Source organism: Luteibacter sahnii, assembly GCF_034063545.1.
In the GTDB taxonomy this organism is placed as follows: Bacteria; Pseudomonadota; Gammaproteobacteria; order Xanthomonadales; family Rhodanobacteraceae; genus Luteibacter; species Luteibacter sahnii.
Genome location: NZ_JAQLOK010000001.1, coordinates 284245 through 742647, shown reverse-complemented (window position 1 = coordinate 742647; position 458403 = coordinate 284245). Strand labels below are relative to the sequence as shown.

Here is a 458403-nt window from a genome sequence, read left to right as displayed (position 1 = left end):
CGAGCACCACGCCATGCGGTTCGACGGGAACGACCCAGCGCGCTTCGATCAACAGGTCGACGGAAAGGAGACTCGGGCTCATGGACACCTCGTTGGTACGGCCGATAAGCAAAACGGCACGGCGCCAGGGGCGGCCGTGCCGTCGGATGCGTGGAACAGGCGCGCCTTACTTGACGCGGCTGTCGTACTCGCCCGTGCGGGTGTCGACCTTGATGATTTCATCCTGGTTGACGAACAGCGGCACGCGAACCACGGCGCCGGTTTCCAGCGTGGCCGGCTTGCCGCCGCCGCCCGAGGTGTCGCCGCGCACGCCCGGATCGGTCTCGGTGATCTTCAGTTCGACGAACTTCGGCGCCTGCACCGCGATGATCTGGGTTTCGTTGAAGAGGGTGATGACGCATTCCTCGTCGCCCTTGAGCCACTTCCAGGCGTCGCCCATGGCGGCCTTGTTCGCGCGGTACTGCTCGAAGGTCTCCGAGTGCATGAACACCCACTCGCGATCGTCGCCGGTACCGTCGACGAACGAGAAGGTGGCGTCGGTGTCGACGGCGTTGGCCTCCTCGTAGGAATCGCTCGACTTCAGCGTAAGCTCGGTCGTGCGGCCGTCCTTCAGGTTGCGCACGCGGATGCGCGTAAACGCCTGACCCTTGCCCGGCTTGATGAAGTCGGCTTCGGTGATGACCCAGGGATCGCCGTTGTGGAGGATCTTCTTGCCCGTTTTGACGTCATTGAGGCCAAGGGTCGCCATGCGTTTCGTGCTCCAGAGGTGAATCCGCCCGCCGGGCGGCTAAAATAGGGGGCTTACAGGGGCCTCGTGGCCCGCCCCAAGGCCCACCATGATAACCGCAAGCTCCCCGTCCCGCCTATCCGCGCCCGCCCCGGGCTGGCGCGAGCTGTGGCGCGATGCCATCACCGACGCCGGCGAACTGCTGTCGGCCGTCGGCCTGGCCCACCGGACCGACCTCCTCCCGCCCGACGACGCGGGGTTCCCGCTGCGCGTGCCCCGGGGCTTCGTGGCGCGCATGCGGGCGGGCGATCCCGACGACCCCCTGTTGCGCCAGGTGCTGCCCCGGCGCGAGGAGCACGAGGCGGCCGCGGGCTACGCGGTCGACGCGGTGGGCGACATGGCCGCGCGGGCCGGGCGCGGCCTTCTGCACAAGTACGACGGGCGCGCCCTGCTGATCGCCAGCGGCTCGTGCGCGGTGAACTGCCGCTACTGCTTCCGCCGCCACTTTCCCTACGGCGACGACATCGCGGCGGCGGCGCAATGGCGTGAGGCGCTCGCCCACGTGGCGGCCGACACCTCGATCCGTGAGCTGATCCTCTCCGGTGGCGATCCGCTGTCGCTGGCCACGCACAAGCTGGAGGAACTCACCCGCGGCCTGGCCGCCCTGCCCCACGTGATCCGCCTGCGCATCCATACCCGGCTGCCCGTGGTGCTGCCCGAGCGCGTCGACGACGCGTTCGTCCAGTGGCTGTCGGCCCTGCCCCTGCAAAAGGTGGTGGTGCTGCACGCGAACCATGCCAACGAGTTCGACGCGAATGTCGACGCGGCCTGCGCCCGGTTGCGCGGGGCCGGGGCCACCCTGCTCAACCAGTCGGTGCTGCTGGCGGGGGTCAACGACGACGCCGACGCCCTCACGGCGCTGTGCGAGCGCTCGTTCGCCGCGGGGGTGCTGCCCTATTACCTGCACCAGCTCGACAAGGTGACGGGCGCGGCGCACTTCGAGGTGCCCGACCGCCAGGCCCTCGACCTCGTCGACGCCCTGCGGGTCCGGCTGCCCGGGTACCTGGTGCCCAAGCTGGTTCGTGAATTGCCGGGCGACCCATCCAAGCGCCCCGTTGCCGATTCGGCGCGTTAGTATGTGAGCCATCCCGGTCGGCACGACCGACCGGGCCGCGTTGGGGGAACGCGGGCCGACACCCGGCCCGTCGGATGGGCAAAGCGGTGAACGGAACGGCATGAAACAAGACAACGTCATCAGGATCCTCTTCATCGAAGACTCGGTCGAAGACGCCGAACTCTTGATCAACGTCCTGCGCAACGGCGGCATCGCCGTGCGCCCCACGCGGGCGACCGACGCCGCGGCCATACGTGCCGCCCTGGACGACGCCCACCCCGACCTGGTGCTCATGAACCCCGCGGTGCCCGGCATCGATCCGGCGGCCGTGGCGCGCCAGATCGACGGCAGCGGGCGCGATATCGCCCTGCTCGCCGTCGTCGACCACCTCGACGACGCGGCCGTCGACCTGATCGCCGCCGGCGCCAGCGGCATCGCCCTGCGGCCACGGTCTGAGCAGGTGCTGGCCGTGGTCACGCGCGAGTTCGAGGCGCTGTCCACACGCCGCCAGGTGCGCCGCCTCGAAACCGCGCTGCGCGAGACGGAGCGGCGCTGCGACGCCCTGCTCGACTCCTCGCGCGACGCCATCGCCTACGTGCACGAAGGCATGCACGTGCGCGTGAACCAGGCCTACCTCGAGGCGTTCGGCTTCGCCGAGGTCGACGACATCATCGGCCTGCCCATCCTCGACCTGATCGCCGGCGCGCATGCGGACGCGTTCAAGACGATCCTGCGCAGCCTGTCACGCGGCGAGCGGCCGGAGCCGACAGAGTTGCTGGCCCGGCGCGACGACGGCGGCACCTTCAAGGCGACCGCCGAGTTCGCCCAGGCCAATTTCGAAGGGGAAGCCTGCACCCAGATCGTGTTCCGCCAGCAGACGGTCGACCCGGCTCTGGTGGCGCAATTGCAGCGTGACCCGGTCACCGGCCTCTACAACCGCGCCCGGCTGCTCGACCACATCGACGAGGCGGTGGCCGCCGCAGCGGCCGGCCGTGAAGGCCAGGCCGTGGTGTTGATCGAACCGGACAACTGGAAAGACATGGTCGCGAACGCCGGCCTGGGCAACACCGACCAACTGCTCGCCACCCTGGCGCAGAAAGTCACCGAATCGATCGACGACGACGACACGGCCGGCGTACTCGGCGACCACACGCTCGGCATCGTGCTGGGCACGCGCAACGACATCGAGCACGCCGCCCTGGCCGAGCGACTGCGCACCTCGGTGGCCGAGCAGATCTTCGACGTCGGCAACCGGTCGCTGTCGGTCAGCATCACGCTCGGAGGCACGCTGCTGGCCGAAAAGAACGCCAACACCGATACCGTGCTGGAGCAGGCGTACACCGCGCTGCGCAACGCCCAGAACCAGGGTGGCAACCGCGTGGAGCTGCACGATCCCAGCGCGCGCGAGAAGGCTGACGCGGAACGCGAACAGTACTGGCTCGACCTGGTGCGCGAGGCGCTCGCCGACGACGGCCTGCGCCTCTACCACCAGCAGATCATCAGCCTCCAGGACGCCGCCGGCGAGTTCTACGAGATCCTCGTTCGCATGCGGGGACCCAAGGGCGACGTGTTGCCGTCGTATTTCCTGCCTGTGGCCGAGCGCAACGGCCTGCTGCCCGCGATCGATCGCTGGGTGCTGGGCCACGCCATCGACGCCCTCGTCCATCGCGAGAACGACGGCCTCACCACCACCTATTTCGTGAAACTCACGACGCAGTCGGTGGAGGATCCCGATCTCCTCCCGTGGCTGAAGCGACGCCTGGGCGTCGCCAACCTGCGTCGCAGCACGCTGGTCATCGAAATGCCGGAATCGAAGGTACTCACCCGCCTGCGTCCGGTGCAGGAATTCGTGACGGGCTGGCGCCAGTCGGGGGGCAAGTTCGCCATCGAGCAGTTTGGCTCCGGGCTCAACTCCTTCCAGATGCTGACCCACATCGAGGCGGACTATCTCAAGATCGATCGCAGCTTCATGACCGACCTGCCCCAGCATCCCGAGCATCAGAAGAAAATCGCGGAAATATGCAAGGAAGGCCACGCGTCGGGCAAGCAGACCGTGGCCGAATGGGTCGAGGATGCCGTCAGCACCTCGCTACTCTTCGCCTGCGGCGTGGACTTCGTGCAGGGCAACTTCCTGCAGGAGCCGGCCAAGGTGCTGGCCGAGGAATACATGCCGATCTGACCCGCACGCGATCGACGCACGACGAGCCGACGCCGCTGTCGGACGCAAAAAAGCCCGCGATCGCTCGCGGGCTTTTTCGTTTCCCTCCACCGGCCGATTACTCGGCGGCAGCGGCGGCCTTCTTCGCGGCCTTGGCGGCAGCGGCGGCGGCGACGTCTTCCTTGATGCGGGCGGCCTTGCCTTCGAGGCCACGCAGGAAGTACAGCTTGGCGCCGCGGACCTTGCCCTTGCGCTTGACTTCGACCGAGTCGATCGTGCGGCTGTGGGTCTGGAACACGCGCTCAACGCCCGTGCCGTGCGAGATCTTGCGCACCGTGAAAGCGGAATGCAGACCGCGGCTACGCTTGGCGATGACGACACCCTCGAACGCCTGGACGCGCTCGCGGTTGCCTTCCTTGACCTTCACATTCACGACCACGGTGTCGCCAGGGCCGAAATCCGGCAGCTGGCGGGTGATCTGCTCGGCTTCGAACTGTTGGAGGAGTTTGTTCATGACGCACCTGTCAGTTTTCGTTACGGCGGTCGTTTCCGGCCGCACCGTTTGGCCGTGCATATTCACGGCGGAATTCATCCAGCAATGTTCTCGACTCGGCGTCGAGCGCACGCTGCGTTAGCAAGTCCGGCCGGCGCAGCCAGGTTCGACCCAGCGACTGCTTGCGACGCCAGCGGCGAATGGCCGCGTGATCGCCGGACAGCAGCACCTCCGGCACGCCGCCCCACGCATCGTGATGCACGGGACGGGTGTAATGCGGGCAATCCAGAAGGCCGTCCGAGAACGAATCCTGCTGGGCGGACTGCGCGTCGTTCAACGCGCCCTCCTGTAGACGACCCACCGCATCGATGACCACCGCTGCGCCGAGTTCTCCGCCAGACAGCACATAATCGCCGATTGAAAGCTCTTCGTCGACCTCGTGCTCGAGCAGGCGTTCATCCACACCCTCGTAACGTCCGCAGACCAGGGCGATTCGCGGCATGGCCGCCAGCGCCTCCACCCGTTTCTGCGTCAGCCGCGCACCTTGCGGGCTGAGGTAAATCACATGCACCGGCTCCGGTGCCGCCTCGCGAATCGCCGCGAGCGCCGCCCGCAACGGTTCGATCAGCATCACCATGCCAGGTCCGCCACCGAAGGGGCGCCCATCCACGGTGCGATAGTTGTCGGTGGCGAAGTCGCGAGGGTTCCAGGCTTCCACCTGAAGCAACTCGCGCTGCTGCGCCCGTCCGACCACCCCGATCGCGGCCGACTGGCGGACGAAATCGGGAAACAGCGAAACCACGTCGATGCGCATGATCTTCAGCAGTCGCTGTTCAGAATTCGGGATCCCAGTCCACCACGATGCGCCCGGTGTCCACATCGACCGAATGCACGTAAAGGCCCTGGACGAACGGAACCAGTCGCTCCCTGTCGCCGTCCTTGACCACCATGACGTCGTTGGCGCCCGTGGCGAACAGATGGCTCACCCGCCCCAGGCTGACGTCCTGCGTGGTGATGACCTCGAGGTTTTCGAGGTCGACCCAGTAGAACTCGCCCTGCGCGGGCGGCGGCAGCACGTCGCGCGAGACCGAGATCTCGCAACCGACCAGCGCGGCCGCCTGGTCACGATCCGCGATACCCGGCAGGGAGGCGACCACGCCCTTGCCCTGCGCGTTTCCGCGGATGCCGCTCATCTCCCGCTCGATACCCGGCGCGGTGAGCAGCCAGGGCTGGTAACGGAAGATCTGGAGGCGAGGCTCGGTCCAGCTTTCGAGCTTGACCTGACCCTGCACACCGTGGAGCCCGACAATGCGCCCGAGACGGACGCGCTTACCGGACCCCGTCGACATCAAGCCGCCAGCTTGCCGGCTTCCTTCACCAGGGCGCGGACCTTGTCGGTCATCTGCGCGCCCTTGGCGATCCACGCCTGGACCTTGGCCACGTCGAGTTCGAGACGCTTGTCGGCGCCCGAAGCGACCGGGTTGTAATAACCGACGCGCTCGATGTTACGACCGTCGCGCGGCGCGCGCTGGTCGGTCACGACGACGTGATAAAACGGACGGCCCTTGGCGCCACCGCGCGAAAGACGAATCTTGACCATAAGTTACGAGCTCCAGAATGCCGGATGTCGGCAAGGCGCGCGCGAGAAGCGGGCGCGGTAAAGCCGAACATTTTAGCGAAATTTTTGAAAAAGGGAAGAGTGTGCGGGGGTCAACGATAGCCCGTGCGCTGCCGGCGCCGACGTGACCGCGCCGGCCGTCTCACGGCGCATGGCTCGCACGTCAGGACTCAGCGCCCCGGCGGCATCATGCCGCCCATGCCGCCCATGCCCTTCATGGCACCGCGCATCTGGCGCAGGAGCCCCTTGCTGCCGCCCTTGGACAGCTTGGACATCATTTTTTCCATCTGCATGTATTGCTTGAGCAGGCGATTGACGTCGGCCGGCTGGGTGCCGGAACCGCGGGCGACGCGGGCCTTGCGCGAGCCGTTGAGGACATCCGGATGACGACGCTCCTTTTTGGTCATCGAGCCAATGATGGCGACCATCTTCTTGAGTTCGTTGTCGTTGACCTTGGATTTCACGCTATCGGGGATGCTGGACATGCCGGGCAGCTTGTCCATGAGTCCGGCGAGGCCGCCCATGTTGTTCATCTGTTCGAGCTGGTCGCGCATGTCGTTGAGATCGAAGCGCTTGCCCTTGATGACCTTCTCGGCGAGCTTCTGGGCTTTTTCCTGGTCGACCTTGCGCTCGACCTCTTCCACCAGCGAGAGCACATCGCCCATACCGAGGATGCGCTGGGCCACGCGGTCGGGATGGAACGGCTCAAGGGCGTCGGACTTCTCGCCGGCACCGAGAAACTTGATCGGACGGCCGGTGACATATCGCACCGACAGCGCGGCGCCGCCACGGGCGTCACCGTCGGTCTTGGTCAGCACCACGCCGGTCAGCGGCAGCGCGTCGGCGAACGCCTTGGCCACGTTCGCGGCGTCCTGGCCGGTCATCGAGTCGACGACGAACAGGGTTTCGATCGGGTTGAGGGCGGCGTGCAGGGACTGGATCTCCTGCATCATCGCCTCGTCGACGTGCAGTCGGCCGGCGGTGTCGACCAGCAGCACGTCGATCACCTCGCGGCGCGCCGCGGCCACCGCGGCCTTCGCGATGTCGACCGGATCCTGGCCCGCCTCGGAGGGGAAGAACGACACCTCCACCTGCGACGCCAGGGTGCGAAGCTGCTCGATGGCGGCCGGACGGTAAACGTCGCAGCTGACCACCATCACGCGTTTCTTCTTGCGCTCCTTGAGGAACCGGGCGAGCTTGCCCACGGTGGTGGTCTTGCCCGCGCCCTGCAGGCCGGCCATCAGCACCACGGCGGGCGGCTGGGCGGCGAGATTCAGCTCGCTGTTGGAAGCCCCCATGACCGCGGTGAGTTCGTCGCTGACGACCTTCACCAGCGCCTGGCCGGGCGAAAGGCTCTTGAGGACGTCCTGCCCCACGGCGCGGACCTTCACCCGCTCGACGAGGGCCTTGACCACCGGCAGGGCCACGTCGGCCTCCAGCAGGGCGATGCGCACTTCGCGCAGGGTCTCGCGGATGTTTTCTTCGGTCAGCCGGCCACGGCCGCGCAGGCGGTTGACGGTATCGGAAAGGCGCTGGCTGAGCGATTCAAACATGGGAAAGGGCAAGTTTGCGAAGGATGACAGGCGATTATAGCGCCATGCGGGCCCGCACTTCCCATCCCCTGCCCCAACGGATGCCAACGTGTCGCATTCCCGCTGCCGGGTCGCTATGCCACACTGCGCGCCCATGACCGTGATCGCCCTCTCGCTGGCTGCCGTCGTTCTTTACCTGTCCGCCGCGGGCGTACTGGCGCGCCCGCTGGTCAGCGGCGGGCAACCGCTCACCCGTTCGGGCGTAACGCTGGCGGGCCTGGCCGCCCTGGCCCACGCGGCGGTGCTGCTCAGCGCCCACCGCGGCACGCTCGACCTGCACTTCTTCGCCGCGCTCTCGCTGGTGGCGTGGATCGCCTCGGCGCTCACCCTGGTGGTCAACCTGTCCCGCCCGGTGGCGGGCCTGGGCATCCTGATCTTTCCCCTGTCGGCCCTGTTCGTGGCCGTGGACGCCTTTCTCGCCCCGCGCACCGCGCCGGAGGCGATGACCTGGCAGATCGAGCTGCACGTCACCATCGCCGTGTTCGCCTTCGGCATCCTCTCGATCGCCGCGGCGCTCGCCGTGTTGCTGGCGATCCAGGAGCGCGCGCTCCGGCGCAGCCGCTTCGGCCACTGGCTCCGCGCCCTGCCGCCGCTCACCCTCACCGAAGTGCTGTTGTTTCGCCTCATCGGCGCCGGATTCGTGCTGCTCACGCTCACCCTGGTCACCGGCGCCCTGTTCGTCGGCGACCTCTTCGGCCAGCACCTGGTGCACAAGACGGTGCTGTCGATCGTGGCCTGGCTGGTCTTCGGCGTGCTGCTTTGGGGCCGCTGGCGGCATGGCTGGCGCGGCATCCGCGCCGTGAACCTTACCCTGATCGGCATGGGCATCCTGCTGCTGGCGTTCTTCGGCACCAAAGCGGTGCTGGAGCTGATCCTGCACCGCACGCCCTGAGCCGACCGCGTCGTACGGCACTATTCGCGGCTCGCGTCGATCGCCTGGGACAACCGCTCTACCCCGATGACCTCCATGTCGCCCACCTTGCCGCGCCGCGGCGCGTTGGCGGCGGGCACCACGGCGCGCCGGAACCCGTGCGTGGCCGCTTCCTTCAGGCGCTCGTCGCCGTTGGGCACGGGCCGGATCTCACCGGACAGCCCCACCTCGCCGAACGCGATGGTCTTCTCCGGCAGCGGGCGATCGCGCAGGCTCGACAGCACCGCCATGAGCACCGGCACGTCGGAGGCCGTTTCCTGCACGCGGATGCCGCCGACCACGTTGACGAAGACGTCCTGGTCGTACGCCGCGACGCCGCCATGCCGATGCAGCACCGCCAGCAGCATGGCGAGGCGGTTCTGCTCCAGGCCCAGCACGACGCGCCGCGGGTTGCCCAGCGACGACTGGTCGACCAGCGCCTGCACCTCCACCAGTAACGGCCGGGTGCCCTCACGGGTCACCATGACGGCGCTGCCAGGGGTCGGGCCCGCGTGGGCCGACAAGAAGATCGCGGAGGGATTCGGCACTTCGCGCAGCCCCTTCTCCGACATCGCGAACACGCCCAGTTCGTTCACCGCGCCGAAGCGGTTCTTGAAGGCGCGCAGCACGCGGAAGCGGCTGCCCGACTCGCCTTCGAAATAGAGCACCGCATCGACCATGTGCTCTAGCACGCGTGGGCCAGCGATGCCGCCTTCCTTGGTGACGTGGCCGACGAGGAAAACGGAGGTGCCGGTTTCCTTGGCGAAACGGGTCAGCTTGGCCGCCGATTCGCGCACCTGGCTCACCGAGCCCGGTGCCGCGGTCAGCAGCTCGGTCCAGATGGTCTGGATGGAATCGATGACCAGCACCCGCGGACGGGCCGTCGCCGCCTGCTCGAGGATACGCTCAATGCAGGTTTCGGCGAGCGCATGCAGCGGCGCGAGCGGCAGGTCGAGGCGCTGGGCCCGGCCGGCCACCTGGGCGAGCGATTCTTCGCCGGTGACATACAGGCTGGGCAGCACCGCGCCCAGGGTGCCCAGCATCTGCAGCAGCAGCGTCGACTTGCCGATGCCCGGGTCGCCGCCGATCAGCACCACCGACCCATCGACGAGGCCACCGCCCAGCACGCGATCGAGCTCACCGATGCCGGTGTGCGTGCGCGCCTCGGCCGTCAGCAGCACCTCGGTGAGCGGCGTGATTTTCGCCGCCCCGGCTCCGTCGCCCGCGTAGCCGCGCCGGGCGCCGGCCGACACGGCGGCCGGCTTCGCCGGCTGCACCACGAACTCGGAGAGCACGTTCCATTCGCCGCATTCGGCGCACTGGCCCTGCCACTTGCTGTGCTCGGCACCGCACTGGGTGCAGACGTAGGCGGTCTTGGCCTTGGCCATGGCGAGGGATTTCCGTCGTTCCAAACCCCCTATTTAACGCGAGCCTGTCGCAGGAAGCGATACGCGCGGGTCAGGCGTCGTCCTCGACGAAGAGCACGCGCCGCGTCATGCCGCACGTCAGGTCGTAGGCGATGGTGCCGGCGGACGCGGCGACGACCTCCACCGGCAGGCCCTCGCCCCACAGCGTGACGCGGTCGCCGACACGCGCCGACGGCGCGTTGCGCAAGTCGATCGTGATGAGGTCCATCGACACCCGACCGACGATCGACACCGGCACCCCGCCGACGAGCACGGGCGTGCCGGTGGCCGCACTGCGCGGGTAACCGTCGCCGTAACCGATCGCGGCGACGCCGATGGGCATGTCTTCGGGACAAACGTAGGTACCGTTGTAACCGACCCGCTCACCGCGGGCGAGCCGATTGATCGCCACCAGTCGCGTGGTGAGCGTCATGGCCGGGCGAAACCCGAAATCCGCGCCGGACGCGCCCTCCACCACCGACAGGCCATAGAGCAGGCCGCCCGTCCGCACCCAGTCGGCGCGGGCCTCCGGCCAGCCGAGCACCGCGGCGGAATTGGACAGGGCCCGCGGCCCCGGGAGCCCGTCGGTCGCCTCGCGGAACCGGGCCATCTGCTGGACCGTCGCTTCGCCCTGGAACACTTCGGAGGACGCGAAATGCGTCATCAGACCGACCTCGTCGTCCACCGCGGGCATGGCACGCAACGTGGCGTGGACCTCGCGCGCGCGGGACGGCGCGAAACCGAGCCGGTGCATGCCGGTGTCGATCTTCAACCAGACGCGGAGCGGTCCGCGGGCCGGATCGGCGCCCGCCAGCCACGGGAGTTGCGCGTCGTGATGGACGAGCGCCTCAAGCCGGAGGCGCTGCATTTCGGCAATGTCCGAGGGTGTGTCGGGTCCGGACAGCACGACGATGCGCTGCCGGTGTCCTGCCGCGCGCAGGCGCAGGCCATCGGCAATGGCGGCAACGGCGAACGCGTCCGCCTCGTCGTCGAGCGCACGCGCCACGCGTTCGAGCCCATGGCCGTAAGCGTCCGCCTTCACCACGGCCATGACGCGGGCATCGCCAGCGAGTCCGCGTATGCGTGCGAGGTTGTGACGCAGGGCGCCCAGGTGGATGGTGGCGACGGTGGTGCGGCTCATGAAACACACGGCAGGACGGCAAGTGACCACGCAGTCTAGCGGCAAGCCCCGGCCCCCGGCATGGCATGAATGTGGCGGGCGGCGGCCAACCGCCCGCCCCCGAGGTCATTTGGCCAGATCGAACCTTTCCGACGAGACCCAGCCCTTGTTGCCGTGCTCGTCTTCGACCTCCCACATCAGGCCCGCCTTGTTGCCGGTGGGATACACCATCATGCCCGGCTCCAGCGAACGCACGGCGACCTTGCCATCGGACGCCTTTGCCAGGCGCGTTTTCACCCGCACCGTGCCCGTCTGTCGACGACTGGCAGCCGACGCATCCGATGGCAGGCCACCGAGCTCGGACACGAGCTTCGTGTAAGCATCGAGGTAGGCCATGGCGATCACCTGCCCCTGGGTGGTACTGGCGTAGCCGCCCACGCCCGCGCCCGCCAGGCCACCCGGGCCCCAGAGCCCGCCGCCACCGCCGAAGCCGAGGTCATGCTTTTCACCGTGGCCTTCGACCAGGGCGACCTGTTCGGACGAACGCACGTCGGTGACGGTCAACACGACGTCGGCCGTTTTGGAACTGAGGCTGATCGCGCCCAGCAAGGCGCCGGCGCCGCCGCCCACCATCGCGCCGAGAGCCAGGCCACCCGCGTCCTTGTTGCTCGCCGTGAGGTCGGGAACCATCACGTAGTCGGCGGCCTTGATCTGGCCCTTGCCGACGTTCGAACCGCCGCGCAACTGGCCACCGGACGCCAGCTCGCGTTCGCGCATGGCGGCATTCATGCCCGTGCCGCGATCGACGAGGGAAAAGCAGCCGGACTTGGCCACGAATACCTTGATCAGCTTGGTCGGCGACGGCAGCTGCTGCTGGGTCCACCAGTGCACGTCGCCCTCAGGCTCGATGACCGACAGGCTGCCGAGCTTCTTCGCGCAATGCGGAATGGCGGCCACCCGGGCCTCGTGTTCGCGCTGTGACTTGGTCACCAGCGGATTAGCGGCGTTGCATGCGGTGAGCATGAACGTGGTGCCGATGACGGCGAGGGCACGCGCGCCCGGCCTGAGGTACTGCTCCATGGATGAATCCCTGTCCTTGCGCCCGAAAATGGAACCTGCCCGGCATTCGGGCACGAGGGCGGACAGGCTGTCGCGAGACCGGACGATGCTAAAGACGCACCGACGGACGCCCTATCGGCGGACCGGGGTCGAGCACGTGGGAATGGGCCGGCCGTGACGTAGGCGATCGACGATGCGACCGCCTGCCGTCGGGCGACGCCATTCGCGTCAGTCGAAGCTTCCGACGTAGGAATCCGGCGCCCAGTTCTCGAACTTGGTGTAGTGGCCGAGGAAGGCCAGCTTCACCGTGTCGGTCGGGCCGTTACGCTGTTTGCCGATGATGATTTCGGCCAGGCCCTTATCCGGCGATTCCTTGTTGTAGTAGTCGTCGCGGTAGATGAACATGATGACGTCGGCATCCTGCTCGATGGCGCCCGATTCGCGCAGGTCGGACATCATGGGGCGCTTGTCCGCACGCTGCTCGAGCGAGCGGTTGAGCTGCGACAGCGCGATCACGGGCACGTTGAGCTCCTTGGCCAACGCCTTCAGGCCGCGGGAAATCTCCGAGATTTCCGTCGCGCGGTTTTCGCTGTGGCCCGGCACCTGCATGAGCTGCAGGTAGTCGATGACGATAAGTCCGAGGCCGTGCTCACGCTGCAGGCGGCGCGAGCGCGAACGCATTTCGACCGGCGACATCGCTGGTGTGTCGTCGATGAATATCTTCGCGTCGGAGAGCATGGTGATGGCCGAGGTGACGCGTGGCCAGTCTTCCTCGGCGAGATCGCCGTTACGCAGGTTCTGCGCGTGGATGCGGCCCAGCGACGAAATCAGGCGGAAGGCCAGCTGCGAGGCCGACATTTCCATGGAGAACACCGCCACGGCCTTCTTGCCGCGCAACGCGGCGGCTTCGGCCAGGTTGAGCGCGAATGCGGTCTTACCCATCGACGGACGCGCCGCGATGATGATGAGGTCGGAAGGCTGCAGGCCGGCGGTGAGTTCGTCCAGATCGGTGAACCCCGTCGACAGGCCCGTGAGCTGGCCGCGGTTCTCATAGCGCTCGGTGAGCATGCGGAACGCATCGCTCACCGCCTCGCGCATGGAGACGATGTCTTTTTTACCGCGCGCGCCGGATTCGGCGATGCGGAACACGCGCTGCTCGGCGAGTTCCATCACCTCCTGCACGCTCTTGCCCTCGGGACGGAAGCCATCTTCGGTGATCGAGGTGCCGGCGTCGATCAACTTGCGCAGGACCGACTTCTCGCGAACGATGTCGCCATACGCGGCGATGTTCGCCGCGCTCGGCGTGGTGCTCGCCAGTTCGAGAAGGTAGGCGGCGCCGCCCGCCATCTCTTCCATGCCGTTGGCCTGAAACCACTCGCCCAGGGTGATGGCATCGCACGGCAGCCCCTTGCCCGCCAATTCGTTGATGGCGCGCCAGATGAAGCGGTGGTCTTTGCGGTAGAAGTCTTCGTCCGTGAGCCGATCGGCCACCTTGTCCAGCGAATCCGGCGACAGCATGAGGCCGCCCAGGACCGCCTGCTCCGCCTCGATGGAATGCGGGGGAACGCGCAGGGTGTCGATGGAGGGCACGCTGGATTCGCGCCGGCGGCGCCGCTCTCCGCGCTCGCCCCGCTCGTCGCGGTCGGGATGGAAGGACATGGATTACCTCGTGATGCGTCGGACGCCGACCCGGGGACGGCACGGCCGTGTAGGCCATCATACGCGCGCGCGTCGCATGCCGTGAGAGGATAACTCTGTGGATAACTTGTGGGTGACGGCCGCTGCACCGTCAAAGCGGGCGCACGTGCCGACCCAAACGAAAACGGGCGCCCCAGGGGCGCCCGTTCCACGACCTGCGGTCGAACGGTGCTTACGCGCCGACGACCTTGACCTTGACCGTCTGCTGCACGTCGGCGTGCAGGTTGACGATGACGTCGTATTCGCCGACGTTGCGGAAGGGGCCTTCGCCCTGGATGACTTCGCTCTTGTCGACGTCATGACCCTGGGCGGTGAGCGCTTCGGCGATATCGCGGGGGCTGACCGAGCCGAACAGCTTGCCTTCCGGCGAGGCGTTCACTTCGATCGTCACTTCGACGCCGTCGAGCTTGGCGGCACGGCCTTCGGCACCGGAAAGCTGGTCCTTGGCCCTGGCTTCGTACTCGGCGCGACGGGCTTCGAACGCAGCGATGTTGTCGGCGGTCGCGCGAGCGGCCTTGCCGGTGGGAAGGAGGAAGTTACGGCCATAACCCGGCTTGACGCTGACCTTGTCGCCGAGGTTGCCGAGGTTCTTCACCTTCTCGAGGAGAATGAGATCCATGGGATGTTCCTTTTCGTTAGCACGGGTTGGGCCCCGTGCAGCCAGGACGGTTGTCCGAAATCACGCCTTGGGGCAGCGCCTTTCCCCTCGTGGGCGAAAGGCGCGACCGATCAGACGTCGTGGTTGTCGGTGTACGGCAGCAGCGAGAGGAAGCGCGCGCGCTTGATGGCGGTCGCGAGCTGACGCTGGTAACGGGCCTTGGTGCCGGTGATGCGGCTCGGCACGATCTTGCCGTTCTCGGTGATGTACTGGCGGAGGGTGTTGAGATCCTTGTAATCGATCTCCTTCACGCCTTCGGCGGTGAAGCGGCAGAATTTGCGGCGACGGAAGAACTTGGACATGGCTGGATCCCCTATCAGTCGTCGCTGTCGCGATCGCTGTCGTTGTCGTTGTCGGCGCGGTCGTCGTCACGGCGGCGCGAACCCTTCTGCTCGTCCTTTTCCTTGCTCTTGAGGATGAAGGACTGCTCGGTGTCGGCTTCGTCGCGGCGGACCACGAGATGGCGAAGCACCGCGTCGTTGAAGCGGAAGCCCGTCTCGAGCTCGTTCAGGACGTTCTGGGTGACCTCGATGTTCAGCATCACGTAGTGAGCCTTGGCGAGGTTCTCGATCGGGTAGGCCAGCTGGCGGCGGCCCCAGTCTTCGAGGCGGTGGATCTTGCCGTTGTCGCCTTCGATCAGCGCCTTGTAGCGCTCGATCATGGCGGGCACCTGTTCGCTCTGGTCCGGATGGACCAGGAACACGACTTCATAATGACGCATGGTGGCTCCTTGTGGATGCACCCCTGGCGGGGATGGCAGCCTCCCGGGCGGACCGGTGAGGCAAGAAACCCCTCCGGGCGGAGAGGTAGCCGCGCATTGTAAGGGGCACGCCGGGGCACTTTCAAGCGGCGGGGCGCATCCGCGGCCGGCTCGCGCCCTTACGCGGCGCCAGGCTATCGTCGGGCGACGTGGGGTGGGCGCCCGGCGAACCTCGCCTCAGGAGACCGTAAAGCTTTCGCCGCACCCGCATTCGCCCGTGGCGTTCGGGTTGTGGAACACGAACGAGGCGTTAAGGCCCTGGCGCTGGAAATCGATCAGGGTGCCATCGACCAGGGGCAGGCTTTTCGGGTCGATGACCACGCGGATGCCGTCGATATCGAGCACCGCGTCGTCGGCGGCCACCACGCCGGCCAGGTCGACCACGTAGCCGAAGCCCGAGCAGCCCATCCGCTTGACGGCAAAGCGCACGCCCGCGGCCTCGGGCGCCCGGTCGAGGAAGGCGCGCATGCGGTCGGACGCGGCGGGAGTGATCTGGATGCTCATCGATTCGTCTTTTTGATCGTGCTAAATAGCCTTGGGCGGTGCCGTGGGGCCAAGCGTTACATTATCATGCGGGGTCGCCTTTCATGCGCCTAGATGTGGCGCCTTTTGCGGAGTTTCAATCCATGACGGTGGTAAGCGTCAAGCAGGCCCTCGCCGGCGGTACGTTGGCGGAACACGAGGTGACGGTGCGCGGCTGGGTGCGCACCCTGCGCGAATCGAAGGGCGGACTCTCGTTCGTGAACGTGAGCGACGGCTCCTGCTTCGCCCCCATCCAGGTGGTGGCCACCGCCGACCTGGCCAATTACGAGAGCGAGGTGAAGCACCTCTCGGCCGGCGCCGGGGTGATCGCCACCGGCCGTCTCGTGCCCTCCCAGGGCAAGGGCCAGGCGTTCGAGATCCAGGCCAGCGCGGTCGAGGTCACGGGGTTCGTCGAAGATCCCCTCACCTACCCCATCCAGCCCAAGCAGCATTCGATGGAGTTCCTGCGCGAAGTGGCCCACCTGCGCCCGCGCACCAACCTGTTCGGCGCGGTCACCCGCGTGCGCCATACGATGATGACGGCGATCCATCGCCTCCTCACGGAGCAGGGCTTCTTCTGGATCAACACCCCGATCATCACCACATCCGACGCCGAGGGCGCCGGGGACATGTTCCGCCTGTCCACGCTCGACCTCGCCAACCTCCCCCGCGACGACAAGGGCGGCATCGACTGGCGCAAGGATTTCTTCGGCCGCGAAGCCTTCCTCACCGTGTCGGGCCAGCTCAACGTCGAGGCCTACGCCCTGGCCATGAGCAAGGTCTACACCTTCGGCCCCACCTTCCGTGCCGAAAACTCGAACACCACCCGCCACCTGGCGGAGTTCTGGATGGTCGAGCCGGAGGTGGCCTTCGCCGACCTCAACGCCAACGCCGATCTGGCCGAACTCTTCCTCAAGGGCATCTTCAAGGCCGTGCTCGACGAGCGCGCGGACGACATGGCGTTCTTCGACGAACGCGTGATGCCGGGCACGGTCAAGCGCCTGGAAGACTTCATCGCCAAACCGTTCGAACGCATCGACTACACCGACGCGGTCGAGATCCTCCAGCGCTCCGGCAAGACGTTCGAACACCCCGTGGCCTGGGGCATCGACCTGCAGACCGAGCACGAGCGCTACCTCGCCGAGGAACATATCGGCCGTCCGGTGGTCGTGATGAACTACCCCGAGGCGATCAAGGCGTTCTACATGCGCCTGAACGACGACGGGAAGACCGTGGCCGCCATGGACGTGCTCGCGCCGGGCATCGGCGAGATCATCGGCGGTGCCCAGCGCGAAGAGCGCCTCGACTACCTTGACCGCCGCATGGACCAGTTCCACCTCGACAAGCACACCTACAACTGGTATCGCGACCTGCGCCGCTATGGCACGGTGCCCCACGCCGGTTTCGGCCTGGGTTTCGAGCGCCTCCTGGTCTACGTCTGCGGCCTGGGCAATATCCGCGATGCCATCCCCTACCCCCGGGCCGCCGGGAGCGCCGAGTTCTGATCCCACCCGCCATGCCTTCCTACCTGCTACGCACCGTCGTCCTCGTCGCCGCCCTGGTCCTGCTCGGTGCCTGCCGCTCGATCGTGCCGCCGAACTTCCGCCCGCCGGAAAATCCATCCGGCGGCGTGATGGCGGCGCGCAAGGCGCTGGACGACGCCACCTCATGCTGCAACAGCTACGCCGACCTGTCCTACCAGGACATGCTTCCGTGGCAACCGCAGCGTTTCGAGCTGAACAAGGACAGCCCCGTCGCCATGCTCGACGGCGACCGCAGCTATTTCCTGGCTTTCCGGCTCCCGCAGGGTGCCCAGTTGCCTTACACCATCGCGATGAAGTCCGAACTCAGCGGCCGCTGGCTGAGTTCCAGCTACCTCTTCGCGCCGACGGTCGTGGTGCTCGACGACGCCTTCCAGCCGCTGGTGTCGGAGGACATCGGGATGTGCGAGTACATCGGCTGGACGAGCGAGACCACTGGGGCCTTCGGCAAGATGGAGGTGAAAGACCCGCGCGCACGCTACCTCGTGGTGTATTCCTCGGCCAAGCAGCAAAAAGGCCAGACCTACTGGGAGCAATCGCCGACCACCTTCTCGGCCGAGGCGCCGGTGAAGATGAACTCCGCCGGCTCGTTCAAGATCCAGCACGGCCCGGACGGCGTGCTCTACGTCGGTATGGAAAACAGCACGTACAAGCGCGCGATCCAGAATGCCGTGTGTTCCAAGGCACAGCAGGGCGACGGCGTGATCAACACCCTGCGCAACGTGGTCACCACCGATCTTCTGGGCGACGACCCGGCCAAGAAAAAGAAGGCGGACTGATCCATGCCGGCCATCACCCTGGTCTACCTGTTGTTGATATTGGCGGCGGTGGTGTTGTTCGCGCTGCATTACATCGCCCAATGGCGGTTCACGGTGCTGATGCGCCGTCGGTATCCCAACCATTGGAAGACCATCATCGAGGCCGATACCGGGCGCCTCCAGGGCCTGGCCAACTACGGGCGCGTGCGTCGCGTGCTGAAGTCGGACGCACCCGCCCTGCTCGACGACGCGGCCCTGCTCCGCTGGCAAGGCTGGTGGCGACGAACGCCCTGGCTGGCGTGGCCGTGCTGGTTCGCCGCGTTGGCGTTACAGTGGTGGGCATTGCGGCACGGGTAACCGCTCATCCACCACGAGGGCCAGCATGGATCTTCGCCTCACCGGTCGTCACGCCCTCGTTTGCGGCGCCTCCCAGGGCATCGGCCGCGCCACCGCTTTCGAACTGGCCCAACTCGGCGCGAGCGTCACCCTGCTGGCCCGCTCCGGCGACGCACTGAAAGCCCTGGCGGCAGAGCTTCCCGCGGCGCAGGCCGGGCAGACGCACCGTCACGTCGTCGCGGACATGCTCGACACCGAGGCACTCGTGGCCGCCGTCGGCGAGGTGGTGGGCGACCACGCGGTGCACATCGTGGTCAACAACAGCGGCGGACCGCCGGGCGGGCCGATCTCGGCCGCCACGCCCGATGCCCTGCTCACCACCTACCGGCAACACCTGGTCTCGGCCCAGGTCGTGGTGCAAGCCTGCCTGCCGGGCATGCGCCAAGCCCGATATGGGCGGGTGGTCAACGTCATCTCCACGTCGGTCAAGGAGCCCATCCCGAACCTGGGCGTCTCCAACACCGTGCGTGCGGCCGTGGCGGCGTGGGCGAAGACGATGTCGGTCGAAGTGGCCGCCGATGGCATCACGGTGAACAACGTGCTGCCCGGCTATACCCGCACGGCCCGACTGGCCTCGATCATCGATGCCGGCATGCAAGCCGGGCGTAGCCGCGAGGATGTCGAGCGCGGCATGCTGGCCGGCGTACCGGCGGCCCGCTTCGGCGATCCGGCGGAGGTGGCGGCCCTGATCGCCTTCCTCGCCAGCCCCGCCGCCGGTTACGTCAACGGCACCAGCATCGCGGTCGACGGCGGCCGCACCCGTAGCCTCAGCTGACCGGAGCGCGCCATGCTTGTGTTCGCGAACCTCATCGACGGCCGCGCGCGCGCGCCCCGCGAGGGGCGATACCTGGCGGTGGTGGATCCGGCCACCGGCCACGCCTTCGCGCGCTGCCCCGACTCCAGCGATGACGACGTGGCCGACGCCACCGCGGCGGCGACCCGCGCCGCGCCCGGCTGGGCCGCCACGCCGATCGAGGCCCGCGCACGCTGCCTGCGACGCCTCGCCGATCTCATCGAGGCGCGCCTGGACCCGTTCGCCGACGCCGAGTCGCTGGACAGCGGCAAGCCGCTGGCCCTCGCTCGCTCCCTCGACATCCCGCGCGCCGTCGCCAACCTGCGTTTTTTCGCCTCGGCGATCGAAGCGTGGCATGGCGAGTCGCATGCGATGGCGCAGGGTGCCATCAACTACACGCTGCACCTGCCGCTGGGCGTGGTCGGCTGCATCAGCCCGTGGAACCTGCCGCTCTACCTGTTCACCTGGAAGATCGCGCCGGCCCTCGCCGCGGGCAACGCCGTCGTCGCGAAACCGTCGGAAGTGACACCCTACACGGCCTGGTTGCTAGGCACGCTCGTGGACGAAGCCGGCTTTCCACCCGGCGTGCTCAACATCGTGCACGGCACCGGACCGGTCGTCGGAGAGGCCATCGTGCGGCACGCCCAGGTCAAGGCGGTCTCGTTCACCGGCAGCACGCGCACCGGTGTCGCCATCGCAACGGCAGCGGCCCCGTCATTGAAGAAAGTGTCCCTGGAACTGGGCGGGAAAAACCCGGCGATCGTGTTCGACGACGCCGACCTGTCCGACGCGACGATGGCGACGATCGTGCGCTCGGGTTTCGCCAACCAGGGCGAGATCTGCCTGTGCGGATCGCGCCTGCTCGTGCAACGAGGCATTTACGAGCGCTTTCGCGACGCCTACGTGGCACGCGTGCGCGCCCTCCGCGTGGGCGATCCCCGCGACCCGTCGAGCGACCTGGGCGCACTGGTGTCGGAGGCGCACTTCGACAAGGTAAGCGCGTGCATCCAGCGCGCGCGCGACGAGGGCGGCCGGGTGCTGGCCGGCGGCGACCGCATCGTCTCCGACGGACGCTGCGCGGACGGCTGGTTTATCCAGCCGACGGTGATCGACGGACTCTCCCCGGAAAGCGCCACGAACCAGGACGAAATCTTCGGCCCCGTCGTGACGCTGATCCCGTTCGACGACGAGGCCGAAGCGCTGGCGATCGCCAACGGCACACCCTATGGACTGGCCGCCTCGGTGTGGACGCGCGACCTGGGCCGGGCCCATCGCCTGGCGGCGGGGCTGGCATTCGGCATCGTGTGGGTCAACTGCTGGATGCTACGCGACCTGCGCACCCCGTTCGGCGGCAGCAAACAATCCGGTTTAGGCCGCGAAGGCGGCACGGATGCCCTTCGATTTTTTACCGAGGCACGCAATGTCTGCATCGACTACCGGTCGTGACGTCATCCGCGTCGACGGCGCGCCCGCGCCGGTCGGCGCCTATCCCCACGCGCGCCGCGTGGGCGAGTTGTTGTTCCTGTCGGGCATTGGCCCGCGCGTGCCGGGCAGCGACGCCATCGCGCCGGGCATCGAAGGCCAGTGCCGGCAGGTGTTCGCCAACGTGCGCGCGGTGCTCGAAGCCAGCGGTGCACGCTTCGAGGACCTCGTGGACGTCACCGTCTACCTCACCGACATGAAGAACGACTTCGCCACCTACAACCGCCTGTATGCCGAGGCCTTCGCGGGCGTGGACGCCTGCCGCACGACCGTCGAGGTCAACGCGCTGCCGACGCCGATCGCCATCGAGCTGAAATGCATCGCCGCGCTCACGATGTGAATCGAGGCGACCGGATCACGCCGCGAGGCAGGCCCTGAGCAGGGCGTCGAGCGTCACCTGCACGTTCGCGGCTTTCCGGGGCAGGTAGGCGAAGCTGTCTTCGTCCATGTAGGTGTCCTGCGACAGTTCGAGCTGCACCGCGTCGACGCCGTCGTCCGGCCGGCCGTAATGGCGGGTGATGTACCCGCCCTTGAAGCGCCCGTTCGCCACCCACGCATAGTCGTTCTGCGCTTCGAGCACCGCCGTGAGCCGCGCCTGCAAGGCAGGCGAACAACTCGCGCCGTCGGCCGTGCCGAGGTTGAGGTCGGGCAGGCGCCCGTCGAACAGCATGGGCACGTGGCTGCGGATGGAATGACCTTCCCACAGCACCACGCGACCGTGCTTCTTGCGCAGGCGCGAGAGCTCATCGGCAAGCGCGCGATGGTAGGGTTTCCACCATGTCTTGATGCGTTGGGCGATTTCCTCCGCCGCCGGCTCGGCGCCGGGGCGGTAGATGTCGTTGCCGTCGAACTGCACCGTCGGCACGAGCCCGGTTTCCTTGCGGCCCGGATACAGCGCGTGGCCGTCGGAGGGGCGGTTCAGATCGACCACGTAACGCGACGCGACCGGCACGAGGATGCTGGCACCGAGGCCCCGGGCGAAGGCGTAGAGCTCCTTCACGTGCCAGTCGGTGTCCGCCGAACGTCGCGCGGGCCGCTTCATGCGGGCTTCGATGTCCTTGGGAATAAAGCTGCCGTTGTGCGGCAGGCTGACCAGGAGCGGCGCGGTGCCGCGATGGAGGGTGTAAGAGTCCATCCCGTCAGTGTAACGCTCAACCGGGCACGCGATCGCCCATCGTGACCATTTCCTCCGAGGACGTGGGATGGATGGCCAGGGTGGCGTCGAAATCGCATTTGCGCGCGCCCATCTTGATCGCCACCGCGAAGCCCTGGAGCATCTCGTCCACACCGGGACCGAGCATCTGCATGCCGACGATGCGGGAGTCGTCGCCCACGCAGATGAGCTTGAAGCGAACGTACATCGGCCGGTCGGCCAGGGCGAGCTGCATCGGCACGAACGATTGCTTGTAGAGGTGCACGGCATCGCCGTAAGCCTCCCTCGCCTGCTGTTCCGACATGCCGACGGTACCCAGCGGCGGATGCGCGAACACCACGCTGGGTACATTGACGTCGTCCAGTTTGGCGTCCGGCTGGCCGCCGAACAGACGGTCGGCGAGCTTGCGTCCCGCCGAGACGGCAACCGGCGTAAGGGCGAGTCGCTGGGTGACGTCACCTACCGCGTAGATGCCCGGCACGTTGGTATGTTGCGCGTCGTCGACCACGATGTGGCCCGTCTCGTCGAGCGCGAGGCCGACGCGCTCCACATCGAGCGACGCCGTATAACCGTGCCGCCCGACGGCCCATATAAGCAGGTCGTAAGGGCCCGGGTGCGAACCCTTGTCGCAGTCGAGCAGCAACACACCGTCCTTTTCGTGCACCGCTTCCACCTGGCAGGTGTAATGGATGCCGATGCCGTGCTTTTTCATCTCGTCGCCGAGGTGATAGGCCATTTCCTCGTCGAAGCCGCTCATGAGGCGTCCCCGCACGTACATGTCCACCTCGCTGCCCAGCGCGCGCAGCACACCGGCCAGTTCCACCGCGATGTAGCCGCCGCCGACGATGGCCGTGCGGTGCGGCGACTGGCGCAGGTCGAAAAAGCCGTCGGACGTGACGCCCAGGTCGAAGCCCGGTTTATCGAGCCGGTTCGGTCGCGAACCGGTCGCCACCACGATGTGTGGTGCGGTCAGCACGCGATCGCCCGCCGCCACGTGGTCCGCCGAAAGAAACCGCGCGGTCGCCTGCACGAGCGTGACGTGGTTCTTGTCCAGTTGCTGGCGATAGCTGGCGTGGATGCGCTCGATGTAGGCATCGCGGCGCGCGATGAAGCCCGGCCAGTCGAGCCTGCCCGGACGGTCGGCAAAGCCGTAGTCGGCGGCGATGTATTGCGCGTGGGCCATCTGCGCGGCGTACCACATCGCTTTTTTCGGCACGCAGCCGCTGTTGACGCAGGTGCCGCCCAGATCCTTCGGCTCGACCAGCGCCACCCTCGCCCCGTGCTTCGAGGCGCGGATCGCCGCCGCGAGTCCGCCCGAGCCGCCGCCGATGACGATCAGATCGAAGGCTTCGGCGGTCATGCGCTACTCCTCACGGTACGAAAGGCCGCACCCTAGCAGGGCGTCGGCGCAACGCTGCGTCAACGGCCTTCACAGCCCGAAGCGCGAGGGCGAATACGGCGTGGGATCAAGCGTTGGCGCGGGCCCGGCCAGCAGGCTGGCGACCAATTCGCCGGTCGCCGCCGACATGCTGATGCCGAGCATGCCGTGCGCCGTGGCATACGTGAGGTTCGACCAGCGACCGCTGGGACCGATGATCGGCACCTCGTCCACGCTCATCGGCCGCCAGCCCCACCAGGGCACCGCCTCGCCCTGCCCTTCCGGCTCATGCAGGTAGGCGGCGGCACCCCGCCGCAGCGCCTCGATGCGCACGGGATTGAGGCTTTCGTCGAAGCCGGAGAACTCCATGGTGCTGCCCAGCCGATAGCCGGAGGCCCAGGGCGTCACGCACACGCTCGCTTCGCGCAGCACGAGCGAGTGATGCGGCGCGCGTACGGGGGGCGTGTCCCATGTCAGCGAGTAACCCTTGCCCGGCTGCATCGGCAGCCTGACGTCGAGCAGACGGCCGAGCAGCGGCGACCACGCCCCGAGCGCCATCACCACCCGGTCGCCACTGAAGACACCCCCGGCGGTCCGCACGTGCGACACGCGGCTGCCCTCGTTGACGAAGGCATCGATTCGCGCGCCGGTCTCGATGGCGCCGCCCAGTTCGCGCACGCGGCGCGCGAGTTCGGCGACGTAGCGATGCGGGCGCAGGCGCGCGTCGCCGGGGTGAAGGAGGCCGCCGACGACGCCCTCGCGCAGGCAAGGTTCCTGTGCCATCGCGTCGTCCCCATGCAGCGGGCGCACGTCCATGCCGAGGTCGCGCAGCAGGTCGACGTGGGCACGGTCGGCATCCAGGGTGCGGCGATCGCGATAGACGTAGAGCTCGCCCACCGTCTCGAATTCGCAGTCGAGGCCTTCGCTGGCGACGAGCTCGCCCAGCAAGGCCCGCGACCGCGCCAGGAGCACCCCTCGCGCCTCGCCGGCCCGGCGGTAGTCGGCCCAGGTGCAACGGCGAGCGAAACCGAGCAGCCAGCGCGCACGTTCGGGGTCGGGACGGGGGTTGACGTAGAGGGGCGCGTCGCGCCGCAGCAGCGAACGCAGCGCGGTGCCCACCATGCCGGGCATCGTCAACGGGCCGGCATGGCTCGGCGTGATCGTGCCGCAGTTGCCGTGCGAGCTGCCGCTGCCAGGCAGGCCCTGCTCCAGCACGCGCACCGATGCGCCGGACTTGAGGAGGTAGAGCGCGCACGCCAGGCCGATGACGCCGCCGCCCAGGATCACTACGTCGCTTCGGGAAGGGTCCATCCGGCGATTCTAGCGGCGCGGACGGCCCTTCCCGGGGCTGTCCGGGAACTGAATTAGCGCGTTTTCACAGGTATTCCTTGCAACTCATTGATTTGTTAACCTCCTGACGCCGATCCTGACAGGGGAAACGCCCGATGTTCCGCTCGACCTCGCTTCGCCGTCCCGTCCGATACCTTGGCGCCGTTGCCTTGGGGACCGGGCTCGCCTTGCTGGCGGCCTGCGGCAGCGCTCCCCAGCGACCGTCGTCGTCGCAACGGCACAATCCGGCCGCAAACGTTCCCCTCGCGAAGAACCTCACCTGGTCGACCCGGCCTGCCACGCAGATGCCTGCGGACGCGGCCAACGACGTGCTGTTCCGGGCGATCGGCCTGGTGGGCACGCCGTATCGGTGGGGCGGCAACACGCCTGCGGGCGGCTTCGATTGCAGCGGCCTCATCAACTACATCTATCTCACCTCCACGGGCCTGCGCCTTCCCCGCACCTCGGCGGAAATGGCCCAGCTGGACAAACCCAAGCTCAGCGAAGACGAACTGGCCAGCGGCGACCTCGTGTTCTTCGGACGCAGCCACATCACCCACGTGGGGGTGTACGTCGGCAAGGGGCGCTTCGTCCACGCGCCCAACTCCGGCGGCACCGTGCGCCTGGACGACCTCGACGGGTCGTACTGGAAGGCGAATTTCGCTTACGGACGGCGCGTCCTGAACTGAACGAAAAGTAAACCAGTTAACCACCTCAACGCGCATTTAAGTTGTGCGCTATTTAATTGCGTGCTTACATACGATCTATGGCGTGGCACCTCGCCGCGGCTTTCACCCGACCCGCATAAAGGAAACGACATGAGCAACCTTTCGAAAGTGCAGAAGATCGTCTACACCGCCCAGGCGAAGGTCCACGGTGGCCGCGAGGGTCACGTCGAGAGCAACGACGGCATGGTCAAGCTCGACCTGCGCCTGCCGAAGGAAATGGGCGGCAACGGCGGCGGCAGCAACCCCGAGCAGCTCTTCGCGGCCGGTTATGCCGCCTGTTTCGAAGGCGCCATCCGCTTCGTCGCGGGCCAGAAGAACGTCAAGCTCAACGACGTCTCCGTCGAAGGCCACGTCGGCATCGGCCCGCGCGAGGGTTCCGGCTTCGCGATCCAGGTCAAGCTCGACGCCCACCTCGCCGGTCTCGACGACGCCACCGCGCAGGACATCGTCAAGACCGCCCATGAAGACGTGTGCCCCTATTCGCACGCCACCCGCGGCAACGTCGACGTCGACGTCTCGGTGAACGGCAAGGCTCTGGCGTAACGCGCCCGCCCGACGTAACACCCTTAAACGGCGCCGCGGGGCGCCGTTTTTTGTTGCCCCCTCACTTCCGGCACGCTCCACGTGCCCCGGTATAAGCGCACAGTCGCCCTACCGTCGCGTGCAGGGACCCCAGATGCCGTCTTCTCGTCAGGCCAGGATAGCCGGGTGGCTATTTCTGCTGTTGATCGTGCTTGCGCCGATACGGCTGATCTACCTGCCATCGATCCTCTTCACCGGGGAACCCTCGACCACCGTCGCCAACCTGCGGCTGCACGAGCAGGCGGTCAGGGCAGGCGTCGTCGCCGATCTCGCGTGCGGCGCACTGATGGTCTTCATCGTGCTGTCCCTGCGCCGACTTTTCGCTGCGGATAACGATACGGGGCGCGGCTTGCTCATGCTCGGCGGCGCGCTGCCCGCCGCCGTGTACACGTTCAACGTCGGCAACGACATCGCCGCGCTGACCTTCGCCCAAGGGCCTGCGTTTCTGCAAGCCTTCGATGCCGCCCAGCGCGAGGCGCTCGCCTTGCTGTTCCTGCGCCTGCACGGACAGATGGTGATAGCGGCGGAAATCTGGTGGGGGCTGTGGCTTTTGCCCCTGGCGATGCTCGTCCGGCGATCGGGGCACGTGCCTGGCTGGATCGGCACGTGGCTCTTCGTCAACGGCCTCGCCTACGTGGCGCAGAGTGCCGTCGGCCTGCTATGGCCGGGTCACGCCGCCGATACGCTTTCCAGCGTCTGCACGCCCCTGCAGTTTGGCGAGGTTGTGTTCGCCCTGTGGCTGGTCATCGTCGGCGTACGCCGATCCCCACGATCCATGGAATCCATCGCATGAAACCGCTCGACGATGTCAGGGTACCGGTACGCCACCGTCTGGCCGCGCTATGGGCCGCGCTGATGTTCTGCTACGTGTATGGCGACTTTTTCGGTCTGTTCGTGCCGGGGCGTCTGAAGGACATGATGGCCGGCAACTTCGGACCGATGGGGCCGACCACCGATGGGCTGCTGGTGGGCTCCAGCCTGCTGCTCGCGGTACCCGCGCTGATGATCTACGCCACGCTGGTGGTCCCGGCACGCGCCTGCCAGTGGGCCAACCTGCTCCTGGGTGTGTTCTATGCGGTCGTGATGGCGCTGACGATGCCGGGCTCGCCCTTGTTTTACCAGGCGCTGGGCGTGGTCGAGATTGCCATCGGACTGGTCACGGTGGTCACCGCGTGGCGGTGGCCAAGGGCCGTGTCTACGAACCGTCATCCGATATGAAAACGGCCGGGGATACCCGGCCGTTGTTTCCTGTCGAACCGACGGCGATCAGTGTTCGCCGTCGCCCTTCGGGTGGGCGTGGCCATGGGAGAGCTCTTCTTCGGATGCGTCGCGCACGGTCTGCACGTCGATCGTGAAGTGGAGCGTCTTGCCGGCCATCGGGTGGTTGAGGTCGATGTCGACCACGCTTGAACCGACCTTCTGCACCACCACGACGCGCTGGCCGCCTTCCTTCAGCGACAGCACGGTGGTGTCGCCGGCCTTGAGGCCCTTGCCCTGCTGGGGGAAGTACTTCTTCGGCACGCGCTGGGTCATGCCGTCCTGGCGCGCGCCGTAGCCCTGCTCGGGGGTGATCTCCAGGTCGAACTTATCGCCGACCGACTTGCCCTCGAGGCCGGCTTCCATGCCCGGGATCAGCTGGCCGTGGCCGAGCAGGATCCACAGCGGCTCGCCGCCATCGAACGAGCTTTCGACCTGCTGCCCGTCGACCGTGAGGGTGTAGTGGAACGAGATGACCTTGTCCTTGCCAGCCTGCATGATGGTTTTCTACCGGAGGAAAAGCCCGGCATTTTAGCCGCCGTGCCGGCCGCCGTCACCCGAGCGGCCGAAACCCACCCCGCGGGCCTCCGGTCCGAGCCAGGTCAGCAAGGCCAGCAGCACCGCCACCGCGGCGATCCAGGTCGACATGGCGAAGGCGAAATCGCCGCCACGCCATGCCGCCAGCCAGGTCTGCGCCGTGGCCGTGATGGCCGCCAGCAGGTTACCCATCTGGTAGGCGAAGCCCGGCAGGGTGCCGCGCACGGCGTCCGGGGACAACTCGTTCAGATGGGTGGGTACGACGCCCCAGGCGCCCTGCACCATCACCTGAATCAGGAACGCCCCAAGGCCCAGCAGGAGCAGCGACCCGCCATAGGCCCACAGCGGGATCACCGGGATCGCCAGCAGCGCCGCGATGATGATGGCGCGGCGACGGCCGATCCGCTCCGACAGCGCACCGAACGTCAGGCCGCCGGCGAGCGCGCCCAGGTTAAGCAGCGCGGTGAGCATGAACGCGGTGGACGATCCCGCGGGGATGCGCAGGGTTTCCTGCACGAACGTCGGATACATGTCCTGCGAGCCGTGGCTGAACATGTTGAACGCCGCCATCAGCAGCATGAGATAGACGAAGAGCTTCCAGTGGCCGCGCATCGAGGCAACCACGCTTTCGCGCGCGGCGGAGCGACGCCCTTCCCACACCGGCGACTCGGGTACCTTGCGGCGGATGTACAGCACGAGCAAGGCAGGCAACGCACCTACCACGAACAGCCCGCGCCAGCCGATGTGATCGACCAGCAGCCAGTTCGCCAGCGCCGCGAGGAAAAATCCGCAGGGATATCCGCTCTGCAGCAGGCCGGAGACGAAACCGCGTGACCGGGCGGGAATCGATTCCATCGCCAGGGATGCCCCGATGCCCCACTCGCCACCCATGGCGATGCCGAAGGCGAAGCGCAGTGCCAGCAGGGCGCCGAGCGATGGCGCGAAGGCGCAGGCCACCTCCAGCACCGAGAACAGCACGATATCGAACATCAGCACCGGACGGCGCCCGTAACGGTCGGCGAGACGGCCGAAGATCAGCGCGCCGAGCGGACGCGCCGCGAGGGTGAGGAACAGCCCATAGGTGACCTCTTCCTTGGACACCTTGAATTCCTGCGCCACGGCGAGGATCACGAAGGTCAGGAGGAAGTAATCGAAGGCGTCCAGCGTCCAGCCGAGGAAACTCGCCAGGACGGTATGCCGTTGCGAAGCGTCGAGTTCGCGCAGTGCGGCGGGCAATGGCATGAGATTTTCCTCAGGTAACAGGCGGCGCCGAGGCTAGCACAGGCTTGCGGCCACCTAACGTTCGCTCCACGAGGCCACGACGGCCCGCCGATACACTCCGGTGACCATCCCATGCCGGAGGACACACCCATGCCGTATCGCCCACTCGCTTGTATCGCCCTGGCCACGCTGCTCGTCGCGGGCGCCGCGCAAGCGTCGCCCCAGGCATCTGCCGGACTGGACACCGGCGCGCCGTCATTCGCTGATCTGTCCAAGGATGGCAAGCCGCTGCGACGCAGCGACCTGCCTAAGGACAACGAGGCACTCAGGGAACTGCGCGCCCATTTCGGCGAAGCCGACAAGGATCACAACGGCAGTCTCGACAAGAGCGAATACGACGCGTACATCCACAAGGCCGACGCGCAGAAACAAAACTGATGAACGAGGCCGGGGAGCGACCGCCCGCCCCCCGCCAGCGATTTTGCTATCACCGCCCGGCGACAGATGCGCGCGCCTGGCCGCGAAGACGCCCCTGCGCCCGGCCCGCTGCTGCGCGCAGGGGAGTTCGCCGGGAGGGAACGGCTCCGTGCCGACCGATCATTCGCGGGCATCGTCCGGCCCCGCGCCGACTGCAAACCCGGGGCAGACGCCGAGCCCCCGTTGTGCGTCGCAATATGGTAGACTCGTCCGGTCGTGCCGCCGCTATCGACTCCCTTGCGGAGCATCAGGCGAGGATTCTCCTTTATCCCGCCGCGTTCCCCCACCCCCGAAAAGCGCACGCGACACCGGCCAGCCCATCGCCTCCTTGCGATGCGCAGCCGCCGAATTCATAACTCGTAGCGCGGTTCCAGGGAACGCTCGAGTCACGCAGGAGTTTTCCATGTCCTTCGAATCGCTGGGCCTCGCGCCCGCGTTGCTGCGCGCCCTTTCCGAGGCCGGCTACGAAACGCCCACCCCCATCCAGTCGGCCGCCATCCCCGAGGTGCTCGCCGGCCACGACCTCATGGCTGCCGCCCAGACCGGCACCGGCAAGACCGCGGCGTTCTCGCTGCCGCTGCTGCACCGACTGTCCTCGGCCGCCCCGCGCGGCGACGGCCGTCGTCCCATCCGGGCGCTGATCCTCACGCCGACGCGCGAACTCGCCGCCCAGGTGCAAGACAACCTGCGTGACTACGGCAAGCACCTGCGCCTGTCCAGCACCGTCATCTTCGGTGGCGTGGGCATGGGCAACCAGCTCCAGGCGCTGCGTCGCGGCGTGGACATCGTGGTGGCCACGCCCGGCCGCCTGATCGACCACATGCAGCAGCGCTCGGTCGACCTCTCCCACATCGACGTGCTCGTGCTCGACGAAGCCGACCGCATGCTCGACATGGGTTTCCTCCCGGCGCTCAAGCGGATCATCGCCGCGGTGCCGGCCAAGCGGCAGACCCTGCTCTTCTCGGCCACGTTCGCCCCGGAGATCAAGGCGCTTGCCCAGCAGTTCATGCGTGAGCCGCGCGAGGTGTCCACCACGCCCGCCAACACCGTGGCGAACACCATCACCCACCGCGTGCATCCGGTGGACACCGCGCGCAAGCGCGACCTGCTGCTGCACCTGCTCGCGCAGGACAGTCGCCGGCAGACCCTGGTGTTCAGCCGCACCAAGCACGGTGCCGACAAGCTCGTGCGCTTCCTCGAAGACGCCGGCATCCGCGCCGCCGCCATCCACGGCAACAAGAGCCAGAACGCCCGCACGCGCGCGCTCGGCGACTTCAAGAGCGGCAAGGTCACCGTACTGGTCGCCACCGACATCGCGGCGCGCGGCATCGACATCGACCAGCTGCCCGTGGTGATCAACTTCGACCTGCCGATGGTCGCCGAAGACTACGTGCACCGCATCGGCCGCACCGGCCGCGCGGGTTCGGAAGGCCAGGCGATCTCGCTGGTCAGCCACGACGAGTCGGGCCTGCTCCGCGACATCCGTCGCCTGCTGAAGACCGACCTCGAAATGGCCGACGTCGCCGGCTTCGAGCCGTCCACGCCGCTGCGCCTGGACGCCGGCGCGCCGCGTCCGAAGCAGCAGCAGCGCCAGCCGCGCGGCCCGCGCGACGGCGCCAGCCAGGGTCGCGGGGGCAGCAACACCCAGGCGCGTCCGTCGCACCGCCCGCACGGCCACGCGCCGGCGAGCACGGGCGAAGGCGGTCCGAAGCGCCGTCGCCGTCGTCCTGGCGGTGGTGGTTCGTCGGCCACCAGCGGCGGCGGCAAGGCCCGCGGCTGAGTCAGCCCTCGGCGCGGATACGCGCGGTGAGGACGTGGTCTTCCCACAGGCCGTCGATCTTCAGGTAACGCCGCGCGTAGCCCTCCTTTTCGAATCCCAGGCGCGTCAGCAGCGCCCCACTGCGGGCGTTGCGCGGCATGTAGTTCGCCATGACGCGGTGGAAATCCAGCGGACCGAACGCATAGCGGACGGCGCTGTCCAGGGCTTCGAACATCAAGCCCTTGCCCTGGTGCCGGAGGGCGATGCCGTAGCCGACGTGGCACGCCTGGAACACGCCGCGCACGACGTTCGCGAAGGTCAGGCTACCGACCATTTCGGTGCCGTCGGGCGTGAGCACCGCGAAGGGATAACCGCGATCGGCACGGGCCGCCTCCAGGCCCGCCTCGACCGTCTGGCGCGCCCCGTCGAGCGTGTAGTGCGCGCTCGTGCGCATGGGTTCCCACGGCGCAAGGTGCTCGCGGTTTTCCACGCGATAGCGCTGGAGCAACTCCGCCTCCTCCGTGTCGAGCAGGCGGACGATGGTCCGCGCGGTGCGGATGCGGACCGGTTCGTTCATGCCGTCAAGGCCGCCGCGTGATGGCGAAGGTGTTCTTCGATGAAGCTCTGGATGAAGTAATAGCTGTGGTCGTATCCCGGCCGCATGCGCAACTCGAGCTTCTGTCCCGCGTCTTCGCAGGCCGTCTCGAAGCGCTGCGGCTGGAGCTGGTTGACGAGGAAGGTGTCCGCCTCGCCCTGGTCGATGAGGATCGTCCCGCCGAAGCGCGCACCGCCTTTGACCAGCGCGGTGGCGTCGTAGGCGGCCCAGGCATCGCGGTCGTCGCCGAGGTAGCGCGAGAACGCCTTCTGGCCCCAAGGCACTTCGGACGGCGCCACGATGGGCGCGAAGGCCGATACCGAACGGAACCGGTGCGGGTTGCGCAGCGCGATGGTCAGCGCGCCGTGACCGCCCATCGAGTGACCGAACAGGCCCTGCCGGTTCATGTCGAGCGGAAACCGCTCGGCGACCAGGCGCGGCAGTTCGTCCACCACGTAGCTGTACATGCGGAACCGCGACGCCCAGGGCTCCTGGGTGGCGTCCAGATAGAACCCGGCGCCCTCGCCGAACTCCCAGTCGCCGGTGGCCCCGGCAAGCCCGGTGTCACGCGGGCTGGTGTCGGGCATGACCAGCGCCAGGCCCAGCTCGGCCGCCACCCGCTGCGCGCCGGCCTTGATCGTGAAGGTCTCGGCCGTGCAGGTCAGGCCCGCCAGGTACCAGAGCACCGGCACGGGACCCTGGGCGGCCTGGGGCGGCACGAAAACGGCATAGCGCATCGGGCCGCCACAGACCGCCGAGGCGTGAGTGTAGAAGCCCTGCATGCCCTCGAAACACCGCTGCTCGGACACCGTCTCGATCGTCGTCATACCCGCATCCCATGGAAAACTGACTGATAAGTCTAATGCCGATGGCGAACAGGGCCAGAATCACAGCGTAAGGCCCTGATCGCTGCTACAATCTCACTACTGCCCGGCGCCGACTCCGCCGCCGCGCCCCTCCCCTGAGGTCGCCATGTCATCCCCCGATACAGACAACGCTCCGGCCCTGCCCGGCTTCAGCGCGCTTGCCCTCGACGAAAACGTCGTGCGCGCGCTGACCGAGGTCGGCTATGAGACCCCCTCCCCCATCCAGGCCGCCACCATCCCGCCGCTGCTCGACGGCCGCGACGTCATCGGTCAGGCGCAGACCGGCACCGGCAAGACCGCCGCCTTCGCGCTGCCCGTGCTCTCGCGCATCGACCTGAAGCCCGGCAAGCCCCAGGCGCTGGTGCTTGCGCCCACGCGTGAACTGGCCATCCAGGTCGCCGAGGCGTTCCAGAAGTACGCCACCTACCTGCCTGGCTTCCAGGTGCTGCCGATCTACGGCGGCCAGAGCTACGGCCCGCAGCTACAAGGGCTCAAGCGCGGCGCGCAGATCGTGGTGGGCACGCCCGGCCGCGTCATCGACCATCTCGACAAGGGCACGCTCGACCTCTCGGCGCTGCGCTTCGTGGTGCTCGACGAGGCCGACGAGATGCTCCGCATGGGCTTCATCGACGACGTCGAGAAGTTGCTCCAGGCCACGCCCGAGGGCCGCCAGGTGGCATTGTTCTCCGCGACCATGCCGGCCCCGATTCGCCGCATCGCGCAGACCTACCTGAAAGACCCGGTCGAAATCACGATCAAGAACAAGACCACCACCGCGGCGAACATCCGCCAGCGTTACTGGTGGGTGAGCGGCGTGCACAAGCTCGACGCGCTCACGCGCATCCTCGAGGCCGAAAGCTTCGACGCGATGATCGTCTTCGCACGCACCAAGCAGGCCACCGAAGAACTCGCCAGCAAGCTGCAGGCGCGCGGTTTCGCCGCCGCCGCGATCAACGGCGACATCGCCCAGGCCCAGCGCGAGCGGGTGATCGACCAGCTCAAGACCGGCAAGCTCGACATCCTGATCGCCACCGACGTGGCCGCTCGCGGCCTCGACGTCGACCGCATCAGTCACGTGCTGAACTACGACATCCCGCACGACACCGAGTCGTACGTGCATCGCATCGGTCGTACCGGCCGCGCGGGACGGAACGGCGAGGCCATCCTGTTCGTCACCCCGCGCGAGCGCAACCTGCTGCGCCAGATCGAGCGGGCCACGCGCCAGCCGATCGAGCAGATGCAGTTGCCCACCGTCGAGGCGGTGAACGACACGCGCATGAACAAATTCAACCAGCGCATCACCGATACGCTGGCCACGGGCGACCTCGGCCTGTTCCAGCAGTTGGTGGAGAAATACGAGCAGGAGCACAACGTGCCGGCGATCGAGATCGCCGCCGCGCTCGCCCGCATCGCCCAGGGCGACCAGCCGCTGCTGCTCGAGCCGCCGGCCAAGCGCGAATACACCGAACGCCCGCCGCGCGAGTTCGATCGTGAGCGCGATCGCGATGTCAGCGATCGCCGCCCGGTGCGCGAAGGCATGCGCCAGCCCCGTCCGCACGTCACCGAAGCGGGCAAGAAGACCTACCGCATCGAAGTGGGCCACGAGCACGGCGTGAAGCCGGGCAACATCGTCGGTGCCATCGCGAACGAAGGCGGCGTGGAAGCGAAGTTCATCGGCCGCGTCAGCATTCGCGACGACTACAGCCTCATCGATCTTCCCGACGGCATGCCGGCCGATACGTTCAACCACCTCAAGAAGGTGTGGGTCGCGCAGCAGCAGCTGCAGATCAAGGCATGGGACGGCACCGAGCAGCCGCAAAGCGGCGGCGGCGGTGGCGCGCCCCGTCCCCGTGGCAACTTCCGGCCGAATGGCCCGCGTCCGGGCGGTGGTGGCGGCAAGCCGCCGCGCCGCAAGCGCGATTACTGATCCCCGAACAAGCCCGGCCATGCGCCGGGCTTCTTTTTGGTTCTCTGCGGACGTGCGGGGATCTCGCATGGATGCGGGCCTACGGCCGGCTCGGACGGTGAGGCCAGAGCCTTCGGTGTCCACCCTCGCGGCTCGGGCAGTCCTCCGGTCCCCGAACTTCCGTGAAGAACCTTCTTTTGGCCGGCCGTCGACGCGCCGCCACAGGTCCCGTCCAGGCCGTCACGCCTTCAGGCGAAATCCGCCGGCGTCAACGGCGCCATCCCGTGCCTTACCCTCGCTTTGTCGCACTGGGGGCTTGGCGTGCCATCTTCCCACGCGGGCTTGAGGTCGTGGCACGGCGACGGGCGCACGGCATACACGCCGCACTGCGCAGCCACGCCCACTTCGCCAACCAGCGACAGGCAACGCGGCTCCCGGCGATTCGTGCCGTGCATGTTTACCCGATGCGGATCCAGGTGCTCGGTAAGCGCCGCAGGCACGATGCCGCCGGCCACGTCGGTTTCCATCCAGTGAAAGGCGACCCGGTAGGTCGCGCAGCAAGCGCCGCAGCGCAAGCAAGGGTGCGTCATGAGTTCAGATCGAGCCTGAGAACGTGTTGCACTGCGCGGTATCGCCGCTGTCGAGGCCGGTCTTGAACCAGTGCACCCGTTGCGCCGACGTGCCGTGGGTGAACGAATCGGGCACCACGCGACCCTGGGCCTGTTCCTGCAGGGTGTCGTCCCCGATGGCCGTGGCGGCGTTCAACGCCGATTCGATGTCTCCCGGTTGAAGCCAGTGCTGGCGCTGCTGCGAGTGATGGGCCCAGACGCCGGCGAAACAGTCGGCCTGGAGCTCCTGGCGCACGGACAACCCCGCGGCACCCTCCATGGCCGCGCCACGGCGCCGTGCGTCCTCCACCTTGTCGAAGATGCCGACGAGGTTCTGCACGTGGTGGCCGACTTCGTGCGCGATGACGTAAGCCCGGGCGAAATCGCCAGATGCGTGGAAACGCCGCTGCATGTCCTGGAAGAAATCGAGGTCGAGGTAGACCTTGCGGTCGCCGGGGCAATAGAACGGGCCGACGGCGGACGATGCCGAGCCGCACGCGGTGCGCACGGCGCCGTGGAACAACACCAGCTTCGGCGCGTCGTAGCGCTGGTGGTTCGCGGCGAAAATCTCACCCCAGGTGTCTTCGGTCTCGCCCAGGATCGCGCGAACGAAATCGACCTGCGGATCGGCCGTGTCCAGCGGCTGGGTTGTCCGGGTCGGTGCGGCCGGCCCGGAGGGGGCCTGGCCCAGCAGCGCCGTGGGGTCCTTGTAGAACACGGCCCCGAGGATGGCGAGGATGATCACGCCACCGATGCCCAGGCCACGCCCGCCGAACGACGGACCGCCTCCACCGCCGTTGCCGGCGTCTTCCACGTTGTCGCTTCTGCGGCCTTTCTGCCAAAGCATGAGTGTCACCCTCCGTCCCGAGACGCGGTGCGCATGATCGCACGGCGCGTAGCCGTTACACTGCGCCGCTATCGTTGCCCACGGATCGCTCCATGACCAGCCAGTTACCCGCCGTCGTCACCCTGCTCACCCTGCTGCTGATGTTCTACACGGTGTTCATGGTAGGCCGGGCGCGTGAACGCTATGGCATCAAGGCACCGTCGATCTCCGGCGACCCGGCATTTGAACGGGCCTGGCGGGTGCAGATGAACACCCTGGAAAACGCCGTGATGTTCATTCCGGCCCTGTGGCTGGCGGCGCAGTACGTCGATCCGCTGTGGGCCGGCATCGCCGGCCTGGTCTGGCTGGCCGGGCGCATCTGGTACGCGGTGGCCTACCTGCGCGACGCCACGCGCCGCGGCCCCGGCTACCTCGTGTCGATGGTGGCCTGGGCTGCCCTCATGCTGATGGCGGCCGGCGGCATGGGCATGGCCATCATGGAGAACAACGCCGCGGCAGCCCCCGCCGAAGACACCGCCCCGTAACCGTCAGCGCCGCATCGCCGTGGGTCTCCCCGCCGGCGGGCGCCTGGCCTGGTCGGCGTCGCGATAGTCGAAGACCGTCGCCTCGTCTTCCGTGGCCGCAAACGTGATGGCGATCACCGGACGCCAGATATGGCCCCGATCGTTCATGGCGATCTGCAACCGCTGGGCCGTTTCCAGGCTGTAGGCGTTTCTCGTGTCGTAGTAGAACGATTCAACGGGCACCGAGCCCGGCGTGTCGCGCGGCCACGACTCGGCCACCAGCTCGTTGATCGAACCTTTGTAACCGGGTGCTCCGGAATCGTGCATCAGCTCGGGAAGGAGCGCGAAAATGCGGGCGGCATCCGACGTACCCACGTCGAAACCGCATTGCCATGAGGTGCCTATCGCGTCGGGACGTCGCGCGAAATGCGTCCGCCATTGCGCGGCGGTGAAGACGCCTTCCTGCTGGCACGGCCCGGAGATCGGGTACGTTGCCGTGTCCTCGTATCCCCCGCACCGGGTCGTGCGGAAGTCGGAATAGGCGTTGTAGACGTAGGCGCACAGGATATAGAGCGGGTGCTTATGAAGCGGCGGCGAATCGTCTGGCGCGTAGTAGGTGATGCCGCCACCGCCCCGATACGCTTGTTTGATCCACGCGTCTTTTCTGAACCAGGACATCGGCACGCCGTTGTCCGCATACGGTTGCCAGGGGTCCTTGTCGTCGACCGCGGCTTCGATGAGGACACCCGTGCAACGCACGGCTGGTTCGCCTGCGCAATCCGCGGCGAGGTCGCCATAGCGACGCCTCAGGCTGGACACGGTGGCAGGTCCGTCCGGCCCATCCAGCACCGCGTTCACGACAGGGGAAGGCGGCAGGCGCGGCTGTGCACACCCGCCCAACAGGCAGCCTATCCAGAGGGCGGCCATGCGGCAGACCCTACCCAGCGAGAAAGGACGCTCCATGTCCTTGGTTCCTGTTGGTCCGTGGTGTGTCTATTTACCCCCGCCATGGGAGGCCGCACCATCGGCCGTCGGTCGTAAGCGTGCTCGCCGTGCTTACGTGTCGTCGTCCACCGGCTGGGCCAGCACCCTGACCCGCTGGATGCGCGCCCCATCCATGGCCCGCACCTCGAAGGCGAGGCCATCCGCCTCGAAACCGTCGCCGACGCCCGGCAACCGGCCGAGTCGCTGGAGCACGAATCCGGCCAGGGTCGAGAAGCTGCCGTCGCCCGCGCCGGTCAGGCGGCGACCGAGCAGGTGTTCCACGCGGCGGGCGTCGAGGCTGGCGTCGAGCAGCCAGGCGCCATCCGGCTCGCTGACCGCCGAGGGATCGCCGTCGCGGTTTTCGTCGGGGAACTCGCCTGCGATGGTTTCCAGCACGTCGGCGGGGGTGACCAGCCCGAGAATGCTTCCGTATTCGTCGACCACCAGGGCCACCTGCAGCGATGCACGGCGGAACTCGTCGATCAGGCGCAGCACGCTGAGCGATTCCAGCACCGTGATCGGCTTGCGCACCACGCCCGGTTCGAGGCGCCCATGGTCGCCCAGGCTGGCCAGCAGGTCGCGCGAAGAGACCACACCCACCAGTTCGTCGAGATCGCCGTTGGCCACGAGCATCCAGTGGTGCGACGACTCACGGGCCTCTTCCAGCAGGTTGCCCAGTTCGTCCGACGGATCGACCCAGACGATCTCGGTACGCGGCGTCATGATCGACCGCACGGGCCGCTGGGAGAGGTCGAGCACGCCCTGGACCATTTCCAGTTCGTCCTTGCCGAAGACCGAGGGCTCGGTGGTCTCCGCCGGGGCGTTGCCCGCGTCGGCGTCGTCGTCCGCGCGACCGCCGAGCAGGCGCAGCACCGTCTTTGCCGTGCGATCGCGCATGGTGCGGCCGCCGACCAGCAAGGAGCGGCGCCGGTTGCGCCGCATGGTCTGGTTGAACACCTCGATCATGATCGAGAAACCGATCGCCGCGTAGAGGTAGCCCTTGGGAATGTGGAACCCGAAACCCTCGGCGATCAGGCTGAAGCCGATCATCAGCAGGAACGACAGGCACAGGATCACGACCGTGGGGCGCGCGTTGACGAAGGCGGTAAGCGGCTTGCTGGCCGTGATCATGAGCGCCATGGCGATCACCACGCCGATCATCATGATCGACAGGTGGTCGACCATGCCGACCGCGGTGATGACCGAATCAAGGGAGAACACCGCGTCGAGGATCACGATCTGCATCACGGTGAGCCAGAAGCTCGCGCGACGGGCGCCCTTGCCCTCGTGATCGTCGGACGCCTCCAGGCGCTCATGCAGTTCGAGCGTGGCCTTGAACAACAGGAACGCGCCACCGATCAACAGGATCAGGTCGCGCCAGGAAAGGCTGAAGCCGTTCCATTCGACCAGGGGCTTGGTGAGCGTGACCAGCCAGGACATGGCCGCCAGCAGGCAAAGGCGCATCACCAGGGCCAGGCCCAGGCCAAGCAGGCGGGCATGGTCGCGCTGGCGCGCGGGCAGCTTGTCGGCGAGGATCGCGACGAAGACGAGGTTGTCGATACCGAGCACGATCTCCAGCACGATCAACGTGAGGAGACCCGCCCAGGCGGAAGGGTCGGCTAACCAGTCGAATGCAAACATGGGCGGGCGCGTCGGGCGCCGGTTTTCCTCCAGTACGGACATATCACTATACAGGTCCACGGTGACGGCACGGCGCGCCGGCCTCTCCTCGCCGTTGCGCCGCGCGGCGCCCGTCGGCTAGGGTGCGGCATGCCTCACGACTCCGTTCCGCTTTCCGGCCCCGTCGATGCCGCCGTTCCCGCCGTGCCCGCCCGCGCGCCGGGACTGGTCGAGACCATCCTGTGCATCGCCGGCTATTTCGCCCTTCAGTTCGGTTTCGGCGGGCTCTTTGGCGGGCTGTCGCAATGGCTATCCCGGACGTTTCCGCAGCATGTTCCCGACCAACCGGACCGCCTGATCGTCGTGGTGATCCTGGCGCTGCTCAGCTCGGCCGCGGTCACCATCACCCTGATGGTGCGCCGCTGGGGTGCGCGAGCGACGGACGGGGGCGTCCTCGGACTCGGCTTTACGCCGCCCGACGGACGCTACGTGGCGATCGCCACGGGGTTGGGCTTCGCCGCGCCGATCGTGGGTGGCTTGCTCACCCAATGGCTGGCCCATGGTCACGACGTGAGCCAGGCCGTCGCCGACATCGCCGACAAGGCGCACGTGGGGATGCGCATCGCCCTGCTGCCGGCGGCCGTGCTCGTGGGGCCGCTGGTGGAGGAAGTATTGTTTCGCGGCGCCTTGCTCGCCACGCTTCGCGCGCGGCTGGGCGACAGCGGCGCCATCGCGATCTCGGCGGCGGTATTCGGCCTGGTGCACCTGCCCGATCTGGACTGGCTCTGGTACGCCGTGCCCGATCTCGCCTTGGTCGGCCTGTTCTGCGCCTGGCTGCGTGTGCGCAGCCGCTCGCTCTGGCCCGCCTTCGTGGCCCACGCGGTGAACAACGCGCTGGCCACCGTAGGCTGGTTCATCCGCTGACGCAGGTTTCCAGCATCGCCACGCGGCGGGCCAGGGTCGGCCCCACATAGCACTGCGAGCCCACCGGCATCAGTCCCACCTCGCCGAACGCCCCCCGATACCACCGGGCGGGCCGGGCCTGGAACCCGTCGCGATCGCCACCGGGGTCGTCCTCGCGGGTATACACCTCCAGGAAAGCCAGTCCTTCGAGCATGTCGGCGATACCGGTGAGACCGGCGCGGATCTCCGCCGGTTTGAGGTAATGCAGCACATCGGTGCACACGATGAGGTCGAACCGCTCGTCGAAGCGCAGGTGCTCCAACTGGCCAAAGCGGGCGTAACCAATGTTGCGGCTACGGCCGTAGCGGGCCACGGCATAGTCGCTGGCCTCGAGGCCGCGATAGGCGATCCCGGGCCGCAGGCGCCTCAGCACGGCCCGCCAGGGCGCCTCCCCGCAGCCGACGTCCAGCACGTTGCGCACGGGTCGGCCCAGGTAGAACTCGGCTTGCCCGAGCACCATGGCCACCTTGCGGCGCAGCTCGGCCGGCGAGCGCACGGCGTGGTCCGCACTGCGGTACCACTTGTCGAAATAGGCCTGGTCGTAGGTCTTGGGCATATCGGGCACCCCCCGGAAAAGCGCCATGTTAGCGGGGCCTCCACCTCGGGCATACACGTGCCGGGGCAGCATCGGCCCATCGTTTCAGAGGAGACAGCCATGCCCCGTATCCAGTTGCGCATCACCGGCGACCGTGACGTGTTCGACGATGTCATCAACGCCCTCCACGGTATCGACGGTATCGAGCGGGTGGAGGAAATCGACGACTTCATGAACGACTTCCGCGACGATTCCAGCTCGCAGAACCTGTCGGACGACATGAGCTCGAAGACCTACACCGTCGAGGTAGAGTCGCCCAGAGGCAAGCTGGAGCGCGTCCGCGAAGTGGCCGAAGAGACCGCCGGCAGCCGCGAGGCCGCCATCGAATTCGTGGATCCGGATGAAAACGAAATCTGACGGGCGCGTTTGCGGCAAATCCGTATCGTCGCTGAAGCAAGCTTTTACGAGCGTGCCGATGTCGTAAACGTTCGGGCAACCTGTCCGTTCACGGGGACGTCACCCCTCGAACGGAGGTTTCATGCGATCACTCGCCGCCTGTCTGCTGGCCCTGGCCGCCCTGCCGGTACTGGCGGACGACGCCGTGCTGCCGAAGGAAGACGCCTACTGGCTGAACCGGGTCACTTTCGGCACCGATTCAGCCAGCCTCGCCCGTTTTCGCGACCTCGGCAAGCGTCGTTTCCTCGAGGCCCAGCTTCACCCGTCCGGCGACGGCCTGCCGCCGGCCATTCGTGCCCAGATCGCCGGGTTCGACGCGGTGAAGACGCCCGTGACGGTGCTGATGGCCCAGGTGCGCGACCAGGGCAAACTCATCAACGCCATGCCCGATGGGGACGCGAAGCAGGACGCGAAAAAGGCCCAGCAAAAGCAGGGCAACGATTATGCCCAGCAGGCGCAATCGGCCGAGCTGCTCGAAGCCATCTACGACGAGAACCAGTTGCGCGAGCAACTGGTGTGGTTCTGGCTGAACCACTTCAGCGTCTTCCGCGACAAGGGCCGGGTGCGCTGGCTGGTCGCCGACTACGCGCAAAACACAATCCGACCCCATGCCTTGGGCAAGTTCCGCGATCTGGTGATGGCCACGCTCAAGAGCCCGGCCATGCTCGAATACCTCGACAACGCGCAGAACGCGCGCGACAAGATCAACGAAAACTATGCGCGTGAGCTGATGGAGCTGCACACGCTGGGCGTCGGCTCGGGCTACACGCAGGCCGACGTGCAGGCCATGGCGCACATCCTGACCGGCGTGGGCGTGAACTTCGACGGCCAGCCGCGCAAGTTCCGTCGCGACCTGCAGCCGTATTACCTGCAGGAAGGCGTGTTCGAGTTCAACCCCAACCGCCACGATTTCAGCGACCAGGTGCTACTGGGCCATACGATCAAGGGTGGCGGCTTCGATGAGGTGGAGAAGGCCGTCGACCTCATCGTGAGCCAGCCGGCATGCGCCACGTTCGTCTCCACGGGGCTGGCGAAGTATTTCGTGGCCGACGATCCGCCGCCCGCGCTGATCGACGCCATGGCGAAAACCTTCCGCCACACCGACGGCGACATCGCCCAGGTCATGAAGACCATGCTGACGTCGAAATATTTCACCGCGTCGCTCGGCAAACGCTACAAGGACCCCACCCAGTTCCTCGTCTCGGCCATGCGCCTGGCCTATGACGGCAAGCCGGTGGAAAACCCGCGTCCGCTGGTGAACTGGGTGCAACAGTTGGGGCAGGCGCCGTTCGGGCGCATCACGCCGGACGGCTGGCCGATGACCGACTCGGAATGGTCCAGTTCGGGCCAGGTGGCCAAGCGCTTCGAGATCGCCCGCTCCATCGGCAGCGGCGCCAATCATCTGTTCGACCTGAACGAGGACGGCTCGCAACGTCGCGGCGGCTTCCCGCAGCTGACCACGCCGACCTACTACGCGACCATCGATCCCTTCCTTGGCCCGAAGACGCGCGACGCGCTCTCCCAGGCCACGTCGCAGCAGGAGTGGAACACCTACCTGCTTTCGTCCCCCGAATTCAATTACCGCTGAGGTCCGCCATGGATCGTCGTCAGTTCCTTTTGACCCTCGCCGCCACCGTGCCCGCCCTGACCCTCGGCGGCAAGGTGTTCGCCGCACCGGCCACGTCGCCGCGCTTCCTGCTCGTCTTCCTGCGTGGCGGCTACGACGCCAACAATCTCCTCGTGCCCTACGCGAGCGACTTCTACTACGAATCGCGGCCAAGCATCGCCGTGGCCCGCCCCAATCCACAGGATGCCGGGTCCGCGCGCGCGCTCGACGCGAACTGGGCCATGGCGCCCGCCGTACTGAAGTCGATGGGGCCGTTGTGGGACCGCAAGCAGCTGGCTTTCATTCCCTTCGCCGGCACCGATGACCTCTCCCGCAGCCACTTCGAGACCCAGGACAACATCGAAGCCGGGGAGGCGGGCGACGCCCGCCGCTATGCCTCGGGCTTCATGGGACGGCTCAGCGGCGTGCTGCGCGGCGTACCGCCCATCGCGTTCACCGACGCGTTACCGCTGTCGTTCCGCGGGGCCGGCGACGTGCCCAACGTGTCGCTCAAGGGCAACGGCAATGCCGCGTTCGACGACCACCAGTCGAAGATCCTCGCCGGCATGTACCAGGGCACGCCGTTGCAGGCGCAGGCCGCCGATGGCCTGCAACTGCGCCAGGACGTCGCCAACGACCTCAAGACCGAGATGACCGCGGCCAGCCGCGGCGCGGTGAACGCCCGGGGCTTCGCCCAGCAGGGCGAGCGCATGGCGACGCTCATGCGCGATCGCTTCCGCCTCGGCTTCGTCGACGTGGGCGGCTGGGACACGCACGTGAACCAGGGGGGCGCGCAGGGCCAGCTTGCCGGCAACCTGGACAACCTTTCGCAGGGACTCGCGGCATTCGCCGACGCCCTGGGCGAAAAGGAATGGAACGACACCGTCGTGGTCGTGGTTTCCGAATTCGGCCGCACCTTCCGAGAGAACGGCAACAAGGGCACCGACCACGGCCACGGCACCACCTACTGGGTGCTTGGCGGCAAGGTCGCCGGGGGACGGATCGCGGGGCGGCAGGTCGCGATCAATGCGGGCAGCCTGCTGCAGAACCGCGACTACCCCGTATTGAACAACTACCGCGACGTACTGGGCGGTCTCATGCGCCGGATGTACGGGCTGTCCGAAACCGACCTCGGCACCGTCTTTCCCGGCGCGAAGGCCACCGACCTGCACCTGGTCTAGCGGCATCGCGTGGTCGTGCTCAGAACGCGAGTCGGTAGGCGATCTTCACCAGACCCTCGTTCACGTCTTTCAGGCTGAAACCGCGGCGGAACTGGTCGCCGATCACGTCGTCGGTATCTTCCTGGTAGCCGCCGCGGTTGTAGACGATGTAGAGGTTCGACAGGGGAGCGATTTCGTAGCGGTAGCGGATCTGGAACCCGAGGTTGGCCACGCCCAGCGCGTCGACCGGATCGTCGACCGGGAGGGCGCGTCCGGTGGGCCCCACCCGGTAGGCCTGGCGCATCCGGGCGCCCACCGCCAGTGTCTGCAACTTCACCCGCAGCTCCTGGCGGTTGCCGATGTTCCAGTTCACGCCGCTGTCGATGCCGAATGTACGGCCGTCGAAGCTGCCCACGAGATTGTCGTGCTGCCAGATCAACCAGTTTGGGTTCCATTCGTAGCTCGCGCCCGCGAACACGCTGAAACGATCGGTGACGAAGAACGTGGGCACGAACTTCAGGTCGTAACCGAGACGGTGGAAGCCCGTGAGTTCGTTGCCCATGACGTAGCCCTCGGCCTCCCAGGCCCAGCGACCGGCGCGGGGCTGTTCGCGGTTCCAGTACAGGCGTCCGGTGCGGGGATTGCGCAGCGCGTTGCCGCCGCGGGTCAACAGGTCGTCGTAGGCCGAGGTAAAGAGGTCCAGCCGCAGCTTCTCCGAGCCGCCGTCGCGACGCTGGCTGTCACGCTGGAAACGAAAACGGCGGGACACGCGCAGGCCTTCGGAATCGTTGGCCTGCGAGATGCGGTAATGCCACAGATGCGAGGCGTACGCCGAATCGGCGGGGAGATCGGTGAGGCGCTGGCGAACTTCCCAGTGCAGGTAGGTCATGTCGTTGCGCGGGAGATAGCCGAAGTCGTCGATGTCCAGGCGGCGACCGAAATACATCCCGAGCCACTGCTGGCTCCAGGTGTCGCTCATCTCCCAGTAGGCGATGCTCGTGGCGCCCAGCCCCTTGCTGTCGGCACCCGGCTGGTCGATCTGGCTGCCGACCACGTTGCTGGTGAGGGTAAACGCGGCGTTCGGCTGCCAGCGGTGATCGATACCGAGCACGTTGGCGTCGCGATCGAGATAGGGATGGTCGACCCGGGTGGCGAGCAGCCCGAGGGTCTGCGTGCCGAAGTCATGCAGCAGGCGTAGCGCCCCGAACGAGCGGCCCGCGTCGCCCTTCTCCTGGGCGGTGAGGATGCCGTAGCTGGTGCCGCCGACGCTACCGTTCAACTTGACGGCGGCGGAGATATCCGCCGCGCCGCGACCGTCGTCCGCGAGGCCACCCACGCGACGGGTGTAGACCAGCTGCGAGTCGTCATCGAGCAGGCTGAAGTCGAAGATACCCTGGTTCTCGGTGAAGAACGGGCGTTTATCGGTGAAGAAGGTCTCGGTCGGCGAGAAATTCACCACCAGGTCGTCGCTCTCGACCTGGCCGAAGTCGGGATTGATCGTGGCCGTGAGTTGGGTCTGCCCATTGGGCTTCCACAGGATGTCCGCCCCCTCCTGGAACGACGTGCCGCCGTGGGCGCGATCGGTCCGCGCCACCAGGTAAGGTGTCACGGCGAACAACGATTGCGCGTAGGCGGGCAGGTCCACGCGCTGGAAACTGGACAGGAACCGGCCGCGATCGAACCCGATGGCCGGCCAGGCCACGCGCTCGCCGGTGCCCGCGATCACGCGGTCGATGTAGAGCCCGATGCGGCGCGTATCGCCCTGCGGGCTGCGCATCGGCGCGATATACCAAGGGATGAGCACCTCCACCGAGTAGCCGTCGGCGTCCTGCGTCACGGCGTGGTCCCAGTTGCCGTCCCAGTCGTAGCTGAAGTCCGATTCGTTGGTGATCACCTCGTCGGCGATGCCGCCCTGCGACTTCACCTCGAAGTCGTAGCCCACCCGGCCGTCGCCGTTGAAATCGACCATCACGTTCACCCGGTCGACGCGAGCGTCTTCGTCGCGACGGGTCTGCTGGGTCGAACGGGGCACACCGGCCGGCTGGGTGACCCGCACCGCCACCGCGAGCCCCCGGGGCGTGGACAGCACCCAGGCCTCGGTCGGCTGGCTGCCGGGGTTGCCCGTCATCGGCTGGGTCTGCCGAAAGTCGGTAATATGCATCGCACCCGCCCATTCCGCCGGATCGATGCGCCCATCCACGGTGATCTCGCCCGCATGGGCGCAGGCGCAGGACAACGCGGCGATGAGAGCGAGGCGACGACGCATGGAATCCCCCAAGTCGTGAAAGCTTGCGACATGGGATGTGCCCCGGTCTACAAAGGTTGCGCATGACCCTTGGGCCATGCGCCCAGGCGCGTTCGCTGTCGGGGGTGGTATGCCCCAGCGGCCGGAGGCTCTGCTAAGGTCGGGCGACGCATCCACCCAGGGGTTTCCATGCTCGTCCGTACCTGCCTCGCGCTCGCCCTGCTGATCGCCCTGCCCGCCATCGCCGACGAGGCGAAGAAGACCCCCACCCCGAAAGAGCTGCTCGCGAAGGCGTCACCCGCGGAGTGGCGCACGCCCGATCCGAAAAACCTCGTCTACATGGACCTGCCGCAGGGCCGCGTCATCCTCGAACTGGCGCAAGACTGGTCGCCCGAACACGCCGCGAATATCCGCACGCTCATCCGGGAGCACTATTTCGACGGCACCCAGGTGATCCGCGTACAGGACAACTTCGTCACGCAGTGGGGCGATCCCGACGGCGACGATAAGAAGAAGGCCAAGAGCCTGGGCACGGCGAAGCAGACCCTGCCGCCGGAGTTCACGCGCAAGGGCGGCAGCTACACGTTCACCCCACTGCCGGACGGCGACGTTTACGCGCCGGAGGTAGGGTTTTCGGAGGGTTTTCCGGTGGCGCGCGACACGAAGGCGGGCGAAGCGTGGATCGCCCACTGCTACGGCACGGTGGGCGTGGCACGCGACACCGGCGCCGAAACGGGCAACGGCAGTTCGCTCTACGCGATCATCGGTCAGGCACCGCGTAACCTCGACCGCAATCTCGCCGTTGCCGGCAAGGTGCTCAAGGGGATGGATATCCTCTCGGCCTATCCCCGCGGCGGTGAACCGATGGGTTTCTACGATGCGCCGTCGCAGCGCGTGACGATCCGCAGCGTGCGCTTGGCGGCCGACCTGCCTGCCGCCGAACGTACGCCCATCCAGGTGCTCCGCACGGACAGCAAAACCTTCGCCGCGCTCGTCGAGGCCAAGCGCAATCGCCGCGACGATTTCTACACGCGCCCGGCCGGAAAGATCGACCTTTGCAACATCAACGTGCCCGTGAGGGATCCGACGAAAAAACCGTGAGGACGGCGACCCCGCGGCAGCCAGCGTGCGCCTGCGCGCGACGGACAACCGCAGGCGTGCGCGTGCGAGGCTACCGGACCGGGTGGGTCTCGACCGACGTCGCACCGCCGGCCACGGCCTCGCGCAGGGCGCGCAGCTTCTCTTTCAGCTTCGCTTCGTTCACCGGCCCCACGCGGACCATGAATTTCTGCCCTGCGGATAACTGCTCGTACGCCGGGTTGGCGTAGGTGTAACCGTCTTTCTCGGGCAGCAGCTGGAGCGCGCCCTTGAGTTCGGGCGCCTCCAGCAGATGGTCGATCACTTCGACCAGGCGGTCGTTGAAGTAGCCGCCGGTACCCAGGTCGCGATACGCCTGCTGGAAGAGCGGATAGTTGCGCTTGTACCAGGCCGCGGCGGCCTGCGGCGACACGCGGTCGGCCACGTACATATAGGTATCGTAGCGGGCGAAATTCCTGGACGACTCCACCAGCATGCCGTCGTCGGTCTGCACCTGGAACGTGCCCGTCGGGGTGCGCAGCGGCAGCACGTTCATGCCGATCGTATGTCGGGGCAACGCATCGATGGTCGCCACCATGCGCGACACGATCGCCTCCGGACGCAGCAGCGACTTCAGCGCCCCGTCGCCGGACAGCGCCAGCAGGGCCGCCAGCACCGCCTCGTCGCTCTGTCCGAGCGACGGCAGCGCCGCCGTCGATGCGCCCGCGGGGGTGTCGATGGGATGTCTGGGCACGTCTGCGACGGTGCTGGCCACGGCCGCTGTGGAAGAAGCCGCGGGTGGCATGGGGAGCGGCTGTGCGGCATCGCGCGCCTGCTTCTCCCGGTAGACGAACACGCCGACGACCGCGACGATGGCCACGACGAGCAACCCCGCCACCCATTTCGAACCTGACGACTGACGACTCAAGACACCGCACTCCGGCAACACCAGCCCCCATGGGACTACGAATGCGGCGGATGGTTCAAGGCGAGCCGGTCAGTTGGCCTTCATCGAAAACGAAATCGCGCAGCCGCATGCCGCTCGCGACACCGAGATCGAACCCGTAGGTCATGCGGACCGTGAGGCGGTGCTCGACGTGTCCACGCATCCTCCTCAACGGGCCGCAAGATGCCACCGCGGGGCGTTCTGACGAAAGCCCCGCGACGCTTTACCGGCTCTACATATTGCGGCGGTATTCGCCGCCCACGTCGTAGAGCGCGTGGCTGATCTGGCCCAGGCTGTTGTTCTTCACCGCATCCATCAGCTGCTCGAACACATTTCGGCGCTCGCGGGCGGTCTTCTGCAGGTTGCGCAGGCTATCGGGCGCGAGGCCATTGCGGGCCGCACCGTAACGCGTCACGTTGTCGATCTGCTGGCCCTTTTCCTCCGCCGTGGAGCGGATCAGCTCGATCTCGGTGGCGATCTCACCGCCATGATCCTTGGGCAGGAAGGTGTTGACGCCGATGAGGGGCAGCGAGCCGTCGTGTTTCTTCTGCTCGTAGTACATCGATTCTTCCTGGATTTTGCCGCGCTGGTACATCGTGTCCATCGCGCCGAGTACGCCGCCGCGCTCGCTGATCGCCTCGAACTCCTTGTAGACCGCCTCTTCGACCAGATCGGTCAACTCGTCCACGACGAAGCTGCCCTGCCACGGGTTCTCGTTGAAGTTGAGGCCCAGCTCGCGATTGATGATGAGCTGGATGGCGACCGCGCGACGCACGCTCTCCTCGGTCGGCGTGGTGATCGCCTCGTCGTAGGCGTTGGTATGCAGGCTGTTGCAGTTGTCGAAAAGGGCGTAGAGCGCCTGCAATGTCGTGCGGATATCGTTGAACTGGATTTCCTGCGCGTGCAGCGAACGACCGGACGTCTGGATGTGGTACTTCAGCATCTGGCTGCGCGGGCTCGCGCCGTAGCGCTCGCGCATCGCGCGAGCCCAGATGCGCCGGGCCACGCGGCCGATCACGGTGTACTCCGGATCCATGCCGTTGGAAAAGAAGAACGACAGGTTCGGCGCGAAATCGTCGATCGTCATCCCGCGCGCAAGGTAATACTCCACGATGGTGAAACCGTTGGACAGCGTGAAAGCCAGCTGGCTGATCGGATTCGCCCCCGCCTCGGCGATGTGGTAACCCGAGATCGACACCGAGTAGAAGTTACGCACCTTGTGGTCGACGAAATACTGCTGGATGTCGCCCATCATCCGCAGCGCGAACTCCGTGCTGAAGATGCACGTATTCTGCGCCTGGTCTTCTTTGAGGATGTCGGCCTGCACGGTGCCACGCACCGTGGCCAGGGTGTACGCCTTGATGCGGGCATAGGTCTGGGCGTCCACCACCTCTTCGCCGGAGATGCCCAGCAGCCCCAGGCCGAGACCGTCGTTGCCCTGCGGAAGATCACCGTGGTACCGGGGCCGGTTGCCGTCCGGATACAGCTCGGCGATGCGTGCGTTGGCCGCGTCCCAGCGCGACGGCTCTTCGTTGAGGTACTTCTCGATGTTCTGGTCGATCGCCGTGTTCATGAACATGGCGAGGATGATCGGCGCCGGGCCATTGATGGTCATCGACACCGACGTGGACGGCGCCGACAGATCGAAGCCCGAATACAGCTTCTTCATGTCGTCGAGCGTGGCGATGGAGACGCCCGAGTTGCCGATCTTGCCGTAGATATCCGGCCGGGGCGCGGGATCTTCCCCGTAGAGCGTCACCGAGTCGAACGCGGTCGAAAGGCGTGCGGCCGCCCCCCCCAGGGACAGGTAGTGGAACCGGCGATTGGTGCGTTCGGGGGTACCCTCGCCCGCGAACATGCGGGTCGGATCCTCGCCGGCGCGGCGGTACGGGAACACGCCACCCGTATACGGGTAGTGGCCGGGCAGGTTTTCGCGCATGAGGAACGACAGCAGCTCGCCCCAGTCCTTCGTTTTCGGCGGCGACACCTTGCGGATCTTCTGATGGCTCAGCGACTCGCGGTAGTTCTCCACGCGAAGGGTCTTGTCGCGCACGGTGTATTCGTTGAATTCAGCGGTGACCGACGCATAGCGCGAAGGCCACTCGCGCAGCAGGTTGATCGCCTCGCTGGACAGCTCGCGTACCGCTTCGTTGTAGCGCTGTCGAAGCGTCGCGAGGGAACGATCGCCATCGACCTGGAGCAACGCGTGGTCGTAGAGGTCGAAGGCGCGCGGCAGCGCCTCGTCCCCGATGTCCTTGAGCGATTCGTGGTAGTGCTGCGCCTTGCTCGCCGCCTCGGCCTGCTTCGCGATGCCGGCGTTGACCGCGCGCCCCTGCTCCGCGATCTCGGCGAGGTAACGTACGCGATGGCCGGGGATCAGCACCGTCGCGCGAGGCTCGCGCAGGGCGGTGTCCACCTCGGGTGTCCACGTCGCCGCCGGCAGCGCGAGCTTTTCGCGCAGCAGGCGGCACAGGTTCGCGAACATCCACGTCACGCCCGGGTCGTTGAACTGGCTGGCGATGGTGGGATACACCGGCACCTGCTCGTCGGCGAGCGAGAACGCGGTCCGGTTGCGCTTCCACTGCTTGCGCACGTCGCGCAAGGCATCTTCGGCGCCACGCTTGTCGTATTTGTTGAGCACCACCAGCTCGGCGAAATCGAGCATGTCGATCTTTTCGAGCTGGCTGGCGGCGCCGTATTCGCTGGTCATCACGTAGACCGGGAAATCGACGAGGTCGACGATCTCCGAGTCGCTCTGGCCGATGCCGGCGGTTTCGACGATCACCAGGTCGTAGGATTGCGCCTTGAGGAAATCGATGCAGTCGTGCAGCACCACCGAGGTCGCCGCGTGCTGCCGGCGCGTGGCCATCGAGCGCATGTACACACGCGGGCTGCGCAGCGAGTTCATGCGGATGCGGTCGCCCAGCAGGGCGCCGCCGCTGCGGCGACGGGTGGGGTCGACTGCGAGCACGGCGATGCGCATCTGCGGAAACGCATGAAGGAACCGCAGCAGCAGTTCGTCCACGACCGAGGATTTGCCCGCGCCGCCCGTGCCGGTCAGGCCGAGCACCGGCGTCTTGCCGCCGGCAAGCTTCCACGCCTTGCGCAGGTGCTCGAGCTCCGCGTCGGGGAGCTGGTCCTCCTCGATCGCCGAGAGCATCGCGCCGATGGAGATTTCGTCGTCGATGGACGGCTCGCCCGGCGCGCCGTGGACGCGAGCCTGCTGGGCTCGGCGCGTGCGCTGCATGACGTCGTCGATCATCTCGGCCAGGCCGAGCTTCATCCCGTCGTTGGGATGGTAGATGCGCTCCACCCCGTAGGCCTGGAGTTCGCGGATTTCTTCCGGCGTGATGGTGCCGCCGCCGCCACCGAATACCCGCACGTGGCCGGCGCCGCGCTCGCGCAGCATGTCCACCATGTACTTGAAGTATTCGACGTGGCCGCCCTGGTACGACGACAGCGCGATGGCATCGGCGTCTTCCTGCAGCGCCGCGCGCACCACGTCTTCCACCGAGCGGTTATGCCCCAGGTGGATCACCTCGGCACCCTGGCTCTGGATAATGCGCCGCATGATGTTGATGGCCGCATCGTGGCCGTCGAACAGGCTCGCCGCCGTGACGAAGCGCAACGGCGTGGCCTCCGCGTCGCTGTGGCTGGCGGGGATGGGCTTGGGCTGCGAGCTCATGGAGACTCCGGTAAGACGCGGGCGCGGGACGGGGGAATACGAAGTCTAGCGCCGCAGGCGCGTAGGCCTCTGACGCGGTGCAGCGAAGCCGCGCGCCCGACGGCACCCACCCCCCCGCTCACGCCGCGCGTGACGCACCCGCAGGCCCGCTCAGTGCGGCGACGCGTCGTCGTCGCGGATGAACGCCGTGCCGGCGAGGAAGGCCAACGCCGCCGTCATCACGGCATCGTCGTCGACGATGCGCCGATGGCCCAGTCGCCGTGTCTTGAGCAAGATCGACCGGGGCCAGAGACCCGCGTAAAGTTCGCCCTCGGCCACGGGGACATCCCGGTCGAAACAGTCGTGCACGATCAGCGCCGGCTGCCGCCGCCTCGGCGCGTGATGACGGATGTGAAGGGTATCGATGGCGACGCCCGTGCGCCGGGCCAGGGCGTCATGCAGGGAGGGTCGCAAACGCTCGCGCAGCCGCACGAAACGGGCGAATCGCCGCGTCGCCGCCTGAGGATCCGCCGCGGGAGCGATCAATACCACGCGCTCCGCGGTCCAGCCGTCGTCGAGCGCGAGCGTCGCGGCCGCGCCGCCGAGCGAATGGGCGACCACGCCCAGCGCGTCGCCGTAATGCCGCCCTACCGCCGCCAGCGTGCGCACGAAATCGGGCAACGTGCACAGGTCACCGCCGCTGTGGCCGTGTGCCGGCTGGTCGAACGCGACCGCCGCCCAGCCACGATCGCGCAACGACGGCACCCAGTTCTCCCAACGCAATCCCAGGCTCGACCAACCGTGCGCCAGCAACACGTAGGGCTGCGTGGCCGGATCGCCCCAGACATACGTGGCGATCGCCGCGTCGCCCACCGGCACGGTCTCGCGCCTGGCGGTGGTCGTGCCCGCCGCGTGAACCGCACGCTCGCGACTGCTCGGCAACGGGGTCTGGAAGACCCGCGCGGCATGGGCGACGGTGCGCGTCGGTGCCAGCACGCTGCCCCACCGATAGGCCAGGCGCAGACCGAGCAGGGTCGCGACGGTGCGGACACTGAAACGGCGTGGAGGTTTCATGGGCGTCGTGGCAGCGGCAGGCAGGAAAAGACGAACGCGCGGCAGGCTCAGACGCCGCGCCTTCGCTAGCTGAACATCCCCTCACGCGAATGGTCAACCCACGCGGATCGAACCGCGTTCTTGCGCCCGGGTCCGCCATCGCGGACACGTCGAGGAGACACCGATCATGACGCGCCTTACCCGCAGTTTCGCCATCCTGGCCGCGCTGGGCCTGGCCACCGGCGCCGTGAGCGTCGCCCCGCCGGCCGCCGCGCGCGAGTACGTCACGGTGACCGTGACCGACCGTCCGCCGCCGCCCCGCTTCGAGCGGCCGCCGCCGGCGCGCATCGGGTACGTGTGGGCGCCGGGCTACTGGAACTGGTACGGCGGCCGCTACGTGTGGGTCGGCGGCCACTGGAATCCGGTGCGTCCGGGATACGTCTACCGGCCGCCGGTGTGGCGTCCTTACGGCCACGGCTGGCGCATCGAGCGCGAGACGTGGGTGCGTGACGGTGGCTGGCATCGTTAAGAAACCATGAGGTTGCTGCGGCGCAACGACACGCCTCCTTTTTAGGGGTTAAACTAGGCAGCTGACAGGACACATCGCCCCCGCCGTTACCCGGCCGGGGCGATTTTTTTGGACGATCAACCACAGGCCCGCGGCGTTCCGCCATGGGTATCTACCTGAAAGGCGAGCTGCCGCCGCCTGCAACTGGAGTTCGAGTTCGATGATTTTCGAAACCATCGCCAACACGGGACACGAAGAAGTCGTCTTCTGCCATAACAAGGACGCCGGCCTGAAGGCCATCATCGCGATCCACAACACCGTGCTTGGCCCGTCCCTGGGTGGCCTGCGCATGTGGCCGTACAAGACCGAGCAGGACGCCGTGAACGACGTGCTGCGCCTGTCGCGCGGCATGACCTACAAGAACGCGGTGGCCGGCCTCAACCTTGGCGGCGGCAAGGCCGTGATCATCGGCGATCCCTCCAAGGACAAGTCCGAGGCGCTGTTCCGCGCGTTCGGCCGCTTCGTCAACTCGCTCAACGGTCGCTACATCACGGCCGAAGACGTCGGCATCGACGTCAACGACATGGAATACGTGTTCCGTGAGACCGAATACGTGACCGGCGTGCACCAGGTGCACGGCGGTTCGGGCGACCCCTCGCCGTTCACCGCGTTCGGCACGCTGCAGGGCCTGATGGCCGCGCTGCAGGCCAAGTACGGCAACGAAGACGTGGGCAAGTACAGCTATGCGGTACAGGGCTGTGGCCACGTCGGCAGCGAATTCATCAAGCTGCTTCGCGAGCAGGGCGCGAAGGTGTTCATCACCGACATCAACAAGGAGCTCGTGCAGCGCTACGTCGACGAACTCGGCTGCGAGGCGGTGGAGCTCGACGAGATCTACGACGTCGACGCCGACGTCTACAGCCCCTGCGCGCTGGGCGGCACGGTCAACGAACAGACCATCGACCGCATCAAGGCCAAGATCATCTGCGGCGCGGCCAACAACCAGCTCGCCACCGACGCCATCGGCGACGAACTGGCCCGTCGCGGCGTGCTCTACGCTCCGGACTACGCGGTCAACGCCGGCGGCGTGATGAACGTCTCGCTCGAGATCGACGGCTACAACCGCGAGCGCGCCATGCGCATGATGCGCACCATCTACTACAACGTTGGCCGCATCTTCGAGATCTCCAACCGCGACAACATCCCGACCTACAAGGCCGCCGATCGCGTCGCCGAAGAGCGCATCGCCGCCATCGGCAAGATCCGCCTGCCGCACATGGGCAACAACGCCCCGCGTTTCCAGGGTCGCATGCGCGGTCAGTAAGCGTTACGCCCTGGCGTGTCGAAAAAAGCCACCGGAGCGATCCGGTGGCTTTTTTCTTGGTTCATCGCGCAAGTGCGGGGATGCCGCAAGGATGCGGGCCTTGCCGTCGGCTCGGACGGTGAGGCCCGAGCCTTCGGTGTCCACCCTCGCGGCGAGTTCCACCCAAGGGAGCGGCCGCAGGCCAATCAAGCCCATGGGACGCGTCAGCGGCCTTCCCTACGGCACGCCGGGGAGGCTGTATGCATGCGGGCGTCGCCGCCGGCGTGGAGCGGTGGGGCCAGCGCTTTCGGTGTCCACCCTCGCGACACCGCCAAGTGCGACGCGCTCTGGCGCCACAAGGTCGCCACAGCACACCGACTCGCCGGACCCAACCATCACGCAGGTCCCGCCGCCTTGTCGTCCGACGTGGGCAAGAACATGCGCCGCCCAGTCCTTTCCCGCCTCGGGTTCTGCTACACTTCGGCCGCCCTGGCTTCGTGTAAGGCGTTGCTTACACGGTGTTTTAGGGAAAGGGGGGCGCCATCCGCCGCGGTGGCCACAACCGGAACTTTCGATCACGACCTTCGTCGCTCCGGCGACGGTGCCGTCGCCTGTCGCCCCGCGACGGGGGCGCCCGCCGCGGGGCTGAAATGGACTTACCGAGCTATGAGCGCGATCCCAGCAGAAACCTTCACCTTCGACGACGTCCTGGCGCGCCTGCGTTCGGTGCTGCACGAGACGTTCGAGATCGACCCCGCCCGGGTCACGCCCGACGCCAACCTGTTCACCGACCTGGAGCTGGACAGCATCGACGCCATCGACCTGGCCATCCAGGTGCAGGACATGACTGGCACGCGCATCAAGCCGGAAGATTTCAAGAGCGTGCGCACGGTCGGCGACGTGGTCGCCACGGTGCAGAACCTGATAGCGCGCTGAGCGCCGCATGACGGTCGCGGACACCGCCGGCGCGACCGGTGCCGGGGGGCGCTTCGCCCCCTGCGCCGTGGTGCCGATCTACAACCACGGACGCAGCATCGCGGCCACCGCGCATGCCCTGGCAGCCCACGGCCTGCCGGTGATCATCGTCGATGACGGCTCCGACGCCGAAACACGCGCGATCCTCGACGCGCTCGTGGCAGGTCGCGAAGCGTTCCGGCTGATCCGGCTGCCGGTCAACGGCGGCAAGGGCAAGGCGCTCACGGCGGGGTTTCTCGCCGCCCATGACGCCGGCTACAGCCACGTGCTGCAGATCGACGCCGACGGCCAGCACGACACCGCGGACGCGCCCCGCTTTCTCGCCGAGAGCCGCCGGGCACCGGATGCCATGATCTGCGGCCGCCCCATCTATGACGACTCGGTGCCGAAGGCACGTCTCTACGGTCGCTATCTCACCCACGTATGCGTGTGGGCGGAAACGCTGTCGCTCGATATCCAGGACTCCATGTGCGGATATCGTCTCTACCCGCTGCCGGCGACCATCGCCGAAATCGCGCGAAAGCCCTTGCCCGCGCGGATGGACTTCGACACCGAGGTGGCCGTGCGGCTCTACTGGCGAGGCGTGCCGGTACGCAACCTGCCCACGCGGGTGACCTACCCCGAGAACGGCCTCTCCCATTTCCGCATGTGGCGCGACAACGCGCGCATCACCGCGATGCACACCCGCCTGCTGCTGGGCATGCTGCCTCGCGCTCCCCGACTCCTCCTCCGTCGTTTCCGCCGCAAGGGTTCCGCATGCGCCGCCTGATCGCCCTGTTCGCCCTTTGCCTCGCCTTCGGCGCGAGCGCCGCCCCGGCTACCGTCGATGCGGTGCTGGCCCACCTGGCGACGCATCGCGCCGTGCGCGCGGACTTCACCCAGACACGGGAAAACCCGGCCCTGGCCGAGCCCCAGGTGAGCCGCGGCGACCTGCTCTTCGTGGTTGGCCACGGCATGCTCTGGCACACCCGCACGCCGTACGACGACACGCTGGTATTCACCGCCGGGGGCACCTCGCGCGCGGACGCCGAGGGACGCTTGCAGCGCGTGCGCGACGCGAACCGTGGGGTCAGCCAGGTCACGGCGATGCTCCAGGGCCTGCTCGCCGGGCGCAGCGACGAGGCCGCGCGCCAGTTCGATATCGCCGCCGAAGGCGATCCCGACCATTGGACACTGCGCTTCACGCCCCGGCAGTCACGCATGGCGAAGGTGCTGCAGGGCATCATGCTCACGGGAGGCGAGTTCCTCGAAGGTATCGACGTGAACATGGCCAACGGCGAACGCACGCGGATCGATTTCGCCCGGACGCGTGACGCGGGCACGCCCGGCCCGATCGAAGCGAAGCTGCTCGGCCTCCCATGAAGCCGCTGTCGACCGTGGCCCGGGCCCTGCTCTTCTCGGGTGCGTCGCTGCTGATGTGCCTGTGCTGCGCCTGGCTTTTGTTCGGCCGGAGCGTATCGCCGTTGCAGACCGACCTGCTCGCCATGCTGCCGCCCACCGAGCGCAATGCGGTGGCCGAGGAGGCCGTGGGTCGTCTCGCCCGGGCCAGCGGCGACCGCATGCTCCTGCTCGTCGCCAATGCCGACGACAATGCCGCCAAGGACGCCGCGCGCGAACTGGGCAAGGCCTTGGGCAGGGATCCCGTCTTCGCCTCGGTCATCGCCGAATTGCCGCCGTTCGACCTGAGCCAACTGGTGACGCCGTTCCTGCCGCACCGGTTCCACCTGCTCACGGCGTCGGACCGCGCGCTCCTTGCCACGCCGGGCTTCGACGCCACCGCCGTGCTGACGCGACGCCTGAACGAACCCTTCGGGGCCAACGCCGGACCGTCGCTGGGTGACGATCCGTTCGGCTGGCTGCAGCACTGGCTCGACCGCCAACCGTGGAACAGCGGCGCCCTCGTGCCCGAAGACGACCTGCTCACCGCACACCGCGACGACGGTAGCGATGTGCTCGTGATCGCCACGCTGGCCGGTTCGTCGTACGACGATGCCGTGCAGCGGCGCGCGTTGGGCGCCCTGGAGGCCGCCGAACGCGCGGCCGTCGCCGCGCATCCGGGCACGCGCGTACTGCGCACGGGTGCGGTGTTCTACGCCGCCGCGGCGCGGGCGGGCGCCGAACGCGATACCCACCTGGTGGGACTGGTGTCGACGCTGGGCATCGCGGCGCTGCTGCTGTTCGCGTTCCGCTCGATGCGACCGCTGCTCGTGGCATTCGTGTCCACGGCCCTGGGCGTCGTCGGCGCCATCACCACCACCATTGTCGTGTTCGGGCAACTGCACCTGCTGACCCTGGTGTTCGGCGCGGCGCTCCTGGGCGAGGCCGTCGACTACTCCATCCAGTACCTGTGCGCGAGGGCGCACGCGGGCACCGGTTGGCAACCCGAACGCGGCGTGCGCCAGGTCAGGCCGGCGCTCTTGCTCGCCCTGGCGACCTCGCTGCTCGGCTATGCGCTGCTGGCCCTCGTGCCGTTTCCCGCCCTGCGCCAGATGGCGGTATTCGCCATCGCCGGCATGGCCGTCGCGTGCGCCAGCGTGTTCTGGCTGTTGCCGGCGATGCTGCGCCGGCCCGCCCGGGCACCCCTGGCCGAATCGCTCGTTCGCCTCGCGCTGGGCTGGCAGCGGATCGCATCCGGGCGCCGCGCCGTGCTGGCGATCGCCGTGCTGGCGGTGGCCGCCCTGCCCGGCTGGTGGCGACTGGGCCATGACGACGACGTGCACCAACTGATCTCGCCGCCGCCGTCCCTGGATGCGCAGGCGGCCACGATCCGGGACGTCGCCGGCTTCGGCGGCGGCAGCCAGTTCTGGCTGGTGGAGGGCACCGACGCGGAAGAGGTGCTCCAGCGCGAGGAAGCCCTGACCGCCCGCCTGGACCGCGCGCATATCGCCTGGACCGGCATGACGGCGATGCTGCCGTCGCGGAAGCGGCAGGCCGAGAATGTCGCCCTGGTGTGCGGCCATGGGCCGGCTCATGCCGATGACGCGAATTGCCGGGACCGCTTGCGCTCGGCGCTCGGCGCGGCCGGACTGAAGCCGGCCATCGCACAGGCTTACGCCGACGCCTATCCCGGCACGCCCTTCACGCTCGACGACTGGCAGGCCACCCCGGCCTATACGCCGTTTCGCTACCTGTGGATGGACCATGCCAGCATCGTGCTACCCCAGGGCAACGACGACGTCGCCACGTTGCGCGATCTGGCGAACGGCCTGCCCGGCGTCTCGCTGATCGACAAGCCGGCCGGCATCTCCGCCCTGTTCGGCCACTACCGCGCTTACGCGAGCCTCTGGCTCGGCGGTGCGCTGCTGCTGGTGGGCCTCGCCTTCGCCTGGCGGTATGGCGCGCGCGCGGCGTGGCGCGTGCTACTTCCGCCGGCCGCGGGCATCGTCTTCAGCGTGGCCGCGCTCGGCTACCTCGGCGAACCGCTCACGCTGTTCCACGTGATGGCACTGATGCTCGTGCTCGGCGTGGGCGCCAACTACGCCGTCTTCCTGCGCGAAGGCGAACCGCATGCCGCCGACCGTCCCGGCGCGGCCTACGCGGGCGTACTGCTCTCCGCGGTCACCGCACTGCTTTCCTTCGGCCTGCTCGCGCTCAGCACGATGCCCGCCCTGCAACATTTCGGACTCACCCTGCTCCTCGGCATCGGCTTCACCGCGCTACTCGCGCCGGTCAGCGCCTCCGGGAGGACCACCGCATGATCGCCAACTCTCCTGCACGCTCCCCGCGCCGCGTCGTCGTCACCGGCATGGGCGGCGTCACGCCGCTGGGCCACGACTGGGCCACGATCGAGGCGCGCCTGCGTGCGTGCCGGAATGCCATCCGCCGCATGGGCGAATGGGATTACTTCGACGCCCTCAACGGTCGCCTCGGTTGCCCGGTCGACGACTTCACGCCGCCCGCGCACTGGTCGCGCAAGCACCTGCGGTCGATGGGCCGCGTGGCACAACTGGCCGTGGCGGCCAGCGAACGCGCGCTGGCCGACGCGGGGCTCCTCGACGATCCCGCGATCGCCGACGGACGCATGGGCGTGGCCTACGGCTCGTCCGGGGGCAGCATCGAACCGGCGCGCACCGTCGGCCGCATGCTGGACACCGGCTCGATGCAGGGCGTGACCGCCACCAGCTACATCCAGATGATGGCGCACACCACCGCGGTGAACGTCGGTGTGTTTTTCGGTCTCAAGGGTCGCGTCATCACCACCTCGAGCGCGTGCACCTCGGGCAGCCAGGCCATCGGCTACGGCTACGAAGCCATCCAGCAGGGCAAGCAGACCCTGATGCTCTGCGGTGGCGCCGAAGAACTTTCCGGACCCGGCGCGGCGGTCTTCGACACGCTGTTCGCCACCAGCACGCGCAATGACACGCCCGGGCTCACCCCGCGTCCGTTCGACGCCGCGCGCGACGGCCTCGTGGTCGGCGAAGGCGCCGTTACGCTGGTTCTCGAGGAACTCGAACACGCGCTCGCGCGTGGCGCGACGATCTACGCGGAGGTCGTCGGCTTCGGCACCAACGCCGACGGTGCGCACATCACCCAGCCCACCCGCGAGACGATGGCCGCGGCGATGCGCATGGCACTGGCGGACGCGGGTGTCGACGCGTTGGCCATCGGCTACGTGAGCGCCCACGGCACCGCGACCGATCGCGGCGACGTCGCCGAAAGCCACGCCACCGCCGACGTGCTCGGGCGCGGCGTGCCGATCAGCTCGATGAAGAGCTACGTGGGCCACACGCTGGGCGCGTGCGGCGCGCTGGAATCGTGGTGGATCATCGAAATGATGCGGCGCGGCTGGTTCGCGCCCACCATCAACCTCGATACGCCCGACCCCGAATGCGCGCCGCTCGACTACGTCATCGGCGAGGGCCGCCTGATCCGCACCGAGCACGTGATGAACAACAATTTCGCGTTCGGCGGCATCAACACGTCGCTCGTCTTCCGGGCCTACGGCTGATGCGGCGCGTCGTCGTGACCGGCATGGGCGCCGTGTCGTGCCTGGGACCGGATCGCCGCGCGCTGTTCGCGGGGCTGCGCGCGGGACGCACGGGCTTTCGCGACATGCCGGGCTTCGCCGCCCTCGGCATGCGTTGCCGCGTGGCCGCGCCGGCCGATCTCGATGGCCTGGAACCGCCACCGCGCAAGCTGCGTCGCTACCTGCCGCAGGCCGCCGAGTTCGCGTGGCACGCGACCCGCGAGGCCCTTGCCGAGGCGGGCCTGGACGACGCACGCGTCCGCGAGCGCGACGTGGGCGTGGTGATGGGCGGCGCCGCCGCGCTGTCCGAATACGAGGCCGGCCTGGACGTCTTTCACGCGAAAGGGTATGGACGGCTCTCGCCGTTCATCGTGCCGCGCAGCATGGGCAGCGCGGTGAGCGCGACGATGATCCAGGCGTTCGGCTTCGGTGGGCGGGGCTTCACCGTCGGCTCGGCCTGCACGAGTGCCACGCACGCGATCGGACAGGCCATGGAACTGATCCAGCTCGGCCGGCAGGACATCGTCGTCTGCGGGGGCGCCGAAGAGCTCCACGACAAGGCCGCGATGTGTTTCGACGTGATGCATGCGCTATCCGGCGCCAGCGTGGCGGGCGAAGGCGTATCCACGCCGTACGCCGCCGACCGCGACGGCATCGTGCTGGCCGGTGGCGCGGGCGTGCTCGTGCTGGAGTCGCTCGACCACGCCCTCGCGCGCGACGCGACCATTCTCGCCGAGATGGCCGGATACGGCGCGGCGTCGGATCCGGAAGGCATGATCAGCCCGAACGCCGACGGCATGGCCGAAGCCATGCACCAGGCGATCGACCTGGCCGGCGTGCTGCCCGATTACGTCAACACCCATGCCTGCGCGACCGTGCAGGGCGACCTGGCCGAATGGGAGGCCCTACGCCGGGTCTTCGGCGATCGCGGCCATCCGGTGCCGTGGCTGTCGTCGATCAAGGGCCTCGTCGGCCATGCCCCCGCGGCGGCCGGGGCGCTCGACGCCATCGCGTCCATCGCGATGATGGAGGCCGGCCTCCTGCTGGGACCGGCCTGCCCCGCCACGCCCGATGCGGCGTTCGCCGACGCGCCCCTGCTGGACGGCGAGCGGACGGCCCACGTCGATGCCGTGCTGTCCAACAGCTTCGGCTTCGGCGGCAGCTGCGCGGCGCTGGCGATCCGCCGTTACCACGAGGCCGAGGCATGATCGACCTGCGCGTCGAACGATGGCGGGCCTGGGCCCCCGGCCTCGATGACGCCCCCGCCTGGGCCGCCTGGGCGGCCGGTGGCGACGCGGCGGTGGAGGACGGTCAGCAACCGACCTGCGATGTCGTGCCGCCCATGCAGCGCCGACGACTCAGCCGCCTCGCGCGCATCGTGGTGCATGCGGCGTGGCCGCTGTGCGGCGACGACGAACAACTGCCCTTCGTGTTCGCGTCGCGTCATGGCGAAACCACCCGAACGTTCGCCATGCTCGCCGACGTCGGCCGCGACCAGCCGCTGTCGCCGACGCAGTTCGGGCTTTCCGTGCACAACGCGATCGCGGGCCAGTGGTCGATCCTTCGCGGACAGCGCGGCGAGTCGATCGCCATCGCCGGCGAAGGCGACACCTTCGAACACGCCATCGTCGAGGCCGCCGGCCTGCTCGCCGAGGGCGCGCCCGCGGCGCTCGTGGTGATGGCCGAAGAACGCCCCCCGGCGGCCTATGACGGCTGGATCGACGACGTTCCCTTCTCCCACGCCGTCGCCTTGCGCATCGCGCCTGCCGACCGGGGCGGCGAAGGCTCGCGTTGGCGCCTGTCGCTGCACGCGGACACCCACGACACCACGACGGCGCACGAACCCCACGCGCTGCGATTCGTCCGTGCGCTGCACGACGGCCGCGCCTTCGACCATCGCTGGATGACACGGCGATGGGCATGGCGGCCCCTCGCATGAACCGACGCGGCGACGCCTGGGCCTGGCGCTTTGTCTTCACCGGGCTCGCCTTCGCCTTCTTCGGCGTCGGCGGCCTGCTGCTGCGCGCCGTCATCCTGCCCGTGGTGATGCACTGGCCCGCCCCGCCGGACGTCCGCCGCAAGCGCGCGCGACGCACCGTCGGCCGTGCGTTCTGGCTGCATTCGCAGTTCATGTACCGCACCGGCCTGCTGACCTACCGCTTCGACGGGCTGGAGCGACTGGGCCGCCCGGGGCAGCTCATCGTCGCCAACCATCCCTCGCTGATCGACGTGGTGTTCCTGCTCGGGCACGTGCCTGACGCCAACTGCGTGGTCAAGCACAGCCTGTGGGAAAACCCCTACATGCGCGGGCCGGTGCGGGTGGCGCAGTACATCAGCAACGACGGCAGCGCCGAGATGCTCGACCGCGCGGCCGACGTGCTGCGTGAAGGCCAGACGCTGATCGTCTTTCCCGAAGGCACGCGCACCACACCGGGCCAGCCGCCGGTGTTCCACCGCGGCGCGGCGGCCATCGCCCTGCGTGGCGCGCAGGTGGTGACGCCGGTCTTCATCCGCGTCGAACCGACCACGCTGACCAAGGCCGAGCCGTGGTATCGCATCCCGGACCGCCGCGTGCACGTGCACCTGCGCGTCGGCGGCGACATCGACGTCGCCGCGTATCGCGACGCCGCGCCGGCGCCGATCGCCTCGCGCCGGCTCAACGAACACCTCCACCATCTCTACGCAGGGGACATGCAGGGATGAACGCCCTCGAACGCGATATCGCGCAGCTCATCATCGACACGCTCGCGCTGGACCACCTGCGCGCCGACGACATCGACCCCGACCAACCGCTGTTCGGACAGGGGCTGGGGCTCGATTCGGTGGACGCGCTCGAACTCGCCCTCGCGCTGCAGAACACCTACGGCCTGCGCATCGCCGACTCGCGCGAGGCGCGCCATCACTTCGAGACCGTGCGCAGCCTGGCACTCTACGTCGAGGACCAGCGCAGCCATGCGTAAGCTCAGCGACGTCGCGCTGGTGCTGGCCGGCGTGCTGTATCCCTTCATCGTCTACTTCGGCAGCGACCACGTGTCGCCGCCGATGTTCGGCCTGATCCTCGGCGGACTTTGGCTCATCCGGGCGCCGGCGCTGCTGCGTCGCCCGGGCGGCGGCTGGATGCTGGGCGTCACCCTCGCCTACTGCGCCGTGCTCGCGCTGGGTGGGGAGGAGCACCTGCTGCGCTGGTATCCGAGCCTTATCTGCGGCCTGCTGCTGGCCGTGTTCGGCTTGAGCCTGAAGTTCGGGCCGCCGGTGATCGAGCGCATCGCACGCGTCACCGAACCCGACCTGCCCCCGGTCGCCGTGGCATACACCCGCAAGGTGACCTGGGTCTGGGTCGCCTTCTTCGCCGCCAACGGCACCGCCTCCGGCGTGCTCGCCGCGTGGGGCAACCTTTCGTGGTGGACGTTCTACAACGGCGTGCTCGCCTACACGGTGATGGGCGCGCTCTTCGTCGGCGAATGGATCCTCCGCCAGCGCCTGCGCCGCCGGATCAACCAGGCACCGATGAACGCGGCGGCGCACCGCCTCGACTCGCATCCCTGGGTGGAGCGCGCGATGGGCGGCTACGCCGGCAAGCAGGGCCCGGGGATGGCCGTAGCGCTCTCGGCCGCGGGACGCCTCGCCCTCCTCCGGCACGGTCGCGCGGGCCTGGTGAGCGAACTGGGCCAGCAGGCGGCGGGCGACGATGCGCTCGCGACGCCAATGGTGTGGCGATTCGTCGAGACGCTGCCCGACGTGGCGACGGTGGATGCGCTGCTCCAGGCGCCCTTGCCCGCGATGGCGCGCATCACGGGCGAACGCAAGGACGGCGACACGCTCGTGCTCGAACTATCCCTGCCGCTCGACCTCGACTGCTTCAGCGACCATTTTCCCCAGGCACCCGTGCTACCTGGCGTAACGCAGGTCGACTGGGCGATCGACCTGGCGGCGTCACGGCTCGCCACGCCCCGTGCGTGCCGCGCCATCGATCAGCTGAAGTTCCAGCGGTTGCTGCGTCCGGGCGACATCGTCGAACTGGCCCTGCGCTACGACGCGGCGCGCGGCCGACTGCACTTTGTCTACCGGGACGCGCAGGCGCCGTACTCCTCGGCCCACCTGCAACTGGCGGGGGCGAACGGCGATGCGTGAGGGCACGCTCGACGGATCGCACTGGGCCCACCGCCGGGAACGCGGCAGCTTCCTCGGCCTGAAATTCACTGCCTGGCTGGTGCGCCTGCTCGGGCGCGGCCCGGTCACGCCGGTGATCTACCTCACCGTGCTGTACTTCTTCGCCACCGGGCGCCGCGTGCGCGCGCACGTGGCGGAGTACCAGCACCGGCTCACCGCCTGGAGCGGCCGTCGCGACCTCTTCCCGCGCCGCCCGGTATTCGCCCAGTACATGGCCTTCGGCGAATGCATGCTCGACCGTTTCGACGTCTGGCGCGGCTCGCTGCGCCTGGCGTCGGTCGCGATGGACGATCCGGACGGCGTGCGCGACGCGCTGCGGGGCAACGGACGGGGCGAGATCCTCGTCTGCACCCACCTGGGCAACCTCGACGTGTGCCGCGCCATGGCCGAACTCGGCGAGGGCGTCGCCCTGAACGTGCTGATGCACCTGCCGAACGCGGCGCATTTCAACCGCCTGCTCGGCGAATCGGGCGACGCCCGGCTGCGCCTTGTTCACGTGGGCGACCTCGACACCGCGACGATGCTCGACCTCGCCCAGCGACTGGATCGCGGCGAGTGGCTGGCGATCGCGGGCGACCGGGTGGCCACGCACGGCGAGCGCCACGCCATGGCCTCATTCCTCGGTGCCCAGGCGCCCTTTCCGCAGGGGCCGTGGCTGATGGCCGCCATGCTCCGGGCGCGGACCAACCTCGTGTGCTGCCTCAAGCAGCAGGGACGCTATCGCATCCACCTGCGCCGCTTCGACGACGCCTCCACGTGGACGCGCGCCGGACGCGAATATCACGTCACGGACGCCGTCGGACGCTATGCCGACTGGCTCGCGGCGCGTTGTCTCGACGCCCCGCTGCAATGGTTCAATTTCCATGCCTACTGGCCTGCCGGAGCCGCCGATGCGCGCTAAAGGTGTACTCGCCGCCGAGATCGATCTCGTCGTGCCGTTCTTCGACGTCGACTCGCTCGAAGTGGTCTGGCACGGCCATTACGTGAAGTACCTGGAGGTCGCCCGCTGCGCCCTCCTGGACGACATCGGCCATAACTACGTGCGCATGCGCGAGACCGGCTTCGCCTGGCCAGTGATCGACCTGCAACTGCGCTATGCGCGCGCCGCGCGCTTCGGCCAGTCGCTGCGCGTGAGCGCCGAGCTGGTCGAATGGGAAAACCGCCTGAAGATCCACTACACCGTCTCCGACGCCACGACCGGCGAGCGTCTCACCCGCGCCAGCACGATCCAGGTCGCGGTGCGTCTTGCCGACGGCGAGATGCAGCTGGTATCGCCGCAGGTATTCATCGACGACGTGACGCGTCGTCTCGCCACCGCCTTGGAAGACCGCCGATGACCTTCGCCAGCCCGACCTACGTCGAAGAAACCCGCCTGGGTTTTGCGTTCCTGCGTACCCACACGTGGCAGCACCACGTGTTGCGCGTGGCCATCGACGACCTCAAGCGGCTGGTCGGCCAACCGCTGCCGCCCGGGGGTACGTTGCTCGACGTCGGCTGCGGGCAGGGACGGTCGTTTCGACTGCTGCGCGACGCGTTCGCGCCGCAGCGTCTGATCGGGCTGGACGCCGACCCGCACAGCATCGCGCTCTCACGCGAGGAGGCGGCGCGCGAAGGGATCGAGGCCACCCTGATCCTCGGCGACTGCGCGCGCATCGACCTGCCCGACGCCTCGGTCGACGTGCTGTTCTGCCACCAGACCTTCCATCACCTGGTCGAGCAGGAGCGCGCGCTCGACGAGTTCTGGCGCGTGCTGCGCCCCGGCGGCGTGCTGTTGTTCGCCGAATCCACCAAGGCCTACATCGATACCTGGGTGATCCGTTGGTTCTTCCGCCATCCCATGCACGTGCAGAAAAGCGCCGACGGCTACCTGGCGATGTTGCGCGAGCGCGGGTTCCGTTTCGACCCGACGCAGGTGTCCCTGCCCTACCTGTGGTGGAGCCGGGCGAAGGACTTCGGCCTGGCCGAACGCTGGGGCATCAAGGCGCCGCCGCCCCCGGGCAAGCGCGACGAAACCCTGGTCAATGTCGCCGCCCGCAAGCCAGTCGACGCGTGAGCGCCTACCTCCACGCCCTGGGCGTTACCTGCTCGCTCGGCCACGGCAAGGCGGCCGTGGCGCGCGCCCTGTTCGAAGGATCGCCGCACGGCCTGTATGCACGCGACGGATGGGTGCCGCGACGCGCGCTGCCCGTGAGCGAGGTGAGCGCCCCCCTGCCCGGCGTGCCGGAGGGCCTCGAACACCGCGATACGCGCAACCACCGGCTGCTCACCGAAGCGGTCGGGGAAATCGGCGCCGAGGTGGCCGCGGCTATCGCGCGTTTCGGGGCGCATCGCATCGGCGTGGTGATCGGCACCAGCAATACCGGCATCGAGGAAGCGACGGACCACATCGCCGCCCATGGCCGCGACGGCGCCTGGCCGGGAGCCTACCGCTACAACGGGCAGGAACTCGGCGCGCCGGCGGCCTTTGTCGCCGAGTGGCTGGGCCTGGGCGGACCCTGCCATGGGCTGTCCACGGCCTGCACCTCCGGCGCCCGCGCGTTGATCACCGCCCGTCGCCTGCTACGGCTCGACCTCTGCGACGCGGTGATCTGCGGCGGCGCCGACACCTTGTGCCGCCTGGCGACGCATGGTTTCCACGCACTGGAGGCGATGGCTGGCGAACGCTGCCAGCCGTTCGCGGCAGCACGGAGCGGCATCCACATCGGCGAGGCGGCCGCCGTGTTCCTGATGACGCGCGAGCCCGGACCCGTGACGTTCAGCGGCAGCGGTGCCAGCTCGGACGCGTACCATATGTCGTCCCCCGAGCCCGACGGGCGGGGCGCCAGCGAGGCCATGCGGGCCGCGCTCGCCTGCGCCGGTCTCGACGCCACGAGCATCGATTACGTGAACCTGCACGGCACCGCCACCGAACACAACGACGCCATGGAGAGCCACGCGATGCAGGCCGTGTTCGGCAACGGCGTGCCGTGTTCCTCCACGAAGTGGCTCACCGGCCACACCCTGGGCGCGGCGGGCGCGCTGGAGGCGGCGTTCTGCTGGCTGTCGCTCACCGATCCCGAACGGCGCCTGCCGCCGCACCCACACGGGCACGCGATCGACCCCGCGCTCGCCCCGCTGGCGTTCGTCGCCGCGGGCGACCGCCTGCCGCCGGGCCGCCGCCACGTCATGAGCAATTCGTTCGCGTTCGGCGGCAATAACGCGAGCCTTGTCTTTTCCCATACCGCATGACGACCTGGACCATCGACCAACTCCTGCCCCACGCCGGCCGCATGATCTGGCTCGACCGGGTCGTCGCCTGGGACGCCGAATCCATCGTCTGCGAGCGCACCGTCCGGCCCGGCGCGCATTCGGTACAACCGGGCGGGCTGCCTGCCTGGGCGGGCATCGAGTTGATGGCCCAGGCCATCGCCGCGTGGAACGGCTGCCAGGTGTTGTCCGCCGGTGGCCACATACGGCCGGGTTTCCTGCTCGGCACGCGGGCCTACCGGTCGAACGTGGCGTACTTTCCGATCGGCGGCGTCCTGCGCGTGCATGCGGTACGCGTCTTCCACGACGACGACGGGATGGGCTCGTTCACCTGCCGCATCGATGCGGCCGGCGTGGCGGCGGACGCCCGCCTGACGGTCTTCAGCCCGCCCGACCCCGCGCCCTTCCTCGATCCCCACAACCCCATCGACCCCAAGGCCACCTCATGACCGACACCGTCCTCGTCACCGGTTCCAGCCGCGGCATCGGCCGCGCCATCGCCCTCGACCTCGCCCGCACCGGCTATGACGTGGCGGTGCATTGCCGGTCGCGGCGCGACGAAGCGGAGGCCGTACAGGCCGAGATCGTGGCCCTCGGGCGGCAGGCGCGCGTGCTGCAGTTCGACATCGCCGACCGCGCGGGCACCGCCGCGGCGCTCGACGCCGACATCGCGGCGCACGGCGCGTTCTACGGCGTGGTCTGCAACGCCGGGCTGACCCGCGACGGCGCGTTTCCCGCGCTGAGCGAGGACGACTGGGACAGCGTGCTGCGCACCAACCTCGACGGCTTCTACAACGTGCTACATCCGTTGGTGATGCCGATGATCCGTCGCCGCGCGCCGGGACGCATCGTCTGCATCACCTCGGTCTCGGGCCTGATCGGCAACCGTGGCCAGGTGAACTACAGCGCGTCGAAGGCCGGCGTGATCGGCGCGGCCAAGGCGCTGGCCGTGGAACTGGCGAAGCGGAAGATCACGGTGAACTGCGTCGCACCGGGCCTCATCGACACCGACATGCTCGAGCCGGAGGTGCCGGTGGAACACATCCTCAAGGCGATCCCGATGGAGCGTACGGGCACGCCCGAGGAAGTGGCCGCCGCCGTGCGCTTCCTCATGAGCCACGAAGCCGGTTACATCACCCGCCAGGTGCTGGCAGTGAACGGCGGCCTCTGCTGATTCGTCGCATCCGCTCGCCGGACCGATCGCGCGTCGTATCCTGACGCCATGCGTTCCTTTCGTCACCTCGCCCAGTCCGACCGTTTCGCCGACGTCGTCCGCGTGCTGCTCGCGCTGGGCGGCGTCACCGCCTGGTGCACGTTGCACGGGCCCGGGCAGGCCATCGTGCCCGCCCTGCTCGGCGCCATCGCCTGCGCGCTGGCCGAGACGGACGACGCGTGGCGCGGACGGCTGCGTGCGCTGGCGGTGACGTTGGCCTGCTTTGTCCTGGCCGCGGTCACCGTGCGGGCAACCATCGGCCACCCCGCGATGTTCGCGCTGGTGCTGCCCCTGGGCACGTTTGCCCTGGTGATGCTCGGCGCGGCGAGCGGGCGCTACGCCACCATCGCGGCCGCCACGCTGATCCTCGCGGTCTACACGATGATCGCCTCGGACGCGCCCGGCGGCGGCGACCTGGCCGCGATCCTCGCCGGCGCCGCGTGGTACGGCGTGCTATCGCTCACCTGGAGCGTTCTCGCCCCACAGCGGGCGGTACGCCACGCGCTGGCCCGTCTTTACGACTCGCTGGCCCATCTCATCGAAGCCAAGGCAGCGCTGTTCGAACCCGTGCGCGGGCTCGACCGCCATGCGCTGGAGGTGGCGTATTCGCAACGCAACCTGCATACCGTGCAGGCGCTGGCCACGGCACGCCAGGCGCTGATCGACCGGGCCGGTCGTCGCCAGCCGCGCGGCCGCGGCGCGGCCCGGCTGGCGATGTTTTTCGTGGCACAGGACATCCACGAGCGGATCGGCTCCTCCCACTATCCCTACGACGAACTCGCCGGCGCGCTCTACCACAGCGACATCATGTTCCGCGTGGGTCGTCTGCTCCGCCTGCAGGCGCTCGCCTGTCGCGAACGCGCACGCGCGGTGCGAACCCGCACGCAGGCCACGTCGATCGCCCTGCCCCACGGCGCGCTGGACGACCTGCGCGATGCGCTGGCCCATCGCCACGGTACCGCACCCGTCGAGCAGGCCGTGGACGACGCGCTCACCGCGCTCCTGCACAACATGGAGCGACTCCAGGCGGCGATCGAAGACGAGGGCTCGCTGCGCGACGACGGCGACGCGCTTCTCCAGGGCGACGAGCCGCGTTCGCTCCGCGAGGCGCTGGCCCGGGTACGCGTTCGGCTCAACCGCCGCTCCATGCATTTCCGCCATGCGGTGCGCCTTGCCACCGGCCTGTTCTGCGGCGACGTGCTGATGCTGGCCTTCCATCCCAGCCATGGCTACTGGATCCTCATGACGACCTTGTTCGTGTGCCAGCCCGGTTACGGCGCCACGCGCAAACGCCTGGTCCAGCGGGTGTCCGGTACCCTTGGCGGCCTGCTGGTCGGGTGGGCCTCGCTCCAGTTGCTGCCGGGCGGCGACTGGCGCCTGCCGGTGATGGTCGCCAGCGGCGCCGCGTTTTTCGCTTTTCGCCTGCGTCGCTACGCGCTGGCCACCGGGGCCATCACGCTGTTTGTGCTGTTGTGCTTCGACCGGGTCGGTGCCGGCTACGCGGCCATCGGCCCGCGCCTGTTCGACACCCTGCTCGGCGCGTGCGTGGCCGCCGCGGCGATCCGCTTCGTGCTGCCGGACTGGCGCGTGCGCCGCTTCGACGACCTCGTGGCCGACGCCCTCGCCGCCTACGCCCGCTACCTCGAACGCATCGCCGGCCAGTACCACACGGGGCGGCTTGACGACCTGCCCTACCGCATCGCCCGCCGTGACGCGCACGCAGCACAGGCCGCCGTCGCCGGCAACGTCGCGGAACTCCTCACCGAACCCGGGCATGCGCCCGGGCGCGGCGAACGTGCCCTGCGCCTGCTGACCGCGCTGCAGGCGGGTCTTTCCCACCTGTCCACGCTGGGCGTACACCGCCAGGCCCTGCCCGCGGCCGACGCCGTCAGGGTGGGCCAGCTCGCCCGGCACATCGCCCACGGCTTCGACACGCTCGCTGCGCACGTGCGCACCGGCACGCCGGCCCCCGCCCTCGCCCCGCAGGAGGTACCCGCCCACGCCCCGGAAACGCTACGGCTGGTCGCGCGACAGTGCCTGTTGCTGGTGCGCGTGCACGATCGCATCGCCCACCTTCCCGTCGCCTGATTGCTGCGTCGCGCCGTGGCTTGATACAGGCGTCACGCTAGGATGGGATGTTTTTCCCCATCCCCTCCGGAGCCTGCACCATGCGCCCGTTCTCCCTCGGCGACGACCTCGACCTCCTGCGCGAAAGCGTGCGTGCCTTCGCCGAGAAGGAAATCGCGCCACGTGCCGACCGCATCGACCGCGAGAATCATTTTCCGGACGATCTCTGGGTCAAGCTCGGCGAGATGGGCCTGCTCGGCATCACGATCCCAGGCGAATACGGCGGTTCGGAACTCGGCTTTCTCGCCCACATGGTGGCGATGGAGGAAATCTCCCGCGCATCGGCGTCGGTCGGCCTCTCCTACGGCGCGCATTCGAACCTGTGCGTGCAAAACATCTACCACAACGGCACCGACGAACAGCGCCGCACCTACCTGCCGAAACTGGCGAGCGGCGAATGGATCGGCGCGCTCGCGATGAGCGAGCCGGGTGCCGGCTCCGACGTGGTCGGCTCGATGAGCTGCAGGGCCGAGCTCGTCGGCGACACGTGGGTGGCGAACGGCTCGAAGATGTGGATCACCAACGGTCCCGACGCCGACGTGCTGCTGGTCTACATGCGCACCGCGCCGCGCGCGGCGGGCAGCCGCTGCATGACCGCCTTCATCGTCGAGAAAGGCATGAAGGGATTCTCCACGGCGCAAAAGCTCGACAAGCTCGGCATGCGCGGTTCGAACACCTGCGAACTCGTCTTCGACCAGTGCGAGATCCCGGCGAAAAACATCGTCGGTGAGGTCAACGAAGGTGTGCGCGTGCTGATGAGCGGCCTGGACACCGAACGCCTCGTGCTCTCGGGCGGTCCGATCGGCATCATGCAGGCCGCGATCGACCTGACCCTGCCCTACGTGCGCGAGCGCAAGCAGTTCAACGCGCCCATCGGCACCTTCGGCCTGATGCAGGGCAAGGTCGCCGACATGTACACGGCGCTGCAATCCTCGCGCGGCTTCGCCTACATGGTGGCGCAGCAGTTCGACAACGGCGTGAAGTCGCGCATCGATCCCGCCGCCTGCCTGCTCAACGCGTCGACGAACGCGGTCAAGGTGGCCCTCGAGGCGATCCAGGCGCTGGGCGGCAACGGCTACATCAACGAGTTTCCCGCCGGCCGCCTGCTGCGCGACGCCAAGCTCTACGAGATCGGCGCGGGTACCAACGAAATCCGCCGCATGCTGATCGGCCGGGAGCTGTTCCACGGCAAGTCCTGATACCGGTGGCGAGGCGTTCGCTCAGGCGCGCCTCGCATACATGGTATAGGCGATGGACCCGCCAGGTTGCAGCGCGGAACGCACTTCGTTGGCGGCGGAGTCGGCCGCGCTGAAACACCAACCGAGCAGGTTGACATCCGGGTCGTTCCTGATCGTCTTCTTGAACTGAAGGGCGGAATACGTTCGCGCGTCAAGCACCGTGATGCGCTCGCTTGCCCGATACCGGCCGTTCACGAGCGCGTGGGATTCCCCCGATGCGAAGTCGCTCTCCATCCAGCGCCCTTGCTTGCCGTTGGCCTTGGCCCAGTTGTTGCCGCTGGATGAACCGTGGGTTCCGACGAACACGTTGATCGCGCGATCCGGCTCGGCGTCGGCCAGCCGATCGACCGTGTTCGTGATCTCCTTCCAGTTGACCGTGGTGTCAAAGCCGACGACGCTTCCGCCTTTGGCGTTCTGCCATCGGACAGTGGCGGGTGAAACCCTGAAATCCTTGCCGTCCGGGAGAATCCGCCCCACCAGATCGGGGAGATCGCGCAATCCCGCGCCGTAGAGCACGTTCACGCTCCACAGGTCGGCGGCGCCGTAGGTGACGCGTTTCAGGCCACGCGAAAGCGAGACGGAGTCTTCCATCAACCGGACACGGGGAGGCGGCGCGCTTCGCCTCCCCGAGAGCATCGCATCGTCAAAAGCGCCTGGCGACGCGAAGCGGCCCGAGAACGTCGTCGCGGCCCCTTTCAATCCATCGATGACCGCGGCGCCCGTGGTCATGACAGCGGCGGCGGCAGGGAAGACGACATGCTCGACGATGCGGGCGCCCCACGCCGCGGCCGCCGAGGTGAAGACGTGCTTGAGCCATCCCACCCATGCACGGCCCGTGGGATCGACGCGGTTAACCGGATCGCCGGCGCAATACGCGTAGCGATTGCATCCCCCCGCGCCGAAAGGACTCGTCGGGTCGGGGCCGCCAAAACGGCGAAGTGCCGGGAAGTAAGGCCGGTCGCCGAGCAGGTACCCTGCGAGCGCGTCGTCGAAGCGCTCTGCCGCATACCCGGAAAGGCTGTGGCCGCTAGGCTGCGGCCACCCACGCCCAAAAGCGTCGTATACCCGCTTCGTGGTCGCGATCATGGCGTCCTCCGTGACGACTGTGCGAGCCCAGCCTAAACCAAACCGAGGCGCCGTAAGCGTGCGCAGGATACAAACCCATGAGCGCTTCCGGCGCCGTGGCCGCAGGCGCTTGAGGCGCCTGCGCTTCCGGGGCGACATCGAGGCAAGCGCCCCTGCGGAAGGGCACGCATCCCGCGGCGCCCTCCCGAACGGCGATTACCAGGCCAGACGCATGCTCGCCATCGCCGAGTGCGAGCGATCGCGATCGGCGAAGCGCTGGTCCATGCCGAAAGCCACCTGGGTACGCTCGTTGACGTCCCACGCCAGGTTCATGCCCAGCGTCGCCGCGCGGCGCGACAGCCCGATGCCGTCGACCGGTGCCCACTGCGAGAAGCCGGTGTAACGCGCGGCGAACACCTCGCCGCGCGTGGCGAAGGCATTCTGCCAGGCGACTTTCGCGTTGAGGTGGAACCGGCCGTACGAGGTCAGCCACGAACTCGTCGCACGCAGGCCGAACCCGGCCTGCCAACGGCTGGTGACGTGGTCGGGGGCGGCCAGGCCAAAACCGTCGCCGCCGTCCTCGGCGAAACCGTCGCGGCGAATGCTCGCGAACTGCACGTTGGCGAACGGCGACAGCGCGAAGGCGCCGGCCTGGGTGCGGTAGCCCACCTCGCCGTACGCGGCGCCGTAGCTGCCGTCCATGTCGCCACCGGCGAACGAGGCCTGGTCGCCGAACCGGAGCAGGCGGCGCGAATCGCCACGGAAGCTGCCGTAGGCGACACGGCCCACGCCATACCAGTTGGCACCGCGCAGGCCGCCGTAGAACATGCCTTCGGAGCCGCGGGTACGCTGGCGGTCGAAGTGACCGGACAATTGCCCGTTGCTGTTCATCTGAGCCACGGCCAGGCCCGCGAAACCGTTCGCGCCGACGGGGATGTCACGTCCGGCCACGCCGCCGGACAGGTTGAAGCCGACGTTGCCGAAGCCGGCGCGGCTGAGGCCACCCTGGCCGTCGAGCGACTGCGTCCAGGCGCCGGCCGGGGGATTGCCGTCGAGATGGGTCATCAGCGCGTCGTTGCCCGCCTCGATGCCCGCGAGCGTCACGGCCGTGCTTGCCGCGTACAGCTGGCCCGAGAGCGACGCCAGCGACGCCTGGGCGGTGGCCACGTCGCGCGACTGCTGCAGGCCGCCCGCCGCGGCCAGGGTGCCCGAGGCCACGCCCTGTGCCGTCGCGAGCGAACTGTCGATCTGCGCGAAAGCCGCGTCCACGCGCGGCGCGGCGGACTGCGCCGCGGCCGAGGTAGGCATCGACGCCTGCGACATCTGCGCCAGGCTGATATGCGAGGTGTCCAGCCAGACCTCGTTCGCGCCGTACTGCAGCGTGGTGGACAGCGTGATGCTGGCGTCCTTGGTAAAACTGCCGAAGGTGCCGCTCACCGACGATGCGGTCAGCACCTGCTGATGCGCCGCGGGGGTGTAGCCGCCGATGGCGCCGGCCGCGTGGAACTCGCCCGCCAGCGACGCCGAACCGCTCACGATCAGCGGCGCGCCGAGCAACTGCACGAGACGCCCGTTCGCGGTCTGGGTAAAGTCGCCGGCGATGTGCGTGGACGTGCCCGAGGTCTGCAACGTGCCGTTGTTGGTGACTGTGCCGCCCACGTCCGCGTGCGCGATCAGCTGGCTACCGCTTTCGATCGCGGCGGCGCCGGGCAGGTTGCCCATGCTTTCCAGGATGCTGCCGCCGGCCACGTCCGTTCCGCCGGCGAAGCTGTTGGAAAGGCTGCTCAGCGTCAGCCGGCCGGCACCGGTGGTCACCAGTCCGCCATTGCCCGTGATGTCGTTGGAAAAGGTCAGGTTGCCGCCCTGCACGTTCGCCGTGAACGTGCCGAAGTCGAGGCGGCCGGGACCGCGAATGGCCTTGCCCACGTTGAGCCGGCCGTTGCCGTACACGGCGTCGATGCCCGGGTCGCCGAGGTCATCGGCGGTGCCGAGGATGATCTGGCGCACCGCCGACATGTCCAGCGAGGGGAAAACGCCGGCCACGGCCGCGGCCGCGCCGGACACCTGGGGTGCCGCGAACGAGGTGCCCGACCAGATCTCGTACGTCGGCGACGCCGCCGTGGCGTTGGCGGCCAGGGCGATGACGGCGCCGGGGGCCGCGATGCAATAGTTCTTCGCGATGCCGCATTGGTCCGAGTACGACGCGAGGGTCGAGGTGTTGTTGCTGTCGAGGGCGACCGCGACGATCCAGCCTTTTTCCAACTGCGGCGCGCGCGACGGCAGGGCGGCGGTGTCCGACGGGTTGGCGCGGCCGTCGTTGCCCGCGGCGAAGACGAACAGCGTGCCGTTGGCGGCCGCGGCGTAGGCGTTGGCGAAGCTCGCCGTCACCGACGTGGCCGAGGCGTCCCAGTAGAGGCCCGCCCACGAATTGTTGACGACACGGGCGCCCCGGTTGATCACGTCGGCATTGACCGAACCCAATGGGTCGGCGGAGGTGACCTGATTGCCCTGCCCGCTACCGTCGTCGGTAGGCGTCTTGTCCTGGATGATTCGCGCGCTGACCAGCGATGCCCCCGGCGCGATGCCACCGGCGAAATAGCCCACCGGGGTGCCCGCCGCCATCTCGGACACGACGGTGCCGTGGCCGACCACGTCGCCCACCGAGGTGTTGTTGCTTGCCGGATCCACGTAGACGAGGCTCGCCTTCACCCGACCGGCGACCGCGGGATTGGCGGTGTTGATGCCGGTGTCGACGATGGCGATGGTGACGCCCGCGCCGAGCGCGCCGGCCGCGTGCGCGACGTTCGCGCCCGTGGCGGTCAGCTGCACGTCGATGGGGGGCTGCGGCGTGGTCGGCTGCGTGGGCGTCGTCGGCTGGGTCGGCTGCGTCGGCGTGGTGGGCTGCGTGGGGGTGGTCGGCGTCGTCGGCGGTGTGTCGATGCGCGTGGTGCGGCTGCCCCCGCCGCCGCCGCAGCCGGTGAGGCCCAGGCCTATGCAGACGGACAGCGCCAGCTGGCGCCGGATGGGCGTCGTTCGATTCATCGTTTTTTCCCCTGCCTTGAAGTCATGCACGCCGCGACCCATTCACGGACCGCGTGGCGTGGATGCTGCCACAAATCCCCGCGGACAAATGTCGATTTCCCTGCGTTTCTTTGCGGCACCGCAGATTGCCCCGCCGCGGGCCCCACTGCGATACTCGACGGGTTTTCCGCCTCGCGGGGCGGCCTTTGCGAGTCTTACGGAGTCCCCATGTCCGACATCGTCATCGCCGGTGCCAAGCGCACCGCCATCGGTTCTTTCCTCGGTCAGTTCACCGGCGTGCCCACCCCCGAACTGGGCTCGGTCGCCATCAAGGCCGCCCTGGAACAATCCGGCATCCCCGCCTCCGAGGTGAGCGAGGTCATCATGGGCTGCGTGCTGCCCGCCAACCTCGGCCAGGCTCCGGCGCGTCAGGCGTCGCTCAAGGCGGGCCTGCCTGTCTCCACCGGTTGCACCACCATCAACAAGGTCTGCGGCTCGGGCATGAAGGCCCTGATGCTCGGCCACGACCTGATCAAGGCGGGCTCGGCCGGCGTCGTCGTGGCAGGCGGCATGGAGTCGATGACCAACGCGCCGCACATGGTCAATGCGCGCACCGGCATCCGCTATGGCGATGGCCAGCTGGTCGACCACATGGCCTGGGACGGCCTCACCAATCCCTACGACGGCAAGGCGATGGGCGTTTTCGGCGAACAGTGCGCCGACAAGTATCACTTCACCCGCGAGGCGCAGGACGCCTTCGCCATCGCTTCCGTCGAGCGCGCCCAGGCCGCGCAGGCCGCCGGCGCGTTCGACGGTGAGATCGTCCCCGTCACCGTGCAGGGTCGCAAGGGACCTCAGTCGTTCGCCCAGGACGAGCAGCCGGGCCGTTCGGATACGGCGAAGATCCCCACCCTGCGCGCCGCCTTCCGCAAGGAAAACGGCACCATCACCGCCGCCAGCTCGTCGAGCATCTCCGACGGCGCGGCGGCCCTGGTGCTGCTCTCGGCCGACGACGCGAAGGCCCGCGGCGTGGCTCCGCTCGCCCGCATCGTGGCGCACGCCACCCATTCGCAGGAGCCTGAGTGGTTCACCACCGCGCCGGTGGGTGCCATCCAGAAGGTGCTCGACAAAGCCGGCTGGAAGGCCGGCGACGTCGACCTGTTCGAGATCAACGAGGCGTTCGCGGTGGTGCCCATGGCGGCCATGCACGAGCTCGGCTTGCCTCACGACAAGGTCAACGTGCACGGCGGCGCCACCGCGCTGGGTCACCCGATCGGGGCCAGCGGCGCGCGCATCGTGGTGACTCTTCTCAATGCGTTGACGGTCCGTGGGGCAAAACGTGGTGTCGCCGCGCTGTGCATCGGTGGCGGCGAGGCAACGGCGATCGCCATCGAACTGGTGTGACCCCGGGGTCTACAACGACGGCTGGCGCGATCGAAACCGTCACGCGGCGTGGATGGCCTTTAACAAGCCCTGAAGCCCGCACGACGGTTCGGTAGCTACTCAAAGACAAGTGAGCTATTAATACGCCGCCCTACGGCATTCCACGGTTAAGGAGAAACACCATGAATTTGACGCGTACCCTTCTCGCCTCTGCGCTCGTCGCGCTCCTGGCCGCTTGCAGCAACGGCGCGCAGGATTCCGCGCAGGACGCCCAGAAGTCGGCTGCCGATGCCCAGCAGCAGGCTGACAAGGCCCAGCAGGCCGCCGACCAGTCGCAGAACGCCGCGACCTCGCAGGCCGCCGACCAGGCTCAGCAGTCCGCCGACCAGGCCAAGGACGCCGCTGCCCAGGCCCAGGCCGCCGCCTCGGCGTCGACCGCCGGTGGTGCGTCGGAAGCCACTAAGGATGCTGCCGCCAACGCCGCGGACCAGGCCGAGAAGTCGGCTGACCAGGCCAAGGATGCCGCTTCCAACGCCGATAGCGCGAAGGACGACAGCAAGAAGTAAGCGCAACGTTGTTGCGATAAAAGCGGCCGCCTCCAGGGCGGCCGCTTTTTTTTGACGCGGCCGCCTATGGCGCTGTGAGCCGCCGGTCATCCGTCACGCGGTGCGCCGCGGCTGGCACGCGCGGCGATGCACGGACGATGCGCCCGCTCCGCCCTACCGCACCGCAGCGTTCGTGGTGCAATCCGCCCCGCTATGATGCCTGTTTGGTCCGAGCGCACCCGCAGCCCATGCCTATCCTCACCTCGCAGATCGATACCCGTTCGTCCGATTACCAGGCCGCGAGCCAGCGCCTGCGTGCGCTGACCGACGACTTGCGCGATACCTTGAGGCGCACCGCCGAGGGTGGCGGGGCCAAGGCACGTGAAAAGCACGTGGCGCGGGGCAAGCTGCTGCCGCGCGAGCGCATCCGCGCGCTGCTCGATCCAGGCTCGCCCTTTCTCGAAATCGCACCGCTCGCCGCGTATGGCATGTATGACGACGCGGCGCCCGCTGCCGGCGTCATCGCGGGTATCGGCCGGGTGATGGGTCAGGAGGTCGTGGTGCTCGCCAACGACGCCACGGTCAAGGGCGGCACGTATTTCCCGATGACGGTAAAAAAGCACCTCCGCGCGCAGGAGGTGGCGATGGAAAACCGCCTGCCCTGCCTTTACCTCGTCGATTCCGGCGGCGCGTTCCTGCCCCTGCAGGATGAGGTCTTCCCCGACCGCGAGCATTTCGGCCGCATCTTCTACAACCAGGCGCGCATGAGCGCCATGGGCATTGCGCAGATCGCGGTGGTGATGGGCTCGTGCACCGCCGGCGGCGCCTACGTGCCGGCCATGAGCGACGAGACCATCATCGTGCGCGAACAGGGCACGATCTTCCTTGGTGGCCCGCCACTGGTCAAAGCGGCGACGGGCGAGGTCGTGGACGCCGAAGCCCTCGGTGGGGCGGACGTCCATACGTCCGTCTCCGGCGTGGCCGATCACTTCGCCGAGAACGACGCGCACGCGCTGTCCATCGCCCGCGACATCGTCGGCTCGCTCAACCGGGTAAAAACCGTGCCGCTGGCGCTGCGCGCGCCGCGGGAACCGCGCTTCGCGGCGGACGAACTCTACGGGGTGATTCCCGAAGACACCCGCCGCCCGTTCGACATCCGCGAGGTGATCGCGCGCATCGTCGACGACTCCGACTTCCACGAGTTCAAGGCGCGCTACGGCAAGACCCTGGTCACCGGCTTCGCCCACATCCACGGCTATCCGGTCGGCATCGTCGCTAACAACGGCATCCTTTTCGGCGAGTCGGCGCAGAAGGGCGCGCATTTCATCGAGCTGTGCAACCAGCGCAACGTGCCGCTGGTGTTCCTGCAGAACATTACCGGCTTCATGGTGGGCCGCAAGTACGAAAACGCAGGGATCGCAAAAGACGGCGCCAAGATGGTGACCGCCGTGGCCTGCTCCCACGTGCCCAAGTTCACGGTGGTGATCGGCGGCAGCTTCGGGGCCGGCAATTACGCCATGTGCGGTCGCGCCTACGGCGCCCGCTTCCTGTGGATGTGGCCGAACGCGCGCATCAGCGTCATGGGCGGCGAGCAGGCGGCCTCCGTGCTCGCCACCGTGCGTCGTGACGGCATCGAAGCGAGCGGCGGCACGTGGAGCGCCGAGGACGAAGAGGCCTTCAAGGCCCCCGTGCGCGATCAGTACGAGCGTCAGGGCCACCCTTACTACGCCAGCGCGCGCCTGTGGGACGACGGCATCATCGATCCCGCGGACACCCGCCGCGTGCTCGGCCTGGCCATTTCGGCCTCGCTCAATGCCCCGATCGAGCAGGGCCGCTTCGGCGTCTTCCGGATGTAATCGATGTGCCCGGATCGCCGATGCGGTCGGCGCTCACGGGTGGGCCCCGGTCGTGTTGGCGAACGAGCTCGCGGCGGACTGAAGAGTTACGGCTAAGTCACTGACCATGTTACGCTCACCGGTCCATGCCTGACGTCACCGACAACACGCCTCACGTCTTCACGCCTTCCGCCCTGAACCGGCTGGTGCGCGACCTGCTGGACGACGCCTTGCCCATGGGCGTATGGATCGAGGGCGAATTGTCCAACGTGGCGCGCCCGGCCTCGGGGCATGTTTACTTCACCCTCAAGGACGCCAACGCCCAGGTGCGCTGCGCCATGTTCCGCATGAACGCGATGCGGCTGCGCTTCCGTCCCGCCGACGGCATGCACGTGCTCATGCGCGCCAAGGTGGGTCTCTATGAAGCGCGCGGCGAGTTCCAACTGGTGGCCGAACACATGGAGCCGGCGGGCGAAGGCGCGCTCCAGCGCGACTTCGAGCAGCTCAAGGCACGCCTCGGCGCCGAGGGCCTGTTCGACGCGGAGCGCAAACGCCCCCTCCCCGCCTTTCCGCGGCGCATCGGCGTCATCACCTCGCCGTCCGGCGCCGCCGTCCGCGACGTGCTGAGCGTTCTGGGCCGTCGCTGCGCGCTCGCCGAGGTAGAGGTGCTGCCGGTGCCGGTGCAGGGCCGCGAGGCACCGCCGGCGATCGCATCGATGCTGCGCAAGGCGTCCGCCAGCGGCCGTTATGACGCACTGCTGTTGACCCGGGGGGGTGGCTCGCTCGAAGACCTCTGGGCCTTCAACGATGAAGAGGTGGCTCGCGCTATCCATGCGAGCGCCGTGCCGGTCGTTTCGGCCGTCGGCCACGAGGTGGACTTCACCATCGCCGACTTCGTCGCCGACCTGCGTGCCGCCACGCCATCGGCGGCGGCTGAACTGCTGGTGCCCGACAGCACCGACCTCGAGCGACAGCTGCGACGCCTCAGGCATCGCATGGCCACGCTGATGGGACGCCGTCTGCAGGCCGCGGCGCAGCGCGCCGACCACTGGCAGGCACGACTCAGCGCCCAGCGGCCCCAGGCCCGTCTCGCGCGCGATACGCAGCGTCTGGAAACCCTTCGCCGTCGCCTGCTGACGGTCACCCGCCAGTCGGCCACGTTGCGCCAGGCGCGCCTGGCGCGCCTGGAAGCGCGCCTGGCTGCCTGCCACCCCCGACGGCGGCTCGAACCGGCGCGTCAGCGCGGCGACGAACTGCGGCAACGTCTCGTGCGCGCCATGGAGCGCGCGATTGAGCGTCAGCGGGCGGCTTTGTCCCAGCAAGGGCGCACGCTGCATGCGGTGAGCCCGCTGGCCACCCTGGAGCGCGGCTACGCCATCGTGTTCGACGAACGCGACGCTGTGGTGCGGCGGGCCGACGACGTCGCCATCGGCGAACGCGTGCGGGTGATGCTCGCCGAGGGCCAGATACACCTGCGACGCGACAGCTGAGCCGCCGCGACACGGCGCCTCACGATCGCTGAACGCCCCAGGGCCGATCATCGACGCATCTCCCGCCCCGAGGCCCTGTCCATGCTGCGGACGCATTATCCCTTTTACCTCGCCAATGCCCCGGTCACGTGCGAGGCCACGCTCGACGTCACCGACAAATACAACGGCCAGATCGCCACGCGCGTGTCGTTGCCGGATGCCGCCGCCCTGGAAAGCGCTATCGCCGCAGCGCACGCGGCCACCGGCGAGATGCGCCGGTTCAAACCCTACGCCCGGCAGGCCGTGCTCGAACACTGCGTGGCGCGCTTTCGTGAGCGCCGTGACGAACTGGCCTACGCCCTGTGCGTGGAAGCCGGCAAGCCGATCAAGGATGCCGCGGGCGAAGTCACCCGCCTGATCGACACGTTCAAGATCGCCGCGGAAGAGGCCGTGCGGATCAACGGTGAAACGATCAACCTCGAGATCTCCGAGCGCAGCGCGGGCTACCACGGGTATACGCGTCGCGTGCCGCTGGGCGCCGTGGCGTTCATCACGCCGTTCAACTTCCCGCTCAACCTGGTCGCGCACAAAGTCGCTCCCGCGATCGCGGCGGGTTGCCCTTTCGTGCTCAAGCCCGCGGAACGCACGCCGCTGGGCGCGCTGATCATCGGCGAGGTGCTCGCCGAAACCGATCTGCCCAAGGGCGCGTTCTCGATCCTGCCCATGCTTGGCCGCGATGCCGGGGCGTTGGTCACCGACCCGCGCCTGAAGATGCTGTCCTTCACCGGCGGCCTCATCGGCTGGGACCTCAAGGCAAAGGCGGGCCATAAGAGAGTCACGCTCGAACTCGGTGGCAACGCAGCCTGCATCGTCGACGGCGACCAGGGCGAACGGCTCGATGCCGTGGTGGATCGCCTGGTGTTCGGTGCGTTCTATCAGTCGGGGCAGAGCTGTATCAGCGTGCAGCGCATTCTCGCGCACGACGCCGTCTACGACGCCTTGCGCCAGCGTTTGGTAGCGAAGGTCGTGGCGCTGAAAGCGGGTGATCCGAAAGACAAGGACACGTTCCTTGGCCCCATGATCGACACGGCCGCCGCGGAACGTCTCCAGGCGTGGATTGGCGAAGCAACCGAAGGTGGCGCGACGCTGCTATGCGGCGGCCAGCGGCACGGCCCGATGCTCGAGGCGACGCTACTGGAAAACGTACCCCACGACGCGAAACTGCAGAGGATGGAGGCCTTCGGGCCCGTCGCGCTGTTACAACGGTTTGGCACCTTCGACGAGGCCCTGCGCATCGTCAACGACTCGGATTTCGGCTTGCAGGCTGGCGTGTTCACCGACAACCTGCGCCACGCCATGCGCGCCTGGGACGAACTGGAACAGGGTGGGGTCATCGTCAACGATGTGCCCAGCTTTCGCGTGGACAACATGCCGTATGGCGGCGTGAAGTCGTCAGGCCTGGGGCGGGAAGGCGTGCGCTATGCGATCGAGGATATGAGCGACGTGCGCCTGATGGTCGTTCGGGACGACGCCTGACGGACCCTCGTCAGACGCGTCGATCACCTGGGGCAGCCATGACGCCCCTACGACGCATGGCATATCGACGTGAGGCCCCGCGACTGGTGGGATAGACACCGGTAGTCGATCGCCACGGAGGGCGATGCCATGTCGGATTCATGCATGCGACGTATCCTTGGCACGTGGCTCCCCTTGGCAGCCATCGCCGCGTCGAGCGCCGCCCAGGCGGATCTCGCAGCGTCATCCTCACCGTCGCCCCATCCGCACGCCGGTGCATCGATCTATTTGTACGACTACACCGGAACCAACCACTGCACCATCGACATCACTCGCAGCGTGATCGGCGTGATGAGCCTATGGCGGGATAGCGAGCGATGCTCGAGCTACTGGGATAACGGCGCGCGCCAGATACGCATGGACAATCTTCCCGCCGGGAGTGTCATCACGCTTTACCGTCAGCGCACGTGCGGAGATACCCAGGATGTGATCCGTTTGACGATTACCGCGGATAACCACGGATCGTCTTATACGCTGGGACCTTACAAATTCGCGAACTTCACCCGGGATCAGGCGTCGCTACCGCTCGCCGGGGAGACGCAAAACGGCGACGCGAAGGGAACGATGAAGGTCATCTCGCGGCATCGCGCCACCTTCGATTATTTCTACTGCCTGACGTACCAGATTCCCTGAACGCCAACCACGGAGGGTACGCCATGTCCTGCTGGAAGATCGTTTTGGTGCTGGCCATCGTAGGGAACACGTCGGCAGGGCCCGCGATGGCGAAGGATGCGATGCCCGCCTCGTCGTCCGCGCACGCGCTGCTGAAGCAACCGGCCGGCCTGGACGCACTCAACGACACGCCCGCCCTGCGTTTCTACGACTATAACGACGGCAACCACTGCACCATTTTCATTCCGCCCGAAGCGACCTCCGGACGCATCCGGATCGAGGACCATCGCCTCTGCTACGAAAGCAAACGCAACCTGCGGGCATTGAAGATCGTCAATCTGCGACCCGGTACCGAGATCGTGCTTTACCGCGAGGGCAACTGCTCCGTCAGTAGCAACGAGGTCGTGCTCAAGGTACTGAAAGTGCCGGACGTGAATTACAAATGGGGAGCTTACGTCATCAAGCTGTTGAACCTCTCTTCCCGCCCGGTGGAATTGACGGATGGCGGCGCAACGGTCAGCGTGAGCGTGAAAACGAAAGAAAGCGAACTCAAGGCGTTCGGGTGCGTCAAATACGACGCAAAGTAGCCAGGCCATACCTCCCCCCTCACCCAAGGCACACCGATCGGCGCCGTCGCCGATGACGGCGGCTAGCCTGCATGCCACAGGCTATACGGCGCGCTGACCTTTCCGCGGGTTTCCCTGGTCCGACCGACACGGGTCATCCGCAGGGATGCCATGCGCCTATGCCGAGGCGTCGGGGATGACGTCGCGCCGCCAGACCGTCGCGGCTCGCCGGGGGCGAAGCCACGGCACCCTGTCGTACGGGAAAGACAAGGGTGGAAGACGGTCCAATCCCGCGATGCGCAGGCGTCTGATCATCGAACTGGCGCCACCGGCGGGATTCGAACCCACGACCTGTCGCTTAGGAGGCGACCGCTCTATCCAGCTGAGCTACGGCGGCTGACGGCGTAAGCATACCCAAACCCCGCGCACCGGTCATCCCGGACGCCGTATCGTGCGACGCGATTAAAACACATTTCGCTGTCGGCTCAGGCATCTCCATGGCGTGGCCACGAATACCGGCACTGATTTCCATCGCATTTTCCGGCGCGGCGAGTAGATTGGTTGCAGGGCGTGGCACGCCCACCCGCCGCGCGGATCAGCGGCTATTCCACCCAGGAAAGGATTCCCCCATGACCACGATCAACGACAGCGGCACCGCAGCCTCCTGGACACAGGTCACCTATTTCCAGATCTACAAGGTCTTCGCGTCGGCCAGCCCGGAAAGCGTCGGCCTGTTCGCCAACGGGCGACAGCAATGCCAGATCCAGGTCGAGTTTATCGCGCGCGACGACCGCGGCACGCCCGTCACGCTGACCGCATCCGACATCAGGACACATCTGCAACTGATCGACTACCGCAGCGGAGCGGTGATCGGCGAGGGCGCCACCGCCAACTGGTCGGTGTCGACCACGGGCAATGATTACGAATGGGACGAATCGGTCATCACCATGGTGCGCGATGCCCGCGGTGAAACGTTCGCGCAAAGCCAGGGCAACGCTAGCGCGACATCGCACCCACCCGCCCCGGCAAATCAGCAGAGGGTGACCTTGTACGTCTCCAGCGCGGTCGCCACCAGGCTGCAGGTCGGCGCCAAACTGAGCTACCCGACGGCCTCCAGGCCGGCCGCCATGACCAACGTAAGTTCGATCACGTTCAACGATCCACTGGGCAATGGCGAAGGACAGTTCAACTCGATGGTGATCATTGATGCGGTCGCTGGACCAGCGCTTTCGACGCAGGATTACGGTGACCGCAACCCGGATATGTCACTGGCGATGCAGCCGGTCGGCAACGAAAACCATTTCTTCCGGGCGTTTCAATGCCGGGTCAACGTCAACTTCGGCCGCCGCCGCTTCCCGTTGCGATCGGTCAGTGGGAGCAAAGGTGGCGCCAGTGGGTTTGCCGTCTACAAATATGGGTCGTTCGGCGCGAACTGGTTATGGGGCATGAGCTATTACGCTCAGCCGGGCGCCGCCAGCCCGGAACACTTTCCTTTGCCGCCACTGAGCTATGTCGACGTCGAAACACGTGGCCCGACGTCAGCCGATGGCGTCGACGACGCGTCGGCCAACGGCATCGCCAGGCTCGCCATCGAATGCATCACACGGATCGCCACGCGAGCCCAGGGAGATTCCACGGCGGCGCGACACACGCAGCGGCAGCCGGATGCCGGGCTGTACACGCGGTACGAGCCCATCAACATGCTGCGCCAGTGCGTCGGGGGCATCGATTCGCCCTCGGCGGACAGCGTGGTTGTCGGCGTGCTGGCCGGCAACCTGCGGGGGCGCTTCAAGACATCCACCGGCCTGGACACGCCGGAAGTGACCACCACGATGCTGTACCTGATGGACGTCTACGGCAACGAGCATGCGCTCAGGCTCGCGTTCAGCATGCAACTGCCGCAGCTGACGTTGACCAAGGCGTGATATCGGACATCGCCCGACGGGAGCTTGCCATGACACATCGATCCACCACGCCACCACACGCGGACCACATGAACGCCGAAAAAGTACAGGTGAGCTTCGACGTCCAGGTCGATCATCCCGTCGTGCTTGCCAACGGCCGACAGCAAAGCCGCGTCCGTTTCGGCGTCAGCATGACGGTAGGCGGTGCCGTCACGATGCCGACACCGGACGAGTGGGCCAGCATCCGGGTCATAGCGTATGACGGTGGCGATCCGCTGCCGCTGGACGATGACGACGTCAATGACGGGTGGTCGTCGCAACGGCGGCACCGAGGCTACCGTTTCGGCGAACCAGGTGCCCTCTCCGCCCCTGCGTCCCCAGGCGTGGACGCCATGCCCACGCCGTCCGCCTTTACGAACATCGACCTGTATGTATCGGCGGGTGAAGACCAGGCGAACATGCGCTTGACGATCGCCTTCTCTTTCGATAGCCGGGACGGTTGGCGCTACCGGACGAACGGTTATGCCACCTCACCGATGGGCGAAGACATTTACTACGCGCAGAACGACCTCGACCGTCACCAGGTTCAGGCGGCACCAGCGCCTCAGTACCAACCCGGCCAGATCACGTTGAACGGACAGCGCCAACCGCTACCGATCGACGATATGGTGGTAACGCTATCGCTTCCCGTACCGATCCGACGCATCGATTGCGATCCGCCGGGCATGATTCACTGGCGCAACCAGATGGGCGACGCCCCGTGTTTCACCGGGTTCGCGTCCGCCGGCGACACCGCCTACCAATGGATGACCCCGCTCCCCCCGAGCAGCACGCCATTACCACGCCCCAACGGAACGGTGCGATTGGCCACGATCGTGGTCTGCGCCCGAAACGATGTCCCGATCGCAGACAATCCGAACATGCCGCGTGGCCCCATCGCGCTGGCTGTACTCGACGACTATGGCACCACGAGCCGCTTCATGGTCCGCCTGGACGACACCGATCGCGGCAAGCTTGTCGTTTATTGATCCACCTCCCAAGGACGGGCAACACGATGACCATGCAACGGATGACCCTGGAAAACGGGGACATGTACTCCACCGCGTTCCAGTTCTACAGCCACATCCAGGCCAGCGTGGATCCCCGGACGGGGATGTACACCGCCTCGCTGGATCTGACCACCGGGGCGGGAAATCGCCTTCGCGGCCCGCATTTCCGCCTTCGCCTCGCCTATAGCCCATTGAGCAATATCGACGACGGCTTCGGCACCGGATGGCGGCTGAGCGTGACGGAGTTCGATGCGCAGGCGCTCATGCTCAGCCTGGCGACGGGCGATACGCACAAGATCGGCCCCTTCACGGACCTCGGACCTGTCAGCTTCCCCGACCGAAAGCTCGACAGCTGCTCATTGCGCATCACCCAGCTCTCGCCGGTACGCGCGGAGGTGGAACACATCACGGGGGAAATCGAAACGCTCGCTCCGCCACGAGGCATCGGCGAGGTCCTGCGCACCCACCGCATCATCCAATCCAACGGCGACGGCCTCACGCTGCACTGGGAGGTCACGGGTGCGGGCTATACCTGCCTGACCAAAGTAACCGACGACGACGGCGTCGAACTGCTGACCGTCGACTACACGGCCATCGCGTCACCGAAGATACTCATTCACAGTCACCAGGCCGATCCCCTCGTGATCGCATGCATCCTCGAGGGGCGCCAACTGGCCCGCATCGCCATTCCCACGCTCACCCAGATGAATCGGCAAAGCCGCGCGCACGACGGCGAGAACCCCGATGCCGACGAGGCCGATGAAGCGGTGTGGCAATTCACTTACGAGCGTCCGGACAACGGCCTCGTGCTGCTTTCTTCGGTGACCACGCCCGATGGCGTGCGGGAGAGCGTGTCCTACCAACGCACCGCGCTACGACTGCCCGCTGGCGCGCCCAGGCAATACATGCCCGCCGTCGCCGAGAGCATCCGTTCGGACGCGTCGTCCGGTGCGGTCAGGCAACGCAGCACCTTTCGTTACGACCTCTTCGGCCAGAACAATTTCTATGGCTATCCCGTCGTCGGGCGATGGGCGTCCAGCACCGACCAGTTGATTCATCTTCCCTTCGACCGGTCGTTCTTCTACGGATGCGTGGAAACCCGTACCACCGGCCAGGGCGAGGCAGCCGTCGTGCAGGTCGTGGAGCGTACGTATAACCCGTTCCACCTGATCACCCGGGAAGAAACCCGGCGTGGCACCGTCATCGAACGGATCGACACCCAGTACGGCATCGAGAGTGTCCCGTTCGAAGAGCAGCCGACGACCTTCCAGTTGCCGCGCGTGGTGACGACGACCCGGTACGAGCGCCGATCGGGGGAGCCGGACGGTCCCCGCCAGATCACGACAGTCGAGAACACCTACGACGACATGGGTAACCTGCTGTCGCGTTACGACACCGCGACCGGTATCACGGAGCGATCCACCTACTACCCCGCCGAGGGTGAAACCGTCGACGGCATCGCGGCGTGCCCGCCCGATCCGCAAGCGAAGGTGCGCAGGCTCAAGTCGCGGCAGATCGACCCCGGCCAGGGTCGCGGACCGATCCGGAGCACGCAGTATCGATATGGCGCGATCCGCAGCATCCATGCGTCGTCGGCCCACGACTATTACGTGCAGTCGTGCGAGGAAGCGATCGTCATGGACGGGGCACGTGTCCTGGAGCGCACCGTGCAGGCCTTCGTCGACGATCGTGGACCGCATCACGGCAGCCTTTTACGTGAGAGCCGGACGCAGGACGGCCTGACCGACACCCACGACTACCGCTACACGCTCGACGCCGACGCCGGCACGGTGACGACACTCACCACGCAGACCACGCACGACGGCATCCGGAACAGCTCCAGCGTGACCGTCCATCTCGTCAGCGGGCTGACCGAATCGAACCGCGATCTCGCGGGCAATCGCACGGCTTATCGCTACGACCTGCTCGGACGCATGGTCAGCGAAGTCGCCTCGCCCGACGATCCCGACTATCGGGTCGAAACGCGGTGGGACTACCTGCTGGAGGCGGGACGGCGCTGGGTGCAGCGCACCGGCGTCACGGGGCTTCGCCATCGCACGTGGCTCGACGAATACGGTCACCGGACACGGCAGGAAGAACCCATCTCCGCCGTCGCCTTGGCCCCCGTGGAAGACGCCGTCCACGATGCGATGGGACAGGTGCTCAGCGAGACGCGTCGCGATTACCTCCCCGACGGGCTCGAACGGGCATGGACCACCCGTTACACCTACGACGACTGGGGGCAAGCGTGCGTCGTCGAAGCGCCCGATGGCAGCCGGACGCTGACGGGTACCTCCCTGTTGTCGGACGCGTCGCTTTACGGCGACGAGGTGATCTCGCGCACCCTTCAGTGGCAGGAACATGGCGACGGCACGAGAACCGGCTGGACCGAAACCCACACGGATGCGGCCGGACGCAAGCGCCTTGCGCGGCGCGGCACATGGAACCCCGACGGCACACCCAACGCCATGCCCGCCACCCGCTGGGACTACGACGGGCTGGGGCGTTGCGTCGCGGTGACCGATCCGCTCGGCCGGGTCACGCGGCAGACCTGGGACGATTACGACCGGCTGGCCACGACCCAGCTCCCGGACGGCACGACGGTGGTACGCGAGTACGCCCCTGGGCAGGCAGACGAACTGATCGCGACATTGAACGTGCTTCCGCCCGATGGCGCTCCAGCGCTGGCGCTTGGCAAGCGCGCATGGGATGGCCTGGGTCGATTGCTGCGGGAGGACGCCGGCAGCCTGGTGACACGGCACGAATACCGGCCCGACCAGGCCAACGCATCGGCCAAGACCATGCCCGGTGGTGGGCGCATCGAGATGACCTACGACAACCGCCTGCAGGAAGTGCTGTTGTCGGCAACCCTCAGGGGTACCGGCGAACGGGCCGACGCCAACCTGAGGACGGCCCGCTACGACCGACGCCTGGGCCTGCCCTCGACCGTCGAGACGTCCGGCCACGTCATGGATATCCGCACCGACTATCTCGGCCGCATGACCGAGCAGGACGTCACGATCCAGGGCGATGTCCGGCGCACGAGCAAGGTCGAGGTCTCTCCCGCTGGCCGGGAGCTGACCAAGACCGGTGTCGACGGCGTGTCGCGGCAGATCGGTTACGACGCCCTTGGCAGGATGGACTACATCGACGACCGCGACGTGCGGATCACGCTGGGCTACGACGCATTCTCCCGGCTGGAACGACGCGATACCCTCGCGACCGACGGATCGGCCCGCAGGGTCATCGAACGACGCGACTACGATCCGCTGGGCCGGATCGCGGCGCACGCCTGGCAACACCTCGCGAGCGACGGCTCCGTCGACGGACGGCGGATGGCGATCGAATGGACCGACGACGACAAAGTGCGGAGCAAGACCTGGTACGACGCGAGCGAGGGGGGGCGGCAGGTTCGACACGAAACGATGGACTACGACGCACGCGGACGACTCGTCGATCACGCGATCGAGGCATCCGCGCAGGACGAACTGCCGCGGGACGAACGGGACGCACCCTACACCCGGCAGACGTTCGCGCATGACTGTATCGACAACCTCGTGGAGGTCACCACCGAACTCGCCGATGGCCGCGTCAACGTCACACGCTACACCTACGACGCGGTCGACCGCGACCGGCTCATCGGGGTGAGCAACAGCCTGACGGGATATCCCGGTTACGGCACCGCCCTGACATTGCGGTACGACGCCAACGGCAACCTCGTCGACGACGGCATGGGCCGGCTACTGTCCTGGGACGCCGCGGGACGCCTGGCGTCGGTCACGCTGGCCGACGGGTCCACGGTCGACTACGGTCACGGACCGGACGGGCTCGTCAGCCGTATCGTCCGCGACGGCATCACCACGTTCCGCTATCGCGAGGACGGCGCGGTGAGCTATGAAACGTCGTCGACCGACCAGCGACGCTACATCCGTACCCAGGGCGGCATCGTCGCCGAAACGCTGATCGCCGGCGCGATCCGCCGGAGCTGGCTGCTCGGCGTCGACCCGCAGGGGTCCGTCGTGATCGAAGCAGCCGGCAACGGCTGAGGAGAACGCATGGACGTGACGACGATACCTTACGGCGCCTACGGCGAGCGCACCCGCGCGACGGTGCGCGCGGCATACACCGGCGAAGTCATCGAGGCGGGCACGGGCTGGTATGTGCTTGGACAGCGCCTTTACCACCCCGTGTTGCGCCGCTTTATCGGCCCGGATACGCAAAGCCCGTTCGACGAGGGCGGGATCAACCGTTACGCCTACTGCGGCGGCGATCCGATCAACCACGTCGATCCCACCGGTACCCGCTTCTGGAAATGGTTCGGCGTCGCGCTGGGTGTTGTGGGCGCGGTGATCGCCACCGTCGCGACGGCCGGCATCGCGGCGGCGGGTATCGCGGCGGGTATCACGCCCATGCTCGTCGCCACCACCGTCGCCAACGTGATTTCCATCGCAGCCGACGTGGCATCGATCGCCGCCACCCTCGCGAACAAGCCCCAGTTGGCCAGCATCCTGGGTTACATCGGGCTGGGCTTCGGCGTCGCGGGCATGGCCGGCTCGATCGGCAGCGGCGTGAGCAAGGTGGCGCAGCTGGGACAACGTGCGACGGGAAAGATCCGACAGGGACTGGGCAGGCTAGCGTACCGGGCCGATGCGGTGTGGCAATCCGGCGTCTCATCCGCGATGTCGCGCACCGCGGGTGCCCGCGGGGTCGCATCGGGCATCGCCCGCGGCGGCGCCCCTCTGCGACAAGGCATGCGGACAGGCGTCGCAAGCGCGGCGCCACCATCCGCCCTGGTGCCGCGAGGCAGCGCATCCGCTTCGGGCGATGCGGTGCGTGCTGCCGCACCGATGGAAGGCCAGGGCCTGCTGGCGGGTGCACGCGACAAGGTCACGTCGTTCTACCGTCGCTTCGTCCGCGAAAGCGACATCGAAGACTACGGGCTGGGCAGGAGTCAGTTCGTCGGCGAACTCGCGCTCACGGGAGGCACGGTCGCCGTCGAGGCCGGCGTCCGCGGCTCACCCTCGTCCATGCTGCCTCCGCCGCCACCGTCGATCAGGCCGGAAAGCGCCAGCGCATGGCGCCCGGACGACATGCCCCCGTATTTCGGAAGGGAAGCCTGGCGGGACGACACCATGTACGTCTACATGGCAAACGTGCTGAACGTGCATGTTGGTGAGGCATACACGTTGCCATGAAGACCCTTCACGATCTTGCAATGGACGAGCGCGTCTACGGCGCATACGGACACCACGCGAACGACACAAGGGCGCAGGTCGCTTACGCCGGTGAACCCGTCGAGCGGGATACGGGGGACTACCTGCTGGGCAGTCGTCCGTACGTGCCACACCTGCGCCGATTTCTCGCGCCGGACCCGCAGAGTCCGTTCGACGACGGTGGCATGAATCGCTACGCGTATTGCGGCGGCGACCCCGTCAACCGTGTCGATCCGTCCGGGAACGCATGGTGGACCTGGATCGGCGAGGCCGCAGGTTACCTCGGCGCGGCACTGGGCGCGGTCGCCTGGCGCGCGCCGCCCTCGACCGCCACGGACGTGTCGAGGGGACTCGCCGCGGCCATGGACACCTCGGACACGCTGGCGCTGCGCCGGGCCGCGATGGCCGACGTCACGCCAGCGGCAAACCGGTCGGGCGCCCGGGTCCCGTCGACATCGCGCGGCGTCGGGTCATCGAGGCCGGAGGCATCCTCGCCGCGCGTGCTTCTCCACAAAGGGCGCGCCCAGATACCACCGTCACGCTTGCGCACGTTCCGAAACAGGCAAGCCGTCACTGTCGACTGGACGCCGCACACCCACCCGAAAAAGCCGAAGGCCACGCATTGGCTGAACGACACGGAGGTTTACAGCGAGGACATCGACGATGTCATGCCGCATATCGAACGCATGACGCGACAGGCGCCGCAGTCGACGGATGTCTATGTCTACTCAGGCGTCCACGGCGCGAGTTCGGGCCAGAACTGGCATCGCGGCACGCGCCAGCGGGTTGCCGCGTCGTTTCTTCGGGACGACCTGGGCAAGGTGCCCAGTTACGAGTTGTCGGCGAACAACCCGGTGACCGTGGAGGATATCGGCGTCATCCGCAAGCCGGAGTTGAAACGTCGGATGCGTCGTCCCGGGCACCACGTCCATGCCTATTGCTTCAGTCTCGCCGACCGCGTGGTGATGAAGGAACTCGCCATCGGCGTGGCGAGGGTCTACGAGCTGTAGGCGACCGCTGGGCAGCGGCTATCGAACGACCGACAACCGCGGGGCCGGCGGCGGCGTATCGAACGGCCGTTTGGCGTCGCTGCCGAAGGGCCGCCAGACGCCGTCCGCTCCTTCGACACGGATGCACGCCTCGTCGCCGTCGGATGCCGCACGGCTCACCGCGTCACGCAGCGCCTCGAAGCGCGAGGCGAAATACCCCACAGCCACGCCCTCCAGCCTGACCGGCCACCGCTTGCCATCCTCGGCGTGGTAGGGAATCTCGTATCTGCGGGTCATGACACTCTCCGGCCTGCACAACGTGAGGCAAAGCATGCGGTTACGTCCGTCATGACACGGTCGGCGTTCCTCGCCGCGGCGATGACGCCGCCACGACATCCGTCCCGCGGTGCACAACGGGTCGTGAAGGGGGCGTTTGCTAGAATCGGGGTTTTACCCTGGCGCGCGGTCATCCCGACGGCGTGCCGCCCAAGGAGCCCCCATGTCCGCCAAGATCCTCTCCGCGCTCGGCCTCAATGCCACCGAATCGGGTACCTACCTCGGTCGCGGTGAATGGGCCGCCACCACGTCCGCCGGTACGCTGTCGCCCGTCAACCCGGCCACCGGCGAGGTCATTGCCACGGTGCAGGCCTCCAGCGCGACCGATTACGAGACGATCGTGCAGCGGGCCCAGGACGCCTTCACGGTGTGGCGCACCACCCCCGCCCCGCGCCGCGGCGAAGCCGTGCGCCTGTGCGGCGAGGCGCTGCGTCGCCACAAGGACGCCCTCGGCTCCCTCGTGGCCCTGGAAATGGGCAAGATCAAGCCCGAGGGCGACGGCGAAGTACAGGAAATGATCGACATCGCCGAGTTCGCCGTGGGCCAGAGCCGCATGCTCTACGGCTACACCATGCACTCGGAGCGTCCGGGCCACCGCATGTACGAGCAGTGGCACCCGCTGGGCATCGTCGGCATCGTCAGCGCGTTCAACTTCCCCGTGGCCGTATGGGCGTGGAACGCTTTCCTCGCCGCCATCTGCGGCAACATCTGCCTGTGGAAGCCCTCGCCCAAGACGCCGCTCTCGGCCATCGCCACGATGAAGATCTGCAACGAGGCGCTCAAGGAGGCCGGCTTCCCGGACATTTTCTTCCTCTTCAACGACGCTGGCACCGAGCTGGCGCAGGCCTTCGTCGACGACAAGCGCATCCCACTGATCAGCTTCACCGGATCGACCAAGGTTGGCCGCATGGTCGGCGAGCGTGTCGCCCGCCGCATGGGCCGCAGCCTGCTCGAGCTGGGTGGCAACAATGCCATCATCCTCGACAAGAGCGCCGACCTGAAGCTCGCGGTGCCCGGCATCGTCTTCGGCGCGGTGGGCACGGCCGGCCAGCGCTGCACCACCACGCGCCGGCTGATCGTGCACTCGTCCATCCATGATTCGGTGGTCGACACCCTCGTGAAGGCCTACGGCCAGGTCGAGCAGAAGATCGGCGACCCCACGCTTGCCACCACCCTCATGGGCCCGCTGAACAGCCCTGAGGCCGTGACGGCCTATCTCGACGCCGTCGAGAAGGCCAAGGCCGCCGGCGGAACCGTGCGGACGGGCGGCAAGGCGCTCACCGACCGCAAGGGGCACTTCGTGCTGCCCACGATCATCACTGGCCTGACCAACGACGCCGAGGTGGTGCAGACAGAAACCTTCGCGCCGATCCTCTACGTGATGCCGTTCGAGACGCTCGATGACGCCATCGCCATGCAGAACGGCGTGCCGCAGGGCCTGTCCTCGGCGATCTTCACCCAGGACCTCAAGGCCGCCGAGCAGTTTCTCTCGGCCGCCGGCTCCGACTGCGGCATCGCCAACGTGAACATCGGCACCTCCGGCGCCGAAATCGGCGGAGCGTTCGGCGGCGAGAAAGAAACCGGCGGCGGTCGCGAGTCGGGGTCCGACGCGTGGAAGGCCTACATGCGCCGCCAGACCAACACCATCAACTACTCCGACGCGCTGCCGCTGGCCCAGGGCATCAAGTTCGAGTTCTGACCGGAATGACGCCATGAACGACTTGCGCCCGACGGAGCGTTTCTCCGACCGTGTCGCCGATTACGTCCGCTACCGGCCCGACTACCCGCGGGCGCTGGTCGACTGGCTGCATACGCTGGGCGTCAGGCCGCATTGGCGCGTCGCGGACGTGGGCGCCGGCACTGGCATCTCGTCGAAGCTATTCCTCGACGCGGGCCACCCGGTCACGGCGGTGGAGCCCAACGCGGCGATGCGCGAGGCGGCCATGCGCTGGCTGGGCGCGGAATCGCGTTTCACCGTCGTGGATGGCCGTGCCGAAGCCACCGGACTGGCCGACGGATCGGTCGACCTCGTGACGGTGGCCCAGGCGTTCCACTGGTTCGACCGCGAGGCGGTACGCGCCGAGTTCGCCCGGATGCTCTCATCGCACGGGCTCGTCGTGGTGTTCTGGAACACCCGCCGCCTGGTCGGTACGCCCTTCCTCGAAGGCTATGAACGCCTGCTGCGCGAATACGGCATCGACTATGCCGGCGTCGCCGAACGGTATGCCGACGACGACAGCATGGCGCGATGGTTCGGTGCGGGCTATCGCGGCAAGGCATCGTTCGCGCACGGGCAGAAGCTCGATCACGACGGCCTGCTCGGTCGCACCCAGTCGTCGTCCTACATGCCCCGCGTCGGCCACCCCAACCACGAGCCCATGCTCGCCGCCCTGCGTTCGCTGTTCGATGCCACGCAGGATGGCGGTTTCATCGATTTCGACTACGACACCCGCGTGTTCGCGGGTCGCCCGGACGCCTGATGTACGACCTGATCCGCCCCCTGCTCTTCGCCCTCGACGCCGAGACCGCCCACGGCCTCACGCTCTACGCGTCCGACGTGGCCTGGCGCAGCAACCTCTCGCGCTTTGTCCACACGCCGCCCGCCGACCTGCCGACGACCGTGTTCGGCATCCGTTTCCCGAATCCGGTGGGCCTGGCCGCGGGCCTGGACAAGAACGGCGATCATCTCGACGGCCTTGCCGCGATGGGTTTCGGTTTCGTTGAGATCGGCACCGTCACGCCACGACCGCAACCGGGCAACGACAAACCCCGGATGTTCCGCCTACCCGCGCACCAGGCCGTGATCAATCGCCTGGGCTTCAACAACGGCGGCATCGACGCCCTGGTCCGCAACGTGGAGAAATCCATCTTCAAGGGCGTGCTCGGCATCAACATCGGCAAGAACAAGGACACCCCCAACGAGCGGGCGATCGACGATTACCTGCACTGCCTGGAGCGCGCCTACCCGCTGGCCGGCTACGTCACGGTCAACATTTCCTCGCCCAACACCCAGGGGCTGCGCGACCTGCAGGAAGAAGACACCCTTCGTCGCTTCATCGGCACGCTGCGCGACGCGCAGGAGCGCCTCGCGGCGCGGCACGGATCACGCAAGCCCATGCTGCTGAAGATCGCGCCGGACCTTCGCGAGGCCGAGTTGGACGCCATCGCCGACGTGCTGCTCGCCTCGGGCATCGACGGCGTGATCTGCACCAATACCACCGTCGATCGCGACGGCGTGGCGGACGATCCCCTCGCCAACGAAACCGGCGGGCTCTCCGGCAAACCGCTGTTCGCGAAGTCCACCGCCGTGCTGCGCGGCATGAAAGCCCGCGTGGGCGACCGCCTGCCGATCGTGGGCGTGGGTGGCATCGTCGAAGGCGACGACGCCGCCGAAAAACTGCGGGCCGGCGCGTCGCTCGTGCAGCTGTATTCCGGGCTGGTCTATCGCGGCCCGAAGCTCATCAACGAGGCCGTCGCGGAGATCCGCCGCCAGGGGATCCTCGCATGAGCATGAACAACGCGCCCGTCGACATGGGCGGGTTTTCGCTCACGTCCGATGCACCGCTCGGCGCACGCAACACCTTGCGGGTCAACGCGAAGGCGGCGCTGCTTGCCGAGGTGCACGACGTCACGAAGCTCGCCGAACTGCTCGCCTACCCCGCCGTGAAGCGCGGTCCGGTATGGGTGCTCGGCGAAGGCAGCAACCTGCTCATCAAGGGCGACATCGACGGCACGGTGATCGCTATCGCCAATCGGGGCGTGGAGACGTTCCAACGTGACGACCGGGTGCTGATCCGCGTCGCCGCGGGCGAGCACTGGGACGACTTCGTGCGTTGGTCGCTCGGCCAGGGTTACGCGGGCCTGGAGAACCTCATCCTGATTCCCGGCACGGTGGGCGCTTCGCCCATCCAGAACATCGGTGCCTATGGCGTCGACGTGGCGGAGTTCATCGACACCGTCGAAGCGTGGGACACCCATGCGAATGCGTTCGTCGTGCTCGACAAGGCCGCGTGCGCCTTCTCGTATCGCGATTCGACGTTCAAGCAGCAGCCCGGTCGCTGGATCGTCGTGGCCGTGACCTTCGCGCTGCCGCGCGAACGGCCGCTGTCGCTCGACTACGCCGGCATCGGCGACGAACTGGCCCGCATGGGCGTCGTTCGCGCTACGCCCTACCACGTGGCCGAAGCCGTCGTGCGCCTGCGCTCGCGCAAGCTGCCCGATCCCGCCGTCATCGGCAACGCGGGAAGCTTCTTCAAGAATCCTATCGTGCCGGCGGCGCAGGCCGAGTCCCTCACCCTGGCCCATCCGGGTTTACCCGTGTGGCCGCATGATGGCGGCACCGCGAAGATTTCCGCGGCGTGGCTCATCGAGCAGGCCGGGTTCAAAGGCGAACGCGAGGGCGATGCCGGCATGTCTAACCGACACGCGCTGGTACTGGTCAACCATGGCAAGGCGACCGGGCCCGAATTGTGGGCGTTCGCGCAGAAGGTGATGGCCGGCGTGAAGGCGCGCTTCGGCGTGCCGCTGGAACCCGAGCCGCTCGTCATCTGAAGCCGCGCATCGGGTAAGCGATCAAGGAAAGCCCGCCATCGCGTGGACCGAAGCGTGAAGACGTGGTGCGCTTGCGACCTTGTAGCGGCAGAGCGCGTTGCACCTGGGCGATTGAGGTCGGCCCAAGGCTGTGGTCTCACCGTCCGGGCCGGCGGCAAGGCCTGCATCCATGCAACATCCCCTCACTTCCACCAGGAAACTTGCAAAAAAACCTGCCCTGGCATCAGGCATCACCGGCAGCGCTTCCGATTCCGCACCGCCTTGCCGCTGGCAGGAAGGCGGCGGTGCGCTTATCGTCGTCCAGGCAGGGCGGCGCACGGATCCCCCCGCGACACGCGACACGGAGGTTGCGACATGGAAGCGATGTATCCCACCGCACGGGTCTACGGGGCTTACGGCCAGCGGCGCGTGCCCCCAGGAGATGCGCAGGCGGCCTACACCGGCGCGATCGGCGAACGCGAGGCGGCAGGCTACCTGCTCGACGATCGGCTCTACGTGCCAACGTTGCGGCGCTTCGTCAATCCGGATTCCTTCAGCCCCTTCGAGGAGGGCGGCCTCAACCGCTATGCCTACTGCGGCGGCGACCCGATCGGCCGTATCGATCCAAACGGGCACAGCTGGCTTGATTGGCTGGGCACGATGATCGACAGCCTTGACCTTCGCCTGACACGCGTGTCGGCCGCCGACGGGGTGGAGCATGCGTTCGCCACGCCAGGCCTGGCCGCCGTCCGCACGACGCCCACGGCGGAAGCCCTGGCGCTACAGGGAGCGCTGGCCTCGCTGGATGACAACGCTGTCGCAGCGGCATTGGCGGCGTATGGAAGATCCAAGATAGCCTTACCCGGGGCGAGCGTCGCAACAGCCTTCGTCCCTTCGGCAGGGGCCTTGGCGTTCGTCTGGCCGTACAAGGGAAACACGCTGTCCGCGACGATTTTCACGACCGATCGACGCACCATCCATGTGCTGCAAGGCCCTCAGGCATTTCATGCCGATCCGCGGCGGTCCGCGCTGGCCGCCAAGGGCACGGGCAAGGTCTACCCGCATTGGGTGAAACACACCAACGCGAGCGGGGGCGTGCACGTCGCCACGACGACACCCGTAAACCTCGCCCATCTGGACAAGCTCAAGCGCTACATCGACACCACGGAGCCAGGCAGACCCGTCCGTATTCTGGCGGGCGCCCACGGTACGCCGCACGGACAGAACTGGACATCGACAGGACAGCGGGATTTCACCAGCGAGGCGTTTTTCACGTCAGCGCGTGACAAAGTCCGACAGATCGGTTGGGCGGCCGAGATGTGGCGGTACGCCGACGTCGACGCCAAAAGCATGGAAGCCCTGCTGAACCACGGCAGCGGCGTGTACGTTCATCTGACCTGTTTCGGCGCGGCGGATGCCGTCTACCTGCGCGCGTTGAACGTGCACGACGTCACGGTGAGAACTCCCGCGCCTTTCGATACGCCCGGGGTGCGGACCTGACGCGGAGCGGTGCCGGGCCGCCGCCGATGATGAACGAAACAGAACGCGCAGCATTCCCCGTGGATGTCACGGCGACGTCAAATCACGGTCATATGCTCCCCCGGCGGCGTACCATCGGAGCGTCGCGTGCCGCGACGAGGACGATAGCCCTGGATACGATGACGCCCCCCAACGACCCCGCCGTTCCCGCGAAGACGGCTGCCGCCTCCAGGGTTTCCCCGCCGGCCGAGGCCGCGGGACCGGATCTGGGTGATCCCGCCCTTTACATCCACCGGGAGCTGTCCCAGCTGCAGTTCAACATCCGCGTGCTCGACCAGGCGCTGGACGAGTCCAAGCCCCTGATCGAGCGGCTGAAGTTCCTGCTGATCTTTTCGTCGAACATGGACGAGTTCTTCGAGATCCGCGTGGCCGGCCTCAAGCAGCAGATCGCGTTCGATCACGAGGTGATCGGCGCCGACGGTATCCCCCCGCGACGGGTGCTGGCCGAGATCGCCGAGATCGCTCACCGGCAGATCGAGCGGCAATACCAGATCCTCAACGAGAAGATCCTGCCGGCGCTGGCCGCCGAGGGCATCCGCATCGTCCGCCGCAACCAGTGGACGCACAAGCAGAAGCTCTGGGTGCGCCGATACTTCCGCCACGAGGTGGCGCCGCTGATCACGCCCATCGGCCTGGACCCCACCCACCCGTTTCCGCGGCTGGTCAACAAGAGCCTCAACTTCATCGTGCAGCTCGAGGGCACCGATGCCTTCGGCCGCGATTCGGGCCTGGCCATCGTACCCGCGCCGCGCATCCTGCCGCGCATCATCCGCCTGCCGCCCGAAGTGTGCGAGGACGGCGACAACTACGTGCTGCTGTCGTCCATTCTCCACGCGCACGCGGACGATCTGTTTCCGGGCATGCGCGTGCTGGGTTCGTACCAGTTCCGCCTGACCCGCAACGCCGACCTGTCGATCGACCCCGAAGACGTCGAAGACCTGGCGCGCACGCTGCGCGGCGAGCTGTTCTCGCGTCGCTATGGCGACGCGGTGCGCCTGGAAGTGGCCGACAACTGCCCGAAGCCCCTGGTCGATTACCTGCTCAAGCAGTTCGCGCTCGACGCCGATTCGCTCTACGAAGTGAACGGCCCGGTGAACCTCGCCCGTCTGTTCGAGATGACGCTGCAGCCGACCTATTCCAAGCTGCAGTTTCCTGCCTTCGTGCCCGCGCTGCCCAAGGTGCTGGCCCAGGCGGAGGACATGTTCGCGGTCATCGGCAAGCAGGACGTGCTGCTCTATCACCCGTTCGAGTCGTTCTCGCCCGTGGTCGACTTCCTCCGCCAGGCGGCGAAAGACCCCCAGGTGCTGACGATCAAGCAGACGCTGTACCGAAGCGGCGCCAACTCGGAAATCGTCGACGCGCTGGTGGACGCCGCCCGTGCGGGCAAGGAAGTGACCGCGGTGATCGAGCTGCGTGCCCGCTTCGACGAAGAGTCCAACCTCGGCCTGGCTTCGCGCCTGCAACAGGCCGGGGCCGTGGTGACCTACGGGGTGGTCGGCGTGAAGACGCACGCCAAGCTCGCCTTCGTGCAACGCCGCGAGAACGGCAAGCTCGTCGCCTACGCGCACCTGGGCACGGGCAACTACCACTCGGGCAATGCCCGGCTCTACACCGATTACAGCCTGCTCACCTCCGACGAGGCGTTGTGCGACGACGTGCATCGCCTGTTCCGGCTGCTCACCGGCATGGGCAAGGCCCTGAAGATGAAGCGGCTGCTCTACGCGCCGTTTACGCTGAAAAAGACCCTGCTCGACCTGATCGCCCGAGAGGCGTCCAATGCGGCCGCGGGCAAGAAGGCGGAAATCATCTGCAAGCTCAACGCCGTGACCGACCCCAAGATGATCCGGGCGCTGTATCGCGCCAGCCAGGCGGGGGTGAAGATCGAGCTGATCGTGCGCGGCATGTGCTGCCTGCGTTCGGGCATCCCGGGGGTGTCGCAAAACATCCGGGTGCGCTCGGTGGTCGGACGGTTCCTCGAACACAGCCGCGTCTATTGGTTCCACAACGACGGCGAACCGGACCTCTACCTCGCCAGCGCCGACATGATGGAACGCAATCTGGATCGTCGCGTGGAGACGTGTTTCCCGGTCGAGGGCAAGAAAATGCAGCAGCGCGTGCGCCGCGAGCTCGACATCTATCTCAACGACAACCACTCCGCGTGGCTGCAACAGCCCGACGGCAGCTATGCCCTGCTCCAGCCTGCCGCGGGGCAGCCGGTACGGGATGCGCAGACGCAATTGCTGGAGCGGTTCGGGGGATTGGCGGCACCGGAAACCGCGTGAGACCCTGCGCGCGAAGGCGAAGCCATCGCGCGCAGGCCGCGATCCTACGGGTCAGGCCAGGCCGGCGGCAGCGGCCACGATGTCGTCGTCGCCGGGTAGCACCAGGAAGGCCGCGCCGGCCAACGGCGTAAACGTGTCGGCACCCACCACGCGGTGCATCGGCAGGCCGCCGAACCCCGCCTCGGCCAGCGCGGTGATGACGCCCTCGCCCACGCCCGCGCTCTTGCGGCCCTCGTCGACCACCAGCACGCGCTTCGCGCTACGCGCCTGCGCCGCGATGAAGGCGTCGTTGAGCGGCACCAGCCAGCGCAGGTCGACCACGCGCACCCTCCAGCCGTGGGCCTGCTCGATGCGCCGCGCAGCGCGCAGGCTCATCGGCACGCCGTTGCCGAAGGTGAAGATCACCAGGTCATCGGCGTCCTCGTGGTACACCCGCCCCTCGCCCAGCGGCATGGCCTGCCCCGGCTCGGGATAACCGAACTGCCACAGGCCATCGCCGGGTTCGTAGAGGTCTTTGGTCATGTACAGCGCGATCGGCTCCAGGAACGCCGTGACGCGTCCGTCCACCTTCGCCAGCGCGGCCATGGTGCGCAGCATCGTCGCGGCGTCGTCGCCGCGGCTGGGGCAACCGACCACCAGGCCGGGAATGTCGCGCAACGCCGTGATCGAGTTGTCGTTGTGGAAGTGCCCGCCAAAGCCCCTCTGATAGCCCAGCGACGCCACGCGCATGAGCATCGGGTTGCGATACTGGTCGTTGGAGAAGAACTGCAAGGAGGCGGCTTCACCGCGGATCTGGTCGCACGCGTTGTGGAAATACGCGAGGTACTGGATTTCCGGCAAGGGCAGCATGCCCATGTTGGCGTAGCCCTGGGCGAGGCCGAGGATCATCGTCTCGTCGAGCAGCGTGTTGAAGACGCGCGCGTTGCGAAAGGCCTTGTGCAGGCCCTTGGTCACGGTATAGACACCGCCCTTCTGCGCGACGTCTTCGCCGAAGAGCAGGCTTTCAGGATATTTCGCCATCAGGTCGTGCAGCGCCTGCCCGATCTGGATCGCCAGATGCCGCGGCGGCTGGGACTCGGGCAGTTTCGCGGCGCCGCCGAACACCCTTTCGCGTTCGGCCGCGTCGGCCGCCCGCTCCGCTTCGACCTTCACCGCCTCGGGCGAGTATGGCGCCAGCGGTGCCATCACCTCGGCGAGGTCGGTGAGCTTGGGTCGGCGGTCGGCTTCGTCGGCGGCGGCGAAGCAGCGCCGGCGGATGTCGTTATAGAGGTTGAGCAGGCTGTCGCGATCGTAGAGGCCCGATGACAACGCGATGGTCGCGCTGCGCAGCAAGGGATCGGTGGCTTCCAGCGCCACCAGTTCTTCCACCGAGCGCCATTCGATCTCGAAATCGGTGCCCGCGTGACCCATCACGCGCGTGGTGTTGAGGTGCAGGAAGGTCGGCCGGCGGGTGGAGCGGCAGTGCTCCACCGCACGCTGCACACCGGCATAGCCGCCGGACAGATCCAGGCCGTCGGCGTAGAAATAGTCGAGATTGGCACGGCGCTGGAAGTTGTTCGCCACCCAGCCCGTGGGCGTCTTCACCGAGATGCCGATGCCGTTGTCTTCGCACACGAAGAGCACCGGCGCGGGCAGCTTCTGGTAAGCCGTCCACGCGGCGGCGTTGAAGGCGGTCTGCGCGGTGGCGTGGTTGGACGAGGCGTCGCCGAACGAGCAGATCGCGATCGCGTCGTCGGGAATCGGCAGCGCATGGCCGATGCGCCGGCCCTGCTCGATGGCGATGGCCGTACCCAGCGCCTTGGGCAGGTGCGAGGCGATGGTGGACGTCTGCGGCAACACCCACAGCGGCTTGCTGCCCCACACCTTGTGGCGGCCACCGGAGGCGGGATCTTCGCGGCTGGCGGCGAACGAGAGCGCCGAATCCATCACCGGGTCCATGCCGGGCAACTTGCGGAAACGCTCGGCCATGAAGCCGCCGCTGCGGTAATGCAAAAACGCCGGATCCGTGTGGCGCGTGAGCCGGGCGACCATCGCGTTGCCTTCGTGACCCGACGAGCCGATGGTGTAGAACACCTTGTTCTGCACGCGCAGCACGCGGGCCATGAGATCGAGGTGGCGGCTGATCAACTGCGATTCCAGCAGCTCGCGAAACCCGCGCGCATCCAGCGCGCTACCCGGGAGAACCGGCTCGTCGTCGCGCGGCGCGGCGGCGACGTCGCCCTGCCAGAACTGCACGAACTCGACGAAATTCTGGTCGACGATCTCGGCGCGGTTGAAGCCCTTGTGGCGGGCGGCGATAGGATGCGGAACGGACATGGACGAACTTCCGAAGAAAAGGAATCAGGTAAGCATCGGTGTGAAGCCGGGCTGCGCGCGGACGCGCTCGAGCCAGGCGACGACGCGCGGCCAGCGGGACAGGTCGAAACCGCCGTCCGCGGCGCAGTGGGTATAGGCGTACAGCGCGATGTCGGCCACGCCGAAGTCGCCGCCGCTGAAGAAGGCGTCGCGCGCCAGCGCGTCCTCCATCACGTCGAACGCCTTGCCGCCCTTGTCGAGCAGCGTCGGCAGCTCGGCCTGGCGAGGATGGTCGGCCGGCAGCCACATGCGGATGAAACGGGCCACGGCGACCGCGGGCTCGTGCGTGTACTGCTCGAAGAACATCCACTGCAACGTGACGGCGCGCTTCCACGGATCGGCCGGCAGGTAAGGCGTGCCGTCGGCGAGAAAACACAGGATCGCGTTGGACTCGGCCAGCCGGCGGCCGTCGTCGAGTACAAGCAGCGGCACCTTGCCGTTGGGGTTGAGCGCCAGAAACGCCGGCGTGCGCGTGGCCCCGTGCGCGCTATCGACGTCGACCCAGCGATAGGGGGTGCCAAGCATATCGAGCAGGCATTGCAGCTTGTAGCAATTGCCGGACGCGCGCATGCCATGGATGGTGAACATCGGGGTCGTCCTCAAAAAGGAAGGGATCGGCGCGACCGCCACGTGCGCGCGTCCGTCCGCGTGGACCGACGCGATCGGCGGCGAAAGGCCCGGGCAAATCGCCCGGGCCGGTCCCGTGGCGCGGGCTCAGAACGCGTTGATGCCGGTCAGCTCACGGCCCACCACCAACTGGTGCACCGTCTCGGTGCCTTCGTAGGTAATGACCGACTCGAGGTTGAGCGCGTGGCGGATCGCCGAATGCTCGGTGGTGATGCCGGCGCCGCCGAGGATGTCACGGCACTCACGGGCGATGTCGAGCGCCATGCGCACGTTGTTCCACTTGGCCAGGGAGACCTGGGTGGGCTGGAAGCGCCCGGCGTCCTTCAGGCGACCCAGTTGCAGCGAGAGCAGCTGGGCCGAGGTGATGCGGCGGGCCATGTCCGCCAGCTTCAGCTGCACGGCCTGGTTGGCGGCCAGCGGACGGCCGAACAGGATGCGGCCGGCGGTGTAGTCGAGCACCTCCTTCAGGCACGCCTGGGCGGCGCCGATCGGGCCCCAGGTGATGCCGTAGCGGGCCTGGGTCAGGCAGCCGAGCGGGCCCTTCAGGCCCTTCACGTTGGGAAGGCGGGCGCTGTCGGGCACGCGCACGTCGTCGAAGAACAACCCGGAGGTGACCGAGGCGCGCAGGCTCATCTTCTTGTGAACTTCCTGGGCGGCGAAGCCCTTGGTGTCCGTCGGCACGATGAAGCCCTGGATGCCGTCGTCGGTCTGTGCCCAGACGATGGCGATGTGCGCCAGGTTGCCGTTGGTGATCCACATCTTGGCGCCGTTGATGACCCAGTCGCCACCGTCCTTGCGGGCGACGGTCTTCATGTTGGCCGGGTCGGAGCCACCGTGCGGCTCGGTGAGGCCGAAGCAGCCGATCACCTCACCGGCCGCCATGCGGGGCAGCCACTCGCGCTTCTGCTCCTCGGAGCCGTAGGCGTAGATCGGGTACATGCACAACGAGCTCTGCACCGAGGCGAAGCTGCGCAGGCCCGAATCGCCGCGCTCGAGCTCCTGGCAGATCAGGCCGTAGCTCACGCCGTTCATGCCGGCGCAGCCGTATTCCTCGGGGATGGTCGCGCCGAGCAGGCCCAGCGAGGCGATCTCGGGCACCAGCTCGGCCGGGAAGCGCCCCTGGTCGAAACAGTCGCCGATGATCGGGAGCACCTTTTCGTCGACGAAGCGGCCCACGGTGTCCTGCACCATGCGTTCTTCTTCGGTGAGCAGCGAACGGACGTCGTAGAGGTCGAGCGGATCGAGACGATGGGCCATGCGGGGACTCTTGGGCGGGCTACCGGAAAGCCTCCGATTGTAGCGGTCGTCCATGACGGGGGTCATGCCGGGGCGCAGCAAACCGGCCCATAATGGTGGCTCCCCCCGTCACAGCCGGACCCGACCATGTTCAGAGGCGTGATCCTCGGCTTCGCCTGCTACGCCGCCTACGCCTGGAGCGACGCCTTCGTGAAGTCGCTGGAGGGCTCGCTCCCGGCCTACGAGGCGGTGTTTTTCGGGGCGGTGCTGGCGCTGGCCGCCCTGCCCTTCCTGAAGAAGCCCGGCGACCGCTGGAGCGAGGTGGTGGTGTCGAAACTGCCGGCCCTGTGGCTCCTGCGCGCCACGGCCGGCGCCATCGGCAACGTCACGGCGGTGATGGCCTTCACCGCCCTGCCGATGGCCGAGGCGTTCTCGCTCATCTTCCTGTTGCCGATCTTCGTGACCATCCTGTCGGTGGTGTTCCTGCGCGAGCACGTGGGCTGGCGGCGCTGGTCCGCCGTGGTGGTGGGTTTCCTCGGGGTGCTCGTGGTGCTGCGGCCGGGCTTCCGCCACCTGGGCACGGGCCACGTGGCCGCCATTATCTGCGGCATCACCGGTGCGCTGTCGATCATCGCGCTGCGCATGGCCGGCGCCTCGGAGAAGCGCATAACGCTCTACGGCGCAGGCGTGATAGGACCGATGATCGCGGGCTTCGTGATGATGCTGCCGCATTTCGTCTGGCCCACCTGGCACCAGTGGTTCCTGGTGCTCGGCTACGGCCTGCTGGCAGCGGCGGGCGCGGTGCTGCTGATGCTCGCTACCCAGCATGCCCCGGCCAACCGCGTGGCGCCTACCCAGTACAGCCAGATGCTGTGGGCAATCCTGTTCGGCTACCTGTTGTTCCACGACCACCTGGACTGGCCGATGCTGGTGGGCATCGTGATGATCCTGGGCGCGGGCCTGTTTACCTTCGTGCGGGAGGAGAAAAAGACCCAGTGGTGGCGGTGGACGAACATCGTCTGAGCGTGGACGACGTGGACCCGGCGATCAGGCGTTGGACACGCCGTGCGGCACGTGGCCGGTCGCGACCACGCGGCGCGCCGACTCCACGTTGGCCGGGGAATCGTCGAAGAAGATGTCGGCGCCGAACGCATCCAGGAACGGCCCCTTGTCGCGCCCGCCGAGGAACAGCGCCTCGTCGATGCGCACCCCCCAGCGGCGCAGCGTGAGGATCACCCGCTTGTGCGCCGGCGCGGAGCGCGCCGTGACCAGCGCGGTGCGGATCGGCGCGGTCTCCGCGGGAAACGCGGCCTGCAGGCGATGCAGCGCCGAAAGGAACCCGCGGAAGGGGCCGCCCGACAGCGGTTCGGCCCACAGTTCGGATTCGTTGCGGTGGAAGGCGTCCAGCCCCTGCTCTTTCGACACCCGCTCGCCCTCGTCGCCGAAGATCACCGCGTCGCCGTCGAAGGCGATGCGCAGTTGCTCGGTGGAGCGCGGCGGTGCCGTCGAGGGCAGGATGGTGGCCGCCGCCACGCCCGCCCGTAGGGCGCGTCCCACGTCTTCGGCGTTGGCCGAGAGGAAGAGATCGGCCTTGAAGGGAGCGATGTAATCGGAGGTGGGGGCGCCGCTGGTGAAGGCGGCGCGCGAGATGCCCAGCTGGTAGTGCTGGATCGCGTTGAAGATGCGTAACCCGGTGTCGCCCGAATTGCGCGACAGCAGGATCACCTCCACTGCCGGCACGTCCGCCGACAACTTGTTCAGTCCCAGCAGTTTCTGCACCAGCGGAAACGCCACGCCCGGCTTGAGCAGTTCGTTCTCGTGTTCGATCTGGTAGGCGCGATAGGCGTCGAGCCCGTCGCGCTCGAACAACTCGTGGCTGTTTTCCATGTCGAACAGCGCCCGCGACGAGATGGCGACGACAAGGCGGTTGTCGCCAACGGAGGACGCGGCGTGGGCGTTGGACTCAGGCGTGGTCATGGGGCGGTCCGCGAAAGGCATGCGACGCCCATCGTACATCGTCGACGCGCCAGCGGCGCCCGCCCAGCGGTTACGGCGCGAACTGCTCGTCGAGGATCCGCTGTTGCAGGTTGTGCTCCGGGTCGAACAGCAGACGCACCGAATTGCGCCGCGACTGACGGATCTCCACCGTCTGCACGTCGCGCACCTCGTGGAAATCGGCCGTCGCGCTGATCGGTCGCTTGTTCGGATCGCGCGTTTCGAAGGCCACCCGGGTGGCGTGCGGCAGGATGGCGCCGCGCCAGCGGCGGGGACGGAACGGACTGATCGGCGTGAGCGCCAGCACGTTGGCCTCCAGCGGCAGGATCGGACCGTGGGCGGAGAGGTTGTAGGCGGTGGAGCCGGCCGGGGTGCTGAGCAGGATGCCGTCGCAGACGAGTTCGTCCAGCTTCACCTCGCCGTTGAGCCGCACCTGCAGGTGCGCCGCCTGGTTGCTCTGCCGGAGCATCGCCACTTCGTTGAACGCGATGGCGCGATGTTCCATGCCGTCGCGGCAGGTGCAGTGCATTTCCAGCGGATGCAACACGGCGGGATGGGCCCGGGAAACGCGCTCGTGGAGACCGTCGATCTCGTGGCGGTTCATCAGAAAGCCGATGTGACCCAGTTTCATGCCATAGAACGGCACGCCCAGCGTACGGTAGGCATGCAGCGTGCGCAGCATGAAGCCGTCGCCACCCAGCGAGACGATGATTTCGGCGTCGGCCGGCTCGACGCCGCCGTAGCGCCGGTCCAGCTCCTCTCGGGCGCGTTGGGCGACTTCGGTTTCACTGGCGACGAAGGCTAGGCGCATGGGCGATGGCGAGGTGGGTCGAGCACGGAGCTTAGCCCTAAACCGCGCCGGGAGAAAATCGCGGGAGCGCGCCGGGCGCGCTCCCGCGACACGCGTCAGACCGGAATCTGCGCCAGCTGGGCCAGGCGGCGGACGGCGACCGAGGCGATCGGGTAGTCCGCGTTCTGGGTGAGGATCTCGGCCAGCATCGCCCGGGTGTACTTGAGCGTGGCGTCGTCCCGCTCCAGCCACGCCTGCACGGGCGAGACGTCGGTACGGTCACCCGCCACGGTCAGCACCTGCAGGGCCAGGGCGCGATGCTGGGCGTTGAGCTCGTCCAGCAGCGAACCGCGGGCCTGCGCGTGCCACGCGCCTTCCACCGGCAGGGCCTCGATCTGGCCACGCAGCCACTCCAGGTCGAGCGCTTCGGCCAGTTCGTAGAACACCGGCGCGACCACGGCCATGGGCTTGCCGCTCTGCCGCGAGACCTCGACCATGTCCAGCGCGGCACGCAGCACCGGGATGCGGGCCAGGCGCACGGCCAGGGTCTCGGGCACGCCGAGGCCTTCCCATTTCTCCTGGCTGGCGGCGAAGTCGCCCCGGCCCGTGTCCGTAAGGGCCCCGGGCAACGCCTGGCGCAACACCGTCACCTCGGCCGCGTAACGGTCGACGTTGGCCGCGATGTCGAGCGTGCCGCCCGGACGGTTGAGCAGCCAGCGCGTGAGGTGACGCAGCAACGACCAGATCTGCAGGATCGCGTCGATCTGGGTGTCTTCGGCCACCGTGCCGTCGAGGGCCTCGATCGCCGCCCACAGCTCGCGCGCGTCGAGGATCTCACGGGCGGCGGTGTAGGCCTTGGCGATCGCCGCCGGGCCCTGCCCCGTGTCTTCCTGCATGCGCATCATGAAGGTGGCGCCCATGCGGTTGATCGTCGAGTTCGTCACCGCGGTGGCGATGATCTCGCGCTTGAGGCGGTGGCGCTGCATGTGCTCGGCGTACTTCTCGTGCAACGGCACGGGGAAATAACGCACCAGCTCGCGCGACAGGTAGGGGTCTTCCGGCACGTCCGACTCCAGCAACTGCTGGAACAGGCGGATCTTGTCGTACGACAACAGCACCGACAGTTCGGCGCGGGTCAGGCCCTGGCCCTTCTGCTTGCGCTCGGCCAGTTCGGCCGGCGTGGGCAGCGACTCGACCTGACGATCGAGCAGGCCTTCCGCCTCGAGGGTGCTGATGAAGTGGGCCATCGAACCCAGGCGGCGCACCGACTGGTGTTCCATCAGGGTGATCGCCTGGTTCTGGCGATAGTTGTCCCACAGCACGAGGCGGCCGACCTCGTCGGTCATCTCGGCCAGCTGGCGGTTGCGGCCCTCGAAGGTCAGCTCACCGCGCTGCACGGCGTCGTTGAGCAGGATCTTGATGTTCACCTCATGGTCGGAGGTGTCCACGCCGGCGGAGTTGTCGATGAAATCGGTGTTCATCAGCACGCCCGCCTGGCCCGCTTCGATGCGGCCCTTCTGGGTCATGCCGAGGTTGCCGCCTTCGCCGATCACCTTGCAGCGCAATTCGTTGCCGTTGACGCGCAGGCCATTGTTGGCGCGGTCGCCCACGTCGGCGTGGGTTTCGCTGGAGGCCTTCACGTAGGTGCCGATGCCGCCGTTCCAGAGCAGGTCGACCGGTGCCTTGAGGATGGCCGAAAGCAGGTCGTTCGGCGCCATGTGCGTGGCCTCGGAACGGATGCCCAGCGCGGCGCGTACCTGCGGCGACACGGGAATGGACTTGGCGCTGCGCGGATACACGCCGCCACCGGCGGAGATCAGCGACTTGTCGTAGTCGTCCCACGATGAACGCGGCAGCGCGAACATGCGCTGGCGCTCGGCGAAGCTCGTCGCCGCGTCGGGCGTCGGGTCGAGGAAGATGTGCCGATGGTCGAACGCGGCCAGCAGGAGGATGTGCTCGGAAAGCAGCATGCCGTTGCCGAACACGTCGCCGGACATGTCGCCGATGCCGACGGTGGTGAAGTCCTGGGTCTGGCAGTCGCGGCCCAGTGCGCGGAAGTGGCGCTTGACCGACTCCCAGGCGCCCTTCGCCGTAATACCCATGCCCTTGTGGTCGTAACCGTTGGAACCGCCCGAGGCGAAGGCGTCGTCGAGCCAGAAGCCGTGTTCGGTGGAGATCGCGTTGGCGATGTCCGAGAACGTGGCCGTGCCCTTGTCGGCCGCCACCACGAGGTAGGGATCGTCGTTATCGTGGCGCACCACGTCGTGCGGCGGCACCACCTTGCCCTCGACAAGGTTGTCGGTGATGTCGAGCAGGCCGTTGATGAACATGCGGTAGCAGGCGATACCCTCGGCCAGCTGCGCGTCACGGTCACCGCCCACCGGCGGGCGCTTGACGAAGAAGCCGCCCTTCGAGCCGACCGGCACGATGACCGTGTTCTTCACCATCTGCGCCTTGACCAGGCCTAGCACCTCGGTGCGGAAATCCTCGCGGCGGTCGGACCAGCGCAGGCCGCCGCGGGCGACGGGCCCGAAGCGCAGGTGGATGCCTTCCACGCGCGGCGCGTAGACGAAGATTTCGCGGAACGGCACCGGCTTGGCGAGGTCGGGCACCTTGTTCGAATCGAACTTGAAGCTCACGTACGAGCGGTAGGCGCCGTCCCACGCCTGGAAGAAGCTGGTACGCAGGGTCGCATGCACCAGCGCGATGAAGCTGCGCAGGATGCGGTCTTCGTCGAGGCTGGCGACGTTGTCGAGCAGCGTGTTGATCGCCTCTTCGACCACGGTGACCTGCTCGGCGCGCGGGCGCGACAGGGCGCCGAGCACGTTGTCGATCAGGCCCGGATGGGCGGCCAGCGTCTCGGCGTCGATGAGCGCATGCATCTCGTGCGCGAGCATGCCTTCGGCGTAGGCCTGCTGCTTCTCGTCGAGCGTTTCACGGCGTGGGTCGAAGCGCGCGTTGAACAGTTCGATGATGAGGCCGGCGATCGCCGGGTAACGGTTGAGCGCGTCTTCCATGTAGGCCTGGGAGAAGGCCACGCCCGTCTGCAGCAGGTATTTGCAATAGCCGCGGAGCACGGCGACCTGGCGCCAGTCGAGCTTCGCCCCGAGCACGAGGCGGTTGAAGCCGTCGTTTTCGGCGTTGCCACGCCAGATCTGTTCGAAGGCGTCTTCGAACAGCGTGCCCACCTGCTCCACCTCGAACGCGAGGCGGCCGACCGGCTGCACTTCGAAATCCTGGATGTAGAGCGAGCCGTCGGCCAGCTTCATCTCGTACATGTGCTCAGTGAGCACGCGCAGTCCGAGGTTCTCCAGCTGGGGCAGCACTTCGGACAACGCGATGTCCGCGCCCGAGCGGTAGATCTTGAAGCGCAGTTCTTCCGGACGGTGCGGCGGGTGGTAGAACGACATGCTGACGGCGTCCGGGCCGTCGAGGCCGGCCAGCGAGGCCACGTCGGCGGCGGCCACCTGGGGCGACACCTCGTCGACGTAGCCGGCGGGCAGCGCCTTGCCGTAGCGGTTGGCCAGGATGATGCCCTGCTGCTCGCCCATCGAGGCGATGAGCCGGTCACGCAGTTCGTCGTACCAGTTGCGCGCGATCGACGCGATCTGCGCCTCCATCGCCACGGCGTCGTACACCGGATGGTCGCCGATGCGCGGGCGAACCACCACGTGCAGGCGGACCAGCGCGGCCTCGCCCATCAGCACGGCGGAGTCCACGTGCTCGCCGTGGAAGGCCTCGCGCAGCACGCCCTCGACGCGCTCGCGTACCGAGGTGTTGAAGCGGTCGCGCGGGATGTACACCAGGCAGGAGAAGAACCGGCCGTAGCTGTCGCGGCGGATGAACAGGCGCGTGCGCGTGCGCTGGGCCAGTTCGAGCAGGCCGATCGACAGCGCGTAGAGTTCGTCGGTGCTGCACTGGAACAGCTCGTCGCGCGGCAGCGTGTCGAGGATGTGACGCAGCGACTTGCCCGAGTAGGAGTCGCGCTTGAGGCCCGAGCGGGCCATCACCGCCTCGCACTTGTCGCGCACCAGCGGCACCTGCTGCGGGTGGGCCATGTACGCGTTGGACGAGAACAGGCCGAGGAAACGCTGCTCGGCCACCGGGCGGCCGGCATCGTCGAAACGCAGCACGCCGATGTAGTCCATGTAGCCCGGCCGGTGGATCGGCGAGCGGGCATTGGTCTTGGTGAGGATGATCGCGTCGGTGGATCCCGAGCGCGGGAGTTCGGAGGCCACCAGCGTGCGCAGCGAACGCGGCGCCAGCGAGCGCTCGGCGGTGCGCAGGATGCCCAGGCCCGACCCGTCGACGGTCTTGAGGACGTCGTCGCCCTCGCCCGGCGCCACCTCGTATTCGCGGTAGCCCATGAACGTGAAGTGGTCGTCGGCCACCCAACGCAGGAACGCCGTGGCCTCGTGCACTTCGTCCGGGGTGTACGGCAGTTCGCGGTTGGCGAGGTCGCCGGCCACTTCGATCATCTTGCCGCGCATGGCCTGCCAGTCGGTCACCGCCTCGCGCACGTCGGCAAGCGCGGTGTCGATGCGGGCCTTGAGCGTGCCGAGGTCACCGTCGTCGAGGCGATCGATCTCGAAGCGCATCACCGACTCGGGCTGGCCTTCGCCGATGCCCTGCAGCACGCCCGACGCCGAACGCGTCACCGGCACCACCGGGTGGATGATCGCGTGGATGTCGGCCTGGGCGGCGGCCACCATCGACACGGTGTCCACGAGGAAAGGCATGTCGTCGGTGACCACCTCGATCACCGCGCGGGTGCCGGAGACGCCCGGGTTGTAGACGCGCAGCTTGGCCTGGCCGGGCGAGCGCTCACGGATGAAACCGAGCAGATCGGCGATCAGGGCCGCCCAGCGCTCCGGCGCATGCAGCGCATAGTCGGCGGGGGCGATCCGCTCGAAGAAGGCCTCGATAAAAAAGCGCGCCTCAGGGAGGCGCTCCGCGGGATAGTCGATCTTTTTCAGTTCATCGAAGACGACGGTGTGAAACTGGCCGTTTTCGGCGGCGCGAATCGCATTCATGGGCGGATGTCGGCTTGGGGAGAGAGGAAAACCGGCAAAGGATAGCTCCCACCGACATCAAGTAGCCACCGCCCGCGCGTTCGTGCGAACACGGATTTTTCACTGCATCGCGGCATAACTACGCGTCCCGGTCGATGACGGAGCCCGTGCGAGAGGCGTCGCGGGAGGCGGTGCGACGCACCAATCGCGACGGACAGGCCGTTAATGGGCCGTTGACGCTGGCGTGAGGGAGATTCTAAACTGGACGGTATAGTCCAGCAGGTCTCGCCCCGTGTCGCTCCTGGATACCCGCCATGCCTCGAACCATCAGCAACGGGTACTCCAGGCGGCCTGCGCGTTATTCCTGCGCGACGGGTACCGCGTCAGCATGGGCGCCGTGGCACGCGAGGCGGGCGTGTCGAAGCAGACCGTGTATGCACATTTCGCCAACAAGGACACGCTGTTCCACGCCGCCGTCGAACAACTCGTGCTGCCCCTGCATGCCAGCCTGGCTCCCGAGAGCCGCAGCCTGCCAGACACGCTGCACGCGTTGGCGCAGGCCCACCAGACCCATGTGATGGATCACGCCAACCTCGCGCTCGGCCGGATGCTGATCGCGGAGGCGCCCCGGTTTCCCGCCGCCGCGAAGACGTTCTTCCGGACCGCGATCGACACCGTCGCGCGCCGGCTCGCCAGGTTGATGGCCGAGGCGATGGACCAGCACCGCATGCGCCGGGAAGACCCCGACGTGGCGGCGGAGATCTTCCTCGCCATGCTGCACGGCATGGAGGGAGACCGGCGGCTCTTCGGCATGCAGGCCAGGGGGCAGGACGCGCAGGACCAGTGGGCGCGACACGCGGTAAACGTATTTATGCACGCGTACGACATCCTTCCGGATGCCCCGGCGCGAACGAACAAGAAACCTGGAAACGGAACGGAGTTCTCATGAAACCCCTGCCCCTGCGCACTTCCCTGCTGGTCGTCGGCCTCGCCGCGGCCCTCGCCGCCTGCCACAAGCAGGAAGCCCCCCAGCAGCCGCCCCCGCCGGAAGTCGGCGTCGTCACGGCCCAGCCGCAGGACGCCCCGCTGGTCCAGAACCAGGTGGGCCGCCTGTCTTCCTATCGCACGGCCGACGTGCGGGCCCGCGTGCCCGGCATCCTGCTGCGCCGCCTCTACGACGAAGGCACCGACGTCAAGGCCGGCCAACCGCTGTTCAAGATCGACCCGCAGCCGCTGAAGGCCGAACTCGACCAGCAGCTGGCGTCGCTGGCCTCCGCCCGCGCCTCGGCGGCGAACGCCAAGGCCCAGGCCGACCGCGCGCGCAGCCTGATCGGCAAGAACTACGTCTCTCGCCAGGACCTCGACACCGCCGAGGCCAGCGAGCGCACCACGGCGGCCGCCGTGAAGCAGAGCGAGGCCGCCGTGCAGGCCGCCCGGATCAACCTCGGCTTCACCGACGTGGTCTCGCCCATTGATGGCCGTGCCGGGCAGCAGCAGGTGACCGAAGGCGCCCTCGTGGGCCAGGGCGACACCACCCTGCTGACCCAGGTCGACCAGATCGACAAGCTCTACGTGAACTTCAGCATGTCCGTCGCCGACCTCGACACCATGCGCAAGGCCGCCGCGGCCGGCAACGCCACGCTGTCGGACAACGCGAAGTCCACGGTAACCATCGAGTTACCCGACGGCTCCGACTACACCGAAAAGGGCCAGCTCGACTTCTCCTCGGCCGTGGTGAACCCGCAGACCGGCACGGTCAACCTGCGCGCCCTGCTCGCCAACCCCGACCTGCGCCTGCTCCCCGGCCAGTTCGTCACGGTCAAGGCCGACCTGGGCAGCCTGCACAACGTGTTCCTGGTGCCGCAGTCGGCCGTGTTGCGCGACGCCAACTCGGCCTACGTCATGGTGGTGGGCGAGGGCCACGTGAAGGATCCCCAAAGCGGCGAGGACAAGACCATCCCCTCCGCGGCGGTGCGCCGTCCGATCCAGGCCGACCGCCTGGTCGGCGAGAACTGGGTGGTGACCGGCGGCCTCAAGCAGGGCGACCAGATCATCGTGCAGGGCCTGCCCAAGGCACGCGAAAACGCTCCGGTGAAGGCCTCGCCCGCCACGGCGGCCGCGCCCTCCGGCAATCCCGATGGCAAGGCGGCCCCGCAGGCCGCTGCCGGCGGCAAGCAGTAAGGGAGTCCCCTCATGCCGAGTTTCTTCATCGATCGCCCCATCTTCGCGTGGGTGGTGGCGATCCTCATCAGCCTCTGCGGCACGATCGCCCTGCTCAACATGGGCATCGAGTCGTATCCGAACATCGCGCCCCCGCAGGTGGTGGTCACCGCCACCTACCCGGGCGCGAGCGCGGACACGACCGAAAAGACCGTGACCCAGGTCATCGAACAGCAGCTGACCGGTATCGATCACCTGCTCTACTTCAGTTCGGCGTCGAGCTCCGCCGGCCAGGCCACGATCACCCTGACCTTCGAGTCGGGCACCGATCCGGACATCGCCCAGGTGCAGGTGCAGAACAAGGTGTCGCTCGCGACGCCGCGCCTGCCCTCGGAAGTGACCCAGCAGGGCGTCGTGGTGGCCAAGTCCAACCCTGACTTCCTGATGTTCGTGGCGCTCACCTCGAACAACCCGGCCATCGACGGCGATCGCCTGACCGACCTGGTGTCCTCGCAGGTGCTCGACCAGATCGCGCGCATCCCCGGCGTGGGCAACACCCGCCAGCTGGGCGCCGAGTACGGCATGCGCATCTGGCTCAACCCGGACAAGCTGCGCGGCTACGGTCTGTCGGCCTCCCAGGTACGCAGCGCGCTCACCGCCCAGAACGTGCAGTTCGCCGCGGGCTCGATCGGTACCGATCCGGCACTGAACGGCCAGGGCTTCAGCGCCACGGTGTCGGCCGAAGGCCGCTTCACCACGGCCGAGGAGTTCAAGGACATCATCCTGCGCGCCAACAACGACGGCACGGTCGTGCGGCTGAAGGACGTCGCGCGCATCGAGCTGGGCCCGCAGAACTACGGCTTCAACGCGCAGTACAACGGCACCGCCACCGGTTCGTTCGGCGTGCAGCTGCTGCCGGGCGCCAACGCGCTCAACGTGGCCGAAGCCGTGCGCGCGAAGATGGACGAGCTCTCCAAGAGCTTCCCGGACGGCGTCACCTGGTTCGCCCCGTACGACACCACCAAGTTCGTGGTCATCTCCATCGAAGAAGTGGTGCATACCCTGGTCGAGGCGATCATCCTCGTCTTCCTGGTGATGCTGCTGTTCCTGCAGAACTTCCGCGCCACGATCATCCCCACCCTGGTCATCCCGGTGGCCTTGCTCGGTACCTTCCTGGGCCTGTCGCCGCTGGGCTTCACGATCAACCAGCTGACCCTGTTCGGCATGGTGCTGGCGATCGGCATCGTGGTGGACGACGCGATCGTGGTGATCGAGAACGTCGAACGCATCATGAGCGAGGAACACATCTCGCCCAAAGAAGCCACGCGCAAGGCGATGGGCCAGATCACCGGCGCCGTGGTGGCGATTACCGTGGTGCTTGCGGCGGTGTTCGTGCCCTCGGCGCTCCAGCCGGGCGCGTCGGGCATCATCTACAAGCAGTTCGCGCTGACCATCGCGGTGTCGATGGGCTTCTCGGCCTTCCTCGCCCTGTCGTTCACCCCGGCCCTGTGCGCCACGATCCTCAAGAACGAGCACGGCAAGAAGAAGAACATCGTCTACCGCAAGTTCAACGACATCTTCGACCGCACCACGCACACCTACTCGGGCCACATCGGCTCGGCGGTGCGCCACGCGCCGCGCTGGATGATCGTGTTCGTGCTGATCGGCGTACTCTGCGGCTTCCTGTTCACGCGCCTGCCGACCAGCTTCGTGCCCGACGAGGACCAGGGCTTCGCGCTGGCCATCGTGCAGCTGCCGCCGGGCTCGAGCCTGGCCCGCACCGAAAAGGTGATGGGCGACATCCGCGGCATCATGCTGAAGGACCCCGCCGTCGAAGGCGTATTCCAGATCTCCGGCTTCAGCTTCGTCGGCCAGGGCGAAAACGTCGGCATGGTGTTCATCCGCCTGAAGGACTGGGACGTCCGCGACACCACCGCCACCGAGTTCATCCAGCAGGCCAACGGCAAGATGCAAGCCGTGCGCGACGCCACGATCTTCGTGGTCAACCTGCCGACGATCCGCGGCCTGTCGCAGTTCGGCGGTATCGACATGTACCTGCAGGCGCGTGGCGGCCAGTCGCGCGAAGAACTCACCCAGGCCCGTAACCAGCTGCTCGGCGCCGCCGCGCAGAACAAGGCCCTGGTGGGCGTGCGCCCGAACACCCTCGAGGACGCCCCGCTGCTCCAGCTCAACGTCGACCGCACCCAGGCGCAGACGATGGGCCTGTCGGTCAGCGACATCTACACCGCCATCCAGCTCACGCTGGCGCCGGTGTACGTCAACGACTTCCAGTACGGCGGCCGCGTGAAGCGCGTGATGCTGCAGGCCGACGCGCCCTTCCGCATGGGCACGGACGCGTTCCAGCACATCTTCACCCCGAGCGGCGCGACCAGCAGCACCGGCACCACCTCGTCCACGCAAAGCAGCAGCACGGGCAGCAGCGCCACGGGCACCGACAACGGCATGGTGCCGCTGTCGAGCGTGGTGCACACCAAGTGGGGCATGGCCGCACCCAGCCTCACCCGCTACAACGGCTACTCAGCCGTGGAAATCGTGGGCAACAACGCCCCCGGCTACTCCACCGGCCAGGCGATGGGCATCGTCGAGCAGATCGTCAACGACAAGCTGCCCAAGGGCTTCGGCTATGACTGGACCGGCCAGTCCTACCAGGAAATCCTGGCGGGCAACTCCGCCACCATGCTCATGGTGCTGTCGATCGTGATCGTGTTCCTCTGCCTCGCGGCGCTGTACGAAAGCTGGTCCATCCCGGTGGCCGTGCTCCTCGTGGTGCCCCTGGGCATGCTGGGCACGGTGGTGTTCTCGATGCTGCGCGGCCTGCCGAACGACATCTACTTCAAGATCGGCCTCATCACCGTCATCGGCCTGGCGGCGAAGAACGCGATCCTGATCGTGGAATTCGCGGTCGAGCAGCAGCAGGCGGGCAAGACCCTGCGCGACTCGGTGGTGGAGGCGGCCCGGTTGCGACTGCGCCCGATCCTGATGACGTCGATGGCGTTCATCCTCGGCGTGCTGCCGCTGGCGATCTCCACCGGCGCCGGCGCCAACTCCCGCCACGCCATCGGTACGGGCGTGATCGGCGGCATGCTGTTCGCGACCTTCCTGGGCCTGTTGCTGATCCCGGTGTTCTACGTGTCGGTGCGGCGCATGCTCGGCGACAAGCTCGACGAGGTATCGCACAAGCTGCCGCACCATGGCGGTGACGACGACCACGACCCGCACGGCGGTGGCGGTAACCACGGCCCGTCCGATACCGGTCCTCACGCACCGAACGTCGGTGACCTGAGCGCCTTCGACTCGGATCCCCGACGAGGCACCCAGCGACCCTAAGGTCAACGAAAAGGCCCGGCTGCAAAAAGCCGGGCCTTTTTTTTGTTTCATCGCGAATGACCGGGGCTATCCGGCTATCGACCTGACGGCCCGGTGGATGTTCGACCGGGCGCGGTGTTGCCATCTTGTAGCGCCAGAGCGCGTTGCACCTGGGCGTTTGGCGGGGAGACCTTGATGTCCACCCTCGCTGCTCGGGCAGTCCTCCGCGTTCGACAGGGCAAGGCCGCTGACGCGGCCCATGTGCTAATAGGCCTGCGGCCGCTTCCTTGTGCGGAACTCGCCTCGAGGGTGGACACCAAGATCTCTTCCAGACGGTGAGGTCGGATGCTGGGAAAGCGCGGGTCGTTTTTTGGCCGATCTGCGCAAGCGCTGCGTGATATGTGAAACGGCATCCCGACAACGGGTATCCCACGTCGCGACGAGTTGACCGGCGTTGTAGGGCGGAGCGAGGTGAAGCTCACTGGCTCGCCGCGGGGCGCCGTACGGACTCTCACAACACGCCGCCCCGGTCATGGGGAGAGTCTTCGGTGTCCACCCTCGAGGCGAGTTCCGCACAAGGGAGCGGCCGAAGGCCGTTTGGATACACGGGCCGCGTCAGCGGCCTTTCCCTGTCGAACGCGGAGGACTGTCCGAGCAGCGAGGGTGGACACCGAAGGCTCTTGCCTCACGGCCTCACGGCCTCACGCTTCGGGCCGGCGGCGAGGTGCGTAAGCGGCTCACCGCGCCGACGCGGCCCCGTGCCCTTGGCGAAGCGCCGACGTTCGTCAGGCGCCTCGCCCCACGGCGATCAGCGCAGCCCGGTCTCCGCGCGCGCGATCACCAGGCGCTGGATTTCGCTCGTGCCCTCGTAGATTTCGGTGATCTTCGCATCACGGAAGTAGCGTTCCAGCGGCATTTCCTTGGAGTAGCCCATGCCGCCATGGATCTGCACCGCCTGGTGCGCGATCCACATCGCCGCCTCTGAGGCGACCAGCTTGGCCATCGACGCCTCGGTGCCGAAGCGGCCGCCGGTCTTTTCCACCTGGGCCTTGGTCCAGGCCGCGCGCAGCGTGAGCAGCAGGGCCGCGTCGAGCTTGCACTTCATGTCGGCGATCTTCGACTGGGTCATCTGGAACGTACCGATCGGCGTGCCGAACGCCTTGCGATCACGCGACCACTGCAGCGTGGCCTCGTAAGCGGCGCGGGCGATGCCCACGGCCTGCGACGCGATGCCGATGCGGCCGGCGTCGAGCACGCCCATGGCGATCGCGAAGCCCTTGCCTTCCTCACCGAGCAGGTCGTCCTTCGGGCACACGTAATCGTGGAATTCGATCTCACAGGTGGCCGACGCGCGGATACCGAGCTTGGGTTCGGTCTTGCCGGCGAGGAAGCCCTGGCGCTGGGTGTCGATGATGAAGGCCGACACGCCGCGGGCACCGATGCCCGGCGTGGTCACGGCGAACAGCACGATGTAGCGTGCTACCGGACCCGAGGTGATCCAGCTCTTCTTGCCGTTGATGACCCAGTCGCCGTCGGCGTTCTTCACCGCGCGGGTGTGCATGTTGGACGCATCCGAGCCGGACTGCGGCTCGGTGAGCGCGTAGGCACCGATGGCCTCGCCGGAGGCGATGGCGCGCACATAGGCCTGCTTCTGCGCCTCGGTGCCGTTCTTCAGGATGCCGTTGCAGAACAGCGAGTTGTTCACCGACATGATGGTCGAGGTGGCGGCATCGGCCGCGGCGATCTCCACCATGGCCAGCACGTAGGCGATGGGATCCATGCCCGCGCCGCCGTATTCCTCGGGCACCTCGATGCCCATCAGGCCCAGTTGGCCCATCTCGCGGATGTTCTCCAACGGAAACTCGCCCTTGGCGTCGAGTTCGGCGGCGACCGGCGCGATGCGCTTCTGGGCAAAATCACGGGCGATGGACTGGATCGACAACTGGTCGTCGGTAAAACGGAAATCCATGGGGCATACCTCATGCCGACCCTGCGGCCGGCCAGTCTGGAGTGGGCAATCCAGCCATTCTAACGGCCGTTCGACCCTTTGCCGCCCTGCACCGCAACATGCGCCCTTGACGCTGGCCCGCGCCGGCCGCATCCTTAAAATCTCTGTATCGCGATAAAAGGATGTTGGATGGATCTCTCGACCGCCTCCACGGTGCTCCGGCTCCTGGCGGACCCGACCCGCGTCCGCCTCCTCGCCCTGCTCGACCGCGAGGAACTGACCGTGGCCGAACTGGCGGCGGTGCTTCACCTGGCCCAGCCGCGCGTGTCCACCCACCTGGCCAAGCTCAAGGAGGCCGACCTCGTGCGCGACCGCCGCGCCGGCGTTTCGGCCTACTACCGGGCCAACGCCGAAGCCGATCCCACGCTGGCCGCCCTGGTGGCCTCCCTGCGCGACACGCTCAGCGACGCCTTGCTGCGCGAAGACGCCGAGCGCCTGCCCACCGTGCTGGCCCAGCGCGCCCGCAGCGAAGGCTGGGCCGATACCGTCGCCGGCGATATGGAGCGGCACTATTCGCCCGGTCGCACCTGGGAGACCCTGGCCAGGTCGCTGCTTCAATTGCTGGAAACCGGCGACGTGCTCGACATCGCGTCGGGCGACGGCGTGACCGCCGAACTGCTGGCGCCGCACGCCCACGCCATTCTCTGCATCGACAGTTCAGAGCGCGTGGCGGATGCCGCCCGCCAACGCCTGGCGCATTTCCCCAACGTGGAGGTGCGCCAGGGCGACATGCATGCGCTCGACCTGGGCGAGCGCCGTTTCGACCTGGTGCTGCTGATGCACGCCCTCACCTACGCGGAGCACCCCGACGAGGTGTTCCGCCAGGTGGCGAAGGTGCTCAAGCCGGGCGGGCGCGTGCTGGCCGCCACCCTCGGCGAACATGACCACCGCGCCGTGGTCGAGCCGTTCGACCATCGCAATCTCGGCTTCGACTGCGACGGACTGGCCGCGCTGGCCCGCGACGCGGGCCTGGACGTGGTCAGTTGCGAGCGCCTCAGCCGCGAACGGCGCGCCCCGCATTTCGAAGTCATCAGCCTGCTCGCGCGCAAGCCCTGACCGGAGGTCGACATGAGCACCCTACCCTGGCTCCATCCCGACCGCGTCGCCCTCATCGAAAAGGGCCTCGCCGAGCGAATCATGATCCTCGACGGCGGCATGGGCACGATGCTCCAGGGGCACCGGCTCGACGAGTCCGGCTACCGCGGCGAGCGCTTCGCCGGCGGCCATGACAGCCTGCATGCGCACGACCACCCCGGCGAGTGCGACCTGAAGGGCAACAACGACCTGTTGCTGCTCACCCAGCCGGCGATCATTAAGGGCGTGCACCAGGCCTACCTGGACGCTGGCGCGGATTTCGTCGAAACCAACACCTTCAACGCCACCCGCGTGAGCCAGGCCGACTACCACCTCGAACACCTCGTGCCCGAACTCAACCGCGAAGGCGCCCGCCTGGCCCGTGAGGCGTGCGACGACATGACCCGGCGCACGCCGGATAAACCCCGTTTCGTCATCGGCGTGCTCGGGCCGACCAGCCGCACGGCGTCGATCTCGCCGGACGTCAACGATCCCGGCTACCGCAACATCGACTTCGAAGCGCTCAAGAGCAACTACATCGAATCGGCCCGCGCCCTGATCGAAGGCGGCGCCGACACGATCATGGTCGAAACCATCTTCGACACGCTCAACGCGAAGGCGGCGCTGTTCGCCCTGGCCGAGCTGTTTCACGAACTGGGCGGGCGCGTGCCGGTGATGATCTCCGGCACCATCACCGACCGCTCCGGCCGCACGCTCTCGGGGCAGACCGCCGAGGCGTTCTTCTACTCGGTGGAGCACATCCAGCCCTTGTCGGTGGGCCTCAATTGCGCGCTCGGCGCGGAAGACCTGCGACCGCACGTGCAGATGCTCGCGCGCATCGCCAACGCGGCCGTGAGTACGCACCCCAACGCGGGCCTGCCCAACGCGTTCGGCGAATACGACGAGACGCCCGAAAGCATGGCCGCCACCATCCGCGACTTCGCGGCCAACGGCCTCATCAACATCGTGGGTGGCTGCTGCGGCACCACGCCCGCGCACATCGCCGCCATCGCCGAGGCGGTCGCACCCTTCCCGCCCCGGCTCCGCCAGGCCACCGCGAACGCCGCATGAGCATCCGATATACCCGCCTTTCCGGCCTCGAGCCGCTGGTCCTCACCCCGGACCTCAACTTCATCAACGTCGGCGAGCGGACCAACGTCACGGGCTCGGCCCAGTTCCGCAAGCTGATCAAGGAAGGCCGCTACGAGGAAGCCGTGGACGTCGCCCGCCAACAGGTGGAGAACGGCGCCCAGATCATCGACATCAACATGGATGAGGGCCTGATCGACTCCGAAGCGGCGATGACGCGCTTCGTGAACCTGATCTCGTCCGAGCCGGACATCGCCCGCGTGCCGATCATGGTCGATTCGTCCAAGTGGAGCGTGATCGAAGCGGGCCTGCGCTGCATGCAGGGCAAGGGCATCGTCAACTCCATCTCGATGAAGGAAGGCGAGGCACTATTCCTCGAACACGCGCGCAAGGTGCGCCAGTATGGGGCCGCCGTGGTCGTGATGGCCTTCGACGAGGCCGGCCAGGCCGACACCAAGGAGCGCAAGGTCGAGATCTGTTCGCGCGCGTACGCGCTGCTCGTGGACACGCTCGATTTTCCGCCTGAAGACATCATCTTCGACCCGAACATCTTCGCCATCGCGACCGGCATCGAAGAGCACAACAACTACGCGGTCGATTTCATCGAGGCCACGCGCGAACTCAAGCGGCGTTTCCCCGCCTCGCACGTCTCCGGCGGCGTGTCCAACGTGTCGTTCTCGTTCCGCGGCAACAACCCCGTGCGCGAGGCGATCCACTCGGTGTTCCTTTACCACGCCATCGCGGCGGGCATGGATATGGGCATCGTCAACGCCGGCGCCCTGGCCATCTACGACGACCTGCCCGCCGACCTGCGCGAGCGCGTGGAAGACGTGGTGCTCAATCGTCGCCCCGACGCCACGGAGCGCCTGCTCGAGGTGGCCGACACCTACAAGGGCGGCAAGGGCGGCGCGGTGGTCGAGTCGGCCGCGTGGCGTGACAAGCCCGTGATCGACCGCCTGAGCCATGCGCTGGTCCACGGGATCGACCAGTACGTGGTCGAAGACACCGAGGAAGCGCGCCAGCTTTCCGCGCGCCCGCTCGACGTGATCGAAGGCCCCCTGATGTCCGGCATGAACGTCGTGGGCGACCTCTTCGGGGCCGGCAAGATGTTTCTTCCGCAGGTGGTCAAGTCGGCGCGGGTCATGAAGAAAGCGGTCGCCCATCTCATTCCGTACATCGAGGAAGAGAAGCGCGTCTCGGGCGAAGTCGGCCGGAGCAACGGCAAGATCGTGCTCGCCACCGTCAAGGGCGACGTGCACGACATCGGCAAGAACATCGTGGGCGTGGTGCTCCAGTGCAACAACTTCGAGGTGATCGATCTCGGCGTGATGGTACCCACGCAGAAGATCCTCGACACCGCGCGGGCCGAGAACGCCGACATCATCGGGTTGTCGGGCCTCATCACCCCGTCGCTGGAAGAAATGAGCCAGGTGGCGCGCGAGATGCAGCGCCAGGATTTCCAGGTGCCCCTGATGATTGGCGGCGCGACCACCTCACGCGCACATACGGCGCTGCGTATCGAGCCGCACTACCGTTCGCCCACGGTGTGGGTGAAGGATGCCTCGCGCGCCGTCGGCGTGGCGCAGTCGCTGGTCAGCAAAGAGCTCGTCGACGACTTCATCGCCAAGGTGCGCTCCGAATACGCCGAGGTGCGCGAGCGCCACCGCGGCCGCGGCACGGGCAAGCAACTGGTGCCGCTGGGCAAGGCCCGCGAGCAACGATTCCGCGGCGACTGGGCGCGTTACATGCCGCCCACGCCCCGAACGCCCGGTCTGACGATCTTCGACGATTACGACCTCGCCGAGTTGCGCGACTACATCGATTGGTCGCCGTTTTTCAACGCCTGGGAACTCGCCGGCCGCTTTCCGGACATCCTCACCGACGAGATCGTGGGCACCCAGGCGAGCGAGCTCTACCGCGATGCCCAGGCCATGCTCGACCGCATCATCGACGAGAAGTGGCTCACCGCCCGCGGCGTCATCGGCTTCTGGCCGGCCGCGCAGGTCGGCGACGACATCGAGGTCTACGCCGACGCGGCGCCGGGCAAGCGCAAGCCCCTGGCCACGCTGCACCATCTTCGCCAGCAGGCCGACAAGCCGGTCGAACGACCGGACTTCTGCCTGGCCGACTTCGTGGCCCCGCGCGACAGCGGCGTGGCCGACTGGATCGGAGGCTTCGCGGTCACCGCCGGCATCGGCATCGATGCCCACGTGGCGCGCTTCGAAGCCGCGCACGACGACTATTCGTCGATCCTGCTCAAGGCGCTCGCCGACCGCCTCGCCGAGGCGTTCGCCGAACGGATGCACGAGCGCGTGCGCAAGGAGTTCTGGGGCTACGAGCCCGACGAAGCGCTGGACAACGCCGCGCTCATCGCCGAGGCCTACCGCGGCATCCGCCCCGCCCCGGGCTATCCGGCGTGCCCCGAGCACACGGAAAAGCGCTCCCTGTTCGCCTTGCTCGACGCCGAGCGCCACACGGGCATCGAGCTGACCGACAACTTCGCCATGTACCCCACGGCGGCGGTCTCGGGATGGTATTTCTCGCACCCCGAGAGCCAGTATTTCGTGGTGGGCCGCCTCACCCGCGAGCAGGTCGACGACTACGCCCGGCGCAAGGGCTGGGACCGCACGGAAGCCGAGCGCTGGCTGGCCCCTTACCTCGACTACGACCCGGACTGACCCCGGCGGGGATCAGCGGTCCTCGGGACCGCCCGGGGTCACGGTCTCGTTCGCGTCGCGGTTTTTCAGGTGGGCGAAGACGTTGTAGATCGAGACCAGCATGGGGAACGCCGTCTGGATGATGCCCACCGAATCGTTCTTGCCCCAGATGAAGTAGGCGAGCGTGAGCACGCTGCCGCTCACCGAGAGGTACCAGAAAGACATCGGTACGGTGACCCGCTTGTTCTTCTTGGTGGCGTAGAACTGGACGAACCAGCGCGCCGTGAAGAGCAAGGTGCCCAGCAGGCCGATGATCTTCCAGGGGGTGAGGGTCAGCAGATGGAGGTTGGCGAGGGCTTCATGCATGGCGGTGTCCGCACGTCGTGACCGGGGCATGGTACGCATCCCGGCTTGCCATGGGCTTACCTGGGGCAGCCCACAAGAAAAAACCCGGCCGGAGCCGGGTTTTCGAAACGATGGTGGGCGGTACAAGGATCGAACTTGTGACACCTGCCGTGTGAAGGCAGTGCTCTACCGCTGAGCTAACCGCCCATCGAGCAGGCTATTTTAGGGTGTGCCCAGAGCGTCGTCAATGGCATCAGGACGACTTGCAGTACCCCTGGGCGGTACTGGCATTGGACGAGGTCGCCAACGCCGCGCTTGCGGCCCGGCCCCCGCTCTGCAGGATGACCGTGCGGCCTGCGAACCGCACCCCGCTCTGACCGACCGTATCGCTGCTGGATTTGGCGCACACCCAGAACTGCGCGCCGCCCAGCACGGAGCTGCCACGGGCGTCGAACGTGATCAGGCTCGCATTACCCTGGATGGACGCGTTGGACATGCCCTGGGTCACCTGCAGGACTTCATTACCCGCCGCATAGGCGGTCTTGGGCCCGCTGTTGACGTAAACCAGCCAGCCCGTGTCGTAGACGTTCCCTCCCGACGTACACGTGGGCGTCGCCGAGGCCACGTTCGAACTCGGGCAGACAGACACGTAGACACCCCGGGTGACCGCGGTGGACCGGGCCAGGCGCAAGGCGCCCAGCAGCTCGTTGGTCTGCGCCGCCACCGCGTTGCGCTTCATGAAATCGGAAAACGTCGGCACGGCGATGGCCAGCAGCACGGCGAACACCAGGAGCGTCACCACGAGTTCGATCAGCGAAAAGCCGTACCCGCTGGACCGTGGCTTCATGGCGACGCCCCGCAGTATTCGGCGATTTCGTCGTTGCTGCGTCGACGCATGCGTTCGAGGTCTTCCGGGGATAGCCGCCGGGCCTGCGTGGGATCGCCGCTATCGACCAGCATTGCCTTGCCGTCCAGCACCCGGAGGTTATCGCGCGCACGCGCGCAGTTCTGCGCGCGCGCACCGGCCTCGGCTTTTTGCAACGCCGTGTCCGAGGTGCCCGTCGTCGACGCGGACGCCGGGGCCGGCACGGTCTCGATCCCGCCGCCACGCACATCCACCGGCTGGGCCGCCACGCCGGGCGGTGCGGTGTCGCCGTAGTGGGTCACGCCTTGGGCGTCGGTCCATTTGTAATAGCGTTGGACCTGCTGCGCCTGTGCCGCGCAGACAACGAAAAAAGCCGCGAGTGCCCAGGCATGCCGGCTCACTTCGACAACCCCCAGCACGTCGGATCGTTGGCGGTCGTGCCCGTCGACGTACGCGCCCCGGTGTTCGTCAGCGACAGCGTCTGGCATTGCGTATCGGATTTCTGCTGCGTACCGGTGGCCGCGGCGGTGACCACGAAACCGGTCGACGAGGCCGACGCGATGCTGACGGTGTAATTGGCACCGGCGGCCGACGACGAGGACGCCAGCGTCGCGAGGCTCTTGGCGTACGTGTTGGTCGAATAGAACGCTCGCTCCTGCCGGGCGGCCAGGTCGACCAACGCGCGCTGCGCGTCGGTGCGATTCGCCCGGACCACGTACTTTCGGTACGACGGCACGGCGATCGCCGCGAGGATGGCGATGATGACGAGGGTCACGAGCAGTTCGATCAACGTAAAACCTTCGGAACGCCGGGGGCGGGTGGACATGCGTCAATTCCCCTGTGGTTCGCGCCAGGACGTCTCGCCACTGGTCACGGGTTGGAGTGTAGCCACATCCTTGCACACAATCGCGCCGGTCGAGGTCTGCGTGCAGGCCGTCACCGTCTTGGCACCCCGGGGTCCGTTCGAGGCGTCGCCGGCGTGCAGGCTGGGCGGCGCGGGCAAGCCGGCACCGATCGACGCCGACGTGAGTACCTTGTTGCTGCCCGCGGCGGTGCCGAAGAAGCCGTTGGGCGATCCCACGCCCGCGCGATAGTCCAGGCCATACAGCACGGAGCTGCCCAGGCCGGTGCAGATCGACGTACCCGGCGTATAGGCGGCCGTCAGGAGGAGCCCGCCAAGCAACGACTGGGCACTCACCACGCGCTCGGAGGGATTGGTACCGTTCGTCGAGAGATTGCGATACCACCCCGCGATTCCCGGGGTATCGAACGCACCCGCCAGGCCGGTGAAGTTCGTAACGCCGCTGAAGGCGGCATTGGTAGGCACGTTTTGCACGGTCTGGTCGGTAAAGACGTCGACGTTGGTCACGTTCACCAGGTTCGACTGGCTGATAGTGGCCAGGTACTGCGCATCGGTCGGATTCAAAAGCTGCGTATCGATCAGACCGTAGATGCGCTGCTGTCCCGTCGTCGCCTTGTCGGTGCTGGTGAAGAGCCGTCCCGTGCCGAAGAACACCATCGGCGCGCCGCGATCGTTACGACCCAGCGTCGGTCGCACGGTGACCGGCAGGCCGTTCGTGCCGCCGAGATCGAGGAACAGGTTGCCCTTCCAGTTGGACGGCGCGGGGTCGCTGTTCACGGCGATCTTCCAGAATTCGCCGCCGAACTCGCTGGACGAACCATCGCCGTACACGCTACCGAAGTAGATCGCCTCGGCCTTGCCGTTGAGATCGAAGTCCGAGGCGATGAGATCGCCTGCGAAGCTGTTCTTGCCCTTCGCGTTCGCACTGCCCAGATCGAACTGGGTCGGCTTGGCGGCCCCGTTCGTCGACGCATTGACGATGTCCGCCACGTTGTACACGTTGACGCGCAGGTTCTGGTTCGACGCCACCTTCTTCGCATCCGTCGGCCCGGAGCCGAACGCGAGGAAAAAGCTGCTGGGGCTTCCCGAGATCGCGTCACGCACCATCACCGCGGCCGGGGCGGACGTGGTCCACGTACCCGGCAGCGTGATTTCCGAGAGGACCTTGGGCGGGGACTCCGGATCGGTGATGTCCATGATCACGTAGGCCGAGTCCGAGGTGACGTTGTTCGCGGTACTGTTGGTCGAGACGTTCACCGTGATCGAGCCGCCACCCAGCCGGAACGGCACCACCAACAGGGTGCCCCAACCCTGGGGATGCGTGGTGTCGTTGGGGAACACCTTGGCGTCGAACGCGATCGGGCTGCCGTCCACGTAGTAGGTGTGCTGATAGGCCGGGTCGGTCAACCAGCGCAGGTGGGGCAGCAGGTTCTTCGGAATATACGCCCACAGTTCGCCGCCCAGCGGGTGCTGCGTCGCGGTGCCGATGGCGGTGCCCGGTGTCGCCGTTCCGTTCGCCGAGCACACGGTCGTCGTCGGACGAAGCTCGAAACTCTGGCAGCTCGCGTTGTAGAAGCCCGCGTTGAACGCATGCAGCATGCCGTCGTTCGCGCCGACGTAGATCACCTGCCGACGGTTGCGATACTGCGTCCGGAACGTCGCGTAGGTGCTGTCGTTATAAAGCAGGTCGTACGATTCCGCCGGTGCACTGACCGCCAGGGGTGTCGAATTGACGATGTCGCCCAGGCGGGTCACGCGATCCTGCAAGGAGGCGTCCGTGCCGTAATCGACGGTACGGCTCCTCAGCCCGGCGATTTCCGTGCCACGGATCCAGTTGACGATATTCGCGGCTTCGGTGGTGGAGTCCGTGTTGAGGTAACGGTAATTGGTGCTGTTGATGCCGTCGGTGCCGGTCGCGTTCCACGTGAACGGCCGCACTTCGCCCGCATCGACCACCCCGTTATTGTTCGCGTCCACCCAGGTGAAGATATAGCGTCCGCTGCTGTTACCGAACGCAGTGCCATACGGTCGCTGCGTGCCGGTGACCAACGAGGGATCCCACAGCATCGAACGCGCGTTCCAGATGGTTTTCAGGTCGGTCAGCTCGATCGTCTCGCTCGACGACGGCGTGAACGTCTTCGGGTCCGAACTGGTGTACCGCGTCACCATCGTTCGCTGCGTGCCGCTCTGGTAGCTGAAGGTCACGACCTTGTCGACGGTGTAATCGTCGAGCTTGTCGTTGCCGTTGCTGTCTTCGCGAAGCAAGCCGTACTGGTCGGTCCACAGGGCACCCAGCGAGCCGATCCACGTGGCACGCGCACCGCTCGTGTCGGTTCGCTCCGCCTCGTAGAGCGCCTGGTAGGTCACGCCAACGCCGTTGGCGCTGGTCGCGACCGTCGCGGCGGCCGTACCCGACGAGGTCTTGGCGAGGATCTTGCGGAAGAGCGTATCCAGCGCCGTTTCCAACTTGCCCGGATCGGTGACCAGGAAGTAGTTGTCGGGCACGCCATCCTTGTCGGCGTCCCACTTGGACGTGTCGTTGGGGTTGCTGTCGTTCGCCGGCGTATCGGTACCGTCCGGCTTGGTGGTGTCCACGCGGAAGCCGCCCCACTTCGCGGCATAGAGCAGCGGATCCTGCAGCGTGCCCGCACTGGTGCTGCCAATGGCGTACCGGGCCGTCGTGGCACCGTTGTTGACCTGGCAGCCGTTACAGCCGCCGGAGGCGCCGATCGCTCCCGTGCCGTTCAATCGATTGCCGGACGCGTCGTAGATATCCGGGTTGGTGGCGTCGGTGTACTTGAAGCCATAGATGCCGGAGTGGAAGTGCGCGCCGTCCTTGGTCGTGCCGTTGACGATGTAGCCGAACCCCTGGCCATTATTGGTCGAGGCGGAGACCGTCTTCGTCGTGATGTTGGCGGACGTGGACGTGATCTCGTAGCTGATGATGCCCCAGACATCCTGATCGTAGTCACCACCGCCGAAGCTGTCGTCCCAGTCGGCATAGAAGGAACCGCGCGCGGTGGTGCCGTCGTTGGTCTGCGACAAGATCTTGAAGTCCACGAGGCCACCGCCGCCGACGTTGCCATTGCCCAGATCAAGTCGGTAAGCCGGAATGATCGTCACGAACTGGCCCGGCACATTGGGCACCGGCACCCGGATCTGCGGGGTCGTGGTCGCCAGTTGTACGCCGAAGGTACTCACCTTCAGGGACGTGCGATCGTCCGACGTGACGATGGGATTGCCGGTGCTGTCGTTACCCAGGTCGCGAATACGCTTCACGTGGGCGCCATAGGCGGCTCCCGCCATGAGGTAGCCGCCCTTGAGTGCGGGAACTTCGGGGCAAATGCCCTGGACGGTGGAGAAGTTGGAAACCGTCTTACCCGAACAAAGGTTGGCATCGGCGCCCGCATAAGACGACGAGGGATTGCCGACGAACCAGGCCTTGCCGTTGATGCCTTCCCCCGTGCCGACCAGGTCGGTCCAGGCTGCCACGCTACGCCCGGAGTTCAGGTCATCGAAGCCGGCAACGGCGTCCGTATCGTAGCTGAGCGAGCTGGCGTTGAAGTTAATGACGTTCAGGGGCGCGCAGAAGTTGGCGGCACTGATCGGATCGTTCCAGGTGGCGACGACGGACATGCCCAGGGCTTTGTCCTCGGCTCCGGAGGCGAACGCCGCGTTAGGCGACTTGCCGGCAAGGTAACGCAGCGTCTCAATATAGCTCTCCGCCATAGGGTTGCCCCAAGACGAGCAATTGCCCTCGCCAACGAGCGAGCCCGATGAACCGCTGGTACTGATGCCGGTACGCTGATAGGTACACCCGTTGCCCGTACCGTAATTGTCGCCGGACAGGTAAGCGTAGCCATAGATGCGCAACGCATTGATGTTGCTGATGATGCCCGGATTCGACGTGAACGTGCCATCGGATGCGTTCACGTCGTTGGTGATGAAGTCACCGTCGTTCGTGCCCGGACCGGGAAGCGCGGCTCGCACCACGCCGCCCGACGCGTTGTGGTCGAACGTCGGCGTCACCAGCCCGAACTTGATATTGCCCGTTTCACCGTATTTCTGAAGCAACCCGATCGGTTTGTACGGGCTGGATGCCGACGTGCTGTCGGGATACTGCTTGCACTTCTCAGCGCCGATCAGGCCCGAGACGCAGACTTTCACGCGCGCGATCAGCTCAGCCCAGTCAGTGCCTTCGGTACCGGGCTGGTCGGGGTTTTCGGCGCCCGAACCCAAGCCGGAGAATGCCGCGCGGTTGCCGTTGCTGAGAAAGCCATCCTGGAACGAACCCTGCGAGTTGTTCTTTTCGTTGTACCACTGGCACTGCAGGCTTTCGTTCGAGCCCCACAGCGCGTAGTTGCCCGTACGCATGCGGACCAGGGGCGGTGCCGTATTGGATTGGGATCGGTTGGTGGAACCGCCCTGCACGGTCGTGTTGCAGAACGTGATCCCGGTGCGCGTCAGGTTGGTCACCGTCCAGTTGCTGTACTGGAGAAACTGATTGATGCAGGCGGAAACCGACCCGCATCCCATGTTGCTCGAGAACATGCCGTCCTGGAGACGCAGCTCGACGCGATTGTTCTGAGTCGCATTGCCGTAGCCACCCGTGTTCAGGTAGCGAACCGGTGCCGTGAGAACCGCTGTCACGTTGTTCGCCGTGGCGGTGATCCTCAGCTGGTCGCCGACACGGATCTTCAGCGAGTCGGGCACGTTCTTCAGGCGAAGCAGCGTGTAGTTCGTGCTGTTTTCGCTCAACGACTGGGTATCGAAATAGAGGTTGGCACTACGATCGCTGGCAGCGGGTGTCGTCGTCGACGGCGAATACGGCGTGAGCTTGTTGATGTCCGAGCCGTTGTAGTACTTCGCGAAAGAATGCGCATCCGTCGGCAGGTAAGCGCGTTCAAGGACGGTGGTGGTGGCCGTGTCCGTCGACCGCAGGCCGCCGTAGAGGATTTTCCGCACCTCGTCCATGCGCGTCATGGTCGCCCAGTTCAGGAAATTGCCCGACCACTGGCCTGAGCAGTATCCCGTCCCGTCCACGCTTTGGGCTGGCGAAAAGAAGCCATCCGACTTCGAATACGTGTAGCACTTGGTCGGGTCGAAATACCCGGCATACGTGAACGCGTTATTGAACGTCGTATCGACCTGGCCGTCGCCGTTGAGGTCGGTGAAGTCGTTATACGCCTTGTAGAAGAGCTGGTGATCGCGCGACAGGTTGAGCATGACCAGCGGCGCGGCGCCCGCGATGCCCAGCGGAGGCACGATAGCGTAGGCCGACGCCTGCTGCGAACTGTTGGAGATCGCGGCGGCCCGCGCCTGCGGCATGTCGACCAGAGCCCCACCGATGAGGGCGGCCACGAAGCCGACGACGACACCGACACGTCGAAAACGGAAAATGCTCATGCCTGTGCCCTGGTTCAGTTGCGGATCATCTGGTGATACTGCGTCTGCGTGATCGCGACGCCGTTACCCGGTGCCGTCGCAACGCTCCGTACCTCGAAGATCATGTCGGCGCCCCCGCCCGCGGCCCCGATGCCCAGCCCCCTGTAACCGGCCGCCTGTGCACCGCCCGCGCCTTCATTGAGCACGCTGCCATCGGGGACGATCGCCACGGTGGCCGATACGCTGGCCGCGCACGAAACGCTCGACGAATCGCAGATGGAAATCACCATGTCCGGGCGCCATGTGGACGGGTCGTAGAGCGTTTCCTTTGGCAGCGTGCCGCAGGTCTGCAACGGGCCATACAAGAGCGCGGGCCCACCCGAGCAATCGGTCTGCAGCCCGGTTTTCGCCTTGGCCAACAAGCCGGCCGACATGTCCGTCGAATACGTAAAGTTCGCGTCGGGCACGGTGCCGCTGAACGACACGGGCCAGCCCCGCTCGAAAACGTGCTGGTCGAACAACGTAATGGGCACGCTGCGAAGTGTCTCCGACGCCTCGAACGCCGCCTCGTGACGGGCCACGTTGGTCACCATCTTCATCTCCACCAGGGTGCCCCTCATCGCCGTGATCGCGATCACGGACAGGACGAGCAGGAAAATCAGGCCGACGAACAGTGCGATACCGCGCTGGGTACCCGCTCGGGCGATCGCTACGCGCTTCATCCTCTTACCCTGTTGCGAAGAACCACCACCTGCTGAACAAGCACGCGGGTGAACTGTTGGGGGTTGGTGCCAAAGGTGGACGCGTCGCTGTTGGCGCACGCGTTGGTGCTGGGCAGGCTGGTGCTGTAGGTCACCTTGCCCGTGGCGTCGATGGCGTACTGGCAGTGCCCCGACACCGTCAGGGCGATCGGATGGGGCACCCCGGTGTCACGCGACGCCGCGCGAGCCACCATAGAGACGCGGGCCTGGGTGACGGTCGTGAAATTGCTCGCGGCCGCCGTCTGGAACGGCGTCGCCGGTATCGCCGGCGCGGGCGATGGCTGGGCTATCGCCGGCGACGCGTACTCGAACTGCAGTTGTTCGATGCCTTCGGACACCACCTCGGAAATCAACGTACCCGTACCGTCCATCCGCATCCGCATCAGGGTGGGTATCGGCGCGCCGGCATCGCCGTCGTCGGCCGTGCCACATACGCCGTCCTTGCCCGGATCGGAGCAAGGCCGCAGGTAATACATCTCGAACTGGTAGGGGTAGACGTAGCGACCCGTGTTCGATGCCAACGGATTGGAGGGTACCGCGGTCTTGGTATAGAAGAGATTTCCCTGCTGGGCAACCGAAGCGACGAGGAAATACGACGTGCGGTTGGGCACGACGGTCGGATCGGTACTGTCGAAATCCGGCCCGGTCGTCTTGCTCGGATCGTAACCGCGCGTATCGGCGTAGCGCAGCACGACGACATCGGAGTACTTGACGTAATTGGCCGTGTTCACGCAGTTCTTGATCGGAAACGTCGCCGCACCGTCGTACCCGCGGATGCCGTTTTCCTTGCCGTCGCCGACGCTCAGCACCCAGGCGCCGGTGCAGTCGCCAGACGTGCCCCCGACACCGGAGGTACTGCTCATGCCGGTGATGTCCTTGGCCTTGACGCCCCCCCAGAAGTCGGCCATGCGCAGCGACCAGGCGACGCGCCCCATGCCGAAGCGAAGGTTTTCCTGGTTGAAGTTATTCCCCTGCTGGACGTTGAACGCCTGCCGGTTCGCCATCAGGACGCTGACGAGGCCCGCGATGACGATGAGGCCTATCAGCAATGAGACCATCAACTCGACCAGGGAGAAGCCCCGGGAGCGACGAACGATGCGGGATCGGTAGCGGATCGTCATTGCAGGAAGCTGAAACTGTAGGACTGCGCGGTGTTGGCCGACGCGCTATCAGCCACGCCCGCCCAGGACACGGTGATCACCAGCGTGCCGAGCGTCGGATCCTGGGTGACCGTGGCGGGCACGCCGCCGGGAACGGCCGGGAGCGAACGGGCTATGGCCAGCTGCCAGCACGCCAGGTCGCGCGTCGCGATGGCCGAGGGCGACGACAGGTTCGTGGCGTTGCAGTCCGCGTCGGTATAGGTAGTGGTCCCGTCGTACAGGTAGGCGCTGGGCGCCCCCTTTGGCAGGGCACCGTCGGGATTGGCGCGCATGGCGTCCGCGAGGCTGCGTGCGAGCGATACGGCGGCGCTTCGCGCGCCGGACTCACGGGTGAACTGCGCACCGCGCAACTGCATCAGCGCAAGCCCCACCATCCCCAGGCTGAAGACCAGGATCGCTACCATGACCTCGATGAGGGACACGCCGCGTTGCGCGCCTGGCGAAGACTGTCGATTCACCCCTACCCCCTGCTTATGACGCCGCAACCTGCAACATACCCCAGCCCACCGGGCGCCCCTCGCCAACCCCGACATGCGGTCAGATTATTCCGACAAGCGGTGCCCCGTAGGTGTTTGCGCGCCTTCCACAACGCTGAACGCCGACATGTTGGCGCAGTCGCGGGATAACACAGCGGTCACGGACGGGCGGCCAGAATGCCCGGGCTTTCAAGGAGAGTTCTACCGTGCTCGCGCAATACGTCTACACCGCCGCCGAAGTCCCCTTTCGTATCGTCCGCCACGGCCATCGCTGGCGAGCGCTGCAGGGTCCGCACGAGATCGGACGCTACGACACCCCCGAGGACGCCGTCCGCGGACTGCGCGATGTTTCCTTGCACTGGGTGCCCCGTCGCCTGAGCGACTGGCGCTTCATTCCGGATGCGGCGCTCGCTCATCTGGCTCCACCCACCCAGGCCGCCCTGGCCCGGCTGGCAGCGGCGGCCTGACCGGCGTCTCCATCAGTCCGTCGATGGCGCGCTTCGCGCGCTCGACGATCGCCTCCCGGGAGGCGCCGTCCACGGCCTCGGTCAGCACCTCCGCATTGTGACGAATAATCGTGTATCCCCTTGTACTGCAAAGGATATCGTAACCCTTGTAGTGCTCTGGACGGATCATGCCAGCCCCTGATGATCACCACGTCATCGACCTCCACTGCCCGAGGTCGTCCTCTAGCCTGAGGTCCACCGTCGCGCCCTGACCCCGCCGGACCTGCGCCTGCCTCACCGCGTAGGCCAGTGCGTGCGTCTCGGCATGAAAGCGGACCGGCTTTTCGGCATCCACCCGCACGGCCCATTCGGCCCCGGGCTCCGGCGGTCGCACCACATAGATGCGCAAGTGGCTCTGGGTCATGCGTCGGCATCGCCTGGCTTCCCTTTCCCCTATGTGACATCCGGGCCATGAAAATCATGTGGAAACGGTCGGCCTGCCAGGCTGCGCCGAGTCAGCGTGAACTGGACCGCCACTCGCGGGCCAGCATCGCATAGATGACGTCGTCCACCCATTCGCCGCGGAAGCGATAACTCTCCACGTGATGGGCCTCCTGGCGGTAACCAAGCGACCGCAGCAACGCGATGCTGGCCACGTTGCGAGGATCCACCGACGCCACCGAGCGACGGTAACCCCATTCACCAAACGCCAGGTCGAGCAGCGCAGCCATGGCTTCGCGGGCGTAGCCGTGGCCCTGCCGATCTGGCCGGAGCGACACGCCGAACTCGATCGGATCGTCGGCATTGGCCGGGAAGTGCGCGCCGAGGTCGCCCAACAGGTCGCCCGACGAGCGGTCCCTTATCGCGAGTTGGGCCCAACTGTCCGGGGTGCGGAAGCCGAGCCGCGACTGCTCATCGATGAAGCGGGCCGCCTCGGCCTCGTCGGCCGGTCGCCACCCCTGGTAGCGCGCCACGGCTTCATCGCCGCGATACGCAAACAAGGCCGCCGCATCTGTCGCCACGAGGGCATCCAGGCGTAGTCGCGCGGTGACAATCGGCGTGTGAGGAGCGTCCATAAGGCCTCGCGAGCAAAGAGCGCAAGGTAACACCCTGCGCTGGACCACGGGAGCCTACCGCTGAGGCTTTACGCAATGCTTACCCCGGACGGCCATCCGGCGGGCAGTCTTTTTACGGAAGCAGACCTGATACTGGCGGCATCTCCCCTCGAGGCTCTCCGATGTCGATCGTCGTGATCACCAGCCCCTGGCGCGACGCGCCACGATCCCCCGCCCCTCCCGCCCAGGATGCGATGTGGCGTCTGTGGGAGCGGGCCCAGGCCGTCGGCGTCGATCTGCTGTGGCATCCCTGCCGCGATGTCGCCGAACTGACGGCGCACCTCGCCCGGTCACCGGTCGAACATGCGGAACTCGTGCTACTCGACATCGACGCCGCCGCAGTGCCCGAAGAGGACAAGGAACCGCTGCGGCATGCACTGGCCTCGCTTGAGGCGCCTTACATCGAGGTTCACGAAGGCAGCGACGAAACCGACGCATCGGCCCTCGTACCGGGCCATCCGTCGCTCGTCAGCGTCGTGGTACCGGGCGACGCCTGCGCGAGCTACGACATGGCCCTGTCGATCGGGCTGCGCTACCTCGGTGCCGGCCGCCGCCTCGCGGCGTGAGACGAACATCTGCCGCTCTCCTATCATCCGACCTCACCGCCCGGAAGAGACCTTGGCCTCCCGGCCACACCGCCCAGGCGCACCGCGATCTGACGACACACGGTCGCCGAAGCGCAACGACCCGCCTGATCGAACTATTCACAGGATCGTCAGGTCGCCCACGGCTGTCCTAGATGAGCCCAACAAAAAAGCCAGCGTTTCCGCTGGCTTTTTTGTTGAACTGGTGCCGGAAATAGGAATCGAACCTACGACCTCATCATTACGAATGACGCGCTCTACCAACTGAGCTATTCCGGCGAGAAGCGGAATTGTAGGTAAGCCTGAGGCCCGGCGCAAGTCTTTAGCTGGCCAGGCGGAGTTCCTTCGGCAAGGCGAAGGTGATGTTTTCGGCCTCGCCGTCCAGTTCCCGCACGGCGCCGGCGCCCCACGACTGCAAGCGAGCGATGACTTCCTGCACGAGCTTCTCGGGGGCCGATGCGCCGGCTGTGACGCCGACACGCGACGCACCGTCGATCCACGCCTTCTCGATGTGCTCGGCACCGTCGACCAGGTGGGCCGGTACGCCCTGCTTTTCCGCCAGCTCGCGCAGGCGGTTGGAGTTGGAGCTGTTCACCGAACCGACCACCAGCACGATATCGACCGCCTCGGCCAGGCGGCGCACGGCGTCCTGGCGGTTTTGGGTGGCGTAGCAGATATCGTCCTTGCGCGGACCTTCGATCGCGTCGAACTTCTCGCGCAGGGCCTTGATGATGGCGATAGTGTCGTCGACCGAGAGCGTGGTCTGCGTGACGAACGCCAGCTTTTCGGGCTGCGAGGGCGCGAGGCCGGCGACGTCGTCGACGGATTCGACCAGGTAGATGTGCCCGGCGTTGGCCGGGTTCCACTGGCCCATCGTGCCTTCGACCTCCGGGTGGCCGTCGTGCCCGATGAGGATCACGTCGTAACCGGCACGGCCCAGGCGGGCGACCTCCATATGCACCTTGGTCACCAGGGGACAGGTGGCGTCGAAGACGTTGAGACGGCGGCGATCAGCCTCTTCGCGCACCGACTTGGGCACGCCGTGGGCGCTGAAGATCACCGTGGCGCCGTCCGGCACGTCGTCGAGCTCTTCGACGAACACGGCGCCGTCGGCGCGCAGCCGCTCGACCACGTAACGGTTATGCACGACTTCATGCCGGACGTAGATCGGCGCACCGTACGACTCGAGCGCGCGGTCGACAATGGCAATGGCACGGTCGACGCCAGCGCAGAAGCCGCGGGGATTGGCGAGGAGGATATCCAAAGGGGCCTCGTGGCGGCCTCGGGGCCGCAGGGTGGTTTGCCCGCCCATTATCGCACGTCAGGCCCCCGCTCGTAGGAGCGCGCCCGCGCGCGACCGCCCCCTGGATTACGCCGCGGACTTCGAGGGCGGGGCGAAGAGACTGAACACGATCAGGGCGACGGCCCCGACGCTGATCGCCGAATCGGCGACGTTGAACACCGGAAACGGGTAGCTGCCGATGAAAACCTGGATGAAATCGGTCACCTTGGCCGCGTGCAGCCGATCGATGAGGTTACCGAGCGCCCCGCCCACGATCAGGGCCAGCGGTAACGCCGTTCGCCAGTCGCGACGGGGCGTGCGGGCCAACCAGATGCTGAGCGCCACGCTGATGCCTACCGCGAGCAGCGCGAAAAACCAGCGCTGCCAACCGGCGCTGTCGGCGAGGAAGCTGAAGGCCGCGCCCGTGTTGAACGTGAGCGTCCAGTTGAGCAGGCCCGGAATCACCGGGTGCGGGGTCTCGGCCGGCTGCAAGGCCGTGAGGGCCCACCACTTGGTGAGTTGATCGAGCACGATCATGGCGGCGGCGAGCCACAGCCAGGAGAGCGCATTGGGGCGGGGACGTTCGGTCATTCGGTTCAGCCAGGAAGACGGATCGACCCGCGCCGCCGTGGCGGCGCGGGCTGCGGTTGGCGCAGGGGGATCAGAACCAGCGGCGGTGTTCGCCCTCTCCCGTCACGTTCTCCACGCAACGGCCGCAGATCTCCGGATGCGCCGGATCGACGCCGACGTCCGGCCGGTGATGCCAGCAGCGCACGCACTTCGCGTCGTCGTTGACGTGGGCCGACACGTAGACGTCCTCACCGTCCAGCTCGACCTTCTCCGCGCCCTCGGGGCGTCCATCGAGCGGCGCCAGCACCACGTCGGAAGTGATGAAGACGAAGCGCAGTTCCCCAGCCGCGTCCGCGAGGGCCCGGTGGGCCGACGGGCCGGCATAGAGCGTGAGCGTGGCATCGAGCGACGCGCCGATCTGCCCCGCCTTGCGCATGCCTTCGAGCACGCGCGACGCGGTATCGCGAACCGCGAGCAGGCGGCCCCACCATGCACGGGTGTCGCCGTCCTGGCGGACGTCCAGCCCTTCGTAGAAGGTCTCGAACAGCACCGACGCCTCGCGCGAGCCCGGCAGCTGCTGCCAGATCTCTTCGGCGGTGAAGGTCATGATCGGGGCGATCCAGCGGACCATGGCCTCGACGATGCGGTACATCGCGCTCTGCGCGCTGCGACGACCGCGGCTGTCGGTGGGCATCGTATAGAGGCGGTCTTTCGTGACGTCGAGGTACAGCGCGCCCAGTTCATTGGTGCAGAAGTTCTGCACGCGCTGGACGATTTCCGGGAAATCGTAGCGCTCGTACGCCGCCACGATCGCCGCCTGCGTATCGGCCGCCTGGCGCACCGCCCAGCGATCCAGCTCGATGCACGCGTCGGTGGCGAGCAGGTGCTTGTCGGGATCGAAGCCGTCGAGGTTGCCGAGCAGGAAGCGGGCGGTGTTGCGCACGCGCCGGTAGGTGTCGGTCACGCGCTTGAGGATCTCGTCCGACAGCGCCATTTCGTTGCGATAGTCGGTGGAGCAGATCCACAGGCGCAGGATGTCCGCGCCCAGGGTCTTCATGATTTCCTGGGGCTCGATGCCGTTACCCAGCGACTTGGACATCTTGCGACCCTGCGCGTCCACGGTGAAGCCGTGGGTGAGCACGTGGTCGTAAGGCGCCCGGCCATGGATGGCGGCCGAGGTAAGCAGGGACGACTGGAACCAGCCGCGATGCTGGTCGGAGCCTTCGAGGTACATCACCTTGTATTCGGAGGCATCGCCGGCCTGCAGCTCCGGGCGCGCACCGATCACGGCGAAGTGGCTCACGCCGGAATCGAACCAGACGTCGAGCACGTCGGTGACCTTCTCGTAGCGATCGGCGTCATCGCCGATCAGCTCACGCGGGTCGAGCGTGAACCACGCATCGATGCCCTCGTGCGCCACCTTGCCGGCCACCCGCTCCATCAGCGCGACCGAATCCGGGTGCGGCTCATGCGTCACCTTGTCCACGAACAGCGTGATCGGCACACCCCAGGTGCGCTGGCGCGAAATGCACCAGTCGGGGCGACCATCGACCATGCCCGCGATGCGCTCTTCGCCCCAGCCCGGCACCCAGCGCACGTTCTTGATCGCACCGAGCGCGGTGCGGCGCAGCCCGGCCTGCTCCATGCCGATGAACCACTGCGGCGTGGCACGGTAGATCACCGGCGTCTTGTGACGCCAGCAGTGCGGGTAGCTGTGGGTGAGCTTCGCCGACGCGAGCAGCACCCCGCGCGAGCGCAGCAGTTCGACGATGACTTCATTGGCCTTCCAGATGTGCTGGCCGGCAAACGCGGTATCGCCCGCGAAAGGCACCTCCGGGCGGTAAACGCCACGGCCGTCGACGTAGTTAAGCGTGCCAATGCCATAGTTCAGGCCCACGGCGAAGTCTTCCGCACCATGGTCGGGCGAGGTGTGCACGGCGCCGGTACCGTCGTCGGCCGACACGTGGTCGCCAAGGATGGCCGGTACCTGTTTGTCGTAGAACGGATGGCGCAACGGCTTGTTCTCGAGCACGGCGCCTTGCACGCGACCGAGCACGTTGACGGTGTCGATGCCGTAGCGCGCGAGCGCCTTCTCGGCAAGGGCCGAGGCGATGACGAGAAACACGCGGCGACCGTCGCGCGAGGGGCCTTCGACCAGGGCGTACTCGATCTCGCCGCCGAGCGACACCGCCTGGCTGGACGGCAGCGTCCACGGGGTGGTGGTCCAGATGGGCACGGCCACGATGGCGTCGCCCACGTCCACGCCGAAATCGGCGCCGATGTCCTTCGGGTAGACCGCGTCGTAGGCCACGTCGACGGCCGGCGAGGTGCGCTCGGCGTATTCGATTTCCGCTTCGGCCAAGGCCGAGCCGCAATCGAAACACCAGTAGACCGGCTTGGCGCCGCGCACCACGTGACCGTTGGCCACGATGCGCGCGAGCGCGCGGATCATGTCGGCTTCGTAGGTGAAGTCGAGGGTGCGATAGGGCTTTTCCCAGTCGCCCAGCACGCCCAGGCGCTTGAAGTCGACGCGCTGGAGGTCGATCTGGGCCATGGCGTATTCACGGCACTTCTGCCGGAACGCAGCGGCATCAAGCTTGTCGCCGGCCTTGCCGAACTTCTTCTCGATGGCGATCTCGATAGGCAGGCCGTGGCAGTCCCAGCCCGGCACGTAAGGCGCGCGGTAGCCGGCCATCAGCTTCGACTTGACCACGACATCCTTGAGCACCTTGTTCACCGCGTGACCGAGGTGAATGGGGCCGTTGGCGTACGGCGGGCCGTCATGCAGCACGAAGACCTTGTCGCGATCGGCCGCCTTGGCCTGGATCTGCGCGTAGCGACCCACGCGCTCCCAGTTGGCGAGCCACTCGGGCTCGCGCTTAGGAAGATCGCCCCGCATGGGGAAGGCGGTCTGCGGCAGGTTGATGGTGTTCTTGTAGTCCTGGGTCATCGCGGGCAACCGTGGGTTTCTCGGGTAGGCGCAAGGCGCCTCATGCATTGACAAGAATGGGGTTCATCCCAAGGGCCTGCCGGGCGTCGATCTCGTCCTGGCGCATCTGGGTGGTGAGCGCGTCGAGATCGGCGAATTTCTCTTCGTCCCTGAGTTTGCGCACGAACTCCACGCCGATGCGCTGGCCGTAAAGATCGCCGGAAAAATCGAACAGGTGGGCTTCGAGCAGCGGCTCGCTTACTTCGTTGACCGTCGGGCGCACCCCGAGGCTCGCCACGCCCGGCCAGCTGCAGGGGCCGTCGCCGATGCCGATGCGCACGGCGAAGATGCCGCGCACCGGGCTCACCCGTTCGCGCAGGTGCACGTTGGCGGTGGGATAACCCAGGGTGCGGCCGAGCTGCTGCCCGTGCTCGACGTGGCCGTCGATCACGAAGGGCCGGCCCAGCAAGGTGGTCGCGTCCGCGAAACGGCTTTCGGCCAGCAGCGTGCGAACGCGCGACGACGACACGCGCTCGCCGTCGACGATCACGGCGGGCACGGCATGGGCCGTAAAGCCGTATTCCGCCCCAATGCGCTGGAGCAAGGCGAAGTCGCCGGCACGGCGATGGCCGAAGCGGAAGTCTTCGCCCACCCAGACCTCGCGCGCGGCGAGACGGGCGACGATGACCTGGCGGACGAAATCCTCGGCCGACATCTGCGTCAGCGACGTGTCGAAGCGCAGGGAGAGCAATTCGCGAATGCCCGCCGCGCTCATGCCCTCGGCTTTCTCGCGCACGCCAGACAACCGCGGCACCGGCTCGGCGGAGAAGAACGCGCGGGGCAGCGGCTCGAACGTGATCACCGCCGGCGCGAGACCGCGCTCGGCGGCACGGCGGCGGACCTCGGCCAGGATCGCCTGATGCCCCAGGTGCAGGCCGTCGAACGCACCGATCGCGACGACGCTGCCTTCGGGCGCGAGCGATGGACCGTCGACGTCGCGATGGAGTCGAAGGGTCATGCCGGGGCGTCCTGGGAGCGAAGGGAAACGAAAGCCATCCGGGCAGTATAGCGGCGCGGTTGCGGTGCACAACGGCGGTGGGTATGGGAGGCGCAGGGGCGATGAGGTTGTGCGCCATGGGAGTGGAGCCGGGGGACGGGAAGCGGGGGCGCATCCCGCGTCGTTCGTCAGAGGGCGCCTGATGCGTTACGCGAACAGCGCGCCAACGTGAGGCTACCCGGCTCCTCGGTCGCCCGCCGGAAACACGCCCCCACTTCCCAACGCCCGTCCCCGCTCTTTGGAGCAGGAGCCAGGGGACGGGAAGCGGGGGCGCATCCCGCGTCGTTCGTCAGAGGGCGCCTGATGCGTTACGCGAGCACAGCGCCAACGTGAGGCTACCCGGCCCCTCGGGCGCCCGCCGGAAACACGCCCCCACTTCCCAACGCCCGTCCCCCGCCTCACCTCGCCCGCAAATCCCGCAGGCGGAACCCCAAGGCGAAGAGCGCCGCCACGTAGGCGCCACCGCCCGCGCCGACCAGCACCGCGAGGCGCCAGACGCGCTCCCACTTCGCCACATCGGTCCAGTCAGGCCACGCGTGCAGGCCGATCAGCAATACGACGATCATGGCCGCACAGGCCACGCCCAGCCGGAGCAGGTGGCGGCTCCACCCCGGTTGCCGGGTGTACACGCCGGCACGCCCCAGCCAGTGCCAGAGCAGGGCCAGGTTGATGTAGCTCGCTAACGCGCTGGCCATGCCCAGGGCCATGTGCAGGCCGGGAATGGCCGACAGCGCCTCGAACCAGGAGCCCGCCTTCTGCGTGGGCGTCGCCCAGAGGACGAACAGCAGGGCGAGAAAGGCCACGTTGAAAACCATGTTGGACACCAACGAGGCGACACCCGCACGCACCGGAGTGCGCGTGTCCTTGCGGGCGTAGAACGCCGGAAGCACCACCTTCACCAGCGCAAACGCGGGCAGTCCAAAGCTCAGGGCCGAAATCGACAGCGATGCCATCTTCGTGTCGAACGCGGAAAAGCGTCCGTGCTGGAAGATCGTGGCGACCAGCGGCACGGAGAGGATCATCAGCGCGAACATGGCCGGCACGGCGATGAGCAGCGTGGTCCGCAGGCCCCAGTCGAGCGCCCGCGAGAAACCGTCCTTGTCGGTAGCGACGTGGTGGCGCGAGAGCGACGGCAGGATCACCGTGCCGAGCGCGACACCGAATACGCCCAGGGGCAGTTCGAGAAAGCGGTCGGCCTGCGACAGCCAGCTCTGCGACCCGGCAATCAGCAGCGAGGCGATCACGGTGTCCAGCAACAGGTTGATCTGCGCCACCGAGGATCCGAACAGGGTCGGCACCATCAGGGTCATGATCCGGCGCACGTCCGGCGAACGCCATCCCCAACGCGGCAGCGCCAGCAGGTCGAGTTGGCGAAGCGCGGGCAACTGGAAGGCCAGCTGCAGGACGCCGGCGACCAGGATCGCCCAGCCCATCGCCATGATGGGCGTATGCAGCCTCGGCGCCAACCACAACGCGCCGGCGATCATGCACAGGTTGAGGATGACCGGCGTGAGGGCCGGCAGGCCAAACCGGTGGAAACTGTTCAACGCGCCACCGGAAAGGGCGGTGAGCGACACGAAGAGCAGGAAGGGAAAGGTCAGGCGCAGCAGGTTGACGGTGAGTTCGAATTTCTCCGGCGTCTCCACGGCACCCGGTGAAAAGAGTGCCGTCACCTGGGGGGCGAAGATCAGCCCCAGCGCCACCACCAGGAGCAACACCCCGCCAAGGGTGCCCGAGGTACGCGCCATCAGTTGCTTCAGGTCGTCGTGGGGCCGGGTTTCCTTGACCTCGGTAAAGACCGGTACGAAGGCGGTGGAGAACGATCCCTCGGCGAAGAGGCGGCGCATGAAGTTGGGTATGCGGAACGCGACCCAGAAGGCGTCGGTGGCCGCGTTGGCGCCGAACGACGCGTTGATCGCCATGTCGCGGACCAGGCCGAGGACGCGCGAGACCATGGTCATGCCGCTGAAGGACAGCACACCGCGAAGAAGACTGGGGGTTTTCATCCGTGCCGGGGGTCGGGTTAAACCGCTAGTTTGACAAAGCACGCCGGGCAGCGGACAGTCTCCGCTCTGGATTTTTCGGGACGCGATGCGTCCCCGCCCCGGGCATCGTTCGCGCGAGCCCTAACCTATTGACGCAGCCTCGTTTTGGCTCCACAATGGGTGTCTTTTTTAAAACCCACCGAACTCTGGAGCTTTACCTTGGCCAACATCAAGTCCGCGAAGAAGCGTGCGCGTCAGTCGGAGCAGCGCCGGCTGCGCAACGTCAGCGCGCGTTCCATGGTGCGTTCCGCACTGAAGAAGGTCGTCAAGGCGATCGACGCCAAGGACAAGGCCGCCGCCACCTCGGCTTACGCTGTCGCCGTGCCGGTCATGGACCGCTACGCTGCCCGCGGCCTGATCCACAAGAACAAGGCGGCGCGCCACAAGAGCCGCCTGAACGCGAAGATCCGCGACCTGGCGTAATCGCCTGCGCGACATCGCTGTTGACGAAAAAGCCGGCTTCCGCCGGCTTTTTCTTTAGGCGCGCCGAGGCTGCAGTCGCGCCCCTCAGCCTCATGCGGTGTGCGTGCGGGGTCGCGCGCAGGGCGCACTCCATCCGGTTTAGTCGCCGCGCATGCGCACGTCGTCGGCAGCCTCGGTGCGGTCGCGCATCGCGGCGCGCTCGGCGTCGAAGAACTGCTGCACCTTGAGACAGACGTCCCACGTGCCCAACTGACCGGCCGCCGACACCAGGAACCACGGCGCCTTCCAGTCGAGGCGGGTGACGATGTCCTGAGCGACCGCCTGAAGCTCGGCCTCGTCAGAGAAAACGTCGGACTTGTTGATCACCAGCCAGCGGGGGCGACCGACCAATTCACCGTCGAATCGCTCCAGCTCGCTCTCGATCGTGCGCACCTGCTCCACCGGATCGGAACCGTCGATAGGCTGGATGTCGACCACATGCAGCAGCAAGCTGGTGCGCGACACGTGGCGAAGAAACTGGATGCCCAGGCCCGCGCCCTCGGCGGCCCCCTCGATAATGCCGGGGATGTCGGCGATCACGAAGCTCTGATCGGTACCCACACGGACGACGCCAAGGTTGGGATGGAGCGTGGTGAACGGATAGTCGGCCACGCGCGGCGTAGCGGCCGAGACAGCGCGAATGAACGTGCTCTTGCCGGCATTCGGAAAACCGAGCAGGCCGACGTCGGCCAACAGACGCAATTCGAGCTTGAGGTCGCGAACCTCGCCCGGCGTGCCCGGCGTCGACTTGCGCGGCGCCCGGTTCACGGAACTCTTGAAGTGGATGTTGCCCAGGCCGCCACGACCACCCTGCGCCACCTTGAGGCGCTGGCCGTGCGAGGTCAGGTCGCCAATGACTTCGTCGGTGTCCACGTTGGTCACCACCGTACCAACCGGCACGCGGACCTCGGTGTCTTCGCCGCCCTTGCCGTACATCTGGCTGCCCATGCCACCCTGCCCACGCTGGGCCTTGAACGAACGCTGGTGACGGAAATCGACCAGGGTGTTCAGACCCTCGTCGGCCACGAGCCAGACCGAACCGCCATCGCCGCCATCGCCGCCGTCGGGACCGCCGAACGGGATGAACTTCTCGCGACGGAAACTCACGCAGCCGTTGCCGCCGTCACCGGCGAGGACTCGAATCTGGGCTTCATCGACGAATTTCATGGGTCAACCTGTGGCGTAAACGGTAAAGAGTGAACAGTGGGCCATATGCCGCGGGGCGAACCGTGAGCCGAGGCGCATCCCGAGGCCTGTCGACGACACGCGACGGGGACCACTTCGCATGCATGGCTGACGCGTCACCGTCGCTCAAAAACGAAAAGCCCCGCCATGGGCGGGGCCTTCGCTATCGCGTCGGAACGGGCTTACCCCTGGACGACGTCGACGAACTTGCGGCCCTTGTCGCCACGGGTCTTGAACGACACGGTGCCGTCGACCAGGGCGAACAGGGTGTGGTCGCGGCCGAGGCCAACGCCCACGCCGGCGTGGAACTTGGTACCACGCTGACGAACGATGATGTTACCGGCTTCGACGGCCTGGCCGCCGTAGATCTTCACACCGAGGTACTTCGGGTTCGAATCGCGACCGTTGCGGCTGGAACCTACGCCTTTTTTATGTGCCATGACTCATATCCTCCGGCGACTCAGGCGTTGATGCCCGTGATCTCGATTTCGGTGTAATGCTGACGGTGTCCCTGCGTGCGCTTGTAGTGCTTGCGACGACGGAACTTGACGATGCGGATCTTATCGGCGCGGCCGTGGGCGCGAACGGTCGCGCTGACGGTGGCGCCAGCGACCAGCGGGGCGCCGACGGTGATCGACTCGCCTTCGCCGACGAGGAGGACCTCATCGAACGTCACGGTGGAATCGACTTCGGCGGGGAGCAGCTCGACGCGCAGGACTTCGCCCTGCATGACGCGATACTGCTTGCCACCGGTCTTGATGACTGCGTAGCTCATGGTGGTTTCCTGATTATGTAGTTCTTCTTGGGGTGTTGCAGGTGTTACGAACCGCGAATTATAGCGGGAGGCAAAAGGCAAGGTCAATCAGTCGGTTAAGCGCGCAACGTCGAGCCAACAGCGGCAAGGCGGCCGATAAAACACGAGTTTTATCAGTCACCTACGAAAGACCTACTCACCGTCTCTTCCGCGGATGGCCAAGCAAGGACGCGGCGTCGCCAGCACGGTGGCCTGCCCCGCCCCTTTAAGATGGCGGTCGGCGGGGCGTGGCCGGGGGGGGCTTACTTACCGGGCGCCGGAGCGGGCTTGGCGGCGGTGCCGGTGGCCGGGCACTGACCCTGCGCATTGAGCGTGCCCTGGCCCTGCAGCTGCTTGATCATCTGCTGGCCGCGCTCCTGGCCCCACTGCTTGCCGATCTGCATGCCCTCGGCCATGGTCGCCGGCATCTCCTTGATGACCTTCTGGCCGGTCGGCGTGCTGTAGAACTTGAGCAGTTCGTCGATCTCCTTGTCGGTGAAGTGCTTCTGGTACACCGGCACCATGCGGCCGATCAGCTGGTTGGTGGCATTCTGGTCGACGAAGCCCTGCCAGTAGCTGGCAGGCACGCAGGGCAGCGCGGTCTGCATCACGCCGGCCATCTGGCTGTTCATCTGGCTGAGCATCCGGCCCATGCCGACCACCTCCATCAGCTTGCGCACCTGCTGCTCGCTCGGCTGCGCGGCCATGGTCTGTCCGGCACCCACCGCCAGCAAAAGACCCGCCACCATCGCTGTCCGCTTACGCATGATCTGTCCTCTAGGATGAGCCCCTCCCCGGGGCGGGGACATGGTAGCCGAGTTGGTCGGCCCCGGCGTCACCGGCACTGACTAACTCCCCACAAACCCCTTGGTATAGTCGGCGATCTCCCCCACTTACGTCGGCACATGGACAGCATTCGCATCCGCGGCGCCCGCACGCACAATCTCAAGAACATCGACCTCGACCTGCCCCGTGACAAGCTCATTGTCATCACGGGGCTGTCCGGTTCCGGCAAATCGTCGCTGGCCTTCGACACCATCTATGCCGAAGGCCAGCGCCGTTACGTCGAGTCGCTGTCGGCCTATGCCCGACAGTTTCTCTCGATGATGGAAAAGCCGGACGTGGACACCATTGAGGGCCTTTCCCCGGCTATCTCGATCGAGCAGAAGTCGACGTCGCACAACCCCCGCTCCACCGTCGGCACGATCACCGAGGTGTACGACTACCTGCGCCTGCTCTATGCGCGCGTGGGGACGCCCCGCTGTCCGAACCACGGCACGCCGCTGGAGGCGCAGACCGTCAGCCAGATGGTCGACACCGCGCTGGCACTCGACGCCGACAAGCGCTGGATGCTGCTGGCGCCGGTGATCCGCGAGCGCAAGGGCGAGCACGTGCAGGTCTTCGATCAACTCCGCGCCCAGGGTTTCGTGCGCGCCCGCGTCGATGGCGAGGTCTACGATCTCGACGCGGTACCGCCGCTGACGCTGCGCCAGAAACACACCATCGAAGCGGTGATCGACCGCTTCCGCCCGCGCGACGACATCAAGCAGCGCCTGGCCGAGTCGTTCGAGACCGCCCTGCGGCTCGGCGACGGCATCGTCGTGCTGGTGGACATGGACGACACGAAGGCGCCCGAGCAGCTCTTCTCGTCGCGATACTCCTGCCCGCTGTGCGATTACTCGCTGCCGGAACTGGAACCGCGCCTGTTCTCGTTCAATTCGCCCGTGGGCGCCTGCCCCACCTGCGACGGCCTGGGCGTCACCCAGGTGTTCGACCCGGCGCGCGTCGTGGGCCATCCGGAACTGAGCCTGGCCGGTGGCGCCATCCGCGGCTGGGACCGCCGTAACGCCTACTATTACCAGATGATCGTCTCGCTGGCGAAGCACTATGGCTTCGACCCCGAGACCCCCTGGCGCCAGCTCCCGAAGTCGGTGCAGAACGCAATCCTCAATGGTTCGGGCAAGGAGCTGATCCCGTTTCGCTACCTCACCGAGCGTGGCGGCAAGGTCACCCGCGAACACAAGTTCGAGGGCATCCTGCCCAACCTCGAGCGCCGTTACCGCGAGACCGAGTCCGCCGCGGTGCGAGAGGAGCTCGCCCGCTACATCGCCGACCATCCCTGCCCCGACTGCGGCGGCCAACGCCTGAACCCGTCGGCCCGCAACGTGTTCGTCGCCGACAAGGCGATCCCCGAGCTGACCTCGCTGGCCATCGACGTGGCGCTCGACTTCTTCGCCAAGCTCACCCTGCAGGGCTGGCGTGGCGAAATCGCGGTGAAGATCGTCAAGGAGATCCGTGAGCGGCTGACGTTCCTCAACGACGTGGGCCTCAATTACCTCACCCTCGACCGACAGGCGGATTCGCTTTCCGGCGGCGAGGCGCAGCGCATCCGTCTGGCCAGCCAGATCGGCGCGGGGCTGGTCGGCGTGATGTACGTGCTCGACGAACCCTCCATCGGCCTGCACCAGCGCGATAACGAGCGCCTGCTCGGCACCCTCACCCGCCTGCGCGACCTCGGCAACACGGTGATCGTGGTCGAACACGACGAAGACGCCATCCGCGCGGCCGATCACATCCTCGACATCGGCCCGGGCGCGGGCGTGCACGGGGGCGACATCGTGGGCGAAGGTACGCTCGAACAGGTGATGGCGTCGCCCCGATCGGTCACCGCCAAGTTCCTCAGTGGCGAACGCGGCATCGAGGTGCCGGCGAAGCGTCGCGACGCCCGCGACGGCCAATGGCTCGAACTCAAGGGCGCCACCGGCAACAACCTCAAGGGCGTGGACCTGCGTGTCCCCGTCGGCACCTTCACGTGCATCACGGGCGTGTCCGGTTCGGGCAAGTCCACGCTGATCAACGACACGTTCTATCGCATCGCTGCGATGGAACTGAATGGCGCGGGCGAGCAGCCGGCTCCCTACGAATCGATCGAGGGTCTGGACCTGTTCGACAAGGTCGTCGACATCGACCAGTCGCCGATCGGCCGCACGCCGCGCTCGAACCCCGCGACCTATACCGGCCTGTTCACGCCGCTGCGCGAGCTCTACGCCCAGGTGCCGGAAGCACGCTCGCGCGGCTACACCCCGGGCCGCTTCAGCTTCAACGTGCGCGGCGGTCGCTGCGAGGCGTGCGAAGGCGACGGCATGATCAAGGTGGAGATGCACTTCCTGCCCGACGTCTACGTGCCTTGCGACGTCTGCCACGGCAAGCGCTACAACCGCGAAACGCTCGAAGTGCTCTACAAGGGCCATACCATCGCCGACGTACTCGACATGACGGTGGAGGACGCCTTCAGGCTCTTCGAAAATGTGCCGGTGATCGCGCGCAAGCTCGAAACGCTGCGCGCGGTAGGCCTCGATTACATCAAGCTCGGGCAGAGCGCCACCACGCTGTCCGGTGGCGAAGCGCAGCGCGTGAAGCTATCGAAGGAGCTGTCCAAGCGCGACACGGGCAGCACGCTCTACATCCTGGACGAACCCACCACCGGCCTGCACTTCCATGACATCGAGCAGCTGCTCGACGTGCTGCACAAGCTGGTCGAGCATGGCAACACCGTGGTGGTGATCGAACACAACCTCGACGTCATCAAGACCGCCGACTGGCTGGTCGACCTCGGGCCCGAGGGCGGCGCCGGCGGCGGGCGCATCCTCGTCAGCGGCACGCCTGAGACGGTGGCCGCCACGAAAGCGTCGCACACGGGCCGTTTCCTGCTGCCGCACCTGAAACCCGCCCGCCCCGTCACGGCGAAGAAGGCGTCGCCGGTAAAGAAGGCGGCCGCCAAGACCGCTTCGGCGACCAAGACCACGAAGAAGAAAAAGACCGCATGAGCACCGACGCATCGACCACGACGACGCCGATCCCCCTTTTCATCACGCCGATGGACGTGCGCTGGCAGGACCTCGACGCCTTCAACCACGTCAACAACGCCAATTACCTCGTCTATCTCCAGGAAGCCCGCCTGAAGTGGATGATGCAGTTGCCGGATTCCTGGTACAGCCCGGACGCCGCGCCGGTGATGGCGCACAGCGAGATCAACTACCGGCTGCCGATCGAATGGCCGGCCGACGTGCAGGTCGAGCTCTACGTCAACCGCATGGGCACGAGCTCCATGACGGTCGGCCATCGCATCGTCGATTCGACGGACGCCACGCGCGTGCATGCCGACGGTAGCGTGACCATGGTCTGGATCGACACCCGCAGCGGCCGGCCGGTGGCCCTGCCCCAGGCCATCCGCGACGCCGTCGCCCGGGCCTGACCCGGCGGCAGGAGCGCGCCACGCGGCGCCGCCCGAGGCGCGCTCCTACACCTCGTTCATCTCTCCCCGGTATGATCCGGCAGGGCATTCAAGGAGAGAGATACATGCGTCGCACCCTCGCACTCGCGATCGCCTTCGGCATCGCCCTTCCCGCCTTCGCCGCCGACGAGCGCACCACGCTCACCCTCTATCGCGCCGACAACGACCAGCTGTTCGCCACCAATGGCGACGCCGTGTCGGGCGACGGCTACGCCGTGGTGCACGAACGCCGCGCGTTCGACCTCAAGGGCGGCACCCAGGATCTCTCCATCGACGGCCTGCCGTCCGCGCTCGACAGCGAAGCGCTCAGCCTGCGCTTTCCCGGCAAGGGTATGCGCGTGGTCTCGCAGCGCCTGCTGCTTGGCGAAGGCTTCGACGCCGCCATCGCCGGGCTCACCGGCAAGCAGGTGACCGTCATCGGCACGGCGGGCGAGACGATCGCCGCCGGTACCCTCGTCCGCGCGGGGGATCCCATGGTCATCCGTGACGGCAGCGGGCAGACCAGCGTGGTGAAATCGTTCGCCGCGCTGCGCGCGGCCGACGCGGGCGACATCGCCCGTGGCTCGACGCTCCAGGTCCGCGTGGCCGGCGGCGCGGCCGGGCGCACCACCGCACAGCTCGACTACCCCACCTCCGGTCTCGGCTGGCGTGGCGCCTACGTTGCCACGCTCGCGCCGGGCGCCACCTGCCGCATGGACGTGGACGCCTCGGCGAGCATCGCCAACCGCAGCGGCCGCGACTGGAAAGACGTGACGCTCAAGCTTATCGCGGGCGACGCGAACCGGGCCAAGGCGGCGCCGCAGCCACGCATGTTCAAGACGTTGGCCGCACCCGCGCCGATGGCTGCCGACATGGAAGCGATGCCAACGCAGGCGACGCTGGGCGACCTGCGCACCTACACGCTGCCCACCGCCGTCGACCTGCCGGATGGCAGCGTCACGCAGACGCCGCTCTACGATCGACACACCATCGATTGCGAGCGCGATGCCGTGTACGACACGCAGACGCGCTACTACGGTTCGCAGCCGCGCACCGAACGCGAGATCGGCATGGCGCCGAACACGCCCATCGTCTCCACCGTGCGCTTCAAGGCGTTCGACAGCCTGCCCGCCGGTTACGTGCGCGTCCTGACCACCGACCGTGACGGCAACGCCGAACTGCTCGGCGAGGGCCGCCTCGACGACACCCCGAAAAACAAGGACGCCACCGTCACCCTCGGCAACGCGTTCGACCTCACGGCGACACGGGAGCAGACCGCGTTCACCGCCGACGTGGCCGCGCACCGGATGGACGAGAGCATCCGCATCACCGTCACCAATGCCGGCGATGCGTCGCGCACGGTCACCGTGCGCGAACACCCCAGCCGCTGGCGCGCATGGACGCTAACGTCGTCGTCGGTGAAACCGACGAAGAGCTCGGCGGATGAACTCACGTTCAAGCTGGAGGTGCCTGCCAACGGCACCGCCACGCTGGACTACGCCGTGCGCTATACCTGGGCCGCCAGCGACGTCCGCCCCTAAGCCACCTCACCCTCCCGGAACACGCCCATGCTCGACATCCTTCCCCACGACGGCGACATCCACGAGATTCGCCTGGCCCGCGCGCCGGTCAACGCGATGGACACGGCGCTGGTCGACGCCCTGCGAGAAGCGGTGCGGAACGCGCCCGCCAACGGCGCTCGCGGCATCGTCCTTTCGGGAGCCCAGGGCATGTTTTCGGCGGGTGTGGACGTGCCCGCGTTGATCCAGCGCGATCGCGCGGGCGTGCGTGCATTCTGGGAAGCGTTTTTCGCCATGTGCGGCGCGGTGGCGGCCTCGCCCGTGCCGACGGTCGCCGCCATCACCGGGCACAGCCCGGCGGGCGGGGCCGTGCTTTCGCTGTTCTGCGACTACCGGGTGATGGCCCACGGCGTCTACAAGATCGGACTCAACGAAGTGCAGGTGGGGCTTTCGGTACCCGAACCCATCCAGTACGCCATGCGACGGATCGTCGGCCCCTATCGCGCGGAGCGGTTGCTCACGGCGGGCGCGCTGGTGGACGCCGAGCAGGCCCATGCGATCGGCTTGGTGGACGAACTCGCGACGGTGGAACAGGTGGTCACCCGCGCCGTGCTCTGGCTGGGCGACCTCCTGAAGCTGCCGTCCAAGGCGATGCTTCGCACCCGAGCGATCGCCCGCGCGGATCTGGTGGCCATGTGGGGCGACACCACGGGGTTGCTGGACCCCGGTTTCCTCGACGACTTCTTCGCCGAGGAAACGCAGGCCGTGTTGCATGCCCTCGTCGCGCGGCTAAAAGCCCCTAAGGCATAACGGCGCCGCGCGTCAGGCGCGCCAGAACGCCCGGATGCCCGCCGTGCCCTGCCCGGCATGCATCCGCGCCTCGGCGACCTCGTGAGGGCCCACGCCGCCCAACGCGAACACGGGCAGCGCCGCGGCCTCGGCAAGTTTCGCGAAGCGCGGCCACCCCAGCGGCTCGGCGCCCGGATGGCTCGCCGTCGGCATGACCGGCGACACGGTCGCGAAGTCGCATCCACATCGCACCGCCATCGCCAGCTCGTCGGCGTCATGGCATGAGGCCGCCACCCACTGCGACGGCGGCAACGGACGGGCATCGAGTTCGCGCAACTGGGCGGCGGACAGGTGAACCCCCAGCCCCAGTTCGCGCGCGCCCTCGATATCGCGATTGAGCAACAACGACGCACCGAACCGGCGCAGTTCGGGAAGCAGGCCGGCGGCGCCTTTCCTTGCCTCGGCCAACGACACCGACGGCAGGCGCCATTGCATCAGCCGCTCGCCGCGGGCCAACGCGGCCCGCACGAGCGTCGCCGCGCGCTCGACGGAGACGTCGGACGGCGTGACCGGATAGTGCTCAGGCAGGCGTAACGCGGCAAGAATGGCGCGATCGGCCGGTGCCAGGAGGGAGGGATCGACGTCGCGCGGATCGCGCCAGTCGATCGCGGCGGCATCGAGCGCGGCCGGCACGCCGCTCCAGGCCCGGACGATCACGGCATCCAGGCACAGGGCGCGCTCGCCGTACGACCACGGCACCCGGATCAGCGGCTCGAACGAGAGCGGATCGACGGCGATGCCCAACTCTTCGTCGAGTTCGCGCACCAGCGCCGCGGCGGTATCTTCGCCCGCTTCGAGCTTGCCACCGGGGAACTCCCACCGCCCCGCCAGGTGCTTGCCCGGCGGGCGCTGCGCGAGCAGGACGCGGCCGGCGCCATCCACAAGCACGCCGGCGGCGACATGCATCATGAATTGCGTACGTACTTGACCATGTCGAAGGCGTGGGCGTGGTCCTTATCCGCCTTGTGCGGAATGCGCGAGACCTCGGTCCACTGCTTGAAATCGATGCCGGGGAAGAAGACGTCGGCGCCGTCGAAGGTGTTGTAGACCCAGGTCAGGTAGAGCTCGCGGGCGTACGGCAGCGCCTCACGAAACACTTCACCGCCACCGATCACCATCAGGCCGGTGTGACCGCAGCTGGCCTGGGCCTCGGGAATGGAGCGCACGGTGATCTGGCCGGGGAACGGCGCCTCGCCCTTTCGCGACAGCACGTAGTTGACGCGGTCCGGCAAGGCCCGGCCGATGGATTCGGCCGTCTTTCGGCCCATCAGCACCGCACGCCCGACGGTCAGTTCCTTGAAGTATTTCAGGTCGTCCGGAAGATGCCAGGGCAACCCGCCCTGCTTGCCGATGGCAAGGTTTTCGTCGAGCGCGGCAACCAGGTGAACGGCCATGGAACTTCCTTTCGTGAAGACGGTGGTGGGAGGGCGTCACGGGGACAACCCGAGGCGGAATGGTAGTCCGCCCGACCCGGGAGCGGAACTAACGGGCGTTTGATCGGGGCATGGCGATGCCGCCTGCGTTCAGACGGCGACCGGTGCCTTGATGGCCGGATGCGGGTCGTAGTCGACGATGCGCACGTCGTCGAAGCGAAAATCGAACACCGAGCGAACGTCGGGATTGAGCTCCAGTTTCGGCAACGGGCGCGGCTCGCGGCCCAGTTGCAACCGCGCCTGCGCCTCGTGGTTCGAATACAGGTGCGCGTCGCCGAGGGTGTGCACGAAGTCGCCCGGCACCAGGCCGGTGACCTGGGCGATCATGTGCGTCAGCAAGGCATAGCTGGCGATGTTGAAGGGCACGCCGAGGAAAATGTCACCGGATCGCTGGTAGAGCTGGCAGGAGAGTTTTCCGTCCGCCACGTAGAACTGGAACATCGTGTGGCACGGCATGAGTGCCATCTTCGGCAGCTCGCCCACGTTCCACGCCGACACGATCAGCCGGCGCGAATCCGGGTTGCGGCGGATCTCGTCCACCACCCAGGCGATCTGGTCGACCGTGCCGCCGTCGGCCGTCGGCCAGGCGCGCCACTGGTGCCCGTAGACCGGCCCGAGGTCGCCGTTCGCATCGGCCCATTCGTCCCAGATGCTGACGCCGTTGTCCTTGAGGTAGGCGATGTTCGTGTCGCCCTGCAGAAACCAGATCAGCTCATGGACGATCGAGCGCAGGTGCAGTTTCTTCGTGGTGACCAGCGGAAACCCCTGCGAGAGGTCAAAACGCATCTGCCAGCCGAACACGCTGCGCGTGCCGGTGCCGGTGCGGTCGGCCTTCGGCGTGCCGTGATGCAGGACATGGTCCAGAAGCTGGAGATAAGGCTGCATGACGTCGACTCAGGCGGTGGGCGCGGGCGCCGTCGGCGCATACGGCGCGCGACGCGACATCGCCAACAGCAGGATACCGACCGCGATCAGCGGCAACGACAGGATCTGGCCCATCGTGACCCAGCCGAACGCGAGGTAGCCCAACTGCGCGTCGGGCACGCGCACGAACTCGATCGTGAAACGGAACACGCCGTAGAGCAGCGCGAACAGTCCGGAGACGGCATAACGGCGGCGCGGCTTCATGGAGAAGATCCACAGCACGGTGAACATCACCACGCCTTCCAGCGCGAACTCGTAGAGCGGGTTGGGATGGCGCGGAAGCCGGTCGGGCGCATTGGGGAAGATCATGCCGATGGGCAGGTCGGTCGGCTTGCCCCACAACTCGCCGTTGATGAAATTGCCCAGGCGACCCAGTCCGAGGCCGAGCGGCACGAGCGGCGCGACGAAGTCGACCGCGTCGAAAAACGTTACGCCGTTGCGCCGCGACCACCAAAGACCCGCGATCAACACGCCGAGCAGGCCGCCGTGGAACGACATGCCGCCGTCCCACACGCGGAAGATTGCGGCCGGATCGGTCCAGACCCATTGGATGGGCGTGTAGAACAGCATGTAGCCCACGCGCCCGCCCAGCACCACGCCCAGCATCGCGTAGAACATGAGGTCGCCGAACCGCTCGGCGTCGACCGGCAGCCGGCCCTGGCGCCGACGGTATTCGCCCAGGGCCCAACCGCCCAGGAAGCCGCCCAGGTACATCAGTCCATACCAGTGAACCTTGACGGGGCCGAGCGAAAAGGCGACGGGGTCGATAGCGACAACGAAGGGAGCGGACATGGACGGGCCTGGTCGGAGCAGGCGGATAGTGTAACGGCCTTGCCGGAGGCTGGGGATTGGGATATATCCCGCGCAGGCGCCACCGGGGAGGTGGCGCCATGGACGCTAAACCTCAGGGGACCTACACCGATGACGCCTCGCCTTGTGCGGCCGCTGCTGGCCGCGCTTTGTCTTGCCCTGCCCGCCACGGGCGTTTTCGCCGACACCCTTCCGGTGGCGGATTTCGCCCGCCACGCGCCGCTCACCTCGCCCGAGCTGTCGCCCGACGGCAAGCATCTCTCCGTGATCTACAACGACCCCGACGGCAAGACGCACGCCATCGCGGTCTACGCCGTCGGAGACATGAGCCACCCGACGGCCCTGCTCCGCCTGCCGCCCTACGACATCCCCGCGCAAATGATCTGGGTGAGCGCGACGAGGCTGGTGGTGGCGCGCGGCAAGCAGGACGGCTCGATCGGCAACACCAGCTACACCGGCGAATTGATGGCGGTGGACGTCGACGGCAAGAACCCCGACTACCTCTACGGGTACGAGAGTTTCGGCAAGCGCGCGGCGACCCGCTCCACCGACCGGGGCTGGGGCTTCATCGAAGGCACCCCCACCAAGACCAACGGGCACTTCTACATGCGGGCCACCTCCTGGACGCAGCAGGACCACAGCGTGCTCTACGACGTGGACGCGTCGACCGGGGTCCGCCACCAGATGGCGGACATCGCCATCGGCGGGCTGAGCTACATGGTCGGCGCGGACGGCACGCCCCGTTTCGCGTACGGCACCGATGATAATTTCAACTACGTCGTCTTCCGTCGCGACGGCGACGGTTGGACGCGCCTGGGCGACGACGTGACCCGGCAGACGTTCCGGCCGATCGCCCAGGTGGCCGATAGCCAGCGTATCTATGCGATGGACAGCCCCGACGGCCAGGGCGGCGAATTCGTCGAGCAGGACGAGAACGGCGCCAACCGAAAGCGCCTGGCCTACAACGATTTCAGTACCGTGAGCACCGGCGGCCTGTGGACGCCGGCCCCCTTGCGTCCCTTCGGCACGACGTCCACGACCGGCATCCCCAGCGTCACGTACTTCGACCCGAACGAATCGATATCGAAGCTTCACCGGGCCCTATCGGCGAAGTTCCCGGGTGAGTTCGTCCGGTTCGTCGACTTCAGCGAAGACGGCTCGCAATTGCTGTTCGCCACCGTGAGCGATCGCGATCCCGGCCGCTACATGCTGATCGACACCCATACCTATAAGGTGACCGGCCTGTTCGCGGTGGAGCCGTGGATCGATCCGGCGAAGATGAACGAGCGTCGCCCCCTGCGCTTCAAGGCCAGCGATGGCAGGGAGCTCGAAGCGATCCTGACGTTCCCCAAGGACAAGAGCCCGACCAACCTGCCGATGGTGCTGCTGCCGCATGGCGGCCCCCACGGGGTATCGGACGACTGGTATTTCGACCGGGATGCGCAGTTCCTCGCCAGCCGGGGCTACCTGGTGCTGCAGGTAAACTACCGCGGCTCCGGCGATCGCGGCACGGCGTTCGAACAGGCCGGCTGGCTCAAATGGGGCACGCGCATCCAGGACGACCTGCTGGACGGCGTGAAGTGGGCGGTGAGCGAGCATTACGCCGATCCGAACCGTGTCTGCGTGTATGGCGCGAGCTTCGGCGGCTATTCCGCCATGATGACCGCCGAGCGGGCGCCCGCGATGTTCAAGTGCGCCGTCGGCTACGCCGGCATCTACGATCTCGACATGATGTACAACAAGGGTGACATCAAGGATCGCAAGAGCGGCGTGAGCTACCTCACCCATGTCATCGGTCGCGATGCCGCCGACCTCGCGGCCAATTCGCCCGTGCACGGCGCCGATCGCATCACGGTTCCCGTGCTGCTGGTGCATGGTGAAGATGACGAACGCGCGCCTTTCGCCCAGTTCAAGGCGATGAAAGCCGCCCTGGACGCAGCCCACAAGCCCTACGAGACGCTGACCAAGGCGGGAGAGAAGCACGGTTTCGTCAAGCCCGAAAACGTCGAGGAGTTCTACACCCGGCTGCAGGCCTTCCTCGACCGCCACATCGGCGACGGCGCCCCTGCCACATCCACGGCCGCGCCGTAAGGCCCGACGGGGCAGTTGCCCGCCCCCCGCCGCACGCGTTATTTTGCGTGGATCGCAAGCCCGGATGCGGGCCGGCGGGGGATCGGGAGGTTTTCGGGGTCATGTACGTCCATTCCAGGCACGAGCGTCACCGTGGCGTGCGCCGACGGTCGGCGCGGGTGCTGGCGCTTGCGTCGTGCCTCGCCAGCGCCGTGGCCGGGGCGCAAGACGCCTCCCCCGCCCCCACGCTCGCGCCGGTCAACGTCACGGTCACGGGTTCGCGCATCCGCGGTATCGACGTAGAGACCGCGCAGCCGGTCTTCACCATGAATCGCCAGGCGATCCAGGCCACCGGGCTTACCGACCTGGGTGACGTCGTCATGCGGCTGCCCTCCGCCGCCACCCCCGAAGTCACACCGCAAGACACGCTGTCGTCGAGCAACGACGCGGGCGGCCGCTACGCCAACCTGCGCAACCTCGGCGCGGTACGCACGCTGGTGCTGGTCAACGGTCGCCGCTGGACGAGCAGCGTGGGCGGCCTGACCGACCTCTCCAGCATCCCCGTCTCCATTGTCGAGCGGATCGAGGTGCTGCGTGATGGCGCATCGTCGATCTACGGCTCCGACGCCATTGGCGGCGTGGTCAACATCATCACCACCGACCGCTTCGAAGGCGCGTCGGCCGACGTGCTCTACGGCGTGAACGGGCGTGGCGACGGCGCCCGGAAGAACGGCAACGTCACCTGGGGCAAGAGCACCGAGCGCAGCTCGGTCATTCTCGGCGCCACCTACGACGACGCCGACGAGATGCTCGATCGCGAACGGGCGCTCACCCGCTACGCCAACGGCCCGCGGCATCCCGACGACGGCTACGGCATGGGCGCTTACGGCGGCGTGGTCGATCCGCGCGCACCCGGCACGGCCGGTGCCGGACGCTACGCAAGCGACGGCGCCTGGGTGCCGAACCGATACGTCGTGGACCACCCCGGCGGTCGCGTCGGCGACACGTCCGACCTGGCCGACTACCACCTCTACGATCCGGCCAGCAACGCCGACAAGTACGACACCACGCACGACATGACCTTTCGCGCGGGCAGCAAGCTGCGCAACCTCTTCGGCACCGGGCGCTACAACCTCACCGATGACATCGCCCTGCGCGGCATGGCGACCTACGGCGTGCGCGACACGCGCTGGCGCGCGGCCGGCTATCCGTTGCAGAGCGGCTCGGGCCGCGCGGATGGGCTGGTCATCGACCCGGACAACGCCTACAACCCGTTTCCCGGCGAGGCGACGTCCTTCTTCCGCCGCCTCGCCGAATTGCCGCGCTTCAGCTGGGCACGGAGCAAGACGTTCCACGCCGATGTGGGTCTGGAGGGTACCTTCCCGTGGGGTGAACACACCTGGGCCTGGGACGTCACCTACGCCTACGCCGAAACCCGATCCGACCTCACCACGAGCGGCGACATCGATCTGGACCATGCGCGCAAGGCGCTCGGCCCCACCGCCACGGTGGACGGCCGCCTCGCCTGCGCCGACGCGGCCGACCGCGCCGCCGGCTGCGTGCCCTGGAACATTCTCGCCGGTCCCGGCGGCACCCCCGACGCAGTGTGGCGCTACGTCGCCACCACCGGTCAGTCGCGCCAGGTCAGCCGCAACAACGACGTAATCGCCAACCTCACCGGCGGCCTGGCCGACCTGCCCGCGGGCATGCTTCGCCTGGCCGGCGGCGTGGAGCATCGCCAGGAAAACGGCCGCTATCTCCCCGACGCCGCGGCGTCGCAGGGCCTGACCACGCAGCTGGCCAGCGCACCGACGCGCGGCGGCTACATCGTCAACGAGGCCTACCTCGAACTCGACATACCGCTGCTGGCCGACCTGCCGCTGGCCCACGAACTGGCGGTGAACGCATCGTCCCGCTATTCGCACTATTCCGCTTTCGGTGGCGGCACGCGCAGCAAGTACAGCATCCGCTGGAAGCCGTTCGATGACCTGCTGCTGCGCGGTACCTACGCGGAAGGATTTCGCGCCCCGACGGTGGCCGACCTCTACGGCGGCACCGCCGAGAGCTTTGAAAGCTTCATCGACCCGTGCGACAGCGCCTACGGCGCGGCCGCTGGCGACGCCGGCGTACGGGCCCGTTGCGCCGCGGCGGGCGTTCCCGCCGGTTACCGTCAGGTGGACCCCAGCGGCGCCCCGATCAACTCCTCGACCGGCGGACAGAATCCCGTCGCGTTCCGCACCGGCGGCAATCCGTCGCTTAAGCCGGAGTCGTCGATCACGCGCACGGCCGGCCTGGTCTACAGCCCGGGCTTCGCGGACGGGCTCGACGTGACGCTCGACTACTACAAGGTCGACATCCGCGACGTGATCACGCCGATCCTGGCGAGCGACATCCTCAACTTCTGCTACGTCCGAAACGACCCGACCTATTGCGGCCGCTTCACCCGCACGGCGGACGGACGCATCACGACGCTGGACGAAAGCCTCGCCAACCTGGGCTCGTTGCGCACCGAAGGCTACGACCTGGGCGTGCATTACCGCCTGCCCAGCACGCGTTACGGTGAGTTCGCCGTGCTCTCGGACAGCACCTACCTGAAGGATTTCTCCCAGGCACCCAGCGCTGGCGCCGCGCCCCGGCAGCTCGCCGGTTACATGGACAACCTGCAGGGCCTCTACCGCGTTCGCTCCAACCTGTCGCTCGACTGGAGCCACGAGCGGTTCGGTGCCACGTGGACCGTGCGTTATTTCTCAGGCTTGAAGGACGCGTGCTGGTCGGCCACCGAAGAATGCAACCGTCCGGAGACGATCAACGCCCTCACTGGCGCCAATGGCGTGAACCGCAAGGGATCGGTCGCCTTCCACGATCTCCAGCTACGCTGGCAGGCACCGTGGAATGGAAGCTTCCGCCTCGGCGTCAACAACGTCTTCGGCCGCAAGGGACCGATCTACTACGCCGCGTCGAGCGCGGGACAGGGCAGCGCGCCCTACAACCCCGCGTTCGATATCGACCGGTACATTTACATGGGTTATCAGCAAACGTTCTGAGCCCTGATCAGCGCAGTGCCGAGGCGTTTTTCGCCCCTCTCCGACGGCTGTCGCATCCATCGGCCGATTCCCTGAACCGCCGGATCGCATGATCGCAAAGTCTTGCGAACCCGTGACGCACCCGTTATGGTCGTGTGACGCCGCCATGCGCCCAGGGGTTTGGCGCGGCGTGGGTGTCCCCACACCCGAAACCCTGCGTGACCCCCAACGAGTGCCGCACGCGGCGCTACTACAAGCTGTTCAGCCTTGCCGAAAGCGCAGGGCCAGGGAGACTTTGACCATGACTAACCGTACCCTGCTCAAGCGCACCGCGCTGGTGTCGGCGCTTGGCGCCTGCCTGCTCGCCGGTTCCGCCTACGCGCAGAGCACCGTGGGCGACATCTACGGTACCGCCGCAGCCTCGCAGACCATCCAGGTGCAGAACCTCGGCTCCGGCGCGACCCGTGCCGTCCCCGTCGCCGAAGACGGCCGCTACCGCGTGTCGTCGCTGCCGGTGGGCAGCTACCGCATCAACGTGCAGCAGAACGGCCAGACCGTGTCGAGCCGCGACATCAACGTGGTGGCGGGCCAGTCGGCGCAGGTGAATTTCGCCGCCGCGGGCACCTCGGCCGCCCAGGCGCTCGACACCGTCACCGTGTCGGCCAGCGCGCTCGCCCAGATCGACGTCGCCACCGTCGAATCGCGCACCAGCTTCACCGCCGACCAGCTCGACAAGCTGCCGGTGCCGCGCAACGTGGTCGACGTGGCCGCGCTCACCCCCGGTACGACCAAGGGCGACTCCCGTTTCGGCAACCTGCCGTCGTTCGGCGGGGCGTCGGTGGCGGAAAACAGCTACTACGTCAACGGCTTCAACGTCACCAACCTCTACAACAACCTGTCGTTCTCCGAAGTGCCCTTCCAGGCCATCGAGCAGCTCGACGTGCAGACCGGCGGCTACGGCGCGCAGTACGGGTTCTCCACCGGCGGCGTCACCTCGGTGATCACCAAGCGCGGCACCAACCAGTGGAAGGGCGGTGCCAGCTGGGTCTACCAGCCGGCCTTCGCGCGCGAAAACGAAGACAAGACCTACCGCAAGAACGGCACGCTCTACCGCAACTACGATCGCAACTCCGACAACGACAACGTCTACTCGGCGTGGCTCGGTGGCGCGCTGGTGAAAGACAAGCTCTTCTTCTACGGCATCTTCCAGTCGCACAAGGCGAGCTCCACGCTCTACCCCGTCGCGCCGGGTACCGGCACGGGCAACGCCACCACGGCGGCCACCCGCACCAAGGACAGCGATCCGTTCTACCTGATCAAGCTCGACTGGAACATCAACGACAGCAACATCCTCGAATACACGGGGATGAACAACACCCAGCACCAGACGAGCAACTACTTCACCGCCAACTACGCGCAGGACGGCACACCGTCGACCACGGCCTTCCGTGGCCAGCGCCGGGTGAAGACCGGTGGCGACGTCAACGTGTTCAAGTACACCAGCTACATCACCGACGACTTCACTGCCAGCGCGCAGTGGGGCAAGATGAAAAGCAAGAACTCGTCCGACTACATCAGCCCGGACGGCACGCACACCCGCTACGACGGCAACATCAATGGCCCGCGCACCGGCTGCCCGTACGTCATTGACGCCCGCGACAGCACCACCAACGGCCTGACCTCGCCCTACGCCTCGTGCTACCTCGCCTCCACCACCGACATCTTCAACGGTGAAGACCAGCGCACCGCGTGGCGCGTCGACCTCGACTGGAAGCTCGGCGACCACGACATCGCCGGCGGCTTCAGCCGCGAGAAGTGGCGCTCGCAGAGCGGCCAGAGCTACGCCGGCGGCGTGCTCTACTACTACCAGACCGACACGGACGGTTCGCTGCACGGCACGCCGGGCCAGGATTTCGTGCAGGTGCAGAACTACCGCACGGGCGGTTCGGTTGCCGTCGACCAGAAGTCGTGGTTCCTGCAGGACAACTGGCAGGTCACCGACACGTTCCTGGCCTACGTCGGCGTGCGCAACGATTCGTTCACCAACAAGAACGGCGCCGGCCAGAACTTCGTCCGCCAGGGCAATATCTGGCAGCCACGCCTGGGCTTCTCGTGGGACCTCTTCGGCGATGCCACCACGAAGATCTACGGCACGGCCGGCCGCTACTCGCTGCCGATCGCCGCGAACGTCGCCCTGCGCGCCGCCACGGCGTCTTACTACACGATGCAGGATTACGCCTACGCTAACGTCGATGGCCGCGGCATCCCGCAGCTGGGCGGCGCCCTGGGTCCGGTGCAGATCGTCAACGGCGAGAACGGCACCACGCCCGACCCGCGTTCGGTGGCCAGCCGCGACCTGAAGCCTTACTCGCAGGATGAATACATCCTCGGCATCCAGCACCGCATCACCAGCGACAATGCGTTCTTCAACGACTGGGTGGTGGGCGCCAAGGCGATCTACCGCAAGCTCAACAACGCCATCGACGACACCTGCGACTGGCGTCCGTTCTACGCCTATGGCCAGTCGCTGGGCCTGAACGTCGGCAACGATCCGTTCACCCCGCCGGCGAACATGCCTGGCTGCTACATCTTCAATCCGGGCAGCAAGCTCACCCTGAACCTCGATCTCGACGGCAGCGGCCAGCTGCGCGAGGTGACGATCCCGGGCGACAAGCTGGGTCCGAAGGCCAAGCGCAGCTACCAGGCCGTCGTGCTCACCGCCGAAAAGGCCACGAACGACTGGTACGTCAATGCGTCGTACACCTGGTCGAAGAACTACGGCAACACCGAAGGCCTGGTGAAGTCGGACAACGCCCAGACCGATACCGGCACCACCAGCGCCTTCGACTACCCGGAGCTGATGAACGGTTCGAACGGATGGCTGCCGAACGACCGCCGCCATAGCTTCAAAGTGTACGGCGGCTACAAGTTCACGCCGGAGTGGTCGGTGGGCGTCAACGGCCTGCTTGAGTCGGGTCGTCCGACCAGCTGCTTCGGTGGCGGCTCGGGCGTGCCTTACGGCATCCCCGGTTACGCCTCGGCCTACTTCTACTGCGAAGGCCAGGTCGACTCGCGTGGACACGGCAAGCGCCTGCCGTGGAACTGGTCGCTCAGCCCGAACGTGGTCTACACGCCGGCGGCGGTGAAGGGCCTCACCGTCCAGCTCGACGCGATCAACGTGCTGAACAACAGCAAGCCGATCGCCGTGAGCGAAATCGGGGAGCGAGCCAACCAGACGCTGTACGCCACCACCTACCGCGTGCCCACCTACTACCAGACGCCGCGCTACTTCCGTCTGATGGTCCAGTACGACTTCAGCCTGTAACGAAAAAAAGAGCCGCCCCCCGGGCGGCTCTTTTTTGGTTCTTCGCGACAGTGCGGGGATGTCGCATGGATGCAGGCCTGCCGCCAGCTCGGACGGCGAGGCCCGAGCCTTCGGTGTCCACCCTCGCTGCTCGGGCAGTCCTCCGCGTTCGACAGGGACGGCCGCTGACGCGGCCCGAGTACCTAAGTGGCCTTCGGCCGCTTCCTTGTGCGGAATTCGCCTCGAGGGTGGACACCGAAGACTCTCCCCATGACTGAGGCGGCGTGTTGTGAGAACCGTTTCAGCCTAGCGGCCACCGCGGCGAGCCAGTGAGCTTCACGTCGCTCCGCCCAACAACGCCGGTCAACTCGTCGCGACGTCGGATACCCGTTGTCGGGCTGGCGTTTCACATATCACGCAGCGCTTGCGCAGATCAGTCATCGAGCGCCTGCCGCTCTCCTATCACCCGACCTCACCGCTCGGAAGAGACCTTGGTGTCCACCCTCGAGGCGAGTTCCGCACAAGAGGGCGGCCGCAGGCCGATTAGCACATGGGCCGCGTCAGCGGCCATCCCTGTCGAACGCGGAGGACTGCCCGAGCAGCGAGGGTGGACACCAAGGTCTCCCTGCGACACCGCCCAGGTGCAACGCGCTCTGGCGCTACAAGGTCACCACAGCGCCACGACCCGCGGGTGGGCCGCGTCAGCGGCCATCCCTGTCGAACGCGGAGGACTGCCCGAGCAGCGAGGGTGGACACGAAAGGCTCTGGCCTCACGGCCTCACCGTCCGGGCCGCCGACGACGCCTGTATTCACGCAGCGTCCCACGGACTTCCGTGCAGAACGCTTTTTGGAACCATGAAACCGACGTAGCGCATCCTGCGCGCGACCGCACCCTCCTCAGAGCACCAGGGGCCGATCCGGCAACTGGTTTTCCCGGGGCGTGCCGTCGCCAGGGAAATGCGTGGCCAACAGCTCCCCGGCCTCTTCCACGCCGGTCAACAGGCCGTCGCGGAAGCGCCCGGCGGCGAACGCCTCGCGCATGTGCGCGGCGATGGCGTCCCACTCGTCTTGCGCTACGCGGTTGACGATGCCACGGTCGGCGACGATCTCGATGCGATGCTCGGCGAGCAGCACGTAAAGCAGCACACCGCAGTTGTCGTCGGTGTCCCAGACACGGAGATGGGCGAACAGCATCGCGGCCCGATCGCGCGCGGTAAGACCCTGCGCCACCGCCATCGCGGGCAGACGCGATTCGATCGCCACGCGCAGTTCGCCACGATGCCGCCGCTCGCCATCCGCGACACCCTGCATGACGGCATCGAGCACGTCGGGCGGAAACACCCGGCCGAGGCGGAACCATTCACCAAAGAGGTTTTGACCGATCCGTCGTATGTCCATTACCAGTTCCCCGACGCGCCGCCGCCACCGAAGCTACCGCCGCCGCCACTGAAACCGCCTCCCCCGCCTCCGCCACCGAAACCGCCGCCCCCGCCGAAGCCGCCTCCGCCCCAGCCACCGAACCCGCCCCAGCCGCCGCCGCCGATCGAGCGGCCGGCACCGAGGGGAATGGCCATGAACAGCGCGCCGGCGATGAGGCCGATCACGCCGCCGACCAGGGAATGCATGAACAGCCAGCCGAGCCCACCCGTCACCGCGCCACCCAGCGGCATGCGCACGCCGAGGGGCGCGCGACCGAGCACGCCGCGCAGGAACAGCACGCCGAAGATCAGGGGCAACAGGAGGTGGCCGCCGCCGTTACGCCGCTCGTGGGCGTCGTCAGGATTCACCGGTGGGGGCAACGACTCGCCCTGCACGATCTGGGTGATGGCGTTGAGCGCTTCGTTGATGCCGCCGTAGTAGTCGTTGGCGCGCAGCTTCGGCGCCATGTATTCGCGGATGATGCGCGCCGCGATCGCGTCGGGCAGCGCACCCTCCAGGCCGTATCCCACTTCGATACGCACCCGGCGGTCGTTCTTCGCCAGCAGCAACAGCACGCCGTCGTCGGGCCCCTTGCGGCCGACCTTGTTGGTCTCGGCGACCTGGAGCGAATAGCTCTCCAGATCGTCGGGCTGCGTCGTGGGCACCATCAGCACCACGACCTGAGCCCCCTTGGCTTTCTCCAGCGCCACCAGTCGCGCGTCGAGCTGGTCGACCTGCGCGGCATCGAGCGTGCCGGTGAGGTCGGTGACATGCCGCGTCAGCCGCGGCACGGCGGGCTCGTCGGCCGCCGGCGCCGCCCGGGGCGACACCAGCAGCGCGAAAGCCAGCAGCAGCCCCGCGGCGGCGCGACGCATCAGCGCGCGGCCGAGGTGGCCGGGGCAGGCGCGCCGCCGAAGTCCACCGTCGGGGCCGTGGAAATGGCCTTTTCGTTCTCCACGCTGAAGTTCGGCTTCACGGCGTAACCCATCACCTTCGCGGTGAGGTTGGTCGGGAACGAGCGGATCAGGGTGTTATACGACTGCACGGCATCGACGTATCGCTTGCGCGCCACCGTGATGCGGTTCTCGGTGCCTTCGAGCTGCGCCTGGAGGTCGCGGAACGACCCGTCGGCCTTCAGCTGCGGGTAGTTCTCGCTGACCACGAGCAAGCGCGAAAGGGCGCCGGACAATTGCCCCTGCGCGGCCTGGAACTTCGCCAGGGCGGCGGGATCGTTCGCCTGGTCGGGACTGAGCTGAACCTGCCCGACCTTGGCGCGGGCGTTCGTCACCTCCGTGAGTACCCGCTCCTCGTGCTGAGCGTACCCTTTGACCGTGTTGACCAGGTTCGGCACGAGGTCGGCGCGGCGCTGGTACTGGTTGAGTACCTCGGACCAGGCCGCCTTCACGGCCTCGTCTTCGCGCTGGATCGCGTTGTAGCCGCAACCGGACAGAAAGCCGGCAAGCAGGACCAGGGCGACGGTGCGGATGAGTGTCTTCATGGCGACGATTCCTTGGATGTGCCGCACAAGGTATCGCAAAGCGCGTGATATCGGCGGCTAGCCAGGCGGTCTGGCCATCGGCAGGGCCTGTCCCGTGGTTTCCGCGGCCAAGGCATCCCGGGATCGCGGGCGTCGCCCGCCGGACCGGGCGACCAACCTCAGAAAAATCTTGGCCAGAGAATGAGCACCCAGCTCAGGACGACCATCACCAGGAGCAGGAACACCGCCGCCGAGCCCATATCCTTGGCCCGTCCGGCGAGTTCGTGGAACTCCGGACTGACCTTGTCCACCACAGCCTCGATGGCCGAGTTGAGCAGCTCCGCCGAGAGCACGAGCATGGGAAAGGTCACCAGCACGATCTTTTCGACAGCGCCGTTGCCGACCCACAAGCCGAGGGGCACGACCACGACGGCCAGGAACACCTCCAGCCGGAACGACGCCTCGTGACGGAAACACGCCTTCAACCCTTTCATCGACCACTGGAACGCCGCGAAAATCTGGCGCGGACCGCGCGGAACGTTGGACGCCATGGCGGTCAGACGCCCGTGGCGACCGCCGCGATGGCGATCCGGAGGGCGGACGGGTTGATGCGATGCGACATGGCGGACCGACGGCGGATAGCGGGAAAAGGCGCGCTACTATGCCACAACGCCCCCGTCGGGCGGTCCGGGCGCGCCGGAGCGCAGACGCACGTGGCGAATCGCCGCGCCCCTCTGGCAGCGCAGCACAACGCGTTGGACCATTTGGGTTACCCTTGACCAGTTATGGCCTCGTTCAGGGTCATGGCAACGGGAGCCGCGTTTTTTTGCGGCTCGCTGTGTCCAATGCGCACGGAATCTACATGGCAATCCAGAACCCGCCCGTTTCCCAGACCAAGTCGTTCAGCACGGTCTTCCTCATCGAAATGTGGGAGCGCTTCGGCTTCTACGGCATGCAGGTGCTGATGGTCACCTACATGGTCAAGAAGCTCGGCTTTGCCGAAGCCGACTCGAACCTCATCTGGGGCGCCGCGTCCGCCCTGATCTACGCCACCCCCGCCATCGGCGGCTGGATCGGCGACAAGTTCATCGGCACCCGCCGCACCATGCTGACCGGCGCGGTCGTCCTGATGTTCGGCTACGCGATGCTGTGGATTCCGACCAACAACGCGCTGTTCCTGTACGTGGCGTTGGGCGTCATCATCCTGGGCAACGGCCTGTTCAAGCCCAACGCGGGCAACCTCGTGCGCAAGATCTACGAAGGCGACGAGGTGAAGATCGACAGCGCCTTCACCATCTACTACATGGCGGTGAACATCGGCTCGACCATCTCGATGCTGCTCACGCCGTGGATCCGCGATTACGTCGGCCAGCACTACAACGACGCGCTGGGCTGGCACACGGCCTTCGGCGTCTGCTCGATCGGCCTCATCCTCGGCCTCATCAATTACTTCTTCATGCGCCACACGCTGGCCCACATCGGTTCGGCACCGGACGAGCGTCCGCTCGTGGCCCGCAACGTGCTGGGCGTGGCGCTCGGCGGCGTGGCGATCATCGCGGCGTCGGCGTACATCCTGCGCAACCAGGGCGTGGCCGAGGCCTGCGTGTACCTCGCGGGCGTGGTCATCCTCGGCATCTTCGTGCACCTGATCCGCTCGGTGGAAAAAAGCGAGCGCGCCGGCCTGATCGCCGCCCTGGTGCTGACGGTACAGACGATCTTCTTCTTCATTTTCTATCAGCAGATGTCGACGTCGCTGAATCTGTTCGCCCAGCGCAACGTCGACCTCGAGTTCAGCCTGTTCGGCATGCCGATCTTCCGCTGGATCCCGGAGCAGTTCCAGTCGCTCAACGCGATCTGGATCGTGATCCTGTCGCCGATCCTCGTCTGGATCTACAACACGCTCGGCCGGCACGGCAAGGATTTCTCCGTGGCCGCCAAGTTCGCGCTGGGCTTCGCCGCGGTCGCCGTCGGCTTCTTCATGTACGGCCTGGGCGCGCTCAGCGCCGTCGGTGGCCAGATCTCGTCGTGGTACATGGTCTGGGGCTACGGCTTCTACTCGCTCGGCGAGGTGCTGGTGAGTGGCCTGGGCCTGGCGATGATCGCTCGCTACGTGCCGGCGCGCATGGGCGGCTTCATGATGGGCGCCTATTACGTCGCCTCGGGCGTGTCGCAGTATATGGGCAGCGTGGTGGCCAACTTTGCCGCCATCCCCAAGGACATCACCGATCCGATGCAGTCGCTGCCGATCTACACCAGCCTGTTCAACAAGCTGGGGTTCGTCGGCATCGGGTGCACCGTGATCGCCATCGCCATGCTGCCGCTGATGCGCCGGCTGTCGCTGGATCACGCGCTGGCCGACGTGCCGCCCGTGCCCCCGGTGCACAACGAAGACCTGTAACACCCCGCGAAGGGCCGCCCCGGCGGCCCTTCGTCCATGAAGAGATCGACGTGAGCGACCACCTGCATTCCCCGACGTCCCGCTCCGGTCCTTTCGCGCTAGCGCGCACCCTCGCCTGGCTTCGCCTGTGCGCCATCGCCGGGCAGAGCGTCGCGATCCTTTCCTGCGTCACCCTGCTCAAGCTCGACGTCCCCCTGCTGCCCCTGATGCTTGGCGTATGCGTGCTGGCCGTGTTAGCGGCGGCCGCCTCCTTCCGCCTGGGCATGCCCTGGAAACTGACCGAAGGCGAGGCGATCGTGCACATCGCCGCGGACACGCTCGTCCTCGGCTACCTGCTCTACTTCACCGGCGGCGCCGCCAATCCGTTCGTGACGCTGCTCCTGGTGCCGATCGGCCTGTCGGCGGCGGCGCTTTCCATCGCCGGCGTGTCGCTGGTGGCGATCCTCACCGGCATGGCCTATGTGCTGCTGGTGCCCTATCACCTGCCCCTGCCGAGCCTGGGCAACAAGGGGCTGGATTTCGACCTCTACGTGGCCGGCCTCGGGGTGAACTTCGTCATCATGGCGATCCTGCTGGGCGTGTTCATCAGCAACCTCGCCAAGGCCATCCGCGTGCAGCAGGACGAAGTGCAGCGCGTGCGCGAGCGGGCCCTGCGCGACGAGGGCATCCTCGCCATCGCCACGCAGGCGGCCGGTGCCGCGCACGAACTCAACACCCCGCTCGCCACGATGCGCACGCTGCTGCCGGAGATCCGCCGCGATCACGCGGGCGACAATGCCCTGGGCGACGACCTCGACCTGCTCGAAAGCCAGGTCGAGCGCTGCCGCACCATCCTTCGCGAGATGGTGGCCTTCGGCAAGGCGCAGCTCTCCCAGGAGCCGGAGCGGATGACGCTCAACGAGTTCATCCACAGCTGCATGGAGCGTTTCCAGCTACTGCGGCCCGAAGCGGACGTCACCCTCGACGTTGAACCGAACGCCGGCCGCCTTCGCCTGCGCTCGCCGCCGGGCCTGCGCCACGCGCTGATCAACCTGCTCAACAACGCCGCCGACGCCTCCGCGCTCAACGACAGCGCGTCGGTATCGTTCGGCATCCGCATCGACGGACGCTGGCTCGAACTCGTCGTCACCGACGAAGGACCGGGATTCGACGAATTCGACGAACTCGGCACGCTCGGCCTGTCGCAGAAAGACACCGGCCTGGGCATCGGACTTGCCCTGGCCGAGGCCACGGCCGAACGCCTCGACGGCGAGCTCGCCGCCAGCAATACCGGCCACGGCGCCCAGATGCGCCTGCGCCTGCCCCTTTCGGTCATCGGAGACCTTGCATGAACGACCTGACGCCTCCCACCGGCCGCCCCCTGCTCATCGTCGACGACGACGCCACCTTCGCCCGGGTGCTCGGCCGCGCGCTCACCTCGCGCGGTTTCGAGGTCATGACGGCAGGCAACGTCGACGACGCGCGGGCGCTGACCCGTCGGCACCAGCCGCGCTACTGCGTGCTAGACCTCAAGCTCGGCGACGAGAACGGGCTGCGCCTGATCCCCGAACTCCAGTCGCTGGTGCCGGACATCCGCGTGCTGCTGCTCACCGGCTATGCCTCGATCGCCACGGCCGTGGAAGCCATCAAGCGCGGCGCGCACGATTACCTGGCCAAGCCGGTGGACGCCGACGCCGTGGTCCGCGCCCTGCTGGACGGCGACAACGGCCCCGCCGACGCCGACGACTTCGTCGATGCCCCGGACGCCCCGTTGCCGCTGCGACGGCTGGAGTGGGAACACATCCAGCGCGTGCTCACCGAATGCGAAGGCAATATCTCCGAGACCGCACGCCGGCTGGGCATGCACCGGCGCACCCTGCAACGCAAGCTCAGCAAGCATCCCGTGCGCGAACGTCCCGAGGACCTCTGACCATGCGTCGGCTCCTGCTGCTTGCCGCCCTGGCCGTCGCGCCCGCGATCCCGGCCCACGACATGCACGGCATGTCGATGGGCCACGAGGCGGCGTTCGGTTTCGATGCCGCCATTGACGCGAAGGGACGCCTGTGGGTGGTCGACACGATCGGCGAACACGTCCGCGTGCGGCGATCGGACGACATGGGCAAGGACTTCACCCTGACGACCATCGTCAATCCCACCGGTGAGCCGATCTACGCCGAGGGCGAAAACCGGCCGAAGGTCGCCCTCGGCCCCCACGGCGAGATCTACGTGACCTGGTCGCAGCCGCGCAAGGCGCCCTGGACCGGTTTCGTCCGGTTCTCGCGGTCGCTGGACGATGGTGCGCATTTCGACCTGCCCACGACGGTGCATGCCGACCGGGCCGAGATCACCCACCGCTTCGATGCCCTGGCCGTCGACGGCCAGGGCCGGGTCGTGGTGGCCTGGATCGACAAACGCGACCTCGAAGCCGCGACCCAAGCCGGCAAGCCTTACCTGGGCGCCGCCACCTACTACAGCTGGTCCACCGACCGGGGTGCGCATTTCGCGCCGGAGCGAAAGATCGTCGATCAGAGCTGCGAGTGCTGCCGCATCGCCCTCGCCCGCGCACCGGATGGATCGATCGACGCCTTCTTCCGGGCCATCTACGGCGACAACATCCGCGACCATGCCGTCGCGACCCTGCCGGTCGACGGCAAGGCACCCCAGGTGGCGCGCGCGACCTTCACCCAGTGGCACATCGAAGGATGCCCCCATCACGGCCCCTCGCTCGCGATCGACGCGGCGGGCGTAAAGCACGCCGTGTGGTTCAGCGCGGCGAACGACGCGCCCACCATCACCTACGGTCAGCTCGTGCCCGGCCAGCCCCCGCGCCATGCGGCCACCGTCGCGACCACCGGCGCATCGCACGCCGACCTTGCCGTGGATGGCCGGCGCGTGTGGATCGCGTGGAACCAGATGACGGCCGCGGGCCTCGATCTGATGCTGCGCGCATCGACCGACGGCGGAGCGCATTTCGGCGAGGCGAAGGCCATCGCGCATACCGATGGCGCGTCAGGCTGGCCGAAGCTGGTACTCGCCAATCACCAGGCGTTCGTGGCATGGAACCCCGGTGGAAGCTTCCGCCTGGTGCCTGCGGACGCGGCGCGATGAAGTACCTCGTCGCGATCGCCGCGCTGGCCTGCGCGTGCGCGGCCCAGGCCGCGCCGGTCACGCCTCTGGCGAAAGCGGACGTGACCGCCCTGCTGCTCCCCCCCGCGAAAGGCGCCAAGGTGATTGCGATCTGGGCGCTGGATTGCGCCTACTGCGAAGAAAACCTGTCCGCCTTGCTCGCCTGGCAACGGAGCCATGAGAACGTCGACCTCGTTTTCGTCGCCACCGACGCGATCGGCCAGGCAACTGCGCTGGAGGCCAGGCTCAAGGCCGCCAAGCTCGACGGCGTGCCGTCACGCGCCTACGCCGATCCAAGCCCGGAGCGGCTGAATTTTCTCATCGATCCAACGTGGGGCGGCGAGACGCCACGCACGCTGGTGATACGCGCGGACGGATCGAAGAACGCCTTGAGCGGCGCACTCACCGCGGAGCGTATCGCACGACTCATGCCCTAACGCGCCGGGCGATCGAGCCGCGCGGCGGCACTCAGGCTTCGATGGGATGGGGGTTCGGAAAGCGGATGCTCGCCACGCGGCTGGCGCCCGGCAGCGAGCGCAGTTCGAGCGGCCACTGGAAGCGGTCCGACAGGCGGCGTGCGATGGCCAGGTCGAAACCATGCCGATCCACCGACGCGTGCCGCCGGCTGCCCGGCTCGGGGGCATCCACGGCCGGATTGATGACGCTTACGCTGCCCGGCATGACGGTGACCACGATGGTGCCCTGGTCGGTCTGTTGCAGCGCGTGCCGGATGAGCTGACCGCAAAGCACGGCGAATACCCGCGGCGAGGCGTGCAGCGCGAACGAAGCCGGCTCGTCGAGGATCAACTCCACCGGGCGACCCGCGATCAGTTCGCGGGCGTAGTCCACTTCCTGGCGGAGCACCTTGTTGACCACGAAGTCCTCTTCGGCGAGGCCCTGGTCGGACTCGCGGGAGAGAATCAGGAAGGCCTCTACCAGCGATTCCAGCTCGCGGGTCGAACGACGGATGCGTTCGAGGGAGCGGTGACCGAACTCCGACAGCGACGTCTCCTCCGCCAGCATGTCGGACGACATCTTGATGACCGTGAGCGGGCTGCGCAGCTCGTGGCTGGCGTCGCGGGTGAAGTTGCGCTCCCGCTCGCCGTAGCCTTCGATGCGCGACGCCAGACCGTGGAGACCCTTCACCAACGAAGCCACGTCGTTATCCGAGCGCCGCTCGTCGCCGCTACGCAGGCCATCCATGTCGGGGCTTTCCGGGTCCCACGCTTCGAGCAGACGGGCCAGCGCCGCCACCGGCAGCCATTCGCGGGACACCGCCAGCCAGGCGAGGCCACCGGAGCAAAGCATGATCGCCACCGCGGCGCCGATCGGCGCCACGTTGTTGACGGCCATGATCGATGCGATCACGACCACCAGGGTCTGCAAGGTCATGACGACGGCGACGCGGGAGCGGAACGATCCGCGCCGGCGACGTCTATCCTGCGAACGGCCCTCTTCCATACGTCGCTACATCCAGCCCCGCGTCGTGATCAAGCGGTCTGGGACGCGGCGACTTCGGAATCGAGGTCGGCCAGGCGATATCCCGCGGAATGAATCGTGTGCAGCAACGGCCGGTCGAACGGCTTGTCGATCACGCGGCGCAGGTTGTAAAGGTGCGAGCGCAGCGTGTCCGAATCGGGAAGCGTGTCGCCCCAGATCTCGCGTTCGATGTCGCGACGGCTGACCACGCGCGGCGATTCGCGCATGAGGATGGCCAGCAGCTTCAGGCCGATCGGCGAGACGGTGAGCTCCTGGCCGCCACGGGTCAGGCGGAGCGTCGCCGTGTCGAGGGTCATGTCGCCCACCGTCAGCACCTCCGACGACACCTGGCGGCGATCGCGGCGGATCAGGGCACGCAGGCGGGCTTCCAGCTCGCGCACCTCGAACGGCTTGACGAGGTAATCGTCGGCGCCGGCCTCAAGGCCGACCAGCTTGTCTTCCAGCGTATCGCGCGCCGTCAGCATCAGCACCGGGGTGGATTTCTTACCGTCCTTGCGCAGCTTGCGGCACACGTCCAGGCCGTCCATGCCGGGCAGCATGAGGTCGAGCACGACCACGTCGTAGCTGTTGGACACCGCCAGGTGCAGGCCGCTCACGCCGTCGGCGGCGTAGTCGACCGAATAGCCACGGCGCTCGAGGAATTCGCCCACCATTTCGGCGATCTGGCGGTTGTCCTCTACGAGGAGTACCAGGCCAGCCTGTTCATCACGGTTGCTCATCGCTCGACTCCTCTTGGGCAGTTCACAAATGTGAAAAGTTAAAGGCCGGGCCAGTGAGTGCAACGTGAAGGCCAAAACCTGAGTTCATTCTGGGTAGTGCAACGTCGACGTGACGTCGTTTACATCAACAGCGGCGCAAGCGTTTTCCACACATTCTCCGCCACCTTCGGTTCGCCCCGCGCCGTGGGATGAAGGCCGTCATCCTGCATCAATGTGGGATCGAGCGCTACTCCCTCGAGCAAAAAAGGCACCAACGGCACGTCGTATTTTTTCGCGGCGTCGGCGTAGACCGCGCGCAGGCCGTCGCGGTACTGCGGGCCGTAATTGACAGGCAGTTCGATGCCGAGCAGCAACACCTTCGCCCCGGCGTCCTTCGACGCCTCGATCATGCTGTCGAGATTGTCCGCCAACGCCTTGAGCGGCAGCCCCTGAAGCCCATCGTTAGCACCCAGCTCGATCACCACCACGCCAGGTTTTTCTTTTTTCAAAAGCGCGGGCAGCCGATGGCGGCCGCTGAGCGAAGTCTCGCCGCTGATGCTGGCATTGACCATCGTCCACGGCGTCGCCATCTTCGTCGTGCGAACGTTCAACAGGCGCACCCATCCGGCATCCACCGGAATGTTATGCGCCGCCGACAGCGAATCCCCGAGCACCAGCACCTTGCGCGGCACATCGGCCGCGTGGGCCATGGCGCCCCAGACGAACAGCAACAGGACCATCAGGCAACGACGCATGAGCGATTCTTCCCGTGTTCTTCTCGAAGTGGCGGATGTTAGCAAGTCGGTTTTCGGTCCGGAGGGGCAGCTCGACATCCTTTCGGGCGTGAACCTGCGGGTCGACGCAGGCGAGAGCTTCGCCATCATCGGTGCGTCGGGCTCGGGCAAGACGACCCTTCTGGGACTGCTCGCCGGCCTGGACGTTCCCACCGCGGGCCGCATCCGGCTCGACGGCCAGCCACTGGAATCGATGGACGAGGAAGCCCGTGCCGCCATGCGGCGGCGCCTGGTCGGCTTCGTGTTCCAGTCGTTCCACCTGCTTCCTGCCCTGACGGCGGAAGAGAACGTCATGCTGCCGCTGGAGCTGGAGGGCGACGACCAAGCCAGGGAGCGCGCACGAGCGGCGCTGGAGACCGTGGGGCTGGGCGCGCGCCGACGCCACTATCCCGCGCAGCTTTCCGGCGGCGAACAGCAGCGGGTGGCGCTCGCCCGCGCTTTCGTGCACGGTCCTCGCATCCTGTTCGCCGACGAGCCCACCGGCAACCTCGATCAGCACACCGGCGACCATGTCGGCGACCTCCTGTTCGAGATGAACCGGCAACACGCGACCACGCTCATCCTCGTGACCCACGATCCGCGCCTGGCCGCGCGCTGCGCGCGATCGGCCGAATTGCGCGAAGGACGCCTCGGGGTGAACGCGTGAACGTCGCCCGCCTCGCCCTGCGCACGCTGCGCCGCGAGTGGCATCTCGTGGAGCTGCGCACCCTTGCCGCCTCGCTCGTGCTCGCCGTGATCGCCCTGGGCGTCGTCGCCACGATTTCCACGCGGCTGGAGCGCGGCATCCTCGCCAGCTCGGCCGAACTCATCGGCGGCGACGTCGGCATCTCGGCACCCGCCCCCCTGCCCGCCCCCCTCCTCCGCTCGGCACTCGACGATGGCCTGCGCGCCTCGCGCGGCGCCCAGTTCCGAAGCGTGGCCTTCGTCGGCGAACACAGCCAGTTGCTCGACGTGCTCGCCAGCGACGCCGCTTACCCCTTGCGCGGCACGCTCAGCGTGCGCGGCGTCGACGGGCGCGAGCGCGACGCCCATGGACCGGCGCGCGGCGAGGTGTTTCTCGACCATCGCGCGATGGTCGGCCTCGGTATCCGGCCGGGCCAGAGCGTGCAGATCGGCGGACGCGACCTGCGCGTGTCGGCCGAGCTGGTCCGGCAACCCGACGGCGGCGAGCTTTTCGCACTCGCGCCGCGCGCGCTGATGAACCTCGACGATGCCAGCGACGCCGGCCTGCTCTCGGTCGGAAGTCGCGCACGTCATCGCCTGCTGGTCGCGGGCGCCCCCTCGGCGGTGGCGGCGTGGCGCATGGCCGTCGAAAACGCACCCCTGCCCGCCGGTGCCGAACTGATCACGCCGGAGAAGATGCAGGAGCGCATGCGCAACGCGTTCGATCGCGCCGGCGCGTTCCTGCGCCTGACGGCGTTGTTGTCGGCGTTGCTCGCGGGCGTGGCCATTGCCCTGGCGTCGGCGCGGTACGCGCGGCGCAAGGCGCCCGAAGTGGCGCTGCTCCGCGCGCTTGGCACGCCACGCCGCCGCGTCGCCGCGTTGTTGGTCAGCACGCTCGCCGCGCTGGCGATTCCCGCCGCGGCGGTCGGCGTGGCGGTGGCGCTGGGCCTGGCCGAGGGCGCGTGGTATTTCGCCCGCCAGCTCTTCGACGACGTACCCACCACCCTGCCGATCGGTCCCGCGCTGGCGGCCGCGGCGATGGGCCTCGCCGTACTCGCGGGCTTTGCGCTACCGCCGCTGGTACGACTGGCGGAAGTACCGCCCGTGGCCGTCTTTCGGGAATCCATGCAACGCCGCGTGCGCCGCTTCGACGCCCTGTACCTCGTGCCGCTGGTGACCGCCGTCGCGTTGATCTGGATGCAGAGCGCGTCGCTGCGGCTGGCTGGCATCCTCGCCGTCAGCCTCGCCGGCGTCGCGGCGGTCGCCGCCGGGCTTGCGGCGATGCTGCTGGTGGTCGCGCGGCGCGTCGCCCCCGGGGCACATCCCGCCCTTCGGCTGGGCCTGGCCGCGCTGGCCCGGCGTCGGGGTCTGTCGCTGGTGCAGGCCACGGCGCTTTCGCTGGGGCTGTGCGCGCTCCTGCTGCTCGCCGTCATCGCACCGTCGCTGCTCGACGGCTGGCGACGCGAGCTGCCGGCGGATACCCCGAACTGGTTCGCTCTCAACCTACAGGACGAGCAGCGTGAGGGATTTTCGGCCGCGATCGCGGGCATGGGTGCCAGCCAGGTCAACATGATGCCGCTCGCGGTCGGCAAGCTCACGACCATCAACGGCCAGGCGGTCGACCGGCTGGCGTTCCTCAGCGACGACGAAAAAGACTCGGCCGACCGCCAGCTGCGGCTGTCGTGGAGCGACACTTTGCCCGCCTCCAATACCGTCGTCGAAGGCCGCTGGCCGGGCGCGTCGCCGGCGCAGGCCGAGGTGTCCGTCGATACCTCCTGGCGCGACCGCTTCCACCTGAAGCTGGGCGATACGCTGGGCTTCGAAGTGGGCGAAGGCACGATCCAGGCCCGGGTCACGAGCATTCGCCAGGTGGATTGGGCGTCGTTCCGGGTGAATTTTTTCCTCATGCTCGATCCGACCCACGCGCGCGAGTTGCCGCACACGTGGCTCACCAGCTTCTACCTTCCGCGTGGCCATGCCGACGCGCTGTCGAAGGTCTCTCGCGACTACGGCAATCTCAGCCTCATCGACGTGGACGCCCTGCTCGACCGCGTGCGCGACATCGTCGACCGGGTCGGAACGGCGGTGCGCTGGGTATTGGGTTTCAGCCTGATCGCGGGCGCGCTCGTACTGGCCGCCGCACTCGCGGCGAGCGCCCAGGAACGCCGCAAGGAGGCGGCCCTGTTGCGCACCCTCGGCGCGACGCGGGCGCAACTGCGCGCAGCCGCCGCGTGCGAGTTCGCGCTGCTGGGCGGCGTGGCCGGCCTCACCGCGGCCTTGGGGGCCCTCGGTGCGGGGATCTGGCTCGGGCAGGCCGTGTTCCGTATCGAGCGGTTCGTGCCGCCGGCCTGGCCCCTGCTGGGTTCGGCGGCGCTGGCGGCGTTCGTGGTGATGCTGATCGGCCTGCTCGGCACGCGGCGCGTGCTGCGTACCTCGCCGATGGCCTTGCTGCGCGAAGGTTAAGGGCCCTGGCGTCAGCCGGCCGGACCGGCACCGGGGACCGGCATGTCCAGGGCCATCACGATGGCCTCCTCACGCCCCGACCGTGCGGGGTAGTAGCCGGGGCGGCGGCCGATCTCGGCGAAGCCGAGCGAGGCATACAAGGCCTGCGCGGCGGGATTGGACGGTCGCACCTCGAGAAAGACGCGCTCGGCGCCATACCAGCGGGCGAGGTCGAGCAGGCGACGCATCATCCGGCGGCCGTAGCCCAGGCCGCGATGGGCGTCGTCGATGCATACGTTGAGCACGTGGGCTTCGCCCGCGGCGACCGACAGGATGCCGTAACCCGCGACCGCCCCCTCGTGCACGAGGACCCAGCAGTTGTGGCCGGCCTGGAGGCAATCGCGGAAAATACCGGCGCTCCAGGGAAACTCGTAGGAGGCGTGCTCGATCGCCACGACGGCGTCGAGGTCGTCGCGGCGCATGGCACGCACTTCGGTCGAGGGACGCGCGACGGCCACCATCGCCTTACGCCCTTGCCGATGCGCGACCCAACGCACGCAGGGCGTTCCAGAGACGGCGCTTGGCGGCCGCGGAGGTCAACACCTGCGAGGGCGCATCCACGAGCACGATCTGCGCCGCACTCTGGACGGCCGCCGGCAACTCATGGCCCAGGGCGCGTGCCTGCGCCTCGCCGAACGCGAGGTAGGCCGATGCGACCGGCACCTGGCCGAGACCGGCGTCGCCGACCTCCAGCCGCGCCGCGCGGCCCGTCGCCGGGCCGAACGCGCGCAATGCCCGGCCCACGAGGTCGAGTTCGCGCTCGCTGCATCCCGACGGGAGGATCACCACGCAGGGTACCCGTCCACCCGCCGCGTCGTTGGCCGGTGCGGACGGCGCGTCGATCGTCTGCGTGCCGGTGACGCGCAGGCGCCAAGGCGTGACGCCCATGGCGCGGAGCAGTCGTTCGCGGCGCGGCAGGACGAGACTCACCGGCTACTCCACCGGGCGCGCGGCCGAGCGGCGGGCGCGCCGCCGGTGGGTCGCCCGGCCCCAGACGGTCATCACCGGGCCGGAAATCGTGTAGATGACGGCCACGGCGAAAAGCACGCGGGCCGTGTCGATCACCAGCAACACCACGATGAGCACGGCGGCGATGAGCCAGATGAACGGCACGCGGTCGCCCTTGGGCCATGCCTTGAAGCTGAAGTAGCGCACGTTGCTGACCATCAGCAACCCGACGAGCACCGCGATCGGCATGGTGAAGAAGGCCACCGACGAACCCGGCACGTCGAACTTTTCCATCGTCCAGACGAATGACATGCACAGGCCCGCCGCCGCCGGGCTGGCGAGCCCCTGGAAATAGCGCTTGTCCGCGACGCCCACCTGGGTGTTGAAGCGGGCCAGGCGCAGGGCGGCGCACACGGCGTAGATGAAGGCGGCGGCCCAGCCGATCTTGCCCCAGACGCGGCCGTAGTCGGCCAGCGAGGAAAGCGACCAGGTGTACATCACCAGGGCCGGCGCGAGGCCGAAGCTGACCAGGTCGGAGAGCGAGTCGTACTGCACGCCGAACTCGCTCTGGGTGTTGGTCAGGCGCGCGACCCGCCCGTCCATGCCGTCGAGGATGCCGGCCACGAACACCGCAAGCGCCGCGGTGGCGAAGTGGCCGCCGATCGCCGAGACGATGGCATAGAAACCGGCGAACATCGCGCCGGTCGTGAACAGGTTCGGAAGCAGGTAGATGCCGCGATGCCGCGGGCGCCTGGCTGGAATGGGTTCGCTCATGCGGGGAGTGTAGCCCAGGCGTCGCCAAGCGTCAGGCAGGCCCGGCCGGGCCGTGCGGCGGCGCTTGCGCCTTTCGTGGGGGCGGTGCTACTTGTACGCGCCACGCCCGCCGGAATGCCGCCATGCGCCGCTGCCTCGCTTTCGCCCTGCTCGCGCTCGCCTGCCCCCTCGCACTCGCCCAGGCGTACAAGTGGAAAGACGCCCAGGGCGTCACCCACTATGCCGATGCGCCGCCCCCGGGCAACACGAAATTCGAGCAGGTGAAGATCGCCACGGGCGCCGCGTCCAACGCCACGCCCGCACCACCGCCGGCCGCCACCGTGGCCCGGCCGGCGGCAGCGGCCGGCACGGCCGATACGCCGGCCAACCGCAAGGCGCTCTGCGAGCAGCTGCGCAAGAACGCCGACCTGCTGAAGAACGAGAAGGTGCTCAACATGGACGACGGCAAGGGCGGCACCAAGGCGGTGGACGACGCTACCCGCCAGAACGAAATCAAGAAGAACCAGGCGCAGGTCACCCTCTACTGCGCCACCTGAGGGCCCAGCGGCGCCCTATAATCGGCGTTTTACCCGCGGACCATCGCCGATGCGCCTGAGCCAGTTCCACCTCGCCACCGTCAAGGAAGTACCCGCCGACGCGGAAGTCGCCAGCCATCGGCTGATGCTTCGCGCGGGCATGATCCGCAAGCTCGCCTCGGGCCTCTACACCTGGACGCCGCTCGGCCTGCGCGTGCTGCGCAAGGTCGAAGCCACCGTGCGCGAGGAAATGCTCCGCGCCGGGGCCATCGAGATGCTGATGCCGTCGGTGCAGCCGCGCGAGCTGTGGGAAGAAACCGGCCGATGGGAGAAGTTCGGCGGCCAGTTGCTGAAGATCAAGGACCGCAAGGAGCAGGAGTTCTGCTACGGCCCGACCCACGAGGAAGTGATCACCGACTTCGCGCGCAACGAGCTGAAGAGCTACAAGCAGCTTCCGCTCAACTTCTTCCAGATCCAGACCAAGTTCCGCGACGAGATCCGCCCGCGTTTCGGCGTCATGCGTGCGCGCGAGTTTTTGATGAAGGACGCCTACTCCTTCCATCTCACCCCTGAGTCGCTGGCCGATACCTACAAGGTGATGTACGACGCCTACTCGCGCATCTTCACGCGCCTGGGCCTCGCATTCCGCGCGGTCGACGCCGACACCGGCGCCATCGGCGGCAGCGCCAGCCACGAGTTCCAGGTCATCGCCGACTCGGGCGAGGACGCCATTGCCTACTCCGACGCCTCGGCCTACGCCGCCAACATCGAAAAGGCCGAGGCGCTTGCACCGACCGACGCGCGACCGGCACCGTCCGCCGCGCTGGCGAAGGTCGACACGCCCACGCAGCGCAGCATCGACGAGGTCACGGCGTTCCTCGGCGTGCCGGCGGCGCGCACGGTGAAAACCATCCTGGTGCGCGGTCGCGAAGGCTTGGTGGCGCTGTGCGTGCGCGGCGACCACGAGGTCAACGAGGTGAAGGCCTCGCACCTGCCCGAACTGCCGGACGAATCCGAGCTGGCGAGCGAGGCCGAGATCCTGGCCGCCACCGGCACCCAGCCGGGCTTCATCGGCCCGGTCGGCCTGCCCGAAAGCATTCCCGTCATCGTCGACCGCAGCGCGGCCGTGCTGGCCGACTTTGTCTGCGGCGGCAACCAGGACGGCACGCACTACACCGGTGCCAACTGGGAGCGCGACGCACGTGTCACCCGCGTGGCCGACATCCGCAAGGTGGTCGAGGGCGACCCGTCCCCCGACGGCCAGGGGCACCTGCGTTTCGCCCGGGGCATCGAGGTGGGCCATGTGTTCCAGCTCGGCCAGAAATACGCCGAGGCCATGGGCGCGGGCGTACTCGACGAACAGGGCAAGATGCGCACGATGTACATGGGCTGCTACGGCATCGGCGTCAGCCGCATCGTGGCGGCCGCCATCGAGCAGCGCCACGACGACGCGGGCATGATCTGGACCGACGCGATGGCCCCCTGGCGGGTGGCGGTGTGCGTCATCAACCCGAAGAACGACCCCGCCGTGACCGAGGCTGCCGAATCGCTCTACCAGGAACTCGGCGCACGGGGCATCGACAGCGTGCTCGATGACCGTGGGCTACGCCCCGGCCCGATGTTCGCCGACATGGAGCTGATCGGCATTCCGCACCGCGTGGTGGTGAGCGGACGGGGGCTCGACGCGGGGACGTTCGAATACCGCGCGCGTACCGACAGCGAGGCCCGCAACGTGACGCGGGACGAACTGCTCGCTCTTTTGGGATAAATCGCAGACATCCGCCTATGGCGATTATCTCCGTAGGTAATTCCTGATATTCAAGCCACGAATGCCCGGCCATCGCGCCGGGCATTTTGCTTTTTTTGTTTCGATTGGTTAAAAACTCCCGAGTGGTCCCTTTAATGCGCCTTCGCGGGAATACCGGGATCCATGCAGTTACGATTTACCCCATCGGAGCACGTGTTAATGGCAGTCGATATCAAGAACCTCAACCACAATCAACTGAACGACCTGATCGCCAAGGCGCAGGCCCGTCAGAGCGAGCTCTCCAAGGAGCGCCTGGGCAAGGTCCGCGAAAAGATCCAGGCGATTCTCAAGGCCGAAGGCGTCACGATCGACGAGGTCTTTCCGTCCCGTGGCGGCGCGAAGTCCAAGCGCGCCGGCACCACCGTTGCCGCGAAATACCGCGATCCGTCCAACCCCGAGAACACCTGGTCGGGCCGGGGCAAGCGTCCACGCTGGTTCAACGACGCGCTCAAGGCCGGCAAGAAAGAAAAAGACCTGCTTATCTGACGCCATTCGTCATCCGGCTCATCCCGAAGACCCCGGCTTTTCGCCGGGGTCTTTTTTTTTGGTTCGTCGCAGAAGTGCGGGATGTCGCATGGAGGCAGGCCTTGCGGCCGGCTCGGAGGCTGAAGCGGTGAGGCGGTGAGGCCAGAGTGTTCGGTGTCCACCCTCGCGGCTCGGGCAGTCCTCCGCGTTCGACAGGGGAAGGCCGCTGACGCGGCCCATGTACCTGGTTGGCCTACGGCCGCTTCCTTGTGCGGAACTCGCCACGAGGGTGGACACCGAACACTCTCCCCATGACTGAGGCGGCGTGTTGTGAGAGCACGCACGGCGCAGGGGTCACCGCGGTGAGCCAGTGAGCTTCACGTCGCTCCGCCCAACAACGCCGGTCAACTCGTCGCGACGTCGGATACCCGTTGTCGGGCTGCCGTTTCACAGCTCAAACATCGCTTGCGCAGATCGGCCAAAAAACGATCAGCGCTTTCCCAACACCCGACCTCACCGCTCGGAAGAGACCTTGGTGTCCACCCTCGAGGCGAGTTCCGCACAAGAGAGCGGCCGCAGGCCGATCAAGCCCATGGGCCGCGTTAGCGGCCTTCCCTGTCGAACGCGGAGGACTGCCCGAGCAGCGAGGGTGGACGCCAAGGTCTCCCTGCGACACCGCCCAGGTGCAACGCGAGCTCTGGCGCCACAAGGTCGCGACAGCCCCACGGCTCGCGGGATCGAACCGTCCGCGAAGAAACTTTTCATGGGTGGATGGGCCGCAGCCGGTGCGGCCCATCCACGGACACCGGTACGTGGGGATTATTCCGCGACCGAGACGTTGCGCGTCTTGCTTTGGGCGTGACCCTCCTCGTCGACCACCGTGAGCGTCACCGGGTAGGTACCCGCGCGCGCATACGTGTGCGACGCCGTGGCCCCGGCGCCCTGGCTGCCGTCGCCGAAGTTCCACCGCTGCGTCACGATACGCGCATCGCCCGGATTCACCTGTCCGGCAAAGGTGCTGGTGAGGCCCGTGCTGCTCGCGCCGAAATCGGCGCTCGCGGTGCGCGATGCCACCGCGCCGTTGATCGCGGCGGCGTAATCGGCGGTGTTGCGACCGGACGCCGAGCATTTCTGTATGTCGTCGTAGAGCCACATGAAGCCCCCCGGTATGCCGGTGCTCGCCTTCCATGCGGTCATTCGCGTCTTCACCGATGAGGGGCTATCGCCTGAGGCGCAGCCCGAACCATGCAACGACCACAGGCCGGGCCGAACCGTCATGCCCAAGGCGCTCGACCACTGCTTCGGATCGTTGCCTGCGCCGCCGTCGTACACCTGGAGGTAGATCCGGTCGACGCTCGCACCCAGGTTGCTCTTCAGCGACGACCAGAAGCCCTGGTTGGTGTACGGCACGAAGGTGATCTTGTAGCCCTGCCCCGCCAGCATCTTGCCGAACGCCGTGGCGGAGGCCAGGTCGTAGGCGCTCTCGTCGTCGAAGTCGGCGGCGTCGGCGCCGGTCACCTGCCGAAGTACCTGAAAATTGCGGTAGAGGATGCTGTTCGGCCCCGTGCCGCCGCCGGACGCCGTGCTGTTGACGAGGTCGCGGATATGCTCGAAGTCGGCCACGCCACCGGAGCCGATCGAGACCTCGATGCGGTTGACCGACGTGGGCGCCTGCTTGAGCGTCTGCAGTTGCGCCGACCAGCTGGTGTTCGTGCCCACGTAGGCACCCTTGGAAACCAGCTTCTGGTCGTTGAGGTTGAGGTCGCCGTTGGCGTCGACGTGGATGCTCCACAGCATCACGGTGGTGAAGCCGGAGGCCCGCAGGTCGTTCATCACCGGCGTGCCGCCGCTGTAGAACGGCCCGCCGCCGTAAATGGCCGAATCGGCGAAAGCGGGGCTCGCGACGGAGGCGGCCACGGCCGCGACGAGGATGAGCGAACGGGTTCCGTGCTGGGCGGTGTTCATGGGGCATCCTTCTGGCTGGGAGAACCAAGGCAGGCGGCGCTTGGATCGATCCAACATCGCACCATGCCTGGCCGCGCGCCAGTAGGCCGATGCGCGTTCTGTGACGACCTTGGCATGCGTGCAGCGCAGCATGGCCACATAGACCGGGTGGCGCCCGAAGGACATGCCGGATTCGCTCATAGCGAACGACGGGGCGCCACGAGCAGGTCGCCGAAGAGCAGGCCCGCTACCAGCGAAACCAGCAGCGTCACCACCAGCAGGCCGGTGTCCATGCCCAGCGACGTATCGCGGTCGAGCAGGTACGACACGCTGCGGAAACTCACCGATCCGGGCACGAGCAGGATAATGCCCGGCTCGCGCACCACGGCCCCGGGTTGCTTCGCGTAACGGGCGTAGATGTTGCTGAGCGCGCCCAGCAGCAGCCCACCCACGAACACGCCGAACGGGGCCCCGGGCAACGAGCCGGAGATGCGTCCGCCCCAGGTGGTGGCGACGTAGCCCACGATCACCGAGCCCATGACCACCAGCCAGTCGCGCCGGGCCGCGCGGAAAAGGATGGCGAACGAAAAGGCGCCGATCAGCAGCGAGGGGACGTCCGCCCATGACGGCAGGGGTGGCAGCACGTAGTTGCGCGGATAGATGCCAAACGCTTCGCACAACTGGTTGGCGGCCACCGTACCGAAGGCCAGCTTGAGCAAGGTGGCGATGGCACCGGCCATGCGCGCGACACCCGCCACGAGGTGCTGGCTGGAAATCTCGCGTACCGCGGTGGTGAGCGCCATGCCCGGCATCAGCACGATGAGACTGCCCAGGATCACCGACTTGACGGCCAGGGGCACCACGTAGGCGCTGACGACGATGGCGATGGTGGTTGCCACCATCGCGCTGATCGCCTCGCTCGCGGCAGCCAGGCGCGGACGGCTGCCCGAGGCGACCGTGATCAGTCCGATGACCGTGCCGATGAAGCCGGCCGTGATGAGGTCTGCCCAGGCGCTATGCAGCAACAGGGCCACCACCGCGGCAGCGCAGAGGCCATAACTGGCGACCAGGCCGACGGTGTCGCGCACGGTGTCGGGGGCACCGAGCTTGCGCAGCAGGTGAAAGCCCTCGCGAAGGCCCATGCGGCCGTCGATCACCTCGTCGGCGATGCGATCCGCCTCGCACAGCCGGGCGAGGTTGACGTCGCCCGGCGGCAGGCGCATCACCTGGGTGACCTGGGCTACGCCGTCTTCGCCCTGCCCCAGGTCGGCGAACGAGACAATGATCGCGGTGGGGCTCGACCAGACGTCGGCGTTCAGGCCCAGCCGCTGGGCGGACCGCGCGATCGCCGTCTCCAGGCGCGGGGCCGTGGTGCCGTACTGGTGCAGGCGCCGCGCGAGTTCGGTGAGGAAAGCGATGCGGGTATTGATCGCCGTGGTGGCGAAGCTCACCGGCACGCTGAGCGGCGCAGCCTCAGGCAACGTCCACCGCCTTCACGCGCAGGGTGGTGCCGTCGACGCCGACCACTTCCACCATCGTGCCCAGGGGCAGGTCCGGTCCGGTGACCAGCCACATGCCGTCGCCCACCTTCGCCTTGCCGCGCCCCTGCACGATCGGCTCGCACAACGTATAGCGGCCGCCGACCAGTTGCTCGCCGCGGCGATTGAGCCGGGCGTTGCCGGGTGGCGTACGGTCGATGCGCGGCCGCACGAATCGCCAGTAGGCGAAGCACGACGCGAAGGCGAGCACGGCAAAGAGGACCGCCTGCGCCAACTCGCCGAGGCCGGGTACCGCGAAGACCACCACGCCCATCGCCGCCGCCGCGAAGCCGATCCAGAGCATGAAATAGCCAGGCAGGATCACCTCCCCGCCGATCAGCAGCAGGGCGACGATCCACCACAGGTAATGCAGGGCCAGCGACTCCATGGCGTCAGCGCGGCATCGGCGGCGTGCGGACCGGCGTGGTCTGTGCCGTCTGCTGGGTGCGAATCGAGTCTTTCGCCAATTCGGCGATGCCGGCCAGCGAGCCGAGGATGCCGGTGGCTTCCATGGGCAGCAGCAAGGTCTTCTGGTTGGGCGACTTGGCCATTTCGACGAGGGCCTCGACGTATTTCGTGGCCACGAAGTAATTGAGCGCGTTGACGTCGCCACCGGCGATCGCGTGGGACACCATGGTGGTGGCCTTCGCTTCGGCCTCGGCGAGGCGCTCGCGAGCCTCCGCCTCGCGGAACGCGGCTTCCTTCTTGCCCTCGGCTTCGAGGATGGCCGATTGCTTCTCGCCGTCGGCCTTGAGGATCGCCGCCTGGCGGAAGCCCTCGGCGTCGAGGATGTTGGCGCGCTTCTCGCGCTCGGCCTTCATCTGCCGGGCCATGGCGTCGACGAGGTCGCGCGGCGGGGAGATGTCCTTGATCTCGATGCGGGTCACCTTGACGCCCCAGGGATGGGTGGCTTCATCGACCACGCCCAGCAGCTTCGCGTTGATGGCGTCGCGCTGGCTGAGGCTTTCGTCCAGGTCCATCGAGCCCAGCACGGTGCGGATGTTGGTCATGATCAGGGCAAGCGCGGCCGCCTCCAGATTGGCCACCTCGTAGGCGGCCTTGGCCGCGTCGAGCACCTGGTAGAACACCACGCCGTCGACCTTGACCACGGCGTTGTCCTTGGTGATGACGTCCTGCGAGGGGACATCGAGCACCTGCTCCATCATGTTCATCTTGCGGCCGATGGCGTAGACGAACGGGATCAGGAAATGCAGGCCCGGCGTGAGCGTGCCCGTGTACTTGCCGAACATCTCCACCGTCCACTCGTAGCCCTGCGGCACGATACGGATCAGCTTCGAAATGACGACGACCGCGACGAGCACGATCACCAGTGCGACGATGCCTCCCATAGCCCTTGCTCCCTCTCCCGTTGGACAGGCTGAGGAGTATAGGCGAAGCGTGTCAGGCCGGCCCGGCGGGCAGCACCAGGGTCACGCGCAGTCCGCCGCCGTCCCGATTGCCGAGCGCGACACGGCCGCCATGCGCTTCGGAAATTTCGCGGGCCAACGCCAGGCCCAGGCCGGTGCCCGAGCGCTTGGTCGAGTAAAACGGCAACAAGGCCTGGGCCAGCACCGTGTCGCTCATGCCCGGGCCACGGTCGTCCACCATCACCAGGGTGTCACGACCCGACACGCGCACGGCGACGGTGACCGCCGCCGGGTCGCCGCCAGCTTCGTGCGCGTTCTTGATGAGGTTGATCAGCACCTGCTCGATCTGGCTCGGGTCGAACCAGCCGGGCTGTTCGGGCAGGGCGCCGTCGAGGCGAAAGCGTGCGTGCAGGGCCAGCGCCTGGAGGAACGGCGCCCATGGCACCGCGCGCGACTGCGGCGCCGGCAGCTTCGCGAAGCTGGCATAGCCCGCGATGAAGCCGTGCAGGTGGCGCGCCCGGTCGCCGATGGACGCGAACACGCCGGGTAACCGTTCCAGATCGCCGCGACGCACCAGTTCGATGCCCGAATGCGACAGCGACGTGATCGGTGCCAGCGAGTTGTTCAATTCGTGGCTGATCACGCGGATCACGCGCTTCCACGTCTGCACTTCCTGCCGCGACAGCTCACGGGTCATCCGCCGGTAAAGCCGCAGCCGGTGCGGTCGGCCCTGCAGCCGGAATCCGCGCTGCGAGAGGTGGAAGGTTTCCTCGCTGCCCTCCAGTTCCACGGTGAACAGCGCATCCTCGTCGGTCGCGGCCGCGGCGCGCAGCGTGTCGGGCATGGTGGCCATGACCGCCTCGAAACCGAGGCCGACCAGCGTGCGCCCCTCGTTGAAAAGGTGCCGGGCGGCGATGTTCGCGTAGGTGACCTTGTTCGACGCGTCCGTGAGCACGAGCGCCACCGGCGTATTCTGCACCACGGTGTCCAGCAGCAGTTCGCGCTGCGCCAAGTGCTGGCGCTGCTCGCGCAGGATCGTGCCCAGCTGGTTGTGCATGCGGATCAGGTCACCGAGTTCGTCGTCGCGTTTCGTGCCGATCGACATGCTGTAGTCGCCGTCGCGGTAACTGGCGACCGCGCTCTCCAGCGCGCGCAGGATGCGCCGCATGGGTTCGACCAACACGTGCGCCATCCAGGCCGACAGCGGCAGCAACACGAGCAGGCAGATGACCAGCGCCGTGCCGGCGTCGAACGGCTCGAGCGCCATCGGCGCGCGCAGGTGCCCGCGTGCCGCGAGATCGGCGCGCATCCAGGCGAGGATCTGCGGAAACGGCCACGCCGTCACCCCGGCGAAGACCAGCGCGCCGGCGATCGCCGAGCCGGCCACCACCAGCATCATCCGGCCTTCGAGGGAGACGCGCTTCATCGTGTCACCGGTCAGACCGCCAGTCCGTAACGCTCCATCCGGCGATACAGCGCCTGCCGGGATAGCCCCAGGCTGGTGGCAGCCCGGCTCACCACGCCACCGGCGGACGCCAGGGCCGCTTCGACGCTTTCGCGGCTGGGTTCGTCCAGGTTGCGCGTGGCCGGCGCGGCGATGGCCGGCGGCAGGTTGAGATGCGCTACCTCGATCCGGCGCTCCCCGGCGAGCAGCGCGGCGCGCGCCATGGCGTTTTTCAGTTCGCGCACGTTGCCGGGCCAGGCGTGCGCCAACAACGCATCGCGCGCCTCTTCGCTGAGCTGCGCCTTGCCGTCGAGAAAGAACTCGGCCAGTGGAAGGATGTCGTCGACGCGCTCGGACAGCGGAGGCAGGTTTATCTCGATGACGTTGAGGCGGTAGTAGAGATCTTCGCGGAACGTGCCGGCGGCGATCATCGCCTTGAGGTCGGCGTTGGTCGCGCTGACCACCCGTACTTTCACGTGCCGCGTGCGACCCGAACCCAGGCGTTCGAACTGCCCGGTTTCCAGCACGCGCAGCAATTTCATCTGCCCGGGCAGCGGCAGGTTGCCGATCTCGTCGAGGAACAACGTGCCACCGTCGGCCAGTTCGAACCGGCCTTCACGGGCCCGGTGGGCGCCGGTATACGCACCGGCATCGGCGCCGAAAAGCTCGGCTTCGATGAGCTCACCCGGCAGCGCGCCGCAGTTGACCGCGATGAAGGGGCCTCGGCGCACGGCCGAGTTCGCGTGCACGATGGAGGCGATGCGCTCCTTGCCCGCGCCGTTCGGGCCGGTGATCAGCACGGGCACGTCGGCCCGGGCCACCTGCCCGGCCAGTTCGACCGTGCGGCTCATGGCCTCGGAGGCGAAGACCAGGCCGTCGAGGTCGTAGCGGGCTTCGAGCGCTTCGCGACGGCGGCGGCGCTCCTGGCGCGCGCGGGCGACTTCGCGGGTGGACACGGAAAGCTCGAGCAGGTTCTCGACCGTCGCCAGCAGCTTCGCGTCGTCCCAGGGTTTGCCCAGGTAATCGGCGGCACCCGCCTTGACCAGTTCGACGGCGGTTTCCAGGTGCGTCCATGCCGTGAGCAGCACCACGGGCAGGTCGGTGTGGCGCGCACGGATCGCCCGGAACAACGCCACGCCCTCTTCGCCCGAGGTGGTGTCGGCGGTGAAGTTCATGTCTTGGATCACCACGTCCACCCGCTCGCGCGACAGCGTCGCGAGGCCATCGTCCGGCGTCAGCGCCACCAGGGGGTGGATGTCCCGCAGACTCAGGGCCAGCGACAGGGCCTCCCCTACGGCGGGGTTGTCGTCGATGATCAGGACGGTTTGCATCTTTTCCCTTCGCATGGGGCCATGGATGCGTGCCACGGCGAAATGGTTGCATGGAGCGAGCGATGTTTTCCGCCGCAGTTTAGTCCCGCGTGGCTTCCACCGGGGACACCGCCGCGGCACGCAGGGCCGGCGCGAGCACGGTGGCCTGGCCGAGCAGCCACAGGCATCCCGCGCCCAACGGAAGGTAAGACGCCGGCAACCGAGGCAGCTCGTACTGGTACATCAGCAGAAGGTTGATCGCATAGGCCAGTACCATGCCCAGCGCGATGCCGATGCTCACCAGCACGAAGTTCTCGGTCTGGACATACCGCAGCACGTCGCCCCGGGTGGCGCCGAGGGCACGCCGCACGCCGATCTCGCCGCCGCGGCGCAGGCATTTCGCAAGCATGAGGCCCAGCGTGTTCACCAGGCACACCGTCAGGAAACCGAACGCGAGCCATACCTGGAGGCGAAGATCCCCCGGCACCACGTGCCGCTCGACGAGGTAGTCCATGAGGCCGGTGAGCCGTGCCGGCCGATCGGCCGGGTAGCGACCGGCGCGCACCTGCTCGGCCACGTAGCCGTCGAGGAAGCGCTGGTACGCCGCGACGTCGGCCGAGCCGTCCAGGCGCACCCAGAACTGCAACCAGGTGCAATCGGCCGTTTCCATCAGCGCCTCGCTGGTGCTGCCCTTGCTCCAGCACTCCATGCCACCGCTGCGAGGCAGGTTGAGGGCACGCGCCGTGGTCAACGGCAGGTAGACGTCTTCGCCGCTGGCGAAACTGCCGGTGTTGAGATCGTAGAAATGCGGCACCGGGTGCCAGGAACGCAGGACGCCGACCACCCGCATGTCGACGCCCCCCAGCCGGATCGTGCGCCCGACGCTGTCGGTGCCCTGGAACAACCGATCGTTGAGCACCTCGTCGATCACCACCACGCGGGCACGGGCGGTGTCCTCCGTCGCGCCCCATCCGCGGCCATAACGGAAGGGCACGCCGAACAGGTCGAAGAAACCCTGGCTGGTGTACCGCGCGCTGGCGATGAACGGGTCGCCACGGGATGCCGCCGGTTCGATCGGCACCTCGCCGCCCAGCATGAGCGCCTGTTGCCGGGCCCGCCCCGCGCGCAGGAGGTTCGTGCCGTCGACCCACGTCACCTGTGACGGCAGCCGGGCACGCGCCTCCATGCTGGAGCCTTCGCGCGGGTCGAGGCGCGGCAGGTAGATCGACCCGCTGCGGCCCGGCAGGGGGTTCTCGGACACGGCATGGAGCACGGTCAGCGTGGTCATGCACGTGCCGATGCCCAACCCTACCGCGACGATCATCAGCACCGTCAGCGCCCGGCTGCGTCTCAAGCCGTGCAGGGCCAGTTCCAGGTGATAGGCGACCATGCCGACGAGCTTCCTCGGTTCAGACGCTCCGCGTGGCTTCGACCGGCGACACCCGCGAGGCCTTCAACGCGGGTGCCAGCACGGCAAGCTGGCCCAGACCGATCAGGATCATCACGCCCACGATGACATAGGTAACCGACAGCCGCTCCATCTCGAACTGCACCAGCATCCACTGGTTCATGCCCATGGCCAGCCCCACGCCCAGCACCACGCCGGCCGCGGCGATCAGGAAGTTCTCGGTCAGAAAGTAGCTGAGGATGTCACCGCGTTTGGCGCCCAGCGCCCGGCGCACCCCGATCTGCTTGCGCCGCTGCCCCACCCAGAAACTCGACAGGCCGACGATGCCCGCGGCGGTCACCAGCAACAACACGCCGCTAACGATACCCATCATCGTCGCCATGCCCCGATCGCTTTCGTAGGCCCTGCGGCGCACCATGTCGAAGGTCTGCACACCGTATTTCTCCGGCAGCACGCGCATGCGGTTCACGCCGTAGAGGGTGTTGGCGATCGACCGGTAGACGTTGTCCTGCTGCCCGGGCTTCGTGCGGACAAGGAACGTCTGGTAGCTGTTGTTGAACGTCATCGGCATGAGTGTCACCTCGTCGAAGAAGCTGGAGTCCACCCAGGGCACGGTCAGCTTCTCGATGATGCCGATGATGGTCGACGGCTTGCCCTTGAGGAAATACACCGGCTTGCCCAGCGCGTTGCCATCGGGAAACAGCTTTTTCGCCAACGCCTGGCTGATGATGACCTGGGGCGGGGCGGGATCCTGGTTGCGCTCGAACGTACCGATCTCGCCCGGGGTGAAGTTGCGGCCGGCGACCAGCTTGACGCCGAGCGTCTTCAGCGCATGCTCGTCGCCGAAGTACAGGGCGGTCTGCACGCCGTTCTTCTGGCTGTCGCTCGTGCGCTGGACCATGGTCGACCACCCGCCCCGCCGCAGCGGATACGTGTTGGTGGCATAGGCGGACTCGACACCAGGCATGGCGCGGATCGCCTGCAGGTCGGTCCTGATCAACGGGATGAACTGTTCGATGTTGCCGACGTAGAGGTTCTGCACGGCGACCAGGTTGCGCTCGTCCAGGCCCGAGGCGCGGTTGGCGCGCTCGATGCGCGCATGCACGATGAACAGCGCGTTGCAGACGATGGCGAGCGTGAGCGCGATCTGCAGCGCGATGAGGATGGTGCCGGCCTTGTGCCGGCGAAGGGCGGCGAGGATGGGTCGGATCTGCATGACGGTGACCCTCAGTTCGACTTCAGCTGCCAGGCGGGCTGCACTTGCGCCGCCCGCCACGTGGGGTAGAACGCCGCGATCACCATGGCGAGGATGGACACCACCAGCGTCAGCAGCACCAGCGAGGGATCGATGGTCGCCAGGCGGGCGATGCGTTCGGGAAAGACCAGACCCACACCCAGGATGCCCAGGCCCGTGAGCAGCAGACCAAGGACGCCCCCTGCGATACCGATGGTGCCGGCCTCGATAAGGAACTGCGCGTAGATGTCCCGGCGCGCGGCGCCCAACGCGCGACGGACACCGATTTCGGGAGAACGCCGGAGGAACTTCGCCAGCAACAGGCCCACGGTGTTCACCAGACAGATCGCGAGGAAACCGAGCGACACGATCAGCGACACCTGCGACTCGGGCGGCACCACCTTCTGCGCGGCGAGCCAGTCCATCACGTTGCGAAGCCGTACGTTAGGCGCCCAGCTGAAGCGACCCGCCCGCTGCTGCTCCGCGGCGTAGCCGGTAAGGTATTCGCGAAACGCCGTGGCATCGCTCTTCGACGGCAATTCGACCCACAGCGAGAGCCAGACGCATTCGGACTGCAGGTACGCTTCCCAGCCCTGCTCAGGCGCCTTGGGGCAGTTGTTGTTGCCGTTGTTCGGCATCCTGAGGTCGACCGCGCGATTGAGCGGCACATAGAGCGACGCCCCGTCGTCGAACCCCCCGGTGTTGGGCACGTCGAAAAACAGCGGCTGGGGCGCCCAGTCCTGGATGACGCCGACCACGCGGAACAGGCGACCGTCGAGGTTCACCTGCTTGCCGACGCTCTGCCCGCCTTCGAACAACTTGTCGTTGAGCGACTTGGAAATCACCGCCACGCTCGCGTGCTTCTGGTCGTCGTCGGCCGTCCAGGGGCCGCCCTGGAGGAAGGGCACGTCGAACATGGTGAAGAAGTCCGCGCTGGTCGCGTAGCCACCCTCCTGCATCGGCAGGCGCGAGGGGTTGTCGGGAATGACCGAGGCCCCCACCCGATAGGTCACCGCCTGCCGGGTGGCCTTGTGCGCCCGGGACAGGGCCATCGCATCGATGTAGTTCAAGGCCTGCGGCGGCTCGCCTTGATCGTTACTGTTGTCCGGGCCGAAGTTATCCACCTGCACGTTGTAGAGCACGCCGGATTTCTGCGGAATAGGATCGCGCGACGTCGCGCGGAACACCGCGTAGGTGGTCATGGACGCGGCTACGCCGAACCCGATCGCGATCACCATCAGAAGCGTGAGCGCGGGATTTCGGCGCAGGCTGCGCGTGCCCAGCTGAAGGTAGTAACGAAACATGACGCCCCTCCCCCTTTTCGTCGCGTCAGCCGCCGTGGCCGGCGTGGGAGTGCGCGTGGAAGCGCGGCTCCTCGGAAAGATCGACGACCTGGCCGTCGATCACATGCACGTTACGCTGCGCGCGCGCGGCCAGCTCCGGGTCGTGGGTCACCATGACGATGGTGGCACCCTCGCGATGGATCTCCTCCAGCAATTCCATGACGCCACGCGCCATCTGGGTGTCGAGGTTGCCGGTGGGTTCGTCGGCCAGCAGCAGGCGCGGCGAGCCGGCCAGGGCGCGGGCGATGGCGACACGCTGCTGCTGGCCGCCGGACAGTTCGGCCGGATAGTGCTTGGCGCGCGAGGCCAGGCCCACGCGCTCCAGGGCATCCATGATGCGCTGCTTGCGTTCCGGGCCCTTCATGCCCCGGTAGCGCAGCGGCACCTCGACGTTGTCGAACACGTTGAGGTCGGGAATCAGGTTGAACGCCTGGAAGATGAAGCCGATCTTTTCGTTGCGGATCTTCGAGCGGGCGTTGTCGTTGAGCTGACTCACCTCGATGCCGTCAAGGTGGTATTGGCCGCCCGTGAAGGTCTCCAGCAGGCCGGCGATGGTGAGGAAGGTGGTCTTGCCCGAACCGGACGGCCCGGTGACGGCGACGAACTCGCCTTCCTTCACGTCGATGTTGAAGTCGCGCAGCGCGTAGGTCTCCACCACTTCGGTGCGGTAGACCTTGGCCAGGTGAGTCATCTTGAGCATGGCGTGTCCCTTTTGGAAATCGAACGGGTTCAGCGGCTGATGGCGATGTGCTTGGCATCGCCGAAGGCATCGGCACCGGAAATGACGACCTTGTCGCCCTCCTTCAGGCCGGCGAGGATTTCGACCTTGTCGATGCTGCTCGCACCGACCCGGATATCGCGACGATCGGCCATGCCGTCGTTGACGACGTAAGCGTAGCGACCGGCACTTTCGTCGACGAAGGAGCCACGCTGCACGGTGAGCACGTTGTCGCGGCGGTCGAGCAGCACGCGCACGGAAAGGCGCTGGCTCTGCCGCAGCTGCTGCGGCGTCGCCCCGTCGAAGCGCAGGCGCGCGGCCACTTCGCCGCTGACCACCTCGGGCGAAATCGCGCTGACCTTGCCGTTCCACTGCTTGCCGTTGCCGCTGATTTCGCCGGGCATGCCGATGGCCAGGTCGCGGGCGAAGCTTTCCGGCACCTTCATCTCTACCTCGAGGGCCGACAGGTCGATGACGCTGAGCAGTTGGGCGTCCTTCGCCACCGTGGCGCGTTCGGCGATGAACAGTTGGCCGACCTGGCCGTCGACGGGGGACTTCACGTTGAGGTCGTCCACCTGGCGCTCGAGGTCCTGCACCATCAGCACCTGGCGGTCATGGGCAAGCTTCTTCGACTCGACGTCGAAGGTCAGGCTGTCGTTGTCCATCGCCAGGTCGGACTGGGCATGCTTCTCGGTGATGGACGCCTTGTCGAGCACCGACTTGGCCTTGTCCACGTCGGCCACGGGCACCGCGCCCTTGTCGAAGGCGCTCTGGTAGCGTTTCAGGTCCCGCTCGGCGGCGGTCTGGTCGACCACGGCGTTGTCGTAGGTCTTTTGCAGTTCGTTGCGCTTCTTCTTCGCGTCGACCTGAGCGCGCAGGTATTCCACCTGCATCGCGTCGGCGTTGGATTTCTCCTGCGCGAGCTTGTTGGTCAGCTCGGGGCTGGACACCAGGGCGAGCACCTGCCCCTTCTTCACCACGTCGCCCGCGTGCACCTTGAGCACCACGGCGCCGCCGTAGGGTGCGTAGAGCGTCGGGCTAACCGCCGCCACCACCTTGCCCTCGGCGGCGATGTCGCGCACGAAGGTGCCGCGCGTCACGGTACCGAACGACAACCGCGACGCGCTGACCGACGAATCGGCCGAGAACATCGTGGCGATCTTCGGCGCGGCGAAGGCAAGGACGGCGACCGTCGCCGCCGCGCCGCCGATCAGCAGCAGCTTGCGATGACGGGCGGGCCTGACCTCGACGAGGCGGTCCTGTGCGGAGGTGTCGCGGATCATGGTGGAGGTTCCCTGTGGGCTCTGGCACAGGGATAGCAACAGCCATGCCAAGCCTCAAGCGCTTGGCGCGCAACGCATCGTGGATGCGGACGGGTGTCCGCGGACATTCGTCCGGACAGTGTCCGGGTGCCGCGTCAGCGCGCCATCGCGACTGCTTCGGACACCGCGATGTCCCTCGCGACGTCGCGGCCGAGCGCGGAGACGCTGACGTCGGTGGCGCCGAGCACGTCAAAGCCCGCGAGCCGGCGGCGCGAGAACGCCAGCACGCGGGCGCGACACTGGCGCAGCCACGACCGGCCGGGCGCCGTGCGCACCGGCGCGTCGACGGGCACGGCGTCGACGAAAAGCCCGTCCCAGGCCAGGTAATCCGTATCGGGCAGCAGGTAAATACGGGCGAGCGTTTCACCGTCGCCGGCGACGCAGTCGATCCATTCGCGCGGGCCCTCGCAGGTGACCGCGCAGGTCAGGGCCACGTGGCGCGTGGCGAGCAGCGGCGCGAGGTCCGCGGATTCGACCAGGCAATGCGATGGCACGGGCCATGATGCCGGGCACGATCTCGTCGCAGGCGCCAGATACAGCACCCCGCCCAGTTGCCCGAGCCCTTCGGCGAGCGTGCGCGGCGACACCGCGAGCCAGCGGACGGTGGGGAGGGATCGGCCGCGCGAATGCACGCCGAAGGATGCGAGCCAACCGAACATGGGCGTCTCTCGGAAGGGAGCCGAAGAGGGGCCTGGCTGGGCCGCGGGGAGAGGCGGCGTGGCTTGGCGTCGGGGAGAGCGGTTACTTGGTGAGGATCAGCTTGTCGTTGCGCGTAAGGCGCAGGTGGTACTCCGCACCCTGGTGCTCGATGACCAGTTCGCGCGAGCCATCGAGCAGGCGCTGGCTCTGGATACGGCGCGCGGCGACGGCGGCAGGGCGCAGCGGCACGACCTTGTCGCGGCCGTGGGCTTCGGAACGGGCGGGCGTGGTGACGAGCATGGCGTGACTCCGCGTTGGGGTGGCGGAGTTGATGATAATGATTCTCAATTACGAGTCAAGCGATCGGATGCGGCCACACCCCCACCGCTGGGTCAGAGCGCGAAAGCGGCCTGCAACGCGGCTTCGCGCATCGCTACCAGCGCCACCTCGATGCCCTCCAGGTCGGGAATCACCGCCATGTCGTCGCGGACGAGCACCCGCGCCTTCACGCCGAACGGCAGTTCGTTGCCGTCGTGGGTGGGCAGGAGCAGCTCCGCGTTGAGCGTGGTCAAGCGCGGAAAACCATGGGTCAGCACCGCGATGTAAGGCATGTCGGGACGACTGCCCAGCGCCTTGAGCACCGCCACGCGGGCGGCCTGCGCCGGCGCGTCGGGCGGCAATGGCGCAACGTGGTCGAAACCCATCAGGGGAATGTGCCAGCCACGCCACTCGATGTGGCCACGCAACCATTCGGGCGCATCGGTCATCGGCTCGACACCGGCCAGGGTGATCACTTCGGCCACGGCCGCGTTCGGCAGCAGCAGGCGGATACCCGCGCTGGGAATCAGCACGCAACGGATTTCGCGGGGCAGCGGTTCGGCGGAGCTCATGCGTGTTCCTCGATCAGTTTGCGCGCCAGGCCGTCCACGTCGCCCGCGTATCCGGCGACGCGCTCCTCGCGCACCCCGGCCACCATGTGGCCGGCGTCATCGGCCGCCGCCACGGTCTCGACCCAGACCCGTCCGCCGGCGTCATAGATAGCCTGCGCCCCGGCCACGGCGTCGTTGCCGCGGCCGGCGAAGACGATCGCCAACGCGTCGGCGCCGAAACCGCCAGCGAGCGTGCTGAGCACGCCATCGATGGAGGGACCACCGGCCATGTCGTCGCGCACGGTCAGGCTGCCGTCGCGGCGCACCTGCACATGGGTGCCGTGCGCCACCACGCGAACGTCGCCGGAGGCGGCGTGCTCGCCGGCGCGCGCCACCTGGGCGCGTGACGACAGGCGCGCGGCGAATGCGTCGCTGTCGCCGTCGTGGTGCGCCACGACCAGCAACAACGCCGGCAGCTCCGCCGGCAATGTCGCGAGGAAACGGGCGATCGCCGCTTCGCTGTCGTGCGTACCGGCCAGCGCCACCACGCGCCGGACGGCACGCGCGCTGCCCTCGAGGAACATCTCGTGGGCGGCACCCGTGTTCGCATGCATCGTGGGCGCCACGGCCTCTTCCAGCGATACCAGTTCAAGGCCCAGCCCGGGCTCGATGCCCGCGCTGCCGTCGTCGACGACGTCCTGGGCCAGGAATTCGGCGGCGCTCAACGTCTCGATGCCGAAGTCGGCCGGTGCCGCGCGCGCGTCCGCGGGCGCCGCGACGACGGCGTCGTGGTCGAGGAGATCCCACTCGGGTACCGGCGGCGGCACGTACTCGGTCGCGCGTGCTTCGATGTGCACGGACGAGGTCTCGCCCGACGATACCGCGGGCGCATCGTCGAACGAGGCCAGGCTGAGGCTGCTCAGGTCGAACGAGCGCGTTTGGGCCGGTACGATCTCCGTCGTGGCGGCGGTGGCGTGTTCGTCGTCATCGACCAGTTCGAACGACGAAAGACCCAGGGACGCGAGTTCGTTCAGTTCCACCGGGCTGGACGGTACGTCCTCCAGGGTGACGTCGCCCGTCGGCACGGTGTCGCTGTCGGCCAGCAGCGCTTCGAGTTCCGCGGCCAGTTCGACGGGATCGGCGCCCTCCCCGTCCTCGTCGGCCAACGGCTGCGGCGCGGAGAAAACGAACGCATCGTCGACGTCGTCGTCCATGGCGAGCGGCACCCCGCCGTCGTCGGCGACCGGCACGGGTTCGTCGGGATACCCGTGGCTACCGGTGATGGCCAGGTCGCCATCGAGCGGCACCACGAAGTGTTCCTCGGCCGGCGCGGCCACGCTGGCGATGGCCTCGATGCGCGGCTCGATGGCACGTGCGTGGTCGGGGCGTGGCGGGTCGATCACGTCGCCGCCGACCAGCTTCGCGGCAAGGTGGCGCGCCCAGCGGGCGCGGTCCCAACCCTGCAGCGAGCGGCTGGCATCCGCGTCGTTGAAGACCAGGCGGGGATGGCCGCCCTCCACGGTGTCGTAGAGTCGGTCCAGGTCGGTATCGCTGGGATCGTCCAGGTCGACCACGACCACGTCGGCCGAGGAACCGACCAGTTCGGCCGGCGCGAACGCCGCGAGATCGGATTCGTAGACGATGCGAGCGCCCTGGGCGACCAGCGCCTCGCGCAGGTGGGCCGACAGGCTCGCGTCGTCGAACAGCAAGGCGACCGAGGTGACGCCGTCAGTCATGGTGCCCTCCGAGCAGGTCGTTGATCTGCGCGATGAGGTCGTTTTCCTGGTAGGGCTTGCCGATGTAGCGCTTGACGCCAATATCGAACGCGCGCTGACGGTGTTTGTCGCCGGTGCGCGAGGTGATCATGATGACCGGCACGTGCGCGAGGCGATCTTCGGCCTTCATCGCGGTGGCGAGCTCGTAGCCGTCCATGCGCGGCATCTCGATGTCGAGCAGCATCAGGTCCGGGACGCGTTCGTTGAGCTTCTCCAGCGCGTCCAAGCCGTCCTTCGCCGTCATCACCTCGAAGCCGTGGCGTTCGAGCACGCGGCCGGTGACCTTGCGCATGGTGATGGAGTCGTCCACCACCATCACCAGCGGGCGCACGCGCACCTCGTCCTGCGCACGCGGTGCCTGCGGCCGTTCGGCCTCGGCCTCGAACGCGCTGCGGGCCACGCCGTGGCGCACCAGGGGGGCAAGGTCGAGAATGACCAGCACCGAGCCGTCGCCCATGATGGTCGCGCCGAGGATGCCCGGCACGGAGCTGACCTGCGGGCCGACCGGCTTGACCACGATTTCGCGCGAGCCGAGCACGGCGTCGACGCGGATCGCGGCGCGAAGGTCGCCCGCGCGCACGATCAGCAGCGGCACCTCGCCCTCGTCGGCCGAGACCGTGTGCACGCCCAGCAGTTGCGGCAGGTCGTGGATCGCGTAGTCCTCGCCGGCGTAATCGAACGACGGGCGCTCGTCGGCCATGCGATGGGCCAGTTCGTTGGGTTCGACGTGCGCCACGCCATGCACCGAGGTCATCGGGATGGCGAAGCTGGTTTCGCCGATGCGCACGATCAAAGCCTGGGTCACCGCGAGGGTGAACGGCAGGCGCATGACGAAGGTGGTGCCTTCACCGCGCACCGATTCGATGCCAAGCGTGCCGCCGAGCTGCTTGATCTCGTTGGCCACCACGTCCATGCCCACGCCGCGACCGGCGACCTGGGTGATCGTCTCGGCGGTGGAGAAGCCCGGCACCTGGGTCAGCTGGAAGATCTGCTCGTCCGACACGCGTGCATCGCTGCGTAACAGACCGCGCGCGATCGCCTTGGCCCGGATCGCCTCGCGATCCATGCCGGCACCGTCGTCGGACAGGCGCACCACGATTTCCGTCGCCTCTCGGGCCACGCGGATGCGCACCGTGCCTTCGGGGTTCTTGCCCGAGGATTCGCGCACGGCGGGGGGTTCGATGCCATGGGCCACGGCGTTGCGCAGCATGTGCTCGAACGGCGCCTTGATGCGCTCGAGCATGTTGCGGTCCATTTCGCCGTTGGCGCCCTCCACCACCAGTTGCGCGCGCTTGCCCACGTCGGACGCGGCCTGGCGCAACGTGCGGCGCAGGTTCGGCACCAGCGCGTCGAACGGCAGCATGCGGGTCTGCATCAGGCCTTCCTGCAGCTCGGCGTTCACCCGCTGCTGCTGGAGCAGCAGGGTTTCCGACTGGCGGGTCAGGTCGTCAAGGATGGTCTGCAGGGACACCAGGTCGGACACCGACTCGGCCAGTGCACGCGAATACTGCTGCAACTGCGAGAAGCGATCGAGTTCGAGCGGATCGAATGCCGAGGCCGCGTTGTCGCGATGCTCCTGGTGGTAACGCGCGATGATCTGCGTTTCGGTTTCGATCTCGAGCATGCGCAACTGGCTACGCAGGCGCTCGACCGTCTGCTCGTGTTCGGTGAGCGCGGCACGGAAGCTCGCTGTCTGCTGTTCGAGGCGCGACCGGTAGATGGACACCTCGCCTGCGTGGTTCACCAGCGTGTCGAGCATGTCCGCGCGCACGCGTATCTGCTCCTGAGTGGCCCGCTGGACGTCGTCTTCCTCGAATTCGGGAAGCAGTTCGGGCAGCTCGCGCATCGGTGCGGGCGTGGGCGCACGTTCTTCGCGATAGCTCTCGGCGGTGAGCGTGTCCGGTGCGATGGGCGCGCCGGCCAGGCGAGCGAACGGTTCGATGTCGGCGTCGCCCAGCGCGATCGGCTGGCCCTGGGCGATCGCCTGCACCATACCGTGCAGCCGGTCGAAGCCGGCCTCCATGGCTTCAATGTCGGCGCGATCGCCCCCGCGGCCACCCGCGACGGCGTCGAGCAGGGTTTCCATCGCATGGGCGAGGTCGCCTACCGGCGCCATCCCGGCCATGCGCGCGCTGCCCTTGAGGGTGTGCAGGTCGCGTTGCAGCGCGGCCACGTGCTCGGCCTGCTGCGGTTCGGCACGCCAAGCGGCGAGCGCGCCGTCGGCGTGGTCGAGGATCTCGCCCCCTTCTTCGACGAACACCTCGAGCAGGTCGGGGTCGATGTCGGCGTAGGGAGAGCGCTCGGGCACGGACGCAGCATCGTGGTCGATGCGCGACTCGACGGCCGGCTCATCGGCGATGACGTACTCCCCGGTCGCGATCGAGGCCGCGTCGGCATCGTCGATCGCTATCGTGGGTTCGGCGACGGTGCCGTCGTGCTCGTCGGTGGACGCGTCCTGCCCGGCGTCGCCGTGCGTGTCTACGACGGGAGCCGCGAGCGCGGCGTCGTCTCCGTCGCCGCGCTCCGCCTCCAAGGCCCCCGCATCGGGTGCGACCGACGGGGTCGGCCCGTCTTCCACCTCGTCGTCATGGGACACGGGCGGCGGCAGCGGCGCCGCATCGAGCGGCTCAGCGGCGGTCTCGTAGTCCTGCAGAATCGTGTCGCGTTCAACGGGCTCAGCCGATGCCTCGTCGGCCGGTTCGACGGCCCCGGTCGCGTCGCCGGGCGTCGTGTCGTCGTCGGACTCAGCCGCCTGCCACTCGGCGTCGAGCACGCGCCATTTCGCCTCTTCCTCGGCGTCGAAGGCCGCGATGGGACGCACCGTGCCCTCGGCTCGATCGGCGGGTTGGTCGTCGTAGGCGGCGAGGAATTCGGCCGTCAGGTCGCCCTCGGCAAGCAGGCTTTCCAGCGCTGGCAGATCGACCGGCGGCAATTCGTCGTGCCCGGAGGCGTTCGGCAGGGGCTCGACCGGCGCGGCGTCGTGGGCGGCGAGTTCCGCGTCCAGCGCGGCCTCCATATCAGCGTCGCCCGACGGCGCGGCGTGTCCGTCGTGGTCGTGCGCATGCGCGTGGACAGGCTCGGCGGCGAGTTCACTCAACGCATCGTCTGCCCATGGCTGCACGGGTTCGTCCGAGGGGGTCTCGGGATTCGCGTCGACGTGTTCTGCCGGTGGCTCGGCGAACGCATGGTCCGGCAAGGCCTCGGCATGCGCGTCGGCGGATGGCGTCGCGGGTTCGGCGAACGCATCCTCTACCGGTTCCCGCGCGGGCTCCTCGGGCAGCGTGCCGAGGACGTCGGATGCGTCGATATCGAGCATGTGCGACGCTTCGCTCGCGCCATCCGTGCCGACGTCGTCATGACCGATCGCGGCGGACGGGGCGGCGACCGCTTCGTCGCCGTCGGGCGAGACCGGGTCGGGCTCGTAAAGAATGTGCGCGACCGTCGCCTCGGGCTGCTCGTCGCGAAGCGCGGTGATCCGCGCCGCCAGCGCCGCGACGTCGGGCACCTGCGCCTCGGGTGTGTCGAAGAGCGCCATGACATGGTCGACCAGATCCGCGGCGTCGCGCAACACATGCACGCCATCGCCACGCAACGGTTCGCCCGACGCCCGCACGCGTTTGATCAGGCCTTCCAGCGGCGCCAGCACCTGGATCAGCACCGGGATGTCCACCATGCCGATGGCGCCGTGCAGGGTGTGCACCGCGCGCAGCAGGCCATCGTCCACCGGCAGCTCGCCGTGCTGCGCCTGGGCGAGATTGGCGCGGATCACCGTGAGGTACTGGGCGACCTCGGTGCGCAGGATATCGAGCAGCACCGCGTCCACCGGCGGCAACGCCGGCGGGGTATACGGCAGGTCGACGACGGGCTCCGGTTCCGGCGCGGGCGACGGCGATTGCCCGTAGGCAGCGAACGCGGCGGTGGGTACGTCGGCGAGGGTGTCGCGCGGCACGCGGCGTTTCACCTTCGTGCGCACGGTATGCACCGCGTTGCGCGCGACTTCTTCGACGAACGCGTTATCGCCCATCGCGAGGCGATCGGCGGTTTCCATGATGGCGGCGATCGGCGCCGACGGCGTGCCCGCCCCTTCCAGCGCGGCCTTCAGTTGCGGCAAGGCGTCGACGGCGTGACGGACCAGCGCCTGCACGCCCTCGTGCGGCGCGATGGTGCGGTCGAGCACGCGGTTGAGCATGTTCTCCACCTTCCAGGAGAACTCGCCCAGCAGACGCGCACCGACGAGGCGGCCGGAGCCCTTGAGCGTGTGGAACGACCGGCGGATCGGGGTCAGCGCTTCGGGCTTCTCCGGTTCGGCCATCCACGGGCCGAGCGCCGCCGTGAGATTGTCGATCTCTTCCTGGGTTTCTTCCAGGAAGATCTCGCGGATTTCATCGTCGATGCCGTCGACGGTGATCTGGAAACCGGCGAACTCGGCCATGCCGTGCCCGCCGACTTCCTGCTCGATGTCTTCCTCGATCTCGACCCAGTCGTCGACCGGCGGCTCAGGGGCCGGCGGGACGATGTCATGCACCGGCTCGACCGCGTCGGCCAGGCCAGCCGCCGCTTCGGCATCCACTTCGGCGTCGGTGGGTGGCTCGTCGAGCAGGTCGAAGCTGTCGGCGAAACTGGAAACCGTCTCGCCTGGGTCTTCGCTCGTCGCCGGCACCGCGATGTGTTCGATAGCGGCGCTTTCGATCGCCTCCAGCGTCTCGGCGCCCATCGGTTCGTGCGCCGTGTCGGCCTCGTCGACCGGCACCGGCCAGTAGCCGAGTTCGGCCAGGCTCTGCTGGGTCACGTCGAGGATGTGCTCCAGGCCGCCGCGGTGTTCGCGCGCGGCCTCGAGGTAATACTCCAGCGCGGCGAGCGCGTCCGCCAACCGGTCCATCTGCGTACCGTTGGGCACGCGGCGGTCGCCGAGCAATTCGCGATGGATGAACAACCCGATGCCGTCGGCCAGTTCCGCCGGCCGCGCCGCGCCGAGCATGCGCATCGCCCCGCCGATCTCGCCCATCATGCCGGGCGTGCCGTCGAGCTGCGCGTGGTCCCACGACGACTCGACGAAGGCGACGATGGCCTCCTTCACCCGTGACGTGTTGGCGGTGGCCTCGCGCATCAGCGAGGACAGGATGTGCCGCGCCTCGCTGCGAGGCAGCGGCGACGTGCCGGTGTCGCCACCGGGGATGTCGCTTTCCGCGCCCAGGCGATCGATGTGATCGTCGAGCGAGGCTTCGACATAAAGCAGCGCGCCGGCGACGTCCAGCAAGGCCTCTTCGTCCGGCGCGCGGGTGCCGGCGGCGATGTCGCCGAGGATGCGGCGCTGTTCGCCGACCACCCGCCGTGGCACGCCGAGCGCCAGCATGCCGAGCGTGTCGCCCACGCGGTCGAGCACGTCGGCCTGCGGGCCGAGCTGCGCAGGATCGCCGTCGGGGCGCCGCAGGAACAGGTCGAGCGACTCCTTCACCCGGAGCAGGTCTTCCTTGATGGCCGCCGACACGGTGTCGAGCAGCGCGCGGTTGTGCCCGGAGATCGAGCCGCGGGCGTGTTCCAGCTCGGCCTCGCGCGGCAGCAGGCCGTCGAGGCGATAGGTGTCGCGCAACTCGTCGATGCGCTCGCTGCCCGGGCGCGCCTGCGCGACGTAGTAGAGCAGCTTGCGGGCGAGGTCTTCGGCGTCGCCGCCGAGCAGCGCATCTTCGCCGTGCTCCATCATCTCGCGGATCGAGCGATCCACCCGTCCGATGAGCTGGCGGACATCTTTTTCATGGCCCGGCAGCACGCCGCGCTCGAGGCCTTCGATCACGCCCGCGGCGATCCACCACAGGCGACGGCCACCGATGGTGTAGCAACGCGCCGCGATGGCGTCGAGGGTCGCGCGCATGGCCAGGAGCTGGCGATCGCCGCCCTGGCCGCGAAACCATGCAAGCAACTGCTGCTGGAAGCGCAGGCGCAGCTCGCCGATGTCGGCGCGCGCGGCGTCCGCCGCGGCCGGATCGTCGGCACCCGGCGCACCCAGGGGCAGCGGCGCGTCGAGGTTGGGCGTGAACAGGGCCGACTCGTGCAACGACTGCTCGCCGCGGCTGGCGCGCAGGTCGTTGAGCAAGGGCAACAGCACGATCGGCACGTCGCGGTGCCCGCTCTGCAGGCGCTCGAGGTAGTCGGGCATCTGCATCATGCCGCGCATGAGCACGGCATAAGCCTCGTCGCGCTGAGCCACGCGGCCGTCGATGAGCGCGGCCACCAGGGCCTCCATCTCGCCGACGACCATGGCCGCGCCGTAGAGCTCGACCATGCGCAGCGTGCCGTGCACCTGGTGCAGGTCGGCGGCGCAGGTGTGCATCACGTAAGCGTCGCGTGGGTCGTCCACGTACGACTCGAGGGCCTGCCGCGCCTTGGCCAGGGCGTCGTCGAGCTCCGCCTTGACCCAGTGCAGCGTGGTGAAATCGGTATGTTCGTTCAGTCTCACTGCATTAGCCCGGCAGCTTGAAGTTCGCGACGGACAGGCGCAGGTCGTTCGCCAGCTGCGCCAGGTTGCCGATGGACTCGGCGGTCTGGCTCGCGCCCAGCGACGTCTGCGAGGTGATTTCCTGGATCACGTTCATCGTGGCCGACGTATCGGTCGCCGCCGCCGACTGCTGGCGTGCCGCGGCCGAGATGTTCTGAATCAGCGCGGAAAGGTCGTTCGACACGCGCTCGATGTCGCCCAGCGCCGTACCGGCGTCCTCGGCCAGGCGCGCACCGGCCACCACCTCGGCGGTGGTCTGCTCCATCGAGCTCACCGCTTCGTTGGTATCGGACTGAATCGTCTGCACCAGCGTCTCGATGCGCTTGGTGGCGCTCGCCGAGCGTTCGGCCAGGCGCTGCACTTCGTCGGCCACCACCGCGAAGCCGCGGCCCGCCTCACCCGCCGAGGCCGCCTGGATGGCCGCGTTGAGCGCGAGGATGTTGGTCTGCTCGGCGATGTCATTGATCAGTTCCACGATCGAACCGATTTCCTGGGACGACTCGCCCAGGCGCTTGATGCGCTTGGAGGTTTCCTGGATCTGGTCGCGAATGGAGTCCATGCCCTGGATGGTCTCACGCACCACTTCGGCGCCGCGTGACGCGATCTGCACCGAACGCTGCGCCACGTCGGCCGATTCGGCCGAGTCCTTCGACACGGTATCCATCGACGTGGCGATCTGGTTGATCGCCGAGGTAGCGGACGTGATCTGCTGGGCCTGCTGCTCGGCCGCATCCGCCAGGTGCATCGCGGTCGCCTGCGTTTCCTGGGCCGCCGCCGAGACGCGCACGGCCGTCTCGTTGATGGTGGTTACGAGGTTACGCATCTCGTCCACCGCGGAGTTCATGGCGTCCGCGATGGCGCCCGTGATGTCCTCGGTCACCGTCGCCTTGATGGTCAGGTCGCCTTCGGCGAGCGTATCCATCTCGTCCAGCAGGCGCATGATCGCGTCCTGGTTGCGCTGGTTGAGCTCGGAGGTGCTCTCGAAGCGGCGGCGCTGGTCGCGCACTAGGCTGTAGACCAGGAGCAGCGCGAACAGCACCGCGCCGATGGCGCCGAGCAGGCCCCACCACACGTTCGGGAACAGGCGGGTGAGCGGCAGCCTGGCGATCTGGTCGGCCGATTCGTTCGCGCGCAGCAGCACCGTCTGGGAATCGAGCGAGGCCTGGTTGCCGGCGCGCTTGACGTCCTGCAGGTTGGGCGAAGCCGTCACCAGCTGGTTCACCGGATCGACCAGTTCGGCCCATGACGACTGCATGCCTTCGAGGATCTTGCGTGCGTTGGCGTCGGTCATCGCGCGCACGCCGCTCTCGGCGTTGCCGTCGACGAGGCCCTTGAGCACCGAGCCGTACAGCTGGGCGTCGCGCGACAGGCCATCGGCCGCGGACTGGGCGGCATCGCCACCCTGCAGGATCTCCTGCACGCGGCGGATCATGCGGTCGGCCATGAGCATCCAGCGGGCGATGGTGAACGTCTGCTCCGAGGAGGCGTTCTTCTGCTGGATGATGTTCAGCACTTCGTCGGTGCGCGCGTTGAGCAGCGGCATCTGGCGGGCGAACAGGTCCGCGCGCTGCCCGGAGGAAAGCACGAGGTCCTGGTTGTCGAGGATCTTGCCGATGTCGGCGTCGAGCTGGTGCCAGGCGTTGGCGAGCGCACCGATGGAGCGCACGTCGGCATAGGCCGGCATGCCGGTCTTCTGGTCGCCCTTGACCAGGCGCTGCACCGCCGAATCGATGGTGTTGCGGGTGGCCGACAGCTCGCGGAAGGAGTCGCGATTGCCGTCGGAGGCTTCCAGGGCGTATTTCGCGGTCTGCTGCGAGAGCACCTGTACCTGCGTGGTGAGCGCGATGGCTTCGCGATCCTGGCCGTTCTTGATGTTGAGCCACCAGAAATCGACCGACGCCAGGCCGATCGACAGGATCAGGAACACGATGACGATCGTGTACCCGCGTTCCCGGCCCGCGCCGCTTGCTGTCGTACTCATATCTACCTCACCCAAACCTGGCCAGACGGCGTGGCCCCCATGGAGCCACCCCTCGCGTTCCCGACGCGGGTCGCCCCCGCGCATGTCCTGTGTCGGCGTCCCTGCGGGCCGCCGTCCCCCTTACCGAAACCCCTTACAGGGCCGCCTGCCGGAAATCCGGCGCACGAACCAGGCGGCTCATGCTGAACAGGCCGAACGACTGCTCGCCGAGCCGGATGTTTCCGGTGACGAAGCGCGCCAGCCGCGGATCGTTTTCCTCCTCGCCCTCGCCACGCCGGTCGTCGTCCATCGTGCGCTGGCCGAACACCTCGTCGACGAGCAGCCCCACGGTGCCGCCGTGCTGGCGCACCAGGAGCAGGCGCGTGCGCTCGGACGCCGGCGTGCGCTCGTCGAACAGGAAACGGCCCAGGTCGATCGCCGGCACGAGGTTGCCGCGCACGTTCGCCACGCCCATCAGCCACGGCTGCGTGCCCGGCACCTGGGTGAGCGCCGGCACCGCGAGCAGTTCGTTGATCTCGTCGATGCCGCTGACGAACGCACGCCGTCCGACGCGGAAGCCGATGCCTCGCCACAGGCCTTCGGTGGCCACCTGCTCGGTGGCACCGATCGAATGCGCGATGCACGCGCGTTCGTAGTGGGCGAGAAGCTCGAAAGGGGTCAGTGCCGCGTTCTCGCTCATGGCGACCTCAATGCGTCCGCTGCGCGAGCAATCCGTTGATGGTCGAGAGCAGCTCTTTCTCGTTCACCGGCTTGGTGATGAACGCCTTGGCGCCTTGGCGCAGGCCCCATACCCGGTCGGTTTCCATCGACTTGGTGGTGATCATGACCACCGGCACGTCGGCGGTGGCCGGGTCACGGCTGAGCGTGCGCGTGGCCTGGAAGCCGTTCATGCCGGGCATGATGACGTCCATGATGACCAGGTCGGGCTTGCGCTCGCGGATGCGCTCGATGCCGGCTTCCGCGTTATCCACGCTGGAAACGGAAAAACCCGCCTTCTCCAGCAGCGTGGTGAACACGCGAACGTCGGTGGGCGAGTCGTCGATGATGAGAATGTTTGCCACACGTCCCCCTGGACGTCTTTGTTCGGTTGCGTATGGATCAGTGGGCCCCAGCGAAACGCTGGATCGCGCCCAGGAGTTCGTCGCGGGTGAACGGTTTGGTGAGGTATTGCTCCGCGCCGACGATGCGGCCGCGGGCCTTGTCGAAGAGGCCGTCCTTGGACGAGAGCATGATCACCGGCGTGGCGCGGAACTGGGCGTTGTTCTTGATGAGCGCACAGGTCTGATAGCCGTCGAGCCGCGGCATCATGATGTCGACGAAGATGATGTCGGGCTTCTGGTCGGAAATCTTCGCCAGGGCCTCGAAGCCGTCCACGGCGGTGAGGACGTCGCAACCTTCCTTCTTCAGCAGGGTTTCCGCCGTGCGCCGGATGGTTTTCGAATCGTCGATGACCATGACCTTGAGTCCGGCCAGGTCGGTACCGCGTGCATTGTCGTTCACTACGCCCCCTGCCACGCAAAAAACCGCAAATCCGGCGCAGGATAACCGGAGAATGCCGGTCGTTCCGTGCGCCAGGTCGAAAGTCCGCCCCGCAAAGGGGCCGGCGGGCCGCTCGTGGGCAGCCCTTATGATTCGCTGTTTAAAGGTTGGTCGGGGTGGCGTCAAGGAGAATTCTTCGTAAGGCGGGGGCCGGGGGGCGAAATGGGGCCGCACGGCACCCGGCCGGGATCGCCGTCGACGCCACGGAGGCGCCGGCGTTCGCCGGGTGGGCGCCCGCGCCCTTGGGCTCACCTGCCCCTGCCCGCACTTCCCATCCCCCGCCCCCTTCTCCCGTAAACTCCCGATTCCCCACGACTCCGGCCACCCCATGTCCCTTTCCGTCGCCGTCCTCATGGATCCCATCCGATCGATCAAGATCGCCAAGGACTCCACCTTCGCCATGCTGCTGGAAGCGCAGCGCCGCGGCCACGCGTTGTTCTATATGGAGCAGGGCGACCTGGCACTGCGCGGGGGCGAGGCCTGGGCGCGGCTGCATCCGCTCTCGGTCAAGGACGACCCGGCCGGCTGGTTCACGCTGGGTGAGGGCCAGTGGCGACCGCTGCCGAGCGTGGACGTGGTGCTCCAGCGCAAGGACCCGCCGGTCGATGCCCAGTTCATCTACGACACCATGGTGCTGGAAGCCGCCCAGCGCGCCGGATGCAACGTGGTGAACGATCCGCGCAGCCTGCGCGACTGCAACGAGAAACTGTTCGCGCTCGAATTCCCGCAATGCATCCCGCCCACCCTGGTCTGCCGCGACCGGGACGAGCTCAAGGCTTTCGTGAACGAACACGGCGAGGCCGTGCTCAAGCCCCTGGACGGCATGGGCGGGCGCGGGATCTTCCGGGTGAAAGCCGGCGACAGCAACCTCAACTCCATGCTGGAAACCTTGCTTGACGGTGCCCGCCACTTCGCCATCGCGCAGAAATACATCCCCGAGATCGTCAAGGGCGACAAGCGCATCCTGCTGATCGACGGCGAACCGGTGCCCTACGCGCTGGCCCGCATCCCGCAGGGCGACGAATTCCGGGGCAATCTCGCGGCCGGCGGGCGTGGCGAAGGCATCGCCCTCTCCGAGCGCGACCGCTGGATCGCCGCCCAGGTGGCGCCGGAGCTGCGCCGGCGCGGGCTTCGCTTCGTCGGCCTGGACGTCATCGGCGACTACCTGACCGAGATCAACGTCACATCTCCCACGGGCATCCGTGAACTGGAGAAGCAGTTCGGCATTAACATCCCCGGGCTGCTGTTCGACGCCATCGAGGCCCGATGACCACCCGCACCACCGGGGCCGACCTGATCGGCGCCACATTGCTGTTCTCGCTGCTGCTGCACGGTATCGTCATCCTCGGCATCACCTTCGAGACGGAAAAGCCCAAACCCAGTGTTCCCACGCTGGACGTCACCCTCGTGGACGTCGCCAACGCCGAGCCGCCGGACAAAGCCGACTTCCTGGCCCAGGCCAGCAACAGCGGCGGCGGCGAGCACGACAAGGCTATGCGGCCGGCCGAAACGGTCTCCGGTCCGCTGCCCACGCCCAACGCGGGCGTCTCGCCCCAGCCGAAGGAGGCACAGGCCCCCGCGCCGCGCGAGGCCACGCCGACCCAGCTGGTCACCACCTCGGGGACATCGTCGTTCGCGGTCGACACCCAGAAGGAGCGCCGCGAGCAGCCGCCGCAGCCCCTGCCCGAGTCCGACGAGGACATTCGCCGCAAACGGGAGATGGCCAAGCTGGCCGCGGAAGTCCGCGATCAGTCCGAGGCCTACGCCAAGCGGCCCAAGAAGAAATTCATCTCGTCGAACACCCGCGAATACGCCTACGCCGCCTACATGAAGGGCTGGGTCGACCGGGTGCAGCGGGTGGGCAACCTCAATTACCCGGACGAGGCGCGCCGTCAGGGCGTCTACGGCGAGCTGGTACTCACCGTGGGACTGAACCGCGACGGCTCGATCCGCAGCATCGACGTCATCAAGAGTTCGGGCCACAAGCTGCTGGACGACGCGGCGCAGCGCATCGTCCGCCTGTCGGCGCCTTTCCCGGCCCTCCCCGCGGACAAAAACCGGGTGGACGAGCTCTACATCACCCGCACCTGGCAGTTCCTGCCCGGCAACGTCCTGCGGAACGACTGACCGCCGCCGGCCGGCATCATTTGGCCGGCAACAGCTGGTCCGCCTCGCTCACATAGGCCTTTTCCGCCTTGCGGTCCCACACGCACAGCTCGCGGCCCGGTGCGTTCTTCATGTGCTTCTGCGGATACCGCCCGGCCAGCACCAGGGCCGTTACCGGCACCCGGTCGTCATACGCGATCGTCCCGCCGACCGGTGTCGCGCCGGTGAGGCCGCTGGCGGCCACGCAGGCCTGCACCACCTTCTTCTCGTAGCCGCTCCACGCCGCCGGTGACGAGGCCACCGCGACCGTCGACAGACACAGTGCGGAAACGGCAGGAAAACCCTTTGCAAACCGTGCGATCTTCATAAACTTACTCCTTGCGACCGGCGCCTACCGTACGTTCCTGCGGCTGAACCCCGGCGCATCCGACCCGCGTCGGGCTACAATCGCGCCATGAGCACCGCCACCAGTTTTGCCGGCCAATTCCTCATCGCGATGCCGTCCCTGGCCGAACCGCCGTTCGCCCGGGGCGTGGCCTTTCTTTGCCAGCACGGCGAAGACGGCGCGGTGGGACTGCTCATCAACCAGATCTCCGAATACCGGCTGGGCGACGTGCTCAGCCAGATGAAACTGGAATGCCGCGATCCGGAGATCGCCGACCACCCCGTGCTGATCGGCGGCCCGGTGCAGCAGGAGCGCGGTTTCGTACTGCACCGCGAACCGGGGCACTGGGATTCAAGCTACCGCGTCAACGACGACTGGTCGGTGACCACCTCCCGAGACATCCTCGTCGCCATGGCCCGCGGCGAAGGTCCGAGCCGGGCGGTCATCACGCTCGGTTATTCGGGCTGGGAAGCCGGCCAGCTCGAGCAGGAGGTCATGGACAACGCCTGGCTCACCACCCGGGCCGACGAGCGCATCGTGTTCGATACGCCGCTCGACGAGCGTTGGTCGGCCGCCGCGCGCAAGATGGGCGTGCGCGATCCCTCGCAGCTCACCGGCTACGCCGGGCACGCCTGACGCGATGAGCTGCCTGTTCGGTTTCGACGTCGGCACGAAGATCGTCGGCGTGGCCGTCGGCAACCGCCTGACCGGTACGGCGCGCGCACTCGCGACCCTCGCCGTCCGCGATGGGGCGCCCGACTGGACCGCGCTCGACGCGCTCCGCCGCGAATGGCTACCGGAGACCCTCGTGGTCGGCCTGCCTCTCGATGACGATGGCAAGGAGCAGCCCATGTCGCGCAAGGCGCGCCGCTTCGCCGAGCAGTTGGGCGAGCGTTATGGGCTGCCCGTGGTGTTCTGCGACGAGCGCATGACCTCCCAGGAGGCCGCCCGGCGCTTCGCGGCCGGCCGGGCCGCGGGCACGCGCAAACGGTCCGACGTGCAGTCGATCGACGCGGAGGCCGCCGCCGTGATTCTCGAGTCCTACCTCGTTTCGTAACCTTCGGTTCTTCCCCATCGCCTTGAGGACGTCATGTCACAACGCCTGCGCCACCTGACCACCCTCGAGAACCTGTCGCGCGACGCCCTGGAGCGCCTTCTCGATCGCGCCGACAGCATGCGCGAAGCCACCGCCCACGGCACCCGCAAGCTCGACCTGCTCGCCGGCCGCACGGTGCTGAACCTGTTCTTCGAGCCGTCCACCCGCACGCGCACGTCGTTCGAACTGGCCGCGCGCCGGCTCGGCGCCGACGTGGTCAACTTCGATATCGGGTTTTCCTCCACGACCAAGGGCGAAGAGCTTTTCGACACACTGCACACGCTCGAAGCCATGCACCTGGACGCCATCGTGGTGCGGCACAAAGCGTCCGGCACGCCCGAAGAACTGGTCAGGCACGCGATGAGCGGCGTGGCGGTGGTGAACGCCGGCGACGGCAACCGTGCGCATCCCACCCAGGGCCTGCTCGACGCGCTGACCATCCGCCATCACCACCCGGATTTCCGCAAACTGAAGGTGGCGATCTGCGGCGACGTGCGTCATTCGCGCGTGGCCCGCTCCGACGTGCACGCCCTGACCACGCTCGGCGCGAAAGATGTGCGCATCGTCGGGCCCGCCTCGCTCCTGCCGCCCGAGGGTGAACTCAAAGGCGTGAGCTACCACGACAACTTCGACGAGGCCATCGAGGGCGTGGACGCGGTCATCATGCTGCGCTTGCAGAAGGAGCGCATGGCCGCCACCGACCTGCCCGACGAAGCGGCTTACTTCGAACGCTATGGCCTTGATGCCCGACGCCTCGCCCGCGCCGCGAAGGGCTGCCTGGTGATGCACCCCGGCCCGATCAACCGCGGCATCGAAATCGCCACCGAGGTGGCCGATGGGGCTCAGTCGCGCATTCTCGAACAGGTGGGCAACGGCGTGTTCGTGCGGATGGCCGTGCTGGCCGAGGTCATGGGACGTTGACGATACGGGCTCGCGCAGGCGCGTTTCGCTCCTGCGCGATCCGGACGACGGGCGACCCGGACGGCAACGGCCCCCGAATCGGGCGTCATCGCTTTCAGTCCCGCATTTCCAGCTCGGAAAGGTACAACGAGGCGTCGCGTTCGACATCGAAATGAATCAGGCGAATGCCCTTCTCGCCGGATAGCGTCTGGTCGATCGCCGCCTGCTTCGGCTCAAGCGGATGAGTCGCCGAGCGCACACGTATCGCCCGCGTTGTCGACGTTCGCCATGTTATCCGGCGTGGACCATCCGACGGGCGCCCTCGGCGAGCGACGCCCCTGCCAAGGGATCAGTCGCTCGCTCCTGGGTTGCCGGAAACACGCCACGAATGCCGGAGGCGGACGCCTGGGCAGGCATCCCGCACCGTCATGGTCCTCCTCGGCAAGAATTTGCGCGTGCGGCCTGACGGGACGGTTCCCTGCCGTGGCGTTCCGGCATAATGGGCGCTCCAAGGGATCAACCTGAATCACGGGATACACCATGCGACCGACGAAGCGACTTCTCGCGCTCGGCGTCGCCAGCGTGCTGCTGGCGGCCTGCGGCCACAAAGACAAGGATGCACCGCTGGCGTTCGTGCCGGCTGACACGCCCTACGTGCTGGCGAGCCTCGACAAGCTCGACGATGGGGTCTACGACGCCATGATGCTCCAGGCCGACGCCGAGCTTCCGGGCCAGGTGGCCCAGATGAAGTCGCTGGCCCAGGACATGGACGCCAAGGGCAACGCCGACGGCGCCCGCCTGCTCCGGGCCTTCGCCGCCGAGTTCGACGGCAAGAAGGCCGAGGCCGCGATGGACGGCATGGGCCTGGACATCCGCGCCGGCACGGCCCTCTACGGCGTCGGCCTGTCGCCGGTCGCGCGCGTGTCGCTGGCCGATCCGGCCAAGTGGGAGGCCTTCATGGGCCGCCTCGAAACCGCCTATGGCAAGAAGCTCGACACCGCCGACGCCGGCGGCCAGTCGTATCGCCACGTCACGCTGTCCGACTCGGGCGTGCAGCTGGTGATCGCGACCGAAGGCAAGCAGGCCGTGGCGGCCCTCCTGCCCGCCGATGCCGCCCAGCCCGCGGTCCGCCAGATCCTCGGCGTCGACCGTCCGGAGAAGAACCTCCAGGACGACGGCCGCCTCGAAGACCTCGCCAAGGACAAGGACTACAAGAAATACGCGGTGGGCCTGGTCGACTTCACCCGCCTGCTGCCGCTGGTCGCAACGGGCAAGGATCCCCTGTTCGCCACCTTCCTCAAGCACCAGTCACAGAAGACCGGCGAGCCAGTGCCGCAGCTGCCGCCGTCGTGCCAGGCCGAGGCCAGCCGCATCGCCGCCCGCGTGCCAGCGATCAGCTTCGGTTACACCCGCCTCGACCTGCACCACCAGGAGCAGCGCTTCGATGTGGCCCTCGCCGACGACATCACCAAGGCGTTCTCGGGTCTGAAGGTCGAACTGCCCGGCCTGGGTGCCGAGGCCAAGGAGCCTTTCGACCTCAGCCTCGCGCTGCCGGTCGAACAGTTGCGCACCTTCTTCACCGCGCAGTCCGAGGCGGTCGCCGCCAAGCCGTTCGAGTGCCCGGCCTTCACCGGCATGAACGACAGCTTCGCCAAGCTCGGCGCCACGATGCAGCAGGCCGCGATCCCGCCGTTCGGCGACATCCGCGGCATCCGCGTCATCCTCGACTCGTTCAAGCCCGCCGCCAGCGCGGCCCAGCTGCCCTCGATCACCGGTCGCGTCGTGATCGGCACGCGTAACCCGTCGGGCCTGCTGGCCATGGCCGGTGCGTTGACCGGCGGCGAGCTGAAGGTGCCGAGCGACGGCAAGCCGGTGGCCCTGCCGCCAAATCTCAGCGCCACCCTCGGCATGCCGGCCTTTGCCGCGATGAACGGCCAGGCCGTCGCCATCGGCGTGGGCGCGGGCGAGGACAACAAGCTCGACGACGCGCTCATGGGCGCATTGGGCGATGCCGGCCGCATGGTTCGCGTGCACCTGAGCGGCGACATGTACCGCTCCTGGATCGACGTGATGGCCGAGAAGGCGCAGACCTATGCCCAGGCCCAGGCGGAAGCCGCCGGTGCCGACGGCGCGCCCGACGACCAGGCGTCCATGGCGGCCACCGCGCAGCGCTCCAAGGCCCAGTTCGACGCCATGAAGCAGCAGGCGGCGCGCGTGGTGCAGGTCGGCGGCGAAGCCCACATGGACGAGAAGGGCCTCGTGTTCACCGGCGCGGTCGAATACAAGTAATCGATTCCACCCGATGGCTTTAAGACGGGGCGCCCCGGACGGGGCGCCCCTTTCTTTTGGCTCTTCACGGACGTCCGGGGGCCTATCCCAGCGATCGACCCCATGGCCCGGTGGATGGTTCGATCCCGCGAGCCGTGGGGCTGTCGCGACCTTGTGGCGCCAGAGCGCGTTGCACCTGGGCGTTTGGCGGGGAGACCTTGGTATCCACCCTCGCGGCTCGGGCAGTCCTCCGCGTTCGACGCGGAACTCGCCTCGAGGGTGGACACCAAGGTCTCTTCCGAGCGGTGAGGTCGGGTGTTGGGAAAGCGCGGGTCGTTCTACGGCCGATCTGCGCAAGCGATGTTTGAGCGGTGAAACGCCAGCCCGACACGGGCTATCCGACGTCGCGACGAGTTGGCCGGTACTGTTGGGCGGGGCGATGTGAAGCTCCCTAGCTCGCCACGGTGGCCGATGGGCCGTGCGTGCTCTCACAACACGCCGCCTCAGTCATGGGGAGCGTCTTCGGTGTCCACCCTCGCGGCGAGTTCCGCACAAGGAAGCGGCCGTAGGCCAAACAGGTACACGGGCCGCGTCAGCGGCCTTTCCCTGTCGAACGCGGAGGACTGTACGAGCAGCGAGGGTGGACACCGAAGGCTCTGGCCTCACTGTCTGAGCCGGCGACGAGGCCCGCATCCGTGCAGCATCCCGGCACTTCCTCGAAGAACCTCTTTTTTGGTTCTTTTTTATGCACCACGCATCTTCGGCACGGCAAACGCAAAAACCTGAACAACCAGGCATGTCACGCACAAACCGTTCACGGACGCATTGGTTCCATAGCTCCCGCGACGAGGCGGCCACGACTGACGTGGCGCCGTTCGCCCTACCCTTTTTCGTGAACCAAGGAGTTCTTCCATGAACCACGCCAACCTTCGCAAGGCCCTGTTCGCTGCCGCTCTCGTTGCCGGTCTCGGCACGGTCCCGTTCGCGCAGGCGTATGCCCAGGACTCCGCCGCCGCGATGTCGAAGGGCGACAACCAGACCGTCGCCGGCAAGGCCGACGATGCCTGGATCACCACCAAGGTGAAGTCCGAATTCGCCGCCAACAAGAGCGTGAAGGCCACCGACATCTCGGTCAGCACGACCGAAGGCGTCGTGACCCTGACCGGCACCGTCGCCACGGCCAAGGAAAAGAGCCACGCTGAAATGATCGCCAAGAAGATCAAAGGCGTGAAGAGCGTCGACGCGAGCGGCCTGACCGTCTCCGCCGCCGCGAAGTAATCCGTCCACGGCACGGATCTTGTGGGGCGCCTTCGGGCGCCCTTTTTTTGCGTCAGCGGCGCAACACGCCGCCATTGAAGCCGTTGCGGTCGTCGGTCTTCTCCACCTCGACGCCTTCCAGCCCCTGCGACAGCGTGTGCGCGTCGCCACCCTGGGCGAGCTTGATGCGCAGGCGCACTTCGTTCGTGCTGTCGGCATGGCGCAAGGCGTCTTCGTAGGAGATCTCGCCCGCGTGGAAGAGCTCGACCAGGCTCTGGTCGAACGTGCGCATGCCCAGCTGGTTCGAATCGCGCATCAATTCCTTGAGCTTGTGTACCTCGCCCTGGCGGATGTAATCCTGCGCCAGCGGCGTACCGAGCAGCACTTCCACGGCCACGCGGCGGGCCTTGCCGTCCGGCGTGGGGATGAGCTGCTGCGCGACGATGCCCTTGAGGTTCAGCGACAGGTCCATGAACAGCTGCTGGCGCCGGTCTTCCGGGAAGAAGTGCAGGATGCGGTCGAGTGCCTGGTTGGCGTTGTTCGCGTGCAGCGTGCACAGGCACAAATGGCCGGTCTCGGAAAAATTGATCGCGTGCTCCATCGTCTCGCGCGTACGCACTTCGCCGATCATGATCACGTCGGGCGCCTGGCGCAGCGTGTTCTTCAGGGCGTTTTCCCAGCTGTCCGTATCGATGCCCAACTCGCGCTGGGTGATGATGCAGCCTTCGTGGCGGTGCACGTATTCGATGGGGTCTTCGATGGTGATGATGTGGCCGGTGGAGTTCTGGTTGCGGTAACCGATCATCGCCGCCAGCGAGGTCGACTTACCGGTGCCGGTACCGCCCACGAAGATGATGATGCCGCGCTTGGTCATCGCCAGCTGCTTGACCACCGGCGGCAGGTTCAGCTCATCCACGGAGGGGATCTTCGACTCGATCCGGCGCAGCACCATGCCCACGCAGTTGCGCTGGTAGAAGCACGACACGCGGAACCGCCCGATGCCCGACGCGCTGATGGCGAACTGGCACTCGTGCGTCTTTTCGAACTCCTCGCGCTGCGAGGGCGTCATCACGTTGAGCACCATGTCTCGCGACTGTTGCGCCGACAGCGGGCTCTGGGTGATGGGCACGATGCGCCCCTGCACCTTCATCGAGGGCGCGACGCCGGCGGTGATGAACAGGTCGGAGGCCTGCTTGTGCACCATCAGCTTGAGGAAGGAGGAAAAGTCGAAGTCGCTCATAGGGAGTCCGTAAGCCGGTCCCGGCGGCGCCGGGAGGGGTGAAGCGTGAACGGTCAGGAAAAGCCGTTTGGCTTGCCGTTCGCGGCGACCATCGGCCGCGACGGGCAGGCCCCACGGACCGGCTTACCGGAACGACTCCTTGTTCTTCGCATACATCGCGCCCTCCTGGCGCGTGATCAGGCCACGCTTCACCAGGTCGAGCAGATTCTGGTCGAGCGTCTGCATGCCGTACTGCTGACCGGTCTGGATGGCCGAGTACATCTGGGCCACCTTGTCTTCGCGGATGAGGTTGCGGATGGCCGGGATGCCCACCATGATCTCGTGCGCGGCGATGCGGCCACCGCCCACCTTCTTCAGCAGCGACTGCGAGATGACCGCGCGCAGCGATTCGGACAGCATCGAACGCACCATCGGCTTTTCGCCCGCCGGAAACACGTCGATGATGCGGTCGATGGTCTTGGCGGCCGATGAGGTATGCAGAGTGCCGAACACCAGATGCCCGGTTTCCGCGGCGGTCAGCGCCAGGCGGATGGTTTCCAGGTCGCGCAACTCGCCCACGAGGATGTAATCGGGGTCTTCGCGCAGCGCCGAACGCAGCGCCTCGTTGAAGCCGTGGGTGTCGCGATGCACTTCGCGCTGGTTTACCAGGCACTTCTGCGAGGTATGCACGAATTCGATCGGGTCCTCGACCGTGAGCAGGTGGCCGTATTCGTTCTTGTTGATGTGGTCCACCATCGCGGCCAGCGTGGTCGACTTGCCCGAGCCGGTGGGACCGGTGACCAGGATCAGGCCCTGGGGCTGCTCGATCAGTTCGCGGAAGATGCGTGGGGCGCCCAGGTCTTCCAGGGTGAGGACCTCGGACGGAATGGTACGGAACACGCCGCCCGCGCCGCGATTATGGTTGAACGCGTTGACGCGGAAGCGCGCCAGGCCAGGAATCTCGAACGAGAAGTCGACCTCGAGAAACTCCTCGTAGTCGCGTCGCTGCTTGTCCGACATGATGTCGTAGATCAGCGCGTGCACCTGCTTGTGCTCCAGCGCCGGGATGTTGATGCGACGCACGTCGCCATCCACGCGGATCATCGGCGGCAGACCCGCGGAAAGGTGCAGGTCGGAGGCCTTGTTCTTCACGGAGAAGGCAAGGAGTTCGGCGATGTCCATGGGGGTCCCCTGTTCGTAAGGGCCATAGGTAAGCATGCCCGGGGGTCGGCGGCAAGGCGCAAGCCATATATGCTTCGGGGGTCTGTGAAACCCGTCGCCAACGGAGCGAAGACCCTTATGAACCGGATCGCCTTCATCGGCGGTGGCAACATGGCCACGGCGCTGATCGCCGGAATGATCCGCCACGGCGCCCAGCCGGGCGGCATCGCCGTGGCCGAGCCCCGAGCCGAAGCCCTGCAGGAACTCTCCCGGGAATACGGGGTAGCCACCTACACCGACAACCTGGATGCCGCGGAGGGCGCCGGCATCCTCGTGCTGGCGGTCAAGCCGCAGAAGCTGGCCGAGGTGTGCCTGCACCTGCGCCCGGCGGTACAGAAATACCGGCCGGTGGTGATCTCCATCGCCGCCGGCATCCGCATCGCGCAGATCGAGCGCTGGTTCGACGCCGCCCTGCCCGTCGTGCGCTGCATGCCGAACACCCCCGCCATGTTCGGCGCCGGGGCCACGGGTCTGTACGCCAACGCCCGGGTCAGCGCGCCGCAGCGGGCGCAGGCCCAGCACGTGCTCGACGCCGCCGGGCTGACCGTGTGGGTGCCCGACGAAGACCAGATCGACGTCGTCACCGCCGTCTCGGGCTCGGGACCGGCGTATTTCTTCCTGATGGTCGAAGCCCTGGAGAACGCCGCGTTCGCGCAAGGCATGTCGCGCGAGACGGCCCGCGCCCTCGCGGCGCAGACCGCCATGGGCGCCGGACGCATGCTGGTCGACAGCGGCGAGACCGCCGCGACCCTCCGCCAGCGGGTGACCTCACCCAACGGCACCACCCAGGCCGCCCTGGAGAGCTTGCAGGCCGACCACTTCCCCGCCATCGTGGCGCGCGCCGTCGACGCTGCGCGGCGCCGTGGCGTCGAACTTTCCGAACTGATGGAATCGCAATCGTGAATTACCTGACCAACGCCCTGGACCTGATCCTCGGAGTCGTCTTCAGCGCGCTCGTCACCCTGTTCGTGCTGCGCGTGCTGGCCGAGGCCTGCCGGGCGGATTTCCACAACCCGGTGTGCCAGTTCATCTATCGCTTCACCAACCCGGTGCTCAGGCCGCTGCGAAAGGTGCTGCCCACCGTTCGCCGTATCAACACCGCTGCCCTGCTCGTGGTGCTCGTGCTGGAATGCCTCAAATGGCTGATCCGCGCGGCGATGGCGGGGATGATGCCCTCGCCGCTCGGGCTGGTGGTCGTGGGCATCGCCGACGCCCTCGATTTCTTCCTGCTCACATGGATCGTACTGGTGTTCGCCTGGTCGCTGCTGAGCATGTTCGCGCCCGACCGTTATCACCCGATGGTGCGGCTGGTAAGCAGCCTGGCCGAACCGCTCGTGCGGCCCTTGCGCGGTCGCATGACCCTGGGCGGCCTCGATTTCTCGCCGACGGTGGTGCTGCTGGGGCTGGTGCTCGCGCGCATCCTGGTGGTCGGACCGATCCGTGATCTGGGGTTGCGCTGGTTTCTGGGCGGCTGAGGCCCGGCCCCGGTAAGAGGGGGCCAGGGACCCGCTCTCCCTGGCAGCTATCGCGAATGATGCCGCGGGCGTCGTCGGGCCATGCCGGCTGCCGCCGGATCGCCGCGATGCGATCGGCTTCCACCCCCTACGGCCAGAACGGCGGCAAGGACGCCTACCGGCCGCCCACGCGACGGGCGTCGGTGACGTTGGGTAGCGCCGCGAGGCGTCCCAGCAGGGTCGACAGCTGTTCGTAGTCGCGCACCCGCAGCGTGAACCGCATCTCGACCTCGCCGGTGCGCACATGCACCCGGCTGGACGACGCCACGATGTGCGGGCCCACGTTGCTGATCGTGGTGGCGACGTCTTTCTGCAGGCCCTTGCGGTCGTAGCCGCGCAGTTCGACATCCACTTCGTAGTTCTGCACCTCGACGCGGCCCCAACTCACCTCGATGACGCGATCCGGATCCTTGCGGGCCAGGCGGGCGAGCGAGGCGCAGTCGGCGCGGTGCACCGATACGCCGCGTCCGCGGGTGATGAAGCCGCGCACGGGGTCGCCGGGCAACGGCTGGCAGCAGCGTGCCAACGTGGTCAGCAGGTTGCCCACGCCCTCGATCGAGAGAGCGCCGCGATCGTGCTGTGCGCCGCGCGACGCCACCGGGGTGGCCGACTGCGTGATCTCCGGCGTGACCGGCTCCTGCAGCGCGCGGGCGACCTGGCCGAGCGTGACCTCGCCCAACGCCACCGTGGTGTATAGGTCGTCGACGGTTTTCAGGCGGAAGGCGGCGGCGAGCCTGGGCAGGTCGACGTCGTCGAGCGCCAGCCGGCGGAGTTCTTTTTCCAGGGCCAGCTTGCCCGCCGCGACGTTCGCGTCGTGCGCCTCGCGCCGGAACCACGCACGCACTTTTTCCTTGGCACGCGAGGTGTGCAGGTAACCATGGTGCGACGACAGCCAGTCGCGGCTCGGTTCGGACGCCTTGGCCGTGAGGATTTCCACCCGGTCGCCGCTACGCGGCGCGGTGGTGAGCGGCACGATGCGTCCGTTGAGCTTCGCGCCCCGGCAGCGATGCCCCACCTCGGTGTGGATGTGGTACGCGAAATCGAGCACCGTCGCCCCGCGTGGCATGTCGATGACCTCGCCCTTGGGTGAGAGCACATACACGCGGTCTTCCATCAGTTCGGTGGCGAACCCCGCGGCGAGATCGGCCTCGTCGTCGCCTTCGGCGCGCGGCTCGAGCAGCTTGCGCATCCAGGCGATCTTCGCCTCGAACTCGGCATCGGCGCCGCCGCCTTCCTTGTAGCGCCAGTGTGCCGCCACGCCCAGCTCGTTCGCGCGATGCATCTCGTGGGTGCGGATCTGCACTTCCAGCGTCTTGCCTTCGGGGCCCAGTACCGCCGTGTGCAGCGATCGGTAGCCGTTGCCCTTGGGCCGGGCGACGTAGTCGTCGAATTCGCCGGGCAGGTGCGGCCACAGGCTGTGCACCAACCCCAGCGCGGCGTAGCAATCGGCCACGGAGTCGACCAGGATGCGTACCGCGCGGATGTCGTAGAGGTCGGAGAACTCCAGCCCCTTTTTCTTCATCTTCTTCCAGATCGAGAAGATATGCTTCGGCCGCCCCGCAAGGTCGGCACGGATGCCGGCGTCGTCGAGCACGCGACGCAACTGGTCGAGGCTCGTGGCAATGAAGCGCTCGCGGTCGGCGCGACGTTCGTCGAGCAGGCGGGCGATGCGCCGGTAGGTGTCCGGCTCGAGGTAGCGGAACGCGAGGTCTTCCAGCTCCCACTTGAGTTGCCAGATACCCAGCCGGTTGGCGAGCGGCGCGTGGATGTCGGAGGTGAGCTGGGCCAGCTCCCGTCGCTCGTGGTCGGGCAGCGCCATGGCGGTGCGCATCGCGGCCAGCTGGCGGGCAAGCAGCACGAACACCACGCGCAGGTCGCGAATGATCGCGAGCAACAGGCGCCGCAGGCCTTCGTTGCCGCCGGCCTTGCCGCGCTGTGCGTGCAGGGCCCACACCTTCTCCGCCTCGCCCTGCCCTTCCACCAGCCGACGCAACGAGGCCGGCCAATGGGCGGCAACGGTGTCGACGGCACCAGGCAAGGCCCGCGACACGAGGAACCACAGCGCCGAGGCGCAGGTTTCGTCGTCGCAACCGAGCAGGCGCAACAGCTCGATGATCGTCTCGCCCTCCGCACGGGCCACCGCGGGCAAGGCGGCGCAGGCCTCGCGCGCCTGCGCGGTCAGCGGCATCGGCAGCGGACGCGGCTCCACGGAAGCGTCTTCCCGGCCGGTCTTCATCGTGAGGCCGCCTCGGCCGCGTCCAGCGCCCGGGCAAGGCGCTTGGCCGACACCGGCTCGGCGGTCTTCAGCTCCTGGGCAAACAACGACACGCGCCACTCCTCGAGCAACCAACGCAGTTCGCGCCAGGCGACGGCGTCCCACGCGGTGCCGCCGTGGTTGAGCAACGCGCGCCAGTAAGGCAACACCTGAAGCATACGCGACTGGTCGCGGGCGGGGTCCTGCCGCAGGCGCTCGCCGCGCAGGCGCATCGCCTTGAGGTACCGCGGAAAATGCGCCAGGCGATCGGTGGGCAGTTCGCGCAGGAAGCCCGGCTGCAACAGACCGGACCATTGTTCGCGCAGGTCGTCGTAGCTTGCCTTGGCCAATCCCATGAGCGGCGGCTCCATCCACGGCTTGAGATCGGCCTGGGCCTCGATGATGGGCTCAGCGAGCTTCTGCCGCGCCATCGCGGCACCGAACACGTCGCGGGCGAACGCCACGCGCAACGCCTCGAACTCGCCCTGGGTGCGCGCGTCGAGCCGGTGCCGGGCCAACAGGTCGTCGAAGCCGCCCTCGACCAGGTCGTCACGCAGGCCATCGATGCTGCCCAGCGGGGCGTACTTCAGCGAAAGGGCATTGTTGATCGGCAACTGGCGCCGGGCACGCTTGAAGTCCGGTGCCAGCGCCTGCCGCAGCAGCCGCTCGACGCCGCCCACGTGCGCCTCGGCGGCCTCGTCGGCGCGCTCGAACACGCGCAGGGCGACCGCCTCGCCCAGGTCGACCAGGGCGGGATACGCGGTGAGGCCGGCTTCGGAGCGCACCTCACGGGGAATGGCGTCGAAATCCCACGCCACGATGTCTTCGCGCGTGAGTTCGATGTCGGTCTTGCGCGAGAACGCCTCTCGGGCCTTGCCCTCCCACTGTGCGCGGATCGCGTCCAGATCGCGCCCTTCGGCCACGGTGCGACCGTTCTCGTCATGCACGCGCAAACGCATGAGCAGGTGCGCGGGCAACGCCGCGTCGGCGAACGCGCCCGCATCGACGTCGACGCCCGTGGTGCGCCGGAGGAACGACGCCAGCGCCTTCGCCAGCGGTTCATCGCGAGGCGTTTCGGCCTCGGCGAACGCCCGGGCGAAATCGGGCGCGGGCACGAAGTTGCGGCGCAGGGGCTTGGGCAGGGCCCGGATCAGTTCCGCCACTTTGTCCACCAGCAGGCCACCGACGAGCCATTCGCAGCGTGCCGCCGGCAGCGCGTTGAGGAACGCGAGCGGCACGTGGAGGGTGACGCCGTCGGCAGGGTCGCCCGGCACGAAACGGTATTCCAGGCGATAGCGGTGCTGGCCGATGTCCAGCGAGGCGGGGAAGGCCTTCGGATCGAGCCCCGCGCCGGTGTCCATCACGTCGGCCAGCGACCAGCGCAAGGCCGCCTGTTCGGCCGGGGCCGCCTTGCGATACCAGGCGTCCAGCGCGCGGGTGTCGGCCACCGATTCGGGCAGCTTTCCGTCGAAGAACGCCGCGAGCGCTTCATCGTCGCGGAGCAGGCCGGCGCGGCGCTGCTTGGCCTCGATGTCGTGCGCCTGTTCGAGCACGCGGGCGTTTGCCCGCACGAAATCGGCGCGGCTGTCGAGATCGGCACGCACGAGGGCCTCGCGCACGAAGATCTCGTGGGCGAGTGTCGGATCCTGTCGCTGGAACGTGACCGGACGGCGTTCGACGAGCACGAGGCCGAACAGGGTGACCTGTTCGTAGGCGACGACGGTGCCGCGCTTGCGCGACCAATGCGGATCGCGCGCGGTCGAGCGCACCAGGTGCGCGGCCTGCGATTCGACCCATGCCGGGTCGACGCGGGCGCACATCATCGCCCACACGCGGCCGCCGATGTCGAGAATCTGCGCGGCGAAGAGCCACGCCGGCGGCGATTTGGCCAGCGCGGAGCCGGGAAACACCTGGAAACGGCGCTCGCGGGTGCCCCGGTAGACGCCCTTGTCGTCCTTGTGGCCCACCTGGGTGGGCAGGCCGGCGAGCAGGCTGCGATGGATGGCCTCGAAGAGCGCCTCGCCGTCGACCGGCGCCGTCGTGGCGGGAGACGTCGAGGCCGGGGCCTGGGTGCCGCGGCCGCGTCCCCGCGACGGGCGCGCCGTCATGGCGGGCGCGGGTTCGGCGGCGGCTACGGCCCAACCCAGGTCGCGCGTGACCAGCACCAGTTGCCGGTGCAGCTCGCGCCATTCGCGCATGCGCATGAAACTCAGGAAGTGCCGCGCGCACCAGTCGCGCAACTTCGACGACGTCAGTTCCTCGGCGGCGGCGAGGTAGGCCTTCCACAGGTTGAGTACGCCGACAAAGTCCGACCTGGGGTCCGCGAACTGGGCGTGCGCCGCATCGGCCTGCCCCCGCGCGTCCGGCGGACGCTCGCGCGGATCCTGGATGCTCAGGAACGCCACGATAGTGACGAGGTCGACGAGACTGCCCAGCCGGCGCGCCTCCACCAGCATGCGCGCGAGCTGCACGTCGATCGGCAGGCGCGCCACGGTGCGGCCGATCTCGGTCAGGCGGTGACAGTCGTCGATGGCGCCGATTTCCGCGAGACGGCGGTAGCCGTCGGCGACCACCCGCGGGTCGGGCGCCTCCAGGAAGGGGAAGTCGTCCACGTCGCCCAGGTCGAGCGCAAGCATGCGCAGGATGACGTTGGCGAGCGACGAGCGAAGCAGTTCGGGATCGGTGTAGGCCGGGCGCAGCGCGAAGTCGGCCTCGTCGTAGAGGCGATAGCAGATGCCGGGCCCGACGCGGCCGCACCGGCCCTTGCGCTGGTTGGCCGCCGCCTGCGAGATCGGCTCGATGTGCAGGCGCTCCAACTGGCCGCGCTGGCTGTAGCGCTTCACCCGGGCCGTGCCGGGGTCGACCACGTAGCGGATGCGCGGCACCGTGAGCGATGTTTCGGCCACGTTGGTGGCGAGTACGATGCGTCGCTTCGGCCCGGGCCGGAACACGCGGTCCTGCTCGCTGGCCGACAGTCGCGCATAAAGCGCGAGTACCTCGGTCTCCCGGTATTGGCGGCGCGAAAGGAGCAGGTGGGCGTCGCGGATCTCGCGCTCGCCGGGAAGGAACACCAGCACGTCGCCGCGCGGATCCTCCCGGGTGATGTCGTCCAGGGTGTCGGCAATCTGCTGGGCCAGGTTGCCCTCGCCGCGCTCGCCCGGCGGCCGGTAGCGCACCTCCACGGGATAGGTGCGCCCCTCCACCGTCACCACGGGCGCGTCGCCGAAATGGGCGGCGAAGCGGTCGGTGTCGATGGTGGCCGAGGTGACGATGATCTTCAGCTCAGGCCGGCGCTGGGCCAGGCGCTTGAGGTAACCCAGCAGGAAGTCGATGTTGAGGCTGCGCTCGTGCGCCTCGTCGATGATGATCGTGTCGTAGGCCGACAGCCAGGGATCGGACTGGGTCTCGGCCAGCAGGATGCCGTCGGTCATGAACTTGACCAGGGCCTGGTCGGAGACCTTCTCGCTGAAGCGCACCTGGAAGCCGACCTTGTCGCCGACCGGGGTGCCGAGTTCCTCGGCGACGCGGGTGGCCACCGAGCGCGCCGCCAGGCGCCGGGGCTGGGTGCAGCCGATGAGGCCGGCCTCGCCGCGGCCGGCGGCCAGGCACAGCTTCGGCAACTGGGTGGTCTTGCCGGAGCCGGTTTCGCCTGCGATCACCACCACCGGGTGGTCGCGGATGAGCTTGACGATGTCGTCGGCTCGCGCGGCGATGGGCAGCGATTCATCGACCTGGATCGCCGGCATGGAGGCCGCCCGGGCCGCCCGGCGGGCCACGGAGGCGGCGATATCGGTACCGAGCGCCTCGACGCGGGCCGGGTCGGGCTGGCGCGACAGGGCGCGCCACCGCCCGAGCAGGCGGCCGAAATCGCGGCTGGTCACGCGCGACAGGGCGTCACGCAGCTCTTTCAGGCGCGGATCGGGGACGGGCTGGCGGGGAGAACGTGTCGGGGTACTCATGGAGGAGCAAATAATAGCGTGCGTCTATCGACAACATCAGAATCGTGCATTTCAAATGCAAAGATCCGCTCGTTATGATCGTTCCATAACGCAAACCGGAGAGTCGCAATGGCCAAAGACATCGATATCGGCATCGCCAGGAAAGATCGCGAAGCTGCCGCCAAGGAGCTGTCCCGGCTTCTGGCCGATACCTTCACGCTTTACCTGAAGACCCACAAGTTCCACTGGAACGTCACCGGGCCGCATTTCAACAGCCTGCACACGATGTTCGAGACGCAATACAACGAGTTGTGGATCGCTGTCGACGAAGTGGCCGAACGCATCCGCATCCTGGACGTACCCGCCGCCGGTTCGTACGCGGAGTTCAGCAAGCTCACCAAGATCAAGGAAGAAGCCGGCATTCCGGACTGGAAAGAGATGGTCTCGCAGCTGGTCGACGGCCACGACGTGGCCGCTGCCACCTCGCGCGAAGTCATCAAGGTGGCCGAGAAGGTGGGCGACGAAGGCACCGCCGACATGGTCACCGGCCGTCTGAAGGCCCACGAAAAGACGGCCTGGATGCTCCGCTCGCTGCTTAAGTAAGCCTGGGTTCCTCTCGGGCGGCATCGGCGCCCCCGCGCCGCTGCTGCCCCAGAGTTCGCGGACACGGCCCCCTCTCCCACCGGGCCGCGGCACGGCCCTCCATCCCCTCGTCGCAGGACCCCGCCATGAGGGCGACGCCGCGATGGCGCGTGCGCCGTCGTGCCAGACCCCAACTGAGGCCAGCCTGACCGGGCGGACCTGCTGCCGTTGAGCCATCCCTCACCGTTCGTTAAGCTCCCACGGTTACCTCATTGATGCCACTTGGGGGCCGACCGGTCCGGGGATTGTTTTGAGCGCTGTAACCACGACCGAAAAACGCCACCCGATTCTCGCCGCGTTGATCCTCGCGATCGTCGTCGCCGCGCTGAACGTCGGCCTGTGGTTCGTCGCCAACCTGCCCAACGGGCCGGACGACTGGACAGCGCCGATCCCGGGCTTCGCCTTCACGGACTACCAGCGCTACCAGAACCCGATGAAGGGTGACTTCTCCACCGACGCCGAGATCGACAGCGATCTGCGCCTGGTGAAGAAATATTCCCCCCGCATCCGCACCTACTCCGTCTTGCAGAACCCGCAGACCATCCGCCTGGCCGACAAGGAAGGCCTCGACGTGATGGCCGGCGCCAACATCGACACGCGCCTTGAGAACAACGAGCGCGAGATCGAGGGGCTCATCGCCCAGGCCCACCGCTACCCCAAGACGGTCAGCCGGGTCATCGTGGGCAACGAGGTGCTCTTCCGCAACGACCTCAAGCCCGAACAGATGATGGCCTACCTCGACCGCGTGCGCGCGGCGGTGCGCCAGCCGGTGTCCATCGCCGAGCCGTTCCACATCTGGCTGCAGAACCCCGAACTGGCCGACCACGTCGACTTCATCACCGTCCACCTGTTCCCCTACTGGAACGGCATCGAGGCCCGGGCGGGCGTCGACGATTCCATCGAAAGCTACAAGGCGCTGCGCGCCCGCTTCCCCGGCAAGCACATCGCCATCGGCGAAATCGGCTGGCCGTCGAACGGCGACCGCTTCAAATACGCCTATCCCAGCGTCTCGAACGAAGCGATCTTCCTGCGCACGTTCTTCAACAAGGCCAGGCTCAACCACATCGACGACTATTACGTCCTCGAGGCCATCGACCAGCCCTGGAAGGAAAACCTCGGCGAAGGCCGCACCGGCGCCTATTGGGGCATGTTCAATGCCGACCGGCAGCTGAAATTCCCCTTCACCGGCCCGGTCACGGAAGACGTGGGCTGGCCATGGAAGGCGCTGGCCGCCTCGCTGCTGGCCTTCGTGCCGATGGTCTGGTTCGGCAGTCGCTTCCGCCGCTTCAAGCTTACCGGCCGGCTGTTCTTCATGGGCCTGATCCAGCTCGCCTGCGGCCTGATCGTCTGGTCGGCTACGCTGCCCTTCAATTTCTACCTCGGTCCGTTCGACTGGGCGATGCTGATCCTGCTGTTCCCGGCGCAGGTGGCGATCCTGGGCATCCTGCTGATCAACGGCTTCGAGTTCACCGAGGTGCTCTGGCGGCGTAGCTGGGTGCGGCACGCAGGCATGCTGCCTCCCGATCCGGTCGAGCGGCAGCCGTTCGTTTCGATCCACCTCGCCTGCCACAATGAGCCGCCGGAAATGGTCCAGGTCACCCTGGATTCGCTGGCCCGCCTCGACTACGAAAACTTCGAAGTGCTGGTGTTGGACAACAACACCAAGGACCCGGCCGTCTGGAAGCCGGTCGAGGAGTACTGCGCCAAGCTGGGGCCCAGGTTCCGCTTCTTCCACCTCGAACCCTGGCCGGGCTACAAGGCCGGCGCGCTCAACTTCGGCCTCACCGCCACCGACGAGCGGGCCGAGGTGGTGGCCGTCATCGACGCCGACTACGAGGTGCGCGAAGACTGGCTCTCCACCCTCACCGGCTATTTCCACGATGCCAAGGTGGCCGTGGTGCAGTGCCCGCAGGCCCACCGCGACTTCGAGAAGAACCGCTTCCGCCGCATGACCGCGTGGGAATACGACGGCTTCTTCCGCATCGGCATGCACCATCGCAACGAGCGCAACGCCATCATCCAGCACGGCACCATGACCATGGTGCGCCGCTCGGCACTGGAAGGCACCGGCGGCTGGTCGGAGTGGACCATCTGCGAAGACGCCGAACTCGGCCTGCGCCTCATGCACGCCGGCTATGAGCTGGTCTACGTCGACGAACTGATGGGCAAGGGCCTGACCCCCGCCGACTTCAAGGCCTACAAGAGCCAGCGCTACCGCTGGGCCTTCGGTGCCATGCAGATCCTCAAGGGCCGCTGGCACTGGATGACGCGCAAGGGGCCGCTCTCGGCGGGTCAGCGCTTCCACTTCCTCACCGGCTGGTTCTCCTGGTTCGCCGACGCCCTGCACTACGTCTTTACCATGATGGGCCTGTTGTGGACGGCCGGCATGATTTACGCGCCCGACTACTTCAACCTGCCGATGCAGTTGTTCCTGATCCCGGTGATCGGCTTCTTCTTCGCCAAGGCGATCTTCGGCGTGGTGCTCTACCGCGCGAGAGTCCCGTGCAGCTGGTATGACACGATCATGGCCTCGGTGGCCAGCATGGGCCTGTCGCACGCGATCGCGCGGGGCATCCTGCATGGCCTCACCCGCGAAAAGACGGCGTTCGTCGTTACCGCCAAGAGCCGGCGCATGGGCGGCAGCAGCTTCGCCGCGTTCGCCCCGGTGCGCGAGGAAGTGCTGATGGCGGTGGCCTTGCTGCTGGCGATCATCGGCATGGGCATGCACTACGGCACGCAGTACGTCGAAAGCACGCTATGGATGTTCATCCTCGCGGCGCAGTCGATCCCTTACGTGTCGGCGATGGTCGGCGCGTGGATTGCGTTCCGCTCGGGCGACGAAGCGGGCTGATTCCCGCGGGGGGCACGCAAAGCGCGACGCCGACGGCAGACGCCCCCTGCCGTCCGGCGATGTCGTCGCCACGCGCCCCTTCCGGCCACCTCACCCGGACGGTGGGCGCCCCACGCCACGGGCCGTTCCCAACACACGTTCAGCTTGAGCGCCCCCATCGCTCGACACCCCGACTTGACACACGGTAACGTAACGTTCGACCCACACTTGGGGGAGCGTCCGGACACGATCCCCTTGAGCGGCCACGTCATACGCGGGGCCTTGGATCTTGAACGGAAGGACGCTCATGCGCCTCACCAGACGCCATGGACTGCTGCTTCCGTGGTTCATCCTCCCTGCCATGGCCCACGCCAGCATCGTGCTGACCGTGGACGGCGTCGACGACTCCCTCAAGGGCGCGGTCGTCTCGGGCGTGGAACTGAGCCAGTACGCCACGCGCAACGTCACCGCCGCGCAGATTCGCCGCCTCTACGAAAAAGCACCCGATGAGGTGCAGGCCGCATTGCGCCCCTATGGCTATTACGAGGCCACGGCCACCGGCGACCTGACCCAGGTGGGCAACGACTGGCATGTGGCCCTGCACGTCGTGCCCGGCGCGCCGGTGAAGGTCACAGCCGTGGACGTGCAGATCGACGATACCGCGGCAAAGGTGCCCGCCGTGCGCTATGCCTTGCGCGGGGTGAACGCGCTCAAGGACCAGACACTGAACGACGGCCAATACGACGGCGCCCGGGACGCCGTCGGCGGTGCGCTCACCGCCACCGGCTTCCTCGACGCGCGGCTGGTCACGCACCGCGTCGAGGTCAACCGCGCCGAGCACAGCGCCATCGTGCACCTGACGTGGGATGCCGGCGAGCGCTACCGTTTCGGCCGGATCGTGTTCAAGAACTCGCAGTTCCGCGAGGATTTCCTCGATCGCTACGTGCCATTCAAGAGCGGCGACTATTTCTCCCAGAGCAAGCTGCTCGAACTGCAGCAGGCGCTCAACGGCGCCGACTACTTCGCGGTGGTCAACGTCATGCCCGACACCGACCATGCGACCGCCGGCCACATCGACGTCGACGTGGAACTGGCCCCGGCCAAGCGCACGATCTACACCGGCGGCCCCTTCTTCGGCACCGACACCGGCCCGGGCCTGCGTGGCGGCATCGAAAAGCGCTGGGTGAACGACCGCGGGCACAAGTGGAAGAACGAACTGGTGGTCGCCCAGCGGCTGAAGACATTGTCCACGCTCTACCAGATCCCCATGCCGGGCCCGAACCAGCGCAGCTTCAACTTCGGCGCCAACTACCGCGACGCCAACACGGTGACGTCGAAGTCGCGCACGCTGCAACTGGTCGCCAACGAGACGCGGCTGTGGCATGGCTGGCAGCGCACGATCGGCATCAACGCGCTGTCGGGCACGTTCACGGTGGGCAAGCGCGGTGGCGAAGGCGACAACGCGGTCGGTCTCGAACGCGGCCGCAGCACCTTGCTCTATCCCGAAATCACGCTCAGCCGCAAACGCGGCGACAACCCGACCTTCGTCCGCGACGGCTGGTCGCTCACGTTCACCGGCCGCAGCACCGCGGGCACCCTGCTCTCCGACGCGCGATTCTCCCAGGTGATCGGCGATGCGAAGTGGATCCGCTCGTTCTGGGGCGACAACCGCCTGATCCTGCGCGGCAGCGCGGGCAAGATATGGACCGATGACTTCAGCGCCCTGCCCCCGCAGTTGCGGTTCTTCGCCGGTGGCGACCGCTCGGTGCGCGGCTACGATTTCGAGAGCATCGGACCGCGCAACAGCTTCAATCGCGTGATCGGCGGCGAAGGCCTGCTGGTGGGCAGCACCGAGGTGGAGCATTACTTCACCCGGCAATGGGGCATGGCCGCGTTCGTCGATGCGGGCAACGCGTTCACTGGCACCGATTACAGCCCGCGCGTGGGTGCCGGTCTCGGCGTTCGCTGGCTGTCGCCGGTGGGCATGATCCGCGCGGACGTGGCGGTGCCGATCGGCGACAAGAACGAACACGGCATCCACCTGCATGTCGTCATTGGACCCGACCTGTGAGGAGCGCCGGCATGACATGGTTCCTTCGCATCGGCGTGGCCCTGGGCGTGCTGCTGCTCGTGGTGGCGTTGGGCGTGTGGTGGCTCGTCGGCACCGCCTCCGGACTCCGTTTCGCCCTGGCGCGCGCCCAGGGCTTCACCGACAACGCGCTTGTCGTCGAGAAGGCCGACGGCCGGCTCGCCGGGCCACTCGACCTGACCGGGGTACGCTATCGCGACGGCAAGGGCATGGAGGTGCGCGTGGCCAGCGCCCATCTCGACCTGGCGTTCGGCGCCCTGCTGCGCAAGCGGGCCCACGTCTACGACCTTACCGTGGACGGCATCGACGTGGCGCTGCCGCCGGCCTCGTCCGAACCGGACGCGCCCTCCGAGCCGTTTTCCCTCAAGCCGCCGATCGACCTGGTGCTCGACAAGGTGCACGTCGGCCACGTAAAGATCACCCAAGGCGGCCAGCCGTTGTTCGAGTCCCATGCACTGGATCTTGCCGGCGCGTGGACCGGCAAGGGGCTCGATCTCAAAACGCTCGCCCTGCGCGCGCCCGATGGACGGGTCGATCTCGACGGGCGGCTGGCCGTGGGCAAGGGCTACAGCGGCGACGGCAAAGCCGCCTTCGCATGGAAAGCCGGCGGCGTCGACTACGCGGGCGATATCGAAGCGCACAGCGACGGAGCCAAGGCACACACGCTGATCCACCTGCGCCTGCCCTTCGTGGCCCAGGTCGATGCCAACCTCGCGCAGAGCGGCGACTTCGCCTGGACGGCGAAGATCAACGCGCCGCGGTTCGATCCCAAGCCGCTGATCGGCGACAGCTCGCTGCGATCGGTCGCGGTCGCCGTCCAGGGCAGCGGCGACCGCTACGGCGCCAACCTTACCGGCGACCTCGACCTCAACGACTATCGCGTGCGCCTTGCCCCCATGAAGGCATCGTTCGATCACGACTACCGTCGCCTCACGCTCGACGAACTCACCGTCGGCTCACCGCAGGTCAAGGGCGTGCTGACCGCGAAGGGCACGGTGGAGATCGCCGCCCAGCCCCTCACCGCCGACCTCGCGCTCACCTGGAACGACGTGCTCGTGCCGGCCAACGTCGCGGGCCAGGACCTCGCCAGCGCCGGTCGCCTGACCTTCAAGGGCGGCGCGCAGGCCTACCACGCCCAGGGCGACGTGGACATCGGTCCGCCCGGCAAGCTCGGCAAGTTCACGCTCGACGTCGACGGCAAGCCCGAAGCGGTGCAGGTGCGCACGCTGACCCTCCGGCAGCCCAAGGGCGACCTCGCCGCGACGGGTACGATCACCCTGCAGCCGGACGTCGCCTGGAAGCTCGACCTGAAGGGGCGCCGCTTCGATCCCGGCCAGTTGCTCGCCGACTGGAGCGGCGCGCTGGATCTCGATCTCGGCACCGAAGGGCACCTGGCGAAGGACGGCCCCCTCGGCAGCGTCCAGGTACGCACGCTCGACGGCACGCTGCGCCAGCGCCCGCTGCGCGGCAAGGGCACACTCACGCTCAAACCCGACGAGGTGGTCAACGGCACCCTCGACCTCGCCTCCGGTGGCAGCACGATCCGCCTCGATGCCAAGGGCGACACGAGCAACGACGCGACGCTGACGTTGGCCATCGCTTCGCTTGGCGACTGGTTGCCCGATGCCGGCGGCCGCCTGCAGGGCCAGATCGGCGCGAAGGGCCGGTGGCCGCACCTCGCCGTCACGGCCAACCTGCGCGGCAACACCCTGGTCTACGCCGGGCAGAAAATCGCCGCATTGACGCTCGACGCCGACGTGCCCGACATCGGCAAGCCCGGCGGCAAGCTCGACGTGAACGCCACCAACCTGGTCAGCGGCGGCCTGGTGTTCGACCGCGTCACGATCGATGCCGACGGCAATGCCGAGCGCCACCAGCTCAGCGTCAACGCCCACGGCAAGCCGTTGAGCGCCGTGCTGGCCCTGGGCGGATCGCTGAAGAACGATGCCTGGAACGGCACCCTTTCGCGCCTGGACCTCGACTTCCAGGGGCTGCCGCCGTGGCGCCTGCAGAACCCCACCGCGCTCGCGTGGAAGAACGGCGCCGCCAGCCTGGGCGATCTCTGCCTCACGGCGGGCGATCCCCTGCTGTGCGTCGCGGGCAAGCAGGACGCCGCAGGCAACCTCGACGCGTCTTACCGCCTGCGTCGCGTGCCGCTGTCGCTGCTGATGACACTGGCCGAAGCCTCGCAGTCGCCGATGCGCGCCGAAGGCATCATCGAGGGCGACGGCACCCTCCGCCGCACGGCGGCCGGGGCTCTGTCGGGCCAGGCGACGATCGGCAGCACGCATGGTTCCATCGCCTACGTCGACCGCGCCGACGAGCCCTTGCTCGTCTACGACAACCTCAGCGCGAACGCGCAGCTCTCGCCCGACAACCAGCGCATCACGCTGCGCGCCGCGCTGAACGACGGCGGCAGCGTCGACGGCAACGTGAGTATCAGCGGTGCGCAGCAGGCCTTGGGCGGCAGCGTGGCGCTGCATCTGAAGAGCCTGTCGTTTCTCGAACTGCTCACCACCGAGCTGGCGGACGTGAAGGGCGGCGTCAATGCCAACTTCAACCTCGGCGGCACCGTGGCGGCACCCGCGGTCACGGGTCACGCCCTGCTCGACGGCTTCGCCGCCGAAGTGCCCAGCGCGGGCCTGAAGCTCAAGGACGGCCGCTTCGACGTCACCACCGCCGACGCGAAAAACTACGCGCTCGACGGCACCGTGCGCTCCGGTGCGGGCACCCTGTCGGTCAAGGGCAACGCGGCGCTCGGCGAAGGCGCCCAGATGCACCTGGGTGTCGTCGGCTCGGCGTTCACGGCGGTGGATATCCCGGCGGCCAAGGCGGTCATCTCGCCCGACATCCAGATCGTGCAGGACGCCAAGGGCATGAACGTAACCGGCAAGCTCAACGTCGACATGGCCGACGTCAACGTGGAGAAGCTACCCGGCGCCGGCGCCACCAAGGCCTCGCCCGACGTGGTGGTGGTCGACGAAAAGCAACAGGAGGCGGCGGCGGAGTCCGCGCCGATCAGCGCCGACATCCGGGTGGACCTCGGCCAGAAAGTACACCTGGTGGGCTTCGGCATCGACGGCCGGATCACTGGGCAGCTCGACGTGCGCGAGCGGCCCGGCCGGGCCACCACGGGCCAGGGCCAGATCGGCGTCGACGGCACCTACAAGGCGTACGGCCAGGACCTCAGCATCGAGCAGGGCCAGCTGCTGTTCGCCTCCACCCCCATCGACAATCCCGCCCTGAACATCCGCGCGTCGCGCACGCTCAATCCCAACGCCACCATCGACGAGGGCCAGAAGGTGGGCCTCTACGTGTCGGGCACGGCGCGCCGCCCGATCCTCACCGTGTTCTCCAACCCGGTGATGGAGCAATCCGATGCGCTCTCGTACCTCGTCACGGGCAAGCCGCTGTCGCAGGTGAAGGGAGGCGAAGGCAACATGGTGGGCGCGGCGGCCCAGGCGCTGGGGTCGGCGGCGGGCGACCTGCTCGCCAAGAGCGTGGGCTCGAAACTCGGCATCGACGACATCGGCGTGAGCAACAACGATGCCCTCGGCGGCACGTCGGCGTTCACCGTGGGCAAATACCTCTCGCCGCGCCTTTACCTGAGTTATGGCGTCGGCCTGTTCGATCCGGGCCAGGTGATCACCCTGCGCTATATCTTCAGCCACCGGTGGAACTTCGAAGCGCAGAACGCCACGGACTTCTCGCGGGCGAGCCTCAACTATCGCCTGGAGCGCTAGCCGTGCGCGAGCGCCGCCGCAAGGCCGGCGCTCGCGACGGGGCACCGCGCCCCGAACCACAGCGGCCGATGGCGGCGATCAGCGAGCGGCGTGCAAACGGTGGAGCAGTTCCGCTTCGGTATACGAGATGCCACAGGTGTCGGCGATGTCCTGCACCGACGCGCCCTGGCGGGCAAGGCGCTGGGCGAGCGCCAACGTGCGATCCGAGGTGGCGCCGCTATCGGTGGCGACGTTGACGGTGGGCGTGCGCCGCACCTGGTCTTCGATGTCGCCCAGGCGGTTCTCGAGCCGGCGAAGCATGCCGGCGAGTTGGTCGGGCTGGATCGTCGGTTCCGGATCGGGCACCGGCACGGGCGGCGCGTTGGGTTCGCTCGCGGGCGCCGGACGCACCCGGCCCAACCGGTAAAACACCAGGAGAAGGCCGACCAGGTTGAGGACGGCCAGGGCGATCAGCACGTCACCGATGATGGGGTTCATGCGCGCAGGCTCCGGAATCAGCGTGGAGGATAACCCACCGACGGCAGGCCGCGCTCCTACGCGCGGCAGAGCCGCTGCACGTCGACCAGCGCGATGAAGCCCTCGTCGCGCGTGACCACGCCGCTCACCGGATCGTCGCGGCGTTCCGCGCGTCCCGGCGGCGGCGGTGCGATCTCGTCGGGTGCCAGGCGAAGCATCTCGCCGATGAGGTCGATGCGCATGCCCACCACGGTACCCGCGTCGTCGAAGACGATCACGCGCTGGGCGTCTTCCTTTTCCGCGTCCACGTGGGTATCCAGGCCGAAGCGGCGGCGGCCATCAAGCACCGGCACGATCTGGCCGCGCAGGTTGACGATGCCGAGCACGTCGTCCGGGGCGCCGGGCACCGGCGTGATGTCGCCGGGCCGGATCACTTCGCGCACGCTCGACAACGCCACGGCGTAGCGCTGTCCTTCCAGGGAAAAACCGAGCCAGGTGCTGCGGTCGTCGCGTAAGGCTTCGGTCATGGGCCCAGTTCCTGTTCCAGCCACGAGATGAGCGCCGCGGTATCGACCACGCCGCACTTGGGTTCTTTCGACATCCCCGCGAGCCAGGGGCGCGAGGTGGCACCCTGCCGCCATTGGATGGCGTCGGCGTGCAATTCCACCGGCTCGTCGTCGATCACGCAGGCGATGGCCCACGCGCGGTCGCGCAGGATCACCAACGTGGCCACCGAGATGCCTGCCATGTCCGGCGACAGCACGGCCCCCATATCGGCCACGCGGGCTTCGCCGCCGGGATGGCGCCAACGCCCCATGCAGATGGGATTGGGCACGTTCGGCGGGCTCAATGGCGGCATGGGCACCATATGCGTCACGTCGGCCATCGGCACGGCGAGCTTCACGCCCCCCGCCCGGCAAAGGAGGTAGCGGGGATCGGCCTGGCGCGAGGCCACCGTGGCGTCGCGCCAGCTCTGGATCGGCACCACCTTCAGCTCAGGCTTCGCGACGGGCGCCGGAGCCGGCGTCAGCAGTTCGGCGAGGTAATCGGCGACGATCTGTTCGACATCCTGCATGGCGTCGCTCACGCGGCCGCGTCCGTCACGGACGGCATCGGCAGGGCCAGCAGTTCGTCGAGCAACTGGCGGTAGGCGAGACCGCCGCGACGCGCGGCGGACCAATGCGCCAGCGGCACGCCGGCGGCGCTGGCCTCGCGGATCTGGGTATCGGTGGGGATCACCGCCTCGCTGACCACGCTGCCGTACTGCTCGCGAAGCTGCGCCAGGCTGGCACGCGAGGCGTGCGTGCGGGCGTCGTAGAGGGTCGGCACGATGGTGCGCGGCAACGGCTTGCCACGCGAGCGCTCGATCATCGACAGGCTGCGCACCATGCGCTCGAGTCCGGCCAGCGCGAGGGCTTCGGTCTGCGTCGGTATGAGCAGGCGGTCGCTCGCCGCCAGGGCGTTGACCATCAGCACGCCCAGCACCGGCGGGCAGTCGAGCAGCACGTGGTCGAAATCCGGCGCCAGCTCGGCCAGCGCCTGCGACAGCACCAGGCCCATGCCGGGACGCGTGCCCAGCTGGCGATCGAGCGTGATCATCGCCGCCGACGCCGGCAGCACGCTGAGCTGATTCCACCTGGTCGCGTGCACCAGGGTGCGCACGGGCGGCGGGTTGCCGCTCACGCCGAAGAGATCGTAGACGCTGCCGTGCGCCTCACCCTCCACGCCGATGTAGCCTGACAGCGATGCGTGCGGATCCATGTCGACCAGCAGCGTGCGCTTGCCTTCCTCGGCGAGCAGGCTGCCGAGCGCAACCGTCGTGGTGGTCTTGCCCACGCCGCCCTTCTGGTTGGATACGGCCCAGATGCGCATCAGCGTGTCTCCGTCGCGGGTGCGAAGCGGGCGGCACCGGCCGTCGGCGCTTGCACGGCGGCGCGCGGCGCGGACGACGGCTGCGCGGTCGTCGAGAGGTCCACGCGATCGGCGTCGCTGTAGAAGCGTGCCGGTGCGGCCTTGTCGCTCATCACCACGATCAGCACACGGCGGTTGCGATTGCGACCGTCGGGCGTGTCGTTGTCGGCGGAGGGGCGGTACTCGCCCCAGCCGATGATGCCCACCCGGTGCGGGTCGACCCCGGCCAGCGTGAGCAGCCGCGCCACCGTGGCGGCGCGGGCGGCCGACAGTTCCCAGTTGGAGGGAAACGTCGACGTGGCGATGGGCGTGTTGTCGGTGTAGCCCTCGATCCGCATCGCATTCGGGAAGGGGGCGAGGATACCGGCGAGCTTGCGCAGCACGTCTTCGGCCTGGGGTTGCAGCCTGGCGACGCCCACGGGGAAAAGGATGTCGGTGCGGACCTCGATCTCGAGCCAGTCCTGCGTCTGGCGCACGCTCACGAGGCTCTTGTCGATCAGCGGCTTCATCGCCCGCTGCACTTCGTCGGAAATCTGACTGAGGCTGTTCTGTTCGGTCTTGCCGGCCGCCGCATCGGCGTCGTTGGCGGTCGCGGTCTGCCGCTTGGTGCCGTCCTGGTGTTCGGTGGCGGCCCCCTCGTGACCCGGCAGCGGCAGATTGCGCGGCGGGATGGGCACGTCGATCTTCGCGATGGGCGACGCCGTGGGCGAGCGCGATTGATTCGGCAGCGGCACCTGGGTGGCGGGCGACGACTGACTGACCGGGTCGATCACCTTGCCCGTGCCGTTGAACGCCTCGTTGATGGACTGCGCCATCACCTTGAACTTGGTTTCGTTCACGGCCGACACCGCGTACATCACCACGAAAAGCGCCAGCAGCAACGTGATGAGGTCGCCGTAGGGGATCGCCCAGCGCTCGTGGTTGACGTGTTCTTCGTGGTGGCGTCGCTTCACGAGAGGAACCCCTGCAGCTTGCTCTCGATGTGGCGCGGGTTGTCGCCCTGGGCAATCGAGACCAGGCCTTCGACGAGCATCTCGCGCATCTGCGAGCGCTTGCGGGCCAGGCCCTTCAGGCGCGAGGACATCGGCAACGCCAGCAGGTTGGCCAGGCCGATGCCGTAGATGGTCGCGACGAAGGCGGCGGCGATGCCGTGGCCGAGCTTGCTGGGATCGGCGAGGTTCTGCATGACCGCCATCAGCCCCATCACGGCACCGATGATGCCCATGGTTGGCGAATAGGTGCCGGCATTCTCGAAGACCTTGGCCGCCTCAAGATCGGTGTGCTCGCGGGCGTAGACCTCCACCTCGAGCACCGAACGCATCGCGTCGGGCTCGGTGCCGTCGACCAGCAGTTGCAGCCCCTTGCGGATGAACGGGTCGGTCTCGCGCTCGATCGCGGGCTCCAGCCCGAGGAGCCCGGTGCGTCGGGAGATCTCGCTCCATCCCACGATGCGCGTGACGAGGTCTTCCGACTCGATGTCGGGCGGGTTGTACACCCACGGCAGCATGGACCACGCGCGCTTGAGCACGGGGCCGGGCGTCTGCACGAGCAGGGCGGCGAAGGTGCCGAGGAACACGATCACGAAGGCGGCGGGATTCCACAGGGCGTCGAGACTGGAGCCCTTGAGGATGGTTCCCACGATGATGACCACGAAGGCCAGGATCGTGCCGACGAGACTCACGACATCCATGTCAGACAGCCATCCTCAGCGTGGGCAGCACCTGCCCGGCATCGTCGGCCAATCCGGCCAGGTCGAGCACGAGCGAGATGCGCCCGTCGCCCGTGATGGTCGCGCCGGCCACGCCGGGCACGTCCTTGAGGAAGGGTCCGAGCGGCTTGGCCATGACGTCTTCGCGGCCGAGCACCTCGTCGACCAGGCAGCCCAGCGTCTGGTGACCGATCTGCACCACCACCACGTGACCGCCCTTCCCCGCCACGCCCGCCCAGCGGCCGAGATCGGCCAGCGGCAAGGCGCGGTTGCGGTGATTGGCGACGACGCGGCCGTCCAGGCGCTGCACCTGGCCGTCGGCCAGTTCGAACACTTCGGCCACGTTGGACATCGGCAGCGAGAGCAGGCGATGGCCGACGCGCACCATGAGCACGCGAAGGATCGCCAGCGTGAGCGGCACCGACAGGCGTACCGTGCTGCCGTGGCCGACGCGCGAGTCGATCGACAGCGTGCCGCCGAGTTCGACGATCTTGGTCTTGACCACGTCCATGCCGACGCCGCGACCGGAGATGTCGGACACCTGGCTGGCCGTGGAGAAGCCCGGGCGGAAGACGATCTCGTAGCACTCGCGCTCGTCCAGCCGCGCGGCCTGCTCGGCGTCCATCAGGCCCTTTTCGACGGCCTTGCGGCGGAGCACTTCCGGGTCCATGCCCTTGCCGTCGTCGGTGACCGTGATGACGATGCGGTCGCCATACTGGCCCGCGGCGAGGCGTACGGTGCCCTGACGGGGCTTGCCCTCGCCCTGGCGTGCCTCGGGCATCTCGATGCCATGGTCGACGGCGTTGCGCAGCAGATGCACCAGCGGGTCGGCCAGGGCCTCCACCACGGTGCGATCGATGTCGGTGTCTTCGCCCTCGGTGACCAGTTCGATCTCTTTGCCGAGCTGACGGGCCAGGTCGCGGACGATGCGCGGAAAACGGGAAAACAGCTTGCCGACCGGCTGCATGCGCATGCGCAGCACGGCGTTCTGGAGGTCTTCGGCCACGCGCTCCAGCTCGCCGATGGCACGTTCCATCGGATCGTTGGAGCCGCGCGGGGCGAGGTTGGTGAGGCGGTTGCGCACCAGCACCAGCTCGCCCGCCGCGTCGACGAGGTTGTCGAGGCGGTGAGTGTCGACGCGTACGGTGGTGTCGGTCCCCGACGCCTGGCGTTTTTCGCCGCCGCGGGCCGGCGTCTCCGCGACCGGACCCGGCGCGGGCGCGGCCACGACGGCAGGCGTCGGGACGGGGGCCGACGCCGGTGCGACGACGGGCGCGGGGGCTGGCGGCGGCGGGACGGCATGCGCGCCCGGTGCGGCGGTGCCGTGCAGGGAATCAAGCAACGCTTCGAATTCGTCGTCGCTGATGACGTTCGGATCGGCCGCCGCGACGACGGGGGCGGGTGCCGGTGCCGGTGTCGCCGTTGCCTCGGACTCCGCGCCGGGCGCACCGGTACCGTAGAGCGAATCGAGCAACGCTTCGAATTCGTCGTCACTGATGGTGCCCGACGGGGCCGCCGCCGGCGCCTGCTCGGCGCGCGCGGCATCGAGCATGGCTTCGAATTCGTCTTCGATGGGATCGTGCGGCCGCGACGCCGGCGCGGCCGCCACCGGCGCGGACACCGGCGTCGCCAGCGCCACCGGCGGGGCGGACGCGGCGCGGCCGGGGATCAGCAGGCGATCGAGCAGCGAACGCGAGGCCGGCTCGATCGGCACGCCGCCGTCGGCGGCGCGCATCATGTCGTTGAGCAGGTCGAGCGACTCCAGCAACGCGTCCATGAAGCCCGCGTTGAGCACGATCGCGCCGTTGCGGGCTTCGTTGAGCAGGTCTTCGGCGCGGTGGCACAGCTCCACCATCGGGTGCAGGCCGAGGAAGCCCGCACCGCCCTTGACGGTATGGAACGCACGGAACACCGCGTTCAGAAGGTCGACGTCGCCCGGCGAGGCCTCGAGGTCCACGAGCTGTTCGCCCAGGGTCTCGAGCAGTTCGCGCGCCTCGATCAGGAAGACGTTGAGCAGCTCGTTGTCCAGCTCCACGCTCATCGTGCCGCTCAGAAGCCGAATTCGCTGAGCAGGCGATCCACTTCGTCCTGGCTGACTTTTTCCGCGGCCGGCGCGGTGCCCCCGGCGAGCGAGCCGGTCAGGCGCACCAGTTCGACGAGCGAGGATTCGACCTTGGCCATGAAGGCTTCGACACGGGCCACGCGCTGGCCGGAGAGATCCTGCCAGGACTGCGCCTCGACCATCTCGCCCAGGCCGATGTCGCAGTTCTGCGCGAAGTCGCCCACGCGAACGGCGAGCGCACGGGCGCTGGAGGCGAACGACGCATCGGCCGGGTCGAGCACGAGCACCTCGTCGGCGTCGCGGGCGAGCGACTGTGCCTGCGGGCGGAGTCGCTCGCTGAAGTCGAGCGTGCGATGGGCCGCCTGCGAGCTCATCTCGAGCACGTCGCGCAGGTGCTTGCGCGCGTCGCCCATGTTGCCCGGGTTACCATCGTGCGAGATGTCGGCGGCGAGCCGGCGGGCGGACTCGTGCAGGTCGCGGGCGAGGTGGCCCAGGGCGAGGAAAATGTGCTGTTCACGGCTACGGATCAGGCGGTCCAGCGCCTGTTCGAAGGCGGTGGCGTCGTCGGCGTCGAGCAGCTCGCGCAGTTCGGGGGCCACGTCCTGGCCAGCGGAAATCGTCGTGTTCATGCCTGCTCCTCAGCCCGCCGCCGCGGCGAGACGTTCGAAAATCTTGTCGAGTTTTTCCTTGAGCGTGACCGCCGTGAACGGCTTGACCACGTAGCCGTTCACGCCGCTCTGCGCCGCGGCGATGATCTGGTCGCGGTTGTTTTCCGCCGTGACCATCAGCACCGGCATCGCCTTGAGATTGGCGTCGGCGCGGATGGCGCGGAGCAGGTCGATGCCCGTCATGTTGGGCATGTTCCAGTCGGTCACCACCAGGTCGAACGACTGCGAGCGCAGGAGCGCGAGCGCGGCATTGCCGTCTTCGGCCTCCTGGATCAGCGTGTTGGTGAAGCCCAGCTCCACCAGCAGGTTCCTGACGATGCGCCGCATGGTGGAAAAGTCGTCCACCACCAGGATTTTCATGTTCTTGTCCAAAACGTCTCTCCGCCTACTGCGCGTTTTTCTTTGACCGGCGACGGCACCGGAATGCCGTCAGGGTTTGTCTTTCCAGCCTGACATGCGAGCGCGGAGCCGAATGAGCGCCTGGCCATGGATCTGGCACACGCGCGATTCGCTCACTCCCAGCACCGCACCGATTTCCTTCAGGTTGAGCTCGTCATCGTAGTACAGCGACATCACCAGCTTCTCGCGCTCGGGCAGTCCGTCGATGGACTGGGCCAGCGCCTCGCGCATGCCGTCCTGCTCGAACAGTCCGTCGGGCCCGGTGGCGTCCGGATCGGCCACGTCGATCGCCGCGCCCTCGTCGCCCTCGGGCGCCGTCAGGCTCAGCAAACGCGCGCTCGCCGCGTCGGCCAGGATCTGGTTGTACTCCATGGCGTCGATGCCCAGGCGCTTCATCACTTCCGCGTCGTCGGCGTCGCCACCCGTCTCGTTTTCAATCTGCCTCGTCACCTCCGCCACCTCGCGCAACTTCCGGTGGACGGAGCGCGGGGTCCAGTCCGTCTTGCGCAGTTCGTCCAGCATCGCGCCCCGTATGCGGATGCCCGCATAGGTCTCGAAGCTGGCCGCGCGAGTCGGGGAATAATTCCTCGCGGCCTCGAGCAGCCCGATCATCCCGGCCTGCATGAGGTCGTTCGCATCCACGCTCGGCGGCAGCCGGCCCATCAGGTGATAGGCGATCCGGCGCACCAGCGGCGCATGGGTCTTGACCAGTTGATCCGCCGGAACCCGAGTGATTTCAAGGTATTCGCTCGCTACGCTCACAACGGCAACCCTCCTCCCAGATGGGCACGGTCGGCGAAGAAGCCGATCCGTCCCTGCACGCGGGGCTCGGGTTCACCCCATGTATCGACCGACCTGGCCAGATTCTTGAATCCGACCGCCGACCGGCTGCTCGGCCACGCGTCGACCACCGCCGCCTGCCGACGGATGGCCTGGCGCAGGTATTCGTCGTGCGGAACCATGCCCATGAAATCGAGGGACACCTCGAGAAAGCGACTGGTCACGCGGGAAAGCTTTTCGAAGAGGGCCCGGCCCTCCTGCGCATGGCGGACCATGTTGGCCACGATGCGGAAACGGTTCACGGCGAACTCGCGCGAGAGCACCTTGATCAGCGCGTAGGCGTCGGTGAGCGAGGCCGGCTCGTCGCACACCACGACCACCACCTCGTCCGAGGCCGCGGCGAACATCGACACGCTGTCCGAGATACCGGCGGCGGTGTCCACGATGAGGTATTCGGGGGCCAGCGGGTATTCGTCGAAGGCCCGGATGACCGCGGCATGTTCGATGTTCGGCAGTTGGGCCATGCGGCGGGTGCCCGACGTGGCCGGGATCACCTTCAGGCCGTGCGCGGCGTCGAGCACCAGGTCTTCGATGCGGCACGCACCCTCGAGCATGTGGCCCAGATGGCGCACCGGCTGCAGGCCGAGGAGCACGTCGATGTTGGCCATGCCCAGGTCGGCATCCAGCAGCAGCACGTCGCGCCCGCCCATGGCCAGGGCCATGCCGAGGTTGACCGCCACCGTCGTCTTGCCCACGCCACCCTTGCCGCCCGCGATCGCGATGCTGCGCGTGGGACGGCGGTCGGACAGCCACTCGAGTCCGGCGGCCTGGGTGTTTTCGACGTGTGTGTTCATGGAGGAAGTCACTGCCGGAGAAAAGGAGGTGTGGGCGGTAGCGATGTTCATGGAAGTGCCTCGCTCGGTCAGACCGGCACGGAAGCGGACAGGCCGAAACGCTCGGCAAGTATGGCGTGATCGGGCTCGTCGTTGCGCTGCTTGACCCGCTGGGCGGCCAGCAGCACCAGCTTGCGCGCATCGGCCGAGGCGATGTCCTCCGGCACGCGCTGGCCGTCGGTGGTGTAGTCCAGCGGCAGGCGGTGGCGGATCACGGCCGAGATGGCGCCGCCGATGAGCGGCGCCTCGTCGAGCTTGGTGAGGATCGCGCTCTGCGGCGCCAACGGCGCATAGGCACGGATGGCGCCATCGATCGCCTGCGACTGCATGTTGGCGGCCAGCACCAGGCAGACCCGCAGGTCGGCCATGGCACGGAGCGTGTCGAACTGCTCCTGCAGCTTCGGATCGTTACCGGCCAGGCCGGCGGTATCCACCAGCACCGTATGGCGGCCGCGCAGCTGCAACAGCACGTTGCGCAGGCTGGTGGCGTCGTGGGCATTGAACACGCGCACGCCGAGCAGGCGCCCGTAACGCTCCAGCTGGGCGCCGGCACCGACGCGATACTGGTCGGTGCTGATCAGCGCCACGTTCGCGGCGCCATGGCGAAGCACCGCGCGGGCGGCGAGCTTGGCGATAGTGGTGGTCTTGCCCACGCCGGTGGTGCCCACCAGCGCGGTGATGCCGCCGCCGACGGTGTCGAAATTGCGACCGGTGATGCGCACGTTGCGCGAAATGAGTCCCAACGGCAGGTAGCGCGCCTGGTCGGAGGTCATGGCCGACGGCAGTTCGGCGCACAGCGCGCGAGCCACGTCGGCGTCGATGCCCAGGCGGGTCAGTTCGCGCAGCACGCGGGCGCGCAGCGGCTGCTCGCGCTCCATGTGGTTCCACGAGAGCGCCGAGAGCTGCACCTGGAGCATTTCGCGCAGGTCGTTGATCTCCGCGCGCATGCCGTTCACCGCGGCGTCGTTGCCCGGGGAGGCGGTGGCGGCACGCACCACGTCGGCGACGCTCTCGGCCAGGGCGGCGCTGGCGTGACGCTGGGGGGCATTCGAATGCACGGCTGCGTCAGCCCGGGCCGCTCGCTCGACGGCGGCGGCCGTGGCGGCGCGGGCCTGGTCGATGCGCGCGGCGCGCTGCGCGGCACGGTCGTCCTGCACCGGCGCCACCGTGGCCTTGGCGGCCGGCGCGTCGTGTGCGAAGCCCGCTTCGCGCACGAGGGCCTCGTCGTAATCGAGCGCGGCGATGATCTCGATGCCGTCGTCGAGACGGCGCGTCGACAGGATCACGGCATCCGGACCCTGTTCGTCGCGCACCTGGCGCATGGCCTGGCGCATGTCGGGAGCAACGAATCGCTTGATTTTCATGCCTTCGATCCTGTCTCTGGCGATGCCCGGCCATGCCCGCATCGCTATGTTCGTTCCGTCCGTCCGCCGATTCGGCGAACGGTGTCTCATTGCCTGGCGCCCTTACCGTCCCAGTGCCGTCACCAGCTTGACGCGACGGTTGTCGGGAACCTCGTTGTAGGCAAGTACATGCAGGTTTTGGGCCACATGCCGGGTAAAGCGCGCAAGCCACGGACGAAGGGCCGGCGACACGAGCAACACGGCCGGTTCGCCGGTGGCTTCCTGGCGCCGCGCGGCATCGGCCACGCTCTGCTGGAGGCGGTCGGCGAGGCCGGGCTCCACCGCCGCGCCTGCCGGACCGCCGCCCTGCAGCGACTGCAGGAGGATCTGTTCCAGTTCCGGCGCCAAAGTAATGACGGGCACCTCGGTGCCCAGGCCGGCGATTTCCTGCACGATCTGACGGCCCAGCGTGACGCGCACCGCCGCGGCGAGTACGCCCGGGTCCTGGCTCTGCCCCGCGTGTTCGGCCAGCGACTCGACGATGCCGCGGAAGTTGCGGATCGGCACGCGCTCGGCGAGCAGGTTCTGCAGCACCTTGACGATGGCGCCGAGCGAAAGCCGCTTGGGCACGAGGTCTTCGACCAGTTTCGGGGTCTGCTGCGCGAGACGGTCGAGCAGCTGTTGCACGTCCTGGTGGCCGATGAGCTCGTGGGCGTGGTTCTGCAGGATGTGCGACAGGTGGGTGGCGATCACCGTGGCCGGGTCGACCACCGTGTAGCCGAGGGTCTGCGCGTGTTCGCGCAGGCCGGGCTCGATCCACACCGCGTCCAGCCCGAAGGCCGGATCGCGGGTGGCGATGCCGTTGATCGTGCCATGCACGCGGCCCGGGTCGATCGCGAGCATGCGCTCGGTGTGGATCTCAGCCTCGCCCATGGGCACGCCCATCAGCGAAATGCGGTAACCATGCGGGGCGAGGTCGAGGTTGTCGCGGATGTGCACCGACGGCACGAGGAAACCGAGTTCCTGCGAGAGCTTGCGGCGCACCGACTTGATCCGCGCCATCAGCTCGCCGCCCTGGGCCTTGTCCACCAGCGGGATGAGGCGATAGCCCACTTCCAGCCCAATGGTGTCGACCTGGGCGACGTCTTCCCAGGACAGTTCCAGACGCTCGGCCGGGGGGGCGGCCTCCAGCGCCAGTTCGGTGCCCGGGGCGGCGGCGCCGGCGACCACGCCGGAGGCGGCCTCCTGCTGGCGCAGGTGCAGCTTCCACGCGCCGAAACCGGCGACGGCGGCGAGGATCAGGAACGGCAGGTTCGGCATGCCCGGGATGAGGCCCATGGTGCCGAGCACGGCAGCCGCCACCGCCAACGCCTTGGGCTGGCCGAAGAGCTGGCCCATCACCTGCTTGCCCATCTCCTGCGACTTGGACACGCGGGTGACGATCACCGCGGTGGCGATGGAGAGCATCAGGCCAGGCACCTGCGCCACGAGACCGTCGCCGATGGTCAGCAGCGTGTAGGTGCGCGCCGCTTCGCCGGCCGACAGGCCGTGCTGGAGCATGCCGATGAAGAAGCCGCCGATGATGTTGATGGCGAGGATCAGGATGCCGGCCGTGGCGTCGCCGCGCACAAACTTGGAAGCACCGTCCATCGAGCCGTAGAAGTCCGCTTCCTCGCGCACTTCCTGGCGGCGCTCGCGGGCCTGTTCCTGTGTCAAAAGGCCGGCGTTGAGATCGGCGTCGATCGCCATCTGCTTGCCGGGCATGGCGTCGAGGGTGAACCGGGCGGTCACTTCGGACACGCGGGTGGCACCCTTGGTCACCACCACGAAGTTGATGATGGTAAGGATCGCGAACACCACGAAACCCACCGCGAAATTGCCGCCGATCACGAACTCGCCGAACGCCTCGATCACCTTGCCGGCCGCGCCCGGGCCATTGTGGCCATGCAGCAGCACCACGCGGGTGGAGGCGATGTTCAGGGCCAGGCGCAGCAAGGTGGCGAACAGCACCACCGTGGGGAACGACGCCAGCTCCAGCGGCCGCATCACGTACATCGTGGCCAGCAGGATCACCAGCGACAACGCGATGTTGAAGGTGAAGAGCAGGTCGAGCATGAACGGCGGCAGCGGCAGCATCATCATGCCGAGCATGATCAGCATCGCCAGCGGCGCGGCCACGCCGCGCCGGCCGATCTGGCGGAGCGTGCCGAGGAGGTTGGGATTGGTCGTCGCTGCCATCGTCAGTTATCCATGCGGTACGGCCCGAGCAGCTCAGGATCGATGTCCTGCCGGGGCAGATCGGGCGGGAGGTCGCCCATGGCGATCGCCTGCTTCAAACGGAACACGTAGGCCAGGATCTGGGCCACCGCGACATACAGCGCCGCGGGGATTTCGCGTCCGATGTCGGTCGTGTGATACAAGGCTCGTGCCAACGGCGGGGCTTCGACCACCGGAACCTTCGCACCGGCGCCCACATCGCGGATCTGGGCGGCGATCAGATCGACGCCCTTGGCCACCACGCGCGGCGCTCCCATGCGGTTTTCGTCGTATTTGAGGGCCACGGCGAAGTGGGTCGGATTGGCCACGATGACGTCCGCCGTGGGCACGTCTTCCATCATCCGGCGGCGCGCCATCTGCTGCTGCATCTGTCGGATCTTTGACTTCAGCTCCGGACTGCCCTCGTTTTCCTTGTGCTCGTCCTTCACCTCCTGCTTGGTCATCTTCATCTTCGAGGTGAAGCTGAACTTCTGCCATGGCGCGTCGATGAGACCGATGAGGCCCAGCGCGCAGCCGAAGATCAGCGAGGCATGGCCGAACAGGCCGAACGCATGGGCGATACCCTCGCCGACCGGGCCGCTCCCGGTGGCGAACATGTCCTGCACGCTCTTGCGCAGGAACCAGAGCAGCGCCCCACCGATGAAGACCAGCTTCAGGATCGACTTGCCCAGCTCGACCAGCCCGTTCATCGAGACGAGGCGGCCGAAGCCCTTGATCGGGTCGAGGCGATCGAACTTGGGCAGCAGCGCCTGGCCGGAGAAATGGAGTCCGCCCATCAGGGCCGGGGCCGCGATAGCGGCGACCATGGTGGCCGTGAACACCGGGCCGAGCATCTTCAGGGCTTCCAGGGCCGCCGCGCCCAAGGCATGGCGCAGGCCGTCTTCGGCGAACATGTCGTCGCGGCCGTAGCGCAGGCCCACGTGCATGATGTTGGCCGCGTGCTGGGCCATCTGGTCGCGGGTGGCGATCAGGGTCGCCACGCCGGACAACACCACCACGGCGGTGGACAGCTCGCGCGATCGCGGTATGTCGCCCTTCTCGCGCGCCTCGCGAAGGCGTTTTTCGCTGGGCGATTCGGTGCGGTCTTCCTTGTCGGCGGCCTCGCTCACGGGCGGCCTCCGACAAGCTGGCGCATGGCATCCCACGCGGCGGTCTGCAGGGTGTCGAACGCACCCGGCAGGCCGCGCAGGGCCAGCCACAGGGCGACCATGCCCAGGCAGATGGTGATGGGAAAGCCGACGGCGAAGAGGTTCATCGACGGCGCCGAGCGGCTGATCGCACCGAAGCCCAGGTTGACGATGAGCAGCGCGGTGAGCGCAGGCAAGGCCACGCGCACTGCGCCGGAAAACAGGTGGGTCGCGAAGCCCAGCACGCCCCATACGCCGTCGGCGCCGATGCCCTGGGTGCCCACGGGCAAGGTGCGGAAGCTGTCGGCGAGCAGGTCGATGAGCTGGAGGTGGCCGTTGAGCGCCAGGAACAGCAGCGTCACCAGCATGGTGTAGAACTGGCTCAGCACCGGCACGGTGCCGCCGACACCGGGGTTGACCACCTCGGCGAAGCCCAGGCTCATCGCCTGGGAAACGAACTGGCCGCCGAAGGCGACGGCCTCGAACACCAGCTTGAGCAAAAAGCCGAGCGCGGCACCGATCAGCACCTGCTGCGCCAGCACCTCGATGCCCTGCGCCGACAGCGGCTTGATGTCCAGCGGCGCCAGCGGCGCGAGCACCATCGTCAGCACCACGGTCAGGCCGAGGCGGATGCGCGCCGGGATCAGCGACGCGCCCAGCACGGGCGCCACCAGCATCAGGCCCGAGACCCGGGCCATGGCCCAGCAGGCGCCGCCTACCCAGCCGGAGAGCTGGCCGAGGTCCAGCGGCATCAACGCACCGCCTGCGGCAACGACTCGATGAGTCCGCGGGTGAAGGTGACCAGCGTGCGCAGCATCCACGGGCCGGTGATGATCATCACCAGGGCCATGGCGATCAGCTTCGGGATGAAGCTGAGCGTCTGCTCGTTGATCTGCGTCGCGGCCTGGATCATGCCGATCAGCAGGCCCACCGCCAGCGCGGTGAGCAACAGCGGCGCGCCGACCAGCATGGCGATGTGCAGGGCCTGCTGGCCGAAGCCGATGACCGATTCGGGCGTCATGTGAAGAAGCTTCCCGCCAAGGTGCCCAGCAGCAGGGTCCAGCCGTCGACCAGCACGAAGAGCATGATCTTGAACGGCAGCGAGATGATCATCGGGGAGACCATCATCATGCCCATCGACATGAGCACCGAGGCCACCACCATGTCGATGATGAGAAACGGGATGAACAGCAGGAAGCCCATCTGGAAGGCGGTCTTCAGCTCGCTCGTGACGAACGCCGGCAGGGCCACGCGGTAAGGCACGGCGTCGCGGTCGGCGTAGGGTTCGTCGCCGGCCAGGCGGGTGAAGAGCTGAAGGTCGGGCTCACGGGTCTGTTCGAGCATGAAGTGCTTGAACGGCGCGGCCGCCAGCGGCAGGGCCTCCTGCACGTTCATCGTGCCGTCCATGTACGGCTTCACGCCCGCGTCGTAGGCCTTGTTGAGCACCGGCGACATGACGAACAGCGTGAGAAACAGCGACAGGCCGAGGATCACCTGGTTCGGCGGCGTGCTGTTGGTGCCCAGCGCCTGGCGCAGGAAACCCAGCACGATGACGATACGGGTGAACGAGGTCATCATCAGCAGGATGGCCGGCAGCACGGTCAGCGCCGTCATCAGGGCCAGCATCTGGATCGACAGCGACCACTGCTGCCCACCGCCGGCACCCGGCTGCACGTTCACCAGGGGGATGCCCTGCGGATCGGCCGCGAAGGCCGCCACCGGGGCAAGCAACAGCAGCAGAAACACCAGCCCGCGCCTCATGGCCGCTTCCACTGCGAGAGCACGTCGCGGAAGCCGCGCGGCGCGGCGCCCTGCGAGGGCGTAGCGTCGTCGGGCAGCGGGGCGTCGAGCACGTGCAGGGTGCGTAGCCCGCCGGTGGGCGACGCGCCCACGAGCAGTTGCGTGCCACCCACGTCGATCAGCATCACCCGGTCCTTGATGCCCACCGGCATCGATTCGATCACGCGGATCCGGCGGCCGCCGGGACGGATACGCGCCTGCGCGCGCCGGCTCATCCAGCCCACGAAGAAGATCAGCGCGACCACGCCCAGCAGGCTGATCAACACGCGGACCAGCTCCGCCCCCGTGTCGACCGGCGCGGCCCCGGCGACCGGCGCGGCCAGCAGGGCACCAGGCAGCAGGCCGCCCACGGCGGCGACGATGTGGCGCATGCGGCTCACCGGAGCTTGCGGACGCGTTCGGCCGGACTGATCACGTCGGTGAGACGGATGCCGAATTTCTCGTTGATCACCACCACCTCGCCATGGGCGACGAGGGTGCCGTTGACGAACACGTCCAGCGGCTCGCCAGCGGCGCGGTCCAGTTCCACCACCGAGCCCTGGTTGAGCTGCAGCAGGTTGCGGATGCTGATCTTGGTGCGGCCGACTTCCATCGCCATGGTCACGGGCACGTCGAGGATGACGTCGAGGTTGACCTCGCCGAGGCCGGCCGCCTGGGCGAGCGCGCTGTCGCTCTGGCCGTCGAGCATGTCGGGGTTCATGGGATCGTTCATGGCGTTTCCGGGGGGTTGCCTAGGGTCGCCTGCTGGGAAGCAAACGCCATGCCATGGGCCAGTATTCGATATTTGCCAGTAATATCAGATCACTAGCCCCTGGAACCCGCGTTGCACGGACCGCCCTTGACGGAAAGCTGACGCTCGACGGCAGTTAGTCACGGTGTCGGTCAGTTGACGGCCCAGGCTGCGGCGACGCGCCTTTCGGGTGGACGCCCGACATGCGATCAGTATTTAAAAAGTTCACTGCGAATAACCGCGAGCCATCCCTGCCATCGCCATGGCGATCGGGTGGCTGATTCCATCAGGCGGGTCGTGGCGGTCTTGCAACCGCGTATCGCCAGAGCGCGTTACACCTGAGCATTTCGCGGGAAACCTTGCTACCCACCCTCGCTACCCGCAAATCCCCTCCGCGTTCGAAACGAAAGGCCGCCGACGCGGCCGGTGTGACCAATCGGACCTGCGGCCGCTAACGAGTGCGGAACTCGCCTTGAGGGTGCGCACTGAAGGCTCAGGTCTCACTGTCCGGGCCGGCAGCGGGACCTGTATTCAGGAGGCGCTCTTGAGGTTCTGTAAAGAACCATAACGAGAAGGGGCCTTCCAAAAGCGGAAGCTCAGCCGTTCGTATTGCTAAGACACCTCGATAGGCGCACGTACACAAAGCAAGAGCACGCATACACACACAAGCGTTTAATGAGGCTCGAATACGGCGGATAAGACGGGTGCGCGACGCGACAGGGATGACCTCAACTTTTCAGGTCCGGCGTCGAAACCGACACCGATGAGTATTCCTTGAATCCAATACAAGGCGCATCGCATCCACACATCGCTGCTTGCGGCCAAGGATCGGCAGAGCTGTCTCCGTCATCGAGTACGACGGTATGGCCTATGCCTTCTACCGTGGTGTTGGCCCGGCCCCTTTGCTCCGCGGACGACGCAGCAGCAAACTTACTTCGGTAAGTCGTTCACGAACTCATTGACACGACTCCGATCACGCCAGTTGCGGTTACGACGCATTTTTCCGCAATGTTCGCCGCATCTTTCAACGCCAACGTGGTGGCCCTCCCGGCAATTGAACCGCATAGGATCGCGTGCTAGGTTCGCGTCCGCAGGGAACAGGGACTCACTTGGAGGTATACATGAAAAGACCATTTCTCTTTTCTGTTTTTGCTTTGATACCCATCTTCATATCCTTTAGCTGCATTGCTTCTGACATCGACGTGCAGATCGCTCCGCATTCACTGGTTAATCAGACATCTTCCAGCGTTGTAACGGTTACGGTAACAAACACCGGCACTAACGCCGTGTACATTCCGAAGTCGCTCAGCCCATTCTACGCACCCAGCAATCACTTGATGACGAAAATATTCAAAGTGACTGATGCGAGCGGCAAGGAGGTGCCGTTCACCGGTCGAATGGTACGAGTCGCGCCACGAGACCCGGACACCTACTTCTTCAAGATCGATGCTGGAAAATCGATGTTGCAGGATGTTGATCTATCCACTGACTACGACCTCACGACAGCAGGAACGTTTCAAGTCAGCTATACGCAGGGATATACCTTGACTATCCATATGGACGCAGACGGCGAGATTGACAGCGATTACAACTACCAAGCCAGTCAATCAGTATCTATATGGATTGCCCCACCGAAAACAGGTGCATCTTCTCATAGCATGGCGCTGTCGCAGCCGACTCAAACTTCAGACGGCCAGCAATGCACCAGCGCACAGACGACAACGATCCGTGCAGCGGCTTTGGAGGCCTACAACGTTTCCCTCAATGCACTTCAAGGAATCGAGACTCTTTACACGGTGGTACAGAGCGAAGACTCGTCTGGCACCCCAATCTATCAAGGCCGAATCAAAGACGATGCCACTTACACTACTTGGTTCGGCCCCACGCAGAACACTGGCGGAGTGTATTACTCAAAGCCGTCTTACACCGACTATTGGCGGACGAACGTAGACTTTGAAATGATACATTTCATGAATTCAATTGCTCTTCGCATCGGCGCAGGGAATTATCTATGCGGCTGCCCCGGATACGACTCCCGGACCGCAGCCTGAACAATCCCCCAGACGCGGACAATTACATTTTGCGAGGGCTTTTTCAATCTAAAACAAAGCGACGGATTCTACGATAGCCAAGTTTTGACGCTCATCCACGAAGTCTCGCACTACGTAGATACGTGGGGCGAAGGAACTGGTGATTATGCCTACGGGCACCAGGGTGCCCGGTCTCTCGCGGCAAAGGACAAGTTCAACGCCGTCAAAAACGCTGACAACATCATGTACTACGAAGGCACTTACATCCACTAGTTAGCTTTATCAGAAACACCTAGCCCTAAATCGCAGCGCCTGCTGGTTTTTTAATGAGTGCATACCAGGCGCCATCATAGCGATGAACATTTTCGACCGATGGATGGGTCCGCTTGCACGCCGTCCAGCCCGAATCCGATCGCTACGTGTGACGTCCAGGAGCGTGCCTTGGCCTGCCCGTAACTCGCCAGCGCAATGGCGAGTGCGTCGCTAACTTGACGACGAAATCGAGATTTTATCGCAAATGTGATTACCCCTAAGACTCTCTACGCCTGGCGCAGCGCCGACGATCAGACGACGATGCCCGCCTTACCGGTCTGATCAAGCATCACTGGATTGCCAGCAGCGGGGTCCGCAGCCAGCGAAAGCTCGCCACGGATCTTCGTGAGATTGTCTACGCATGCAGTCGCCGCCGTGTGCTCCGCATATGCACACCGAAGGCCTGTGCACACATTGGCTACGGGTCAAAGCCTTGACATTACGGCGGGCCGATCAGCCACACAGACAACTTGATGTGATGACTCTCGCTCACGTAAAACAGCGTGTTGGTTAGCTAACTTGACCAAAAGACCGTCGGCAATCAAACGAGCCGTCACAGCTCGCCTGATCGTCGCATGGCATTTTTTCGTATGCAGGCAACCTTGAGGGATCGGATACGATCCGCTCCCACCCATGCCCTAGCCCGCCTTCGGGAGGCGTTTTCGTCAGGCCGGGTCGGCCAACGGCTCCACCGGCAAGGGGGCGGGGCGTGCGCCGTTGCGACGCATCAGCGTCTCGAAACGGATGGCCTTGTTGCCGTTGGAATTGGCCATGCGGCCACGGAAGATCGGCACGTCTTCGGCGAAGACGGTCGTCAGGTCGGGCATGTTGATGGGAATCACGTCGCCCTTGCGCAGGTGCAGGAAGTCGCCGATGGTCAGGCGCGCCTCGGCGAGCATGGACGTGACTTCCACTTCCGCGTCGAGGATTTCCTCGTGCAGGTTCTGGATCCAGCGTTCGTCCCGTTCGGCGCGGTCGCTCTGTACGCCGGCGTCGAGCAGCTCGCGGATCGGTTCCACCATCGAATACGGCAGGGTGAGATGCACTTCGCCGCCGCCACCGTCCAGTTCAATGTGGAAACGCGAAACCACCACGGTTTCCGTCGGGCTGACGATGTTGGCGAACTGCGGGTTGATCTCGGAATTGAGAAACTCGAACTGCATCTTCAGCACGGGTGCCCAGGCTTCGGCCATCGCGCCGAACGCTTCCTGGAGCACGATCTGGATGACGCGGTTTTCGGTGGGCGTGAAATCCCGGCCTTCGATGCGGGCGTGGTAGCGCCCGTCGCCGCCGAAGAAGTTGTCGATGACGGTGAACACCAGGCGCGGCTCGAACACCATCAACGCCGTGCCGCGCAGCGGCTTGATGCGGATGAGGTTGAGGTTGCTCGGCACGGCCAGCGAATGCACGTACTCGTTGAACTTGGTCATCTTCACGCCAAGCACCGAGACCTCGCACGACTTGCGCAGCACGTTGAACAGGTTGGCGCGGAAGTAGCGCGCGAAACGGTCGTTGACCATTTCCAGCGTCGGCAGGCGGCCGCGGACGATGCGGTCCTGCTGGGTGAAGTCGTAATCGAGGACCGAACCGGGCTCGACCGGTTCGTCGAGATCGGTCTCGACCGCACCGCCTTCCACGCCCGCCAGCAGGGCATCGATTTCTTCCTGGGTGAGGATGTCGCTCATCGACGGAGTTCCCGCGTCACTGCATGATGAAGCTGGTGAAATACAGGGCGTCGATGCCCGGCTTGCCGATCTTCTGCTTGAGGATGCGCTGCACCTCGGCGAGCGCCGCAGCCTGCAACTTCTGCTTGCCCTTCACGTCCGACAGCGACTTCACGTCCTGTGCGGAGAACAGCATGAGCAGCGCGTTACGGATTTCCGGATCCGCCTCTTTGACAGCGGCGATCGCCTCGGGATCGTGCGACATGACGTTGACACCCACCTGGAGGAAACGCAGGGCGGTGTCGTCCTGGAAATTGACGACGAAGGCCGGGTCCATCTGCAGGTAGATCGCCGGCTTGGCCTTTTCGGCTTCGGCCGCCGTGGGCGCGCCTTTGCCATGGCCGCCCTTGAGCAGCACGAACGCACCGCCACCGCCGGCGGCGAGTACCACGATGGCGCCGATGATCAGGAGCTTCGCCTTGCCCTTCTTCTTCGGTTCGGGGGCGGCGTCGGCGGTGTTGGGATCGGCGGCCATGCAGGTAAAACCTCTTCGATACGGATGACGGGGCGGGACTGTACCCTGTCTACGTTAAAGCAAGTGGCATGCCATGCATCGACGATGGTTTTTTGACGCGTGACGACGCCTCGTCACGCGAGGAGGCGTCAGGCCACCTCGTCGAGCAGCCCACGCGATACCGGCGACGTGGCCACCACGGATGCCGTCGGCGCCGCGTCGGCCGAACCAGCGGCCTCGCCGCGCGCCGACGACGCGCCTCCGTCGCCGCCCTGCCCCGCCTGGCGCTGGCCGACGTCGGCCTGGCCGAGTTCGAGGCCGTGATGGGCGAGCATGGCATCGAGCTGGGACAGCGTCTGCTGCACGGCATGCACCGCCGCCGGATGCTGCGCCATGATCGCGACGTTGACCTTGCCGCCATCGAGGTTGACGCGCACGTCCATGGAGCCGAGCTCTTCCGGATGCAGCTTGATCTGCGCTTCCTTGATCTGGCCCGCGCCCATCCAGGCGATCTGCTCGCCGAGTTCCTGGGCGAAGTGCGGCGAGGTTGCCGGCTGGGTAGCCTGCCACTGCGGCACCGCCGCCACGTTCGTGCTCGACAGGTGCAACGGCGGCATGGGCGAACCCTGCATCAGGTCGGTCGCGCTTCGGGTGTCCGCTTTGTCGCGTATCGCGTCGGTAGCCTGGGCGGCGAGCAACGACGTGAACACGTTCGGCGGCGCCACGGCCGTCGCGTCCGTCGTGGCATGGAGGCCCAGGGACGCCAGGAACCCGTCTTTCGCCCCGGTCGCCGCCGCGTCGGTGCCCAGCGGCGGCAGATCGCCCAGGCTAGTGGCAGTCGCGCCGACGGCCGCACCGGCGGCATGGCCGAGTGCATCGGCCGGCGTGGTCGATGGCGCGGTGGGGGTCTTGGGCGCCACGCCGATCAGGGCGAGCACCGCGCTGGCGAGCGTGGCATCGGTGGCGGAGGGATCATCCTTGCCGTCGTCGTCGTGCCGGGTGGCATCGTCGTCGGTCGTGGCCGGTGCTTTCGCCTGCGCCGGTGTCGTGGACGCCACACCGTTGGCGGACGTATCGTCGGGCGGCGTCGACGAGGCACCCGCCTTTGGCTTCGGCGGCGGAGGCGGCGAGGTGGACCTGCCGGCGTCGGCGCGCGCCGTGGCCATGGCCGCGTCGAACCCGTGAGCCGACGACGAAGTGTCGTTCGACGAAGCCGCTGGCGCGGTGCTGGCCGGGGCGGCGACGTTGAGGGCAAGCGTGGCGTTATTCATCGGGAAAGATCCTGGCAAGACGAGGCACCGGCGCGTCAGTCCGCGCTCCGGCCGTTGCGACGGTATTGGGAGCGTTCGTCCGCCTGTTCCTGCTCGCGGCGGTCCTGCGACTTGCGCTCCTGTTCACGGTATTTGCTTGTGACCGAATCGAGCGCCTTCGCGCGACCGCGCGCGTCGGTCCACGCGCCGCGCGCCGCGTCGAGGGCACGCTCGCGGCGCTGCACCTCGCCCAGCTGCTGCACGATGGCCATGTCGATCTTCTGCAGGAACTGCTGCCGGTTGAGCAGCGCGCTCACGCCGATGCCCGCGGGCATCTCGGCGTATTCGTTGCGGTAACGGCGCAGTTCCGAGAGCTGGTGCTCGGCGTCGGCCAGCGCGCGCTGGTGCGTGGCGAGCGCACGGGTGGCGTCCTCGGCCTTTTCGGCGGCAAGATCCACCACGGGTTGCAGGCGGTCGGCGCGTGATGGCATCAGTCGGCCCGGGTGGTGGCGGCGAGGCCGTTGACGGCCTCGTCGAGATCGACGGGTTCGTCGGTCTCTTGCTGGAGAAACGCGGACAGGCGCGGGTAGAGGGCGATGGCCTCGTCGGTACGCGGGTCGCTGCCCTTCTGGTAGGCGCCCACGGCGATGAGGTCGCGTTGCTGGCGATACGCCGAATACACCTGGCGGAAGCGTTGCGCCGAACGCATGTGCTCCTTGCTGACCACGGCGGGCATCACGCGGCTGATCGAGGCCTCGATGTCGATGGCGGGATAGTGGCCGGCTTCGGCCATGTCGCGCGACAGCACGATGTGACCATCGAGAATGGCGCGCGCCGAGTCGGCGATGGGATCGTGGCGGTAATCGTCGCCTTCGGTCAGCACGGTGTAGAACGCGGTGATCGAACCGCGACCCTCGGCATCGTTGCCGGCGCGCTCGACCAGGGCCGGCAGCATCGCGAACACCGACGGCGGGTAACCCTTCGTCGCCGGCGGCTCGCCGATCGCCAGGGCGATCTCGCGCTGCGCCTGCGCGTAGCGGGTCAACGAATCCATGAGCAGCAGCACGCGCTTGCCCTCGTCGCGGAAGTGCTCCGCGACGGCGGTCGCCACCTGGGCGCCGCGCAGGCGCGACAACGGTGGCGCGTCGGCCGGCGCGGCGATCACCACGGCGCGGCGGCGTCCCTCCTCGCCGAGGGTATGGTCGACGAATTCCTTGACTTCGCGGCCACGCTCGCCGATCAGGCCCACCACCACCACGTCGGCATTGGTGAACCGCGTCATCATGCCCATGAGCGTGGACTTACCCACGCCAGAGCCGGCGAACAGACCGATGCGCTGGCCGCGGCCAACGGTGAGCAACGCGTTGATCGCGCGCACGCCGGTGTCCAGCGGGGTGTCGATCGGCTGGCGCAGCATCGGGTTGATCGGATCGCGCCGCAGCGGCGCGCGATCGCGCGCCAGCAGCGGCCCCTGTCCGTCGAGCGGTGCACCGTCGGGGCCGATCACCCGGCCCAGCAGCGAATCGCCCACCGGGACACCGGTGACCGCCGCGACGGGCGTGACTCGCGCGTTGGGTAGCACGCCGTGCATTTCACCGGTGGGCATCAACAGCAGGCGGCCGTCGGCGAACCCGACCACCTCGGTTTCGAGCGACTTGCCGTCCGCCGCGGCGACCATGCACCGCGCGCCCACCGGGGCCTCGCAGCCGACCGCTTCGAGGGTAAGCCCGACCACGCGGCGCAGCTTGCCTTCGGCTTGCAGAGGCCGCACGCGCGCCGCGTTGGCCGCCTGTGCGGACAGCGCATCGCGCCAATGGGCGTTGCGCGCGGCCAGGTGCGACTCGGCGTTCACGGGGTATCGTCCTCGCCAGCCGGCGCGATCGGCGCCACGAGCACACTGTCGATCACGGCGGCCAGCCGCGTGCGCACGCGCGCATCCAGCCGCGAATGTTCACTTTCCAGGCGCACGTCGCCGCGCTCGAGCGAGGCGTCGTCCACCACGGTGCCGTCGGGATCGACCGCGCTGCGATGCTCGCGCACGATCGCCGCGTCGGCGGGATTGAGGTGGATCTTCAGATGACGCGTCGCCGCCGGCAGTGCGTCCACCGCCTGGCGCACGACGTCGAGAATGGTCTGGGGACGGGTGGCGATCTCGAAGCCGAGCACGCGCTCGGCGATTACGGTTGCCAACGCCGCCAGTTCGCCCGCCACCTCATGGTCGAGGTCGGCGAACGGGCGCTGCATGGCCGCGATGATCGCGTCGACGCGGGCGACCTGGGCCGCGAGTTCGCGCTTGGCCATGGCCCGGCCTTCGTTCAGGCCGGCATTGAAGCCCTCTTCGCGCGCCTGCCGTTCGATGGCCTCGATCTCGGCCACGGTCGGTCGTTGCGGACCGGCGTCTTCGGCGGCCTCGGCCGTCGGCTCGGGGTCGGGCGCGCCGACCACGGGAAGCTCCCAGCGTTCGAAGCGCTCGACCCGCTCGCGGGAGAGGATGGACGTAAGACTCATCAGACGAACTCGTCCCCGCCGCCGGCGAGATTGATCTGGCCCGCGTCAGCGAGGCGGCGCGCGGTGGCCAGCACTTCCTTCTGTGCCGCATCCACCTCGGAGAGGCGAACCGGACCCTTCACCTCGAGGTCGTCGCGCAGCATGTCCGCCGCGCGCTTGGACATGTTGGCGAAAATCTTCTCGCGGATCGCCGCGTCGGCGCCCTTGAGCGCGGTGATGAGGCGGGCCGACGGCACCTCGCGCAGCAGCGTCTGCATGCTGCGGTCGTCGAGTTCGGCCAGGTCGTCGAAGACGAACATGAGTTCTTCGATGCGCTCGCCCAGGCCCGCATCGATGCCACGGATGGCCGTCATCAACTCGGCCTCGCGCGCGGTCTCCATCGCGTTGAGGATGTCCGCGGCGGCCTTGAGGCCGCCGACGGTCGCCGACTTCAGCTTGGTGGAGTTGCCGGAGAACTGGCGCTCCATGATTTCGTCGAGTTCGTTCAGCGCATGCGGCTGCACGCCGTCGAGCGTGGCCACGCGCATGATGACGTCGCTGCGCGTGCGCGCCGGGAGATAGCTGATCACTTCGGCCGCCTGGTCGGGCTCGAGATGCGCCATCACCAGCGCGATGATCTGCGGGTGCTCCTGGCCGATCATCTCGGCGATCGCGCGGCTCTCCATCCACTTGAGCGACTCCAGGCCCTTGCTGCTGCGGCCCAGGAGGATGCGATCGATGAGGCCACCGGCCTTGTTCTCGCCCAGCGCATTGACCAGGATGCGGCGGATGTATTCCTCGGTACCGACGCCGATAGCGGTGTGCTGGCCGACGTCTTCCTGCAACTGGGTGAGCACGGTCTCCACCTGGTCGCGCGACACGTTCTTGAGCGCGGCCATCGCCGTGCCCACGGCCTGCACTTCGCGCGCGCCGAGGTGCTTGAGGATCGACGCGGCGTCCTCCTCACCGAGCGTCAGCAGCAGGACGGCCGCTTTCTGCGCACCCGTCAGCATCTCTTTCGTATCAGCCGCCATCGTCGCCCACCCAGCTCTTCACGACCTGTGCGATCTGCTTCGGATTCTCGGCGGCCATGCGCTTGGCGAGGCCGACCTTCTGTTCGTAGGCCAGCAGGTGCGGCGAGCCGAGCTGCGGCTGCGCACTGGTGCTGACGCGGTCCGGCGTCATGTCGTCGTCATCGACCATCACCGACACGGTCGGCATCGGGCCCGCGAGCGCCACGTTGTTCATCATCACCGGGGCCGGCTTCAGCAAGCCCTTGAGGATGGGGCGCAGCACGAAGAAGCCGACGATCAGGGCCACCATCACGCCCAGGCCCTGCTTGATCAGGTCGAGCATGCCCGGATGCTCCCAGAAGGGCGCGCTCTCGGGTTCGGCATCGGCCACTTCGCCGCGGAACGGCTCATTGATCACGCTGACACTGTCGCCGCGCGCGGCGCTGAAACCGACGGCGTTCTTGGTGAGTTCGGTGAGCCGGCCCAGTTCGTCGGCCGTGAACGGCACGCTCGTCGACTTGCCGTCCTTGCCCACCACCTGCTTGTTGTCGACGACCACGGCGACCGTGAGGCGGGCGACCTTGCCGGCCGGGTCGGTCACGTGACTGACCGTGCGATCGAGTTCGTAATTGCGCGTCGCGCTCTGCGAATTCTGCGTCGGCGTCTGCGCCGTCTGCGTCGTGGCACCCTGGGCGCCCGGCTTGGCGCCGCCGTTGGCCGGGTTGGCCGCCGTGGCGTTGGCGCCGGTGTTCGGCGGCTGGTTGCTCAGCGCGCCGGGCACGCCGCCCTGGCTGGCGCCGTCGCTGCGCGTCTCGCTGCTGGTCTGCTCGCTGCGCAGCGCCGGGTTGTCGTGATTGAAGGTTTCGCTGGCCTTTTCCGTCTGCGCGAAATCGAGGTCGGCGAACACCTGCGCGCGCACCTTGCCGGCACCCACCAGTGGGGTGAGCAGGTCTTCGACGCGCTGGGTATACGTGGCCTCGATGCGATTGGACAGGCGCATGCGCGTGTCGCCGATCGCCATCGCGCTATCGGGATCGCTGACGGTCAGCAGGTTGCCAGCCTGGTCGATGACCGAAACCTGGCGCGTATCCAGACCCGGCACGCTCGCGGCCACCAGGTGCACGATGGCGGCGACCTGGCCCTGGTCGAGCTGGCGTCCCGGGTACAGCGTGACCACCACCGACGCGCTGGCCGGTTTGTTGTCGCGGATGAACGCCGACGGCTTGGGCATGGCCAGGTGCACGCGCGCGGCGCGCACCGATTGCAACCCGGCGATGGTCGAGGAGAGGTCGCTTTCGAGCATCGACTGATAGCGCGCGCGCTCGGCCATGTCGCTCATGCCGAACGGCGAATCCGAACCCGGCACGGTGGCCGCCGCGGCGCCCTGCGGCAGGCCCTGGCCGGCGAGCTTCAGGCGCACGCCCGCCACGTCGGCGGCCGGCACGAAGATGGAGCTGCCGTCGGTGCTCAGCGTATAGGGCGTGTTGGCCGCCTGCAGGGCCTGGGTGACGGCTGCGGCGTCTTTCTGTTCGAGGCCGCCATAGAGCAGGCCGTAGTTCGGCGCGCGCGACCACAGCACCGCCGCGATACCGATCGCCACCGCGGCGGCGATACCGGCCAGCATGAAGAGTTGCCGCGCCGCAGGCGTCTGCGCGAGGGACTTCAGCGAGTCCATGCGCTTGCCGCCGCTTTCCGTGTTAGCTACGCCGTTATCGGCCATGGTTCGGGCTCAATCGGTTCGTGGGGTCGATCAGATCGACATGTTCATGATTTCTTTGTACGCATCGACGAACTTATTGCGTACTTCGGTCATCGCGCGAAAGCCGAGGTCGGCCCGTTGCCCCTGGATCATCACCTGCGCGAGATCCACGCTGGGATCGCCACGCTCGAACGCGTTGGAGAGCTTTTCGGCTTTGTCCTGCGCCTTGGCCACGCCGTCGATCGATTGACGCAGCACGTCGCCGAAGCTGCCTTTCGCGACCGGCGCCGTCTCGTTGCCCAGGCCGCCGACGCCGCGGATCGCGGGCATCTCGGTCTGCGCGCTGATGCGGCGCATCTGGGAGAGAAGGTTGTTGACGTCGATCGTGCTCATGACGGTTTTCCAGCGCGGTATCGGACTTATGACACGCGATGCACGAGGTGTGCCAATCGCGCCCGTCGCGCGAAGACGGCGCTCAACCGGCCTGCGCGGCCTCGGAAAGCCCGTACTTGCGGAGCTTTTCCACCAGCGTGGTGCGCTGCACGCGAAGCAGCTTCGCGGCGTGGGCCACCACGCCGTTAGCCGAGTTCAGCGCCTGGCGGATCAGGCCGATCTCGATGCCGGCGAGGTGATCCTTCAGGTCGAGGCCGCCCTGCGGCAGCACCGAGGGATCGCCCTCCCCGCCGAGCGCGGTGAAGCTTTCGGTGACTTCAGGCTCGGCTTCCATCATGGCGATCAGCGCGGCCCCGGAGACTTCTTCCAGCGGCGCGGCGCCACGGTATTTTTCCGGAAGGTCGGCCGCGCGCACCTCACCGTGCGGCATGAGGATCGCCATGCGCTCGACCAGGTTGGACAGCTCACGCACGTTGCCCGGCCAGCCGTGCCGGCACAGGGCGTTCATGGCGCCGGGCGAGAAACGCACCGACGACAAGCCACGCTGCACGAGGCGCTGGTTGAATTCGCCGATCAGGGCCGGCAGGTCTTCCAGGCGCTGGCGCAGCGGCGGCATCTCCAGCGGGAACACGGAAAGGCGGTAGTAGAGATCTTCACGGAAGCCGCCGCGCTCGATGGCCTCTTCGAGGTTGCGGTGCGTGGCCGCGATGATGCGCACGTCGCAGCGCTGCGGACGGTTGCCGCCCACGCGCTCGAACACGCGCTCCTGCAGCACGCGCAGCAGCTTCACCTGCATCGGCAGGCTCATGTCGCCGATCTCGTCGAGGAACAGCGTGCCGCCCTCGGCCAGTTCGAAACGGCCCTTGCGGGTGCTGATGGCACCGGTGAAGGCTCCCTTCTCGTGACCGAACAGCTCGCTCTCGAGCAGTTCGGCGGGGATCGCGCCGCAATTGATCGCGATGAACGGCTTGTCGCGACGTGGCGAGCACTCATGGATGGTGCGGGCGACCATTTCCTTGCCGCTGCCGGATTCGCCCAGCACCAACACGCTCGAATCGAACGGCGCCACCTGGCGGATCAGCCCGTTCACGCGCTGCATCGGCCCGGACTGGCCGACCATCCGCAGGCTGGCGGCCGGCGGCTGGATGCGTGACTGGAGCGCGCGCAGGGCTTCGGACAGGCGCTCGTAGCGCAGGGGCAGTTCGATCAGCTCGACGCTGTGGTTGCGCGAGTCGTCGGCGAGCAGGGTCGAGGCCAGCGGCGAGTCGGCGGCGACCAGCATCGGCAGGTCGCGACCGTTGCGGCCGAGCGCGCCGATGCAGGCGTCCAGTTCGGCTTCGCTCTGGACCGTGCCGACGAACACGCCGCGCCAGCTTTCCATCGCATCGGCCTCCTGCAGGCTCGTGGCCGGCACGGGACGGTATCCGAGGAAGGCCAGCACCGACATGATGCCGTCGGCGCGGGAACGGTCGGATTCGACGACGAGAAAGTTGGACGACTTCATTAGGAGTTCCTCACCAGGTCGGTTCGAAGTGCTGATCGACTTCACGGGAGGTATCAATCAAAGAGCGTGCCAACGACGGAATTCCGGCGCGCGACGACGTAAAAGCACGTCGCGCGGGGCTTCGCAAGGATGTGAGCGAAATCGCCAGATCGCGTCGCGAAAACGTGAAGACGTCACGTTTGACGACACACGTCACGAATGTGACGCAGGGGGCCACAAGACGTTTTTTCGTCGCGTGACGTAAAAGGTCACTTAGTGCCGAAACCGTTGGGGGACAACGCGCCGCCCCCTAGGCCACGACTAAGGTACGTCGCCGCGGCCGTCACCGCCGTCGCCCGGACGGGCCTGGGCGCGCGCCTCGGCCACCTGGCGCCGGTGCTGGCGGAACACCAGGCGCTCGATGCCATCGCGGGTCGCTTCGGTGAGCCCCTCGAAACCGATGAAGCCCCGGCCGTCGGACGGCCCCGGCAGTCGCACGCCCGGCAATTCGAGCGGCAGGGCTCGGCAGGCGTCGAAATGAAGCCGCAGCACCACGGCCTGCCCGACGGGCGGCAAGCCGTCCCAAGGCAGTACCGCGCCGTGGGCGTTGAAACGCACGGGGATGCGCGGCGGCAGGCCCGCCTGGGGCAACAGCAGCCGGTTGACGATTTCCATGAGGACATTGAGCTTGGCGTCGAGCCGGACGATCTCCTGGCTCAGGGCGCCGTCGTCTTCGCTGGTTTCGCTGCGCCGCTCCATCAGGGCCGAAACGGCCACCAGCACGGACGCGTTACGGTCGTTCACCAGGGCCAGTTCCGACGGATCGGGACGCTCGCGGGTTTCGCAGGTGGCGTGGAACCGGGCATCCCAGGCCACGCGCTCGGAAAAGGCCTTCCAGCCGTCGTCGCTCATCGCACCCCTCCCCGCCATGGCCTGCTCAGAACGAACTATACGCGGCCACGGCGCGGCGCACGCGGCGCGCCTCGTCCCACGCCTGGGCCGCCTCGTCGCGGGCGGCGGAGACGAGGTCGGTGATCAGGTTTTCCAAAAGCATGATGGACTTGAGCGTTTCCATGGTCTCCGGTGCCTGGCGCATCGTGCCGGCATGGAGGATGGGATCGCGCTCGGCCTGGAGATCGGCCATGTCGTCCCAGCGCGATTCGCTGGCGGCGGCGTGCATCGACTCGGTGAGCTCCAGCACCCGGGCCACGTCACACCAGAGCACGTCGTTCACGCGCCCGCTCCAGCCACCTGGCGGGCCTCGACGGGAATGGCGACCCAGCTGGCGCGAAGCTGGTTGAGCAGGCGGGAGACTTCGTCCAGCGCCTCGGTATCGTCATGCAGGTTGGCCTGGAGCAGGCGCCGGCTCATGTAGTCGTACAAGTCGGCCAACTGGCCCACCAGCGGCGTTTCGATCTCGGGATTCAGGCCGGACTGCAGCCCGCCCACGATCTCGATGACCTTGGAGATCGCCTCACCCTTGCCGGCGACGTTACCGGTCACCATGCAGCCGCGGGCGAAACGGATGCGCTCCAGCGCGCCGTCCATCAGCAGGGTCACGAGGCCATGCGGGTCCGCCGTTTCCACGCCGCCCTGGGCATGGACCTGCTGGTAGGCGCCTGCGCCGCGGGAATAGCCGTAAGACATGAAAGATATCCTCGAGAAATCGTCAGGACTTGCTGTTGGCCAGCATGTCGAACTGCTGCGACAGGAAGCTGGTGGTGCCGGCGAGCTTGGTCATCATCGCGTCGAGCGCGGTGTACTGCTTGGTCAGCCGGTCCGAGTAGGCGTTCATCTGATCGTTGAGCGCGTCCTGCTGGGCGTTCAGGTCCTTGGTGGCCTGATTGAGGTTGTTCTGGCGCTGGGTCAGGATGCCGGTGGACGACGTCCAGCCCGTGATCAGGGTGTTCAGCGCCGGCGCGATACCGTTGCTGCCGCTGAGCAGGTTCTGGGTTTCCAGCGGGTTGTTCGTCAACGCGTTGGTCAGCTTGGTGGTATCGAGCTTGAGCGTGCCGTCCGTCTGGAAAGCGACGCCCAGGTCGCTGAGCGACGACGGGCCGGTCGCATTGCCGGTGAACTGCTTGCCGAGCAGGGTCGAGATCTGGCTCTTGATCGACGACACGGTGGCGTCGCCGATCAGCGCGCCCACCTGCTGGTTGGTCGGGTCGTACTTGGTCAGCTGCTGGTACGTGCCGATGAAGCTGTTATAGGCATTGACCAGGCCCTGCACGCCGGATGTCACCGCGCTCATGTCGTTGGTGACGCTGAGGGTGGTCTCGCCGGTCTTGGCAAGGGTGATCGTCACGCCGTCGATCGCCGTGGTGGCGACGTTGGTCGAGCTGCTCGCGGCGAGGCCGTCGATCGTGAACTTGGCGTCCTGGGCCGCCACGGTCGGCGTGCCGCTGGCCGGGTCGAAGTTCAACGACGCCAGGTTGCCGTCGCCACCGCTGCTGGTCACCTTGAACGCGTTGGCCGCGCCGGCGCTGTTCGACGACAGCACCAGGTGCGCGCCATCGGTACCGGTGACGATGCTGGCGCTCACGCCCGGGTTGTCCGACGACTTGTTGATCATGTCGCGGATCGTCTGCAACGAATTGTTCGTGCTGTCGACATTCAGCGACATCGACTTGTCGCCGATGGCGATGGTCAGCGTGCCGGTACCGACCGCGGTGCTGCTGTTGGTGAAGGCCGGCGACGTGGTCTTCTGCGCGGCCGCCAGCTGGGTGACCTTGATGTCGTAGTTACCCGGCTGGGCGTTGGTGCCGGTGATGGCCGTAAAGACCGTGTTGTCGCCGATGGCGACCTTGCGGGTCTGGAAGGCGGTGCCGTCGCTAAGCGAGGCGATGGCCGTCTGCAGCGCGCTCACCGAGGAGGTGAAGTTGCCGAGCGACGAAATCTGGGTGCTGTTCTGGCTGAGCTTGTCCGCAATCGCCTGGTCGGGTGCCGCGCGCTTGTTGGCGACGAGGTTCTTGACGATGGTCGGCACATCGATCGAGCTGGAGCCGAGATTGACGGGACTGGTTGCCATGAGGTGCTCCGTGGAAGACGCCTCACTGCCCGGGCGCCAATTTGCCGACGGCGGCCCCCGTGTCGAAGGCCGCCGCGGACAACTAAGCAATTACCCTGCCAACCCCGGGGGCGGACCCCGGGGTGGTAGCGCTGCCGATTAACCCAGCAGCTTGGTGACGATCTGCTGCGACTGGTTGGCGGTGGCGAGCACCGACACACCGGCCTGCTGCAGGATCTGTGCCGAGGACATGTTCGCGGTTTCCTGGGCGAAGTCGGCGTCGGTGATGGCCGAGCGCGACGAGGTCAGGTTCTGCGAGATGTTCTGCAGGTTGGAGATGGTCGACTCGAAGCGGTTCTGCACCGCGCCGAGGTTGGAGCGCAGGCTCGACACCGACTGCAGGGCCGCGTCGACGCGGTTGATGGTGGCGTTGGCGCCGTCGACCGTGGCGATGCTGGAGTCGGCAAGCGTACCGGTGCCCACCGCGACGTTCTGCGAGGTGAAGCCCAGGGTGGCGGCCGGGCTGCCGGCGGTGGCCGTGATCGTCAGGGCCTGGGCCGAGGCGATGTTCAGCGAACCGTTCTGGCCGACGTAGGCCGAGATGCCCTGCGACGACTGGCTGTTGATAGCGTCGGCCAGGTCCTGCGTGGACTTGAACGTGCCGGAGATGTTGAACGCGGTGCCGCTGCCGACCTGGATCGAAAGCTGGCCGGCGGCGATGGTCACCGGCTGGGCCGGGGCCGTCACGGCGGCGTTGACGCCCGTGGAGGTCTGCGTACCGGTGTTGGCGGCGAGCGTGCCGTTCAGGCCCAGGCTGGTGGCCTTGTTACCGGCGACCGTGATCGCCGCGTTGGTGCCGTTGGTCAGCTTGATTTCGCCGTTGACCACCGAGGCCAGGCCGGCCGACACGCCGTTGATGGCGGTGGCGAGCGAGTTGGCGTCGGTGAAGTTGCCGGTGACGCTGGTGCCGCCGATGGTCAGGTCGCCGTTGGCCAGGCTCAGGCCCGCCGGGAACGTGGTGGCGACCGAGGCCTGGGCCAGCTGCCCGACCTGGTTGGCCTTCATGCCCTGGTTCAGGCCGACGGAGATCACTTCACCGACATTGGCGCCGACCTGGAAGCTCAGGTTCTTGGCCGAGCCGTCGAGCACTTTCATGCCGTTGAAGTTGGTCTGCGTGGCGATACGGGTCACTTCCGACAGACGCTGCTGCACTTCGGCGTCGAGGGCGGCGCGGTCGCTGGACGAGTTGGAGGCGTTGGTCGACTGCACGGCCAGCTCGCGGATGCGCTGCAGGTTGTTCGTGACTTCGTCCAGGGCCGATTCGGTGGTCTGCGACAGCGAGATACCGTCGTTGGCGTTGCGGACCGCCTGGTTCAGGCCGTTGATCTGGGTGGTGAAGCGGGTCGAGATGGCGAGGCCGGCGGCGTCGTCCTTCGCGCTGTTGATGCGGTTGCCCGACGACAGGCGCTCGATGGCCGAGGACAGCTTGTTCTGCGACGCGCTCAGGTTACGCTGGGCGGTCAGCGACATCATGTTGGTGTTGATGGTCAGAGACATGGGAATGATCCTGTGTAAGCGGAACCGAATGCCGGAATAAGTTGCGGCGTAGTCCGGCGGGGTTCCGTTAGGGAAGCCTTCCGCCTCAGAGAGGTTTACGGCACGCCGGGAAGAAACTTGAGTGGATTTTCTGACGCTGTAGCGACTTCATGTGACGCAGGCCCGGTAGGAGCACCCTGCCCAGCTGCCGTCACGAGGGGTATCGGCATGGATCGCACAGGGTTTAGGGCCTTTTTCGATGATTTGCCGGTGATGGGCAAATAACGCGAAAGCGGTAAAAGACGGCGGTCGGCCGCCCGTGATAATCAGAGCGAAAAGCGCATGGACCCCATCCGCGCGCCTTCGCCGGAATCGATTACTTGAGGTAATTGAAAAGCGACAGGTTCTGCATCTTCACGTACGCCTGCTGGGCCACGTCGAGGGCGGACTGCTCCTGCGCGAACTTGCTCGTGGCGCTGGCGTAGTCCAGTTCGGTGAGGTTGGACAGCGTGCTCTTGTATTGCAGGCTCGCGTCGGAGCCGATGTCGGTCTGCTGGTCGAGCACGTTCATCCGCGCGCCGATCTGCGTGCGCGTCTTGAGGAAATTGCCCTGCGCCTGGTCGAGGTTCATCAGCTGCGCGTTGACCTGGTTGTTCATCGCCGGACCGCCGCCGTTGCCGGCCTCGAAGGCGTTGATGATGCCGGCGACGCTGGAGAACACGTCCTGGTTCGACGACGGCGACACGCTGAAGGTGTCGCCGGTGGCGGGGGTGCCCGTGATGTTCAGCTGGGCGCCCTTGAACTGGATCGCGCCGGCACCGCCGGTGTACGTGCCGGTGGAGACCACCGGCGCAGTCGGGTCGGTCAGGTCGTGCACCTCGTAGGTGGTCGGCGAGGTGAAGGTGACGCCGTAATTGCGCCCGTCCCACTGGCTGGCGTCGGTCACCGAGGTGGTCTGCACCACCGCCGTGCCGGTGTTGGCGGCGCCCGCGCCGACGGTGAAGGTGCCGTTGCCGCCCTTGATCGCCATGAAGACCGAATCGCCGTCGTCGCCGGTCGCCACCTGCATACCCGGCGCCGCCGCGACCATGCGCTGGTTCTGATCGCCGCCGTAGGTCACCGACAGGTCGCTGAGGGTGAACGGTTGGGTCGAGGTGCGGCTGCCGGCGAAGATGTATTCGCCCTGCCCGTCGCGCGTGTTCGCCAGGCCCGCCAGGGCGCTGAGGTTCTGCCGCAGTTCGGCGGCGATCGACTTGCGCGACTCATCGGTCTGCGTGCCGTTGTTGCCCTGCAGGGTGAGGGTGCGGATGCGGTCGAGGATGTCGCCCGCGGACGAAAGCGCCTGTTCCTCGGTGGAAAGGCGGTTCGACGCCGACTGGATGTTGCGCGTGTACTGGTCGTTCTGGGCGCTGGCCGAGCTGACGTCGACCGCGCGCGCCGCCGCTGCGGGGTCGTCCGACGGCGTCTGGATCGCCTTGCCGTTGCCCAGCGCGAGCTGGGTCTGCGACAGGTCGTACTGGCGGTTGAGCATCGAATTGACCGCCTGCTGCTGACCCCATGTGGTGGAAATTCGCATGATCAGCCTCGTACCGCGCTCAGGAGGGAATCGAAAACCGTGTTGGCCGCGTTGATGACCTGCGCGGACGCCGCATAGGCCTGCTGGAAACGCAGCAGGTTGGAGGCCTCTTCGTCCATGTTCACGCCAGAGAGGCTCTGCTGCGCCGCCGTGGCCTGGTCGAGGATGCTCTGCTGCGCGGACATCGCCGTGTTCGCCTGCGCGCCCGCCGTGCCGACCTGCGCGATCAGCTGGCTGTAGGACTTGCCGATCGTGGTCACGCCTTTGTCGAGCACGCCGAGGTTGGCCACGTTCGCCAGCGCGAGCGCGTTGCCGTTGTCGCCGCTTGCCGAGCTCGCGGGGTTCACGTTGAACGTATCGTTAGCGGCAGGCGCACCGGAAAGCTTGAGCGTCCAGCCGTTGCCTGCGATCGTGCCGGGGTCGGTGTAGGTCTGTGCGGCGCCGCCGTTGACGGTGTAGGTCGTCGGGGAGGTGAACTGGATGACGACCGGCGTCTTCAGGTTCGGATCCGCGGCGTTGGTCACCGTGAGCGCGCCGAGCACGCCCTTGCCGGTGTTGGACGGCGAGCGGGTCGCCACGAGCGGGCCGGATGCCGCGATCTTGTTGGTGTCGGAGATCGCCACGCTGATCGTCGACGCGGCGTTGCGCGTGGGCTGGATCTGAAAACTGTCGCCCTTCTGGGGCGTCCCGCTGGGCACGGTGATCTGCAAGCCATCGACGGTCAGCGGGTTGGCGACCGAGCCGTTGCCCGTCGAGGGCACCGTGGTGCCATCGGCGGTGGTCACCGACCAGTTGGCGCCGTCGTAGCGCACGACGTAATCGGAGGCACTCAGCTTGCCTACGTCAGTGATCTTGGCCGCCATGGTGGCGTTGCCGGTGTTAGCCACGCTGTTGAACACCGCCGGGTCGGCGATCGAGAAGAAATTGCCGCCCTGGTCGCCATTGAGGTCGACGCCCTGGGCATGCTGGGCGTTGAATGCGCTCTGCATCGCGATGGCCGCGCGACCGAGCTGGTTGCGTGCCGGGTCGAGCACGGTGGTGCGGAAATCGAACGCCGCGCCCAGCGAGCCGGAGCCCAGCTGGTTGCTGATCACCGACCCGCCCGGGCCGACGACTTCCAGGCGCGAGGAGTCGTACTGGTTGGTCGCCGTGGTCAGCTTCACCGCGTTGGTGGCGCCCACCAGCGGCTGGCCGTTGCCGATCGACACCGTCACCATGTGGTCGCTGTTTTCGGTGACGCTCACGCCGACGATCGCCGACAGCTGGGTGATCGCCTGGTCGCGCGAATCGAGCAGGTCGTTCGGCGCCGCGCCGCCCGCGTAGGCTTTCTGGATCTGCCCGTTGAGGTCGGCGATGCTCTGGGCCAACGAATTGATGTCACCGACCGCGCTGGTGACCTGCTGGTTGGTCTGCTGGTCGATCTGCTGAAACTGCGAGGACAGCGAGCGGAATGTCGACACCAGCGTATTGGCCTTGCCCAGCAGCGCCTGCCGGCTGGCCGTATCGACCGGCGCGTTCGCCACGTCGTTGACCGCGCCGAAGAAGCCGTCCAGAGCCGTCTGCAGGTTGGCCGAGCCGCTCACCGCGTTGTTCGTCGCCGCGGTATAGGCGGCGTATTGGGTGGCGCGGCTCTGGCTGGAGGTAGCCGACCACATGGTCTGGGTGAGGAACTGGCTGTACGAGCGCTGCACGCTCACCGCATCGGCGCCCTGGCCGATGTACATGCCGCCGTAATACTGAGGCGCGCGTGCGTTGAACGACGTGGTCTGCCGCGTGTAGCCCGCGGTGTTCACGTTGCTGATGTTGTGACCGACGGTGGAGAGGCCCACTTGCGAGGCAAGCAGTCCGGATACCCCGGTGGAAAGCAGATCGGCCATCGTCGTGTCCTTGTGTCCTCGTGGCTTAGCGGGTCAGGGTCGCGGTGACGGTCACAGCGCGTCGGCGATGTGACTGAGCGCGGCGAGCGCCTGCTTCATCACTGGACCGTTGGCGATATCGACCAGCTTTTGCGCGTAGCTCGGATCGGTGGCATAGCCGCCGCGCGTGAGCGCGTGGGCGAAGCCGGCGATGTCGTCACCCCGCCCCACCGCCGCCGCGTAACGCGGGCTCGACGACACCATGTCGGCGTAGTCGCTGAACGACTGCGACGGCGAATCGTAGGCGCGGAAATTGTCGCGCTTGCGCACCGCCACGCCATTTTCGTATTCGAGGGTCGGCACGCTCACGCGCTTGCCGTCCCAGCTGCTGCCCGCCTTGATGCCGAACATGTTGTTGCTCGCGGTCGCGCCCTGCTGCGGCATGTGCTTGCCCCAGCCGGTTTCCAGCGCGGCCTGGGCGAGCAGCGCACGCACCGAGACGCCGAGCTTGCGCGCGGCCTCGATCGCGTGCGGCGCGAAGGTGCGCACGAAATCCTCCGGGCCGTCGATGTCCAGCTTGCCTACCGCGTTGGCGACGGCGTTGGCGCCGTCGCCCACCATGCGGCCGGCCTTGCCCACCATCGCCTCGAGCGAATCCATCAGGCCGCTGTTCTTGTCCGACGGCGACGAGATCGCCGACGCCGTGGTGGCGTCGCCGGTCACGCCAGCGAAAAGGCCGTCGTTGGCGCCCTTGGACGCCGACGATGCGCCACCGAGCTGGCGGATGAGCATGTCGGCGATGCCGATGCCGCGCCCCTGCGAAAGCGTCACCGACAGCTGCTGGTCGAACATCTGGCGGTAGGTATCGCCCGCCTGCGAGCCCATGATGTCGTCGCCCATGGACGCGCTGGCGTCGCGCATCGACTTGAGCATCATCTGGGTGAAGATCGACTCGAACTGCTTGGCGACGGCCGGCAACGCGGCGTTCGCGTTCTTCTGCGCGGCCGACTTCAGGCCACCCAACGCCGACAGGTCGGTGTAGGTGCCCAGGGCCTGCGTGTCGACGGCGGCGGCCATGTCAGATCACCACCAGTTCGGCGCGCAGGGCACCGGACTCCTTCAGGGCCTGAAGGATCGAGATGAGGTCGCTGGGCGAGGCGCCGACCTGGTTCACGGCACGCACGATGGCATCCAGGCTGGTGCCTGGCCCGAACTTGAACATGTGACCACCCTCCTCGCTGACCGCGACCTGGCTGCTCGGCACCACGGCCGTCTGGCCGCGGCTGAACGCATTGGGCTGGCTGACCTGGGGTTGCTCGCTGATCGTCACCTGGATCGCACCGTGCGCGACCGCGGCGGCGCCGACCTTCACGTCGGAGCCGATCACCACGGTACCGGTGCGCGAATTGACGATGACCCGCGCGGGTGCATCGCCCGGCGTCACGTCCAGGCCCTGGATCGTCGACAGCCACGCCACGCGCTGCGACGCGTCCATGGGAGCGCGCACGGCGATCGTGGCCGAGTCGATGGCGCGGGCCGTGCCGGCGCCGAAGTTGCGGTTGACCGCTTCGGCCACGCGCGCGGCGGTGGTGAAGTCGGCCGTATTGAGGTTGAGCATGATGTCGCCGCCCTTGTCGAAGGACGTGGCGACGCTGCGCTCGATGGAGGCGCCACCGGGTATGCGACCGCTGGCGGAGATGTTCACCTGCACGCTGGAACCGCTCTTGCCCTGGGCGCTCACGCCGCCGACCACGACGCTGCCCTGCGCGATGGCGTAGATCTGTCCGTCGGCGCCCTTGAGCGGCGACATCAGCAGTTCGCCGCCGCGGATGCTCTTGGCGTTGCCGATCGAGGCGACGGTGACGTCGATGCGCTGGCCGGGCTTGGCGAAGGGCGGCAACTCGGCGGTGATGGTCACCGCGGCGGCGTTTTTAAGCTGCGGCCGCACGTTCGCCGGCACGTTCACGCCGAACTGCTGGAGCATGTTTTCCAGGCTCTGCGTCGTGAACGGGGCCTGGCTGGTCTGGTCGCCGCTGCCATCCAGGCCCACGACCAGGCCGTAGCCGACGAGCTGGTTGCTGCGCACGCCACCGACCTGGGTGAGGTCGCGGATGCGGTCGGCGTGCGCGGGCGCCAGCACGCCGAGGGCAAGCGTGGCGACGGCGAAGAAACGGGCGACGGCGTTCATCAGTACGGCATCCACTTCGAATCGAAGAAGCGCGACAGCCAGCCGCGCGTATTGGAATCGGCCAGCGTGCCCTTGCCCACGTATTCGATGCGCGCATCGGCGACGCGACTGGAGGGCACGACGTTGTCCGAGCCGATGTCCTGCGGGCGGACGATGCCGGAGATGCGCACCAGCTCTTCGCCCTGGTTGATCGTGAGCCACTTCTCGCCCTGCACCATCAGTGCGCCGTTGGACAGGCGCCTGGACACCGTGACGGTAATCTCGCCCGAGAGCTGGTTGCTCTGGCTCGACGAGCCGTCGCCGGCAAAGGCGTTGTTGCTCGACAGCGCGCTATCGGCGGTCTTGCCGCCGATGCGCAGGCCCTGGCCCAGCAACGTGGGCGAGGCGATGTTGCTGCCGTTCTTCTTGTTCGTACTGGTCGCCGCCTTCTTGCTCGCCTGGGTGGATTCCACCAGCGTGATCGTCAGGATGTCGCCGGTGCGATGCGCGCGCGGATCGGCGAACAGTTCCATCGACTGCTGGTCGGCATAGATCGACCCGGTCGGCTGCGCGGGCGCGACGGGCTCGTCGGGCATGGTCGCGCTGTACATCGGGCGCGGGGTCGGCGGCACCATGGCGCAACCGGCCAGGAGCGCGAGCGGCAGCGCGGCGGCGGAAAGACGGGCAAGGAGACGGTTCATGGCGGTCATCAGGTCTGCTGGGTGATGAACTGGAGCATCTGGTCGGAGGCCGAGATCGCCTTCGAATTCATCTCGTAGGCGCGCTGGGTTTCGATCATGTTGACCATCTCCTCGACGACGTTGACGTTCGAGGTTTCCAGCGAGTTCTGTTCGAGCGTGCCCAGGCCGTTGAGGCCGGCGGTGCCGGTCTGCGGCGCGCCGCTGGACGCGGTTTCGACATAGAGGTTGTCGCCGCGCGGCTCCAGGCCGGCCGGATTGGTGAAATCGGCGAGCTGGATCTGGCCGATCTGCTGGGCGGCGGCGTTGCCCGGCGTGGTGACGCTCACGGTGCCGTCCTTGCCGATGGTCAGCGAGGTGGCGTTCGCCGGCACGGTGATGGCCGGCTCGATCGGGTAACCGTCGTTGGTCACCATCTGGCCGTCCGAATTGCGCTTGAGCGAGCCGTCGCGCGAGTAGCCCACGGTGCCGTCGGGCAGGGTCACCTGAAGGAAGCCGCGACCGTTGATGCGCACGTCGTAGGGGTTGTCGGTCTGCTGCGAACCGCCCTGCTCGAACATCTTCTGCGTGCCGACCACGCGTACGCCGGTGCCGATCATGAAACCGGTGGGCGACTGGGTCTGTTCGGTCGTCTGCGCGCCGGCCTGGCCACGGTTCTGGTAGGTCAGGTCCTCGAACTCCGCGCGGGCGCGCTTGAAGCCCGTGGTGTTCGTGTTGGCCAGGTTGTTCGACACGACGTCCATGCGCGTCTGCTGCGCATCGAGGCCGGTCTTGGCGATCCAGAGGGACGTGAACATCGTTGACTCCTGCGCCGTCGGGCGCGTTGCGTGCCGGCGACGGTTTTGCGTCGCGCGCCGGGGGTTACCCCACCTGTAGCAATTTCGATGCCGACTGGGCGTTTTCGTCGGCCGCCTTGATCGAACGGACCTGCATCTCGAACTCGCGCGAGAGCGAAATCATCTGCACAAGCACTTCGGACGGGTTGACGTTGCTCGATTCCACCGCGCCGGAGGTCACCCGGACGTTGGCGTCGGCCTCGGCCTGGCTGCCGTCCTTCATGTGCATCAGCCCGTCGCTGCCGTAGCTGAGCTGGTCGTTGCCGGGATTGACCAGCTTGATCCGGTCGGTCGTGGCGACGGTGGAAGGCGTTTCGCCCAGCGGTACGACCGAAATCGTGCCGTCGGCGCCGATCTTCAGGCTCGAGGCCTGCTGGATGGTGATCGGGCCACCGCCGCCCACGACGGGATTGCCGCGCGCGTCCGTCAACAATCCGTCGGCATCCACGCGCAGGTTGCCCGCGCGTGTGTAGCCTTCGCTGCCATCCGGCGCCTGCACGGCGATCCAGCCGTCGCCCTGCACGGCGATGTCCAGGTCGTTGCCCGTCTCCATCTGCTTGCCGCCAGCGCTGTCCCAGCCCTTGCCCTGGGCCACGCCATTGATGCGCGTGGCCAGGCCGTCGCCCTGCACGGGCATGGACTGGAAGGCCGACAGCTCGGCCTTGAAGCCGGTGGTGTTGGCGTTGGCGAGGTTGTGCGCGACCTCGGCCTGGGCCCGCATCACCTGAGTGGCCCCGGTCATCGCGATGTAGACGGAACGATCCATGGCTTATCCCCCGCCGTCAGCTGCGGATGTTGATGATCGTCTGGGTCAGCTGGTTATCGGTGGTGATCACCTGCGCGTTGGCCTGGTAGTTGCGCTGCGCCTTGATCATGTTCACCAGCTGCGCCGTGAGGTCGGCCGTGTTCGAGGATTCGAGCTGGCCCGACTGCACCACGCCGACGTCGCCGGAGTTGGCCACGCCGCGGATCGGCTGGCCCGATTCGGACGACGGCACCCAATTGGTGTCGTTGAGCTGGCGCAGGCCCTGGTTGTTCGCGAAGGTGGCGATGGCCAGCTGGCCCAGCGGGATCGTGGCGCCGTTGGAGTAGATGGCCGAGACGGTACCGTCCTTGGCCACGTCGATCTTGGAGAACTTGCCGGCCGAGTAGCCGTCGTTGGTGACCGCCGTGGTCGAAAACGTGTCGCCGAACTGGGTCACCTTGCTCACGTCGATCGCCAGGTCGATCGGCTGCGCGCCGGGGTTGGGCGACACGGGGCCGAAGTCGAGCTTGCCGTTGGCCGGGGTGGCGATGGCGCCGCCGGCGCTGAAGGTCAGCTGCTGGGTCAGCGGGTTGCCGTTGGCATCCTTCATCTGGGTGCCGTCCACGGTCATGTGCACGTCCCAGCCGTTGGACGTGGCGTTCTTCGCGTAATACACGTTGACCGTATGGGTGGCGCCGAGCGAATCGTAGGCCTGGAAGGTCGACAGGTTGGTGTAGGTCTGGGCGTTGGTCGGGTCGAACGGGGTCACGGCCGGCGCGGTGGCGGTCGAGGGCAGGTTGGCGGTCAGCCCGATGTTGGCGCTGGCCTTGGCCGGCGCCGAACCGGTGGTGATCTGCAGGTCGGACAGCGAGGAGATGTTGAAACCGCCCGTGGGCGTCGGCGGATACACCTGCACGCGCTGGCCCGTGGCGTTGACGATAAAGCCGTTGGCGTCGGGATGGAAGTTGCCCGCGCGCGAATACGAGTAGCCCGAGCCGTCGTGAAGGGTGAAGAAGCCTTCGCCGCTGAGTGCGAAATCGTACGAGTTGCCGGTCTGGGTGAGGTTGCCGTCGCCGAACTGCTGGGCGATGTTGGTCACACGCACGCCGCTGCCGGCGGCCGTGGCGGAGAGGTTTTCGCCGGCCACCGAATACACCTGGGAGAACTCGGCGCGCGAGCCCTTGTAGCCGACGGTGTTGACGTTGGCGATGTTGTTGGCGGTCACTTCCAGGTCGGTGGACGCCGCGTTGAGGCCGCTGAGGGCGATATCGAAAGGCATGGTGGAATTCCTCGCTGTGCGTTACAGGATTTGCGCGATCTGACTGAGCAGGGCGCCGCCGTAACCGGCCACCTGCACGTACGTGCCATCGGTGCCTGAGGCACCGACACCTTCCACCTTGCCGCGCACGAAGGTGCTCGCCGCGGTCCCGCCGGAAGTAGCGGAGATCTGATAGGCGCCGTCCGGCAGCTGCGTGCCGTCGTCGGACTTGCCGTCCCAGGTGAAGTCGACCAGGCCGGTATCGGGCTGGCCCAGCGGCAGGGTGCGCACGACGTTGCCGCCCGCGTCCTTGATCTGCACGTTGACGATGGTGCCGGAGCTGGGCACGTTCACCGCGCCGCTCATCGTGCCGCCCTGCAGCTTGGCCGCGGAGGACGGCACCAGCACGTCGTGGCCGACCATCGCCGATGCGCGCACGAACTGGTCGCCGGACAGGTTGGACGCCAGCGAGTCGAACGACTGCTGTAACTGCTGCGTGGCGGCCACCTGCGAGAACTGCGCCATCTGCGCCACCATCTGGGTGGAGTCCATGGGCTTGGTCGGGTCCTGGTTGGTCATCTGGGTGACCATGAGCTTCAGGAAATCCGACTGCGAAAGCGTCTGCTGCTGCAGCTGGTTCGAGGTGGAGGTACTGGAGCCGAACGTGTTGGTAGCGACGGAGTCGACAGCCATGGGGAATCCTTATTTGCCGAGGTCCAGCGTCTTCTGCATGAGCTGCTTGGCGCTGTTCATGACTTCGACGTTGTTCTGGTAGGAGCGCGACGCGGAGATCATGTTGACCAGCTCGTCGACCGGGTTGACGTTGCTCGAATACACGTAGCCGTTGGTGTCGGCCATCGGGTTACCGGGCTCGTAGCGGGACTGCACGGGCGCCTGGCTCTCGGTGACGCCGAGGGTGCGCACGCCTTCGTTTTCCATCTGGCCGTCGACCTGGCGCTGCACCGCCGCGAACATCGGTTGCCGCGCGCGATAGGCCGTGGCCTCGCTGCCGGACACGCTGTCGGCGTTGGCCATGTTGCTGGCGGTGGTGTTCAGGCGCGCGGACTGCGCGGCCATGCCGGAACCGGCGACGTCGAAGATCTTCAGGAGGCTCATGAGCTGCTACCCGTGATGGCCATACGCATGGCGTGGATCTGGGCCGTCATGAAGCTCAACGAGGCCTGGTAGTGGATGGCGTTGCTGGCGAACTGCGCCTGCTCCACCTGGGTGTCCACGGTGTTGCCATCCATCGACGGCTGGGTTTCCTGGCGATACGCCAGCTGGTTGGCCTCGGCCAGCGCCACGGCGGGGTTGCCACCGATGTGCCCTGCCTCGGTGGCGGTCATCGACAGGCGATCGCCGTCCATCGCACCGGTGGCGGCGGACATCGCCTTGCGGAAATCGAGGTCGCGGGCGAGGAAGCCCGGGGTGTCGGCATTGGCGAGGTTCGACGAAATGACCTCGGCACGGCGCTGCCACAGGCCGAGGGCCTGGGCATGCACGCCGAACAGCGGATCCTTGGAGTCGATCATGGGCACGGGCCCTCTCGTTGACTTGGCCCGAGGGGCTCAGCAAGAGGCGTGCCACGGTGGAAAGCGCAATGCGAAACGGCGCCGTGGCGCCGTTTTCAGAAGGAACATGGGCGATGGCGGCGGAATTCCGTCGCCCGCCGGAGACGATCCGGCGACGGTGGGCCGTCGCGCGTCAGGCGGGCAGCAGTTCCATGACGGCCGTGGCGAGCACGTCCGGCTGGAACTTGGCGATGAAGCGATCCGCTCCCACGCGGGCCACCATCGCCTCATTGAATACACCACTCAGGGAACTGTGCAGCAGCACCTTGAGGTGGCGCAGCTGGGGCTCGTCGCGAATGGCGCGGGTCATCGCGTAGCCGTCCATCGTCGGCATCTCGATATCGGACACCACCAGGGCCACGCGCTCGGCCGCCGGGCCGGCCACCAGCTGGCGCAGGCGCTCCAGGCCTTCGGAACCGTCCTTCGCCACCACGCATTCGAGTTCCAGCTTGCGGAACAGGTCGACGATCTGTTTGCGGGCAACCGCCGAGTCGTCGACGACCAGCACGCGCCGATTGGCGATCGACTGCCCATGGGCCGCCTTCTGCACGCGGTCGGATACCTCGACCGCCCGCGGGTCGACGCTGGACAGCACCTGCTCGACGTCGACGATGGCGACGAGGTCACCGTCCAGGCGCGTCACCGCGTTCACGCGGGGGCCGTAGCCCAGGGCGGCGGGCGGCGCCGCCATCTGGGCGCCGTCGACGTGCACGATGCGGTCCACGTCGGACACCAGGAATCCCTGCACCGACAGGTTGAACTCGGTGACGATCAGGTGCGCGCCATCCACGCCGGCCAGCGGCGGGTACCCCATCGCAGCGGCGAGGTCCACCACCGGAATGGTATGGCCGCGGTAGTCGAAACTGCCCGCCACCAGCTCGTGCATGCTCGGCATGCGCTCCAGGCGCGGCCGGCGAAGCACCTCGCGCACCTTGAACACGTTGATACCGAACGCCTGGCGCTCGCCCAGGCGGAACAGCAGCATCGCCACGCGGTTGTGGCCGGCGAGGCGGGTGAAGGTTTCCACGGTGTCGAGGAGGGGTCGGGCCATCGGGGCTGCGTCGTTCGAGGTGTATGGGGGTATCGGCCCGACGCGTGGATTCTTTACGACGCGACGCCCCTCGCGCGCAGGGCGCGCTCCTGGCGACTGGCACGGGTATTGCTTCGCTCAAGAACAGCGCCCCGCGACCGATGTAGTGGGCGACCCACCAAAAGCGAAGCACCCATGACTCTCCTCTGGAGCCAGCACGTCCGTCTTCTCGCCCAAGCCGCCGCCGCGGGTGACGCCGCCCGCGTGCGGGCGCTCGCCGCCCAGTATCCGGCGGCCGCCAGCGCCCTGGGCGCCCTGCTCAAGCCCGCCGAGCCGCGTACCGCGCCGGCCACCACCATCCAGGCCATCGAGCAGCAGGGCATGGTGCTCACCAATGCCCAGGCCCTCGGCCTGACGTTGCAGGAATTGGGCACCGCCGTCGAAGGGGCCCGGGATGCCGCCGGTCGTTTGACGGAGTCGGGCGCCAGGATTTCGACGGCCCTGGACCAGGCCCGCTCCGGCGTGAGCGGCATGGCCGACGCCGGCGGCGAAGGCATCGCCCAGGCCGGCGACCTCGACGGCCAGTTGCGCCTGCTGCGCAGCGCGCTGTCGGGCATGAGCCGCAACCACGCCCAGTTCGCCGATTACTTCACCGCCATCCGCAAGCTGACCGCAACAGTGCAGGACATCGCCCACCAGACCAACCTCGTGGCGCTCAACGCTGCGATCGAGGCTGCCCGTGCCGGTGAAGCCGGCCGCGGCTTCGCCGTGGTCGCCGACGAGGTCAAGCAGCTCGCCGAGAAGACCACCCAGGCCACCGCCGAGATCGACCAGGTGACGCAGGCCGTCGGCGAATTCTCCGGCCAGCTCGACGAGGCCGTGCAGAACAGCCTGCGCCGCCTCGACCAGACCCAGTCTGGCATCGCCGGCATGCAGGCGTCGCTGGGTCGCGTCGACGGCGTGGTGCGCGCCGCCCGCGAGGGCATCGACGCCGCGCGCGACGGCATGGGCACGCTGCAGGGCCGCATCGCCGGCGTGCAGGCCGCCCAAGCCAGCCTCGGCCGCACCGCCACGGAGACCCGCCGCCAGGCCGATGCCGCCGCCCGCGCCGCCGTGCTGGCCCACCGCCTGGGCCTGGCCCGCCTGGAGACCGAGGGTGAACTCGATGCCGCCACGCTGAGCCAGATGATCCGCGAAGCCTGCCAGGGCCTGCGTTACGCCCTGGAACTGTCCTCGCGCGATCCCGCCGGCCTGGATCGCCGCTGGCTCGATACGACGCCGCTCCTGCGCTGCATCGATCAGTTCCGCGTGCGCCGCTCGGATGCGGCCTCCGATGGCGTGCGGGCCGCCGCCGACCGTTTCTCGGCCCAGGCGTCGGTCTATGCGCTGGCCATCGGCGAAGGTCGCCAGGCCGAGGCCGCGCAGATGCTGCCGGGGTTGACGCGCGAACTCGACGCGATCACCCAGGGCCTGTCCACCGCCCTCGCGGAGCGCGCGGCGTGATCCGCCGCCTCGCCCTCGCGATCGCCGCCCTCGCCTCGCTGGCCTGCCCGTTCGTCGCGGCGGCCACGTCGGTCGATCAGGTGCGTGACATCGCGGTGGCGTGGCTGCGGCAGAACCGTACCCTGCCCGGCGCCCGCATGGAGGCCGACGCCGTCGCGCTCGACAGCCGGCTGCGCCTGGCCGATTGCCCGATGACACCGGACGCCTCGCTGCCCGGCAACCGTGCCCTCGGTGCACGGGTCAGCGTGACGGTGCACTGTCCCGTGCCCGGCGGATGGACCGTCCGCGTGCCGGTGCGGGTGAAGCTGTTCACCCCGGTGCTGGTGACCAGCCGCCCCCTGACCCGGGGCGACGGCATCGGTGCCGCCGACGTGCACAGCGAGGAGCGCGACGTCGCCTCGCTCGCTTACGGCTACATCGCCGCGCTCGACCAGGTCGAGGGCCGCGCCCTGGCGCGCCCGATCAACGCGGGCACCGTACTCACCCCGGGCATGCTCGCCGGCCGCCAGGCCGTGCGCGTGGGCGACGCGGTGAGCATGGAGGCCACGGTGGACGGGGTCACCATCCGCGCCGACGGCGTGGCGATGGGTGCCGGCGACGCCGGGGCCCGCGTGAAGGTGCGCAACGCGTCGTCCGGACGGATCGTCGACGCGGTGATCAGCGGGCCGGGGGTCGTCGCCGTCCTGCCATGAAACAAAGGGTCGATCCATCACACTTTCACCCCCGCGCCCGCTAAAGTTCGTCCCCGGCACGCCGATAAGCCTTCCGAAGGACATCGTTCCGAGGACCCCCTCATGACCAATACGATCAAACCCGGCCTTACCCCTGCGCAGCTCGCCGTCCCGGCGCGCACGCCCAACGCCGCCGCCGGTTCCGCCGGCCAGGCCCCGGCCGCCGCACCCGTGCGCGGCACCGCCGACAGCGTGCGCATCACCGACTCGGCCAAGGCGCTGGACGCCGCCAGCCGTGGCGAAGGCGTCGACACCGCCCGAGTGGAAGCCATCCGCGCCCGTCTCGCCGAGGGCACCTATAAACCGGACGCCCAGGCCATCGCCAGCAAGTTCCTCGCGATGGAAGGCCAGATCGGCGGCAAGGCATGACACCCACCCACGGTTCCGATTTCGATACGGCGCTGGCCGCCGTGATGGCCGACCTCGCCCGTGAGGTCGACCAGTTGCACGCGCACCTGATCGACGAGCGCATGGCGCTCGACCAGGCCGACGCCGCCACGATCGAAACCGTGGGACGCGCCAAGGGCGCCTCGGTGGACCGCATCGAGCGGCTCGACGTCGAGCGCCGCCAACTGAGCGACGCCGCCGGCATCGACTCGCTCAACGACCCGCGCTGGTCGCATACGGTGGATCGCCTGCTCGAGTGTCGCCGGATCAACGACACCAACGGCCGTATCGTCGGCCAGCGGATCGGTCAGGTCCGTCAGGCGCTCGCGGTGATCTCCGGCGACGGCCCGAACGGTTCCACCTACGGCCCGGACGGCGCCGCCCGGATCAAGCTCCGTTCTGCGACCCTCGCACAGGTCTGAGCCAACGCCCCGCAGTATCCTCCATCGCGAACTCACCCCACGGCGCACGACGATAGACATGGCAGCAACCCCCCAGCCGATAGCGGTGAACGACGATGGAATCCTCCCCATCGTTCGCGTGCCGGTCCTCGATCGCAAGCAGGCGCTGTTCGCCTACGAGCTGCTTTTTCCCCGACCCGCCGGGCTGGACATCGAAACCGCCTCGCTGGCGCACACCCAGGCCACGCTGAGCGCCATCGTCGATGGCAGCCTCAAGCGCCTCGTGCGCGATAACCGGGCGTTCCTGCACATGTCGCGCGAACTGCTCGTGCAGCATGCCGACATCCTGCGCCACAACGCGCGGCTGGGCGCCAGCATCAGCGCCGACGTGGGCGACGACGAGCAATTGCTGGTGCGCCTGCGCGAGCTGAAGGGCCATGGCTGCCTGTTCATGCTCGAAGACTTCACGCTGCCCGCCGATCCCGTGCATCGCGCCGGCGTCGACGCGCTGCTGCGGATCGTGCAGTTCGCGAAGGTGGCGGTGGACCATCGCCACCCCGTCGCCGCACGCGCACACATCGATTACGTTCACGCCTTCGGCGTCAAGGTGATCGTCACCGGCATCGACACGCACGAAACCTTTATCGATTACGCCGACCAGGACGTCGACGGTTTCCAGGGCCGCTACCTGCTGCGCCCGGAACGCGTGGACATGCCGCGGCTCACCCCGAACAAGCTCGGCGTGCTACGCCTCATGGGCGCGCTGCAGGATCCGGACAACGGCCCGGTCGAGTTGGGCAAGATCGTCCGCGACGACGCGATCCTCAGCTACAAGCTGCTGGGTTGCGTGAATTCCGCCTACTTCGCCCTGCCCCGCCAGTTGAAATCGGTGGAACAGGCGGCGGTGTTCTTCGGCGTCAACCGCATGCGCAACTGGATCTTCACCATGGCCGTGTCGGGCATGGACGAGCGTCCGCCCGAGCTGCTGCGCCTGGCGCTCATACGCGCGCACATGTGCGAGCAACTGGCTCGCAGCGTCAAGCCCGAGCTGCAGGAGATGGCCTTCACCGCCGGCCTGTTCTCGCTGCTCGACACGCTGATGAACGCGTCGATGGCCTACGTGCTCGAGCACCTGCCGCTGGCGCTGGAAATCCGCGAGGCACTCCTCGAGGGCACCGGCCCCTTCGCGACGATCCTCGACCAGATCCGCCATTGGGAACAGGGCGAACTGCAGACCGACTCCGAGCAGCACATGCTCAAGATGGCCACCATCTACCGCGACGCGGCCAGCTGGGCCGACCACGTCTACGCGTTCGCCGACGGTTCCGCCGCGGCGCAGGCCTGATCCACTGCCGCCCCACGCACCGGCATCGTGCCGGTGGCGGCAATCCCTCGCACCGTCGCCGCGCCGAGGGTTCGCGGACATGGTCCGCTCCTGTGCCCTCGTGATGGGGTCAGGTCAGGAGGTGGATGACGGCGTACTGCCAGATGAGAAGCAAAGCCATCGCGGCGATCACCACCAGGGTGAGTGCGGCGCCGGCTGCGCGCCCCGCCGAGTAGCCCGGCGACGACGACAGGCCCATGGCGTGCGCCAGGCGCGCGATCAGCAGTGTGATGCCGAACACATGCAGCAGCAGGGGCAGGGTCTGGTTGAGTTCCAGCACCAGGAGAAGGATCAACGCGATGGGCACGTATTCGACCGCGTTGCCGTGCGTGCGGATGGCGCACGCGGCATCGCGGTGGCCGCCGTCGCCCAAACCGATCTGGTGGCGCCGGCGAAGCAGGATCACGCGCACCGCGAGTCCAAGGATGAGCAGGGCCAGCAGTGCCGCATAGAGTCCGGTGATACGCATGCGAGAGGGTTTCCCGAAAAGTCAGACGTCACGCGCGTGCCGGTGTTGCGATCGCCAGATCGCCAGCCCCGCGCCCAATACAGCCACCAATAACCACACGCTGCTGACCATCGCGTCGGTGCCCAACCACAGGAGCCCTCCCGCGGCCGTCACCACGACGGTGCCCGCCCCGAGCGCGAACCATGGGTCGCCCTGGAAGCGCGTGCCGGCGGCCGCCAGCAACACGCCAAAGGATGCCACGAGCGCCGCCAGCACGCGCGCCGTCATTACCGCCTCGGGCGGCTCGGGCGTGGCCGGCATGACATCGCTCAGGCGGCGATCTCCCACCTGCACTTCGAAGCCGGGACGGTTGCCCGACGCCGCACCCGGCACCAGCGTGTCCCCATCGATCCGCGCCACCACCGTCATGGTCTGCACCGGCACGGCCTCCCAACTCACGCGGAGGTCGCCCAGCCGGGGCACGTCGGGTTTCGCGCTGGTGATGAGGTCATCGCCGGCACGCTGGAACGTCGCCGCCAGGTTGGCCGGCAGGGTCTTTTCGTTGGGCGACACCGCTACCCGTCCCGGAAACGCGCGCACGATGGCTTGCGACAGCCGGAAATGTCCCAGCCTCACCTCGCCCGCTTCGAACTGACGCCCCTGGATGGGGAACCCGCCGGGATTGGCGTGGCCGGCCGGCTTGGCGAAACGGGACGATTCGACAGGATGATCGACCCAGTCGAGTTCGTAATGGGTCTGCCCGCCTACGGTGACCTCGCGCCACTGGAACATTTCCACGTGCCGCACCAGCAACGGGGATTCGGCACGCACGCCGAACTCCCGGTCGTACGGTGCGTCGATGATCCGCGGCATGCCGTCGACGCGGGTCGTCGAACCGTGCAGGCCGGATCCCGGGCGCCCCTGGTCGCCCAGGTCCAGCACCGGAGCCCCCTGCCGGCTGACGGCGGCGAGGTAGGCCATCGGCCGCTGTTCATTCCACGCGATCAGCGCCAGCGCCGCCAGCAGAGCCATGACGCCCACCGCTCGCCACGCCCAGCGGACCTTGTCATGCGTTTTCGTGTACTTCATCCCGCCCCGTCCCGTTCACGCTGGCTCAGGCGTCCAGCCCGACCAGTGTCTCTCGTGGATCGACCGCCGAATAGCGGCCTTTGTCGTCGCGCGCCACCGATGCCATGGCGCAGCCGTGGTCGTGGGTGAAAAACAGCCGCACCCCGCGCGCCAGTTTGTCGTCGAGGAACGTCTTCTTTTCGTCGATGAGCCGCTCCGGCCACCGGTCATAGCCCATCGTCACCGGCAGGTGCACCCACGGGCGCCCCGGAATGAGGTCGGCGCAAAACACCACGCCCGCCACCTCGGCCAGCATCAGCCCGGGGGTATGGCCTTCGGAGAAGGTGAATCGCACCGCCTGGCCCAGCGAACTGGAGCGGTTCGGCTCGACGAGTTCGAGCCGCCCGCTGGCCTCGAGCAACGCCGCCAGTTCGGGAATGAACGATGCCCGGTCGCGCGGGTGCGGATGCCGGGCACGCGCCCAGTGCTCCGCCCCCACGAGGTAGCGCGCGTTGGGAAACAGCAGGCGCGGCGACCGGCCGTCTTCCCACGCGGCGAGCAGGCCGCCGGCGTGGTCGAAATGCAGATGCGAAAGCACCACCGCGTCGATGTCTTCGTGCGTCAGCCCGACCGAGGCCAGCGAATCGAGTAGCACATGCCGGTCTTCCACCACGCCGTAGCGTTCACGCAGGGCTGGCTCGAAAAACGCGCCGATGCCGGTTTCGAACAGCACGTTGCGTCCGTCCAGACCGGTGACCAGCAGGCAACGACACGCCAGCGGAATGCGATTCTGTTCGTCGGGCTCGATCCAGCGCGCCCACATCGCACGCGGTGCGTTGCCGAACATGGCTCCGCCGTCGAGCCGTTGCGAATTGCCGATGAGCGACCACAGTTTCATGGCATCGACCTCACTGCACCTTGCCCAGGCCCGACGGCCGGCGCGGATCGCTCGCGGCGTCGAGCTTGCCGGTGCGATGGTCCCAGGTGACCACGTTCATGAATCCCCAGGGCGAACGCTCTTTCAGCACATGCCCCATAGCCGTCAGCGCCTTGGCCGTGGCATCGTCGAACACGCCGGGTTCGACATCCACGCGATCGGGCAGGTATTGGTGATGGAAGCGCTTTTGCGCGGTGATGCCCGAGGCATCCTTCCCGTCGATGAAGGCAAGGATGCCTTCGAGCACCTGCGTGATGATGGTCGAACCGCCCGGCGAACCGATGACGGCCGTGCGATCGGCGCCGAACACGAAGCTCGGCGACATCGACGAGAGCATCCGCTTGCCCGGCTCCGGCGCGTTCGCGAGCGAACCGCGCAGGCCGAACGCGTTCGGCTGGCCGGGCACGAGGGCGAAGTCGTCCATCTCGTCGTTGAGGAACACACCCGTGCCTTCGGCGACGAAGGTGGAACCGAACTCAAGGTTGACCGTGAGCGTGGAGGCGACCATGTTGCCGTCGGCGTCGATCACCGAGAAATGCGTGGTGTGCATGCCCGGCTCCGATGCCATGGCCGTGGGCAGCAGATCGGACGGCGTGGCCTTGTCGGGCGAAATGGTGGCACGCAGGCCGTCGGCGTAGTACGTCGACAGAAGCATGTCGAGGGGCATTTTCACGAAGTCCGGATCGCCCAGGTATTCGTTGTGGTCGCGGAACGCCCGGCGCATCGCCTCGATGACGAGATGCGTGGCATGCGCCACGTCGAGGCGGGTGAGGTCGTAGCCGCCGAGGATGTTGAGGATCTCGGCGATCGCCACGCCACCGGACGACGGGGGCGGCACGGTGACGATGCGATAGCCCTTGTAGTCGACACGCAGCGGCTCGCGCTCTTTCACCGTGTAGCTTTCCAGGTCGGCCGCGGTCCAGTTGCCGCCCGCCTTGCGCGTGGACGACACAAGCAGCTTCGCCGTTTCGCCCTTGTAGAAGCCGTCGCGCCCCTGCGCGGCGAGGCGCTCGAGCGTCCGGGCGAGATCGGGCTGCTTCAATGTCCAGCCGGCGGTGGGCACATTGCCTCCCGGCAACAACACCGCCGCCGAGGCGGGGTAGCGCGCCAGGTCGTCCTTGTGGTCGGCGATGGCGCCGAGGAAACGGCTGTCGGGCTGGAAGCCCTCCTTCGCGACGCGGATGGCCGGCGCCAGCGACACCGACAACGGCAGCTTGCCGTAGTGCTGGGCCATCCAGGCCAGGCCGGCCGGCTCACCGGGGATGCCGGCCGACAGCGGGCCACGCGTGGACACCTCGCGATTGGGCTTGCCGTCCTTGCCGACGTAGACCTTCATGTCGACAGCCCTGGGCGCGGTCTCGCGGGCGTCGACGAACACATCGCGGTTATCCGACGCCCGGTGCAGCAAGGCCATGAAGCCACCGCCCAGGCCCGAGCTCTGCTGCTCCACCACGGCCAGTGTCGAGGACACGGCCACCGCCGCGTCGAACGCGTTGCCACCCTTGCCGAGCACTTCGAAACCGGCGTTGGTGGCAAGGAAGTTGGCGCTGGCGATGGCCGCGTGGCCCGGACCGCGCGACGGCGTGTCGGCGGCGGCATCCCTGGCGGACGCCACGCCTGTGCCGGCCACGAGAAAGGCACTCGCGGCGATCAGGCGCCACGACGAAAGACGGGTCATGGGGTGTCTCTCCGGACAGTCATTACTGCCGGCCAGATTAACCCAGAAGGCTCAGGAAGCCGACTTCGCCATGAGGTGTTCGTACTTGAGCATGAGCTGTTCGCGGCTCTCGACACGATCGGGATCGTGCGGAATGCATTCCACCGGACACACTTCGACGCACTGCGGGTTGTCGAAATGCCCCACGCACTCGGTGCACAGGTCGGGATCGATCACGTAATACAACTCACCCAGCGAGATGGCCTTGTTCGGGCACACGGGCTCGCAGACGTCGCAGTTGACGCAGGTGTCGAGAATCATGAGGGACATGCGCTCATTTTAGCGCAAGTCGCACCCCAACGAAGAAGGGCGCCCCAGGGCGCCCTTCTTCACGAGCCACGCGTGGTGCGTGACGCGTCGTCACATGGCGACGAAGCGGTAGGTGGCACCGGTCGGGGCCAGGGCGTCGGCGACGCGCTGCTGGTCGGCCTGATCGCCGATGAAGAGCACGATCACGTTCTTGAACGAGCCCGGCTGGGCGTTCTTGAAAGCGTCGACGATCAGGTCGGCGGTCTTGGCCGACGACGGGCCACCGAACACGAGCATGTTGCCCGGGGTGACGCCACGGGCCACGGTGCCCTGGACGTTGTCGAGCTGGCGCTGGCGACCGTCCTGGCCTTCCTGGTCGTCACCGGCCGGCACGAAGTACGGGAACGGGCGGTCGGCGGTCATGCCCTGCATGTTCTTGCGCACGATCTGGCCGAAGAACTGGCTCCACGCCTTGGTGTCCTTCGGATCGGACGGCTTGGCGACGGCTGCTTCCTGCTGGGTGGAGGCCTTGTCGGCGTCGTCGGACTTGTTGCAGGCCGACAGGGCCAGCGAGGCGGTCAGGGCCACGGACGCGGCGAGGAGGAACTTACGCATGATGATCACCTTTAGGTTCAAGAATGGCGCCAGCGCTGGCGCATGGCCTGTTGCACCGCCGGATGCACGAAGCCGGATATATCGCCACCCAGGCGACCGATTTCACGCACGAGCGAGGAGGAGATGAAGCTGTACTGCTCGGCCGGGGTCAGGAACAGCGTCTCGGCCTTGGGGATCAGGTGACGGTTCATGCTGGCGAGCTGGAATTCGTATTCGAAGTCGGACACCGCGCGCAGGCCGCGCAGGATCACCCCCGCGCCGATCTCCGTCACGAAGTCGGCCAGCAGGCAGTCGAAACCGCGCACGTCGACGTTGGGCAGGTCGGCCAGCGCCAGGCGGGCCAGCGCGATGCGCTCGCCGAGGCTGAAGCCCGGCCCCTTGCTGCGGCTTTCGGCCACCGCCACCACGATGCGGTCGAACAGCGGCGCGGCGCGCGACACGAGGTCGGCGTGGCCGTTCGTGATCGGATCGAACGTGCCGGGGTAGACGGCGAGACGCGGATTGACCGGCGGAGGAGTCATGGAGAACGCAGGCAAGGGAAAACGCGGATTAGCTTAACGGATCGGAAAGGGTGCGGCGATAGAGGGTGTAGGCAACCTCCCCGGCCTGCCCCTGGCGATGCGGCTGCCAACTGGCCGGCAGGCGCAGCACGGCGGCGCGGGGGGATTCGACGTAGATCCAGGCCGAGGCGGACAGCCAGCCGCCTTCTTCCAGCAGTGTCGCCGCGGTGTCCCAGGCGCCGTCGGCGAAAGGGGGGTCGATGAACACCACGTCGAACGGCTTGCCGCCCCCCTTGAGCCAGCGCGCGGCATCGTCGGCCACGACGCTGGCCTGCACCTTCAACCGGGTGAGGTTGGCCTTAAGCGCGGCAACCAGCGCCTGCTCACGCTCGACGAAGGTCAGCATCGCCGCGCCACGGGAAAGCGCCTCGATGCCCAGGGCGCCCGTGCCGGCGTAGAGATCGAGGCAGCGCGAGCCCTCGATCACCGGTTGCAACCAGTTGAACAGGGTCTCGCGCACCCGGTCGGTGGTCGGCCGCAGTCCCGGCCGGTCCGGGACATCCAGCCGCGAGTTGCGAAGGCTTCCGCCAATGACACGGATGCGGCCGGTCCCGTTCATCGATCAGCGGCCAGTGGGGGCGGGAGTGCTAGCATTCGCCTATTGTCTTTGAATCCGCCGCGCAATGCTCAAGTTCTGGAAAAAGAAGCCCGTCGACGCCGCCCCGGCCCCCGAGGCCACGCCCGTCGAGGATGACGTCCGGGCCAGCGCCGCCGACCCGGCGTCCACCGACGCCGCGACAGGCCTGACCGAAGCCCTGGCCGAAACCGCGCCGGCCGAACCGGAGGTGCCCGAGCTCTCGGGCGAGTTCGACGCGAGCGCCGCCGCCGAAGCCGCCGCGGAGGCCTCGCAGCCGGCACGCCGCAGCTGGCGCGAACGCCTTTCGGGCAGCGGTTTCGCCAAGAGCCTCAGCTCGCTCTTCGTGCGCCACCCCAAGCTCGATGACGACCTGCTCGACGAGCTGGAAACCGCCCTGATCACCGCCGATGTCGGCGTCGAGGCCAGCACCCGGCTGGTGGAAGCGCTGCGCAAGCGCATGCACAAGCGCGAGTTCGCCGACGCGCAGGCCCTGCTCACCGCTCTGCGTGCCGAACTGGTCGCCCTGCTCAAACCCGTCGAGCGCCCACTCGACGTGGGCACGCACACGCCGTTCGTGATCCTGACCGTCGGCATCAATGGCGTGGGCAAGACCACCACCATCGGCAAGCTTGCCCGCCGCTACGCTGACGAAGGCCGCAGCGTGATGCTCGCCGCGGGCGACACGTTCCGCGCTGCCGCCGTCGAGCAGTTGAAGACGTGGGGCGAGCGCAACAAGGTGCCGGTGGTGTCCCAGGGCCAGGATGCCGACTCGGCCAGCGTGATCTTCGACGCCCTCCAGGCCGCTCGCTCGCGCGGCACGCATGTGCTGATCGCCGACACCGCGGGACGCCTGCACACCCAGGGCGGCCTCATGGACGAGCTGGGCAAGATCGCCCGCGTCATGAAGAAGCTCGACACCGCCGCGCCGCACGAGGTGCTGATGGTCATCGACGGTACCACCGGCCAGAACGCCATCAGCCAGTTGCGCCAGTTCCGCGACACGGCGGGCGTCACCGGCCTGGTGGTGACCAAGCTCGACGGTACCGCCAAGGGTGGCGTCATGTTCGCGCTGGCGCGGGAGTTCGCCCTGCCCATCCGCTACGTGGGCCTGGGCGAAACCGCCACCGACCTGCGCGTATTCGACGCCGAAGCCTTCGTCGACGGCCTCCTGCCCGCACGACTGGGAGGTTGACGGTGGGCCGCCTGGCGACGTCATGCCGATGAACCGCCGGCTGCGCGCCGGCCTCTACGTGTTCGGCGGCGTGTGCGCGTTGCTGTTGGTCACGGCGGTCGTGGCGACCTATGTCGTGCTGCAACCCGAACGCTTCACCGCCCTGCTGCAATCGCGTGCCCGGGCGGCAGGTCTGGAGCTGACCCTGGCCAACCCCGCGAGCCCCACCCTGTGGCCCTCGCCCGCGCTCGATCTGGAAGGCGTCATGCTACGCGGCGAAGGGTCGAGCACACCGCTCATCGTCGCGTCGCGGGGGCGTGTGGTGTTGCCGTGGCATACCCTGCTCGGCGGCGAGGCCACCATCTCCCGGCTGGAAGTGGAAGGCGCACGCATCGACGTCGACGCGGTGTCGGCCTATCTCGACACGTTGCCGAGCCGCCCCTCCACGGCGGGCGCGACACTGCCGACGATCGATGCCGGCTTCCGCATTGCGCGCGGCACGCTCTTGCGCGGTACGAAACTGGTGCTGTCGGACATCGAAGCCGAGGCCGACCGCCTCGCCAGCGGACGTCGCTTCACCCTCACGCTGTCCGCCCACCTGGCCGACGGCACGCCTTACGCGCTCGATCTCGACACGGTGCCCACCCTGTCGCGCGGCGTACTCACGTTGGCCGACATGACCCTCGGCCTCGACAGCGATCCACGCTTCGAGTCCACGCTCAAGGGCACGGCCACGTGGCGCGGCGGCGCGGATGTCGGCGCGTCGCTCACCGGCCGCGTGACGCGCCACGATGCCACACCGTATGACGTGGCGCTGCGCGTCACGCCGGCCAACGAGAACGACCCGCTCTACGTCGCGCTCAAGCTCGATGGCGACACCGATCATGCCGACCTGCGCCTTCCGCCCCTGGCGCTTGCGCAGTGGTGGACCGGCATCCGCGGCACCGGGTCGCTGACGATGCCGCCGCTGGTCGGCACCGTGCAGGCGCAGAACGTCGACGCGGGCAGCCTGCACGTCAAGGGCCTGCGCATACGCGCCACGCCCGACGCACCCGCCGCCACCGCCACGGTAGGCGTCGCGCCTTGAACGCTTTCGCCCGCGAACTGCTCCGCTGGTACGACCACCACGGACGCAAGGAACTCCCCTGGCAACACCCGCGCAGCGCCTATCGGGTGTGGCTGTCGGAAATCATGCTGCAGCAGACCCAGGTGGTCACGGTGCTGGATTACTTCCAGCGGTTCGTCGAGCGCCTGCCCACCCTGCGCGACCTCGCGGATGCCGATGAGGACACCGTGCTCGCGCTGTGGTCGGGGCTGGGTTACTACCGTCGCGCCCGTTTCCTGCACCATGCCGCGCGGCTATGCGTGGAACGTCACGGCGGCGACCTGCCGCGCGACCTCGACGCCCTCATGGCCCTTCCCGGCATCGGTCGCTCCACGGCGGGCGCCATCCTCGCCCAAGCGCACGGGCTGCGTTTCCCCATCCTCGACGGCAACGTCAAACGCGTGCTCACGCGCTACCACGGCATCGAAGGGTTTCCCGGTGAGAGCGCCATCGAAAAACGCCTCTGGCGGCACGCCGACGAACACACGCCCGACGAACGCACCGCCGACTATACGCAGGCGATCATGGACCTCGGCGCCACCGTCTGCGTGCGGAGCAAGCCGGCCTGCCTGCTCTGCCCTCACGCGGCCACATGCGTCGCTCACCGTGACGGGCTCACGACCGTGCTGCCCACGGTAAAGCCTGGCAAGAAAATCCCAACGCGCGCCGTCGCGATGCTGCTCATGCGCGACGGACGCGGACGCGTGCTGCTCGAAAAACGCGGCACGCAAGGCGTGTGGTCGGGGCTATGGAGCCTGCCCGAGGCGGTCGACGCGGACGCCGCGCCGGCCGTGGCGACCACGTTCGCGCGCGTGCACGCGGCGGAGCCCCTGCCCGCGTTCACCCACGTCTTCAGCCATTACCGGCTGGACGTCAGCCCCCTTCTGTTCGACCATGCGGCCCCGCTCGCCGCCGTGGCCGACCGCGCCGACCGGCGCTGGTGCGACCGCGAGGACATCGCCTCGCTCGGCCTGCCCGCCCCGGTGCGCACCCTGCTCGACCATCTTCCGGAGATCGCCCCATGACGCACACGGTCCATTGCGTGAAACTCGGCCGCGACGCCGACGGCCTCGACTTCGCCCCCTGGCCCGGTGAACTGGGCAAGCGCATCTACGACAACGTGTCCAAGGAGGCCTGGGCCCAGTGGCTCGCCCACCAGACCATGCTCATCAACGAGATGCGCCTGTCGCCGCTCGACCCCAAGACGCGCGGCTTCCTCTCCGGCGAGATGGAAAAATATTTCTTCGGCGGCGGCGACGTCGCCCAGGCGGCCGGCTACGTGCCACCCGACGAAAACGCTTGACGCGCGTCCCGCTACCCGATTTAATACGCGGCTCCACACGCCGCAACACGCATTGCAGGCACTCGTGGCTCGGTAGCTCAGTTGGTAGAGCAGGGGATTGAAAATCCCCGTGTCGGCGGTTCGATTCCGTCCCGAGCCACCATTTATTCAAAGACTTGCGTTTACGCAGGTCTTTTTTCTTTTGGGCGACTGCAATTGGTTGCCCGCTCGGTGCCCGTTTTCGACTGTGTCATGTAGGACGGAAAACCTTCTCACGCGATTGCCACGTAACCGTGTCATTCATGCTGCCCCTATGCGGGCGACGCCCTGACAAGAATCGTGAACAACCCTCATCACGCACATATGCTTGATGCCATCAGTTGCGATGGTCGAGGGGGACATGGACGCAACCTTTGTGCACAACGTGATCTTTCGAAACAAGCTGCATGAAAGCGGCGGTCAGGCGTTTCAGGACGTCTTCAATCAACTAATGACGTTTGTATTTGAAAGTCACGTTGCCGTGCTGGCTGCAGCCGACTCTGGTGTCGATCGGAACGTTCCCACCATTATAGGAATGGCGTGGAGATGCGAGCAGACGGCCAGAAGATGTGCAAGGCGAGCGCCAACGTTGAGCAGATAGAACTCATCCTCGTCCGGCAGGCGATCACCGGATGGCTCGACGTGCGCAGGATTGTCGCCCAGCGCGAGGGACATCTTCACAGCTGCGTCTAAAGCCAGGCTCACCAGCGGAACGCTGTTTAAGGCGTCGAATGGGGATGGGATCGCTGCCTTTGGCATTGGGACGGCACCACGATAGGCGGATTTAGGACCAGTGAACTAGCGGCAGTGAAAAACTCATTCGCTTGACCGCACGGTGATTGCCAGGATGGCATGGCTCCGTCAAGACTCCCCTGCCCCGATCACGCTACGCCGATGACGATTCAACAAGGACGTCGAAGCATTCGTAGCGTCTTCAGGATTCCTGCTCACTTCGTCGTTCCGCAATCGACAAATATCTAAACACCTTGCGATTAGCTCTGTTTTTATTAGAAGTGGATGGATTTTCCGGTGTTTTCAGCTATCCACTCGTAACGAGAACAGAGCCTTGCGATTGATTTTGCTTCGGAGCTCGCGGACACACCCGGTTGCAAGCGCCACTACACGGCCTTGGCATCGACGGCCCACGCCGCCGGAAACATATTGGCACGCAGCGCAGGCGAAAACGGCTGCACGTGGAAGTCGGCCACGCCGTGCACATAAAACGGATCGGCCACCAGTGCCGCATCCAGTGTTGACCGATTTTCGGCGTGAGCCAGAATCAGCCCACCCAAGCCTGTATCGATCGGCCCGGCCGCCAGAACGCGGCCAGCGCGGACCTGCTCGACCAGCCAACTGCGATGCGCGTCCAGATGGCCGTCGACTTCGACCTTTGGCCGACTGTATGTCAAGGTAACGATATAGAGCATGGTGTTCTCCTTATGGGTCAGTGAGAGGCAAGAAAACAGTCCGCGTCGATGGCCGCATGGGCGTCACAGATCGATTGTGCGCGCAGTTCGTCGCCACGACTTAACTGCTCCGCCCGCACAAACGTCACATCAATGATGCCGAGAAAACCGAACATGGCTTTCAAGTACGCTTCCTGAAAGTCCATCGCAGCCGCCGGTCCCGCGGAATACATCCCGCCGCGCGTGGAAGCGACGATCACCCGTTTTCCTGCCGCCAGGCCGACGGGGCCTTGGGCGGTGTACTGAAACGTTTTTCCCGGCTGTGCGATGCGATCGATCCATGCCTTGAGTTGGGTGGACACAGAGAAGTTGTACATCGGCGCGCCAATCACGATCAGGTCGCTGGCGAGAAACTCGTCGACCAATGATCGGGAGCGTTCGTGCTCTGCGTGCGTCACGCTATCGGCATCGTTGCCGGCCACCGGACGAAACCCCGCAGCGATCGCGCCGTCCAGGTGTGGCACCGGATCAGCGACGAGATCGCGATAGACCACCACGATGCCTGGATGGCGAAGACGTGCCGTATCGACCACCGCCGCGCTAAGGGCGCGCGAGACCGATGCGTCCCTTAGGATGCTGGAATCCAGATGAAGCAGTTGCATGGTGAAGTCTCCGAGAATAATTGACAGGAGGGGATGCGTCGGCGCGACCGACGACGATTGGCAACCAAGGGGCGACAGAGGCTCCGTCAGCGCGATACCGCGTTCGCCGCCTTTTCGATGAGTTTCACCACGGCCATCGGATGAGATACGGGCGAAAGATGGCTCGACGCCACCGAGGATGTCTGCGCATGGATACGCTCTGCGATGGCCCGCTGCACGTTCGAGGGCAACGCCCCGTCGCCTACCGTGACGAGATACCAGGCCGGCTTGTCTCGCCACGCCGCATGAGACACCGAGTCATCGAATGCACTGGCTGCGATCGGGGGCGCCACGGAGGCCAAATGTTCGACTCGACCTTTCGGCAAGTCGCCCGCCATCGTCCGTCGATAGGCATCCGGGTCGGTGAGCCAGAGTAAGCCGTCGCTGTCCGGCGTCATGCCGGTCATCGGTGCATCCAGACGTTTGAGCAACGTCGCTACCGACTCGCCACTGTCAGGAACCAGGGCGGACAGGTAGACGATGGCTTTCACGTTGGCGGCGTTTCCTGCTTCGGTGACGACAGCGCCACCCCAAGAATGCCCGACCAGCACCACGTCGCCGCCCTGTCGGGCAAGTACCCGCTGCGTAGCCGCCACATCATCGGCCAACGAGGTCAGCGGATTTTGTACAGCGGTGACCCGATAGCCATCCCGCTGCAGTCCGGAGATCACTGTTGACCAACTCGATCCGTCGGTGAACGCACCATGGACCAGGACGACATCGCGGACCGGTGGGGTCGCATGGACCGCCCAGCTCAGGAACGACGCCCCGGCCGCAAGAACCCGCTTGAGCCAGGGATGTGCAGTACGAAGATGCATGGATGCTACTTCCAGGACGGCGTTGGCGCACATCGTAGGTGGCCCCTATTGACTTATAAATCACTCCGAAATACACAGACTGTCTATCATTGGCATACAGTGAGCATCCATGGCCGACTGGGGAAATCTCAAGCGTCTCGGGTATTTTGCCGCCGTCGTGGAATGTGGGTCGTTCACCGCTGCCGCGGAACGCCTGGGGATCACGAAGGCCGTGGTGAGCCAGCAGGTCGCCCGGCTGGAGGCGGAGTTCCGCACGGCCTTGTTGTTCCGGACGACACGGACCGTGCGCCCCACCGAAGCCGGGCTGGCGTTTTACCGGCGCTGCGCGGCGATCCTTCGTGATGCAGAAGACGCCTTCGGCGAACTCTCCGAAACAGCGAGCGAGCCTTCGGGTGAACTGCGGCTCACAGCTCCGTTGGACTACGGCATCGGCGTGGTCGTACCGGCCATCGCGACCTTCATGCAGAGATATCCTCAGTGCAAGGTCGACGCGGTACTCAGCGACCAGACACTGGACATGATGGCACGCAACATCGAGCTGGCCGTGCGCGTGGGCTGGATCACCGATACGCAATTACAAGCTCGTCGCATCGGTACGTTCCATCAGTGGCTGGTGGCGGCGCCACACTGGCAAGCGGACGTTGATCGTCTTGATGGCCCGGAAGACGTCGCGCGGCTTCCTTTCGTCGCCAATACCATCCTTCGTGAGCCCTTGCGCTGGCGGTTTTCGCGAAGCGACGGTGAGGCGCGGGAGGTTGACCTGCCGGCCTCACTATTGCTTGACGCGACACTACCGGTGCGTCAGGCGGTTCTGATGGGGGTGGGGCTCTCAGTGTTGCCCGATTACGCCATTGCGGACGACGTGGCGGCCGGGCGGCTGATTCGCGTTCTGCCGACATGGGGCCTGCCTTCGGGCGGCATCCACGTCGTTTTCCCCACGGCACGCTTTCGACCACCGAAGGTGCGTGCGTTCGTCGACCTGCTAGCCGAGCAAGCGACACGCCCGTTTGGGCACTTCGCCTTGCCGCCTTCTGAGCAGGCACGTTGAGCTTGCCCCGGTCCAATGGACACGCAAGTTACGGGATAGCAGCTTCGGTCGCCACAGGCGATCGATAGCCGTTGGCGGCTAGACACTCAGCGATGTATTCGCTTGTCCGAACACCCGGCCGGCGTCTGGCGTGTGCGTACCTCGGGAGGGCTGGACCTTTGGGCGACGGCGCGCTGCTGCCCTCGCCGCACACCTGTTGAGTACAGTCCATCACGGCGCGACCGCTACGGTATAGCTGCCGGTGGCGTAGCCGGTGCTGGGCGCCGGCACCGGCGTGATGTCCAAGGCCAGCGTCGCAGCAACCTGCTGCTGGACCACGCCGATCTACCTGACGTCGTCCGCGGAGCGGGCGTGTGGCATGTCACAACCACAACCTCCATCTACGTGGGCAATTCTTCGCCTAGTCTGACGAGCGAGGGGAACGCATGGACGCGGATGTGGTGTGGCGGTCCAAATCGATGGTGTCTCACGCGCACCCGCTTGGCTCAACGTTTGACCAACGCCGACCCAGCTTCTCAGTGAAGCGTCACGAGCCGGCCTTTTTGACTGCGAGCGTCAGAGGGCGTCAGGCACGAACTTCGCCAGACACTCGTGCTTGGCCCGCTTGGCCTTGGGAATCGGCGCCGCAGCGGTGATCCCGTACGGATCGTCCGTACGCTGGTCCAGCGGATCCAGGTAGGCGCCAGCGTGGTAGTCCACGTCGCAGTGCTCGTACTTGTCGCAAATCTTCAATTTTGTGCAGATGACTTTCCCATCCCGCTCGTAGACGTAATAGGTCGCTTCCGAATACGGCAGTCGAGGATATGATTGGGTACGAATGGTTACGGCCGATGGCTCGGCGGCACACGCCGAGCCGGATAGCGCAAGACCAGCCAGGAGAATCCAAGCGGTCCGGTGCGAACGTGGGGGCATGGCAGTGTCCTTGAATAGTAACGCCAAGGGCGGATAGTGCCCCATGCTCGTGATGACGACAAATGAACCGTCCCGGTTAAATCAGGAACAACGTATCTGATTCTACGGAGAGCCATGGCCATAACGCCCAGGCACCCCGCAGCGACCACGCCAACGAACGCCGCCAAACTCCGCGTGATCCGGTGCAACGCGACCTTGCCCATGGCCAGAAGACCTTGATTCGCGAGAGCAGCGTTCAACTCAAAATCATCCAGAAACGCACGGGCATAGCACTCGGGTGGGTCCAATGCCGTAAGCACGTGCTCCTCAATCATGCCTTGGGCGATTCGGTCGCTGATATGCGATTCGATCTCGCACGTGACGTCATCGCGATCCGCGCGAGGGAGCGCGCTGAGTGACCAACGAAGGCGACGTAGCCAAACGCGCGTGGTGACAGCGTTATTCGGATTCATGAGGAACCTTTCTGCGAAGGAATCCGGTGAGTGAATGGCTGATCCTGCTCCACTGCGCCGTGGCTGCCGCGAGTTCGGAATGCCCGTCCTCTGTCAGTTCGTAATATTTCCGCGGCCGGGCCCCCTCCTCCACGATCAGCCACTCCGAGCGCACGGAGCCTGCTTTCTCGAGCCGATGCAAGAGCGGGTAAATGCTGCCCTCGGCAACGTCGAGGCCCGCTTCGTCGTTGAGACGATCGACAATGCTCAATCCATACTGCGGCCCGTCTCGCATGGCACTGAGAACGGCCAGTTCAGCGAGGCCTTTAAGCAGTTGCGAGCGACGCGAGAGGTCCGTGGCTTTGTCGTCAGGGCTTTTCATCTTGCAATGCAAGATATGATCTTACGCATGGTCAGTCAACCGTGACGATGGGCAGGGTGCCGAACCTGTGGAAACGACGAAGACGTCGGCAACCGACCGAAGACACCTCATGCCGCCGTCACCCAAACACACCCATGGCTACCCCTTCGGCCAGGCAGATCGTCGTGATCCCGGGGCGGCCTCAGCACACTCTGCTACGGACGGACCAGGCTGCGCTGAGGCCAGTCCACCGCGTCCGCGCCTAGGTAACCATAGGGTGACGACCTTGCGGGTCTTCGTTGGCCCGTCTCGCATGTGTTCATTGTCGAGAACCTCCAAACCGGTCTGGCGATGCCCGATTTGCCAGGCATTGTCGTCTCCATGGGCCTCGGCTAAAACGTCGATGTGTTGGTCCAGCTACCTTGGCTTGTTCGTGCGAACTGCGTCTACCGGGGTGATTTGGAGACCCACGGATTCGCTATTCTGCATCGAGCTCGTTCATACACTCGCCCATTGCAATCCGTGCTCATGGGCGAAGAAACGCTGTCGCGGCACAAGGCCTTGTGGGTGTATGAGGCGATGCAGCATCGGCAGCTTAACTGACGTTTCTGACAGAGGGGGAGCAGCAATTTTTTATAGGGAACTCTAGCGCCAGCGCTGGGGACAAATATTCGCGTGGAGGAGGATGGGTCCGCCGCACGGACGGCGCTGGAGCAGCTTGGTGTCCGCACCTAGTGGACACATTTTTTTGGTGAGTCGGACAGATGCGAAAAACCCGATACGACCCGGCAAGCGACGACTGGTTAGTAATGACCGTGCTTGGCGCCCTGGTTGCCATTATTGGCTCAGTCGCTCACGAGATGATCGGCCACGGGCTGGGGTGTGCGCTGGATGGCGGAACCATAACCCTTCTGACCTTTCTCGTTTTCAGATGCGACGGGGCGACCTGGATTGCGGACGGTGGAGGCCCCATCGGCGCCTTGTTTGTCGGATGTCTAGCCGTGCTTTTCGTATTCCGGCGTCGGTCGCGAGATCCGCTCGTCAGGCTAGCCCTGTTTACGATCGCGAGCATGCTTCTATTCTGGTTCTTCGCCCAGATGGTTGCGGAGGCGGTTGACGGTAGCGATGACTGGGGCCACGTAGCCAGGGATTTAGACTGGCCAAAGGAATGGCACGTGATGGCGGCTAGCCTGGGTATCGTTGGTTACTGGCTGACATTTCAGGTCATGCGGCGGGCGGCCGCCTCATTGATTGAAGGCCGTCGTATGCGCCTGATCGTTCCCTACCTTGGCGCCGCGCTCTCTGCGCCGGCTCTTGCTGCGTTATGGCACGGCGGCGCTCTTGCTTCGGCCATGGATGGATTTATGACATTTGCCGTTGCACCCTTCGGGCACGTGATGCTTCTTTTCTCCGTGCAGAAAAATGACGTGACGAGCCGTCCCATTCGTCGAAGTTACGCATTCATCGGCGTCGCCCTGGTCATCGTCGCGCTTTTCGCCACCGTGGTGGCCCCTGGCCTTGGTCGCCTTTCATAGCCTCTGCGTAAGCTGTTGTCGGTAACCGTCACGGTGGCCCACGGTCCATCCGCGCCAGGCCATAGATCAACGCTACATCGCAGATCATGCGGTCTGTACAGGGACGTCTTGAGATAGGGGTCAACCACACCGGGGTCGTCGACACCGAGGATGGCTCGTCCAGCAACGCCGCCGCGGAAGCGGTTCGCCACATCACCAGACCCACGTCACCGGATCGCGTGCGGCCACCCAGGCCATGATGCTGCGCCTACCCGGCGTGGGTCGGGTCATGAACGTGTCCAGCTCGGCATGCTCGCGAGCGGTGAACGGGAATCCATCCCCTCCTTGACCCGAACATAGTAGTTATCGAACTCGCCGCTACCGACGTGGACAAAGCCATGGCGAACATAGAAGCGATTCGAATCGCTTTCCTTCAGCGCCCCCACTCGTATCGGCTTCCCCGCCTCGTCGGCTTCCTTGACGATGCGGGAGAGCACCTCTGAACCGATCCCTTTGCCCTGGACGCGCGGTGTTACGTAAAGGTGATCGAGCAACCACTCATCGCCAACGGTCTTGAGAACCACGAAACCCACCAGCATGCCCGACAACTCGATGCGTCGTGTCGCGCTGGCATCGAAGCCGTCCACAAACCGATGGCGAGCACGAACCGGATCGAATCGCCCCAGGCGCTCAAGGCTTTCACGCATGGCCTCGATCCGTATGGACACCAGGCGGTCCAGGTCGTCGGGGGACGCTTGCGTCAAAAGCACATCGGATTTCTTGCTCGCGGCAACAGACATGTCATTTAAGACGCGGGATGGGACATCCATCATAGAGAGCCGTCGAAAGCTAAACCAGCCGGGCTTGGCGACTCGCGACGCGTTGCGCCACCGCATCGTCGCGTGGGCATATCCAAGCAAAAAAACCTCACGGCGGTCGCCCCCATCGGTATGCGTCGATCGGCCACCTGGCGTCTGCACGATCGACGCCTACCCGGGTGCGACGTTTCGTTATCCGTCGATGTGCCGGGGGTTCCGCGCCGGCCCGGCCCGGCGCGGTTGACCCGGCTCATTCTTCACAATCGTGTTGGCGTCATTGACACAGGAAAACACCGGACTGGGCATAGTGAATCGCCCTCACCCCAGGTGCCCGGTTCGATGGTCGTCTTCGATATTCCTCTCCATCCGCCCGACAACCTTTGGCGTGTGGCGTGCCCCGAGGGCGAGAGCTGCACCTTCTCGTCCCGTCATCAGGCGGTCGCTTGCGCAGCAAAGCTTGCCGCGCGATTACGCAACGCCCACGGTGAGGCCTACCTGAGCCTTGAGGGCGAAGACGGCCGATGGAGGCTGTTTACCCCTGAGCTCAAGGCACCGATGACCCATTAGATCAGGGCCGGCGCGGCTCTTGCGCAAGGCGACGGATACCGACAGCCGCCTGCTGGGATGAAGCATGGATGTCGGGGTCGAATTCGCCGTCCTCAGCGGAAGCGTCCGATCCGGGCTTCCACGGCCGCCGGTGGCGCAACCCCATCATCCACCGCAGTGATGGGCAAACCGGTCAATGAGCGCCGAAAGTTCAACGGGCGATTCAAGGGGTGACAAATGTCCGGTGCGGGGCAAAACAGCCTGGTTGGCACCGGGGAGATGGGGAAGGACATGGGACGAAAGCAGCTCGACGGGGTCAACCTTGTCCCACTCACCTGCGACGACGAGCACGGGCACGCTGATGTGCGCGACGCTGCTGCGGATGTCTTCCATCATCGTGGCCATTGGCCAAGCGACCTTTGCTTCTGGCGCACCCCGCAGGCTGTCTTCGACGACCTGGGCGAGGTCAGCATCCGAAAGCGTCTTGCCCGCCAGGACCTGGGCGACCGTTGCGGTTATCGATTCGCGCGTGTCGTAAGCGTGGGCCATCATCTTTCGCTGCTCAAGTGGGAAGATCGACGGCCCCGGAGAACCGGGGGCGACCAGCACGACGCCGGCAAGGCCCACGGGACGACGCGAAGCAAGAAGCTGGGCGATCTTCCCTCCCATGGAGTGACCCACGATCAGGTAGCGCTTGAGCGCCAGCGTGTCGATGATGCCCTGGACATCGTCAGCCAGGGTCTCCACGCTGAAATCACCGCTTCCCGCAGCTGACTCTCCCCACCCGCGCTGGTCGACGGCGACCGTCTGGAAACGGCCGGCGAGGATGCCCGTGACGTGGTGCCAGGTCCGGGACGACCCGCCCCAGTAGTGGAGAAATACAAGGGTCAGCTCTCCATCGCCTTTCACCCGCACGTTCAGTGACACGCCATTGCTCTGGATCTTCATTTTCTGCTCCTTCGACCATGATCGGACGGTGCAGAAAGGATGACGTCGATCGTGGCCGTACGGAATGGACGAAACTGATTGATAATCGATACTCAAAGTACATAATCAGACCATGGATCAACTACTCGCCATCCGGGTGCTGGTGTGCGCCGTCGAAAGCGGCAGCCTCGCCGCAGCAGGGCGCCAGCTTGGCCTGTCGCCCGCCATGGCGGGCCGGCACCTGCGCGCACTGGAGGCGCAGTTGAACGTGCGGCTGCTTCAACGCAGCACCCGAACGCTGACCATGACGGAAGCCGGCCAGCGGTACGTCGAGCGCTGCAAACCCATCCTGGCTGAATTGGAGGACGCTGCCCGGGAGGTCACCGACCGCGACCATGCCCTCCGGGGCACGCTTCGCGTGTCAGCACCCATCACTTTCGGTGCCCGGCGCGTTGGCCCGACGGTCGCCCGCTATCTTGCCGCGCACCCCAGTATGCAAGTCCACCTCGATCTCACGGACCGGCACGTCGACCTGCTGGCTTCGGGCGTTGATTTGGCCATACGCATTGGCGAGTTGTCCGACAACGCGCTCACGGTGCGGCGCGTCGGCACATGCCATATGGTGGCATGTGCCGCCCCAGGCTACCTGCAGGCTCACGGTGTGCCAGCGCAGCCGGCAGATCTACATAGACACGCCTGCCTTGCCTTCAAGGGCGCCGTGTCGCGCGGAGACTGGACCTTCATCGGGCCCGACGGTCACCGACAAACAGGACTGCCGACGGTTCGCATGCAGGCCGACAACATGGACATCCTCCGTACCGCAGCCATCACGAACGGCGGCATTGTGTATGGTCCCGACTTTGCCCTGGCCGATGCCTTGGACGACGGCACACTCGTGAGGGTACTCACCACGTATCGGACGACCTCGCTGCCGATACACGCGATTTTCCCCACCGCGCGCTACATCCCGCGCATGGTGCGCGATTTTGTCGACCGCCTTTCGTCCGACCTGAACGGTGAGTCGAACGGCGCTCGTTGAGCGTAGAGTCCTCCACCCTTCGCACGACAGGCAGGTGCCGAACCCGTGACGGTGACGAAAACGACGGCATCCATCGCAAGCCATCGCAAGCCATCCCATGCCCCGTCATTGCACCAAGCTCAGCGAGGTGCACGGCTGAATCGTCAAGCGGGCGCCGTGATGCCCCGGGTGATACTGATGATTCAAGGGTGTGCGTTACCCATCCGTATCTTTGCGGGATGAAGCCGGGAACAACATCCCGCTCATCGTTTGGCGCCATGACCGCATGCCGCAGCGGTGTCGCGTCGTCGGCGGTCGATAGCACCGCTCCTGGCTTCGCCCCCCCCCCCCCCGCCACGACGGTTGGTGATGTTCAGCGCACGCTGATGCCATTGAGAAACAGGTCGACCAGGTGCGTGACGCGGGACGTCGTCGGGCCGCCCTGCTCCACGGCGAGGCAGATGGCCGTGATCACGCAAAGCAGATCGTCGAACGAAACAGTGCCTGAGACGACCTTTGCCTCCTGTGCGCGCTTCAACAGCCGCTCACCCTCGGCACGTCCCGCCTGGCATCCCGTCGTGTGGCTCTTGAGCACGGTCCCCAGCAGAACGGCGAGTCCTTGGTAATGGCTGGCGTGCATCGCGAGTTCGATCATAAACGTACGCAGGGATGCATCGGGGTCCATCGCGTCATCGCGTGACCGGCTGTTCGCCGCCAGCGCAAGCAACCGCTCGTCGCAAAGCGCTCCGAGCAATGCCTCGCGCGTGGGAAACCGGCGATAGAGCGTGCCGATACCGACCTTCGCGCGCTTGGCGATGTCGTCGAGCGAGGCATCGGCACCACGCTCCAGGAACACCTCGTCCGCCGCCGTGAGGATGCGCTCGCGGTTGCGCGCAGCGTCCGCACGCAGCGGCGTCTCGTCGAGGGTCGGGGAGGGATCGGTCATGGAAGGTCCTGGTTGCAAAGCGGATGATGCCTCCATATATTAAGTGGAGCAAACCTCCATTTAAGGAAAGATCAGTGCTGAACCAACGTTTCGACGGCAAAATCGTGGCCATCACCGGTGGCAGCGAAGGCATTGGCCTGGCGACGGCGAAGGCATTCGTCGCGGAAGGTGCTCGCGTGTACATCACCGGTCGGCGGCAGGACCGGTTGGACGCCGCGCTTGCCACGCTCGGCGAAAGGGCCGTAGGCGTCCAGGGCGACGTGGCCAACGCCGCCGATCTGGACCGCCTTTACGACCGCATCCGCGAGGATCACGGCAGGCTGGACGTGCTCTTCGCGAACGCAGGCACGGCGGACTCCGAGGCGCTTTCGCTGGACGACATCACGGCGCACGACTTCGAGCGCATCTTTGGTGTCAATGTCCGCGGCCTGCTCTTCACCGTCCAGAAGGCCCTGCCCTTGCTCGGTGCGGGCAGCGCGGTGGTGCTCAACGGGTCTGTCGCTGGCAGCAAAGGATTTCCAGGCCAGTCGCTTTACAACGCAACCAAGGCGGCCGTGCGCTCGTTTGCCCGCAGTTGGACAGCCGACCTCAAGGACCGCGGCATCCGCGTCAATGTCGTCGCGCCCGGTGGCACGGAGACGCAGCTGATGCGCGGCTACCTCGACACCCGACCGGGCGCTGAAGACATGTTTAACCAACTCGTGCCGATGGGGCGACTGGGGCGAACGGAAGAGGTCGCGGACGCGGTGCTATTCATCGCATCGAGCCAGGGCAGTTACATCGCCGGCGCCGAACTCGTCGTCGACGGCGGACTCAGCGCTATCTGACCCGAAGTGCTTTGCTGCGGATTGCTTCGCGAGCGACAGGTGATCTATCGCGCCTACCGCGCACGCCCCCGCGCGGAGAGGCGATCGGACGTACGTTCGAACATCACCTGTTCGAGCCTCCACTCGCCCAGCAGGAACACCTTCTGTCCGAACGACCAACGATGGGCAGCCCTGTCCCCGAGATGAGGTCTCATGGCGCCGATATCTATCACATGAGGTGCTTTCTTGCCGGCTGCGAAGTCGTGATCGCGACGCCGCTGATGACGGCTTTGGCCGAGCAAGCTCCTCTTCCACGTGGTGCAATGGATAAGTCATCGGCCGTCCAATGAAGCACACGGTACGTTGGCACGGAAAGTCAAAGGCGACTCAGCGCCAATCGACGAACAAAGCGCCAAGGAGCACAAAAGGCCAAAGCCATAACATCACTCGCGCCGTCCAGATACGCAGCTTAAGCGGCGCAGGGTAACTCGCCTTCGGGAGGTTCATATTAAAAATGATGTGCACAATAGCGAACGAGTTTGTCGGATTCGCGCCGAGGCCCGGCCGCGTCCAACGACCCTTATAAGCATCATCCACGTCCATGACGCGGCCGACCGCTCCGCGTGCAAGAACGTAGTAGATAGCGCCATAAATTACCGCGATAAGTAGGGACTGGGCCGGGGTCATGATGCTTCCTATTGATTTGTAGCCTTATGCTCCTGATCCTGCGGAGCCCGCCACTCCAGCAAATTGATCGAGGGGAAAACTGCTGAAACTCTCCGGCGCCAAATCCTGCTTTGGGTGTCAACTCGAACTTACCACCTGGATCGTATTTGACATCGAGCCCAAGCTTAGCCACTGCCGCGATGTCGGCACCCACACCCCAACTCATCGCCATCTTCCCCGTGATCGGCGTATCTACGATCGGCACTGCGATGGGCGTCTTGGGTTGTGCTTAAACGCTCAATTCCGCCCCCTGAGCGACCGGTAGAAAATTCAGTTCTACTCGCCCTTGCGACAAGTTGTAGTTCAACTCCAGCCCAGGTCCACCAGCCCCTTTAACCTCCGCGACAACATCGAAGTTTTCTCGAAAGTAAGCAATATCATTTGAAGCTTTGAGATAGCTATCAGCACCACAATTTCCTGGCGTACACCACGACTGCTTGCCATCCAGATCAACATATCGCACCGGGTTATTCCGTGCGTAAGCGTACCGATTGAAGTTTTCGAGTTTGCCCGGATCGGGAGCTTTGGGATCGACTCCGTAGAACCGGCCAATGGTCGGGTCGAAGTAACGGGCCTGCATATAGACCAAACCCGTATCGGGGTCGTTCACATGACCGGAATAACCAAATCCCGGGGAGGATAGCCCCAATGTCTGCTCGCCGTAAGGACGATAATCAAGATCCCCGATGGAGATGCCTTTTCGCTCGACCAGCTTCGGGTTTTCATCGCTGCCGCGGATCACGGAAGCTTCTCGGCAGCGGCCCGCGCCTTGGGTAAAACCCAGTCGTTGGTGAGCTATAGCGTCAAGCGCATGGAAGACCAGCTCGGCGTGACGCTTTTCGACAGGAGCGCCTATCGCCCGTCGATCACGGTCGCCGGCAGCACGCTCCTGGCGCGCGCACGTCGTATCTGCAACGAAGTGAATGTCTTTCAGGCGGTGTCCAGAGAGCTGGCAGCGGGAGCGGAAACGGAAGTGCGGTTAGCCGTCGACGCCATGTTTCCCATGTGCGATCTCTATCGGGCCCTGAAAGCGTTCAGGCTCGCCTGGCCCGATGTTTCGCCCCGCGTGATCATGCACAACGCGGGCGGGGCAGCGAGCGAGGTGATGGATCATGAGGCGACCCTGGGACTCCTGGACGGCACGTCGCAGATACATCCGGAACTGGATGTCGTCACCGTCGCGCCCGCGCCCGTCATCGCCGTGGTCTCGGCGCATCATCCGCTGGCGACGATCGCGAAAGAGGTCAGGTCGGAGGATCTGACCGATCACGTCCAGATCGCGCTGTTCGACCCGGACGCACGCGGGGGAGGGAGACGTCGTTGTGTTCGCCCAACATCTGGCACATCAACGATCTTGGCGCGGCCACGGCATGCTCCTCGCCGGGTTGGGATGGGGAGGGATGCCGCGACATTGGGTGATCGACGATCTTGCGTCCGGAAAGCTCGTCGAACTGGCGTCCACGTCGTGGAAATCCGATCGCATGCTGTCGATTTCCGTGGCTAAGCGAAAAGGTGCCGAGCTTCAACCTGCGTCCGACTGGCTGTGGCAACGACTTGCCGGCCTCGATGAGCCCAGTACGACGCCGTGACCGAATCGGTGCCGTCTGGGCGTGGGCCAGGAAGTTCATTCCGCTGAGCGGCCCGACGGGATGCGGTCCGCTGGAAGCGTGGATCAGGGCCATCCTCCTGGAACAGGTGCGACAAACTGCGGTTTTGCGCCGCCATCTCGCCGCAGCCGCGGCCGTTGACAACGGTAGAACGATCGTTCTACCTTAGAGCCATGAACACGGCGACGAACGACACCAAAGAAAAAATCCTGACGACCGCCGAAGATCTGATTTATCGGAACGGTATACACGCCGCCGGCATGGACCTTCTGGTGAAGACCTCCGGCGTCGCACGCAAAAGCATCTACCGCCATTTCACCAACAAGGACGAAGTGGCGGCCGCAGCCCTCAGCGCGCGAGACGTCCGCTGGATGCAATGGTTCCGAGCCGAATGTGACAAGGCTGACGACCCGAAGGACCGCATCCTCAACCTGTTTACCGTGCTCAAAGCCTGGTTCGAGTCGGCGGGATTCCGTGGTTGCGCGTTCATCAACACCGCCGGCGAAACGGGCGACCCCGACGATCCGGTTCGTCGGATTGCCAGGCTGCACAAGCAGAGGCTGCTGGAATACACGCTCGAACTCGCCGGACAACTAAAGATCGAGCAGCCGGACGTCGTAGCCCGGCAACTGCTCGTACTGATCGAAGGCGCCATTACCGTGGCCTATGTCACGGGCGATCATGCCGCCGCCGACCATGCAAGGAGCCTTGCGCAGTTGGTGCTGGAACGGCGCGCCAGCTAGCGCCCTTCCGATCCAGAACATCCCCAAGCCCAAGCCGCGTCCATTCTGATGGAGGATCTACCGTGTCCCCAGTTCAACATCGCCCGCCCCTTCCGCCCTTCACCCGTGAATCGGCGGTCGAAAAAGTACGACTCGCTGAAGACGGCTGGAACACGCGCGACGCCGACAAGGTATCGCTCGCCTACTCGCTCGATACGGTCTGGCGCAACCGCACCGAATTCACGAACGGCCGTGAAGAGGCTCGACAATTCCTGGCGCGCAAATGGAAGAAAGAGCTGGATTATCGACTGATCAAGGAACTCTGGGCGTTCACCGACCATCGCATCGCCGTGCGATACGCCTACGAATGGCATGACGACGCCGGCAACTGGTTCCGTTCGTATGGCAACGAAAACTGGGAATTCGAAGCCGACGGCCTGATGCGCCACCGCTTCTCCTGCATCAACGACATGCCGATCAAGGAAAGCGAGCGCAAGTTCCATTGGCCGCTCGGCCGCCGGCCAGACGACCACCCGGGTTTGTCCGACCTGGGACTGTAAGCGACGAGGGCGCTGGTTTCTTACCGAATTTGCCCGTACGGACCCGCGCTGTCCCGCGCTACGCTCGGGCCACCCGTACGACCATGGAGGTCCTATGCACGTCCGCCGTACCTTGCCGTCCCTCGCCCTGCTCGCCGGGCTCCTTGCCGGCCCGGCGCTCGCCGCCTCGCCTCCCTCCACCGGCCTGGGCCAGTCCTGGCCGAACGCCACCGACGTCAGCTCAAGCCCTAACTGGCACGTCTACGTGTTCGCGCGCGGCTCGACCCGCTACATCCAGATCAACGACGCCCAGGGCACGGTGCGTGGCGCGTTCGCTCGGACGCCCTACAGCCTTGTGGGGCTGCCCATCGGTAGCGACGCCGGCAATCTTTCCACGCCGGACGAGCCCCTGCCGCCGCCGGCCAGTCGGCAGTCCGTGCAGGTCTACCAGGACGACACCGTCCAGGCGTTCGTCGCACCCCAGGCGGATGGCACCGCCCGGCTGATGCTCGTACCGACCGACTGCAAGACCGATCCGATCGAGTGCAACAAGGGCGGTCCCTGAGGCTTAGCCGTTTCGCAGCAGCGGATGGGCGGCGGGCTGGCGCTTGCCGCCCATCAGAAGGCCCGCGGAGATCACCAGGGCCAGCGCGACCTGGCCATAGATCACCGCCGGGTCGCGCACGACGTGACTGGTCAGGGCCAGTGCCACACTGGCACCCGTGCCGGCAACCGCCATGCCCTGCCACCCGTGGCGCCATGCCATGGCCACCGCCGTCACCAGCATCGCGAGGCGCGCGGCCTGCTGCGCCGCCTGGCCGTCGGCGGTATTCGCCAGCCATGTCAGGAGGATGAGGGCAGGAACCACCCCGACGCACATGTCGCGCGTGAGGGCGCTGCGCCAGAACGTCGCCCAGGACGGCCCGGCGCGGAACCGATCCTCCAGCGCGAGCAACGTCGGCACGAGGGTGAGACCGCCGAGGTAGCCGCCGAGCAGGTAAGCACTGAAACCGACGTAAAGCGTATGCACGTCGACGCCCTCCCTGGAAAGCCCGGCCAGCGCGACGGCCAGCGAGACCGTGTCGCGCAGCGTGCTCATGAGCGCGCAGGCGAGCGTGGCCGCGATGACGTAGCCCATGTGGATGCCGCCGTCGGCGTCGCGCAGGGCGCCCCATCGGCGCAAGGGCTTCATCACCGCCATGCACAGCACGATCTGCGGCAGAGACGCCACCATCGCCCACGTCGAGCCGAAGTCGTCCTTGCAGGCCAGCGCATTTTCCAACACCGGCAAAAATTCACCGAAGGCAAGCGCCGGCCAGAAACGCGTGGGCACCAGCAACAGGCAGCACAGGCGAAAGCCCACCGTGAGCTCCCAATGGGCCATGCTCAACTGGTAGGCGATCCGGTAGAAAGCCGCGTACGCCGCCGCGACGGCGACATGCTGCCCCCAGGACCTCCAATGCTCCGCGCCAGCGCTCACGCCGTTCCCCTCCAGGAGTCTGTGCAACGAGCCCCGAGGGTGGCAGAAGCGCCGGACGAAATCTTGCGAGTTCCCGTGCGGTTTCCCACGGAACGTGACGCGGTGCCGAAAACGCGTCGCGGTCGAACGAAAGCGCTTAAGCTCAGCCGCAACGCCACATGATGCCGCCGCCCATGAAAACCTTCGCCTCGCTCATGTTCGCTCTCTGCGGCATGCTCGCCGCATCAGGGGCGCCCGCCGAGACGGGACCCCGCGGCGACACCGATGCGATCCAGACCCTTCGCTTCGCCGACGGCGACATGCAACGGATACTCGTGGCGAAAGCCACCCCGTCCAAAGGAACGATCGTCATGTTGCCCGGTGGCGAGGGTGACGTGGGCCTCCACGGCGACGGCGACATCCGCCATGGACACAACGTCGTCGTGCGCACGCGTGCCTTGTGGAACGCGCACGGCTACTCGGTGGTGATACCCGACACGATCGATCATGCCAACCTGCGCGGCCAGCGCAGCACCCCGGCCTACGGCCAGCGGGTGGAGGAGCTCATCGCGTATGCGCACGCGCACGTCGGCGGCCCGGTGTTTCTCCTGGGGACGAGCCAGGGATCCATCGCCGCGATGAACGGCGCGGCGCATGCACCTGAGGGACGTCTTGCCGGCCTCGTGCTTACCGAGTCGGTGTCGGTCAAGGGAGGCAGCGGCGAAACGGTGTTCGACGCGGACCCGGCGAACGTGCGCGTGCCGGCGCTGGTCGTGGCCAATCGTGACGACCGCTGCGATGTCGCGCCACCGGGGAACGCCTCCAGGATCGCCGCGTCGATGACGTCGAGTCCCGACGTCCACGTGCTCGAGGTGAGTGGCGGCGTGAAAAAATCCGACCGCGACTGCGGCTCGCTGACACCGCATGGCTACTTCGGCATCGAGTCGGAGGTGGTGTCGCGCATCGCGTCATGGCTGGATGCCCACCGCCAGGGCACCGCCCGTTGAGGAGCGTCCTGGGGTCCGCAGGCAGATAACTCACCAAGCCCTTCGCAACCGATGCGGGCGGCCACGACGGCCGTGCCCGCACCGGTCGCGTCACGGGATTAGCCGTGCCCCGTGTTCCCGTCGCCGTGGCTCGGAGCCGTCAGGAACGCGCCGATCGTGTCCTGGTACGGCGTGGTCGGGCGGCCGATCAGCCGCGATAGCGTGCCGCTGGTGTCGAACAGCGCCCCTTGGGCGACGCCCGCATCCGTGTCGGACAGGATCCGCGCGAACGGTTCCGGCACGCCCTGCTCCACCGACGCGTCGCGGAAAGCGGCCGGCGCCATGTCGTGATAGACGATGGGCTTGCCGGTCACCTTCCGGGCCAGGGCAGCCAACTCGCCAAGGGTAAAACCGGCATCGCCTGCCAGTTCGTAAACCTGCCCGGCGTGGCCTTCGGTGGCGAGCACGACCGCCGCGGCGCGGGCATAGTCGGCGCGGGCGGCCGACGAGGTGCGACCTTCGCCGGATGCGCCAGCCAGGACGCCGCTCGCGAGCGCCGCGGGCAGGCGCCACGTGAACACTTCGGTGTACCAGCCATTGCGCAGCAGCACGTGGGGCACGCCAGAAGCGATCAGCGCCTGTTCGGTGTCGCGGTGTTCCTCGGCGAGGAACAACGGCGAAGTGTCCGCATGCAGGATGCTGGTGTAGGCCAGCAGCGTCACGCCGGCCGCCTTGGCCGCGTCGATCACATGGCGGTGCTGGGGGACGCGGTGCCCGATATCGTTGCCCGAGATCAACAGCAACCGGTCGATGCCCTCGAAGGCATTCGCCAGGGTCGCCGGCTGGGTGTAATCGGCGACGCGCACCTCGATGCCCTGCTCGCGCAGGGCGGCGACCGCCGGCGTGTCCAGCGACGCTTCGCGGACACCGGCCACGATGGCGGCGGCGGGCACGTGCTCACGCAGCGCCCCGATCACGCCGCGGCCGAGTTGGCCCGTGGCGGCGGTAACGAACAGTTTCGGGATAGCGGACATGGTGACGGGCTCCTTGTGGCTCGTGAATAAGACAAGGATACTTTTGGAGACCACGGCCCGTAAGGAGGCAGGATTTTGGGACAGGGTAAGCAAAAGGTAACCACCACCGCCGCGCCCCCGTTGTCAGCACCCGGCGAACTGCCGTGGTCGCTCGACGCCGCCTGCCCCGTGCGCGACGTGCTCGATCGCATCGGCGACAAATGGTCCACGTTGATCCTCACCCTACTGTCCAGCGGACCGCACCGCTTCAGCGCCGCCCAGCGCGCGATTCCCGATATTTCCAAGCGGATGCTCACGCAGACCTTTCGCGACCTGGAGCGCGACGGCCTCATCGAACGCACGGTGTATCCCACCAAGCCGCCAAGCGTCGATTACCGGCTGACCGCCCTGGGCGAGACCATCCTCGAGCCGCTGGCGGGCCTGGTCCACTGGGCGGAGCGCCACCACGACGCGATCCGGCACGCCCGCCATACCTTCGACGACGTGACCGACACGGCGTGACGTGCCTGGCACCCTCAATGTGCCGAGGACGCCGCGCGCTGCCTGAAAACCAGCGCCGCCGCCACCATGGCCACCAGTAGCGCCGCCGAAGCCTCGTAACGATCGCGGCTGCTTAGCGGCCCGTGCGAGTGGGTTGGCGGCGCGGCCAAACGCCGCGTGGCGAACGCGTCCGCCAGGCGTAAAATCGCGCCATGACGCCCTTGCCGCACGATGACGCCGCGCTGGTCGCCGCCCAGGCGATCAGCCTGGCCGCGCTGGACGATCCGGCGCGACGCCCCGTGGTCACGTCGTTCTTCGACGAAGCCACCTATACGGTCAGCCACCTCGTGCGGGATCCCGGCAGCACGGCCTGCGCCATCATCGACAGCGTGCTCGATTTCGACGCGGCCAGCGGGCGCACCGCGACCCGCAGCGCGCAGGCCCTCGTCGATGTCGTGATCGGTCACGACCTGCACGTGGCATGGATTCTTGAAACCCACGTGCACGCGGATCACCTGACGGCCGCGCCATGGCTACGCGACACGCTCGGTGGCCGCATCGCCATCGGACGTGAGATCACGGCGGTGCAGCGCACCTTCGGCGAGATCTTCCACGAAGACGACCGCTTCGCTCGCGACGGGTCGCAATTCGACACGCTGTTCGACGATGGCGCGACGTTCGCCATCGGCGGATTGCAAGCGACCGCCCTGCACGTGCCAGGACACACCCCTGCCTGCATGGCCTACGTGATCGGCGACGCCGTGTTCGCGGGCGATACGCTGTTCATGCCGGACTACGGCACCGCACGCTGCGATTTCCCCGGCGGCAGCGCTCGCACGCTCTATCGCTCGATTCGCCGCCTCATGGCCTTGCCCGACGCCACGCGTGCGTTCATGTGCCACGACTACAAGGCCGCGGGGCGCGACCTTTATGCATGGGAAAGCACGATCGGTGCACAGCGGACCGGCAACGTGCATGTCCATGAAGGCGTCGGCGAAAACGACTTCGTCAGCGTCCGCGAACGGCGCGACGCGACCCTGCCGATGCCCCGCCTCATCCTGCCGTCCATCCAGATCAACATGCGCGCGGGTGACCGGCCGCCGCCGGAGGACAACGGCGTGAGTTACCTCAAGCTGCCGCTGGACCTTCTTTGATGGCAAGCGCACTCCTTCCGTTGGCGTGGTATTGGCCCGCACTCGGCGGCCTGGCGATCGGTACGGCCGCCGGCGTGCTGCTGCTCACCGCCGGACGCGTCATGGGCGTGTCGGGCATGCTCGGCATAGCCCTGGGCCTGTCGAAAGGGGGCGATCGCAAGGGCGCCCTGCTCTTCCTCATCGGCGCGATCGTGGCGGCCGGGGTTACGTATGCGCTCGTGCCGGGACATACCGTGTCGATGACGCCGCGAGGGCCCGCCCTCCTGCTGGGTGGCCTGCTGGTCGGTTACGGCACGCGGCTCGGCTCGGGTTGCACGAGCGGGCATGGCGTATGCGGCCTGGCCCGTCTTTCTCCCCGGTCCATTGCGGCCACCGCCGTCTTCATGACCGCCGCCGCGCTGACCGTCTTCGCGATGCGCCACCTGTGGGGCATGCCGTGATCAAGGGGCTCGCCAGTCTCGCCACGGGTTTGCTCTTCGGCGTCGGCCTCGTGCTGTCCGACATGATCAACCCGCTGCGCGTGCGCGCGTTCCTCGACGTGGCGGGGGCCTGGGACCCATCCCTTGCCATCGTTATGGCGTCGGCGCTGGTGCCGTCCGTGATCGCGTGGCAGATCCGTCGTCGGCGCCAGCGGCCCCTGCTCGACGACCGCTTCCATGTACCTACGTCGCGCCAGCTCGACCGGTCGCTACTCGCCGGCGCGGCCGTCTTCGGCATCGGCTGGGGCATTGTCGGCCTGTGCCCCGGGCCGGCCCTGGCCGACCTCGCCATCCAGCCGTGGCCGGTCGCCGGGTTCGTGCTCGCGATGATCGCAGGCATGATCTTGCATCGCCTGCTCCACGTGCGCCGCTCCTGATTTCCGATTCATTGGCGGCATGCCGCATACGTGAACAGGCCCTGGGCCAGTCCGACGCGAGGCGTGGCCCGGTACCAGAGCAGTTCTTCAAGCTCGGGAAGCAGCAGGAACCGTGGGGCGCGATCGCCCGGCAGGGGAATCGCCTGCCGTACCCGCCGATCCCCGTCCCACGACAGATAGCTGGTTTCACCAAGGGGGCGAACGCCGCCGTCCGGCGCCGGGGGACGCCACCCGGCCGCATGCACGTCGGTCGTCGAGATCAGCGCCGTGCGGCGGGCCGAGCCATGATCGAAGAGAAACCAGTAACTCGCCTTCGACGGTCCAAGATGGACCCCGAGTGCGAGCGGGGACATCCATCCTTTCACGACGCCGAGATCGGCGAACGTCGCGGTGACGTGTCGATCGGTGCTGTAGACGTAAGTCGCGCGCTCGATCGGGCATGCGGTAAGGCCGCCCGAGGCGGCAACAAATGCCAACGCGGTGAGCGCAAATGGAAGCCGGGAGCGCATCTGGTCCTTTTTCGGCAGGTGGTGCAAGAGATCGGCGAATGTCGTCCACCGGGCTGGTCAGCGAATCACCAGCACGACGCAACACCTTGTTATGACTCGGCAGATCGTCGTTATCCACACGGTTATGCAGGCGCTGTCCGCATCGGCTGTGGATAAACGCCGATGGCTGTGGGGGAGCATGGCCATGCTAGTCATCGGTCGTGGCGTTTTCGTGGCCTGACCTGGGCTGTTTTCCGGCACGAGACCGCGGGCGAGGCCGTGGTCATTGTCTGACCAGCGCAACGCAAGTGCTTGCGGGCGCGTGAGGAAACGGGGTTATCCACATGCTTATGCAGCACCTGTCCACACCGGCTGTGGATAGCTCAACTTTCCGGGAACGGCGCCGATGACCCTTCACACCTTATTCGAGGCACCGTGCCATGGACTTTGATCGGCAGTCGCTCGACACGTGGTTCCACGTCGCCCAGGCGTACCTTCGGCGCCCGCTGGGGCAGGAAGAACGGCAACAGCTGGAGTGCCTGCACGCGCAGGAAACCGTCACCGTCGACGCGTCGTGGGATGCGTCATCGGCGTTCGACGACCCGCCGCCCCGCCCAGTCGCCTACGACACCGCGGGGTCGATCCGGCACATCCTCGATGCGGTCAATGGGCTGAACCTGCCCAAGCGCTGATCCAAGCATTGGTCACCGCATGACCAACGCAAGGCAAGTCCCTGAGGCAAAAGACCGAATCGGATTTGTCCACACGGTTATGCAGACCCTGTCCACACGACCTGTGGATAGCCGCGACGCAAGAGTCGTCGGCTTGGTCAAACCATGACCAACACAAAGGAAGTGATTGACCCGGCGGGTCCTATCGGACTTGTCCACAGGGTTATGCAGGTCCTGTCCACACCGCCTGTGGATAGTGCGGCTGCACCGCACGCCCCTGCGTTGGTCGATCGATGACCAGCACAACGCAAGTTGCTGACCCGAAAGCCCGTAGCGGACTTCTCCACACGGTTATGCAGACACTGTCCACATGCGATGTGGATAACCGGCGCGCATTCGCCCGGCATTGACGGATACCGTGAGGACAATACCTATCCCGTCCTGGAAGTCCGCCATGCGCCATCTCGTCGTCGTCCTGGGCGATCAACTCGACCGCCAATCGCATGTCTTCGACGATTTCGATCCCGCCGTGGACGTCGTCTGGATGGCGGAGCGCCGCGGCGAAGGCGACCACGTGTGGTCGCACAAGGCTCGTATCGTCGTATTTCTCGCGGCGATGCGACACTTCGCACAGGCGCTTCGCGACGACGGCTTTCCGGTGGAGTACACCCACCTGCGCGACAGGGGACCCGCCGGGCTGCTCGCACGACTCGCGGCGGCCCTGCGCAGGCACCGGCCCGAGCGCGTGGTGGTGGTGCGCCCGGGGGAACACCGCCTCCGCGAGGGGCTGCGCGAGGTCGCGCAGGCCTGCGGCGTCGCGCTGGTAGAGCGTCCCGACCGCCACTTCATGGTCTCGGTCGACGACTTCGCCCAATGGGCGAAGGGCAAGACCCAACTGCGGATGGAACACTTCTACCGATGGATGCGCGTGCGCCACGACGTGCTCCTGGAAAACGGCAAGCCGGTCGGCGGCCAATGGAATTACGACGCGGAGAACCGCGGCCACTTTGGCCGCGAAGGGCCCGGTTGGGTGCCAGCGCCACGCCGCTTCCTGCCCGACGACGTCACCCAGGCGGTGATCGACGACGTGGAAGCCGTGTTCGCCGATCATCCCGGTCGCCTGGACGCATTCGACTGGCCGGTGTCGCGTGCGCAGGCGAAGCAGGCGCTGCGCGACTTCCTCGACCATCGCCTGCCCGTGTTCGGCCAGTGGCAGGACGCCATGTGGAGCGACCACCCGTGGCTGTATCACGCCCGCCTGTCGACCTCGATGAACCTCAAGTTGCTCGCGCCCGCGGAGGTGATCGCGGCCGTGATCGAGCGCTTCAACGACGGCAAGGTACCGCTCGCCTCGGCGGAGGGGTTCATACGCCAGGTGTTGGGCTGGCGCGAATTCGTGCGCGGCGTCTACTGGCTGAACCCCGAGCGCCTTCTCGACAGCAACGCGCTGCGTGCCGACGGCCATCTGCCCGATCTCTACTGGACCGGTGACACCGACATGAACTGCATGGCCCAGGTCGTCGGCCAGACCCTCGAACACGGTTATGCGCATCACATCCAGCGGCTCATGGTCACCGGCAATTTCGCCATGCTGCTCGGCGTGGAGCCCGCGCAGGTGCACGCGTGGTACCTGGCCATCTATGTGGACGCCATCGAATGGGTCGAAGCACCCAACACGCTGGGCATGAGCCAGTTCGCCGACGGCGGCCGCATGGTCTCCAAGCCGTACGCCGCCTCGGGACGTTACATCGACCGCATGAGCGACTACTGCAAGCGGTGCCGCTACCGCCCCGGCGACGCGGTGGGCGACGACGCCTGTCCGTTCACCACGCTTTACTGGGATTTTCTGGACCGGCACAAAGCGCGTTTTGCCCACCACCCGCGAGCCGCCCTGCAATGGCGTTCGCTCGAGCGGCTGTCCGGGGAGCAGCTGGCAGCGATTCGTTCGCAGGCCCAGGCACTGAGAGAGCGCCTCGGCGTGAAATAGACTCCCACATCTCTTTCACGCTGTTTAGACATCTATCTTTTCGTGCACTGAACCGTTTCGTCGTCTTTGACAAAGGTGAAGGCGACCGATGGATGCCAGTGCCTTTGCCGCATGCGAAAATCCGCAAATATCTCATGCGAAGGCGACACGATGGCCGAGGACAACCTCTCCTCCGAAGGTAACGGGATGCACGTGCTCTACGAGGGCATGGACCATCCCAGCGGCGACATTTTCTTCGCCGCCGTCGCCACCACGCGTATGCCGATGGTGGTGACCGATCCGCACCGGCCGGACAACCCGATCATCTTCGCCAACCCTGCCTTCCTGCGCATGACGGGCTACTCGCAAGAGGAGCTGATCGGCCACAACTGCCGCCTGCTGCAGGGCCCGGCGACCGATCGCGTGACCATCGCCGCCGTTCGCGAGGCCGTGGCAGCCAAGCGCGAGATCTCCACGGAGATCCTGAACTACAAGAAGGACGGCTCCACGTTCTGGAACGCGCTCTTCATCTCGCCGGTGTACGACAAGAGCGGCCAGGTGATCTATTTCTTCGCCTCCCAGCTCGACGTCAGCCGGCGGCGTGACGCCGAGGACGCCTTGCGCCAGGCGCAGAAGATGGAAGCACTCGGGCAGCTCACCGGCGGCATCGCGCACGACTTCAACAACCTGTTGCAGGTCATGGTGGGCTACGTCGAGGCGATCGAGGCGGGCCTGTCGCGCCCCGAGCCCGACGTACCGCGCCTGCTCAATTTCGTGGGCAGTGCGCGCGGTGCTATCCGCCGGGCCTCCACGCTCACCTCGCAACTGCTCGCCTTCGCCCGCAAGCAGACCCTTCAGGGTCGCGTGCTGAATCCGAATCACGTGGTGTCCAACCTCCAGGACATGCTCGCGCGGGCACTCGGCCCCGAGGTGTCGCTCGAACTGGAACTGTCGCCGGACGTGCGCAACGCGCGCCTGGATCCGACGCAGACCGAGGTCGCGCTGCTTAACGTTGCCATCAACGCGCGCGACGCCATGCAGGGGGCGGCGAAGAAGTCCCTGGTGGTGCGCACGCGTAACGCCACGCCGCTGGAAGTCGCCAACAACGGCGACCTCGCCACGCGCGGCGACGAGTTCATCGCCATCGACGTGATCGACAGCGGCATGGGCATGACGCCGGACGTGCTCGCCCATGTGATGGACCCCTTCTTCACCACCAAGGAAGAGGGCAAGGGCACGGGCCTGGGGCTTTCCATGGTCTACGGCTTCGCCCGCCAGTCGGGCGGCGCGGTGGCCATCGATTCCGTGGAGGGCGAAGGCACCACGCTGACGCTTTACTTCCCGGCCACCGGCGACGGCGTCGATCACCGCGAAGGCGGCCGCGTGCCGCGCATCGATCGCTCCACCGATCGGACGGGCCACGAGCGCATCCTCGTCGTCGACGACCGCGCCGATCTCGCCGAGCTGGCGCACGCGATCCTGGAGGGCCACGGCTACAGCGTGGTGTCGCTCACCGACGCCCAGGAAGCACTGCACCTTCTCGAGCGCGACAAGGAATTCGCCCTGCTGTTCACCGACGTGGTGATGCCGGGCAAGCTCAATGGCGTCGCCCTGGCGCGACGCGCCCGATCGATCCTGCCCAGCCTGAAGGTGCTGCTCACCACGGGCTATGCCTCCAGTTCGATCGAACGCACCGACGATGGCGGCGTCGCCTTCGACGTGATCAACAAGCCGTACGCCCGCATGGACCTGTTGCGCAAGGTGCGCAACGTACTCGACGGTCCCACGGGCATCAGCTGAGCGAACGCGTCGGCCTGGTCACTCTTTGACCAGGCTAAGGCAAGCCGTTGGCAGTGAACGCCGCGGGGATGTTATCCACAGGCTTATGCAGCGACTGTCCACATCGGGTGGGGATAGATCGGCGTCGCCTAGATGTTGACGTCGCGGCCTCGGTTGGCTTCGCAGGCTTTCAGCGAGGCATCCAGCATCGCGGAAGGGTCGTCGTGCGGTGCGTCGCCCCGCTGAAGGCGCACGTTATCGGCGCGCAGTGAAGCGACCAGCTGATCGCGCGCCTGAGCCCCGCACGGCGTGCGCGGCGCCCAGGTCGCAAGCGGGGCCGCGCGAGCGCCGAGCGCCTTCAGGGCCTCGTCGCGATCGGTCGCCGGCACCGCGATCACCGCGTCGCGCTGCGTCATCCACCGTGACACCAGACTGTGCAGCTCGGCCGAATCGGCGGCCATGCCGGCCGCATCGCGTTCGTTCGCACGACGGGACGCGCCCAGCGCGAGCAGCAGCGTCGTCAACGACGCGAGGAAGGCCACCGCCACGATCGCCAGGGCGACGCGGCGGCCGTTGGTGCGAGAGACGCCATCGGCGGGATCGCTCATGAACACTCCGCGGTCACGTGAAAACCCGCCTATTCTGTCACGCCGGGGCAGGCAGACGCCTTATAGTGGGGCAATTCGCCCTTGCCGGAAGCCAACGATGATCCGATTCCGAACCCTCGCGGTCGCCGCCTTCGCCGCCCTCGCCCTGCCCGCCGTGGGGGCCGATCTCAAGGTCATGTCGTTCAACGTACGCACGATGAAAGCCGACGACGGCGCCGACGGTTGGGCGAAGCGGCGCGATCTGTTCGCCGACACCATCCGCCAGGTCGATCCCGACGTCATCGGCACGCAGGAACTGAACAAGGCGCAGGGCGACGATACCGTGGCCCGCCTGCCCGCCTATACGTGGTTCGGCCGCGACCGCCACGGCGGCCACGACGACGAACACATGGGCATCTTCTACAAGAAAGACCGCCTCAAGATCATCGAACAGGGCGACTTCTGGCTATCAGACACGCCCGACAAGGTCGGCAGCATCACCTGGGGCAACGTCATGCCGCGCATGGTCAACTGGGCGCTGTTCGAGCGCATCGCCGACCACAAGCGGTTCTATCTGCTCGATACGCACTTTCCCTACCGCGACCAGGACGAAGACGCCCGCACGCGCAGCGCGCGCGAAATCGCCGGGTGGATCGCCAAGCTGCCGGCCGGCGTGCCGGTGATCCTCACCGGCGATTTCAACACCGGCCCGGACAGCCAGGCGCATGCCCTGCTCACCGAGGGCCTGAAAGACGCCCGCCTCACCGCACCGACGCACGACGGCCCGGACGGCACCTTCCACGCGTTCACGGGCCAACCCGTCAAGCGCATCGACTGGATCCTCTACCGCGGCGTGGCGCCGACGTGGCAGCGCACCATCACCACCTCGAAGAACGGCCACTACCCATCGGACCACTTCCCGATCGCGGCCGATTTCACGCTCTGAAGGCTCAGTGCGCCGGTGCCGGCCGAGGTGGCACCGGCGTGTACTGCGCCGAACGCAACTGCCAGCCGTCCGCGGCCCGCACGGCGGTCGCGCCGAGCGTCATGCGTCGTTCCTGTCCCGGCGCGAGCGTCAGCACCAGGGTCGCCGTCACCACGGCCGCGTCGCCCTGGGTACGCGCCTTGAGATCGATCACCGACAGGGGCGGGGCCGGCGTCTTCTTCTCCGGCGCATAGAACGACAACACCGCATCGTGTTCGTCGACCTCGCCCCGCGGCGATATCTCGACGAAACCCGGCGCCAGCACGGCCTTGAGCGCAGCCAGGTCGAAGGCGCCCTCGGCCTTCACGTAACGGGTGACGGCAGCCTCCGGCGAGGCCTCGCCGGCCATGGCACCGGTGGAGAGGGCAAGCAGCGCCAGGGACAAGGCGGTGGCACGACGACGCATGGCGAACTCCAGAGCGATAGGTGCCTCATCATCAGGGTGCGCCCTCCCAGGACGCATGGCCTTTTCGGCAGGGTGCCGACCGGCACGGTCCCGGGGCGCCCGCGGCGCACTGACGCGATTCGGTCTACACCCCTGAGACGCCTTTCTGGCACCATCGTCCGGTTAACGACGCGCCGCGGCGCGCCAGAAGGATAGCCAAGCCCATGAATCTGCAAGCCAATTACGAACAGATCCCGCTCAAGGAATACGCCGAGCGGGCTTATCTCGACTACTCGATGTATGTGGTGCTCGACCGCGCCCTGCCCTTCGTGGGCGACGGCCTCAAGCCGGTGCAGCGGCGCATCGTCTACGCCATGAGCGAGCTGAGCCTGGCCGCCACCGCCAAGCCGAAGAAATCCGCGCGCACCATCGGCGACGTCATCGGCAAGTTCCACCCGCACGGCGACTCGGCCTGCTATGAAGCCATGGTGCTCATGGCGCAGCCGTTCTCCTACCGCTACCCGTTGGTCGACGGCCACGGCAACTTCGGCTCGCCGGACGATCCGAAGAGCTTCGCGGCGATGCGATACACGGAGTCGCGCCTGACCCCCATCGCCGAGCTGCTCCTTTCCGAACTGGGCCACGGCACCACCGACTGGGCGCCCAACTTCGACGGCACCCTCGAAGAACCCTCCTGGCTGCCAGCCCGCGTGCCGCATGTGCTGCTCAACGGCTCGATGGGCATCGCCGTGGGCATGGCCACGGACATCCCGCCGCACAACCTGCGCGAGGTGGCCAGCGCCTGCATCCGCCTGCTCGACGATCCCGACGCCACGGTGGCCGACCTTTGCGAGCACGTGCAGGGCCCGGACTACCCCACCACGGCCGAAATCATCACACCGCGCCGCGAATTGCTGGCGATGTACCAGACCGGCACCGGCTCGGTGCGTGCCCGCGCGGTGTACGTGCGCGAAGACACCCACATCGTGATCACGGCGCTGCCCCACCAGGTGTCGCCGTCGAAGATCCTCGAGCAGATCGCGGCGCAGATGCGGCTGAAGAAGCTGCCGATGCTGGAGGATCTCCGCGACGAGTCCGATCACGAGAATCCCATCCGGCTGGTGCTGGTGCCGCGCTCGAACCGCGTCGACCTCGACGAAATGATGCAGCACCTGTTTGCCACGACCGACCTGGAAAAGAGCTTCCGCATCAACCTGAACATGATCGGCCTCGATGGCCGGCCCCAGGTGAAAGACCTCAAGATGGTGCTGGGCGAGTGGCTGCGTTTCCGCACCGACACGGTCACGCGCCGGCTCACCCACCGCCTGGGCCGGGTGGAGCGTCGCCTGCACCTGCTCGAGGCGTTGCGCATCGCCTACCTCAATCTCGACGAGGTGATCCGCATCGTCCGTACCGAAGACGAACCCAAGCCGGTGCTGATCGCCCGCTTCCGCCTCGACGAGGAGCAGGCCGACTACATCCTCGAGACCAAGCTGCGCCAGCTGGCCCGCCTTGAGGAAATGAAAATCAATGAAGAGCGCGACAAGCTCGAGGAAGAGCGTGCGCGGATCAACGTGCTGCTGAAGTCCCCGGCCAAGCTGAAGGGGCTGATCAAGGAAGAACTCCGCGCCGATGCCGAGAAATACGGTGACGAGCGCCGCTCGCCCCTGATCGAGCGCAGTGCGGCGCAGGCGCTCGACGAGAGCGCGCTGGTCGCCTCCGAGCCGGTTACCGTGGTGCTTTCGCAGAAGGGCTGGGTGCGCGCCGGCAAGGGCCACGAGATGGACGGTGAGGCGTTGTCGTACCGGGAGGGCGACAGCCTGCTGGCGATCGCGCGCGCCCGCACCACGCAGCAGGTCGCCTTCATCGATTCCACCGGCCGGGCTTACGCCACGCCCGCGCACACGCTGCCATCGGCGCGCGGCAACGGCGAGCCGCTCACCGGTCGTTTCAGTCCGCCGGCGGGCGCCGGTTTCGACGCCGTGGTCGCCGCGGACAACGACACCCGCGTCGTGCTCGCCACGAACTTCGGTTACGGCTTCGTCACCCGTTTCGAGGCGCTTACGGGTCGCCAGAAGGCCGGCAAGCAGATTATCTCCTTGAGTGAGGGGGCACGCGTACTGGCCCCGGTCATCTCCGCCGACCCGTCGCGCGATCGCATCGTGGTGGTGACAGGCGAAGGCCACCTGCTGATGTTCTCGGTAGCCGAACTGCCCGAACTCGACAAGGGCAAGGGCAACAAGCTCATCGAGATCCCGAAGGCGAAGCTGGCCTCGGGCGAGGAGCGCGTGGTGGGCGTGGCGGTGGTCGCCGAGGGCAAGGGCGAGGTCACGCTCTATGCCGGTCAGCGCAAGCTCACCCTGAAATGGGCCGACCTGGTCGAGTACGGCGGCAGCCGCGCCACCCGCGGCGGCGTGCTGCCGCGCGGCCTGCGGCGCGTCGAACGGATCGAGACGACAGGCTGACCGGGCAGGGGTGGGCCCTGCCCGCCAACGATAAAGGCGCATGGAGCCCATGAGGCCATGCGCCGCATCGTGAACGGGCCGGCTGCGTCGGATCGCCCGTGGGGCCGGCTTCTACAGGCGGGTGACGTGCCAGGAGACCATATGGCCGCCCTTGTATGGCATCACGCCGTGGAACGGCCTGGGATCGGCGTCGAACACCAGCGGCAGGAAATGCCGGTCGCCCTCCCACATCGGCAATCGGTCCAGCGCATCCACGGCGACCCATTCCAGGGTGCCTTCCGGATTCGACGATAGCGGCGTGCCCTCGTAGCGCGTGATCACGAAGACAAAGCCGAGCCAGTCTTCGCCCTGCTTACCGAAACCCGGCCAGTTGACCGTGCCGCGCAGTCGCATGTCGAGACACTCGATGCCGGCTTCCTCGCGGATCTCGCGCCGCATGCACGCGGCGATGTCCTCGTTGGGTTCCATCTTGCCGCCCAGGCCGTTGTACTTGCCCAGGTGCTGATCGTCCGGACGCGCGTTGCGATGGATCATGAGCACGCGCTGGCCATCCGGGGAAAGCACGTAGCCGAGCGTGGCGACGATGGGCGTATAGGGCATGGCGATGACGAAAGCGGGGAAAACCACGGAGTTTACGCGCTCCCGGCTGCGCGGTGGCGCCCTGCCCCTTGCGCGCGCGGTGGCGCCCGGCGAACATCGGGGGCATGCCCCACCCGCTCGTTCCCCGCATGATCCGCATCGCGTCACGCCTGTTCATCGTCCCGGCCCTCGTCGGGCTCGCCGTCGGTTGCTCACCGGCCGCCGACGCGGTGGACGGGCACGATGTCGTATTCGACAGCCAGTCGTATTTCACCGTGACCGTCGACACCACGCGCGACGATATCGAGTTCTACTGGCGCAACCCCGACACCGGCCAACCCTTCGGCGGTATCGAGGCACTGAAGACCTGGGCGGACGGCAAGGGGCGGCCCTTGCTCTTCGCCACCAATGCAGGCATTTACGATCGTGATTTCAAGCCGCTCGGACTGTACGTCGAGAACGGCAAGACGATCGTTCCGCTCAACCTCGCCCATGGCAATCCCCGCTCGGGCAATTTCTCGCTGCTGCCCAACGGCGTCTTCGCCGTTTACGACGATGGCAGCGCCGAAGTTCGCACCAGCGAAGCCTTTCGCGCCGAGGGCCGCAAGCCGCGGTGGGCGACGCAATCCGGCCCCATGCTGGTGATCGACGGCGACATCAACACCCAGTTCGACGATGGCTCCGACAGCATGAAATGGCGTAGTGGGGTCTGCGCGACATCGCCCCACGAGGTGGTGTTCGCGGTGAGCCGTGCACCGGTGAACTTCCACACGTTCGCCCGCTTGTTCCGTGACCGTCTTGGTTGCCGCGATGCGTTGTTCCTCGACGGTACCATCTCGCAGACGTTCACCCCGACGGCGGGCTATGCTGGCGCCCCCGCGTTCATGACCAAACCGTACGCCGGGATGGTCGCGGTGTTTCCGAAGAAGCGCTGAGCGATACGCTCAATCCGCCGGGATGTGCACCAGCACATGGTCGACCCACCCCACGCGCGGCTTTCCGGCGAGCCGGCACACGCAGCCTTGCGTGCACGCGTTGACGCCCAACTCGTAAAAGACGTGGTAAGGCAGCGTACGCCCCCCGTTGCCGCTGGCGGGAAGTTCCCAGAGTATTTCGTAACGTGGATTTACCGTGCCGGCCAGCGGCGATGCCTTGGCAAGGCTGCCCTCGTGCCGGCGTGCCCGAATCCACTCGACCATCGCCAGCACATCCGGCCGCCACCAGGTGCTGCGGGAGAAGATGCGGTCCGCGTTGCTGCGGATGCTCGTCATGGTCATGTCCGAATGCGACACGGTGGATGTGCCCAGGATCGTCGCCAGGCCGAAGTTCACCGATACGCCGAGGCCGTCCTTCACCGCGGAACCCACCACCGCGGCCTCGCCGCCGAATGCGAAAGATTCGCCAGAGGCCCGGTTTACCGAACCGTCGACCGAATCGGTGGGATAGAGCTTTCTCACCATCGGTGCGACCGGACAATCCGACGGTCGGCTGTCGTCCGGTCCGTCACAGCGAAACAGGCGAACGTTTCCGACCAACGGAAACGTCGAGGCGGTCGGCCAGGCGAACGTGTCGTCACCCGGATAGACGTCGCCCCAGCCCGAGTGGATGGCCACGTCGATCACATCCTCGAAACCGCCTTCGCCGTCCGTCCGTCCCTCATGGTCGCGGCCGAGGGTAAACCCGTTGCCGGCACCGTCACCCAGCGTCTTGTTCCAGAAAAAATACCTCGTGCCGGTGGCGACATCGTCGGAACGGATCAACGCCCATTCGGAGGCTAGCGTGAGCCGTGCCTGATCCGACGTGGCAAACGTGTCGATCTGCAGTGGGGCCGGTTCCGCCAGGTGGACAGAAAGATGACCGTGCTGGCACCAGCGACGCAGTTCCTTACGAAACGCCGCCCGCTGGTCGGACGTCGGCGTGACGTCCTTGAACATGGCCGTGGTCATCTCCCGGCCGAAGCTCTGGCAGACCGCTGCGGGGGAAGTGGCCAGCACGTCGAACTTGACGTGCCTCGACACCGAATCCGACGCGGCCCGTGGCACGCGCGAGAATGCGGCCGCCAAGGGATCGTCTTCCCACGGCCACAGCGACAGCACGCGATCGCGCGACGCGTCATCCGCGGCGTCGAAGCCGAAGATGCCCAGCCCTGCGGCCGGGTCGAGCACCACCGTGTTGGTGGACGGCCACACGTAAGCGAACGACGGTCGCAGGCGCTTGAGCGATGCCAGCGTGCCGCTCAGCGCCACGCGCCGTCCTTCGGCGAGCAAGCCATCGATGAGACGCGAAAAGCCGGCCGGTTCGTCCGTGTCGTCGACGCTGATGACGACGACCGAAGGGATGCGGGTGTCGTCGAGGGAGGCGGCGTGCGCGACGCCTAGCGACACGCTACCGAGCGCGATGAGGGCGAGAAGGGGCTTTCGCATGAGGAGTCCGGCGGGTAAGGGCCGGAAAGGTTCCCATCGATGGCGCCAGCGATCATGCGGGCGCGGCCGCATGTTGCCGTGGGCGTCTGAAGCGACGTCAGGTCAGGATACGCTGGCAGATCGCTTCATAAAGCGCAGGCAAGGCCTCCAGATCCGCCAGGGATACGCACTCGTCCACCTTGTGGATGGTGGCGTTGACCGGCCCCAGTTCGATCACCTCGGCACCCATCGGGGCGATGAACCGGCCGTCACTGGTGCCGCCGCCCGTGCTCTGCTCCGGATCGATGCCACACAGGTCGCGGCAGACGCCGGACACCACCTCGCGCAGGCGGCCGCCCGGCGGGGCGAGGAAGGGATGCCCCGACAGATGCCAGTCGATGGCGAAGTCCACGCCATGGGCGCGCAGTATCGTTTCGGTACGCGCCTGCAAGTCCTCGGCCGTACTCGCGGTGGAGAAGCGAAAATTGATCAGCGCCACCAGTTCGCCCGGGATGACGTTGTTCGCACCGGTGCCCGCGTTGAGGTTGGACACCTGGAACGACGTGGGCGGAAAATCCGCGCTGCCCGCGTCCCAGGGCTCCGCCGCCAGCGCGGCAAGCGCGGGCGCGAACACGTGGATGGGATTGGTGGCTTTTTCAGGATAGGCGACATGGCCCTGCACGCCCCGAACGGTCAGCGTGCCGGACAACGACCCACGCCGCCCCACCCGGATGAGATCACCCAGGCGGGCCTTGGCGGAGGGCTCACCCACCACGCAGTAATCGATGCGCTGACCGCGCCGGGTGAAGTGCTCCACCACCTCGCGCACGCCATGCAGCGCCACGCCTTCTTCGTCGCTGGTCAACAGCAGACCGACGGTGCCCGGATGCGAGGGATGCGCACCGACGAACCGCTCCAGCGCCACCACCATCGCCGCGACCGAGCCCTTCATGTCGGCGGCGCCGCGGCCGTAGAGCAGGCCCTCGCGCTGCGTCGGCTCGAAGGGCGGCGACGTCCAGCGGTCTTCCGGCCCGCTCGGCACCACGTCGGTATGACCGAGGAACGCCAGTACCGGGCCCCGGTCTCCGTGCGTGGCCCAGAGATTGTCGACATCGCCGAAGCGCAGGTGCTCGATACGGAAACCGAGGCGGGCCAGGCGATCGGCGATCAGCGGCAGGCAACCGGCGTCCTCCGGCGTGACGGAACGGCGGCGGATGAGGTCGTGGGTGAGTGCGATCACGGGGGACATGGGCTGGGCCGCTTCGAGAGGGGCGATTTACGTGCCGAATCGTTTCTTGAACGCATTGTCGGAGAACCCGACGGACACCTCGTCACCCTGCACGACCACCGGGCGCTTGATCAGCGCGGGGTATTCCTTGAGCAGGAGCGTCCATTCCGGCTCGGTGCGGGGGTCCTTGCGCTGCGGCAACAGCGTGCGCCAGGTGGTGGACGCCTTGTTGATGAGTTTTTCCCAGCCACCCAGCGACTGCGCCCACGCCTTCAGCGTGGTGGGGGGCACGGGATCGGCACGGTAGTCGACAAAGGTGTGGGCGACGCCGAAGCGGTCGAGCCAGTTGCGGGCCTTCTTGCAGGTGTCGCAGTTGGGCAGGCCGTATACGGTCAGGGTCATGGTCATTCGCCGCTGCGCAGGAGTTCGTTGATGCCGGTCTTGGAGCGGGTCTTTTCGTCGACCTGCTTGACGATGACCGCGGCATAGAGGCTGTGCGTACCGTCCTTCGCCGGCAGGCTGCCGGCCACCACGACGCTGCCCGCCGGCACGCGACCGTAGCTGACCTCGCCGGTGGCGCGGTTATAGATGCGGGTGGACTGGCCCAGGAACACACCCATACCGATCACCGAGCCCTTCTCGACCACCACGCCCTCGACCACTTCGGAGCGCGCGCCGATGAAACAGTTGTCTTCGATGATGGTCGGGTTCGCCTGGAGCGGTTCCAGCACGCCGCCGATGCCCACGCCACCGGAGAGATGCACATTGGCCCCGATCTGCGCGCACGAACCCACGGTGGCCCACGTATCGACCATGGTGCCCGGGCCGACATAAGCGCCGATGTTCGTATAGCTCGGCATCAGCACGGCGTCTTTCGCGATGTGCGCCCCTCGGCGCACCAGGGCGCCCGGCACCACGCGCGCGCCGAGGGTGGCGTATTCGATCTCGTCGCCGCCGGTGAAGCGCAACGGCACTTTGTCGAAGGCGCTGGACGGACCGCCATCCATTACGCGGTTGCCGTTCATGCGGAAGTAGAGCAGCACCGCCTTCTTCAGCCACGCGTGCACGATCCAGCCACCCTTGCCGTCCGGCTCGGCCACGCGGCGCTCGCCGGATTCGAGGAGGTTAAGCACCTGGTCGACCGCTTCGCGCAGGCCGCCTTCGATGTCGTTCTGGGTGAGGTCGGCGCGGCGTTCGAAGGCGGCGTCGATGACCGACTCAAGCGTTTGCATCTGCATGGGAGGTAGTCCTGGCGGGTTCGGGGCCGATCTGCCGCAGCAGGCACGCGCGCAGGATCTCCCGGCGTTCGGGCGATAGCGGAGCATTGCTGCGATCGGTGAGTTGGAAGAAATCTTCGACGCGTTCGCCAAACGTGGCGATACGCGCATCATGCACGCGCACCTGCGCTTCGGCCAGCGCCTGCGCCACCGCGGCGAGCAGGCCGGGCCGGTCGGTGCAGACCAGGGCAAGCTGCGTGCGCTCGCCGGCGTCGGCGAATTCGATGCGCGGCGTCATCTGAAAGTGGCGCAGGTGGCGCGACATGCTGCGCTTGACCAGGCCCTGTCCCGCCGACTGTTCCAGCGCGCGATGCATGCGCACGCGCAGTTCGTCGGCGCGTTGCAGCGTCGCCGGCGCCTGGGTGTCGGATTCGAGCAAGAGAAACGTATCCAGCGCCATGCCACTGGTGGAGACCAGCACGCGCGCTTCCACGACGGAAAACCGCAGCCGGTCGAGCATCGCCGTGACCGTGGCGAAGAGGCCGTCGCGGTCGGGGGCGTAGACGAACAACTCGGTGCTGCCGCGCACCGAGAAGGGATGCACTTCCACCAGCGGCGTCACGCCGCCGGCGCGCAGGATCGCCGCGGTCTGCCACGCGATCTGTTCGGGCCGATGGCGCAGGAAACTCGTGTCCGGAAACTCCGCCCAGACGCGCGCGATGTCGTCGGTGCCGATGCGCTCGCCCAGCAGCATCGACAAGGCCCGCTCCCGGCATTCGCGCACCCGCGCCCCCGCGTGTGCGGGCGGTGCCAGGTCGCTGCGCAGGGCGAATCGGGTGGCGGTGTAGAGATCGGCCAGGAGGCGATCCTTCCATGCGTTCCACAGCTTGGGGCTGGTGCCGATGATGTCGGCGATGGTCAGCAGGTAGAGGTGGTCCAGGTGCTCCCAGTCGCCGACGATGCCGGCGAAGCGATGCACCACCGCGGGATCGGTGATGTCCTGGCGCTGCGCCGTCGTGCTCATCAGCAGGTGCTGGCGAACCAGCCAGGCGACCAGGTCGACGTCGTCATCGGGCAGGCCCACGCGCGTGCAGAAATCGCGCGCGTCGCCTTCGCCGAGCACGGAGTGATCCCCGCCACGGCCCTTGGCGATGTCGTGGAACAGGGCCGCCAGCAGCATGAGTTCGGGCTTCTCGACGTGCGGCCAGATCTCGCACGCAATGGGAAACTCCCGCCGCGCGTCGGGATCGGCGAAGCGGGCGACGTTACGCAGCACGCGCAGCGTGTGCTCGTCGACGGTATACACGTGGAACAGGTCGTACTGCATGCGCCCCACCACCGTGCCGAAGGCCGGCAGGATCGCGGCCAGCAGGCCGTGACGGTTCATCCGCCACAGCGCGTCCACGGCGAGCGCACCTCGACGCAGCAGCGTGAGGAAGGCGCCCAGCACCTGCGGATCGCCGGCGAGCGACTCGCCATGCAACGACACGGCGTGCTGGATGCGCCGCATCGTCTCGGCGGTGAAACCGGTGATGCCCGGCTCGTCGAGGCGGGCGATGAAGATCTCCACCAGCGCCGCCGGACGATGCGCGAAGAGCTTCGGGTTGCGCGGGGCGATGCGCGTACCGTAACGCACGTAGTCGGTGCCGACCGGCTGCGGGTCGGTGTCCGGCGCGAGCATCTCCTCGAAGCGCTCCACCAGTTGCGTGCCCGAGCGCTCGATCTGCGTCGCCGCGCGGTAATAGCCCTGCATGAACTGTTCGACGCCGAGGTTCTTGGCGTGTTCGTCCTCGAAACCCAGTCGCGACGCGAGCGCCCGCTGGTAATCGAACAGCAGGCGTTCTTCCGCGCGCCCCGCCTCCAGGTGCAACGCGAAGCGGTAGCGGCGCAAGGTATTTTCCGCCCGCTCCAGCCGCGTCGCTTCGCCCGGTTCGAGCAGACCTTCGGCGACCATGTCGTCCAGATCGGGGGCGTTCGCCAGCCGGCGGCCCAGCCAGCGTATCGCGTCGAGCGTGCGCAGGCCGCCGGGACCGTCCTTGAGATTGGGTTCGAGGTTCTGCGCGGTGTCGTCGTAGCGCGCATGCCGCGCGTCCCGTTCGGCCACGCGGGCGCGCAGGTAGTCGCGCGCCGGCCACAGCGAGGGATCGTCGAGGATGCCGCGCAGGCCCGTCGCCAGCCCGGCGTGCCCGACCAGGCAGCGTGCGTCGAGCAGGCTGGTGAAGACGCTGGGGTCGCGCGCGGCCAGGTCGCGGCACTGCGCCACGGTGCGCACGGCATGGCCTGGCTTCAGGCCGATGTCCCACAGGCAGGCGAAAAAGTGTTCAAGGGCGCGGGAAAGCGCCGTGGCGTCGTCGTCGATCAGGGCGAGCAGGTCGACGTCGGAACACGGAAACAGCAGGCCCCGCCCGAAGCCGCCGACGGCGAACAGCGCCGCGGACGGCGTGTCGCCCAGGCACGCGCTCCAGACGTGCACCACCACGCGTCCCACGACATCAGCGCGGCGAGCGGCGAGCGCGGTGGCGTCCGATCCGTCGCGGAAGCTGGTGGCGAGCGCTCGGTCCGCGTCACCCAGCAACTGGCGCAACGAGCGCCTCGCCTCGGGCGAGACGCCCGAGCGGGGCACCACGGCGGGCAAGCGCGGAAGCGGTGGAAGCGGCACGTCAGGCCTCGGCGTGGGCGAAGGAATCGGCAAGGCCGTCGGGCCCGCCAGGATCAGGCAGCGTCGGGCCAGGGCGTGAGGATCTCGAAGCCGTGCTCGGTGACCGCGACCGTGTGCTCCCACTGGGCCGACAGCGAGTGGTCCTTGGTGACCACCGTCCAGCCATCGGGCAGCGATTTCGTCTGCGGCTTGCCGGCGTTGATCATCGGCTCGACCGTGAAGGTCATGCCCGGCTTCAGCTCGAGGCCGGTGCCGGGGCGGCCGTAATGCAGCACCTGCGGCTCGTCGTGGTAGACCTTGCCGATGCCGTGGCCGCAATACTCGCGCACCACCGAGAACCCCGCCGCCTCGGCGTGCTTCTGGATGGCCGCACCCACGTCGCCAAGGGTGGCACCCGGCTTCACCGCCTCGATGCCCTTCATCATCGCCTCGAAGGTGGTCTCGACCAGGCGCCTGGCCAGCACGCTCGGGGTGCCTACGAAATACATGCGGCTGGTGTCGCCGTGCCAGCCATCCTTGATGACGGTGACGTCGATGTTGACGATGTCGCCGTCCTTGAGCACCTTGGCGGGGCTGGGGATGCCGTGGCAGATCACGTGGTTGACCGAGGTGCAAACCGTCTTGGGGAAGCCCCGGTAGCCGACGTTGGCCGGAACGGCCTTCTGCACGTTGACAATGTGGTCGTGGGCAAGCCGGTCGAGTTCCTCGGTGGTGACGCCCGGCTTGACGTGCGGCACCAGCATGGCCAGCACCTCGGCGGCCAGGCGGCCGGCCTCGCGCATGGCCTGGATCTCTTCGGGGGTCTTCGGTACGACTGCCATGATGGTCTCTCTTTTTTTCCTTTGCCCTCAGGGGATTGGGCCCATCGTCGAGATGGCGGCTCCCGGACGCGAAATCCAGTGCGGCTTGCGGCGGGAACACCCGGAAGGCTACAATTAGCGAGTTTTGCCGTCCGGCGAAGCCACGAATCCGTGGCCACGGCGGCGATACGAAGCGCGATTGTAACCGCATGGCGCCATCATGGGCCCTGCGTCGGGCGATCGCTTTTAACGCCACACACGCATCGGCACCGCCTTCGGGGTGCCCGTTCCGCCGTCCGAGAGCGAAAGGCTCCGCGGCCGGACCGGGTCGAAGCCGGGGATGCGTGGAGGTCCCAACCCCCATAGAACCGCCCGGTGCGGTTCGCCCAGGAGTATTTCCATGGCACAAGTCACCATGCGCGAGATGCTGGAAGCCGGCGTCCATTTCGGCCACCAGACCCGTTACTGGAACCCCAAGATGGCGCCGTACATCTTCGGCGCCCGCGGCAAGATCCACATCATCAACCTCGAGAAGACGCTCCCGCTCTTCACCGACGCGATGAACTTCCTCTCGGGCCTGGCCCAGAAGGGCGGCACCATCCTGTTCGTCGGCACCAAGCGCTCCGCCCGTGAAGCGCTGGCCGAGGAAGCCGGCCGCGCCGGCCAGCCGTTCGTGACCGCCCGCTGGCTCGGCGGCATGCTGACCAACTTCCGCACGGTCAAGCAGTCGGTCGCCCGCCTGAAGGAACTCGAGGCCGCCGAAACCGACGGCTCGTTCGACCGCCTGGTCAAGCACGAGGTGCTGGCCCGTCGCCGCGAGCGCGAGAAGCTGCAGAACTCCCTCGGTGGCATCAAGGACATGAACCGCCTGCCGGACGCCCTCTTCATCGTCGACATCGGCCACGAAGACATCGCCGTGCAGGAAGCCCGCAAGCTCGGCATCCCGGTCGTCGCCGTGGTTGACACCAACTACGACCCGGCCCTGGTCGACTACGCCATCCCGGGTAACGACGACGCCATCCGCGCGATCCAGCTCTACGCCCGCGCCGCCGCCGACTCCATCCTGGAGGGCAAGGCCGCCGCTCCGCAGCACGCCGCCCGCGGCGACGCCAACGAGTTCGTCGAGCTCGACGACGAAGGCAACCCGGTCGCCAAGGACGACGCCGCCCCGCGTGGCGACCGTCGTCCGCCCGCCAAGAAGGGCGCCCCGCGCCGTGATGGCGGTCGCGACGGTGGCCGTGGTCGCGCGTAAGCGCCCCACCCCCTTCGCACGCAAGGCATTACCCGGCGCCGCGGCAACCCCGCCGCGGCGCCCAACGAAACCATTGAGGAATCACCATGGCTGAGATCACCGCTAGCCTCGTCAAGGATCTGCGCGAGCGTTCCGGCGTCGGCATGATGGAGTGCAAAAAGGCGCTCGTCGAAAACAATGGCGACATCGAAGCGGCGATGGAATGGCTGCGCAAGAACGGCCTCGCCAAGGCCGACAAGAAGGCCGATCGCGTGGCCGCTGAAGGCCTGGTCGCCATCGCCGTCGACGGCGGCAAGGGCGCCATGGTCGAAGTCAACAGCGAAACCGACTTCGCCGCCAAGAACGAACAGTTCGTGAAGTTCACCCAGGACGTCGCCAAGGTCGCCCTCGAGTCCGGCGCCAAGGACATCGAAGCGCTCAAGGCCGCCAAGCTGGGCAACGCCACGGTGGAAGAAGGCGCGAAGGAACTCACCCTCACCATCGGCGAGAAGTTCGATGTACGTCGCATCGCCACCGTCGAGACCGACGGCGTGCTGGGTGCCTATTCGCACGGCGGCCGAATCGGCGTGCTGGTGGCGCTCAAGGGCGGCTCCGAAGAGCTGGCCAAGGGCATCGCCATGCATGTCGCCGCGATGAATCCGAAGTTCATCAAGGTCGAAGACGTCCCGGCCGACTTCCTCGAGAAGGAAAAGGAAATCGAGCTTTCGAAGATGTCCGACAAGGAGAAGGCCAAGCCGGCCGACATCCTCGACAAGATCGTCTCGGGCAAGGTCAACAAGATCCTCGCCGAGAATACCCTCGTCGGCCAGCCGTACGTGATCGACACCGAGACGACCGTCGCCGAGGCCCTCAAGAAGGGTGGTGCCGAGATCGTCAGCGTGCAGCGTCTGGCGGTGGGCGAAGGCATCGAGAAGGTGGTCGACAACTTCGCCGAAGAAGTGATGAAGCAGGCGGGTCTGGCGTAAGCCGGGCACACCGTTTCAGGAAGCAAGGGGCCGCGAGCGATCGCGGCCCCTTTTTTTGGCGCGGGGCGTGGAGGCGCACTTCGTCAGCGCAACGCCATGTGGCGCGCCCACCCCTGCCGTCGCCAACCGCGACATTCCTTCACCTGACTGTCACAAACGCCGCGCGCTACACTACGCCCGTTTTGCCCCACACAAACTGGAGATCCCCCATGAGCACCCCGCTGAACCACCGCCGTATCCTGCTCAAGCTCTCCGGTGAAGCCTTGATGGGCAGCGAAGACTACGGCATCGATCCGAAGGTGATCGGCCGCCTTGCGAAAGAAATCCTCGAAGTGCGCGACGCTGGCGTGCAGGTCGGCGTCGTCATCGGCGGCGGCAACATCTTCCGTGGCGCCGGCCTGGCCGCCGCGGGCATGGACCGCGTGACCGGCGACCACATGGGCATGCTGGCGACGGTCATGAATGCCCTGGCGATGCAGGACGCGATCGAGAAGCTCGGGGGTGAAGCCCGCACGATGAGCGCGATCAAGATCAACGAGGTCTGTGAGGACTTCATCCGCCGCCGCGCCATCCGCCACCTCGAAAAAGGCCGCGTCGCGCTGTTCGCCGCCGGCATCGGCAACCCCTTCTTTACCACCGATTCGGCCGCCGCGCTGCGCGCCGTGGAGGTAGGCGCCGACCTGCTGCTGAAGGCCACCAAGGTCGACGGCGTCTACAGCGCCGATCCGAAGCGCCACCCCGATGCCACCCGCTACGAGCACCTCACCTACAACCAGGTGATCGAGCGCCGGCTCGAGGTCATGGACACCGCCGCCATCGCCCTGTGCCGGGAAAACAAGCTGCCCCTGCGCATCTACGACATGACCGCGCCGGGCAACCTCATGAAGATCATGAAGGGCGAATCCGTGGGCACCCTGGTCAACGCGGGCTGACCCCGGCCCGGCAGCCTTCGCCCTCCCTGCTATACTCGCCTGCTGACCGTTCCACGGAAACAAGCCCATGATCAACGACATCAAGAAAGATGCTGAGACCCGCATGGGCAAGAGCATCGATTCGCTCAAGCACGACCTCAAGTCGATCCGCACCGGTCGCGCCAACCCGCAGATCCTCGAGAACATCAAGGTGCCCTACTACGGCACCGACACCCCGCTTGCCCAGGTCGCCAACGTCACCACGCCGGACGCTCGCTCCCTGTCGGTCAAGCCGTTCGACAAGGCCATGGTCGGTCCGATCGAGAAGGCCATCATGGCGTCCGATCTCGGCATCACGCCGACCACCATGGGCATGGACATCCGCCTCAACTTCCCGCCGCCGACGGAGGAGCGCCGCAAGGAGCTCGCCAAGGGCGTGTCCAAGGAGGGCGAGCAGGCCAAGATCGCCATCCGCAATGTCCGCCGTGACGCCATCCAGCACGTCGACAAGCTGCTGAAAGACAAGGCCATCACCGAAGACGACAAGAAGCGCGCCGACGACGATATCCAGAAGCTCACGGACAAGTACGTCAAGCTGGTCGACGACGTGGTGTCCGAGAAGGAAAAGGAGCTGATGGCGCTCTGACGCGCCATCGGTCCGCCGGCATGGCCGTCAAGCCCGACGCGCGGGTGCCCCGCCACCTCGCCATCGTGATGGACGGCAACGGCCGCTGGGCGAAACAGCGTCTGCGCCCACGCACGTTCGGGCACCACGCCGGGCAGAAAGCCGTGCGCGAGGCCGTGGAGTTCTGCCTGCGCCAGGGTATCGAATCGCTCACCCTGTTCGCGTTTTCCAGCGAAAACTGGAGCCGCCCTCCCACCGAGGTGTCGGCCCTGATGGAGCTCTTCCTCAAGGCCATCGACCGCGAGGTCGACGAACTCAACGGCAACGGCGTGCGTATCCGTTTCGTCGGCGACCTGGCGCCCTTCGCCCCCGAGTTGCGCCAGCGCATGGAGGGCGCCATGGCCCGTACCGCGGGCAACACGTCGCTCAACATGAACGTCGCGGTCAACTACGGTGGGCGATGGGATATCGCCCACGCGGCGCGGCAGGCGGCCGAGGCCGTGACGCGCGGGGAGATGACCGTCGCGGACATCGACGAGTCGCGCCTGCATGGCTACACCTGCCTTGCCGACCAGCCCCCGCTCGACCTCTTCATCCGCACCGGCGGCGAACGTCGCGTCAGCAATTTTCTTCTCTGGCAGCTCGCCTACGCGGAGCTGTATTTCACCGATACCCTGTGGCCCGACGTCGACCAGGCCTGCCTCGCCGAGGCCCTCGACGACTACGCCCGCCGCGAGCGCCGTTTCGGCCGCACCGGCGAACAGGTGGCCACCACGGGCTGAATCCGCACCCATGCTGAAACAACGCATCCTTACCGCCGCCATCCTGTTGCCCCTGGTCCTGGCGATGATCCTGCTGCCGCCCACTGGCCTGTTCGCCGCGGTGGTGGCAATGGTCTTCGTGGTGGCCGCCTGGGAATGGAGCCTGCTGGCCGGCTGCCGCACCCCCGTGGGCCGCGGCATCGTGACGGCCGTGGGCGCGGCGTTGCTGGCCGCGCTGGTCGTGGTGCGTACGCCGGGCGTCCTCACCGTGCTGGTGTTCGTCGGCGTAGCGTGGTGGATCGGCTGCTGCTTCTGGCTGCGCCGCTTCACGTTCGCCGCGGCCCCCAACAGCGAAAACCGCCTGCTCAAGCTTGGGGCGGGCGTGCTCGTGGTCGTGCCCGCGCTGGCTTCGGCGATTTCGCTGCACGGCGGCGACCGCGGCCCCGGCTGGACCCTGCTCGCGCTCGTGATCGTCTGGGCCGCCGATACGGGGGCATATTTCAGCGGTCGCCAGTTCGGCCGGCGCAAGCTCGCCCCGCGCATCAGTCCGGGCAAGACCTGGGCCGGCGTCTATGGCGCGTTGGTGGCCGGCGGCGCGGTCGCCGTGCTCGGTGGCTACCTGCTGGGCGTGCGCGGCGGGGTGCCGTTGACCGGCATGCTCGTGCTCGGCGTGGCGACCGTCGCCATCGCCGTGGTCGGCGATCTGTTCGAAAGCCTGCTCAAGCGGCACGCCGACGTGAAAGACTCCGGCGCGTTGTTCCCGGGCCACGGCGGCCTGCTCGACCGCCTCGACAGCGTGTTCGCCGCCCTGCCGATCTTCGCGGCGGGCAAGATCCTGCTCGGGCTCTGACCATGGCCGTTCGACAGGTGGCCGTGCTAGGTGCCACGGGCTCCATCGGCACCAGCACGCTCGACGTCATCGCCCGTCACCCTGAGCGGTTCCGCGCCAGCGTCCTGGTGGCGAACCAGTCCACCGAAGCGCTGGCGACGCTCTGCGAGCGCTTCCGTCCCGACCTGGCCATCGTCGCCGACGCGTCCATGGAGGGCGACCTGGTACGGCGCCTGGCGGCGGCGGGCGTGCGCTGCGAGGTGGCGTCGGGTGCCGATGCGGTCACTGCGGCCGCCGCCGGACCGCTCTGCGACACCGTGGTCGCCGCCATCGTCGGCGCGGCGGGCCTGGACTCCACCCTGGCCGCCGCACGCACGGGCAAGCGACTGCTGCTGGCCAACAAGGAATCCATCGTCATGGCTGGCGAGCTCCTGCTCGCCGCACTGCGCGAGGGCGGCGGTGACCTGATCCCGGTCGACTCCGAACACAACGCCATTTTCCAGTGCCTGCCGCCGGGCCGTCCCGTCGCCGGGCGCGGCGGCGTGCGCCGGCTGGTGCTGACGGCATCGGGCGGCCCCTTCCGCGGACGCGGGCGCGCCGACCTTGGCACCGTGACGCCCGCACAGGCATGCGCCCACCCCAAATGGTCCATGGGTCGCAAGATCTCGGTCGACTCGGCCACCCTGATGAACAAGGGGCTGGAGGTCATCGAGGCCCACCACCTGTTCCAGGCGCCGCCGGAGACCATCGACGTGGTGGTGCATCCCCAGAGCCTGGTCCATTCGCTGGTCGACTACGTGGACGGCTCCATGCTCGCCCAGTTGGGCCACCCCGACATGCGCACGGCCATCGCCTGCGCGCTGGCCTGGCCGGAGCGGATCGAGGCCGGGGTCCCCCCGCTCGACCTGGCCGCCCACGGCCGCCTCGACTTCGAAGCGCCGGATACCGACACCTTCCGCTGCTTGGCCCTGGCCTTCGACGCGCTGCGGGCGGGCGGCGATGCCACCGCCATCCTCAACGCCGCCAACGAAGTCGCCGTGGAAGCGTTCCTCGCCGGTACCCTGCCCTTCCTGGGTATCGCCGAGCTGGTCGAGCGTGTCCTGGAGGAACTGCCGGCCAAACCCGTGGTCGATGTCCAGACCCTCGCGGCGCGTGACGCGGAGGCGCGTCGCGCCGCCCGCGACGTGCTCCGCCGCGCTTACTGCTAAACTCCTTCCACCCAAACGTTTTTTCGAGACCCGCCTCCCCGATGAGCCCCTTCCTTGGTTCCGTGTTCTGGTTGCTGGTGACGCTGGGCGTCCTGGTGACCTTTCACGAATTCGGTCACTACTGGGTCGCCCGTCGCTGCGGCGTCCGCGTGTTGCGCTTCTCGGTGGGCTTCGGCCGTCCGCTGTGGCGGCGCGTGGCGAAAGACGGCACCGAATACCAGATCGCCGCGATTCCGCTCGGCGGCTACGTGAAGATGCTCGACGCCCGCGAGTCCGACGTCGATCCCTCGCAGATGAGCGAGGAGTTCACCGCCAAGCCCGTCTGGAAGCGCATCGCCATCGTGGCCGCCGGTCCGGCGTTCAACCTCATTTTCACCGTGGCCGCGTTCTGGGCGATGTACGTGGTCGGCAAGCCCGACGTGGCGCCCCTGGTGACCGCGGCACCCGGCAGCATCGCCGCCCAGGCCGGCATCCGGCCCGGCGACCGCATCGTCGCGATGGACGGCCAGCCGGTGGACACCTGGAGCGATGCGATGGACGTCCTCGCCAACGCGCTGCTCGGCACTTCGCCGTTGCCGGTCCGCGTGGCGGATCCCGACGGTGCGCGTCGCGACGTAGTGCTGCCCCTGCAGACGATCGACAACACCGGCGACATCGGCCAGCGCTTCAACGCACTTGGGCTGGCCATGGCGCCCCTGCCCGCCGTGGTCGGCACGGTATTGCCCGGCGACCCCGCCGCACTGGCAGGCCTGCGCCCGGGCGACCGCATCGTCGGCGTCAACGGCCATCCGGTGGACAACTTCGAGGCGTTCACCAAACAGGTGCCTGAGGAAGCCGCCAAATCGCCCACGCTGTCGGTGGCTATCGTGCGCGACGGCCAGCCGAAGACGGTCTCGCTCACGGCCCGCATGAAATCCGAGGCGGGCCAGCCGGCCCGGTGGATGATCGGGGTCTCGGCCGTTCCTCCAGAAACCGCCATTCTCCGTTACGGCCCCGTGCGCGCGTTTACCGAGTCGCTGTCGGCCACCTGGACGGGCACCCGCAACACCCTGGGGCTCATCGGCAAGATGCTCTCGGGCGAGGCCTCCACGAAGAACCTCTCCGGCGTCATCGGCATCGCGCAGGTCGCCAACGACTCGGCCAACCGAGGGCTGGGCTGGTTCCTGAACTTCCTCGCCCTGGTGTCGCTCAGCCTGGCCATCCTGAACCTGCTTCCGATTCCCGTCTTGGACGGCGGACACCTGCTGTATTACCTTATCGAGTTGGTCAAGGGCAGTCCGGTAAGCGAACGCACCATGATCGCAGGCCAGTATGTGGGGCTCGCCTTGCTGTTTACCCTGATGGGGTTGGCGTTCTTCAACGACATCCAACGAATGCTCGTATCGTGACGAAGGCCCTCGCGTTGCGCGGACCCGAACCACACACGAATCACCCCGGCCATGGACGCACCCGCGCCCACGGTCGAACGACGCCAGGCATGAGCCCGGCGCGTGCTCCTCTTCGGTTGCCGGCCTCGTCCGCCAGCGACTGGACTTAACCCAACGGAATCGACGATGAAGCGTATCGCCGCCCTGATCCTGCTTGCCTCCCTGTCCGCCAATGCGCTTGCCTTCGAGCCGTTCGTCGTTTCCGACATCCGTATCGACGGCCTGACCCGCATCGCGCAGGGCACGGTGCTGAGCTACCTGCCCGTCGAAAAGGGTGACACGCTCAGTGAAGACAAGGCCCAGGCCGCCATTCGCGCCCTGTACCAGACCAAATTCTTCAGCGACGTCGAACTCGACCGCCAGGGCGACATCCTGGTGATCAAGGTCATCGAGCGTCCGGCGATCGCCAAGCTCACGCTTCGTGGCAATAAGGACATCAAGGAAGACGACCTGCGCAAGGGCCTGAAGGAAATCGGCCTGGCCGAAGGCGAGACCTTCGACCGCCTGTCGCTCGATCGCGTGCAGCAGGAGCTGATCCGTCAGTATTACAACCGCGGCAAGTACAACGTGTCGGTCGAACCGCACGTCACCCGCCTGGACCGCAACCGCGTCGCGATCGACATCGAGATCCGCGAAGGCAAGGCGGCCAAGATCAAAGAAATCAACATCATCGGCAACAAGGCCTTCCCCGATAAGGACATCCGCAAGGGCTTCGAGTCGAACACGACCAACTGGCTGTCCTGGTATTCCAAGGACGACCAGTACTCGCGCGAAAAGCTCTCGGGCGACCTCGAGAAGCTCAACAACTATTACCTCAACCGCGGCTACGCCGACTTCGGCATCGATTCCACCCAGGTGGCGATCAGCCCGGACAAGCGTGCGATGTACGTCGACGCCAGCGTGAAAGAGGGCGAGGTTTACACCGTCTCCGACGTGAAGCTCCTCGGTGACCTGATCCTGCCGGAAGATACCCTGCGCAAGCTGGTCTACGTGCACAAGGGCGACACGTTCAACCACGCCGCCATCGAAGCCAGCACCGACGCCATCAAGGGCATCCTCGCGAACATCGGTTATGCCTTCGCGAAGGTCACCCCAGTGCCCAAGCTCGACAAGGACAAGCGCACCGCCGACCTCACCCTGTTCATCGAGCCGGGTAAGCGCGTCTACGTGCGTCGCGTGGTCTTCCAGGGCAACACCCGCACCGAAGACGAGGTGCTGCGCCGCGAAATGCGCCAGCTCGAGGGCGCGTGGTACGCGCAGGGCGCCATCGACCGTTCCAAGACCCGCCTGCAGCGTCTGGGTTACTTCAAGACGGTCGACATCGACAAACAGCTCGTCCCGGGCACCGTCGACCAGGTCGACCTCACGGTGAAGGTGGAAGAACAGTCCGCCGGCTCGCTGATGTTCGGCGTGGGCTACTCGCAGTATTCCGGCATCATCCTGTCGGCCTCGGTGTCGCAGAACAACTTCCTGGGTACGGGCGACCGCTTCTCGGTCGGCGCGGAAACCAGCACGTACTACAAGCGCGTCAACGCCAGCTACGTGAACCCCTACCTCACCGACTCGGGCGTGCAGCTGGGCTATAACATCGGCTACAGCAAGCTCGATTACGGCGACACCGATCTGGCGAACTATACCTACAGCACCAAGTCGTTCCAGACGACGCTGTCGTTCCCGATCACCGACTACGACTCGCTGTCGACCAGCCTTGGCGTCAGCTCGAACCTGATCAACACCTCGGCGCTCACGCCCGAACAGCTGTCGGCGTACCAGCGGGCGATCGGCAACAAGACCGTCCACTCGTGGACGTCGAGCCTGGGCTACACCCACGACACCCGCAACAGCTACTGGGCCCCGACCCGCGGCGGCCAGTTGTCGGCGTCCATCGAGGGCGCGCTGCCGGGTTCCACGGTGCAGTTCTACAAGCTGTTCGGCGAAGCCAACCACTACTGGCCGATCGGCAAGGGCTTCGTGCTCTACCTCGACGGCCAGGTCGGCTACGGCAAGACCTACGGCCAGACGTATTCCAACGACGGCTACGCCATCAATCCCGACGGCAGCATCGGCGCCAAGATCTACAGCAAGGGCGACAAGGTGCAGTTCCCCTTCTGGGAGAACTACTACGCCGGCGGCGTGCGAGACGTGCGCGGCTTCCAGGACAACACCCTGGGTCCCCGCCTCTGCGACGGCGGCAGCGCCAACCCCACCCCGGACAGCCATGGCCGTTGCTCGGGCGGCTACTACACCTACGGCCAGCCGATCGGTGGCGCGTTCAAGGTGCTGGGCACCGCGCAGGTCTTCCTGCCCCTGCCCTTCCTCAAGGACGTCAACACGGCCCGCGTGTCGTGGTTCGTGGACGTCGGCAACGTCTACAAGGATTACCAGTCCTTCAACGCCAGCGACCTGCGCGCCTCCACGGGTCTGTCGCTGCAGTGGCAGGCGCCGATCGGTCCGCTGATCATCAACTTCGCCGTGCCGTTCCGTAAGAAGGATGCCGACAACCGCTTCGTCGAGCGCATCCAGTTCACCTTCGGCAACACGTTCTAAGGCGTGAACCGCAAGGCGTGAACAGTAAGTAGAATCGTGGGGTGGCAGGGAGCGATCCTTGCCACCCCTTTCTTTTGGGAGCACTTCCGTGAGCGGGAATCCGCAATTCACCCTAGGCGAGCTGGCCGAACGGTTCGGGCTCGAAGCGCATGGCGATCCGGCCACCGCGGTCGACGGCATCGGTACGCTGGCCGCGGCCACGCCGACGCAGTTCACCTTTCTTTCGAATCCGAAATACACCTCGCAGCTGACCGACACCCAGGCCGGCATCGTGGTGCTCAACGCCGATGCCCTGCCGCTACGCAAGGGTGCGGCCCTCGTGGCGAACGACCCCTACGTCGCCTACGCGAAAATCGCGGCGCTGTTCGAGAAGCACCCGTCCGCCCCCCGCGGCATCCATCCCAGCGCCGTGGTATCGGCCTCCGCGCGCGTCCATCCCACCGCGAGCGTCGGCCCCTGCTGCGTGGTCGAGGACGGCGCGGTGATTGAGGAAGGCGCCATCCTGGGGCCTGGATGCACCATCGGCCCGGGCTGCGTCGTGGGTGCCGATTCACGCCTGGTGGCCCGGGTGACCCTCGTGATCCGGGTCACGCTCGGCAAGCGCGTGCTGGTCCATCCGGGCGCGGTCATCGGCTCGGACGGCTTCGGCCTCGCTTTCGACCGCGACCACTGGGTGAAGCTGCCCCAACTGGGCGGCGTCCGTATCGGCGACGACTGCGAAATCGGCGCCAACACCACGATCGACCGTGGCGCGCTCGACGATACGGTGCTGGAGGACGATGTCCGCCTCGACAACCAGATCCAGATCGCCCACAACGTGCACATCGGCGCGCACACCGCGATGGCCGGCTGCTCGGCCGTGGCGGGCAGCGCGAAGATCGGCCGCTACTGCCTCATCGGCGGCAACGCGGGCATCCTCGGCCACCTCGAACTTACCGACCGGGTTACCATCACGGCCAAGAGCCTGGTGACGGCCTCGATCCGCGAACCGGGCGAGTACTCCTCCGGCTCGCCGCTGCAGGAAAACCGCCAGTGGCGCCGTAACGCGGCACGCATGAAACACCTCGACGAGTACGCGCGCCGCCTGGCGGCGCTGGAAAAGGACAAAGGGCAATGAGCGATTCGAAACCCGCCGTGAAGCTCCCGGTGGACGTGGAACAGATCCAGCAGTTGCTGCCGCACCGCTACCCGTTCCTGCTGGTCGACCGGGTCATCGAGATCGAGCCGGGCAAGTGCATCACGGCCATCAAGAACGTCACGATCAACGAGCCGTTCTTCCAGGGTCATTTCCCTGGCCACCCGGTGATGCCGGGCGTGCTCATCGTCGAGGCCATGGCACAGACCGCCGGCCTGCTCACCCAGATCACCAGCCAGCTCGACGGCCAGGGCGGCAGCCCGCTGTTCTACCTCGTGAAGGTCGACAACGCCCGCTTCTCCGCGGTCGTCGCCCCGGGCGACCAGCTGCGCATGGAGGTCTCGCTCAAGCGCCTGATCCGCGGCATGGGGCTGTTCGAGGCCCGCTCGCTCGTCGACGGCAAGGTCGTGGCGTGCTGCGAGCTGATGTGCGCCGCCAGGAGCGACAAATGATTCATCCGACCGCGCAGATCGATCCCTCCGCGCGTATCGCGGACAACGTCAGCGTCGGTGCGTACACGATCATCGGCTCGGACGTCACGATCGGCGAGGGCACCGTCATAGGTCCCCACGTGGTGATCGACGGGCCCACTACCATCGGCCGCGACAATCGCATCCTCCAGTTCGCCTCCATCGGCGGTCCGCCGCAGGACAAGAAATGGCAGGGCGAGCGCACCGAAGTGATCATCGGCGACCGCAACCTCATCCGCGAATTCGTCACGATCAACCGCGGCACGGGCGACGGCGGCGGCGCGACCCGCGTGGGCAACGACAACTGGCTGCTGGCCTACGTGCACATCGCCCACGACTGCCAGGTCGGCAACAACATCGTGTTTTCCAACTACTCGGCCCTGGCCGGTCACGCCGAGATCGGCGACTGGACGATCCTGTCGGGTTATTCCGGCGTGCACCAGTTCTGCAAGGTCGGCGCCCATGCCTTCCTCGGCATGGGCTGCCTGGTCGGTTCCGACGTGCCGCCGTTCGTGATGATGGCGAACGAGACCCGCGGCCGTCCGCGCGGCATCAACAGCGAAGGCCTGAAACGTCGCGGTTTCGACACCACGCGCATCGCCGCCATCAAGCGCGCCTACCGCACGCTCTACATGGCCGGCCTCCCGCTGGCCGAAGCCCGCGAGCAGTTGCAGGCGCAGGCGGAAGGCAGCGAAGACGTGCGCCAGATGCTCGACTTCCTCGATCGCAGCGAGCGCTCGCTCGCCCGCTGACCCGGGTACGGCATGGCACAGCCCCGTTCCGCTCCCTTCATCGCGCTGGTCGCCGGCGAAGACTCCGGTGACCAGCTCGGCGCCGACCTCATCGACGCGCTGCGACGGCGCTATCCCGGCGCCCGCTTCGCGGGCATCGGCGGTGCGCGCATGCTCACCCGCGGCTTCGAGTCGTGGCACGACATCCGCGAGCTTTCGGTCATGGGCTTCGCCGAAGTCGTGCGGCACCTCCCCCGCCTGCTGCGCCTGCGCAAGACGCTCGTCGGACGCCTGCTGGCCGAACGACCGGACGTGGTCGTGGGCATCGACGCGCCCGACTTCAACCTCGGCGTCGAGCGTCGGCTCAAGCAGGCGGGCCTCGCCACCGTGCACTACGTCAGCCCCTCCGTGTGGGCCTGGCGCGAGAAGCGCGCGGAGAAGATCGGTCATTCGGCGGACCGCGTGCTCTGCCTGTTTCCGATGGAACCGCCCATCTACGCCCGGCACGGGGTCGACGCGCGGTTCGTCGGCCACCCACTGGCGGATCGCTTTCCCATGGTGTCGGACCGCGCGGCGGCACGCGATGCCCTCGGCCTGCCCCACGCCACCCCGGTGCTCGCCGTCCTGCCCGGCAGCCGGCCCAGCGAGATCGAACGCGTGGGAGCCATCTTCATCGACGCCGCGCGGCGCATCGCTACCGAGCGACCCGATGTACGCATCGTGGTGCCTTCGGCCAACGAACGCGTGCACGCCCGGCTGAACGAGCTGCTCGCCGGCTTCCCGGGCACGCCGCCCCAACTCGTCGACGGACGGGCCCACGAGGCCATGCTCGCCGCGGATGCCGTACTCCTGGCCTCCGGCACCGCCACGCTGGAGGCCATGCTCGCCAAGCGCCCGATGGTCGTCGGTTACCGCGTGTCGCCCACGAGCTATCGCATCGCCAAGGCGTTACGCATGCTGAAGACCGACGTCTACAGCCTGCCCAACATCCTCGCCCGCGCCTGCGGGTTGGGCCAGCAACGCCTGGTGCCCGAATTCATGCAGGACGACTGCACGGCCGAACGCCTCGCCGGCGCCACGCTCGACCTGCTGGCCGACAGCGAGCGGCGGGGTGCGATGGTGGCCGCTTTCGAATACCTGCACCAGCAACTGCGTGGAGGGCTCGACGGCCGGGCCGCGGACCATGCCGCGGACGCGATCGCCGGGATGCTGGCCGATCGCGGGTTGCCTGCGGCCACCGACGCGCACTAGCCTCACGCCATGCCTCGCAAGTCCAACGTTACCCGCCAGCTCGCCCGCGACCTTATCGTCGCCGGCGTGGACGAAGCCGGTCGCGGACCGCTCGCCGGTCCGGTGGTCGTCGCCGCCGTCATCCTCGATCCGGCGCGCCCGATCCGTGGGCTCAACGATTCCAAGCAACTGGACGAAACCACCCGCGAGAAGCTCTACGGCCGCATCGTCGAGCGCGCGCTGGCCTGGTCGGTGATCTTCGTCGAGCGCGAGGAAATCGACCGCATCAATATCTTCCAGGCCACCATGGTGGGCATGACGCGCTCGCTCATGGGCCTCGCGCTCGCGCCCCAGATGGCCCTGATCGACGGCAACCGGTTGCCGCGCACCCTGCCCTGCGAGGCACGTGCGGTCATCGGCGGCGACGCCAGTGAACCCGCGATCAGCGCCGCGTCGATCCTGGCCAAGGTCAGCCGCGATCGGCATATGCATGCCCTCGACGCGGTGCACCCGGGCTATGGCTTCGCCCGGCACAAGGGCTACGGCGTGCCCGAGCACCTCGACGCCCTGGCGCGGCTGGGGCCGTGCGACGTGCACCGCCGCAGCTTCGCCCCGGTCAAGCGCTGGTTCGAACCGGCCGTCACGCCGGTGGCCGACCTTTTCGACGCGGTCGTCGCTTAAGCCCTAAAGCTCCGGAAGTTCCCGCCGATAAGACCGGCAACGCCTTCATCCGGCGCCGGTTTATTCATCACTACAGGGACTTCCCCATGAACAAGATCGCCATCGTCGCCGCGCTGCTGATCGCAGCCCCGATCTCGGCCCACGCCGCCTGCTCGGCCAAGGACTTCTCCATCGACGGCTTCGCCGTGAAGCTCCAGCAGGGTGCCGGCCAGCCGCGCTTCAGCATGAAGGGCAATCTGGTCAACAAGTGCACCGAAGCCGCCGCCGCGCAGATCCGCATCGATGCGAAGGACGCCTCGGGCAAGGTCATCGCCAGCAAGCAGGGCTGGCCCGCCGGCACGTCGAACATCGAGCCGGGCAAGAGCGTTGATTTCGACCTCGGTCGTCTGTTCCGCTACTCGCCCGACATGCAGGACTACACCGTGGTCGTGTCGGACGTGAAAGCCTGGTAACACGCCGCCTTCGGCGAGGGCCAGCGCACGGCCGGCCCTCGCTTGCGAACGCGTTTAGAGGGGTATCCAGGCGATGCGCTCGCCCTCGGCGAACACGGTCGTCCGCGACGGCAACCACGCCAGCACGTGCGCCGCCGCGAGATTGCTCAACATGTGCGACTCCTGCCGGGGCAGGGCCCACAGACGCGCGATGCCATCGCTCAGATCCAGCCGCATCCGCACCAACCGATCGCGTTCGGCGTCGGCATCAATGCTCGCTTGCAGTGTTCCCTGGCGCCACGCCGGCTGGGGCGCCGTTTCGCCGCCCAGATGGCCGAGTATGGCCCGCGCATGGATCGCCAGGCACACCAGCACCGCACCGGGATTGCCCGGCATGCCCAGCAGCGCCTTGCCGTCGTGGCGCAGGCCATACCAGAGGGGCTTGCCTGGCTTCTGGGCCACCTTCCAGAACACCCGGCGCACGCCGAGACGATCCGCCACGAGCGGCACGTAGTCGCGATCGCCCACCGACACGCCACCGCTGGTGATGACCAGGTCGGCGCTGTCCAGCGCGGCGCTCAGGGCTTCTTCCAGCGCGCTTTCGTCGTCGTGGACATAGGCGACGACCGGCTCACCGTAGCCGTGCTCCACCATCCACGCGCGCACGAGGGGACCGTTGGCGTCATAGACCTGGCCCGGACCGAGCGGCTGGCCCGCACGCAGCACCTCATCGCCGGTGATCAGCACGGCGACGCGAGGCCGCCGGTGAACATCCACCTCATGCACGCCCGCCATGGCGAACAAGGCGACCAGGCCCGACGTCACGCGTTGGCCCGCCTCGGCGAGCACGGCGCCCTCGGCCAGTTCTTCGCCTTCGTGGCGAATCGCCGCGCCCACGCGCACCGACTCGCGCAACACGAGCGTGTCGCCGTCCCGGTCGACGATCTCCTGGCGGGCCACGGCGTCCGCGCCGTCGGGCAGTACGGCGCCGGTGAGAATCCGTATCGCCTGCCCCGGGCCGACCACGACATCGGTGGGCGATCCGGCCGCCGATGTGCCGACCAGGTGCCGCGCCTGCGTGCCATCCGCGGCGCGCAAGGCATAGCCGTCCATCGCGCTCTGGGTGAACCGCGGCAACGAGACGCGCGCGACGGGCGCCGACGCCAACACGGCACCCAACGCCATCTCCACGGGCACGCGCTGCGTCGGCAGCGGCCGCAGCGACGCCGCATACCGCGCCAGCGCCTCCTCGAGCGCGAGCAAGGCCATCGTCAGGCGTCTCCGCCGTAGCCGCCGGCGTGGCGTCCGCCCCGCCTCGCGGTTTCGAGCAGGTGGACGATGCCGGGCAACGTGGCCGCGAGTGATTCGGACGCCCCGCCGCGGCTGCCGGGGAAGGTCGCCAGCAACGCATCGCCCACGTAACCGGCGACGCCCCGCGATAACATCGCGAACGGCATGCGCCGCTGTCCGAACGCGCGCGCGGCTTCCATGATCCCGGGAATCTCAACATCGAGCAGGGGCGATACGGTATCGACGGTGATGTCGCGCGGGCCCAGGCCCGTGCCCCCTACCGTGACGATCAGGGCGACGCCAGACGCCGACAGCTGACCGATCGCGTCACGCAGCGCGTCCGCATCGTCCGCCAGTACCCGGTAGTCGACCGGATCGAAACCGGCCTCGACGAGGGCGTCGCGAACGAAAGCCCCGGCCGTATCCTGTGCCGCGCCGGACGCGACCGTATCGGAGAGCACCACGACGGCCGCCGCGCGCGGCTGCGACAGGTGGCGCCGATAGTGCGACTTTCCGCCCGTCTTGCGTTCGAGCCGGCAGTCGCCGATGTGCATGTCATCGGGCTCGCAATAAGGCTTGAGCATGTCATATAGGGTAAGCGCCGCGAGGCTGGCCGCGGTGAGCGCTTCCATCTCCACGCCGGTGGGACCGATGGTCTGCACCTCGGCCGTCACGCGCACGGAGGTCTGGGCGAGGTCATACGAAACCTCCGCACGATGGATCGGTAGCGGATGGCACAGCGGAATCAGCTCGTCGGTGCGCTTGGCGGCGAGGATGCCGGCGACGCGCGCGGTCTTCAGCGCGTCGCCCTTCTCCGTTTCGCCGCTGCGCAGCAACTCGATGCAATGGGCCGGTGCGTGCAGCGTCGCGCTGGCCCGGGCCACGCGCAGGGAATCCGGTTTAAGGCCGACGTCTTTCATCCGTGACTCGTGTGCGCGTGAGAGTGAGAGTGCGGCACCGACGGCGCGTCGGTGTCGAAGTCGTCGCGGATGCAGCAACCTTCGACGAAGGCGCTGCTGCCGTCGGCGTAGAATTCTTCTTTCCAGATCGGGGCGCCATGCTTGACCGCGTCCACTGCGTAACGGCAGGCGTCGAACGCCTCGGCGCGATGCGGTGCGCGCACCACGCAGGCGATCGCCACGTCGCCGATCACCAGGTCGCCCAGGCGATGCACGATGCGCACGTAGGGCACGCCGAACCGCCGACGGGTGGCGTCTTCCACGTCGCGGATGGTTTTCGCGGCAAGCGCTTCGTGCGCGGTGTAGCGAAGGCGAATCACGCTCCGACCCTCGTGGTGATCGCGCACGGTGCCGACGAAAAGCGCCAGCCCCCCGCACTCGGGATGGGCATCCAGTTCAAGCAGCGGATCGATGGCGACGGGATGATGGGACAGCACGGCACGCTCCATGGTCAGCCTCCCGCCACTGGCGGCAGCAGGGCGATGCGGCCATCCGCCGGCAACGGATCGTGCCGACGCACGATGGCGTCGCCCGCGGCACAGGCGCAACGGGCGAGCCGTTCGGCCAGGTCGGGCCGGGCGGCGTCAAGCGCAAGCAACGCATCGCCCACGGTGTGCGCGTCGCCGACGTCGAGTGGGAATTCGCGGGTGCCGGCCAGCCGTTCGAGGCTGGCATAGAATTCGAAAACGATCGTGGTCATGGTCGGGCTCATCCCCCCATCGAGTGCATCGTGGTGGCGCGTTCGACGGGGCCGGGGCGCACGGCATAGCCGGCGTCTTTCAGCCACACGGCGCGCCGCACGATCGCGGCCAGCGCCTCGTCGTCGTCGCCGCTTCGCATGCGCGCGCCCAACGGCGTACCCACGGGGGAAAACAGACAGGTAAAAAGTTCGCCCGTGGCGGTGAGCCGCAGGCGATCGCAGGTGCTGCAGAACGGTTGGGATACCGTGGAAATGATGCCCAGGTCGTAGTCGTCGTCGACACGCCAGGGCGTGGCCGGATCGTTGCCCCGGGCCTGGCGCTCGACAGTGTGCCCACGTTGCCGGATCGCCTGGATCATGTCCGCTTCGGACACCACCGCATCCCGGCGCCACTGGCCCGGGGCGTCCAGCGGCATGTACTCGATAAAGCGCAACGGCAGGCCCCGTCGCATCGCCCATTCAAGCAATGCCACGACGTCGCCGTCGTTGTCGCCGCGCAGCACCACGGCGTTGAGCTTGACCTTCGCGCCAGCGGCGACGAGCGCGTCGATGCCGTCGAGCACGGGTGCGATCTCGCGGCCGGTCATCCGCCGGAATAGCGCCGGTTCGACGGCATCCAGGCTCACGTTGAAGTCATCGATGCCCGCGGCGACCAGGTCGCCCGCTCGCGGCGCGATGCGTGACGCGTTGGTAGTCATCGACAGACGGCGCAGGCCCTGCGCACGCAGCCCATCCAGGGCGAGGACGCACTCGCGCAGATCGCGGCGCAGCAGGGGCTCGCCGCCGGTGAGCCGGATCTGCTCAATGCCGTGGGCCACGAACAGACCGGCCAGGCGCACGACCTCATCGCGCGAGAGCAGGCTGGCCCGCGGCAGCCAGTCCGGCTGTTCGGGCATGCAGTACGTGCAGCGGAAATTGCAGCGATCGGTAAGCGATATCCGCAGCTTGCGCTTGGTACGGCCGTGACTGTCGGTGAGTGGGAGCATCGTGGCCTTGGGGGCGAGCCGCGGAACAGTACACATCGTGCCAGAGTTCGCGTCGAGGGATCATCATACGCCCGCGACGGACGCGCGAGGCTGACTTTTTCCGCAACGCGTCAGACAAACCCCGAAAAAAAAGGGCCCAAAACGGAAAAAATCTTCGCGGACCCTATTTTCAGCGGACCAAAGCAACGCTAGAGTGAGTCGCCCGCTGGGCACCGGCCGCCAATGGCCGCACCATTCGAATCACGTGACAAGGATAACCATGGCCAAGACCACCAAAACGGCGGCGAAGAAAGCTGCCAAGGCGCCCGCCAAGGCTGCAAAGACCGCCAAGGCCCCGGCCGCCCTCAAGCCGATCAAGGATCCGCTGTCGAAGTCGTCGCTGGTTGCGCACATCGTCGAGCAGAGCGGCGTCGACAGCAAGAGCGTCAAGGCCGTGATGGCCTCGCTCGAAGGCGCGATCTCCGCGTCGGTTCACAAGAAGGGCGCCGGCACGTTCACGCTGCCCGGCCTGCTGAAGATCACCTCCGTCGCCGTGGCCGCCAAGCCGAAGCGCAAGGGCAAGGATCCGTTCACCGGTGAAGAGCGCTGGTTCGCCGCCAAGCCCGCCTCGGTGAAGGTCAAGGTCCGTCCGCTCAAGAAGCTCAAGGACGCCGCCGCCTGATCGACCGATCCGCGCAGTGCACGTGAAAGGCCCCCACCGCGAGGTGGGGGCTTTTTTTTGGTTCATCGCGGAAGTGGGGGCGGAGGCTGAGCGGATACAGGCCCTGCTAGGTGCAACGCGCTCTGGCGCTACCAGGCCCCCAAGAGCACCACGACTCGCGGGATCGACCCATCCACCCGGCCAGGAGGTTGATCGCCGGGATGGCCCCCAGACTTCCGTGAAAAACGTCTTCTGGAGCGGGAAGCGGGAGGTGGCGCGGCGATGCGGGAGATCGCCGCGCCACGTGCCCCCTCCCTCGCGAGCGTGCGCCCCCACTTCCCCACCCCCATCCCACTCCCACCCCTTGACTACACCTGTAGCCAAGCGCATCCTGCCTACAAATGTAGTCAGGAGCATCGCATGAGCGGCAAGACCATCGGCGACCAGGAACTCGCCTTGTTGCAGTACATCCAGGCCACGCCGAAACGTTCGGTGGGCGACGTTTTCACCGGTTACGGCGAGCCGCGCGGGCTGGCCCGCTCCACCGTGCTGACGATGATGGAACGGCTGCGCGCGAAGGGGTATCTCTCCCGGCGCAAGGCGGAGGGCGCCTATCGCTACAGCGCCACTAACGGCAGCGAGCAGGTGATGACGGGCGCCATCGGGCGTTTCGTCGAGAAGACCCTGCAGGGCTCGGTCTCGCCCTTCGTCGCATGGATGGCCGAACGCGGCCAGGTGAGCGACGCGGAGCTGGCCGAACTCGAAGCCCTGGTCGACACGCTGCAATCGCGGCGCAAGGGGCGCTGACATGCCAACCTTCGCCGATCTGGTGCTTTCGCGGCTGGCCCACGCATCCGCCCAGGCCGTGGTGCTCGGTGGCCTGGCGCTGCTGATCTGTCGCATGCTGCCGTCGTTGTCCGCCGGGATGCGCGCCACGCTGTGGTGGTTGCTGAGCGCACAGATGGTGGTCGGCATCGCCTGCCCCTCGCTGCTCGAACTGCCCCTGCTTCCCGCACCACGTGCCCACGCGTCGACCACGATCGTCATCGACGCCCGGCACATCGACCTGCCTTCGGCGGCCGCGACGATGCCGCCGTCCGACGGGCTCCCGTGGACCACGCTGGTGCTGGTGCTGTGGGCCGCCGCGGTGCTCGTGCAGCTCGTCGTCGCGGCGTGGCGCGCCCGCCACCTGCCCGGCATGCTGCGACGTGCGATGCCGCACGACGACGCGCGTGTCGAAGCCCTGTGCGCGCGACGTGCCCGTGAGCTGGGCCTGCGCCGCTCACCGAGGCTCGCGGTGTCCGCCGACGTCACGTCGCCGCAAGTCGTCGGCGCGTGGCACCCGACCATCCTGTTGCCGCTGGACGATGGACTCGACGAGCGCGAACGGGACATGGCCCTCATGCACGAACTGGCCCACGTGCGCCGCGGCGACCTGTGGCTCGGCTGGCTGCCGGCGATCGCCCGCAGCCTGTTCTTCTTCCACCCGCTCGCCCACCTGGCCGCGCGCGAATACGCCCTGTGCCGCGAAGCCGCCTGCGACGCACTCGTCGTCTCGCATGGCGGACAAGCGGCGCAGACCTACGGCCGCCTGCTGCTCCGGCTCGGCGTGTCACCGCAGCCCCATCACGCGCTGCCCGGCGCGTCCCCCACGTTCCTTACCCTGAAGAGGAGACTCACCATGCTCGGTCGCATGCACGAGACGCCCCCGCGCGCCTTCACCCTCGCCCTCATCGCCGTGGTCGTGGTGGCCGCGGCACTTCCCTGGCGCGTCGTCACCGCGCGGGACGCGGCGCCGGCCTCGGCGCCGGTCGTCATCGCGCCGCGTCCGCCGGCCGCTCCCGCGCCGCCTGCGCCGCCCGCCGATGGCGTGCTGCCGTCCGCACCGCCAGCACCGCCCGCACCGCCTGCACCGCCGGTCGGCCCAGCCAGGGGCATGCAGGTGGTACGCGTGACGAGCGACACGCGACCGCCGAAGGCCTTCATCTACTACGGCGGCGACGTCACGGTGATGAGCGGCGATAAGGACGACTTCCGGCGCGCCGACGCCGCACGGCACGGGAACACACCCGTCGCGTGGTACCGCGATGGCGAGAAGGCCTGGGTGGTCGACGATCCCGCCTACCTCAAGCGCATCGATGCGATCTACGCCAAGGCATCGCAGCCGGCGGAAGCGGCCCGCGAACGTGCCGAACGCGGCGCCAGGGTGGCCGCCGAGCAGGCCGCGCTCAACGAACGGATGGCGAAGCTATCGCAGCGCCAGGCCGACCTCGTGGCGCACGAAGTCCGGCCGGGCCCGGACCCGCGCACGCGCGCCGAATACGCCGAAGGCCATGCCGCGATCGGACGCGAACAGGCCATGCTCGCCGACCAGATCGCCACGCTCGGCCGCGCCCAGGCCGAACAGGGACGACTCGACGTCGACATGGCGCGTCGCCAGAAAGACGCCAACGACCAGGCCAACCAGGCACTCGACTCGCTGATCGCCGAAGCGGTGCGCAACGGTGTCGCGAAAGCGGATCGCTGACGGGTCGCGCCCGCTCGGGTAAGGTGGGCGTTTTCGCGATACGCGCGAACGTCCCCCTTCCCCTGGAGGCAACATGCGACTTGAACCGGGCACGCTGATCGAAGCGGCCGCGCTGCTGTTCGACATGGACGGCACCCTCATCGACTCCCGCGTGGTGGTCGAGAAGATCTGGAAACGCTGGTGCGACGCGCACGGTCTGGACTGGCACGCCGTGCTACCCCGCCTGCACGGCGTGCGCATGTACGACTCGGTGAAGGAATTCACGCCCGCCGGGCTCGACGTGCAGGCCGAGTACGAGGCGCTGTACGCCGAAGAAGTGAACGACGTGGACGGCATCGTGCCGATTCCCGGGGCGCACGAACTCCTCGCGGCGCTGCCACCGTCGGCGTGGACCATCGTGACGTCCGCCGACACCGTGCTGGCGACGGCGCGATTGGGCGCGGCGGGCATCGCCCTGCCGCCGCGGATGGTCACCGGCGAGATCGTGACCCTCGGCAAACCCGACCCGGAAGGCTACCTGTTGGGCGCGTCGCGCCTGCAGGCCGATCCCGCCGACTGCGTCGTCTTCGAAGACGCCCGCGCGGGCATCGAGGCCGGCCAGGCCGCCGGGGCCTGGGTGATCGCCATCGCGGGCGACCATCCTGAAGAGATTCCCCAGGGCGTCGCATGGATTCCCGACCTGACCGTGCTGCGTTTCGACGGCATCCACGAGGGCAAGGTTCGCCTGCGTGTGGTCTGACCCGGTGGCAGGCCTTTACGCATCGCCGTTCAACGGTGCGTGAAGGCCACCGAAAAAGCCTTACACGACAGCATGCGCGGCACGGTCCGCTCGGCGTATGCTTCGCCCATGCGCATTCTCCTCGCCGAAGACGACGCCTCCATCGCCGCCGCCGTGCGGGCCTCCCTCGAGCAGGGCGGTCACGCCGTCGATCACGTCAATGACGGCCTCAACGCCGACGCCGCCCTGCGCGGCCACGACTACGACCTGCTCGTGCTCGACCTGGGCCTGCCCTCGCTCGACGGCAGCGACGTGCTGGCCCGGGCGCGAAAGCGCGGCTCCAGCCTGCCCGTGCTGGTGATCACCGCGCGCGAAGGTCTGAAGGAACGCGTACGCGTGCTCGACCTCGGTGCCGACGACTACCTGGTGAAGCCCTTCGCCCTGGCCGAGTTCGAGGCCCGCGTGCGCGCCCTCGCCCGTCGCCGCACCACCCACGGCACGCCGGAATTCCGCATCGCCCGGCTCCGTCTCGACATTCCCGGCCATCGCGCATGGATCGGCGACACGCCGCTGGACCTCACCGCGCGCGAATTCGGCCTGATCGAAGCCCTCGCCACCCGCGCGGACAAGGTCACCAGCCGCGCGCAGCTCGTCGAGGCGCTATGCAACTGGGACGAAGACCTCACCGACAACGGCCTGGACATCGCCCTGCACCGCCTGCGCAAGAAGCTCCAGGGCTCGGGCACCAGCGTGCGTACCATCCGTGGCCTGGGCTATCTCCTCGAAGAAACACCGGATGCATGATCGGCGCATCGCGGCGAAGCGGCCGCCGCGCCCAAGCCTCCGCCGCCGCCTGCTCACGTTTCTGCTCGTCCCCGTGCTGGGCGTGCTGCTGCTCGATGCGGTGATCGGCTATTTCGTCGCGCTGGCGTATTCCAACCGCGTCCACGACACCGATCTCTCCGACCAGGCGCTCACGCTCTCCGAGCTGATCAGCAACGACGCGATGAGTGGCGAACTGACCGAACAGGCGCGGTTCCTGCTCGAATACGATCCCGACGGGCGCGACTATTACGCCGTGGTCAGCGAGCATCACGGCCGCATGATCGGCAACGCGAAACTGGAAGGGCCCGGGTTTCCCGTTCCGCTGGAAGTCACACCGCGCTTCTACGACACCATGCTCGGGCATCGCGCGCTGCGCGCTGCGGTGATGCGCATCCCCAACCGCAACGAAGCGGGCGACACCCTGACCATCACGGTGGCCGAAAACCTCCGCGACCGGCACCTGCGCGCGCGTGAGATCCTCTTCCTCACCCTGCCCATGCAGGCGCTGCTGATCGGTGCCGTGCTGCTGCTGACGTGGTTCGGCGTGAGTCATGGCCTGCGCGTGCTCGAGCCGCTCACCGCCCGCCTGGGCCGCCGCGAGCACGACCTCGGCCCGATCGGCGAGGAAGACGTGCCGGTGGAGATTCTGCCGCTCACCCGCACCATCGACGACCTCTTCGCGCGCATGCGCAACATGCTCGGCTTGCAGGAGCGCTTCATCGCCGACGCCGCGCACCAGCTGCGCACGCCGCTGGCCGGCATCCAACTGCACGTCGAGCGCTACGCCGCAACCACCGACGAAGCCCAACGGGCGCAAGCCCTCGACCACGTGCATCGCCTCGCCGCCCGCGCGGCGCGCACCTCGGCGCAGTTGCTCGCGCTCACCCGCACCCAGTCGCCCGACCTGCCCGACCACGACGGCATGGCGGTGATCGACCTGAGCCAGATCGTGCCCGAAGCCGTGAGCATGCGCGTGCACCAGGCGCTCGCGCTCAACGTCGATCTCGGCTACGAAGGCCTGGATCGCCCCGTGTTCGTGCGCGGCGACGCCCTGCAGGTGCAGGAGGTCATCGACAACCTCGTCGACAACGCTTTCCATTACGCCGGCCGCGGGCACAGCGTGACGGTGTCGGTGGAAGACGCGGTGGCCGACATTGTGCTCGCCGTGGAGGACGACGGCCCCGGCGTGCCCGATGCCTTCCTCGCCCAACTCGGCGAGCGCTTCTTTCGGGTGCCCGGCGGCGACGAGGACGGCACCGGCCTGGGGCTGGCCATCGTCGAGAGCATCGCCGAGCGGCACGCCGCCCGGGTGGAATTCACCCGGGGCGAGGCCGGCGGCCTGCGCGTGGAGATCCGCTTCCCCGCCCTGCTGTCGCTCCCGGCCGCCTGAGGCGCCGGAAAGCCAGGTGAAACCGCTCCGTGGCAGCATAGGTATCATCTGGATACCTGAGCAGAGACCGACCACGTGAGCGATACGGCGGAATTCCACTTCGAAGGCGGACGCGATGGCGTCCTGCTCATCCATGGGCTGACCGGCACCCCGACCGAGATGCGCCTTGTCGGCAAGGGCCTCAACCGGGCAGGCTTCACCGTGGTCGGCGTGCAGTTGGCCGGCCATTGCGGTACCGAGGAAGACCTGGTCGCCACCTCCTGGCAAGACTGGTACGACAGCGTCGAGCGCGCCGCCGAGCAGCTGCGCGGGCGCGTCGACCGGCTATTCGTGGCCGGGCTGTCGATGGGTGCGGTGCTCGCCTTGCGCCTGGCGGCCGTCCGCCCGGAATGGGTCGACGGTGTCGGCGTATTCGGTGCCACGTTCCGCTACGACGGCTGGTCGATGCCTTGGATCGAGCGCCGATTCAACTTCCTGCTGCCGATCCTCAAGCGCCTGGGCATCGGTCGCAAGCGCAGCTTCATCGAGCAGCCGCCGTACGGTATCCGTGACGAGCGCCTGCGCGCGCAGGTGAGCTCGGCGATGCATTCGGGCGACGCGAAGAGCGCCGGCCTGCCGGGCAACCCCTGGTTCGCCGTGGCCGAAATGATGTGGCTGGCCCGCGACGTGCGCCGCCGCCTGGCCAACGTCGTGGCGCCCTGCTTCGTGGCCCACGCCGTCGAGGACGACATCGCCAGCGTCGCCAACGCCGACCTGGTCGCGCGCAACGTGAGCGGCCCGATCGAGATGCTGCTGCTCGGCGACAGCTACCACATGATCACCATCGATCGCGAACGGCGCATGCTGATCGAACGCACGGCGGACTTCTTCGGCCGTATCGCCCGCGACGCGCGCCCCACCCGCATGGCTGCCTGAGTGGCATGAACGGCCTCACGGTAGCGTTGTGGATCGCCAACATCGTGCTCGACACCGGCGGCCAGCTCGCCTTCAAGGCGGCCGCCGGCGACGAGCGGGCGGGCGATGGGCTGGCGCGCTGGAAATACATGCTTGCCCGCCCCTGGATCTGGGTCGGCATCGGTTGCTACGTGGCCGAGTTTCTTGTGTGGATCGCGTTCCTGTCGCTGGTGCCGCTGTCCGAGGGCGTGCTGCTGGGCTCGATCAACATCATCGCGATCATGATCGCGGGGCGGTTCCTCTTCCGTGAGCGACTGAGCCCGCTGCGTGTCACCGGCATCCTGCTGGTTGCCGTCGGCGTGGCGGTGGTTGGGATCGGCGCATGAAGCGGTTTTACCTGGTGGGCTTCGCGCTGCTGCTGGCCTTCGACACGCTGAACCTGGTCTGCTTCAAGATGGCCGGCAACCATGCGCTGCCGGTGGAAATGAGCACCGCCTGGATCGCCCGCGTGTTTTCCCACCCCTGGATCTACGGTGCGGTGGTCGGCTACATCGGCGCCTTCGTCACCTGGATGAGCCTGCTCAAGCACGCGCCGATCGGCCCGGCCTTCGCCGCCTCGCACCTGGAGGTGGTGAGCGTGATGCTGCTGTCCTGGTGGGTGTTCGCCGAGCCGGTAACGCCCACGCAGATCCTCGGCGCGGCGGCGATCGTCGCCGGCATCGTCTGCCTGGCGTTCGCCGAAAGCGGCGAAGAGGCGACCTCCGATGCGGTTACGACCTGAGCGCGAAGCACCGCCCACCGCAGGCCTGCCGCTGCATGCACGGGATCTGGCCGGGGATGTCCGCGCGCCGCTGACGGCCCAGGTCGCGCATTTTCTCGGCGTGGACGAGGTGCAACTGGCGTGTTCCGGCACCGCGGCGCTCACCGTGGCACTGACCGCCCTGGCGGAACAGGCACCCTCGCGCCGCGAGGTGGCCATTCCCGCCTTCACCTGTCCCCTGGTGCCGCTCGCCGTGCGCCGCGCGGGCCTGGTGCCTCGCCTGGTCGACCTGCGTCCGGGCCACTTCGACATGGACCCCGCGCGCCTGGCCGAGGCCTGCGGCGAGCGCACGCTGGCCGTGGTGCCCACCCACCTGGGCGGACGCGTGGCCGACGTGGCCTGTGCCAACGCCATCGCCCACGCGGTGGGCGCTCTCACCATCGAAGACGCAGCCCAGGCGCTTGGTGCCCGACTCGACGGTCGGCCCGCCGGCACCCACGGCGATATCGGCTTCTTCAGCCTCGCGGCCGGCAAGGGCCTGTCGATCTTCGAAGGCGGGCTGCTGGTGGCGCAGGACGAGGCCTGGCGGGCACGTTTCCGGCGGACGGCGAAACGCATCGCACGCTGGCACCCGGGATGGGAACTGCGCCGCTCGCTGGAACTGGCCGGCTACATGGCGCTTTACCGGCCGGCGGGCATGGCGCTCGCCTATGGCAACGGCGTACGCAAGGCGCTGAACGAGGGCGACCTGCTCGGTGCGGCGGGCGAACACTTCGACGTGGATTTCCCCCTGCATCGCGTGGGCCGCTGGCGCCGCGCGGTAGGCGCGAGGGCGTTTCCCCGGCTCGGCCCGTTCATCGCCACCACCACGGCCCAGGCCCGGGCACGCCTGCCCCGCCTGCGGGGGATACCGGGCGTGCACGTGTTCGACGACGCGGGCGGCACCTGGCCGTACCTGATGCTGCGCGTGCCCGACGAGGCGTCGCGCGACGCGATGCTCGACCGCCTCTGGACGTCGCGTCACGGCGTCGCGCGCATGTTCATCCACGCGCTGCCGGGCTACGACTACCTCGGGCCGCTCGAAGGTGCGGACGACGTGCCCCACGCCCACGATTTCGCCGCGCGCACGCTCACCATCAGCAACAGCCCGTGGCTCGACGACGAGGCATTCGAACACGTCTGCGCCGTGATCGAAGCGGTGATCGTCTCCCGTTAGCCGCGCCCGCCAGCGACGGCTCAGGCCTTGCCCTGCTCCACGAGGGTGAGCGCGACCTTGTCGCGCAGGTAGACCGGCAGCGCGAGCTCCGGCGCCACCGCCGCGCCCTCGCGGAATCCCTTCGCGGCGATCTCGGCCACATGCCGTGCCTGCGGATAGCGCAGGCCGTCGGCGGAGCGGATCGCACCCGGCAGGCGCTCGCGAAGCACGGCCTCGTACGTGGCCCAACCGCTGCCCACCACGTGCCATGCCGCGGCATCGGGCACGCGAAGGGCCGCCGCCGTGTCCACGCGCTCGCGGTCGATGAGCGACACGCTGCCGTCGGTCTCGCGCTTCCACGCGGCGACGTAGATCTCGCCCATGCGCGCGTCGGTCACCGACAGGATCGCGGCATCGTCCTCCGGCGCCTCCAGCGCGAGCGCCTGGAGCGAGGACACCGTCACGACCGGCACGTCGAGCGCCATGGCCATGCCCTGGGCCAGCGAGATGCCCAGGCGCACGCCGGTGAAGGCACCCGGCCCCCGGCCCACCGCGATGCCTTGCAGCGCGGCGCGACCGAGACCGGCCTCGGCAAGCAACGCATCGGCCATCGGCAGCACCAGTTCGGCGTGGCGGCGCGGCGCGATCTCGCTGCGCTCGATCACCTGGTCGCCGTGGACGAGCGCGACCGAGCAGGCTTCCGTGGAGGTTTCGATGGCGAGGAAGTTCATGGCGTATCCGGCGTCGTGAGGGGAGGCACGCCATAGGCGTACCAGTCGATGCGGCGGGTGAGGTACATGAGCAGCGCGACGAGCGCGACCAGCACCACCGAACCGATGAGCAGCGCGTACTGTTCCGCGCCGATCAGGCCGTAGAGTATCGCGTAAACCAGGCCCAGGACGCCGCCCAGCACCGCACCCGCGCGCCGTGCGCGGAGCACGGCCATGGCGTAGCCGGCCACGATCAGCACCACGGTCGACGCGGCGATCGCGTAAGCCGGACCGAAACCGATCTGCTCGGACAGCGCCAGCAGCAGCACGTAGAAGCTGGCCATCGCCGCTCCCACGAGCAGGTATTGCACCGGGTGCAGGCGCAACCCCTTGAGCACCTCGAACAGGAAGAACGCCACGAACGTCAAGGCGATGAACAGCAGGCCGTACTTACCGGCGCGGTCGTTTTTCTGGTACACGCTGCCGGGCTGGTAGAGCTTCACGCCAAACGCCGACGCGTCCAGCCGCTGCGCCACGTCGTCGTCCGCCGCGTCCCATTGCTGTCCATACGCCCGATTGAGATCGAACACCTGCCAGGAGGCATCGAAACCCTGTGCGCTGACATGCCGCGTGCCCGGCAGCAGCGCGCCGACGAAGCTGGGGGCCGGCCAGGGCGAGCGGATGCGCACGCTGGTCGACCGCGCCAGTGGCAGGACCGAAAACGCCTCGGTGCCGGCGATGCGCAGCGTGAGCGCCACGTCCACCGGCGTGTCGCGCGCGGGGTCGATCGGCAACGGCGCCGCGAGCACCGTGTACGGCCCCATCCGTGCGGTCGACGAGGCAAGCGTGGCCGTGCGGCCGTCCACCGTGAACGAGGTGACGCCCTGCAATCCCCGCGTGTCGGCGAGCAACACGCGCACTTCGGCCCGCGACGGATCCCAGCGCGTGGTCGACGCCGCCGCGAAGCGTCGCACGTCGGACGGAAGGAGGCGGCCACGGATCGTCACGTCCCCGGTATAGACCGGCACCGCATACATCCCGAAGCGGCGCTGGTCCACCGCCAGGTCGGCCACCGTGACCTGCTCGTCGGCCAGTACGATGGCCGTGCCCTCGCGGGTGGCGACGAGTCGGCCGTCGTGGTCACGCTCTTCGCCACGGGTGGGAACGGCCAGGGCAAAGCCACCGATCGTCTGCGGGCCGCCCCAGCCGTCGGCCACGCGCTCGGCGGCCGCGGCCCGCATGAGCTCGCGCTCGCGCACCAGGCCGTTCGATTGGGCGAGCGGAATCATCATGATCAGGGCGAGCAGGCCGACGCCAAGCACCTTGGCGGTCATGGATTGCATCCAGCGTGTCATCGGGCGGGTCCTTCGTAAGGGGATCACCGCGGAGCATGTGAGCCTCGCCGGACGCCCCCGGGCCACGGGTGTGGCAAATCCGGGGCGTCATCGGCCGATCGAAAGGCTTCAGGCGGCGTCGTTGTCCGCCAGGAACGCGACGGCGTCGGTGAGCTCGCGCGTGCGCGGCATCGGCGGCAGGCTCGCCAGGAACAGCCGGCCGTAGCCCTTCGTGGACAGGCGCGGATCGCACAGCACGAGCACGCCGCGATCGTGCACGTCGCGAATCAACCGGCCGGCACCTTGCTTGAGCGCGATGACGGCCGTGGGCACCTGCCAGCCCATGAAGGGATTGATGCCGGCCTCTTCGAGGGCTTCCAGGCGCGCCTGCAATACCGGATCGTCGGGCATGGCGAAGGGCAGTTTGTCGATCACCACCACGCTGAGCGCGTCGCCGGCCACGTCGACGCCTTCCCAGAAACTCGCCGCACCCAGCAGCACGCCGTTGCCGCTGGCGCGAAAGTCTTCCAGCAGGCGATGACGCGGCGCGGTGCCCTGCACGAACAGCGGCCACGGCGAGCGACCTTCCAGCAGCTCGGCGGCGCGGCGCAAGGCGCGATGCGAGGTGAACAGCAGGAAGGCGCGCCCGCCCGACGCCTCCAGCACCGGACGCACGGCGGCGATCACCTTGTCGGTGTAATCGCGGGCCGAGGGTTCGGGGAGATCCTTGGGCAGGTAGGCCAGCGCCTGTCTGCGGTAATCGAAGGGGCTTTCGACGTGCAGCGTTCGTGGATCGTCGATGCCCAGTTGACGGGCGAAATGGGAGAAATCGCCGGCGATGGACAACGTGGCCGAGGTGTGGATCCACGCCGCATTGGTGGACAACCGCATCGCCCGCAACGGCGAGGCGAGGTCGAGCGGCGTGGCGTGGAGTGAGAATCCTCGCGGCGAGACCTCGTACCAGCGAACGTCGGCGGCCGAATGCTCTTCAGCGATGCGATCCAGCCGAAGGCTCAGCATCTGCGCGCGCTCATGCACGTTGGCCAGGCCGCGCGATCGCTCGCCCAGGCCGCAGAGCAGGTCGGCCAGCGCGGCCATCACCTCGCGCAGTTCGGTCAGGCCCTCGTGGGCGGCGGCGGCGCGATCGAACGCCCCGAACGGCCCACGCTCGGGCAAGGTCGCCATCGCGAGGCGCAGCCGCTTGACGGTATCACCCAGCGCCTCCACCGGCTCCAGCAACTGGCTCATCGCACCGGTGACACCCTGCGCCTCGGCCAGGGCGTCGTGACCCAGGTCGGTCAGCTGGCGAGCGCTCACGCTCTGCGAGAAGAACTGGCCGGCCAGTTCGGGAATCTGGTGCGCCTCGTCGAGGATGAAGGCATCGGCACCCGGCAGGATCTCGCCGAAACCTTCCTGCTTGAGGGCCAGGTCGGCCATGAGGAGGTGGTGGTTGACCACCACCAGGTCGGCCTCCATCGCGTCGCGGCGGGCCTTCACCACATGACAGTCGTCGAAGAACGCGCATTCCACGCCCAGGCAGTTCTCCGGCGTGGAGGTGACGCGCGGCCATAGCGGGGAATCCTCGGGAATCTCGGCCATCTCGGACCGGTCGCCGCGCCGCGTGCGCGTGGCCCAGAGCCGGATCGCGGACAGCTGGCCCGCCACGCGGCGATCGGGCGTACCCTCGCGCACGGCCTGGTCCAGGCGGTGCAGGCACAGGTAGTTCGACCGCCCCTTGAGCAGGCTCAGCTTCGCCCGACTGCCGAGCACCGAGCGCACCCGCGGCAGGTCGCGGAAGAAGAGCTGGTCCTGCAGGGCCTTGGTGCCGGTGGAAACGATCACCTTGCGCCCCGACACCAGGGCAGGCACGAGGTAGGCGAAGGTCTTGCCGGTTCCGGTGCCCGCCTCGGCGATAAGCAGGTCGCGCTCGTCGATGGCCCCGGCCACCGCCGACGCCATGCGCTGCTGGGCCTCGCGCGGCGCGAAACCCGGGACGTCGCTGGCGAACGGGCCCTCCGCGCCGAGGATCGCGGCCACTTCGTGTTCAGTCATCCGGCCAGTATCGCCTACAATGATCCTCTTTTCGCCTGCCAATCCGCGCCCACCCAGGGCCGCGCGCCGAGAGCCCACCGCATGGACAAGAGTTTCGAGCCCAGCCAGATCGAGTCGAAGTGGTACGCCCACTGGGAAGCCAACGGTTACTTCAAGCCATCCGGCAAGGGCACGCCCTACACGATCATGCTGCCGCCGCCCAACGTCACGGGCACCCTGCACATGGGCCACGCGTTCCAGCACACCATCATGGATACGCTGGTGCGCTACCACCGCATGCGCGGCTTCGACACGCTGTGGCAGCTGGGCACCGATCACGCGGGTATCGCCACCGAGATGGTCGTCACCCGCCAGCTCAACGCCGAGGGCACGCAGCGCGCCGATGTCAGCCGCGATGCGTTCATCGAGCGCGTATGGGCGTGGAAGAAGGAATCCGGTGGCACCATCGGCCGGCAGATGCGTCGCATGGGTGTCTCGGGCGACTGGAGCCGCGAGGTGTTCACGATGGACGACGGCCCGTCCCGGGCGGTCGTCGAAACCTTCGTGCGCCTGCACGACGAGGGCCTCATCTACCGCGGCCAGAAGCTGGTCAACTGGGATCCGGTGCTGAAGACCGCGATCTCCGACCTGGAAGTGGTCAGCGACGAAGAGGACGGCTCGCTCTGGTCGATCCGCTACCCGCTGGCCGACGGGTCGGGCGAACTCGTCGTCGCCACGACGCGTCCGGAAACCATGCTCGGCGACGTCGCCGTCGCCGTGCACCCCGAGGACGAGCGCTACGCGCACCTGGTGGGCCGCATGCTCAGGCTGCCGCTCTCCGACCGCGAGATTCCGATCATCGCCGACGACTACGTCGAGAAGGATTTCGGCACGGGCTGCGTGAAGATAACCCCCGCGCACGATTTCAACGACTACGCGATCGGCCTGCGCCACCAGCTGCCGCTGATCAACATCCTGACCGACGACGCCGCCATCAACGACGCCGCGCCCGCGAAGTATCGGGGCATGGATCGCTACGTGGCGCGCAAGGCGGTGCTCGCCGACCTGGAGGCCGAAGGCCTGCTCGTCGAAACCAAAAAGCACAAGCTGCAGGTGCCGCGCGGCGACCGCACCGGCCAGGTCATCGAGCCCTACCTCACCTGGCAGTGGTTCGTGAAGATGGACACGCTGGCCGCGCGCGGCATGGAACTCGTCGAACAGGGCAAGGTGAAGTTCGTCCCCGAGAACTGGATCAACACCTACCGCCACTGGCTGGGCAACATCCAGGACTGGTGCATCAGCCGGCAGCTCACCTGGGGCCATCGCATCCCCGCGTGGTATGCCGACGACGGCGGCATCGTGGTGGCCCACGACGAGGCCGAGGCGCAGTCGATCGCCGCCTCGCGCGGCTACACCGGTGCGCTGCGCCGCGACGACGACGTGCTCGAAACCTGGTTCTCCTCGGCGCTGTGGAGCCACTCCACCCTCGGCTGGCCCGATCCGCAGGCGCAGGCCGAGCGCGGCTTCGACCGCTACCTGCCCACCAACGTGCTGGTCACCGGGTTCGACATCATCTTCTTCTGGGTCGCCCGGATGATCATGATGACCGATCACTTCACCGGCGAGGTGCCGTTCAAGGACGTCTACGTCACGGGGCTGATCCGCGACAAGGACGGCCAGAAGATGTCCAAATCCAAGGGCAACGTGCTCGACCCGCTCGACCTTATCGACGGCATCACGCTCGACGACCTGCTGGCCAAGCGCACCCGCGGCCTGATGCAGCCGAAAATGGCCGAAAAGATCGACAAGGCCACCCGCAAGGAATTCGCCGAGGGCATTCCCGCCTTCGGTGCCGACGCGCTGCGCTTCACCTTCGCCTCGCTCGCCACCCACGGCCGCGACATCAAGTTCGACCTGGAGCGTTGCGGCGGCTACAAGGCCTTCGTCAACAAGCTGTGGAACGCCTCGCGGTTCGTCCTGATGAACCTCGGCGAAGGCCCCGTCGCGCCCGTGGCGCCGTCGACGGAAGCCGAGCGCTGGATCCTCACCCGACTGCGCGACACGCTGGCGACCGTAAAGGAGCAACTCGCGGCCTACCGTTTCGACCTCGTCGCCCAGGCGCTCTACGAGTTCACCTGGAACGAATTCTGCGACTGGTTCCTGGAGCTCTCCAAGCCTGCGCTCAACGGCGGCGACGCCGGGGCCATCGCCTCGACGCGCTACACGCTCGTCCACGTGCTCGAAACCCTGCTGCGCGCGCTGCATCCGCTGATCCCGTTCGTCACCGAAGAGATCTGGCAGAACGTGCGCCCGGTGCTGGGCATCGAGGGCGACACGCTGATGCTGCGGCCTTATCCCGACGCCGAGGACATCACGGCCGATGCCGCCGCCACCGCCGAGATCGAGTGGGTGAAGGACGTTCTGACCGGCGTCCGCCGCATCCGTTCGGAAATGAACATCGCGCCGGGCAAGGTCATCCCGCTGTTCTTCGCCGACGGCGACGCCTCCGATCGCGCCCGCGCGACCAAGTTCGCTGCGCAGGTGGCGTTCCTCGGCCGTGTCGACACGCCGACGTGGATCGACGGCGATGAGCCGGCCGCCGCCGTCGCGGTGGTCGGCGGCATGCGTGTACTGATTCCCCTGGAGGGTCTGATCGACCTCGACGCGGAGAAGGCCCGCCTCGCGAAGGAGATCACCCGCGTCGAGACGGAAATACGCAAGTGCGAAGCGAAGCTCGGCAATGCCAACTTCGTCGCCAACGCGCCGGCCGAGGTCGTGGAGCAGGAGCGCCAGCGCATCGCCGACTGGACCCGCCAGGCGGATGCGATGCGGGAGCAGGCGCGCAAGCTGGGCGGTTGATGTCGCGACGCCGCGTTGGCGCAAGGGGCGTAAAGCGTGCCGACCGGTGCGGGTTCCCCGGTGGCACGCCCCGTCGCCGGGACGCTTTTCGCCACCGAGGAGCCTGGCATCAACCGGATGACGGTGGAGGCACGGCGCCTCGACCGGCCATCCTTTGCCATCGCACGCAAGGCGCGCACACAAACACGCCGATACCCAGCAACATCACGAGCACCCCAAGCCAGACGCCTGCCGAAAAACGCTCATCGAACGCCAGGTAAGACGTAGCCATCCCGGATATCGGAACGATCAGCGACAACGGTGCCACCATGGCCGCCGGATAGGTCTTCATCAGGTTGTTCCACACCATGTAGCCAAACACGGTGGTCACGTAGGCCTGAAACAGCACCGAACCCACGGCAGTCCAGCTCACGTCACGCACCAGGTGCACGAACGGTGCCGAACCCCTGTCGACAAACGCCAGGCCAAGCAGGACGGGCGCCGAAAACAGGCTCGACCATACGACGAACGCCATCATGTCGGCGGGCCGATAGCGCTTGACGATGAGGTTGCAAACCGTCCACGCACACGCGGCGAGCAGCACGAGCGCGACGCCTGTCGTCGTCGCCGTACCCGGTGTGTTCGTGATAACGACGCACAGTCCCGACCCGGCAAGCAGCATGCCGACGACTTGCGCTACCTTCATGCGTTCACGCAGGAATATCGCGCTGGCCAGCACGGTGAAGAACGCGCTGAATTGCAACACCAACGAGGACATGCCCGGTGACATGCCCTTGGCCATCGCCAGATTGACGACCCACCAGAGCCCCGCGCCAAAGACCACGCCGTAACCGGCCAAGGCCATGAGCGGCACGTCGCGCGGCCGGCGCAGGACGAACACAAGGGGAAACGCCGTGAGGGTGAAGCGCAAACCTGTGAGAAGAAACGGGTCCAGGTCGCGCAAGCCCACTTCGATGACCGAAAAGTTGCTTCCCCAGATGACGGTGACGAGCACGCCCAGAAAAAGATGAGGCCATCTCATGCGCTCTGTTCCGCCGGGGGCGCGACGCCGTCGTAAACGAAGTCGTCGAACGCGGCGTGCCGCCATGTATCGCCGCGAACGTAATAATTGAGCACGACGGATATCTTCCTTTCCCGAATCGTCGGCTCGCAGTCGTGCAACACCTCGCGCCCCTTCATGACCAGGAGCGAACCCTCCGTCGCGTGGATGTCCCGCCGCTCGGTCCATCGTCCCCGGGAGGGATGGGAACGGGGCACCTGCATGCGCAACGGCGCCTCGCGGTTGGTCGTCAGGAATAAGAGCACGGTGATGCCGTTCGTATCGTAGTGCTCTCCCAAGGTACCGCCACCCGGGGGATAGACCTTGATGTTCACGTCAGACCGAGGATACGGCGATACGACGACATCCTGGGAGGTCACGGCCGAAACGAGCGGGAGCGCGGCGTGATAGACCGCCGTCAGTTCCGGAAGAAAGCGTCGGACGTCTTCGCCTTCGAACATATGGTGCAGGTAACGCCCCCCTTCATCGGACACGGCCGTGTTGCCGAGCCCCACGTGATCGACCAACTTGACGTGCCCCTCCGCAATGAGCCTTTCGATGCGCGATCGCAATACACCGCACTGCTGCGGACTCATCACCTCGTCGATGACGGTGACGAAATCGTAATGGTATTCGCGGACATGACGCGAAAGATCGAACCCTTGCTTCACGTATTTCTCCCCAGCCATTGGATGACAACGGGGGCCATCTTTCCCACCGACCGCGTTCGGCACAAATCCGCCTGCGTGAATTCGGCAGAGTCCACGCGCCGACGCGGCTCTCAGGGGATGGGGCCTCCGAAGACAATCACGAGTTGCCATGAGAAACAACTCATCATTGCCATTCCAATGAGGGGCGCCCAGGGTAAAGGGGGCCTCTATCGCCTCGACCATCCGGCGGCGGCGCACGCTTTCGTTTCGCGTCAACGGAGGCAGCCCGGGCGCGCGTCACGCACGGACGGAAGCGAGGCTACATGTCGTGCTTGTTCACTTCGAAACCACCGCGCTTGTATTCCGTCCAACGCGTGCGCGAACCCTCGCGCTCGGCCGGATCGGCGGCCACCACTTCAAGCACGCGGTCGTAGCGGCCCGGCGCGCAGACGTCGCGCAGGTTGATCACCATCGGGCGGTCGGCGGTGTCCACGCCGGGCGGGACGATGAGGACGGCGACGTTGCCGTCGTCGTCATCGCCCGCCAGCTGGTGCGGGATGTAGGCGTCTTCGTCGAAATCCCACAGGCGCTCGTCGATGGCCTCGGCCTGCTCGAAGTCGCGGGTGAGGATCAGCGTAGGCTGCTGGGCCGCGAACGCGCGTTTGGCGAGTTCGCAGACCAGGAGCAGCGGATCGTCACGGAACCGCGGCTTGTCGATCAGGTAGAAGTCGGCGCGCGGCATGGGCGGACGATCAACCGGCGGCCACGCGATCGAGCAGCCACTGCGTCAACAGCGGCACCGGGCGGCCGGTGGCGAGGCCCTTGCGGCCTTCGTCCCAAGCCGTGCCGGCGATGTCGAGGTGGGCCCAGCGGCGGCCTTCGGTGAAGCGGGCGAGGAAGCAGCCCGCGGTGATGGCGCCGGCGTACTTGCCGCCGATGTTCGCGACGTCGGCGAACACCGAGTCGAGCTGGCCCTGGTAGTCGTCCCACAGAGGCAGGCGCCATGCGCGGTCGAGCGTGCTGTCGCCGGCTGCGAGCAGCTCGGCGGAGAGGGTGTCGTCCTTGGTCATCAGGCCACTGGCGTGCTTGCCCAGGGCGACCACGCAGGCACCGGTGAGGGTGGCGGCGTCGATGATCGTGTGCGGGTCGAAGCGCTTGCCGGTGTAGGTGAGCGCATCGCAGAGGATCAGGCGCCCCTCCGCGTCGGTGTTGAGCACTTCGATGGTGATGCCGGCGAGGCTGGTGAGCACGTCGCCCGGGCGGTAGGCATCGCCGTCGGGCATGTTTTCCACGGCCGGCACGACGCAGACCAGGTTGACCGGCAGCTTCAGGCGCACGGCGGCAACGAAGGAACCGAGTACACCCGCGGCGCCGCCCATGTCGAACTTCATTTCTTCCATGCCCGGGCCCGGCTTCAGGCTGATGCCGCCGGTGTCGAAGGTGATGCCCTTGCCGACGAAGGCGTAGGGGCGCTCGCCCTCCTTGCCACCGTTCCACTGCAGCACGACGAGGCGCGGCGGGTTCGCCGAACCGCGGGCCACGGCGAGCAGCGAACCGAAGCCCTCGCGTTCCATGTCGGTGCGCTCGAGCACCTCGCAGGTCACGCCCTCGTTGGCGTCGGCGAAGGCGCGGGCCTGGTCGGCGATGTAGCCGGGGTTGCAGATGTTTGGCGGCAGGTTGGCCAGCTCGCGGGCGAAGCGCACGCCTTCGGCGATGGCACGGGCCTGGACGAGGCCCGGCTCCGCGTCGGCGGGGGCGACGAGGGTGACCGAGGCGAGTTCGGGCGGGGCCTTGTCGCGCGGCTTGACCGTGGCGGTGTAGCGGTAGGCGGCGTGGTCGATCGCCAGGGCGCCGACACGGACGCGCCAGGCCGCGTCGCGGCCGGGGACGTCGATCTCGGTCAGCCAGCTGGTGGCCTCGGTGACCGGGAGTCGACCGATGGCGCGCGCCGCCTCGAGGGTGACCCGCTGGTAACGGCCGGCATCGAAGCCCTTCTGCGCGCCCAGGCCCACGATGAGCACGCGGGCCGCGGCCACGCCGGACGGCTGCAGGAGGGTCACCACGTTGCCCGGTTTGCCGGTGACGTCGCCGGCTTCGACCAGTCGCTTGATCGCCCCGCCGGCGGCGGTGTCGATGCGCGCGGCGGCGCTGGTCAGGATACCGTTCTCGTAGACGCCGACCACGGCCACCGGGGTGGCGGTCGATTCGGGAGCGTTGGAACCGAGGCTGAACTGAACCGTCATAGCTAACTGCCCTGCGAAAGCCCGCCGGGGCCCGGACAGGCTAGACTTAAGGATTGCCGGCCAGGACTGACGCGGCACGAACCGCCAATTCTACCAAATGCTCAGCATCCTAGACCGCTATTTCCTGCGTGAACTTGCCTATGGCGTCATCGCGACGGCCGTGGTGCTGCTGGTCATCTTCGCCGGCGGCGCCTTCGCCACCGTGCTGCAGAAGGTCGCCAACGGTAGCATCCAGCCCAGCGTGATGTTCGAGGTGCTCGGCCTGCAGATGGTCGACCTCCTCTCTACCCTGCTGCCCATGTCGGCGTTCCTGGGCACGCTCATCGCCCTGGGCCGCATGTACCGCGAGAGCGAGATGCACGTACTCGCCTCCTCGGGCATGGGGCCGCGGGGCATGCTGCGGCCGGTGGCCATCCTCACCGTGATCGCCACCCTCGTGGTGGGCACGGTGGCCCTGTGGCTGGGCCCGCTCTCGGCGCGTACCGCCGACCAGGTCATCGCCGCCGCCAACAAATCGGTGATCGCCGCCGGTCTCGACGCGGGCCGATTCACCGAACTCCCCGGCAAGGGCGGCATCATCTTCGTTGACAGCCTGAGCCGCGACGGCACGGTCCTGGGCAAGACCTTCCTGGCCTCCGACCACACCGATTCCGCCGGCAACGTGCAGGTGCGCGTGGTCAACGCCAAGAGCGGCCGCATGTACCAGGAGAGCGACGGCCAGAACCGCTTCCTGGCCCTCTACGACGGCTGGCAGTTCGAGATTCCGCTGGGCTCGGACAACTGGCGCCGCATGAAGTACGAACGCAACGACGCCTCGCTGTCGAGCATCACCGACGACGACAGCGACACCGATCCGGCGCACGAGTCCACCACGCTCGACCTGTTCAAGGCCCGCGACGCCGATTCGCTCGGCGAACTCGTGTCGCGCTTCGCCGCCCCGGTGAGCACGGTGGTGCTGATGATGATGGTGCTGCCGATGTCCCGGCAGGCGCCTCGCGACGCGCGTTACGGCCGCCTGCTCATCGCGGTGCTGGCCTACTTCATCTACGTGATCTGGCAGCTGATCGCCCGTGCCCAGATCATCAAGGAGCACCTTCACACCTCGATCCCGATCTGGATCCTCCACGCGATCGTCTTCGCCGTGGCGGTCTGGTTCTTCTGGCGGCAGAACACCGCGCGTCGGGTCAAGGGAGCCGCCGCGTGAGCGCCCTGACGATCAAGCGCGCCGACCGGCTGATCGGCATGAGCGTGCTGGGCACGCTGCTGCTCGTATGGCTGGTGCTGACCGGCTTCGACGCCCTCACCCAGTTCGTGCGCCAGCTCGGCAACATCGGCAAGAACGGCTTCACGCTCTACGACGCCATCGCCTACATCATGCTGACGGTGCCGCGCCGGCTCTACCAGATGTTCAGCAACGCCGCCCTGATCGGCGGCCTGCTCGGCCTGGGCGGCCTGGCCGCCACCGGCGAGCTCACCGCGCTGCGCGCCGCGGGCATGTCCAAGCTGCGCATCGCCGCGTCGGCCGCCGGCGTCATCGCCGTGTTGACCCTCGGCGTGGTGGTGATGGGCGAAACCGCGGCGCCCTATGGCGACCAGCACGCCCAGGCCATCCAGGTGCGCATGCGTTCGAGCAACCTCGGCGCCACCAGCAGCGGGCTGTGGGCGCGCGACGCGGGCAAGATCATCAACGCCAAGTCGGCCATCGCCGTGCAGGATGGCGACCACACCACGGTGAAGCTGGTCGATGTGCGTGTCTTCACCTTCACGCCCGACGGCCAGGTGCAGGAGTTCTCCCACGGCGACAGCGCCATCCACGACGGCAACAAGTGGGTGATGTCCAACGTGCGCACCACCACGCTCGACGACAAGGGCACGCATTCGTCGCAGCAGCCCACGCAGACCTGGGCATCGCGGCTGAATCCCCACGTGCTCGAGCAGTCGGTGATCCACCCCGAATACCTCTCGATGGCCGACCTGCGCCGCAACATGCGCTACCTCGAAGCCAACGGACAAAACCCGGGGGCCTACGCGGTCGCTTTCTGGGGGCGCGCCCTGTTCGCCATCAACACCCTGGTTCTGGTGCTGTGCGCCATGCCGTTCGCGTTCGGTTCGCTGCGCTCGGGCGGCTTCGGCAAGCGCCTCTTCATCGGCGTGATCCTGGCGATCGGCTGGTATTTCCTCCAGGGTGCGATGGTCAACTTCGGCACCGTCTACGGGTTGTCGCCCCTGCTGGCGAACCTGCTACCCACGACGTTGCTGGTCGTCGGCGCCCTCGCCTATTTCAGGCGCTTCGGCTAGCGCGGCCGACCGCGAAACCGTGTCCAGCACGGCGTCGAGGTCGGCGCCGGTCATGGGCTTGCGAACCAGGCCGTCCATGCCCGCCTCGCGCACCGCGGCATTCTCGTCGCCGGCCGAGCGCGCCGTCACGGCCACGATCGGCATGGCGTCAAGGTGGGCGATGCGCCGCACCATGCGGGCGACCTGAAAGCCGCTCACCATCGGAAGGTCGAGGTCGAGCAGCAACACATCGAACGACGCCTGCGATAACGCCGACATGGCGCTCAGTCCATCGCCGACCATCGTCACCTCATGTCCCCGCTGGCGGAGCAGGCCGAGCATGACCTCGGCGATCATGGGATCGTCCTCGACCACGAGAAGCCGCCGGCACCTGACACCCCCGACCGGTGCCGGTGTCGGTACACCGCGTTCCGCGACGCTCGGCGCCAAGGGAAGTCGCACGACGAACACGCTGCCGTGACCCGGCCGGCTGTCCACCGTCACACTGCCTCCCATGAGCGCACATAGCTCATGGCAGATGGCGAGACCCAAGCCCGAGCCCTCGGCGCGCTGGGGAGAGCCGCCCTGGGAAAAGCGAGAAAACAGCCGACCCAGCAATTCACCGGACATGCCGGGGCCGGTGTCCCTCACGGTGGCCACCAGGTGGTCGTCAATCCATCCCACGTGCAGCGAGACGGCCCCTCGCTCGGTGAATTTCACTGCGTTGTTCACCAGATTCTGCAGGATCTGGCGCAACCGCACGGTGTCGCCAACCACGGCCTCGGGCACGTCGGCATCGACGGCCGCGGTCAACGCGAGTTGCTTGGCTCGCGCGGTGCCGCCAGCCAGCGCCACCACCTCGTCGGCGAGCGTCCTGACCGGCACCACCTCGTTTTCCAGCACCAGTTGACGCGACTCGATGCGACTGATGTCCAGCGCGTCGTTGATCAGCCGCAACAGCGTCGCGCCCGAACGCCGGACCGCTTCCACATAGGTGCGTTGCGTCGGGTCGAGCGGCGTCTGGGCGATCAGTTCGGCCATGCCGAGCACGCCGGTCATCGGCGTACGTATCTCGTGACCGAGTGTCGCCATGAACTCCGTCTTCGCCGCATTGGCCTGCTCGGCCAGCTGCCGCTCCTGCTCGGCCAGCCGCAACCGCATCGCCTGCCGGACCCGCCGACGTGTGCGGCGCACGCCCGCACCGGCCGCCACCGCGACAGCACCGGCGTATGCCATCCACGCCCACCAGCGCATCCACGGCGGGGCGTCGACGCGGATGTCCAGCGGCACCGAGGACACGGCGGCGGGTTCGCGCGGCATGCCCACGAACACCAGCCGATAGCGACCGGGAGCGAGTGGGCCCGGCCGATAGTCGCCGGCGCGCCCGGTCACGGCCTGGATCGCGTCGCCGTCTCGTTCCAGGGTCACCCGAAGGCGGTGATCGTCGGGGTCGACGAACGACAGCGCCCGCGCGCGGATTTCCAGGTCGCGGTCGTTCCAGCCGATGCGCAGCAGGCCGTCCTCGATCGGCAAGGCCTCACGGCGCCCCTCCCGCGAGACGGTGGCCCCAAGCACGGCGGGCGAGGGGCGATGGGTGTGATCGCGCTGGTGATCCGGCCGAAAGCCGACCAGCCCGCCCAAGGTGGCGCCGTACATGCTGCCGTCGGCCAATTGCACCGTGACGGGGTGGGTAAACTCGCCGTTGGATAGGCCGTCGGCCAATCCGAAGCGGCGGAACGATGCGTGCGCCGGGTCGAAGCGCCAGACGCCGGTCTGCCCGTAGAGCCAGAGGCGCCCGGCGAGATCGCGCCGGATATTGAGGATGTCGTTGGTGGGAAAGCCGTCGCCACCGCCGAAGCTGCGGTCGAGCGAGGCGGCGCGTCCGTCCCATGCGTAATGCTCCAGGACATCCGGACGGACCACCCAGAAACCTTCGTCATCGGGTTCGAAGGCGTTGATCCTGCCGGCCGCCACGCCCTCCACGCGGCGCATCGTACGGCGGGACGCGTCGAGTCGGGCCAGGCCCGCCACGCTGGCCTGCCAGAGCTCGCCATGCACGAGATCCATCTGGCGGGTATCGGTCATGCCGCGGCAGGGCGACTCGAACGGGATCTCGGCGATCGCGTGGCTGCGGGCGTCGAGCCGGAAGAGGCCCTGGCCATGCGCCGCGACGTAGAGCCCCGTCGCACCGTCCCGTACCATCATGGTGACCGGACGCCGCAGGCGTTCGCGGGCAACGGCGTGCGTCCGGCCGCGCGAGCGCACCGACAGCCCGTCGACCGTGCCGATGAACAGCTGGCCGGCGACCTCAAGCAGGGACTGGATGCGCGCCGGCCCGACGTCGAACCCTGCGGACGCCTTGCCCGTCGCGGGGTCGAAGGCACGGATCCAGCCACGGTATCCCCCCACCCACAACGCCGCGTCGCCTTTCGCCGCCACGGCGGTCACGGCGCGCGCGGGCAGGCTGTCGGCGTCCGTGGCGACGTGGGTGAAGCGGCTGAAGTCATCCCATCCGGGACCCAGGTAGGCCAGGCCGCCATCGGCAAGACCGAACCAGACGCCGTGTTCGGCGTCCTCGACCAGGCTTCGCACATTGCGCCCCGGCATGCCCCTGGACGCCACCCACGCGCCCCGTACGTCGTGCAATCGCCCGTACCGGTCGAGCAGCGAGAGACCGTCCAGATGGGCCACCCACAGGTTGCCGTGGCTGTCGTTCAAGGTGGCGTAGGTCAGTACCGCCGGCAGGCGCGTATCGCGATGCAGCCGTCCGTCGCCGCCGAGCCGGTAGACGCCGCGGTCGGTGGAGAACAGCAGGTCGTCGGACCGGCCACCGACGTGGCGTACGCGCGGCGTCGCATCGACGAACGGGATGCGTTCGAATCGCCGCCGCGCGTCGATGACCATCACGCCGCGGTCGTCGCCGATCCATAACTGGCCGTCATCCGTCGCGTGCAGTGCATGCACCGCCACCCCTGGCGCGTCCGCTCCGGTCGCCATCCGCTCGACGCTGCCGTCGGGAAGGATGCGATCGAGCCCGGATGCGGTGCCGACCCACACACTGCCGTCGCGGGACTGCGCGATGGCGCGGACGTCGTCGTCGGACAGCCCATCGCGCCATTGCACGAAGTGCCCGCTATCGACATCGAAACGCGCCACGCCGATGTCACTGCCGCCGATCCATATCCGGTCGTCGTGGTCGACGGCCATCGCGGTGATGCCGTTCAGGAGCAACGGGTGGCGCCCATCGGTGCCGACGCCCGGCAAGGTGAACTCCGCGCCATCGAAACGGGCAAGGCCGGCGGGCGTGGCGACCCAGAGAAATCCCCGGGAATCCTGTGCCACCGCCTGCACGTTGCTGCTGGGCAGGCCGTCGAGCTGGCTGTAACTGCGGAACTGGGGGGTGGGCACGGGCGGCTGCGGTGCCCCGGCCCTGACGGACGCCGCGAGAAGGGCGGCGACCAGCGCGAGCATCCATCTCGCCGTGTGCGTGAATTGCATGACGCCTGCTTCCAATCGATCCCTGTCATCTTGCCATGCCACCCGGCGGAAAGAGCCCGGTAAATAACTGATATATATGTAAGCCATCGCCGACACGCTTCCGCGTAAGATCAGCGGCATGTCCCGTCGATTCCGTCTCTTGACCGCCGCCATCGGCATCGCCGCCTTCGCCTGGCTGCTGTTCGCGACCCTTGAACAGGCACTGTCGACGGCCCAGCGTTTCATGACGCTGCCCCTCGGCATCCGCTGGCTGATCGGGGCGGTGCTGGCCGTGATGCTCGTTGCCGGCGTCGCCTTCGGCGCGTACTGGCTGCGCCCCCGGAAAAAGCGTGCGATCGTCGCGGCGCCGGACCGCGAGACGATCGCCGCGCGCATCGACGCGTTGCGCGACCAGCACGCCGGCACCGAATCGCTTCGCGCCGAACTCGACGAACTGGACCGCCGCCGGGCAAGCCGGCGCATCCACCTCGCGCTCTTCGGCGAGATTTCGGTGGGCAAATCCGCGCTGATCGCCGCGCTGCTTCCCGGGGCGCAGGCCGCCAGCGACGCCCGCGGCGGCACCACCCGTGAGGTCACGCTCTACGACGGCCTCGCCCCCGACGGCGATACCTGGACGATCGCCGACGTGCCCGGCTCGGCCGAAGCCGACGGCGAGGCGCACGAGCGGCTGGCCCGCGACGAGGTGCTGCGCGCCCACGCGGTGATCTACGTGTGCGCCGGTGACCTCACGCGCACGCAGGCGAGCGAGGTGCGCTGGCTGGGTTACTTCGGCAAGCCGATGGTGCTGGCGGTGAACAAAGCCGACCAATGGACCGACGCGGAGCGCGAGGCGATCCTGACCCGCGTGACGGCCCACGCCGAGGGCATGCCCGATGCCATCGTGACCACGTCTGCCGGCGGCGAGGAACGCTTCACCCGCCGGCTTACCGACGGCCGGGTGGAAGACGTGCGCCGGGCACGCCGCCCCGACGTCGACGCGTTGCGCGACGCGCTGGCCCGGCTCACCGCCCCGGGCGTCGATGCGCTCGAATCGCAGCGGGAAAACGCCGTGCTGGCCCGCCTGCACGAACGCACCAGCGAGAGCGAAGCCGCGTTCCGCGCCGGGGAGGCCGAGCGCATCGTCACCCGGCACGCGCGCCGCGCCATCGTGGGCGCCATGGCCGCGGTCGCGCCGGGCACCGATCTGATCGTGCAGGGCGCCCTTGCCGCCAGCCTCGCCCGGGACCTGGCCCGGTTGTATGGCGTCGGGGTGAGCGACATCGAGGTCGAGTCGCTGTTGCGCGAGGCGCGCCTGACACTCCGGACCGGCACCTCCGTGGTGCTGGCGATCGCGGGCAACGCGTTCAAGGCGTTTCCGGGCCTGGGCACCCTGGGCGGCGGCGTGCTCCACGCGTTCGCCTACGCCCTGATCTTTGACAGCCTCGGCCGCGCGCTCGCCGCCACGCTCGCCGAAAGCCACCGACTGGACGGCGCCGAGGCGGCGCGACGGATGCGCGAGCTGCTGGAGGATGGCACGGCCTCGCGCCTGGCCCGGCTCACCGAACTGACCCGCGACGCGTGGCGCGGTTCGCGGGGTGAACGATGAGTTCGCGGTCCGGCAGGCTGACAAGCACGGGCCGCTCGGCGACACTCCCTCCCGTCGACCGCGTCGCGGCCCTACCCCGGAACAGGACACCCCGCATGCCCTCCGCGCGTTTGCTGTTGCCAGCCTGCCTGGCGCTCGTCCCCCTGGCTGTCGCCGCGACCCCGGTCGACTACCAATTCGACCCGGTGCACACGCAGGTCGTCTTCAATGTCGACCATAACGGCTTCTCCCGGGCGTTCGGGCGGCTGAAGGTACGCGAAGGCACGTTGCGTTTCGATCCGGACGATTGGTCGAAGTCCTCCGTGCAGGCCACGATCGACCTGACCTCCCTCGACATGGGCGACGCGGCCTGGAACAAGGCCGTGAGCGCCAGTGCGTTTCTTGATACGGCGCACGGCGATACCGCCCGTTACGTCAGCGATGCCGTGGAAAAGCGTGGCGCCGACGAGGGCGTGGTCCACGGCCATTTCACCCTGCGCGGCGTCACCGTACCGCTGGACATCCCATTCCGGGTCAACCGGATCGGTCGCACCATCTACGGACTGCACACGGTGGCCGGCTTCTCGTCGAGCCTCACCTTGGATCGCACCGCGTTCGGCATGACATCCAACCGCAACTCCGTCGGCACCACCGTCACCGTCTGGCTCGAAGTCGAAGCCATCCGAGGCGGCGAGGCCCCCTCTTCTTCCAAGGACACCCACGATGCCCCTGCGCAGTGAACCCGGCCGCTGGAGCACGATCGCCAAGACCCTCCACTGGGTCATGGCGCTGCTCATTATCGGCAATGGCGTTTTCGCCTTGTGGATGGACGACCTCAAGCCGTCCATGCAAAAGATCAACCTGTTCGCGCTGCACAAGTCGATCGGCCTGACCGTGCTCGCGCTGTTCCTGCTGCGCCTGGCCTGGCGGCTGTTCGATCGGCGCCCTGCCGAAGACCCCGCGCCGCGCTGGCAGCACGTGGCCGCGACCATCGTGCACGGACTGCTTTACGTGCTCATCGTGGCGATCCCGCTGTCGGGTTGGCTCTTCAACTCCGCGCGAGGCTTTCCGCTGCAGTTTTTCAAGCTCTTCAACCTTCCCGCGCTGACCGCGAAGGACCCCGACGTCGCCGCGGTGCTGGTCGAGGTGCACGAATACCTGTTCTGGTTCCTCGTGGCCGTGCTCGTCGCGCACGCCGGCGGGGCGCTCAAGCATCATTTCATCGATCGCGACGACACCCTCCGGCGCATGCTTCCCTTCGGCCGCGCCCGCCGCCACCTCACCCCCTCCCCCGGAGACAAACCATGATCCCGTCGATTCGCCGTTTCTCCCTGCTCGCCCTCGCCCTGGCGATGCCTCTCGCCGCGTCGGCCGCCGACTACAAAGTGGGCCCGGGCAGCACGCTCGGCTTCAGCGGCAAGTTCCAGGGGCAGCAGTTCGATGGTACGTTCGGCAAGTTCGACGCCACCATCAGCTACGACCCGGCGAACCTGGCCACGGCGAAATTCGACGTGACGGTCGACGTGGCCAGCGCGAAGACCGGCGACAACGACCGCGACACCGCCCTGCCCGGCGCCGACTTCTTCGACGCGTCCCGGTTTCCGAAGGCGCACTACGTCACCACGGGATTCACCAAGGACGCCAAGGGCAACGTCATGGCCAACGGCAACCTCACCCTTCACGGCATCACCAAGCCGGTGGCGCTGAAGGTGGTGTTCTCGCCGGCCGCCGGGGGCGCGCGGCTGATGGTCACCGGCTCGCTCAAGCGCCTGGACTTCGGCGTGGGCGGCGGCGAATACAAAGACACCTCGACGATCGCCGACGACGTGCTGGTCAACGGCACGCTCAACCTGCAGCCGAAGTAAGCCGCGCGTGGCCGGCTGGCGCGAACGCCTGCGCGGCCTCACCGGCCGCCTGACCCACGCGTCGTCGGCGTCGCCGGCTGACGACGCCCGTGGCGGCGCGGTGGCCGCCAGCCTCCGTGGCCTGCTCGACGATCCGTCCATCCCCGCCGACGTACGCGCGGCGATGGCCGAGGATTTCCGTCGCGTCGAACACATGCTCGACCGGCTGGAAAACGAAGAACTCCATGTCGCCGTCTTCGGCCGCGTTTCGGCCGGCAAGTCCGCCCTGGGCAACGCGCTCCTGGGCCGCGACGCGTTCGAGGTGGGCGTGCTCCACGGCACCACCACGCGGGCCGACGTGGCCCGGCTCGACGAAGCCGCCCACGCCGGCCTCGTGCTGATCGATACGCCGGGCATCAACGAACTGGGGGGCGAGGACCGCGAGCGGCTCGCGTTCGAGGTCGCGGAAGTCAGCGACCTCATCGTCTTCGTCGCCGACGGCGATCTCACCCGGGAAGAACGCGATGCCTTGCGCACGCTGTCCGCGACACGGCGGCCGTTGCTGCTCGTGCTGAACAAGGCCGACCGATACGCCGACGACGAACGCGACGGACTGCTCGATCGCCTGCGCGACCATGCCGAGGGCCTCATCCGGCGCGAGGACGTGATCGCGGTGGCCGCGCGGCCGACGGGACGCGAGGTCATCGAGGTCGACGCGCACGGCAACGAGCGGCGGCATCGCGAGCTGCCCGCCGCCGACGTGGCGGCGCTGAAGACACGCCTCGTCGCCATCGCCGAGCGGGAAGGCAAGACGTTGTCGGCGATTAACGCCGGCCTCTTCGCGGGCCGGCTCACCGATCAGCTAAGCGCGCGCATTGCCGCCACGCGCCGCGACGTGGCGTCGCGCACTATCCGCCAGTATTGCGTGGCGAAAGCCGTGGCGGTGGCGCTCAATCCGGTGCCCGTCGCCGATCTCCTGCTCGCCGGCGGCCTGGATGCGGCCATGGTCGTGCAATTGAGCCGGGTGTACGGCCTGCCGCTCACCCGGAGCGAATCCGGGCGATTGGTGGCGGTGATCAGCACCCAGCTGGCCGCGCTGATGGGCGCGGTGTGGGGCATGCAACTGGTGTCTTCCGCGCTCAAGGGGCTCAGCGGCGGCCTGTCGGTGGTCGTGACCGCCGCCGCGCAAGGCGCCCTGGGCTGGTATGCCACGGTGCTCATCGGCCGTGCCGCCGAGCACTACCTGGTGGCCGGCAAATCGTGGGGCGAACAGGGGGCCAAGCGCGCCGTGGCCGATATCGTCGCCAGCCTCGACCGGGATTCCATCCTGCGAGAGGCGCGGGAAGAAATCCTCAAGCGGCTGAAGACCTAGCGCCCGACGCACGGTGTCCCGACGATCGCATCGGCGATCCGGCGGCAGCCGGCATGGTCCGAGCGACGGTAATGACCACGCACAAGCAGCATCACCGCCTCACTCGCACGAGCGGCGTCGAGAGGTCGCGGCGACGATCCGCTCCCACCGGCACTTGGCGCCTTTCGCCCTGGCTCACCTGAGTTCGCGCGCAGGTGCGTTCCGACCACGCTGTCATGAACCGGCGAACGCGGCGGCGGTGGCCGCGTCGAACGGCCAGTCCAGTTCCCCGCCGTCGCTGTCGCGCCGCAGTACCGGCACACGGGCGCCGTAACGCATCTCCAGCCCGTCGTCGTCATCGATGAACACCGACGAAAAATCGGGAAACCGGGCCTGCGCCAGCACCGCGAGGGCCTGGTCGCAGAGGTGGCAGTCGTCGCGCTGGAACAGCGTGAAGAGGGACATCCAGGGGCCTATGGGGTCGGTCGGCGGCAGGGCGTAGAATAGCGGGCTGTCCCCTTTTTCGTAGCCTTCCCATGGCAGTCAGCGTCTTCGACCTCTTCAAGATCGGCATCGGCCCCTCCTCGTCGCACACGGTGGGCCCCATGCGCGCCGGCGCGCGCTTCGCCGAACATTGGCTTGAAGAAAAAGGCGTGCTCGAGCGCGTGGCCCGGGTGCGCTGCGAACTGTTCGGCTCGCTGGCCATGACCGGCCGCGGCCACGGCACCGACAAGGCCGTCCTCCTCGGTTTCGAGGGCGAATGGCCCGACCGCGTCGATCCGGATGCCATCCCCGCGACGCTCGAGCGTATTCGCGGCAGCAAACGCATCCGCATCCTGGGCCGGCACGAAATCGCCTTCGACGAAAAATCCGACCTGGTCTTCAACAAGCGCCAGAAGCTTCCGTTCCACACCAACGGTATGCGCTTCTCGGCGTACGACGCCGACGGCAACGAACTGGCCACACGCGACTACTACTCGGTGGGCGGCGGTTTCGTGGTCAACCCTGACGAAGCGGCGGAAGACCGCATCGTCGCCGACACCAGCGAACAGCCTTATCCGTTCTCCACGGGCGACGAACTGCTGTCGCTTTGCCACGAACACCGTCTCAGCATCGCCCAGTTGATGATGCGCAACGAGAGCATCTGGCGGTCGGAGGACGAGACGCGCGCCGGCCTGCTCACCATCTGGAAAGCGATGCAGGATTGCGTCAGCCGCGGCCTGCGGTCGCCGGGCACGCTCCCGGGCGGCCTGAAGGTCAACCGCCGCGCGCCCGCGATGGCGGCCGAACTGCGCGCGCAGCCGGAGGCCTCGCTGCGCGATCCGCTGACCATCCTGGACTGGGTCAACCTCTACGCCCTGGCCGTGAACGAAGAAAATGCCGCGGGTGGCCGAGTGGTCACCGCACCGACCAATGGCGCCGCCGGCATCGTGCCCGCCGTGCTGCACTATTACCGGCACTTCTGCCCCAGCGCGTCCGAGAACGGCGTTGTCGAGTTTCTGCTCACCGCGGCCGCGATCGGTATCCTCTACAAGGAAAATGCCTCCATTTCGGGCGCGGAAGTCGGCTGCCAGGGCGAAGTGGGCGTGGCCTGCTCGATGGCCGCGGGCGGGCTCGCCGCCGCGCTCGGCGGCAGCGTCACCCAGGTGGAAAACGCCGCGGAAATCGGCATGGAACACAACCTGGGTCTCACGTGCGATCCGATCGGCGGTCTCGTGCAGATCCCCTGCATCGAGCGCAACGCCATGGGGGCGGTCAAGGCGATCAACGCCAGCCGCATGGCGCTCAAGAGCGACGGCAAGCACCATGTGTCGCTCGACAAGGTCATCGCCACCATGCGCGACACCGGCCGCGACATGAAGGACAAATACAAGGAAACCTCGCGGGGTGGCTTGGCGGTGAACGTGATCGAGTGTTGAGGCCGGGGCGAGCGGGGGTTTCCGCTTATCGCCGGGTGGGCTTGTCGCGCGCGGGGCGCGCTCCTGCCCGGAGGGTGTCTTAGCGTCCGGGGCAGATCCGGGGTAGCCGGTCGACCGTCTCGACCCGCACCGGTTCGTCCTGCCCCCACCAGTTGGCGACGGCCGAATAGCAGATCCGCAGTTTTCCCTGGCGGGTGTCGAACCGCTGCCGGCTCGTGTACGCGAAGCACGATACCGACGCCAGGTGGCCCAGTTCGCGCATGGTCATGGCGCAGCGCCGCACGGAGTCCACGGGGTCTTCGCCGGGGTGCAGGGTGAAGTAAAAACCCTTGGCGGTACGGTCGTAGGACTCCGAATCGATCGCACGGCCCTTGTCGTTCCATGCCTCGTCGGCTGCGGCGGTGCCGCATGCCCAGAGCGCCATGAACAACATGCCGACGACGACCCGCCTCGAACGCATCCGAACCCCTTGATCCCTACCGCGCCGGTCAGTGTATATCGACCGGCGGCCGGTTTGCGCGGCGGACCGCGGGCTGACAGGCGGGCCATGGGCTGTCATCATCCGGCCCTTGTGTTGCCCAGGGCCAGGTTACCCCGGCCCGTCCGACCGGAGTCACCATGTCCCACAAGCACATCCGCCGCGACGTCGGCGCCTTCGCCCTCATGCTGACCGGCCTGGGTTCGATCATCGGCTCAGGCTGGCTGTTCGGCGCCTGGCACGCGGCCCAACTGGCCGGCCCGGGGGCGATCTACGCCTGGATCATCGGCGCGGTCATCATCCTGTTCATCGCCCTAACCTATGCGGAACTGGGTGCGATGTTCCCCGAGTCCGGCGGCATGGTCCGTTACGGCCATTACTCGCACGGCTCGCTGGTCGGCTTCATCGCGGGCTGGGCCAACTGGATCGCCATCGTCTCGGTCATCCCGGTCGAGGCCGAGGCCTCGGTGCAATACATGGCGTCGTGGCCATGGGAATGGGCCACGTGGACCAAAGACCTCTACGTCGTCACTAACGGCCATGGCGAGCTCACGCCGCCGGGCCTGGCGATCGCCGTGGTGTTGGTGTTCGTCTATTTCTTCCTCAATTTCTGGAGCGTGAAGCTCTTCGCCAAGAGCAACACGGCCATCACCGTGTTCAAGCTCGTGGTGCCCGCGGCCACCGGCATCGCACTGATCGCGACGAGCTACAACCCGGGCAATTTCCATATCGGTGCGCACGGCGGCTCCCACGCCATCGACATCTCGTCGATCCTGACGGCGGTGGCGATCTCGGGCATCGTATTCAGCTTCAACGGCTTCCAGAGCCCGGTGAACCTCGCCGGCGAAGCGCGTAACCCGGGCCGCAACGTGCCGCTGGCCGTGATCGGTTCGATTCTGCTCGCCACGGTGGTCTACGTGCTGCTGCAGGTGGCCTTCATCGGCGCCGTGCCGCCCGACCAGCTCGGCCATGGCTGGGCCGGCCTCGAATACGCCTCGCCCTTCGCCCAACTCGCCACCGCGCTGATGATCAACTGGATGGCGATCCTGCTCTATGCCGACGCCTTCATCAGCCCCAGCGGCACCGGCGCCACCTACACCGCCACCACGGCGCGCATGATCTACGCGATGGAGCGCAACGGCCAGTTGCCGAAGATCTTCGGCCATATCCATCCGCGTTTCGGCATCCCGCGGCCGGCGATGTGGCTCAACCTCGTGGTGAGCTTCATCTTCCTGTTCTTCTTCCGCGGCTGGGGCACGCTGGCGGCGGTGATTTCGGTGTCGACGATCATCTCCTACCTCACCGGGCCGGTCAGCGTCATGACCCTGCGCCGCACGGCGCCGGAGCTCAAGCGTCCGCTGCGCATTCCCGGGCTGCCGGTGCTCGCCGCCCTCGCGTTCATCTTCGCCACCGAGCTGCTGTACTGGGCCAAGTGGCCGCTCACCGGTGAGATCATCCTGTTGATGGTCGTCGCCCTGCCGATCTATTTCTACTACACCGCCAAGAGCGGCTGGGACGACTTCGGCCGCCACCTGCGCGGCGCGTGGTGGCTGATCGTCTACCTGCCGGTCATTGCCGCCGTATCGTGGGCCGGCAGCAAGACGTTCGGCGGTCACGACTACATCCCGTATGGCTACGACCTCGCGCTCGTCGCTGTGATCGGCGCCGTGTTCTACGTGTGGGGCATCCGCACGGGCTGGCGCACGCCCATGGTCGAAGCCGCGCGCTTCCACCACGACGACGAGATGGACCTGCCGCCCAGCGCGGACGAAGCCGAACGGGCTACCGGCCATCGCTAAGCGGAAAAGGCACCTTGAAGATGCCTTTTTCTTATCTGGCTTCTTGATGTCGCGAGAGTGCTACATCGAAAGGGTGCTGGCGCCCCCCCCCGCCGGTCCCGTCAAAGCGACAACACGTCGCCCAGTAGCGCCTGCGCCGTGATCTCGGGACCGGCGCCCGGTCCCTGGATGACCAGCGGCGTCGCGTGATAACGCGTGGTGGTGAGGGCGAACTGGTTGTCGGTGCCCGACAGCCGGGATGCCGGATGCGAGGCATCCACCTCGACGAGACCGACACGGGCTCGCCCTCGCTGGTTGAGTCGCGCCAGGTAGCGCAACACCTTGCCCTTCGCCCGCGCCGCCTCGTGGCGGGCATGCAACGGCGCGTCCAGCGCTTTCACCCGGTCAAGGAACGTCGCCGTATCCACGTCGCGGAGCGCTTCCGGCACGAGGCTCTCGATTTCCACCTCGTCGCTCCCGAGGGCGAAGCCTGCGTTGCGCGCGATGATGAGCAGCTTGCGTGCCACATCCTCGCCGGACAGGTCGGAGCGGGGGTCCGGCTCGGTGAAACCCAGCCGCCGCGCGTCGAGCAACAGTTCCGAAAAGGGCCGCGAGCCGTCGTATTGGTTGAAGAGCCACGAGAGCGATCCGGAAAACACCCCTTCGAGCGTCAGCAGGCTGTCGCCGCAACGCCGCAGGCGTCGCAAGGTGGACAGCACCGGCAGACCGGCGCCAACCGTGGCGGCATCGCCGTAGACCGCACCCCGCGCCGACGCCGCCTGCAACGCGCGCCAGCCGGACAGCTGGCCGCCCGCCAACGCCTTGTTCGCGGTCACCACGTGGTACCCCGCGGCCAACCATTCGGCGTGCCGGCCCGCTTCCTTCGCGCACGCCGTCGCGTCGACGACCACCTTGCACGACGCGCCGCTGTCGTCGAGCGCGGCCAACAGCGCGGCGTTGTCGCGGCCGTCGCGATGCGCCGCCAACCGCTGCACCACGTCCACCGGCGTCAAGCCATCGGGCTGGGCATGCTGCCGCTTCGAGTTGGCGGCGCCGACCAGCCGGATATCCCGCGCGGCCCCGGTGGACAGAAGGGCCAACAGCGCCCGCCCCACCACGCCCGTGCCCAACAACACGGCGGCCGTGCGCGGCGGCGAGACGGCATCGGTGGCCAGCGCGTTCATGCGCCGACCTTGCGTTTGGACGCGGGCGACACCGCCGCTGCGCGGGCAAGCGCGGCATCGAGGTCGTCGATCAGGTCGTCACCGTCTTCGATGCCCACCGACAGACGCAGCAGGTTATCGGCGATGCCGGCCACGCGGCGCGCTTCCGGCGCCATCGCCGCGTGGGTCATGGTGGCCGGGTGGGCGATAAGGCTTTCGACGCCGCCCAGGGATTCGGCCAGGGAGAAGTAACGCAGGCCGTCGACGAAGGCTTCGATGGCCGGCTCTCCCCCAGCAACCTCGAAGCTCAGCATCGCGCCAAAGCCCTTCTGCTGGCGCCGCGCGAGCGCGTGTCCGGGATGCGACGCGAGGCCCGGGTAGTAGATGCGTTCGACCGCTTCATGGCTCGCGAGACGATCCGCGATCCGCCGTGCATTCTCCTCATGGGCACGCAGACGCACGGCCAGCGTGCGCACGCCGCGCAGGGTGAGAAACGCGTCGAACGGCGAGCCGGTCTGTCCGTTGCAGTTTCCCCACCACTTCAGCTGCTCGGCGACGGCGGCGTCGGCCGCGATCACGGCACCGCCCACCACGTCGCTGTGGCCGTTGATGTATTTGGTGGTGGAGTGCACGACGACGTCGGCACCGAGCGTCAGGGGCTGTTGCAACGCGGGCGAGAGGAACGTGTTATCGACCACCGCCAGCGCACCCACCGCATGCGCGGCCTGCGCGACATGACGCACGTCGGTGATGCGCAGAAGCGGATTGGACGGGGTCTCGATCCACACCAACGCCGGCTTCGCGGCGAGGCCATCGGCGAGCGCGGCGGGATCGGTGAAGTCGACGAAGCGCACCTGGAAGCGCCCCTTGCGCGCCCAGGCGTCGAGCAGGCGCCAGGTGCCGCCGTAGCAATCGTGCGCGGCCAGCACGAGGCCGCCGGATGGCACGAGTTCGAGCGCCAGCGCCACCGCCGACATGCCCGTGTTGGTGACGACCGCCCCGGCGCCCTCTTCCAGCTCCGTGAGCGCGTCGGCAAGGAGGTCGCGCGTGGGATTGCCGCTTCGCGAATAATCGTAGGCGCGCTTGCGGCCAAAGCCTTCGAACGCGTAGTTGGTCGACAGGTGCAGCGGCGGCACGACGGCCCCGTGCTGGGTGTCGGATTCGATGCCGGCGCGGACGGCGCGGGTGCAGAGGCGGGAGTCGGTCATGGCGGTTCTTATCGACAGTCGTTGAGGGCGCGGCGCAGCACGGGGGCCAGTTGCGCGGTTTCTTTCAGGAACGCGTCGTGTCCATACGGCGATTCGACGACGTCGAGCGTGGCCGTGCCAGCGAGGCGTCGCTGCAACTCGCACAGGTCGGCCAACGGCACGAGGCGGTCGGAGGGAAAGCCCACCAGCGTCGCCGGCGCGGCGATGGCTTCGGGCGTGACGTCGTGCAGGTCGATCGACTCGGACAACGCAAGGAACCGCTGTGCATCGAAGCGCTCGACGAAACGACGGCCGGCATGCTCGAGGTAGTCTTCGACGGGAAAGTGGAAGCGGCCATCGCGCCACGCCGGCCCCGCCGCGAAGCGACGGGAAAATTCCTCGCTGCCGCGGTAGGTGGTCATCGCCAGCTGGCGTGCCAGGGCCAGCGCCTCGTCGGTGCGGCCGGTGTCGAGGCCGAGGCGGACGATGCCGCGCTGGATCGACCGCTGTGCCGTCGCCAGCGGATGCGGCCGATGCGCACCGGCCAGCAGCACGAGCGACTTGAGCGCGTCGGGGTAACGCGCCGCGAAGGCCAGCCCCACCATGGCCCCGTAGGAGGAGCCGACGAAGGCATGCACGCGACCGATGCCGAGTTCGTCCACCAGGGCGGCCAGCGCGGCGGCCTGGTCGCCACTGGACACCGAAGGCACGTGGCCGAGTTCGGATGGGACCACCCAGTCGATGCACAGCACCCGGTAGCTCGACAGGTCGACGGCGGCGCCTTCGCCGACCAGGGGGCCCCACCAACCCGCCCCGCGATCGCGGCCCGCGCACACGTCGCGATCGGCGGAAATGCCGCCCTGCACGATCACGGTCGGACCGTCCGGGGCGCCGCACCAGAGGTAGCGCACGTCGAGGTCGACGGCGCCGTTGCCGTAGGCCGGCACGATACGGACGCGGCGCGTGCCGCGCTGTTCGGTGAGGTCGGCCGCGCAACGCGGCGCCGCGACGGTCGTCGCTTGGAGGAGAGAGGTCACGGTGAGGGGCTCGGCTGACATGTCGGACGATTCCTGCGATGAAGGGTCGAGCCCTGCGGAACCGTCATACGGACTGTCGGCGCGGCGGGTGCGCGGCAGCGCGCCCGAAACGGACATCCCATCTATCGGCTGGCGTGCATGCACGCCCCGCAGGAGTTGGCACCGTCGCGGAAATCCGCAGGTTGCCCCGGCTTCAAAGGGCCTGTCCCTCAGCCGGTCTCGATGAGTGGAACCGAAGATACGCCCGGACCCCATCCCTGTCAACAGACGTTTAGACGTCCAGACGCCTATCCATCCATGATCCCAACGCATTCGTTCATGAAGCCGAAATAGGCGCTTTTCGCCCGGAAAAGCCTTCGAGCGCCATCTCGGCATCGCCGGCGCGCCGACCGAGGGCGGATTACCATCGCACCATGACCACCCACGCCAGCGCCTGGCGCCGGCCGTGCCGTAAAAAGATCCCGGCCACTATGCCCACGTCGCCCGTGCGCTGGCGGCGACGATCGGCGGGGCATGGTTCGCCGACCAGTTCGACAACACGGCCGACCGCGACTGGCACGAAGCCCACACGGGGCCGGACATCTGGGTGCAGACCGGTGGCCGGATCGACGGCTTCGACTGTGCGGCGGGCACCGGCGGTACTCTCGCGGGCGTGGGGCGGGCACTCAAGGCGCGACATCCGGCGGTTCGGATCGCCCTCGCCGACCCGGCGGGCTCGGCGCTGGCGCGCTACGTCGAGACGGGTGAACGGGTTGCCGAGGGCAGCTCGATCAGCGAGGGCATCGGCAGCAGCCGGATCACGGCCCATTTCGACGGGGCACCGGTGGACCGGGCCTGGTCGATCCCGGACGAGGAGTCCCTCCCCCTCGTGCACGACCTGCTCCATCGCGAGGGCTACTGCGTGGGCGGCTCCAGCGGCGTCAACCTCGCCGGGGCGCTGCGGCTGGCCCGCGAGCTGGGGCCGGGGCACACGATCGTCAACGTGCTGTGCGACGGCGGCATGCGTTATCGAGCCAAGCTGTTCAACCCGGGCTTCTTGCGCGGCAAGGGGCTTCCCGTGCCGGCCTGGCTGGACCAGGCGTTTCCGGGCGACGATGCCGGGTAGCCCGGCTGGCGAGGATCGCGGCGCCGGAACGCCCGATCCTCGCCCGGCACCGGGGCGAACGACTCAACGGCAGGCAGGCACCTGGCCCGCGGCCACCGACCTCACCGCCCCGGCGATGCCATCCGCCAGATCGCCGATGGCACGCTGGTGGGCGCTCACGAGGCTGTCGTAATCGCTGCCCGCCGGCTGGCTGAAGCGCGAGGCGCAATCCGCGGCGGCCCGGGTGCCACGCACCGACCACGCCGCCTCCAGCGTGGCGTTACCGCCCAGTTCCGAATCGAAACGGCGCACGTCCACCTGCACGCGGACCACGGCGGTGTCCTTGCCCACGGCCAGCCCGTGCACGTCATGCGTACCGAGCCGCTGGGACAGGTCGGCGGCAAGCGCGGTGCGGATCTCGTCGCCAAGCGGCGACGCCCAGCGCTCGCCGTCCATCACTGAGACGCCGTTCGCGCCGTGGCGCAGCACCAGGGCGGGCTGATCGACCTGCGGCGGCACGTTGACCGCCTGCACGTCGATGACGAAGGGCGCCGACGTGGTGGCCGGCGCGGCGGCCGGGGGCACCAGGGTGTGGAAGCGCGTGGGCGCCGAGGAGCATGCCGCCACGGCCAGCAGCGCGAACGGGGCGACGAAACGGAGGGTCTTGGTCATGGCTGTACGTCCTTGCCCTTCGGGGTGGTCGACGGCGCCGGGGCGGGCGCATCGGCGCTACGGCCGCGCAGCAGCGCCTCGGGGTGGCGGCCGAGGTAGTCGGTGAAGGCCCGCACCGAACGCACCGTGCGCTGGAGTTCCTCGAGCGTGAGGGTGATGTTCTGGCGCAGCGGCGAGTTCTCGGACAACGCGTCGTTGGCCGTGCCCACGGTCGCGTTGACACCCTGCAGGGTCTTCTTCGCTTCCGGCAGCAAGTCGGTGTTGACCTGCTGGAGCGTGCCGTGGAGTTCCTTCAGGCTGCCGTCGAGGTTGCGGCCGATCGAATCGAACGGAATCTTTTCGACCTTGTCGACGATGTTCGAGATCTGCTCCTGGAGGTGATCGAAGTCACCCGCCACGGTCGGCATCTCCAGCGGCTTAGCGTTCGGGTCGAAGGCGACCTTGGGCGCCTTCGGATCGAAGTCGAGCGCGATGTAGAGCTGGCCCGTGAGCAGGTTGCCGCTGCGCGCCTGGGCACGCAGGCCATGCGCGACCAGCGCCGCGGCGATCTTCGGGAACGCGGCTTCGTCGTCGCCGCCGCCGGCCGACTGCACGAGCTTGTCGTGCGCCTTGCCCAGTCGCTGCGGATAGACCACGGCACCGACGATGACCGGGAAGGTCTTCGTCTTCGGGTCGTAGTCGAGCGTCACCGACACGACGTGACCGACCTTCATGCCGATCATTTCCACCGGGGCGTCGACGTTGAGGCCGCGCAGCGAGTGTTCGAACCGCATGCGGAAGTAGTAAGGCTTGCCGTCCGGCGGGGCCAGCGCGGTGGTCTGGTCGTTGAACAGGGTGAAGGCGTTCATTTCCGGCGCGGGCGTGTCGTCGTGGGGACCGCGCGGGTCTTCGAAGGCCACGCCGCCGGCGATTACGGTGGCGAGCGACTGGGTGTTCATCTTCAGACCGTCGGCACCCAGCGACACGTCCACCCCGCTGGCGTTCCAGAAGCGGGTGTCCTTGGACACGAAGCGATCGTTCGGGCCATCGATGAAGAGCTCCAGCGTCACGCCGTTGCCGTCCGGGTCGAGGTGATAGGACACGATGCGACCTACCTGGATGCGCCGGTAGTAGACCGGCGAGCCGATGTCGAGCGACCCCAGGTCGTCGGCGTGCAGCACGAAACGCCGCCCGGGCGAGCCATGGGTGACCGCCGGGGGAATCTCCAGGCCCTTGAACGCGTTCTGCTCTTCATCGGAATCGCCCGCATCCGCGCCGATGAAGGCACCGGAAAGCAGGGTATCGATGCCCGAGACGCCACTGGCGCCGACGCGCGGACGAACCACCCAGTAGCGGGTGCCCTTGGTGGCGAACGCGCTGGCGTCCTTGTCGAGGTCGATCTCCACGGAGATGTGGGTGCGGTCCTTCGACAGGCGCATGTTGGTGACCTTGCCGATCACCACGTTCTTGTACTTCACCTGCGTCTTGCCGACCTCGATGCCTTCGGCGGTCAGGAAGGTGACCGTGATGTGCGGGCCGGCCGAACGGATGTAGTGGACCAGCAGCGACACGCCCACGAGGGCGGCCACGATCGGCACCAGCCAGATCAGCGAGAAGCCTAGCCGCGACCGGCGGACCTGCGGCTGGGGCAGGGAATCGCCACCGGCGGGAGTGCCCTGGGGGGTGTCGCTCATTGCGCTTTCCTTTTGTCCCAGATGAGCCTGGGATCGAAACTCATGGCCGCCAGCATCGTCAGCACGACGACCACCCCGAAATACACCACGCCAGGCAACGGCTCGACGCGGGACAACACCTTGAAATGCACGAGCGCGGAAAGAATGGCCACCACGAACACGTCGAGCATCGACCAGTAACCGACCAGTTCCACGAACCGGTAAAGCTTCGCCCGCCGACGGGCGCTCCAGTCGCTCGATCGCTGCACCGACACGAGCAGGTAGCCGAGGATGGCGAATTTCAGCACGGGCACCACGATACTCGCCGTGAAGACGATGATGGCCAGGTCGGGCGAACCGGCCCGCCAGAGTTCGACGATGCCGCTGAGGATCGTGTTGTCGTCCTTGTCGAACAGGCTCTGCGTACGCATGATCGGGAACGCGTTGGCCGGGATGTAGAAGATGGCCGCCGCGATCAGCAGCGCCCACGACCGGGCCAGGCTGCCGTGCTTTCGCGGGTGCAGCCGGTTGTGGCATCGCGGGCAGCAGGCGTCGGGATCGTCGCTGTAGGTAGTGACGAGCCGGCACACGTGGCAACTCATCATGCCCAGATCCTGCGCCCTCGGCAGTTCGCTCATGTCGCTCGCGTCGCTCACGGTCGCGCCTCCGTCGTGGCATCCCAGAGGTTACGCGGGTCGTGGCTGGCGAACACCGTGACCAGCACGGTGAGCACGCCGAAAGCCCAGATGCCGGCGCCGGGCGCCACGTCGAAATAGGCGTGGGCTTTCACCACGGCGACCAGCACGCCCAGCATGAACACCTCGATCATGCTCCACGGCTTGACCCGGACCAGGGCCGACATCGCGGCGCGGAAACCGGGGGCGCGTCGGCCGTTCCGGGCGAACCAGAGCACCCACCCGTGCATGAGAATCTGCGCAAGCGGGAAGAAGAACAGGGTCAACGCGGTCAACACGGATACCACCTGGGCGTCGTCGTTCCACATGGCGATGACGGCACCCCACAGCGTGGTGTCAGCCTGCATCCCCGACAGGCTCAGGGTGACGATCGGCGAGACGTTGGCGATCACGAAGACAATCAGGCCCGTCAGGGCCAGGGCGAACTGGCCATCCACGCTCAACCACTGGTGGCGTTCGAGCACGGCGTCGCAGACGGTGCAGCGGGCGACCTGGCCACGGGCAAGGGGCTGCCGCCGGTAAACGGTGTCGCAGTGTTCGCAGACGATCAGGGAGGGCGCCTTGTCCATGCGGTCCAGAAAGCGGGGCCGCGTCGGCCCGGTGCCACATGATCGCAAATCGGCGTAAACGCCGCATGACGGGCTTGATATGCTCGGGGGCTCCCCCGATCTTTCGGCGGGTCGGTTCATCATCCAGGAGCATCCCCGTGAGCAGCGCCCAGAGCACCAGCCCGCACATCTTCGACGCGACCACGGCCGGCTTCCAGAAGGACGTGGTCGAAGCGTCGACGGATACCCCCATCCTGGTCGACCTGTGGGCCGAGTGGTGCGGCCCGTGCAAGTCGCTCGGCCCGATACTCGAGAAGCTCGCCGTGGAATATGCCGGCGCGTTCCGCCTGGCCAAGGTTGATGTCGACGCGGAACAGCAGATCGCCGCGGCGTTCCAGGTGCGCAGCATTCCCACGGTGATGCTGGTCAGCGGCGGTGGCATCGTCGACGGGTTTACCGGCGCCCTGCCCGAGGGCCAGATTCGCGAGTTCCTCCAGAGCCACGGGATCGTGCCGTCCGAAGGCGGCGATGAGGTGGCGGAGGTATTCGCGCCGGTCGAGTCGGCCGAGGACGCCATCAACCGGCTCCAGCAGGCGATCGCGGCCGAGCCGGACCGTTCGGAGCTGAAGCTCGACCTGGCCCTGGCCCTGATGCGCGCGGGGCAGGTGGACCCGGCCCAGGCCGAACTGGACGCCCTCCCCGCCAACCTCGCCACCGACGCGCGCGCCGTCCGCCTGCGTAGCCAGCTGGAGCTGGCCCGCGCCCTGGCCGGCGCCCCGGACATCGAAGCGTTGCGCCAGCGCCTGCAATCCAACGACAGCGACTGGGAAGCCCGCGACCTGCTGGGTGTACGCCTGCTCATCGAAGGCGACGCGGCGGCGGGGCTGGATCAATTCCTCGACGTACTCAAGCGGCAGCGCGACTGGAACGACGGCCAGGCGAAGAAGCGTCTCCTGGCGGCCTTCGCCACCCTCGACGATGCCGAGCTCGTGGGCACGTATCGCCGCAAGATGGCATCGCTGCTGTTCTGACGGCGCGGCGACCACCGGTCTGCGACGGGCCGAAGGTCCGTCGTCCTTGCGCAGGACGGGATCTACGGCAATGCGGTCGGTGGTCGCAAGAACGCTACATCGGCGGGCTCGGCAAAGGTCAGGCAACGGGGGTACATCGCCAGAACGACCGTCAGCGTCGCTTGCGCCTGACGTACACCTGCTTTCGCACCACGGCGACCACCTCGCCCGAGGCCGTGCGCACGTCGGTCTCGAACCAGCGCAGGCACTTCTCGCCACCCGCCGTCGCCGCACGGATCTCATCGAGTACCGACTCGTCGATCTGGAAATCCGCGAACACGTCGGCCCGTCCCGGCGCGACAAAGCGAATCTCGCCCGCCTGGTCCCATACGACATAGTCGTCGCCCAGGCACTTGAGCACCATGATCATCCAGAACGGGTCGGTCATCGAAAACAGATTGCCGCCAAAGTGCACCCGTACGTAATTGCGGTTGTACCAGGCCAGCTTCAGCTTCACGCGGGCATACCGGTAATCGTCGTCGAGCCGCTGCACGCGGATGCCGGCGAAGAGAAAGGGTGGCCACAGGTTGAAGATGCGACGGAGGGTGCGGGCTTTCATGCGGCCATGCTAGCCAGCCCCCGCGGTCCGGCGTAGTCCCCCGTTTCAAACGGCCGTGACCTCTGGCACAGGTCCGCCCTGCGCAGGCTCCTACCATCGGTGGCTTACTCCACCCGCGAGAACCGAGCCATGCGCCGTTCGCTCCGCCGCGCCACCCTTGCCGCGGCCGTCGCCGCCGTTACCACCACCGGCGCCTGGGCGCAGGACCTTCCCGCCCCGGTCGACCAGCCCTACCCCGGCCAGCTCGCGTTGCAGGTCGATCTCTCCGACCAGCAGCGGCACATCTTCCACGTGCACGAGAGCATCCCGGTCAGCCCCGGCCATGCGGTGCTCTACTACCCCAAGTGGATCCCCGGCGAACACGGCCCCACCGGACCGCTTCCCAACGTCGTGGGCTTCACCGTCACCGGCAACGGCAAGCGCATCCCGTGGCGGCGTGACCTGAAGGAAATGTACGCCTTCCACGTCGACGTGCCCGAAGGCGTGAAAACGCTCGAACTGTCCTTCGAATACCTCGCCCCCGCCACGCCGAACTACATCCCGCTGTCGTTCAACGAGGTGTCGTTCTACCCGGCCGGCTATTACACGAGCCGGATCACCATCGCTCCCAGCGTGACGCTGCCTGCCGGCTGGAAGTTCGCCAGCGCCCTGGAGAACGACGGCCAGGAGGGCGATACCGTGCGCTTCAAGCCGGTGAGCTACGAAAACCTCGTCGACTCGCCCGTGCTGACCGGCAAGTACTTCAATCGCGTCGATCTCGCGCCGGGCCAGGCAGTGCCCGTGCACCTGGACATCACCGGCGATACCGCCGAGGGCGTGAAAGCCTCCGACGCGCAGATCGCGAAGCAGCGTTCGCTCGTGGTGCAGGCCAACAAGCTGTTCGGCGCGCACCACTACGGTCACTACGACTTCCTGTTGGTCACCTCCGACCACACCGGCCATTTCGGCCTGGAACACCACCAGTCGAGCGATGACCGCCTCTTCGCCAACTTCCTCACCGACGCGGACGTCAACGTCGCCGCGGGCAGCCTGCTGCCGCACGAATACGTGCACTCGTGGAACGGCAAGTTCCGCCGCCCCGCCGACCTGTGGACGCCGACGTTCACCGATCCGATGCAGGACGACCTGCTCTGGGTCTACGAAGGCCTCACCGACTACTGGTCCGGCGTGCTCACGGCGCGTTCGGGGATCTGGACTACGGACCAGTGGCGCGACTCCCTCGCGGGCATCGCCGCCGACATGACCGCACGGACCGGCCGTTCGTGGCGTTCGCTCCAGGACACCGCCGACGCCATCCCGCTCACCGCCAACGGCACCCGCGGCTGGGGCAACTACCGCCGCGGCGCGGACTACTACCCCGAAGGCCAGTTGCTCTGGCTCGACGTCGACACGAAGATCCGCCAGCTCTCCGGCGGCAAGCACACGCTGGATGAATTCGCCCGCGCTTTCTACGGCATGGACAACGGCAGCTACGTGCCGAAGACCTACACCTTCGACGACGTGATCGCCGCGCTCAACAGCGTCCAGCCGTACGACTGGAAAACCTTCCTGCGCGATCGCCTCGATGCCACGGGCGACACGCTTCCCGAACACGGCATCGAAGGCGGCGGCTGGAAGCTCGTCTACGATGACAAGCCCACGCCCTTCATGAAAACGGGCGAAACGCTGCGCAAGGCGGTGAACCTGGCGTATTCGCTCGGCGTGGTGGTGAGCGACAAGGGCGAGATCCGCGACGCCCAGTGGGATGGCGTGGCGGCGCGCGCCGGCCTCGTGCCGGGCGTGACCGTGGTCGCGGTCAACGGCAAGGATTTCAGCTTCCAGACGCTCAAGGGCGCTATCACCGCAGCCAAGGGCGGCAACGCCCCGATCGATTTCCTGGTGAAGGACGTCGACGATTACCGCCACGTCGCGGTCGACTACCACGGGGGCCTGAAGTATCCGCACCTCGTGCGCGGCGACGGCAAGGACCTCATCGGCGCCATCGCCAGGCCGCTCTGACCCTCAGCGGGCGAGGGGGATACGGATCACGGCGCGCAGCCCCGTCCCCCCCTCGCGATCAAGCAGCTCGACCCGCGCGTCGTGCAGTTCCGCCGCGCGCTGGACGATCGACAGGCCCAACCCGTAGCCGTGCTGCGTATCCACGCCGCGCTCGAAACGGGTGAACATCGACGCGCGACGATCCGCCGGGATGCCCGGACCATCATCCACGACCTCGACGACCACGCTGTCGTCGCCACGGGCGATGGACAGTTCCACGTGTCCACCCGGGGGCGCATGACGAAACGCGTTTTCCAGGAGGTTGCGCAACATCGCGCCCAGCGCGACGGGGTAGCCTTCGACGACGAGCCCTTCCGGTAACGCACGGATGCCCAGTTCCACGCCACCGCGTTCGAGGATCGGCGACAACTCGTCGAGGGTTTCCTGGGCGAGTTCGGCGATGTCCACCGGCGTACGCGGCCCCGAGGCCGCACCGGCCTCCAGGCGCGCGAGCGCCAGCAACTGCTCGGTGCGGCGGGCCAGCGATACCAGGCAGGCCCTCGCGGCCTCCAGCGCCGTCTGCGTGTCGTCGGGGCCGGCCGAGGCCATGGCGTCTTCGAGGTTGATCATGGTGGAGGCCAGCGGCGTGCGCAGTTCATGCGCCACGTCGGCGCTGAAACGACGCTCCCGGGCGAGAGCATGCTCGATGCGGGCGATCTGCTCGTTGAGCGCCGACAGCAGCGGTTCGAGTTCGGCCGGTGCCTCGGGGAGGTGGATCGGTTCGTGGCTGCCGGGCTCGCGCGCGGACAGCGCCCGCTCCAGTTCCTCCAGCGGCGCCAATCCGCGACGGATCGCCCAGCCGACCAGCAACGCGAGCAGCGGCAGGCCGACCAGCATGGGCAGGCCGTGTTCGATCCACAGCGCCCGCGTGATCTCGTGACGGCTGTCGTATCGCTCGCCCGCGCGGATCGTGATGCCCTGCTCTTCCATGATCAGCGTGAACACGCGCCACGTGTAGTGTTCGCTGGTGAGGTCTTCGAAGGAGCCGTCCGGCGCCGGCACCCGCGGCACGCCGGCCAGGTTTTCCGTGGCGAGTAGCAGCGTGCCGTCGCGGTCGAATACCTGGAAGCCCACTTCGGATTCGAACGTGCGCCCCTGCACGGTCACTTCCTGCGGATGGTTGGAAAAACTCGGCACCGTCAGGCGGGCATGGCGCTGGGTGCGCAGTTGTTCGACACCGATGCGGCCCACGAGCACCTCCAGCGTACGCGCGGCCTGGGCGAGGCGTCCATCAGAGAGTTCGTCCACTTCTTCGAGCGTACGCTGCGCGCTGAGCACGCCCAGCGGCAGCAGCACCGCGAGCAACACCAGCACGATCAGCCATTGCAGCCGCTTGCGCAGGCTCGCGGGCTTCACTTGGGCTCCCGCGGCACCATGTAGCCGAAGCCGCGCACGGTCTGGATCGCACCGGCGCCGAGCTTGCGGCGCAGGGCATGCACGAGCACTTCGAGCGCACTGGTGCTGACAACGGTATCCGGCCCGTAGAGGGAGGTTTCCAGCGCCTCGCGGCGGACGATCCGGCCCGCTCGTTCCATCAGCGCCTGCAACAGGGCGAATTCGCGGCGGGTCAGGTCCACCCGTTCGCCGTGCCAGGTGACCTCGAACGTGCCCAGGTCGAGCGACAGGGCCCCCGCCTCGATACGGTTGACCGCCGCGCCGCGCACACGCCGCGCGAGCGAACGGATCCGCGCCGCGAGTTCGTCCAGGTGAAACGGCTTTACGAGGTAATCGTCCGCGCCGGCGTCGAGCGCCCGGATGCGCGCATCGAGCCGGTCACGGGCGGACATCACGATGAGCGGCGTGTTCACGCGGAGACGACGCGCCTCGGTAAGCACGTCCAGGCCGTCCTTGCCCGGCAGGCCGAGGTCGAGCAGCACCAGGTCGGCGTCGTGCTCGCGCAGGGCGATCAGGGCCTGGTTGCCGTCGCGAAACCAACTGACCGTATAGGCCAGGCGTTCGAGGGCGCGGCGGATCGCATCGCCCAACTGGGCATCGTCTTCGACAAGGATGATGTGCAAGGGAAGCGCGACCTGTCCGGCAAGAAAAGAGGGATTATCCTGACGGCCAGCTTAGCGCGGGCTTAGGCGATACGGCGGGTCCAGGCCGGAAAGGCCCGTCGGTCGTCCGCCCTGGATCGCCGCAGGTCGGCCGGGGCGATCACGCCTTCTTCTTTTTATCCATGAGTCGCCGGGGCCGGAAAAACATCCCACAATGCCGGATTGCCCTGCCGGACCACGCCATGACCGCGACGCTTTCCGCCCGCCTGCTGCTTGCCCTCGCCTGCGTCTGGCCACTCGCGGCGCGTTGCACCGAGGCCTGGATCACGCCCGCCGAAGCGTCGGGGTTCCGCACCACGCCGTCCTACGGCGACACCGTTGACTGGCTGCGTCGCCTCGCGGCGGCGGCGCCGGACCGGCTTCGCGTGGAAACCTTCGGAACCTCGCCGGAAGGCCGCCCCATGATCGTGGTGATCGCGGCGCGCGACGGCGACCTGACCCCGGCGCGGGCACGCGCCGCGGCCAAGCCGATCGTGCTGCTGCAGGCAGGCATCCATCCCGGCGAGATCGAGGGCAAGGACGCCGGCCTCATGCTGCTGCGCGATTTCGCGGTCACGGGACGCCTGCCACACCTGCTCGATCACGCGGTCCTTGTGTTCATCCCGGTCTACAGCGTCGACGGGCACGAGAACACGGGCCCGTATTTCCGCATCAACCAGAACGGCCCGCAGACCATGGGCTTTCGTGGCCAGTCGCAGTACCTCAACCTCAACCGCGACTACGTCAAGGCCGATGCGCCCGAAACCCGCGCATGGCTTGGCCTGTGGAACACCTGGCGACCCGACCTGCTGGTGGACATCCACACCACCGACGGTGCCGACTATCCCTACGACCTCACCTGGTACGCGGAGGACCCGCACAAGCTACCGCCCTCGATCGCGGCCTGGCAGAAAGCCGCCTACGCGGGCGACGTGATGCCGCGATACGAGCGGATGGGCCATCTCGCCTCGCCCTACCTCGAGTTTCGCGACGGTCGCGACATCACCAAAGGCATCGAAAACTTCGGCTCGGGGCCGCGCTTCTCCACCGGTTACGCGGCGATCCGCAACCGCGCCGGGCTGCTGATCGAAACGCACATGCTCAAGCCCTACGCCGTGCGCGTGCACGGCACCTACGACGTGGTGCGCAGCGTGATGGCACACGTCAACGCCGATCCTGCCGCGCTGTTGCGGGCATCCCGCGAGGCCGACGCGTGGGCCGCATCGCGGGTGGGAAACGACGTGCCCGTGACGTTCCGACAAGACCCCACCCCGGTGACGGTCACCCTCAAGGGCTACGCGTTCACGCAGACGCCCAGCGAGATCTCGGGTGACCTTTGGGTGCGTTATGACCCGACGGTGACGAAGGACTACCGCATCCCGAGTTGGGCGAACCTGCTGCCCGACGCCTCGGCCCCGGTACCGGCCGCCTGGGCGATCCCGCCGCAGTGGACGGTGGTGATCGACCGCCTGGATGCGCATGGCATCCGTTATACGCGCACCGCGGCGGCGGCGCGGGTGACGGTCGCACGCGACGTGCTCACGCATCCGCAATGGGCGGAGAAGCCGTTCGAGGGTCATCACATGCTCAAGGACGTGGACATCGCCACGGCGCGCGAGGAGGTCACCCTGCCCGCGGGCACGGTGATCGTGCGCGGGGATACCGCCGAGGCCATCCTCGCGCTCAACCTGCTCGACGCACACGCGCCGGATTCGCTGCTGCGCTGGGGCTATCTCGACGCGATCTTCGAGCCGAAAGAATACGGCGAGCCGCGTGTCGTCGAAGCCCTCGCACGCAAGATGCTCGCCGCCGATCCGTCGCTCAAGGCGGCGTTCGAGGCGAAGCTGAAGAGCGACGCGACGTTCGCCGCCAGTCCCCGCGCGCGGCTGGCGTTCTTCTTCGAACGCAGCCCGTGGTACACGGCGCAGAAGGTCGGCGACGATCCGGTGCTGAGGCTGGATGCCCGGGCGTTGGATTCGCTCCCGTTGCACTGAGGGCCGAGGGCACCGGCCTGCGCCGGTGCGACGGTCACGCCACGACTTCGAACGGCCGCATCATCTCGTTCGCCTCGTGCTCGGCGAGATGGCAATGCCACGCGTAACGGCCTGGGTATCCGTCGAACGTCGCCACGATGCGCGTCACCATGCCCGGGTACGCCTGCACCACGTCTTTCCATCCACGTTCATGCGGCGGCGGCACCTGCGCCGGACCGACGTAACGAAGCGTCTTCTTCTCCATGTATTCGTCCACGGCGTAGGGCCGGCGGTCGAGCACCTGGAAACGCACCAGGTGCAAGTGGATGGGATGGGTGTCCTCGGTGAGGTTCACGAGGTTCCACATCTCGGTGCTGCCAAGCTTCACCGTCTCCGTGACCGGATCGTGCCAGCGCTTGCCGTTGAGCAACATGAGCATCGGCGTCGCGATGCAATCGCTGTATTCGTCTAGCGTCAACTCGCGCGTCTTCGACGCGCTGGCTTCCGTCAAACGCGGCACCTCCCGCAGCGTCGCCGGCACACGGCTGTCGTCCCGCACCTGACCGGCTCCCACCGCGAAGCGCATCAGCGGCAACGCGTCGTTCATCAGTTCGACCGCCATACCGCGCGCCGCGGCGAAATCCACCACGAGGTCCACGCGCTCGCCGGGCGCGACGAACACCGAACGCACCGTCGCCGGTGCCGCGAGCAGCCCCTGGTCGGAGCCGATCACCTGGAAGGGACGACCGTCACGGAACCGCAGGTGATAGAACCGCCCGTTGGCGGCGTTGAGCACGCGCAGGCGATAGCGCCGCGCCTGGACGTCGGCCCGCGGCAGGATCGCGCCGTTGACGAGGGTGAGGTTGCCGAACACCTCCGGCACCCAGGGCGCTTTCGCGTCGCCCGAATCGGGGTAGTAGAGCCGACCGTCGGCGTGCAGCAGCCGATCGGCCAGCACCAACGGCAGCTCGAAGTCGCCCGACGGAAGGCCGAGCGACAGCTCGTGCGCGTCGCGCAGGAGATAGAGCCCCATCAACCCGGCATACATGTTCAGCCGATTGATGCCCATCGCATGGTCGTGATACCAGAGCGTCGCCGCATCCTGCGCGTTCGGGTAGTGGTGCCGGCGCGCCTTGCCCGGCACGTACCAATCTTCCGGGTAACCATCGTCCGTATGCGGCACCTTCGCGCCGTGCAGGTGCACGATCGCCCGTACCTGCGGCTTGTCCTTTTCCGCGCCGCAGATCGCGTGATCCACTGGCAGGAAATGCGTCGTCGGCAGCGCGTTTTCCCAGACCACGTCGAACGGCACGCCTGTGTGCGCCTCGATGGTAGGGCCGGGGTAGTGGCCGTCGTAAGTCCACAACTCGGTGGGCGGGAGGTCGCGATGCAGCGTGTGCGTGCTGCGGGCCATGCGGATGCGCAGCGTATCGCCGGCGGCGGGGCGATGCACCGGCGGCCGTGGCAGGGCATCGACGAAGGGCGCGAGCGTGGCGGGATCCACCAGGCCAGGCATGCGCGTGGCGTCACCCATGGCGTGCATGCACAGCGCGTTGCCCACCTGGCCATCGGCGGCGTGCTTCATCGCGTGCATGTCGTGCGCGAGCAGCCGCGACGGGAGCCATCCCGCCGCGGCCCACAGCCCCGCCCCCTTGAGGAAGCGGCGACGATCAACCATGCGTGGGGGTGAACGGCCACGGCCACGCCGGGCGCCGGGTCGGCTGGCCGGTCGATTCGTCGAGGATCAACTGGCGATCGAACAGGCGCGGGAGGACGAAATCGAACATGCGGTCGAGGCTGCCCGCCTGGGCGTCCGACGAGCCGCCACCGATGCGTTTGCCGTCGAGCCAGTTGTCTTCGATGAAGCGGGTGATCGAGCTCTGGTCGGTGACGCCATGGTCGACGAAGTTCTCGCGGGCCCATGGCGAAATGACCAGCAGCGGCAGGCGCGGGCCGAAGCCGCAGCGACCCTGGGCCGGCGTCTTGCCATCCAGGCCCGGCAGCGTCGCCCGGCCCTTGCACGCGCCGTCGCCGTCGAGCGCGTCGGCGCTGCCGGCCGAGGCGTTCACGTGCGGCGGTTCCTGGTGGTCGTACCAGCCGTCGGAATCGTCGTAGGCGATCACCACGGCGGTGTCCCGCCACTGCCCGCTCTGCTGCAGCGCATTCATCACGTGCACCACGAAAGCCTGCTCGTCGACCGGATCGGAATAGCCGGCGTGGCCGTCCTGGTAAGCCGGGGCCTTGAGGAAACTGACCGACGGCAGGTGGCCGGCGTCGAGCGCGTCGTAGAAATCGGTAAGGTCGTATTGATGGTTGGCCGCGTCGGTCTTGCCGATCATCGCCACCGAGGTCGGCCGCGCGTGGGTCGGGTTGGCGGTCGACGGGTAGTACTGGAACGGCGCGTGATGCGGGCTGTAGTCGTTCTTCGACGCATGCGTCACCGCCGACAACGTCCGGCGCGCGCAGCCGGTGCTGCCGTCGGCGTTGACGCGTGACAGGTCGAAGCCGCCCTGGAACCAGCCCCAGGTGACACCGCGGTCGTTCAGCAGGTCGCCGATGTTGCGCCCGCCCAGGGTCACCTGGTTGGCGGTCGGCGAGGAGCAGACGTCGCCCAGCGGATCGGCGTCGCCGATCAGCGTGAGCCCGCCATGGCCGTCGTCGGTCTCGTCGCCCGTACCGTTGAGGGTGTCGACCACGCCCGCCGTCTGCCCGGCGATGAGGTTGATCGCGCCTGGCGTCGACGGGCCGAAGGTCGTGCCGTAGCTGTTGTCGCTCATCGCGAAGTACTGGGCGTAGTTCCACATCGCGGTGACGGTGTTGCCGTCGAAGTAGCCCATGACCTGGCCCTGGCCTTCCTGCGACGCATCCGCGCCCGGCAGGGTCTCGCCGCGACCGGTGTACTTGGGAAACAGGTCCATGCGACCGCCGTCGAAGGCGCGCTGTTCCGCGGTGTAATCGTGGTCCTGATCGGCGGTGGCGGCCTGGGCGCGGGACAGGCGGAACGGGTTGATCGCGCCGTCGCCGTTGGCGGCGTTCTTCGCCGTGGGGTTGTTCGTGAGCAGGCGATGGTCGAGACCGTTCACCCGCGGCGTGAACGGGCGGGCGTAGAACGACGGCTCGCCGCTGCCGTTCTGGGCGAACGGATAGGTGCCGAAGTAATGATCGAAGGAGACGTTCTCCTGGAAAATCACCACCAGGTGCTTGATCGGGGTGGCGGTGCGGTGGCCGCCGTGGTCCGGGAACAGGCCCAGGGCGGACGGCTGATCGGCCGGAGCGAGCTGCTGCGCGGCGATCGACGCGGCGGACAGGGTGAGCACGCAGGCGATGCCTACGGCCAGTAACTTGCGCATGACGTGGCTCCTCGAACGTTGGGACAGTGCCGGTGGCTTCGCCCGCATCCCCTGTCATGCGGTCTGGCGCGAGGGTATCGCCCGTGCATGACAAAGACGGGACAAGCGCCCCGTCAGGTGCCGTCCCATGCGCCCGGTCACGGAATGGGACGGACCGCCGGGCATCCATGACTTCCGTCACATGCCCGCCCATACCCTTTTCCGGGCGGGTATCCTCGGGGTCCGCCGGTGCCCGCGCGCCGGGAACCACCCAAACCCTGAGGGACATCCATGACCAAGCCGTACCTGAAGCCGCTCGCGCTGGCCCTGAGCATCGCGCTCGCGGGCACCGCGTGCAGCAAGCACGACGATACCGCCGCGCCCGCCCAGCCCGCCGCCCCCGCCTCGGCGCCGGCCCCGGCCAGCACCGCCGCCGCGGCCGCCAAGCCGGCCGGTCCGACCTTCAACGTGGCCGACCTGGACACCGGCATCAACGCGTGCGACGACTTCAACGGCTTCGTCAATGCCAAGTGGGTGGCCGCCAATCCGATTCCCGACGACCGCACCCGGTGGGGCGCGTTCGACCAGCTGGCTGAAAACAGCCTCAACACGCAGCACGAGATCGTGGACGCCGCCGACAAGGGCGCCGACTCGGCCAAGGCCGGTTCGATCGAGCAGAAGATCGGTCTCCTCTACCGCTCGGGCATGAACGACGCCGCCATCGAAAAAGCCGGCATCGATCCGCTGAAGCCTGAGTTGGCCAAGATCGACGCGCTCAAGACCCCGAGCGACATCGTCGGCTTCCTCGACACCAGCTTCAACGACGGCAACGGCTACGTGTTCTCGTTCAGTGCGGGCGCCGATTTCCAGAACGCGAAGATGCAGATCGGCTACGCGAACCAGGACGGCCTGGGCCTGCCCACCAAGGATTACTACACCGATCCGAAGCAGGCCGACAACCGCAAGGCCTACGTCGCCTACATCACCAAGACGCTCGAACTGGCCGGCGTACCGGACGCCGACGCGGCCAAGCAGGCCGACCTCGTGATGAAGTTCGAAACCCAGCTCGCCGCCGCCTCGCTGGCGCCGGTCGAACTGCGCGCGCCGGAGAACCAGTATCACTTCGTCACGGTCGCCGAGGCCGACAAGATTACCCCGCACTTCGACTGGGCAAAGTTCTTCTCCACCCAGGGCGTGACGATCGACAAGGGCTTCTCGCTGTCGCAGCCGAAGTTCTTCAAGGAGTTCGACAAGATGCTGGCATCCACGCCGGTATCCACGTGGCAGGCCTACCTGCGCTTCCACGCCATCGACAGCGCCTCGCCTTACCTGTCGAAGAATTTCCAGGACAACAAGTTCGACTTCTACGGCAAGACCCTCGCCGGCCAGCCGCAGCAGAAGCCGCGCTGGAAGCGCGTGCTGGGCACGGTCAACGGATCGATGGGCGAAGCCCTCGGCCAGCTCTACGTCGCCAAGGTGTTCAAGCCGGAGGCCAAGGAGCGCGCCAACGAACTGGTCACCAACGTGCGCAACGCCCTGAAGGCGCGCATCGAGAAGCTCGACTGGATGAGCGACGAGACCAAGCAGAAAGCCATCGCCAAGTGGAACACGTTCCTGCCGAAGATCGGCTACCCGGACAAGTGGCGTGACTGGTCGGGCCTGGACGTCAACGGCGACAACTACTTCGGCAACGTCGAGGCCGCCTCGAAGTTCAACTATCACTACGACATCGCGAAGATCGGCAAGCCGACCGACCGCCTCGAGTGGGGCATGACGCCGCAGACGGTCAACGCTTACTACAACCCGACCGACAACACGATCAACTTCCCGGCCGCGATCCTGCAGCCGCCGTTCTTCGACGCCAACGGCGACGACGGCATCAACTACGGCGGCATCGGCGCCGTGATCGGCCACGAGGCCAGCCATGGCTTCGACGACGAGGGAAGCCAGTTCGACGGCGAGGGCAACAACAAGAAATGGTGGACGAAGGAAGATCGCAAGAAGTTCGACGAGCGCACCGATAAGCTCGTGCAGCAGTTCAACGACTACACCCCGCTCAAGGACCACCCGGACCTGCACGTCAACGGCAAGCTGACCCTGGGTGAGAACATCGCCGACCTGGGCGGCATCAACGTGGCCTACGACGCGCTGCAGGAAGCCCTGAAGAAGAACCCGCAGGAAGCCCAGAGCAAGATCGACGGCTACACGCAGGACCAGCGCTTCTTCCTCAACTGGGCGCGCGTGTGGCGCGGCAGCGTGCGCGACAAGCAGGCTATGCTCTACCTCAACGTCGACCCGCACGCCCCGGCCTCGCTTCGCGCGATCGGCGCCCCGTCGAACATGGAAGCCTTCGCCACGGCGTTCCAGTGCAAGCCAGACTCGAAGATGGTGCGTTCGGGCGACAAGCAGGTAAAGATCTGGTAATCGCCGGTCGTTAGCTGGACGAAAAACGCCGCGGTTTCCGCGGCGTTTTTTTTGCGCGATTGCGGGCACCGTTGCGCTGGGGCGCTCTCGCGATGGCTCGGGGTATCGGCGAACGGGCCTTACCTCGACGCCACGGTCGCCAGAAATGCCTCAAGCACCGCGCCTCGATAACGCTGCCGATGCACCAGCAACGACAACGTGCGGCGCAAATCGAGGAACGGCGTCGGTAGCACCGCGAGGCGACCTGTTTGCACCGCGTCGGTCACGGCGACCTCAGGAAGGCAGGCGATGCCCAGCCCGGCGATCACGGCCTGCTTGATCGCCTCGGATTGGTCGAGTTCCAGCACCGTGCGTCCTTCGGGGAGTTCGGCCAATGCCCGCTCGCTGAGCGACCGCGTCGCCGAACCGCGCTCGCGCAACACCCAGCGCTCGTCCGCGAAATCCTCTCGACGCAGCCGCTTGCGCGCCGCCAGGGGATGCCCCAGCCGGGCGCAGACGACGAGGCGATCGTCGCGCCACGGTCGCACCTCCAGTGCCGGATGCGTCACGGGGCCTTCGACGCAGCCGACGTCGAAATCGTGATCGAGCACGCCCTGGGCGATGCGTGAGGTATTCGCCACGCCCAGGCGCAACGACACGCCCGGCCACGCCGTCGCGAACGGGCCGAGCAGGTCGCCCACCAGGTAGTTGCCGATCGTGTTGCTCGCGCCGACCCCGATCTCGCCGGTCAGGCCGGCGGTGCCGCCCCGGGCACGCCGCCCGAACTCCGCGTGGCGCTCGATCAGTTCACGCGCGAGCGGCAGCAGATCGCGTCCGCGATCGTTCAGGCGCAGGCGACCGCGCTCACGATCGAAAAGCGGTGCCCCGATCTGGCGCTCCAGTTCGCCCAGGGCCATCGATGCCGCCGGCTGGCTGAGGAAAAGCCGCTCCGCCGCGCTGCGCACGCTGCCCATCGTGGCGACGGCGACGAACACGTCGAGCTGGCGAGGACTGACCGATTGCATAAGTATTATTTATACATTGAATAAGTCATTTTCAATATGCTTATTGAATCCACGTCGCGACAATGAACGGGTTCCCGCTACGGATGCCTGCCATGTCCACCCCCGCTTCGCCTGCCCGCCTGCCCGGCCTCGCCCTCGCCTTCGGCCTCGCCGCCGTGGCTTTCGCGCTCGGCCGCCGGCTACCGCTGGTCGGCGGCGCCGTCTTCGGCATCGTGCTGGGCATCCTCGTGCGCCAGTTTTTTTCGCCGTCGGCTCGCTTCACCCCTGGCATCCGCTTCGCCTCGAAGCAGGTGTTGCAGTGGTCGATCATCGCGCTCGGCTTCGGGTTGAGCATCACCCAGGTCGCCCGGACCGGCGCCGAATCGCTCTCGGTCACGCTCGCGACCGTGACGGCCGCCGGCCTCGTCGCCCTCGCGCTCGGTCGCCTGCTGCGCGTGCACGACATGCTGAAGCTGCTGGTCGGCGTGGGCACCGCGATCTGCGGCGGCTCGGCCATCGCGGCCGTGGTACCCATCGTCAAGGCGGACGAACACGACACGGCCTTCGCCATCTCCACCATTTTCCTGTTCAACCTGGTGGCCGTACTGACCTTTCCTGCGCTCGGCCACTGGATGGGCCTGTCGGATCTCGGCTTCGGCCTGTGGGCCGGCACGGCGATCAACGACACCTCGTCGGTCGTGGCCGCCGGTTATACCTACAGCCATGCCGCCGGCGACTACGCCACCATCGTGAAACTCACCCGGGCGACCCTGATCATTCCGATCTGCCTGGCGATCGCGTTCGTGGTGGCGCTGCGTGAGAAACGCGGCGGCTCGGCGGATTTCAGCCTCGCCCGGATCTTCCCCTGGTTCATCCTGTGGTTTCTCGTCGCGTCGGCCATCCGCACCTTGGGCTGGGTGCCCGAGCCGGCGCTGCCGGTGATCCACCTGATCGCGGAAGGCCTGATCGTGGTGGCGCTGACGGCCATCGGGCTGTCGGCGGACCTGCGCAAGATGGCGTCGACCGGTCCGCGGCCGATCCTGCTCGGCCTGGGCGTGTGGGCGGCGGTGGCGTTGACCAGCCTCGCCGTACAGCACCTCATTGGCCGCTGGTGAGCCGTTCGCTCAGCGGTGGATGAGCGATAGCAGGCGCACGTTCAAGGCATGCTGCTGCGCCTGCCATTCGCACAGCCGCACGGGGTCGATCGTCTCCTGCCCGTCCATCGCGCTGAGCCGTCGCTTCCACCAGGTTTTGTAGCGGTAGCGCGAGATCTCGCCGGTGACGTCGCTGGCCAGCACGCGACCCGCGACGGAGCCGACGATCGCGGCGCCGCCCTCTTCGCTCAGCGTGCCCTGGTCCCAGTTGGTCATCGCCACGTCGGGTGCGTAGGCGTCCTTGTCGATCGAGAGGTAGACCGGCTCGGTCGACGCGGCCTGCATGTCGACGAAGGCGTCGACCATCGCGCCCGACGAAGCGAACGTACGGAACGCTTTGCCGATGCCCAGGCGCCGCGCCCAGCCCACGTCGACGCCGCTGGACCAGTACGTCAGCTTGCCAGCGCGCAGCGGCCCGAGGTAATTCTCCCAGGCGTGGCCGCGGCCGATGTCGGACGAGGTGATACCGATGACGTGCACGTGCGAGACGCGCGGCATCATCGCCACGCGACGCACCCACGAACCGCAGTGCACGCCGAACGGAAAGCGCATGTTGTCCGGATGGTTGTCGAGCACCACCACCTGGAAGCCTTCCGTGCCCGGCACCCGCTCGACGAGCGGCCAGGTGAGATGATGGAAGTCGCCGCTGCCGAGGAAAACCGTGCCATGGTCGCGCGGCAACGCGTCGCCGATCGCGACGGCGAAACGGCGCAGCTGCGTGACGGAGCAGCCGAAGCGGACACCCTCTTCCCACTCGCGCAACGGCAGCACGATGCGGCGCGCGATAGCGCCCACCGACCCGTCGACGTCAAGAACAACCGGCTGCCGCATCGTGCGCCTCCCAGCGACCATCGGATTCGAAATGATGTGCGAAACGGCGAAGCACCGCGCGCAGCAGGCGGTTGCGCACGAACACCGCATGCCGCGTTACGTGGAAACGCGCGCCGAGCTGGGCCTTCACCTCGGGATCGGTCCAGCCGGCCACGTAGAAGGCGAGCCCGCGCTCCAGCGCGTATTCAAGGTTGACGAACCAGCTGACGAAATAAAGGTTGAGATCGCGGGCGGCCGGGTAGGCGAAGCCCACGTACTTGTCGAGCAGCTTCCCCTCGTGCTCGTAGCAGAGGTTCCAGCCCACCAGCGCGTCGCCGTCGTAATAGGCGAACACGATGCCGCCGGGCCCGCGCAACGCCGCGGCGAAGAAGTCGCGACCGAGCCGGTCGAAATGCACCTCGCTCTGCGCGTAGACGTTGTCGAACAGAGCGTAGTACGCATCGACGCGGTCGTCGGATGCGAACGGCTCGCCCGTGCGTACGCGCTCGACGCGCAGGCGTTCGCGCGAACGCAGCTTGCGACGAAGGTCTTTGCGTCGCGACGACGACAAGCGACCGAGGTAGTCGTCGATCGACGCGAATTCGATCGGCACGTAGGCCAGCGCCTGCCCCTCGACCACGAAGTAACCCTCGTCTCGGGCAGCGTCGACGAAACGTGCCGTCCACGCGCGATCGGCGAGGCTGGTCAACGGGGAATCGAGCGCGAGGTCCTTGACGATCAGCAACGGGTTTTCACGGCCGAACCGCGCCGCCCAGTCGCGCGCCACCGTTGCCGGATCGCTCGACGCGGCGAACAGGGAATATTCCGAGACGGTGGTGCCGGCGAAACAGGTGCGCGGGGTCAGCAAACGCTTGAGCGCCCCCTGTAACGGCAACGACGACACCCGCTTGCGCAGGTCGTCGTCGGCCGTGGTCAGCAGGTCGAACGGCGTCACGAACAGCGGCGCACCATCCGCCGCGACGCGGGGAACGAATCCCGGTGGCGGATGGCGGGCGAAGTGCTCGAGCAGGGTATCCGGCTCGAGCTGGTTCACGAAGCCCATCGGACCTGGGGTTCCGGGGGATCAGCCGCCGCGCTTGGCCAGCGTGAGCAACTGGTCGAGCAGCGAGATGGCGAGGTCGATCTCGTCGTGGCTGATGTCGAGCGACGGGGCGAACGTGATCACGTTCTTGTACCAGCCGCCCACGTCGAGCACGAGGCCGATCTTCTTGCCGTTGTGGGTCAGCCCACCGGCCAGGCCGATGTCGACCATGCGATCGAGCAGCGCCTTGTTCGGCGTGAAGCCGTCGTCGGTGCAGATCTCGGCGCGCAGCGCGAGGCCGAGGCCGTCGACGTCGCCGATTTCCTTGTGGCGCTTCTGGAGGTCGCGCAGACCCTCGAGGAAGTGCTTGCCCTTGGCCGCCACCATGGTCTCGTAGTCGAGCTCGTGGCCCATCTGGATCACTTCCAGGCCCAAGGCCGTGCCCAGCGGGTTGGAGTTGAACGTGGAGTGGGTGGAGCCAGGCGGGAAGATGGTCGGGTTGATCAGCTCTTCGCGCGCCCAGATGCCGGACAGCGGGTTGAGACCGTTAGTGAGCGCCTTGCCGAAGACGATGACGTCCGGCTGCACGCCGAAGTGCTCGATCGACCACAGCTTGCCGGTGCGCCAGAAACCCATCTGGATTTCGTCGACGACCATGAGGATGCCGTACTTGTCGAGCACCTTCTTCAGGTCGATGAAGAAGTTCTTCGGCGGGATGACGTAGCCGCCGGTACCCTGGATGGGTTCCACGTAGAACGCGGCGTATTCGGCCTCGTTCACCTTCGGATCCCACACGCCGTTGTATTCGGTTTCGAACAGGCGCTCGAACTGGCGCACGCAGGCGTCGGAGTATTCCTCCGGCGTCATGCCCTTCGGGCGGCGGAACGGGTACGGGAACGGAATGAACTGCGCGCGCTCGCCGAAGTGGCCGAAGCGGCGGCGATAGCGGTAGCTGGAGGTGATGGACGACGCGCCCAGGGTACGGCCATGGTAGCCGCCCTCGAAGGCGAACATCAGGCTCTTGCCGCCGCGGGCGTTACGCACGAGCTTGAGCGAATCTTCCACCGCCTGCGCGCCACCCACGTTGAAGTGGCAGCGACCGTCGAGGCCGAACTTTTTCTTCGCGTCGACGGCGATGGTCTTCGCCAGCTCGATCTTGCCCTGGTGCAGGTACTGGCTGGCCACCTGCGGCAGCAGGTCGATCTGCGCCTTGAGGCGGTCGTTGAGGCGCTTGTTGCCGTAACCGAAATTCACGGCCGAATACCACATCTGCAGGTCGAGGAACGGGATGTTCTCGCTGTCGTAGATGTAGCTGCCTTCGGCGTGACGGAAGATCTTCGGCGGATCGACGTAATGCACGGTGTCGCCGAACGAGCAGTACTTCGCCTCGTCCGCGAGCAGGGTCGCGTCGTCGATGACCAGATCGGGGTTGCGGGAAAGAACGTTCATGCGGGGATTTCCTGGGAGTTCGGCGCAAGCGTGGGAAGGACGGTCTGCGGGGGCAGGCGGCCGTCGAGCAGGGCGGGAAGCAATTCGCGCGCCTCGTCGAAGCTGGCGATGGGCGCATACGGGATGCCGGCGGCGCGGCAGTGCTCGATCAGACGGTTCTTGGCGAACACGAAGTCGACGCGGTCGGCCGCGCAGAAGTCGGAGGCGCCATCGCCGATCAGCAGCGTCTTGCCGCCGCGCGCCTTCGCGTTGGATACGCGGGCGCACTTGCAGGTGCCGCTGCGGCAACCGTCGACGCTGTAGGGCGAGGTCAGGCTCCACTGGCGCGGACCGGCCTGGAGCAGGTGGTTGGCGACGGTGGGCAGGCCGCCGATGCCGTGGTTGGCGAGGATCGCGTGGATCGCGTGGTCCAGGCCGTCGCTGACGATTTCCAGCGGCATGCCGAGGTCGTCGGCGGCCTTCACGAAGGCGGCGAAGCCATGGTCGATGTGCAGGCCCGCCAGGTGGCGGCGCAGTTCGTCCTGGCTCATGTCCAGCAGGGCCACCTGGCCCGCCATGCAGGCCGCGGAGCCGATGACGCCGGCGCGCCAGTCGCGCTCGAGGACTTCCCACCCCGGGCGGCCGTAACGGTCCAGGAGGGAGTCGATGACGTCTTCCACGGCGATGGTGCCGTCGAAGTCGCAGAGGATGTTCCAGGAAAGATGACTAGACACGTCCGGATACGTCTTGGCGAGGATTGATCGTGAGGTTACGGAACCATTCTTTCCGATCCCTTTCCCCATGATAACGGCGTGATCACGGGGTTTTATGGCATCCTCGGCATCTTCACGTCCCCTCCCCCGGTTTTTTCGCATGCGCGGTCTGCTCCTGGCGTTTCTCGTCCCGTTCCTGGCTTGTGCCGCCGCTCACGCGGAGGACGCCACCCCGACCTATGCCTTCGGCGCGGGCGTGCAGCGGATGCCGTCCTGGCCCGGCGCCAGCGACCACCGCAACCAGGCCATTCCCTACGTGGACATCGAATTGCCGGGCGTGGGCGAACTGTCGACCGCCGACGGCCTCACCATCGATCTGATCCACGGCGACAGATGGCACGGCGGCATCTACGGCAACTGGCTGTGGGGCCGCACCCACGACGACCTGGGCTCGCTCGGCGGCAAGGTCGCCTCGCTGTCGCCCCGTTTCGTGGGCGGCGGCTACCTCGAATACGCCTTCACCAAGCGCTTCAGCGTGGGCGGGCACGTCGCCCACGACACGGACGGCGCCGGCGCCTATGTCGCCCTCTACGCCGACTACCAGCTACCCGATGTGTGGTACATCCAGCACTCGCTGGAAATCCAGGTCGAAGGCATGAACGGCCCCGCGATGCGGCGCTTTTTCGGCCTCAACGCGACCGAAGCCGCCACGCTCGGCACCCGGGCATGGCAGCCCGGCGCCGGCCGGCAGATGGTCGACCTCGAGTACGACGCGTTCATCCCGACCTCCCAGCACACCGGTTTCGCGCTGGCCGTGTCTTACGGCAAGCTGATCGGCAACGCGGGCGACAGCCCCCTGGTGCGCGGGTTCGGTTCGACGCGCCAGGTGACTGAAACCCTCGCGTTCGTCTACCACTTCTAGACGGGGAGCCCTCGGGCTCCCGGGCGGATCACCGATCGTCGCGCGTCCAGATCGCCCCGTCGGCCTCGCGCACGGGAAACGTCGTCACTGGCTCGTAGGCCGGGGGGCAGGTGACCCCGCCGCTGCGCACATCGAAACGGGCGCCGTGGCGCACGCACTCCACCTCGAAGCCGATGACGGGGCCGCCCGCCAACTCGCCGCCGTCATGCGTGCAGACGTCTTCGATGGCATAGAGGTCGCCATCGATGTTGTAGACCGCGATCGCGGTGTCGCCATCCCACACCACCCGATATTCTCCCGGCAGCAGGTCGCTGCGGGTGCCGACGCGAATCCAGCCGTTCATGCGTGGAGGTCCTTCACCATGTATTCGAAGCGCAGGTCGTCGCGCTGGGGGAGACCGAAGTGCTCGTCGCCATACGGAAACGGCGCATGCCGGCCGGTGCGCCGGTATCCGCGCCGTTCGTACCACGCGATGAGCTCGGCACGGATGTCGATCACCGTCATTTCCACTTGTCGGCATGCCCATTCGTCGCGGGCGATGCGCTCGACTTCCCCGATGACGAGGCGCCCGATACCGGCGCCCTGCGCCGGCGGATGCACGGAAAACATGCCGAAGTAGCAGGTGCCCTCGCGCCGTTCGATGTAGCACGACGCCAGCAGCTCACCGTCGCGCTCGAACAGCACGAAGCGGCCGTTCTCCCCGGTGAGCAGCGTTCGGATTTCGTCGACGTCGGTGCGCCGGCCGTGGAGAAAATCGGCTTCGGTCGTCCAGCCCACGCGGCTGGCGTCGCCGCGGTAGGCCGACTCCACGAGGGCGGCGATGAGCGGAACGTCGGCGGCGGTGGCCGTGCGGAAGGTGTGCGGGATGTCCATCGGCCGATTGTAGCCAATCGTCGGGACGATCCCATCAGAGCAGCAGCGTGCGCACCTTCGCGATGGCCTCGATGAAGCCATCCACTTCGGCCTTCGTGTTGTAGAACGCCAGCGACGCACGCAGGGTCGCGGGCACGCCGAAGAACTGCATCAGCGGGTGCGCGCAGTGGTGCCCCGAACGCACGGCCACGCCCTGCAGGTCGAGCAGGGTCGCCATGTCGTTCGCGTGGGCCCCCTCGATAAGGAACGAAATGACCGGCTCCTTCTCCTTCGCCCGGCCGAAGATACGCACGCCGGGCACGCGTTCGAGGGCGTCCGTCGCGTAGGCGAGCAGGTCTTGCTCATACGCTTTCAGGCGGTCGAACCCGATGCCCTGCAGGTAATCGATCGCGGCCGACACGCCCGCGAAACCCGCGATGTTGGGGGTGCCCGCTTCGAAACGGTGCGGGGGATCGGCGAACACCGTGCCGTCAAAGCGTACCTCGCGGATCATCTCGCCGCCGCCGAAAAACGGCGGCATGGCCATCAGGTGTTCGCGCCGGGCCCACAGCGCGCCCGTGCCCGTCGGCGCCAGCATCTTGTGCCCGGTGATGGCGTAGAAGTCGCAACCCAGCGCCTGCACGTCGATGGGACGGTGCGGTGCGGCCTGCGAGCCGTCGACGAGCAGGGGGATGCCACGCCTGCGGCACTCGCGCGCGATTTCGCGCACCGGATTGACCGTGCCCAGCACGTTGGACACGTGGGCGACGCAGGCCAGCTTCACCTCGGGCGTGAGCAGGCGCAGGTAGGCCTCGAGGATCAGCTCGCCGTCGGCGTCGATCGGTGCCGCCTTCACCGTGGCGCCGGTGCGCTCGGCCACGAGCTGCCACGGCACGATGTTGGCGTGGTGCTCCATCACCGTGGTGACGATCGCATCGCCGGGCTTGAGGCGTGGCAACGCGTAGCTGTAGGCCACCAGATTGATCGACTGCGTGGTGCCCGAGGTGAGGATCACCTCGTCGCGGGACGGCGCGTTGATGAACCGCGCGATCGCGTCGCGCGCGCCCTCGTAGGCGCCCGTGGCCTCCTCGCCCAGCAGATGCACGGCACGCGCCACGTTGGCATTGTGCTCGCGGTAATGGCGATCCACCGCCTCGATGACCGACGCCGGTTTCTGACCGGTATTGGCGTTGTCGAAATAGATCAGCGGCTTGCCGTGCACCGTGCGCGACAGCAAGGGAAAGTCACGGCGGATGCGCTCGACATCGAGCGCAGGCGCGGCCGCTTCGGGTCGGGCGTTCATGGCGGACTCCAGGGTCATTCGGTCACGGCGGCCGGCAAGTGGGACGCCAGCCGTTCGCCCAGGTGCTCGCGCAACGACTCACCGGGCAGCGACGCAAGCGCCGCGCGGCAGAAGGCCAGCGTGAGCAGGCTGCGCGCCTGGGCGTGCGGGATGCCGCGCGAACGCAGGTAGAACAGCGAACGCTCGTCGAGCTGGCCGATGGTGGCGCCGTGCGCTGCCTTTACTTCGTCGGCATAGATCTCCAGTTCAGGCTTGGTGTCGATCTCGGCCTGGGCCGACAGCAGCAGGTTCTTGTTGCTGAGCGACGCGTCGGTGCCGTCGGCCCCCTCGGCCACCACGATGGCCCCGCGGAACACACCCCGCGAACGGCCGTCGGCGATGCCGCGCCACAGCGCGTCCGACGCCGTGTCGCGTGCGGCGTGCCGGACGTCAAGCTGGGTGTCGACGTGCTGGCGCCCGGCGAGGGCAAAGACGCCGCGCGATGCGAAGCGTGCCCGGTCGCCGATCAGCTCCGCGATGAATTCGTGGCGCACCAGCGCACCGCCCAGTTCCAGCGCGTGCAGGGTGGCTACCGCATCGGCCTCCAGGCGCACGTGCCCGCGGCGGTAGAGGGTGGTCGCGGCGGACGCCGCCTGCATCGTCACGAGGTCGAGCGAGGCGTGTTCATGGACGACGTAATCGTTCACCACCGTGCCCAGCTGCGCCCCCTCGTCGAGCGACGCATAGTGTTCGACAACCGTCGCCCGGGCACCCCGGCCGAGTTCGACGATCACGCGCGTGTGCCAGGCGCTGTCGGGCTGCCGGCCGCTGGAGACGTGCACCACGTGCAGCGGCTCCGCCAGCGTCGCGCCGTCGACCACGCGCAGCACAAGGCCGTCGGTGGCGAGCGCGGCGTTGAGGTGAGCGAAAGCGTCGGCGGCCCCGCGCGCAACGCGCGGGGCCAGGGCGAAACGCAGGGGCTCGGGCTGCGCGCGAAGCGCGTCGTCCAGCGAGCGCAGGTCGACGCCCTGCCCCACCGCCAGCGTCGACAGATCGGCGCGGAACACGCCATCGACGAAGACCGCGCGCGGACCGTCCACCCCAGGCAGCGCGAAGGCGGTGGCCTCGACGACGCTATCGCGAGCGACCGCCGGCTCCGCTCGCGCGAAGGCGCGCTGCGACAGCGCGCGCAGCGGGGTGTATTTCCAGGCCTCGTTACGCACCTCCGGCAGGCCGGTGGCGGCAAAGGCCTCCAGGTGTTCGCGGCGGGCGGCGTCGAGCCACGCGATGCCACTGGGCGGTAGCGTGGCGGCAGCGTCCAGCACCGCCCGCACGAACGGGGACGGCGCGAGGGTCATGCCGGCACTCCGGCCAGGTCGGCCTTGCGCAAGGCCGGGTGCTTTTCGGCGAGCCACGCGTAGCCTTCGGCCTCGAGCTTGAGGGCAAGGGTCTTGTCGCCGGTTTCCACGATGCGCCCACCGGCCAGCACGTGCACCACGTCGGGCTCGATGTAGTCGAGCAGGCGCTGGTAATGGGTCACCACGATGAACGAGCGCTCGGGCGATCGCAGCGCGTTGACGCCTTCGGCCACCTGCTTGAGCGCGTCGATGTCCAGGCCGGAGTCGGTCTCGTCGAGGATCGCGAGCTTCGGCTCGAGCACGGCCATCTGGAAGATCTCGTTGCGCTTCTTCTCCCCACCGGAGAAGCCCTCGTTCACCGCACGATGCAGCAGTTCGTCGGAAATCTGCATCACCTTGAGCTTCTCGCGCACGAGCTTGAGGAAGCGCATGGAATCGAGTTCGTCCTCGCCCCGGAACCGCCGCTGCGCGTTGAGCGCGGCACGCAGGAAATAGGTGTTGTTCACGCCCGGGATTTCCACCGGATACTGGAACGCGAGAAACACCCCGACGGCGGCGCGTTCTTCCGGTTCGAGCGCGAGCAGGTCGCGGCCGTCGAAGGTGACCGACCCGTCGGTCACTTCATAGCCGTCGCGGCCGGACAGCACGTTGCCCAGCGTGGACTTGCCCGCGCCGTTCGGCCCCATGATGGCGTGCACTTCACCCGGCTTCACGGCGAGCGAAAGGCCTTTGAGGATCTCCTTGCCTTCGACGCGGGCATGGAGGTTGTCGATCTTGAGCATGTGCATGGCGGTGCTGTCCGTCAGGGCGTGAGGTGCGAGAGCGCATCGAGCGCGTCGTCGCGGCGATCCCACGGCACGAAGATGTGATCGTGGAGGAACGCCGAAACCGGGTTGCAGGGAATGCCACGCTTCGCGAGCGCGGCGGAAACGGCGGCCATCATGCCGACCGCGGTGAGGCTCGACTGCACACGCAGCGTGATGCATGCCCAGAGCATGCGGTCGGCCTCGTCGTCGGATGCGTCGACGATCAGCGTGGTGCCTTCGGCTTCGCGGAACATCATCAGGGCGTCGGCCGCGCGCTCGCGCGCCTTGTCGTGCGAGGCGTGCAGAAAGCGCTTGGGCACCGGGTCGACCACCGGATCGATGGCCGCCAGCAGCGCGCGCAGGTCGGTGATGCCGGGTGCGGAGCCGATGATGCCCATCAACCCACCGCGCCTTCGAGCGAAACCTCGAGCAGTTTCTTCGCCTCCACGGCGAACTCCATCGGCAGCTCGCGAAACACCTGCTTGCAGAAGCCGTCGACGATCATCGACACGGCGTCCTCTTCGCCGATGCCGCGCGAGAGGCAGTAAAACAACTGGTCGTCGGAGATCTTCGAGGTGGTGGCCTCGTGCTCGACGATGGCGCCGGGGTTCTTCACTTCCATGTAGGGGAAGGTGTGCGCGCCGCACTGTTTGCCGATGAGCAGCGAATCGCACTGGGTGTAGTTGCGCGCGCCGTCGGCGCCCTTCTCGATTTTCACCAGGCCCCGGTAGCTGTTGGAGCTGCGCCCCGCGCTGATGCCCTTGGCGACGATCTTCGACTTGGTGCCCTTGCCGACGTGGATCATCTTCGTGCCGGTGTCGGCCTGCTGCCGGTGATGGGTGAGCGCCACCGAGTAGAACTCGCCTACCGAGCGATCGCCGCGCAGCACGCAGCTGGGGTATTTCCAGGTGATGGCCGAACCGGTCTCCACCTGCGTCCAGCTGATCTTGGAGTCGGCGCCACGGCAGTCGCCGCGCTTGGTCACGAAGTTGTAGATACCGCCCACGCCGTTCTCGTCGCCCGGATACCAGTTCTGCACCGTGGAGTATTTGATCTGCGCGCGCTCGAGGGCCACCAGTTCGACCACGGCGGCATGCAGCTGGTTTTCGTCGCGCATCGGCGCCGTGCAGCCTTCGAGGTAGGACACGTACGCATCGTCTTCGGCCACCAGCAGCGTGCGCTCGAACTGCCCGGTGTTGACCGCGTTGATGCGGAAGTAGGTCGACAGCTCCATCGGGCAACGCACGCCCTTGGGGATGAACACGAAACTGCCATCGGAGAACACGGCCGAGTTCAGCGCGGCGAAGTAGTTGTCCGCCGGCGGCACCACGCTCCCCAGATACTGGCGTACCAGGTCGGGGTATTCGCGGATGGCTTCGGACATCGAGCAGAAGATCACGCCTGCTTCGGCCAGTTCCTTGCGGAACGTGGTGCCGACCGACACCGAGTCGAACACGGCGTCCACCGCCACACCGGCCAGCTTCGCGCGCTCATGCAGCGGGACGCCGAGCTTTTCGTAGGTTTCCAGCAGCTTCGGGTCGACGTCGTCGAGCGACTTCGGGCCGGCCTTGGGCGCGGAGTAGTAGCTCACCGCCTGGTAGTCGATCGGCGCGATCTCCAGCTTGGCCCAGTCGGGCTCGGGCAGGGTCAGCCAGTGCCGGTAGGCGGCCAGGCGCCACTCGGTCATCCACGCCGGCTCGCCCTTGATGGCCGACAACTGGCGGACGATGTCCTCGTTGAGGCCCGGCGGAAGGCTGGTGGATTCGATGTCGGTGACGAAACCGGCCTCGTAGCGGCGGTTGAGGGCCGCCTCGACTTCGGCGTTGTCGCGCACCGGCGCTGCCACTTCGCGTGTCATGTGTTCGCTCTCGTTCATGCGTTTGCCTGCGCGGTGTCGCTCGCGCTCCGGGCCGGCGCCATGGGGCGGTCGGCCAGCATCCGGGCCAGGGTGAGGCCGCGCAGCACGCCGTCGATCGCGCCGGAGACGCTTCGCCAGCTGCCGCTCACGCCACAGGTGGCGAGCCGCTCGCACTGGCCCTGGGCCGTGCTGCACTCGGTCATCCCGATGGGCCCCTCCACCGCCTCGACGATGTCGGCCAGGCTGATCGCTTCCGGCGCCCGGGCCAGGCGATAGCCGCCGTTGACCCCGCGAAAGGAGTCGACCAGGCCCGCGTGGCCGAGCAGTTTCAGCAACTTCGACACCGTGGGGAGCTCCAGCCGTGCCTCGTCCGCGATCTGGGCGGTGCTCAGCACGTCGGCCGGATGCGCGGCGATGCAGGTCATCACCACGGTCGCGTAGTCGGTCAGTCGGCTGACACGGAGCATCGTCGATACAGGGATAGGGGATACAGGACCAAAATGGTACTAATTAACGACCCTTCACGCAACGTCACCGACGCCGTAGCCGCCCGGTCGCTCGGCAATGCGTGTGCATTGCACCACCAACGGGACGTCTTGCACCAACATGATGCATGACGACGGTCGCCACGTCCTGGGAGTCCGCGCGGACCGCATGTCACGCCTGGCACGGTTCATGCTGCTCCGCATCAAATCCAGCCAACCGGGGAGCACGCCGCATGAAGTGGATCCACGCGATCATCAAGCCGTTCACGCTGGACGACGTGCGCGAGGCGCTCGCCGAGGTGGGGGTCCAGGGGATGACGGTGACCGAGGTCAAGGGCTTCGGACGGCAGCACGGACACACCGAACTCTACCGGGGCGCGGAATACGTGGTGGACTTCCTGCCCAAGCTCAAGATCGAGATCGCGGTGACCGACGATCGCGCCGAGGCGGCGATCGAAGCGATCGTCGGGGCCGCGCGCACCGGCAAGATCGGCGACGGCAAGGTCTTCGTGATGGATCTCGAACAGGCGATCCGTATCCGCACCCAGGAGGTCGACGCCGATGCGCTCTGAACCGATCCTCGCCCTCGCCCAGACGATGAAGCTCGACTCGGGCGATACCGCCTGGATGCTCACCGCGAGCATGCTGGTGCTGTTGATGACCATCCCCGGGCTAGCGTTGTTCTACGGCGGCATGGTGCGCGCCAAGAACCTCCTTTCCGTGTTGATGCAATGCTTCGCGATCACGGCCCTGGTGACCGTGCTGTGGGTGGCGTACGGCTATTCCATCGCCTTCGACACCGCCGGCATGGCGGCGGGCACGACCAACGTGCACTCTTTCGTGGGCGGCTTCGGCCGCGCGATGCTGGCGGGCCTGGCGCCCGGCAGCCTCTACAACACGGTGCCCGAAGCCGTGTTCGTGATGTTCCAGATGACCTTCGCGATCATCACGCCGGCACTCATCGTCGGGGCCATCGCCGAACGCATGAAGTTCTCAGCCCTGCTGTGGTTCACCGCGTTGTGGTTCACCCTGGCCTACCTGCCCGTGGCGCACATGGTGTGGAGCGGTCCGGGCTCGCTGCTGGGCGACCTGGGCGTGCTGGATTTCGCCGGCGGCACGGTCGTGCATATCAACGCGGGCATCGCCGGCCTGGTCGCCTGCCTCGTGATCGGCAAGCGCCGCGGCTACCCCAACGTGCCGATGCCGCCGCACAACCTGGGCTACACCCTGGTCGGCGCCAGCATGCTGTGGCTGGGCTGGTTCGGTTTCAACGCCGGGTCGGCCGTGGCCGCGAACGGCAGTGCCGCCATGGCGATGCTGGTGACGCAGGTCGCCACGGCCGCCGCCGCAATCGGATGGACGGCCGTCGAGTGGATCACCCATCGCCGGGCAAGCGTGCTTGGCATCGCGTCCGGTGCCGTCGCCGGGCTCGTTGCCGTCACCCCGGCCGCAGGCACGTGCGGCCCCGGTGGCGCGCTGGTCATCGGCGTGGTCGCCGGCGTGGTGTGTTTCTTCTGCGCGACGCGGCTCAAGCGACGTTTCGGCTACGACGACTCACTGGATGTCTTCGGCGTGCATGCGGTCGCGGGCATCGTCGGTGCCCTACTCACCGGCCCGTTCGCCGCCGCGGCGCTCGGTGGCTTCGGCACGGTCGACAGCGCGTGGGTCCAGTTGTGGATCCAGTGCAAGGGCGTCGCCTTCACCGTCGTCTACAGCGCCGTCGTGACATGGATCGTGCTCAAGGCGGTAGCGCTCACGGTGGGACTGCGCGTCGACGAAGAGCAGGAAATGATCGGCCTGGACATCGCGTTGCACGAAGAGAAGGGCTACAACCTGTCCTGAGCACGACGCCCGCCGGGACGTTGACCTGCATCAAGCGCCGGGACGCCGTCGCAGCCATAGACTCCTCTTCGCCGGAGCCGAAAGGAGAGGTCGCATGGACATCCTGGTCGACGTTCGGTCATCCGAACGGGACACCCCGCACATCCGCGTGGCATTCGAGTTGGCGAAGCGTTTCGACGCGCACCTGACCGGACTGCAGATCGTCGATCTCGACGCCACGCTCATTGCCCTGCCCGAACCGCTGCTGTTGCTTGAAGACGAGGAAAACGTCGCCGAGCGCAAGCGGCAGTGGTGGATGGACACCTGCCGGCTGCGGCAGGTGCGCGGTGATTGGGAAGTCCGCCGCGGACTGCATCGCACGACCCTGGCACGCCGGGCCAGCCTGGCCGACCTGGTGATCGGTCGGCTGGACACCCGCGGTGGCGGCATGTCGCGGGGCACCGCGATGCTGGCGCGCACCGTCATGACGCGTGTCGCGCCGGTCATGCTGGTGCCCGATGGCGCGTCCGTGGGCTTCATGGAGCGGTTTCTCGTCGCGTGGAATGGTTCATCCGTGTCGCTGCGCGCGATCCGGCACGCGTTACCGTTCCTGCGTTCGGCACGGCACGTCACGATCCTCGCGGGCGAACGCGAAAGTCGCGGTCGCAAGGACGCCGATCCCTGGCTGCGCGACTGGCTACGTCGGCACGAGGTGCCCTACGGGTGGGCGGATATGGCCGACGACGAACCTCCCGCGACGGCCATCCGCCGCATGGCGAAACACCTGCGCGCCGATGCGGTGGTGATGGGGGCATGGGGGCGTTCGCGGCTGCGCGAACTCGCCCTGGGTGGCACCACGCGCGACATGTTCGCCCACGACGACCTCACGCTGATCGTGGCGGCATGAACGGCCTCGCCATGCCCGGGGGGGTTCCGGCCCATCCGTCGACGATCGCTGTCGCGCGCCTTGCCCCTGGCGGCGTCCTCGTCGCCACCGACGGCTGGCCGGCATCGTCGCCTATCGTGATCGCCGGCGTGGCGCTCGCGCGCGCGCTCGGACTGCCACTGGTCATCGTGCACTCCATGCTCGCGTGGCGGCACTGCGGGCTCGTGCGCTCCACCCTCGCCGCCGCGGAAATTCCCGCCGATCCGCAACTGCTCGCACGTGCCGAAGATTGCCTGGACAGGGCGCGCATTCTCGCCGTGCAGTCTGGCGTGCGTTTCGAAACCCGGCTGGCGTTCGACCCGGACCCCGCGCGTGCCGTCCTCGACGCCGCCCGCGACACGGGATGCGCCGTCATCGTGCTGGGGGCGGATACGCAAGGCCCGTGGCGACGGCGACGGCATATCGCCCGGCGGATCCTGGCCGACGCGCAGGCACCGGTGCTCGTCGTGCCCCTGCCACCCCCGTGCGACGACATTCGCGAAACCCCGCCGCCTCGCCGATGGCGGCTGCCGGCGCGACGTTGACCTCCGCTCGCCCGACGCCGATGGAGACATTCGCCGATGAGGCTCGCCGACGTCATGGGATTGGGGGTGGCCCTGGCCGTCGGCCTGCTGATCGGGCTCGAACGCGAACGCGCCAAACCCTCCCGCACGCCTCGGACGGCCGGCGTACGCACCTTTTCGCTCGTCGGCCTGGCCGGTGCCGTCGCGGCGCTCGTCGGCCCCGAAGGGACCTACGTCGCCGGGTTCTTCCTCTCGCTCGTCGCCGTCGCGCGCCGACTGCGTGCGGCGCGGAGCGATGGCGGGCTGACCACCGAGGTCGCCATGCTCGGCACGCTGCTGCTCGGTGCCCTGGCGATGCGATCGCCGGCGCTCGCCGGTGGCACGGGCGTGATCGTCGCGACCCTGCTCGCCAACCGGCGGCGCCTGCATCGCCTGTCGAGGCAATGGCTCTCGGGACGGGAACTGCACGACCTGCTCACGCTCGCCGCGGCCGCCTTCGTGATCATGCCGCTGCTGCCCGACCGAGCCGTGGATCCGTGGGGTGCGCTCAACCCGCACCGTCTGTGGACCCTCGTCGTGGCCGTCATGGCGATCGGCTCGCTCGGCTACCTCTCGCTGCGGACGTTCGGCCTGCGCTTTGGCCTTTCCCTCGCCGGCCTCGCCGGCGGCTTCGCGTCGAGTATCGCCACGGTCGCCCTCATGGGCCAGCGCGCCCGCGATACGCCGCGACTGGCGCCCGCGGCCGCGAGCGCCGCGCTCATGTCCAACGTGGCCACGGTGGTCCAACTGGCCGTGGTGATCGGCACGCCGTCGCCGAACCTGCTCGCACGGCTCGCCCTGCCGATGCTCGCGGCGGCCGCCCTCGTCGTGATGGCGGCCGCCGCGGTGGGCTGGCGTGCGCTGCATGACGCACCACCTCAGGCGACGCCGTTGGGCGACCGCCCCTTCGAGCTGGGGACGGCGTTGCGCTTCGGCGCGCTGCTGGGAACGGTGCTGCTGGCGACATCGATCGCGCGGGACGTATGGGGCGCGGCAAGCGTTCCGTGGACGATGGCGCTGTCGGGCCTGATCGACGTGCACGCCGCGGCCGCGTCGATGGCGCAGGCGTTCGCCACGGACGCCACGCCCCTGCGCGTGGCACGCACGGGCGTGTTCATCGCGCTGGCGAGCAACGCGCTGCTCAAGTGCGCCTTCGCGTGCTGGCGTGGCGGGCGTGCGTATGCGCTGCGCGTGGTGCCCGGCATCGCCGCCATGGTGGCGGCGTTCGCGCTGGTTTCGTGGGTGACGGCGTAGCGTTCCGTGTGGTTCCATCGACGCCGTCCGACACCACGGAGTTGACCGATGTCCGATGCCAGCGAATCCACGCCGCCCACCGCCTCGCCGTCGCGGCACGGATGGCGCCGACGCCTCGGCGCGGGGCTGGTGACCGGCGCGGCCGACGACGACCCCAGCGGCATCGCCACCTATTCACAGGTGGGCGCGCAGTTCGGCTACGGCATGCTATGGACCACGGTCGTCACCACGCCCCTGATGATCGGCGTGCAGACCGTCAGCGCACGCGTGGGACGGGTGACCGGCCGTGGCCTCGCCGACAACATGTGCAGGGTGTTTCCCCGGCCGTGGGTGGCCGCGCTCGTCGCACTGCTGGTGCTCAACAACATCGTGAACCTTGCCGCGGACATCGGCGCGATGGGACAGGTGCTGGCGCTATTGACCGGTGGGCACGCGGCCGCGCTCGCCCTGCTGTGCGCACTGGTTTCGCTGGCGCTGGAAACCCTGATCCCCTTTCCGCGCTACGCGCCATTGCTCAAGGCGATGACCATGAGCCTGTTCGCCTACGTGGCGACCGCCTGCATCATCGAGGTGCCCTGGCGCGAGGTAAGTCGGCAGGCCTGGCCGACCCACCTGGGACACGACACGCTCGTCGCCGTGACGGCGGTCTTCGGAACCACCATCAGCCCTTACCTGTTCTTCTGGCAGGCCGCCCAGGAAGTCGAGGAAGAACAGGGCGACGCCAGCCAGCGCCCGCTTACCGAGGCACCCGAGCAGGCCGGCGACGCGCTGCGGCGGATCGGCTTCGATACCGGCGTGGGCATGACCTATTCCAACGTGGTGGCGTTTTTCATCATGCTCACCTCCGCGGTGGTGCTGCGTGGGGCGGGCATCACCCAGGTACGCAGCGCCGCCGATGCCGCCGCCGCGCTGTCGCCGCTCGCCGGTCCGTTCGCGTCGGGGCTGTTCGCGATCGGCATCGTGGGCACCGGGCTGCTCGCCGTGCCGGTGCTCGCCGCTTCGGCGGCCTACGCGGTCGCCGAAGTGGCGGGCAGGCCCGCGAGCCTTGCCCGAACCGCGCGCCAGGACATGATCTTCTACGGCGTGCTGGCCCTGGCCACCCTCGCCGGCTGCGCGGTCGCGCTTCTTCCGATCGATCCCTTTCGCCTGCTGTTCTGGTCGGCCGTCGTCAATGGGGTCACCGCGGTACCGCTGATGGCGGGGGTGATGGCGGTGGCGATGCATCGCTCGTTGATGGGACGCTTCGCCGTGCGCGGCCCCCTGCTGTGGCTGGGCTGGACGACCACGGCGGTGATGGCGCTGGTGGCGCTGGGCGCGATCGGCGTGTTCTGAGCGGTTACGGCACGAGTACCGCCGCGCCCTCGAAACGACCGTGGCGCAGGTCGTCGAGCGCCTGGTTGGCCTGCTCGAGCCGGTATGCCGTGGTCGTGCAGGCCACGTCGGCGCACTCGGGCGCGGTGAAGAACGTCCGCGCGTCATCGCGCGTCAGGTTCGCCACGGAGACGATTTCGCGCTCGTGCCACAACGGCCGGTACGCAAACGAGGGGATGTCCGACATGTGGATCCCCGCGCACACCAGGCGCCCACCCTTGCGCAGATGGCCCAGCGCGCGCGGTACGAGCGCGCCGTCGGGCGCGAAGATGATCGCCGCGTCCAGCGGCGTCGGCGGGGCATCCAGCGACGATCCCGCCCAGCACGCGCCGAGCGATCGCGCGAACCGCTGCGTGTCGACATCGCCGGGACGGGTGAACGCGAAGATGTCCCGGCCCTGGGCGCGTGCGATCTGCAGCACGATGTGCGCCGATGCGCCGAAGCCATACAGACCCAGGCGCAGGCCGTACCCTGCCCGTCGCAACGAACGCCAGCCGATCAACCCCGCACAGAGCAGCGGTGCCATCGCGACGGGCGGCCTGCCGGGCGGCAGGGCGACGACGTAGTCCGCCCGCGCGGTCACGTGCGTCGCGTATCCGCCATGGCGGGTGTAGCCGGTAAGCTCGGGCGCATCGCAGAGATTTTCGCGGCCTTCCAGGCAGTAGTCGCAGACATGGCAGGTGCCGCCGAGCCAAGGCACGCCGACACGCTCGCCCGCGCCCGGCCAGGTAACGCCTTCCCCCACCGCATCGACGCGACCGACGATTTCGTGGCCCGGTACGGCGGGCGAGCGCATCGGCGGCAACTCGCCGTCGACGACGTGCAGGTCGGTGCGGCAGACGCCACACGCTTCCACGCGCAGGCGCACCTCGCCCGGCAAGGGATTGCCCACGTGAAACGGTTCGCGAGACAGCGCCTGGCCCGGACGACGCAGCACCATCGCCCAAGGGGCATCGGGCGGAACGATAAGACCTTTCTGCGGATCGACAGGCATCGTGACGGCCCGGCAGGAACGTGGCTCGATGCTTGCGCGCGTCGCCCGCGAGTGCCTTGACCTGGATCAACCCGCGTCGCGTCGGCAGCGCGACGCTACGTCGTTGGTCGGGTAGGACGGACGACGACGCTCTGCTAACGTGTGCCGTGCCCAGGACTCGCCGTGAGGTGAGACACGATGGCCCGGGCGAAGGGCATCACCGCGACTCCACGAGGCGTTGGCATGGTACCGAACGAGCTGCCGGGGGACCGTCTGCTGATCGTCGACGACGACGCCGACGTGACGGCGCTCCTCTCGCGCTATTTCTCGGCGAACGGTTTCAGCACCGTCACCGCGGCCGATGGCGACGACATGCGCCGGCGTTTGCGCGAATCGCCGGTCGACCTGGTGCTACTCGACGTGGGGCTGCCCGGCGAGGATGGCCTTTCGATCACCCGACGCCTGGGCGACATCTGGCGCGGGCCCGTGATCATCGTGTCCGGGCGCGGCGACGCCGTGGACCGCGTGGTGGGGCTCGAACTGGGGGCGGACGATTACGTGACCAAACCGTTCGACCTGCGCGAACTGCTCGCTCGCGTCCGTACCGTACTGCGGCGCTGGCGGCAGACCACAGTGTCGGCGACCGACGGGCCGTCGGCCTATCGCTTCGACGGCTACGTGCTCGACCCGCGCTCGCGCACGCTGCGTGCCGCCGATGGCGGCATCGTCGAACTGACCACGGGGGAATACGCGCTGCTGAGGGTGCTGGTCGACCACCCGCATCGCGTGCTGTCTCGCGACCACTTGATGTCGCATCTCTACGGGCGCGCCGCGGGCCCGTTCGACCGGGCGATCGACGTGCAGGTGGCTCGCCTTCGCCGGAAGATCGAGCCCGATGCCGGACGGCCTCGCCTCATCAAGTCGGTGCGCGGCGCGGGCTACGTCTTCACTCCCACGGTGACCTCGCCATGACCGTCGACGCGGACGATGCCGATACCGAACTGTTTCGTGCGCTGTTCCGCACCGCGCCCGACGCGATGATCGTCGTCGACCGGCAAGGCACGATCGTGCTCGCGAACCCGCAGGCGGACCGCCTCTTCGGCTACGCGCCCGGTACGCTCCGCGGCCGCCCCGTCGAGCAGCTGATGCCGGCCACGCTCGCCCGCGTGCATGTCGGCCATCGCGCCGGCTACATGGCGAACCCGCGCGTGCGTCACATGGGCCGCGGCGAAGAATTGACCGGGGTGCGCGCCGACGGCACGCCGTTCCCCGTCGAGATCGGGCTGAGCCCCGTGTCCGGCGACGGCACGCTGTTCGCCGCGTCGATCCGCGACATCGCCGACACACGGCGTGCCCGCCAGGCGCTGGCGCGCGCGCACCTGGACGCAAGCCTCGCGGACATCAGCCGACGCATCCTCGTCGCCGCGCATCACGACGATGCGATGGCCGAGGTGCCGGCGATCATGCTCGCCATGCTGGCCGTGCCGGCCGTCGCCCTCGTGTTACGGGAAGCCAGCGGACCGACCTACCGCGTGGTGGCGTGCGAAGGCCGGCTCGACGCGCTGCGCGGATTCCTGGGCGAGGGCACGTGGCTGAACGGCCTGCTTCCCCTGGGCGGAGCATCCCTCGACGAAGGCGCGTGCCTGCGCATCCCCTTGCCGCTGGACAACGGGCCAGGTGACGTCGACGCGATCGTCGCCCCCCTTCCCGACCGTGAGGTGCCGGGCGGCTACCTGGTGGTCGTCGTGCCACGTGAGGTTCCGCCCGACCGGGATCGCCAGCACTACGTCAGTTCGGTGGCGAACATGCTTGCGGCGGCGATGCAGCGTCGTCGCAGCGAAGAGCAACTCGCGCATGCCCAGCGCCTGGACGCGCTGGGCCAGCTGACCGGCGGCATCGCCCACGACTTCAACAACCTGCTGACCATCGTCTCGGGCAACCTGCAACTGATCGAAGCGCAGGGGCTGGAGGACCCGGCGATGCGCGAATCGGTCGCCAGCGCCGCCCGCGCGGTCGAGCGCGGGACGGCGCTCACGCGAAAGCTGCTGGCGTTCTCGCGGCGCCAGCGCCTCCATCCGCAGCACGTGCGCAGCGAGCTGCTGCTCGCCGATCTCAACGACATGCTGGGACGCACGCTGGGCGAGCACGTCCGCCTGGTGGCCGAATGCCCCGACGACCTGCCCCCGGTCTTCGCCGACCCGGGGGAGCTCGAGGCGGCACTGCTGAACCTCGCCCTGAACGCGCGCGACGCGATGCCGGAAGGCGGCAGGCTGTCGATCACCGCGCACCTGCACGAGCAGGAGGGCGATGGCGCCGGACCGGCGCCCGGCCGCTACGTGGCCTTCGCCATCGCCGACACCGGGCACGGGATGTCCGCCGAGGTGGCGTCGCGTGCCCTGGAACCTTTCTTCACCACCAAGGCGGCCGGCAAGGGCAGCGGCCTGGGCTTGAGCATGGTGTACGGCTTCGTGGCGCAATCCCGGGGTCACCTGGCGATCGAGAGCCGTCCCGGCCACGGCACGCGCGTGGTGGTGTTCCTGCCGGTCGCCGAAGGTGACGAGGCCCATCCCGCGCCGCTGGGGCCGCTACGGGGCAATGAGACGGTGCTCGTCGTCGAGGACGAAGCCGAGGTGCGCCGTGTGGCGGTCGCCTTCCTGCGCGGCTTCGGTTACCGGGTTCTGGAAGCGGACACCGTCGCCGACGCCCTGGCCACGTTCGATCGGCACGCCCGGATCGACGCATTGTTCACCGACGTGGTGCTCGGCAACGGCGAATCCGGTCTTGACCTCGCCGATACCCTCGACGCCAGGCACCCCGGACTGAACGTGTTGATGGCCTCCGGCTACGAATACGGCGCCGGGGTCGACGACCTGCGGCGCCTGGAGGGTCGCCGGCTCCTGCGCAAACCCTACCGTCGCGACCAGCTCGCCGCCGCGTTGCGCTCGCTGTTCGACGGCGACCCCTGATCAGGCCGCCTGAGCGCACGCCATGGCGCGAAGCGCGTCCACGTCGAGCAACCGCACCTCGCGGCGGCGGACGTCGATGTAACGCAGGTCGGTGAGGTGGCCCAGCACACGGCTGACCGTTTCGTGCTTCAGCGCGAGAAAGCTCGCCATGTCCAGGCGGGTCATGCGCAGGATGAAATGCCGCGCGCTGTAGCCAAGCCCCGCGTAACGCGCCGCGATGTCCATAAGGAAGGCCGCGACGCGAGGCTCCGCGGGCAAGGTGCCCAGGCGCAGCATCCACGATCGGTCGCGGCGGATCTCCGCGGCAAGCGCCCCGGCGATCTGCTCCTGCAGGCCCGGGATATCGTGCGCGGCCTGGAGCACCGCCGGACAGGGCAGCTCCCAGGTTTCGCTGTCTTCCAGCGCCACGGCGTCGCAGGCGTAGCCCGGCAGGCCGATCGACTCCACGCCGAGCAGTTCGCCGCGCATCTTGAAGCCGGCGACCTTTTCGCGTCCGTCCGCCGCGAGGTCGCACACCTTATACGAGCCCACGTGCACCAGGTGGAGTGCGCGAAAGGGCTGGCCGGCGCGATAAAGCGGGTGCCCTGCGCGGTGCTTTCGGCGTACCACCGCCAGGGCAACGCGCAAGGCATCGATATCGACCGTCGACGGGGCCCATGACGCGCGAGGCGTCGAAGCGACAGGACCGTTCATGCTGCCACCCTCCTCTTCGTGATCTGCCGCGCTCAGCATAGCCACGACGCGCCCGGCGACATCGACGCCCGCGTGACGGCGCGTAACGAAATGTAACGACACGGCGATGCGGAGCGGGCGCCACGCATTGATGCGCGTCAATGTGCCGCGTCGGCCGACGGCGCTCATATACGCCATGCTTGCGCAGGACCCCTTGCCTTGTTCCAGCACCTTCTCACCGTTCTCGATCATCGCCCCAACGCCTTCCGCACCACGGTCATGTCGATGCGACTGGGCCAGCGCTTCGGCGCGCGCGTGACGTTGGTTTACGTGGTGCATCGCGGCGAGCGCGACGACGCGGGCGCGTCGCGCGATGCAGTAGGACGGGGCGATGCGCTGTTCGCCCGCGCGCGGCGCGTGGCGCGTCGCCTTGGCGTGGCATGCGCCTGCCGCTTCGCGTTCGGCGACGGCACCGACGGCATGGTGGCGGAGATGGTGACGCGCCTGGCCTGCGACCTGGTGATCGTGCCGCGGGCGGACGATGCCGGCCCGCTCGCCGACGTGAGGCGGAGGCGTTCGCCGGCGGATGTGCTGGTCTGCCCCTGAAGCGGCTCAATGGGCAAACAGCACAGGCACCGTCGCGTCGAGGAACAGTTCCCGCGTGACACCCCCGAGTGCCCATTCCCGGAAGCGCCCGTGCCCGTAGCCTCCGGCGACGATGAGGCCGGCGCCATGACGTCGGGCATGGTCGATGATCGCCTCGGACACCGTGCCCTCGCCGGAAGCGACGCGAATGTGACGCGCCGTAACGGCATGCCGGGTAAGGTGGCGCAACAGGCGATCGGCCGCGCCATCGTCGTCGGGCGGGCCGTCGATCCGGAGCACGTCGACGCTTTCGGCATCGCGCAAGAGGGGCAGCGCGGCGTGGAGGGCCCGCGCGGCTTCAGGGGTATCCGACCACGCCACGACGGCACGATGCGGCGGCAAGGTAACGGGCAGCGCCGGGGGCACCGCGAGAACCGGCGCGGCCGTGCCGAACAGCAGTCCGGAAAAGTGTGCGTGCACGACCGCGGTGTCCATCGGCGAACGGTAAGGCATCGCCATCAGCACGAGGTCGGCGCAACGCGCGGCCGCCGCCATCCGCTGGGCTGGCTCGGCGAGGCTCTCCAGCAACACGACCTCACCTGCCACGTTGGCCGCCACCAATCGCTTGCGCCATGACGCCGCGTCGATACGGGCGGCCTCGCGCAGGTCGTCGTACACGTCGCAAAAGCCGGGATCCGGCACCAGCGCCCAGGGATTGGCCAGGGGCGCCGGCATCAGCACCGCCGACAGCAGGTGCAGGTGGGCGCCGTACCATCGCGCCAGCTGGATCGCGGCATCGACGGCGGCCGAATCGGCCGCCGTCCCGGAAAGCGCGACGCCGATGTCACGAAGGGCGGGGCGCTGCCCATGGGCGGATGCACCGCTGCTCGTCGCGCTCATGGTTGGCTCCGTGGTCGGTCGGTGTCCGTTGTAGGTCGCACGTGGCGACGCGTCCTTGATCCACGTCAAGCCAGGCATCCCGCGACGCGCCAGCATGCGTGGCGACGCCGCGGCGATGCCGGACACCGGGAGGATGCGCGATGAAGATCCTGATACCCGTCGACGGGGGCGACCCAAGTCAACGCGCACTACGTTTCGTGCTGCGGCAGTGGCCGTCGGCGGCGGACGGCCCGTCGTTGCACCTCATCCACGTAGACGTGCCGCTCAGCGTCCACGTCAGCGGCTACCTCGACCCGGTCGCGATGGCGCAGTTCCATGCCCATAACGGCACGGCGGCGATGCGCGCCGCCCGCCGGCTGCTCGCCCGGCAAGGAAGATTGCACGAAGAGACCCTTCGCGTGGGCGATCCCGCGGAGGAAATCGTGCAGATGGCCCGCCGGGGACGCTTCGATCTCATTGCGATGGGATCGCACGGTCGCGGCGCAATCGGCAGCCTGTTCCTCGGTTCGGTGGCGCTGAAAGTGCTGGCGCATGCGCGCGTGCCCCTCGTCGTGGTCCGTTGAGCCGCGATTGACCCACATCAAGGGCGACGGCGGCCACGCTGCCATCATCGATCCGTAGCGGAGGACGACCCATGTTCAAACACATTCTCCTGGCGACGGACGGATCGTCCGTCGCGACCGTCGCCACGCGCACCGCGGCCGAGCTGGCCAGGCTATGCGGCGCGACGTTGACCGGCCTCCACGTGATCGAGCCGTTCCGCGCGACGACCTACGGCGAGATGATGCTGCCGGCCAGCGAGACGATCTATCTCGACAACGCGCGCGAGCAGGCGGCGCGCTACCTGCGTGACGTAGAACAGATCGCCGCCACGGTCGGGGTCACCTGCCACACGCTCTACGAGATCGGAACGCCAATCCACGTCACGATCGAAGACGCCGCCAAAGCCCGGCATTGCGACCTGATCGTGGTCGGATCGCATGGCAGGCGGGGCCTGCAACGCCTGCTGCTGGGAAGCGAAACGCAGAAAATCCTCCTGACCACGTCGTTGCCCGTGCTGGTCTGTCGCACGCCTTATCCCCACTGAATCCTGCTGCCTGGAGTCCGCAATGTCGACCTCCGTCCGTTCCGGCAAGCCTACCGCGACCGCGCTGCAATCGTGCCTTCCCGCGGTCGGTGACGTTCTGGTGATCGTGGGATCGCCGCGCGATGCGGCCTCTTACGTTGGTCAGCGTCTCGCCGCGCGCGCCCAGGGCAGCGTCACCGGCTGCACGCTGCCGCCCGGTTTTTTCGGTGGCGTGCACATCGCCCACGAGCCGACCGTGATGGCGTTGCTCAGCGCCCCGGCGACGGATGTCGATCACCGGCATGATATGGCGCCGGGTGGCGACGGCGATGCCTTCGTACGGATGGCGCGCACGACCGGCGCACGCGACGCCCGGTGGACGGCGATCCAGGCCGACGTGACGAACGGACTGCGCCAACTCGCGACATGGCATGACCTGATCGTGGTGCAGAAGCGCACCGTCGACGCCCCGGACGCCCTGGACGGCTTCGATGACCTCCTGCTCGGGACCGGCATTCCGACGCTGGTGCTGCCCCCCGTTTGCGCGCCCAGCGGCACCTTCGACCGCGTGACGATCGGCTGGGACGGCAGCGGCGCGGCGACGCGCGCCATCCGCTGCGCCCTGCCCCTGCTTGCCGCCGCCCACGACGTGCTGCTCCTGGACGGTGCCCCCCACCGGCCGCAAGGGACGCTCCCCGCCTTCGAACCGCTGCCGTTCCTCCTGCGCCACGGTATCGAGGTGACGCGACGTCGCATCGATGCCACGCCCTCGGGTGCCGGCGCGGCACTGTTGGAGAAGAGCCGCCGCTTCAAGGCCGACCTGGTCGTGATGGGTGCGTATGGCCACTCGCGGCTGCGCGAGCGCGTGCTCGGCGGCGCGACGCGGCACGTGCTCGAACACGCGCCGGTCGCCCTGTTCCTGCATCACTAGCCGTCAGGCGAGGCGGCACGGCGCGCCAGGCGAAGGACACACGGCATTCGTCCCACGGCGAAGCAGGGTCTGTCGCATCGCGGCCATGCCGCGCGCGGGCTCGCCATGGACGAGCAACACGCGCGGGCGCGGTTCGTCACCGAGCCAGGCCAGCAGTTCGGGCGCATCGGCGTGCGCGGAAAAGCCGTTGATCGTCCATATCCGTGCCCGCACCGGCACGTCGCGCCGACCGATGCGAAGGCTTCGGCAACCGTCCACGAGTTGGCGCGCGGGTGTGCCTTCGGCCGCGTAACCGACGAAGACCACGGACGATCGGTCACGGGGCAGGTTGTGCCGCAGGTGGTGGCGCACGCGGCCACCCGTGCACATGCCCGAGCCGGCGAGGATCACGGCACCGCCCTGGATCGCGTTGACCGCCATCGACTCCTCCACCCCTCGGGTAAAGTGCAGGTGAGGCATGGCGAAGGGATCACCCTGCCGCAACGCGCCGCGAAACGCATCGCTGAACCCGTCGGCGTGGCGACGGAAGATCTCGGTGGCGGAAATCGCCATGGGCGAGTCGAGGACGACGGTGACGCCAGCCGGTATCCTGCCGCCGCGGATGCCCTCATGGAGACAGTGCAGGATGTCCTGGGCCCGTTCGAGGGCGAATGTGGGGATGACGACGTTGCCGTGCGCACGCAACGTCTGGTTCACCGCCCCGAGAAACTCGTCGCGCGTGGCCTCGAACGATCGGTGCGGACGATCCCCGTAGGTGGTTTCCATGACCACGACATCCGCTGGCGGCGCGGGACGCGGCGCGCGGAGCATGCCCGATCCGCGATGACCCAGATCCCCCGAGAACACCATGCGCCGCTGTGAGGCGCCGTCGTGTAGTTCCAGGAGAATCGACGACGAACCGAGGATGTGCCCCGCGTCCAGAAACGTGGCGGTCACGCCGGGCACGATCGCCAGCGGCGTGTCGTAGGCGGCCGGCCGGTCGAGCGCCTCGATCGCGCGGAAGGCATCGTCGACGGTGAATGCCGGCGCGGCATCGTTCATGCCGTGCCGGCGTGCCCTGCGGGCTTCTTCTTCCTGCAACTGGGCCGCGTCCAGCAGGACGATGCGCGCCAGGTCGCGGGTCGCCGGCGTGGCGACGATCGACCCGGCGAATCCGTCGCGCACCAGTTGCGGCAGGCGCCCGCAGTGGTCGAGGTGGGCGTGGGTGAGCAGCACCGCGTCGATCGATCGCGCATCGAAGGCGAATCCTCGGCGGTTGGCCCCGGCGGCGTCGCGGGTACCCTGGAACAGCCCGCAGTCGACGAGGATGCGGCTTGGGCCGCATTCCACCTCGTGGCACGACCCGGTGACGCCGAGGGCGGCGCCATGGCAGGTGTAGATGATCACGGGCGAGACGCCGGCCGGTCGACGATCACAACGTGAGCGTATGCACGGCGAGCGTGGGATCGGCGGGGTCGTGCGACCGCGTAAAGCCGAGATAGCGGGCGAGTTCCTCCATGTCGTGGTTTTCCGCGAAGTCGACGGAAAACATGCGGTGGAAGCCGTGCCGTCGCGCGGTATCGATCAGGTGGCGCATCAGGGCGACGGCCAGACCGCGATGGCGCCAGTCGTCCGCGACGGTGACCGCGCATTCGCAGCACGCGGGATCGTCCGTCGCGCAGTAGCGGGCGATGCCGATCTCGCGCAGTTCGCCGTTATCGTGGACCAGCGCGATAAAGGCGGCCGAACGGATGCCGTCCACGTCCATGAGCGAGTCCATCAGCGCGGGGGATGCCTCGCGCATGTCGCCCAGGAAGCGGCACCGTCGCGACTCGGACGAGAGCCGCCTTATGAAGGCCTGCTCCCGCTCGCGATCGTCCGGACGCAGCGGCCGTATCAGCACATGGCTGCCGTCCGCCAGCACCTGGATCCCGTGATCTTCCGACGCGGGCGGCGTCCCCGCGTGGCAGCCCGGCATGGGCGCGGAGCGAATGAGGGTCATGACGGGCTCCGGCGGTCAGTGCGAGAAGAGGATGGGAACGGGTGTGTCGAAGAACAGGTTTCGCGTGGTGCCGCCGATCACCCATTCGCGCAACCGGCTGTGCCCATAACCGCCGGCGACGATCAACTGGGCCTTCGCGCGACTGGCGCGATCCAGGATCACGCCGGCGACGAGGCGTCCCCGCGACGTCTCGGTGACGATGCGGGCGGTCACGCCGTGTCGCTCCAGGTGGGCCGCGAGCACCGAGCCGAAGGAGGCCGTGTCTTCGAGAAACGACGCCACCGGATCGACCATGAGGATGTCCACCGTTTCGGCCGACGCGAGCAAGGGCAGCGCGTCGTGGACCGCACGTGCTGCCTCGCGCGTGTCCGACCAGGCGATCACCGCGTGCCGCGGTGGCAGCGATGGTGACGCGTGACCGGCCGGTACCAGCAGGACGGGCCGGCCGGATTCCAGCAACAGCGCGGCGAAGACATCGTGCACGCGCGAGGCGTCCGACGGGGGACCGTCGGGCCTCGCGATGACGCTAAGGTCGGCGCGGCGGGCGGCGGTCGCCGCGATGCCGGCCGGCGATTCGCCATACGCCTCGAAGGTCAGCACGCGGCCCTCCACGCCAAGGGGCGGCAACCCGCGCTGGAACGCCAGGGCGCGCTTCGCCGCCGCTTCGCGGATCTGCGCATAGCGTTCCACGCAGGCCGGATCGGGCACGAGCGACCAGGCGTCGACGGCCGACAGCGGCATGGCGAGCACCTGCACCACGTCCAGTTCCGCACCGTGGTGGCGTGCCAGGGCGGCGGCCGTCGCGAGGGCCGCGCTGTCGCAAGGCAAATCGTTGGCGATGACCGCGATGTCCCTGAAGGCGGCGGGCTGGCGCGACGGACCCGCCGACGGTTGGGTGAAAGGCATGGGCGACATGGGCGACCCCTTGGACGAGGAGAAAAGACGGCGATCCGGCGCGACCGGGATCAGCCGATGCGCATGTGATCGTGCACCGCGTGCACGCCAGGCACCGACCAGGCGGCGCGGGCGACGGCAAGGCGTTCGTCGTAATCGTCGACGTCTCCCTCCAGCGTGACGTCGCCTTCGGGCGCGATGCGGATACGGATGCGATCGGCTTCCACGTCGGCATGCCGGCGAAGCGCGTCGGCGATGTGGCGGCGCACGTCGGCCGACGACACGGTCGGCGCGACCGTGACCGCGTTGATCACGCCCTTGACGCCACCCAGCCGCTTCACCGAGGCCTCGGCGGACTGCCGCTGGTAATGCCAGGGCACTTCGCCCGACAGGGTCACCCAGCCGTTGGCGACCTTCACGTGGATCTGCCCACGCGGAATCGAGGCGTGCCACGCGATGGTATGCACCGCGCGCGACGCAATCTCGTCGTCGTTAACCCTGGCCTCCGCCGGAAGGCGTACCTGGATCTCCTGGGCGATCGCCTTGACGCCCTTGACCCGCCACGTCGCCCGTTCGGCGTCGACTTTCTGGACATAGGCCGGCACGTGGCCAGTGAGCGTCACGACACCGTCCGCGACGGCGACACCGATACCGGACGCATCGATACTCGGGTCGAAGTCCAGTTCGTCGATGACATCCTGTCGAAGCTGGCTGTCGTTCATGGCGATGGCTCCGCTCGAAGAGGGGAGTCCATCATCGGCGCGCGGCAACCGGGGCGTATTGATCCAGGTCAAGCGCCGCGCGGCGGCATCAGAGGCGGCCGTCCACCTCGTGCTGCGGAAGCACCGACTTGACGTCGTACACCACCGCACCGGGCTTGCCGAAGGCGCGGATCGTCGCCGCCCCGAAGGCGCGGAACTGATCATGGGCCACGGCGACGATCACCGCGTCGTAGGCGCCTTCGTCGATCGCATCCACCGGCCGTACGCCGTATTCCCGGTCGCATTCGTCGGCATCCACCCACGGATCGTAGACCTCGACGTCGGCCATCGACTGGCGCAGTTCGCGCACGATGTCGATCACCCGCGTGTTGCGCAGGTCGGGGCAGTTTTCCTTGAAGGCGAAGCCCAGCACCAGCACCCTCGCATCGACGATGTGCAGCCGGCGCTCGCTCATCAGGCGGATGACGCGGTCGGCCACGTAGGTGCCCATGCGGCTGTTGATGCGTCGCGCGGCAAGGATCAGCTCGGGGTGGTAACCGGTAACCTCGGCCTTGTGCGTAAGGTAATACGGGTCGACGCCGATGCAGTGGCCGCCGACGAGGCCAGGGCGGAAGGGAAGGAAGTTCCACTTCGTGCCCGCGGCCTCAAGCACCTCGCCGGTGTCGATGCCCAGGCGGTTGAAGATCAGGGCCAACTCGTTGACCAGCGCGATGTTCACGTCGCGCTGCACGTTCTCGATGACCTTGGCCGCTTCGGCGATGCGGATCGACGAGGTCTTGTGCGTGCCCGCGCGAATGATGGTGCGATACAGCGCGTCGACGCGTTCGGCCGCGTCGGGCGTGGAACCGGAGGTGAGCTTGCGGATGTCCACCACGCGCCGCGCATGGTCGCCCGGGTTGATCCGCTCCGGGCTGTAGCCGCAGTGGAAATCGCGGTTGAACACCAGGCCCGAGCCCTGCTCAAGGATCGGCACACACACTTCTTCGGTGGTGCCGGGATACACCGTGGATTCGAAAATCACCAGATCGCCGCGGGCGAGCAGCCCGCCGAGCATGCGGCAGGCGCGCTCCAGCGGCTCCAGGTCGGGGCGCTGCGCTTCGTCGATAGGCGTGGGCACCGTCACGACGTAGACGTTGCAGCCGGCCAGTTCGGCCAGGTCGTCGCTGTAGCGCAGGCGGCCGGCTGCCGTGAGCGCAGCGGGATCCACTTCCAGCGTATGGTCGCGCCCGGCGCGCAGTTCGACGATGCGGACCGGGTCGATGTCGAATCCGAGGGTGTCGAAATGCTTGCCGAACTCGACCGCGAGCGGCAGCCCGACGTAACCCAGACCGATGATGCCGATCCGCGGATCAGGAGTGAGAACCATGGGGGCCCAGGCTTCCAAAAGAAACGAAGCGTACACGCCACGGCGCGCCGGGAGTACCACCCGGCCCGGCAGCGATGTGCCACACCGGCCGGCGGCTTGCTAAGCTCCCGGCCCATGACCGCCTCCGACGACCGCGCGACCGCGCGCCTGGCCTGGGCCCGCCAGGTCACCGCCCTGCCCTCCCTCACCCTCGAACCGGCCTCGGCCGATGCCAGCTTCCGGAGTTACTGGCGGGGCTACGTCGAGGGCCAGCCGGTGATCGTGATGGATTCGCCGCCCGACAAGGACGACCCCGCGCCCTGGATCGCCATCGGCCGGCGACTCGCCGAGGCAGGCCTGCACGTGCCCAAGGTGATGGCGGCCGACCTCGTGCAGGGGCTCCTGCTGATCGAAGACCTCGGCACGCGCACCTACCTGCCCGAACTCGACGAACGCACCGTCGACGCGCTGTACGGCGACGCGCTGGACGCCCTGCTGCGCATGCAGAAGCAGGTCGATACCGCCGGGCTGCCTGCCTTCGATCCGGCCTGGCAGACGATGGAAATGGAGATCATGCCGACCTGGTTCCTCCAGCGGCACCTGGGCGCCGACCTTGCCTGCGGCGACTGGGACGTGGTCGAACTGGCCTTTACCCGCATCCTGCAGGCCATCGCCGAACAACCGCGTGCCTTCATGCATCGCGACTACCACAGCCGCAACCTGCTGGTCACCGCGGACCGCTCGCCAGGCATCATCGATTTTCAGGGGGCGATGTCCGGACCGATCACCTACGATCTCGCCTCGCTGCTGCGCGACGCGTACATCGTGTGGGACAACGAGCGCGTGGAAGGCTGGGTCGAGGCCTACCGCCTGCGCCTGCTCGATGCCCGCCTGCTCGACGACACGGTGGACACCGATCGGTTCCGTCGATGGTTCGACCTGACGGGCCTGCAGCGGCACATCAAGATCCTCGGCCTGTTCTGCCGGCTGTGTTACCGCGACGGCAAGCCGGGTTACCTCGCCGACCTGCCGCGCGTGCTGCGTTACGTGCTCGACACCGCGCGCCGCCACGTCGACCTCGCACCCCTGGCCGATGACATCCAAGCGCGCATCGGCGACCGCGACATCACCGTGGCGCGGCCGGTATGAGGCATGCGCTGATTCTCGCAGCCGGCCGTGGCGAGCGCATGCGTCCGCTGACCGACGCCACGCCCAAGCCGCTCCTGGAGGTGAACGGCACGCCGCTCATCGTGCATCACATCGAAAAGCTTGCCGCCGCGGACGTGCGCTACATCGTGATCAACACGTCGTACATGGCCGACCGGTTTCCCGACGCGTTGGGCGACGGCTCGCGATGGGGCGTGCGACTGCGCTATTCGTACGAAGGCCCGCAGCCGCTGGAAACCGGTGGCGGCATGCGCAACGCGCTGCCCCTGCTCGGGCCGGAACCGTTCATCGCGGTGAGCGCGGACATCGTCAGCGACATCGACTACAACGCGCTTCCCCGCGAGCCGCAGGGCCTCGCGCACCTGGTGATGGTGCCCAACCCGGCGTTTCATCCCGAGGGCGATTTCGCGCTGCGCGACGGCATGCTTTTCGAAGACGGCGACCGATTGACCTTCGGCAACGTGGGCGTGTATCGGCGCGAGCTCGTCGCGAGCGAGCCGCCCGGCGCATTCAAGCTGCTGCCGTCCTACCGGCGTGCGATCGCCGAAGGCCGTCTGACCGGCGAGCGCTTCGACGGCTATTGGCGCAACGTGGGCACACCCGCCCAACTCGACGCGGTGCGGCTCGACGCGTCGCATCCAGCGTAGGGTTTCGACGCGGCGTTACTGGATCGCCGACGTCAACTCACGCAAACGCTCCCGCCCCATCGCGAATGCCTCGTTGTAGGCACTGGTGACGTCGCCGAAATCGATGGCGCCCTCGCCTGCGTCGATCTCCTCGCCGATGTGGTCGAGGATGCGATACGTCGGACGGTAAACCTGCTGCCCGGCATCGCCGAAATGTTTGACCGCGCGAGCGACCACCCTGAACTTGCCGTAATTTTCCACTCGGTTTCCTCCCCCCATGCCCTTCCGATACTGACCGGCCCGGATGACCGTTTCAAGTGACGCGGATGGCATCCCCGCTCAGCGGGGTGCCTGGGCCGGCGTCATGGCGGTCATCGCCGGCGATGACGGGGCCGGCGCGGCGGGCGGATTCATGCTTCGCACGTGAGTCATGTCCGCGGTGGACGACGGCGCCTGCGGCGACGCGTCCGTGTCGTTTCCCGCCACTTCGGGCGACATCGCCGCCTTTGCCGCCTCGTGGGTCATCACCACGATGCTGATACGACGGTTGATCGGCGCCGACGGGTTGGTCTTGTCGAAAGGCACCGACGCGGCGAGGCCGACCACGCGCGCGACCTTTTCCGGGCTCATGCCGCCGTCGACCAGCGTGCGGCGCGCGGCGTTCGCGCGATCGGCGGAGAGCTCCCAGTTGCCGTAGGCACTGTCGGCGCGGATATACGGCGCGTTGTCGGTATGGCCGGAGATGCTGATCTGGTTCGGCACCTGATTGATGAAACCGGCCAGCTCATGAAGGATCTGCACCGTGTACGACTTGAGCGCGCCGCTGCCCGTATCGAACATGGGGCGGTTCTGCTTGTCGACGATCTGGATGCGCAGGCCTTCGGAGGTGATGTCCAGCAGCAGCTGATCCTTGTAGGGCGCCATCGCCTGGCTCTTGGCGATGGCTTCGCTGAGGTCTTTCATCAGCTGTTCGAGCCGGCGGTGTTCTTTTTCCTTGGCCAGCTTGTCGACGTCGGCCGCGGTCGCCGGCTTGGCGAACGCCTGCTGGTCGCCCGGCCCTTTGGGAAGGTCCATGGCGCCACCGAGCTTGATCATGCTCGTGCTCGCGCCGCCGGGCCCCATCTTGCCGGACGGTGCCATCGTGGACTGCCCCTGGGTCAGGCTCGGGTTCTTGAAATACTCCGAGATGGCCGCGCGTTGCTGCTTGGTGCCGGCACCGACGAGCCACATCACGAGGAAGAACGCCATCATCGCCGTCACGAAGTCGGCGTAGGCGACTTTCCAGGCGCCGCCGTGGTGGCCGTGGCCGCCCTTCTTCTTTCGACGGACGATGATGACCTGACGCAACTCGCTCATGTCAGCGCGCCGTTTTCAGATGCGCTTCGAGATCCTGGAAGGTCGGACGCGCGCTGGACTGCAGGCTCTTGCGGGCGAATTCCACCGAGACCATCGGGTTGTAGCCGCGCAGGTTGGCCATCAGGGCCACCTTCACGCACTCGAACGCCTTGCCGTCGGTGTTGACCCGGGCTTCCATGGCGGCCGAGAGCGGCCCGATGAAGCCGTACGACAAAAGGATGCCCAGGAACGTACCGACCAGCGCACCGGCGATGTGCTCACCGATGACGGCCGCGTCACCGTCGATGGATTTCATCGTGATGACGATGCCAAGCACCGCCGCCACGATGCCGAAACCCGGCAGGGCATCGGCCATCTTCTGCACGGCGAGCGCCGGCGCCGCCGCCTCGTGATGGTGTGTTTCCAGTTCGACCTCGAGCAACTGCTCCAGTTCGTGCGGATCCATGCTGCCGCCGACGATCAGGCGCAGGCAATCGGTAATGAAGTCGATCAGGTGATGCTCGGCGACCAGGCGCGGGTAGGCGGAGAACAGCGTGCTATTCGCTGGATCCTCGATGTGCGCCTCCATGCCGAGCTGGCCCTCCTTGCGCATCTTCGTGAAGATGTCGTACAGCAGGGAAAGCAGGTCGACGTAATCCTGCTTGCGATATTTCGGGCCCTTCAGCAGGGCCAGCGCGTCCGTCGCGGAACGCTTAACGATCTCCATCGAATTGGCGCTGATGAACGCGCCCACCGCCGCCCCGAAAATGATGAGCAGCTCGTAGGGTTGCCAAAGCGCGCCGATGGAACCGTGCGAGAGGACATAACCCCCTAGCACCGAGACCAGGACGACGATCGAACCGATAATGACCAACATGACGTTCACTTCCTCCCAGTCGTTTTCCTTATCGGCCGGTCGCGCCGTAGATTGAGGACATTCGTCACGTTTTCCGGCACGTCACTCCAGCGGTCCGGCATACCGGGGAAACACGAGCCGGACCCGCGTGCCGACGCCCGCCTCGCTCTCGATCTCCACGCCGCCGCCCGCCTGGGCCACCATGCCGTAGACCTGTGCCAGGCCGAGGCCTGACCCGCCTTCCTTGGTCGTGAAGTACGGTTCGAACAGGCGGTGTCGTACCTCCTCGGACATGCCGCCCCCTTCGTCACTCACGCTGACGAACACGTGTTGGGGCGCCCGCGGCTCCCGGGCGTCGTCATCGTGCGGCGGTAACGGGCGCTCCCCCACGTCGACGACGATGTCACCGACGCCCTGCATGGCGTCGCGGGCATTGAGGCAGACGTTCATCAGCGCCTGCTCGAGGTGGTGACGGTCGACCCACACGGGCAACGGCACGACCGGCCGGCGCACCTGCATACCCACCCGTCCGCCCATCACATGCCGGGCGAAATCGGCGAAACCGGTCACCACCTCGCCGAGGTCCATCGCCTCGGCACGCTCCGGCTGGTTACGGGCGAAAGCCAGGAGACGACGGGTGAGCGCGGTGGCGTGGCGCGTGCCTTCCATCGCGTAGGTCAGCATGCGCCGCTGGTGCGGGGTCAACGCGTCCGCCTCCTCCTGGAGCCCGGACAGGCTCACGATCACGGTCTGCAGCATGTTGTTGAAGTCGTGGGCGATGCCGCTGACCAGTTGGCCGATCGCCTGTTGTTTCTGCACCTGCCGGGCCCCGGCCTCCGCCAGCGCGAGGGCGCGGTGGGCCATCTCCAGCTGGCCGGCCAGTCCGTCGATCTGGTCTTCGGCGTCGCGACGGGCGCCGTGCTCGGATTCGAGCCGCTCCAAGAGCGTGCCGTAGCGGTTCGAGGCAACCGCGGACCGCGCCACCGTCTCGTTCAGGCGCTCCTGCAGCACCGCGTTGATCGACTCCAGGGCCGACTGCAACTCGACCCGTTCGGTGATGTCACGACTGATGACGATGAAGTGGTCCAGGGCATCACCGGCGATCACCGGCGCCACCATCACCTCCCACCAGCGCCGGGTACCACGGGGCGCCTGTCGCCAGCTCACGAAGTCGACGCGCTCGCCGCCCGAGGCCCTGTCCAGGACACGCCGCACCATGGCCCTGACCTCCTCCGGCCAGACCTCGATCCATGGCGTGCCGACTAGCTGGCCGCCCCGATCCTGCGCCAGCGCCAGGCACCCCGCGCCACCGATGAAGCGGATCACGCCGTCGCGATCGAGTTCTTTCATGCAATCAGCCGAGGCTTCAACGAATTGCCGGTATCGCCCTTCTCCTTCGCTCATCGCACGCCCGCTTCGTTGCCAGCTCCCCCGGATCCTATGACGCGCCGCGCCATAGCCGCCTGTCAAGCGGCGTTTTCACGGGACGCCGACATTGGCCGTTTTGGCTTAGACCGAGGCACCGGGGTCATCGTCGAAGCCGGTCTCACCCTCCGCAAACGTCGGCGCACCGTCTTCCTCGACGCCCAGCACGAGCGCGAGGGCCTTGTCGGCACCGGCCAGCGCGTCGTCTTCCGACCGGAAGCTACGGTTTTCGTAAACCGCGAAATAGGTCGGATGGCCACCGCCGTCGGGCCACGACGACAGCAGGGCGGTAAAACGGGAGCCTTCACGCGCCGCCGACGTGCGCAGCGTGAAGCCGGGAAAAACTCGCTCAGCCATGAAACAGTCCCTTCGAAAGAAAAAATGGAGCAGGATCGGGTATTTGCACGAAAGTGCTTACGGAATCAAGGAACGTGTTCAGCATTTGGGCACTTGCCGTACCGGTTCGTGTGGGGTATTTCGTGTCTCAAGCGACATCACGCGTCTTTCACGGTGTCGTGACACGCAACAGGAACAGGGGTTGGAACACTTATGAACGTCATCACCACCGCGTCGCCGTCCAGGCGCCTCGCGTGGGCCGTCGCCACCGTGCTCGCCATCGTGGGCATCGCCGGCCTCGCCCTTGCGCCGCGCGTGGCGGCTGCCATCCCGCGCACCGCCATCCAGATAGCTTACGCCTGGTTGTGCGCCTCGTTCGTGGGCTCCGCCTACGTCGTGGTCACGCTGGCCAATGACGCGGAAGGCGCCACCGAGGACGGCGACGACTATTACTGATCCTCAGGGACGGGGTGTGACAAAAAAGAAAGCCGCCCGGGGGGGGCGGCTTTCTTTTTGGGGAGGGAGATGGGAAGGCGGGGTCCGCCGCGGCGGTGCGTAGTGCACCTCGGCGAAGAGACACCCCGCGCCCCCTCTCCCGCCCTCAAGGCCTCCGGGCGAGTTCCGGGTCTTCCTTCGTCCGCGGCATGAGGTCCTGCTTGGACACGCCCAGCCAAAGGAGGATCGGGCTGGCGACGAAGATCGACGACAGCGTACCCACGACGATACCGATCAGCATCGTGATCGCGAAACCGTGCACCACCGGACCGCCGATGAAGAACAGCGCGGCCATGGTGATGCCGGTGAACAACGAGGTGATGATGGTTCGCGACAGCGTGCTGTTGATCGACCGGTTGAGTACCTCTTCAGGGGACGCGTTGCGGCTCGAACGGAACAGTTCGCGCACGCGGTCGAACACCACCACCTTGTCGTTGATGGAGTAGCCGACCACGGCCAGCACCGACGCAAGCACCGTCAGATCGAACTCGCGCTGGGTCAGGGCGAAGATGCCCAGGGTGACCAGCACGTCGTGGATCTCCGTGAGCAGGGCCGCGATCGCGAAGCGCTTCTCGAAGCGGATCCACAGGTAGCCCATGATGCCGACGATGACGAAGATCACCGCGACGATGCCGTCGCTGCGCAACTCCGCACCCACCTGCGGGCCGACGAAGGAGTAGCTCTTCATCGATGCGTCGGGACGGGCCACCTGGATCGCCTTCACGACGTCCTTGGCGACTCGCGAGGCGACGTCATCGCTCATGGAGGCTTCGCCGTTCTTGGCGTCGTCCTTGGGCAGGAGTCGCACGGCCACCTCGCGGGTGCCGCCGACCGCCTGCACCAGCGGATTGTCCACGCCGCTCTTCTCGAGCGCGGCGCGCACGTCATTGGTGTCGACCGGGTTCTGGAAGGCGACCGAGACGGACACGCCGCCGAGGAAGTCCTGCCCGTAGTTGAAGCCCCGCACGCCGATCAGCGCCGCCGAGGCGACGATCAGCAACACGGCCAGCCCGATGCTGAAGCGGCGCAGGCCGAGGAAGTTGAAGTTCGCGTTGTGATTGAAGATTTCCATGGCGTCCCTCCCGTCAGACCGACAGGGTCTTGAGCTTGCGGCCGCCGTGGATCAGCGCCGTGATGGCATGGGTCACCGTCACCGACGTGAACATCGACGTGAGGATACCGATGAACAGCGTGACGCCGAAGCCTTTGATCGGGCCCGAGCCCATGGTCATCAGGCCCAGCGCCGCGAGGAGGTGGGTCACGTTCGCGTCGAGAATCGTCGCCCATGCCTTGTCGTAGCCCGTGCGGATCGACGCGAGCGGCGACGAACCGTTGCGCAGTTCTTCACGGATACGTTCGCAGATGAGCACGTTGGCATCGATCGCCATACCCAGTGTCAGCACGATACCGGCAATGCCGGGCATGGTGAGGGTCACGTGGATCAGCGACATCACCGCCACGAGGAGCACCAGGTTGAAGAACAGCGCGATGTCGGCCACCAGGCCGAAAAGCTTGTAGTAGATGGCCGCGGCCACCAGCACCAGCCCGAGGCCGAGCATCACCGCCTTGAAGCCCTTGTCGATGTTGTCGGCACCCAGGCTGGGACCGATGACGCTTTCGCCGACGATGTCCACGGGCACCGCGAACGAACCGCCGCGCAACAGCAACGCCAGTTCGGACGCTTCCGCGTCGGACGGCAGGCCGTTGGTCTGGAACTTCTTGCCGAACGGGCTACTGATGTTGGCGTAGTTGATCACCTCGTCGACGATCTTGGGCGTTTTGACTTCCTTGCCGTCGACCATCTTCGTTTCGGTGGTGCGCGTGGTGTAGAGCACCGCCATCGGCTTGCCGACGTTGTTGTTGGTGAACTCCTGCATCTTGCGCGCGCCGGAGCTGTTGAGCGTGACGCTCACCATGGGCGTGCCGTTCTGCGGGTCGCGGCCCGACTGGGCGTCGACGAGTTCGTCGCCGCTGGCGATCACCGACTTGCTGAGCAGGTAGGGTCGACGGTCGCGACCGAAGTAAAGCTTGGCATCCGGCGGCACGTTGCCCGTGCGCGCGGCCTCCATGGCTTCCTGCGAGGTGTAGAGGCCGGCGCGATACTGCAGCGAGGCCACGGCACCGATGATCTTCTTCGCCTCGGCGGTGTCCTGCACGCCCGCGAGTTCCACCACGATCTGGTTGGTGCCCTGCTGCTGGATGAGCGGCTCGGACACACCCAGCGCGTTGACGCGCTGGCGCAGGGTGGTGAGGTTCTGGGTGATCATGCCCTGGGAGATCTCGCGCAGCTTCGCCGGCTTGATCGTCGCGTTGAGCGCAAAACGGTTACCCGTCGACGGGCCGTCGGCCACCTGCAGCTCCGGGTAATCGGAGCCGATCAGCGACGCTGCCTGCTGGCGATCGGCCTCGGTACGCAACACCACGTTGACGCCCTGGCCGCGTGCGTTGCGGCTGACCGAGTCGTAGTTGACCTTCTTGTCGCGCAGCATCGAGCGGATGTCGTCGGTGTAGCGCGTTTCCTGGGTGTCGATGACGGCGTTCTTGTCGACTTCCATGAGGAAGTGGACGCCACCCTGGAGATCGAGGCCCAGCGGCATCGAGTTGGCGTTGATCGCCTGCAGCCAGGCCGGCACGGTGCTGGCCTGGTTCAGCGCCACCGTGTAGTTGTCGCCGAGGCCCGTGCGAAGCGCTTCGGACGCCTTCGACTGTGCATCCGCGCCGCCGAAGCGCGCGAGCAGGCGGCCGGCCTTGTCGTCGATCTGGATCGATGTGGCGGGCACCTTCGCGGCGGCGAGGAGACCTTCCACCTTGCCCTTGAGGCTGGCATCGATCGTGGTGCCGCGGTTGCCGGAGATCTGCACGGCTGGCTGCGGCGGGAAAGCGTTCGGCAGGGCGTAGACGATGCCGAACAGCAGCACGATCACGACAAGCGCGTATTTCCAGCGTGGAAAATCACTCATGTGTATGGCATTCCATGGGAGCGGCCGTACGCCGGCCGCGACAGACGCGTTTGGAAGAAAAAGCTCAGGACTTCTTCAGGCTGCCCTTCGGCAACACCTGGGTGATCGCGCCTTTCTGCACCTGGACGACGGTGCCCGGCGCGATCTCGACGCGCACGAACGACTCGCCGACGTCGTCGATGCGACCGGCCAGGCCACCGCTCATCACCACCTCGTCGCCCTTGGCGAGCGCGGCCAGCAGCGCGCGGTGCTCCTTCTGGCGCTTCATCTGCGGGCGGATCATCATGAAATAGAAGATGCCGAAAAGCACCGCCATCATGATCAGCGGCGACAGGCCGAGGGCGCCGCCCTGGGCACCGCCGGCGGTGGGAGCGGCTTGCAGCGCAAGCGTGGCAATCGTCGTGAGGCTCATCAGATTTCTCGCAAGTCATGGAACGGCCAAGGAAAACCGGCCATTCACGTAAAAAGATCGTGGATTATGCCACGCACCCCGGCGGTTATGAACCGCGTCCCGCTCTGGCTTTGGGGACGGCAAGGCCCCCGCGCAAGGGCGCTCAGCCGTCGACGATGGCCTTTCGGCGGGCTTCGTAAAAATCCGCGACGAAGTCGTCGAGGGTGCCCGCCTCGATCGCACCGCGCAGTCCGGCCATCAACCGCTGGTAGTGACGCAGGTTGTGCATCGTGGCGAGCTGACTGCCAAGGATCTCGTTGCAGCGGTCGAGGTGGCGCAGATAGGCCCGGGAAAACCCGCCCGCACAGGCGTAACAATCGCAACCCTCTTCGATCACGCGCGTATCGGTGGCGAACTTCGCGTTACGGATACGTAACGTACCCTCACGGGTAAACAGGAACCCGTTGCGGGCGTTCCGCGTCGGCATGACGCAGTCGAACATGTCGATACCGCGCCGCACGGCTTCCACGATGTCTTCGGGACGGCCCACGCCCATGAGATAGCGCGGCCGGTCGGCCGGCAGCACCGGCAGGGTGACGTCGAGGGTATGGTTGCGTTCGGCTTCCGGTTCGCCAACGGCCAGGCCGCCCACGGCATAGCCGTCGAAGCCAATCGCCATCAGCTGCTCGGCTGAGCGGTGGCGGAGCGATTCGAA

422 protein-coding genes, 4 tRNA genes, 3 pseudogenes and 1 riboswitch (2 of these 430 cut by a window edge) are annotated in these 458403 nt (G+C 67.4%); of the genes and pseudogenes, 190 read left to right on the top strand and 239 right to left on the bottom strand.

The window, feature by feature from the left end:
- Together PI246_RS03425 and efp are read right to left on the bottom strand one after the other, a co-directional pair.
- Positions 1-82: the 5' portion of a TRZ/ATZ family hydrolase gene (locus PI246_RS03425; RefSeq protein ID WP_320549881.1), read on the bottom strand. Its footprint begins 1256 nt before the window's first position; the window shows 82 of its 1338 coding nt (coding positions 1-82); it begins with the start codon at positions 80-82; the stop codon falls past the left edge of the window.
- An 84-nt stretch (positions 83-166) separates the two neighbouring features.
- Positions 167-748: an elongation factor P gene (efp, locus tag PI246_RS03420; RefSeq protein WP_320549880.1), complete on the bottom strand. Its 582-nt coding sequence runs from the start codon at positions 746-748 to the stop codon at positions 167-169.
- 88 nt (positions 749-836) lie between these two features.
- On the opposite strand from efp, the gene epmB reads away from it, so the two are divergent.
- Both epmB and PI246_RS03410 read left to right on the top strand, forming a co-directional pair.
- A complete protein-coding gene (gene epmB, locus PI246_RS03415; RefSeq protein WP_320549879.1) occupies positions 837-1862 on the top strand; it encodes an EF-P beta-lysylation protein EpmB in 1026 nt (341 codons plus the stop codon).
- A 100-nt stretch (positions 1863-1962) separates the two neighbouring features.
- Positions 1963-4020, top strand: a complete 2058-nt coding sequence (locus tag PI246_RS03410; RefSeq protein WP_320549878.1) for an EAL domain-containing response regulator — start codon at positions 1963-1965, stop codon at positions 4018-4020.
- A 97-nt stretch (positions 4021-4117) separates the two neighbouring features.
- On the opposite strand, the gene rplS is transcribed toward PI246_RS03410, so the two are convergent.
- The 5 genes from rplS to ffh all read right to left on the bottom strand — a co-directional run bounded on the left by rplS (position 4118) and on the right by ffh (position 7663).
- Entirely contained in the window at positions 4118-4513 is a 396-nt protein-coding gene (rplS, locus tag PI246_RS03405; RefSeq protein WP_320549877.1) for a 50S ribosomal protein L19, read from the bottom strand.
- 10 nt (positions 4514-4523) lie between these two features.
- Entirely contained in the window at positions 4524-5306 is a 783-nt protein-coding gene (gene trmD, locus PI246_RS03400) for a tRNA (guanosine(37)-N1)-methyltransferase TrmD (protein WP_320549876.1), read from the bottom strand.
- 19 nt (positions 5307-5325) lie between these two features.
- Positions 5326-5841 carry a ribosome maturation factor RimM gene (rimM, locus tag PI246_RS03395; protein ID WP_320549875.1) on the bottom strand — a complete coding sequence of 172 codons (516 nt, stop codon included), beginning with the start codon at positions 5839-5841 and terminating at the stop codon, positions 5326-5328.
- Entirely contained in the window at positions 5841-6092 is a 252-nt protein-coding gene (gene rpsP / locus PI246_RS03390) for a 30S ribosomal protein S16 (protein WP_320549874.1), read from the bottom strand. Before rpsP ends, rimM begins: the two co-directional genes overlap by 1 nt.
- Before the next feature lie 188 nt (positions 6093-6280).
- On the bottom strand, positions 6281-7663 hold the full coding sequence (ffh, locus tag PI246_RS03385; protein ID WP_320549873.1) for a signal recognition particle protein: 1383 nt from the start codon (positions 7661-7663) through the stop codon (positions 6281-6283).
- 133 nt (positions 7664-7796) lie between these two features.
- Between ffh and PI246_RS03380 the strand changes: the two genes are divergently transcribed.
- The gene (locus tag PI246_RS03380; RefSeq protein WP_320549872.1) at positions 7797-8594 is read left to right on the top strand and encodes a cytochrome C assembly family protein; all 798 of its coding nucleotides are present in this window, start codon (positions 7797-7799) and stop codon (positions 8592-8594) included.
- Between the two features lie 20 nt (positions 8595-8614).
- Here PI246_RS03380 and radA read toward each other — a convergent pair whose 3' ends face one another.
- From radA to PI246_RS03340, 8 genes are all read right to left on the bottom strand, one after another.
- Positions 8615-10000: a DNA repair protein RadA gene (gene radA / locus PI246_RS03375; RefSeq protein WP_320549871.1), complete on the bottom strand. Its 1386-nt coding sequence runs from the start codon at positions 9998-10000 to the stop codon at positions 8615-8617.
- A gap of 70 nt (positions 10001-10070) precedes the next feature.
- Positions 10071-11159 carry an alanine racemase gene (gene alr, locus PI246_RS03370; RefSeq protein WP_320549870.1) on the bottom strand — a complete coding sequence of 363 codons (1089 nt, stop codon included), beginning with the start codon at positions 11157-11159 and terminating at the stop codon, positions 10071-10073.
- Between the two features lie 105 nt (positions 11160-11264).
- Positions 11265-12218: a CsgG/HfaB family protein gene (locus PI246_RS03365; RefSeq protein ID WP_320549869.1), complete on the bottom strand. Its 954-nt coding sequence runs from the start codon at positions 12216-12218 to the stop codon at positions 11265-11267.
- A 207-nt stretch (positions 12219-12425) separates the two neighbouring features.
- On the bottom strand, positions 12426-13856 hold the full coding sequence (locus tag PI246_RS03360; RefSeq protein ID WP_320549868.1) for a replicative DNA helicase: 1431 nt from the start codon (positions 13854-13856) through the stop codon (positions 12426-12428).
- Positions 13857-14067: 211 nt separating this feature from the next.
- Complete coding sequence (rplI, locus tag PI246_RS03355; protein WP_320549867.1) at positions 14068-14514, bottom strand: 50S ribosomal protein L9; 447 nt, start codon at positions 14512-14514, stop codon at positions 14068-14070.
- 110 nt (positions 14515-14624) lie between these two features.
- Positions 14625-14855: a 30S ribosomal protein S18 gene (gene rpsR, locus PI246_RS03350; protein WP_045830959.1), complete on the bottom strand. Its 231-nt coding sequence runs from the start codon at positions 14853-14855 to the stop codon at positions 14625-14627.
- A 14-nt stretch (positions 14856-14869) separates the two neighbouring features.
- Complete coding sequence (gene rpsF / locus PI246_RS03345) at positions 14870-15274, bottom strand: 30S ribosomal protein S6 (RefSeq protein ID WP_320549866.1); 405 nt, start codon at positions 15272-15274, stop codon at positions 14870-14872.
- A 216-nt stretch (positions 15275-15490) separates the two neighbouring features.
- Positions 15491-15817 (bottom strand): HesB/IscA family protein, encoded by a 327-nt coding sequence (locus tag PI246_RS03340; protein WP_320549865.1) that lies wholly within the window; start codon positions 15815-15817, stop codon positions 15491-15493.
- Positions 15818-15939: 122 nt separating this feature from the next.
- Here PI246_RS03340 and asnS point away from each other — a divergent pair, with 122 nt between their 5' ends.
- From asnS to PI246_RS03310, 6 genes are read left to right on the top strand one after another with little or no spacing between them, the layout of a single operon-like run.
- A complete protein-coding gene (asnS, locus tag PI246_RS03335; RefSeq protein WP_320549864.1) occupies positions 15940-17340 on the top strand; it encodes an asparagine--tRNA ligase in 1401 nt (466 codons plus the stop codon).
- Positions 17341-17351: 11 nt separating this feature from the next.
- A complete protein-coding gene (locus PI246_RS03330) occupies positions 17352-18155 on the top strand; it encodes a MalM family protein (RefSeq protein ID WP_320549863.1) in 804 nt (267 codons plus the stop codon).
- A 3-nt stretch (positions 18156-18158) separates the two neighbouring features.
- On the top strand, positions 18159-18491 hold the full coding sequence (locus tag PI246_RS03325; protein ID WP_320549862.1) for a hypothetical protein: 333 nt from the start codon (positions 18159-18161) through the stop codon (positions 18489-18491).
- A gap of 25 nt (positions 18492-18516) precedes the next feature.
- Positions 18517-19305, top strand: coding sequence for an SDR family oxidoreductase (locus PI246_RS03320; protein ID WP_320549861.1), 789 nt, complete (start codon positions 18517-18519; stop codon positions 19303-19305).
- 12 nt (positions 19306-19317) lie between these two features.
- Complete coding sequence (locus tag PI246_RS03315; RefSeq protein WP_320549860.1) at positions 19318-20769, top strand: aldehyde dehydrogenase; 1452 nt, start codon at positions 19318-19320, stop codon at positions 20767-20769.
- The gene (locus PI246_RS03310) at positions 20744-21145 is read left to right on the top strand and encodes a RidA family protein (RefSeq protein WP_320549859.1); all 402 of its coding nucleotides are present in this window, start codon (positions 20744-20746) and stop codon (positions 21143-21145) included. Before PI246_RS03315 ends, PI246_RS03310 begins: the two co-directional genes overlap by 26 nt.
- Before the next feature lie 15 nt (positions 21146-21160).
- On the opposite strand, the gene hutG is transcribed toward PI246_RS03310, so the two are convergent.
- The 3 genes from hutG to PI246_RS03295 all read right to left on the bottom strand — a co-directional run bounded on the left by hutG (position 21161) and on the right by PI246_RS03295 (position 24647).
- Positions 21161-21940: an N-formylglutamate deformylase gene (gene hutG, locus PI246_RS03305; protein WP_320549858.1), complete on the bottom strand. Its 780-nt coding sequence runs from the start codon at positions 21938-21940 to the stop codon at positions 21161-21163.
- 16 nt (positions 21941-21956) lie between these two features.
- On the bottom strand, positions 21957-23318 hold the full coding sequence (gene gorA / locus PI246_RS03300) for a glutathione-disulfide reductase (protein ID WP_320549857.1): 1362 nt from the start codon (positions 23316-23318) through the stop codon (positions 21957-21959).
- A 69-nt stretch (positions 23319-23387) separates the two neighbouring features.
- Positions 23388-24647, bottom strand: coding sequence for an NAD(P)/FAD-dependent oxidoreductase (locus PI246_RS03295; RefSeq protein ID WP_320549856.1), 1260 nt, complete (start codon positions 24645-24647; stop codon positions 23388-23390).
- A 134-nt stretch (positions 24648-24781) separates the two neighbouring features.
- On the opposite strand from PI246_RS03295, the gene PI246_RS03290 reads away from it, so the two are divergent.
- The 4 genes from PI246_RS03290 to PI246_RS03275 all read left to right on the top strand — a co-directional run bounded on the left by PI246_RS03290 (position 24782) and on the right by PI246_RS03275 (position 27193).
- Entirely contained in the window at positions 24782-25354 is a 573-nt protein-coding gene (locus tag PI246_RS03290) for a C40 family peptidase (RefSeq protein WP_320549855.1), read from the top strand.
- 129 nt (positions 25355-25483) lie between these two features.
- Entirely contained in the window at positions 25484-25936 is a 453-nt protein-coding gene (locus tag PI246_RS03285; protein WP_320549854.1) for an organic hydroperoxide resistance protein, read from the top strand.
- 133 nt (positions 25937-26069) lie between these two features.
- Entirely contained in the window at positions 26070-26768 is a 699-nt protein-coding gene (locus tag PI246_RS03280; protein WP_320549853.1) for a DUF4386 domain-containing protein, read from the top strand.
- Positions 26765-27193: a DUF6326 family protein gene (locus tag PI246_RS03275; protein ID WP_320549852.1), complete on the top strand. Its 429-nt coding sequence runs from the start codon at positions 26765-26767 to the stop codon at positions 27191-27193. The genes PI246_RS03280 and PI246_RS03275 overlap by 4 nt, the downstream gene beginning before the upstream one ends.
- A 48-nt stretch (positions 27194-27241) precedes the next feature.
- Here the strand turns inward: PI246_RS03275 and PI246_RS03270 are convergent, their stop codons facing one another.
- Together PI246_RS03270 and PI246_RS03265 are read right to left on the bottom strand one after the other, a co-directional pair.
- On the bottom strand, positions 27242-27730 hold the full coding sequence (locus tag PI246_RS03270) for an FKBP-type peptidyl-prolyl cis-trans isomerase (protein WP_320549851.1): 489 nt from the start codon (positions 27728-27730) through the stop codon (positions 27242-27244).
- 33 nt (positions 27731-27763) lie between these two features.
- The gene (locus PI246_RS03265; RefSeq protein ID WP_320549850.1) at positions 27764-29011 is read right to left on the bottom strand and encodes an MFS transporter; all 1248 of its coding nucleotides are present in this window, start codon (positions 29009-29011) and stop codon (positions 27764-27766) included.
- A gap of 129 nt (positions 29012-29140) precedes the next feature.
- Between PI246_RS03265 and PI246_RS03260 the strand changes: the two genes are divergently transcribed.
- A complete protein-coding gene (locus PI246_RS03260; protein WP_320549849.1) occupies positions 29141-29428 on the top strand; it encodes a hypothetical protein in 288 nt (95 codons plus the stop codon).
- A gap of 442 nt (positions 29429-29870) precedes the next feature.
- A complete protein-coding gene (locus PI246_RS03255) occupies positions 29871-31247 on the top strand; it encodes a DEAD/DEAH box helicase (RefSeq protein ID WP_320549848.1) in 1377 nt (458 codons plus the stop codon).
- 1 nt (position 31248) lies between these two features.
- Here the strand turns inward: PI246_RS03255 and rimJ are convergent, their stop codons facing one another.
- Positions 31249-31803: a ribosomal protein S5-alanine N-acetyltransferase gene (rimJ, locus tag PI246_RS03250; protein ID WP_320549847.1), complete on the bottom strand. Its 555-nt coding sequence runs from the start codon at positions 31801-31803 to the stop codon at positions 31249-31251.
- Positions 31800-32648, bottom strand: coding sequence for an S-formylglutathione hydrolase (gene fghA, locus PI246_RS03245; RefSeq protein ID WP_320549846.1), 849 nt, complete (start codon positions 32646-32648; stop codon positions 31800-31802). The genes rimJ and fghA overlap by 4 nt, the downstream gene beginning before the upstream one ends.
- A 145-nt stretch (positions 32649-32793) precedes the next feature.
- On the opposite strand from fghA, the gene PI246_RS03240 reads away from it, so the two are divergent.
- Positions 32794-34614, top strand: coding sequence for a DEAD/DEAH box helicase (locus PI246_RS03240; RefSeq protein WP_320549845.1), 1821 nt, complete (start codon positions 32794-32796; stop codon positions 34612-34614).
- A 227-nt stretch (positions 34615-34841) separates the two neighbouring features.
- Here PI246_RS03240 and PI246_RS03235 read toward each other — a convergent pair whose 3' ends face one another.
- Together PI246_RS03235 and ypfJ are read right to left on the bottom strand one after the other, a co-directional pair.
- Positions 34842-35183 (bottom strand): YkgJ family cysteine cluster protein, encoded by a 342-nt coding sequence (locus PI246_RS03235; protein WP_320549844.1) that lies wholly within the window; start codon positions 35181-35183, stop codon positions 34842-34844.
- Positions 35184-35187: 4 nt separating this feature from the next.
- Positions 35188-36048: a KPN_02809 family neutral zinc metallopeptidase gene (gene ypfJ / locus PI246_RS03230; RefSeq protein ID WP_320549843.1), complete on the bottom strand. Its 861-nt coding sequence runs from the start codon at positions 36046-36048 to the stop codon at positions 35188-35190.
- 92 nt (positions 36049-36140) lie between these two features.
- Here ypfJ and PI246_RS03225 point away from each other — a divergent pair, with 92 nt between their 5' ends.
- Complete coding sequence (locus PI246_RS03225; RefSeq protein WP_320549842.1) at positions 36141-36572, top strand: MAPEG family protein; 432 nt, start codon at positions 36141-36143, stop codon at positions 36570-36572.
- 3 nt (positions 36573-36575) lie between these two features.
- Here PI246_RS03225 and PI246_RS03220 read toward each other — a convergent pair whose 3' ends face one another.
- The gene (locus tag PI246_RS03220) at positions 36576-37478 is read right to left on the bottom strand and encodes a hypothetical protein (RefSeq protein WP_320549841.1); all 903 of its coding nucleotides are present in this window, start codon (positions 37476-37478) and stop codon (positions 36576-36578) included.
- Between the two features lie 129 nt (positions 37479-37607).
- Complete coding sequence (locus PI246_RS03215) at positions 37608-39176, bottom strand: TerC family protein (protein WP_320549840.1); 1569 nt, start codon at positions 39174-39176, stop codon at positions 37608-37610.
- Positions 39177-39305: 129 nt separating this feature from the next.
- Between PI246_RS03215 and PI246_RS03210 the strand changes: the two genes are divergently transcribed.
- Positions 39306-40079 (top strand): CPBP family intramembrane glutamic endopeptidase, encoded by a 774-nt coding sequence (locus tag PI246_RS03210; RefSeq protein WP_320549839.1) that lies wholly within the window; start codon positions 39306-39308, stop codon positions 40077-40079.
- On the opposite strand, the gene PI246_RS03205 is transcribed toward PI246_RS03210, so the two are convergent.
- Positions 40069-40674: a class I SAM-dependent DNA methyltransferase gene (locus tag PI246_RS03205; RefSeq protein WP_320549838.1), complete on the bottom strand. Its 606-nt coding sequence runs from the start codon at positions 40672-40674 to the stop codon at positions 40069-40071. The genes PI246_RS03210 and PI246_RS03205 overlap by 11 nt on opposite strands.
- Positions 40675-40773: 99 nt before the next feature.
- Between PI246_RS03205 and PI246_RS03200 the strand changes: the two genes are divergently transcribed.
- From PI246_RS03200 to PI246_RS03190, 3 genes are all read left to right on the top strand, one after another.
- Complete coding sequence (locus tag PI246_RS03200) at positions 40774-41070, top strand: hypothetical protein (protein WP_320549837.1); 297 nt, start codon at positions 40774-40776, stop codon at positions 41068-41070.
- Between the two features lie 121 nt (positions 41071-41191).
- On the top strand, positions 41192-42697 hold the full coding sequence (locus PI246_RS03195) for a DUF1800 domain-containing protein (protein WP_320549836.1): 1506 nt from the start codon (positions 41192-41194) through the stop codon (positions 42695-42697).
- An 8-nt stretch (positions 42698-42705) separates the two neighbouring features.
- Entirely contained in the window at positions 42706-43896 is a 1191-nt protein-coding gene (locus tag PI246_RS03190) for a DUF1501 domain-containing protein (RefSeq protein ID WP_320549835.1), read from the top strand.
- Between the two features lie 19 nt (positions 43897-43915).
- Here PI246_RS03190 and PI246_RS03185 read toward each other — a convergent pair whose 3' ends face one another.
- Entirely contained in the window at positions 43916-46141 is a 2226-nt protein-coding gene (locus tag PI246_RS03185; RefSeq protein WP_320549834.1) for a DUF5916 domain-containing protein, read from the bottom strand.
- A gap of 168 nt (positions 46142-46309) precedes the next feature.
- Between PI246_RS03185 and PI246_RS03180 the strand changes: the two genes are divergently transcribed.
- Positions 46310-47221, top strand: a complete 912-nt coding sequence (locus PI246_RS03180; protein WP_320549833.1) for a peptidylprolyl isomerase — start codon at positions 46310-46312, stop codon at positions 47219-47221.
- A gap of 70 nt (positions 47222-47291) precedes the next feature.
- On the opposite strand, the gene PI246_RS03175 is transcribed toward PI246_RS03180, so the two are convergent.
- The 4 genes from PI246_RS03175 to PI246_RS03160 all read right to left on the bottom strand — a co-directional run bounded on the left by PI246_RS03175 (position 47292) and on the right by PI246_RS03160 (position 52881).
- Positions 47292-48125: a DUF3014 domain-containing protein gene (locus PI246_RS03175; protein ID WP_320549832.1), complete on the bottom strand. Its 834-nt coding sequence runs from the start codon at positions 48123-48125 to the stop codon at positions 47292-47294.
- 55 nt (positions 48126-48180) lie between these two features.
- A complete protein-coding gene (locus PI246_RS03170) occupies positions 48181-48306 on the bottom strand; it encodes a hypothetical protein (RefSeq protein ID WP_320549831.1) in 126 nt (41 codons plus the stop codon).
- A gap of 69 nt (positions 48307-48375) precedes the next feature.
- Positions 48376-51828 (bottom strand): methylmalonyl-CoA mutase family protein, encoded by a 3453-nt coding sequence (locus tag PI246_RS03165; RefSeq protein WP_320549830.1) that lies wholly within the window; start codon positions 51826-51828, stop codon positions 48376-48378.
- Between the two features lie 150 nt (positions 51829-51978).
- Complete coding sequence (locus PI246_RS03160; protein ID WP_320549829.1) at positions 51979-52881, bottom strand: alpha/beta hydrolase; 903 nt, start codon at positions 52879-52881, stop codon at positions 51979-51981.
- A gap of 166 nt (positions 52882-53047) precedes the next feature.
- Between PI246_RS03160 and PI246_RS03155 the strand changes: the two genes are divergently transcribed.
- The 20 genes from PI246_RS03155 (at position 53048) to PI246_RS03060 (ending at position 72567) form a co-directional block, all read left to right on the top strand.
- Positions 53048-53389, top strand: a complete 342-nt coding sequence (locus PI246_RS03155; protein ID WP_320549828.1) for a hypothetical protein — start codon at positions 53048-53050, stop codon at positions 53387-53389.
- A gap of 199 nt (positions 53390-53588) precedes the next feature.
- Positions 53589-54692: a Glu/Leu/Phe/Val dehydrogenase dimerization domain-containing protein gene (locus PI246_RS03150; protein WP_320549827.1), complete on the top strand. Its 1104-nt coding sequence runs from the start codon at positions 53589-53591 to the stop codon at positions 54690-54692.
- A 645-nt stretch (positions 54693-55337) separates the two neighbouring features.
- The gene (locus PI246_RS03145; protein WP_320549826.1) at positions 55338-55607 is read left to right on the top strand and encodes an acyl carrier protein; all 270 of its coding nucleotides are present in this window, start codon (positions 55338-55340) and stop codon (positions 55605-55607) included.
- A gap of 7 nt (positions 55608-55614) precedes the next feature.
- On the top strand, positions 55615-56415 hold the full coding sequence (locus PI246_RS03140) for a glycosyltransferase family 2 protein (RefSeq protein ID WP_320549825.1): 801 nt from the start codon (positions 55615-55617) through the stop codon (positions 56413-56415).
- A complete protein-coding gene (locus PI246_RS03135; protein ID WP_320549824.1) occupies positions 56403-57008 on the top strand; it encodes a LolA family protein in 606 nt (201 codons plus the stop codon). The genes PI246_RS03140 and PI246_RS03135 overlap by 13 nt, the downstream gene beginning before the upstream one ends.
- Entirely contained in the window at positions 57005-59344 is a 2340-nt protein-coding gene (locus PI246_RS03130; protein WP_320549823.1) for an MMPL family transporter, read from the top strand. The genes PI246_RS03135 and PI246_RS03130 overlap by 4 nt, the downstream gene beginning before the upstream one ends.
- Positions 59341-60594, top strand: a complete 1254-nt coding sequence (locus PI246_RS03125; protein ID WP_320549822.1) for a beta-ketoacyl-ACP synthase — start codon at positions 59341-59343, stop codon at positions 60592-60594. Before PI246_RS03130 ends, PI246_RS03125 begins: the two co-directional genes overlap by 4 nt.
- Entirely contained in the window at positions 60594-61820 is a 1227-nt protein-coding gene (locus PI246_RS03120; protein ID WP_320549821.1) for a beta-ketoacyl-[acyl-carrier-protein] synthase family protein, read from the top strand. Before PI246_RS03125 ends, PI246_RS03120 begins: the two co-directional genes overlap by 1 nt.
- Entirely contained in the window at positions 61817-62551 is a 735-nt protein-coding gene (locus PI246_RS03115) for a beta-ketoacyl synthase chain length factor (RefSeq protein WP_320549820.1), read from the top strand. The genes PI246_RS03120 and PI246_RS03115 overlap by 4 nt, the downstream gene beginning before the upstream one ends.
- Complete coding sequence (locus tag PI246_RS03110) at positions 62548-63315, top strand: lysophospholipid acyltransferase family protein (RefSeq protein ID WP_320549819.1); 768 nt, start codon at positions 62548-62550, stop codon at positions 63313-63315. The genes PI246_RS03115 and PI246_RS03110 overlap by 4 nt, the downstream gene beginning before the upstream one ends.
- Positions 63312-63572 carry a phosphopantetheine-binding protein gene (locus PI246_RS03105; protein WP_320549818.1) on the top strand — a complete coding sequence of 87 codons (261 nt, stop codon included), beginning with the start codon at positions 63312-63314 and terminating at the stop codon, positions 63570-63572. Before PI246_RS03110 ends, PI246_RS03105 begins: the two co-directional genes overlap by 4 nt.
- On the top strand, positions 63565-64743 hold the full coding sequence (locus PI246_RS03100; protein WP_320549817.1) for an ApeI family dehydratase: 1179 nt from the start codon (positions 63565-63567) through the stop codon (positions 64741-64743). Before PI246_RS03105 ends, PI246_RS03100 begins: the two co-directional genes overlap by 8 nt.
- Entirely contained in the window at positions 64736-65683 is a 948-nt protein-coding gene (locus tag PI246_RS03095) for a glycosyl transferase (protein WP_320549816.1), read from the top strand. The genes PI246_RS03100 and PI246_RS03095 overlap by 8 nt, the downstream gene beginning before the upstream one ends.
- On the top strand, positions 65673-66119 hold the full coding sequence (locus PI246_RS03090) for an acyl-CoA thioesterase (protein ID WP_320549815.1): 447 nt from the start codon (positions 65673-65675) through the stop codon (positions 66117-66119). Before PI246_RS03095 ends, PI246_RS03090 begins: the two co-directional genes overlap by 11 nt.
- Positions 66116-66835 (top strand): class I SAM-dependent methyltransferase, encoded by a 720-nt coding sequence (locus PI246_RS03085; protein WP_320549814.1) that lies wholly within the window; start codon positions 66116-66118, stop codon positions 66833-66835. Before PI246_RS03090 ends, PI246_RS03085 begins: the two co-directional genes overlap by 4 nt.
- The gene (locus PI246_RS03080) at positions 66832-68010 is read left to right on the top strand and encodes a beta-ketoacyl-ACP synthase (RefSeq protein ID WP_320549813.1); all 1179 of its coding nucleotides are present in this window, start codon (positions 66832-66834) and stop codon (positions 68008-68010) included. The genes PI246_RS03085 and PI246_RS03080 overlap by 4 nt, the downstream gene beginning before the upstream one ends.
- Positions 68007-68477: a hotdog family protein gene (locus tag PI246_RS03075; protein ID WP_320549812.1), complete on the top strand. Its 471-nt coding sequence runs from the start codon at positions 68007-68009 to the stop codon at positions 68475-68477. Before PI246_RS03080 ends, PI246_RS03075 begins: the two co-directional genes overlap by 4 nt.
- Positions 68474-69202 (top strand): 3-oxoacyl-ACP reductase FabG, encoded by a 729-nt coding sequence (fabG, locus tag PI246_RS03070; RefSeq protein ID WP_320549811.1) that lies wholly within the window; start codon positions 68474-68476, stop codon positions 69200-69202. The genes PI246_RS03075 and fabG overlap by 4 nt, the downstream gene beginning before the upstream one ends.
- Positions 69203-69250: 48 nt before the next feature.
- Positions 69251-71329 (top strand): YccS family putative transporter, encoded by a 2079-nt coding sequence (gene yccS / locus PI246_RS03065; protein WP_320549810.1) that lies wholly within the window; start codon positions 69251-69253, stop codon positions 71327-71329.
- 80 nt (positions 71330-71409) lie between these two features.
- Positions 71410-72567, top strand: a complete 1158-nt coding sequence (locus PI246_RS03060) for an isovaleryl-CoA dehydrogenase (protein WP_320549809.1) — start codon at positions 71410-71412, stop codon at positions 72565-72567.
- A 21-nt stretch (positions 72568-72588) separates the two neighbouring features.
- On the opposite strand, the gene PI246_RS03055 is transcribed toward PI246_RS03060, so the two are convergent.
- Both PI246_RS03055 and PI246_RS03050 read right to left on the bottom strand, forming a co-directional pair.
- The gene (locus tag PI246_RS03055) at positions 72589-73830 is read right to left on the bottom strand and encodes an RHS repeat-associated core domain-containing protein (protein WP_320549808.1); all 1242 of its coding nucleotides are present in this window, start codon (positions 73828-73830) and stop codon (positions 72589-72591) included.
- A gap of 57 nt (positions 73831-73887) precedes the next feature.
- Positions 73888-76713: a S8 family serine peptidase gene (locus PI246_RS03050; protein ID WP_320549807.1), complete on the bottom strand. Its 2826-nt coding sequence runs from the start codon at positions 76711-76713 to the stop codon at positions 73888-73890.
- Positions 76714-76920: 207 nt separating this feature from the next.
- On the opposite strand from PI246_RS03050, the gene PI246_RS03045 reads away from it, so the two are divergent.
- The 7 genes from PI246_RS03045 (at position 76921) to PI246_RS03015 (ending at position 84698) form a co-directional block, all read left to right on the top strand.
- Positions 76921-78096 (top strand): acetyl-CoA C-acyltransferase, encoded by a 1176-nt coding sequence (locus tag PI246_RS03045; RefSeq protein ID WP_320549806.1) that lies wholly within the window; start codon positions 76921-76923, stop codon positions 78094-78096.
- 161 nt (positions 78097-78257) lie between these two features.
- Positions 78258-78641, top strand: a complete 384-nt coding sequence (locus PI246_RS03040; protein ID WP_320549805.1) for a hypothetical protein — start codon at positions 78258-78260, stop codon at positions 78639-78641.
- A gap of 227 nt (positions 78642-78868) precedes the next feature.
- Positions 78869-80476 carry a carboxyl transferase domain-containing protein gene (locus tag PI246_RS03035; RefSeq protein ID WP_320549804.1) on the top strand — a complete coding sequence of 536 codons (1608 nt, stop codon included), beginning with the start codon at positions 78869-78871 and terminating at the stop codon, positions 80474-80476.
- A gap of 125 nt (positions 80477-80601) precedes the next feature.
- A complete protein-coding gene (xseA, locus tag PI246_RS03030; RefSeq protein ID WP_320549803.1) occupies positions 80602-81945 on the top strand; it encodes an exodeoxyribonuclease VII large subunit in 1344 nt (447 codons plus the stop codon).
- Positions 81946-82026: 81 nt separating this feature from the next.
- A complete protein-coding gene (locus tag PI246_RS03025) occupies positions 82027-83460 on the top strand; it encodes an aldehyde dehydrogenase family protein (protein ID WP_320549802.1) in 1434 nt (477 codons plus the stop codon).
- A 144-nt stretch (positions 83461-83604) separates the two neighbouring features.
- Complete coding sequence (locus PI246_RS03020; RefSeq protein WP_320549801.1) at positions 83605-84132, top strand: hypothetical protein; 528 nt, start codon at positions 83605-83607, stop codon at positions 84130-84132.
- Between the two features lie 47 nt (positions 84133-84179).
- Positions 84180-84698 (top strand): hypothetical protein, encoded by a 519-nt coding sequence (locus PI246_RS03015; protein ID WP_320549800.1) that lies wholly within the window; start codon positions 84180-84182, stop codon positions 84696-84698.
- Positions 84699-84997: 299 nt separating this feature from the next.
- Here the strand turns inward: PI246_RS03015 and PI246_RS03010 are convergent.
- Positions 84998-85074: transfer RNA gene (locus PI246_RS03010), tRNA-Arg, on the bottom strand.
- A gap of 232 nt (positions 85075-85306) precedes the next feature.
- Between PI246_RS03010 and PI246_RS03005 the strand changes: the two genes are divergently transcribed.
- The 5 genes from PI246_RS03005 to PI246_RS02985 all read left to right on the top strand — a co-directional run bounded on the left by PI246_RS03005 (position 85307) and on the right by PI246_RS02985 (position 93853).
- Positions 85307-86602 (top strand): hypothetical protein, encoded by a 1296-nt coding sequence (locus PI246_RS03005; protein ID WP_320549799.1) that lies wholly within the window; start codon positions 85307-85309, stop codon positions 86600-86602.
- A gap of 122 nt (positions 86603-86724) precedes the next feature.
- Complete coding sequence (locus PI246_RS03000; RefSeq protein ID WP_320549798.1) at positions 86725-87609, top strand: hypothetical protein; 885 nt, start codon at positions 86725-86727, stop codon at positions 87607-87609.
- A gap of 26 nt (positions 87610-87635) precedes the next feature.
- The gene (locus PI246_RS02995) at positions 87636-91676 is read left to right on the top strand and encodes an RHS repeat domain-containing protein (protein ID WP_320549797.1); all 4041 of its coding nucleotides are present in this window, start codon (positions 87636-87638) and stop codon (positions 91674-91676) included.
- Between the two features lie 9 nt (positions 91677-91685).
- Positions 91686-92825, top strand: coding sequence for an RHS repeat-associated core domain-containing protein (locus PI246_RS02990; RefSeq protein ID WP_320549796.1), 1140 nt, complete (start codon positions 91686-91688; stop codon positions 92823-92825).
- Positions 92822-93853 carry an RHS repeat-associated core domain-containing protein gene (locus PI246_RS02985; protein ID WP_320549795.1) on the top strand — a complete coding sequence of 344 codons (1032 nt, stop codon included), beginning with the start codon at positions 92822-92824 and terminating at the stop codon, positions 93851-93853. Before PI246_RS02990 ends, PI246_RS02985 begins: the two co-directional genes overlap by 4 nt.
- An 18-nt stretch (positions 93854-93871) precedes the next feature.
- Here the strand turns inward: PI246_RS02985 and PI246_RS02980 are convergent, their stop codons facing one another.
- Positions 93872-94129: a hypothetical protein gene (locus PI246_RS02980; RefSeq protein ID WP_320549794.1), complete on the bottom strand. Its 258-nt coding sequence runs from the start codon at positions 94127-94129 to the stop codon at positions 93872-93874.
- A 202-nt stretch (positions 94130-94331) separates the two neighbouring features.
- On the opposite strand from PI246_RS02980, the gene amaB reads away from it, so the two are divergent.
- The 6 genes from amaB to ppk1 all read left to right on the top strand — a co-directional run bounded on the left by amaB (position 94332) and on the right by ppk1 (position 102519).
- Positions 94332-95867 carry an L-piperidine-6-carboxylate dehydrogenase gene (gene amaB, locus PI246_RS02975; protein WP_320549793.1) on the top strand — a complete coding sequence of 512 codons (1536 nt, stop codon included), beginning with the start codon at positions 94332-94334 and terminating at the stop codon, positions 95865-95867.
- A gap of 13 nt (positions 95868-95880) precedes the next feature.
- The gene (locus PI246_RS02970; RefSeq protein WP_320549792.1) at positions 95881-96648 is read left to right on the top strand and encodes a class I SAM-dependent methyltransferase; all 768 of its coding nucleotides are present in this window, start codon (positions 95881-95883) and stop codon (positions 96646-96648) included.
- Entirely contained in the window at positions 96648-97676 is a 1029-nt protein-coding gene (locus tag PI246_RS02965) for a quinone-dependent dihydroorotate dehydrogenase (RefSeq protein ID WP_320549791.1), read from the top strand. The genes PI246_RS02970 and PI246_RS02965 overlap by 1 nt, the downstream gene beginning before the upstream one ends.
- A 23-nt stretch (positions 97677-97699) precedes the next feature.
- Entirely contained in the window at positions 97700-98719 is a 1020-nt protein-coding gene (murB, locus tag PI246_RS02960; protein ID WP_320550242.1) for a UDP-N-acetylmuramate dehydrogenase, read from the top strand.
- Between the two features lie 261 nt (positions 98720-98980).
- A complete protein-coding gene (locus tag PI246_RS02955; protein ID WP_320549790.1) occupies positions 98981-100198 on the top strand; it encodes an RHS repeat-associated core domain-containing protein in 1218 nt (405 codons plus the stop codon).
- 158 nt (positions 100199-100356) lie between these two features.
- Positions 100357-102519 (top strand): polyphosphate kinase 1, encoded by a 2163-nt coding sequence (gene ppk1 / locus PI246_RS02950; RefSeq protein WP_320549789.1) that lies wholly within the window; start codon positions 100357-100359, stop codon positions 102517-102519.
- Positions 102520-102570: 51 nt separating this feature from the next.
- On the opposite strand, the gene PI246_RS02945 is transcribed toward ppk1, so the two are convergent.
- The 3 genes from PI246_RS02945 to PI246_RS02935 all read right to left on the bottom strand — a co-directional run bounded on the left by PI246_RS02945 (position 102571) and on the right by PI246_RS02935 (position 106758).
- The gene (locus PI246_RS02945) at positions 102571-104835 is read right to left on the bottom strand and encodes a thiamine pyrophosphate-dependent enzyme (RefSeq protein WP_320549788.1); all 2265 of its coding nucleotides are present in this window, start codon (positions 104833-104835) and stop codon (positions 102571-102573) included.
- Between the two features lie 24 nt (positions 104836-104859).
- Positions 104860-105462 carry a glutathione S-transferase family protein gene (locus tag PI246_RS02940; protein WP_320549787.1) on the bottom strand — a complete coding sequence of 201 codons (603 nt, stop codon included), beginning with the start codon at positions 105460-105462 and terminating at the stop codon, positions 104860-104862.
- Between the two features lie 126 nt (positions 105463-105588).
- A complete protein-coding gene (locus PI246_RS02935; RefSeq protein WP_320549786.1) occupies positions 105589-106758 on the bottom strand; it encodes an acyl-CoA dehydrogenase family protein in 1170 nt (389 codons plus the stop codon).
- A 126-nt stretch (positions 106759-106884) separates the two neighbouring features.
- On the opposite strand from PI246_RS02935, the gene PI246_RS02930 reads away from it, so the two are divergent.
- The gene (locus PI246_RS02930) at positions 106885-107760 is read left to right on the top strand and encodes a DMT family transporter (RefSeq protein ID WP_320549785.1); all 876 of its coding nucleotides are present in this window, start codon (positions 106885-106887) and stop codon (positions 107758-107760) included.
- A gap of 24 nt (positions 107761-107784) precedes the next feature.
- On the opposite strand, the gene PI246_RS02925 is transcribed toward PI246_RS02930, so the two are convergent.
- The 3 genes from PI246_RS02925 to PI246_RS02915 form a co-directional block, all read right to left on the bottom strand.
- On the bottom strand, positions 107785-108714 hold the full coding sequence (locus PI246_RS02925) for a 5'-nucleotidase (protein WP_320549784.1): 930 nt from the start codon (positions 108712-108714) through the stop codon (positions 107785-107787).
- A gap of 70 nt (positions 108715-108784) precedes the next feature.
- Positions 108785-109543, bottom strand: a complete 759-nt coding sequence (locus PI246_RS02920) for an NAD kinase (protein WP_320549783.1) — start codon at positions 109541-109543, stop codon at positions 108785-108787.
- Between the two features lie 95 nt (positions 109544-109638).
- Positions 109639-114555: an NAD-glutamate dehydrogenase gene (locus PI246_RS02915; protein WP_320549782.1), complete on the bottom strand. Its 4917-nt coding sequence runs from the start codon at positions 114553-114555 to the stop codon at positions 109639-109641.
- Between the two features lie 271 nt (positions 114556-114826).
- Between PI246_RS02915 and PI246_RS02910 the strand changes: the two genes are divergently transcribed.
- From PI246_RS02910 to PI246_RS02900, 3 genes are read left to right on the top strand one after another with little or no spacing between them, the layout of a single operon-like run.
- On the top strand, positions 114827-115483 hold the full coding sequence (locus tag PI246_RS02910) for a TetR/AcrR family transcriptional regulator (protein WP_320549781.1): 657 nt from the start codon (positions 114827-114829) through the stop codon (positions 115481-115483).
- The gene (locus tag PI246_RS02905; RefSeq protein ID WP_320549780.1) at positions 115480-116715 is read left to right on the top strand and encodes an efflux RND transporter periplasmic adaptor subunit; all 1236 of its coding nucleotides are present in this window, start codon (positions 115480-115482) and stop codon (positions 116713-116715) included. Before PI246_RS02910 ends, PI246_RS02905 begins: the two co-directional genes overlap by 4 nt.
- A 12-nt stretch (positions 116716-116727) precedes the next feature.
- Positions 116728-120042 carry an efflux RND transporter permease subunit gene (locus PI246_RS02900; RefSeq protein ID WP_320549779.1) on the top strand — a complete coding sequence of 1105 codons (3315 nt, stop codon included), beginning with the start codon at positions 116728-116730 and terminating at the stop codon, positions 120040-120042.
- 787 nt (positions 120043-120829) lie between these two features.
- Here PI246_RS02900 and PI246_RS02895 read toward each other — a convergent pair.
- The gene (locus PI246_RS02895; RefSeq protein WP_320549778.1) at positions 120830-121990 is read right to left on the bottom strand and encodes an acyl-CoA dehydrogenase family protein; all 1161 of its coding nucleotides are present in this window, start codon (positions 121988-121990) and stop codon (positions 120830-120832) included.
- Between the two features lie 168 nt (positions 121991-122158).
- Here PI246_RS02895 and PI246_RS02890 point away from each other — a divergent pair, with 168 nt between their 5' ends.
- The 3 genes from PI246_RS02890 to metH are packed head-to-tail and all read left to right on the top strand — an operon-like array spanning position 122159 to position 126870.
- Positions 122159-123085 carry a metalloregulator ArsR/SmtB family transcription factor gene (locus tag PI246_RS02890; protein ID WP_320549777.1) on the top strand — a complete coding sequence of 309 codons (927 nt, stop codon included), beginning with the start codon at positions 122159-122161 and terminating at the stop codon, positions 123083-123085.
- Between the two features lie 12 nt (positions 123086-123097).
- Positions 123098-124174 (top strand): homocysteine S-methyltransferase family protein, encoded by a 1077-nt coding sequence (locus tag PI246_RS02885; protein WP_320549776.1) that lies wholly within the window; start codon positions 123098-123100, stop codon positions 124172-124174.
- Positions 124171-126870, top strand: coding sequence for a methionine synthase (metH, locus tag PI246_RS02880; RefSeq protein ID WP_320549775.1), 2700 nt, complete (start codon positions 124171-124173; stop codon positions 126868-126870). Before PI246_RS02885 ends, metH begins: the two co-directional genes overlap by 4 nt.
- Before the next feature lie 12 nt (positions 126871-126882).
- Here the strand turns inward: metH and PI246_RS02875 are convergent, their stop codons facing one another.
- From PI246_RS02875 to pilV, 9 genes are all read right to left on the bottom strand, one after another.
- Positions 126883-127215: a lipid-A-disaccharide synthase N-terminal domain-containing protein gene (locus PI246_RS02875; protein ID WP_320549774.1), complete on the bottom strand. Its 333-nt coding sequence runs from the start codon at positions 127213-127215 to the stop codon at positions 126883-126885.
- 111 nt (positions 127216-127326) lie between these two features.
- Positions 127327-127401, bottom strand: a tRNA-Val gene (locus PI246_RS02870).
- Between the two features lie 46 nt (positions 127402-127447).
- Complete coding sequence (locus tag PI246_RS02865) at positions 127448-128041, bottom strand: GspH/FimT family pseudopilin (RefSeq protein WP_320549773.1); 594 nt, start codon at positions 128039-128041, stop codon at positions 127448-127450.
- Entirely contained in the window at positions 128038-128478 is a 441-nt protein-coding gene (locus tag PI246_RS02860) for a DUF4124 domain-containing protein (protein ID WP_320549772.1), read from the bottom strand. The genes PI246_RS02865 and PI246_RS02860 overlap by 4 nt, the downstream gene beginning before the upstream one ends.
- Complete coding sequence (locus PI246_RS02855; RefSeq protein ID WP_320549771.1) at positions 128457-128885, bottom strand: type IV pilin protein; 429 nt, start codon at positions 128883-128885, stop codon at positions 128457-128459. The genes PI246_RS02860 and PI246_RS02855 overlap by 22 nt, the downstream gene beginning before the upstream one ends.
- Before the next feature lie 3 nt (positions 128886-128888).
- A complete protein-coding gene (locus PI246_RS02850) occupies positions 128889-134327 on the bottom strand; it encodes a pilus assembly protein (protein ID WP_320549770.1) in 5439 nt (1812 codons plus the stop codon).
- Between the two features lie 14 nt (positions 134328-134341).
- Positions 134342-135028, bottom strand: coding sequence for a pilus assembly PilX family protein (locus tag PI246_RS02845; protein ID WP_320549769.1), 687 nt, complete (start codon positions 135026-135028; stop codon positions 134342-134344).
- Positions 135025-136188, bottom strand: coding sequence for a PilW family protein (locus PI246_RS02840; protein ID WP_320549768.1), 1164 nt, complete (start codon positions 136186-136188; stop codon positions 135025-135027). The genes PI246_RS02845 and PI246_RS02840 overlap by 4 nt, the downstream gene beginning before the upstream one ends.
- Positions 136185-136760, bottom strand: a complete 576-nt coding sequence (pilV, locus tag PI246_RS02835) for a type IV pilus modification protein PilV (RefSeq protein WP_320549767.1) — start codon at positions 136758-136760, stop codon at positions 136185-136187. The genes PI246_RS02840 and pilV overlap by 4 nt, the downstream gene beginning before the upstream one ends.
- A 149-nt stretch (positions 136761-136909) precedes the next feature.
- On the opposite strand from pilV, the gene PI246_RS02830 reads away from it, so the two are divergent.
- The gene (locus PI246_RS02830; protein ID WP_320549766.1) at positions 136910-137170 is read left to right on the top strand and encodes a hypothetical protein; all 261 of its coding nucleotides are present in this window, start codon (positions 136910-136912) and stop codon (positions 137168-137170) included.
- 184 nt (positions 137171-137354) lie between these two features.
- On the opposite strand, the gene PI246_RS02825 is transcribed toward PI246_RS02830, so the two are convergent.
- Both PI246_RS02825 and PI246_RS02820 read right to left on the bottom strand, forming a co-directional pair.
- Entirely contained in the window at positions 137355-137573 is a 219-nt protein-coding gene (locus tag PI246_RS02825; protein ID WP_320549765.1) for a hypothetical protein, read from the bottom strand.
- Between the two features lie 91 nt (positions 137574-137664).
- A complete protein-coding gene (locus tag PI246_RS02820) occupies positions 137665-138225 on the bottom strand; it encodes a GNAT family N-acetyltransferase (RefSeq protein WP_320549764.1) in 561 nt (186 codons plus the stop codon).
- Between the two features lie 161 nt (positions 138226-138386).
- On the opposite strand from PI246_RS02820, the gene PI246_RS02815 reads away from it, so the two are divergent.
- Positions 138387-138830, top strand: coding sequence for a hypothetical protein (locus PI246_RS02815; RefSeq protein ID WP_320549763.1), 444 nt, complete (start codon positions 138387-138389; stop codon positions 138828-138830).
- 221 nt (positions 138831-139051) lie between these two features.
- Here PI246_RS02815 and PI246_RS02810 read toward each other — a convergent pair.
- From PI246_RS02810 to murJ, 6 genes are all read right to left on the bottom strand, one after another.
- Positions 139052-139127, bottom strand: a tRNA-Thr gene (locus tag PI246_RS02810).
- A gap of 43 nt (positions 139128-139170) precedes the next feature.
- Positions 139171-140112, bottom strand: a complete 942-nt coding sequence (ispH, locus tag PI246_RS02805; protein ID WP_320549762.1) for a 4-hydroxy-3-methylbut-2-enyl diphosphate reductase — start codon at positions 140110-140112, stop codon at positions 139171-139173.
- Between the two features lie 105 nt (positions 140113-140217).
- On the bottom strand, positions 140218-140721 hold the full coding sequence (gene lspA, locus PI246_RS02800) for a signal peptidase II (RefSeq protein ID WP_320549761.1): 504 nt from the start codon (positions 140719-140721) through the stop codon (positions 140218-140220).
- A 70-nt stretch (positions 140722-140791) separates the two neighbouring features.
- Positions 140792-143650: an isoleucine--tRNA ligase gene (gene ileS / locus PI246_RS02795; protein ID WP_320549760.1), complete on the bottom strand. Its 2859-nt coding sequence runs from the start codon at positions 143648-143650 to the stop codon at positions 140792-140794.
- A gap of 40 nt (positions 143651-143690) precedes the next feature.
- Positions 143691-144647 (bottom strand): bifunctional riboflavin kinase/FAD synthetase, encoded by a 957-nt coding sequence (locus PI246_RS02790; RefSeq protein ID WP_320549759.1) that lies wholly within the window; start codon positions 144645-144647, stop codon positions 143691-143693.
- Positions 144648-145084: 437 nt separating this feature from the next.
- Entirely contained in the window at positions 145085-146692 is a 1608-nt protein-coding gene (gene murJ, locus PI246_RS02785; protein WP_320549758.1) for a murein biosynthesis integral membrane protein MurJ, read from the bottom strand.
- A 198-nt stretch (positions 146693-146890) separates the two neighbouring features.
- Here murJ and rpsT point away from each other — a divergent pair, with 198 nt between their 5' ends.
- Positions 146891-147154: a 30S ribosomal protein S20 gene (rpsT, locus tag PI246_RS02780; RefSeq protein WP_045831394.1), complete on the top strand. Its 264-nt coding sequence runs from the start codon at positions 146891-146893 to the stop codon at positions 147152-147154.
- Positions 147155-147292: 138 nt separating this feature from the next.
- Here the strand turns inward: rpsT and cgtA are convergent, their stop codons facing one another.
- The 4 genes from cgtA to PI246_RS02760 all read right to left on the bottom strand — a co-directional run bounded on the left by cgtA (position 147293) and on the right by PI246_RS02760 (position 149938).
- A complete protein-coding gene (gene cgtA / locus PI246_RS02775; protein WP_320549757.1) occupies positions 147293-148360 on the bottom strand; it encodes an Obg family GTPase CgtA in 1068 nt (355 codons plus the stop codon).
- A gap of 200 nt (positions 148361-148560) precedes the next feature.
- Complete coding sequence (gene rpmA, locus PI246_RS02770) at positions 148561-148818, bottom strand: 50S ribosomal protein L27 (protein WP_320549756.1); 258 nt, start codon at positions 148816-148818, stop codon at positions 148561-148563.
- Between the two features lie 20 nt (positions 148819-148838).
- Entirely contained in the window at positions 148839-149153 is a 315-nt protein-coding gene (gene rplU / locus PI246_RS02765) for a 50S ribosomal protein L21 (RefSeq protein WP_320549755.1), read from the bottom strand.
- Positions 149154-149434: 281 nt separating this feature from the next.
- The gene (locus PI246_RS02760; protein WP_320549754.1) at positions 149435-149938 is read right to left on the bottom strand and encodes a DUF2059 domain-containing protein; all 504 of its coding nucleotides are present in this window, start codon (positions 149936-149938) and stop codon (positions 149435-149437) included.
- A gap of 138 nt (positions 149939-150076) precedes the next feature.
- Between PI246_RS02760 and uvrA the strand changes: the two genes are divergently transcribed.
- The 4 genes from uvrA (at position 150077) to PI246_RS02740 (ending at position 155774) form a co-directional block, all read left to right on the top strand.
- Positions 150077-152998 (top strand): excinuclease ABC subunit UvrA, encoded by a 2922-nt coding sequence (uvrA, locus tag PI246_RS02755; RefSeq protein ID WP_320549753.1) that lies wholly within the window; start codon positions 150077-150079, stop codon positions 152996-152998.
- Entirely contained in the window at positions 152995-153426 is a 432-nt protein-coding gene (locus PI246_RS02750) for an acyl-CoA thioesterase (protein ID WP_320549752.1), read from the top strand. Before uvrA ends, PI246_RS02750 begins: the two co-directional genes overlap by 4 nt.
- Positions 153427-153530: 104 nt before the next feature.
- Positions 153531-154985, top strand: a complete 1455-nt coding sequence (locus PI246_RS02745; protein ID WP_320549751.1) for a DUF4139 domain-containing protein — start codon at positions 153531-153533, stop codon at positions 154983-154985.
- Between the two features lie 27 nt (positions 154986-155012).
- Positions 155013-155774, top strand: coding sequence for an enoyl-CoA hydratase/isomerase family protein (locus tag PI246_RS02740; RefSeq protein WP_320549750.1), 762 nt, complete (start codon positions 155013-155015; stop codon positions 155772-155774).
- A 12-nt stretch (positions 155775-155786) separates the two neighbouring features.
- Here PI246_RS02740 and PI246_RS02735 read toward each other — a convergent pair whose 3' ends face one another.
- The 4 genes from PI246_RS02735 to lgt form a co-directional block, all read right to left on the bottom strand.
- Complete coding sequence (locus PI246_RS02735; protein ID WP_320549749.1) at positions 155787-156719, bottom strand: Nudix family hydrolase; 933 nt, start codon at positions 156717-156719, stop codon at positions 155787-155789.
- Positions 156719-157207, bottom strand: coding sequence for a dihydrofolate reductase (locus PI246_RS02730; protein ID WP_320549748.1), 489 nt, complete (start codon positions 157205-157207; stop codon positions 156719-156721). The genes PI246_RS02735 and PI246_RS02730 overlap by 1 nt, the downstream gene beginning before the upstream one ends.
- A 129-nt stretch (positions 157208-157336) precedes the next feature.
- A complete protein-coding gene (locus PI246_RS02725) occupies positions 157337-158131 on the bottom strand; it encodes a thymidylate synthase (protein WP_320549747.1) in 795 nt (264 codons plus the stop codon).
- 9 nt (positions 158132-158140) lie between these two features.
- The gene (gene lgt / locus PI246_RS02720; RefSeq protein WP_320549746.1) at positions 158141-158962 is read right to left on the bottom strand and encodes a prolipoprotein diacylglyceryl transferase; all 822 of its coding nucleotides are present in this window, start codon (positions 158960-158962) and stop codon (positions 158141-158143) included.
- A 129-nt stretch (positions 158963-159091) separates the two neighbouring features.
- On the opposite strand from lgt, the gene PI246_RS02715 reads away from it, so the two are divergent.
- The 3 genes from PI246_RS02715 to PI246_RS02705 all read left to right on the top strand — a co-directional run bounded on the left by PI246_RS02715 (position 159092) and on the right by PI246_RS02705 (position 167398).
- Entirely contained in the window at positions 159092-161071 is a 1980-nt protein-coding gene (locus PI246_RS02715) for an alpha/beta hydrolase family protein (RefSeq protein ID WP_320549745.1), read from the top strand.
- 101 nt (positions 161072-161172) lie between these two features.
- The gene (locus tag PI246_RS02710) at positions 161173-164094 is read left to right on the top strand and encodes a TonB-dependent receptor domain-containing protein (RefSeq protein ID WP_320549744.1); all 2922 of its coding nucleotides are present in this window, start codon (positions 161173-161175) and stop codon (positions 164092-164094) included.
- A 280-nt stretch (positions 164095-164374) separates the two neighbouring features.
- Positions 164375-167398: a TonB-dependent receptor gene (locus tag PI246_RS02705; RefSeq protein WP_320549743.1), complete on the top strand. Its 3024-nt coding sequence runs from the start codon at positions 164375-164377 to the stop codon at positions 167396-167398.
- 876 nt (positions 167399-168274) lie between these two features.
- Here PI246_RS02705 and PI246_RS02700 read toward each other — a convergent pair.
- The 4 genes from PI246_RS02700 to PI246_RS02685 form a co-directional block, all read right to left on the bottom strand.
- Complete coding sequence (locus PI246_RS02700) at positions 168275-168775, bottom strand: TPM domain-containing protein (protein ID WP_320549742.1); 501 nt, start codon at positions 168773-168775, stop codon at positions 168275-168277.
- Positions 168775-169671, bottom strand: a complete 897-nt coding sequence (locus PI246_RS02695; protein WP_320549741.1) for a TPM domain-containing protein — start codon at positions 169669-169671, stop codon at positions 168775-168777. The genes PI246_RS02700 and PI246_RS02695 overlap by 1 nt, the downstream gene beginning before the upstream one ends.
- A complete protein-coding gene (locus tag PI246_RS02690; RefSeq protein ID WP_320549740.1) occupies positions 169671-170294 on the bottom strand; it encodes a LemA family protein in 624 nt (207 codons plus the stop codon). The genes PI246_RS02695 and PI246_RS02690 overlap by 1 nt, the downstream gene beginning before the upstream one ends.
- 158 nt (positions 170295-170452) lie before the next feature.
- Positions 170453-170824, bottom strand: coding sequence for a diacylglycerol kinase (locus PI246_RS02685; RefSeq protein WP_320549739.1), 372 nt, complete (start codon positions 170822-170824; stop codon positions 170453-170455).
- Between the two features lie 311 nt (positions 170825-171135).
- On the opposite strand from PI246_RS02685, the gene PI246_RS02680 reads away from it, so the two are divergent.
- The 5 genes from PI246_RS02680 to PI246_RS02660 are packed head-to-tail and all read left to right on the top strand — an operon-like array spanning position 171136 to position 176213.
- Entirely contained in the window at positions 171136-172671 is a 1536-nt protein-coding gene (locus PI246_RS02680; RefSeq protein WP_320549738.1) for a peptide MFS transporter, read from the top strand.
- 50 nt (positions 172672-172721) lie between these two features.
- Complete coding sequence (locus PI246_RS02675) at positions 172722-174002, top strand: ATP-binding protein (protein WP_320549737.1); 1281 nt, start codon at positions 172722-172724, stop codon at positions 174000-174002.
- A complete protein-coding gene (locus tag PI246_RS02670) occupies positions 173999-174580 on the top strand; it encodes a response regulator transcription factor (RefSeq protein WP_320549736.1) in 582 nt (193 codons plus the stop codon). Before PI246_RS02675 ends, PI246_RS02670 begins: the two co-directional genes overlap by 4 nt.
- Positions 174581-174582: 2 nt before the next feature.
- Positions 174583-175758 (top strand): sialidase family protein, encoded by a 1176-nt coding sequence (locus PI246_RS02665; RefSeq protein ID WP_320549735.1) that lies wholly within the window; start codon positions 174583-174585, stop codon positions 175756-175758.
- Entirely contained in the window at positions 175755-176213 is a 459-nt protein-coding gene (locus PI246_RS02660) for a thioredoxin domain-containing protein (RefSeq protein WP_320549734.1), read from the top strand. The genes PI246_RS02665 and PI246_RS02660 overlap by 4 nt, the downstream gene beginning before the upstream one ends.
- Before the next feature lie 31 nt (positions 176214-176244).
- Here the strand turns inward: PI246_RS02660 and PI246_RS02655 are convergent, their stop codons facing one another.
- The 3 genes from PI246_RS02655 to PI246_RS02645 form a co-directional block, all read right to left on the bottom strand.
- On the bottom strand, positions 176245-177168 hold the full coding sequence (locus PI246_RS02655) for a sensor histidine kinase (protein WP_320549733.1): 924 nt from the start codon (positions 177166-177168) through the stop codon (positions 176245-176247).
- Positions 177169-177266: 98 nt separating this feature from the next.
- Positions 177267-177995: a response regulator transcription factor gene (locus PI246_RS02650; RefSeq protein ID WP_320549732.1), complete on the bottom strand. Its 729-nt coding sequence runs from the start codon at positions 177993-177995 to the stop codon at positions 177267-177269.
- A gap of 119 nt (positions 177996-178114) precedes the next feature.
- Positions 178115-178729: an arylesterase gene (locus PI246_RS02645; RefSeq protein WP_407069767.1), complete on the bottom strand. Its 615-nt coding sequence runs from the start codon at positions 178727-178729 to the stop codon at positions 178115-178117.
- On the opposite strand from PI246_RS02645, the gene PI246_RS02640 reads away from it, so the two are divergent.
- Positions 178728-179414 carry an ABC transporter ATP-binding protein gene (locus PI246_RS02640; protein ID WP_320549731.1) on the top strand — a complete coding sequence of 229 codons (687 nt, stop codon included), beginning with the start codon at positions 178728-178730 and terminating at the stop codon, positions 179412-179414. The genes PI246_RS02645 and PI246_RS02640 overlap by 2 nt on opposite strands.
- Positions 179411-181894, top strand: coding sequence for an ABC transporter permease (locus PI246_RS02635; RefSeq protein ID WP_320549730.1), 2484 nt, complete (start codon positions 179411-179413; stop codon positions 181892-181894). Before PI246_RS02640 ends, PI246_RS02635 begins: the two co-directional genes overlap by 4 nt.
- An 11-nt stretch (positions 181895-181905) precedes the next feature.
- Here the strand turns inward: PI246_RS02635 and rimI are convergent, their stop codons facing one another.
- The 3 genes from rimI to pssA are packed head-to-tail and all read right to left on the bottom strand — an operon-like array spanning position 181906 to position 183655.
- Positions 181906-182394, bottom strand: coding sequence for a ribosomal protein S18-alanine N-acetyltransferase (gene rimI, locus PI246_RS02630; RefSeq protein ID WP_320550240.1), 489 nt, complete (start codon positions 182392-182394; stop codon positions 181906-181908).
- A gap of 4 nt (positions 182395-182398) precedes the next feature.
- Positions 182399-182863: a hypothetical protein gene (locus PI246_RS02625; protein ID WP_320549729.1), complete on the bottom strand. Its 465-nt coding sequence runs from the start codon at positions 182861-182863 to the stop codon at positions 182399-182401.
- Positions 182864-182866: 3 nt separating this feature from the next.
- A complete protein-coding gene (gene pssA / locus PI246_RS02620) occupies positions 182867-183655 on the bottom strand; it encodes a CDP-diacylglycerol--serine O-phosphatidyltransferase (RefSeq protein ID WP_320549728.1) in 789 nt (262 codons plus the stop codon).
- 122 nt (positions 183656-183777) lie between these two features.
- On the opposite strand from pssA, the gene PI246_RS02615 reads away from it, so the two are divergent.
- The 3 genes from PI246_RS02615 (at position 183778) to PI246_RS02605 (ending at position 186463) form a co-directional block, all read left to right on the top strand.
- Positions 183778-184191, top strand: coding sequence for a DUF4124 domain-containing protein (locus PI246_RS02615; RefSeq protein WP_320549727.1), 414 nt, complete (start codon positions 183778-183780; stop codon positions 184189-184191).
- 49 nt (positions 184192-184240) lie between these two features.
- The gene (locus PI246_RS02610; protein ID WP_320549726.1) at positions 184241-185938 is read left to right on the top strand and encodes a proline--tRNA ligase; all 1698 of its coding nucleotides are present in this window, start codon (positions 184241-184243) and stop codon (positions 185936-185938) included.
- 198 nt (positions 185939-186136) lie between these two features.
- On the top strand, positions 186137-186463 hold the full coding sequence (locus tag PI246_RS02605; RefSeq protein WP_320549725.1) for an H-NS histone family protein: 327 nt from the start codon (positions 186137-186139) through the stop codon (positions 186461-186463).
- Between the two features lie 798 nt (positions 186464-187261).
- Here PI246_RS02605 and PI246_RS02600 read toward each other — a convergent pair.
- From PI246_RS02600 to pilG, 20 genes are all read right to left on the bottom strand, one after another.
- Positions 187262-188407: a PKD domain-containing protein gene (locus PI246_RS02600; RefSeq protein ID WP_320549724.1), complete on the bottom strand. Its 1146-nt coding sequence runs from the start codon at positions 188405-188407 to the stop codon at positions 187262-187264.
- Positions 188408-188583: 176 nt separating this feature from the next.
- Positions 188584-189867: a threonine/serine exporter family protein gene (locus PI246_RS02595; protein WP_320549723.1), complete on the bottom strand. Its 1284-nt coding sequence runs from the start codon at positions 189865-189867 to the stop codon at positions 188584-188586.
- Positions 189860-190312 (bottom strand): NfeD family protein, encoded by a 453-nt coding sequence (locus PI246_RS02590; RefSeq protein ID WP_320549722.1) that lies wholly within the window; start codon positions 190310-190312, stop codon positions 189860-189862. Before PI246_RS02590 ends, PI246_RS02595 begins: the two co-directional genes overlap by 8 nt.
- Before the next feature lie 4 nt (positions 190313-190316).
- On the bottom strand, positions 190317-191273 hold the full coding sequence (locus PI246_RS02585; protein WP_320549721.1) for an SPFH domain-containing protein: 957 nt from the start codon (positions 191271-191273) through the stop codon (positions 190317-190319).
- Between the two features lie 52 nt (positions 191274-191325).
- Positions 191326-192717, bottom strand: a complete 1392-nt coding sequence (locus tag PI246_RS02580) for a sensor histidine kinase (protein WP_320549720.1) — start codon at positions 192715-192717, stop codon at positions 191326-191328.
- Positions 192718-192728: 11 nt separating this feature from the next.
- Positions 192729-194066, bottom strand: coding sequence for a sigma-54-dependent transcriptional regulator (locus PI246_RS02575; protein WP_320549719.1), 1338 nt, complete (start codon positions 194064-194066; stop codon positions 192729-192731).
- A 79-nt stretch (positions 194067-194145) separates the two neighbouring features.
- Entirely contained in the window at positions 194146-195435 is a 1290-nt protein-coding gene (locus PI246_RS02570; protein ID WP_320549718.1) for an ABC transporter permease, read from the bottom strand.
- 19 nt (positions 195436-195454) lie between these two features.
- Positions 195455-196669 carry an ABC transporter permease gene (locus PI246_RS02565; RefSeq protein WP_320549717.1) on the bottom strand — a complete coding sequence of 405 codons (1215 nt, stop codon included), beginning with the start codon at positions 196667-196669 and terminating at the stop codon, positions 195455-195457.
- A gap of 11 nt (positions 196670-196680) precedes the next feature.
- Positions 196681-197991, bottom strand: a complete 1311-nt coding sequence (locus PI246_RS02560) for an ABC transporter permease (protein WP_320549716.1) — start codon at positions 197989-197991, stop codon at positions 196681-196683.
- A gap of 25 nt (positions 197992-198016) precedes the next feature.
- Positions 198017-198730, bottom strand: coding sequence for an ABC transporter ATP-binding protein (locus tag PI246_RS02555; RefSeq protein WP_320549715.1), 714 nt, complete (start codon positions 198728-198730; stop codon positions 198017-198019).
- Between the two features lie 29 nt (positions 198731-198759).
- On the bottom strand, positions 198760-200031 hold the full coding sequence (locus PI246_RS02550; RefSeq protein WP_320549714.1) for an efflux RND transporter periplasmic adaptor subunit: 1272 nt from the start codon (positions 200029-200031) through the stop codon (positions 198760-198762).
- Positions 200032-200165: 134 nt separating this feature from the next.
- Positions 200166-200729 (bottom strand): hypothetical protein, encoded by a 564-nt coding sequence (locus tag PI246_RS02545; protein ID WP_320549713.1) that lies wholly within the window; start codon positions 200727-200729, stop codon positions 200166-200168.
- Between the two features lie 82 nt (positions 200730-200811).
- On the bottom strand, positions 200812-201009 hold the full coding sequence (hemP, locus tag PI246_RS02540; RefSeq protein WP_320549712.1) for a hemin uptake protein HemP: 198 nt from the start codon (positions 201007-201009) through the stop codon (positions 200812-200814).
- Positions 201010-201101: 92 nt separating this feature from the next.
- Positions 201102-201599 carry a chemotaxis protein CheW gene (locus PI246_RS02535; RefSeq protein WP_320549711.1) on the bottom strand — a complete coding sequence of 166 codons (498 nt, stop codon included), beginning with the start codon at positions 201597-201599 and terminating at the stop codon, positions 201102-201104.
- Positions 201596-203314: a chemotaxis protein CheB gene (locus PI246_RS02530; protein WP_320549710.1), complete on the bottom strand. Its 1719-nt coding sequence runs from the start codon at positions 203312-203314 to the stop codon at positions 201596-201598. Before PI246_RS02530 ends, PI246_RS02535 begins: the two co-directional genes overlap by 4 nt.
- Positions 203307-209807, bottom strand: coding sequence for an Hpt domain-containing protein (locus tag PI246_RS02525; protein ID WP_320549709.1), 6501 nt, complete (start codon positions 209805-209807; stop codon positions 203307-203309). The genes PI246_RS02530 and PI246_RS02525 overlap by 8 nt, the downstream gene beginning before the upstream one ends.
- Before the next feature lie 4 nt (positions 209808-209811).
- Entirely contained in the window at positions 209812-211827 is a 2016-nt protein-coding gene (locus PI246_RS02520; RefSeq protein WP_320549708.1) for a methyl-accepting chemotaxis protein, read from the bottom strand.
- 133 nt (positions 211828-211960) lie between these two features.
- Entirely contained in the window at positions 211961-212506 is a 546-nt protein-coding gene (locus PI246_RS02515; RefSeq protein WP_320549707.1) for a chemotaxis protein CheW, read from the bottom strand.
- Positions 212507-212513: 7 nt separating this feature from the next.
- Complete coding sequence (locus PI246_RS02510) at positions 212514-212888, bottom strand: response regulator (protein ID WP_320549706.1); 375 nt, start codon at positions 212886-212888, stop codon at positions 212514-212516.
- A 37-nt stretch (positions 212889-212925) separates the two neighbouring features.
- On the bottom strand, positions 212926-213282 hold the full coding sequence (gene pilG, locus PI246_RS02505) for a twitching motility response regulator PilG (RefSeq protein ID WP_407069776.1): 357 nt from the start codon (positions 213280-213282) through the stop codon (positions 212926-212928).
- A 412-nt stretch (positions 213283-213694) separates the two neighbouring features.
- On the opposite strand from pilG, the gene gshB reads away from it, so the two are divergent.
- Positions 213695-214636, top strand: a complete 942-nt coding sequence (gene gshB / locus PI246_RS02500; RefSeq protein ID WP_320549704.1) for a glutathione synthase — start codon at positions 213695-213697, stop codon at positions 214634-214636.
- Entirely contained in the window at positions 214633-215493 is an 861-nt protein-coding gene (locus PI246_RS02495) for an energy transducer TonB (RefSeq protein ID WP_320549703.1), read from the top strand. The genes gshB and PI246_RS02495 overlap by 4 nt, the downstream gene beginning before the upstream one ends.
- A gap of 16 nt (positions 215494-215509) precedes the next feature.
- On the opposite strand, the gene PI246_RS02490 is transcribed toward PI246_RS02495, so the two are convergent.
- A complete protein-coding gene (locus PI246_RS02490) occupies positions 215510-215839 on the bottom strand; it encodes a hypothetical protein (protein ID WP_320549702.1) in 330 nt (109 codons plus the stop codon).
- Between the two features lie 87 nt (positions 215840-215926).
- Here PI246_RS02490 and PI246_RS02485 point away from each other — a divergent pair, with 87 nt between their 5' ends.
- Genes PI246_RS02485 through PI246_RS02475 form a run of 3 tightly spaced genes read left to right on the top strand, consistent with a single transcriptional unit; the run spans position 215927 to position 217874 of the window.
- Positions 215927-216493, top strand: coding sequence for a YqgE/AlgH family protein (locus tag PI246_RS02485; protein ID WP_320549701.1), 567 nt, complete (start codon positions 215927-215929; stop codon positions 216491-216493).
- Between the two features lie 4 nt (positions 216494-216497).
- A complete protein-coding gene (gene ruvX / locus PI246_RS02480) occupies positions 216498-216914 on the top strand; it encodes a Holliday junction resolvase RuvX (RefSeq protein ID WP_320549700.1) in 417 nt (138 codons plus the stop codon).
- Positions 216915-216947: 33 nt separating this feature from the next.
- Complete coding sequence (locus PI246_RS02475) at positions 216948-217874, top strand: aspartate carbamoyltransferase catalytic subunit (protein WP_320549699.1); 927 nt, start codon at positions 216948-216950, stop codon at positions 217872-217874.
- A gap of 94 nt (positions 217875-217968) precedes the next feature.
- Here the strand turns inward: PI246_RS02475 and PI246_RS02470 are convergent, their stop codons facing one another.
- Positions 217969-218112 carry a hypothetical protein gene (locus tag PI246_RS02470; protein ID WP_320549698.1) on the bottom strand — a complete coding sequence of 48 codons (144 nt, stop codon included), beginning with the start codon at positions 218110-218112 and terminating at the stop codon, positions 217969-217971.
- A 281-nt stretch (positions 218113-218393) separates the two neighbouring features.
- Between PI246_RS02470 and PI246_RS02465 the strand changes: the two genes are divergently transcribed.
- Complete coding sequence (locus PI246_RS02465; protein WP_320549697.1) at positions 218394-220142, top strand: hypothetical protein; 1749 nt, start codon at positions 218394-218396, stop codon at positions 220140-220142.
- A gap of 891 nt (positions 220143-221033) precedes the next feature.
- Complete coding sequence (locus PI246_RS02460; protein ID WP_320549696.1) at positions 221034-221399, top strand: BON domain-containing protein; 366 nt, start codon at positions 221034-221036, stop codon at positions 221397-221399.
- A 52-nt stretch (positions 221400-221451) separates the two neighbouring features.
- Here PI246_RS02460 and PI246_RS02455 read toward each other — a convergent pair whose 3' ends face one another.
- Positions 221452-222618, bottom strand: a complete 1167-nt coding sequence (locus PI246_RS02455; RefSeq protein ID WP_320549695.1) for a PilT/PilU family type 4a pilus ATPase — start codon at positions 222616-222618, stop codon at positions 221452-221454.
- 123 nt (positions 222619-222741) lie between these two features.
- Positions 222742-223779 carry a type IV pilus twitching motility protein PilT gene (locus PI246_RS02450; protein WP_320549694.1) on the bottom strand — a complete coding sequence of 346 codons (1038 nt, stop codon included), beginning with the start codon at positions 223777-223779 and terminating at the stop codon, positions 222742-222744.
- 117 nt (positions 223780-223896) lie between these two features.
- Between PI246_RS02450 and proC the strand changes: the two genes are divergently transcribed.
- Both proC and PI246_RS02440 read left to right on the top strand, forming a co-directional pair.
- Positions 223897-224721 carry a pyrroline-5-carboxylate reductase gene (gene proC, locus PI246_RS02445; RefSeq protein WP_320549693.1) on the top strand — a complete coding sequence of 275 codons (825 nt, stop codon included), beginning with the start codon at positions 223897-223899 and terminating at the stop codon, positions 224719-224721.
- Positions 224718-225293 carry a YggT family protein gene (locus PI246_RS02440; protein ID WP_320549692.1) on the top strand — a complete coding sequence of 192 codons (576 nt, stop codon included), beginning with the start codon at positions 224718-224720 and terminating at the stop codon, positions 225291-225293. The genes proC and PI246_RS02440 overlap by 4 nt, the downstream gene beginning before the upstream one ends.
- Positions 225294-225447: 154 nt before the next feature.
- Here the strand turns inward: PI246_RS02440 and PI246_RS02435 are convergent, their stop codons facing one another.
- Together PI246_RS02435 and hrpA are read right to left on the bottom strand one after the other, a co-directional pair.
- Positions 225448-227568, bottom strand: coding sequence for a bifunctional (p)ppGpp synthetase/guanosine-3',5'-bis(diphosphate) 3'-pyrophosphohydrolase (locus PI246_RS02435; RefSeq protein WP_320549691.1), 2121 nt, complete (start codon positions 227566-227568; stop codon positions 225448-225450).
- Positions 227565-231545 (bottom strand): ATP-dependent RNA helicase HrpA, encoded by a 3981-nt coding sequence (gene hrpA / locus PI246_RS02430; protein ID WP_320549690.1) that lies wholly within the window; start codon positions 231543-231545, stop codon positions 227565-227567. The genes PI246_RS02435 and hrpA overlap by 4 nt, the downstream gene beginning before the upstream one ends.
- A 108-nt stretch (positions 231546-231653) precedes the next feature.
- Between hrpA and PI246_RS02425 the strand changes: the two genes are divergently transcribed.
- From PI246_RS02425 to PI246_RS02410, 4 genes are all read left to right on the top strand, one after another.
- Positions 231654-232127 carry a Dps family protein gene (locus PI246_RS02425; protein ID WP_320549689.1) on the top strand — a complete coding sequence of 158 codons (474 nt, stop codon included), beginning with the start codon at positions 231654-231656 and terminating at the stop codon, positions 232125-232127.
- Positions 232128-232416: 289 nt separating this feature from the next.
- Positions 232417-235017, top strand: a complete 2601-nt coding sequence (locus PI246_RS02420) for a glycosyltransferase (RefSeq protein WP_320549688.1) — start codon at positions 232417-232419, stop codon at positions 235015-235017.
- Between the two features lie 286 nt (positions 235018-235303).
- Complete coding sequence (locus PI246_RS02415) at positions 235304-237067, top strand: autotransporter assembly complex protein TamA (RefSeq protein ID WP_320549687.1); 1764 nt, start codon at positions 235304-235306, stop codon at positions 237065-237067.
- An 11-nt stretch (positions 237068-237078) separates the two neighbouring features.
- Positions 237079-240828, top strand: a complete 3750-nt coding sequence (locus tag PI246_RS02410; RefSeq protein ID WP_320549686.1) for a translocation/assembly module TamB domain-containing protein — start codon at positions 237079-237081, stop codon at positions 240826-240828.
- A 78-nt stretch (positions 240829-240906) separates the two neighbouring features.
- Here PI246_RS02410 and PI246_RS02405 read toward each other — a convergent pair whose 3' ends face one another.
- From PI246_RS02405 to fliN, 19 genes are all read right to left on the bottom strand, one after another.
- On the bottom strand, positions 240907-241305 hold the full coding sequence (locus tag PI246_RS02405) for a DUF2802 domain-containing protein (RefSeq protein ID WP_320549685.1): 399 nt from the start codon (positions 241303-241305) through the stop codon (positions 240907-240909).
- Between the two features lie 56 nt (positions 241306-241361).
- Positions 241362-241811 carry a chemotaxis protein CheW gene (locus PI246_RS02400; RefSeq protein ID WP_320549684.1) on the bottom strand — a complete coding sequence of 150 codons (450 nt, stop codon included), beginning with the start codon at positions 241809-241811 and terminating at the stop codon, positions 241362-241364.
- Positions 241808-242371 (bottom strand): chemotaxis protein CheW, encoded by a 564-nt coding sequence (locus PI246_RS02395; protein ID WP_320549683.1) that lies wholly within the window; start codon positions 242369-242371, stop codon positions 241808-241810. The genes PI246_RS02400 and PI246_RS02395 overlap by 4 nt, the downstream gene beginning before the upstream one ends.
- A complete protein-coding gene (locus PI246_RS02390) occupies positions 242368-243156 on the bottom strand; it encodes a ParA family protein (RefSeq protein WP_320549682.1) in 789 nt (262 codons plus the stop codon). The genes PI246_RS02395 and PI246_RS02390 overlap by 4 nt, the downstream gene beginning before the upstream one ends.
- On the bottom strand, positions 243156-244148 hold the full coding sequence (gene motD, locus PI246_RS02385) for a flagellar motor protein MotD (protein ID WP_320549681.1): 993 nt from the start codon (positions 244146-244148) through the stop codon (positions 243156-243158). The genes PI246_RS02390 and motD overlap by 1 nt, the downstream gene beginning before the upstream one ends.
- Positions 244145-244885, bottom strand: coding sequence for a flagellar motor protein (locus PI246_RS02380; RefSeq protein ID WP_320549680.1), 741 nt, complete (start codon positions 244883-244885; stop codon positions 244145-244147). The genes motD and PI246_RS02380 overlap by 4 nt, the downstream gene beginning before the upstream one ends.
- Position 244886: 1 nt before the next feature.
- The gene (locus PI246_RS02375; protein ID WP_320549679.1) at positions 244887-246944 is read right to left on the bottom strand and encodes a chemotaxis protein CheA; all 2058 of its coding nucleotides are present in this window, start codon (positions 246942-246944) and stop codon (positions 244887-244889) included.
- An 8-nt stretch (positions 246945-246952) separates the two neighbouring features.
- Entirely contained in the window at positions 246953-247594 is a 642-nt protein-coding gene (locus tag PI246_RS02370; protein WP_320549678.1) for a protein phosphatase CheZ, read from the bottom strand.
- A gap of 9 nt (positions 247595-247603) precedes the next feature.
- The gene (gene cheY / locus PI246_RS02365) at positions 247604-248005 is read right to left on the bottom strand and encodes a chemotaxis response regulator CheY (RefSeq protein WP_320549677.1); all 402 of its coding nucleotides are present in this window, start codon (positions 248003-248005) and stop codon (positions 247604-247606) included.
- Between the two features lie 57 nt (positions 248006-248062).
- Complete coding sequence (locus tag PI246_RS02360) at positions 248063-248794, bottom strand: RNA polymerase sigma factor FliA (RefSeq protein ID WP_320549676.1); 732 nt, start codon at positions 248792-248794, stop codon at positions 248063-248065.
- Positions 248791-249666 carry a nucleotide-binding protein gene (locus PI246_RS02355; RefSeq protein ID WP_320549675.1) on the bottom strand — a complete coding sequence of 292 codons (876 nt, stop codon included), beginning with the start codon at positions 249664-249666 and terminating at the stop codon, positions 248791-248793. Before PI246_RS02355 ends, PI246_RS02360 begins: the two co-directional genes overlap by 4 nt.
- A gap of 68 nt (positions 249667-249734) precedes the next feature.
- Entirely contained in the window at positions 249735-251069 is a 1335-nt protein-coding gene (gene flhF, locus PI246_RS02350; protein WP_320549674.1) for a flagellar biosynthesis protein FlhF, read from the bottom strand.
- A gap of 102 nt (positions 251070-251171) precedes the next feature.
- On the bottom strand, positions 251172-253286 hold the full coding sequence (gene flhA, locus PI246_RS02345) for a flagellar biosynthesis protein FlhA (RefSeq protein ID WP_320549673.1): 2115 nt from the start codon (positions 253284-253286) through the stop codon (positions 251172-251174).
- Between the two features lie 2 nt (positions 253287-253288).
- On the bottom strand, positions 253289-254434 hold the full coding sequence (flhB, locus tag PI246_RS02340) for a flagellar biosynthesis protein FlhB (protein ID WP_320549672.1): 1146 nt from the start codon (positions 254432-254434) through the stop codon (positions 253289-253291).
- The gene (gene fliR, locus PI246_RS02335; protein WP_320549671.1) at positions 254431-255204 is read right to left on the bottom strand and encodes a flagellar biosynthetic protein FliR; all 774 of its coding nucleotides are present in this window, start codon (positions 255202-255204) and stop codon (positions 254431-254433) included. The genes flhB and fliR overlap by 4 nt, the downstream gene beginning before the upstream one ends.
- Positions 255204-255473: a flagellar biosynthesis protein FliQ gene (gene fliQ, locus PI246_RS02330; RefSeq protein ID WP_320549670.1), complete on the bottom strand. Its 270-nt coding sequence runs from the start codon at positions 255471-255473 to the stop codon at positions 255204-255206. The genes fliR and fliQ overlap by 1 nt, the downstream gene beginning before the upstream one ends.
- The gene (gene fliP, locus PI246_RS02325; RefSeq protein WP_320549669.1) at positions 255470-256213 is read right to left on the bottom strand and encodes a flagellar type III secretion system pore protein FliP; all 744 of its coding nucleotides are present in this window, start codon (positions 256211-256213) and stop codon (positions 255470-255472) included. Before fliP ends, fliQ begins: the two co-directional genes overlap by 4 nt.
- Complete coding sequence (fliO, locus tag PI246_RS02320) at positions 256210-256623, bottom strand: flagellar biosynthetic protein FliO (RefSeq protein ID WP_320549668.1); 414 nt, start codon at positions 256621-256623, stop codon at positions 256210-256212. Before fliO ends, fliP begins: the two co-directional genes overlap by 4 nt.
- 5 nt (positions 256624-256628) lie before the next feature.
- Entirely contained in the window at positions 256629-256940 is a 312-nt protein-coding gene (fliN, locus tag PI246_RS02315; RefSeq protein ID WP_320550239.1) for a flagellar motor switch protein FliN, read from the bottom strand.
- A gap of 1163 nt (positions 256941-258103) precedes the next feature.
- Between fliN and PI246_RS02310 the strand changes: the two genes are divergently transcribed.
- Positions 258104-259033 (top strand): hypothetical protein, encoded by a 930-nt coding sequence (locus PI246_RS02310; protein WP_320549667.1) that lies wholly within the window; start codon positions 258104-258106, stop codon positions 259031-259033.
- A 3-nt stretch (positions 259034-259036) separates the two neighbouring features.
- Entirely contained in the window at positions 259037-259285 is a 249-nt protein-coding gene (locus PI246_RS18455; RefSeq protein ID WP_369335405.1) for a M35 family metallo-endopeptidase, read from the top strand.
- Positions 259286-259989: 704 nt separating this feature from the next.
- Here the strand turns inward: PI246_RS18455 and fliM are convergent.
- From fliM to PI246_RS02175, 27 genes are all read right to left on the bottom strand, one after another.
- Positions 259990-261009 (bottom strand): flagellar motor switch protein FliM, encoded by a 1020-nt coding sequence (fliM, locus tag PI246_RS02305; RefSeq protein WP_320549666.1) that lies wholly within the window; start codon positions 261007-261009, stop codon positions 259990-259992.
- 16 nt (positions 261010-261025) lie between these two features.
- Positions 261026-261523, bottom strand: a complete 498-nt coding sequence (locus tag PI246_RS02300; protein WP_320549665.1) for a flagellar basal body-associated FliL family protein — start codon at positions 261521-261523, stop codon at positions 261026-261028.
- 128 nt (positions 261524-261651) lie between these two features.
- Positions 261652-262773, bottom strand: coding sequence for a flagellar hook-length control protein FliK (locus tag PI246_RS02295; protein WP_320549664.1), 1122 nt, complete (start codon positions 262771-262773; stop codon positions 261652-261654).
- A 35-nt stretch (positions 262774-262808) separates the two neighbouring features.
- The gene (gene fliJ, locus PI246_RS02290; protein ID WP_320549663.1) at positions 262809-263243 is read right to left on the bottom strand and encodes a flagellar export protein FliJ; all 435 of its coding nucleotides are present in this window, start codon (positions 263241-263243) and stop codon (positions 262809-262811) included.
- Complete coding sequence (gene fliI / locus PI246_RS02285) at positions 263243-264604, bottom strand: flagellar protein export ATPase FliI (RefSeq protein ID WP_407069766.1); 1362 nt, start codon at positions 264602-264604, stop codon at positions 263243-263245. The genes fliJ and fliI overlap by 1 nt, the downstream gene beginning before the upstream one ends.
- Complete coding sequence (locus tag PI246_RS02280; RefSeq protein ID WP_320549662.1) at positions 264601-265260, bottom strand: flagellar assembly protein FliH; 660 nt, start codon at positions 265258-265260, stop codon at positions 264601-264603. The genes fliI and PI246_RS02280 overlap by 4 nt, the downstream gene beginning before the upstream one ends.
- A complete protein-coding gene (gene fliG / locus PI246_RS02275; protein ID WP_320550237.1) occupies positions 265260-266249 on the bottom strand; it encodes a flagellar motor switch protein FliG in 990 nt (329 codons plus the stop codon). Before fliG ends, PI246_RS02280 begins: the two co-directional genes overlap by 1 nt.
- A gap of 13 nt (positions 266250-266262) precedes the next feature.
- Complete coding sequence (gene fliF / locus PI246_RS02270) at positions 266263-267972, bottom strand: flagellar basal-body MS-ring/collar protein FliF (protein ID WP_320549661.1); 1710 nt, start codon at positions 267970-267972, stop codon at positions 266263-266265.
- Between the two features lie 30 nt (positions 267973-268002).
- On the bottom strand, positions 268003-268344 hold the full coding sequence (gene fliE, locus PI246_RS02265) for a flagellar hook-basal body complex protein FliE (protein WP_320549660.1): 342 nt from the start codon (positions 268342-268344) through the stop codon (positions 268003-268005).
- 82 nt (positions 268345-268426) lie between these two features.
- On the bottom strand, positions 268427-269848 hold the full coding sequence (locus PI246_RS02260; RefSeq protein WP_320549659.1) for a sigma-54 dependent transcriptional regulator: 1422 nt from the start codon (positions 269846-269848) through the stop codon (positions 268427-268429).
- 300 nt (positions 269849-270148) lie between these two features.
- Entirely contained in the window at positions 270149-270739 is a 591-nt protein-coding gene (locus PI246_RS02255) for a PilZ domain-containing protein (RefSeq protein WP_320549658.1), read from the bottom strand.
- 25 nt (positions 270740-270764) lie between these two features.
- Entirely contained in the window at positions 270765-271061 is a 297-nt protein-coding gene (gene fliT / locus PI246_RS02250; RefSeq protein ID WP_320549657.1) for a flagellar protein FliT, read from the bottom strand.
- Positions 271058-271474 (bottom strand): flagellar export chaperone FliS, encoded by a 417-nt coding sequence (fliS, locus tag PI246_RS02245; protein WP_320549656.1) that lies wholly within the window; start codon positions 271472-271474, stop codon positions 271058-271060. Before fliS ends, fliT begins: the two co-directional genes overlap by 4 nt.
- Before the next feature lie 22 nt (positions 271475-271496).
- The gene (gene fliD / locus PI246_RS02240) at positions 271497-272855 is read right to left on the bottom strand and encodes a flagellar filament capping protein FliD (protein WP_320549655.1); all 1359 of its coding nucleotides are present in this window, start codon (positions 272853-272855) and stop codon (positions 271497-271499) included.
- Positions 272856-272993: 138 nt separating this feature from the next.
- On the bottom strand, positions 272994-274391 hold the full coding sequence (locus PI246_RS02235) for a flagellin N-terminal helical domain-containing protein (RefSeq protein ID WP_320549654.1): 1398 nt from the start codon (positions 274389-274391) through the stop codon (positions 272994-272996).
- Positions 274392-274746: 355 nt separating this feature from the next.
- Entirely contained in the window at positions 274747-275946 is a 1200-nt protein-coding gene (gene flgL, locus PI246_RS02230; protein WP_320549653.1) for a flagellar hook-associated protein FlgL, read from the bottom strand.
- Between the two features lie 2 nt (positions 275947-275948).
- A complete protein-coding gene (flgK, locus tag PI246_RS02225) occupies positions 275949-277823 on the bottom strand; it encodes a flagellar hook-associated protein FlgK (RefSeq protein WP_320549652.1) in 1875 nt (624 codons plus the stop codon).
- Positions 277824-277874: 51 nt separating this feature from the next.
- A complete protein-coding gene (flgJ, locus tag PI246_RS02220) occupies positions 277875-278879 on the bottom strand; it encodes a flagellar assembly peptidoglycan hydrolase FlgJ (protein ID WP_320549651.1) in 1005 nt (334 codons plus the stop codon).
- A gap of 1 nt (position 278880) precedes the next feature.
- Positions 278881-279990: a flagellar basal body P-ring protein FlgI gene (locus PI246_RS02215; RefSeq protein ID WP_320549650.1), complete on the bottom strand. Its 1110-nt coding sequence runs from the start codon at positions 279988-279990 to the stop codon at positions 278881-278883.
- The gene (gene flgH / locus PI246_RS02210; protein ID WP_407069765.1) at positions 279990-280670 is read right to left on the bottom strand and encodes a flagellar basal body L-ring protein FlgH; all 681 of its coding nucleotides are present in this window, start codon (positions 280668-280670) and stop codon (positions 279990-279992) included. The genes PI246_RS02215 and flgH overlap by 1 nt, the downstream gene beginning before the upstream one ends.
- A gap of 8 nt (positions 280671-280678) precedes the next feature.
- Positions 280679-281464: a flagellar basal-body rod protein FlgG gene (gene flgG, locus PI246_RS02205; RefSeq protein WP_320549648.1), complete on the bottom strand. Its 786-nt coding sequence runs from the start codon at positions 281462-281464 to the stop codon at positions 280679-280681.
- A 64-nt stretch (positions 281465-281528) separates the two neighbouring features.
- On the bottom strand, positions 281529-282269 hold the full coding sequence (flgF, locus tag PI246_RS02200; protein ID WP_320549647.1) for a flagellar basal-body rod protein FlgF: 741 nt from the start codon (positions 282267-282269) through the stop codon (positions 281529-281531).
- A 16-nt stretch (positions 282270-282285) separates the two neighbouring features.
- Positions 282286-283527, bottom strand: a complete 1242-nt coding sequence (gene flgE / locus PI246_RS02195; RefSeq protein ID WP_320549646.1) for a flagellar hook protein FlgE — start codon at positions 283525-283527, stop codon at positions 282286-282288.
- A 21-nt stretch (positions 283528-283548) separates the two neighbouring features.
- The gene (locus PI246_RS02190; protein WP_320549645.1) at positions 283549-284199 is read right to left on the bottom strand and encodes a flagellar hook assembly protein FlgD; all 651 of its coding nucleotides are present in this window, start codon (positions 284197-284199) and stop codon (positions 283549-283551) included.
- Between the two features lie 9 nt (positions 284200-284208).
- On the bottom strand, positions 284209-284622 hold the full coding sequence (flgC, locus tag PI246_RS02185) for a flagellar basal body rod protein FlgC (RefSeq protein WP_320549644.1): 414 nt from the start codon (positions 284620-284622) through the stop codon (positions 284209-284211).
- Positions 284619-285038: a flagellar basal body rod protein FlgB gene (gene flgB / locus PI246_RS02180; protein WP_320549643.1), complete on the bottom strand. Its 420-nt coding sequence runs from the start codon at positions 285036-285038 to the stop codon at positions 284619-284621. The genes flgC and flgB overlap by 4 nt, the downstream gene beginning before the upstream one ends.
- 172 nt (positions 285039-285210) lie before the next feature.
- Positions 285211-286128, bottom strand: a complete 918-nt coding sequence (locus PI246_RS02175; RefSeq protein ID WP_320549642.1) for a chemotaxis protein — start codon at positions 286126-286128, stop codon at positions 285211-285213.
- A gap of 174 nt (positions 286129-286302) precedes the next feature.
- Between PI246_RS02175 and PI246_RS02170 the strand changes: the two genes are divergently transcribed.
- The 5 genes from PI246_RS02170 to PI246_RS02150 all read left to right on the top strand — a co-directional run bounded on the left by PI246_RS02170 (position 286303) and on the right by PI246_RS02150 (position 290474).
- Complete coding sequence (locus PI246_RS02170) at positions 286303-287610, top strand: methyl-accepting chemotaxis protein (RefSeq protein ID WP_320549641.1); 1308 nt, start codon at positions 286303-286305, stop codon at positions 287608-287610.
- Entirely contained in the window at positions 287607-288302 is a 696-nt protein-coding gene (gene flgA, locus PI246_RS02165) for a flagellar basal body P-ring formation chaperone FlgA (protein ID WP_320549640.1), read from the top strand. Before PI246_RS02170 ends, flgA begins: the two co-directional genes overlap by 4 nt.
- 102 nt (positions 288303-288404) lie before the next feature.
- Positions 288405-288710: a flagellar biosynthesis anti-sigma factor FlgM gene (gene flgM / locus PI246_RS02160; RefSeq protein WP_320549639.1), complete on the top strand. Its 306-nt coding sequence runs from the start codon at positions 288405-288407 to the stop codon at positions 288708-288710.
- A complete protein-coding gene (locus tag PI246_RS02155; protein ID WP_320549638.1) occupies positions 288707-289150 on the top strand; it encodes a flagella synthesis protein FlgN in 444 nt (147 codons plus the stop codon). Before flgM ends, PI246_RS02155 begins: the two co-directional genes overlap by 4 nt.
- Before the next feature lie 58 nt (positions 289151-289208).
- Positions 289209-290474, top strand: a complete 1266-nt coding sequence (locus PI246_RS02150) for an EAL and HDOD domain-containing protein (RefSeq protein WP_320549637.1) — start codon at positions 289209-289211, stop codon at positions 290472-290474.
- Between the two features lie 109 nt (positions 290475-290583).
- Here the strand turns inward: PI246_RS02150 and PI246_RS02145 are convergent, their stop codons facing one another.
- The 8 genes from PI246_RS02145 to rsmD all read right to left on the bottom strand — a co-directional run bounded on the left by PI246_RS02145 (position 290584) and on the right by rsmD (position 296666).
- On the bottom strand, positions 290584-290982 hold the full coding sequence (locus PI246_RS02145; RefSeq protein WP_320549636.1) for an MAPEG family protein: 399 nt from the start codon (positions 290980-290982) through the stop codon (positions 290584-290586).
- Positions 290983-291003: 21 nt separating this feature from the next.
- A complete protein-coding gene (locus PI246_RS02140; RefSeq protein ID WP_320549635.1) occupies positions 291004-292050 on the bottom strand; it encodes a TMEM43 family protein in 1047 nt (348 codons plus the stop codon).
- 25 nt (positions 292051-292075) lie between these two features.
- A complete protein-coding gene (locus PI246_RS02135; protein WP_320549634.1) occupies positions 292076-292927 on the bottom strand; it encodes an MBL fold metallo-hydrolase in 852 nt (283 codons plus the stop codon).
- Positions 292928-292937: 10 nt separating this feature from the next.
- Positions 292938-294644 carry a gamma-glutamyltransferase gene (gene ggt, locus PI246_RS02130; RefSeq protein ID WP_320549633.1) on the bottom strand — a complete coding sequence of 569 codons (1707 nt, stop codon included), beginning with the start codon at positions 294642-294644 and terminating at the stop codon, positions 292938-292940.
- Positions 294645-294695: 51 nt separating this feature from the next.
- Entirely contained in the window at positions 294696-294953 is a 258-nt protein-coding gene (locus PI246_RS02125; RefSeq protein WP_320549632.1) for a YfhL family 4Fe-4S dicluster ferredoxin, read from the bottom strand.
- A 90-nt stretch (positions 294954-295043) separates the two neighbouring features.
- On the bottom strand, positions 295044-295547 hold the full coding sequence (locus PI246_RS02120) for a hypothetical protein (protein WP_320549631.1): 504 nt from the start codon (positions 295545-295547) through the stop codon (positions 295044-295046).
- A gap of 17 nt (positions 295548-295564) precedes the next feature.
- Positions 295565-296068: a pantetheine-phosphate adenylyltransferase gene (coaD, locus tag PI246_RS02115; protein ID WP_320549630.1), complete on the bottom strand. Its 504-nt coding sequence runs from the start codon at positions 296066-296068 to the stop codon at positions 295565-295567.
- A gap of 28 nt (positions 296069-296096) precedes the next feature.
- The gene (gene rsmD / locus PI246_RS02110) at positions 296097-296666 is read right to left on the bottom strand and encodes a 16S rRNA (guanine(966)-N(2))-methyltransferase RsmD (RefSeq protein WP_320549629.1); all 570 of its coding nucleotides are present in this window, start codon (positions 296664-296666) and stop codon (positions 296097-296099) included.
- A gap of 64 nt (positions 296667-296730) precedes the next feature.
- Between rsmD and ftsY the strand changes: the two genes are divergently transcribed.
- The 5 genes from ftsY (at position 296731) to PI246_RS02085 (ending at position 300405) form a co-directional block, all read left to right on the top strand.
- Positions 296731-297876 (top strand): signal recognition particle-docking protein FtsY, encoded by a 1146-nt coding sequence (gene ftsY, locus PI246_RS02105; protein ID WP_320549628.1) that lies wholly within the window; start codon positions 296731-296733, stop codon positions 297874-297876.
- Positions 297877-297898: 22 nt separating this feature from the next.
- Positions 297899-298942, top strand: a complete 1044-nt coding sequence (locus PI246_RS02100) for an AsmA family protein (RefSeq protein WP_320549627.1) — start codon at positions 297899-297901, stop codon at positions 298940-298942.
- The gene (gene mutY / locus PI246_RS02095) at positions 298939-299985 is read left to right on the top strand and encodes an A/G-specific adenine glycosylase (RefSeq protein WP_320549626.1); all 1047 of its coding nucleotides are present in this window, start codon (positions 298939-298941) and stop codon (positions 299983-299985) included. Before PI246_RS02100 ends, mutY begins: the two co-directional genes overlap by 4 nt.
- A complete protein-coding gene (locus PI246_RS02090; protein WP_320549625.1) occupies positions 299982-300263 on the top strand; it encodes an oxidative damage protection protein in 282 nt (93 codons plus the stop codon). Before mutY ends, PI246_RS02090 begins: the two co-directional genes overlap by 4 nt.
- A 66-nt stretch (positions 300264-300329) precedes the next feature.
- Positions 300330-300405, top strand: a tRNA-Phe gene (locus PI246_RS02085).
- A 347-nt stretch (positions 300406-300752) separates the two neighbouring features.
- Here PI246_RS02085 and PI246_RS02080 read toward each other — a convergent pair.
- From PI246_RS02080 to PI246_RS02065, 4 genes are all read right to left on the bottom strand, one after another.
- Positions 300753-300956 carry a hypothetical protein gene (locus tag PI246_RS02080; RefSeq protein ID WP_320549624.1) on the bottom strand — a complete coding sequence of 68 codons (204 nt, stop codon included), beginning with the start codon at positions 300954-300956 and terminating at the stop codon, positions 300753-300755.
- A 443-nt stretch (positions 300957-301399) separates the two neighbouring features.
- Positions 301400-301708, bottom strand: a complete 309-nt coding sequence (locus PI246_RS02075) for a YciI family protein (RefSeq protein ID WP_320549623.1) — start codon at positions 301706-301708, stop codon at positions 301400-301402.
- Positions 301709-301725: 17 nt separating this feature from the next.
- On the bottom strand, positions 301726-302349 hold the full coding sequence (locus tag PI246_RS02070) for an FMN-dependent NADH-azoreductase (protein WP_320549622.1): 624 nt from the start codon (positions 302347-302349) through the stop codon (positions 301726-301728).
- Positions 302350-302435: 86 nt separating this feature from the next.
- Positions 302436-303206 (bottom strand): alpha/beta fold hydrolase, encoded by a 771-nt coding sequence (locus tag PI246_RS02065; RefSeq protein ID WP_320549621.1) that lies wholly within the window; start codon positions 303204-303206, stop codon positions 302436-302438.
- A 109-nt stretch (positions 303207-303315) separates the two neighbouring features.
- On the opposite strand from PI246_RS02065, the gene PI246_RS02060 reads away from it, so the two are divergent.
- Positions 303316-304254 (top strand): LysR family transcriptional regulator, encoded by a 939-nt coding sequence (locus PI246_RS02060; protein WP_320549620.1) that lies wholly within the window; start codon positions 303316-303318, stop codon positions 304252-304254.
- Between the two features lie 555 nt (positions 304255-304809).
- Here PI246_RS02060 and PI246_RS02055 read toward each other — a convergent pair.
- From PI246_RS02055 to PI246_RS02050, 3 genes are read right to left on the bottom strand one after another with little or no spacing between them, the layout of a single operon-like run.
- Positions 304810-305166, bottom strand: a complete 357-nt coding sequence (locus tag PI246_RS02055; RefSeq protein WP_320549619.1) for a hypothetical protein — start codon at positions 305164-305166, stop codon at positions 304810-304812.
- The gene (locus PI246_RS18540) at positions 305076-305618 is read right to left on the bottom strand and encodes an HAAS signaling domain-containing protein (protein WP_407069764.1); all 543 of its coding nucleotides are present in this window, start codon (positions 305616-305618) and stop codon (positions 305076-305078) included. The genes PI246_RS02055 and PI246_RS18540 overlap by 91 nt, the downstream gene beginning before the upstream one ends.
- Complete coding sequence (locus PI246_RS02050; RefSeq protein WP_320549618.1) at positions 305605-305979, bottom strand: PadR family transcriptional regulator; 375 nt, start codon at positions 305977-305979, stop codon at positions 305605-305607. Before PI246_RS02050 ends, PI246_RS18540 begins: the two co-directional genes overlap by 14 nt.
- A 276-nt stretch (positions 305980-306255) precedes the next feature.
- Here PI246_RS02050 and PI246_RS18450 point away from each other — a divergent pair.
- Both PI246_RS18450 and PI246_RS02045 read left to right on the top strand, forming a co-directional pair.
- Positions 306256-306561 (top strand): annotated as a pseudogene (locus tag PI246_RS18450) (Wadjet anti-phage system protein JetD domain-containing protein); the annotation flags it as partial.
- A 206-nt stretch (positions 306562-306767) separates the two neighbouring features.
- Positions 306768-307493: a hypothetical protein gene (locus PI246_RS02045; protein ID WP_320549617.1), complete on the top strand. Its 726-nt coding sequence runs from the start codon at positions 306768-306770 to the stop codon at positions 307491-307493.
- Positions 307494-307759: 266 nt separating this feature from the next.
- Here the strand turns inward: PI246_RS02045 and PI246_RS02040 are convergent, their stop codons facing one another.
- Together PI246_RS02040 and PI246_RS02035 are read right to left on the bottom strand one after the other, a co-directional pair.
- Complete coding sequence (locus PI246_RS02040) at positions 307760-308452, bottom strand: GNAT family N-acetyltransferase (protein ID WP_320549616.1); 693 nt, start codon at positions 308450-308452, stop codon at positions 307760-307762.
- Between the two features lie 549 nt (positions 308453-309001).
- A complete protein-coding gene (locus tag PI246_RS02035) occupies positions 309002-309784 on the bottom strand; it encodes an alpha/beta fold hydrolase (RefSeq protein ID WP_320549615.1) in 783 nt (260 codons plus the stop codon).
- 112 nt (positions 309785-309896) lie between these two features.
- On the opposite strand from PI246_RS02035, the gene PI246_RS02030 reads away from it, so the two are divergent.
- Positions 309897-310802 (top strand): LysR family transcriptional regulator, encoded by a 906-nt coding sequence (locus PI246_RS02030; protein ID WP_320549614.1) that lies wholly within the window; start codon positions 309897-309899, stop codon positions 310800-310802.
- 352 nt (positions 310803-311154) lie between these two features.
- Here the strand turns inward: PI246_RS02030 and PI246_RS02025 are convergent, their stop codons facing one another.
- Positions 311155-311727, bottom strand: coding sequence for a TetR/AcrR family transcriptional regulator (locus PI246_RS02025; RefSeq protein WP_320549613.1), 573 nt, complete (start codon positions 311725-311727; stop codon positions 311155-311157).
- 77 nt (positions 311728-311804) lie between these two features.
- Between PI246_RS02025 and PI246_RS02020 the strand changes: the two genes are divergently transcribed.
- Entirely contained in the window at positions 311805-312554 is a 750-nt protein-coding gene (locus tag PI246_RS02020; protein WP_320550236.1) for an SDR family NAD(P)-dependent oxidoreductase, read from the top strand.
- A 366-nt stretch (positions 312555-312920) separates the two neighbouring features.
- Here the strand turns inward: PI246_RS02020 and PI246_RS02015 are convergent, their stop codons facing one another.
- Both PI246_RS02015 and PI246_RS02010 read right to left on the bottom strand, forming a co-directional pair.
- Entirely contained in the window at positions 312921-313220 is a 300-nt protein-coding gene (locus PI246_RS02015; protein WP_320549612.1) for a hypothetical protein, read from the bottom strand.
- Between the two features lie 268 nt (positions 313221-313488).
- Complete coding sequence (locus tag PI246_RS02010) at positions 313489-314001, bottom strand: RHS repeat-associated core domain-containing protein (RefSeq protein ID WP_320549611.1); 513 nt, start codon at positions 313999-314001, stop codon at positions 313489-313491.
- On the opposite strand from PI246_RS02010, the pseudogene PI246_RS02005 reads away from it, so the two are divergent.
- The 5 genes and pseudogenes from PI246_RS02005 to PI246_RS01990 all read left to right on the top strand — a co-directional run.
- A pseudogene (locus PI246_RS02005) lies at positions 313912-314532 on the top strand (LysR family transcriptional regulator); the annotation flags it as partial. The gene PI246_RS02010 and the pseudogene PI246_RS02005 overlap by 90 nt on opposite strands.
- Positions 314533-314629: 97 nt before the next feature.
- Positions 314630-314848 (top strand): LysR substrate-binding domain-containing protein, encoded by a 219-nt coding sequence (locus PI246_RS18445; RefSeq protein WP_369335404.1) that lies wholly within the window; start codon positions 314630-314632, stop codon positions 314846-314848.
- Positions 314849-315039: 191 nt separating this feature from the next.
- A complete protein-coding gene (locus PI246_RS02000) occupies positions 315040-315609 on the top strand; it encodes a TetR/AcrR family transcriptional regulator (RefSeq protein WP_320549610.1) in 570 nt (189 codons plus the stop codon).
- Positions 315610-315671: 62 nt separating this feature from the next.
- Positions 315672-316148 (top strand): nuclear transport factor 2 family protein, encoded by a 477-nt coding sequence (locus PI246_RS01995; protein WP_320549609.1) that lies wholly within the window; start codon positions 315672-315674, stop codon positions 316146-316148.
- 94 nt (positions 316149-316242) lie between these two features.
- A complete protein-coding gene (locus PI246_RS01990; protein WP_320549608.1) occupies positions 316243-316692 on the top strand; it encodes a hypothetical protein in 450 nt (149 codons plus the stop codon).
- A gap of 3 nt (positions 316693-316695) precedes the next feature.
- Here PI246_RS01990 and PI246_RS01985 read toward each other — a convergent pair whose 3' ends face one another.
- The gene (locus PI246_RS01985) at positions 316696-317607 is read right to left on the bottom strand and encodes an MASE1 domain-containing protein (protein ID WP_320549607.1); all 912 of its coding nucleotides are present in this window, start codon (positions 317605-317607) and stop codon (positions 316696-316698) included.
- Between the two features lie 173 nt (positions 317608-317780).
- Here PI246_RS01985 and PI246_RS01980 point away from each other — a divergent pair, with 173 nt between their 5' ends.
- Positions 317781-318593 (top strand): alpha/beta hydrolase, encoded by an 813-nt coding sequence (locus tag PI246_RS01980; protein WP_320549606.1) that lies wholly within the window; start codon positions 317781-317783, stop codon positions 318591-318593.
- A 98-nt stretch (positions 318594-318691) separates the two neighbouring features.
- Here PI246_RS01980 and PI246_RS01975 read toward each other — a convergent pair whose 3' ends face one another.
- Positions 318692-319606, bottom strand: coding sequence for an SDR family oxidoreductase (locus tag PI246_RS01975; protein ID WP_320549605.1), 915 nt, complete (start codon positions 319604-319606; stop codon positions 318692-318694).
- 75 nt (positions 319607-319681) lie between these two features.
- On the opposite strand from PI246_RS01975, the gene PI246_RS01970 reads away from it, so the two are divergent.
- The 4 genes from PI246_RS01970 to PI246_RS01955 all read left to right on the top strand — a co-directional run bounded on the left by PI246_RS01970 (position 319682) and on the right by PI246_RS01955 (position 322096).
- The gene (locus tag PI246_RS01970; RefSeq protein ID WP_407069763.1) at positions 319682-320107 is read left to right on the top strand and encodes a winged helix-turn-helix transcriptional regulator; all 426 of its coding nucleotides are present in this window, start codon (positions 319682-319684) and stop codon (positions 320105-320107) included.
- 191 nt (positions 320108-320298) lie between these two features.
- The gene (locus tag PI246_RS01965) at positions 320299-321240 is read left to right on the top strand and encodes an MBL fold metallo-hydrolase (protein ID WP_320549604.1); all 942 of its coding nucleotides are present in this window, start codon (positions 320299-320301) and stop codon (positions 321238-321240) included.
- Positions 321240-321680: a YeeE/YedE family protein gene (locus PI246_RS01960; RefSeq protein WP_320549603.1), complete on the top strand. Its 441-nt coding sequence runs from the start codon at positions 321240-321242 to the stop codon at positions 321678-321680. Before PI246_RS01965 ends, PI246_RS01960 begins: the two co-directional genes overlap by 1 nt.
- Positions 321680-322096 (top strand): YeeE/YedE family protein, encoded by a 417-nt coding sequence (locus PI246_RS01955; RefSeq protein WP_320550233.1) that lies wholly within the window; start codon positions 321680-321682, stop codon positions 322094-322096. Before PI246_RS01960 ends, PI246_RS01955 begins: the two co-directional genes overlap by 1 nt.
- A gap of 8 nt (positions 322097-322104) precedes the next feature.
- Here PI246_RS01955 and PI246_RS01950 read toward each other — a convergent pair whose 3' ends face one another.
- The gene (locus PI246_RS01950) at positions 322105-322632 is read right to left on the bottom strand and encodes a hypothetical protein (protein ID WP_320549602.1); all 528 of its coding nucleotides are present in this window, start codon (positions 322630-322632) and stop codon (positions 322105-322107) included.
- Between the two features lie 392 nt (positions 322633-323024).
- Here PI246_RS01950 and PI246_RS01945 point away from each other — a divergent pair, with 392 nt between their 5' ends.
- The 3 genes from PI246_RS01945 (at position 323025) to PI246_RS01935 (ending at position 327021) form a co-directional block, all read left to right on the top strand.
- Positions 323025-323276 carry a hypothetical protein gene (locus tag PI246_RS01945; protein WP_320549601.1) on the top strand — a complete coding sequence of 84 codons (252 nt, stop codon included), beginning with the start codon at positions 323025-323027 and terminating at the stop codon, positions 323274-323276.
- Positions 323277-323709: 433 nt separating this feature from the next.
- A complete protein-coding gene (locus PI246_RS01940) occupies positions 323710-325242 on the top strand; it encodes a cryptochrome/photolyase family protein (RefSeq protein WP_320549600.1) in 1533 nt (510 codons plus the stop codon).
- Positions 325243-325449: 207 nt separating this feature from the next.
- Positions 325450-327021, top strand: coding sequence for a histidine kinase famiy protein (locus PI246_RS01935; RefSeq protein WP_320550232.1), 1572 nt, complete (start codon positions 325450-325452; stop codon positions 327019-327021).
- A gap of 128 nt (positions 327022-327149) precedes the next feature.
- On the opposite strand, the gene PI246_RS01930 is transcribed toward PI246_RS01935, so the two are convergent.
- The gene (locus tag PI246_RS01930; protein ID WP_320549599.1) at positions 327150-327608 is read right to left on the bottom strand and encodes a hypothetical protein; all 459 of its coding nucleotides are present in this window, start codon (positions 327606-327608) and stop codon (positions 327150-327152) included.
- A 97-nt stretch (positions 327609-327705) separates the two neighbouring features.
- Here PI246_RS01930 and PI246_RS01925 point away from each other — a divergent pair, with 97 nt between their 5' ends.
- Entirely contained in the window at positions 327706-328533 is an 828-nt protein-coding gene (locus PI246_RS01925; protein WP_320549598.1) for an endonuclease/exonuclease/phosphatase family protein, read from the top strand.
- 4 nt (positions 328534-328537) lie between these two features.
- Here the strand turns inward: PI246_RS01925 and PI246_RS01920 are convergent, their stop codons facing one another.
- Complete coding sequence (locus tag PI246_RS01920) at positions 328538-328978, bottom strand: nuclear transport factor 2 family protein (protein WP_320549597.1); 441 nt, start codon at positions 328976-328978, stop codon at positions 328538-328540.
- Between the two features lie 203 nt (positions 328979-329181).
- Here PI246_RS01920 and parC point away from each other — a divergent pair, with 203 nt between their 5' ends.
- Positions 329182-331422: a DNA topoisomerase IV subunit A gene (gene parC / locus PI246_RS01915; RefSeq protein ID WP_320549596.1), complete on the top strand. Its 2241-nt coding sequence runs from the start codon at positions 329182-329184 to the stop codon at positions 331420-331422.
- A gap of 111 nt (positions 331423-331533) precedes the next feature.
- Here parC and PI246_RS01910 read toward each other — a convergent pair whose 3' ends face one another.
- Positions 331534-332022, bottom strand: coding sequence for an NUDIX hydrolase (locus PI246_RS01910; RefSeq protein WP_320550231.1), 489 nt, complete (start codon positions 332020-332022; stop codon positions 331534-331536).
- 104 nt (positions 332023-332126) lie between these two features.
- On the opposite strand from PI246_RS01910, the gene PI246_RS01905 reads away from it, so the two are divergent.
- Positions 332127-332936 (top strand): phosphodiester glycosidase family protein, encoded by an 810-nt coding sequence (locus tag PI246_RS01905; RefSeq protein ID WP_320549595.1) that lies wholly within the window; start codon positions 332127-332129, stop codon positions 332934-332936.
- A gap of 9 nt (positions 332937-332945) precedes the next feature.
- Here the strand turns inward: PI246_RS01905 and PI246_RS01900 are convergent, their stop codons facing one another.
- The 6 genes from PI246_RS01900 to map all read right to left on the bottom strand — a co-directional run bounded on the left by PI246_RS01900 (position 332946) and on the right by map (position 340328).
- Entirely contained in the window at positions 332946-334424 is a 1479-nt protein-coding gene (locus PI246_RS01900) for a hypothetical protein (RefSeq protein WP_320549594.1), read from the bottom strand.
- Positions 334425-334521: 97 nt separating this feature from the next.
- On the bottom strand, positions 334522-335652 hold the full coding sequence (gene dapE, locus PI246_RS01895; RefSeq protein ID WP_320549593.1) for a succinyl-diaminopimelate desuccinylase: 1131 nt from the start codon (positions 335650-335652) through the stop codon (positions 334522-334524).
- Positions 335653-335679: 27 nt separating this feature from the next.
- The gene (locus PI246_RS01890) at positions 335680-336033 is read right to left on the bottom strand and encodes an arsenate reductase (RefSeq protein WP_320549592.1); all 354 of its coding nucleotides are present in this window, start codon (positions 336031-336033) and stop codon (positions 335680-335682) included.
- A 2-nt stretch (positions 336034-336035) separates the two neighbouring features.
- Positions 336036-336863 (bottom strand): 2,3,4,5-tetrahydropyridine-2,6-dicarboxylate N-succinyltransferase, encoded by an 828-nt coding sequence (dapD, locus tag PI246_RS01885; RefSeq protein WP_320550230.1) that lies wholly within the window; start codon positions 336861-336863, stop codon positions 336036-336038.
- On the bottom strand, positions 336850-339507 hold the full coding sequence (glnD, locus tag PI246_RS01880) for a [protein-PII] uridylyltransferase (RefSeq protein WP_320549591.1): 2658 nt from the start codon (positions 339505-339507) through the stop codon (positions 336850-336852). The genes dapD and glnD overlap by 14 nt, the downstream gene beginning before the upstream one ends.
- A gap of 53 nt (positions 339508-339560) precedes the next feature.
- Positions 339561-340328 (bottom strand): type I methionyl aminopeptidase, encoded by a 768-nt coding sequence (gene map, locus PI246_RS01875; RefSeq protein ID WP_320549590.1) that lies wholly within the window; start codon positions 340326-340328, stop codon positions 339561-339563.
- 379 nt (positions 340329-340707) lie between these two features.
- Here map and rpsB point away from each other — a divergent pair, with 379 nt between their 5' ends.
- The 15 genes from rpsB to PI246_RS01800 all read left to right on the top strand — a co-directional run bounded on the left by rpsB (position 340708) and on the right by PI246_RS01800 (position 355531).
- On the top strand, positions 340708-341559 hold the full coding sequence (gene rpsB / locus PI246_RS01870) for a 30S ribosomal protein S2 (RefSeq protein WP_320549589.1): 852 nt from the start codon (positions 340708-340710) through the stop codon (positions 341557-341559).
- Positions 341560-341645: 86 nt separating this feature from the next.
- Complete coding sequence (tsf, locus tag PI246_RS01865; protein ID WP_320549588.1) at positions 341646-342524, top strand: translation elongation factor Ts; 879 nt, start codon at positions 341646-341648, stop codon at positions 342522-342524.
- A gap of 209 nt (positions 342525-342733) precedes the next feature.
- Positions 342734-343456 carry a UMP kinase gene (gene pyrH / locus PI246_RS01860; RefSeq protein ID WP_320549587.1) on the top strand — a complete coding sequence of 241 codons (723 nt, stop codon included), beginning with the start codon at positions 342734-342736 and terminating at the stop codon, positions 343454-343456.
- Between the two features lie 67 nt (positions 343457-343523).
- Positions 343524-344081, top strand: a complete 558-nt coding sequence (gene frr / locus PI246_RS01855; RefSeq protein WP_320549586.1) for a ribosome recycling factor — start codon at positions 343524-343526, stop codon at positions 344079-344081.
- Between the two features lie 20 nt (positions 344082-344101).
- A complete protein-coding gene (gene uppS, locus PI246_RS01850; RefSeq protein ID WP_320549585.1) occupies positions 344102-344842 on the top strand; it encodes a polyprenyl diphosphate synthase in 741 nt (246 codons plus the stop codon).
- A 10-nt stretch (positions 344843-344852) separates the two neighbouring features.
- Positions 344853-345671 carry a phosphatidate cytidylyltransferase gene (locus tag PI246_RS01845; protein WP_320549584.1) on the top strand — a complete coding sequence of 273 codons (819 nt, stop codon included), beginning with the start codon at positions 344853-344855 and terminating at the stop codon, positions 345669-345671.
- Between the two features lie 2 nt (positions 345672-345673).
- Positions 345674-346858 carry a 1-deoxy-D-xylulose-5-phosphate reductoisomerase gene (locus tag PI246_RS01840; RefSeq protein WP_320549583.1) on the top strand — a complete coding sequence of 395 codons (1185 nt, stop codon included), beginning with the start codon at positions 345674-345676 and terminating at the stop codon, positions 346856-346858.
- Positions 346859-346899: 41 nt separating this feature from the next.
- Positions 346900-348246, top strand: a complete 1347-nt coding sequence (gene rseP, locus PI246_RS01835) for an RIP metalloprotease RseP (protein ID WP_320549582.1) — start codon at positions 346900-346902, stop codon at positions 348244-348246.
- A 165-nt stretch (positions 348247-348411) separates the two neighbouring features.
- Positions 348412-350832 (top strand): outer membrane protein assembly factor BamA, encoded by a 2421-nt coding sequence (bamA, locus tag PI246_RS01830; protein WP_320549581.1) that lies wholly within the window; start codon positions 348412-348414, stop codon positions 350830-350832.
- Positions 350833-350920: 88 nt separating this feature from the next.
- Positions 350921-351949 (top strand): UDP-3-O-(3-hydroxymyristoyl)glucosamine N-acyltransferase, encoded by a 1029-nt coding sequence (lpxD, locus tag PI246_RS01825; protein WP_320549580.1) that lies wholly within the window; start codon positions 350921-350923, stop codon positions 351947-351949.
- Complete coding sequence (gene fabZ / locus PI246_RS01820; RefSeq protein ID WP_320549579.1) at positions 351946-352419, top strand: 3-hydroxyacyl-ACP dehydratase FabZ; 474 nt, start codon at positions 351946-351948, stop codon at positions 352417-352419. The genes lpxD and fabZ overlap by 4 nt, the downstream gene beginning before the upstream one ends.
- Complete coding sequence (gene lpxA, locus PI246_RS01815) at positions 352416-353189, top strand: acyl-ACP--UDP-N-acetylglucosamine O-acyltransferase (protein WP_320549578.1); 774 nt, start codon at positions 352416-352418, stop codon at positions 353187-353189. The genes fabZ and lpxA overlap by 4 nt, the downstream gene beginning before the upstream one ends.
- A gap of 12 nt (positions 353190-353201) precedes the next feature.
- A complete protein-coding gene (gene lpxB, locus PI246_RS01810; protein WP_320549577.1) occupies positions 353202-354419 on the top strand; it encodes a lipid-A-disaccharide synthase in 1218 nt (405 codons plus the stop codon).
- 9 nt (positions 354420-354428) lie between these two features.
- A complete protein-coding gene (rnhB, locus tag PI246_RS01805) occupies positions 354429-355079 on the top strand; it encodes a ribonuclease HII (RefSeq protein WP_320549576.1) in 651 nt (216 codons plus the stop codon).
- A gap of 86 nt (positions 355080-355165) precedes the next feature.
- Positions 355166-355531: a hypothetical protein gene (locus PI246_RS01800; RefSeq protein ID WP_320549575.1), complete on the top strand. Its 366-nt coding sequence runs from the start codon at positions 355166-355168 to the stop codon at positions 355529-355531.
- 54 nt (positions 355532-355585) lie between these two features.
- Here PI246_RS01800 and PI246_RS01795 read toward each other — a convergent pair whose 3' ends face one another.
- From PI246_RS01795 to moaA, 5 genes are read right to left on the bottom strand one after another with little or no spacing between them, the layout of a single operon-like run.
- A complete protein-coding gene (locus PI246_RS01795; RefSeq protein ID WP_320549574.1) occupies positions 355586-356779 on the bottom strand; it encodes a molybdopterin molybdotransferase MoeA in 1194 nt (397 codons plus the stop codon).
- 2 nt (positions 356780-356781) lie between these two features.
- Positions 356782-357720 carry a bifunctional molybdenum cofactor biosynthesis protein MoaC/MoaB gene (gene moaCB, locus PI246_RS01790; protein ID WP_320549573.1) on the bottom strand — a complete coding sequence of 313 codons (939 nt, stop codon included), beginning with the start codon at positions 357718-357720 and terminating at the stop codon, positions 356782-356784.
- A complete protein-coding gene (locus PI246_RS01785) occupies positions 357717-358208 on the bottom strand; it encodes a molybdenum cofactor biosynthesis protein MoaE (RefSeq protein WP_320549572.1) in 492 nt (163 codons plus the stop codon). The genes moaCB and PI246_RS01785 overlap by 4 nt, the downstream gene beginning before the upstream one ends.
- Positions 358209-358210: 2 nt before the next feature.
- Positions 358211-358459, bottom strand: a complete 249-nt coding sequence (locus PI246_RS01780; protein ID WP_320549571.1) for a MoaD/ThiS family protein — start codon at positions 358457-358459, stop codon at positions 358211-358213.
- 8 nt (positions 358460-358467) lie between these two features.
- Entirely contained in the window at positions 358468-359481 is a 1014-nt protein-coding gene (moaA, locus tag PI246_RS01775; protein ID WP_320549570.1) for a GTP 3',8-cyclase MoaA, read from the bottom strand.
- A gap of 223 nt (positions 359482-359704) precedes the next feature.
- Here moaA and PI246_RS01770 point away from each other — a divergent pair, with 223 nt between their 5' ends.
- The 10 genes from PI246_RS01770 to PI246_RS01725 all read left to right on the top strand — a co-directional run bounded on the left by PI246_RS01770 (position 359705) and on the right by PI246_RS01725 (position 368415).
- Positions 359705-360106, top strand: a complete 402-nt coding sequence (locus PI246_RS01770; protein ID WP_320549569.1) for an HU family DNA-binding protein — start codon at positions 359705-359707, stop codon at positions 360104-360106.
- 399 nt (positions 360107-360505) lie between these two features.
- Positions 360506-360892, top strand: coding sequence for a BlaI/MecI/CopY family transcriptional regulator (locus PI246_RS01765; RefSeq protein ID WP_320549568.1), 387 nt, complete (start codon positions 360506-360508; stop codon positions 360890-360892).
- Between the two features lies 1 nt (position 360893).
- Entirely contained in the window at positions 360894-362612 is a 1719-nt protein-coding gene (locus tag PI246_RS01760; RefSeq protein ID WP_320549567.1) for a M56 family metallopeptidase, read from the top strand.
- A gap of 73 nt (positions 362613-362685) precedes the next feature.
- Positions 362686-363351: an HAD-IA family hydrolase gene (locus PI246_RS01755; RefSeq protein ID WP_320549566.1), complete on the top strand. Its 666-nt coding sequence runs from the start codon at positions 362686-362688 to the stop codon at positions 363349-363351.
- Positions 363352-363459: 108 nt separating this feature from the next.
- Positions 363460-364134 carry a response regulator transcription factor gene (locus PI246_RS01750; RefSeq protein WP_320549565.1) on the top strand — a complete coding sequence of 225 codons (675 nt, stop codon included), beginning with the start codon at positions 363460-363462 and terminating at the stop codon, positions 364132-364134.
- Positions 364127-365545: a sensor histidine kinase gene (locus tag PI246_RS01745; protein ID WP_320549564.1), complete on the top strand. Its 1419-nt coding sequence runs from the start codon at positions 364127-364129 to the stop codon at positions 365543-365545. The genes PI246_RS01750 and PI246_RS01745 overlap by 8 nt, the downstream gene beginning before the upstream one ends.
- 75 nt (positions 365546-365620) lie before the next feature.
- Positions 365621-366460 (top strand): alpha/beta hydrolase, encoded by an 840-nt coding sequence (locus PI246_RS01740; RefSeq protein ID WP_320549563.1) that lies wholly within the window; start codon positions 365621-365623, stop codon positions 366458-366460.
- A 5-nt stretch (positions 366461-366465) separates the two neighbouring features.
- A complete protein-coding gene (locus PI246_RS01735; protein WP_320549562.1) occupies positions 366466-366825 on the top strand; it encodes an EamA family transporter in 360 nt (119 codons plus the stop codon).
- Positions 366822-367220, top strand: coding sequence for a DMT family transporter (locus tag PI246_RS01730; RefSeq protein ID WP_320549561.1), 399 nt, complete (start codon positions 366822-366824; stop codon positions 367218-367220). Before PI246_RS01735 ends, PI246_RS01730 begins: the two co-directional genes overlap by 4 nt.
- The gene (locus tag PI246_RS01725) at positions 367204-368415 is read left to right on the top strand and encodes a DegT/DnrJ/EryC1/StrS family aminotransferase (protein ID WP_320549560.1); all 1212 of its coding nucleotides are present in this window, start codon (positions 367204-367206) and stop codon (positions 368413-368415) included. Before PI246_RS01730 ends, PI246_RS01725 begins: the two co-directional genes overlap by 17 nt.
- Positions 368416-368435: 20 nt before the next feature.
- Here the strand turns inward: PI246_RS01725 and tsaB are convergent, their stop codons facing one another.
- The 3 genes from tsaB to PI246_RS01710 all read right to left on the bottom strand — a co-directional run bounded on the left by tsaB (position 368436) and on the right by PI246_RS01710 (position 372490).
- Positions 368436-369125: a tRNA (adenosine(37)-N6)-threonylcarbamoyltransferase complex dimerization subunit type 1 TsaB gene (gene tsaB / locus PI246_RS01720; RefSeq protein WP_320549559.1), complete on the bottom strand. Its 690-nt coding sequence runs from the start codon at positions 369123-369125 to the stop codon at positions 368436-368438.
- Entirely contained in the window at positions 369122-370438 is a 1317-nt protein-coding gene (gene creD, locus PI246_RS01715; protein WP_320549558.1) for a cell envelope integrity protein CreD, read from the bottom strand. The genes tsaB and creD overlap by 4 nt, the downstream gene beginning before the upstream one ends.
- Before the next feature lie 129 nt (positions 370439-370567).
- Positions 370568-372490 (bottom strand): ATP-dependent DNA helicase, encoded by a 1923-nt coding sequence (locus PI246_RS01710; protein WP_320549557.1) that lies wholly within the window; start codon positions 372488-372490, stop codon positions 370568-370570.
- A gap of 81 nt (positions 372491-372571) precedes the next feature.
- Here PI246_RS01710 and PI246_RS01705 point away from each other — a divergent pair, with 81 nt between their 5' ends.
- Positions 372572-375328 (top strand): valine--tRNA ligase, encoded by a 2757-nt coding sequence (locus PI246_RS01705; protein WP_320549556.1) that lies wholly within the window; start codon positions 372572-372574, stop codon positions 375326-375328.
- A 109-nt stretch (positions 375329-375437) separates the two neighbouring features.
- Here the strand turns inward: PI246_RS01705 and PI246_RS01700 are convergent, their stop codons facing one another.
- From PI246_RS01700 to PI246_RS01685, 4 genes are all read right to left on the bottom strand, one after another.
- Positions 375438-376322, bottom strand: a complete 885-nt coding sequence (locus PI246_RS01700; protein WP_320549555.1) for an EamA family transporter — start codon at positions 376320-376322, stop codon at positions 375438-375440.
- A 23-nt stretch (positions 376323-376345) separates the two neighbouring features.
- Entirely contained in the window at positions 376346-377101 is a 756-nt protein-coding gene (locus PI246_RS01695) for a hypothetical protein (RefSeq protein ID WP_320549554.1), read from the bottom strand.
- A gap of 235 nt (positions 377102-377336) precedes the next feature.
- Positions 377337-377759, bottom strand: a complete 423-nt coding sequence (locus tag PI246_RS01690; protein ID WP_320549553.1) for a DNA polymerase III subunit chi — start codon at positions 377757-377759, stop codon at positions 377337-377339.
- A gap of 10 nt (positions 377760-377769) precedes the next feature.
- Positions 377770-379260: a leucyl aminopeptidase gene (locus PI246_RS01685; RefSeq protein WP_320549552.1), complete on the bottom strand. Its 1491-nt coding sequence runs from the start codon at positions 379258-379260 to the stop codon at positions 377770-377772.
- Positions 379261-379357: 97 nt separating this feature from the next.
- Between PI246_RS01685 and lptF the strand changes: the two genes are divergently transcribed.
- Both lptF and lptG read left to right on the top strand, forming a co-directional pair.
- Positions 379358-380464 carry an LPS export ABC transporter permease LptF gene (gene lptF / locus PI246_RS01680; RefSeq protein WP_320549551.1) on the top strand — a complete coding sequence of 369 codons (1107 nt, stop codon included), beginning with the start codon at positions 379358-379360 and terminating at the stop codon, positions 380462-380464.
- The gene (gene lptG, locus PI246_RS01675; RefSeq protein WP_320549550.1) at positions 380461-381558 is read left to right on the top strand and encodes an LPS export ABC transporter permease LptG; all 1098 of its coding nucleotides are present in this window, start codon (positions 380461-380463) and stop codon (positions 381556-381558) included. The genes lptF and lptG overlap by 4 nt, the downstream gene beginning before the upstream one ends.
- On the opposite strand, the gene PI246_RS01670 is transcribed toward lptG, so the two are convergent.
- Positions 381502-385035 carry a hybrid sensor histidine kinase/response regulator gene (locus PI246_RS01670; RefSeq protein ID WP_320549549.1) on the bottom strand — a complete coding sequence of 1178 codons (3534 nt, stop codon included), beginning with the start codon at positions 385033-385035 and terminating at the stop codon, positions 381502-381504. The genes lptG and PI246_RS01670 overlap by 57 nt on opposite strands.
- A 118-nt stretch (positions 385036-385153) precedes the next feature.
- Between PI246_RS01670 and PI246_RS01665 the strand changes: the two genes are divergently transcribed.
- The 5 genes from PI246_RS01665 to PI246_RS01645 all read left to right on the top strand — a co-directional run bounded on the left by PI246_RS01665 (position 385154) and on the right by PI246_RS01645 (position 389815).
- A complete protein-coding gene (locus tag PI246_RS01665; protein WP_320549548.1) occupies positions 385154-386620 on the top strand; it encodes a GTPase in 1467 nt (488 codons plus the stop codon).
- A gap of 95 nt (positions 386621-386715) precedes the next feature.
- Entirely contained in the window at positions 386716-387339 is a 624-nt protein-coding gene (locus PI246_RS01660) for a YceI family protein (RefSeq protein WP_320549547.1), read from the top strand.
- Complete coding sequence (locus PI246_RS01655; protein WP_320549546.1) at positions 387323-387907, top strand: cytochrome b; 585 nt, start codon at positions 387323-387325, stop codon at positions 387905-387907. Before PI246_RS01660 ends, PI246_RS01655 begins: the two co-directional genes overlap by 17 nt.
- Positions 387904-388464: a YceI family protein gene (locus PI246_RS01650; RefSeq protein ID WP_320549545.1), complete on the top strand. Its 561-nt coding sequence runs from the start codon at positions 387904-387906 to the stop codon at positions 388462-388464. The genes PI246_RS01655 and PI246_RS01650 overlap by 4 nt, the downstream gene beginning before the upstream one ends.
- Before the next feature lie 7 nt (positions 388465-388471).
- Positions 388472-389815, top strand: a complete 1344-nt coding sequence (locus PI246_RS01645) for a DUF697 domain-containing protein (protein ID WP_407069761.1) — start codon at positions 388472-388474, stop codon at positions 389813-389815.
- Positions 389816-390028: 213 nt separating this feature from the next.
- Here PI246_RS01645 and PI246_RS01640 read toward each other — a convergent pair whose 3' ends face one another.
- Positions 390029-390259: a glutaredoxin family protein gene (locus PI246_RS01640; protein ID WP_320549544.1), complete on the bottom strand. Its 231-nt coding sequence runs from the start codon at positions 390257-390259 to the stop codon at positions 390029-390031.
- Between the two features lie 71 nt (positions 390260-390330).
- On the opposite strand from PI246_RS01640, the gene PI246_RS01635 reads away from it, so the two are divergent.
- Positions 390331-391713 carry an L-serine ammonia-lyase gene (locus PI246_RS01635; protein WP_320549543.1) on the top strand — a complete coding sequence of 461 codons (1383 nt, stop codon included), beginning with the start codon at positions 390331-390333 and terminating at the stop codon, positions 391711-391713.
- Between the two features lie 79 nt (positions 391714-391792).
- Here PI246_RS01635 and PI246_RS01630 read toward each other — a convergent pair whose 3' ends face one another.
- Positions 391793-392173 (bottom strand): hypothetical protein, encoded by a 381-nt coding sequence (locus PI246_RS01630; RefSeq protein ID WP_320549542.1) that lies wholly within the window; start codon positions 392171-392173, stop codon positions 391793-391795.
- Between the two features lie 158 nt (positions 392174-392331).
- Here PI246_RS01630 and PI246_RS01625 point away from each other — a divergent pair, with 158 nt between their 5' ends.
- The gene (locus PI246_RS01625) at positions 392332-393990 is read left to right on the top strand and encodes an APC family permease (RefSeq protein WP_320549541.1); all 1659 of its coding nucleotides are present in this window, start codon (positions 392332-392334) and stop codon (positions 393988-393990) included.
- A 101-nt stretch (positions 393991-394091) separates the two neighbouring features.
- Here the strand turns inward: PI246_RS01625 and PI246_RS01620 are convergent, their stop codons facing one another.
- From PI246_RS01620 to metX, 3 genes are read right to left on the bottom strand one after another with little or no spacing between them, the layout of a single operon-like run.
- Positions 394092-395153, bottom strand: coding sequence for a homoserine dehydrogenase family protein (locus tag PI246_RS01620; RefSeq protein ID WP_320549540.1), 1062 nt, complete (start codon positions 395151-395153; stop codon positions 394092-394094).
- Positions 395150-396340 (bottom strand): cystathionine gamma-synthase, encoded by a 1191-nt coding sequence (gene metB / locus PI246_RS01615; protein ID WP_320549539.1) that lies wholly within the window; start codon positions 396338-396340, stop codon positions 395150-395152. The genes PI246_RS01620 and metB overlap by 4 nt, the downstream gene beginning before the upstream one ends.
- An 8-nt stretch (positions 396341-396348) precedes the next feature.
- Entirely contained in the window at positions 396349-397377 is a 1029-nt protein-coding gene (gene metX, locus PI246_RS01610) for a homoserine O-succinyltransferase MetX (protein ID WP_320549538.1), read from the bottom strand.
- A gap of 94 nt (positions 397378-397471) precedes the next feature.
- A riboswitch (SAM riboswitch) is annotated at positions 397472-397585 on the bottom strand.
- A gap of 201 nt (positions 397586-397786) precedes the next feature.
- Between metX and PI246_RS01605 the strand changes: the two are divergent.
- Positions 397787-398461, top strand: a pseudogene (locus PI246_RS01605) (pyridoxal-phosphate dependent enzyme); the annotation flags it as partial.
- Between the two features lie 63 nt (positions 398462-398524).
- Here PI246_RS01605 and PI246_RS01600 read toward each other — a convergent pair.
- The 4 genes from PI246_RS01600 to PI246_RS01585 are packed head-to-tail and all read right to left on the bottom strand — an operon-like array spanning position 398525 to position 402028.
- Entirely contained in the window at positions 398525-399112 is a 588-nt protein-coding gene (locus PI246_RS01600; RefSeq protein WP_320549537.1) for a PqiC family protein, read from the bottom strand.
- On the bottom strand, positions 399109-400785 hold the full coding sequence (locus PI246_RS01595; protein WP_320549536.1) for a PqiB family protein: 1677 nt from the start codon (positions 400783-400785) through the stop codon (positions 399109-399111). The genes PI246_RS01600 and PI246_RS01595 overlap by 4 nt, the downstream gene beginning before the upstream one ends.
- Entirely contained in the window at positions 400782-401402 is a 621-nt protein-coding gene (locus tag PI246_RS01590; protein ID WP_320550228.1) for a paraquat-inducible protein A, read from the bottom strand. The genes PI246_RS01595 and PI246_RS01590 overlap by 4 nt, the downstream gene beginning before the upstream one ends.
- A gap of 14 nt (positions 401403-401416) precedes the next feature.
- On the bottom strand, positions 401417-402028 hold the full coding sequence (locus tag PI246_RS01585; RefSeq protein ID WP_320549535.1) for a paraquat-inducible protein A: 612 nt from the start codon (positions 402026-402028) through the stop codon (positions 401417-401419).
- Between the two features lie 137 nt (positions 402029-402165).
- On the opposite strand from PI246_RS01585, the gene trxA reads away from it, so the two are divergent.
- The gene (gene trxA, locus PI246_RS01580) at positions 402166-403038 is read left to right on the top strand and encodes a thioredoxin (protein WP_320549534.1); all 873 of its coding nucleotides are present in this window, start codon (positions 402166-402168) and stop codon (positions 403036-403038) included.
- A 151-nt stretch (positions 403039-403189) separates the two neighbouring features.
- On the opposite strand, the gene PI246_RS01575 is transcribed toward trxA, so the two are convergent.
- Positions 403190-403636 (bottom strand): DUF4442 domain-containing protein, encoded by a 447-nt coding sequence (locus tag PI246_RS01575; protein ID WP_320549533.1) that lies wholly within the window; start codon positions 403634-403636, stop codon positions 403190-403192.
- Between the two features lie 129 nt (positions 403637-403765).
- On the opposite strand from PI246_RS01575, the gene PI246_RS01570 reads away from it, so the two are divergent.
- Positions 403766-405634 carry a M61 family metallopeptidase gene (locus PI246_RS01570; protein WP_320549532.1) on the top strand — a complete coding sequence of 623 codons (1869 nt, stop codon included), beginning with the start codon at positions 403766-403768 and terminating at the stop codon, positions 405632-405634.
- A 3-nt stretch (positions 405635-405637) separates the two neighbouring features.
- Here the strand turns inward: PI246_RS01570 and PI246_RS01565 are convergent, their stop codons facing one another.
- Both PI246_RS01565 and PI246_RS01560 read right to left on the bottom strand, forming a co-directional pair.
- On the bottom strand, positions 405638-407029 hold the full coding sequence (locus PI246_RS01565) for an ATP-binding protein (protein WP_320549531.1): 1392 nt from the start codon (positions 407027-407029) through the stop codon (positions 405638-405640).
- On the bottom strand, positions 407026-407691 hold the full coding sequence (locus PI246_RS01560; protein ID WP_320549530.1) for a response regulator transcription factor: 666 nt from the start codon (positions 407689-407691) through the stop codon (positions 407026-407028). The genes PI246_RS01565 and PI246_RS01560 overlap by 4 nt, the downstream gene beginning before the upstream one ends.
- Positions 407692-407912: 221 nt before the next feature.
- Here PI246_RS01560 and PI246_RS01555 point away from each other — a divergent pair, with 221 nt between their 5' ends.
- Positions 407913-409703 carry a M14 family metallopeptidase gene (locus tag PI246_RS01555; protein ID WP_320549529.1) on the top strand — a complete coding sequence of 597 codons (1791 nt, stop codon included), beginning with the start codon at positions 407913-407915 and terminating at the stop codon, positions 409701-409703.
- Positions 409704-409737: 34 nt separating this feature from the next.
- Here PI246_RS01555 and PI246_RS01550 read toward each other — a convergent pair whose 3' ends face one another.
- A complete protein-coding gene (locus tag PI246_RS01550) occupies positions 409738-411360 on the bottom strand; it encodes a multicopper oxidase family protein (protein WP_320549528.1) in 1623 nt (540 codons plus the stop codon).
- Positions 411353-413032 carry a phospholipase C gene (locus PI246_RS01545; protein WP_320549527.1) on the bottom strand — a complete coding sequence of 560 codons (1680 nt, stop codon included), beginning with the start codon at positions 413030-413032 and terminating at the stop codon, positions 411353-411355. Before PI246_RS01545 ends, PI246_RS01550 begins: the two co-directional genes overlap by 8 nt.
- A gap of 270 nt (positions 413033-413302) precedes the next feature.
- Here PI246_RS01545 and PI246_RS01540 point away from each other — a divergent pair, with 270 nt between their 5' ends.
- Entirely contained in the window at positions 413303-415435 is a 2133-nt protein-coding gene (locus tag PI246_RS01540; RefSeq protein ID WP_320549526.1) for a M13 family metallopeptidase, read from the top strand.
- A 119-nt stretch (positions 415436-415554) separates the two neighbouring features.
- Here the strand turns inward: PI246_RS01540 and PI246_RS01535 are convergent, their stop codons facing one another.
- Positions 415555-416439 (bottom strand): LysR substrate-binding domain-containing protein, encoded by an 885-nt coding sequence (locus PI246_RS01535; protein ID WP_320549525.1) that lies wholly within the window; start codon positions 416437-416439, stop codon positions 415555-415557.
- A 92-nt stretch (positions 416440-416531) separates the two neighbouring features.
- On the opposite strand from PI246_RS01535, the gene PI246_RS01530 reads away from it, so the two are divergent.
- On the top strand, positions 416532-417533 hold the full coding sequence (locus PI246_RS01530) for a YeiH family protein (protein WP_320549524.1): 1002 nt from the start codon (positions 416532-416534) through the stop codon (positions 417531-417533).
- 9 nt (positions 417534-417542) lie between these two features.
- Here PI246_RS01530 and PI246_RS01525 read toward each other — a convergent pair whose 3' ends face one another.
- From PI246_RS01525 to PI246_RS01510, 4 genes are read right to left on the bottom strand one after another with little or no spacing between them, the layout of a single operon-like run.
- Positions 417543-418403, bottom strand: a complete 861-nt coding sequence (locus PI246_RS01525; RefSeq protein WP_320549523.1) for an arginase family protein — start codon at positions 418401-418403, stop codon at positions 417543-417545.
- Positions 418381-419445 (bottom strand): GNAT family N-acetyltransferase, encoded by a 1065-nt coding sequence (locus PI246_RS01520; RefSeq protein WP_320549522.1) that lies wholly within the window; start codon positions 419443-419445, stop codon positions 418381-418383. Before PI246_RS01520 ends, PI246_RS01525 begins: the two co-directional genes overlap by 23 nt.
- 21 nt (positions 419446-419466) lie before the next feature.
- The gene (locus PI246_RS01515) at positions 419467-420873 is read right to left on the bottom strand and encodes an aspartate aminotransferase family protein (protein ID WP_320549521.1); all 1407 of its coding nucleotides are present in this window, start codon (positions 420871-420873) and stop codon (positions 419467-419469) included.
- Complete coding sequence (locus tag PI246_RS01510) at positions 420870-421586, bottom strand: MtnX-like HAD-IB family phosphatase (RefSeq protein WP_320549520.1); 717 nt, start codon at positions 421584-421586, stop codon at positions 420870-420872. The genes PI246_RS01515 and PI246_RS01510 overlap by 4 nt, the downstream gene beginning before the upstream one ends.
- A gap of 139 nt (positions 421587-421725) precedes the next feature.
- Between PI246_RS01510 and PI246_RS01505 the strand changes: the two genes are divergently transcribed.
- The gene (locus PI246_RS01505) at positions 421726-422487 is read left to right on the top strand and encodes a MipA/OmpV family protein (protein WP_320549519.1); all 762 of its coding nucleotides are present in this window, start codon (positions 421726-421728) and stop codon (positions 422485-422487) included.
- A 28-nt stretch (positions 422488-422515) separates the two neighbouring features.
- On the opposite strand, the gene PI246_RS01500 is transcribed toward PI246_RS01505, so the two are convergent.
- Genes PI246_RS01500 through PI246_RS01465 form a run of 8 tightly spaced genes read right to left on the bottom strand, consistent with a single transcriptional unit; the run spans position 422516 to position 429110 of the window.
- Positions 422516-422830: a non-heme iron oxygenase ferredoxin subunit gene (locus PI246_RS01500; RefSeq protein ID WP_320549518.1), complete on the bottom strand. Its 315-nt coding sequence runs from the start codon at positions 422828-422830 to the stop codon at positions 422516-422518.
- Positions 422827-423360, bottom strand: coding sequence for a GNAT family N-acetyltransferase (locus PI246_RS01495; protein WP_320549517.1), 534 nt, complete (start codon positions 423358-423360; stop codon positions 422827-422829). Before PI246_RS01495 ends, PI246_RS01500 begins: the two co-directional genes overlap by 4 nt.
- A 34-nt stretch (positions 423361-423394) precedes the next feature.
- The gene (locus tag PI246_RS01490) at positions 423395-424642 is read right to left on the bottom strand and encodes an aminotransferase class V-fold PLP-dependent enzyme (RefSeq protein ID WP_320549516.1); all 1248 of its coding nucleotides are present in this window, start codon (positions 424640-424642) and stop codon (positions 423395-423397) included.
- A gap of 14 nt (positions 424643-424656) precedes the next feature.
- Positions 424657-425979, bottom strand: coding sequence for a Fe-S cluster assembly protein SufD (gene sufD / locus PI246_RS01485; protein ID WP_320549515.1), 1323 nt, complete (start codon positions 425977-425979; stop codon positions 424657-424659).
- Positions 425976-426761, bottom strand: coding sequence for a Fe-S cluster assembly ATPase SufC (gene sufC, locus PI246_RS01480; protein ID WP_320550227.1), 786 nt, complete (start codon positions 426759-426761; stop codon positions 425976-425978). Before sufC ends, sufD begins: the two co-directional genes overlap by 4 nt.
- A 20-nt stretch (positions 426762-426781) precedes the next feature.
- Positions 426782-427183, bottom strand: coding sequence for an ACT domain-containing protein (locus PI246_RS01475; RefSeq protein WP_320549514.1), 402 nt, complete (start codon positions 427181-427183; stop codon positions 426782-426784).
- Positions 427183-428643, bottom strand: a complete 1461-nt coding sequence (gene sufB, locus PI246_RS01470; RefSeq protein WP_320550226.1) for a Fe-S cluster assembly protein SufB — start codon at positions 428641-428643, stop codon at positions 427183-427185. Before sufB ends, PI246_RS01475 begins: the two co-directional genes overlap by 1 nt.
- Positions 428644-428657: 14 nt before the next feature.
- On the bottom strand, positions 428658-429110 hold the full coding sequence (locus PI246_RS01465; protein ID WP_320549513.1) for an SUF system Fe-S cluster assembly regulator: 453 nt from the start codon (positions 429108-429110) through the stop codon (positions 428658-428660).
- A 251-nt stretch (positions 429111-429361) separates the two neighbouring features.
- Between PI246_RS01465 and PI246_RS01460 the strand changes: the two genes are divergently transcribed.
- The 6 genes from PI246_RS01460 to PI246_RS01435 all read left to right on the top strand — a co-directional run bounded on the left by PI246_RS01460 (position 429362) and on the right by PI246_RS01435 (position 435023).
- Positions 429362-429700 carry a P-II family nitrogen regulator gene (locus tag PI246_RS01460; RefSeq protein WP_320549512.1) on the top strand — a complete coding sequence of 113 codons (339 nt, stop codon included), beginning with the start codon at positions 429362-429364 and terminating at the stop codon, positions 429698-429700.
- Positions 429690-430970, top strand: a complete 1281-nt coding sequence (locus PI246_RS01455; protein ID WP_320549511.1) for an ammonium transporter — start codon at positions 429690-429692, stop codon at positions 430968-430970. Before PI246_RS01460 ends, PI246_RS01455 begins: the two co-directional genes overlap by 11 nt.
- Positions 430971-431064: 94 nt before the next feature.
- Positions 431065-431856, top strand: coding sequence for a universal stress protein (locus PI246_RS01450; RefSeq protein ID WP_320549510.1), 792 nt, complete (start codon positions 431065-431067; stop codon positions 431854-431856).
- The gene (locus tag PI246_RS01445; protein WP_320549509.1) at positions 431853-432419 is read left to right on the top strand and encodes a universal stress protein; all 567 of its coding nucleotides are present in this window, start codon (positions 431853-431855) and stop codon (positions 432417-432419) included. The genes PI246_RS01450 and PI246_RS01445 overlap by 4 nt, the downstream gene beginning before the upstream one ends.
- Before the next feature lie 36 nt (positions 432420-432455).
- On the top strand, positions 432456-433691 hold the full coding sequence (locus PI246_RS01440; protein ID WP_320549508.1) for an MgtC/SapB family protein: 1236 nt from the start codon (positions 432456-432458) through the stop codon (positions 433689-433691).
- A gap of 48 nt (positions 433692-433739) precedes the next feature.
- Positions 433740-435023: an NRAMP family divalent metal transporter gene (locus tag PI246_RS01435; RefSeq protein ID WP_320549507.1), complete on the top strand. Its 1284-nt coding sequence runs from the start codon at positions 433740-433742 to the stop codon at positions 435021-435023.
- 4 nt (positions 435024-435027) lie between these two features.
- On the opposite strand, the gene PI246_RS01430 is transcribed toward PI246_RS01435, so the two are convergent.
- The gene (locus PI246_RS01430) at positions 435028-436056 is read right to left on the bottom strand and encodes a zinc-dependent alcohol dehydrogenase family protein (protein WP_320549506.1); all 1029 of its coding nucleotides are present in this window, start codon (positions 436054-436056) and stop codon (positions 435028-435030) included.
- A 222-nt stretch (positions 436057-436278) separates the two neighbouring features.
- Between PI246_RS01430 and PI246_RS01425 the strand changes: the two genes are divergently transcribed.
- Together PI246_RS01425 and PI246_RS01420 are read left to right on the top strand one after the other, a co-directional pair.
- Positions 436279-437007, top strand: a complete 729-nt coding sequence (locus PI246_RS01425; protein WP_320549505.1) for a response regulator — start codon at positions 436279-436281, stop codon at positions 437005-437007.
- On the top strand, positions 437004-439001 hold the full coding sequence (locus tag PI246_RS01420; protein ID WP_320549504.1) for a PAS domain S-box protein: 1998 nt from the start codon (positions 437004-437006) through the stop codon (positions 438999-439001). The genes PI246_RS01425 and PI246_RS01420 overlap by 4 nt, the downstream gene beginning before the upstream one ends.
- Here the strand turns inward: PI246_RS01420 and PI246_RS01415 are convergent, their stop codons facing one another.
- On the bottom strand, positions 439002-439694 hold the full coding sequence (locus tag PI246_RS01415; protein WP_320549503.1) for a Crp/Fnr family transcriptional regulator: 693 nt from the start codon (positions 439692-439694) through the stop codon (positions 439002-439004).
- A 198-nt stretch (positions 439695-439892) separates the two neighbouring features.
- Between PI246_RS01415 and PI246_RS01410 the strand changes: the two genes are divergently transcribed.
- Positions 439893-440279 carry a universal stress protein gene (locus PI246_RS01410; RefSeq protein WP_320549502.1) on the top strand — a complete coding sequence of 129 codons (387 nt, stop codon included), beginning with the start codon at positions 439893-439895 and terminating at the stop codon, positions 440277-440279.
- 6 nt (positions 440280-440285) lie between these two features.
- Here the strand turns inward: PI246_RS01410 and PI246_RS01405 are convergent, their stop codons facing one another.
- Positions 440286-441158, bottom strand: a complete 873-nt coding sequence (locus PI246_RS01405) for a universal stress protein (RefSeq protein WP_320549501.1) — start codon at positions 441156-441158, stop codon at positions 440286-440288.
- A gap of 140 nt (positions 441159-441298) precedes the next feature.
- On the opposite strand from PI246_RS01405, the gene PI246_RS01400 reads away from it, so the two are divergent.
- The 3 genes from PI246_RS01400 (at position 441299) to PI246_RS01390 (ending at position 443155) form a co-directional block, all read left to right on the top strand.
- Positions 441299-441721, top strand: coding sequence for a universal stress protein (locus PI246_RS01400; protein WP_320549500.1), 423 nt, complete (start codon positions 441299-441301; stop codon positions 441719-441721).
- Positions 441722-441792: 71 nt separating this feature from the next.
- Positions 441793-442245, top strand: coding sequence for a universal stress protein (locus tag PI246_RS01395; RefSeq protein WP_320549499.1), 453 nt, complete (start codon positions 441793-441795; stop codon positions 442243-442245).
- A 22-nt stretch (positions 442246-442267) separates the two neighbouring features.
- The gene (locus PI246_RS01390; RefSeq protein WP_320549498.1) at positions 442268-443155 is read left to right on the top strand and encodes a universal stress protein; all 888 of its coding nucleotides are present in this window, start codon (positions 442268-442270) and stop codon (positions 443153-443155) included.
- Between the two features lie 3 nt (positions 443156-443158).
- On the opposite strand, the gene PI246_RS01385 is transcribed toward PI246_RS01390, so the two are convergent.
- The 5 genes from PI246_RS01385 to PI246_RS01365 form a co-directional block, all read right to left on the bottom strand.
- Positions 443159-444541, bottom strand: a complete 1383-nt coding sequence (locus tag PI246_RS01385; RefSeq protein WP_320549497.1) for an MBL fold metallo-hydrolase — start codon at positions 444539-444541, stop codon at positions 443159-443161.
- 25 nt (positions 444542-444566) lie between these two features.
- On the bottom strand, positions 444567-445136 hold the full coding sequence (locus PI246_RS01380) for a GNAT family N-acetyltransferase (protein WP_320549496.1): 570 nt from the start codon (positions 445134-445136) through the stop codon (positions 444567-444569).
- A gap of 15 nt (positions 445137-445151) precedes the next feature.
- Positions 445152-446051 carry a universal stress protein gene (locus tag PI246_RS01375; RefSeq protein ID WP_320549495.1) on the bottom strand — a complete coding sequence of 300 codons (900 nt, stop codon included), beginning with the start codon at positions 446049-446051 and terminating at the stop codon, positions 445152-445154.
- Between the two features lie 50 nt (positions 446052-446101).
- The gene (locus PI246_RS01370; RefSeq protein WP_320549494.1) at positions 446102-446752 is read right to left on the bottom strand and encodes a BON domain-containing protein; all 651 of its coding nucleotides are present in this window, start codon (positions 446750-446752) and stop codon (positions 446102-446104) included.
- An 88-nt stretch (positions 446753-446840) separates the two neighbouring features.
- Positions 446841-448118 carry a nucleotide sugar dehydrogenase gene (locus tag PI246_RS01365; protein ID WP_320549493.1) on the bottom strand — a complete coding sequence of 426 codons (1278 nt, stop codon included), beginning with the start codon at positions 448116-448118 and terminating at the stop codon, positions 446841-446843.
- 114 nt (positions 448119-448232) lie between these two features.
- Here PI246_RS01365 and PI246_RS01360 point away from each other — a divergent pair, with 114 nt between their 5' ends.
- On the top strand, positions 448233-449246 hold the full coding sequence (locus tag PI246_RS01360) for an aminoglycoside phosphotransferase family protein (RefSeq protein WP_320549492.1): 1014 nt from the start codon (positions 448233-448235) through the stop codon (positions 449244-449246).
- Complete coding sequence (murU, locus tag PI246_RS01355; protein ID WP_320549491.1) at positions 449243-449911, top strand: N-acetylmuramate alpha-1-phosphate uridylyltransferase MurU; 669 nt, start codon at positions 449243-449245, stop codon at positions 449909-449911. The genes PI246_RS01360 and murU overlap by 4 nt, the downstream gene beginning before the upstream one ends.
- 15 nt (positions 449912-449926) lie before the next feature.
- Here the strand turns inward: murU and PI246_RS01350 are convergent, their stop codons facing one another.
- From PI246_RS01350 to PI246_RS01330, 5 genes are all read right to left on the bottom strand, one after another.
- Positions 449927-450151, bottom strand: a complete 225-nt coding sequence (locus tag PI246_RS01350) for a hypothetical protein (RefSeq protein ID WP_320549490.1) — start codon at positions 450149-450151, stop codon at positions 449927-449929.
- Positions 450152-450229: 78 nt separating this feature from the next.
- Positions 450230-451246, bottom strand: coding sequence for a flagellar motor protein MotB (motB, locus tag PI246_RS01345; RefSeq protein ID WP_320549489.1), 1017 nt, complete (start codon positions 451244-451246; stop codon positions 450230-450232).
- A gap of 1 nt (position 451247) precedes the next feature.
- Entirely contained in the window at positions 451248-452102 is an 855-nt protein-coding gene (motA, locus tag PI246_RS01340; protein ID WP_320549488.1) for a flagellar motor stator protein MotA, read from the bottom strand.
- Between the two features lie 81 nt (positions 452103-452183).
- A complete protein-coding gene (locus PI246_RS01335) occupies positions 452184-453485 on the bottom strand; it encodes a two-component system sensor histidine kinase NtrB (protein ID WP_320549487.1) in 1302 nt (433 codons plus the stop codon).
- A 105-nt stretch (positions 453486-453590) separates the two neighbouring features.
- Entirely contained in the window at positions 453591-453863 is a 273-nt protein-coding gene (locus tag PI246_RS01330; protein WP_320549486.1) for a hypothetical protein, read from the bottom strand.
- A 192-nt stretch (positions 453864-454055) separates the two neighbouring features.
- Here PI246_RS01330 and PI246_RS01325 point away from each other — a divergent pair, with 192 nt between their 5' ends.
- Entirely contained in the window at positions 454056-454298 is a 243-nt protein-coding gene (locus PI246_RS01325) for a hypothetical protein (RefSeq protein WP_320549485.1), read from the top strand.
- Between the two features lie 145 nt (positions 454299-454443).
- Here the strand turns inward: PI246_RS01325 and secF are convergent, their stop codons facing one another.
- From secF to tgt, 4 genes are all read right to left on the bottom strand, one after another.
- Positions 454444-455409: a protein translocase subunit SecF gene (secF, locus tag PI246_RS01320; protein WP_320549484.1), complete on the bottom strand. Its 966-nt coding sequence runs from the start codon at positions 455407-455409 to the stop codon at positions 454444-454446.
- 13 nt (positions 455410-455422) lie between these two features.
- On the bottom strand, positions 455423-457297 hold the full coding sequence (gene secD / locus PI246_RS01315; RefSeq protein WP_320549483.1) for a protein translocase subunit SecD: 1875 nt from the start codon (positions 457295-457297) through the stop codon (positions 455423-455425).
- A 64-nt stretch (positions 457298-457361) separates the two neighbouring features.
- Positions 457362-457709, bottom strand: coding sequence for a preprotein translocase subunit YajC (gene yajC / locus PI246_RS01310; protein ID WP_320549482.1), 348 nt, complete (start codon positions 457707-457709; stop codon positions 457362-457364).
- A gap of 142 nt (positions 457710-457851) precedes the next feature.
- A protein-coding gene (gene tgt / locus PI246_RS01305) for a tRNA guanosine(34) transglycosylase Tgt (protein ID WP_320549481.1) crosses the window boundary here: on the bottom strand, positions 457852-458403 show its final stretch. 576 nt of this gene lie beyond the right edge of the window; 552 of the gene's 1128 nt are visible here — the last part of the coding sequence; the start codon falls outside the window, past its right edge; it ends in the stop codon at positions 457852-457854.

Bases quoted from the DNA above. Each gene is read 5' to 3' on its own strand.
- yajC (WP_320549482.1), bottom strand. From the start codon at position 457,709: ATGAGCCTCACGACGATTGCCACGCTTGCGCTGCAAGCCGCTCCCACC.
- PI246_RS03185 (WP_320549834.1), bottom strand. From the start codon at position 46,141: ATGCGTCGTCGCCTCGCTCTCATCGCCGCGTTGTCCTGCGCCTGCGCC.
- PI246_RS01900 (WP_320549594.1), bottom strand. From the start codon at position 334,424: ATGCGAAAGCCCCTTCTCGCCCTCATCGCGCTCGGTAGCGTGTCGCTA.
- PI246_RS03095 (WP_320549816.1), top strand. From the start codon at position 64,736: ATGCGTGAGGGCACGCTCGACGGATCGCACTGGGCCCACCGCCGGGAA.
- flgF (WP_320549647.1), bottom strand. From the start codon at position 282,269: ATGGATCGTTCCGTCTACATCGCGATGACCGGGGCCACTCAGGTGATG.
- fliJ (WP_320549663.1), bottom strand. From the start codon at position 263,243: ATGCCATCACGCGCCGACCGCCTGCAACCCGTGGTGGATCTTGCCGCC.
- PI246_RS01335 (WP_320549487.1), bottom strand. From the start codon at position 453,485: ATGAGCGAAGGAGAAGGGCGATACCGGCAATTCGTTGAAGCCTCGGCT.
- PI246_RS02900 (WP_320549779.1), top strand. From the start codon at position 116,728: ATGCCGAGTTTCTTCATCGATCGCCCCATCTTCGCGTGGGTGGTGGCG.
- PI246_RS03215 (WP_320549840.1), bottom strand. From the start codon at position 39,176: ATGTTTGCATTCGACTGGTTAGCCGACCCTTCCGCCTGGGCGGGTCTC.
- PI246_RS02390 (WP_320549682.1), bottom strand. From the start codon at position 243,156: ATGCGCATCTGGGCCGTATCCAACCAGAAGGGCGGCGTGGGCAAGACC.
- rseP (WP_320549582.1), top strand. From the start codon at position 346,900: ATGAGCCCCTTCCTTGGTTCCGTGTTCTGGTTGCTGGTGACGCTGGGC.
- PI246_RS02050 (WP_320549618.1), bottom strand. From the start codon at position 305,979: ATGAAAAGCCCTGACGACAAAGCCACGGACCTCTCGCGTCGCTCGCAA.
- PI246_RS03020 (WP_320549801.1), top strand. From the start codon at position 83,605: ATGCGACGTATCCTTGGCACGTGGCTCCCCTTGGCAGCCATCGCCGCG.
- PI246_RS01415 (WP_320549503.1), bottom strand. From the start codon at position 439,694: ATGAACGGTCCTGTCGCTTCGACGCCTCGCGCGTCATGGGCCCCGTCG.
- PI246_RS02400 (WP_320549684.1), bottom strand. From the start codon at position 241,811: ATGACCGAAGCCTTACGCGACGACCGCAGCACCTGGCTCGGTTTTTCC.
- PI246_RS02015 (WP_320549612.1), bottom strand. From the start codon at position 313,220: ATGACCCCGGCCCAGTCCCTACTTATCGCGGTAATTTATGGCGCTATC.
- PI246_RS01945 (WP_320549601.1), top strand. From the start codon at position 323,025: ATGGACTTTGATCGGCAGTCGCTCGACACGTGGTTCCACGTCGCCCAG.
- PI246_RS02170 (WP_320549641.1), top strand. From the start codon at position 286,303: ATGACTCTCCTCTGGAGCCAGCACGTCCGTCTTCTCGCCCAAGCCGCC.
- PI246_RS02450 (WP_320549694.1), bottom strand. From the start codon at position 223,779: ATGGACATCGCCGAACTCCTTGCCTTCTCCGTGAAGAACAAGGCCTCC.
- yccS (WP_320549810.1), top strand. From the start codon at position 69,251: ATGCGTTCCTTTCGTCACCTCGCCCAGTCCGACCGTTTCGCCGACGTC.
- PI246_RS02920 (WP_320549783.1), bottom strand. From the start codon at position 109,543: ATGCGCCTAGCCTTCGTCGCCAGTGAAACCGAAGTCGCCCAACGCGCC.
- PI246_RS03135 (WP_320549824.1), top strand. From the start codon at position 56,403: ATGCGCCGCCTGATCGCCCTGTTCGCCCTTTGCCTCGCCTTCGGCGCG.
- PI246_RS03330 (WP_320549863.1), top strand. From the start codon at position 17,352: ATGCCTTCCTACCTGCTACGCACCGTCGTCCTCGTCGCCGCCCTGGTC.
- PI246_RS18445 (WP_369335404.1), top strand. From the start codon at position 314,630: ATGCTCCTCGCCGGGTTGGGATGGGGAGGGATGCCGCGACATTGGGTG.
- PI246_RS02850 (WP_320549770.1), bottom strand. From the start codon at position 134,327: ATGAGCATTTTCCGTTTTCGACGTGTCGGTGTCGTCGTCGGCTTCGTG.
- PI246_RS01400 (WP_320549500.1), top strand. From the start codon at position 441,299: ATGAAGATCCTGATACCCGTCGACGGGGGCGACCCAAGTCAACGCGCA.
- hutG (WP_320549858.1), bottom strand. From the start codon at position 21,940: ATGGACTCTTACACCCTCCATCGCGGCACCGCGCCGCTCCTGGTCAGC.
- PI246_RS02255 (WP_320549658.1), bottom strand. From the start codon at position 270,739: ATGAGCGACGACGGCTGGAAGGCCTTTTCCGAGCGCGTGGCCTGGGAT.
- alr (WP_320549870.1), bottom strand. From the start codon at position 11,159: ATGAGCCGCACCACCGTCGCCACCATCCACCTGGGCGCCCTGCGTCAC.
- PI246_RS01600 (WP_320549537.1), bottom strand. From the start codon at position 399,112: ATGACCAAGACCCTCCGTTTCGTCGCCCCGTTCGCGCTGCTGGCCGTG.
- PI246_RS03040 (WP_320549805.1), top strand. From the start codon at position 78,258: ATGAATTTGACGCGTACCCTTCTCGCCTCTGCGCTCGTCGCGCTCCTG.
- PI246_RS01845 (WP_320549584.1), top strand. From the start codon at position 344,853: ATGCTGAAACAACGCATCCTTACCGCCGCCATCCTGTTGCCCCTGGTC.
- PI246_RS01535 (WP_320549525.1), bottom strand. From the start codon at position 416,439: ATGCAATCGGTCAGTCCTCGCCAGCTCGACGTGTTCGTCGCCGTCGCC.
- PI246_RS03085 (WP_320549814.1), top strand. From the start codon at position 66,116: ATGACCTTCGCCAGCCCGACCTACGTCGAAGAAACCCGCCTGGGTTTT.
- creD (WP_320549558.1), bottom strand. From the start codon at position 370,438: ATGACCGCCAAGGTGCTTGGCGTCGGCCTGCTCGCCCTGATCATGATG.
- PI246_RS01595 (WP_320549536.1), bottom strand. From the start codon at position 400,785: ATGAGCGACACCCCCCAGGGCACTCCCGCCGGTGGCGATTCCCTGCCC.
- PI246_RS03315 (WP_320549860.1), top strand. From the start codon at position 19,318: ATGCTTGTGTTCGCGAACCTCATCGACGGCCGCGCGCGCGCGCCCCGC.
- PI246_RS02190 (WP_320549645.1), bottom strand. From the start codon at position 284,199: ATGGCTGTCGACTCCGTCGCTACCAACACGTTCGGCTCCAGTACCTCC.
- PI246_RS01585 (WP_320549535.1), bottom strand. From the start codon at position 402,028: ATGGACAAGGCGCCCTCCCTGATCGTCTGCGAACACTGCGACACCGTT.
- PI246_RS01905 (WP_320549595.1), top strand. From the start codon at position 332,127: ATGCCCCACCCGCTCGTTCCCCGCATGATCCGCATCGCGTCACGCCTG.
- PI246_RS03310 (WP_320549859.1), top strand. From the start codon at position 20,744: ATGTCTGCATCGACTACCGGTCGTGACGTCATCCGCGTCGACGGCGCG.
- PI246_RS01780 (WP_320549571.1), bottom strand. From the start codon at position 358,459: ATGACCACGATCGTTTTCGAATTCTATGCCAGCCTCGAACGGCTGGCC.
- pssA (WP_320549728.1), bottom strand. From the start codon at position 183,655: ATGAGCGAACCCATTCCAGCCAGGCGCCCGCGGCATCGCGGCATCTAC.
- PI246_RS03045 (WP_320549806.1), top strand. From the start codon at position 76,921: ATGTCCGACATCGTCATCGCCGGTGCCAAGCGCACCGCCATCGGTTCT.
- PI246_RS02655 (WP_320549733.1), bottom strand. From the start codon at position 177,168: ATGACCTTGCAGACCCTGGTGGTCGTGATCGCATCGATCATGGCCGTC.
- murJ (WP_320549758.1), bottom strand. From the start codon at position 146,692: ATGAAAACCCCCAGTCTTCTTCGCGGTGTGCTGTCCTTCAGCGGCATG.
- PI246_RS02295 (WP_320549664.1), bottom strand. From the start codon at position 262,773: ATGAATAACGCCACGCTTGCCCTCAACGTCGCCGCCCCGGCCAGCACC.
- pyrH (WP_320549587.1), top strand. From the start codon at position 342,734: ATGAGCACCCCGCTGAACCACCGCCGTATCCTGCTCAAGCTCTCCGGT.
- PI246_RS01690 (WP_320549553.1), bottom strand. From the start codon at position 377,759: ATGCCGCGCGCCGACTTCTACCTGATCGACAAGCCGCGGTTCCGTGAC.
- lpxA (WP_320549578.1), top strand. From the start codon at position 352,416: ATGATTCATCCGACCGCGCAGATCGATCCCTCCGCGCGTATCGCGGAC.
- PI246_RS01705 (WP_320549556.1), top strand. From the start codon at position 372,572: ATGGACAAGAGTTTCGAGCCCAGCCAGATCGAGTCGAAGTGGTACGCC.
- PI246_RS03255 (WP_320549848.1), top strand. From the start codon at position 29,871: ATGTCCTTCGAATCGCTGGGCCTCGCGCCCGCGTTGCTGCGCGCCCTT.
- tsf (WP_320549588.1), top strand. From the start codon at position 341,646: ATGGCTGAGATCACCGCTAGCCTCGTCAAGGATCTGCGCGAGCGTTCC.
- PI246_RS03320 (WP_320549861.1), top strand. From the start codon at position 18,517: ATGGATCTTCGCCTCACCGGTCGTCACGCCCTCGTTTGCGGCGCCTCC.
- PI246_RS01490 (WP_320549516.1), bottom strand. From the start codon at position 424,642: ATGAACGCCCGACCCGAAGCGGCCGCGCCTGCGCTCGATGTCGAGCGC.
- PI246_RS02215 (WP_320549650.1), bottom strand. From the start codon at position 279,990: ATGAACGCCGTCGCCCGTTTCTTCGCCGTCGCCACGCTTGCCCTCGGC.
- PI246_RS02080 (WP_320549624.1), bottom strand. From the start codon at position 300,956: ATGTCCCTCGCGCTGGGCGACAATCCTGCGCACGTCGAGCCATCCGGT.
- fliE (WP_320549660.1), bottom strand. From the start codon at position 268,344: ATGAGCACGATCGACGTCAACAACCTTCTCTCCCAGATGCGCCGCATC.
- PI246_RS01370 (WP_320549494.1), bottom strand. From the start codon at position 446,752: ATGAACGACAGCCAGCTTCGACAGGATGTCATCGACGAACTGGACTTC.
- hemP (WP_320549712.1), bottom strand. From the start codon at position 201,009: ATGCTCGTCACCACGCCCGCCCGTTCCGAAGCCCACGGCCGCGACAAG.
- PI246_RS03165 (WP_320549830.1), bottom strand. From the start codon at position 51,828: ATGAGCTCGCAGCCCAAGCCCATCCCCGCCAGCCACAGCGACGCGGAG.
- PI246_RS01515 (WP_320549521.1), bottom strand. From the start codon at position 420,873: ATGAACGTTCTTTCCCGCAACCCCGATCTGGTCATCGACGACGCGACC.
- PI246_RS18540 (WP_407069764.1), bottom strand. From the start codon at position 305,618: ATGAATCCGAATAACGCTGTCACCACGCGCGTTTGGCTACGTCGCCTT.
- PI246_RS01650 (WP_320549545.1), top strand. From the start codon at position 387,904: ATGATCCCGTCGATTCGCCGTTTCTCCCTGCTCGCCCTCGCCCTGGCG.
- PI246_RS03290 (WP_320549855.1), top strand. From the start codon at position 24,782: ATGTTCCGCTCGACCTCGCTTCGCCGTCCCGTCCGATACCTTGGCGCC.
- lptF (WP_320549551.1), top strand. From the start codon at position 379,358: ATGCTCAGCATCCTAGACCGCTATTTCCTGCGTGAACTTGCCTATGGC.
- PI246_RS02150 (WP_320549637.1), top strand. From the start codon at position 289,209: ATGGCAGCAACCCCCCAGCCGATAGCGGTGAACGACGATGGAATCCTC.
- PI246_RS02435 (WP_320549691.1), bottom strand. From the start codon at position 227,568: ATGAAGACCGGCCGGGAAGACGCTTCCGTGGAGCCGCGTCCGCTGCCG.
- PI246_RS03205 (WP_320549838.1), bottom strand. From the start codon at position 40,674: ATGCCCAAGACCTACGACCAGGCCTATTTCGACAAGTGGTACCGCAGT.
- flgK (WP_320549652.1), bottom strand. From the start codon at position 277,823: ATGGCCGATCTGCTTTCCACCGGGGTATCCGGACTGCTTGCCTCGCAA.
- secD (WP_320549483.1), bottom strand. From the start codon at position 457,297: ATGAGTGATTTTCCACGCTGGAAATACGCGCTTGTCGTGATCGTGCTG.
- PI246_RS01520 (WP_320549522.1), bottom strand. From the start codon at position 419,445: ATGGGCTTCGTGAACCAGCTCGAGCCGGATACCCTGCTCGAGCACTTC.
- PI246_RS02125 (WP_320549632.1), bottom strand. From the start codon at position 294,953: ATGTCCCTCATGATTCTCGACACCTGCGTCAACTGCGACGTCTGCGAG.
- PI246_RS01420 (WP_320549504.1), top strand. From the start codon at position 437,004: ATGACCGTCGACGCGGACGATGCCGATACCGAACTGTTTCGTGCGCTG.
- rimJ (WP_320549847.1), bottom strand. From the start codon at position 31,803: ATGAACGAACCGGTCCGCATCCGCACCGCGCGGACCATCGTCCGCCTG.
- PI246_RS02485 (WP_320549701.1), top strand. From the start codon at position 215,927: ATGAGCACCGCCACCAGTTTTGCCGGCCAATTCCTCATCGCGATGCCG.
- PI246_RS01745 (WP_320549564.1), top strand. From the start codon at position 364,127: ATGCATGATCGGCGCATCGCGGCGAAGCGGCCGCCGCGCCCAAGCCTC.
- PI246_RS03075 (WP_320549812.1), top strand. From the start codon at position 68,007: ATGACGACCTGGACCATCGACCAACTCCTGCCCCACGCCGGCCGCATG.
- PI246_RS02280 (WP_320549662.1), bottom strand. From the start codon at position 265,260: ATGAGTCTTACGTCCATCCTCTCCCGCGAGCGGGTCGAGCGCTTCGAA.
- PI246_RS01390 (WP_320549498.1), top strand. From the start codon at position 442,268: ATGTCGACCTCCGTCCGTTCCGGCAAGCCTACCGCGACCGCGCTGCAA.
- PI246_RS01920 (WP_320549597.1), bottom strand. From the start codon at position 328,978: ATGCGTCGTCGTGCCACCGCCTTGTCCCTGGCGCTGCTTGCCCTCTCC.
- PI246_RS03140 (WP_320549825.1), top strand. From the start codon at position 55,615: ATGACGGTCGCGGACACCGCCGGCGCGACCGGTGCCGGGGGGCGCTTC.
- xseA (WP_320549803.1), top strand. From the start codon at position 80,602: ATGCCTGACGTCACCGACAACACGCCTCACGTCTTCACGCCTTCCGCC.
- PI246_RS01670 (WP_320549549.1), bottom strand. From the start codon at position 385,035: ATGCAATTCACGCACACGGCGAGATGGATGCTCGCGCTGGTCGCCGCC.
- PI246_RS02760 (WP_320549754.1), bottom strand. From the start codon at position 149,938: ATGCGTAAGCGGACAGCGATGGTGGCGGGTCTTTTGCTGGCGGTGGGT.
- PI246_RS01550 (WP_320549528.1), bottom strand. From the start codon at position 411,360: ATGGTTGATCGTCGCCGCTTCCTCAAGGGGGCGGGGCTGTGGGCCGCG.
- PI246_RS02560 (WP_320549716.1), bottom strand. From the start codon at position 197,991: ATGTTTCGTTACTACCTTCAGCTGGGCACGCGCAGCCTGCGCCGAAAT.
- PI246_RS03160 (WP_320549829.1), bottom strand. From the start codon at position 52,881: ATGAAACCTCCACGCCGTTTCAGTGTCCGCACCGTCGCGACCCTGCTC.
- PI246_RS02520 (WP_320549708.1), bottom strand. From the start codon at position 211,827: ATGAGTACGACAGCAAGCGGCGCGGGCCGGGAACGCGGGTACACGATC.
- PI246_RS02550 (WP_320549714.1), bottom strand. From the start codon at position 200,031: ATGATCCGCGACACCTCCGCACAGGACCGCCTCGTCGAGGTCAGGCCC.
- flgC (WP_320549644.1), bottom strand. From the start codon at position 284,622: ATGAGCCTCCTGAAGATCTTCGACGTCGCCGGTTCCGGCATGGCCGCG.
- PI246_RS02660 (WP_320549734.1), top strand. From the start codon at position 175,755: ATGAAGTACCTCGTCGCGATCGCCGCGCTGGCCTGCGCGTGCGCGGCC.
- PI246_RS01785 (WP_320549572.1), bottom strand. From the start codon at position 358,208: ATGGAGCGTGCCGTGCTGTCCCATCATCCCGTCGCCATCGATCCGCTG.
- PI246_RS02945 (WP_320549788.1), bottom strand. From the start codon at position 104,835: ATGTCCGTTCCGCATCCTATCGCCGCCCGCCACAAGGGCTTCAACCGC.
- PI246_RS01890 (WP_320549592.1), bottom strand. From the start codon at position 336,033: ATGACCCTGACCGTATACGGCCTGCCCAACTGCGACACCTGCAAGAAG.
- ileS (WP_320549760.1), bottom strand. From the start codon at position 143,650: ATGACCCAGGACTACAAGAACACCATCAACCTGCCGCAGACCGCCTTC.
- PI246_RS03340 (WP_320549865.1), bottom strand. From the start codon at position 15,817: ATGAGCATCCAGATCACTCCCGCCGCGTCCGACCGCATGCGCGCCTTC.
- PI246_RS03195 (WP_320549836.1), top strand. From the start codon at position 41,192: ATGCGATCACTCGCCGCCTGTCTGCTGGCCCTGGCCGCCCTGCCGGTA.
- PI246_RS02650 (WP_320549732.1), bottom strand. From the start codon at position 177,995: ATGAGCAACCGTGATGAACAGGCTGGCCTGGTACTCCTCGTAGAGGAC.
- PI246_RS01925 (WP_320549598.1), top strand. From the start codon at position 327,706: ATGATCCGATTCCGAACCCTCGCGGTCGCCGCCTTCGCCGCCCTCGCC.
- frr (WP_320549586.1), top strand. From the start codon at position 343,524: ATGATCAACGACATCAAGAAAGATGCTGAGACCCGCATGGGCAAGAGC.
- PI246_RS02515 (WP_320549707.1), bottom strand. From the start codon at position 212,506: ATGAGCGAGAACGCGGCACTGACCCCTTTCGAGCTTCTCGCCCACTAC.
- PI246_RS03275 (WP_320549852.1), top strand. From the start codon at position 26,765: ATGAAACCGCTCGACGATGTCAGGGTACCGGTACGCCACCGTCTGGCC.
- PI246_RS01665 (WP_320549548.1), top strand. From the start codon at position 385,154: ATGTCCCGTCGATTCCGTCTCTTGACCGCCGCCATCGGCATCGCCGCC.
- PI246_RS03360 (WP_320549868.1), bottom strand. From the start codon at position 13,856: ATGTCCTTCCATCCCGACCGCGACGAGCGGGGCGAGCGCGGAGAGCGG.
- PI246_RS02790 (WP_320549759.1), bottom strand. From the start codon at position 144,647: ATGACCCTTCGACTCCATCGCGACGTCGACGGTCCATCGCTCGCGCCC.
- PI246_RS03150 (WP_320549827.1), top strand. From the start codon at position 53,589: ATGATTTTCGAAACCATCGCCAACACGGGACACGAAGAAGTCGTCTTC.
- PI246_RS02415 (WP_320549687.1), top strand. From the start codon at position 235,304: ATGCGCCTCACCAGACGCCATGGACTGCTGCTTCCGTGGTTCATCCTC.
- PI246_RS02965 (WP_320549791.1), top strand. From the start codon at position 96,648: ATGTACGACCTGATCCGCCCCCTGCTCTTCGCCCTCGACGCCGAGACC.
- PI246_RS01795 (WP_320549574.1), bottom strand. From the start codon at position 356,779: ATGGCCTTGCTCGCGCTCGAGGAGGCGCTGGCGCGGTATGCGGCGTCG.
- PI246_RS03240 (WP_320549845.1), top strand. From the start codon at position 32,794: ATGTCATCCCCCGATACAGACAACGCTCCGGCCCTGCCCGGCTTCAGC.
- PI246_RS02590 (WP_320549722.1), bottom strand. From the start codon at position 190,312: ATGGAGTCGCTGGCCCTGCATTACCTGTGGTGGATCGTCGCCCTGCTG.
- PI246_RS03180 (WP_320549833.1), top strand. From the start codon at position 46,310: ATGCTCGTCCGTACCTGCCTCGCGCTCGCCCTGCTGATCGCCCTGCCC.
- PI246_RS01975 (WP_320549605.1), bottom strand. From the start codon at position 319,606: ATGTCCGCTATCCCGAAACTGTTCGTTACCGCCGCCACGGGCCAACTC.
- PI246_RS02030 (WP_320549614.1), top strand. From the start codon at position 309,897: ATGGATCAACTACTCGCCATCCGGGTGCTGGTGTGCGCCGTCGAAAGC.
- PI246_RS03260 (WP_320549849.1), top strand. From the start codon at position 29,141: ATGCCGTATCGCCCACTCGCTTGTATCGCCCTGGCCACGCTGCTCGTC.
- PI246_RS02300 (WP_320549665.1), bottom strand. From the start codon at position 261,523: ATGGCCGCCGATCCCAACACCGCCGACGCCGCCCCCGAACCGAAGAAG.
- dapD (WP_320550230.1), bottom strand. From the start codon at position 336,863: ATGCAAACGCTTGAGTCGGTCATCGACGCCGCCTTCGAACGCCGCGCC.
- PI246_RS01910 (WP_320550231.1), bottom strand. From the start codon at position 332,022: ATGCCCTATACGCCCATCGTCGCCACGCTCGGCTACGTGCTTTCCCCG.
- PI246_RS01530 (WP_320549524.1), top strand. From the start codon at position 416,532: ATGTCCACCCCCGCTTCGCCTGCCCGCCTGCCCGGCCTCGCCCTCGCC.
- rnhB (WP_320549576.1), top strand. From the start codon at position 354,429: ATGCCTCGCAAGTCCAACGTTACCCGCCAGCTCGCCCGCGACCTTATC.
- PI246_RS02145 (WP_320549636.1), bottom strand. From the start codon at position 290,982: ATGCGTATCACCGGACTCTATGCGGCACTGCTGGCCCTGCTCATCCTT.
- flgH (WP_407069765.1), bottom strand. From the start codon at position 280,670: ATGAACCGTCTCCTTGCCCGTCTTTCCGCCGCCGCGCTGCCGCTCGCG.
- PI246_RS01505 (WP_320549519.1), top strand. From the start codon at position 421,726: ATGCGCGGTCTGCTCCTGGCGTTTCTCGTCCCGTTCCTGGCTTGTGCC.
- PI246_RS01395 (WP_320549499.1), top strand. From the start codon at position 441,793: ATGTTCAAACACATTCTCCTGGCGACGGACGGATCGTCCGTCGCGACC.
- PI246_RS02045 (WP_320549617.1), top strand. From the start codon at position 306,768: ATGACCGTGCTTGGCGCCCTGGTTGCCATTATTGGCTCAGTCGCTCAC.
- PI246_RS02475 (WP_320549699.1), top strand. From the start codon at position 216,948: ATGTCACAACGCCTGCGCCACCTGACCACCCTCGAGAACCTGTCGCGC.
- PI246_RS02715 (WP_320549745.1), top strand. From the start codon at position 159,092: ATGACGCCTCGCCTTGTGCGGCCGCTGCTGGCCGCGCTTTGTCTTGCC.
- PI246_RS01760 (WP_320549567.1), top strand. From the start codon at position 360,894: ATGCCAACCTTCGCCGATCTGGTGCTTTCGCGGCTGGCCCACGCATCC.
- PI246_RS01770 (WP_320549569.1), top strand. From the start codon at position 359,705: ATGGCCAAGACCACCAAAACGGCGGCGAAGAAAGCTGCCAAGGCGCCC.
- PI246_RS01465 (WP_320549513.1), bottom strand. From the start codon at position 429,110: ATGCTCCGTGTCAGCCGACTGACCGACTACGCGACCGTGGTGATGACC.
- PI246_RS02410 (WP_320549686.1), top strand. From the start codon at position 237,079: ATGACATGGTTCCTTCGCATCGGCGTGGCCCTGGGCGTGCTGCTGCTC.
- PI246_RS02375 (WP_320549679.1), bottom strand. From the start codon at position 246,944: ATGAGCGTGGAGCTGGACAACGAGCTGCTCAACGTCTTCCTGATCGAG.
- PI246_RS03145 (WP_320549826.1), top strand. From the start codon at position 55,338: ATGAGCGCGATCCCAGCAGAAACCTTCACCTTCGACGACGTCCTGGCG.
- PI246_RS03295 (WP_320549856.1), bottom strand. From the start codon at position 24,647: ATGGACCCTTCCCGAAGCGACGTAGTGATCCTGGGCGGCGGCGTCATC.
- PI246_RS02995 (WP_320549797.1), top strand. From the start codon at position 87,636: ATGACCATGCAACGGATGACCCTGGAAAACGGGGACATGTACTCCACC.
- PI246_RS03130 (WP_320549823.1), top strand. From the start codon at position 57,005: ATGAAGCCGCTGTCGACCGTGGCCCGGGCCCTGCTCTTCTCGGGTGCG.
- PI246_RS02940 (WP_320549787.1), bottom strand. From the start codon at position 105,462: ATGTTCACCATCCATGGCATGCGCGCGTCCGGCAATTGCTACAAGCTG.
- PI246_RS01800 (WP_320549575.1), top strand. From the start codon at position 355,166: ATGAACAAGATCGCCATCGTCGCCGCGCTGCTGATCGCAGCCCCGATC.
- PI246_RS01930 (WP_320549599.1), bottom strand. From the start codon at position 327,608: ATGAGCGATCCCGCCGATGGCGTCTCTCGCACCAACGGCCGCCGCGTC.
- PI246_RS01980 (WP_320549606.1), top strand. From the start codon at position 317,781: ATGAAAACCTTCGCCTCGCTCATGTTCGCTCTCTGCGGCATGCTCGCC.
- PI246_RS01590 (WP_320550228.1), bottom strand. From the start codon at position 401,402: ATGAGCGAACTGCCGAGGGCGCAGGATCTGGGCATGATGAGTTGCCAC.
- PI246_RS02855 (WP_320549771.1), bottom strand. From the start codon at position 128,885: ATGTCCACCCGCCCCCGGCGTTCCGAAGGTTTTACGTTGATCGAACTG.
- ypfJ (WP_320549843.1), bottom strand. From the start codon at position 36,048: ATGCTTTGGCAGAAAGGCCGCAGAAGCGACAACGTGGAAGACGCCGGC.
- PI246_RS01710 (WP_320549557.1), bottom strand. From the start codon at position 372,490: ATGACTGAACACGAAGTGGCCGCGATCCTCGGCGCGGAGGGCCCGTTC.
- tsaB (WP_320549559.1), bottom strand. From the start codon at position 369,125: ATGAACTTCCTCGCCATCGAAACCTCCACGGAAGCCTGCTCGGTCGCG.
- fabG (WP_320549811.1), top strand. From the start codon at position 68,474: ATGACCGACACCGTCCTCGTCACCGGTTCCAGCCGCGGCATCGGCCGC.
- PI246_RS02895 (WP_320549778.1), bottom strand. From the start codon at position 121,990: ATGGATTTCCGTTTTACCGACGACCAGTTGTCGATCCAGTCCATCGCC.
- PI246_RS02615 (WP_320549727.1), top strand. From the start codon at position 183,778: ATGCGCCGCTGCCTCGCTTTCGCCCTGCTCGCGCTCGCCTGCCCCCTC.
- ffh (WP_320549873.1), bottom strand. From the start codon at position 7,663: ATGTTTGAATCGCTCAGCCAGCGCCTTTCCGATACCGTCAACCGCCTG.
- PI246_RS01540 (WP_320549526.1), top strand. From the start codon at position 413,303: ATGACCAAGCCGTACCTGAAGCCGCTCGCGCTGGCCCTGAGCATCGCG.
- PI246_RS03200 (WP_320549837.1), top strand. From the start codon at position 40,774: ATGCCCCGTATCCAGTTGCGCATCACCGGCGACCGTGACGTGTTCGAC.
- pilV (WP_320549767.1), bottom strand. From the start codon at position 136,760: ATGTCGGGGTTGGCGAGGGGCGCCCGGTGGGCTGGGGTATGTTGCAGG.
- pilG (WP_407069776.1), bottom strand. From the start codon at position 213,282: ATGGTCATCGACGATTCGAAAACCATCCGGCGCACGGCGGAAACCCTG.
- PI246_RS02455 (WP_320549695.1), bottom strand. From the start codon at position 222,618: ATGAGCGACTTCGACTTTTCCTCCTTCCTCAAGCTGATGGTGCACAAG.
- fliQ (WP_320549670.1), bottom strand. From the start codon at position 255,473: ATGACGCCCGAATCGGTCATCGGCTTCGGCCAGCAGGCCCTGCACATC.
- PI246_RS02425 (WP_320549689.1), top strand. From the start codon at position 231,654: ATGGCCAAAGACATCGATATCGGCATCGCCAGGAAAGATCGCGAAGCT.
- coaD (WP_320549630.1), bottom strand. From the start codon at position 296,068: ATGACTCCTCCGCCGGTCAATCCGCGTCTCGCCGTCTACCCCGGCACG.
- PI246_RS02075 (WP_320549623.1), bottom strand. From the start codon at position 301,708: ATGCTCTATATCGTTACCTTGACATACAGTCGGCCAAAGGTCGAAGTC.
- PI246_RS02605 (WP_320549725.1), top strand. From the start codon at position 186,137: ATGGCAGTCGATATCAAGAACCTCAACCACAATCAACTGAACGACCTG.
- cgtA (WP_320549757.1), bottom strand. From the start codon at position 148,360: ATGAAATTCGTCGATGAAGCCCAGATTCGAGTCCTCGCCGGTGACGGC.
- hrpA (WP_320549690.1), bottom strand. From the start codon at position 231,545: ATGAGTACCCCGACACGTTCTCCCCGCCAGCCCGTCCCCGATCCGCGC.
- rpsB (WP_320549589.1), top strand. From the start codon at position 340,708: ATGGCACAAGTCACCATGCGCGAGATGCTGGAAGCCGGCGTCCATTTC.
- PI246_RS01570 (WP_320549532.1), top strand. From the start codon at position 403,766: ATGCGCCGTTCGCTCCGCCGCGCCACCCTTGCCGCGGCCGTCGCCGCC.
- PI246_RS02915 (WP_320549782.1), bottom strand. From the start codon at position 114,555: ATGAATGCGATTCGCGCCGCCGAAAACGGCCAGTTTCACACCGTCGTC.
- PI246_RS02370 (WP_320549678.1), bottom strand. From the start codon at position 247,594: ATGAACACGACGATTTCCGCTGGCCAGGACGTGGCCCCCGAACTGCGC.
- PI246_RS02570 (WP_320549718.1), bottom strand. From the start codon at position 195,435: ATGGTCGCCTATCACCTGGAACTGGCCCTGCACGGCTTGAGACGCAGC.
- PI246_RS02565 (WP_320549717.1), bottom strand. From the start codon at position 196,669: ATGCAGATCCGACCCATCCTCGCCGCCCTTCGCCGGCACAAGGCCGGC.
- PI246_RS02000 (WP_320549610.1), top strand. From the start codon at position 315,040: ATGAACACGGCGACGAACGACACCAAAGAAAAAATCCTGACGACCGCC.
- epmB (WP_320549879.1), top strand. From the start codon at position 837: ATGATAACCGCAAGCTCCCCGTCCCGCCTATCCGCGCCCGCCCCGGGC.
- PI246_RS02140 (WP_320549635.1), bottom strand. From the start codon at position 292,050: ATGAAGTACACGAAAACGCATGACAAGGTCCGCTGGGCGTGGCGAGCG.
- metB (WP_320549539.1), bottom strand. From the start codon at position 396,340: ATGACCGACTCCCGCCTCTGCACCCGCGCCGTCCGCGCCGGCATCGAA.
- PI246_RS01525 (WP_320549523.1), bottom strand. From the start codon at position 418,403: ATGCGGCAGCCGGTTGTTCTTGACGTCGACGGGTCGGTGGGCGCTATC.
- PI246_RS03155 (WP_320549828.1), top strand. From the start codon at position 53,048: ATGACGCGCCTTACCCGCAGTTTCGCCATCCTGGCCGCGCTGGGCCTG.
- PI246_RS02490 (WP_320549702.1), bottom strand. From the start codon at position 215,839: ATGAAGATCGCACGGTTTGCAAAGGGTTTTCCTGCCGTTTCCGCACTG.
- PI246_RS02690 (WP_320549740.1), bottom strand. From the start codon at position 170,294: ATGAAGACACTCATCCGCACCGTCGCCCTGGTCCTGCTTGCCGGCTTT.
- PI246_RS01405 (WP_320549501.1), bottom strand. From the start codon at position 441,158: ATGAGCGCGACGAGCAGCGGTGCATCCGCCCATGGGCAGCGCCCCGCC.
- PI246_RS03365 (WP_320549869.1), bottom strand. From the start codon at position 12,218: ATGGAGCAGTACCTCAGGCCGGGCGCGCGTGCCCTCGCCGTCATCGGC.
- PI246_RS02460 (WP_320549696.1), top strand. From the start codon at position 221,034: ATGAACCACGCCAACCTTCGCAAGGCCCTGTTCGCTGCCGCTCTCGTT.
- PI246_RS01935 (WP_320550232.1), top strand. From the start codon at position 325,450: ATGGACCATCCCAGCGGCGACATTTTCTTCGCCGCCGTCGCCACCACG.
- PI246_RS02535 (WP_320549711.1), bottom strand. From the start codon at position 201,599: ATGAGCTCCGCCGAACCGCTGCCCCGCGAAATCCGTTGCGTGCTGATT.
- PI246_RS02580 (WP_320549720.1), bottom strand. From the start codon at position 192,717: ATGAAGCGCGTCTCCCTCGAAGGCCGGATGATGCTGGTGGTGGCCGGC.
- PI246_RS02555 (WP_320549715.1), bottom strand. From the start codon at position 198,730: ATGCTCAAGATGACTCACCTGGCCAAGGTCTACCGCACCGAAGTGGTG.
- lspA (WP_320549761.1), bottom strand. From the start codon at position 140,721: ATGACCGAACGTCCCCGCCCCAATGCGCTCTCCTGGCTGTGGCTCGCC.
- PI246_RS02310 (WP_320549667.1), top strand. From the start codon at position 258,104: ATGAAAAGACCATTTCTCTTTTCTGTTTTTGCTTTGATACCCATCTTC.
- fliF (WP_320549661.1), bottom strand. From the start codon at position 267,972: ATGGCCGATAACGGCGTAGCTAACACGGAAAGCGGCGGCAAGCGCATG.
- PI246_RS03105 (WP_320549818.1), top strand. From the start codon at position 63,312: ATGAACGCCCTCGAACGCGATATCGCGCAGCTCATCATCGACACGCTC.
- sufD (WP_320549515.1), bottom strand. From the start codon at position 425,979: ATGACCCTCGCGCCGTCCCCGTTCGTGCGGGCGGTGCTGGACGCTGCC.
- PI246_RS01575 (WP_320549533.1), bottom strand. From the start codon at position 403,636: ATGAAAGCCCGCACCCTCCGTCGCATCTTCAACCTGTGGCCACCCTTT.
- PI246_RS02730 (WP_320549748.1), bottom strand. From the start codon at position 157,207: ATGGCCGTTCACCTGGTTGCCGCGCTCGACGAAAACCTTGCCATCGGC.
- fliD (WP_320549655.1), bottom strand. From the start codon at position 272,855: ATGGCAACCAGTCCCGTCAATCTCGGCTCCAGCTCGATCGATGTGCCG.
- PI246_RS01940 (WP_320549600.1), top strand. From the start codon at position 323,710: ATGCGCCATCTCGTCGTCGTCCTGGGCGATCAACTCGACCGCCAATCG.
- flgM (WP_320549639.1), top strand. From the start codon at position 288,405: ATGACCAATACGATCAAACCCGGCCTTACCCCTGCGCAGCTCGCCGTC.
- PI246_RS02090 (WP_320549625.1), top strand. From the start codon at position 299,982: ATGACGCACACGGTCCATTGCGTGAAACTCGGCCGCGACGCCGACGGC.
- PI246_RS01460 (WP_320549512.1), top strand. From the start codon at position 429,362: ATGAAGTGGATCCACGCGATCATCAAGCCGTTCACGCTGGACGACGTG.
- PI246_RS01660 (WP_320549547.1), top strand. From the start codon at position 386,716: ATGCCCTCCGCGCGTTTGCTGTTGCCAGCCTGCCTGGCGCTCGTCCCC.
- PI246_RS03050 (WP_320549807.1), bottom strand. From the start codon at position 76,713: ATGAATCGAACGACGCCCATCCGGCGCCAGCTGGCGCTGTCCGTCTGC.
- PI246_RS01685 (WP_320549552.1), bottom strand. From the start codon at position 379,260: ATGACGGTTCAGTTCAGCCTCGGTTCCAACGCTCCCGAATCGACCGCC.
- PI246_RS02355 (WP_320549675.1), bottom strand. From the start codon at position 249,666: ATGAACACACACGTCGAAAACACCCAGGCCGCCGGACTCGAGTGGCTG.
- PI246_RS01330 (WP_320549486.1), bottom strand. From the start codon at position 453,863: ATGGCTGAGCGAGTTTTTCCCGGCTTCACGCTGCGCACGTCGGCGGCG.
- PI246_RS02750 (WP_320549752.1), top strand. From the start codon at position 152,995: ATGAGCACCGACGCATCGACCACGACGACGCCGATCCCCCTTTTCATC.
- PI246_RS02545 (WP_320549713.1), bottom strand. From the start codon at position 200,729: ATGTTCGGTTGGCTCGCATCCTTCGGCGTGCATTCGCGCGGCCGATCC.
- rimM (WP_320549875.1), bottom strand. From the start codon at position 5,841: ATGTCGACGGGGTCCGGTAAGCGCGTCCGTCTCGGGCGCATTGTCGGG.
- fabZ (WP_320549579.1), top strand. From the start codon at position 351,946: ATGAGCGATTCGAAACCCGCCGTGAAGCTCCCGGTGGACGTGGAACAG.
- PI246_RS01475 (WP_320549514.1), bottom strand. From the start codon at position 427,183: ATGGGCATCATCGGCTCCGCACCCGGCATCACCGACCTGCGCGCGCTG.
- PI246_RS01630 (WP_320549542.1), bottom strand. From the start codon at position 392,173: ATGCGTTCGAGGCGGGTCGTCGTCGGCATGTTGTTCATGGCGCTCTGG.
- lgt (WP_320549746.1), bottom strand. From the start codon at position 158,962: ATGTCCGCTCCCTTCGTTGTCGCTATCGACCCCGTCGCCTTTTCGCTC.
- PI246_RS03055 (WP_320549808.1), bottom strand. From the start codon at position 73,830: ATGTCGCCCCGGAAGCGCAGGCGCCTCAAGCGCCTGCGGCCACGGCGC.
- rplI (WP_320549867.1), bottom strand. From the start codon at position 14,514: ATGGATCTCATTCTCCTCGAGAAGGTGAAGAACCTCGGCAACCTCGGC.
- ruvX (WP_320549700.1), top strand. From the start codon at position 216,498: ATGAGCTGCCTGTTCGGTTTCGACGTCGGCACGAAGATCGTCGGCGTG.
- trmD (WP_320549876.1), bottom strand. From the start codon at position 5,306: ATGCGCATCGACGTGGTTTCGCTGTTTCCCGATTTCGTCCGCCAGTCG.
- flgL (WP_320549653.1), bottom strand. From the start codon at position 275,946: ATGCGAATTTCCACCACATGGGGTCAGCAGCAGGCGGTCAATTCGATG.
- rplU (WP_320549755.1), bottom strand. From the start codon at position 149,153: ATGAGCTACGCAGTCATCAAGACCGGTGGCAAGCAGTATCGCGTCATG.
- PI246_RS02465 (WP_320549697.1), top strand. From the start codon at position 218,394: ATGCGACCGACGAAGCGACTTCTCGCGCTCGGCGTCGCCAGCGTGCTG.
- moaA (WP_320549570.1), bottom strand. From the start codon at position 359,481: ATGTGTACTGTTCCGCGGCTCGCCCCCAAGGCCACGATGCTCCCACTC.
- PI246_RS02935 (WP_320549786.1), bottom strand. From the start codon at position 106,758: ATGGCCCATCGTCTCGATCCGCTCGACCTCTACGACGTCCGTTCGCTG.
- PI246_RS01765 (WP_320549568.1), top strand. From the start codon at position 360,506: ATGAGCGGCAAGACCATCGGCGACCAGGAACTCGCCTTGTTGCAGTAC.
- fliS (WP_320549656.1), bottom strand. From the start codon at position 271,474: ATGTCTTACGGCTATTCCCGCGGCGCAGGCGCCTACCAGCAGGTCCAT.
- sufC (WP_320550227.1), bottom strand. From the start codon at position 426,761: ATGCTCAAGATCGACAACCTCCATGCCCGCGTCGAAGGCAAGGAGATC.
- PI246_RS01655 (WP_320549546.1), top strand. From the start codon at position 387,323: ATGCCCCTGCGCAGTGAACCCGGCCGCTGGAGCACGATCGCCAAGACC.
- fliR (WP_320549671.1), bottom strand. From the start codon at position 255,204: ATGCCGCTGGACCTCGGCCAGCTCTCCGGCTGGGTAGGCGGCGCCTGC.
- PI246_RS03380 (WP_320549872.1), top strand. From the start codon at position 7,797: ATGACCGTGATCGCCCTCTCGCTGGCTGCCGTCGTTCTTTACCTGTCC.
- PI246_RS01990 (WP_320549608.1), top strand. From the start codon at position 316,243: ATGCACGTCCGCCGTACCTTGCCGTCCCTCGCCCTGCTCGCCGGGCTC.
- PI246_RS02585 (WP_320549721.1), bottom strand. From the start codon at position 191,273: ATGGGAGGCATCGTCGCACTGGTGATCGTGCTCGTCGCGGTCGTCGTC.
- PI246_RS01495 (WP_320549517.1), bottom strand. From the start codon at position 423,360: ATGGACATCCCGCACACCTTCCGCACGGCCACCGCCGCCGACGTTCCG.
- rsmD (WP_320549629.1), bottom strand. From the start codon at position 296,666: ATGAACGGGACCGGCCGCATCCGTGTCATTGGCGGAAGCCTTCGCAAC.
- PI246_RS02845 (WP_320549769.1), bottom strand. From the start codon at position 135,028: ATGAAGCGCGTAGCGATCGCCCGAGCGGGTACCCAGCGCGGTATCGCA.
- PI246_RS02695 (WP_320549741.1), bottom strand. From the start codon at position 169,671: ATGCGTCGCGCCGCCGCGGGGCTGCTGCTGGCTTTCGCGCTGCTGGTG.
- PI246_RS02065 (WP_320549621.1), bottom strand. From the start codon at position 303,206: ATGCATCTTCGTACTGCACATCCCTGGCTCAAGCGGGTTCTTGCGGCC.
- uppS (WP_320549585.1), top strand. From the start codon at position 344,102: ATGGCCGTCAAGCCCGACGCGCGGGTGCCCCGCCACCTCGCCATCGTG.
- PI246_RS01625 (WP_320549541.1), top strand. From the start codon at position 392,332: ATGTCCCACAAGCACATCCGCCGCGACGTCGGCGCCTTCGCCCTCATG.
- PI246_RS02990 (WP_320549796.1), top strand. From the start codon at position 91,686: ATGGACGTGACGACGATACCTTACGGCGCCTACGGCGAGCGCACCCGC.
- PI246_RS02930 (WP_320549785.1), top strand. From the start codon at position 106,885: ATGTTCAGAGGCGTGATCCTCGGCTTCGCCTGCTACGCCGCCTACGCC.
- PI246_RS01455 (WP_320549511.1), top strand. From the start codon at position 429,690: ATGCGCTCTGAACCGATCCTCGCCCTCGCCCAGACGATGAAGCTCGAC.
- PI246_RS01960 (WP_320549603.1), top strand. From the start codon at position 321,240: ATGGCAAGCGCACTCCTTCCGTTGGCGTGGTATTGGCCCGCACTCGGC.
- PI246_RS01750 (WP_320549565.1), top strand. From the start codon at position 363,460: ATGCGCATTCTCCTCGCCGAAGACGACGCCTCCATCGCCGCCGCCGTG.
- PI246_RS02840 (WP_320549768.1), bottom strand. From the start codon at position 136,188: ATGACGATCCGCTACCGATCCCGCATCGTTCGTCGCTCCCGGGGCTTC.
- PI246_RS02055 (WP_320549619.1), bottom strand. From the start codon at position 305,166: ATGCCCCCACGTTCGCACCGGACCGCTTGGATTCTCCTGGCTGGTCTT.
- PI246_RS02100 (WP_320549627.1), top strand. From the start codon at position 297,899: ATGCCGATGAACCGCCGGCTGCGCGCCGGCCTCTACGTGTTCGGCGGC.
- murB (WP_320550242.1), top strand. From the start codon at position 97,700: ATGGGCGGGTTTTCGCTCACGTCCGATGCACCGCTCGGCGCACGCAAC.
- fliN (WP_320550239.1), bottom strand. From the start codon at position 256,940: ATGCTCGACGGCCAGAGCGACAGCGCGCTCGCCCAGGCGGCCGGCCTC.
- PI246_RS02865 (WP_320549773.1), bottom strand. From the start codon at position 128,041: ATGAAGCCACGGTCCAGCGGGTACGGCTTTTCGCTGATCGAACTCGTG.
- PI246_RS03100 (WP_320549817.1), top strand. From the start codon at position 63,565: ATGCGTAAGCTCAGCGACGTCGCGCTGGTGCTGGCCGGCGTGCTGTAT.
- PI246_RS02610 (WP_320549726.1), top strand. From the start codon at position 184,241: ATGCGCCTGAGCCAGTTCCACCTCGCCACCGTCAAGGAAGTACCCGCC.
- PI246_RS01730 (WP_320549561.1), top strand. From the start codon at position 366,822: ATGAAGCGGTTTTACCTGGTGGGCTTCGCGCTGCTGCTGGCCTTCGAC.
- map (WP_320549590.1), bottom strand. From the start codon at position 340,328: ATGGCAGTCGTACCGAAGACCCCCGAAGAGATCCAGGCCATGCGCGAG.
- PI246_RS02970 (WP_320549792.1), top strand. From the start codon at position 95,881: ATGAACGACTTGCGCCCGACGGAGCGTTTCTCCGACCGTGTCGCCGAT.
- PI246_RS01380 (WP_320549496.1), bottom strand. From the start codon at position 445,136: ATGACCCTCATTCGCTCCGCGCCCATGCCGGGCTGCCACGCGGGGACG.
- PI246_RS01755 (WP_320549566.1), top strand. From the start codon at position 362,686: ATGCGACTTGAACCGGGCACGCTGATCGAAGCGGCCGCGCTGCTGTTC.
- PI246_RS02025 (WP_320549613.1), bottom strand. From the start codon at position 311,727: ATGACCGATCCCTCCCCGACCCTCGACGAGACGCCGCTGCGTGCGGAC.
- PI246_RS03190 (WP_320549835.1), top strand. From the start codon at position 42,706: ATGGATCGTCGTCAGTTCCTTTTGACCCTCGCCGCCACCGTGCCCGCC.
- ftsY (WP_320549628.1), top strand. From the start codon at position 296,731: ATGCTCAAGTTCTGGAAAAAGAAGCCCGTCGACGCCGCCCCGGCCCCC.
- PI246_RS01725 (WP_320549560.1), top strand. From the start codon at position 367,204: ATGCGGTTACGACCTGAGCGCGAAGCACCGCCCACCGCAGGCCTGCCG.
- gshB (WP_320549704.1), top strand. From the start codon at position 213,695: ATGTCCCTTTCCGTCGCCGTCCTCATGGATCCCATCCGATCGATCAAG.
- flhA (WP_320549673.1), bottom strand. From the start codon at position 253,286: ATGGCAGCGACGACCAATCCCAACCTCCTCGGCACGCTCCGCCAGATC.
- PI246_RS03225 (WP_320549842.1), top strand. From the start codon at position 36,141: ATGACCAGCCAGTTACCCGCCGTCGTCACCCTGCTCACCCTGCTGCTG.
- flhF (WP_320549674.1), bottom strand. From the start codon at position 251,069: ATGAAAATCAAGCGATTCGTTGCTCCCGACATGCGCCAGGCCATGCGC.
- secF (WP_320549484.1), bottom strand. From the start codon at position 455,409: ATGGAAATCTTCAATCACAACGCGAACTTCAACTTCCTCGGCCTGCGC.
- ppk1 (WP_320549789.1), top strand. From the start codon at position 100,357: ATGACGCCCCCCAACGACCCCGCCGTTCCCGCGAAGACGGCTGCCGCC.
- PI246_RS01620 (WP_320549540.1), bottom strand. From the start codon at position 395,153: ATGAACGCGCTGGCCACCGATGCCGTCTCGCCGCCGCGCACGGCCGCC.
- flgB (WP_320549643.1), bottom strand. From the start codon at position 285,038: ATGATCGACTCCAAGGATCCGCTGTTCGGCGTGCATGCCCAGGCCCTC.
- PI246_RS02600 (WP_320549724.1), bottom strand. From the start codon at position 188,407: ATGAACACCGCCCAGCACGGAACCCGTTCGCTCATCCTCGTCGCGGCC.
- PI246_RS03115 (WP_320549820.1), top strand. From the start codon at position 61,817: ATGATCGACCTGCGCGTCGAACGATGGCGGGCCTGGGCCCCCGGCCTC.
- PI246_RS02875 (WP_320549774.1), bottom strand. From the start codon at position 127,215: ATGCATGAAGCCCTCGCCAACCTCCATCTGCTGACCCTCACCCCCTGG.
- PI246_RS02745 (WP_320549751.1), top strand. From the start codon at position 153,531: ATGCGTCGCACCCTCGCACTCGCGATCGCCTTCGGCATCGCCCTTCCC.
- flgJ (WP_320549651.1), bottom strand. From the start codon at position 278,879: ATGGCCGCCGCCGTCGACACGCAGGCCCTGGGCACCTACACCGACCTG.
- sufB (WP_320550226.1), bottom strand. From the start codon at position 428,643: ATGACACGCGAAGTGGCAGCGCCGGTGCGCGACAACGCCGAAGTCGAG.
- PI246_RS03325 (WP_320549862.1), top strand. From the start codon at position 18,159: ATGCCGGCCATCACCCTGGTCTACCTGTTGTTGATATTGGCGGCGGTG.
- PI246_RS01450 (WP_320549510.1), top strand. From the start codon at position 431,065: ATGGACATCCTGGTCGACGTTCGGTCATCCGAACGGGACACCCCGCAC.
- rimI (WP_320550240.1), bottom strand. From the start codon at position 182,394: ATGGTGGCCGTCGCGCGTCCCTCGACCGAAGTGCGTGCCATGCGCCGC.
- PI246_RS02155 (WP_320549638.1), top strand. From the start codon at position 288,707: ATGACACCCACCCACGGTTCCGATTTCGATACGGCGCTGGCCGCCGTG.
- PI246_RS01545 (WP_320549527.1), bottom strand. From the start codon at position 413,032: ATGCGCAAGTTACTGGCCGTAGGCATCGCCTGCGTGCTCACCCTGTCC.
- PI246_RS03125 (WP_320549822.1), top strand. From the start codon at position 59,341: ATGATCGCCAACTCTCCTGCACGCTCCCCGCGCCGCGTCGTCGTCACC.
- PI246_RS01735 (WP_320549562.1), top strand. From the start codon at position 366,466: ATGAACGGCCTCACGGTAGCGTTGTGGATCGCCAACATCGTGCTCGAC.
- fliO (WP_320549668.1), bottom strand. From the start codon at position 256,623: ATGCGCCACATCGTCGCCGCCGTGGGCGGCCTGCTGCCTGGTGCCCTG.
- rpsF (WP_320549866.1), bottom strand. From the start codon at position 15,274: ATGCGTCATTATGAAGTCGTGTTCCTGGTCCATCCGGACCAGAGCGAA.
- flgG (WP_320549648.1), bottom strand. From the start codon at position 281,464: ATGTTCACGTCCCTCTGGATCGCCAAGACCGGCCTCGATGCGCAGCAG.
- PI246_RS02905 (WP_320549780.1), top strand. From the start codon at position 115,480: ATGAAACCCCTGCCCCTGCGCACTTCCCTGCTGGTCGTCGGCCTCGCC.
- PI246_RS02035 (WP_320549615.1), bottom strand. From the start codon at position 309,784: ATGAAGATCCAGAGCAATGGCGTGTCACTGAACGTGCGGGTGAAAGGC.
- PI246_RS03060 (WP_320549809.1), top strand. From the start codon at position 71,410: ATGCGCCCGTTCTCCCTCGGCGACGACCTCGACCTCCTGCGCGAAAGC.
- PI246_RS01325 (WP_320549485.1), top strand. From the start codon at position 454,056: ATGAACGTCATCACCACCGCGTCGCCGTCCAGGCGCCTCGCGTGGGCC.
- motA (WP_320549488.1), bottom strand. From the start codon at position 452,102: ATGTTGGTCATTATCGGTTCGATCGTCGTCCTGGTCTCGGTGCTAGGG.
- PI246_RS03120 (WP_320549821.1), top strand. From the start codon at position 60,594: ATGCGGCGCGTCGTCGTGACCGGCATGGGCGCCGTGTCGTGCCTGGGA.
- PI246_RS02740 (WP_320549750.1), top strand. From the start codon at position 155,013: ATGCTCGACATCCTTCCCCACGACGGCGACATCCACGAGATTCGCCTG.
- ggt (WP_320549633.1), bottom strand. From the start codon at position 294,644: ATGACCCGTCTTTCGTCGTGGCGCCTGATCGCCGCGAGTGCCTTTCTC.
- PI246_RS03265 (WP_320549850.1), bottom strand. From the start codon at position 29,011: ATGCCATTGCCCGCCGCACTGCGCGAACTCGACGCTTCGCAACGGCAT.
- PI246_RS01445 (WP_320549509.1), top strand. From the start codon at position 431,853: ATGAACGGCCTCGCCATGCCCGGGGGGGTTCCGGCCCATCCGTCGACG.
- rpsR (WP_045830959.1), bottom strand. From the start codon at position 14,855: ATGTCCAAGTTCTTCCGTCGCCGCAAATTCTGCCGCTTCACCGCCGAA.
- PI246_RS03035 (WP_320549804.1), top strand. From the start codon at position 78,869: ATGCCTATCCTCACCTCGCAGATCGATACCCGTTCGTCCGATTACCAG.
- PI246_RS01555 (WP_320549529.1), top strand. From the start codon at position 407,913: ATGACCGCGACGCTTTCCGCCCGCCTGCTGCTTGCCCTCGCCTGCGTC.
- PI246_RS02120 (WP_320549631.1), bottom strand. From the start codon at position 295,547: ATGCGTAAGTTCCTCCTCGCCGCGTCCGTGGCCCTGACCGCCTCGCTG.
- proC (WP_320549693.1), top strand. From the start codon at position 223,897: ATGAACCGGATCGCCTTCATCGGCGGTGGCAACATGGCCACGGCGCTG.
- PI246_RS02260 (WP_320549659.1), bottom strand. From the start codon at position 269,848: ATGAAGTCGTCCAACTTTCTCGTCGTCGAATCCGACCGTTCCCGCGCC.
- PI246_RS02495 (WP_320549703.1), top strand. From the start codon at position 214,633: ATGACCACCCGCACCACCGGGGCCGACCTGATCGGCGCCACATTGCTG.
- PI246_RS01440 (WP_320549508.1), top strand. From the start codon at position 432,456: ATGAGGCTCGCCGACGTCATGGGATTGGGGGTGGCCCTGGCCGTCGGC.
- fliM (WP_320549666.1), bottom strand. From the start codon at position 261,009: ATGAGCGACATCCTCACCCAGGAAGAAATCGATGCCCTGCTGGCGGGC.
- PI246_RS02820 (WP_320549764.1), bottom strand. From the start codon at position 138,225: ATGGACGCTCCTCACACGCCGATTGTCACCGCGCGACTACGCCTGGAT.
- PI246_RS02725 (WP_320549747.1), bottom strand. From the start codon at position 158,131: ATGCAGCCTTATCTCCAGCTTCTGGACCATGTCCTGCATCACGGCACG.
- efp (WP_320549880.1), bottom strand. From the start codon at position 748: ATGGCGACCCTTGGCCTCAATGACGTCAAAACGGGCAAGAAGATCCTC.
- PI246_RS01435 (WP_320549507.1), top strand. From the start codon at position 433,740: ATGTCCGATGCCAGCGAATCCACGCCGCCCACCGCCTCGCCGTCGCGG.
- PI246_RS02925 (WP_320549784.1), bottom strand. From the start codon at position 108,714: ATGACCACGCCTGAGTCCAACGCCCACGCCGCGTCCTCCGTTGGCGAC.
- rpsP (WP_320549874.1), bottom strand. From the start codon at position 6,092: ATGGTCAAGATTCGTCTTTCGCGCGGTGGCGCCAAGGGCCGTCCGTTT.
- uvrA (WP_320549753.1), top strand. From the start codon at position 150,077: ATGGACAGCATTCGCATCCGCGGCGCCCGCACGCACAATCTCAAGAAC.
- rpmA (WP_320549756.1), bottom strand. From the start codon at position 148,818: ATGGCACATAAAAAAGGCGTAGGTTCCAGCCGCAACGGTCGCGATTCG.
- fghA (WP_320549846.1), bottom strand. From the start codon at position 32,648: ATGACGACGATCGAGACGGTGTCCGAGCAGCGGTGTTTCGAGGGCATG.
- PI246_RS02530 (WP_320549710.1), bottom strand. From the start codon at position 203,314: ATGACTGACGGCGTCACCTCGGTCGCCTTGCTGTTCGACGACGCGAGC.
- PI246_RS02980 (WP_320549794.1), bottom strand. From the start codon at position 94,129: ATGACCCGCAGATACGAGATTCCCTACCACGCCGAGGATGGCAAGCGG.
- PI246_RS02575 (WP_320549719.1), bottom strand. From the start codon at position 194,066: ATGCAAACCGTCCTGATCATCGACGACAACCCCGCCGTAGGGGAGGCC.
- PI246_RS02985 (WP_320549795.1), top strand. From the start codon at position 92,822: ATGAAGACCCTTCACGATCTTGCAATGGACGAGCGCGTCTACGGCGCA.
- PI246_RS01840 (WP_320549583.1), top strand. From the start codon at position 345,674: ATGGCCGTTCGACAGGTGGCCGTGCTAGGTGCCACGGGCTCCATCGGC.
- PI246_RS02890 (WP_320549777.1), top strand. From the start codon at position 122,159: ATGGATCTCTCGACCGCCTCCACGGTGCTCCGGCTCCTGGCGGACCCG.
- PI246_RS02380 (WP_320549680.1), bottom strand. From the start codon at position 244,885: ATGGATGTCGTGAGTCTCGTCGGCACGATCCTGGCCTTCGTGGTCATC.
- PI246_RS02680 (WP_320549738.1), top strand. From the start codon at position 171,136: ATGGCAATCCAGAACCCGCCCGTTTCCCAGACCAAGTCGTTCAGCACG.
- PI246_RS01365 (WP_320549493.1), bottom strand. From the start codon at position 448,118: ATGGTTCTCACTCCTGATCCGCGGATCGGCATCATCGGTCTGGGTTAC.
- PI246_RS02175 (WP_320549642.1), bottom strand. From the start codon at position 286,128: ATGGCCCGACCCCTCCTCGACACCGTGGAAACCTTCACCCGCCTCGCC.
- PI246_RS03285 (WP_320549854.1), top strand. From the start codon at position 25,484: ATGAGCAACCTTTCGAAAGTGCAGAAGATCGTCTACACCGCCCAGGCG.
- PI246_RS02640 (WP_320549731.1), top strand. From the start codon at position 178,728: ATGAGCGATTCTTCCCGTGTTCTTCTCGAAGTGGCGGATGTTAGCAAG.
- PI246_RS01430 (WP_320549506.1), bottom strand. From the start codon at position 436,056: ATGCCTGTCGATCCGCAGAAAGGTCTTATCGTTCCGCCCGATGCCCCT.
- murU (WP_320549491.1), top strand. From the start codon at position 449,243: ATGAGGCATGCGCTGATTCTCGCAGCCGGCCGTGGCGAGCGCATGCGT.
- PI246_RS02705 (WP_320549743.1), top strand. From the start codon at position 164,375: ATGACTAACCGTACCCTGCTCAAGCGCACCGCGCTGGTGTCGGCGCTT.
- PI246_RS03235 (WP_320549844.1), bottom strand. From the start codon at position 35,183: ATGACGCACCCTTGCTTGCGCTGCGGCGCTTGCTGCGCGACCTACCGG.
- PI246_RS03110 (WP_320549819.1), top strand. From the start codon at position 62,548: ATGAACCGACGCGGCGACGCCTGGGCCTGGCGCTTTGTCTTCACCGGG.
- PI246_RS03090 (WP_320549815.1), top strand. From the start codon at position 65,673: ATGCGCGCTAAAGGTGTACTCGCCGCCGAGATCGATCTCGTCGTGCCG.
- PI246_RS01965 (WP_320549604.1), top strand. From the start codon at position 320,299: ATGACGCCCTTGCCGCACGATGACGCCGCGCTGGTCGCCGCCCAGGCG.
- bamA (WP_320549581.1), top strand. From the start codon at position 348,412: ATGAAGCGTATCGCCGCCCTGATCCTGCTTGCCTCCCTGTCCGCCAAT.
- PI246_RS02670 (WP_320549736.1), top strand. From the start codon at position 173,999: ATGAACGACCTGACGCCTCCCACCGGCCGCCCCCTGCTCATCGTCGAC.
- PI246_RS03410 (WP_320549878.1), top strand. From the start codon at position 1,963: ATGAAACAAGACAACGTCATCAGGATCCTCTTCATCGAAGACTCGGTC.
- PI246_RS03005 (WP_320549799.1), top strand. From the start codon at position 85,307: ATGACCACGATCAACGACAGCGGCACCGCAGCCTCCTGGACACAGGTC.
- PI246_RS02685 (WP_320549739.1), bottom strand. From the start codon at position 170,824: ATGGCGTCCAACGTTCCGCGCGGTCCGCGCCAGATTTTCGCGGCGTTC.
- gorA (WP_320549857.1), bottom strand. From the start codon at position 23,318: ATGACCGCCGAAGCCTTCGATCTGATCGTCATCGGCGGCGGCTCGGGC.
- motB (WP_320549489.1), bottom strand. From the start codon at position 451,246: ATGAGCGAGTTGCGTCAGGTCATCATCGTCCGTCGAAAGAAGAAGGGC.
- PI246_RS02735 (WP_320549749.1), bottom strand. From the start codon at position 156,719: ATGCATGTCGCCGCCGGCGTGCTTGTGGATGGCGCCGGCCGCGTCCTG.
- PI246_RS01360 (WP_320549492.1), top strand. From the start codon at position 448,233: ATGACCGCCTCCGACGACCGCGCGACCGCGCGCCTGGCCTGGGCCCGC.
- PI246_RS02235 (WP_320549654.1), bottom strand. From the start codon at position 274,391: ATGTCTCTGACCATCAACACCAACATGATGTCGCTGACCGCCCAGCGT.
- PI246_RS02135 (WP_320549634.1), bottom strand. From the start codon at position 292,927: ATGAAACTGTGGTCGCTCATCGGCAATTCGCAACGGCTCGACGGCGGA.
- PI246_RS01375 (WP_320549495.1), bottom strand. From the start codon at position 446,051: ATGTCGCCCATGCCTTTCACCCAACCGTCGGCGGGTCCGTCGCGCCAG.
- rplS (WP_320549877.1), bottom strand. From the start codon at position 4,513: ATGAACAAACTCCTCCAACAGTTCGAAGCCGAGCAGATCACCCGCCAG.
- PI246_RS01640 (WP_320549544.1), bottom strand. From the start codon at position 390,259: ATGTCCCTCTTCACGCTGTTCCAGCGCGACGACTGCCACCTCTGCGAC.
- amaB (WP_320549793.1), top strand. From the start codon at position 94,332: ATGTCCGCCAAGATCCTCTCCGCGCTCGGCCTCAATGCCACCGAATCG.
- PI246_RS02815 (WP_320549763.1), top strand. From the start codon at position 138,387: ATGTCGATCGTCGTGATCACCAGCCCCTGGCGCGACGCGCCACGATCC.
- PI246_RS02710 (WP_320549744.1), top strand. From the start codon at position 161,173: ATGTACGTCCATTCCAGGCACGAGCGTCACCGTGGCGTGCGCCGACGG.
- PI246_RS03220 (WP_320549841.1), bottom strand. From the start codon at position 37,478: ATGGCCGCCCTCTGGATAGGCTGCCTGTTGGGCGGGTGTGCACAGCCG.
- PI246_RS03025 (WP_320549802.1), top strand. From the start codon at position 82,027: ATGCTGCGGACGCATTATCCCTTTTACCTCGCCAATGCCCCGGTCACG.
- PI246_RS03210 (WP_320549839.1), top strand. From the start codon at position 39,306: ATGCCTCACGACTCCGTTCCGCTTTCCGGCCCCGTCGATGCCGCCGTT.
- PI246_RS02645 (WP_407069767.1), bottom strand. From the start codon at position 178,729: ATGCGTCGTTGCCTGATGGTCCTGTTGCTGTTCGTCTGGGGCGCCATG.
- PI246_RS01425 (WP_320549505.1), top strand. From the start codon at position 436,279: ATGGTACCGAACGAGCTGCCGGGGGACCGTCTGCTGATCGTCGACGAC.
- PI246_RS02405 (WP_320549685.1), bottom strand. From the start codon at position 241,305: ATGAACCCCATCATCGGTGACGTGCTGATCGCCCTGGCCGTCCTCAAC.
- lpxB (WP_320549577.1), top strand. From the start codon at position 353,202: ATGGCACAGCCCCGTTCCGCTCCCTTCATCGCGCTGGTCGCCGGCGAA.
- PI246_RS01635 (WP_320549543.1), top strand. From the start codon at position 390,331: ATGGCAGTCAGCGTCTTCGACCTCTTCAAGATCGGCATCGGCCCCTCC.
- PI246_RS02070 (WP_320549622.1), bottom strand. From the start codon at position 302,349: ATGCAACTGCTTCATCTGGATTCCAGCATCCTAAGGGACGCATCGGTC.
- PI246_RS03280 (WP_320549853.1), top strand. From the start codon at position 26,070: ATGCCGTCTTCTCGTCAGGCCAGGATAGCCGGGTGGCTATTTCTGCTG.
- PI246_RS02665 (WP_320549735.1), top strand. From the start codon at position 174,583: ATGCGTCGGCTCCTGCTGCTTGCCGCCCTGGCCGTCGCGCCCGCGATC.
- PI246_RS02825 (WP_320549765.1), bottom strand. From the start codon at position 137,573: ATGACCCAGAGCCACTTGCGCATCTATGTGGTGCGACCGCCGGAGCCC.
- parC (WP_320549596.1), top strand. From the start codon at position 329,182: ATGAATCTGCAAGCCAATTACGAACAGATCCCGCTCAAGGAATACGCC.
- PI246_RS03170 (WP_320549831.1), bottom strand. From the start codon at position 48,306: ATGCGTGGACACGTCGAGCACCGCCTCACGGTCCGCATGACCTACGGG.
- radA (WP_320549871.1), bottom strand. From the start codon at position 10,000: ATGGCCAAGGCCAAGACCGCCTACGTCTGCACCCAGTGCGGTGCCGAG.
- flgE (WP_320549646.1), bottom strand. From the start codon at position 283,527: ATGCCTTTCGATATCGCCCTCAGCGGCCTCAACGCGGCGTCCACCGAC.
- asnS (WP_320549864.1), top strand. From the start codon at position 15,940: ATGACGGTGGTAAGCGTCAAGCAGGCCCTCGCCGGCGGTACGTTGGCG.
- PI246_RS02060 (WP_320549620.1), top strand. From the start codon at position 303,316: ATGGCCGACTGGGGAAATCTCAAGCGTCTCGGGTATTTTGCCGCCGTC.
- metH (WP_320549775.1), top strand. From the start codon at position 124,171: ATGAGCATCCGATATACCCGCCTTTCCGGCCTCGAGCCGCTGGTCCTC.
- metX (WP_320549538.1), bottom strand. From the start codon at position 397,377: ATGTCAGCCGAGCCCCTCACCGTGACCTCTCTCCTCCAAGCGACGACC.
- PI246_RS02700 (WP_320549742.1), bottom strand. From the start codon at position 168,775: ATGGACATACGACGGATCGGTCAAAACCTCTTTGGTGAATGGTTCCGC.
- PI246_RS01500 (WP_320549518.1), bottom strand. From the start codon at position 422,830: ATGAACGGCTGGATTCGCGTCGGCACCCGCAGCGACCTGCTGCCGGGA.
- PI246_RS03270 (WP_320549851.1), bottom strand. From the start codon at position 27,730: ATGCAGGCTGGCAAGGACAAGGTCATCTCGTTCCACTACACCCTCACG.
- fliP (WP_320549669.1), bottom strand. From the start codon at position 256,213: ATGAGGCGCGGGCTGGTGTTTCTGCTGCTGTTGCTTGCCCCGGTGGCG.
- moaCB (WP_320549573.1), bottom strand. From the start codon at position 357,720: ATGAAAGACGTCGGCCTTAAACCGGATTCCCTGCGCGTGGCCCGGGCC.
- dapE (WP_320549593.1), bottom strand. From the start codon at position 335,652: ATGTCCCCCGTGATCGCACTCACCCACGACCTCATCCGCCGCCGTTCC.
- PI246_RS02885 (WP_320549776.1), top strand. From the start codon at position 123,098: ATGAGCACCCTACCCTGGCTCCATCCCGACCGCGTCGCCCTCATCGAA.